Below are 461,373 nucleotides of genomic sequence, written 5' to 3' on the forward strand. Positions count from 1 at the left end.
AGAAACAAAATGGGATTGGAGTTTTGCCAATGATCTGAACCACCTGTCCCCGAAGCAACAGGAGAATGTTCAGCGATCGGCCGCGAAATTTGAATATATTATTCAGACAATCCATGGGGCACATAGACAGGAAATGATCCTTCGGCAGGATACCGCTATGCTGTTTCATCTTTTTCGACAGCCTAAATCCATCCATCAGGCGTTGACGGAAATCGGTTATTACATTCAGTCTCAGCCCCCCGCTCTGCTGGAAGATGTTCTATTTTCTTTGACAGGCTCCCGTAATACGGATAATTTTCTTGCACAACTGGATCGTGTAATCCTGGAGAAAATAAGACAATGGATATATAGAGAAATATTCATTATCAGTTAATGATAACTGCGGAACTACCTGCTTGTCCCCAAAGCATGAACAGATAAGATCATGAAAGAGCTTTTAAAAAACGTCAGAAAGCATAATATTTTACTGGAAGTAGTAGATGGTGAATTGAACGTTTACGCAGGCAGCGCTAACATCAATCCGGACCTGCTTGCTGAAATCAGGAAGCATAAAAGTGAACTCGTTCAGTTTCTTTTAGAAAATAAACATACCCTTTCGCCGGAAACGGACGGACATTATATTCCATCTGCAGCACTGCAGGAGGCTTATTACGTGTCATCTTCTCAAAGAGGGATATGGTTGTCGAGCCAAACCGCAGACGGGAATATGGCCTATAATATGCCCGGATTCTTCAGGTTTGAAGGCCCCCTGAACATAGGTGCATTGAAATTTGCATTCGAAAGACTACTGTCCCGTCATGAGATTTTGCGTACCGTATTCAGAGAAAATGAGGAAGGAGAGTTAAGGCAGTATATTCTGAATGAAGCAGCTTGCCCATTTGACCTGTCAACGACAGATCTGCGCAACGAAACGCATCCCGGAAGAGCCTTACACGCGATGATCCGGCTGTTCAGTACCCAGCCATTTGAACTTGACAAGGGACCGCTGCTGAAAACATGCCTGTATCAGCTATCAGCGGATAGTTATGTGCTCGGGGTAGTCATGCATCATATCATCAGCGATGGGTGGTCGGTGGGCATATTGATGAAAGAACTGCTCGCTCATTATCAGGCATATCTGGATAAAACCCTGCCGTCACCGGAACCGCTGAATTTACAATACAAGGACTTTGCTGTATTTCAACAACAACAGCTGGCCAACGGGGCGATGCAGGCGCATAAATTATATTGGCTTGAACAGTTGCAGGGGGATCTGCCGGTGCTTGACCTGAAGGGGGATAAACCCCGGCCGCTATACCGGACATATAATGGCGCTACCGCCTGTTGCAGGCTGAGGCCACAGGTATTCCACCAGATAAAAGCCATCTGCCGGGAAAATAACAGTACAACATTCATGGGTTTACTTGCTGTGGTAAATGCCTTGTTATACCGGTACACAGAGCAGCAGGATATTATTGTTGGCATACCATTATCAGGAAGAAACTCCTTTCAACTGGAATCCCAGCTTGGTTTATATACCAATATATTACCTGTAAGAGCGGGTTTACAGGAAAGCGATCAATTCACCGATTTGTTGCAAAATATCAGAGTAGCGGTATTGGATATGCATAAACATCAGCGCTATCCATTTGAACATATTATCAGTGACCTTCATCTATCATGGGATCAGAGCCGTCATCCACTATTTGACGTGGTAGTGATGTTCCAGGACGGGGAGATGACCCGGCATTATAATATCGGGGAGCTCCACATCAGCGCTTATGAGAAAGAACAGGTACAGGAAGGAGCCAAGTTTGATATCGTATTCAATTTTCTGGAGAAGAATGGAGAGCTGGAATTGAAGCTGGAATACAATAGCGATATTTATTCTGCCGCATTTGCCCGGCAACTGGCTGACCACTTCCAACAGCTTTCCGACAGTATTGTAGTACAGAAAGATGTTCCTGTTTCTCAGCTTGATTTTCTGACTACAGGAGAAAAGATACAGTTGCTGGAGTCTTTCAACAAAACAGCCCATCCTTATCCTGCTGATAAAACAGTGATGCAGCTTTTTGAAGAGCAGGTGCAGCACACCCCGGGAAATACTGCATTGGTTTATCAGGAACAATCATTTACCTATCAACAGCTCAATGAGCGGGCCAACTGTTTTGCGCACTACTTGAAAACATATGGTCATTTGCAAAGGCAGGAAGTAGCCGCTATTCTGCTGGATAGAACTGAATGGGCGATAGTGGCCGTATTAGGCGTATTGAAAGCCGGTGGAATTTACCTGCCAATAGATCCCGAATATCCCATTGAACGTGTGCTGTATATGCAGGAAGACAGCAAGTGTAAAGTTTTGATAGACGAAAATTTCATCCGCAAATTTGAAAAGAATTTTCCGGTCGGCAAAGTAGAGAACCCTGCGATGGAAATCTCGCCGGAAGACCCGGCATATATCATTTATACTTCCGGATCTACAGGAAAGCCCAAAGGCGTAACCATCACCAATAAAAGTCTGGTAAATTTATGTGCCTGGCATATCAGTGCGTTCTCTGTAACCGCTGGTGACCGTGCCACTTTGTATGCCAGCTTTTCATTTGATGCGGCGGTATGGGAGCTGTTTCCTTACATTATTGCCGGAGCATCGGTGCATCTTTTATCCGGTGATCTCAGAATGAATGTAAACGAGTTATCTGATTACTATACTACACAACAAATCACTATCGGCTTCCTGCCTACGCAACTGGGTGAAAAATTTATTATTCAGAACAGCCATCTCCAGCAGCTGCGATATTTGCTTTTGGGGGGTGATAAGCTGAATATATTTGAAAAACGGCCCTATCGTATTGTTAATAACTATGGTCCAACAGAAAGTACTGTGGTAGCGGCTTCTATGGAAGTGCGGCAATATGAAACGAATATTCCGGTAGGAAAACCTGTATTTAATACACAGCTGCTGGTGTTGAACAAGCACTGTCAACTTTGCCCTATCGGGGTAACAGGTGAAATTTATATAGCCGGAGATAGTTTGGCTAAAGGATATTTTAATAACGATGCGATTACGGCGGAGCGATTTATTGCGCACCCATTCAAAAAAGGAAGTGTGGTGTACAAAACCGGCGACCTGGGGTGCTGGCGTAGCGATGGCAACTTGTTGTTCATGGGCAGGATTGGCCAGCAGATGAAGATCAGGGGTTTCAGGATTGAAGCCGGTGAAATAGAAAGCGCACTGTTAAGTCATCCTTCCATCTCTGCGGCACATATTATTGCCCGACAGGACGATACTGGTGAAAAGGAGTTGGTTGCTTATTTTATCAGCGGGGAGAAATGGACTGATGAAGCCCTCAGGGCATATCTCAACACCCAGTTGCCGGTATTTATGCTGCCTGCCTATTATATACAGCTGGGAAGCTTCCCCACTACGCAGCATGGAAAGATTGATCTGAAAGCATTACCAGACCCGGTGTTGGCACACGGGGGGAAGGAGACGATACTTGTGGCGCCGCGCAATAAAACAGAAGAAACGCTGTTGCATATCTGGGAGCAGGTATTGAGCCGTCAAAATATCAGCGTAACAGATAACTTCTTTTCCCTGGGTGGTCATAGCCTGAAAGCCAGCAAAATGGCTGGCCTGCTGCATAAAACTTTCGGGGTAAAGATCCACTTGCAGGAAATATTTACGCATCCGGTGCTGGAACAACTGGCTTTGCTGCTGCAGGAAAAAGGAACAACCGTTTTTAGTTATATTGAACCGGCAACTTACCAGGAGTCTTACCCTTTATCTTCTTCACAGCACCGTATCTGGACATTAAGTCAAACAGAAGCAGGAAACATCGCCTATAATGTTCCTGGTACCTACCTATTGGAGGGAGAGCTGGATGTTGCCGCTCTGCAAAGGGCTTTTGAAAAGTTAGCAGAACGGCACGAAGTACTGCGTACCGTGTTCAAAAGCAATGATGCCTTAGAAATCAGGCAGTTCATAATGGCACCCGGAACGCTGCGAATAAAGATCCAATACAGGGATTTGAGAGAAGATCCGCATTGGCTCCATACGCTTGAAAACGTAGTGGCAACAACATTAATGCATCCATTTGACCTGGCAACAGGGCCATTGTTGCGGGTATCTTTATTCCAAACAGGGAATGAAACGCATGTTATTGCCTGTACCATACATCATATTATCTGTGATGGATGGTCCATGGAAATTTTTAACAGAGAGCTGGCAACCTGCTATAATGCCATAGTATCAAAAAGAACGGAATTACTGCCGGCTCCGCTGCGTATTCAATACAAGGATTTTTCCGTATGGCAGCAGGAGCAGTTGCAAAGCGGGGCGATGGAAGATCATCGGCAATACTGGATAAAAAAGCTGAAAGGTGAGCTGCCAATATTAAATCTGCCTACAGATAAAGCCCGTCCGCTCATAAAAACATACAACGGTGACGCAGTAGTGTATCAGATGAACCCTGACCTGTATACCCGGTTAACGCGGCTGCTCAGGGAGCAGGACTGTACGCTGTTTATGGGCATACTGGCAGCAGTTACCGCATTAATGCATCGTTACACAGGACAGGAGGATATCATGCTGGGAACCGTTACATCAGGAAGAGAACATGCCGACCTGCAGGATCAGCTGGGGAATTATATCAACACGCTGGCATTGAGCATCCACTGCCATGATGAAGTGAGTTTCAGAAGTTTGCTTAACCATGTCAAACAAGTATCGTTCGATGCGTATGAACACCAGCGCTATCCTTTTAATTTATTGATAGATGATCTTCAGCTCCGCGTGGACAGGAGCCGTAATCCACTATTTGATGTGATGGTGATATTGCAGAATATGGATCGGTATAATCTGGAAAATAATATGGAGAATGGGTTGTCCATTAAACCCTTCCGGCAGCAGGCAGACAAATCCGGCAAGGTGGACCTGTCTTTTATCTGCAGTGAGCATGGCGATGGCCTGCAGGTGGAATTAAAATATAACACAGATATTTTTGAGAGACACACCATAGATAATATTACTCAGCACTTCAACCGGTTGTTGCAACAGCTGGTGGTACATCCGGATGCGCCTTTGTACCAGCCGGAGCTGTTGTTATCAGCGGAGAAGGATTTGCTGATGGCTTCTTTTCACGAGTCTGCTCCCGATTATCCGCGTGATCAGACGATTATCCAGGTATTTGAATCACAGGTGATACAATCACCGGAAAACAGGGCACTGGTATTCCAGGATACTGCCTATACTTACCGGGAACTGAATGAAACGGCCAATCGGCTGGCTGATTTTTTGCAGAGAGAACACGGTGTTCGTACAGGCGACAACGTTGCTATAAGCGCAGAAAGAAATGCCTGGTCGATCATTTGTATATTGGGTGTGCTTAAAGCAGGAGGCGCCTATGTACCCATTGACCCCGCCTTCCCCGATCAACGTATTTCATTTATCCTGAAAGATAGTGGCAGCCGGTTATTCCTCGATGAAACCGAGTTAGTGCGTTTCAGAAATGCTGCACATGAATACAGGGCCGACAATGTTAGCCATGAAGCTACTTCGCAGAGCCTGGCCTATGTAATATATACTTCCGGTACCACAGGACAACCCAAGGGGGTGATGATCACGAATCAGTCACTGATGGATTATGCCTATGGCATCAGGGACAAAACCAATGTATCGGATTGTAAAGACTTCGGGCTGGTATCCACTGTTGCAGCAGATCTTGGTAATACGATCATCTATACTTCTTTACTGTTGGGAGGGACATTACATATCTATTCCATCACGGATGCTACTGACGCAATAAAGATGAGACAGGAAAAGCTGGATTGTCTGAAAATTACGCCTTCACATTGGAAGGCGCTTCAGGACGATCTTCCACTTTTCGCACCATCTCAATGCCTTATTTTCGGCGGAGAACCACTGACTGCGGACATTATTTTGCAGCTGCAACAGCAGCACGCGACCTGCCAGGTATATAACCACTACGGGCCTACGGAAACAACCATAGGAAAACTCATTCGTCAGTTTGACCTAGGCCGTCCCGTAGAGTATATTTCATTGGGCTGGCCCATCGGCAATAATCATGTTTTTATCTTGGATAATCATCAGCAGCTGTTACCGGAAGGCGCTACCGGTGAAATCGGTATTTCCGGAGACGGACTGGCTGCGGGTTATATGAATCTTCCGGAACTTACCGCACGCAAATTTGTGCCGGCTCCTTTTCTTCCCGGGACATTGATTTACAGAACCGGCGACTTAGGAAAACGCCTGGCAGATGGAAGCATTCGCTTTCTGGGCAGAAGCGACGAAATGCTTAAAATAAGAGGTTACAGCGTAGAACCCAACGAAATAGCCAATGCGCTTCAGTTATATCCGGACATTGAAAAAGCAATCGTTATCCCCGCTGAAAGTGCGCAGGATGAAAAGGAACTGGTAGCCTATCTCGTGACTAAATCAGCCTTGCAGGTACAGGATATCATTTTGTTCCTGAAGCAGCGCCTTCCGGCATATATGATACCGGCAAATTTTATCAGGATAGATAGTATTCCGTTAACACCAAATGGGAAAATTGATCGTTCCGCCTTGCCTGTACCGCTATATTCCGGCCAGTTGCCGGGTGCGGAATATGTAGCACCCCGTAATGATATAGAGCAGGGATTGGCGCTCATCTGGCAGGAATTGCTATTCGTGGAAAAAGTGAGTGTGAAAGATGATTTCTTTGGTCTTGGAGGCCATAGTCTGAAGATGACGAGCCTGGCGGGAAGGATACATCAGTCTTTTAAAGTGAGAATCCCACTGAAGGATTTGTTTGTGAATACAACATTGGAAAGCCAGGCGACATTGATTGCCGGTTCCGACCAGCGGGGTTTTGAACACATCAAAGTACAGCCGCTGCAGGCAGGATACCCGTTATCATCTTCGCAGCAAAGGTTATGGACCCTGGCCCAGATAGAGAAAAGCGGTACCGTATATAATATGTCCAGGACCTGGATGTTGACGGGCATGCTGAACACCGGAATAATGGAAGCAGCATTCCGGTTGATGTTGGACAGGCACGAAATACTGAGAACTATATTCAGACATGAGGCAACGGAAGGAACGGTGTGGCAGGAAGTGTTGTCGTCAGCAGCTGCGGGATTTTGCCTGAAAACGGAAGATCTCAGAGCTGCGGGTCTCTCCGGATCTGCGCTGCAGCAAAAGGTAAGCGAAGCACTGTTATCACCTTTCGACCTGGAACGCGGTCCGCTGTTACGTGCCGCCATATACAGACTGGAAGAAGGAAAATGGTTATTCGTTTACACGATGCACCATATTATCAGTGATGGCTGGTCGATGAACAGGCTTTTCAATGAACTGCTGATCTGTTACAATGCTTTGCTGGCACACACACAGCCAATACTACCGCCACTGTATATACAGTACAGGGATTATGCGGTATGGCAGCGGGAGCAGTTGATGAATGGTGCATTATTTAAACAGGAGCAGTATTGGCTGCAACAATTTTCAGGAGAAATACCCGTGCTTAACATGCCGGTAGATAAGACGCGGCCGTACCAGAAAAGCTATAACGGTAAAACTATTAGCAGGGTAATAGATCCTGCTGTCAGCAAAGCGTTGGAGCAACTATGTCACGAAGAGGGGACCACTCTTTTTGCAGGTCTGCTGACGGTACTGAACATTTTGTTATTCAGGTATACAACGCAGCGGGATATTGTAATTGGTACACCCATCGCAGGCCGGGAACATATTGACCTTGAAAATCAGATTGGTTTTTATATAAATACACTGGCCCTCCGGACACGGTTTACTGAGGAGGATAGTTATATATCACTGCTGGGAAAAACAACGCAGGTGACTGTGGAAGCGAATGAGCATCAGGCCTATCCCTTTGAAGAACTGGTGAGGAAGTTGAATCTGAAACGGGACCTGAGTCGCAGTCCGTTATTTGATGTGATGATCACGCTACAGTACCCTGAGCAGGAACAGTTATTTAAGGGGATACCGGAATTGGATATCATCCCCTATTCAGATAATACTGCTATGGGCAGTAAGTTCGATCTCACCTTTTACTTTATAGCAGGGAACAATGGCCTTGATCTGACACTGGAATTTAATAGTGATATCTTCCTGGAACGTACAGCTTACAGGCTGGCAGATCATCTGCAGCAACTCATGCAAACATTGGTGTTGCACCCTTTGGAGGCTGTTGGTAAGCTTAGCTTTCTGTCTCCGCAGGAGCAGCAACTTATACTTACCACCTTTAATCGACCTGCGGTAGATTTTGCAGACAGCAGTACACTGGTGTCTCTGTTTGAAGATCAGGTGAGCCTGTCACCTGAAGCTACTGCGCTGATATTTGAGGACGAAAAATTTACCTACCGCAGGTTGAATGAGCAGGCCAATCTATTGGCTGCCTGGCTGCGGGAACAATATCAAATTCAACCGGATGATCTTGTAGCCGTGCAGTTGGAAAAAAGCCCGGAGATGATTATTGCGTTATTGGGAGTGCTGAAGTCAGGTGCAGCCTACATTCCGATAGGGCATGATTATCCGCCGGACAGAATCAGCTATATGGTGGCGGACAGTCAGTGTAAAGTGCTGATAGATCAGGAACTGTTATCTGCCATCTCCGGACAAATAGCATTATCAGATGTCAGTAACCCGCCAAGGGTAAATAAACCTGAAGATCTGGCCTATGTGATCTACACATCCGGTTCTACCGGTCGACCTAAAGGATGTATGCTGGAACACCGCGGCGTTGTAAATCGCCTCGAGTGGATGTGGAATGCATATGGATATAGCCGCCGCGATATTATTCTGCAGAAAACAACATTCACTTTTGATGTATCTGTCTGGGAGATATTTATGCCGCTGTGTTGGGGCGCCACAATGGTACTTTGTCAACAGGAAGATATTGGGTCTCCTGAGCGCATCCTGGAGCTGGTGGAGAAACATACGGTCTCCTGTATGCACTTTGTGCCCAGCATGTTTAATAGCTTCATCGGTGTATTGGACGAGAATACAGACCTTGTAAAACGTCTTAAAAGCCTGCGACTGTTGATTACCAGCGGGGAAGCTTTGTCGCCGGAACTGGTGAAAAAATGGTATGCAAAAGCAGCAGCGCCGGTACATAATCTGTATGGCCCTACAGAGGCATCGGTAGATGTGACCGCTTATACCACCGCTGCGGGAGATGTCCGGATACCTATTGGAAAACCAATCAGCAATATCAGCATCTATATACTTGATGAAGCGGGCCAACTGACGCCCGTGGGAGTACAGGGAGAAATCTGTATTGCCGGGGTAGGTGTTGCCAGAGGGTATCTGAATAACAAAGAACTTACCCTGCAACGTTTTTCCGTTGATCCTTTTATGCCCGTAAACCGGATGTATCGCACCGGAGATATGGGGCGATGGTTGGAAGACGGCAATATTGAATATATCGGGCGGAGAGACAACCAGGTAAAAATACATGGTTACCGCATCGAAACAGGCGAGATAGAAAGCGCTTTGCTAACTTATCCAGGTCTTACCGCCAGCTGTGTAACCGATTGGGTAACTCCTGCCGGGGATAAGGAGCTGGTCGCTTATATTGCTGCTGCAAAAGCGTTATCGGTGGCTGATCTAAAACAATTTCTGTCTGGTAAGTTGCCTTCCTACATGATCCCCGTACTTTTTATACAACTGGATCAACTACCACTAACAGATAGCGGCAAAGTAAACAGGAAAGCGTTGCCACTTCCTCATGAAAAATTATTTGTCAGACAAGCTGATCACATAGCGCCCCGAAACCCGACAGAAGAACAGTTGTTGGTCATCTGGAAAAAAATATTGCATCGGGAAACTATCAGCGTAATGGATAGCTTCTTCGATCTGGGCGGGAGTAGCCTGACAATAATAAGTTTATCGGGCCTGATACATAAGAATTTTGAAGTCAAAATACAACTGAGGGAATTATTTGCCCATCCTGTTTTGGAGCAACAGGCACTGCTGATAAATGCCGCTGCAAGAAAATCTTATACGGAATTACAACCGGTAAAAGAGCGGTCAAGTTATCCGTTGTCTTCTGCGCAAAGAAGGCTCTGGATATTAAGCCAGTTGGAAGAAAGCAGTATTGCTTACAATATACCGGGCTACTTCCATGTTTCCGGTGAGCTGGACATAGACTCCCTGAATAATGCTTTCAGGTGGATGATCGCACGGCACGGCATTTTGCGCACCGTATTCCGCGAAGACGAAGACGGGGAAATACGGCAGTTTATTTTACCTGAAGCATCTGTTTCTTTTGAAGTAGCATATGATGACCTCAGGGGTGCTGCCAATCAGGATCCGGAGGCGATTATCCGCCAGGAAGCATGGCAACCTTTTGATCTTAGCACGGGGCTCCTGTTGCGGGCAGGCTTATATCATCTTTCTGCCGGAAACTGGTTGTTTACCTGCACTATGCACCATATTATCAGCGATGGCTGGTCAATAGGTATACTTATAAGTGAGCTATTGACTGTTTACCGTTACCTACACGAAAGAAAGCAGGTGGTATTACCGAAGCTCCGCATTCAATACAAAGATTATACAATCTGGCAGCAGGATCAGTTGAAGGAGGGAGTTGTTAATGCTTCAAGAGACTACTGGTTGAGACAGTTTTCCGGTGAGTTGCCTGTGCTGGAATTACCTGCTGCGTATGCGCGTCCTATCATAAAAACTTACAATGGCGCCGTGATAACCAGGCAAATTTCTGCCGCTACCATTGTGCAGCTGAAAGCATTGGATAACGGAAAAGAGTATACGCTTTTCATGAGGTTGCTGGCGGTCATAAACATCCTGCTATATCGTTATACAGGACAAACTGATATTATTACAGGCAGCCCGGTTGCAGGCAGGGATCATGCAGATCTGGAAGATCAGATTGGCTGCTATGTAAATACGATTGCCCTGCGTGCAAGGTTTCAGGGAACCCACAACTACCGGGAACTGTTGGAACAGATCAAACATATTACCCTGGAGGCTTATGAACATGCTGTTTATCCTTTTGACGAGTTGTTGGAAGATCTGCAGCTACAAAGGGATATGAGCCGCAGTCCACTGTTTGATGTGCTCATTATTCTGAATGAAAACATAGCTGCCACTAACCTCGTTATACCAGGTGCAGTGGTGAAACCCTATGAACGTGCGGAGCATGTTGTTAGCAAGTTCGACATCAATTTTATTTTCACGGAGAAAGGAGACGATATTCAGCTGACACTTGAATATAATACGGACATCTATACGGAGTCGATAGCCGGAAGTATGTGTACTCACTTCATGACGCTGCTGGAAGCGATTATACAACAACCGGAGATGCCGATAGCAGCACTGGATTACATACCGGTAGCTGAAAAAGAGCAGCTCATCGATATGTGCAAAGGGCCCGAAACTTATTATCCGGCAGATGCCACATTGATCGCGTTGTTCGAATCACAGGTAGCAAAAATGCCGGACAACACCGCATTGATTTTTGAAGATGTTATACTTACTTATACCGCATTGAACGAGGCCGCCAATCAGCTGGCTTATTATCTCCGGGAAACTTTTAATATAAGGCCGAATGATGCCATTGGTGTAAAACTGGAACGTAGCGAACAGGCGGTGATAGCCATGCTGGCAGTCCTGAAAGCAGGTGCGGGATGTGTACCTATTGACCCGCAATATCCGGAGGAGCGCATTCGATATATTACCGGAGATAGCCATTGCGCCGTATTGATTGACGATGTGCTGATGCAGAATTTCAGGAAAGAAAATAAATACCCGACAATAAATCCTCCCCACATGAACACGGCTACAGACCTGGCTTATGTGGTTTATACTTCTGGTTCTACCGGTCATCCCAAAGGTTGCATGTTACACAACAGGGGTGTGATAAATCATCTCTGGAGTAAACTGGAATTACTTCAGCTGACCGCGGAAGATACTATCTGTCACTGTTCAGAACTTTATTTTGTAGGCGGCATCTGGCAACAATGGGCGCCGCTGATAACCGGTGGTAAGGTAGTGTTATGTAATTATGAAGAGTTGCGGGATATGGAAAAACTATTGGAGAAGACCCGCGCGTATCACTGCCGTATGCTGGAAGTGATTGCCTCTCAGATAAGTGATTATTTATCTTATGGAGAAAGCATTCAACTGGACCATATACAAACATTAATTCTCACCGGAGAGCGACTAAGCAGGTCTCTTGTTGACAAATGCTATGACGGACATCCAGGTTTACGCATCGTCAATACTTACGGACAAACAGAGTGCGCTGACGTAACCTCTTATTATGAAGTGCCACGGCAGTGTGAGCGGATGCTGGTAGGCAGACCGATTCAGCATACACGGAATTATATATTGTCGCAGGAAGGACAGTTATGTCCTGTAGGGGTGATCGGAGAAGTTTGTACGAGTGGAGATGGTGTTTGCATTGGCTACGCCAATAAGCCGGAACAAACAGCCAGCCGGTTTATTCCGGATCCCTTCCGGCCCGGCAGGATGATGTATAAAACTGGCGATCTTGGAAGATGGATGCCCGATGGAAACCTGGAGGTGTTAGGTAGAATTGACAACCAGATCAAGATCAGAGGATTCCGCATTGAGGCAGGTGATATTGAAAGTGCCTTGAATACATATGAAGGTATCAGCGAAGCCAGGGTACTGTTGAGTGATAGCAATACGATAGAAAAAAGTCTGACAGCCTATGTTGTTAGCAAAGTACCGCCGGATACTGCTGCTGTAAGGGCGCACCTCGTGAAATTGTTGCCGTTGTATATGTTGCCCGACAGATATGTATGTGTGGAAAGAATACCATTGTTACAAAATGGAAAGGTGGATAAAAAGGAACTGGCTTCCTATAAAGCCCTGGACCAGGATACACCGGCACTGATGGAATATCCGATGGATGTTATGGAGACAAAGCTCGCAGACATCTGGAAGAGTTTATTACCATCAGCAACAATTGGCCCGAAAAGCAATTTTTTCGAGTCGGGAGGTCACAGTTTAAAGGCAGCACGGTTGTCGCATCTTATACATAAAGCATTTGAGGTAAAAATTGCGCTGAAGGAGATATTTTCTCACCCATTGCTGACGCAACAGGCACAGCTCATCAGGAAAGCAGGTAAAACAATCTATACCGGGCTACTTCCGGCGCCGGTACAGGACAGTTACCCTTTGTCTTCTGCACAGCGCAGGCTATGGGTATTGAGTCAATTCAAGGATGGTAGCAGGGCTTATAATATGCCCGGTTTTTACCGCATTTCCGGCGAATTGGATATTGCATCCCTGCAGGCGGCTTTCAGCGTATTAATAAGTCGTTATGAAATACTACGTACCGTATTCCGGGAAAATGAAACCGGTGAAATTCGTCAGTATGTAATATCTGAAAATGAGGCTGGCTTCTCGCTGCGTCAACAGGACCTGAGTGAATTCAGTCCACAGGAGATCGCCACATTCCTCCGGGAGGAGGCATTGCGTCCCTTTGATCTCACGAAAGATATATTGATTCGGGCAGGATTACATCAGTTGTCTGCCAATGAATGGCTGCTCACCTGTTCATTACATCATATCATTACTGATGGCTGGTCAATGGGACTGCTTATAACAGCACTCTTAACGTACTACAGGAGCCACCGGAACGGTGATGGTATCACAGCTCCGGCGCTTCGTCTTCAGTATAGAGATTATGCAAGCTGGCAGCAGGGGCTTTTAGCTGGTGGTGCACTCAGCGCTTCGAGGGAATATTGGATAAAACAATTCTCCGGCGAACTTCCTGTACTGGAGCTCCCATCAGAAAAACGCCGCCCTGCTGTGAAAACATATAATGGCGCAGCTGTAACAAAAATAATCACAGCTGATATTTTGCGGCCAACAGCGCTTTTAGACAGTGAAGAATGCTATACCGTTTTCATGAAGTTACTCGCCGCTTTAAGTGCTTTACTGAATCGTTATACCGGCCAGGAAGATATTATCATAGGTACCCCGGTGGCAGGGCGGGATCATGCGGACCTGGAAGATCAGATTGGTTGTTACGTAAATACCCTCGCGTTACGTACCAGGTTTGACAGCACTTACAGCTACCGGCAATTGCTGGCACATATCAAAACCGTAACCCTGGAAGCCTATGAGCACGGAGCATATCCTTTCGACGAACTGATAGATGATCTGGGCCTCAAAAGAGATACGAGCCGCAGCCCGCTTTTTGATGTAATGCTGGTACTGCAACAGCCTGACAATAATCCGCATATCCGGCAACATCATCCGGGAGATCCTGTGATAGCGGCATTTGAAAACAGCCCGTACCTGGTTAGTAAGTTTGACCTTACCTTTTTCTTCACAGCGATGGACGGTGAATGGCAAATGATAATGGAGTATAACACAGAGATCTATCATCATGATAGTATTTCCCTGCTGGGAGAGCATTTCATCAGGATACTGACGAGTATGGTACGGCAGCCGGATGTTCCGATACAACAAATAAATTACCTGAGTGAAGAAGAAATAGTGCAACTGACAGTGGACTTTAACCATACAACCACCGCTAAGGATCATGTTTCATCCGTGCTGGATTTATTTGAGCAACAGGCACTCGAACATCCTGAACAAATCGCATTAAGATATGCAGGAAACGATACTACCTACGGTGCATTAAATGCGCAGGCCAACCAGCTGGCGGCCTGGATGCTGGATCGGTATGCAGTTAAAGGGAATGACCTGGTAGCTATCCGGCTGGAACGCAGCGATAGTATGATTGCAGCCATCCTGGCAGTCCTCAAAACCGGCGCTGCCTACATACCCGTTGACCCGGCCTATCCGGCAGAACTTGTTGCATATATACTGAACGACAGTCAATGTATTACGTGTATAGATACTGCAACGCTGACAAAATTTGAAGAAGAACGGCACGCCTGGGAAACACATAATATCTCTCTGAAACGTGCGCCTGGAGACCTGGCATATGTAATGTACACCTCTGGCTCCACCGGCAAGCCCAAAGGATGCATGGTAACGAATGATAACCTGCTGAATTATATACAATGGGCACTGGGTTATTATTTTAAAGAAGAGCGACCCCATTTTGGCTTATATACTTCCCTGTCGTTTGACCTCACCGTTACCAGTATTTATTGCCCGTTAACGGCGGGAGGTATGTTGTATATATATCCGCAGCATGAAGATCTCTCCGACATTTTCCGGCATACCTTCAGTAAAGACGGCGGTATCAATGCCATCAAGTTAACACCTGCACATATCGGTCTGCTGAAACATATCTCATTGCCACCGGATGGTCCGGTTTGCGCTATTGTAGGCGGGGAAGAAATGACTCCGGAGCATGTGAACATTCTGAAAAATATCCGGGCGGATATAAAGATATATAACGAGTACGGCCCCACGGAGGCAACAGTAGGTTGTGTGGTAAAAGAACTCGATGGCGCCGGCCCCGTGTTGATTGGAAAACCCATTGCCAATACGGTTATCTATATATTGGACGATCAGCAAATGCTTTGTCCTGCCGGTGTTACCGGTGAAATATATATAGGGGGAAGATCCGTCGCCAACGGCTATCTGAACAGGGAAAAGCTAACGAAGGAGCGGTTCATAGCAGATCCAATCCGTACAAACGGGAAGCTATATAAAACCGGCGACCTTGGAAAATGGCTTCCGGATGGAAATCTGGCTTTCATTGGGCGCAAAGATGAACAGTTGAAAGTACAGGGGTACAGAATAGAATCAGGCGAAGTAGAAGCAGCTCTGCAGCAATGTGATGGGATATTGGCAGCGACTGTGCTTGCGCGGCCTGACGAATCAGGTATGAAAGAACTAGTTGCGTGGCTGGTAACAGAAAATATGCCTGATGTACCGCATATCAGGGAACAGCTTAGTAATATAATTCCTGCTTATATGATACCCACTAAATTTTATAAGCTGGACAAACTGCCACTGACACCCAATGGAAAAGTGGACCGGAAACGGTTGCTGACAGATGAGGGTGTACAGATAAAAACAACGTTACGATACGAGCCACCGGCGAATGATGTGGAGGAAAAATTGCTGATGATATGCCGGGAAATATTGGGTAATGACCAAATAGGCGTAAAAGATAATTTCTTTGATGCCGGTGGTAATTCCATCAAGCTGATTCGTATGGTAACGCAGATAAACCGGCGCTTTGGCAGCAACCTGAATGTGGTCGATGTTTTCAGAAGACCTGCAGTCAGTGAACTAGCTGCTTACTTCCAACCAGGCGCGGAAAAGGGAATAGAAGAATTAAATAAAGAAGCCCTGGCATCTGCAGACATTCTGGAAGAAACCTTCAGACATTTAAACAGCATTGATTATGGCGACGAATGAGACATATACAGGCCTGGAGATAGCGATTATAGGGATCGGGTGTCGTTTCCCGGATGCCGATAACTGGCGGGAATACTGGAATAACCTGAAAAATGGTCATGAGTCAGTTCGTTTTCTGACAAATGAACCTTTGGCAACAGGTAAGCCTGATAATGGAAGCCTTATAAAAGCATTGATCACCCTGCAGGGAAAAGAGCTGTTTGATTATTCCTTTTTCGATTATAGTCCTGCCGAAGCAGCTTTCATCAATCCTTTGCACAGAGTATTTCATCAATGCGTATGGGAAGCGCTGGAAGATGCGGGTTACAATCCGGATCATGTTAAAGCGCCTGTAGGCATATATGCAGGCGCCTGTGATGATACTAACTGGAAGGTTTATACGATGTTGAGCAATGTGGCACACCAGGTAGATGACTTCTCATTATCTGTTATCAACAACAGGGATTACCTGAGTACCCTCCTTGCCTATAAGCTGAACCTGAAAGGCGCCGCAGTTAATATCAACACGGCTTGTTCCACCTCACTGGTGGCTGTTAATATGGCCTGTAAAGCATTATTGCTGGGAGAAGCGAGGATGACGATAGCGGGAGGCGTGTCTATGTCGTCCCGCATCAGGGAAGGGTATCATTACCAGGAAGGCATGATATATTCCGAAGATGGCCATTGCCGGGCTTTCGACAGGGATGCCAGCGGCACTGTTGTAGGGGAGGGTGCAGGCGCAGTAATATTGAAACGATTAAAAGATGCACAGGCAGACGGTGATCATATATATGCCATTATCAAAGGGAGCGCTATAAATAACGATGGTAACAGAAAAGTGGGGTTTACTGCTCCCAGTGTAGAAGGGCAGGTAGAATGCATCCGTAGAGCCCAGGTAATGGCAAAAGTAGATCCGGCCACCATTGGTTATGTAGAGGCTCACGGAACAGGTACCAGACTGGGCGATCCTATAGAAGTGACCGCATTGAATATTGCGTTCAACAAAAAAACGGGGGATCATTGTGCATTGGGATCGGTAAAAACAAATATAGGCCACCTCGATTCGGCTGCAGGAGTTGCCGGCCTGATAAAAGCCGCTTTGGCGCTTAAATTTGGGCAAATTCCAGCCAGTCTTAACTTTGAAGCTCCAAATCCGGAAATTGATTTTGCAGGGGGCCCTTTTTACGTAAATGCCGGTCTGCAGAAATGGGAAGCACAAGGAGATGTATTGCGGCGAGCCGCAGTAAGTTCTTTTGGTATCGGGGGCACCAATGCCCACGCGATACTGGAGGAAGCTCCTGTGCCGGCATTCAGTGACGCCGGGAGTAAATTTAAAATACTGACATTATCCGCACGGACAGAAAACGGATTGACACGATACCGGCAACGGTTCAGTGATTTTCTGCCCGCTGAGCCACATGTGAACGGTGCCGATCTTGCCTTTACTATGCAAACCGGTCGCCGTCATTTTACGCACCGCAAAGCAATTGTCTTCTCTGATATCCACGAACTGCAGGAGCTGTTGAAACAACCAGGTGCGGACATATCTTCCTCATCAAAAGCACCGGGCGTCGTGGTGTTCATGTTCCCGGGCCAGGGAGCGCAATATATTCACATGGGTAAAGAGCTGTATGAAAGTATACCCTTGTTCCGGGAATGGATGGATACCGGATTTGATATCATACAGCAGGCAACCGGTAAAGACTATCGGATTATCTTATGGCCGCTGGAACCGCAGGCATCCGAACTGATAAACGAAACATGCTACACACAACCGCTGATTTTCCTGCTGGAGTATGCGTTGTCAAAATACCTGATGTCGCTCGGGGTTAAGCCCGATTACATGATTGGACATAGTCTTGGTGAATTTGTTGCTGCCTGCTTAAGTGGCGTGTTTTCTTTTGAAGATGCCGTAAAGCTGGTGGTGAGGCGGGGAGAATTGATGGGTACAACAGGCCATGGCGCCATGTTGGGAGCATCTCTTAGTCGCGAAGAAGCACAGCAATACCTGAACGCTGCTATTTCGCCGGCAGCTTTTAACGCACCTGGACAAACGGTATTTTCGGGGGATGGTGCCGCCATTGCAGCGCTGGAAACGACATTGAGAAGTAAAGGAATATCTTCCATCAGATTGCGTACCTCGCATGCTTTTCATTCACATATGCAGGCCACTGTTTTGCCTGCATTCAAACAGGAATTGGAGCAGGTGAAAATGAATAAACCAGGCATTCCTTTTATAGCCAATACAACGGGCGGCTTCATCAGAGATGAGGAAGCTACATCAGTTGATTACTGGGCAAATCAGTTGATACTGCCGGTATTATTTGCAGATGGCATCGGGCAATTACTCGCGTTGGAAAAAGATGCATTGTTCATAGAAGCAGGACCCGGACAGGCATTAAGTGGTTTGGTGAAAACGCAGTACAGGAATACTCGTAGGATGGTACATCTGATGAAAACGCCAAGGGAAGCTGCGGGTGATAGTAAGATACTGACGCAGCGCCTTGGCCAGTTATGGGAGTGTGGACTTAATATAGACTGGATAGCTTTTCATAGCAATGAGAAAAGGAATAAGTGCGCACTGCCTACCTATCCGTTTGAGGAGATCCGTTTTCCTGCGGAAGTGGACACTTTAGGCATGCTGACGGGACACCTGGGTATGCAACCCGATATCAGGAAGACTTCCACTAGTGACTGGTGTTATACTGTTCAGTGGAAACAATCTATGTTGCCTGTTTCAAATACTGCTGTTCATGCAACTGATATGGTATTGCTATTGGCTGGTTCGGATGAGCTGAGCGACCTTATACTTCAGCATTTTCAGCAGTCAGACGCCACTTGCATTACGGTGATACAGGCCGATCAGTTTATACAAAAGAATAACAGGCTATATGGGGTGAATCCGGGCAGGGAAGAGGATTTCAATGAATTATTCGAACGGCTGTCTTTGAAAGATGTTACTGCGGTGCAGGTGGTGTATATGTGGAATCATATTTTATCTGATCACACGGATCAGGCAGTAGCTGGTTACAGTACATTGCTGAATCTGGTGAGAGGATTTGCATCGCGGATCACGGGAATTCCTTTGAAGCTGAACGTGATTGCGAAAGGCTTGTTTAATATTTCCGGGTATGAAACGGTATATCCGGATAAAGCTACCCTGACGGGCGCGCTCAGGAGCATAGGTGAAGAGTTTGAAGACATTGCCTGTTGTGCGGTTGATATAGCCGAAACCAGCCAGGATACTGTTAATAGCCTGTTGAAAGAGTTGACAGAAAGAACGGAGGATAAAGAAGTTGCCATCAGAGGGAAAAAGAGATATGTGAAAGTCTTTGAGCAACTACAATTGAAGCAGGATGATAGTGCAGGCGCTTTCAGGGAAAACGGCACTTACCTGATCACTGGTGCCTCCGGTGGAATGGGACAATTGCTGGCGACTTTTCTGTCAGAAAAATACCGGGCCAATTTGGTATTGATAAGCAGAAATGTATTACCGGAAGCATTTCTTTCCGGGCTGAAGGAAAAAGGTGTGGGAGTTTTAAGTCTGCAGGTGGATGTTTCAGATCTTATCCCAATGCAGGAAGGTATTAATGAGGCAATACGACAGTTCGGTGAGATACATGGGGTATTGCATACAGCCGGCATGGCGGATTATGGTGGTGTGATCCTGAGAAGAAAACAAGCCGATGACGAGAAGGTTTTCACTCCCAAGATTGCCGGCACGCGTGTGTTGGAATATATTTTCAGGGGCCGTCGGCCCGACTTCTTCATTAATTTTTCTTCGATAGCTGCATCTGTTGGTGCATTTGGCGAGGCGGCATATGTTGCTGCAAACTCCTGGGTGGATGCTTTCGCAGAAAGCGCAGATAGAGGCTATCCTTTCCTCAGTATCGAATGGACGGCATTAAGGGAGACCGGTATGGCGAAGAATGCGTTGGCACATTTGCCGGCAGCCGAAAGAATGCAGCGTCTGGAAGGTGCCATTACCAATGATGAATTTATTGAGGTGCTGTTGAAAGCGATAAACCTGAAGTTGCCGGTTGTTATCATATCACCCCGCAACTTCCATCAGCTTTTGGCGAGGCGCAGCAAGCCGAAAATATCTGTGCAGGAAGAAATGGTCATCCGGCCGGATCTTGTGACGGAACGCCCCGCACTTGGCACTCCTTACGCTCCACCGGATTCTGCTACAGAAAAAAAGCTGGAAACACTGCTGAGTACTTTTACCGGTATTGTAAGCATAGGAGTGAACGACAACTTCCTGGATCTTGGTATCGACTCATTAAAAAGCATGATGCTGCTGAAGAAATTAAGAACTGCCTTCGATATCGATTTTACACTGAAACAGCTCTTTGAACAACATACCATCAGAAAGCTGGGAGCACTGATAGATGAAATCAATTTTATTGGTACCAGAAGTGAAAGAACTTCCAAACTAACAATTTAATAATGGAGATAGTAAGTTTTTTAAGGACACTGAAAGAAAGTGGTATCGACATTTCTCTTCAGGGAAGCGATCTGGAAATTTCATACGATGGGGAACAATTGCCACCCGACATAGTCGCCAGTATCAGGCAAAAGAAATCCGGGATCATTGATTTCCTGAAGCAATTTTCCGGTGTAGAAAAAATTCCTTTGGCCCCGCTGCAGAAGGACTATCCGTTGACCTTTTCACAGAAAGGGTTGTGGTTACTTTGCCAGGAAAGCGAAGGTAACGCGGCCTATAATATGACCAATTTGCTCCGGTTAGAAGGAAAGTTGCAGATAAATGAACTGGAATATGCTTTCCGCCAGCTTATTGTAAGGCATGAAAGCCTGCGGACCCTGTTCAGTGGATCTGATCCGGACGATGTCAGACAATGCATCGTGCCTGCTGAAAACATTTCGTTTGGTATTGTGCATGAGCATTGGTCCGGGGACGAAGATGCGTTGCAAAAGGCCATGACAGCCATCCAGGCACAGACAGCCAAGCCTTTTGATCTCTCTGCTGCACCACTGTTACGGGTATGTCTTTATCAAACAGGACAGAAAGAATGGCTGCTGCTCTGTGTCATGCATCATATCATTGGTGACCGGTGGTCTATGGAAATACTGACAAAAGAGTTACTGCATTTATATCAGGCAGCTGTGGAAGGTCGCGCGGTAACGCTTGAGCCACTACGCATTCAGTATAAAGATTACGCGGTATGGATGGAACGCAAACTGGGAGAAGGTCTTTTGGAAAAATGCAGCCGCTACTGGCAACAGCAATTTTCCGGAGAGCTGCCTGTATTGCAGCTATGGGGAGGAAAAACCCGCCCGCCGGTAAAAACATACAACGGCGCTTTCTTTAACAGAACAATGGCACCTGCATTGGCACGCGATCTCAGGGTTTTGTTACAGCAACACAACTGTACGCTTTTCATGGGATTGCTGGCAGCGGTGAAAGCGCTTTTTTATAAATATACCGGGCAGGAAGATATCGTCATCGGTACATCTGTTGCTGGCAGGGAAGATACAGGACTGGAGAACCAGATCGGATTGTATTTGAATACACTGGCGTTGAGAACAAGGTTCCGCGGAGAGGATAGTTTCTCCTCACTGCTGGAGAATATCCGGGAAACCACATTGGAGGCACATGAACATAGTGCCTATCCATTCAGCGAATTGCTGATGGATATTAATCCACCAAGGGATATCAGCAGGAGCCCGTTATTTGATGTGACAGTGAGTACTTATAGTACAGATTTGAATCCTCATCAACAAGCACCGGTTAGTGATGTACAAATCACGATCCCGGAAACGGATTTACAACCAGCGAGCAAATTTGATCTCTCTTTTGATTTTTTCAGCACAAATGAGGAGATACAGTTGTGTATTGAGTACAATACAGATGTGTTTACAACTGAGATGATCACTCAGTTATATACACACCTGGAACAACTGCTGATGGCTGCTGTTGCGGATCCTGGTGTTCCGCTCCGACAAATGGAGTATATCCCTGAGCAGGAGAAACACAAACTGATACATGACTTTAATACATTCCAGGAAGGTGCCACCGACAATGTCACCTTTGTAGAGTTATTCGAACAACGTGTTGCAGCATATCCTGATAAAGCTGCGGTAGTATTTGAAAATCAGCGGCTGTCTTACCGGGAATTGAATGAAGAAGCAAACCGTTTAGCCGGCTATCTCCGGAAAAATTACCTGGTAGGTGCAGATGATATTGTAGGTATTAGTCTTGAAAGAAGTGAGCAAATGGTGGTGGCGGTGATGGGTGTATTAAAAGCCGGTGCTGCATATATGCCTTTGGACCCGGCCTTTCCTCCGGAAAGGGTGCGTTATATGCTGGAAGATAGCCAATCAAAAGTAGTGATAGACAAAGCGATGCTTGACCTGTTCCGCATTCACGGGACGGACTATCCGGCGCAGAATCCGGATATCATTCATCACGGAGGTCATCTTGCCTATATCATATATACCTCTGGTTCTACCGGAAAGCCCAAAGGGGCCATGGTTGAACATGCCGGCATGCTGAATCATATGATTGGCATGGTAGAGGCGCTGGAGATGGATGCCGGCAGCAATCTGGCACAAAATGCAGTATTCACATTTGATATCTCTGTGTGGCAGCTATTAACGGCACTCATTACCGGTGGCACCACTACTATCTATAGCAATGAAGTAGTACTTGATCCGCAGCAGTTTTCAGAAAGACTCACGAATGACGGGATCACTGTGCTGGAAATAGTACCCAGCTATCTTAAAGTGATGCTCGACAGTATTGAGGAAACATCTGCCCATTGCTTTGAGTCGCTCAGGTGCCTGATCGTAACTGCCGAATCAGCTTCTCATCAGATTATTAAAAGGTGGTTCAGGATGTATCCGGATACGAGGGTGCTGAATGCCTACGGACCGGCAGAAGCAGCAGATGACGTGACATTATACATTATGAATGAAACGCCTCCGGAAGGTATTATTCCCATTGGAAGACCAATCAGAAACCTCCGGATTTATATACTCGATCAGGCAGGTAAAATTTGCCCGCCCGGCGTTACCGGTGAAATATATGTTGCGGGTATTGCTGTAGGCAGAGGGTATGTCAGTGATCCGGAAAAGACAGCCAAAGCTTTTACCACTGATCCTTTCTGTGGAAATGGCCTTGTAAGGATGTATAAAACAGGTGATCTGGGACGATGGTTGCATAGCGGAGAACTGGAATTTTTGGGCAGAAGGGATAACCAGGTAAAGGTGCATGGTTATCGTATTGAACTGGGCGAAATAGAGAATTGCCTGCAAGCATGCCCCGGTGTGGATGCTGCTGCAGTCCTGGTGTGGGAAAACAGTGTAGGTGATAAGAGACTTGTGGCGTATGTAACTGGTAAAGAGCTGCTGGATGATGCCACTATGGACGCTTTTCTTGCCACCCGGCTGCCTGCCTACATGATGCCACATTGTTTCATCCGGCTGGCCGGAATGCCGATGTACAATAACAAAATAAACCGCAAGAAATTGCCTACGCCGGAAGAACATGGATCAACAGGAAACAGAGATTATGTGGCTCCAGGCAATGATATCGAAAAAAAGCTGGTAAGCATCTGGGAAGAAGTACTCAGGAAAGAACCTATTGGTATCAGGGATAATTTCTTCAGAATAGGAGGTCACAGTTTATTATGTATTAAAGTGATCTCAAGAATACATGCGGCTTTCAATGTGAAAATTAAAATAAAATACTTCTTCCGTTATCCGGTGATAGAATCATTGGCGATGTATATCGTTGCTGTACAACAGCAGGAAAATATCACTACGGAATCTGAAGAAGCTATCATTATCTGATAAAAAAACTTTGTCACCCGAAAAACTACCAACATGCTGAATGAATCCAATGTAAATAGCTATGGTAAATCTTTCCCTGCGATTTTTGATACCGCTCAGGGAGAAATTCTTACAGATCATCATGGAAGGAAGTATATTGATTTCTTTAGTGGTGCAGGAACCCTGAACTACGGACATAACCATCCGAAGTTAAAGCAGGAAATCCTTTCTTTTCTTGAATATAATCATGTAGTGCATTGCCTGGATATGGATAGCAGTATAAAGAGCAGGTTTCTTAAAACATTCGATGAAGTAATCCTGCAGCCAAGAGGACTACAATACAAAGTGCAGTTTCCCGGACCCACCGGAACCAATGCGGTGGAAGCGGCGGTGAAACTCGCGAGGAAAGTAACCGGGAGAAGGAAAATTGCTGCGTTCACCCGGTCTTTTCATGGTATGACGGCCACTTCGTTAGCATTGTCTGCCTGCTGTACAGAAAATCATAAAATGAATCCCTCCCAGGACACGATTTTTTTCCCCTTTGATGGTTTCCTTGGAGAAGATACCGATACCTGTACGTTCTTTGAGAGGATGATTACGGCGAGTGGATCAGGTATTGAATTACCGGCAGCCGTAATTCTTGAAACCGTGCAAGGCGAAGGGGGTATAAATATCGCTGGTAATAAGTGGCTGCAGCGACTACGGAACTTCACCGTGGAGAAGGGTATTCTGCTGATCGTGGATGACATACAAACGGGCTGCGGACGTACAGGCCGGTTTTTCAGTTTTGAAAGAGCAGGTATCGTACCTGATATGGTTTTGTTATCAAAATCTATCAGTGGATTCGGGCTACCCCTGTCGCTCATCTTATTGAAACCTGAACTCGACATCTGGAAGCCGGGAGAACATAATGGCACCTTCCGCTCTAATAACCTCGCACTATGCACGGCTATCGGTGCTCTGGACTTCTGGAGAACGAACTCGCTGGAAAAAAGTATTCTCAGTAATGCCACTTTAATAACGGATAAACTAAACAGGTTACTTAACGAATCGCCGCTGGTAATCGCCGTTAGAGGTATTGGTATGATGTGGGGAATTGAGATGGAGAGTACGGCTGCTGCAAAAGGAATTTCATCGGAGCTATTCCGGAAAGGTTTGATGATAGAGGTCTGTGGTCCGGAAGATACGGTACTGAAGATCCTTCCTCCACTGACAATTACGCCGCATTACCTGGAAGAGGGATTAAACCTCATTATAAATGCGGTGCTGCACTATGTACCACATAGCGTTGAGGAACTTAAGGTGTTGGCTGTATAGTTTATTTATCAATGGTTTAAAGTGATGATAGCTTATGGATAAGTCCATACTGGATTTTATTGTTAACCTGGGCAACAGGGGCGTGTCAGTGAGGGCACTGAATGGACAACTGAAAATTACCGGGGCACTGTCTTCTTTGAAAGAGGAGGACAAAGAGCGGCTGCGCGCATTTAAACCTGATATTCTGGAATTGTTGGGGCAGGAGGTGGAGGCAACAGCAGATCATTTTCAGCATATTCTACCGGCAGATAACTGCCACGCATATCCGTTGTCATCTTCCCAGAAAAGGCTATGGGTGCTGGGACAGCTGCCGGAAACAAGTATTGCATATCACATTCCTGCAACATTTATCTTCAGGGGGAAGCTGGATATACCATTTTTGACGGAATGTTTCAGGATCATTGTTAACCGTCACGAGATACTTCGTACCACTTTCAGAGAGGATGGATCAGCAGAAGTAAAACAATTCATCTTCTCACCGGATACGGTGCATCTGCGGGTTAAATATCATGATGTCAGAAATGAGATCAATGCAGGCCCGTTGACGAACGATCTGATCATGAAAGAGTTTTCCGCTCCTTTTGATCTCTCCGCCTGGCCGCTTATTCGTACCGGCGTTTTTCATATCGCAGATGATAAGTGGGTGTTCTATTGCATATTGCATCACATTGTCAGCGATGCCTGGTCTATGCGGATCCTGATGAACGAAATGACAGGACTCTACAGATCATTGGTCGCCAATATACCGCCAATGTTGCCGCGACTGCGTATCCAGTATAAAGATTACGCCCAATGGCAGCAACAGCAATTGCAGGGTGGTATATTGGAGAAATCCAGGCAGTATTGGCTTTTGCAGATGGAAGGAGAGCTGCCGCTGCTGGAATTGCCTGTCAGCAGGCCCAGACCGAAAATCAAAACCTTCGGTGGGGATGCGGTGGATACGGTATTGGATAAACGTCTTGCCGGCAAGCTAAAGTCATTCGTTGCGGAAAAGGAAACGACCCTCTTTATGGGATTGCTGGCAGGTGTAGCAGCGGTGTTATTCAGGTATACTGGTCAGCATGATATGATTATCGGCACACCGGTTGCCGGAAGAAGTCATGTTGATCTGGAAGACCAGATAGGTTGCTATATCAATACGCTTCCCTTGCGTATACGCCTGGAAGAGAAGGATAGTTTTTACGACCTGTTGAATAGTACCCGGCAAACAACGCTGGGAGCCTTTGAACATCAGGCCTATCCACTGGATATGTTACTCGATGATCTGCAGTTTCAGCGGGATACAAGCAGGAATCCGCTGTTTGATGTAATGATGGTATTGCAGAATAATGAAGAATACCAGGAAGGTGCAGCTGCATCTATTAATGGCCTGGAAATCGATAGTTACCAGGGAGAGACATATGCGATGAGCAAATTTGACCTCACCTTTTATTTTCATGAAACAACTGATGGCATTTCTCTTAAAGTGGAGTATAACACAGCGCTTTTTGATAGAGATATTGTCCACAATATGGCCGGGCATTTTACACATTTGCTGTCCAATTTGCTGGAGGAACCGCAGGCTCCGATGGTTCAGGTACCCTACCTTCCCGAAAAAGAACAACGATTGCTGGCTGCATTCAACAACACTGCGCAGCCCTTTCCGGATGATAAAACAATCATTGATTTGTTCGAAGAACAGGTGGGTGTATCGCCGGACCGGACAGCACTTGTAGCCGGTGAGAAATCGTTATCTTTCCGGGAGTTAAATGAGTATGCCAATCGACTGAGTAATTATCTGCAGCATATTTACCATATTGGTTCAGATGATATTATAGGTATCCGGCTGGAGAGCAGCGAATGGATGATCATCAGCATATTGTCAGCCCTGAAAACCGGTGCGGCATACCTGCCCATTGATCCCTCCTTCCCGCAAAGCAGGATCGATTTCCTGGTGGCTGACAGCGGTTGCCGGCTTGTAATAGACACAGACGTAGTGGCCTCTTTTCGCGGGTGTCAGGAATCGTACAGTCCGGAAAATCCGGTTATCGTAAGGGATCCATTGGATCTGATCTATGTTATTTACACGTCGGGGTCTACAGGCAAACCAAAGGGTTGTATGCTGGAGCATCGTTCGGTGGTAAACAGGATTTACTGGATGTGGAATCACTACGGGTTCTCAACAGATGACAATATTTTACAGAAAACCGCCTTCACATTCGACGTTTCTGTCTGGGAAATATTTATGCCGCTTTGTTTTGGCGCCCGCATGGTATTGTGCAAAAGAGAAGATTCCGTATCTCCCGACTCGATCCTCTCACTGATTGAAAAGGAAAAGATTACGGTGCTGCATTTTGTACCTACTATGATGAATGCATTTATTGCCCGGTTGTTTTACCAGGAGGATATCGCATACCGGCTTAAAAGTATGCGACTGGTGATAGTCAGCGGCGAAGCATTGTTGCCAGCTACCGTCCGCAATTGGTATGCAAAGGTAAATATACCGGTGCATAACCTTTACGGGCCTACGGAAGCAGCTGTGGACGTTACTTATTATGCCACATCAGCTGATGACGTTGTAATTCCCATTGGCCGGCCAATCTGGAATACCCGTATGTATGTCCTTGACAAGTATCGTGCTTTAGTGCCGCCAGGTGTTTACGGAGAAATTTGTATCGGTGGTATAGGGCTGGCAAGAGGTTATTTAAACCGTCCAGAGTTGTCTGCGGAGAAGTTCATTGCACATCCCTTCAATGCAGGAGAGCGATTGTATTGTACCGGAGACACTGGTCGCTGGCTAAGTAATGGCGATATAGAATTCAGCGGTCGTATCGATGATCAGGTGAAAGTACGCGGCTACCGTATAGAAACCGGTGAAATAGAACATGCCTTACGGAAACATGCAGGTGTTGCCGATGCACATGTAAAAGTATGGACCGATAGTAACGGAAACAAGGAACTGATCGCTTATCTCGCAGGGGAGTCCCATAATGAACGGGAGATACGTGCCGGTCTGGAAATGGAACTGCCGGTATATATGATACCACATCATTTTATTTCTCTTGCTGCCTTTCCGTTAACCATCAATGGAAAAATTGACAGAAACGCACTGCCTGCACCGGATGCATCCATCTCTGCCACCAATACTGTTTTTACGGCAGGTCGTAATGATAAAGAGATACAGCTGATAGCGGTGTACGAGGATGTTCTGAAGAAACGACCTATAGGAATTTATGATGACTTCTTCCTGCTGGGAGGAGATTCTATTAAGTCGATACAGATTGTTTCCCGGATGAAACAGCGTGGATATGTACTTACCATACAGGATGTAATGCGGTATCCTGTCATCGCGGGATTGTCTGCCCACGTAAAAACATTGGAGCGGGAAGCTGAACAGGAGCTGGTGACGGGCGTTATTCCGCTTGCGCCAATACAGCATTGGTTCCTTGATAATTCGGTAACGGATGTGCATCATTTTAATCAGTCCGTTTTACTGGAAAGTAAACAGCCGTTGTCGGTACCAGGTATTAGGGCGGTGCTGGAAAAAATTACATTACATCATGATGCCTTGCGCATGATTTTTCATAAAACAGCTGCAGGATGGATTCAGGAATGCAGGGGAGAAGAACAGGAAGTACAGTTGGAGGTAATTCCCTGGACAGATGAAACTACATTTGCAAAGGAATGCAATCGCGTACAATCCGCAGCGGACCTGAGCAAAGGGCCTTTATTCCGGGCTGTCTTGTTTCATGACCAGGAAAAAGACCTGCTTCTGCTGGTAGCGCACCATCTTGTTATAGATGCCGTTTCATGGCGTATCCTTCTGGAAGATTTATCAGACCTGTACCTGCAATATATGTCAGGGTCCATGCTTCATCTTCCGCTGAAAACAGATTCATTCCGCTACTGGCAGCAACAGCAGCAGCAATATGTTCATAGTGCTGTTTTGAAAAAAGAAGAAGCGTACTGGTCTGCTGTTGAAAGCATCGGGCTGCCGGCGCTTCCTATGGACAATATCAATGGCGGTAACCAGGTGAAAGTAGCAGCATCCCGCTCTTTTGCACTTGATGAAGCTACTACAACAAAGCTGTTGACACAATGCTATAAAGCTTTTAACACAGATATCAATGACATCTTATTGGCCACATTGAGCCTGGCGGTTCATGAAATATTTAATACAACAACTGTAGGCGTGAAGCTGGAAGGGCATGGCCGGGAAGATATTGGTGGCGATATTGACGTGACCCGTACCGTGGGATGGTTTACAACGATGTATCCTGTGGTGTTCGACATGTATTACCACAGCGATCCGCTGCGTCACCTCATCGCTGTAAAGGAAGTGCTTCATCGCGTACCGGGCAAGGGAATAGGTTATGGTATATTACGTTATGCCGGTGCGCGGCCATATTGTCTTGCACCACAAATACTTTTCAACTATCTCGGTGATTTCGGGCATGCAGTGGGTACCGGAAACAGCTCCGCCGTTTTTTCCTTCTCCGGAGCTTATCGCGGAAATGAAGTGTCTGCAGACAGAGAACGCGGTGTGCTCCTGGAAGTTTCCGGAATAGTAATGAAAGGCTGCCTGCAAATGTCTGTGGAATACAGCAGCCAGCAATACAATGTCACTACTATAAATGCACTGATAGCGGCATATCACCGGCACCTGGCTGCATTGATTACCCGCCTGTCGGCAACCACTAACAAAGTCCTTACTCCGGTGGACCTTACGTATAAAGACCTGAGTATAGATCAGGTAATACAGTTACAGCAGCAAATACCGCTGGAAGATGTATACAAGTTAAGCCCGCTGCAGGAAGGATTGTATTTTCACTGGGCGGCCACGCCAGGCTCTCCTATGTATTTTGAACAGGTGAGTTACCGGTTGAAAGGTGCACTGAATATGGCGCTTTTGGAGAAAAGTTATTATATGCTAATTGCACGCCATGCCGTTTTAAGAACCCATTTTACGCAACGCTTTGGCGAAAGGATACTTCAGGTAGTGGCCCAATCGGTAAAAGAAGGGTTCACTTATGAACAGATCAGCAGCAATGTTGACCACCAGATTGAACAGATTAAACAACAGGATCGTGCCCGCGGATTTGACCTGAATAAAGGTTCACAGATGCGTCTCACCGTACTGGATGTAGGAGGCGATAACTGGGAGTTTATCTGGAGTCATCATCATATCATCATGGACGGCTGGTGTATCGGCATCCTTGTAAAAGAGTTTTTTTATATCTATGATAGTCTGCTGGGTGGACAGGAACCGGTGCTGATGCCCGTACATTCCTACGCGAAGTATATACAGTGGCTGGAAAGCATCAACCGGAATGATATGCTGCGCTATTGGCGTGATTATCTTTCAGGTTACGATACCGTCAGCACGTTGCCGCAGAAACGGGACACCATAAGAAGGCAGGCGGTCGTTAAGCGCCGTTCTTTTCACATCGGCGGGCTGGCCAGGAAAAAGATAACAACACTGTGCGCGGAACTCCGTATTACAGAGAATATATTCATCCAGGCAGTATGGGGAATACTGTTATCTGCCTACAACGCCAGGAACGATGTTGTTTTTGGAGCGGTGGTATCCGGCAGAGCAGGCCATCTGGAGGGAATAGAAGATATGATTGGTTTCTTTATTAATACGATTCCCGTTCGTATTCAATACGACAACCTGTTAACCATCCGTTCACTGCTGCTGGGGATTAAAGAAAGTCTTGTACTGGGAGAGTTGTATCATTATACCCAACTGGTGGATATCCAGGAGGAAAGCGGGTTCGGTAAGCATCTTTTTAATAATATCCTGATATTTGAAAACTACCCCGTTCAGGAAATAATAAAACGCGATTTAAAAGAGAAAAGCGTTTGGGAAGATTTGTCCTTTACCTCTAAGGGAGGCTATGAACAAACCAACTTCGACTTCGTGGTGGTAGTGAGCCCTGGAATAACCTTCAATATAGACTTTTGTTACAATGCCAATATTTATGAAGAGTCACTGGTAGAAAGGCTGCAACAGCTGTTGGTATATATAGCAGAGGCGATGTTAAAAGAGCCGGACGGCCTTGTATCTGCTATTAACTATCCAGGCACTGGTGATAGCGCCTCCAAAGACGAAACGGCATTCAGTGCCGTTATCAGCGACAATTTCTGAACACTTCAATACCGTAATCTTTAATTATCAGTTATGAAAATTGCAACCCGGCAAGGTTACGATACGGCTATTGTATCCGCAGAGATGACTTTTACAGTGGATATGCTGCGGCGCAAAACTGCCCGGATCGGACAGCAACTGAAGCAAAAGAAATGGATACCCGGAAGTCCTGTTCTCATATATGTAGCATCAGCAGGTGATCTGCTGGCTGCCATGTGGGCGCTCATTTATCATCGCAGCACCTTTGTTCCTGTAAACCCCGGCAGTGATGTTGCCATGATCACCACGCTGGCGCAGTATTGTGGTGCCGGTGCAATCATAACAGAGCAACGCTACGGGGAGTTTCCCCCAACAGTAGACACTATTTTAACAGACGATGATATCCCGGAAGAAACAGTTGAAGCTATCACAACAGATGACTATGATATCAATTGCATCTTCCGGGAAGGAGATAAAATGGTTTCGTTTCATCATGATGATATAACTGCATTCTATCAGGAACTGGATATGCTGATGACGCCAGCGGAACGGCAGCGGATTATGCTGGCAGGTAATATTCCTTTTACAGAACAAACGTTGGAGTTGCTGTGGGCTTCCGTAAAAGGTATAACGGTGGTCATGGATCAACTGAAGGATCAGGCGTCCGCAGCGCAGTATATCTACCTGAAGCCTCCATTCTCCATGGATTTCAGTTTGTTTCATTTTGGCAGTTATGTAGATAACTCACAACAGGACAAATATGGTTTGCTTTTAGATGCCGCCACATTTGCAGACACACATGGTTTCAAGGCTATCTGGACACCGGAACGGCACTTTAATGAGTTTGGTGGATTGTATCCCAATCCATCAGTATTGAGTGCAGCATTGGCGACTCATACCCGCAATGTGCAGATTCGTTGTGGCAGCCTGGTTTCACCGTTGCATCATCCGGTGAGAATTGCGGAGGACTGGGCGTTGATCGATAATTTATCAAACGGGCGGGTTGGAATATCCTTCGCTTCCGGATGGCAATGTGACGATTTTATTTTCTTTCCCGGGAAGTATGCAGACCGTCACCATCATATGCTGGAGCAGATAGCGACTGTGAGGCAGTTGTGGGCAGGTGAAAGCGTTCCCGCCATCAACGGGCTTGGAAATGAAATTCAGGTGAAGATATTTCCCCGGCCAATACAACAGGAATTGCCCATCTGGATCACCGTGTCGGGTAAGATAGAAACCTTTGTGGATGCTGGCAGGATGGGCGCCAATATTCTTACGCACCTGCTGTGGCAAAACACGGATGAGTTGATTGATAAGATAGCAGCCTATCGGACTGCATTGAAGGATAGCGGATTTGATCCTTATTCCCGGAAGGTGACTGTGATGGTGCATACTTACCTGGGAGAAGATGATGAACAGGTAAAACAGCAGGTTAGAGAGCCACTGAAAAATTATATCCGGTCGTCGACACAGCTCATACAAACCATGGCCAAAAGTAATGCGGCCGCCGGTAACTCGAAAGAAGTAGCTGGCCGTTATGGCGGATTGAACGATCAGATTGCAGACGAATTACTGGAGGAGCTTACTGAGCTGGCTTTTGAACGCTTTTTTGAACAGGCCGGATTGCTCGGATCTGCGAAAAAAGCAGAACGACTGCTGCATAAACTTAAATCTTATGATGTAGATGAGGTAGCCTGCCTTATTGATTTCGGTTTGTCACGGGAAGATATTCTCGAAGGACTTCACCGCCTCAACAACCTGAGAACCTTGTACGCTGAACAACCCAGCATCCCGCCTTCTATATCTGCGCTGCATTGTTCGGCTTCCTTATTGCGCATGGCAGGGGAGCAACCCTGGCTGCTGGCGTGTTTGTCAGCTGTACAACATATTCTTACAGATAGTGATGAACTGGACGGAACGCCGGCATTATTGCTCAAAAAAGTTAAAGTGGTACGTGCGGATACAGCAGGGAAAGGTAATAGAAGGGTTTATGCAAATAACGTTATTGACATACAATCGGATCCGGATTCAGCCTTTATAGGCGCTTTAAGTGATGAATTTTAATTCATCCGGTAAACCGAAATAATTCGCACTTGACTTAAATAGTAATTATGTGTGGTATCGCAGGGATTTATGGTGTGAAAGCGCCTGTTCATATTGACGAGAAACTCGTGGCAGAGATGGCCAACGCTCTTTATCACAGGGGGCCTGATGATTTGTCGTGTTATGTTAACAGCCGCGTGGGGTTGGGTTTCAGAAGACTTAGTATCATCGATCTTGATCATGGCCGCCAGCCTTTTTTTAGTGAAGACGGACAGGTAGTGCTGATATGTAATGGAGAAATATACAACTACAAAGAATTACGAAGGGACCTGGAACAGAAAGGATATCGGTTTAAAACCCATTGTGACGTAGAAGTGGTATTGCACCTGTACCTGGAAGAGGGGCACTGCTTTATGAATAAATTGAATGGGCAATTCGCTTTCTGTATTTATGATAACCGCGACAACAGTATTTTCCTGACAAGGGATCAATTTGGTATCTGTCCATTGTTCTATACGATTACAAATGATGTACTTGTCTTTGCTTCTGAAATCAAAGCGATACTTAAGCATCCCGATGTTAAAAGAGCCGTGAATCTGGAGGGATTGGATCAGGTATTCAGTTTCCCCGGCCTGGTAAGTCCGGTAACCATGTTTAAAGACATTTTAAGCCTTGCTCCGGGACATTTTCTCCTCGTAAAACAGGGCAAGGTATCATTGATGGAATACTGGGACCTTAATTATCCGGAACAAGGTACTGTGGAGTACCACCCAGAATCATACTATCTGGAGAAGCTGGAAGAACTGCTTATTAAATCGGTAAGATACAGGATGAATGCAGATGTCCCTATTGGGTTTTATCTCAGCGGCGGACTTGACTCATCATTGGTCGGTGGTATTATGAAATCGATATCGCCCGGGAGTAGTTACCCGGCATTCTCTATTGGCTTTCCGTCGGACAGGGAAATGAATGAGCGCCAATATCAACAACAGGTAGTAAAATACCTGGGTAGCCCTTCTAATGAGATAGGGTTTGATCCGACAGAAGTAGAAGCCCGGCTTAAACAGGCGGTATGGTCATCGGAATGCGCCTTGAAAGAATCTTATAATAGCTGTTCCCTGGCCCTGTCGCAAGCGGTAAAGGAGAAGGGGATAAAAGTGATATTGTCCGGAGAAGGCGCGGATGAATTTTTTGCCGGATATGTAGGTTATAAGTTTGATAAGCAACGCACCGTGAACGCTGGCTTCAAACCATTGGAGGAACAGTTGGAAGATGAATACCGGTTGAAATTATGGGGTGATCAGAACTTCTTCTACGAGAAAAACTACTATGAATTTACAGATGTAAAACGCAGCATTTATTCGAAGGGAGTACGGGAGCAATTTAAAAGCTTTGATGCCACCAATACCCTGAAGTTTAGCAAAGAACGCATCCGAAACAGACATGTATTACATCAGCGCTCCTATATAGATCTTAAGCTCCGGTTGTCTGACCACCTGATTGCAGACCATTGTGACCGTATGACATACGCCAATTCTGTAGAAGGCAGATTTCCATTCCTGGATCCCGAACTTGTAGAGTTTATCAAAACCATTCCGCCGGATCTGAAATTGAATGGGCTGAATGAAAAATATATACTGAAAACAATCGCCGGAAAGTATGTGCCATCCGGAATTATCGATCGGCAGAAGTTCGGATTTATTGCGCCGGGCAGCCCCGATCTGCTCAAACAAAACGTCGAATGGATCAATGAAATGCTTTCATACGACCGCATTAAAAAGCAGGGATACTTTGACCCGGATATGGTAACAAACCTCAGGAAACATTATATGGCGGATGGTTTTCGTTTGAATTTGCCTTATGACAGCGACTTGCTGATAGTAGTCCTGACATTTAACATTTTGCTGGAACTATTTGATTTGCCCAACATTAATTAATGATTCTCCTTATGGTTCACAAAAAAAAACTGGGAATAGTAGGAGGAATGGGATCCCGTGCCGGCGCACTATTCTTACAGAAGATCATAGATCTTTCGCCGGCTTCATCTGATCAGGATTTCCCGGAAATCATCTTCCATAATAATTCCTGTATTCCTGACAGAACGAAGGCTATCCTATATAATGGCCCCTCGGCTTTAAATGATATTCTGAAATCCATTGAACTGTTTAATAGCAGTGGTGTGGAAGTAATATCTATGGCTTGTGTTACCTCTTACTATTACTACGATCAGTTCAAGCATTATACGAATGCCAGGATTATAAATCCTCTTCACCTGATTTCGGATGCAGTGCGCGAAGCTTCTGCAGGCGCATCCAGAGTAGGTGTGCTGGCTACCAGCGGTACTATTAGTGCAGGACTGTTTCATGCTGTACTGAATAAGGAAGGCTTTGAGGTAATAACGCTCAATAAAATTGACCAGGAAGAAATCTTCATGCGTGCAGTTTATATGGAAGACGGCTTCAAGTCGGCCAATATTTCGATGGAAGCGAGAGCCCTTATGGATCTTGCTTTTGAAAAGATACTGGCGGCAGATGTAGACGTAGTGATCGGCGGATGTACAGAGGTGTCACTGGGGGCGCCGTCTATGCTGCAGGATGGCCGTTTCATCGATACACTGGATTTACTGGCAAGAAAAACGGTAGAAAACTGTTACAGTACCAATTATATAACCATTGAATAGCTTAAAATGAATAAGAAATTGATTCATAGTGTTTTTGAAGGAGTGGTACACACCAACCCCTCAAATATTGCCATTGAAACAGCTGATGGGCAAATGTCCTATTCCGACCTGAATATTTTCGCGAACAGAATATCCGCTTTGCTGAAACATATCGGATGCGGGAAGGGGACCATTGTAAATGTGTTGGTTCCTCCGTCTATACAGATGATCGCCGCCATGATTGGTGTTTTCAAAAGCGGAGGTATTTATCTGCCTGTTGATATCAATTTCGCTGAAGCGCGGTTGTTGCAGATATTTAAAGATACGTTTAACGGGATCATCATCATAGATGCCGGTCTGCAGGATACATTCCTTTCTATTGCGCAGCGACTGGAAATACCGTCCGCGCACTATATCATAGTGGATGGGCAGAACAATATCAGCATCTATAGATATGAGCAGGGCAGCATTACACCACAGGCTTTTGAAGAACAGCCGACCTGGAAAGATAATCCGCCATTAACGGTAGAAGGAGATGATAGTAACTATATCTTTTATACATCCGGAACTACCGGCAACGCCAAAGGTATTGAAGGAGCACATGCAGGGCTGAGTCATTTTATACATTGGGAAATCGGGGAGTTTGGTATCACGGCTGATGTAAGGGTTTCTCAATTGACCCAATTCACTTTTGATGCTTCCCTGCGTGATATTTTTGTTGCACTTATTGCAGGTGGTACTTTGTTTATTCCGCCTGCCGATGTAAAAACAAATCCGGCCAGCCTGCTGCAATGGTTATCTGACAATAAGATCACGCTTATTCACTGCGTACCTTCCTTATTCCGGGTGTTCATAAAAGAAATGCAATGGTCGGATGCACGGCGATATGATCTTAGTAACCTGCAATACCTGCTGATGGCCGGGGAGATGCTATATGCCAAGGATATCCTGGAATGGCGCAAGCTGGCAGGCGATCATGTGCAGTTGGTGAATTTGTATGGCCCCACTGAAACGACCATGATCAAATCCTTCTACAGAATAGGGCAGGTACCGGAGAATCCTTCTCAGGGCATCCCTGTGGGAAGTCCTATCAGTAATACCAATATTGCCATTATCAAAGATGGATATATCTGTAACGCGGGTGAGATTGGAGAAATATATATCAAAACACCCTTCGCTACCAAGGGATACTATAAAAATGAAGCACTTACCGCGGAATGCTTCGTACAAAACCCTTTAACACAAAAGGATAAAGACATCGTCTATAAAACAGGTGACCTGGGCCGGTATCTTTCCGATGGACATATTGAAATACTGGGTCGCCTGGATAGCCAGGTTAAAGTAAATGGTATCCGTGTTGAATTGATAGAAATAGAAAAAGCACTACTGGAATTGGATAATGTGCACCAGGCGGTGGTAAAACCATACCGGACGGACGACAATTCTATTTCGCTGATTGCTTATTATACCGGGATAGAGAAAAGTGTGGATGATTTCCGCTACTTGCTAGCCCGCAGACTCAATGCTCAGATTATTCCTTTTTACTTTATTCGACTGGAAGCATTTCCATTGAATGTAAACGGGAAAATAGATAAGAAGGCTCTACCGGTTCCGGAAGATATTCTTATGGGCGGTATTGATTTTGAAGCGCCGGAAGGAGAGATAGAGGAAAAGCTGTCCGAATTCTGGAAGGAAATTCTCGGGTACAAAAAAATTGGTAGAAATATTTCTTTCTTTGGTGTGGGTGGTCACTCCCTCCGCGCTATTCAGCTGGTATCGAGGATACAGAATCAATTCAATATCACGATCCGGATAGCCGATATCTTCACGGAACATACGATCAGAAAACAGGCATCTTTTATTGTTGCCACCATGAATACCTCGTATGTATCCATTCAGCCCGCAGCAGTGCAACCGCATTATGCGCTGTCTTCTGCACAAAGGCGTCTTTGGGTACTTTGTCAGTTTGAAGATGGTAACATGGCCTACAATATGCCGGGAGCGTATATTCTTAAGGGAGCATTGAACAGAGATGCACTGGAGAACGCATTTAACCAGCTGATTACGCGGCATGAAAGTTTAAGAACTGTTTTTCGTGAGCAGGACGGTGGCGAGATCCGTCAGTTTATCCTTTCACCGGAAGATATTAATTTTAAGATCCCTTATAGCGATTTTCGGAATAAAGCAGATAAGGAAGCACTCATAAAGAAAATTATCAGAGCAGAAAGCCTGCATCGCTTTGATCTTTCCCGGGGCCCGCTTTTACGTGCAGTATTGTTTCAGCTGGATGATGACAGACACGCGTTAATATACACCATGCATCATATTATAAGTGACGACTGGTCTATGCGTATTTTGGTGGAAGAACTGTTTGCCCTTTACAATGCGCATGTATTAAACAGAGAAGTACACTTAACAGCGCTGCGCATTCAGTATAAAGATTATGCAGCGTGGCAGCAGGAACAGTTGAGAGGAGAAGCACTTGAAACACATCGAAATTACTGGCTGGAGCAATTCAGCGGAGCGCTTCCCGTACTGCAGCTTCCGGCAGACAAGCCGCGGCCAGCCGTTAAGTCCTACAATGGCGATATTATTTATGGTGTAATTGAGCCGGAACTTGCCTACAAATTCAAGACGTTTTTGCAACAGCAGGGTGATACATTGTTTATGGGATTGCTTGCTGTTGTTAATGCATTGTTATACCGTTATACCGCACAGGGTGATATTATTATTGGCTGCCCGGTGGCCGCCAGAAGTAATATAGATCTTGAAAACCAAATCGGTTTCTATACGAATATTCTCCCGCTTAGAACAAGGTTCAGTAGCGACAGCACCTTTGCGGAGTTGCTCCGGGAAGTAAGGCAGGTGACCGTTGATGCCTATCGTCATGAAGCATTTCCGTTTGATCAGCTGGTAGATGAGTTGAGGCTAAGGAGAGATATGAGCCGTGCTCCGCTATTCGATGTGTTTGTAGATCTGCACGATACTGTAGCCAAAAGTAAAATCAATGCAGAGATCGGACAGAACGATCTGGAGATAACGCCATATGAGGAAGAGGAACATCATGTCAGTAAATTTGACCTGACTTTTATGTTCACCAATACAGAGAAAGAGATTTATTTGTCTGTTGAGTACAACACAGATATATATAATAAAGAAACAATTCTGCTGCTGTATACCCACTTCCTGCAATTGATGGAAGCTGCCACAGCAGCGCCATTTGTAGCGGTGAGTAAGCTTAAATATCTATCCGCCAGTGAGGAAAAGACTTTATTGTCAGCATTTAATGAGGAATACGAGGTGCAATTTCCTTACCAGCCCGTACATGTTTTGTTTGAAAAGAATGCAATGTTGTCTCCTGACGCCATCGCCGTTGTGTTCCAACAGGAATCTTTTACTTATCAGCAATTGAATGACGCTTCCAACCGCGTGGCTGATTATTTGGCGAATGAGAGCGCGGTGAAACCGGGAGAAAGTGTCGGTATTATGCTAGACCGGTCTGAAAAGATGATCATTGCCATATTGGGAATATTAAAAGCGGGAGCAGTTTACGTACCGATAGATCCGGCTTATCCCGAAAAACGTAAAGAATATATTATGAGGGATGCAGCGCTGAAAGCGCTGATTACTCAAACAGATTACATTTTTGATATCAGTTATTTTGAAGGAAGTCTTTTTGCTATTGACGCACAACTGGAAACGATTGCTGAATCAGGTCAATATACCATTCAAACGACATCCCAGTCGAACCACCTGGCTTATGTGCTTTATACCTCAGGATCTACCGGAATGCCGAAGGGTTGTGAGATCACGCATGGCAGCCTGTCGCATTATGTGCAGTGGGCCCGTCATCATTACCTGGGCAATGGGCTGAAAGGCAATTTCGCATTATTTACTTCGTTGTCGTTCGACCTGACAGTCACCAGTATTTTCAGCCCGCTGATCAATGGATCTACCTTACATATTTACGGACAGGAACAACCGGTGACAGATATTCTGCGTGACAGCTTCGGGAAAGACAGCGGGATAGATTGTATGAAGCTGACCCCTTCACATGTACGTTTGCTGAAGGGATTATCGTTGGAATCTTCCCGTGTTTTGTGTGTAATTGTGGGCGGCGAAGCAGTGATGCCAGATGATGTGTCCACGCTGAAAGCGTTGAACCCGGAAATGAAGGTGTATAACGAGTATGGCCCTACGGAGGCTACTGTAGGCTGTGTGGTGAAAGAACTGGAGTTGAACACGGAGATATTGATAGGGCGGCCGATCGCAGGAGCAGAAATATGTATACTTGATAGTCAGCGGTCGCTGGTACCGGTGGGTGTTTATGGCGAAATATGTATTGGGGGTGCGGGGTTGGCAAGAGGATATCTGAACCGCAAAGAATTAACAGAAGAGAAATTTATTCCTCACCCTTACCGGGAGGGTGAACGTCTTTATTTAACAGGAGATACCGGCAGATGGCAGCCCAACGGGGAAATAGCATATGCCGGCCGGACGGACGAGCAGGTGAAGGTACGTGGCTACCGCATTGAAACAGCAGAAATAGAACATGCACTGTTAAAGGGAGGATTTACTTCAGCGGCAGTGGTCAAAGTATGGCCAGGTGAGGATGGAGAAAACGAACTGGTAGCCTACCTGGCAGGAGAGTCTCACGACATTCCGCAGCTACGCGCTTACCTGCTCACACAACTGCCGGGCTACATGATCCCGCATCAATTTATTTCGATACCGGAAATTCCATTGACGACTAACGGTAAAGCCGATCGTAAAGCCTTGCCTGCTCCGGGAGTGACTAATACGGTAGCCGGAAGTGAGTATATCGCTGCGCGCAATGAAGTAGAAGCACAGCTGATTGCAGTTTATGAAGAAGTGCTGAGAAAGCAGGGGGTTGGTGTGCAGGACGACTTCTTTATGTTGGGTGGTGATTCAATCAAATCGATACAGGTTGTATCCCGTCTTAAGCAGCGGGGTTTCATCCTCACGATTCAGGATGTGATGCAGCATCCGGTGATCGCCGATCTGTCTCTCTGCGTCAGGACATTGGGTCGTGAGGCCAGCCAGGAGCTGGTCACCGGTCACATTCCACTCAGTCCTGTTCAACAATGGTTTTTTCAAACGGCCGTTGCAGCGCCGCATCATTATAATCAGTCGGTATTACTGGAAAGCAGGGAGCCTTTAGCAGTACCCGCGCTGAAAGCAGCGCTGGATAAGATATTACTTCATCATGATGCGCTGCGGATGGTATATCATTCCACTGCCACAGGCTGGCTGCAGGAGAACAAAGGTAGCGAGCAGTCATACCTGCTGGAGATCATTGACTGGACAGATGATGTCTCTTTTGCCGCGTGTTGTGATCGTATTCAGCGCAGTGCAGACCTGGATAAGGGACCGCTGTTCCGGGTGGGGTTATTTCGTGGTACTGGGAAAGACCGGTTGTTACTGGTCGCCCATCACCTGGTGATAGACGCTGTATCATGGCGTATTCTTCTTGACGATCTTTCTTCTCTTTACCAGGAATATGCGGCTGGTATCTCTACTGATCTTCCAGCTAAAACAGATAGTTTCCAATACTGGCAGCAACAGTTGCAGGAACATGCGAAGAGCAGTGTGTTGAAGTCAGAGCAGCCTTACTGGGATGCTATTGAAGGGGTAGCAGTAGCAGGATTACCGCTGGATAATGTGGGGGGCAGTAATCAAATAAAAGATATTGACACCTGCGCTTTTGTGCTGGACAAGGATATGACGAGCCGTTTGCAGGTGAGCTGTTATAAAGCCTGTGGCGCGGAGATGAATGATATCCTGTTGACCGCGCTGAGCCTTGCTGTACAGGAAGTGTTTGAAACAGATGATGTTATGGTGCGGCTGGAAGGTCATGGCAGAGAAGACATCGGCAACGAGGTAAATGTAACGCGTACTATTGGTTGGTTTACAACCATGTATCCTGTGGTCTTTAATATGCGGTACCACAAAGATCCGGTGCGTCAGCTGATTGCAGTGAAAGAAAAGTTGCACCGCATACCGTCAAAAGGAATTGGTTATGGGGTATTGCGTTATATGACAGAACAGGGATATAAATTACAGCCACAGATTGGTTTTAACTATCTGGGCGATTTCGGGGCTGTGCTAAATAAAGAGCAAACCGTTTCAGCTTTTACTTTCTCAGGTGTTTACCGCGGTGTTGAAATACCTGCGGACATGGAGCGTGATCTGCTGCTGGATGTATCCGGCATGATAGCAGATGAAAGAATGAAGCTGTCTATTGATTATAGCCGGGAACAATTTAATCATGCTACTATAGACAGACTGGCAACTGCATTCAGACAACATCTCGAAGTGTTGACGGATAAATTGTCGGCAGCAACCGTAACAACGCTTACGCCGGTTGATCTTACCTATAAGGAACTGGAGGTAGAGCAGGTGATGGAACTGCAAAGGGAAACCATGCTGGAGGATGTATATACACTGAGTCCTTTCCAGGAAGGATTGTATTACCACTGGCTGGCCACTCCCGGTTCCCCTATGTATTTTGAACAGATGAGTTACCGGCTGAAGGGTAAGCTGGATATCGCGATATTAAAGCAAAGCTATTATACGCTTGTATCCCGCCATGCGGTGATGAGAACCTATTTTACGCAACGTTTTGGAGAGCGCCTGTTACAGGTGGTATCCCGATCAGTAAGCGAAGGGTTTTCCGTTCTGGAACCGGCAGGAGATGGTGAAAGCTTTGTGGAAGCATTCAGGGAGCAGGATCGCCTTCGGGGTTTTGATCTTCATAAAGGCTCACAGATGCGGTTGACGGTAATTGATATGGGAGAAGAGATGTATGAGTTTGTATGGAGCCATCACCATATCATCATGGATGGCTGGTGTGTGAGTATTTTGGTAAAAGAATTTTTCCAGATATACGAAGGGTTAAAAACCGGTGTGGCGCCAGAGCTGGGTAGGGTATACCCTTACGCAGGATACATTAAATGGCTGAATAGCATTAATAGTAACAATACGCTGAACTATTGGCGTAATTACCTATCGGGATATGATACCGTGAGTACGCTGCCCAGAGTGAAAGCGCCGGAAATAAAGTATCGGGGCACACAACAAAGTTTGTTGATAAGCGGAGATATAAGAACCGATATCAGAAAATTATGCACCGTTGCCGGCATAACGGAAAGTACATTCATACAAACTGTCTGGGGAATATTACTGGGCAAGTATAACGATACAGATGATGTGGTATTTGGTACGGTTGTTTCAGGGCGTCCGGCGCACCTGGAAGGAATGGAAGAAATGATAGGTCTATTCAGTAATGCGATACCGGTACGTATACGTCCTAAAAAAACATCCAGCATCCGGAATTTACTGAAAGAAGTACAACAGATGTGGATTGAAGGGGCGGACCATCACTACATGCAGTTGGCGGAAATACAGGCCGCCAGCAGCCTGGGAAGGAATCTGATGGATCATATGCTGGTGTTTGAAAATTATCCGGTAGTAGAAGCCGTGGAGGAAAATATGGAAAGTGTAAGAGGACTCTCCGTATTATCCAGTGGTATTTTTGGTCGCGCCAACTACGACATGATGATCACCGTTATTGCACGGGATAGCATTGTGATCAAATTTGATTACAATAAATATGTGTACGAAGACAGTCAGATAGAACGTATGAAATCTCATCTGATGGGTATTGTGAACGCCGTGCTGAATGACATAGACGCCGCTGTTGTATCTCTTGATTATATCGGGAAAGAGGAGCAACAGTTATTATTAAAAACGTTTAACAATACTACTGTAAGGTATCCTGCAGAAAGTACGCTGATAAGTCTTTTCCGCGATCAGGCCATTCGCATTCCGGATGCCGCATCTGTTATATTTATGGATAAGCAGCTCAGTTACCGGGAGTTGGATGAGCAATCCGACCGGCTGGCAGGTTATCTGCAACAACAGTATGCACTGAAACCTGGGGATCGTATTGGGATGATGCTGAACCGGTCGGAAAAAATGATTATCACCATCCTGGGTATCCTGAAGGCAGGTTGCTGCTTTGTACCGATTGATCCGGAGTATCCGCAGGCAAGGAAATCTTTCCTTATCAACGATGCTGCTGTACCCGTGTTGATTACCGAAACGGATCATATCTTCAACCTGGATTATTACGGCGGCGCGATTATCGCCATCGATCTGCAACTGGACACCATGGCCCAGCCTCTGGTTGGCAGCTTACCGCTGGTCAGCGCAAACCAGGCGGCCTATGTAATTTATACCTCCGGTTCTACCGGTACGCCCAAAGGTGTTGTTATCGAACATCATGCAATTGTGAATACGATTCTTTCACAGCGGGTTACTTTCGATATACAGGATAATGAAAGAGGATTACAATTTGCTTCTCCTTCCTTTGATGCATCAGTATGGGAAATATTTATGATGTTGTCCACAGGTGGCGCCTTGTATATTATTGATGAAGACAGTAAGCGGAATCCCGCATTATTGGAAGCTTATATCGCCGATAACGCCATTAACATCGCTACCATTCCACCTGCTTATCTAAAGCTGTTGAATTTATCTGGTATTGGCAGTCTCACCAGGCTGATTACCGCCGGAGAGGCAGCTATCAAAGGTGATGCGCTGGCATTCCTGGAATACGGTACTTATTTTAACGCCTATGGTCCGGCGGAATCCAGCATATGCGCTACGGTATTCCGCGTGGAAAAAGGTGACGAAATTCCCTACAATAGTGTTCCTATAGGAAAACCGATTGCGAACACGCAGTTATATATTCTGGGAAGGGATCGTGCATTGATGCCCATAGGTGTATATGGAGAAATTTGTATTGGAGGAGCAGGTTTGGCACAAGGTTATTTAAACCGGGAGGAGCTGACAGCAGAACGGTTTATTCCGCATCCTTTTGATGAAGGGCAGCGTTTATACCGGACCGGTGATGTAGGGCGCTGGTTGCCAGATGGCAACATTGAATTCAGTGGCCGCCTGGATGCACAGGTGAAGATCCGTGGTTACCGGATAGAAACGGGTGAAATAGAACATGTGCTGCAAGGGCATGATAGTGTGACTGGCGCAGTGGTGTTGCTTTGGCAGGGTAAAGAAGGACCGCCTGAACTGGTGGCCTATATTGCCGGAGGTGCTCATGATGAGCAGGCTATCCGTGCTTATCTGGGGGCGCATTTACCCGTGTATATGATCCCGCATCATTTTATTTCCCTGCCGGAATTCCCGGTAACGGTGAATGGAAAAACAGACAGGAAAGCACTGCCCTCTCCTGAAGATATGGCCCGGCCGGCAAATGTTATCTACGCAGCGGGCCGTAATGAAACAGAGTTACAGCTGATTGCTGTATTCAGCGAGGTGCTTAAAAAAGAGGGTATCGGCATTTATGACGATTTCTTTATGCTGGGAGGAGATTCTATCAAGTCTATCCAGATTGTAGCCCGCCTGAAACAACGGGGTTATTCGCTGAACATCCAGGATGTAATGCAACACCCGGTTATTGCGGAGTTGTCGGGCTGTGTGAAAGCCCTTACCCGTCAGGCCTCACAGGATATCATTAGCGGTGAGATTTCTCTGAGTCCGATACAACAATGGTTCTTCGAATCCTCCGGATCTGCGCTGCATCATTATAATCAGTCTGTATTGCTGGAAAGCAGCGGTCGGTTATCCGTGCCAGGGTTGAAAGCGGCACTGGACCGCATCCTGTTGCATCATGATGCCTTAAGGATGGTTTACCGGCATACAGCAGCAGGATGGGTGCAGGAAAACAGGGGTAGCCAGCAGGGCTATATACTGGAAGTGCATGAGTGGACAAATGATGCTGACTTTGCGGCCGATTGCAACCGGCTTCAATCCGGAGTGAGCCTTGAAGAAGGCCCGCTGTTCCGGGTAGCATTGTTCCAGGGAGGAGCTAAAGACCGGTTGTTACTGATAGCTCATCACCTGGTGATAGATGGGGTATCATGGCGTATTATATTCGAGGATCTATCTTCGCTTTATCAGCAATATATCAGTGGGGTTAATGCAGATCTGCCTCAGAAAACAGATGCTTTCCATTACTGGCAACAACAGCTGGAGGAATTTGCAGTGAGTGAAACGCTGCAGGCAGAAGAAGCTTACTGGTCTGCGATTGCATCCAGGCAGGTAAAGGGGCTTCCGGTAGACCATGTGACTGGTAGCAACCAGGTAAAGGATATTGCTTCCTGTTCCTTTGTACTATCTACGGATACGACTACACGCTTGTTAACCCGCTGTTATAAAACCTATAGCACAGAGATCAACGATATTCTCCTGACTGCCCTGAGCCTGGCGGTGCATGAGGTTTTTGCCGCCACGGAGGTGGCGGTGCGCATGGAAGGGCATGGTCGGGAACAGATTGGGGGCGATGTGGATGTGACCCGTACGGTAGGGTGGTTTACCACTATCTATCCGGTGATATTCGATATGCAATATCATGCAGACCCGGTTCGTCAACTGATTTCAGTCAAGGAAGTGCTGCATCGTGTACCCGGGAAGGGGATTGGTTATGGAGTACTACGTTATATGGGGCGGCGGCCATATAGGCTTGAACCGGAGATTACTTTCAATTACCTGGGGGACTTCGGATCAGGTGTAGACGCGGCTGATGGTACCTCGTTGTTTACTTTTTCGGGTGACTATCACGGAGAAGAAACGCCCGTTGACAGAGAGCGGGGTGTGTTGCTGGAGGTAAGCGGTATGGTGGTAGAAGGATGTTTACAGATGTCTCTCAGGTACAGTGAGCAGCAATATACTGCCGATACGATGAACAGGTTGCTGAAAAGCTACCGTGATCATCTCGACCTGCTGATCAATCAGCTGTCTGTCGACAGACCCACCGTGCTCACACCGGTAGATCTTACTTACAACGGGTTAAGTGTGGATCAGGTTATGCAATTGGAAAAGGATATTTCTCTGGAAGATATCTATCCACTCAGCCCTTTACAGGAGGGGTTATATTATCACTGGGCAGCGTCACCAGGATCTCCGGCTTATTTTGAGCAGATGAGCTATCGTCTGAAAGGTCATCTGGATATGGATATCATTGAGCAATGTTATTACGCGCTTATATCACGTCACGCAATATTAAGAACACATTTTATACAGCACTTAGATGACCGTATACTTCAGGTGGTAACCCGGATTACAGATAAAAGCTTCGCCCTGGAAAAGGTGAGTGGGGATCCGGAAAGCTTTATGAGTCGCTTCAAGGAAGAGGACAGGTCGAGGAGTTTCAACCTGAACAAGGGCTCGCAAATGCGTTTAACAGTCCTCGATATGGAAGATGACACGTATGAATTTATCTGGAGTCATCACCACATTATTATGGATGGTTGGTGCATCAGCATTCTTATAAAAGAATTCTTTCAGTTGTACGATAGCCTGAAAGCCGGAGTGCAACCTGATCTGAAGAAGGTACATCCCTATGCGGAATACATAAAATGGCTTGGCACCATCAATAAGGAAAGCTCGATGCGCTATTGGCGGAGCTACCTGGCTGGGTATGATACGATAAGCACATTGCCCAAGACGAAAACATATGGTGCGGCGTACCGGAGTGGCAAACAAAAGCTACAGTTGCATTCTGAGCTGATGACGGCTGTCAGGAAAGTATGTGCGGAAGCGGGTGTTACAGAAAATACGTTTATCCAGCTCGCATGGGGGATTTTGCTTAGCAGGTATAATAATTCACGGGATGTGGTATTCGGTACCATTGTTTCGGGCCGTCCGGCCAGTCTGGAAGGCATTGAAGAAATGATAGGCCTGTTCAGCAATGCGGTACCGGTACGTATTCGTTTGGATAAGGATAAAGCCACCACTGCATTGTTGGAAAGAACTCAACAGCTGGCAACTGAGTGTAGCAGCCACCACTATGTACAATTGGCGGACGTGCAGGCAGAATCAACACTGGGAAGAAATCTGTTCGACCATATTCTTGTATTCGAAAATTTCCCGGTGGCATCTGTTCTGAAAGATAATATTGAAAAAAACAGTCTGGCAAGCACTTTAAGTTTCCTGTCTTCTGAAGAGTTTGACCGGTCCAATTATGACCTGACGCTTACTATTCATCCCGGCGATACCACAGATTTGTTGTTTAACTATAACAGCAGCGTATATCCGGAATCGCTCATGCTACAGGTAAAGTCGCATTTATTACACATAATAGAACAGCTGGCGACTAACATGCCTGTCAATAGTGATGAGGTAGATATTTTCAGTATCATAGAAAAACAACAGCTACTGGAAACATTTAACGATACAAAAGTGAACTTCCCTTATGCAACGGTGATAGAAATGTTTGAAGCAAAGGTGATGGAAATACCGGATCATACTGCGATCACCTTTGACGGAGGTAGCTTATCCTATAAGGTACTGAATGAAGAGGCAAATAAATTCGCGGATTACCTGGCGGAAAAGTACGAAGTAGATAAGGGCGATCTGGTTGGTATGAAACTGGAACGTAGCCAATGGGTTATCATCTCCATACTGGGCGTTCTGAAAGCAGGTGCGGCCTATCTTCCAATTGATACTGCATATCCGGAAGAGCGTATAAAGTACCTCATCAACGATGGAAATTGCAGGCTTGTAATAGATGAAGAAACAATACAACAATATCTACAGGGTGAATCACCAGGGCGGGAATCCCGCCGGTTTTGTAACCCCGGGAACCTGGCCTATGTTATTTACACCTCTGGTTCCTCCGGACAACCCAAAGGGTGCGCTATTACACATGCCAGCCTGGCCAATTATATACAGTGGGCCAATAATTATTATTTCAAAGACAAGTGTCCGGCAAACTTTGGTCTGTTTACATCAACATCTTTCGACCTGACGGTGACCAGCATTTTCTGTTCAATTACCAGTGGTGCTACCCTACATATTTATGGTCATCAGGAAGAAATGCTGGAAATTTTTCAACATAGCTTTAGTAAAGCAAGCGGTTATACGCAGTATCAAACTAACACCTGCCCATATCAATATTCTGAAGGAGCTGTCTATTAAGTCATCTTCCATGCAGTGCGCTATTATTGGAGGAGAAGAAGTGAAGCAGGAACATGTGAAAATACTTAGGAACATAAATCCAAACATCCGGATTTATAATGAGTATGGCCCTACAGAAACTACGGTAGGATGTGCTGTAAAGGAATTGGAGGAAGATACACCAATATTGATTGGGAAACCTGTGGCCAATACCCGGATGCTGATCCTTGATCATGAACTCAGGTTATGTGCGCCAGGTGTTTCCGGAGAAATATATATCGGTGGGGCAGGGCTGGCTCAGGGCTACCTGAACAAGCCTGATATCACAACAGAAAAATTTATTCCGGATCCTTACGCCCCGGGATCGCTTTTATATAGAACGGGAGATGTTGGTTGGTGGATGCCGGATGGAGATATCGGATTCCTGGGCCGTGCAGATGATCAGGTCAAGATCAGAGGCTACCGCGTAGAACCGGGAGAAGTGGAAAATCTGCTTCAGGCTCATATAGATATTGATATCGCGGTAGTAGTTGCCACCGGAAAGCCTGCCGATAAACATTTGGTGGCCTATATAACCAGCAAACAGCCCATCAATCCGGAGGTTATCAGGACTTATCTTTCCGGCCTGATCCCGGAATTTATGATACCGGCCCGCTTTGAACAAGTAGCAGCATTTCCGTTAACGCCCAACGGAAAAATCGACAGGAAAAGTCTTCAGGCAAGCCTGCAACCTGCACATATTACAGCAAATGTTTACCTGTCACCTGCCAATGAAACAGAGGAAAGATTGCTCCATATCTGGCAGGAGCTGTTGGGAAAAGAGACAATCAGCATGGAAGACAACTTTTTTGCCCTGGGAGGCCATAGTCTTAATGGCATGAAGCTGTTGGCCCAGATACACCGTGAATTTAACGTAATCATTAAAGTGAAGGATTTCTTCGATAAGGCTACTATCCGGGAAATCAGTAACGAGGTGATGAGAATTGAATGGCTGAAAAAGAAACACGAGGAACATATTGATAATCTAATTCCAGAGAAAAGCTTCACACTTTAGCACCATGATAACCGAATTAATTGACAGGCTAATGCAACTCAACATAGTTGTTGAGCTGGCGGAACAAGATAAACTCAGAATTCATGCTGATGTAAATAGCATTCCTCAGCAGCTGTTGCAGGAGATTAGAAGCCGGAAACCGGAATTGATAGCATATTTGAAGGAACGAGCTTCGAATCCGGATTTTGAGATCATTCCCCAGGTGCGGCAGCAGGATAGCTATGTATTGTCATCATCCCAGAAACGCTTGTGGGTGCTGGCACAGATGGATGGCGTTAATACCGCTTATAATATCACGAATGTATTTGTTTTTGATGGTGAACTTAATGTTAATGTCATAGCGGACGCATTTGATCGCGTAATTGAGCGGCATGAAATATTAAGAACCATTTTTAAAATGAATGAAGCGGGAGAAGGCCGACAATTCATACTTTCTCCGGAAGAGTCAGGATTTAGAATTATTTATAAAGACCTGAGTAATACGTCGGATCCACATGATACTATCAGGCAAATCGTAGCACAGGAAAGTATTCACCTGTTTGATTTATCCACAGGACCGCTAATGCGTGCAGTGTTGTTAAAAACGGGTGATGGCAGATGGGTACTTGTTTATAGCGTGCATCACCTTATTAGTGATGGATGGTCCATGGATCTGCTGTTAAAGGAAATCCTGGAGCTATACAATACCGGCATTAAAGGTATTCCTGCTGCATTGCCGCCACTGCGTATACAATATAAAGATTACGCTGCCTGGCAACAGGCATTATTGAATAGCAGTGTCACAAACAGCCACCGATTGTACTGGAAAAACCAGCTCAAGAAAGAGCTGCCTGTTATCGCATTACCGGTAGATAACGTACGACCACCTTTAAGGACATATAGTGGCGGCCTTGTGAAGAGAGTGATAGCGCCTGCTGTGGTGGATGATTTGACGCAGCTATGTCAGGGACAGGGAGCAACTTTGTTTATGGGCTTCCTGGCGGCTATGAATATTATTCTGTATAAATATACCTCACAGGAAGATATCATCATTGGTACACCTATTGCTGGCAGAGATCATGCTGATCTGAAAGATCAGATCGGTTTTTATGTGAATACCCTGCCTTTACGTGTACGATTTAACCCTGGCAATAGTTTTACAGAATTGTTACAGCTGGTGAAAACAATTACATTGGAAGCGTATCAGCATCAGGTTTATCCTTTTGATAAACTGGTGGAAGACCTGGAGCTGCAACGGGATATGAGCCGAAATACATTGTTTGATGTAATGCTGGCCTTTCAAAATACAGATGATCTGAAACCAGGAAGTAGATTAGATGACCTGCTTGTGAGCGGCTATGATCATGATGACCATGTCATCAGCAAATTTGACCTTACATTCAATATTGAACCTGCCGGGCGCGGTATGAAGTTGAGTGTGGAATATAATGGCGATATCTTTTTTAGAGAAACAATAGAACGATTATCTGATCATTTTTTACAGGTACTCGAAGGTATTGTCTCCATCCCATCACTGCCTGTTGCACAGTTAACCATATTAAACAAAAGGGAAGAGAAGCAACTATTGGTGGACTTTAACGCAACGGATGATTTTCAGGCCACCGCTGCCACCATCGTTACATTGTTTGAGAAAATGGTGGCTGATTGTCCGGATGCGACAGCTGTGATTTTTAACGGAAGGCATCTGAGCTATAAAGAACTGGATCAGCAGGCGAATAAATTGTCTGCTTATCTGTTGAAGCGTTATACAATACAACCGGATGACCTGATTGGCATATTACTTCCGCGCAGCGAATGGCTTATTATCACCATATGGGCTATTCTCAAGTCTGGTGCCGCGTACCTGCCAATAGATACAGCCTATCCGGCAGACAGGATTACTTATATACTGGATGACAGCAAATGCAAAGGAGTAATAGATGAACAGGACATTGCTGACTTCATCGATACAGCAAATAATTATGATATAGAAAGACCATTGGTAAGACCCCAGTCGAACCACCTGGCTTATGTGCTTTATACCTCAGGATCTACCGGAATGCCGAAGGGTTGCGAGATCACGCATGGCAGCCTGTCGCATTATGTGCAGTGGGCCCGTCATCATTACCTGGGCAATGGGCTGAAAGGTAATTTCGCATTATTTACTTCGTTGTCGTTCGACCTGACAGTCACCAGTATTTTCAGCCCGCTGATCAATGGATCTACCTTACATATTTACGGACAGGAACAACCGGTGACAGATATTCTGCGTGATAGCTTCGGGAAAGACAGCGGGATAGATTGTATGAAGCTGACCCCTTCACATGTACGTTTGCTGAAGGGATTATCGTTGGAATCTTCCCGTGTTTTGTGTGTAATTGTGGGCGGCGAAGCAGTGATGCCAGATGATGTGTCCACGCTGAAAGCGTTGAACCCGGAAATGAAGGTGTATAACGAGTATGGCCCTACGGAGGCTACTGTAGGCTGTGTGGTGAAAGAACTGGAGTTGAACACGGAGATATTGATAGGGCGGCCGATCGCTGGAGCAGAAATATGTATACTTGATAGTCAGCGGTCGCTGGTACCGGTGGGTGTTTATGGCGAAATATGTATTGGGGGTGCGGGGTTGGCAAGAGGATATCTGAACCGCAAAGAATTAACAGAAGAGAAATTTATTTCTCACCCTTACCGGGAGGGTGAACGTCTTTATTTAACAGGAGATACTGGCAGATGGCAGCCCAACGGGGAAATAGCATATGCCGGCCGGACGGACGAGCAGGTGAAGGTACGTGGCTACCGCATTGAAACAGCAGAAATAGAACATGCACTGTTAAAGGGAGGATTTACTTCAGCGGCAGTGGTCAAAGTATGGCCAGGTGAGGATGGAGAAAACGAACTGGTAGCCTACCTGGCAGGAGAGTCTCACGACATTCCGCAGATACGCGCTTACCTGCTCACACAACTGCCGGGTTACATGATCCCGCATCAATTTATTTCGATACCGGAAATTCCGTTGACGACTAACGGTAAGGCCGATCGTAAAGCCTTGCCTGCTCCGGGAGTGACTAATACGGTAGCCGGAAGTGAGTATATCGCTGCGCGCAATGAAGTAGAAGCACAGCTGATTGCTATCTATGAAGAAGTGCTGAGAAAGCAGGGGATTGGTGTGCAGGACGACTTCTTTATGTTGGGTGGTGATTCAATCAAATCGATACAGGTCGTATTCCGTCTCAGGCAGCGGGGTTTCATCCTCAGGATTCAGGATGTGATGCAGCATCCGGTGATCGCCGATCTGTCTCTCTGCGTCAGGACATTGGGTCGTGAGGCCAGCCAGGAGCTGGTCACCGGTCACATTCCACTCAGTCCTGTTCAACAATGGTTTTTTCAAACGGCCGTTGCAGCGCCGCATCATTATAATCAGTCGGTATTACTGGAAAGCAGGGAGCCTTTAGCAGTACCCGCGCTGAAAGCAGCGCTGGATAAGATATTACTTCACCATGATGCGCTGCGGATGGTATATCATTCCACTGCCACAGGCTGGCTGCAGGAGAACAAAGGTAGCGAACAGCCATACCTGCTGGAGATTATTGACTGGACAGATGATGTCTCTTTTGCCGCGTGTTGTGATCGTATTCAGCGCAGTGCAGACCTGGATAAGGGACCGCTGTTCCGGGTGGGGTTATTTCGTGGTACTGGGAAAGACCGGTTGTTACTGGTCGCTCATCACCTGGTGATAGACGCTGTGTCATGGCGTATTTTATTCGAGGATCTTACGGTACTATATGAACAGTACCAATCAGGCGATGGACTAAACCTTCCAGCTAAAACAGATAGTTTCCAATACTGGCAGCAACAGTTGGAGGAATATGCGAAGAGCAGTGTGTTGAAGTCAGAGCAGTCTTACTGGGATGCTATTGAAGGGGTAGCGGTAGCAGCATTACCGCTGGATAATATGGGGGGCAGTAATCAAATAAAAGATATTGACACCTGCGCTTTTGTGCTGGACAAGGATATGACGAGCCGTTTGCAGGTGAGCTGTTATAAAGCCTATGGCGCGGAGATGAATGATATCCTGTTGACCGCGCTGAGCCTTGCTGTACAGGAAGTGTTTGAAACAGATGATGTTATGGTGCGGCTGGAAGGTCATGGCAGAGAAGACATCGGCAACGAGGTAAATGTAACGCGTACTATTGGCTGGTTTACAACCATGTATCCTGTGGTCTTTAATATGCGGTACCACAAAGATCCGGTGCGTCAGCTGATTGCGGTGAAAGAAAAGTTGCACCGTATACCGTCAAAAGGAATTGGTTATGGGGTGTTGCGTTATATGACAGAACAGGGATATAAATTACAGCCACAGATTGGTTTTAACTATCTGGGCGATTTCGGGGCTGTGCTAAATAAAGAACAAACCGTTTCAGCTTTTACTTTCTCAGGTGTTTACCGCGGTGTTGAAATACCTGCGGACATGGAGCGTGATCTGCTGCTGGATGTATCCGGCATGATAGCAGATGAAAGAATGAAGCTATCTATTGATTATAGCCGGGAACAATTTAATCATGCTACTATAGACAGACTGGCAACTGCATTCAGACAACATCTCGAAGTGTTGACGGATAAATTGTCGGCAGCAACCGTAACAACGCTTACGCCGGTTGATCTTACCTATAAGGAACTGGAGGTAGAGCAGGTGATGGAACTGCAAAGGGAAACCATGCTGGAGGATGTATATACACTGAGTCCTTTCCAGGAAGGATTGTATTACCACTGGCTGGCCACTCCCGGTTCCCCTATGTATTTTGAACAGATGAGTTACCGGCTGAAGGGTAAGCTGGATATCGCGATATTAAAGCAAAGCTATTATACGCTTGTATCCCGTCATGCGGTGATGAGAACCTATTTTACGCAACGTTTTGGAGAGCGCCTGTTACAGGTGGTATCCCGATCAGTAAGCGAAGGGTTTTCCGTTCTGGAACCGGCAGGAGATGGTGAAAGCTTTGTGGAAGCATTCAGGGAGCAGGATCGCCTTCGGGGTTTTGATCTTCATAAAGGCTCACAGATGCGGTTGACGGTAATTGATATGGGAGAAGAGATGTATGAGTTTGTATGGAGCCATCACCATATCATCATGGATGGCTGGTGTGTGAGTATTTTGGTAAAAGAATTTTTCCAGATATACGAAGGGTTAAAAACCGGTGTGGCGCCGGAGCTGGGCAGAGTATATCCTTACTCCGGATATATAAAGTGGATAGAAAACCTGAGCCGGGAGAAGACCTTGGATTACTGGCGTAATTATTTGTCGGGGTATGATACGCTCAGTACACTGCCGAAGACGCCATTTCTCCATCCCGAAGGAGGAAATCAACACCAGCTTTTGATTTTGGATGGCAGCAGAAGGGAAGCTATCCGGAAATTGTGTACTACGATAGGAATTACGGAGAGCGCCTTTGTGCAGGTGGTTTGGGGAATTTTATTAAGCAAGTATAACGATACAGATGATGTGGTATTTGGTACGGTTGTTTCAGGGCGTCCGGCGCACCTGGAAGGAATGGAAGAAATGATTGGTTTGTTCAGCAATGCGATACCGGTACGTATACGTCCTGAAAAGGCATCCGGCATCCGGACTTTACTCAAAGAAGTACAGCAGATGTGGATTGACGGTTCCGATCATCACTATATGCAGTTGGCGGAAATACAGGCTGCCAGCAGCCTGGGAAGGAATCTGATGGATCATATGCTGGTATTTGAAAACTTTCCGGTAGTAGAGTCGATAGGTCAGAATGTGGATAGCCTCAAGGGTTTGTCTGTATTATCAGGTGGTGCGTTTGGACGAACCAACTATGATCTTATGTTAACGATTTCTTCCCACCTGAATATTGAAATTAAGTTCGATTACAACACCACGATATACGATAGCAACCAGATAGATCGAATGAAATCTCATTTGATGGCGATTGTAGATAGTATGCTTGAAAACCCCGAAGCAACAGTAGGGACACTCGATTATATCGGGAAAGAGGAGCAGCAGTTATTATTAAAAACGTTTAACAATACTACTGTAAGGTATCCTGCAGAAAGTACGCTGGTAAGTCTTTTCCGCGATCAGGCCGTTCGCATTCCGGATGCCGCATCTGTTATATTTATGGATAAGCAGCTCAGTTACCGGGAGTTGGATGAGCAATCCGACCGGCTGGCAGGTTATCTGCAACAACAGTATGCACTGAAACCTGGGGATCGTATTGGGATGATGCTGAACCGGTCGGAAAAAATGATTATCACCATCCTGGGTATCCTGAAGGCAGGTTGCTGCTTTGTACCGATTGATCCGGAGTATCCGCAGGCAAGGAAATCTTTCCTTATCAGCGATGCCGCTGTACCCGTGTTGATTACCGAAACGGATCATATCTTCAACCTGGATTATTACGGTGGCGCGATTATCGCCATCGACCTGCAACTGGACACCATGGCCCAGCCTCTGGTTGGCAGCTTACCGCTGGTCAGCGCAAACCAGGCGGCCTATGTAATTTATACCTCCGGTTCTACCGGTACGCCCAAAGGTGTTGTTATCGAACATCATGCAATTGTGAATACGATTCTTTCGCAGCAGGTTGCTTTCGATATACAGGATAATGAAAGAGGATTGCAATTTGCTTCTCCTTCCTTTGACGCATCTGTATCTGAGATTTTTATTATCATCCTGACGGGTGGCGCCCTGTATATTATTGATGAAGACAGTAAGCGGAATCCTGCACTGTTGGAAGCTTATATCACTGATAATGCCATTAACATCGCTACCATTCCACCTGCTTATCTGAAACTGTTGAATTTACCTGGTATTGCCGGTCTCCGTAAGCTGATTACCGCCGGAGAGGCAGCTATCAAAGGTGATGCGCTGGCATTCCTGGAATATGGTACTTATTTTAACGCCTATGGTCCGGCGGAATCCAGCATATGCGCTACGGTATTCCGCGTGGAAAAAGGTGACGAAATTCCCTACAATAGTGTTCCTATAGGAAAACCGATTGCGAACACGCAGTTATATATTCTGGGAAGGGATCGTGCATTGATGCCCATAGGTGTATGGGGAGAAATTTGTATTGGAGGAGCAGGTTTGGCACAAGGTTATTTAAACCGGGAGGAGCTGACAGCAGAACGGTTTATTCCGCATCCTTTTGATGAAGGGCAGCGTTTATACCGGACCGGTGATGTAGGGCGCTGGTTGCCAGATGGCAACATTGAATTCAGTGGCCGCCTGGATGCACAGGTGAAGATCCGTGGTTACCGGATAGAAACGGGTGAAATAGAACATGTGCTGCAAGGGCATGATAGTGTGACTGGCGCAGTGGTGTTGCTTTGGCAGGGTAAAGAAGGACCGCCTGAACTGGTGGCCTATATTGCCGGAGGTGCTCATGATGAGCAGGCTATCCGTGCTTATCTGGGGGCGCATTTACCCGTGTATATGATCCCGCATCATTTTATTTCCCTGCCGGAATTCCCGGTAACGGTGAATGGAAAAACAGACAGGAAGGCACTGCCCTCTCCTGAAGATATGGCCCGGCCGGCAAATGTTATCTACGCAGCGGGCCGTAATGAAACAGAGTTACAGCTGATTGCTGTATTCAGCGAGGTGCTTAAAAAAGAGGGTATCGGCATTTATGACGATTTCTTTATGCTGGGAGGAGATTCTATCAAGTCTATCCAGATTGTAGCCCGCCTGAAACAACGAGGTTATTCGCTGAACATCCAGGATGTAATGCAACACCCGGTTATTGCGGAGTTGTCGGGCTGTGTGAAAGCCCTTACCCGTCAGGCCTCACAGGATATCATTACCGGTGAGATTTCTCTGAGTCCGATACAACAATGGTTCTTCGAATCCTCCGGATCTGCGCTGCATCATTATAATCAGTCTGTATTGCTGGAAAGCAGCGGTCGGTTATCCGTGCCAGGGTTGAAAGCGGCACTGGACCGTATCCTGTTGCATCATGATGCCTTAAGGATGGTTTACCGGCATACAGCAGCAGGATGGGTGCAGGAAAACAGGGGTAGCCAGCAGGGCTATATACTGGAAGTGCATGAGTGGACAAATGATGCTGACTTTGCGGCCGATTGCAACCGGCTTCAATCCGGAGTGAGCCTTGAAGAAGGCCCGCTGTTCCGGGTAGCATTGTTCCAGGGAGGAGCTAAAGACCGGTTGTTGCTGATAGCTCATCACCTGGTGATAGATGGGGTATCATGGCGTATTATATTCGAGGATCTATCTTCGCTTTATCAGCAATATATCAGTGGGGTTAATGCAGATCTGCCTCAGAAAACAGATGCTTTCCATTACTGGCAACAACAGCTGGAGGAATTTGCAGTGAGTGAAACGCTGCAGGCAGAAGAAGCTTACTGGTCTGCGATTGCATCCAGGCAGGTAAAGGGGCTTCCGGTAGACCATGTGACTGGTAGCAACCAGGTAAAGGATATTGCTTCCTGTTCCTTTGTACTACCTACGGATACGACTACACGCTTGTTAACCCGCTGTTATAAAACCTATAGCACAGAGATCAACGATATTCTCCTGACTGCCCTGAGCCTGGCGGTGCATGAGGTTTTTGCCGCCACGGAGGTGGCGGTGCGCATGGAAGGGCATGGTCGGGAACAGATTGGGGGCGATGTGGATGTGACCCGTACGGTAGGGTGGTTTACCACTATCTATCCGGTGATATTCGATATGCAATATCATGCAGACCCGGTTCGTCAACTGATTTCAGTCAAGGAAGTACTGCATCGTGTACCCGGGAAGGGGATTGGTTATGGAGTACTACGTTATATGGGGGGGCGGCCATATACGCTTGAACCGGAGATTACTTTCAATTACCTGGGGGACTTCGGATCAGGTGTAGACGCGGCTGATGGTACCTCGTTGTTTACTTTTTCGGGTGACTATCACGGAGAAGAAACGCCCGTTGACAGAGAGCGGGGTGTGTTGCTGGAGGTAAGCGGTATGGTGGTAGAAGGATGTTTGCAGATGTCTGTCAGGTACAGTGAGCAGCAATATACTGCCGATACGATGAACAGGTTGCTGAAAAGCTACCGTGATCATCTCGACCTGCTGATCAATCAGCTGTCTGTCGACAGACCAAACATTCCATTAAGTCAGGATACATCAACTACGGCAGTCTCCGGGGGGACATTGATAGACGCGTCCTATAATCAGCTCTTCTTCTTCTCCGAATGGACGGTAAAGGTGGAGGTAGTAGTTTCATGCTACGAAACGCCTACCCTTGATATACCTGCTTTCCACGAGGCGATGATAAAGCTTACGGAGCGTCATGAAATACTCAGGACAGGGTTTCTTCCCATCAACGGAAAAATTAAACAATGGATTGTGCCAGCAGAAGACCTGCATTATCAATTGCCGGATGTTATAAAACTGACGGATGATCGTGAAAAAGATGATATTATTGATAAAGCACATTATCAAAAATTTGATTTACGCAAGCCGCCGCTTTTTGGGGTGCAATTATACCAGCTAACTACAGGTAGCTTCCTGGTAGTGATTACACTGCATCATGTTATCACAGATGGATATTCCGACGGTATTTTGCTGAAAGAACTTAGCTCATTATACGAGCAGGCGTTGAAGAAAGAAGTGATGGCATTGCCGCCATTGACTTTACAATACCAGGATTTTACCAGGTGGCAGAAGCGCTTTGTTGATTCGGCAGAAGGATACCGGCAACGGAATTACTGGATGAAAAAGCTGGCAGGGTTTAATCCGGATCTGAGGCTATCACCGTCGCTGATGAATACCGGGACACGGGCAACAACAGGGGTGGATATCCGCACCACACTAACTGTGGAAGGGCAGCTGTATGATGATATCGGTAAGTTCGCGGCAAAGAATAACCTCACACGTGCCGGCATCATGATGGGAGCACTTACTTTTATTACTCCGGCAGCTTACCGGGCAGGAGGATGTAACTTTTGTTACACCGCTTTCTTCAAGGAATTCCAATCATTTCAAGGAGCTGGATATCACCACGCTGATAGGCTATTTTGTAAACGTAATATTTGTCAGGACGTTTGTAGACATGAACAGGTCACTCATTGACCATGTCCGTAATGTGCAGCAGCAGTTCCTGGAAGATCTGAATAATAGTTTATATCCTTTCAGAAAGCTGATAGACGAACTGCCGGACGTAACGCCTTCTGCTTCCTTTATCAATCCGCATGTATTCTTTAATTACCATAACTACGAGTATCTGAAAGATCAGGATGCCAGGATAGATAAGTCAGAGTTGAACGACACGGAAGATACGGTGGAAATGCAGTCTACATTCGGCATTAATATTAACGAGTTCAGAAACTGCTCAAGGGTACAGCTGATCTTTGATCCGGCTGTATTTGATCCGGCGCTGCGTAAAGAAGTCAAAGCGATGTTCCATTCCTTTCTTTGTGATATCGTATATGACCAACACCAGCCACTCAGAAGCATCAAGCGAAAGATGGTTATCAAGGGTATCTAAAATTATTAATCATATTAATAAGCTGTTATGAAAGAAGAGTTGTATTACCTCAAACCGAATGTTGTATTTGAGCCACTCATAGGAAGATGGTATGCCTGGTCTCATCTGATATCTCCGGCCACGGCGGCCATGAATGTGGTGGGCAGACATCTGAAGATTATGAATTCCTATATACAGGCTCCGCAGATACATGCTGCTGCAGTACTTAATCCCAAAATGCTGGGAGGACCGTTTATGGATTATGGAACACCCAAAGTAGAGGAGATCAGGAAGTTAAAAGAAGAAACGATAACCAGTCAGTCATCATTGATCAGGATGGCAGAGGCGATTAAGGAATTGAATGCTATCCTTGAAAAAGAGGCCAGCGGATTTTCCCTGGAAAGCCTTTATGAGAAAGTGCCGGAGATATTGAGAGGCTATGTGGAATTGAATTATGATCTGAATAACAGGCCATCTTTCCGCTTCTTTGAACCATTGCTGTACAAGAGTGAGTTTTATAATAAAAAATCGCAGAGCGTGGCGTTGTGGGTCACGGAAAATGACGAGCGCCCGTTTTGTTTAAGTACCCCCCGCCTTGATAGCCCGGAAATACTGCACCTGAATATTTCTTTCGATCATCCGGGAATAGATGTACTAAGTAAGATGAAAAGAACCCCTGGCTCCATAAATGAGATAGCGGCGTTGCTTGGCGTGCAGGAGGCTGACAGGGTGCTGTTTGATTCTTTTTTCACGAAACAGACGTATCCCGCTTATAGTAAATATGAAGGTCCCGCTGTACGAATGCGCTATTTCGGGCATGCCTGCATTTTGATTGAAACGCAGGGCATCAGTATTTTAGTAGATCCTCTGATCAGCTATTACGGTTATGAATCCAGTGTTTCTCACTTTTCTGACGTGGATATCCCGGATGAAATTGACTATGTATTGATAACGCACAATCATCAGGATCATATTTTATTTGAAACGTTACTGTCTTTACGATATAGAATAAAAAATATCATCGTACCAAGAACTACTGCAGGAGCCTTGCAAGATCCCAACTTGAAGCTGGTATTCAATGAAGCAGGATTTAAGAATGTCATTGAAATCGATGATATGGAAGCTATCCGGTTTAAGGATTGTGTGATCACAGGTGTACCTTTTACCGGTGAACATAGTGACCTGAACATACAGGCCAAAACCTGTTATCATGTTGCGGTCAACGATTTCACTTTCCTGTTCGTTGCCGACTCCAGGGTGTTGGAAGCGAGGCTGTACGAGCATATTCACCGGATGATAGGAGATGCGGATGTCATTTTTCTGGGTATGGAATGTGATGGGGCCCCGCTTTCCTGGTTATATGGTCCGTTGATGCCGGAGGAGCTGCCTCGCGACAAAGATCAGTCAAGGCGCTTGTCCGGATCTGATTTTAAGAAAGGTATTCACCTGGTGAACACCTTCCATCCCAAAGAGGTGTATGTGTATGCGATGGGCATGGAGCCCTGGCTGGAGTTTATTAGTACGGTAAGGTATACGGCTGCATCTAATCCCATTGTACAATCCAACCTGTTAATAGAGGAATGCAAAAAAAGGGATATAATGGCAGAGCGGTTATATGGAGAGAAAGAAATTTTGTATCAATATAGCCAGGAGCCTGCATTGCAGGAAGCATTGAAAGGGTAATATTATATAGTCACCAGACGTGGATCTTTTAAACAAAAGAATGAAAAAGTTACTTGAAATAGTTTTGCCTTTAATCGGCAAAATGCGGCTTATCAAATATGTCATTTGTGGGATACTTTCCGGATTGTTCAACTTTTTGTTTATCAACTTCATTACGAAAGTGATCTCCAGATTGATTACCGGTGACTTTGGGGAGTCCCGTACCAGCTACGTTGCCATATTTGCTGGCGTCATTATCGTGTATGTCCTGATCAGAAGGACCTTGTCACTGGGAATTATAAAACTGGCCCAGTCGGTTTTCTGGAAGTTGCGTAAGGACATATTTACGCAGGCACTCAAAGCCGGTTATCAGCAGATCATTCAACGAAAATCAGAAATTCAGACAGCGATTTTGGGAGATGTCCAGGTACTTACGGATGCATCACTCAATATTATTGGATTCTTTTCTGCCTTCATTCTGGCTATTTCCTGCTTTGTGTACCTGTCATCCATTTCGCTGATTCTCTTTCTGATTACACTGGCTGTAGCAGGGATCGGTATTACAGGATATCATTTTAGCTCGAAGAAGAATATCAAACAGTTCAACAGGTCAAGGGAGCTGGAAAACAAGTTTGAGCAGAATGTAAATTCAATTCTTTACGGGTTTAAGGAAATATTTGTAGAGCCGGAGAAAGGCAATGATATATACCATCAGAATGTGATTCCTGTTGCCCAGGAGTCATACGATAGCAATATGAAAGCTTTCTCTGGTTATATCAATAATCAGATGACGGGTCAGGTACTTTTTTATATCCTGATAGCCTCGGTATTGCTTTTTTTTAGCCTGATCCTGAAAATAAATCCTGCTGATATAGTAAGTTTTGTGTTTACGCTGTTTTACCTGCTGGGGGCGCTGGAAACAATTATGGTACTTCTGCCGGGTATTGCCCGTGCGGGCGTTGCGGCCAGGCATCTTACTGCGCTCAAACACGATCTGGAAAATGTGGAACAACGTGCACCTGATAATTTAGGCATCTTCAGCAAAGAGGAGTTCAACACGATTGAAATCAGGAACCTTGAGTTTCGTTACGGCGGCCATAACCGGTTTTTTGCGCTTGGACCTATTAACCTGGAAGTATGCAAGGGGGATATCATTTTTATTTACGGCAGTAACGGCAGTGGGAAATCTACACTTATCAACGCGCTGCTGGGGTTATATCCGCATTCTGCTGGAGAAGTATTGTTGAACAGAACAATCGTGGAAGCGTCCTGCCACGCATCTTACCGGGGATTATTCTGTGTTGTATTCAGCGACTTTTATTTATTCAGTGAACTGTATGGTATTAATAATTTTAATCTGGAGAGATGGGCATATTATCTGAAATTATTTGAATTAGAGGGGAAAGTAACGCTGACAGGCAGAAAGTTGTCTACTACAGACCTTTCCACCGGACAGCGGAAACGGCTGGCACTCATTGTTGCATTAATGGAGGAGAAGCCAATTCTTGTGATGGATGAGTGGGCGGCAGACCAGGATCCTTATTTTAGAAAGAAATTTTATATCGAAATTATTCCCATCCTGAAGAAAGAAGGTTACACCGTTATTGCCATTACACACGATGATAAATATTACGACTGTGCCGATAAATTATTCAGGATGGATTATGGAAAGTTATGGCCGGAAACGGTAACGGAACATTCTCTGGGCCGATGATTTTTGGAGTACGGGTCTTTTTATTATTTCCATACGCTGTTAAAAAATTTCTTAATGAATAATCGCATAGCAATTATAACCGGCGCGAGTTCAGGCGTTGGCAAAGCTACTGCCCTGGAGCTGAGTCGTAAAGGCGTGAAGGTGGTACTCAATGCCAGAAATACAGATAAACTGGAGGCGCTCTGCAAGGAGATTAATGAGTTTGCCGCGGGGAGCGCCATATGGGTTTCCGGTGATGTATCAGACAAGTGGGTGATGGATCAGTGCTGCGAGAAATGTCTTTACACCTGGAATGTTTTACCCGATATTTTTATAGCCAGTGCAGGCCGGGGACTTCCAGGAACGGTGATGAACTCGGATGAAAACGAGTGGAATGATATTATAAATACCAATTTTAATGGACTGATGCGTCAGTTGAAATGTGCCGGTGAGATTATGACCGCACATATCGCCGCCGAACGAAATCCGATCACGCATCCATTGGATATTATTGTGTTAGGATCGAACATAGGAAGAAATGTTTCCCCTTTCAACTCAGTATATGGCGCCACAAAATTCGCGGCCAGAGGGCTTACCACCGCTTTGCAGCGGGAGCTTGGGCCAAAGGGTATCCGTGTAACACTGATTGAACCTGGTATGATTGCCACTTCCTTCCAGGAAACTGCTGGTTATGATCCGGAATGGTTCGGGCGATATGCCAGTGAGATCGGACCTGTTTTGCAGGCTGCTGATATTGCAGGCATTATCAGCTTTCTGGTGGGCTTACCGGGCAATGTAAACCTGGATATTATTTCTATCAGGCCTACCCGTCAGGCTTATCCATAAGTGCGTGGCCTGCAGTGGATCTTTTGTAATAAGTTTTCAGATTGTAATTAGTTAGGTCACTTATTCCGTCTCCAAATGTACATTCCTCATATAAATTTAACGTCACTCTTTCTAAGCATCTGCAGGGAATTTCCTGACAGAGTGGCCATAAAAGACTCCGGGTGTTCACTCACCTACAGGCAAACGTTGCAATTTGCCCAACAGCTTGCGGCATCACTGAAGGAGCAGCAGGTGGCTGTGGGAAACAGGGTGGTGTGTATTGGCAGAAAGGATGTGGAAACCATTGTCAGCTTTTGGGGGATATTACTCGGTGGGTGCATCCCTGTTATGCTCGATGAAGAGGATGGTGAACACGTTAACATCGCCAAGATAAAGGAAGTAGAGGCAGGCGCCCTGGTACTCGATAAAACCAGACAACCAGCTGTTACCGCGGCGCACGATATACCTTTGCTGGAGCTTTCCCAGCTTTGCGCTGCCAGGTTATCCGCTGCGGTGTATGATACTCCCGATGTCTCTGGTTTTCCGGACCTCTGCTACATCCTGCTTACCAGTGGTACCACTGGTAAACCTAAAGCCGTGCAGATATTACATAGCAGTGTACTGCATTATGCATATGCCATTTATCAGCGGATTGGTAGTCCTGACCATGTAGTGGCGGCGCATGTATCTACTATGGCGGCAGACTTAGGGCTTACTAACCTGCTGATAGCGTTGGTAGCTGGCGGCACCTTGCGCGTGATCAATAAAACAGAAGCAACGGATCCTGCATGCTTCAATCGTATAATGGAAGAGGAGAAGGTATCCCTGCTGAAGATTACGCCTTCCCATTTGATTTCTCTTATCGGCAATAATATTGCACCCTATACAACGCCGCTTGATTGCATTATCCTGGGAGGTGAAAAGCTGGGCTGGGATGTGGTAGACGCCATTGTTTCCGCAAAATTATGTACAAAGCTTTTCAATCACTACGGGCCAACAGAAGCTACGGTTGGTGCATTGGCTTTTCACATCGATCACGACAGCGCAATTACTGCTAAAACCGGCTCTGTGCCAATGGGTACACCTCTCGGAGAGGGGATCTGCTTTCTGGAAAACAAAGAGGGCGACACCGGAGAACTCTATATCGGAGGGCCGGGTATTAGTGTTGGATATCTGCATAATGAGGCAGAAAATGAACGGAAATTCCTTGTCAGGGAATTTGCCGGCCGGAAAGTGCGGTGCTACAGAACGGGCGATGTTTGCAGGCAACTGAGTGACGGCAATTATGAATTTCTTTACAGAACAGATCGTCAGGTAAAGGTAATGGGGCATCGGATAGAATTGGGCGAGATAGAGCTGGCCATTTATGCCCGGCCTGAAGTAGCCGCCGTTGCCGCAGATACTTCTATGCATTTAGGTCATCCGGTAATAGAAGTATACATCAAGCTCAGAAAAGACGCGACCCTTGATACAGAAGAGTTAAGAATATGGCTTCAGGAACGCCTTCCGAAATACAAAGTACCCACTGTTTTTAACTTTTATACTGTCACTCCCTACAACGCCAATGGAAAGCTGGACCTGCCTGCGTTGAAAGCATCGTTCCGAAAGGATGCGAAAGCCAGGGAATCTGGTGGGACGAAATTACATGAAATTTCCTGGCGGGGGCTCGTTAGTAAAACATGGATGAAAGTGCTGGGAAGTACGATGGTATCGCCGGCTGATAACTTTTTTAAAACGGGAGGGGACTCGCTCCGGGCTATACAATTTATTGGAAGGCTGCAACGCTTTGGATATAAGGTGAGTATATCTGACATCAATAATTTTCCGGAGTTTGGAAAATTCCTGGATCTGGCACCGGAAAAAGAGCGTAACTACAAGGTGTCATCGCAGCCGGTGAAAAAGGTGCAGCAATGGACCATTTCGCAACATCGGCTCCTTGAGCAGAAAGGCTTTGATATCGCCAACTACTGTCAAAGTATACTATTGCAGGCGACGGAAAAAATCAGCATTCGTGAATTGGCTCTGGCACTCAAATGTTTGTTGGAAGGGCATCCGCAACTCGGTATGTATTTCCAGGAGATAAGAGGACATTTCAGTATGGAGAAAAAGTCAACCACCGGTATACATTTGCAAACGACAGTGCTGGACAGTGAAAAACCAGTAGTAGTACAAATCCAGGAGGTGGCGGCGCATCTTTTAAAAGAGATATCTGCAGACCGGTTGTTGTTCTCCGTTCATCTATTTATCGATAATAAGGGTAACGATTATATTTATTTTCTTGGGCATCATCTGATCATTGATGTAGTATCGTGGCATATCATTATTGGTGAATTATTTGACTATTACGAGCATTTTTTATCTGGTAATCATCCCACCATAGTGCCGGAGGATTCACTCGGCAGATTTTTTAACGAGATAGAAGCAGGGGCGGAGGAAAGTAAAGCGTTATTGAATGGTAGCGTGCCCCAACGTATACACAGACTACCCGAGCAGGTGCCGGAAACCGACGGACAGCATGCCCTGGAAGTGTTATGTATCACCATTCCCGAAGAAATATCTGCCGCCCTCAGATTTGTGGACTTGCAGGGGACGCCATCTTTGCTAAGTGGTTTGCTGATGTATTCTTTTTCCAGCGCGTTGCTGGATGAATATTCCCTGCCGGCACTTACGGTAGATACAGAGTATCACGGAAGGCCCAGGTATAATCATCTTCCTGACCTTAGCAGGTCTGTTGCCTGGTGGGCTACTACCTGGCCGGTACATCTGGAAGCAGCAAAACTATCCGTCGGATATTGTTCACGCCTGATTCATGAGAAAGCAGCTGCAGCCAATAATATTAACCTGCTGCCACCGCTTATAAATAGAAAGAACAGGGAACGACCACCTGATGTTAAATTTAACTACCTGGGATATTTTCCGGAAACATTTGGAAACGGAAAAATTACGCTGGTTCCCGCATGCTTCAATCCCGGATCGCCACGAAGCATGAGTGCCCAGCAGGAGTATAAGATATCATTTACTACACGGTTTATTGGTAACCGGATGGTGGCAGACATGCAGTATGATCTTCAGTGGTGTTCCGGAGCGAAAGCAAGCGCTGTTGCCGGACGTTTCTTTGAGATATTAAAAAATGCACTGCGGGAAAGAAATTGCTCATTTGATGAAACGGTCCTGCCTTTTATGAAAAGCAATATGCCCTCTGTAGGTCAACCGTTATACCAGTTACATTCCGCAATAGCTGCAGCAAAGCCAGCGAATATCTTTCTTACCGGCGCTACTGGATTTCTGGGCATTCATCTGCTGCATCAGCTGATAACACAGGGAGCCAGGATAATCAATTGCCTGGTCAGGAGCGGGGGACGGGATGCAGCAGCTAAGAGATTGAAACATTGTTACGAGCATTACTTTCAAAATGTGCCCGTTAACTGGGATAAGGTAGTGCGCGTTATAAACGGGGATCTGTCTGAAAGCCACTTTGGCTTGTGTGCTGAAGATTATCAGCTGTTGGCGGATGAAACAGATGTTATATTACATACCGGTGCAGATGTAAACCTCCTGCGTGATTATGCATTGCTGGCCCAAACCAATATCACAGGTACCCGCAATGTAATTGAATTAGCCACTGCCGGTAAAGGGATGAAAATACATTTCGTTTCTACATTGGCAGTAAGTGGTATGCCTGGCGATAGCATAAAAAGGAAGTTTAGCGAGGATGATTTCGATTACGGGCAGATTTTTATCTCCAACTACGAAAAAACCAAGTTTGAGGCAGAGCAACTTATCCGGGAGTTTATCAATACAGGAGGGCAGGGTCGGATATATAGGGTGAGTCATATTGCGGCAGACTCTGCAACAGGTAAATTCCAGAAGAACGTTGGAGATAACCGTATTTTCCAGGTGTTAAAAGGGATGCTTTTGCTGCGACATATTCCGGATACCTATCAGGAGCAGCTGTCTTTTTCCTACGTAGATATTGTTGCACAGGGAATTGCCGCATTTTGTCTTGAGAAGATCCATGCGGATATACGTTGTGTACACATGGAGAATCCTCAATGCCTGCCATTTACAGCGGTTGTACAATTGCTTCGGCAGATGGGTTATGTCATCGACGTAGTTGATACGTCTGCTTTCAAGGAGAAAATAAACAATTATGAAGGCCCCGCCGGCTCGAAAAGAGATATTGATCTTATGGATACCTGGATTCAGCGATATCTTCAAACGCCGCGACAGATCATCTACAATAATAACAGGTCTGTTGATATGTTGGCCACATTCGGTATTTATTTCCCGAAGGCTGATCTGCAATGGTTTTCCCGTATGATCCAGAAAGGTATTAGTGCCGGATACTTTGAGCCGCCCGCAGGCTATCGTAATGTTGCCAGTTGGTCAGATGTTACTGATGCAATGGGAGAAATACAGCATCGGTCCTGATCATCATTTTTCACTATAAAATGCCAAGTATGAAAACAAAGGAGGAAATATTGGAAAGAATCATCCATATTCAGCATGATGCAGTACTGATTGAAGAAAAACTGAATGAAGAGATGCTGAAGCGGCATCCGGACAGGGATTACACGCTGCTGAAATTTCTGCATAAGGAGAAATGTAATTGGGCCAGTGCTGTCCGTGAGTTGGAATGGATGATTACTGACTGAAGATATTCTGGTTACTCATTTCTATTTATTAATGTTCAATATGAAGAGAAAAATAATCCGCGTAATCTCCTGGGGAGGTTTAGGAGATGTGTTGTTAACTACACCTTCCTTTGAAGCCCTGAAAAAAAAGGACCCGACCTGCAAGGTTATTATTTATTGCACCTCAAAATCACATATGGAGGTTTACAAAAACAACCCCTATATTGATGATGTCAGATCAAATGCTTTCAGATCTAATATGCTGGCTTATTTTCTGTCTTATTTCAAGCTGGCGCGTTTTCTGATTCCGAACTATGGCCAAATGCTTCCAAGCCTGTTTTTTAAAAAACATGCAACGGAAATTATAGCCGAAGAGATCTTCAACGTAAAGCTGGAAAGGAATAAAGTACAGATATACCTGACAGGCGCGGAAGAGGAATGGGCCAAACAAAAGCTGTCGGCCTACAGGACCCCGGTGGCCATTCACGTTACGTCTATCACCTCCACGAATCAGATGTGGCCATTGGAATACTGGGAAGAGTTGGTGGCTTCCTCTCCGGAGTATACCTTCTTACAGTTGGGACTTCCATCGGAGCAGTCTATTAAAGGCGCCGTGGATCTGAGAGGGGATACTACTTTCCGTCAGGCATTGGGAATTTTGAAATATTCTGCAAGTTTTATTGGAGTGGTTTCTTCTTTTTTACATGCCAGCAGTGCATTTGATACGCCGGGTATTGGTCTGTACGGATCCTCTACCCCCGTTGTATGGGGATATGACAATAATATAAATTTATTTAAAAAATTACATTGTGCTCCCTGTATTGATTATATTTGGAAAAGCCCTTGTCCATATTCAAGTCGCTGTATGACCGGTATTACTGTAGCAGAAGTGAAAGCAGCGCTGGACAAACAAATAAGGAACAGGCAACAAACCCGGAACCCCTTGGAGTCATTACTGCAGGTATCCGAACCATGATTCAATCGGGCTGATTCGTTTAACATCTTATTTAACCATTATTTATGCTCAGGAACTATTTGAAATTTGCTATCCGAAATCTGTCCAGAAACAAAACATTCAGCTTTATCAACATTATAGGCTTGTCTGCAGGTACATTGTGTTGTTTGTATATTATTCTTTATGTGCAGAACCTATTTAGCTATGATAATTACCATAAACACGCGCAGGAAATATATCGCATTACCACCACACTGGGCCCAACGGGGGATCAGGTAAAGCTTGCCACTACTTCGCCTCCCGTGGCGCCGGTAATGAAGATGGAGTTCGGGGAGGTGCAGCAGTACACCCGTGTTGTAGGTACCAGGGATATCAAAGAGAGCCTGCTTACCTATCATGAGAACGCCTACTATGCTAAAGATATGGTGTATGTGGATTCTACTTTTTTCGATGTTTTTGACTACCACTTTGTAAATGGTAATGCAATCAATGCTTTAGCAGAGCCCAATGTGGTGGTGCTCCTGAAGACAACAGCGGATAAGATCTTCCCGCACGAATCGCCGGTCGGTAAAATTATCCAAATCGAAAATGCTGAGGGAAGAAAGGATTATAAAGTTACCGCTGTTGTTGATGAAAGTCTCGGACTATCGCATATCCGTGCCAGTTTGTTTATTACAATGAACAGCGGCGGCATAGGCGGTGATGTAAAGACGGATGATGACTGGGGCGGTCATAACTTTGTACATTCCTATGTGAGGCTTTATCCCAACGCGAAGGTAACGTCATTGCAGAAAAAGATACCGGAATTCCTGAATAAATATGGGGGCGCCAGGCTTGAAAAACTGGGAATGAAAAAGCAATTGCATCTGCAGCCGCTGAGTGACATTCATACTACTACAGGTTATGAGAATGAAATGACGCAGCCAATCAGTAAAGCATTTTTATACCTGCTCTTGCTGGTGGCTATTCTCATTCAGTTTATCGCTTGTATTAACTTTATGAACCTGTCTACCGCTTTCGCTTCCAAACGGGCGAAGGAAGTAGGGGTAAGAAAAGTTATGGGGGCCGTGAAATATGATTTTGTCCGGCAGTTTCTCAGCGAATCAATGATAATGGTGTTTATCAGCATTGTGCTGGCACTCCTGTTGTTGGTGCCCGCCATGCCTTACCTGAACCAGTTAACAGGTACGGACATCAGGTGGACTGTTTTTTTTGACTACCGCATCTGGCTGATATTGCTGACGATTTTAATTTTCACTGGTGTCCTGGCAGGAAGTTATCCCGCATTTTATTTGTCTGCATTCCAGGCTATAAAAGTCATCCGGGGAGACTTTACCAACCGTATGTCGGCGGCGGGCCTGCGGCATCTGCTGATAGTGTTTCAGTTTTCTATGTCCATCATGCTGATGATAGGCATTGTTGTTATTTACTGCCAGCTGAACTATATCAAGAATAAAGATTTGGGCTATGAAAAGAAACAGAAACTGATCCTCACCTTTCATACAAACAATACCAAAAGTCACATGCGTGCTATCATGTCCGAGCTGCAGCAACAGACGGAGGTACTGGCCGTAAGCAGCACCAATAGTTATCCGAGCCAGGCAGTGACCAATGACTGGCCTTTCTTTCCAAGGGGCGGAAGTTCCACCACCGCAAAAGATGCGCAATTCATTCTTACGGATGAGAATTATCTTAAAACTACCGGAATAAAACTGCTAACAGGAAGGGATTTCCGGAGAACCGATTCGGCAACTGTTCTCATAAACGAGACGATGGCCCAGAAAATGGGCTGGAATACCAATACTGCGGTAGGTCAAAGAATCTACTCACAACAAGACGATTCGATTCCATTGGAATTTGAAGTAGTTGGCGTGATGAAGGATTTTAACTATAACTCTCTTCATGGGGATATCTATCCATTTTTGCTGATGTATGATCCGGAAAACGGCGATATTTCCAATTTGCTCGTTAGCCTGAAGAGCGATAATTACAAAAATACACTCGGTAAAGCAGAACAGATATGGAGAAAGAATCTTCCTGATACCCCTTTTGAATACTCTTTCCTGGATAGTGAAGTGGAAAAGCAATATGAAGGAGAACTTACACTTTCGCGTATTATCAGGTCTTTCGCTATTATGGCCATTATAATTTCATCGCTCGGACTATTTGGCTTATCCGCTTTTAGTGCCGAACAAAGGAGGAAGGAGATTGGCATCAGGAAAATACTTGGCGCCAGTATCTTAAACGTAGTGATGCTATTGTCAAAAGACTTTGTGAGACTGGTGTTGGTTGCTTTTGTTTTTGCGATCCCCATTGCCTGGTGGACAATGAGCAAGTGGCTAAATGATTTCGCCTACCGGATCAGTATTAGCTGGTGGATGTTTATCATTGCCGGCGCCATGGCCCTGTTTATTGCTTTATTCACTGTCAGTTTCCAGTCTATGAAAGCAGCCCGTACAAAACCGCTTGACAACTTGAAAAATAAATGAGATCCTCATCTTTTTATCACTCATTGAAATAAAACAATGGAAGATATTATTTTTGACAATATGCCGACTCCACAGAGCCCGGCAACAGGGACCGTCATTCCTGAAATAAAGAAATCGCTGCTGAATGGTGGTGATCAGCTAATGCCTCTGGTAATTACGTCGTTGTCAGCTAACGGAAATCTGAGCAGTTGGATGAAAGCCAACAAAGCATCTTTCGAGGCTGATCTGATACATCATGGAGGCGTATTGTTCAGAGGGTTCCATATCAGTGGGCCTGCGGATTTTAAAGAATTTATGAATTGCTTTAATACAGACCCGCTCCCTTATTTGTTCAGATCCTCTCCCCGAAAGGAGCTCTCCTCGTCCACGAAGAATATTTATCTGTCTACCACATATCCACAGGAGAGATCCATCAATATGCACAATGAATCGTCGTATAGCCGTGTATGGGGCAAGAAGATTGTTTTCTGTTGCCTTAAGGTAGCGGAGCGTGGAGGCGAAACACCATTGGCAGATTCTCGCCTTGTATTGAAAAGCATACACCCGGATGTGGTGGCGAAATTCCGGCAAACCGGCGTTAAGTATCGTCGGAATTTGCTCGAAGGAATGGGAATGGCATGGCAGGAGGTTTTTCAAACAAATGATAAAGAGGTGGCACTGAATATTTGCAGGAGGAATGATATCACCTGCACCTTCAAAGACCAAAATGATGCAGTAATAGAATGGGTAAAACCTGCTGTTTACCGTCATCCTGTTTCCGGAGAAGAAATGTGGTTTAACCATGTATTCTTCTTCAACAAGTATTCCCGTTATGAGGAGCTGGGGCTTGGTGTTGATGATTTCCTGCCGGACGATTACCTCAGCTCCGATACTTTTTTTGGAGATGGATCAATCATTAGTTACAGTCAGTACTGTAACATCCGGGATGCGTATGAAAAAAATAAAGTAGTATTTCCCTACCAACAGGGCGACGTCATTTTCCTGGACAATATGCTTACTTCACATGGTCGCAATCCATATGTGGGCGAAAGAGTAATCGCCACAGCTATCATTGAGGCCATTTATGATGAAGGATACTCAGCGGCTTCGTTCAATGTGTAATACAAAATTATTTTTAACAGGCATATTCTAAGTAAATGCTCAAAATTAATAACAAATTTATGAAGAAGCCATTGATTTCTATTGTCACCGTGGTGTATAATAATGAAAAGGGAATTGCAAAAACAATCGACAGTGTGATTAGTCAAACCTATCCGGCTATAGAGTATATAATTATTGACGGAGGTTCAACAGACGGAACAGTTGATATCATTAACGGATATAAGTCCGGGATAACAAAATTTATTTCAGAAAAGGATTCGGGTATTTATGATGCTATGAATAAAGGGATCAGGAATGCTAATGGAGAAATTATTGGCCTGATAAATAGTGGTGATCATCTTGAGCCCGGATGTTTAGATGCTGTTGCAAAGGCATACCTGGAAAATCCAACGTATGACGTATTTCATGGTTTAATGAGGGTTTATTCAAGTTCAGAAAAATTCATTTGCATCATAGGTAACGATAGTTCAACATTGTCAGGAGGAATGATAGAACACGCGGCTTGCTTTGTGAAAAAAACTTCCTATGAAATATATGGTGATTTTAACCTTAAGTATAAAATTTCGTCAGATTATGAATTTATGCTCAGGTTAAGGAAACAAGGTGCCGGCTTTTACTTTATTGAAGCCGTTCTGGCAAATTTTTATCTGGGAGGGATATCATCCAGGCCCTTGGGAACTTACGAAAGCTTAGAAATTCGTCATAACTATGGTTTAATTTCCACTACGGTGAAAAATGTCAATCGATTTTTTCTAAAACTAAAAATGATGCGTAGTAATTAGATAAATTGTCGGATAAGATTTGTGAATACGCTCCATTACGAAGATAAATATTAAATTGTGCTAACCCTCACAGATCCCAAATGCTGCACCGCGTTGCGTTTGACCAATGTTAGGTGATGTCAGGATAAATGAAGTTGAAACAATTTCTGAAAGCCAATCTACACAAACATTACAGCCATTTAGTTATATCCGGTTCAATCGTGACCTGTACGCGTTGGGGCTGAATTTTGTGAATACCCCGGGTTGGATGGAGTTAACCATATTCGGCACCTTTGTGCCATGATGCTTTCTTTTCACAGCAAGGCCTATGTTTTAGGATGATTCAATTGACGCGTTATATAAATATAGGTATTTTGATGATGTTATTTCCGGACCAGTTTAGCTACTTCATTTTTGTATGAACTGTTGATCGTTCAGCGTCCGCGTTCCAGTGGAAGCTTGCCCTGAATGCTAAAGGCGACAGGTTAGTCCTTGACTTGAACAGCCGGCTGAATGATTGCGGGTGTTCAAACCCCAATCCATAGGCAATTTCACTCACCGACTGGTTCGTGGTGGATAGTTGCGCCTTTGCGTTTTCAATCAGCCTGTCCTGGAGGTAGTGTTGTGTGCTTTTCCCGGTCAGCGCTTTCAGTAAGTTGCTGAGGTATCCTGCAGAAACATTCAATGAGGAGGCCACATATTTAACGGTGGGTATTCCTTCTGTGGATAGCCGGTCGCTGTTGAAATATTCATTCAGTAAGGATTCTAAGCGGTCGAGGATCGTATGGCCGTATTTTTTTCGGGTAATGAACTGCCGCTGGTAAAATCGCTCCGCATACGTCAAAAGCAATTCCAGTTGCGCAATGATCACGGGGTCGCTGAATTTGTCGATGTTATTCCGGTACTCCTGCGCCATGCTTTCTATGGTGGCAAGGATGGACTTTTCTTCTTTATCCGATAGGAACAGTGCCTCATTCACAGCATAGTTAAAAAAGTCGTATTGCCTGATTTTCTTTGCCAACGTAGTTTTCCATAGGAAATCGGGATGGATGAGCAATACCCAGCCTGAGCGGTTGGTGTTTTCCGCTTCTTCAACACTCACTTCAAATACCTGACCTGGCGCCATAAAAAAAAGTACGCCTTCCTCGAAGTCTCCCGACTGCTGCCCGTATTTCATGTTGCCTTTAAAATCCCTGTCGATGAGGATAGCATAAAAGTCGAACATGAAACCCATACTGGTCTTGCAGGGTAGCTGTATAGACCCGTAATCCACAATGCTGATCAGCGGATGTTCCGGCTTGGGAAGGCCCATTACCTTATGGTATTCACTGATCGTTTTTATCCGGTGTATCACCCTGTTTTCCATATCCTAAGTTACTGATAAATGGTTTAAGATTGCCGCAGGCATATACCCGTCCTTTTCCCGGGGAGCTATTACCGTACGATCTCTTCCAGCTTTTTTACCAGGTTTTCCGGTTGCTCACGCATGGAGTAGTGTCCGCCCTCCAGTGTATAGATTTTCCATTTTCTTGCCCTGGCTTTCAATATTCCCATTTTATCGTGTGCCGGACTTCCCTTACCGTCTTTCGTCATCTGGAGAAAGGCGGTTGGAATCTTTTTAACCATGGGGTTGCTGATCTGCAGCGGTTCAGTAAAGGTATTCAATGGTTGTGGCACATCCATCGGCGGAGTAAGCTTTGCGGGACCGAAAGGATAAAGCACCATGCTGTCTTTGATATTGCCCTTTGTCATTGGCTCCCAGAGGTCGCCACACACGTCTTTTGCACTTTCTCCGTTGTCAGGTACCATCGCATCCAGGTAAATCAGCTGTTGGATGCGTTCAGGCGCCTGTTCCGCCACGCCTGAAATGACCATGCCGCCATAGCTATGACCTACCAGGATGACATTGTGCAGGTTCTCGAACCTGATCACATTCAGTATATCATTGATGTAGGTGGTCAGGTTGATATCCGGGTTGGAGAGATGCACCTTTTCTCCAAGGCCTGTAAGTGTGGGCCGGTAAACGATGTGGCCATGTGCGCTTAGAATGGAATCCACTTTTGCGTAGTCCCACCCGCCGTCCCATGCACCGGGAACGAAGAGAAAAGTACGGGGATGGTGTGGCTGTCCGTACGCGAAGGAAGAGAGGATCATGCTTAAAATAAAGATTAATTTTTTCATACAATGGTTGATTGAAATCTCTTGTTTGAGATGACAAAATTCCGGAATAGGCGGGTGCCAGGCCTAACCAGATCTGCTTTAGTTGTAACAAAATATGAGATTGGAGCGTATTACCCGGCAGCAGATGGCTCATATTTCATCCGCAAGGGAAGCGCTCCAAGTATGATGGATACGGATATCGTTATGATGGAGCCCTCCAGTTCAGGTTTCACCGTCATTAAAAAAATAACCCCCAGGAAAATTGCTGTTCGCATTTTGATAGAAAACCACAGTGAATTATCGTTTATAAGTTTTTCTAACTCCTGCGAATGCGCATTATTCTCTTTCATTATTTTCCTGATTTTTTTCATTTTTCTCCCTGTTATGATGCCGCCAATCAAGCCTATGAGTATCAACCCCAAAAAACCAAATATAGCCCACCTGGCATCACCCCAAACGGAGACCATCATATATATACCAGGAATCAGGATCAGGAGCGCTCCTATATCGCCCATGATACCCACCTTGGAATAATAGAAAAGCGATTCCTTAATGCGGTCCATACTAGCTGTTTTCCTGAAATGGATGATGCAAAGCCACTCAATAGCAATGGCGGCACATACCATTAAAGCTCCTGTAATGTGTAAGAATAGCGCAATTTTATATAACATGATATCTTGTGTTTTAGTGTTGTTTTACGTTGGCTGATGAAGTGTCTTTTGCTTTTTCAAGTAGCCGGTGCAGATTGGTGACCACCCAGCGTTCTGCCAATTTATTGTTTTCCAGGCGGTAGATGGCAATACCCTCGAGCGTGATAAACCTGCCTGTGGGAGCGATGTCAAGGAAGTGGCCTTTATGGGTCCCCAATAGCCTCCATCGCACTACTACCCGGTTCCCTTCTGCAATCAGGTCGTCCACTTCATAGCGGGCGTCCGGTAATACGGAGCGTATAACGGTTGAATAATAAGTCCGGAATGCTTCCGGACCTGATGGGCTGCCTTCCGGCCAGTCGTGAGATATAAAATGAGGTGCAATAAATTCCTCTACCAGTGACATATTCCAGTTCACCAGTACTTCCTTGTACAGTCGTTGAACGATTGCCTTGTTAATGGCTGTTATTGTGTCGGTCATCTTTGTGCTGTTTAGAAGCAAAGTTGGGACGACGCCGACAAGATAAATTGTATAATCCTGCTATTTTTTGATGGCAAAAGATGGATAGATGCCAAACATTTTCTGAAATGTTTTAATAAAATGAGAAGAGTCCGCAAAACCGGAAGAGTAGGCGCACTTGGTGAGGGAGGCGCCTTCCAGTGCATGTTTTATAGCCATTTCAATCTTTTTCCATAAGATATACTGATTAATAGAGGTGCCTACTTCCTTCTTAAATAAATGTGATAACCTGCTTTCTGATAAAAAAGCAACTTCAGCAAGCCTGGCAATATTTATCCGGTCGGTTGCATAATTCGCTTTTATCCAGTCCAGGATTCGTTGTATCCGGCTGTCCATGTCATTTAAAGCCAGGTTTTTATTTTCAAAAGCGAGTATATGATTTTCCCTGAAAAATTCAATTTCAACGGGGTCAATTAGAATGTCTTCGTTCTGGCTAAGATAGGATTTCAGGATATTCTTCCCGGTATAAGACACGGGGTTTATAAAATACAGCTGGCATTCACTGTTCAGGCAACTGAAAGTATGCGGCACATTTGAATTAATAATGGCAGATTGAATATTAGCATATTTGTGGGTATCGGTTTCAATAGTTAACTGCCCTGATAAGCTGAAAGCTACTTCAATAGGGAAATGGGCATGACGCTTTAATTGGTAATCCTTTTGTGAAAAACCCGCCACTCCGCTATTTAAATCCATATAGTTTATATGCATATTTCCGCTGTAAATACCCCGGTAAGATATGATTATTTGTTAATTTTTTCTCCATACAACCTTCGCCACCGCAGCGCCTCCGCTTGTAGGTATAGTCACGGTATATGTAAGAATACTATCTTTCAATGAATAAGTACGTACTTGCGTAATTCCCTCCCAATTTGGATAAAAAGCATGTTGGATATTGAATACAATTACCTGTTTGTTTTCATCAATAGTATAGGTTCCGAAATGAGAGTTATTTCCCCGTACTAACGCCGCATTTTCTTCTGTGGTAGCTTTATCTTTATCATTGGCTAAAACTTTACTCCGGTTAGCTTTTAATATCTGGATGGCGTACTTTCCTTCTTTTGTAAAAACGAGCATTCCCACGGGATGTTCGCCATAAGGAGCAATTTTACTGCCATCAGCATTTATATTTTCAACTGAGATAAGTGACCAGGTACCCCAAAATTGGTGCTGGTCTGATAGTCCTTTATTATCTTGTCCCTGTACAAAAGAGACAGACATCGTAAAAACGAGATATAGAATAGTCTTCATTTTAATTACTGTTTATAATAACCTACTCTTATAATTTCCCCATTTATTGCTGTTTCAAGACATCTTACATAAGCCGCTATTAATTCATCCCCGCCAGTATCTGAAACTTTAGACGGGCTGATAACATTCAGTCTAAGTCCCCTGGGCATTTCCTGCGCCGCAGCCATTACAAAGCTGTTGATCGCTCCATTTACAAATGCTTTTCCCGACGAACCTTTAGCAGGAAGTTCACCCATTTTTCCGGATATAAGCGTGATCGAACCATTATCCTTCATATACTTCATGCCGGAAAGCACCAGGTTAATCTGCGGCCATAACTTCTGCTCAATACCAACCATGAACTGCGCTTTATTCATCTCCGGCAAGGGACCCGTAACGCTATCGCCGGCAGTACAAATGATCGCATCGATATCTGATACTTGCTTAAATAGATTTTCCACGGCAGTTGGGGAAGAGATATCAGCCATAATATCCCCGGTGTTTCTCCCCACGGTGATGACTTCATGCGCTTTCAGCGCCGCAGTAACCTTCTTACCAATAGTGCCGCCCGCACCAATTATTAGAATTTTCATCTTATTAGAATTTATATTAGCAAATGTATACAAGGGGATTATCATTCTGGTTGTACATTATTACGCTAATTTTGTACTTTTACAACATGCCGGGAGGAACCTTACATCAACAATATGAAATCGAATGGAAGGAGTTACAGCGCTTCGAAAAACCTTTAAAGCGCAATAATTTCTTTGAACTCATCTATATTATGGAAGGTACCGGCGTACAGTTTGTCAATAACCATCAGTTTAATTACCGCAAAGGAAATTTATTTTTATTAACCCCAAAGGATACTTACTCTTTTGATATTGACCAAAAGACCAGTTTCTTTTTTCTAAGATTTAATGAATCATATATCAGGGAAAAATCAGACAGGGATCAGGATACGGTGACGCATGTAACATACATTTTACAAAATGCCAGTCACAGACCCGGGTGTATCTTAAAAAATAAAACGGATAAGCCTTTTATTTTTTCACTGGTAAATGCGATCCTTGATGAACACACCAGGCAACAGATCTACTATACCCGTATTTCAGAACAGGTTATCAGTACCATCATAACGGTTGTAGCAAGAAATATTGCGTTAAAATTGCCCAAGAATATAAAGGAGGATACAGGTGAGCCAATTTTGGAAATATTGAATTATATACAAGTAAACATTTTTGAACCGGAGAAACTCAGAACGGAGAATTTAAGCCGTCATTTTAATATTTCAACAAATTACCTTGGCAGGTATTTCAAAAAACAAACCGGTGAAACACTTCAGAGCTATATTACTCATTACAAAATCAGGTTAGTGGAAACCAGGCTATTACATAGTGATATGCGCATGAGTGAAATTGCCTATGAGCTTAGCTTTACAGACGAAAGTCATTTAAACCGTATTTTTAAAAGGTATAAAGGGGTAAGTCCTACAGCGTTTAAGAAAACAGGAAAGAAAGTATAATAATAGCCATGAAAAGAATCGGGATCATTATCGCCTTTTTTGGAGTATACCTTAACTGTTCAGCTCAGGTGTTGAATGCCAATCCCTTAAAAACCCAACTGGATTCTACGGTGGATCGTTCGGCAAAATTATATTTAAGTAAAGCGGGGAGGGTGGGTATATCCATCGGGGGAACCGGTGCGCGTGGGATACTTGCTGAGTCATACCGCGATGTTTCCAAATAGTTTTACGGATGGTGACATATCGGTTCCAATGACGGAAGCTTATTTCCTGGATCACCTGCAGCAAATCAAACTGGATAGTTTGAAGACGTTAAAATATGCATATTCCAACGTAGGTTACCAGTTATTGGGCTATGCACTGGAACATATTTACCAGGCTGACTTTGAAACGTTGATCAACCGCTACATAGCTGGGCCCCTACGCATGACAAATACATTTGTGAATCGTGCTGCTGCAAAACTTGACGGTTATACTGCCAGTGGTGAAAAAGCACAGCCGGTACAGGTCTCTTTTCCAGGCGCGGGAGGGCTTCATTCCTGCATAGATGATATGTTGAAATATGCTGACTACCAACTCGCTGAAAAAGATGCTGCGGTAAAACTCACCCACCGGGTTGTTTATGGTAACGTGGAAGAAGACGCTGTCGGCTTCCAATGGGCAATTGGCAGAACAAGGAATTGGGACTATTATATCAGGATAGACGGAGGTACTAACGGATTCCGGAGCTTCTGTTCACTATATCCAAATGACCAGGCAGCCATTATCCTGCTTACTAACGAAAAAGACGACCAGGCAGGCGGTGACCTTTACCGGCTGACAACTGCGATACTAAAAACGTTGAAACAAAGTCACTTCTCCTCCAATTAGCATCATGGTGATTCTTTCTTATACAATTTGTCATCCAGCACTAACCGTGATCGCTTTTCTTGTTTTGGGAATCAGGATAAATATTTATTTTTACCGGTATGGGACAATTAAGAATAGGACTGGGCAGCTGTAGGCCCATTCCAAGCGCAAACACCGATCATTTTTCGCACGTACACGGTCGCTTACAGATCATAATCGATGAGAAGGTGGTACCCGCCCTGGGCTATTTTGGAGAAGGAGATGTATGCCTGAATGCCTGGCTCAATGTGTTGGGCACAGTCGTCCGCAACTTCGAATCGGGAAAAGATACCGAATACACCTATGATGAGGGGGAGCAGGGGCAACCCGCCTTTCGATTTGTGCTGGGTTAAACCGAACGAGGTAGCCTTTTCCATTGTTGAATCGGCTATCTCAGGTGGAGGGGGCAGCGGCAGTAAAAAATGGCGCAACAAAACCTTTCCACTTTCTGATCTGAAGAAAGAATTCCAGAAAGTTGCTGAGCAGTTTTTGAAGGAAGTGGCTTCCAAAGCGCCGGCTCAATTGCCACATTGGAAGAAGATTATTGGGAATGTATAGTGCTTTGATAAAAAGATAGGCATGAATTTTTTATATTACCGAAATACACAATCCAGATATCAGAAGAAATAATTTGTAATGTAGTAATAACGGCTAAGCTTTATCTTCGTAATTATTCCCGATAATTATATTACCATTGAAAGAGGACCAGATAAAACACATTTTAGATAGCTATGTGATTCACAGGGAAATGCCTGTAAACAGGAAAAAACGAACCCTGGGCAACGGAAAATACCTTTTGGCTTTTGGTGAATGGTCTCATTCACATTATCATTGGTTCTGCAACGTAATCCCCCGCCTGTTTCCGATTAGGAATTGGTAAAAGATTATATTTTATTGCTTCCTGATGTAGCATACATTAGAGATATTGGCCTGGCGAGTTTGGAGTTTTTCGACTTAAACCCGACTGGAATTGAATTTATACAAGAGCGGGAGCTTGTCAAGACAAAGCATCTGTCGATTGTCACCCATACCTGTTTAACCGGGTACACGAATGATAAGGTGATGCAGGAAATGCAGCGTTTTATTTTATCCAGGCTGAGCGTTCCAATTGCCAAAGACAAAATTTATGCTACCAGGGATAAGGCCAGGTATCGAAAGATGCTGAATGAAGAAGTAATTTTGGATGTTGTTAAAAGTAATGGTTATAGCATAATAAGGTTTGAAGATTTTGATTGGAAGCAACAGATTTTGATAGCAGCTTAGGCTAAATCCATGGTTTCATTGAAGGAGCAAAGAAAGTAGTAATAGCATTAAGGTTCAATAACAAGTTCATGTTATTAGGGACTTGTTTAGAGAATGAGGCTGTATTGAATAATTATTGAATATGATTCTGTACATTTACGCCACATAATCTCATTCCCTATACTATGAACGACCAGGATAAAATGATCCGGCTGCACATGGCTGGTGCTGCCATCAGGCATACTCACCCCTTCGATGAACTGCCTGATCATAAAAATTCAAAGGAACTCTCTGCCAGCTTCCTCCAGGATTGGGTAACGCCATATTATCTCGAAATTAACTTGAAAAATGATCAAAGCTGGATCGTCGCCCTGGAGAAAATAAAAGGAAAGATCACCCGGGAGATAACCAAAGAACTGTTGGGCGACTTCAACTGGCGTACAAGACTGGTAGGGGCCTACTTTGCTGCCATTAAAGGTTATACGGAATTCATCGATATCATAGGTATTCATTTGCTGAAAAGTGAAGTGTGCTGCGTAGGACATATCTACGCCCTTACCCTTACTTATCTTAATACGGAGAAAAGTATCGGATACCTGCATCAGTATCTTGATCATTACCTGACCACACCTTCCCTGTATTTTGATCAGCAGACGGTCATGGAAGCATTGCTGTACCTGGATCAGCAACAGCAAACCAATCACTTTGCCAAACACGTACCAGCCTGGGAAAAGTTAAGTTTAGAAAGGGCACGGATCAATAAAAAATCTGTTTCGGGTATTACCAGGATGCTGGAAATTGTAACAGGTAAAAGCCTTGGCGAAGAAAAGGCGGAAACGGCAGCCCCAAAAGAAGCAATATTTAAAACAGATTTCTTCATGGGGCATATGGCCATCCTCGAGCGCTTAAAAGACTGAGTAAGAATTGAAAGCTTTTATTTATTCTTCTTGTCCCGTTCATATTCCAATTCTTCCCGGGATTTTCCAGTATGCCATTCCCTTTTGCGCAGGCCATGGTCGTCTCTCAATTTATTCTCGGTAATATTATGCACGGTAGCTTCTTCCGGTATTCCTTCAATCGTATGCTTTTCGTCTTTATTGTGCCAATTGTCGCCAAGAGTTTGAGATTTAAGATCCTTGCCTGTGACCCGTGAATTTAAAATATGGATCAGTTCATGTCCATAAACAATAAATCCGGGAGCAGGAATAGGATGATGATCCTTATCTTCATTCACCATTTCACTATCTTTTATCCGTTCTCTTAGCTCAACATCTTTTCCGGCAGGATCTGCGTTAGCAACGGAAGAATTATATTTATCCTTTTCTACTTCACGGCTGCCAACCTGCTCCTCAAGTTCTCTTTTCCTGGACATAAGCTTAGTATATATTTCTGAATCAAAATAGGCATCTAAAGTCTCCTCTTTTTCAGCGCGCTCAACATTCTCCTTGTTTTGCTTTATTATCTCTTCCAATTCGGGTCCATATTGCTTTAGTTCCCTATTTATCTCATGCTTACGATATACCCTTTCCTGTTTTTCCTTCCTGGACAGATTAGGGGCTTTGTTTTGTTTTATTTCAAGCGTTTGTTTTGTTTCGAGCAACCTTTTTAGCAATTCAGCTCCATTGGGCTGAGAAAGAAGTTTGGCATGCATCGCCCTTAATTCCTTCTTAAATTCAGGTGTGGCATCCTTATTTGTTTTTATGATACCTGTTTCATTACGCAGGGCGTTCCAATTTTGCTGGACCGTTTTAGTTTGTTCAGGCGTAAATTTAGCATCTTTGGGCAGGGGGAGATCTAAATTCATACGATGAACATAATCGACAAGATTTAAATGCTCCTGTTGTAAGTGATCTAGTGCATCCAAAGCGCTGTTGTCAATATCCCCGTTATCAAATGCGTCCTGAACCCGCTTGTATAAGCCTTTCTGCTCGTTTTCAATGCGCTCCATTTCTTTATTGGCATAGGATTGCTGATAATACTTGTATGCGCCTCCAGCCAAAGCTCCCATCCCTACCAAACCCAGACCAACGGGGCCTGTTAAAGCCGAAACGCCTAAATAAGCACCTACTCCGGCAGCTCCGGCCCCTGCCAATGCCCCTATGCCAGCTCCTTTTGCCATTTCCTTGTTCCTGTTTGTAAATTGCACGACATTGCCGGCTGTTTTTGCCTGAGTAATAGCGTTGTTTTGATCTATTGAATGAGATAACGGTGCTTCATGTGCTAATTTACGCTGAAAGGGGTGGATGGATGGCCGCGAAATGCCAGATGAACTATGATGGTTTGCTGCTGCACGGGAAGGGGGTTGTGCAACATCAGTACGGTTATAATTATCAAACATTTGAGGGACCGGTTTTTATTGAGATACAATTTTGATTATCAAACCTAATATACGAAAAAGAATCATCATGCCTTTAGTCGGGAGCGCTTAATCTTTCCAATAAAATAATGAATTGCGAGCGCCAATATAGTCCAGTAGAGAGCAAATCCAATAACCAGGAATGGGGGTGGAGGATCCGGCAGATTCATAAGTGGAAGAATGGGACCCGCCAGAACAATTTTAACAGGATACAACATTGTGGATACTATGCTCTTCCAGCCAGTAAGTGATTCCGTGCTCATAAAAGACGCTCCGTTTTCAGGAATGAGCCGGACGACTGACCGAAAAATTACGTTGTATATAAAAAGAAAGGCAAATCCACCAATGAGGAAGAGGACAACAAATCTTTTTCTTGAAATTTTCATGATCCCGCCTTTTTTAAGTGAGAGAAATGCTTTGAATTACAAAGTAACTAAAAGTACTTTGTAATTCAAAGTGTTTTAACAAAAACTTTTATAATCCGGTACTGAGAGAATTTCGTATGCTAAGCACCTAACCAGCGGTAGGGAAAGCCGGCTACTATCTGCATATCCAGCGTGGTCAATCCTTTCTGGCGGGAGGTATTTACATGCTGGAAAATGATAGCCCGAAAACGCTCCGGAAAGAGATTTCCGGCAATGCACTGGAGTTTGAGAAAATTGTAGGTGAAGAAAGTTGCCAGCATTACTTCGGCGGTTTGAGCAAAGAAGGAAAAATAAAACGTATTCCTTCGGGCTTTGAAAAAGATGATCCGGTGGGGGAATACCTGAAACTGAAGAATTTCAGCTTTGTTGTAGGCTTCCTGGAGTATTTCCCTTTATTCCCGGTCATTTTTCCGGTATCCCATAGGCAGGAAATGCAGCCAGAAGAAACCTATCAGGAATAAAAACAGTGAGGCCAGAAATGCCGGCAGGGCAATATCCCTGTTTTCGCCGAGGGCGTTATTAAGACTGGTATAAAGCAGCCATATCTGGATGCCGATATTCAGGATAAGAATAATGATCAGCGCAGATATGAGCGTGTTTGTTTTATTTGGGTGCGCTTTATTTTGTGCATCTTTAAAATTGCTCATTTTTAATATTGTTAGATAGATTTTTAAATGGCAGCTGCGTTTTTAGCAGCATTCTGATTCCCGGCTTTCACATACACATCATCCCCTTTCAGCAATACTTCCAGGGCGGGTAATGGCCTGGGCGGCGGCCCTGCCAGCACTTCGCCTGTCATGGCGTCAAAGAAACCTTCATGACAGGGGCATACAATCTGCCCGGAGCCGGGCTTATAATATACTGCACAGGAAAGATGGGTGCATTTTTGTTCATATGCCTTCCAGTTGCCGTTTTCCAGTCGTATGAGAATATACGGGATAGTGCTTCCTTCAATAACAAAGGAACGGGTACCTCCTACAGGAACGCTGGCTGCTTTACAAACAAAATGTTCTCCTGTTACTTCTTCTGGCGGAAAGAAATTCGCTTTAACAGCTACGTAGGCGCTGCCCGCTGCAAGACCGCCGGAAACCAGGCAAAGGAAGCGGGCGAAATCCCGCCGGCTTACCTTCGTGGCTTCGGTTCTTTCTATCGGAAAATCCTCTTTCCAATGAGGTGCTTTTGCAGTTTTATCAGACATACTGTTCAGTTTAATGGATTTTCAGAAAGGTGCTTCCTTTGGGCATCATGATATTTACTTTCGTTGTCACTTCCTGTTCCCCGAAAATGAATTTATTTACCGGGGTGCTATTAGGGCGCATCCGGTTAATTTCTTCCCTGGTGCCGTAAAACAAGGCCTGGCTGGGGCAAACAGTGGCGCACATCGGTTTTTTGCCGGCGCTGGTCCGGTCGTAGCACATGTTGCATTTCATCATCATGTCGTATTTCTCTTCTTTGATGGGTACGCCAAAAGGACAAGCCATCACGCAGTTGGAGCAGCCTATGCACCGCGCGGTATTGGCGCTGTGTACAACGCCAAAGTCATCTTTGGAAATAGCGTCAGCAGGACACACTTTCGCGCATACGGGATCGTCGCAGTGCATGCATACCTGCACCGTGGTTTGGATAGTAACAGCGCGTTCCACGTAATTTACGTGGATCATACTTTCGTGGCCATTGGTTTCGCATTCCGCACAGGCCATTTCACATGCTTTGCAGCCAATGCAGCGCTGCATGTCCACGAAGAACTCCATATCGGTTTTGTAGGCGGTAACTTCCATCAGGTTATCATGTTTTGTGTGAATCAGATACTGTCAAATGCAGGTACTTCGCCCGGCTGGGTGAAAACTCCCAACGGCTCCAGCTGGCACGCGCATACTTTGAATTCCGGGATCTTTGACACCGGGTCCAGTGTGCCGATGGTCAGCTGGTTGGCTGATTTTTTGCCAGGCCAGTGATAGGGGATGAATACGGTGTCTTTCCGTATTGTTTCCACAATATTTGCCGGGAAATCGGCCGTGCCGCGCCTGGTGGTAACCCGTACGGTTTCGCGTTGCCGGATATTGTATCGTTGTGCCAGTTCAGGATGTATTTCGAGCAGCGGCTCGGGTATCAGCTCCACCAGTTTGCCGATCCGCCTGGTTTGTGTGCCACTGAGGTACTGTGATACTACCCGTCCGGTGGTAAGTACTACCGGGTATTCGCTGTCAGTTACCTCCGATGGTTGCCGGAACGGTGCCGGGTTAAAATGAGCCTTACCATCCGGGGTGGCAAATTTTTTATCTTCCCACAGTCGTGGTGTGCCCGGATGATCTTCGGAAGGGCAGGGCCAGAAGATGCCCATATTATCTTCCACTTTTTTATAAGTGATGCCATAGTAATCGGCCGTGCCACCTTTGGAGGCGATGCGCAGTTCATTAAAAATGGCTTCTGAGCTGGCGTAGTTAAATCGCTCTGCTTCTCCCAGCCTGGCTGCCAGTTCCAGTATAATGGAAGTATCTGTGCGGGCATTTCCCGGAGGGGTAACGGCCTGGCGTATACGAACTACCCGGCCTTCTGCAGTAGTAACGGTGCCTTCTTCTTCTTCGTGCAGGGAGCCTGCCAGTACGATATCTGCATGCCTGGCGGTTTCGTTTAAAAAGAAATCGATGCAAACATAGAATTCCAGTTTCTCGAGGGCTTCCCTCACATAGTTATTATTAGGCAAAGATACCAGCGGGTTGAAGCAGATAGACAGCAATCCTTTTACCTCGCCGCGATGTATGGCTTCTATCAGCTCCCAGGCGGTGAGTCCTTTTCCAGGCAGTTCCTGTTCCGGGATATTCCATACGCCGGCAATATATTTCCGGTGTTCCGGATTGGTGATGTCGCGGTTGCCCGGCAGCTGGTCGCATTTATGTCCATGTTCCCGGCCTCCTTGCCCGTTACCCTGACCGGTGATGGTGCCGTAACCGCAGTAGGGCCGGCCAATGCGGCCGGTAGCCAATACCAGGTTGATACAGCCCAGTACATTGTCTACTCCTTTGGAGTGATGTTCAATACCGCGTGCATGGAGGAGAAAACTGGTGCTGGCTTTGCCCCATAGTTCCGCTGCCATTTGTATTTTTTCCTTTTCGATACCGGTAATGGTTTCCGCCCATTCAAGGGTATAGTCCTGTACCGCTGCAATAGTTTCCTGGAACCCGGTGGTATGCTGATCAATAAAATCATGATCCAGCATATCATGGTCCGCCAGGTATTTAAGCATGGCGCCATACAGGGCAGAATCTGTTCCTGGTTTTATCGCGAGGTGTATGTCTGCCGTTCTGGCCAGTGGAATAACCCTTGGGTCTATGACAATCAGTTTTGCGCCGTTGTCTCTTGCCCGCCAAAGCCAATGGGTGAGGGTAGGGAAAGTTTCGCTCACATTAGCGCCGGTAACAATGATCACCTCCGCATGTTCCAGGTCGGCGTAGCTGTTGGAGGCACGATCCAGCCCAAACGCCTTTTTATTCCCGGCGCCGGCACTCACCATACACAATCTGCCATTATAATCCAGGTTGGCGGTTTTTATAGCTACCCGCGCAAATTTTCCCATCAGGTAGCTTTTTTCGTTGGTGAGTGACACTCCTGATAAAACCGCGAAAGCATCTTTCCCATGATCGGCTTGTATCTGCCTGATAGCGGCAGTAACCCTGCTGAGTGCATGATCCCAGGAAACCGGCTTAAAGCCTTCTCCTTCCACCCGCTCCAGTGGTTCCATTAACCGGTCGGGGTGATTATCCTGCAGGTACCGCTGTACGCCTTTGGGGCAAAGCCGTCCTTCGTTGAAGGGGAATTCCATCCACGGTTCGAACCCAACCACTTTGTTGTTTTTTACCAGCAGCTGAATGCCGCATTGCATACCACAGAAGCAGCAATGAGTTTTAACGGTGGCATCAGGTTCATCCCTGCCGGTGTATCCCTCCTGGGGAGCAAAGTTGAGATGAGGGCCGAAATGGGCAATCAGTTTATCGGTGGAAACGGGTAATTTGGCCATGCTGATCGTATTTTATTTTCGGGTAATGCTTCTTTGCGTTTATCCAAACAGCGTACCGCCTTCCTGCCGGGCCTTCAGATGTGCCTTGGCCAGCAGGGAGCGTTTTCCTTCCGGGCTGTAATCCAGGTGAGAGGTGCCGTCTTCCAGGGTGAAATCGAAACCTAATTGTTTGGTGACGGTCTTCAGATCGTCTACGTGTAGCTGGGAGGTAAATGCCTTGCCCGTATGCGGACAAATCGCCATGCCTCTCTTTTCTCCTTCCCGCCTATAAATATGCGCACCTATCTGCGCAGGACGCTGGATAATATGAAAGAACTTGCCAAAGGGAATCCACACCAGGAAAAGGATCACGGAGATGGCATGTGTTACCGACATAAAATCATAGGCGATGCCTTTCATAAAAGCATAGCTGAAATTCAGTCCCAGCCCCGTTACCGAAATAATGATCAGGAGAATCAAGGGGAGCAGATCGCCTTCAAAGGTCTGGGATGCGATCAGGCCCGCATTGGTTAATCTTCTTACTAAAAAAATTACCGCGCCTGCTATAACAAACCAGGAGCACCAGGTTAAAGCATGAAAAATTAAAAACGCCATAACCGACCCCAGTTTAAAGTTCATTACTTTAAAACCGAAGAAGTTGGCAGCATATAATTTAGTAGCTCCCGGATCCAATGCGGATGCAGGGTCCAGGGTGAAATTGATCCAGCCAAGAGTGAGCGGAATGGTAATGGCGAATGCCGCCAGGCAACCGGACGCCAGCATAAAGTGCGCTATCCACCGTTTTTTGCCCCTGGGGTAGATAAAAGACTGGAACAGGAGGTTCTTTACGGAGTCTGCTACCAGGGAAAAAATATGAGCGAAGATTTTTCCGGAGAAGACCAGTTGCCAGGTGCGTTTAAAATACATCCAGGTAGGAGGCCTTTGCAGCCATACGCAATAACGGTAAATGCCTCCGAACAGCGCAAACAGGGTTCCGAATAAATAGGCAATTAAAGCAGGGTCAAAATTTTGCAGTTTCCTGGAGCCATAAAATGAAATCACTACGCAAACGAGGGTAGCAATAATCGAAATAATGGCCGCTTTCTTATTGAGAGAATGCTGCATGGGTACATTTTTGGATAGCTGAATAAGACAAACGGGGTTATTTCTCTTGTATTTTTTTTGCTGAAAAAAGATCAATAAACAAACCAATCATCACGATCACCCACGTGCCTAAAGCTAATATAACAAATAAAGCGGAAATAGGTTTCAGGAAACTGAAACCGGTGATGGCCGCATATGTATACGTACATACACCGTACATGCCCAGTGGGAAAACCATCGACCAATACTGTGGATCGTACTTCAACTGCACGCCGGCAATAAAGTGCCGGTAGAAAAACATGATGAATAACAAAGGGAGCCACCAGCTGGCAAACGCCCAGAAAAACATCGTGAAAGCCTGTACGAAGCCGGCCCACTCACCAAGTGTTTCATGTGCCCGGGCATACATGACAAGACGGGAACCTGCCAATGTAATAATCGCTACTGCGCCCATATTAATCCAGTAGGGTGGTGTGAGGGTTTCTGCTTTCATGCTGAAAAACAACCACCGGTAAAGGATTAGCCCGATAAGTACAAAGTAAAACATGCCACCTATCATATAAGTGCACAGGGAAATAAATGCAATCAGCCAGTGAAGTGCGCTGCTGTTGGCGATGATGGCCCCCAAAACAGCCACCGACTCTGTAGATACAACGATTAACAGCCAGGCGCCATTGATGCTCTGCTCCAGCGAAGGTTTGGGCTCCTTCATAATATTTACAAGGAAGAAAGTATATAACAGCAGTATCCAGAGTACAAACCCCGCTATCCATAATGCCAGCGCAATATCCATGCGACCGGTGATAAGCGCCACCTGGCTGCCCAGCACATTGTTACCGGCTACCAGTGTGAGGAAGGTTACGCCCCTGGCCGGATGATGGAGATCATTCCAAACCACTACCGGGAATTTTATAATCCGTAGAATAAGAATGATCCATAACAGCAGGTAAAAAAATATATTTAAACCGAGAAAGATACCGGCCATGCGGGGATGCGACCAGAGGAACATTCCTATGGAAACGATTCCTGTAGCCATTATCAGCGCAAAATAACCAGGGAAGAAGTTTTCCAGAGACGTGGTGTTAACCGGTTGACCAGGATGTGCGAGTCCAGCTTTAGACATGATCAGGGTTTTATGTAATTTAAGATTTACTGCGCATAAAAATCTTTTCGATGTATAAAATGTTGGATAATTCACGCGGCTATTTTATTTTGTACCGTAAGATGCAACTATGACAGACCATAAAACCACACTAAAAATTTTTGTAAACTCATTTAAAGAATGGCTGTCGGCAAACTATTCCCTGCAAGAGATACAGGACCTGCAAGTTAATGACGCCAGTTATCCGGAGTGGCAACCAATAGAAGATTATTTTTCGGCCCTGCTGGCCGCCAGACAAATCAATCAGCTGGATGAGGAGGATCTGGCTCATTTGCTTTACCTCATTGCGCGGCATTGGGATATTGGAAGAATGATTGCATGGTTATCCCGGGCGCCTGTATTATCGAACCTCGGCGATCTTTCAGTCGAAGATTTTATGATACTTGCCAGGGCTGTGTCTCAATTATCCGGAACTGAATACGATGATGCAAAATATCAGTTTGCTGCCTGTTTTGAAAAAAAGTTCGATACACTAACGCCCGGAATAGCGCACATCCTTTTAAACCTTTACCATAGCAATGATGAATACACCAAACGGTTATCCCTGCTGGCGCTGGCAAAACTCAAGTATCCGGATATCAGGACGATATTGAAACAATCGTGGGACACCGTTGATGAGCAGTATCATAAGATTGGCTGCCTGCAGGCCATTGATGAATATATAAAAGACCCGGTACTGCTTAACGAATACCTCGCGTTGGCGGCCGGCGAAACAGGCGATGAACTGGAAAAATATGTCAGCTGGCTTAAAAGTAAATAAGGTGATAAGTATTGGATACTTGTCGCTTACTCCTTACAAGCTGAATACAAACCAGCATATATTATTTCTTAATTGCTGATCGTCAAGAACAAGTTCACGGATGGCATCCGGAAGTTGTTCCCGCTGCCATTGACATTCTTTGCGTCGCATTTCATCTTTTTCATTTTCAGGAACGGATTCCATCGCTGCTCTGATGGCGTAGGCTGCTGCACCAAGTTCATGTGCTGCAACGTGGGCCACTGCTACCGCTTGCCCGGCTGCCAGTGCTGCAAACCTGGCGGCGTCAGGCAATCCTTTTGCAGCAGCATTTGTAGCAAAAGCTGTTTTGTGCGCTTCTTTCATAGTGATTTCTCCGTTTACCCATGCGCGTGTCAATGCTATTGCTTGTTGTGGCCGGTCGTCGTCAGAGGCCTGCTCAAACAGGTGCAGCACATGTTCCGCGCAACTGGCGGCCCATAATGCCAGCAAATGATGATGGATATCTGTCAAAGTGCCACCACGTCTTATCGTTATAAATCTTGGGTCCCTTTGTTTCGGTAATATCATGGTGTGATTATTTTTTTGAATAGTGTAAAAGCCGGGACATGATTACCAGCATAAGCACACTCGTAACATAACACATGATCCTGAAAAATTCAGGTACCCGGAAAATCTCCGTGGTATAAATTGTCCGCATAGCGATTCTTTTAAATCCGCCTGTAATATAAAATGTGTATTTTTATTTTCATCAATAAAAACCCATATTATGACAGTAGAACAAATTGCTGCACGTTTAACGGAACTTTGCCGGCAGGAAAAATTTGATGTGGCACAAAAAGAACTCTATGCCGATGATGCAGTTAGCATAGAACCCTATGCCACGCCTGGCTTTGAAATAGAAACCAAAGGACGGGAGGCTTTAACTGAGAAAGACAAAAAGTTCAGTGCTATGGTGGAAACCAGGTATGGCACGGAGGTTTCGGAACCATTGATCGCAGGCAATGTTATTGCATTCGTGCTCACCATGGATCTCAAGATGATTGGCAGGGACCGTATGAAGATGAGTGAGCTTTGCGTATATCATGTGAAAGACGGTAAAATTATTTCAGAGGAGTTCTTCATGTAGCTTACTGGTATTATTAATATTACGTTTGGGCGTTCCCGTGCCCGGAGTGTAAGAAATGTTGAAAATACACTTAATTATTTTTATCTTTCCGGTAGACAATTATACGCGTAAATTCCATGTCTACACTCTCTCAGATACTCGAACATAAGATCATTGCCATCATCCGCGGGGTACAGCCGGCAGATGTGCTGCGGGTGGCAGAGGCCATTTATGCCGGCGGCATCCGCCTGCTTGAAATAACAATGAATTCAAGCGAGCCACTGGCCGTTATCAAAGAAGTGTCCGCTAAAATGGGCGATAAAATGATCATCGGCGCCGGCACTGTGCTGGACGCCGCTACTGCCAGGGAAGCAGCGGCGGCGGGAGCTCGCTTCATACTTTCTCCTATACTGGAACCGGAAGTGATCAAAACAGCCCGGGAACTGGGTGTGGTGAGCATTCCCGGCGCCTATACGGCCACTGAAGTTTATGCAGCCTACAAACAGGGGGCAGACATGATTAAGGTTTTCCCGGCTACCTCCGCTGCTTATATCAAAGATATTTCCGCACCACTGCCTAAAATGCACCTGCTACCTACAGGTGGCATCACACCCGAGAACATCAAAGATTTCCAGAAAGCCGGTGCTGCCGGCTTTGGCATTGGCAGCGCCCTGGTGAGTGCCGGTGTTGCCGTTACGCCGGAATATTTGCAGCAACTCGCCATAAAGGCACAACAGTTCGTCCGAGCCATTCAATCCTGAAAAAGTAATACATCGTTATGAAGATAAAAAGCTATGAACTGTTCCAGGTGCCGCCACGCTGGCTGTTCCTGAAAATAGAAACGGACGAAGGCATTATTGGCTGGGGCGAACCGGTGATAGAAGGGAAAGCCGCCACGGTTAAAACTGCGGTGGACGAGTTAATGGAATACCTCCTGGGCAAAGATCCTATGCATATTGAAGACCACTGGAACGTGATGTACCGTGCCGGCTTTTACCGCGGCGGTCCCATCCTGATGAGCGCCATTGCAGGCATCGATCAGGCGTTGTGGGACATTAAAGGGAAGTATTACAACGCGCCCGTCTACCAGCTACTGGGCGGCAAAGCGCGCGACAAAATGAAGGTCTACTCCTGGATTGGCGGCGACCGTCCCGCTGAAGTAGGAGCGGCTGCCCGTAAAATGGCAGAACAGGGCTTCCTGGCCGTAAAGATGAATGCTACGGAGGAACTGCAGTACATTGATAGTTATGAAAAGATAGATGCCGCCATTGAACGCATCGCTTCCGTGCGCGAAGCCGTTGGACCGGGCATCGGTATCGGCATCGACTTTCACGGCCGCGTGCACAAGCCCATGGCTAAAATACTGGCCAAAGAAATGGAGCCGTTCCGGCCCATGTTTATTGAAGAGCCGGTACTGCCGGAAAACAATGAAGACCTGCGCGAGATTGCGCAACACGTAGCCATCCCCATTGCCACCGGTGAACGCATGTTTTCCAAATGGCAGTTCAAAACACTGCTGAAGGAAGGTTACGTGGATATTATCCAGCCGGATGTTTCCCATGCCGGGGGCATCACCGAATGCAAAAAGATCATCTCCATGGCAGAAGCGTTTGACGTGGCAGCAGCGCCGCATTGTCCGCTGGGACCTATTGCGCTGGCGGCCTGCCTGCAGGTAGACGCTACCTGCCACAACGCTTTTATCCAGGAACAAAGCCTCGGTATTCATTACAACCAGGGCAGCGACCTGCTGGATTACCTGGCGGATAAAACAGTATTCCAATACAAGGATGGCTATGTGGAAATTCCTTCCAAACCAGGTCTTGGTATAGAGATCAACGAAGCGCATGTAAGGAAAATGGCCGCTGAAGGCCACAACTGGCGTAACCCCGTGTGGCGGCATACCGATGGCAGTGTGGCGGAATGGTAAACACAGACCTGTAAAAACTACATGAAAGCACTCAATCCTAATGCGAAGCCTTCAAAAATACGCTACCAGGTACTGTTCCTGATATTTGTGAATGTAGTGATCAACTACATGGACAGAAGCAACCTGGCGGTAGCCGCTTCTGAAATAGATAAGGAATTTAAATTGACTCCGGTGCAACTGGGGCTGGTCTTTTCAGCCTTCAGTTGGACCTACCTGCTTTTCCAGATACCCGGTGGTATATTGGTGAACCGTTTCAGTCCGCATATCCTGTATGCCATCTGTCTTATTAGCTGGTCGTTTGCCACGGTTATGCAGGGATTTGCAAAAGGCTTTGCCTCTCTTTTTGGCCTCCGCATGGCCACAGGCGTATTTGAAGCACCGGCGTTTTCCATCAACAACCGGGTGGTGAGTAATTGGTTCCCTGACAATGAGCGGGCTTCTGCTATCGCTGTGTATACCTCCGGCCAGTTCCTTGGCCTGGCCTTCCTGATGCCGGTACTATCTATGATCCAGCTGGAGGTGGGCTGGAGAGGGCTATTCCTCGTGACTGGCGTCATTGGCATCATCTGGGGAATAGTATGGTACCTGTTTTACCGGGACCCGCTCAGGCACAAAAGGGTTAACGCCGCGGAGTTGCAGCATATTGAAAACGGTGGCGGCCTGCTGGACAAGCAAGCGGCCGAAAAGAAAACGGCTTTCCGCTGGGCCGACCTGAAAGCGGTGCTTTCTTATCGTAAGCTCTGGGGTATTTATATCGGACAGTTTGCGGTGAACTCCACATTATGGTTCTTCCTCACCTGGTTTCCAAAGTACCTGGCAGACTACCGGGGTCTTGATTTCATTAAATCAGGTTATTGGGTGTCCGTGCCTTATGTAGCAGCGTTTACAGGCATTTTGTGTTCCGGTTTTTTATCTGATTACCTGGTGAAAAAAGGAGTGTCTACTGCAAAAGCGCGCAAGCTGCCCATCATCATAGGTTTATTGTTATCCGCTTTTATACTGGGTGCTAACTATGTAAGCCTACCGGGGCTCATCATCTTTTTTATGTCCCTGTCATTTTTCGGGGTGGGCTTTGCTTCCATCACCTGGATATTTGTATCTACGCTGGCGCCCAAACACCTCATCAATCTTACAGGCGGTGTGTTTAACTTCATTGGCCAGCTGGCCGGTATTGTTGTACCCATTGTAATAGGTTTCCTGGCAAGGGGAGGCAACTTTGCGCCGGCGTTGGTTTTTGTGGCAGTACTCGGACTGCTGGGTGCATGCTCGTATATTTTCCTGGTGGGGAATGTAGGAACGGATAAAAAGAGGAGATGATGAATATTAAACAGCAGCAGATGAATTATTTTTTAAGTTGTGACTGGGGCACCAGTTCTTTCCGGTTACGATTGGTGGAAACAAGTAACCTGAACATCATAGCAGAAGAAAAATCAGGTGCTGGTATTGCCGGCACTTACCAGCAATGGCAGCAAACATCGCTGGCCCGGGAAGATTTTTTCGCATCGGTTATCAATCGCCAGATCGATACACTGGCGGAGAGAACAGGCATTCCGCTGCAGGATACGCCGGTAGTGCTGTCCGGCATGGCATCTTCCAGTATTGGCATGGTAGAGTTGCCTTACAAGGAGCTGCCCTTTAACATGAGCGGAGCAGATCTGGCGGTACATACTTTCAACAGGTTCATCATTATTTCCGGCGCCACCAATGGACATGATGTGATGCGTGGCGAAGAAACGAAAATAGCTGGCTGCGGGTCATTGTTACCGCATACAACGCAGGACCAATGGCTGCTCATGCCAGGCACGCATCCAAAACATGTGGTAGTAAACCGTCACCAGGCCATTCGTTTTCAAACCTTCATGACAGGCGAATTTTTTGACCTGCTCTCTACCCACAGCATCCTCGCCGCGTCTGTAGAAAACGGCGGAACGCTGGATGACCCGGCATCGCTCGCCTGCTTCACAGAAGGGGTACAGGCCGGAAGGTCGGACAACCTGCTGCATGCAGCCTTTATGGTACGCACCAACCAGTTGCTAAAAAAGATCCCTGCCGCCCATAACCGTTTTTATTTAAGCGGCCTGCTCATTGGTGCAGAACTGAAGGCTGTGCCACCTGGTACACCTGTATACCTGGTGGCAGGGCCGCAGCATGCTCCGCTTTACACACTGGCCTGCCAGCTATTGAATATTCCCGTAGCAACAGTAATAAATGCAGATGAGGCGCTGGTACGGGGACAACAGGCCGTTATTTCAAATCGGAAATGACGTTTCCCTGGCGCACTATTCAGGCAACTGCAGGTGAATATCAGGCCGGTAAATTTCCTGTACAAATGCCGGATTGGCCAAATCTCTAAATTGAAACTGACGATATAATCCGTGTGCATCTTTGGTATTAAGCATTATTCTCCTTAAACGCTTAGCCCATGGTTGTGCTAATATGTGTGTCAGTATTTTTTTAGAAATTCCCTGTCTCCTGTATTCTTCCAATACATAAAAATCCGCGAACCATCCAAAGGTGGAGTAGTCGGTGATCACCCTTCCAAACCCGATTTGCTGACCACCTGTAAAGGCGCCTGTACAAAACGAATGTTGCAGCGAGTTATCTACCAGTTCATACGAAATCCCTTTGGCCCAGTAGGAATCTTCACTTAAGAAACGATGTATCGCCTGTACATCCATGTGCTCTTTACCGGTTTTAATAATTACTGCTGGCATAATTGTTTTATGCAAAAATAGCTGCAGCCACTCGATTAGCACAGTCTCAGTTTTGATTATTTTAATGGACACAGTTATATTTGACAAATGAGTAAGGAGTTTCTGTATACTGAAATTACCAATGGCATTGCCGGCCAGATCAGGAGCGGAGTTTTGAGAGCAGGAGACCGGCTGCCTTCCGTCAGGATATTATGCCGGCAACACGGCATCAGCATGAACACTGCTAAAAGGGTATTCCTGGAGCTGGAAGCACAATCACTGATTGAATCAAAACCACAATCCGGCTATTTTGTAAGCCGCCTGCCTTACCTGAAACTTCCGCTTCCTGAAGTAAGCAAGCCTTCTCCGACCCGTAATAACAAAGAGCCGGAAGAACTGATCAGGAAAGTATATGAAAATATGGGGAGAGATGACCTGATGCCTTTTTCGATTGGCGTTCCTTCCGGAAGTTTGCTGCCTTTGGCGAAGCTGAACAAAGAGATCGTTAAGGCAACGCGTGAATTGGAGGGATGTGGTACCGCATATGAGCCTTTGCAGGGCAACGCAGCATTGCGTCGGATGATTGCCATCCGCTCGCTGGCATGGGGAGGAAACCTGCATGAAAATGACCTGGTTACTGCCAGCGGAGGGATGAATGCGTTATCTTTTTGTATGATGGCTTTAGCGAAGCCGGGAGATACCATTGCGATGGAAAGCCCCTGTTACTCCGGTATCCTGCAATTAGCCAGGAGTATAGGACTAAAAGTACTTGAGCTTCCTACACATCCCACCACGGGTATTGAAATAGCTGCTTTAAAGAAGGTGATTTCAAAGATCAACCTTTGCCTGTTGGTGCCGAATTTTAATACGCCTTTGGGTAGCTGTATGCCCGATGAGCATAAAAAAGAAGTGGTGTCGCTGCTGGCCAGGCATCGTATCCCGCTCATTGAGGATGATATATATGGCGATCTGTACTTCGGATCTCAACGCCCGAAATGTTGCAAGTCATTTGATGAAGAGGGGATGGTGTTGTATTGCAGCGCTGTTTCCAAAACGCTGGCGCCGGGTTACCGGGTGGGCTGGATTGCACCCGGCAGGTACAAGGAGCAAATATTGAAATTGAAGCTGGTGCATGCCATATCATCGGCTGCTGTTACACACGAAGCGGTGGCGGGTTTCCTGAAAAGTGGCCGGTATGAAAATCATCTTCGCCGGTTGCGTCAAACCTTACAGGGCAATTACCAGCATTATGTAAATACGATAGCCGAATATTTTCCGGAGGGCACTAAAACCAGCCGGCCGCAGGGCGGACTTACTTTATGGGTGGAGTTCAATAAAAAAATTAATACCGCCGAACTGTATGACAGCACCATAAAACGGAAGATCAGCATTGCGCCGGGAAGGATATTCACCCTGCAGGATCAGTTTGAAAACTGTATGAGGCTTTCCATCGGTTTACCCTGGTCGGAAGAAGTACGGAACAAATTAAAGCTGCTGGGCAAACTGGCGGTACATTCAATGTAAGCATCTATTGTTAGAAAGGGAGCTGCGATCTGTTGACCGCACCTTGTTTCAACAGATCGCAGCTCCCTGTTATTATGCTTTCACCGCCTGTGTGGCCCACCAGTTCTCGAAAGTAACCGCACCCTTTTGCGCTTCGCCTGCAGGCACCAGCGCGCTGTGTGTAACTTCACCACCGAAATACGCAGGCTTACCGTTAGGGATTACTTTACGCGGATCGTTGGCCAGTTGCAGATAACGCTCCACAATTTTGTACATCTCAAAACGCTCAGGTCCTGCAATTTCTACCCGACCATTCAACGGGGCAGCCAGTGCATATTTCGCTACGAACTTTGCTACATCATCTGAGGCGATAGGTTGGAACAATACATCTGAAAGATGCACTTCATTGCCTTCTGTAGCCTGATTGGCGATACCGGCAATAAACTCAATGAATTGCGTGCTGCGAACAATGGTGTAAGGCACGCCTGATTGCTCAATCAGTTCTTCCTGCACTTTTTTTGCACGCATGTAGCCAATGTTTTGCATGATATCCACGCCGACAATAGACAATGCTATGTGATGTTTTACGCCTGCATTAATTTCTGCGGCTAACAGGTTACGGCCTGCTGTCTGGAAAAATTCCATTACTGCTTTATCTTCAAAGGAAGGAGAGTTGGCGAGATCAATAACAATATCGGTTTCCTTCATGGCTTCCGCCAGTCCCTCTCCGGTGAGCGTGTTGATACCAGTTGCAGGGGATGCAGCGATCACCTGGTGACCAGCCTGACGAAGTTGATTTACCACTTTGGTTCCAATGAGACCAGTGCCTCCGATTACTACGACTTTCATATAATTTGATTTTTGTTTTTAATGATGCTACCTATCAGGCCAACCAAATGCCATCTTTAGTAAATCATTAAAAATCAATCAAATAGCAAGAGCTGGGGCATCTGTTTTTCACTGTATTTAATGAAACCACCAGGCCTTTCACTTTATTAAGGGATTTTATCAGGAGAAGTAGTCGCTCTTGGTGATGCCCAGTTTTTTTATTTTAGAGTGTAATGTGTTACCGGGAATTTGTAATACTTCTGCTGCACTGCCGGCACCGGAAATCTTGCCTTTACAGCGTTTCAGCGTTTCAATAATATAGTCGCGCTCCACTTCTTCCAGCGACCGGTTCTGCAGGAAAGCCTGTTCGTGTTTATCGGCATCTGCACTGCGCGGAATAAAAACATCGCTCAGGGTGCTGTCGGTAGCCAGCAGTACGCTTCTTTCAATAAGATGTTCCAGTTCCCTTACATTGCCAGGCCAGGTATAGCTACGTAATTGCTGTATTACCCTGGGCGCTATTTTCCTGATAGTGCGGCCTGTGTTCCTGCTATATTTCTTTACGAAGAACTGCGTGAGCGCTTCAATATCCTCCAGCCGGTCGCGCAGCGGGGGGAGGTTGATGGGAAATACATTTAACCTGAAATACAGATCGGCGCGGAAGCGGCCGGCTTTTACTTCTTCTTCCAGGTTGCGGTTGGTAGCGGCTACAAGGCGGACATTGATTTTAATGACATGTTTACCGCCCACACGCTCCAGTTCGCGCTCCTGGATTACACGCAGCAGCTTAGCCTGTGCCTCCAGTGGCAGCTCCCCGATTTCATCCAGGAATAGGGTACTGTTATCTGCCATCTCGAATTTCCCGATGCGGCGGTCTGTTGCTCCGGTAAAGGCGCCGCGTTCATGGCCAAATAGTTCACTTTCGATGAGGTTGGAAGGAAGCGCCGCACAATTTACTTTCACCATGAGGTTTTCTTTTCGTGGCGAGGCATTGTGAATAGCTCTTGCGATAAGTTCTTTACCGGTACCTGTTTCTCCCAGTATCAACACCGTAGTATTGGACGCTGCAACAAGTCCCATCAGGCGGTACACCTCCTGCATCGCGTCGCCGCTGCCAATGATTTCAGAAAAATTGTATATGGTTTTGATCTGTTCTTTCAGGTAATCATTTTCTATTTCCAGTTGCTTTTTATAAGCCAGCAATTTTTCATTTGCTAATATATTTGCCACGGCAACAGTAATCTGGGAACAGATGCCTTTCAGGAGTAAGGGACCCAGGGAATCTGCCAGCAGCCAGATGGTGCCGATAATCTTGTCCCCCATACGTAACGGTAAGCCATACATATTTTTCAGGCCGGTGGATTTCCAAAGTTTCGCATAGTCATTACCGCTTCTTAATTCTTCATCTATATTGAATATTATTCCTTCCTTACTTGCGAGCACCTGTGCAGTATAGGTTTCATCAATTTTAATTTTACTGGAAGATAATTTATCAAAATCTGCCTGGGCGTTTCCGAATAGCCTGCGGTCAAACATAAATACGCCCAAATGGACGCCATCATCTTCCAATACGCGGATCATCGCAAGCTGTGTATTCATGGTTTTATCCAACACCTCGAAGATGGCGGCCTGCAGCTCATCTTTTGTGCGTACTTTGGTGATGGCGCTGCTGAAACCTAATAGAAAGGCTTGTTCTTCCTGTTTTTTGCTCACCTGCTCATTAGCCATAATATTGGCCATGGCTATGGATATCTGTGCACAAATACCCTGCAGCAGGTCTATCTTGATCTCTTCAATGTCGAGCAGCAGAATTCCGAGATCGGTTTCCCCGTTGCGCAACCGTATACCCACGAAATTTTCGAAGCCCATCTTTTTCCAGTATTGCAGATAGGCTGATGTGATCCCTCTCTGTATTTCTCTTTCTACATTAAATAGTAAAGGAATAGCACTATTGAGCACGCGGTTTTGCAAGCCATCGTTAACAGGATATTGGGCTTTTACCAGTACGGCGAGCGACTTCTCATCGCCTGCTGGTCCCAGATCATATACATATGCGCTCATCGTCGCTTTATCTTCATTGATGCGCCGGATGACGAAGCCGCTTTGCTGATCAAGTTTACGCAGCGCCGTGCGAACCGCCCGGGTGAGGTCTTCCTTTGTTCTTACGGTGGCTATAGCACTGCTAAAATCGAGGAGGAAAGATTTCTCTTTTTCTTTATTCAGTAATTCTTCGTTTTTAATAATATTGGAAACTGCACCCGACAGCTGTGGTGCGATACCATTCATTACACTTCTGAATTCATGATTAAAGCTGTCTGTCCGGTCCGAGTACAAATGAATAAAACCCATTGGCTTTCCTTCTTTCATCAGCCTTGTCATCAGTATTTCCCTTACCCCTCCTTCATAATTGACATGAAGGAAAGGTGGGCTCTGGGGCTTGTCCATTATTTCTTCCAGCAGAAAAGAAACAGGTGCTTCTGCTGTCAGTACAGCCTGAATGAAGGGATCGTTCAGGGAAAACCGGCCGGTTACCAGTTCCTTATATTTCAGATGGGTTCTGATGGGAGATCCTTCATTATCCAGCAGAAATGGATAATAGGTTTCGTCTTTATAGTCTATTAAAGTAATAATCGTATGCGTGAAGTAAAATAATCCCTTAATGTTGTTTTTAAAAAGTGTGATCAGGTCATTTTTCTCTCTTACTTTGGTAATATCGTTGCCGAGATCCAGCAATATCTTTCTTTCCTGCTCAAGTATTGCTTTCGTCGGCGGATGAAGCACTGACTCGTTTTTGATGGTTTTTTTCATATGGGGGCAGCCCAACCGGGTGTCTGAATCTTTGTTTGCAAAAAGGTGTGAAGTAATTCAGGCAAAAGGTACAAAAAAAATAAAAGGGGGCAAAGGCCCCCTTACGTATTTGTTAACTAATTGTTTAGCTGTAACGAGGCCGGGCCGAATTCTTCAAAATGAATAGAAGCCGCATCCACGCCATTTTCTACCAGGAACCCATAATGCCGGGTGATGAATGGAGCGGGTCCGCAGAGGTAATAATCTGCATCTGTTTGTAATACGTCTGTTTTAATTTCGGATAGGTCCACCCAGCCGGTATGTTGTGCCTGTACTTCCGGCTGATCATAGAAAATATGGTGGTTAAAATTGGAATAGGAGCCAGCCAGTTGTGTGAGCCGTTCTTTGAAGGCATGTACGGCCTCGTTGCGGCATCCATGTACCCAGGTGATGGGCGTATCTGCCTGTTTGCCGGTAAGCGCTTCGAGCATGGCCATCAATGGTGTTTGACCCACGCCACCGCTGATAAATACCTTCGGACGGGATATATTTTCATTCAGGGTGAAGGTGCCTGCAGGAGCGGATAATTCTACAACGTCTCCTTCCCGGGTATGATCGTGGAGGCGGTTGGAGATCATTCCGTCGGGGTGACTGGCGCCTGTTTCCCTTTTTACTGAAATGCGGTAGTATTTTCCGTTGGGAGCACAGGAAATGCTGTACTGACGGGGTTGCCGGAGGTTCAGTTCAGGCAGGAATAACCGCAGGCTGATATATTGGCCTGGCATAAAATCCGCTACCGCGCCACCGTCGGCCGGATACAGGTAGAAGGAAGTGATTTCGGAGGATTCTTTTACTTTTTGTTTTACAATAAAAGGTTTCCACCCGGTCCATCCGGCGTTTTTACTCACCTGTTTTGTGTAAAGATGTTGCTCATGGCCTGTCATGATCGCTGCCAGTTGCTGGTAGGCTACGGCCCATGCCTCCAGCAGTTCCGGTGTGGCCGCATTTTCCAATACATCTGAGATAGCAGCCAGCAGGTGTTTGCCAACAATAGCATAGTGTTCCGGCCGGATATCGAGGCTGGTGTGTTTATGTCCGATGCTGTTTACCACCGGCATCAGTACTGCCGGATTTTCGATGTTCTCTGCATAGGCCAGTACTGCCATCGCTAATGCCATCTGTTGTTTTCCATTCTGCTGGTTGCCCATGTTGAATACGTGTTTCAGTTCCGGGTTATGGGTAAACATGCGTTGATAGAAATGGGTTGTCAGCAATACGCCATGCTCTCTGAGTACTGGTACCGTAGCTTTTACGAGCTGTTTTTGTTCCTGTGTCATCTTATTAAATTTTAAATAATAAAAGACTTTTTTATCCTTTATTTTTATAAAAAAAACTATTTGTTCAGGGTGAACTTCCCTTTAATCAGGCCCATATTGAATTTCCCGATGGAGGTATTGTTCAGCATATGCGTGATCTGGTTCCTGACTTTCTTAAAATCGTCGTGAAGGGGACATGGATTGCTTTCGGAGCAGTAGGTGAGGCCTAATCCGCATCCGGTGAATATTTCGTTGCCATCAACGGCCGTTACGATATCTGCGAGGGGCCGGTTGAGGGAGGCGGTATCAAAGTAAAAGCCGCCGTTAGGCCCTTTGGCGGACTGGATCAGTCCTTCCCGGCTGAGTTTCTGAAGGATTTTGGCAAGGAAGGGCTCCGGGGAATTAATATGGCCGGCAATTTCTTTTATGCCAACCCTGTAGCCTTCATGAGAGCGTTGCGCAACGTAGAAAACTGCGCGCATCGCATATTCACATGTTTTGGAAAAGACTGCCATATATCTCCTGGTGATTTAATTACGGCACAAAGATAGGTACGGAATAATAAAAGACAAAAATATCTTTTATTATTGCCGCCTGGAGCTTCGCTGCATTATCCGGAAACGGTGTATTTATTTTTATTGTTAAAATGACACTTATATTATGTAGCTTTCAGATATGATGCCTGACTGGGTCAATGATCTGCTGCTATGAAAAAATTTGTTATTCTCTTCCTGATTATTTATCCGGTGATATTAACAGGCCAGGCCCGTACTTTATCCAACGTTCCTGCCTCTCTTAATCCCGGGAATGTTACCGTCAATATTTTTGTTGAAGGTTATAACCCAAAGACAGATGCTTTCAGATATCTGAAGTTGAACTATTTCTCTGTCTATAATGGTATTACCACAACGATACCATGCGAATTAGACAGCGGCGGAAAATCCAGTGTTACTTTCTCCCTGGTATTACCACAGGAAATTATGCTGCTGATAGATGGTAGCTACTCTATGATGTATGCGGTGCCTGGTCAAACTGAAAATGTATACTTCGATCTGGCAGCATTCAAGGCAGGTAAAAAACTGTCTGCCGGGGAAACCGGCACCACATTTTTATCCCTTCGTTTCTCTGGTGGGTTGTCGCACTTTAACCAATACTTAAATGCTTTCTGGCCAAAGCTGCCAGCCATCATTCCTTACGACAACCAAAAGAGAATGATTGACTCGCTGGAGCAATCCGCTTATAAGTCCTGGCGCCTTGCCGTGATGAAAAGAATGCTGGATACCCTGGATGTGTTCAACCGGAACCAACGTACCAGCAATGATTTCCGGCAGGCGATGTCCCAGCACATACATTACTGGGCTGCGGAGGATCTGGTAAGGTATGGCTGGCTGCACCGGCAAGGGAAACGGGAGCCGCTGACCAAAGAATATTTTGATTTTTTAAAGGAAATTCCCATTAATAACACCAAAGCCCTGGTAACCGGAAAGTATGCTGCTTTTTTAAGGGAATATTTCGAAATGTGGATGGGACGATGGCAACTTATACCCATTGATGTAACAGACGCGCAATTATATGCCTTTCTTGAAACGAATGCCGGTCCGGTTTCGCAGGAAGATAAACGGGCGCTTAAAATGCCCAAAGCCAGCCGGAACCCGCCGCAGGAGGCATTGGTGTCGCAGCTTTATTCCCTGTATGAAGTTAATTACAAAAATTTCAGGAACAATTTAAATATCCAGACCTGGCTGGCGCGGGAGTTGCCTCCTGGTATCGGAACAGATATTCTGTTGGCGAGGGTAATCAGCAATTATTTAAATCAATTCCGGCAACCACTTCTGCCGCAGAACATGCAGCTTATGACCCGGCATATCGGTAATCAACCTGTTTGTGCATTGGTAAAACAGGATAATGAACAGCTTAAGCAGGAACTTGCGGGTACATTTTCGCATGAAGGGAATCAGGGTAGATTTAAGTTGCAACAGGAACAGCTCTATCAGAAACTGGTTACCCGTTACAGTGGAAAGGTGATATACATCGACTTCTGGGCTCCCTGGTGCGGGCCCTGTATGGGCGAAATGCCAGCCTCTATAGCAATGGCAAAAGAACTAAAAGGGAAAGATATAGTTTTTCTATACGTTGGAGTGGAGTGTGATCAAAACTTATGGGACACGACTGTGAAAAGAATGTTTGATGGCGGGGAGCATTATTATGCAGATAAGAATGAATCAGTGCTGCTGGAAGCGAAATTTAATTTTTCGGGCATACCCCGCTATGTGCTTATCGATAAAAAAGGAGCGGTGTCGGATGACAATGCCCCGGCGCCGGGACGATCGGCAATACTAAAAAGCAAAATTGACATTTTGCTTGAAAATAACCAATAGTGACATACTTTCAGGGATCATCAGGCATTATATACCCGGTGGTCCCTGAAAGTATATTGCTCGCTGCCTCAGGCATCCGGTATTTCCGGCTCTACCAGCTTCGCAAGTTTTTCCAGTGATTCCTGCCAGCCCAGGTAGCACATTTCCACCGGTATCACGGCGGGGATTCCTTCCTGGGTAATTTTTATTTCTGTTCCCGCGATCGTTTTCCGGAGCCACACAGAAGTGGTCATTTCTCCCGGCAGGTTGGGGTCGTCAAATTTATCAGTGTATTTTAAAAACTCATTGGGTTTGAGTTCCAGGTATGTTCCACCGAATGAATGGCTGTTGCCGGTGGTGAAATTCTGGAACGACATTTTGAAAGCACCGCCTACTTTTGCCTGCTGCTCATGAACGGTACAAAGAAATCCGTAAGGAGGCAGCCAGGAGGCGATTGCAGTGGATTCAGTAAATGCGCGGTATACCTTTTCGGGAGATGCTTTAAGAACCCGGTGGAGTGAAACAGTATTGTTTGACATATGGAATAATTTTGTTCCTACTCATCTGGCTTTTCGGTTTCGCCCGTTTTTAGAGTGGTTGCTGCTCCACTGGTATTTATCGTTGACATAACAAAGATGGTAAGAAAACCAGATTCAGAGGCAGGCTATATACGACAATTTAAAGGGTGGTTTGCGACCCGTTTATGTCGCAGGTTATTTTTTAACGCCTATCGGTTATCTTTGACCACCAGTGATTTTTCTTTGGAAAGAAATAATAATGAGTATTGATATGTTTTTTGTCAGTGAGATAAAACAAACCAGGCCACCGGTGTTTAAAACACCGTTACAGCAACTGGTATATGAAATGTTGGAGGAGAGAGGGGTGAAGTATGAGCGGGTCGACAATGATCCTGCTATTACGATGGAAGACTGTATCAGGATAGATGAGCGGCTGAACATGAAAACGGTAAAAACGCTTTTTCTCTGCAACCGGCAGCAAACAAATTTTTATTTAGTGGTTACTACCGCCGGGAAGCCTTTTAAAACAAAAGACCTGAGCGCAGCGTTGGCGATTTCCCGCCTGTCCTTTGCGCCTGTTGAATTACTGAAATCAATGCTGGGAACAGATATAGGTGCAACCACCATATTCGGGCTGATGCTGGATGAGAAAATGGAGGTACAGCTGGTGATCGATAATGATATACTGGCAGAAGAGTGGTATGGTTGCAGCGATGGCACTACCACCAGTTACCTCAAACTGGGTACAGCCTGGGTGATAAACGACTTTATTCCTTCTACCGGGCATACGCCAAAATTGGTACAGCTATAGGATGCCGGTACTGCTTTTTTTAAAGAGAAATATTGTTCGCATAGCCGGTAACGTTAGTTAACATACCATAAGGGCGCCCTTATGGTATGTTAACTAACGGAAATCAGGGTTGCTTATATTCCCCGTCCGTTACATGTTCCAGCCAATCTACCACTTTGCCGTCCAGGTTTTCCTGTATGGCTATATGGGTCATACCGTTGGAAGCCGAAGCACCATGCCAGTGTTTCTCGCCAGGTTCAAACCATACTACATCACCCGGGCGTACTTCTTCCACAGGGCCGCCTTCACGTTGCACCCAGCCAAGGCCGGCTGTAATGATGATGGTCTGACCCAGGGGGTGCGTATGCCAGGCCGTTCTTGCACCCGGCTCAAAAGTGACCATGGCCGCGGCGGCCCGGCGGGCATTGTTCGCGTCAAATAAAGGATCAATGCGTACAGCCCCGGTGAACCAGTCGGCTGGTCCTTTGGCAGAGGGCTTGGACGCTATTCTTGTTATTTCCATTACGAGGCATTTTTCAAAGAGTTCATGTCGATCACAAAGCGGTATTTCACATCACCTTTCAGCAAACGTTCATAGGCTTCGTTGATTTGCTGGATATTGATCATTTCAATATCCGCGGTAATATTATGTGCTCCACAAAAATCCAACATTTCCTGCGTTTCAGCAATGCCGCCGATCATTGAACCGGAAAAACTTTTGCGGCCCATGATCACACTGAAGGCGGCAACCGGCAGCGGATGCTCAGGGGCGCCTACTAATGCCAGCGAACCGTCTACCCGCAGCAGGTTCAGGTAAGCATTGATATCATGCTCCGCAGATACGGCGTCCAGGATAAAGTGCAGTTTGCCCCTGTAGGCGGCCATCTGCTCTTCATCTTTGGACAGCACCACTTCGTTGGCGCCCAACCGTTGGGCTTCTGCGAACTTTGATGCGGAAGTGGTAAAGGCTACCACATGTGCGCCCATGGCTTTGGCTATCTTTATGCCCATATGACCCAGGCCGCCGATACCCACAATACCCACTTTTTTTCCGGGGCCTATGTTCCAGTGACGCAGGGGAGAATAGGTGGTGATGCCGGCGCATAGTAATGGCGCTGTTGCGGCCAGGTCAAGGTTTTCTGGTATGCGCAATACATAGTTCTCATCTACCACAACACTTTCTGAGTAACCGCCAAAAGTAGGCGTATCCAGGTATTTATCGGGCGAATTATAGGTTTGGGTGGGGCCCGGCTCACAGAACTGTTCCAGGCCTTCCTGGCAGTACTGGCATTCCCGGCAGGAGTCAACCAGGCAACCTACACCCACTACATCTCCGACCTTGAATTTGGTCACATGATCGCCTACACGAACAATCCTGCCTACGATCTCATGACCCGGAACACAAGGATACACGGTGAAATGCCATTCATTACGCGCCGTGTGCAGATCGGAGTGGCAAACCCCGCAATAAAGAATATCGATCTCCACGTCGTGCGGAGTCGTTGTTCTTCGCCTGATGTCAAGCATGTTCAATGGCGCTTCCGCTGCCGGTGTGCCATATGCTTTTACTGATGTGGTACTCATAATTTTTATTTGAAATTAATGACTGCTTCAGATTTTAGTAAAAAAGGTGGACATGCCTTATTAGGAAATTGTTTTGATCAACCTGGCCGGCACCCCGCCTGCCACCGTGTTGTCAGGAACATCCCTGCTGACTACCGCGCCTGCTGCCACCACTGCGTTTTTACCGATGGTAACAACGGGCAGAATGGTGGCGCCCGCGCCGATCCAGGCGTTCTTTTTTATTAAAATGGGTTTACACAACATGCTCCGGCGGTCTGCCGGGTTGAGCGGGTGATTTTCCGTAATGAGATTCACTTTTGGCCCGATGAGTACATGGTCTTCCAGGGTAATGCCGCCCATATCCAGGAAAGAACAGGCATGATTTATAAACACATTTTTGCCAATTTTGATAAAGCGGCCGAAGTTGGTATAGAAGGGTGCGAATATGGCGGTGCTTTCATCCAGCGTAGTACCAATAATTTCGCTGAGTTTTGCTCTTATCTCCTCTACGCTGGCAGCAGCATTGAGTGCCGGCGACAGGGCCAGTGTTCGGTTAACCACTGCATCCACTTTGAAAAATTCCGGGTCATCCAGCGCGACGGGCTCCCCGGCTTGTAGTCTCTCGAAAATATCTTTCATCACGCAAAGGTAGGATGGGCCGTCCCTTTGCTGTTTATGACTATCAAACCAATAGTTAAGAATTTCAAACTTCCAGGCTGCGCAATGAGGTTGGGTTGGTACCGGTCATCCTTTTAAAGTAATTATTAAAATAGCTGGGATATTCGAAGCCCAATGCATAAGCAATATCAGCAATGTTCCAGTCGGTATGCTGTAGCAGCGCCTTCGCCTCGCTGATGATCCGTTCAGCAATATGTGCAGTGGTGGGCTTACCAGTCACTGTTTTTACCGCGCGGTTGAGGTAATTAACGTGCAGGGCGAGATTTTGCGCATAGTCCTGTGCCGTTTTCAATTGAAGCGGCTTATCCGGGCTTTCAATGGGGAACTGTCGTTCCAATAACTCAAGGAAAACAGCGGTGATCCGGCTGGCGGCGTTCTTATGCTGATCAAAGTTTTCAGAAGGCTGCATTTTCATGGCTTCATGCGCGATCAGGTTGATATAATTGCGGATCAGGTCATCTTTAAAGATATAACTGCTCTGCTGTTCCCCGATCATCTTCTGGAAAATGGTATTGAGAAAAATCCGCTGCGCGTCGGTGATGGTCAGGATAGGGGTGCCACCTATCTTGAAAAATGGCGACTGCTGCAGGATATCCGCGCGTTCTGAAACATTCAGGAATTCTTCTGAAAATAAACAGGTATAGCCTACGTAGGTGGTCGACAGGGTTTCCCAGGAATAGGGAATGTGCGGGTTGCCAAAGAACAGCACCGTACCTTCCGCATGGAAGCTCCGGTCGGCATAATGAATAATGCTTTTGCCCGTGGTCAGGCAAATCTTATAAAAATCCTTCCGGCTGTAAAAGCGGGTAGCCTGACTATCATCCTCAATCTGGAAGGCATTAAAGCCTTTTAGTTTGAGATCGTTATTGAATGCGGATACCGAACGTGCCTGGCCTTTTTTCATCTTACAAAATTAAGAAAATCAAGACATGGTGCCAACTTGAATCCGGTATCTGCCTGGCCAACGCTGCAATTATTTCCCCAAGTACTACGAATATGGATCGTAACCAGTCAAATATGCCTTGCCTCTCCGCGGAATTGCTCCTGCCGCCTAATTTTAAGGCAGATTTAAAATCTAATAACATGAAACAGTTAGAAAAATTGGTTACCAAAAAGGTAGCATCTCCGGAAACGGTGAAAGGCGGCAGAGCACTCGCCCTTGAATTCTTCCTCGAAGACCAGGAAAGAACCACGGAAAACCATGCTTCGTGGAACGGTCAGCACTATGTAACTGATACCCGGAATGATCCTAACAAGTAATCCCAAACGTAAAACCTCTAAAAATTAAAAACTATGGAAAAGTTGAAAAAACTGAATGCAAAGAAAATTGAATCCCTGGAAACGATTAAGGGCGGAAAACTAGCCCTCGTGAGCGAGCTGGCTGATTCCGGCGATGGCGCAGGTACCACCATTCACTCGCCTACCCATTATTCAGGACCGGATGTTTACATCTGCGACCACAAACGCGACTAGTAATAAACATCTCCTTCCGCCATTGTTATGTCCGGAAACTACAGAACTGCCGGTGATTGCCGGCAGTTCTTACTACCAGTAATCAACTGTACACCATGTCTCAACAGATCCTTATATTAAGTCAATCGCACCTGGAAGGCACCACGGATCATGTTTGCCAGTGGATGGACCATTTGCGGATACCCTACCTGCGGGTTAATGGGGAGGACTTCTTCGATATTCAAAACCTGGATGATCTGCCAGGCAACAATGAAATTGCCGCTGTCTGGTACCGGAGAAAGATCAGCAGCTTTCCTGTAAAATACCGTCTTAAACAAGCAGACTTTAATACGGAGTACACACTTAAACGATTCCTGGTAGATGAATTCAACGGCCTTCATTCCCTCTTGTTTTTTACCATTGACCGCCATAAGTGGCTCAATGACCCCATCTCCGAAGATAACCTGAATAAACTGCATGTGTTGAGCCTTGCCCGTCAATGCGGGATTAACATCCCTTTTACGGAAGTGGTGACCACCAAAGCTGCAATTATACATTTGCTGGATAAGTGCAACGAGCTAATCGTAAAGCCTGTCAGCGAATGTATTTTTGTAGAAGACGCTGATGGCGAAAAGTACAAGATGCTCACCAAAACCATCAACAAAGCCAATCTTCACCTGGTACCAGAGAAATTTTTCCCCTCGCTGGTACAGGAGAAGATTATCAAGAAGTTTGAGATACGCACGTTTTACCTGGATGGCGAGTGCCATTCGATGGCTATTTTTTCGCAAAACAACCGGAAAACAAAAGATGATTTCCGGAACTACGATAACCAGCGGCCAAACAGGACAGTGCCCTATAAACTACCAGCAGATCTGGAACTTAAGCTGAATCAGCTGATGAAAGCACTGCGGTTCCGCACAGGTTCTATTGACCTGATGGTAGATATGCAGGGAAACTACCACTTCCTCGAAATTAACCCCGAGGGCCAGTTCGGCATGGTGTCTTACCCCTGCAACTATTACCTGGAAAAGAAGTTAGCATTGTTGCTGCATAAAAATAGCGCTCATGAAAAAGAAATTCACCAGTAAACTGAAAGAGAAGAAGGGATTGCCGCTGTCGCTGTATTTCCTGGACCAGGATAACCAGCAGCAAACCTATCCCATCCTCAAATTTGAAAAGGCCCCGAAAATAAATTCCGGAGGATTTGAGCTTTTCAATTTTTATAAAGTGATCTCCAAATTCTGATAATGGAATATTTAAATCTATACGCAAACTGCCGGCTCGTGAAGGGAGCCCGTATGTCGCTGCTCTGCGATCTGCAAATGCGCAGGTTTTACCATATCCCGAACGATACCGCCGATGTGTTCCTCTTCCTGCAACAGCATTCTATCGACGAATGCATGGCCCATTACGGGGAAGATAATCGTAAAACCATTATGGGTTACATTAATTTTGTGCTGAGCAAAGAACTGGGATTTACGGACGACCGGCTGCTACCGGAACTGATACCGCTGGATCTCAGCTGGGACAGGTACTCAGCAATCACCAACGTAATTATTGAGTATAATGAAGCTATCGATTATTCCGGCCCTTTTTTCCGCGAGCTGTTCGACCTGCATGTACAGGCACTGGAAATCAGGTGTTACGGGAAAATAGCGTTGGATAAGATCCGCGAATTACTGGAAGTGTTCAACGGCACAACGCTAAAGTTCATCAAACTGGTGCTGCCGTATGACGATATGCTGGACCTGCCAACGCTGGATAAACTGGTAAAAAAATATCCGCGCGTGAAGTCGCTGCTGATTCATTCAGCACCGGTTGATAAGCCGGAGAAAATATTCGAAGGTTCGGTGCCCGTAATTTTCTTCAGCAATCATATCAATTCCTGCCTGGCCTGCGGTGAAATCCGCTCCAGCTACTTCGTTTCAAACATGGAACTGTTCACCGAGAGCCAGCATCATAATACCTGCCTGAACAGAAAGCTGAGCATAGATCTGAACGGATATATCAGGAATTGTCCTTCACTGCCGGATAACTTTGGGCATATAACAAACACACCGCTGCAGGAAGTATTGGACAATCAGGCATTTCACCGGTATGGAAAAATCCGTAAAGATGAAATAGCGGTTTGTAAAGATTGTGAGTTCAGACATGTATGCACCGATTGCCGGGCTTACGTGGAAGATCCACAGGATATTTATTCCAGGCCGCTTAAATGCGGGTACGATCCGTACAGTAACACCTGGGAGGACTGGACGGAGAATCCGTTGAAGCATGCTGCCATTGCCTGGTATGGGCTGGGAGAGACAATAAACTAATATGAAACTGAAAGCATTCCCTTTTTATATGCAGCCGGACAGGAAGGATTGCGGTCCTACCTGTATAAAGATCATCAGCAAGCATTACGGCCGGCTGACCGATATTCAGACTATCCGGTCGCTGGCGGAAACCACGCGGGAGGGGAGTTCTTTGCTGGGATTGTCTGCCGCAGCGGAGAGGCTGGGTTTTAAGTCCCTGGCGGTAAAGATAGATTTTATTACGCTGTTGGAAGAGGCGCCACTGCCCTGCATTTGTCATTGGGGACAGCAACACTTTATTGTTGTTTACAAAATAAAAAAGTCAGGACCGGATACATTCGTGTATGTTTCCGATCCTGCTTACGGATTGATAAAATATACGCAACAGGAGTTTATAGATGGCTGGATAGGAAAAGGGAAGCAGGAGCGCGACGAGGAGGGGATTGTCCTGCTGCTGGATCCGGGTCCTGCATTTTATGAAGCAGATGCAGCAACACCGCGGAGCAGGAAGGATTTCTCTTTCCTCTTCGGTTATTTCTTCAGATACAAAAAGCTGATCGCCCAGCTGGCAATAGGTCTCTTTGCGGGCAGCCTGCTGTCGCTTATCTTCCCCTTTCTGACGCAAAGCATTGTAGACATAGGCATCCAGAACCACGACCTGAACTTTATTTACCTGGTATTACTGGCACAGGTGATGTTGTTTATCGGGAGAATGGGAATAGAAGTAATCCGGGGTTGGATTTTGTTACATCTCTCCAGCCGGATTAATATTTCCATTGTGTCCGACTTCTTCATAAAACTGATGAAACTGCCTATCAGCTATTTTGATACCCGTATGACCGGCGATATTATGCAGCGTATCAATGATCACCACCGGATAGAACAACTGTTGACCAATTCTTCGCTAAATACCTTGTTCTCGTTGGTGAACCTGGTTATTTTCAGCGTGGTGCTGTTGCTGTATGATTACCGCTTATTCCTGATCTACCTGTTGGGCGCTATCTTATCAGTAGGATGGATATCTTTTTTTCTCAGGAAGAGAAAGGAGCTGGACTATAAACGTTTCTCGCAGGTATCACAGGAGCAGAGTAAAGTGATTGAACTGGTGAATGGCATGCAGGAAATCAAGATGCATAATGCAGAGCGGCAGATGCGCTGGGGCTGGGAATTTATGCAGGTGAAACTGTTTAAGATCCAGATCAGGTCATTGTCGCTGGAACAATGGCAAACGGTGGGCTCCAATTTTATCAACCAGATGAAAGACATCTTTGTCAGTTTTCTTGCGGCAAAACTGGTACTCGATGGTAACCTTACCCTGGGAATGATGCTGGCGGTGCAATACATCATTGGCCAGCTGAATGGCCCGCTGATGCAGCTGATGGACTTTGTCAAACAAATGCAGGACGCAAAAATATCGTTGGAAAGGCTGGGAGAGATCCACGATAAGGAGGATGAAGAACGTACTGATGTGCAAACGATGATAGAAATACCGGAGCAGGATATTGCATTGAATAATGTGTCTTTCCGGTATGTAGGTGCCGGTGCGCCGGTGTTCGAGCACCTGAGCCTGCGTATACCATACCGCAAAACCACTGCCATTGTAGGCGCCAGCGGCAGCGGTAAAACAACCCTGCTGAAACTGCTGATGAAGTTCTACGAGCCGGGCGAGGGTGAAATTAAAATCGGGAATGTACAGTTGCAGAATATTTCTGCGCGGTACTGGCGCGATCAATGTGGCGTGGTCATGCAGGAAGGGTACGTATTCAATGATACCATCGCAAAAAATATTGCCATAGGGATAGATGATATAAACCGGCAACAACTCCGCAAGGCCGTGGATGTGGCATGTATCCGCGATTTTGTGGAAAGCCTGCCATTAAGTTACAATTCGAAGATCGGGAATGAAGGCATTGGCATCAGCGGCGGGCAGAAGCAGCGGCTCTTTATAGCCAGGGCCGTATACAAATCGCCGGAATATATATTTTTTGATGAGGCCACCAGTGCGCTGGATGCCAATACAGAAAAAGCGATCATGGGCAACCTGGAACAGTTCTTAAAAGGAAAAACGGCGGTGATCATTGCGCACCGGTTGTCAACCGTGAAAAATGCCGATAAGATCATTGTACTGGATAAAGGAAAAGTAGTGGAAGAAGGAAGTCATGATGAACTGGTATCGCTCAGGAAAGAGTATTACCGGCTCGTAAAAAATCAACTGGAACTTGGAAACTAAAAAGGATATCTTAGACACTATTCAACTGCACTCAGAAGGGGTGCAGGACATTCTTACACAGCCACCGCATTGGATGGTCCGCTGGGGGAATACCACCATATTTTTTATACTGCTGCTCATTTTAGTGATGAGCTGCGTGATAAAGTACCCGGAATTTGTTCCTTCTGCCGTCATCATTTCCTCCCGGAATCCGCCGGAGAAGCTGGAAGCCAGGATCAATACCAAAGTAGAGGAAATATTTGTAACAGACCATCAGCCGGTTTCCTGTGGGCAGATACTGATGGTGCTGCAATCCACTGCCGACTACAAGGACGTGATCCGGTTGAGGGCTATTGTTGATTCGCTGGGTAACAAAGGAGTGGAGCACTTCCCACTTGGTGAAGTAGCGGGGTTCAAACTGGGAGAGATCCAGGCGGACTACAATGCCTTTGCCCGCGCGTTGACCGACGCACAACTTTATACCACTTTGCAGCCTTATTCCCCGGATTATGCAGCAGCCAACAAGAGCCTGGCGGAATCACGCAGCAGGATACGTACGCTGCAGCAGCAAAAAAGTCTGGAGCAAACGAAGTATGAGCTGTCTAAAAGGGAATTCGACCGGTACCAGGAACTGTTTAAAGAAAGGGTTGTTTCTGCATCGGAAATGAACCTGGAAAAAATGAAATTTCTGCAGGCAGAACAGAGCCTGGAAAACATCAGTCTTGCGATATCCCAGCTGCAGGAAGGTATGCTGGGCATTGAAAAGACCCGGAGCGGGGCAACCATCAATGCACAAAAAGATAAGATCAATTTAACAGCGCAGACCGGACAACTATTTGAGCAACTGAGAAAATCACTCAACGCCTGGGAACAGAACTACCTGCTTACCTCTTCAGTGGCCGGTGTAGTGGGCTTCCAGCAGTTCCTGGGAAAGAACCAGTTTGTGAAAACAGGAGACATCCTGTTGTCCGTGATGCCGGATGATAAAGATATGCTCATCGGCGGATTACGGGTGCCAGCCACCAATTCAGGCAAGGTAAAGGTGGGACAGAAAGTGCTGCTGAAACTGGACAACTATCCTTACCAGGAATTTGGTATGGTGGAAGGCCGGGTGAAAAATATCGCCAATGCACCGGATAAAGATGGCAATTATTATGTGAATGTCATTTTGCCGGAAGGGCTTCAAACATCTTTCCATAAAACCCTTCCCTTTGATAAAGAATTAAAAGGCAACGCTGAAATAGTTACGCAGGACCTGCGGCTGATAGAAAGATTCTTTTACCAGCTGAGAAAGCTGCTGCGGTTTGAATAAAAGTTACACGCCCCTTGATGGGGGCGTATAACTGTGCTATACCTGTCTGGGCGCATTATTCCTGTTAAAGAACAATATGAAAATGGCCAGCAGGCAACTGAACGCACCAAACAGGTAAACGGCTTTATAATCATACCAACCTGCAATGATACCGGCAATAGGGCCCGACAGTCCCAAAGAGAGATCAAAGAATGCGGCATAAGCACCTAATGCTGTTCCCCGTATTTGCGGTGCTACCTTTTTGATCACCAGCACACCTAATGCAGGAAATATCAGGGAAAAACCAATGCCGGTCAGGCTGCATCCCGCTATTGCCATCACTTCTGACGAGGCAAATCCAATCAAAAGCTGTCCTGTGGCCTGCACCATTAAAGAAACCAGCGCAACTTTATATCCGCCATACTTATCAGGGAAGGAAGAAAAAAATACCCGGGTAAGTACATAGCACGCCCCGAAGGCCATGAAAGCCATAGAGGGATCGCCCCAATGTTTTTCAGTGAACAGCAAGGAAATGAAGGAAGAAATGCAGGCGAATCCTATGGATGAAAATGCCAATCCCAAACCCTGTTTGCCAATCAGGTTTATTACTTTGTAGAAAGGTGTCCTGATATGCGAGGCATCTACAGGTAAAGCCGGCAGCTTGATGGTGGGGAGCCAGGCAACAACCGGCAGCAATGTGATGACGGCAAAAACATACCCTGTTCCAAAGGACCTTTGCATCCAGATGGCCACCGGCGCACCTATAGCAATGCCGGCGTACATGGCAATACCATTCCAGGTCATTACCTTACCGGACCTTTCCTGGCCCACCAAACCTATTCCCCAGGTTAATGCGCCCGTCACCGACATGCTTTCTGATATGCCGTGAACAATCCGCGATACCATTAAAAGTCCTAATGCCAATGCGGCGTTCCGGCTGTTGGCTGCAGCTATACTATATAAAACACCGGAGAACATTACAAGCAATATACCGCTAAGGGTACTCGTTTTTGCGCCTTTTGTATCCGTGGTTTTCCCTGAATATGCCCTTGTCAGCAAGGTAGCCAGTGATTGCAATCCTATGACCAGGCCAACAACCAGGTTACTGAATTTTAAATCATTTTTTACAAAACCGGGAAGTATTCCCAAAGTCATTCCGATGGTAAGATAAATAGCGAATACTGATATGATAACAGGGGTTATCAGGGTAGCTATTGGTTTTTTCTCTGTCATTTTGTATCGTATTATTAATTTAAATTTTACGGATACAAAATTAAACGGCATCGAAGCAACGGCTGGTAGCCATCTAATGGCTATGATTGGACAATTAATGGTTTTTGATCCGGAACCCGGTGGCGGTCATTCCCGTGTTCTTCTTAAAAAAGCGGGAGAAATATGCATGGTCTTCATACCCTAATTCGTAAGCGACCTGTTTTATATCTAAAGAGGAATAGAACAGCAAACGCTTGGCTTCCAGCAGGATTTCCTGGTGAATCCAATGACTGGCGGCGAATCCGGTGACTTCTTTTACTATTTCGTTCAGGTAAAGGGGAGTGATGTTGAGCAGTGACGCATAGGCCTTCACCTGTTTTAGTTCTTTACATTTTGTATTGACCAGTTGTTTGAAACGGAGAACGGTATTGTACTTTTGCCCGCCAACCAGGCTCAGGGTGTTTTGTGACTGTATTATTTTTGAAGCGATCATTCCCGCCAGCGTTGCTGTCAGGGAGCTTATTAAGTTTTTTTGAAGTGGTAATGATGGCTGATGAAGGAGATCTTCAAACAAAGGCATTATTTTAAAAACCGCATCCTCCTTTTGAACCGCCACCGACTGACGGGCATTAAGATAAGTGTCGAATATTCCCCGGATCTGCGTGGATATTTGCCCGTTGTCCACAAATACTAACCAGCCCTCGCAGTTTTTATAGCTGATATATCTATGCACCTGACCGGGGGCAACAAAGCTTATGGAGGGTCCTTTCATGATGACTTCCGTAAAATCCAGCTCCCATAAAAAGCGTCCCTTCAGTTGAATGATGAACATATAATGGTCGTCCCTATGCGGGATTTGCACGGTTTGGTCCAAACTTTTCATCAGCTCTATTTCAACGCCTGCTGGCGCTAGTTGCTCCTGGTGTAATAAAATTGCGTTCCTGGCCATTATGGTTTGATGCTAAGTTTTCTTCCGGTAAAAATACAGATAATAGAAAATATCTTATCCCTTATCTGAAAAGGGAAGCAGGTGCAAATATTGGATCAGGCGCTACGGATATGGGATGAAAGCTACTGGATATTTACCAGGCCGGTTATTGAACGTTTTAAATTATATATTTAGAGAATAATCATTATAAAACCGGGGAAGAAAAAGAAGAACCGTTTATATTTATGTTTTTTTGTGCAGCTAAATTTACATCATTGATGAATGCAAGAGCCGCCTTTGCGGTTATTTCGGTTTTGACCCTGCTTTTTATTGCCTCGTGCAAGGATAAAGAAAAGCCGGGGAAGGATCAGGGAAATGCCCTTCCTGCAGCGCCCCGGAAAGATTACCTGTCCCTGATCATCTCCCTGGATACACTGTCATCTGCCGGAATGAAAAGCGCGACTTACCGGGAAGACAGCCTGCTGCGGCACACCGCTGACAGCAATGTGAACCCATTTTATCATTATTTCAGGGGAAGATATTATAACCTGGAAAGACAACGGGACAGCGCAATAGCCGAGTACAAGAAGATGGCCGGACCAAAGGGCGATGTGGAAGTGGAGCTGCTGAAAACCTACAGCCTCCTGGACAACAGCACCGCCAACGGCACTATGGTAGAAGGGGCTTTAATGAATGACATACTGGCCGCCATGAAAAAAGCGGAAGGCGCCCATAGCAGGCTGACCTATCGCTTTTACGACCTGATGGCCAAAGCTTATTACCAGAACCACAACGAAAAAGAATCACTGGAATATACCGAACGCTATTATAAAAGCCATCCTTACAAATCCCATCCCGTAATCCGGCAACGGTATTATGATATTTCTTTCATGCTGGCCTCCAGGGGGGATGATTATGATAAAATGCTGCTGTATAATGTACAGGCGCGTGACCTTGCGAAAAGCATCGGCGACAGCATGGCAATTGCACGGTCTTACGATAACCTATCACAGGTATATGCCCGCCAGGGGCAATCTGAAAAGGGCCTTGAATGTAGCAAGATCTTCTTTAATTATTTAAAGAAAACCAATAACCTGCAGGCATATGCGTATAATAATTTAGCTACCAGTTTTATCCGTAATAACCAGCTGGATTCGGCGATCCACTACTATAAAGAGGCTATTGCCCTTGCCAAAAAGAGGGAAAATGGGAAAGAAGATCCCAATTATTACAAGGGACTTATTGAGGCGTATAAAAAGAAAGGCGACTACGCAGAAGCCATGGAGACAGCGGATTACGCCTTTTCCGTAGAAATAGATCATATTAAACAGATAGAAGCAGTTAAAGTAGCGGAGATACAGACAAAATATGAAGCAGAGAAAAAGGACCGGAATATCGCTGAGCTAAGCAGCCGAAATGCGTTGAATGAAAAGGTGATCCGCCAGCAGAGATGGACGCTGGCATTGGCATCGCTGGTATTCATTGGCATACTTTTATTCTTCTATATAATTCACCGGCAATACCGGTTGAAAGAAAAAAATAAAATGCTCCAATTAGAGAACAGCCGCCTGAACATCGAGCAAAAATTACTACAGGCACAGCTAAACCCGCATTTTATTTTTAACTCCATCGCCAACCTGCAAAGCCTGGTCGCTTCCGGCGATACAAAAGAATCTGTCCGTTACCTCTCAGCATTTTCAGGGCTGTTGCGCAGTGTGCTGGAACAAAGCAGGAGGGATTTTATCAACCTGGAAGAAGAAGTCACCTCGCTGAAAAATTATCTTCAGCTGCAGCAGATGCGTTTCGCAGGGATCTTCGATTACCAGGTAACGGTAGCAGCGGATCTTTATCCTGAAGATATACTGATTCCTCCTATGTTAGTGCAACCATTTGTTGAAAACGCCATAGAGCACGGGTTCAGGAATATTCAATACAAAGGCATGCTCAGGGTATCATTCAGCGCGGAAAACAACCAGGTTATCATCCTGGTGGATGATAACGGCAAAGGCCTTACCAGTAAGGAGGAGAACCCGCAAAAGAAAAGGTCGCTTGCCGGAATTATCCTTAAAGAAAGACTGGAGGCGCTTTTCAAATCCAACGGACAGGAAGCGAACTTCAATATTGAAAATAAAGACAATAACGGAACACATGGTGTTACCGTGCGTATTGTAATACCGGAAATTAAAGACTAAACCAGAAAATAATCATACATGAAGCTTTATATTCTTGAAGATGAAGCGCTCATATTGAAGCACCTTTTACAGGTCGTTCAAGGCATTCCCTTTGTAGAGGTCATAGGGAATTCACCCGAGGTGGCCCAGGCGGTGAGGGAAATACCCGCCTTGAAACCAGACATTATTTTGGCTGATATCCGGCTGAAAGACGGCGACAGCTTCCGGCTATTTCATGAAATAGGGAATGAAGGCTTCCAGGTTATTTTCCTTACGGCCTATGATCAGTATGCCATACAGGCGCTCAATATGGGGGCTTTCGGATACCTGTTGAAACCGATAGACGAAGCCGCTTTAACGGAAATGCTGAAAAAATGTTTCCACCAGCGGAAGCAGGAACTTATTGACCAGCAGCAGCTGGAAATAGCCCGGCAGCATTATTTGGCACAGGGCGGAACAGTGCCCAGGCGGCTTGCATTGAAAAGCATTGAATATATAGAAATTGTTTCGATAGAAGATATTATGTACTGCAAGAGCGACAAGGGATATACGACCTTCTACCTGAAGAACAAGCGCGAAATCCTTGTGTCGAAGGGCCTGAAGGACTATGAGGGTTTACTGTTGCCCGCCGGCTTCCTGAGGTGCCACCAGTCTTACCTGGTTAATTTCCACTATGTGGAAAAGTACTACAGGGAAGGATATTTAAAAATGCAAAACAATGAACAGGTACCAGTTTCCAGCCGGAAGAAGGAGGAAGTGCTTAATTATCTGGAGAATATTTCTTAGGCAGGGAGGATATTGAAGAGTAGGAAAAGATATCTGTCATTTTCAACGATTTCTCATTAACCTGAATATCCCGGCTGGAATGTCTTTTCCTGCTGAGGCAGGAGATAGGTTAAGATAGTTTACCGGTATCGTGTCTTTATCTGTTTCGGTAAGCAGCACTTTTCCTGATCGCTGAATATTCTTCATAACCGGGTGATTCACCTCATCTTTTTCGATGATACCATTGTTATTCAGACCCATTTCAATAGCATTCCCTGTAATTAAAGAGTTGGTGAAGGTATATTGGGCTTTGTAGTCTTTCATACTTATCCAGAAGCAATTATTATTTGCTATAATATTATCTCTGAAAACAAAATCTGAATATTTTCCGAACCATATGGCCCCTTCGTAAGCCCCATATATAATAGAATTGGTCAGGGAAAACCCTGTTACAGATAAGAATAACAAAAGTGCGTTCCTGCATTCATAAAATACACAATGGCTTACTTTGATACCACTGCCTTGCGCGAAAATGGCGCCCTGTATTGGCGCTGAATTCTTACTGCCTACAAAATAGCATTGCGAAATTTCCATGTCTTTTAGTTCAGGCCGGTGGCGCTCGATTGCATAATAGTAAACAACAGAAGGATGGGTGTTACCCAGGAATTTCAATCCCCTGAAGCAGGTGTTATTGCGTTCAACCTGGAAGCCGATGCAATGATCAAAGCTCCCGTAGTTTTTATTGTTGGGAGAAACAGATTGTATAACCGGCATTTTGGAGGGCAGCCAACCGGTGTCATCGGGCAAGATGGATGCCTCTATGGTGTATTTCCCCGTATCTGTTGGGTTAGAAGACTGTAGCACCAACTGTTGCGTGAGAGTATACAGGCCGGGAGCAAGCTTGATGGTAACCGCCTCCTTTCCGGTGAAACCATTGGCCAGGGCAATCGCTTTTTCAAGGCTTGCCAGTGGATCTCCTATTGTTCCTGTTGCGTTGTCCCTTCCTTTTGCAGGGTCAACGAATACTGTTTGGCCTGTTGATGTGTTTAGCTGAATGACGCATAGGAAACATAAAGTAATGATAAGTTTGTACATGGTCGCCGGAGTTAGATTCATATAAGTTCTTGGTTCATATGAAAGGTACTATTTCCCCGTTAGCGCGGTTGTTCAAGGCAGGATCAAGTTTGTGCAAGTTCGTTCAAGCGGATAATTTATTAGCTGACACCATTTTGAATTACTCCTGAACATCTTTCTTTCCTTTACCTAAAATCAGATGTCCCAATAAAAAATCAAACAGGTAATGGTCATCAGCATCTTTTTGAGATACAATAGATAATCCTGTTGTTCCTTTGGTGAAGTCTGTTTTATAAGAAAGGACTAATTGATCCTTTTCCATAATTGACCATTGCCAAAGCGGCGTATCATTAAAGACAAGTTTAAATTGCCGGTTTTGATATTCGAAATTGAAGTTTAATGAAAACGGAATACTTTTCAGCTTCAAAACAGGTTCGCCTGACGCTAGTATTTTAATATTGTTACGGCTGAAAAGGCCGAAGGAATGCTCAATACTATATTCATTTTGAAGAATATTGAAAGTTGTAGGCTCTTTAAGCCAGTCATCTCCTCTTTGATATGTCCCAATTTCTTCGCCATTAACTAAAAACACAAATTTACCTTCGTTAATCTGGTTCCATTGCCTTTCCATAAATAGTATATATGATCGTAATTATGCCTGTGATTCAAAGCATCACTTTTTCTCTTTCGTCACACTGGTAGTGTTGGTAGTGCTCTGAATATATGCATTAATGTCGTTATTAAAATCAGCCCGGTGTACCAGGTTGTAATGCCTTCCTGCGGGGAACATTTGTGAGATGCCGATAATGTGGTTTTCTCCAACTTTCCAGATCCCTTTACGTCCCTGGAAGGCGGCTGTGGTGGCGCTGTTATGCATGTGATCATTACGGTCGGCCCTGGCAACTTGCTTGCTGGGTTCATAAATAGCAGGCTTGGTTTCCCAGTATTTTTTCAGGTTTATGATGTCAGTCACCAGGTCTTTCCTGTATTCGAGGTTGTTAGCATTTTGAGGCGTTGCCAATCCGTCCATTTTAGCCTGGCAGCCGGTCCATACCTGGTTAGTTATCATTTGATGGAGGGCGAGTCCTTCATCTTCGCTCAGCGTTTCCACCTCCTCCTGGTACAGGGTTTTTACGGTATTCATCGTTTTCCAGATACCGCGTACGGCCATCAGGAAGGGCATATCCCCATCATTGGTGGTTTTTATTACTTTTACGATATCACTTGAATAGAGATGGTAGAAGAATTTTAATCGTAACCCGGCTTCATCGCCGCGTGTTTGATGTATTTCAATGGGTTTAAACGCAGCTTCCTGCCAATAAAGACCAGTCTGACCGAATAAATGGTTACTGTACGCAACTTCTGTTTGCCGGCGCTTTTGCGACTCTCCGTGTTCTTCACCCACCATATTCAGCTTGCTCACATCAATACTGATGCGCTGTACAACTTCCTGCTTCAACTGGGTAGTGGTCAGCGGGCGCACCGGCGAAGCGCTGTACAGTTGCAGCGCCTTCTGACCCATTATATCGGCCTCATGCTCCAGACCTTTATCGTCGTTAACAGGTGTACCCTGTTTTAATTGTGTGGTAGCCTGTACCCGTCCCTGTTTTTGCTGCACTACATGCCATGCTTCATGTGGCAGGTGTTTCTCCTGTCCGGGGCCGAGGTGGATGTCACTTCCCTTTGCATAGGCAAGGGCCTGCAGTTGAGCGGGTTCTGCGGAATTGTAGTGTACACGGACATCGTCCATGCTTTGCCCGGACATATTCTCTATTCCACTTTTAAGATTATCCGGCAAGCCGGTTTTGTTTTCTTTTTTCTGTATGGGAGATTGATGGCCGTCTGCTTTCAGTTGCGCAGGCCGTGGGCGGTTGTCTGCCAGTGTTTGCAGGGCCTTTTGCTGCGTTATCTTGTCGCTGTTGTCTGCCAGTTGCTGAAAAGGACGTAGCTGCACTGCCTGTGGGCCTGTGCCCGCAGTATGTACAGCCGCGGGGGTGACAGGTGTGGCAGCCTGGCGTTTTCCGCTGTGAGGGTCTTCAGCATGTTTGATCATGAGGTTATTTTTTCCTGGTAATATGAAGATAGCAAAAACCAGTCATTATTGCAATTTCTTCGTAGTTGGCTTACCCTGACTTTCTCATTTTAGCCGATTGCTTTTTATCGAACCGGTTCTTTGCAATAAGATGGGCTTCTTCAATAAACCGGATCGTTTGAGGCAACAGGTCTTCTCCGGGATTCAGGATGCAGATGTAGTGCTGCGCGGCATAATCCGGATGAGGCATGAAGCGGTTTAATGCCGTATAATCCCACCCGGTTTCAGTACCTGAAAACAGTTTGTTATAAGCATCTTTTGAGATACCGATATTTACCCGGAAAATACCGTCGCGATCCAGGTTGGACTTGTTATCATGCTCATTATCGGATGCGGCAATGGTTACAAACGGGAGCACCTGGTCCGTTTCATAAAAGAAGAATTTGTATCCAAAGCTATCAAGTTTGGTAACGTTGGGAAGTTGTTCCGTTATATATTGTTCGATGGCTTGTAATGACATAACAGGTGTTTTGTGTTCGTTGCAAATTTCGTCCTGTTCCTGTACATTTACAAGTAGTTACCTTTTTGGCAGGTAGTAACATAAAGTAAAGTAACAGGTACAGTATGGCTTTGAAAGATGAAAAAAAGATAGATAAATCTGAAACATGTCCCTTCCAGGAAGCGATGGACCTGATTTCGGGCAAGTGGACGATGTCCATCATCAATAACCTGATGGCAGGAAAAATGCGGTTTAAGGAACTCGAAAGAAGTGTGACAGGCATCAATACAAGAATGCTGGTGAAAGAATTAAAGCAACTTGAAAACAGGAAGATCATTAACCGGAAAGCCTTTGCAACAATGCCGCCAACAGTGGAATATTCACTGACCGAAAAAGGTACTTCACTGAAGCCGGTGTTGATGGAAATACAAATATGGGCAATGAAAAATGTGGTTTAACCAGCCCGGGGAAGCCATATTTGGTGCCTGATTAAAATTTGTCAATGCAACAGCAATAATTATCTTGCATCCTCGTAATTAACCGGCGACTTATACCATGAAGCACAAGTTTATGCACCTCCATATCCGGGTACCTGTTTTTTGTATGCATATGATAATGCTGGCCGCCTGTAATGGTGGCAGCAAAGAATCCCAAAGCAAGCAACCTGTTGTTAGTGCCGTCAGGATAGATTCCCCGGCGCATAAAAAAGTTGACATTCCGGCGTTGTCTACAGAAGCATATGTTTCCGGTATCATCAACAGGAAACAAGCCATCGAAAAGCAATTGCCAGGTATCAATGCGGCCACGGCTGTCCGGCTTTACAGTTCCCTGGCGAATTATATGGATACAGCACTGGCAGGCATTACCGCCAATGAGCAGGCATGGCTGAATGAGTATGTAAACTACTACGATGAAACAAAAGGGATGATCGTACTGCCTGCGCAGGTACAACAACGCATTCATTTACTGGCCACCGCGGGTATTGAACCCTGGGAAATAGGCGAGGGGTATACCGATCTTCGCACGGTTCCTGCATTCTATACAAGTTTATTCAAAGCTTCCCTGCCCGCTGATTACAATGCTTTCCTGCAACTGCGGGCAGATGAAGATACCGTATTATACAGCGCCGATGCGGGATTGCTGATTCCTTTCAGCATGATAGGAAAGCGCGCACTCAACTGGGAAAAGTTCCTGGACGCTTATCCAAACAGCACCTTTGTGGAAACCGCCCGGGAACAATATAACGGCTATTGTGAGGATTACCTGTTTGGCACAGACAATACGCCTTCGTTTGAAAATATAAGTAATCTCCGTTCACTGATCCCGGAAAATAAAGAGGAATATCTCTCCTTTGTACAGCAATACGGGAATACCAGAACTGCTGGTATTGTACAACTGTTCCTGGACAAAGTAACCACTGTAAAAACATATGAGCTGTTGCGGCAGCAGGTGCGTGCAGCAATAGCTCAGTATTAAAATCAGCTTACATCTTCACTATCTTTTTTACCAGTTGTTTACCTGGTGCTTTTAACACCAGTAAATACATCCCCGGTTGTATATCACTCATCTGGATATCGAACTGCTGACGGCCATCTAGTTTTTCCATTTTCACCACTTTGCCGGCGGTATCATGTAATTCCGCTCTCAGCCAACGTTCGGCGGTATTTACATAAATGAATGCACTTGCCGGATTGGGATAGATGCTCACGCCATCTGTTTTCTGCTCCATCGCTGGCATCATTTTCCGCAGGGTACTGCCTGTACTGCAAACGAGTACCGGCCGCCGGGTGCTGTCGCTGCTCTCGCGGGAAGTAAAGGTGGCATCGGTGGGTGGCGCCTGCCAGTCCGGATACCAGTTTTAAAGTAAGCATGCCATCGGCAGATTGCTGGGAGAGCGCAATATCTGTTACATCCCATTCGGCATAATTGCCGGCAGTGCGTCCCATGATCGTATCCACAGCGCTGGTCGCGGCAGGCATGTTGTTGTAGGTGATGCCTGATTCGGTCCAGCTGTCGTTGCTTACATATCGCACAATCCACGGTACAGTGGTGACGCTGGTGTTTGCATAGCTCACATACATTCGCAGTTTTACCTGGCTGGTACCCGCGGGTAATGCACCCACATTGAAGCGGAGAAATATTTCCCGTGTATAGCTTGTGGTGGTTTCCTGCTTCAGCACAAGCGACTCGGTGCCATAGTTTACACTACCGTAAGTAGAACCTCCTCTTACATAGGCATCCGCAATAGCCGTGATAACGGATGCACCATAAACAGGCGTTTGACTGTTCACATGATACGTGGCAGACGAGCCTGCATAAGGCCCTGAAGGCAGGGTAGCAATCAGCTCCCGTGTTTGTGGAATCCCCGGCAGGTTCAACTGGATATTAACAGGCGAAGCGGATTGCGCCGGATCAGCAACGGACAACGTGACGTCGGGAGTGCCTGCATTGCGCAGCATCAGCGCACATGGACGGTCAACGGTAACTGTGAGTGAATCCTTATGGAAGGTACCGGCCTGGTAAAATACCATCTGCCAGATATTTAATCCCCTGTGATATACTACCTGCATGTTCGCCGTATTCTGCTCAACACGTACGGCCGTGGTATCATAAGTGCTCATATTTTGACCCGGCAATACATAATATGCATAAGTGCCGTTGGCAGGTGCAGTACCATGGTTGAACCACAGCTGGAACACGTTCAAGTTCTGTACAGTGGTGCTGCCACCGTTATTAATGCTTCTCCAGGTACCGGATTGTGATTGCATGCTCAGTTGCAACTGGCCACCGGAAGGGAAGTAATAGCTAATGCCATTATGTGTGATCCATTTCAGGGTATTGTTGTAGCTGTAAGTGCCATTGGCAATAGTGCTCACGGAGCCGTTTACATTGGCAGATACTGCGCCGTTCAGCAAGCATTGGTTCACGGTGGTATTGATGGGCTGTGTGGCGGTGGAGCTGATACCGGCGCCCAAACAAATAACCTCGTTGTCGAAAAAGAACCAGGCTTTACGTGCCTGCGTATTGTAATCGGAGAATTGAAGCGCGGAAACACCATACAGCGAGTCCGACACACCACCTGCGAATGCGGTAGTGCCAAAGTTCACGCCCCAGGCTGTACGCAGCGGAATAGTGGTAATGTACGGCACGGTGGTACCAGGTATCCTGCTCCAGTCCCACACAGCCGGAATGTTATAATACTCGTTGCCGCTGGCGGCGATGTGCGTGGACCCGTCCGACAGGTAATAACCCTTCAGGTTTTCTCCATTACCGTTTTCCTGTTTGGCGGTGCGGGTAGAAGTCATGTGTACCCCAAAAAGGTAGCCGGTACGATGATGTACAGTATAGTCAGAACGCCAGAAGTGGGTATGCAGGGAGGGCAGGAGGTATCCCGGCGACTGGCTGCCGTTCAGCCGCGCGATGTTCTCATTGTATTCAGTCGCATGAGCGGTGTCCAGCACTTTGAGCTTTTCCAGGTGGTTGGTAACGCCAATGGCTAATTGATTTTCCCGGCTGATGCTGCGGCCGTTGGTGCCGTAGTCGATATAACGGGTCCGCATAGCTTTGAGGAAACCGTTCCGCACAAAATTACTGAACACCGATAAGCGGGAGCCTGACAGCGCATAAGGCGTGCCACGCAGATAATAGGCAACATTGGTTTCGCCACTCACGAACACGGAACCATAACCAAAGAAATACAATTGCGGACCATGCTGGTGATATGACAGATCATGCTGGATGCCCTCATTGGCGGTGAGTACGAGGGAATAAAATGCCTGGTCCACGCTGTACTGCATCAGGGAGTCGTTGGCAGTGAGACAGGACCGGTATATAAAGTGTATAGCCTCATCCAGCTTGTTGGCGCCGGCCTGACCGGAAGGATTGCCGCGGCTCATTTGCGTAAGCAGGGCATTGCGGAGACTGCCCAGGCTTTGCTGCGCGGTGTCTAAAAGGATCAGGATTTCGCCGATGCGCTGCGGATTGGAGATATGGTTATGGTACCAGTTCCAGCTTTGCGGATCGGTAGTGTTCCAGTAAGTAAGGCTGTTTACAATGGCGGTGAAAAGTGTGGTGCTTTTGTAATACGAACTGGCTGATTTCGTATAGGCCAGCGCGAAGGTTTTTACCCGGTTGATGTGTACGTCCGCCGTATAGGTGGTGGCGCTGTAGGCATAGTTGACGTCCGGCCAGGAGCCATTGCTTTGCAACGTGGCCAATGTGCTGGTTACGTTATTGTCCAGCGTGGCGGTACTGCCGGATTGCGAGAGCAGTTCGGCACGGATACGGTCCATAATAGTGGTGTACGCCGTTTGGCCCCATGCATGGGACATATTACACAGGAAGCCCAGGATAAGCAGCATGCTGATTTTCATAACAGTGGATTTGTAACAAATCTAATGATCCTTGCCTGTTAGGTGGGGTGATTATTCCGAGTAAATGGGGGGAATTTTCACAAATCAGAGGCTTCCGCAAACTCGGAAGGCGTTTTACCGAACTGTTTCTTGAATTCGCGGCTGAAATATTTCCGGTCGTTGTACCCCACCATGTACGCCACCTGGTATACGGTATGCTCACGGGTGCGTATCAGGGAGGCCGCTTTTTTCAACCGCAGCGATTTTACGAAGTCGTTCACCGACATATTAGTGACGGCCTTCAGTTTTTTGTACAGCACGGGCTGGCTCATGGCTACCTTCCGGGCCAGCATATCCACGCCGAAGTCGGGGTTGTCCATATGCTCTTCCACCAATGCGATCACTTTTTCGAGGAAAGCGTTATCCAGGCTGCTGGGCAACGCATCCGGTACTTCCGTTTCTGTTTGCAGCTGGCGGCTGTAGCGTTCGCGCATTTTTTCGCGGGAAGCAACCAGGTTGCGGACGTTGAGCGCCAGCACACGGGTACTGAAAGGTTTGGTAAGATAGAGATCTGCCCCGGTTTCAAGACCGCTTACATGATCGGCCTGGGAACTTTTGGCAGTGAGCAGCACTACAGGAATATGACTGGTGCGCTCATCTGTTTTAAGCGCCTGGCAAAGCTGCAGGCCATCCATTTCGGGCATCATCACATCGCTGATCACAATGTCGGGGATTTGTGCGGTGGCTGTAGCCAAGCCATCTGCCCCGTCCACGCTTTCCAGTACCAGGTATTGATCCCGGAAAGTTTGACTGATGAGAGTACGCAGCTCCGGGTTGTCTTCCACTATAAGAATGGTGAAGGGTTGCGGTGCAGCTGTGATAAGAGTATCCGGGGTTTCCGGCGCCAGCGTCGCTTTTACCGGCGCCGCGGGCATGGCAGGCACTCCGCCTACGGTGTGTTGGGTACCTTCAAAATGTTTGGCGCCGGTAGGCAGGGCAACCGTAAAACAGGTGCGGCCCTCCTTTACCGCAGTAGAAGGTTCGCTTTCCACGGTCAGCGTTCCTTTATGCTGTTCCACAATGTTTTTGGATAATGCCAGCCCGATGCCGTAACCGGTGTTCTGCAAGCCATGATCCTGTACCTGGAAAAAATTGGTGAATAGCTTGTCGAGGTATTCGGGTGCAATACCGCGGCCATTATCAGTGACAGTGACCACCGTGTTTTGCCGCGAATGGGTAATGTGCAACTGGATGCTTCCCCCATCCGGTGTGAATTTAAAAGCATTGCTGAGCAGGTTGAAGAACACTTTCTCCAGCTGCTCCCGGTCGAAATAAACCCAGGCGTGGTCCATATCATGACCGAATACCATGCTGATGTTCCGGTCGAGCGAAAGCTCGCGGAAGCTGGTGTATATATGATCAAGAAAAGGAATCAGGTCCTGTTCCTGTACATGCAGTTTGAGGTGATTGGTTTCCGCTTTGCGGAAATCCATCAGTTCATTTACAAGCTTCAGCAACCGGTCGGCATTGTTCCGTAACTGCAGCAGGGTGGATTGCAGCGGATCGTCTTTCTTCAGCATATCCATCATCTTTTCTACCGGCACCAGCAGAAAAGTGAGGTGGGTACGGATTTCATGGGAAACATGTGTAAAGAAGTTCAGCTTCACCTGGTGCAGTTCTTCTTCTTTGCGCAGCAAGGCCCACAGGAAAAAGAATCGGGTCACGAAGAAGAACAGCAGGATAAGCCCCAATGCGTAAATGCCATATGCCCACCAGGTTCGCCAGAATGGCGGCAGGATGGTGATCTCCATCTTTGCGGGCGCGCTCCAGATGCCGTCGTTGTTGGCGCCTTTTACCCAAAATGTATAATGACCGGAAGAGAGATTGGTATAGGTTACCGCCGGATTATTGGTTTCAATCCAGTCGCGGTCCGCACCTTCAAGCCGGTATGCATAACGGTTTTTGCTGCTTTTTACATAGTTGAGCAGCGCAAATTCGAGCGTAAATACTTCCTGGTCGTGATGAAAACGCAGCGCCTTCGTAAAGCTGATATCCTGTTTCTGCAGTCCGTTGTCCTGGCCGATAGCTACCGGTTTGTTAAACAGCCGCAGACCGGTAAACCGGATGACGGATGGATGGGAATTAGTAATGATCTGATCCGGGAAAAAACTGGTGATGCCGTTATAGCCGCCGAAGAGAAATTCGCCGCGGCTGTCCCGCAAAAAGGAGTTGTAATTAAATACGTTTCCCGCCAGGCCATCGCTTACAGTATAGGTCTGGAAGGAGTTGCGGCCGGGATCAAAACGTGCCAGGCCGTTATAGGTACTAATCCATAAATTATGCTGATCATCTTCCAGTAACCCAATCACGTTATCGTTCGGCAAACCATCTTTTTCTGTATAACGCGTTTGCTTCTTCAGCTCCGGATCATATTTAACCAGGCCCCCGAAATACATGCTCACCCAGATGTTGTGTTTTGAATCTTCCTGTATGGAGTTTACATAACCCGGCTGGATAAGCCGCATGGTGTCTGCCTCAAACACATACAGGTTGCTGATAGAACCGACCAGGATCCGGTGGCGTGAATCTTCCAGGATATACCGGATCGACTGGCGGGCGGCAATACCTGTTAAAATAGAATCGGCCCGTTTCTCCAGCTCGTGGCCATTCCGGTGGAGCAGGTGGAGCGCGTTGTTGGTGCCCACCCAGAACCGGTTCCGGCTGTCTTCCAGTATGGCTGTTACTTCCCTGGAAAAGGTGCCGGGATCTTTGGTATCGTAGAAGAAGCGTTTAAACCCACCCTGCCGCAGGAGGTTTAGTCCGCCGCCATGCGTGGCCGTCCAGATGTTGTGGTCTTTATCTTCATACACTACTTTCACCAGGTTGGACCCAAGGCTGGCAGGATTATTTGCATCATGTTTATAGCTGGTAAAACGTTGGGTAGCGCGATTATAATAATTCAGTCCGCCGCCTTCTGTACCGATCCAGTAATTGTGCTGCGCATCTTCAAGGATGCTGCTGATCACATTGTTGCTGATCCCATTGAGCGGCGGATGCTGCTGCCAGGCGGTAAAGGCCGTGCCATAGGGATGCACCATGTTCACGCCACCGAAGTAGGTACCCATCCAGATTACACCGTTATTATCCTGGTAGATGCTATGAATAGAATTCTGGCTAAGACTGGTGCTGTTGCCGGGATCCTGCTGATAGTGCCGGCTGGTCATCGTCACCGGGTCAATGATGCTGAGTCCTTCCTGGGTGCCCACCCACATGTTGCCTGCTTTATCGCGAAGTACCCGTCTTACTATATTATTAATGATCGCTGGTTGCGCCAGTAACGAAAAACGGCCGGTAGCAGGATCATATATATTAATACCACCGGTTTGTGTAGCCACCCATAACCTGCCCAGTTTATCCTCAGTGATGGCAGTGATAAAGTTCATAGCCAGACTGGCCGGTTGTCCGTCTTCATGGCGGAATGTTTCAAAATCATTGCCACTCATTTTGGTGAGGCCGTTGCTGGTGCCAATCCAGATATTGCCTTTCTTGTCTTCATACACACAACGCACTACATAACCGGCAATTTTACCGGGTATGAGAAACTCCTGCCGGTTACCCTCCTGGAGATAAAGCCCGTTGTTGGCGCCGATCCAGCGGCGGCCTTTACTATCTTCATAAATACAATTAATGTTTGTTGGCCGTCCGGGATCCAGTTGGATGCGTTGAAAACGGTCCTGTTCAGGATCATACTTCGCCAACCCTGCGGAGGTGCCTATCCATAACACATTTTTCCGGTCACGGTACAGGCTCATGATCTGGTTACCGGGAAGGGAGGTGCTGTCGCCTGCCTGCTGGCGATAAATTTTGAATCGATGTCCATCATACCGGTTAAGGCCATAGTGTGTACCATACCAGATGAATCCCTGGGCATCTTCTCCAACAGACAATACCGCGTTGTGCGATAATCCATCTTCTACGGTGAGGTGATTGAACGTAACGTTTTGCCCGCTGCTTTTTATAAAAGCAGCGAGGAGCAGCAGGCATAAGAACGGGAAGCACCTCGAAATCATGCTCTAATATAAGAATTGTATCGGGGCAAATGGGTGTTTTTTATAAATATCATTCTTTTATTATTCTGATAATCAGCAGGTTGAAGGGGGATTTATAAAATTCACCCCAATCATTTATGATTGTCCCCCTGTGATTTGAACTGGTTACCACATATTTGTGTATCAACCGTTATTTCCGCTCAATTCCACAATTATTATGAAAAAGACATGCCAATCAACCAGCAGGGGGAGAGAGTGCAGCTTCGCCTTCAATTATTTTTTTACGGGAGTCATGTGGATCTTACTTTTTCCGCTTTTCCTTTTTGCTCAACAAAAGAAAACAGTGTCCGGCACTGTAAAGGCCAAAGATGGTACACCGTTGCCAGGTGTGACAGTAATGGTAAAAAATGAAAAGACCGGCGCGCATACAGATGGCAATGGACGTTTTACTATTTCCGTAAATCCTGGTGCTACTTTAGTGTTCTCCTTTGTCGGTTTCGGAAAGATAGAGCAGCCGGTAGATAACAGGACAGAGTATAATGTGCAGATGAGTGAACAGGCCGGCACACTCAACGATGTGGTAGTAGTGGGATATGCTACCCAGCAACGGAAAGACCTGACCGGGGCAGTGGGTAGTGTGAACATGAAAGATTTTGCGAAAGCGCCGGTAAAGTCGTTCGACGAAGCGCTGGCCGGCAGGGTAGCAGGGGTCGCGGTAGCGAGCAATGATGGTCAGCCGGGTTCTATCTCCAATATCGTTATCCGCGGTGCAGGGTCTATCACACAGGATAATTCCCCGCTTTATGTTATTGACGGTTTCCCTACCGAAAGTTCTAACGCAAATGCGATCAGCCCGGGTGATATTGAGTCGATCGACGTATTGAAAGATGCGTCCGCCACTGCTATTTATGGCGCCCGTGGATCCAACGGCGTTATTCTTATTACCACCAAAAAAGGTAAAACCGGCGCGCCGCAGGTAACCTATAACGGGTACTATGGCTGGCAGCAGGTGCCGAATAAAATCCCGTTAATGAACGCCTACGAGTTTGTACAATATGTGGGCGATGTGAACCCATCTATCTATGATTCCGTATACCTGGCCGGCGGGGCCAAACTGGAAGATTACCGTAACAAGGAATCCATAGATATGCAGGACTTTGTGTACCGCGTAGGTCAGAACCAGAACCACGACATTGCCGTGCGGGGAGGAAATGATAAAACGAGATATTCACTCTCCGGTAATTTCAATAACCAGAAAGGGATCATTATTAATGGCGGTTTTAAAAGATACCAGGGCCGGTTTTCACTGGATCAAACAGTGAACAGCAAGCTGAAAGTGGGTATCAATGCGAATTACGCCTACAATGAAACCTACGGGATACCGGTGTCCGCCACCAATTTTTATGCGTCCGCCACTACATTGTATTCCGTTTGGGGCTTCCGGCCAACGACCAGTATCGCCGGCCGCGACAGCAGTGTGAACCTCGTGGATGAATTTTATGATCCGGGCAATGAACTGGCAAATAACCAGGACTATCGCGTGAATCCATTGCAGAATATACAGAACCAGTATACCATGAACAAGGTGAACAACCTGTTCGCTAATGCGTATGCGGAATATGCCATCACCAATGGACTCACACTTCGTATAGCCGGTGGTATCAACACGGTAAATACTGAGATCAATATTTTCAACAACTCCAAAACGCAATCCGGCAGTAAATGGAACGCCAACGGCGTGAATGGCAGCGTGGAAACCAAACCCACTTCACTCTGGCGTTCGGAAAACTCGCTGACCTACCGCAAAAGCTGGAACAAGTTACACAACCTCACCGTGCTCGGCGTACTGGAAGCGCAGGGATATAAAAATTCGCAACGCAGGTTTTCGGCAAATCAAATTCCCAATGAAGACCTTGGACTGGACGGAATCGATCTGGCCGCGCCGGCCAATACTTCACTGCTTTCACTTAGCTCCGGTTGGACAATGGCCTCCGGCGCACTGCGCGTGAACTACGATTACAATTCAAAATATCTTTTCTCTGCGTCTGTCCGTGCCGACGGCTCCTCTAAATTCGCAGCCGGCAACAAATGGGGATACTTTCCTTCCGCTTCTGCTGCATGGCGCTTCAGCAGCGAAGAGTTTATGAAAAATGTAAGTTTCATTTCTGATGCGAAGATCAGGCTGGGCTATGGCGCATCCGGGAACAACCGGGTGGGCGACTTTGCTTACCTGTCCCAGTTACAACTCACCAGCAATCAATACTGGTATTCCGTGGGAAATGGACCACTGAGTATTGGCTCGGTGATGATATCTTCCGGTAACGCGGACCTGCGCTGGGAAACCAACGAACAAACCAATATCGGCCTGGATATGGCCTTCCTGAAAAACAGGCTGACACTCACCGTAGATGCCTATCTGCGTACTACAAAGGATCTGCTGCTGAATGCCGCATTGCCTTATGCACATGGCATAGAGAGCGCGCAGGGATTTAAAAATGTGGGTCAGTTACAGAACAAAGGCCTGGAGATCACGGTGGCAGGTGTAATTGCGGATACCAGGGAGTTCGGCTGGAACAGCAGTTTTAACATCAGCTTTAATAATAATAAAATACAATCACTGGCAGAAGGACAACAATCTATTCTCTCTGGTTCCGGAACTTTTTTCAATACTACTTACTCGGGTCTGTTCCCTTATATCTCTGTAATCGGAAGGCCGCTAGGAGAGATGTACGGCCTTGTATTCGATGGAGTATACCAGTATTCCGATTTCGATGTAATGCCAAATAATACGTATCTGCTGAAGCCGGATGTACCCACCAATGGCGCGGCGCGCAATGCTATCCGTCCGGGTGACATTAAGTATAAAGACCTGAACGGTGATCTCCAGGTGAACAACCAGGACTACACCATTATTGGCAGTGGTTTACCAAAACATACCGGTGGTTTCAGCAATGATTTCCGTTACCGCAATTTTGATCTGAACGTATTATTGCAGTGGTCTTATGGCAATGATATTATCAATGCCAACCGGTACGTATTTGAAGGCGGTATTGTAAATAATCCGAACCTGAACCAGTTTGCCAGTTATGCCAAACGCTGGACGCCCACCAACCCCAGCAACGCCATGTTCCGCGCAGGCGGTATGGGCAATGCAGCTTATTCTTCCCGCGTGATTGAAGACGGTTCTTACCTGAAACTGAGAACGGTTTCCCTGGGGTACAATGTGCCGGGCGCATTGCTGAAACGTGCGAAGATAAAGAATGTGCGTATCTACGGTGCTGCCCAAAACATTTATACATGGACGAAGTACTCCGGTATGGATCCCGAGGTGAACGGCAGGCCTGGTAACCTTACCCCCGGCTTCGATTACGCCGTTTACCCGCACTCATTGTCTTATGTGACCGGTTTAAATGTAACCTTCTAAAATGATGAACATGAAACGTATTTGCATCCTGGCATGTATAGTAATAGCAGGGCTTACTTCCTGCAAAAAATTCCTTGATACGCAACCAACGGATTTTTATACCACCACAAATTATTACGGAACGGAAGCACAGCTCCAGCAGGCGCTGAACGGTGTGTACGGCGACCTGATGCGCCCAGAGCTGTATGCACAGGTGATGGGCTTCAACTTTGTATCCACCACAGATGAGGTAATGTCTAACCGCACAACAGATGGCGATGCACGCGGTCTCCGTTACAATTACGACGCCTCCCTTGTGCATATTGCCAACATCTGGCGTTATGCATACGTAGGCATCAATAATCTTAATTCGTTACTGGATAACATCGATAAACCAACGATGGATGCATCCCGCCGGAATATCATCAAAGGGCAGGCATTGTTCCTCCGCGGGTTCCTGTACTTCATTCTTACCAGTAATTATGGAGATGTACCTGTAGTACTTCACACACCCGCTATCAATGATGTGAACATTCCGCAGGTAAAGCAGGCAGACGTGTATGTACAAATTGAGAAGGATATGAAAAAAGCAGAAGTGCTGCTGAAAGATTATACCATCACCCAGGCGAAATTCAACGAGGTAGTGACACTCTCCGCCGTGCAGGCGATGCTGGCACGTGTATATCTTTATTGGGCTGGTTATCCGCAAAACAATACCGCCAAATACCAGGATGTGATCACCTATACAGATAAAGTGATCCTCTCCGGCCTTCATGCATTGAACCCCGATTACCGCCAGGTGTTCATCAACCTGGCTACAGATCAATATGATGTAAGAGAAAATATCTGGGAGCTGGGCTCACTGGGCGCCGCTGCCGGTGTGGTGAACAAGTCGGGGAATGATATCGGTAACTTTGTGGGGATCCAGTCTACGCTGACTGCCCTGGACTCTACCTCCTACAACTCCGCCGCATGGGTATGGGCCACTAAAAAGCTGTTCGATGCTTATGAAACAGATCCCAACAGTACCCTTTTACCAAACAAACCTTCGCTGGATATCCGCCGCGACTGGAACTGCGCCAACTATATTTACAGCGGAACAAATCCCCGCGTAAAGGCAGCCCGTCCTAATCCCTGGCAGATGTGCGCCGGCAAATTCAGAAGAGAATATGTACCGCAGGCGATCCGTAACACCAATGGTGTAGGCGGCACGTACAATATCAACTGGCCCATGATCCGCTACTCAGATGTATTGCTGATGCGCGCGGAAGCAGAAAACTACGTGAACGGCCCTACGAATGCTTATAACTATGTGAACCAGGTGCGCAAAAGAGGATATGGACTGATGAATGGCAACGTAGTAAAATCCATTACGATGGTGAGTACCGGTGATGGATATACGAAAACGCCCGCGGTAACGATTACTGGCGGTGGCGGTAACGGCGCTACAGGAACAGCGATCCTTACCAGCGGCAAGATAACGGGTATTTACCTGAACAGCCCTGGTGCATTGACGGTAGGCTCCTACTATACTACTTCGCCTGTGGTAGTGATAGGCACCTTCTGGACGCCGGGCGCCAGCTATACCACAGGCACACAAGTCACCAATGGCGGTATGCTGTACACGGTAACAACGGCAGGCACTGCTACTAATACGCCACCCACTCATACCTCCGGCGCTTCTGATCCTGCGGTGACCGGCGCTGTATTCACCTATGCAGGTACCGCAGCTACGGCTACTGCCACCATCACTACCGGTAGTGAATCAGATCTTACACCGGGTCTTAGTAAAGATGCATTCCAGCTGGCCATCCGCGATGAAAGAATGCGAGAGCTGTGTTTTGAAGCCGTGAGAAAAGCGGACCTGATCCGGTGGGGCAGTTTTGTATCAGACATGCAGAACTTCGCATCCTGGGCTACCGCTAACGGTGCGGGCGTAACCTCCACAGGTAATCCTAACGGTTTGCAAGGAGTACGCAATATAAGCGCCAGGCACGTGATGCTGCCGAAGCCAACTTACGAACTCAATCTAAACCGCTTACTGACACAAAACGCAGGCTGGTAATTCTTAAAAACATCCACATGAAAAAATCATTCATCATACTGTTGTCTTTCCTTGCGGTGGCTTGTTCTAAAACACTGGAAATAGATACGCCGGATTTTAATGTAGCCCTTGATCCTGCAAGGCTGGTATCAGACACGTTTACCTATCGCCTGGGAGACACTACCCGCTTCAGGTTCAGCGGCAGTGCAGGCAATGTGACCTTCTATTCCGGGGAACCAGGCAAGCGCTACGATGGCCGCACGTCTGCAAACAAACTGGGAAAGATCACGCTGAGTTTTTCCTCAAAATCGGAATTTGGTACGCAAAAAAATACCCTGCAGGTACTGGCCACCAATAAACTACCCGGCCTTGATTCCGCTTCTGTAGTAAATGCCGCATGGACGAATATCAATGATCGCGGGGCACTGGCTACCAGCGCCACCGTAGTGTCTTTTGGTACGGCTGATCTGACAGACCTTGTGGCTAACGAAAATGATTCACTCTTCATTGCTTTCAAATACAGCGGCGTAACAGGTTCCACACAGCGTACCTGGACGATCACCGAATTTACCGTGAACAATGTGTTACCGGAGAAAACGGTTTTGATCAGTTCTTTGTCGGCCGATGTGGCTTACTGGACACGCTACGGCAATGTTTGGAGCCCTTCCAACGGCCGCTGGACAGCTTCTGCCACGGATCTTAAAATTACCGGTGGTGGTGGCAGCGCAGCTACAAATACCAGCTGGATTGTCACCAAACCATTATACGCGGGCCGTGTTCCGGGAGATGTAAGTACCGGCATCAAGAGTATCAATGAACCGGATAAAGAAGAATATGCTTATGCTTATCCGGCGCCGGGCGTATACAAGGCCACCTTCGTGGCTTTTAACCACACACTGGATGAAGAAAAGAAGGTTATACGGGAACTGATCATTAAAGTGACACCATAAGAATATGAAACCATTGCTTTATTTTATTTTAGCCGCCGGCATCACTGCCTACACGGTGGGCGGGGAGAAGGACTTTATCAGCAGTAATGCAGGCTTTGCCCGGCAGCAGCTTAAGCATATGCTGAAGGACACGGAATCCCGCGACAGCCTGGCCTTTCCCAGGACGATCAACAAAGAGGGGAAGATGATTACTACATCGATGTACGACTGGACACCCGGTTTTTTTCCGGGCTCACTCTGGTATGCATATGAACAAACCAAAGATCCCGCGCTGAAACAGGAAGCTGTTAAGTGGACGGAGAAGTTAAAGCCGCTGAAGGATTTTACACAACACCATGATCTTGGTTTTATGATGTATTGCAGCTATGGCAACGCTTACCGGATTACCGGCAACAAAGCGTACCGGGATATCCTTATCCAGGGCGCCCGCTCGCTCAGCACCCGTTTTAACCCGGTAACACGGAGCATTAAATCGTGGAATGCCTTTAAATCGTGGCATAGTCAGCAGCTATACTACTATCCCGTGATCATCGACAACCTGATGAACCTGGAGCTGTTGTTTTTTGCAGCTAAAGAAACCGGCGATACCAGCTTCCGCCACATTGCAGTGAGCCACGCGGAAACCGCCATGCGCAACCAGATACGGCCGGATTACAGTTCCTACCATGTGGTATGTTATGATACCACCAATGGTAAGGTGCTGGTACGCGAAACTGCGCAGGGGTACGCCGATAATTCTACCTGGTCGCGTGGCCAGGCATGGGGCATCTATGGTTTTACCATGATCTACCGGGAAACACATGACCCGCGTTTCCTCAAAACTGCTACCGGTATGGCCGACTGGTTCCTGGATAATAAAAATCTTCCGGAAGATAAAGTACCCTATTGGGATTTTAATGTACAGGAGAATGGATATGTTCCAGGTGTGCGTTCCAATGCCAACAAGGTGAAAACAAAATACCGCGATGTGTCTGCCGCCGCTATTGTGGCATCAGCACTATTTGAGCTGAGTGGTTATGCCGGCAAGGGTAAAGGGGGAGCAATACCGCCAGGCAGCGATCACCATACTGCATTCACTCGCAGGTACTGCGTACCGGGCACCGGAAGAAAAGAACGGCAATTTTATATTGATGCACAGCGTGGGAAGTATCCCGCATAATGCAGAAATTGATGTGCCGCTGGTGTACGCGGATTATTATTTTTTAGAAGCATTGCAACGGTATAATGCTTTACTGGATTAGTGCATAAAAAACGACAGGCACCTGGTTATCCGGATGCCTGTCGTTTTTAGTGTTATTGATTGCCCTCTTCTTTTTTACGGGGACCCTGGCTTTTTCTATATGCCTTCAGTTCATCTTTATCAAGGAAAGAATCTTTATTGGTGTCTATGGCGGCGAAATTTTCGCTTAACCTGGAAAGCCGCTTATTGTCCTTTGCTGCTGAATCTACCTCAGCTTTGCTGAGTTTACCATCCCCATCGGTATCGATCTTTTTAAAGAATCCTTCACGATCCTGTTGCTGCGGTTGTTGTGCATAGGTTTTTACAGATGCCAGTGTTGCCATTAACAAACCTGCTACAAAAAAAAACTTCATCATAATTGTGCGTTTTTGAGTTTTTTAAAAGATTTAATTTTCTGGTGCATACTGAAAACATCCAGTAACCACAGTACGGGGTGGAAAGGAATTAGTTCAGCATATATCTAAGATAGCCGTGGAGTTGCGAAGTTTAAAGTACCCAGATGGTTACGCCGGGAATGGTTCAGTATGCCGGTAAGCTGTATAGCTTTACAGTATTGTATTTGGCGGTTTTTGCCCGAGATGGGGGCTTAACACTGTTTAACAGTGGTTAGTATTAATTAACGGTTATACCCGCGTGATCAGCCGTAAACTGGCCGATCACGCAGTATAAAAGTGTTACGGCATCAGTTCCTGTAGCTTTTCTATCAGGGCCTCGCCGCGCAGGTTTTTGGCGATGATACGTCCCTGCGGATCAAGGAGGAAGTTTTGCGGAATGGCGCTTACTTCATACAGTTTACCTGCTTCGTTTTTCCATCCTTTCAGATCGGATAACTGTTGCCAGGGCAGGTCGTCTTTCTTCACTGCACCAAGCCATGCGTCTTTGTTGGTATCCAGTGATACGCCAACGATCGTAAAGTTTTTCTGCTTGAATGCCAGGTATGCTTTCAGTACGTTGGGATTTTCTGCCCTGCAAGGCCCGCACCAGGATGCCCAGAAGTCGACCAGCGTATATTTTCCTTTGAAATCAGAAAGCTTAACCGGTTTACCGTTCACATCGTTCTGTGTGAAATCCGGCGCCAATACACCAATTGAAAGTCGTCCCAGATTATACAGCTTTTTCGCAAATTGTTTACCGGTTCCGGTGTTGCGCAATGCAGGGGAAAGTCTTTTGAAAAAAGGGGCAATACGCGGTACATCCACATCCTTGCCTGCTACCTCAATCAAGGTAGCGAGGCTGATGTATGATGCAGGATTTTGACGGATGAAAACATATTTCAAAGAGTCTGTTTCTTTTGAAACGATCTGATATTGTTTCATCACCGTATCTATAAAGTGGGGATCTTTTTTTTGCTGTTGTGTTGCAGTGCGAAACATGGAGTCCACGGTTTTGCCCAGCTGTTCCCTGCGGAACAGCACCGTGTGTTTGTACCGCTTGTAATCATTGTTCACAGGACCTCCTGTAATTGCTGCATGGATTACAGAATCGGTGCCGGTAATTTGAATAGCCCCTTTTTCCAGGTAGCAATCATTAACATCAGCAGTCTTCTTCCATTTTGCGAAATCTTTTCCGGTATGATCAATGAGTACATGCACCATCGCAGGATCTTTCACCTGCCCGCTAAACCGGAAAGCACCTTTATTCAGCATCGCTGAGTCGAGGACCTGCTGGTTGCTCCAGCCGTAGTTTGTTATCAGGTAAGCCTTTGCAGAGGTGGTAAGCGCAGGTAGTTTGATGGTTAGCGTGTATTTGCCGGACTGGGCTAATACCCATCCCGGCGCCAGCATAGCTGCCAGTATAAAAATTTTCTTCATGAAAATTGATGTGTTGAGAACGGACAGGATGATTTGTTTCACCACCATCTTGTCCGTTAATCAGGTTATTGAAGATATCCCGGGTTGGGCGTTAAATTCGGATTTTGGAGGAGGTCAGCGGGCGGTATCGGCCAGTAAGACATATAGCTCATCCAGGTAGTGGGTTTGGTTGGCGCTACGGTGGCCATTACGGCATCGATGGCGCCGGTGCGTTTCAGATCGAAAAAACGATGGCCACATTCTGTAAACAGTTCGGTTTGCCTTTCTTTGGCAATAGCCTTGAGCAAACTGGCCTGTGTACCTGCCGGCAGCGCTCCGAGGCCCGCGCGTAAACGCACTACATTCAAATCTTCCATGGCATTACTTTTATTTTGCATGGCCCTGGCTTCCGCCCGGATCAGGTATTGCTCTGAAAGCCGCAGCAGTACCTGGTACTCCGCATTGGTGGACGCGGATTTATATTTGGCCGGGAAATAGTACACCGTTGCCGGGGCGGTAGAAGAGGCCGCCACTGTGGAGGTACGCACCCAGTTGGTGAAGCGTGCATCGCCGGGTTCAAAAGTGTCCTTCAAGAGGTTGCTCAGCTTAACGAATACACTGGAGGAAGCAGGACTTTGCGGCGGCACGATCGTTTCCGGCATACCATTGTTGTAGAAGGCATATTCATTGGTGAATTTCGGGCTGTTGGTCGCCAGTGCCCAGATGGTTTCCCTGCTGTTGGCAAGAAATACCTGGTTGATTGGCAGCATCGCATAATTGGTGTTGCTGATCAGTTCACCCGCCTGCGCTTCGGCATTGGCCCAGTCTTTTGCATAGAGGTACACCCTGGCCAGCATAGCGGTAGCCACGGCTTTGTTGGGGCGGAAACGGTTAGTGGTAGTAACCCCGTAACCATTTTTATACTCATTGTCTAAAAGGGATTGAGCCATTTTGAGATCGGCAATAATTTGCTGGTACACATCAGCTTCCGGGACGCGGAACAACCGGTTGTTTACCGTGTAATCGTTCGTCAGCGCCAGCGGTACCGGGCCATAAATATTGACCAGGTAATAATAAAAATAGGCGCGCAGGAAATAGCATTCACCCAGCCATTGATTTTTATAAACGAGGTTACCCTTGCTGGCGTTGATGCCCTGGATAGCCGTGTTAACGGTGAAAAGTTTTTTATACAGGTCGGTCCAGTTGCCGCTTTGCCCGCTTTGTATCGCGTTCTTGTAGAACACATCTGCAAAGTTACCGGTCAGCAAACTGCTGAGTTCATCGGTATACAAACCCATGGTATAGCCAATGTTGGCATTCGCGGAACCGGTAAAAGGACCGGTATTGTTCATGGTGAGGTAAATGCCGGTAACCACTGTTGATGCCATGTTATCGGTGGAATATACATCCACCGCAGCAATGGTATTGGCCGGCAGCTGGGTACCATCCAAATATTTTTCGCAGCTGGTTAGCGCGATGCTTAGCGAAGCGGTGATGGCCAGCAGGTGTTTCGAAAAACTATAATTGACAGGAAAGATCATCTTCATTTTCATTGCATTAAAGTGTAACATTAATTCCGGTTGTAAATACGCGCAGTGGCGGGATTACGCCTGCATTCAGGTTTTCCGGATCGAGGCCATCGAATTTGGAAATGGTAAGGAGGTTTTGTCCCTGCAGGTACACCGACAGATTTTTGAGATGCAGCATTTTGTTTACTTCCGGGCTGAAACTATAGCGAATGCTTACATTCTGTAGCCGTGCGTAAGTGGCGTCGCTGTAGCCGCCGGTACTGCTTTGCAGGAGGCCTTGCCGGAAGATGCTGGTGAACTGGGAGCTTAACTTTGGAATATCGGTTATGTCGCCAGGTTGTTGCCAGCGGCGCAACCAGATAGTAGAACCATTTAAGCCATAGAGCCCGAAAGGAAAGGCGGTTTGACCAAGAAAGTTTTGTCCTGTGCGGCTGGTGAAATTGAAGGTGAAGTCGAGTGTCAGCCCTTTATAGGTAAAGGAATTCTGCAGCCCGCCAAAGTATTTCGGCGCCAGGTCAACAAACTCGGTTTTATCGGCCTGTGTTAATCCTCCCGAGTAGTCAGCCACATTTCCTTTCGCATCGGTAAAACTGTAGTTACCGGTTTCCGGGTTTACCCCGTTGTATTTATAGAGTAGTTTACCGGTAACGGGTTTGTTCAGCACATAGTTGGCATTTTGAGTACTCGATGGTAATCTCAGCAGTTTACTTTTGGGTATGGACATATTGAACCTTGTTGACCAGGTAAAATGCCTGTTCTTGATATTGGTGGAACTCAGGCTGATTTCCATACCACTGGTACGTATCAGCGCATCGGAGTTTAAGGTATAGCTGGGATAGCCGGTAACAGTTGATAAGGGCTGCCCCAGCAGCTGATTGCCGGCACGATTGGAGTAATAGCTAAAGTCGGTCATAATCCGGTCGTGAAAAAATCCCAGCTCCAGACCGGCTTCCGAGTTAAAATTACGTTCCCAGTTCAGCAGGGGATTGGGAAGCGAGTTGGGTGTTAATCCAACTTTTCCATCATACGATCCGCCGATGACGCTATATGTTTCCAGGTACCGGAAATCACCAATGGCATCGCCGCCTACCACGCCGCTGCTGATCCTTATCTTACCAAAGCTGAGCCACGGCAGGTGATCAGTGATCAGCTTTTCCTGGCTGAAAATCCAGGCCAGCGCTGCAGAACCAAAGTTCCCGATACGGCGGCCAGGGCCAAACTTGGTAGAACCATCGCGCCGTGTATTGATATCGATAATATATTTATCGTCCCATACAAATTTTATAATTCCATACATACCAATGGACCGGTACTCCGTAAGATTGTAATTAGTAGTTACCGTAGATCCCGCAGAAGGGTTATTCAGCAAGGCATCAGAAGGAAATCCGGTTCCGGTGATGTCGTCAAAATACGTTACCTGGTTGTTGACCTCGCCGCCCAGTTTAATGCTTAAATCACCTTTCTTACTGATTAAAGTATTGTATTCGCCATATGGTGAAATAGTGATGGAGCGCGTATTATACTGATGAAGTATGCCTACCGTTTGCGTAGGGGCCTGGGTGTTAGTGGGATTAAATACTGTTGTGGGATAGCCGATCAGTTCCTTTCCGTTAATGGTATTGTAGCCAAAAATACTGCGGAGGGTCACTTTTTTGACAGGCCGGTAAGTGAGCGTTGCATTGGCCAGGAGATTATTCGTTACGTTTTTATACAGCCTGTTAGCGTTGCTGGCGGTGCCGCTGCTGTTTAGGTCGCTTCCGATCGACGCCCAGTTGATACTCCCGTCTTCGTTATAAGCTGGTGGTGCATTGGGAGGAGTCAGCGCGCTGACTGAAAAATCGTAGGGCACCATATCATTTTTTGAAGAGAGATAAGTACCGCCTAGGGCTAAACTGAATTTATTGTTGGTACTGCCGGTGTTTAACGCAAACCGGAGAGAGCCATCCCTGTTTGATCCGCGGTGGCGTTGTATGTTACCCATATCACGGAGACTTCCGCTGATCAGGTACGTGGTGTTTTGTGCACCTCCGCTGTAAGAAAGATTGACATTAGAAGTTGCAGCCGATTTTCCCATGAATTCTTTCCGCCAGTTGGTGTATCGGTCGGCAGGCCAGACACCATTCAGATCATTATCGCCGGCCGGTATTTCCAGTTTATCATTTGCCAGCGCTTCGCGGCGGAGCATCAGGTATTGATCGGTATTGAGCAATGTGGGTGTTTGCCCGTTCACTGATACGCCGGTGTAGATATTGGCATTGAACGACTGTTGGGTAGACCTGGATTTCTTTGTGGTAATCAGGATCACACCATAGGCGCCGGAGGAACCGTAAATAGCAGTGGCGTCCACATCTTTGAGCACATCAATGCTTTCAATATCGTTTGGATTGATGTAATTCAGGCCACTGCCTCCCTGCAGAAAAGTTTGCGTGCCGTAGGAGGTATTATTGGAAAGAGGTAATGTGCCGCCCGGGTAACGTACACCGTCCACGATGATCATCGGTTGTGTGGCCCCGGTGGTGAGGTTGGCGGAGCCGCGCATCCTCACGGTAAATGCGCCCCCCGGCTGACCGGTTACCTGCTGGATAAATAATCCGGGCACCTTTCCCTGCAACGCTTCCAGCACATTATTTACGGGATTTTTTTCTATCTCTTTTGATGTAACAGTAGTAATGTTACCGGCATTAAATCTTTTGGTGGTTGTACCATAGGCCGTTATCTGCACTTCATCTATGGGTGAAGTGCTTAATGCCAGCTGGATAAGGAGCGCAGAAGGATTGCCCGAAACCAGTTTTGAAGCGCCGGCAGAAGTTCCTTCAACTCCGGAAGACTTGTGTTTGGCAGGCAGTTCAGATGACACTACCTGGAAATTACTGCCGGTGAAACGCAGGAGGAGCGGAGCGAAGCCGACAGCAGATACTTTAATAACATCTCCCGTATTCGCATCAAAAGAAAAAGAGCCGTTGGCAACAGAAGTAGTTCCCTTATTGGTGCCTGTAATCACAATATTCACTCCCGCTAAAGGTTGTCCGTCGACGGAACGGATAAAACCTTTAACAGGAATGAATGTGGCAGCAGGGGGGGCGGAAGGAGAAGCCAGCTGGCCCGAAGGCGCAGCCGGAAGTTTTCGGGAAACAAGAATGGTCTTGCCTTCGATCACATATTCTAAAGGTTGGTTTTTAAAGACATCATTCAGCAGCTCCCGCAATGGCAGGTAATCAGCAGAAAGAGACACCGGTTTGGCATCGGCCAGCACGCCTTTCTGATTTAGCAGTACATAGCCCGTTTGCTTTTTAATAGCGGTGAACACCTGCTTCAACGTCAGGTTCCGGCCGGAGATGGTGACATGCTGCGCCATGCTGGCGGCGTGGGCATGAATAAAAGCAGCAGTTAATAAGAAGGTCGTTAATTTCATAGCCCTCAGGATTTTGGTTCTTTTTCTAAAGGGCTTGCTGAATCCTTCATTGACGGATTGCGCAATGCCCGGGTGCTGCCCCGCACGAACAGGAGGGCAATAGCATTTTTTTTGCATAGATTTGCAGCAGATTTGGTTGTTAATAAAAGTGGTTGGTAGACCGTTTTTTTGACTAATTAAATTCATCCACCGTCACAGTTAGCGCTGTGACGGTTTTTATAATAAAGGTATTATTGCACAATCAGCTTCCTGCCTTCCAGGCGGAAATGTATACCAGCTCTGCCAAGCATCACCAGCAGGCCGTTTAACGAAACGTCTTTGGTCATTTCCCCTTCAAACTCAATATCCGGAATGCCTTTTTCATACACGACTTCGATATCATACCATCGCTCCATCTGGCGCATGATTTCCGCGAAGCTCACTCCATCAAAATAGAAGATGCCATTTTTCCAGGCCATCACTTTATCGGTGTTGGCATTTTCAATCACCCGAATGCCCGTTTTCGCGGCGTTTCCGATTTGCGCCTGCTGGCCTGGCCGGAGCACTACGTTGCCCGGTTGGCTCCCGTTGGCGAAGCCCGCCACACGTACCGATCCTTCCAGCAGGGTAGTGGCAATCGTTTGTTCATTTTCGTAAGCATTCACGTTAAAATGTGTGCCCAGCACTTCTATTTCCACTTTATTGTTCACGCTCACCCGGAAGGGCATGTCCGCATTTTTCGCTACTTCAAAATAGGCTTCGCCGGTAATTGCTACTTTTCTTTCTTCACCTGAAAACAGCGTAGGGTAGCGTATTGAACTGGCTGCATTCAGCCACACCTGCGTGCCATCCGGTAAAGTGACCCGGAATTGCCGGCCTTTTGGAGTAGACATCGTATTGAATACGATTTCCCCGTTGGACGCTCCTGCTGGATCGTAGGCCAGTTGCCCGTTTGCCAGTACCAGCTGCGTGCCGTTCTGTTTCGCGATCACGCCGTTGTGGAGACTATCCAGCGTTACCCGGGAGCCATCGGCCAGGGTAAGGATGGCGCCCTCCCTGCCGGGGGCAATGTCTGTGGGCTTAGCAGCCATAGCAGCTGGCGGCGTATTTTTTTTATGGGCAAGCCAGAAATAGGCGCCTGCGGCCAGGACCAGCAGGATGATGGAAGCCGCTGCCCAACTCCGGCGAGGCAGGAAGTGAATGCGGCGCGCGGGCTTGTCGCTGTTTAAGGCCCGCTGCAATAAAGGCAACAGTGCCTCGTCCTGCGTGGCGTTCATATCCAGCTCGCCTGCCAGCTCATCAAAGGCTGCCTGTAATGCCTCCTGGTGATCAGGGGCCTGTAACAGCTGCTGAAACTCCACCTGCTCGGCGTCGCTCAGGCTTTTATCCAGGTATTGACCTGCCAGGTAATATATGCGTGTATTTTCCATGCGCTATATATAATAAGATGCGGGAAAGAAAGACTTGTCACTATCACTTTCTGAAAAAAAGTAAAAAAATAATAATGGCGGGCAAGCGGGCGGAGTCTGGCAGAAAACTGCGGATGGTTTGAAGGGCAGCGCTGATGGCATTGCGTACATATCCGTCTGAAAGGCCGAGATGAGCGGCGATTTCTTTTGTGCTCAGCCCTTTTTCCCGGCTCAGCTCATAAATGGTTCTGCGCTGTGGGGACATTACCTGGAGCGCGCGTTTCACCGCATATTGTATTTCTTTCACCGAAATGCTACTCAATGCGTGGTTGAAGCTGGCGTCTTCCTGGTGAAGGTCGCCCAGCTTGGTATTATACAAGGATGTTTTGCGGAGGTATTGCAAACATTCATGAATGGTGATTTTTCTCAGCCAGGGCCCCGGGAGCTGTACGTCTCTTAGCCGGTCCCTGTTCAGCCATATCTTAATAAAAACTTCCTGTAACACCTCCTGTTTGGCCGGCTCACTGTGGAGCATGCGTAAAGCGAGTAAAGCCAATGGTGTGGAGTAAAGGTTAAATAAAGCTGCAAAAGCAGTTTCGTCCCCCTCAGCAATGCGCAAAAGCAGCTCCTTTTCAGTATATGTTTGGTTAGACGACAATTATTTTTTAAGGCTGGATTATTTCGCAAACTAGGGCAAAAAATGATAAGAAAGTAATGGTTAGTGTAATTTATAGAGGAGGTTCTAAAATAAAAGAAAAAATCCTGTAAGGTTTTTCCGTCTTCTCCGACTAATACCCGCTACCGGGAAACCGGAAAAAAATATATTCGTAAATTCATATATGCAAAGAGATCAGAACAAAGGTATCATTGCCGGCGGCAACACACTCGATCCGCATTCGTGGGTGAATAAGTATGCGGATTACCTGTATACGTATGCCGTTACACGCATTAATGATGAAGAACAAGCGAGAGACCTGGTACAGGAAACCTTCCTTGCTGCCCTGGAAAAGGTTGATACATTTGAAGGCAGAAGCACAGAGCGGACCTGGCTTACCGCCATTTTAAAATTCAAGGTGATAGATGTTTATCGCAAAAACTCCTCCGCCTTCGCCAAACGCGCTAACCTCAGCGATGCTGAACAGGAACACCAGGATTTTTTCGATGCCATCGACGGGCACTGGAATGATCAGCACCGGCCAAGAGAATTAGGGATTGAACGGCCTGATGCGCTGGAAAATAAAGAGTTTCAGCGGATACTGCAGCTATGCATGAAGAAGCTGCCGGTGTTATGGCTTTCGGTTTTTACGATGAAGCATATGGATGATGAATCTACCGAAACCATCTGCAATACCTTAAAAGTATCTGCATCAAATTTTTGGGTGATCATACACCGGGCAAAAGTAAATCTTCGCGCCTGTCTTCAAAAAAACTGGATTTAATCAACCGCTATGAATGAATTAAAAAAGATCGCCTATAACTGCCGGAAAGCCACTTTCCTGATTGAGAAGCAGCAGATAGGCCGCATTACGCTCCGTGAGAAACTGGAACTGAGAATCCACCTGGCAGGTTGTTCCATCTGCAAAACATTCCAGCAGCAAAGCATCATCATCAATCAAATGGTACACAATTTCTTCCATTCAGCTGGCCAGGCTGAACGGAAGCTGGATGATAAATTCAAACAGGAACTGCAAAAGAGCATAGATGATAAACTGAGATAGCATTTATATCTCCTCACGCAGGGCTCCGGCAGCCGCTTTTAACAAGGAAGCGCTTACCCGTTGGGTAATATCCGGGTTGATATATTCAAAAAGAATGGTGCCTTTCCTGCTGATAATAAAAACGGATGGTACCGGCAATAATTTGTTCACGTTTTTACCTCCGGAAGTTTCCCCAAAAAATGAATCATAGTCCCGGGGTCCTTTAAAAGCAATCCCGAATTTTTTGGCAGCGTCCAGGTCTGCATCTGATAAAAGCGTATAAGTCAGTTTTTGTTTGTTCAATGTTTTATTAAGATTTTCCGGGCTGTCCGTGCTGACAGCAATCACCTGGTACCCCATATTTACAAGGTCCTGCTCAATTTCCTGCAACCCCGACAGTTGTTTTGAGCAGTAGGGGCACCAACCCCCACGATAAAAAACGAGGATGGCCGGCTTTTCTGCCACCGACTTATTCAAGTCAAAACGTTTCCCTGAAGAGGTGGGCAGTTGCAGCATGGGTATGGGTTCGCCTATCAGCAGGGGACTGATGTCTTCCGGTTTTACAGGAACACCTGCCACCATTTTTACCGTGTCTTTTACAGTTGTGGTGCCCGCCATCGCAGTATCACCTGAATTTAAAAGACCCATCACGGCGAACACAACGCAGGCATTCTTCCAGCTGGCTACGCTGAAGTAGTTGTGTTTTTTAATGTTTGTTTTCATATGATCTGTAGATTTTTTGCTTTAGTCGTATGAACCCGCCGGTCCTTACAAAAAGAATTGCTTTAAAAAGATAGAAAAGACTGTAAGGAATAAACCGGCTTTCCGACAAAGCAGGAAAGACCATACAACATGAAACACATAAAAAGAATTGCCCCCTGGGTGGCTGCTGCGCTGATACCCCTGGCATTGCCTGCCTGTAAGAAAGATCATTCAGATGGTCCGGATGGTGCGAGTGATAAAACAACCATCACCATTGAAAACGTTTTAGATTCCCGGCCCCTGGTAGAATCCGGCGCCTTCCAGGGAACCGGAACACCGGCGCTGATTTTACCGGGCCAATCCGCTGCCATCACATTTTCTGCCGCCAAAGGTGAGGCCATCACCTTTGCAACGATGTATGGCGCATCCAACGATTTATTTTTTGCACCGGAAAATCCAGGGATACTGGTATATGACCAGGACGGAAAACCTATTGAAGGCGACGTTTCTTCACAGGTAAAACTATGGGATAATGGCACCCGTATAAACCAGGCGCCAGGTGCTGGTGTAGTCCATCCGGGAACTGCTGAAAATAAAAACATCTCGGAAGTCAGTGGTACCGATGCCCAGGGAAATACCTATCTCCCTGCTTCCAAACTGGTAAAAGCAACCCTGAAATATAACGGGAACTCAGAGTTTACCCTGACCCTCCGGAATACTTCGGCAGGAACGACTAACGAAACGCCTTTAAGTCCTGGTGTATGGGCCATATCCTATATCGCAGGCGGCAATTTACTCAATCCGTCCCCGCTGTATGTTAAAGGAATGTCCTCTGCCAATGGTTTAACCTCCATCGCAGAAGCGGGGAATAACATGCCGCTGAAAACGTATATAAGCAGCATCACCGGTATATTTACACCGTTGTCTCCGGTGCTGGTAGTGGTGTATAACGGAATAGAAGATCCGTTGTTTAAAGTGGGAGAGAATGACCGGAACGAAGGATTGAAAGAACTGGCCCAGCAAGGGAATGCGAATATACTCGCCGCTTCATTAAAAACAAAAAGTGGCATTAAATCGGTGTATGTGCTTCCTGCGCCCAACACCACGGTATTACTTCCAAAGATAGGGGAGCTGGCCGGGGGAAATGTTTCCCAGGAAATTACCGTTACAAAAGGCGACAGAGTGGCAATAGCTACCATGTATGGGTTCTCTAACGACTGGTTCTTCGCCACCGGTGCAGATGGCATTGATCCCTTTAAAAAAGGCGATGCTTCCGCCGCTATTACCTTATATAACAATGGAACTGCGGTTGATCAGTTCCCGGGAGCAGGCGTAACACAGTTCAATTTAGCAGGAACGCCGCTCACAGAAAGCAAGCCAATTGCGGTGGTGCCCAATCCCAATCCATTTACCACCTTGCCAGGCATCCCGGAAATGATAAAGGTTACTTTTAAATAGTTGGCATAACGGCGCCCGTCATTTCGGCTACATCAAAACTCAATTTGGCAACATATAGCTTTCCATAGTATCAGACCTTTGAGATGTAAAATTAAATACATCGACAAATGAAAACGATCTTCATTACAGGAGCATCAACAGGTCTGGGCAAAGCAACTGCCAGGTTATTTCAAAGCAAGGGATGGCAGGTGATCGCCACCATGCGTAAGCCGGAAAACGAAACGGAGCTTTCACAATTGGAAAATGTGATCCTGCTGCCGCTCGACGTTACCAATACGGAACAAATCAACGATTGCGTAAAAAACGTTACCGCAAAATATGATGTGGATGTGGTACTCAATAACGCGGGATATGGACTGATGGGCGCGTTGGACGCATTGAGCGATGAGCAGATTGTAAAACAACTGAACACCAATTTACTCGGCGTTATAAGAGTTACAAAAGCATTTATTCCTTTTTTCAGGGAAAAGAAACAAGGCTTATTTATTACGATCACTTCCATCGGGGGCTTGGTGGGCTTCCCGCTGGGTTCCACCTATCATGCCACCAAATGGGCACTGGAAGGCTGGAGTGAATCTTTATCTTATGAACTGAGCCTGCATAATATCGGCATCAAAACCGTTGCACCGGGTGGTATTGTTACCGATTTTGCAGGCAGGTCGCTGGAAATGGGCAGTCACCCGGCTTACGAGGACATGATGCAGAAAGTGTTTGCGTTATTCGATCCTGAAGCTTTTTCAACAGCAGACGAAATAGCGGGATTAGTATATGAAGCGGCTACCGACGGGCAAAACAAAATTACCTATGTGGGTGGTGAGTATGCAAATGCGTTATACAACAGACGCCTGGAAATTGGTAAGGAAGCGGCCCGCATCGAGCTTGGTAAAAGTGTGTTAGGAAATTAAGTCTTAAATTTGGTAAATGAAGAAGTCAAATAATATCCCTGCAAAAATAGATTCCATTTCTGAACTTAGCAGATTATTGGGGGTACCAAAACCCGTGCATCCTTTGATTGGTTTTTTCGACAACACCAGTATCAAAGTTGATACCAGTCAGCTTCCGGAAGCTTTGTTGCTGAATTTTTACAAGATATCATATAAACTCAATCAGAAAGGCAAAATGGGATATGGGCAGGGATATTATGATTTCGATGAAGGCGGAATGGTGTTTACCGCTCCCAATCAACTGATCACCGTTCCGAATGAAGCGGTATATGAAGGGTTTTCATTGCTTTTTCATCCCGACTTTATCAGGAACTATCCCATTGGGCAAAAAATTAAACAGTACGGATTCTTTTCTTATGATACCAACGAGGCCCTGCATTTATCCGACAAAGAAAAACAGCAGATTTTTACTGTTGTCGAGAGTATAAAAGAAGAACTTAATAATGCCATAGATGCTTTTAGCCAGGACCTCATCGTGTCCTACATTGAGGTATTGCTTAACTATAGCAATCGTTTCTATAAACGGCAGTTTATTACCCGCAAATCTGTGAATCACGATCTGCTTACCGGCATAGAAGAGCTGCTCAATAGTTATTTTGATAAAGAAGAAGGATTGCAGAAAGGTCTTCCCTCGGTTGAGTTTTTAGCAGAGCGGCTAAACGTTTCACCACGATACCTGAGTGATATGCTACGTTCGCTCACCGGGCAAAATGCCCAGCAGCATATCCACGAAAAACTGATTGAAAAAGCAAAGGAATACCTGATGTCTACCCAACTATCGGTGGCTGAAATTGCTTACCAGCTGGGATTTGAGCATCCTCAGTCTTTTAACAAACTATTCAAGCGGAAAACGAATTTAACCCCGGTAGCGTTTAAGCAGTCATTTCAGGATAATTAAAACAGCGATCGCTTACCCTAAAGCCGCCACTTTTCAAAAGCCGGAAGTATTGTTTTGTAAATTAGAACAGGTTGTATTATTTTCATGCATCACTACCCGTTATAATTAACACGATACCATCCGTGATCCACGCTAATGAACAGGAATTGTTGCTCTCCGTTGCAAAAGGAGATGAGCGGAGCTTCCAGGTTCTCGTTAAACAATACTGGCCACAGGTATATGGCACGGCGTTACGCCTGACACGTTCTCCCGAACAGGCGAAAGACCTCTCACAGGATATCTTTCTCAAATTATGGAACAACCGGGCAAAGCTTCCCGGCGTGGAAAAAGTGGGTACGTTTATATATGTATGTGCCCGCAATCTTATCATGGACCACCTGGAGAAAAAGGTGCTGCATACTGATAATATTGAATTCCTGGCCGATCATCTTTCCGAAGCTCCATTCAGCGATGCCCAGTCCGGTATGGAATACAAGGAGCTGGAAAAGATCCTGCTGCAGGCCATCGAACATCTCCCGGAGAAAGTAAAGACCGTGTTTGTGTTGCATCGTTTTAACGGGCTAAGTCATGTGCAGATCTCCCGGAAACTGAATATTTCTGTGGTAAGCTCCCAAACCTATATTGTACGGGCGCTGCGCAGCATCCGGGAGTATTTAAGCCGGCATTCCGAAAGTGTTTTCGCCTTGTTGTTCCTGGCTTCCAATCATTTTTTATGAATTTTTCAGTTTTACTGTCTTACCCCTTCTTTGTTTCCCGTCCTTATAACGGGAGATATTAAATCTGTATCAGCATATGTCTGAAATTACTTTTGAAGATCTGTTTAAAAGATACATGAGCGGAACGCTGAACGCCGGAGAGATCCGGTTGTTCAGAAGCATGGCCCTGCAGCCGGAAAATAAGGCGTTGCTCTCCCAATTGTTGCAGGAGGCTTTTAATGATCCTGCTTATGCTGAAAGCGCAGATTTTGACGCCGGAGAAATGGCGCTGGAAGTGATGATGAAAGCGCGGCAAAGTGAAGCCATACCGGTTTTACATCGTACAAAACCATCCATTGTTGCACGCCCCTGGTTTAAATATGCCGCCGCAGCAGCTATCTTTTTATTACTGTTGGCTGTAAGTTGGGAGTGGAATAACCGTAAAAAAACAGGGACTGGTACTATAGCGCAGGCGTCGCAATCGCCGCGGGGAACAGCGCGGCCTATGCTGATCCTGGGAGATGGCACCCGCATAGCGCTCGACAGCGCCGCTAACGGCGCTATCGCCCAACAGGGCTCCGCACAGGTAATTAAGCTGGCCAACGGGCAGTTGGCCTATAAACAATTTTCACAGAAGAACACCGGCCTGGTATACAATACCATGCAAACACCCACCGGCTGCCTGTACCAGCTTATTTTACCCGACGGCTCACATGTCTGGCTCAATGCGGCTTCTTCTATCCGTTATCCCACCGCTTTCCCGGAGGATAAAAGAATGGTGGAAGTTTCGGGAGAAGCATACTTCGATATCGCCAAAGATGACAGGAAACCATTTATCGTAACCGCCAAAGGCATGGACGTGCAGGTATTGGGAACGTCGTTTAACGTAATGGCCTATGCCGATGAAGCTGCCGTGAAAACCACGCTGGTACAGGGAGCAGTAAAAATAAACGCGGACAGAATATTACATCCCGGTGAACAGGCGGTACTGCATCACGCTTCCGGTGAGCTGAGCGTGAACAAACCAGACATGGAAGAAATACTCGGTTGGAAAAACGGGGAGTTTTATTTCAGGAATACAGACATCAGCACCATCATGCGGCAGATAGCGCGATGGTATGATATAGAGATAAAGTATGAAGGAGATATGTCCGGCATTGAGCTCTCCGGCATCGTTTCCCGGACAGCAAAGATATCACAGTTACTAAAAGCACTTGAACTAACCAAAATCGTACGTTTTAAGACACAGGGAAGAACTATTACCGTGATGCCTTACCAGGAGGCCAATTAAATCACTCTTTTAAAACAGATATGTCATGACCTGATTGCTGCACGGATCATCCGTAGTAAGCACATCTGCTGAAAACCAATTGCCGGGGGCCCCCGGCGTGGTAAGCTATGTGCGTACCTGACTAAATTTCCACGTTTATGATTGCTAATGTTTAAAATCCACGACTGAAAAATATGATATTCCTTGCCACAGGCACTCTCCCGGCCGTAAAGAAATGGCCCGCCAAACCGCTATGGATCTTTATGACCATCCTGCTGCTGCATTTGAACGCGGTTGCACAACAGGTAACAATTTCCGTAAAAAATGTGCCACTGGAAAAAGTGCTGGTGCTGTTAAAGCAACAAACAGGCTATTCTTTTATCTGGCGCGATCAGCCAGCAGCATTTAACAACGTATCGCTCGAATGCAGGGACCAGCCCCTGGAACAGGTGTTGAAATCCTTCCTGGGTAAGCTCTCCCTCCAATATGAAATAACGGATAAGATAGTAGTGATCACTAAAAAAACAACCTCACTTCCTGCCGGAAAGGAGCCGGACCGGATCACGGTATCCGGGAACATATCAGACGAGAAAGGATCGCCGCTGCCAGGCGTGAGCATCCGGGTAAAAGGCACGTCGCTGGGTATTACTACCGACAGCCATGGTAGCTTCACCCTTGCCGTGCCAGATGATAACAGCATCCTGGTTTGTTCGTACGTAGGGTTTGAATCCAAAGAGGTAAATGTTAAGGGGCAGTCGCTCATCAACATTGTGCTGAAGCTGCAAAGCGCTTCGCTGAACGACCTGGTGGTAATTGGCTATGGCACCCAGCAAAAAAAGAACCTGACTTCTTCCGTGAGTTCCATCAAAGGCAGTGAGCTTACCGGCGTTGCAGTAACCAGCCTGGACGCCGCTTTGCAGGGAAAGGCAGCAGGCATACAGGTAGTGCAGAATTCCGGCGCTCCCGGCGATGAAACGTATATCCGTATCCGTGGTAACGGTTCTTTGTTTGGTGAAAACCGCCCGCTGTATGTGATAGATGGTGTGCCCATGAGCAATCTTCCTGCCGCCCAATACGGCGTTTCCGGTGATGGACAAAGGATCGCAACTACCAACAACATTAACCCCAACGATATACAGTCGGTGGAAATACTGAAGGATGCCGCCGCCACAGCTATCTATGGCTCCAGGGGCGCCAACGGCGTTATCCTCATCACCACCAAAAGAGGCGCGGAAGGTAAGTCGCGTTTTAATTTCAACATGTATACCGGCGTGGCAGACATCCCCAAACGTTTGCCGCTGCTGAACGGCGAACAGTTTGTAGAACTGTTCCGGGAATCGCGTGTTAATGCAGGACTACCGGTAGATTCTGCGGTAGTGAACACCGGCCGTAACACCGACTGGCAGGATGCCATTTTCAGATCGGCGCCGGTATCTAACTATAATTTATCTATCTCCGGGGGCACAGGAAAAACATCACACTATGTATCCCTTGGTTACCTGGATCAAACAGGTACTATTGTAGGTCTGCAACACTATAAACGTTTCAACGGCCGCGTGAACTTTGATTTTGCCGCTACCGACAAGTTAAAGATCGGTGTAAATTTAACAGGGGTAAGATCTACCAACAACCGCATGGACAACAGCTTCTCCGGACAATCAGTACTGGCGCTGGCATTGATAGAAAATCCCAACGATCCCATCTACAATCCTAACGGCACTTACTATGCCGATAAAAACCGCCGCTGGACAAACCCCGTGATGATCGCTAATAACCTGCGGTTCCAGTCGATCGTGAACAGCTATATCGGTAATGTATATGGCGAGTACACCATCCTCCCGGGACTGAAATTTAAAACCAGTTTTGGCTTCGATAACCAGCAGGTAACCGACGACCGGTACCAGTCGAAACTGGTGAACAACGGTTCTGCCGCGAGTGGCTTTGTGTCTGTATTCACACAGTTCTTATGGGTCAATGAAAATACATTATCCTACACACCGGTGTTAAAAGGCAAACACAAATTAACGGCCCTCCTCGGTCAAAGCGCGCAGGAAGCCAATGTGAGAAGGATCAGTGTTTCCGGCAATACCAATTCAACCGATATCATCGAGGCAGTCACCGGTTTTACGTCCCTTTCTGCGCCGCTGGATTACCGCTCGCAATGGGGACTGGTATCTTATTTCGGCCGCCTCAGTTATAATTACGACGACCGGTATCTGCTGGAAGGAGTACTGCGCACGGATGGTTCTTCACGCTTCGGTGAAAATAAAAAATATGGATTCTTTCCCTCTGTGGCTGCCGGCTGGCGGGTAACCAATGAAGCCTTTATGAAACAGCAGCGTTTTATTAATGAGCTGAAGCTGCGTGTCAGCATCGGCGTTACTGGTAACAATGAAGGACTTGGAAGTGACTTTCCCGCACTCGCCACTTATTCCACCGGCTATAATTATGGTTCGGAAGCCGGTATTGCCGCTACATCTTTATCAAATGTGGATCTTAGCTGGGAGGCGACTACCGCCACCAACCTCGGGCTGGACCTGAGTTTCTGGGACAGCAGGATCAGTGTTACCGTAGATGCTTACCGCAAACTCACCAACCGTTTGATCTTTAAACTGGACCTTCCCTATACCTCCGGGTTTAACCGCACCAATGGCGCCAATATCGGGCAAATGGTAAATAAAGGACTGGAGATAGGTATCAATACAGACAACATCCGTGGCAAATTTACCTGGAGCACTAATTTTAACCTGTATTTCAACAGGAATAAAATTACCAGTCTGCCTGAAACAGTGGCTGGGGACCCTTCCAGCTCCGACTTTACAGAAAGCCTACCCGGATCGTTTGGTACCAGTTTGCCCACCAGTATTTTTCGTGTGGGCCAGCCCGTTGGGTCCTTCTTTGGCTATCGCAGTAAAGGAGTAGATCCAAAAACTGGGAACATGATCTATGATGATATCAATGCCGACGGAAGGATAACCGCAGCCGACCGTGTGATCCTGGGCAACGCATTACCGGATTACACTGGTGGCCTTACCAATACTTTTGGTTATAAGGGAGTGGACCTGAGCTTCTTCCTGTACTGGTCGTACGGCAATAAGGTATACAACCAAACGCGCAACATGCTGGAACGCATGAGCGGCTACAATAACGGCGACGTACGAACGCTGAGCCGCTGGACGCCGGAAAACCCCAATACCGATGTGCCGAAGGCCGTGTTCAACGACCCTGCCACGCCCAATAGTTTAACCAACGGTGAAGTATCGCAGCGCTTCGTGGAAGACGGATCATTTATCAGGATGAAAAATATTACGCTGGGATATACTTTCCGGACAGAGCTGCTCAAAAAGATAAGGATCAGCAGCGCCCGGGTGTATGCCAGTGCGCAAAACCTCTTCCTGATCACCAGCTATTCCGGCCTGGATCCTGAGTCGCAGAACCAGTCGGTCAAGAACTCGCAGCTTGGTATCGACTGGGCCGTACAACCGCAGCCACGCACCTTCCTGCTCGGATTAAATGTGAACTTTTAAAAGCAGCCGCTATGAAAAAATTACGACTTATATATCTTCTCTTCGCATTTGCTTCCTGTACCAAAGTACTGGACCAGGTGCCGGAGTATACCATTGCAGATGAAAACTTCTGGCAAACTGCCAGCGATGCGGAAAGCGCGGCGGTAGGCATTTACCCGGCCATACAAAGTATGTCGATGCAGTTCCCGGTGGCTTTCGATGCCGCCTCCGACGCCACCACCGCTTTACTGATCAATTACAGTCCGTTTACCAATCACGGTATCCCGGTAGATAATGCCATTGTGGCAAGCTACTGGCAGAATAATTACACCGGTATTGGTCGCGCCAATGATTTGCTGAAACATGTGCCTGCCATGAAAGATAGCCTGTTTACAGGCGGGCGGAAGGAACAGTTATTGGGAGAAGCACATTTTCTGCGGGCGTATTTTTATTTCAACCTGGTAAAAGCTTATGGCGCTGTGCCAATGGTACTGGAGCCCTATACTTCTTTTAATGCGGATTTTACTATTGCACGGTCGCCTGTCGACAGTGTTTTTCAGCTGATCATTTCAGATTTGAAAGCAGCTGAAACTACTTTGCCTGCTACATTTGCCGCGGCGGCATCTACCAGGGGACGGGCCAGTCAGGGTGCAGCCAAAGCCTTACTGGCAAAGGCATACCTGAGCGTGAAAAATTACGACTCCGCGGCTGCCAAAGCGCTCGAAGTAATGAATAGCCCGGTATATACGCTGGTAAGCGGCGCTGCGGCCTACAGCAATATGTTCTCCACCGGCGGCAAAAACAGTACAGAAGCGATATTCGAAATACAGTTTGTAAGTTCTTCTTCACAGGCCAACGGCTTATTCAGTTTATATGTGCCGGTGAATGGCATTCCTGCGGGCATACAGCCCGGTAGTTACCAGATAACGCCTACGGCAAAGATCATTGGCGCTTATGAAACCGGCGATATCCGGAAGAATGCGGCGTTGGGCCTGACTACTTCCAGCCCTGCGGTGCCGTATGTAAATAAATATACCCGTTTAACCAGTGGTACAGAGCCGGATATTATTGCGTTGCGACTGGCCGATATCATCCTGGTCAGGGCAGAAGCGCTGAACAACCTGGGCAAAACGGCCGAAGCAACAGAGGCGCTGAACATCATCCGCCGCAGGGCTTTTGCAGAGCCATTAACCGCACCGGGTGCACACGACTTTCCCTATGGCGGGGAGACTAATCTTGCTCTCGCGATAGAAAACGAGCGGTTCAAAGAACTCGCTTTTGAAGGTCACCGGTTTTACGATTTGGTGCGTACCGGCAGGGCAGAAGCAGTATTGGGCATTAACGCAGATCAGGCATTGTGGCCTGTTCCGCTGAGGGAGATAGGCCGTAACCCGCGGCTGGTACAGAATCATGGCTACTAACATCTTAAATTTATAAAGATGAAAAGAATTATTTCCACGTTATGGCTGTTGTTAACAGCTGCCTTCTGCTATGCACAGTATACCACCACCTGGGTAGGCAATACTTTTTCCAATGTAACCACTTATGTAGGCAATTGCGCCCGTTCCATGTGGGTGTCGCCGGAAGGAGTGGTGTATACTGCCTCATTATGGGATGAAAAGGGACGCAATATCGGCATCTATCAGAATGGGGCTACCATTGGCGGTATGGGCGGCACTAAAGAATCACAGGGCAGCGCTATTGGTGGTAATGCCACTTATATCTTTACCGCACAACAGGCGCCCAACAGCGGTAAAATAGGACGTTACAATCGCAGCACTAAGCTGCGCGACCTGTTGTTTACTGCCAGCACAGGTACCGGCGATGCCGTTCGCGGTATAGCCGTTTCCGGTGGACGTGTATATGTCAGCGATTCCAGCGGCAACCGCGTGGCGGTATTTACCACCGGTGGCGTTTTAATAAGACAATGGGCCGTTACCTCGCCGGGGCCTATTGCGGTCGACAGTGCCGGCGCTGTTTGGGTGGTGCAGCTGGGTGGCGGTACCATACGCCGTTTCGACTCCACCGGTGTGGCAGGCACGGTGTTGAATGTTGGCGTCACTGCGCGTCCGTCTGCTCTATATGCGGATAGTGCCAGGGGACAATTACTGGTAGGCGATCAGGGACCGGATATGAATATCAAAATTTATACTAACCTAACGGGAACGCCCGTACTGAGTGGAACTTTTGGTGCGTTAGGCGGTTACCTCAATGAAACGGGCGGTATCCGCGGAGCTGTGGGCGACAAGCGTTTTACGCGGATAGTAGGCATTGGCCGCGATGCTTCCGGTAAGTTGTATGTGCTCAACAATCCCTGGGGAGGTACATGGGACCTGGGCAGGAACGGGGCTACTGATATTCATTGCTACAGCACGGCGGATTCACTGTTATGGACTTTACAGGCGCTGAACTTTGAAGGCTGTGCCGCCGCTGATGCCGGCACTGACGGCGAATTGCTTTACAGCGGCAATATCATTTACTCCTATACCGGTACAGATGGCGGCGCGTATGTGGCTAATACCGTGGATCCGTACCGCTATCCCTGGGATGCGCGGATACAGATGAGCGACCGTGGCAGGGGCGAACATTTTGGCCACCTGGCCAATGTAGGCGGCCACCGGATCCTGGTGGCCAATAACCAGAACGCAGACGTGTTTTACACATACTATTTCAATCCTGCTACAGATGGATACATCGCTATACCCGGCGATACCATCTCCAAGGTGAGGAATGGATTTTGTCTTGATTCTTTAGGTGATATCTGGATCTCCCAGGATAAAACAAATGCGATCCAGCATTACCCGTTAACGGGTTTTGCCAGCAACGGCAAGCCTATCTGGGGACCGGTGATATCCACACCTACACCCGCTACCATCGCCCGGTTAAACCAGCTGCAATACATCCCTGCCAGTGATGTGATGGTGCTGGCCGGCGGCAGCACCGACTGGACGCTGATCGGCAACCGCATAGAAGTATATCATGGATGGGTAGCCGGAAATCGTACGCCCGACACCGTTATTACGCTGAGCCGCGCCCAGGCTAAGTCAATGTCGGCCGCAGGAAATTATCTTTTTGTCGGCTACTATGCAATTCCCGATATCGATGTTTTTGATCTTACCACCGGCGCATTGGCGCTTACCATGAACAGCAGCAACCCCAACGTATATGTAGGCAACGATGTGGATTCACAATATGGTATCAAAGCCTATCACCGGTCTACCGGCGAGTACATGATCACCAAAGATGATTACAACGCCAACAAGGTAGTGTTATATCTCTGGACGCCGCCGGCAACCATGGATAGCAGCAGCTCCCTGGCCACCGGTAAACTGGTAACACTGTCTTCGGGATTAAACGTATATCCTAACCCGGTAGTGAATGTTTTGAATGTAGACATCCGGCTAACAAAGCCCAAAACATGTATGGTCAGTATTTACGATCTCTCCGGAAAAATGGTGAAAACAATACCAGGAAAAAGTAGCGGACCGTGGAAGATAGATGTAAGCAGTTTACCGCAGAGTGCCTATATACTGGTGATTTCAGACGCCGGTACTGGTCAGATGATCGGTCAGCGTAAATTTATAAAGCAATAACAGATGAAATATATATGGATGCCGGTGCTGATACTCATCAGCGCGGTGAGTGCTATGGCCCAGATGAAAGCACCGGAAGAATGGGTGAATTATGAAACGGTAATGGGCGTACGAAATAACCAACGGCATTATAACTATGATGTAATGCTGGTGAAGGCTTCCAGCACCACCAATGTGTTGTGGCCCGGAGAACAGCCTGCCTATACGATACAGGTGGTAAACCAGCTCAGCGAACCTATAACTGTAGAAGGAAAAATAGAATTGATCAGCTATGGGACCAAGGGCCGTCCGGGTGACATATGGCAGCCGGAGATGGTGAAATTTGCCATTGTCAGCACTACGCCGGTGAAGGTAAATATTTCCCCGAAGGGATATGTCAACATCGAGCATCTTCCGGTAATTCCTCCGCGTTTTGGTGGTTATGCGCTGGTGATGGATCTCGGCAAATATGGCCGAAGATTTATTACCAGCCTGGTACGCACCTTTGCCGCAAATCCGCAACGGATACAGTATCCAAAGCAATCGCTTGATGATATGGGCGCTGATTTCCTGCAGCGGGTGGGCGTGCAGGCCATTCGCATGGGGGTAGACTATACGCCCACTACCGCCAAAGACTATACGGCAAAAATGGAAGCGATTGACCGTAAATTAAAAGAGTACAGGGAGAAGAATATCACCGTGTTGCTGATGTTTGGAGCGGGATCGGCAGAGCAGCCACTGGGCAGACCCCGTTCATTTCTTGACACTGCTGCTGTGATGAAAAAAACAAAACAGGACATGGTGTGGATGCCTTCGTCCGATAAGGATTTCCAGGAATTTGTACACCGGCTTTGCGTGCAATATGGCTGGCCTAAAGGACCGGTAACAGCTGTATCCTTGTGGAACGAACCCTGGGAAGGCTTGTCTATTTCCGGCTGGCAATCGGATATTCCGCGTTACCGGGAAATATATACGGTAATGGCCCAGGCCGTACTGGATGCCCGTAAAAGAGGAGCAGACGTGCTGGTAGGTGGCGGCGATTCTAATTCCAATGCCTGGGATAAACTTTTTGCAGATGGTAAAATGACGTTCCTGCCTATCTTCGATTTCTGCTCGATCCACTACCAGGGCCTGGAGTCGCCCGCTATTTATCCGGAATGGGTGAACCGTAAATCGCCGCACGGTCGTGTGAAGATCTGGGATACCGAAAGCTGGGTGGGCAATACCGATGATCGTATAGGCCTCACCGTAGCTACCAGCCGTTCTGCTGGCTACGACCGTTCTATGGGTATTTACGCAGGATATATGTATACCGGTGGCCGGGGCAGTGAACATTTCACCCGTAAAATAAATACGCCTGCCGGGGTAAAGGAAATTACGCGTATTCCCGATACCTGGTCGCAGGCCGCCGCGCTGGGCGCCGTGCAGCACCTGGTAGGAGAGCGGGATTTTAAGCAGCTGTTGTTTACCAAAGGACTGCCCTGGGTGATGGTGTTTGACGGGCTTAAAAAAAATCCCGACGATGGCACCGTAGTGATATGTGGCGATATAGGCGAGGCGTTTGGTCCGGAACGGGTGCTCTTCCGGGAAGTACGCGGACTGGCGCAAACCGCTGCTGCTGAAAAGTTTCGGGTATCCGGGAAGCCGGTTATCTATGAACCTTTAACGGGGGGGAAGATGATCCTGCCTGCTGCCTTTCAGTTATTCGATTTTTACGGTAACCCTATCTTACCGGCAGGTGGTAAACTAGAAATTCCGCTGAACAGCCAGGGATACTATCTCCGGACAAACGGATCTAAAGGCTCGTTTGCCGCTATGCTGGCGGCGCTGAAAACCGCGCGCATAGAAGGTTATGAGCCGGTGGAAATCATCGCAGAAGATATGACTGCACGTATTGAACAATCACCACTTATGCCGCTCCAGGTGACCAATATTCTGAACCGTCCGGTGCAGGGGCGTTTGCAAATAACTTTGGGAGATCTGGATATTGAAGCTCCCGCTACGGTGAAGCTGGCGCCGCATGAAACCATTACCATTCCTGTAAAGATCAAGGGGGGAAACACTTCCGTGAACAATACCTATCCGCTGTCGGTTCATTTTGATGCCGGTGCAGATGGCATGGCAGTGCATGATGAAGATATGCATGTGAACCTGATTTCACGGTTAAGCATACACGTTGATGGCCAGCTGGACGACTGGAAAACGGCATTGCCCCAAACGGTAAGCAGCCAGGGCGTTGCGGAGGTTAGTTTAACGGAAGCCGCCTGGTATCCTTTCAAGAATTTTGACACCCGTGCAAATGGCTATGCCAATGGCTATTTCGCATACGACGACCAATACTTTTATTTTGCCGCCAAAACAGCGGACAGCACGCCGCATCCGGGCACTTACCGTTTTGAACAGCGCCCGGACGATGAGTTCTTTTATCCCGATACCGCCTATGCCATGGATATGCAGGAGGCGCTGATCAGCAAAGAAGGCAATGCGCCTGCAGAAGGAGAAGCGGCATTGCAGCTCCCTGGCGGTGATGGCCGTATCCTGCATTACCTGGAAAGCAGCGATAATACCAATTCATTCGGTGTAGACCTGCAATTGGATTCACTCACGCAGGTGGCATTGTACCTGCCTGCGTTGCGTGTGCCGGGCGTAGTACTGGAAGTATACAGTAACGGCAGCCGTTTGTTGCAACGCAACATCAACAACCTCTGGAATGGCGCCTGGGAGGTATTGCAGCTTTCCGGAAAAGTGAGGATTGTATTGCATAGCAACGGCTGGTGGTATACACCCAAACTGGCAGCGTTGTTATTCGATGCACCTACTGCTGCTGCCGGTTTTTTTGTAAAAGAAGATTTCGATACCCGTGGCAACTGGAGAAACGTATATGGCAAGGCAGGGTATTATATAGTAGGTGTGCCGCCGCAATTGCCGGCTGGTGTTGTGTTATCGCTGGTGAATAAAGAAGTGAAGTTTCCACTGATTTGGCCTTCGGGAGTGCGGCATTATACCTACCGTAAAAACCCGGTAACACCGGATAATTCCGGCCTGGGATATGCTTACGATAATGTGTTGCTGGCATTTAATGTACTGCCTGAAGGAAAAGACGGGATGCTGGCTTATCCACCAGGTACCATGCCGCGTTACACCGGGTATAAATGTACTGATTACGAATATGCGCTCAACCAGGTGTCGCCGGAATATGGCGGTGGCACTGAAATATGGCGGTTGCTGGCGCCGGGCTTGAACCGTAAACACTTTTTTCCGCGACAGCCACGGTCGGAAGGGGAAGGACCGGTAAGAAATGGGAAGCTAGCGGTGCGCAGAGAGGGCAATACGCTGATCACAGAGTGTGCTATTCCATGGTCGGAGTTGCCGGAAGTAAAGGCGGCCATTGACAAAAGACAGGCAATTAAGCTATCATTCAGGGTAAACGATAACGGCGCGCCCGGCAGCTGCATGGAGCTGGCAAAGGAGAGGAGCGTATCAAAATTGAATGCGAGGGCGTTTCATCCCGATTGGAAAGCACATTGGGCCAATGAAGTAAAGTTCCGCGCGGAGTGATAGCAACGGAGGAATTCCATTAGCCGAATGACTGCCTGAACTCCAAAGGTGAAAGATTGGTTTTGCTTTTAAACAATTTGCTGAATGATTGCGAATGTTCAAAGCCTAATTCATAAGCAATCTCGCTTACTGATAAATCGGTAGTGGATAATTTCTCTTTGGCTTTTTCAATCAGCTTTTCATGAATGTGTTGCTGTGCCGTTTGCCCTGTCAGTACCTTTAATAAACTGCTTAAATATTTAGGTGACACGTTTAATGTACCGGCTACATATTGAACAGTAGGTAACCCTTTTTCCATCAGGTTATCACTGCTGAAATAATCTGTCAGCAATTCTTCCAAACGGTTTAGAATTTTGTGATTGGTAATTTTTCTTGTAATGAACTGGCGATGATAGAACCTTTCAGCGTAGTTGAATAACGTTTCTATTTGCGGGATAATGATTTGCTGGCTGAAATTATCAATATTGGAATGATATTCCTGCTGAATGTTTTGAAAGATGTTATTGATAACTATTTCTTCTTTTTCGGAAAGCAGCAACGCTTCGTTTACAGAATAATCAAAATATTCATATTGCTTAATGGTTTTGGCCAAAGGAGTATTCCATAAGAAATCGGGGTGGATCAGCAGCATCCAACCTGAGCGTTTTGCCGTTAGGTTCGGATTAACTTCAAGCCTGAAAACCTGGTTGGGTGAAATAAAAAACATGACACCTTCATCGAAATCATATTCCTGTTGTCCATACACTACCTTGCCGCTCAAGCCCCGTTTTACAGAGATAGAGTAGAAGTCGCAAATCCAGTTTATCCCGCTGTTTTCTGGATGCGGCATCGTAGCATAATCTATCACACTGATTAGCGGGTGCTCAGGTTTTGGCAAATTCCGGAGTTGATGAAATTCGCTGATTGTTTTAATCCGGTATGTTTTTGTACCTGCCATAATATATTAAACCATTAAGGAACCAGGATTTCCTTAATTCCTTAATGGTTTTATTTTTTAATAATTAAAGATAGTCATTTTGCTATTGATTATAAACCGCCGCAAACTCCTTTACAAAATCAGTAAGTTTAACTTTTCCCAGTACTGGTTTATTCCGGTAATAGTCTTCATACAGCATACCTCTACCCATACCGGCCTGCATTTCTACAAATCCTTTCGCAATTTGCGGGTTCATTCCTGCCGACAGCCAACTGCCCAGCAACTGTTCATCAGGGATGACCAGCCATTTCAGATCAGGCTTCCCGATTGCCTGACCAAGAAAATAAGCAGCTTCATCCGGCGAAAATTCGTCGCTTGCGATATAACGGATTTGCCTCCCTTCAAAAGGTTGCTCCATTTCTTCAGCAATAACATCTGCGATGTCTAAAGGTGAAACCCAGGGTTCTTTGTTGGCGCCTCCGTAATTTTGTATGATAGCGCCTTGTGTTTTTATGGTGCGTACAAACGAAAACATATTGGTGTAAAAGCCAACAGGGCGCATAAATTTAATAGAAACATCATCCGGCAGTTGCTTTAATATGTTTTCTACATTGTGATGAAAGATAAGTATGCCGTTGTCTTTGTCCATATGCGCGCCAACACTGCTGAGATGCACCACACGCTTTACGCCCGATTGCAGGATAGCTTGTTTGTAATTATGGCCAATCTGGTTAATGGTAGCGATGAAGTCAACGTCCTGATCAAAGAAGCCGCCGGCAGCGTCGAGTGTTTCCATAACATACACGATATCTGCTCCCTTGAAAGTGACTGACAGAAAATCAGCGTCTTTTATGCTGCCGATAGCCGCTTTTGCACCTAATGCCTCAATGTCTTTTTGTCTTTCGGCATTGCTGCTGATAACAGTAACCATATGTCCTTTTTGCACTAAATCCTGTGCGAGCGGTTTTCCAATGTTCCCTAACGAACCTGTAAGTACGATGTTCATATAATTGTTTTGTTGTTGATGCAAAGGTCCGCAGCAATCACAAAACAGATGTAGCCAAAGTACTCATTGTTGTAGTCAAAAGGATGGAATCAGGGAGATGTACTACAGCTCCATGAACTCCGCCGCTGTAATTACATTTGCATAGAGGCCATTAAGGGCGGTCATTCCGGCGAGGTAAGCACTGTTTATTGCTTCGGCCTTTATTGTTTTACCATACAGCTCACGGTTCCGGGTAGCACAGGCATCACCGATAACAATACAGGTGAAACCGAGGTCCATTGCTGCCCGTACGGTGGCATCCACGCACACATCCGTCATCATGCCACAAATAACGAGACTGGTAATACCGTTTTGCTGCAGATATGCCAGCAGTGCTGTTTCCCGGAAGCTATTCGGATAGTTTTTGATGATTACCTTTTCATCCGGGTCGGGACTTACACAGTGATGTATGTCAGCGCCGTTGGTGTTGGGAAGGAAAAAAACTGCGCCTTCGTTAGTGGCCAAGTGTTGTATATGAACAACCGGCATATGCTGTTTTCTTGCAGTTTGTAATACCAGCTGTGCCTGTTTGCCAGCTTCCGCAGCATTTACCAAGGCATGTTTTCCGCCATCAAAATAATCATTCTGTACATCAATAATCAATAATGCTTTTTTCATATCCTTGTTTTTAGGCCATAAAAGTAGCGGGCTTCTATTTCCTGGAATTTGAACTAGTTCAAAAAATGCACTATTTGCCGGACAGCTTCTTCCTGATTTTACTTAAAAATTCGTGTGATATACCGAGATAGGCGGCCAGCTGTTGCTGGTTGAGGCGTTGTTCGAGGTCCGGATATTTTTCTATAAATTCCAGGTAACGCTTATCGGCAGTTTTGCCTAATGAAGAAATGACCCTGCGTTGAAAGGTAACCAGTGATTTCTGGTTCATGATCCGGAACATCTTTTCTACTTTGGGGAGCGTTTCGTACAGGAAGTCTTTATCCGGCTTATTGATGAGGAGTACTTCACTGTCTTCCAATGCCTCAATATTCAGGATAGAGGGCTTCTGGTTAATAAAACTGTCTATATCTGTTGCCCACCAGCCTTCTACCGCGAAGTACAGGATCTGGGCATCGCCTTTTTCGTCAGAATAATAAATACGGAAACAGCCTTTGGTTACAAAAGCCTCATATTTGCAGGTGTCGTTTTCCCGCAGAAGAAATGCTTTTTTCTTTATCTTCCTGTGATGAAAATTAACAGTAAACTGATCAAATTCCGCGTCTGTAATCTGGATGTACTGTTCGATATTCTTTCTAAGCAGTTCAAGGTCGGTCATAAAATATCTGTTGTGCATCAGCTTTTTGAAGCGGCTAAACTTTCAACGGGTAAACGCTTTTCTTTTATATTTTTATTGCCTTTCGTCAGCCAATTCCTTACCGGCTCATCATAAAACCGCAGCACCAGGTAGGCCAGCAAAACGGATCCCGCAAATACAGCGGTGGCCACCAGGTATATTTCTACCTGACCCGGCTTTTTTGCATTGAGATAATTACCAAAGATCCATACCGCCCATATATGCGTCATGTACAAAGGATAAGACAAGCGGCCGGTAAAGGTGCAGAAACTGCGTATCCAGCCATGCGCCGCGGCGCCGGCGCCCAGCGATAAAAGTAACGGAAATGCAAACATCACCAGTATCATCTCGGTAATCCAGTCGTTGGTACGGTGAGGCGACATAAATATGCCAATCAGCAAACCGCCCAACAGCAGAAAGTTCAGCCGGTTCCTGACGATCAGGTTAAAGCGATATACCGTAAGCCCGGCCAGGAAAGAGAAGGATACCCGTGCAAAACCATCCGCAAAAGTAGGTGCATCCCAACCGGTAATGATCCAGCCCCGGTACCTGGCTACCGCTGCAATCCATATGGCTGACAAGCCCAGTAAAACCAACAGCCAGCGCTTAGCAACGCGTAACAATACCAGCCCGTAAACGATGTTGATGATATACTCCATCAACAGCGACCACGCTGGGGTATTGTATGGAAATAACCCATTGCCTCTTCCCGGGAACCAGGGAAAAGGTAACATCAGCAACGAACATACGAAAGCAAGGACTATTTTGCCTATGCCCGCTTCTGCAACGGAAGCCGCACCGATATAGGGATCGAAGATAAAGCCAAGCAAACCAATTACGCTGCCCCATATCACCATAGGATGCAGGCGTATCAGGCGGTTACGGAAAAAAGTCCGCAGGCCGAGTTGCGGCGCCCGTTCATCGTAGGCATAACCGATCACAAAACCTGATAAGCAAAAGAAAAAATCCACCGCCAGGTAACCATGGCCAATCGGACTTTTGGTATAATCGGGAACCATGAATTCATACAGGTGGAATACCACAATGGAAAGAGCCGCCAGTCCTCTCAAACCATCCAGTACCTCAAAATGTTGCTTTGATTTTAGCAGGCTGCTGTCCATAACGATTGAATATAGTATGATTAAAATAGCTTACCATACCATCAAAGAAAAGCTTTTGATAAAATACAGTTAGTTTTGGTGAAGAAGGTATTATGAAGGGATATTATTAGCAACTTTTTTGTATTTTGTATCAAAAATATCAATATGGCTTTCCTTTTTAAATGTGCCCAGGAACAGACCTATCAGTTTGTTAATCTTGATAATGTTACGCATATTATGGTAGATGCAGATAGCAACGGGATACAGTTCTTCCTTGCTCCGGCAGGACCTTCACAACAGAGTATTTATTGGAGTTATACAGCTCCGGAACCGTTTAACTACGACTTGAAACGGCTGGCGTCATTGGATGTCATGTTGCCCAGGTAAACTATCAACAGAAATGACATGAAAAATTCTTTATAACATAAAAAAGCCGGCTATCACAGCCGGCTTTTTTATGCAGAATACTATTTTATTTCCAGCCACCTCCAAGATCCCTGTAAACATTAATCACAGCATTCAACTGTTGTTTTTTTGTTTCTATCAGGTCGAGTTTGGATTCCAAAGCATCCCGTTGTGTCATCAGCACTTCCAGGTAATCGGCCCTGGCCGACTTGAACAGGTCGTTGGAAATATCGATGGAACGGGTGAGGGCATCCACTTGTTTCGATTTCAGATCATAGCTCTTTTCCAGGTTACTGATGCTGGAAAGCTGATTGGAAACTTCGAAGTATGCATTTAAAATGGTGCGCTCATAATTATATATGGCCTGCAATTGCCGTGCATTGGCGTTACTGAATTCGGCTTTAATGGCATTCCGGTTGATAAGCGGCCCTGCCAGGTCTCCTGCAAGAGAGTACAATAAAGACTCCGGCATCTTGAACAGGTAAGACGGCTTAAATGCCTGGAATCCTGCTCCTGCAGAAATGCCCAGGGAAGGATAGAATTCTGCCCGCGCAATTTTCACATCCAGTTTAGCAGCGGCCAATTCCAATTCTGCTTTCTTAATGTCCGGCCGGTTAGCCAATAATTGTGAAGGAATACCGGAACTTACCGCCGGAGGCACCGCGCTCAGGAAGTTACCCTTGTCCCGGGTAATCTCCTGCGGATAGCGTCCCAGCAGGAAGTTGATCTTGTTTTCTGTTTCTTTTATATTTTGAAGAATGTCGAATTCCAGGCTTTGCGACTTCAGTACTTCGGCCTGAAATTTCTGCACGGCCAGCTCCGTAACCCTGGTGGCTTCTTTCTGCACTTTTACAATCTCAAGGGCATTTTTTTGCAGCTCAATGTTTTGTTTAACAATCAGGAGCTGGTTGTCGAGAGCCAGGAGTTCATAGTAAGAATTAGCTACTTCCGCAACGAGGTTTGTCAGTACAAAGTTTTTACCTTCCACGGTGGATAAATACCTGGTTACTGCCGCCTTTTTGGCGTTATGCAGTTTTTTCCAGATATCCACTTCCCAGTTGGCATAAGCGCCGATAGACAAATCCGTTAACGGATCGGGTATTTCTTTACCGGGAGTGATTTCCGTAGAGGCATCACCGGCGCCCTGGCTGGTATATCTTCCTACTTTTTCCACGCCAACACCCGCTCTGGCAGTCACTGTTGGCAGTAACGCGCCCTGCCTGAACCGGATATCATTCCTGGCTATTTCAACTTCCTGCAGGGTGACCATCAACTCCTGGTTGTTTTTCAGTGCGGTGTCTACCAGGTCCGCGAGGTTTTTATCGGTGAAAAAGTTTCTCCATTCAATTGCTGCCGTATTTGTCGTATCCCCGTTGCCGTTATAAGACCCGGGAACGGACCTGTTCTCAGCCGAGGGCAGGCTGGCCGGCACCCTGCAACTGGCGATGGCCAGGCAAATACCAATCAGGCCAACGCCGCTATGTATCCTGAATTTATACATTGTTGTCAATTTCTTCTGTTAAAGGATTTTCTTCTTCGTCTTTCACAAGCGCATGTCCTTCTGCAAGTCTGCCGAAGATGTAGTACAGTCCGGGTATGATCAGCACGCCGAAAACAGTTCCGAAAAGCATACCTCCGGCAGCGGCGGTACCAATGGTACGGTTACCAACCCTGCCTGGGCCGGAGGCCAGTACCAGCGGGATCAGCCCTGCAATAAACGCGAAGGAGGTCATGAGAATAGGCCGGAACCTTACCTTTGATCCTTCCATGGCCGCTTTCAACACAGTTTCCCCCGCACGGTGTTTCTGCACCGCAAACTCCACGATCAGCACCGCATTTTTACCCAGCAAACCGATGAGCATCACCATGGCTACCTGCGCATAAATGTTATTCTCCAGTCCCAGGCATTTCAATAAAAAGAATGCGCCGAAGATACCGGGAGGTAAGGAGAGAATTACTGCCAGCGGCAGGATAAAGCTCTCGTATTGTGCAGCCAGGATCAGGTATACGAAACCAAGACAGATCAGGAATATATAGATGGCCTGGTTGCCCTGGGCCACCTCGTCTTTTGAAATACCGGCCCAGTCGATGCCAAACCCTCTCGGGAGGCTCTTTTGCGCCACTTCATTGATTACCTTGATGGCCTCGCCGCTGCTATACCCCGGTGCGGCGGCGCCGCTGATTTCCGAGGCGTTGTACATATTATGCCGGGTGATCTCTGATAAGCCATACACCTTTTCCATTTTCATGAAATCCGAAAACGGCACCATCTCATCACGGTCGTTCTTTACGTAAAGCTTCAGGATATCGTCGGGTAATGCCCTGTACTGTGGCGATGCCTGTACGATCACTTTATACTGGCGATCGAATTTGATAAAGCTGATTTCGTAGTTACTCCCCACCAGGGTGGACAGCGTATTCATGGCATTGTCGATGCTGACGCCTTTTTGCTGCGCGATATCATTATCAATTCTCAGCATATACTGCGGGAAGCTGGCGCTGTAGAAGCTGAATACAGACGATAGTTCCGGGCGTTTGCCCAGTTCTTTCACAAAGTCGCGGCTCACTGTTTCCATCTTCTTATAATCACCTGATCCGGCTTTATCCAGCAAACGTAATTCGAAGCCACCGGCGGCTCCGTAGCCCGGCACAGCAGGCGGCTGGAAAAATTCGATAGTAGCGCCGGTGATGTCTTTGGATTTTTCTTCCAGTTCACTGATGATTTCCTGGACAGAATGTTTCCTGTCTTCCCAGCTCTTCAGGTTAATGAGGCAAGTGCCCGAATTGGAACCCGTTCCTTCGGTAAGAATTTCATAACCTGCGAGGGAAGAAACGGATTGTACGCCTTCCACGCCTTCAGCAATTTTCTGCAGCTTTTCAGCTATCTGGTTGGTTCTTTCCAGGGATGATCCGGGTGGCGTTTGTATGATGGCATAGAACATTCCCTGATCTTCGTTGGGAATAAAGCCCGAAGGAACCGTTTTATTCATGATCCATATTCCGGCACAGAAAGCCACCAGTATACCAAAGGTGAGCGCCCGCCTGTTAACGATGACACCCAGTATTTTCTGATACTTTCCGGAGGTGCGGTTGAATGAATTATTAAAGCCGTCCAGGAATTTGCTGAGCGCATTTTTCTTTTTGGCTTCTCCATGTGTATTCTTCAGGATCATGGCGCAAAGCGCTGGTGTAAGCGTAAGCGCTACCACCCCCGACAGGATAATGGCGGTGGCCATGGTGATGGAAAACTGCCGGTAGAAGATACCTACCGGGCCCGACATGAATGCAACCGGGATAAACACTGCTGCCATCAGAAACGTGATAGCCACGATAGCGCCGGCGATTTCATGCATGGCTTTTTTGGTGGCCTTCAGCGGTGAGAGGTGTTCTTCTTCCATTTTTGCATGCACCGCTTCAATTACCACGATCGCATCATCTACTACCACGCCGATGGCCAGCACCAGCGCAAACAGCGTGATGAGGTTGAGCGTGATACCCAAAAACTGCATGAATACAAATGTTCCGATGAGCGACACCGGTACGGCCATAGCAGGAATGAGGGTCGAGCGCCAGTCACCCAGAAACAGGAATACCACCAAACCTACCAGCACAAAGGCTTCCAGCAGGGTATGGATTACCTTTTCAATGGAGGCGTCGAGGAATTTGGATACATCATAGCTGATTTCATAATCCATTCCTTTGGGAAACGAATTGGCTTTGATCTCCGCCATTTTGGCCTTTACATCCCTGATCACCTGGCTGGCATTACTTCCGTACGATTGCTTGAGCACAATGGCGGCCGAAGGTTTGCCATTCAGGTTGGAGTAGATATCGTACATAGAGCTGCCAAACTCCACGTCGGCTACGTCTTTCAGCCGCAGTATTTCGCCGTTCGGGCTGGACCGGAGGATTACATTTTCATATCCTTCCTTATTCGTAAACCTTCCGGGGTATTTCAGCACATATTCAAAGGTCTGGGATCTTTTCCCGGAGCTTTCGCCGGTTTTACCCGGAGATGCTTCCAGGCTTTGTTCACCCAGCGCCTTCATTACTTCGTCGGCGGAAATTTTGTAAGCCAGCATGCGGTCTGGTTTCAGCCAGATCCTCATGGCATATTCCCGGTTACCGAGAATGTCAGCGAAGCCAACGCCATCTACTCTTTTTAATTCCGGTAAGATGTTGATATCAGCGAAATTGAAAAGGAATTTCTGGTCCGTTTGCGGATCATCACTGTAAAGGTTGATGTACATGAGCATGTTGGATTCCTCACGGGTGATCTTTACACCTTCACGTACGACCAGTGGCGGCAGTTTGTTCACTACGGATGCCACGCGGTTTTGAACATTCAACGATGCCTGGTTTGGATCGGTACCCAGGTTGAATACTACCTGGATAGAAGCCTCTCCATCATTACCCGCATCGGAGGCAATGTATTTCATTCCCGGAACGCCGTTGATGGCCCTTTCCAGCGGAATGATCACTGATTTGATCATCAATTCACCGTTCGCTCCCGGGTATTCCGCGGTTACATTCACCTTTGGCGGCGATATGGAAGGGAACTGGGTTACCGGTAGCTGAGATATGGCTAAAGCGCCGAGGAAAACGATAATGAGCGATATTACTATGGACAGAACCGGTCGCTGTATAAACTTATTAAGCATTGATCTACACTATTAGATTGAACTATTCCGCTTTTAATCGCAGATGGGAAATAACTTCCTCGGGTTTCCGGTATTCATAGGTGATCTTATCATCATCTTTTACTTTCTGAACACCTTCGAGCAGTATCTTATCAGTTTCTGAAATGCCGTTTTCAACTACGTACATGTCGGGCATCTGCCCACGGATGGCAATGTTCCTGGATTTTACCATGTTGTTTTTGTCAACCACAAAAACATATAATTTATCCTGGATTTCGTAAGTTGCCTTTTGCGGTATGACCAATGCATTTTTAAGCGGAATGGTCATGAGCACTTTGCCTGTTTCTCCATTCCTTAAAAGCTTGTCAGGATTTGGGAATCTTGCCCTGAAGGCAATATTTCCGGTTTCATTGTTAAACTCGCTTTCAATGGTTTCCACATCTCCTTTATATTGGAGGGGCTGGTTATTGGCCAGGAGCAGGCTTACTTTGTTGCTTCCGCGGCCTTTTGCATTGGTGGCATAGTCGAGGTATTCCGGCTCAGATACATTGAAATAGGCGAACATCTGGCTGTTGTCTGAAAGGCTGGTCAGCAGACCACCTTCATCGATAACACTTCCCAGCTTGAATGGAATACGGTCAATGGTGCCGTCGAACGGCGCCCTGATTTCTGTGAACGAGAGGTGGAGTTTCGCCAGTGCCATTTCGGCCTTTGCCTGGTCAAGTTTGGCCTGCGCCATGGCCTGCTCATTTTTTGACACCACATTTTTATCGACCAGGGTTTTGGTATTCTGCAGTTCTATCTCTGCTGCTTTGGCTTCTGCCTCTGCTTTCTGGAGTTCCGCCTCATAAACTTTCGGCATGATCCTGAACAGCAGCTGACCTGCTTTTACAAACTGGCCCTCATCTACATAGATGTTCTGGAGATACCCCCGTTCCTGGACCCTGATCTCGATGTTCCTGACAGATTTTATCTGCGAAACATATTCGTTGGTAAATGAAGTGTCGATTCTTACCGGGCTGGTAACGGTAAACTTACCCGCCTCTTCTTTTACTTCTTTTTTTGATTTACAGCTTGTATGGCATAACATGACAAACAAGCCCGTAAACATGACAATTCTACTCATAATATTAAATGGATATTAAGCGATGGGATGCTTGTAAGGCAGGGATGCCTATGGACGCAAAAGGATCAGTCGCCGGAGCAGGAGCCCGGAGGAGTAAAATTAATATACATCCGCCAGGCATGAATAATCACACCTCCGGTAACTGATGTATACTATTGATCAGATTCTTAAAACGCTTTGCGTAATGTATCTATTGGAAAGATGCCCCAGATAAGGTGCGGGGGCTTTAAAGCATTTATGGAGATAACTTAAAACGTCGAGGTCGGGGAGGGTCAGGTAATACCTGGCCAGCAGTTTATATTTTCTGGCCAGAAAATTATTCGCATCTTCCTCTTCAATGTCATCACTTATCAGGCATTCTTCTTCAGTATCTAAATTGCTGACAACAGAATTATCCTGGTTGGTGTCGGTAAATTTAATCCGGTGTTTGTGTTCAACATTCCTGGCGAAAGAGTTGGAAATATCGTTATGATGGGTAGCTGTAAAAGCATAGCCTTCCCCCCGGAGCAGGAGGAAACACAGATATGCGAAAAATATAGCTACTCTCATTTGGGGGCCAAAAGTAATAAAACTTTGAGAGCAAACGAAAAAATCATGGGGTTTAGCTTGTGAAGAAACTGTTATTTTTCGTTTGAGGTGTTTTTATCAAATATGATAATTATATAAATATATTTACCGAAGCGCCGGGAAGCCGTTGGTGGGCGGCATCTTAATCGATGCCCAGGTCACTTGTAAAAGATTTATCAGGAGTTATCTCATAGTAGTCAAGGCCTGTTTTGGCAACGGTAATACCCATTACGATAACATATACTTCATATTTACTTTTGATCTCATTTTTATCAATCAGCGTTTTTAAAATTGCGGGCGCATATGGCGGTTGTGAATTGGTCGATGGTAATAGGGGTCCAGTTAATTACACAATTTCTTTCTTCGTTAAATCCCGGTGTTTGCCTCCCCAGGCACTTAGCTGTTTAAAGATAGGACCGAACTCCAATGCCATTTCAGTGAGTTCATATTCCACCCGTGGAGGCACTTCCGCGTATACAGTTCGTTTAACCAGCCCGTCCTGTTCCATTGCCCGTAACTGCAGGGTTAACATGCGTTCTGTAATGTAGTAGAACTCGTGTTTCAATTCACTGAACCGCATTTTTTTCTCCGCTAATTTATCCAGGATAAGAATTTTCCACCTGCCGCCGATTTTATTCACAGCATAGGTAAGATCACATTCCACAATGATGTTTTCATTGCGGCTATAAGTTGAGTTTTTCTTTCTGGTTGCCATTACTTACACGTTTGTTAGTACCGTACAATTGGTTGTATAGCCAGTAAATTTAGATGCTACCCGCTACTTTTACAAAGAAATTTTCAGCCTTTGTCTTTGGGTATGAAAATGAGTTTTACAAAGATTAATCTAAAAATATGGATCTGTATTTAAGCGGGAAAACCGCAGTAGTAACGGGCGCCAGCCAGGGAATTGGCCGGGCAATTGCAAAAGAACTGGCTATTGAAGGAGTGAAGGTCCTGGCCGTTGGAAGAAACGAAGCGTTACTGGATAGCTTTAAAGCGGAAGTGGCAGGGGCAGGTGGCATGGAGCCGGTTATTTTTAGCCAGGACCTGGTTGCGCCGGACGGGCCGCAAAAGATTGCCGCCGCGGCGTTGTCCATTTTGGGGCACGTGGATATTCTTATTAACAATGCGGGCCGTAGCCGGCCGGTGGATGTTGTTGGGCCGGAGGAGCCGTGGGTGGAGTCAATGACACTGGACTTCGACCGCCAGCGGCAATTAACGCAACAGCTGTTGCCCCATTTTATAGCACGTAAGCAGGGGGCCATCCTGAACCTGATCAGCACGTATGAATTACGCACCATCAATGTGTCGGCGATAGCCAAAGCTGCGGTGGTAGCATGGTCCAAACAACTTTCAGGGCAACTGGGAAAATATGGTATCCGGGTTAACTGCCTGCAGCCAGGCTTAATAGATACAGAAAATATACGGCCCTACTTTCCGGGCGAGGAACGCCGGAAATTTGCTGAGCGCGAAATCCCGCTGGGTGATTTTGGCACACCACAGGACATGGCCAACATGGCTGTTTTCCTGGTGTCGCCCCGTGCAGGGTATGTTACTGGTGCTGTTGCCACTGTTGATGGAGGAATGCGTTATCACGCGTTCTGATCAATGGCCTTATGCTACATCAGGGGTTGGCGGATCCGGAGGGTAATGGATGGTGGTGAAGCTTATGATCTCGACAGTTACGTTGCCGATAAAATCCGGGTATTGTGAGCGAAGTAATGGAAACAGTTCTTCGGGCGCTTCATCACTCACATAGTAAGCATTAAACTGCTCTACAGACAAATTTAACCGGTCAGCGATCTGGGAGTGGGTTACTATGGCACCTTTCTCGTTTGCCTTCTTTTTTAAGAATTGTATAGTTCCCCGGAACGTTTCCTTCCGGCTGCTGGATTCTTCATAGCATTCATCTTCCATCATCAGGGATAATTGTTGATAAACTTAAAGCTATTAAATTTTCTATACCCTCACAATTTTTTAATAGCTGCGTTTAAAGTTTAGCTAAATTCATAGGATGAAAAATCAGTCCTTGCTGAGAAAAATACTTTGGGCCACGGAATAATAAAGTTCAAAGAATGGAAAAAATGATAGACAGAAAAGTAATAATCAATGCTCCTGTTGCGGAGGTATGGAAAACAATTACAGATGTTAGACGAATGACACAATGGATGGGAGGTGCAGAGCTGAATCTCAGTGTTGCCACTACCTGGGAAGTAGGATCGCCATTAGTCGTCAGCGGCTTTCATCATGCAAGGTTTGAGAACAAAGGAACAGTGCTGGAATATTCACCAGGACATGCAGTCAGTTATGACTTTTTAAGTTCATTGTCCCGGTTGCCCGATAGCCGGGAGAACTATACAGTTATCCGGTTTGCACTGGCGCCGGAGGACGGGCATACTTTGTTGTCGCTGACACTCACTAATTTCCCCACGGAGACTATATACCAGCATTTGAATTTCTATTGGAATGGTACGCTGGGAATTCTGAAAAGAATGATTGAAGGTTAAAAAGCTGGGTCGGTTCCCAATTGCAGTGCTAAGCTGGTCGTCAGACCGGCTTTTTTTATTCGATGAAATTTGCATTATATAGATTAAATCTGCTGATAATCAATTTATTGGAAGTGGTATTTACTTTTTTATCTGATACCTGTTCTCTTTTCTCGCCAAAAAAAGTTTCCCAAATATTTTGCGCAACCGATTAGTTGCTTATATTTGCAACTGATCGGTTGCATGAATAAATTACGGAGAAATGAGAAGAGATGTTTTTCAGGCTATTGCCGACCCGACCAGACGGGCCATTATATTGCTTATTGCGGTTCAGGCATTGACACCCAACGCCATAGCTGAACATTTTGAAATAAGCCGGCAGGCGGTTTCGAAACACCTGCGCATCCTGACGGAATGTGAACTGGTGAAACAGGAACAATCCGGCCGGGAAATTTTCTACCAGCTAAATGGTAATAAAATGCAGGAAATTGACAAATGGCTCGGGCAATTCAGGGAATTATGGGAGGGGAGATTTAATGAACTAGACCAAGTATTGTTAACTATAAAAAACAAAAAGAAATGAGTAAGAACTTATCATTTGATTTTTCTGTAAACAAGGAGAACAACACCATCACCGTTAAACGGGAATTTGCCGCGGAACTTCCTTTGGTTTGGGACGCCTATACGAAAAGTGAAATCCTTGACCTCTGGTGGGCGCCAAAACCCTGGAAAGCCAGAACAAAAACAATGGACTTCAGAGAAGGCGGACATTGGCATTATGCCATGGTGGGCCCGGAAGGCGAGGAACATTGGGCATTAGCCACCTACAAAAACATCCAGGTCCAGAAAAAATTTACGGGGCTTGATGCTTTTGCAGATGCAGCAGGAAATATCAATAAAGAGATGCCGCAATCGGAATGGAACGTCACCTTTGTTGACAAAGGAGCCGTAACACTGGTGCAATTGCACATCTCTTATGCCGATCTTGCTCAACTGGAAGCAACCATCCAAATGGGCTTCAAAGAAGGTCTGGGAATGGCTATGGAAGGATTGGACGAACTGTTGCCATCATTAAAAAAATAGAATTTCTCCACAACTCATATTGCGGATATACAGCAGATAAAAATGAAATGTATATTTACGGAAAATAAAAACTATGAAAAACAAAATCCTATTTGTCGTAAGTCTTCTTTTCGGACTTATGTTTATTAACGCGGGACTGAACAAATTCTTTAACTACATGCCGGTACCCAAAGACATGCCTGAGAGCATGATGAAGTTAATGGGCGCCTTTATGCAGATAAGCTGGTTAATGCCGCTTGTTGGAGCAGCTGAAGTGATAGGCGGTGCGCTTTTCATTCCTAATAAAACCAGGGCACTTGGCGCAATAGTTATTCTCCCGGTAATGGTAGGAATTGTTTTAACAAATATCTTATATGCTCCTTCAGGGCTGCCTATCGCACTTGTGATGCTGGCAATTAATATCTGGGTAATCATTGAAAACCGGAAGAAGTATTTGCCAATGGTAAGCTAAGTAGTGCATTGAGATCATTTAAAAAGCCTCCAGGTTATAGGACCTGGAGGCTTTTTGTTTCTTAAACCGGAAGCAGGGTTAACGCTGAACGTTATACCGGCAAAAAAGATGCTACCAGTACACAAACTGGTAAGGATCAAAGAAACGATATCCTACCGGGTAAAAACTGTCTCCTTCCGTTGCATTGGTTTGCGCCTCGCCGGCTTCCGGATACGCCATATTGGCCCAGAAACCAAACCCGCCTTTGCCGGAGGCAACTTTGATAGTGAGAATATTTTCACCTGCGGAAAGAGAAACCGGGAGGATAAATTCGTTTTCCCTTTTCTGGTGGTTAGCGTCTACACGCAGGATGGATTTGCCATTCAGCCATACTTCCATCCAGTAGTCCACGCCCATACGAAGAATGGCTTTTTGTGCCACTGGACTGTTCATACTTTTGGTTACATACGCTACCGCATTATCGTCTTTGCCGCCGAAGACTTTACTGAGGTCTACAAAGCCATGCTGACCGGCATTCACCGTTTGCCGCCAATCCAGCACTTTGCCCTCTGCTGTTTTATAAGTAAGGTTCGGATTCTCCGCGCCGGCAATAGCATCCTGCTGCCCCGGAAAAGTAGTCGCCAATATCTTCACGCCGCTGGATGTATTGGCAGTATAAGGTCCCAGCACTTTCCAGGAGCTGAGTGTTTGGAAAGAAAGCGGGCGGTTTACCTTACAGAGCCTGCGGGCAGTTGCAGGGGAAGGAGCAGCGCCAAGATTGGTGAGCAATTGTGCTGTCAACTGATGCATGCGGATCACACTTAACCGGACGGCTTCCTGTTTCTCAGGAGCATTTGCATAACGTTGCGCCAGTTGATCCGGGGTTATTTGCAGATAGATGCTTTTACCCTTACCGGTGTTTATTACTGAAAGAAGCCCGTCACATAATGAGGATGAAGTAAACGCGGTTACCTGTATGGTATCCCGCCACCGTAACAGGTTAGGGCCGATGGCTCTGAATAGCTGCCCGGCTTTTCCAGGCTGCGCATGTACGATAGTTTTAGCGATCGTATTTAATCCCTGCTGTGATAAAAATGATGGCTGCTGTGGAAGATAAAATGCAATGCCACCGGCGGCAACAAATGCCTTGACCTGTGGCGGTATGGTCGTTTTGCCTGCACCAAATACCCATATGGCATTGCCGGCGCCGGGGCCTTCCCGCAGGGCGATGCCCGCATCGGTGAGCAGTTTCCTGCCGGTGCTGTCGCCGCTATAATATACCTCGCGTAAACCGGGAAGCGACGGCGCCTGCGACGTAAACAGGTTTTTTGCCAGCAGTGTGGCTGCGGGATCAGTGCCAACGCGGCCGGTAAGATCGAGTGAACAAAAAGTTACTTTGCCTTTGCCATACCGCCATTCCAGCAACGGCGTGTACGCCATATCAAATTCAGTTTGCAGGATAGGCGTGAAGCCCGCCACTTCAGGGGTTTTCAGTACTACGGAAGCAACCGCATGGCGATTGGTCCACTTTGGCGCATGCTGCGTGTCGTAGCTTTTTGCCTGCCTGCCTTCCGGTAAGAGGTCGGGACTGCCCCGCCAGTTGATCATATCTGCCGGCTGCAATCCCGCCAGGAGCGCACTTTTCCGGTCACGGATAAAAGTATAACGCGGCATGGTTTCTATCGTTTCAAAACCCATACCTTCCCATACGGCAGGTGACTGTTCCAGTATAATCACACGCAAACCGCGCGCAATATCTTTTTCATTATACGGCAGCGTGTCCCCCGGCTGCAGGGCCTCGCGGCCTATCACCAGTATGGCATCAGAGGAGATACGGCGACCTTTCTCCCATGCAGAATATTGTATGCCCAATTGCTTCAGTGAAGCTGCCGATTTCCCCGCAGGATCATAAAGCAACACCGGTGCTTTCACCACAGCAGGTGCGGGCCGCGGGAAAACAGTGAGGGCAAACGTATCGTTAGGCACCCCGGCAACGGCAAGCACCAGTTGCATGTCCGCCCGGACAGTTACGGCCGGCGCTTTCAGCAAAAGCGGAAACTGCTTTATTTCGCCGCCATTTACTGTCAATGATACAGATCCCTGCTGAAACACTTTATCGCCTTGTTTAAGTATCCATTTTGCTTCCGGCGCTATTTTATGAGGACCATCCCATACCACGGCCACCGTTTTTTCGAAAGTTTCTCCGCTAAAGAAGGTATGCGTTTTATCGGTATGCACTGGCGAACCGGCGAGGTAAACCAGCAATGGTTGATTGGCCTGTTTGAAAATATCGAAGCGTGGGTTGGCCCACAAAGGTTTGCCGGTAAGTGGAGCGGTGAGTGATTTGTAACGTTGTGTGAAGCTTTTCAGTTTTTCCCCGTTGGGGTTGCCATAGCCTTCCAGCAGCCAGTACAACCAGCCTCCGTTAACGCCCCACGTGCGCCATGCACGGTTGGTGTTGCGCGTAAATAATTCCTGGAAGCGCCAGAAACCGGGATACTGTTGAAAGTCCATTTGTTCCCAGGTAGCGCTGCTGGCAGCATTGCTTTTTTCTATCGTTTGCCGCAGCCCTTTTTCTCCCTCAGTGGCATAGGCGGCATCACCGAGGTACATGGATAAATATTCCGTGAGCAGGAACTGCTTTCCCTTCCAGAAGTTATTCCAGTAAGGAGGTCCGAATTCAACGGCGGAATAAGGCATATTACCTTCCCTGGCCCAGGCCATCGGCCATTCTTCCCTTTCCTGCAGGGGTACAAAATTCAGGTACACGTTGGCGGACGACATGTCGCCTACGCTGCCATCGGCATGCGCAAACACCAGCCGCGTGGGATCTTCCTTTTTCACGATGCTGGACGCCAGGTCTATCACCTTGCCTTGCGTGGAATAAACGGAATCGCGTTTCCCCATCCTGGCCGGATCAATATTTGATTTTGGATTGGCGCTGTTCATAGCTATCACCCAGGCGAGAATACTGGGATGATTGCGGTAATGACGGGTAAAATAGGCGGCTTCTTTTTGATAGTCGTTCTGCAACTCCGGATCATGCAGCAGTTTATCACGCAGCACGGAAACAGAAGGGCCTGGCACGGTACAGCCCATGCCCGTACGGTCCATTTCATCGAGCATGTCTTCATGGAGAAGCGGCGTTTCTGCATCGTTCAGCCACCACAGTTTATGATGCGGCTGGAACTGGCCAACGTTGTAGCCAATCAGCCGGTAAAGCGACAAACCATATTGATTGGCGCCATACACATCTGTAACCCGCCAGCGAGAGAGGTGACCGTTCATAAACAGCTGGTTGCCGGCAGTCCATATTTCCCTGAAACCGAAGGTCACTTCCGGGTAACGGCAAAGCGTTTTACCGCCCTGCACCAATGCCACTTTTGCCTTGTAGAGGTAAGGACTATCCAGTTCCCAGCACACCGGGTTTTGCCATGAAGCCGTTATACGGTATACGTGTTTCCCATTTGCCAGCTGCATTGTTTTATTGGAAAGAGTAAGTGCCCGTTTACTATGCTGATCAATGATCTCCGCCTCCAAGTCGTAGGCGCCGCTTACATTTTTGGCATCCACCTCTACTTCAAGCGTCAGCATTTTATTCCTGAAAGAAGTAATACAGAATACATCGGTGATGGCCTGCTGTGCCCTGGCAATAATTGTAACAGGCGCCGTGATGCCCATTGGCCAATCCGCCATGGGAATGATGTTTCCCGCACCGTGCCTCGACACATAACGAAGCGGATCTTCTGTAAAGCCCCGGGAGATGCCGTTATAATCCCTGGTAACAAAAACACGGAGCGTGTTGGGTTGTCCGTAATGCAGGAATGGACCCAGGTTTACTTCACCACCGGGCCGGAGCACTTCTCCTACACGCTGCTGGCCAACAAATACAACAGCGTCGCCCTCTATCCGCCGGAAGTCGGCGATCACATTTTTGGGCTGCCAGTCAGCCGGGATGTTTACCTGCTGCTCATACCACAAACTGTTTACCTTATCCCGCGGCGTGTCGGCCCAGGCGCTGTTTTTACCGGAGGTGATCCTTCTCCAGTCGGTGGCGGCAACAGTGCCCCATTTGCTGCTATCGGGAGCAATATTCTGCGATTGTGCGGGCTGTACCTTCCAGGAACCGCTCAGTCGAAGCGTGTCCTGCGCATGTCCTGCAAGGGTGACCAGGAGGGCGGTAAAAGAAGCAATGATACGGTTGTTCAAAATAGTAAAACTTAAGTGCTGCATATACAACGCATCTTTAGGACTTAAATTCTACGGATATGGGTGAACGGTAAAAATGAATTATTTCAGGTGCAGCACGTTACCCTTGTAATAGTACTGAACACCAGAGGAAATAGCGATATTAGTGAGAAACACATCCAATGGCTTACGCTTGTCGATAGCGCCGGACAGCGTTTCGTTGGCCAGTGCCGGATTGTCGAATATAACAGGCACCTCAAACCAGCGCGAGATGATCACGGCAATACTGCTTAGTTTTTCATCACGGAAGTGGGTGGTGCCGTCCATCCACGACAGGGTATTGTAGGTATCAAAAGAGGTGGTAACAAATTTTCCGTCTTCATATACCGACTGATAACCGGGAGATAATTTTACTTTGATATCTTCGCTGCTGCTGACTACCGCCCCATCAACAAGAGACGTGGTAACCTTTGCAGGCTCATAGGCATGGATGTTGAAAGAGGTACCCAAGACTTCCACCCTTGTTTCACCGGCATGCACAATAAAAGGTTGCTGCTCATTTTTTGCTACTTTAAAATAGGCTTCGCCAGACAGGTATACCTCCCGGTTACCGCTCTTGAAAGCATAGGGAAAGCGGAGGCTGGACTGTGAGTTTAACCAGACTTCTGTTCCGTCTTTCAAAACTATTTTATAATCCAGTTTTCCCGGTACCATCAGCGTGGCCCATTCATCTGCTGCATTTTCCGGCGCAGTATAAGTAAGACGGTTGCCGCTGGTAACCAGTTTCATAGCACCCGCCGTAATGGTGTTGCCGGCGGAAGCAGACAATGGGATATCTTTCCCGTCCGACAAGCGGAGCAGCAGCGTGTTTTTAGCGAGTGGCAAAGTTGGTGGCCCGGAAGAAATATTTCTACCGGAAAAATACCAGGCCCCGCCAGCAGCTATAATAAGCAATATAACGGCTGCGGCTACACGCCATTTCCGTAGCAGGAATATGTTGGAGTGCGGCTGCAGTTGAGGTTGTATGTTGTTCCAGCCCCGGGTTTCATCGATACCGGCCATGAAGCGCCGGCTTTTATCATTGTCCAGTTCCTCCCGGATGTTATTCCACATATCGGCTACCGCCGCATCATTTTCAATGGCAGCGGTCACCAGCCGGTCGTCTTCTTCGCTGATAGACCCGGTTACTTTTTCAAAAAGTAATGCTCTTATATGTTCTCTGTTTACTTCCATCTGTAACTTAAAGACGATTTTTGCGCAAAAACGGGTGATCGTTATTTGTAGCCCGCAAACTTTTTTTGTAAGATTTTTAGTGCCAGCTTAAGATGCGTTTTAACAGAGTTAATGGTGATACCCATTTCTTCTGCCGCTTCTTTATACTTTTTATCTTCCAGGTAAACCAGGCTGAAAGCCCGTAAGCGCTGGTTAGGAAGCTCATTGAGGAGAAGGTCCATCTGTTGTGCAGTCTCTTTATTCTCTACAATATTTTCATTGATCTTATCTTCCAGTGTATTGGCATACGCATGAAATCTCTTATGCTCATTTTTTCCCTTCTCAATAAAACTGAGGCATTTATTACGGATAGCAGTGTGGAGGTACGACTTTACGGAGTAGGTAATGTTAAGATACAGTTGTTTATCCCATATTTCGATGAAAAGGGATTGTACCTGATCTTCCGCTTCTGTTTCATCCTTTAACAGGTAGTAAGCGTCAACATTCAGTGATTTGTAGTATTTCTTAAATAATTGTTCATACGCTTTTATATCACCCTGCCGGAGTTGATGCAATAAAAGCCCGTCGTCGTTATTATCCATGAAGAGATACTTATTAACGTGGTAAAAATCTCTATAACGTGTACTTAAAGTTAATATCTCTTTGTTAAGTTTCCCTCATTTATTTTTTATTTCCGGATGCCGGAGCGCTTCATTATTGCTGCTGGTTGGTGATACTGCCCAATAGCAGCAGCCAGCCTGCGTAACAGGCATTTTCATTATATTTTTCCAGGTCGCCGGGCTGGTTATCACCTGTTTTCAGGATGGCCATTTTATCTAACTTTTTACCGGATACTTCCAGGTTGATGGTGTGCGGTCCTGCTTCGAGCAGCGGCAGGAAAAAGTAATGCGTGCGATAGTACACGGCGTGACGGTCGAAGCGGGGATACGGTTTGGCGGCTTGTCCGTCTATCGTTACCTCATATTCACCGCATCCGGGGCCCACCAGGTCGTACAAACCTGCCAGGCGCCCGTTGAAATTTATCTGCAGTGATGACCCGGGGTATGTCGATTTAACAAGCAATGGAAAGCGTTGGCGGAATTGAACCGCCACGGTGTCGTTACTGTTGGAAAGATCAGACCACTGCCCGGTCCGGGGCAGGTCTTTCACAGCCACCAGCTGTGCATCTTCCCAGTTATCTTTGGTATAGGGAGCAATAAGCGTGTGTTTCAGCGGATGGTCGTTGGTTCTCAGCTGCTGCATGGCGCGCACCAGCGCTTCAGTGTACAGGCGGTGACCTGTTGTAGTGTTGGGATGGACGTTGTCTCCGGAAAAAACGAGTTTGTCCGGGTACTGATCCGGTTTTCCCTGGAACACCAGTTTGCCTTCTTTCAACAGTGCTAATGCCTGCATCCCAAGTTGTACGGAAGGAATGCCGTAGTGCTGTGCAATATGTTCCATGGCGAGCATGGTGGGCCATAGCTGTCCCTGTTGCAGCACCGGCAGCATATTCCCCGACATGGTATATACAAAGCAAATGTCTGTCGACGGATTGGCTTTCCATATCTGCCGCACAATACCTTCCATTGTTTGGTGTACATACGGGCCGCCATCATTTACCGCAAATTCCACAAACACAAGATCCGGTTGCTGTGCCAGCACATCGCGGCGTAGCCGGAAAACGCCGAGGTCGGAGCCGGTTCCGCCTACACCGGCGTTGATCTGTTTTATTTGTGCCTGCGGGTATTGTTGCTGAAACCATTTCACCGATTGATCGCGCCAGCCGCCGGAGGCGGCGGTAATGCTGCCGCCAAAATAGGCAATGGTAAGCGGACCGCCGGATTTCAATTTCGCAAAGAAGTTGGGTAAGCCCTGGCGGAGGCGGGTATTCCTGCATGGCGTTAAGCGAATCCGTTTGTGCATGCAGTGATAGTGATAATAAAAAGAGAAGCACTACACCTGTCAATCTTATCGGCATATCTATATCGTTAACTCATTTTAAATACCCACACGGCTTCCCCGGCCAGCTGCTTACGCACGGCCTCTGGAATGCTGATGGTGATGGAATCGCCCGTTTGCTTCCATGTCAGTTTTTTTTCCGTACCCAGCAGGGTGATACCGGTTTTACGGCTCACCTCTTTCAAAGGTGCACTGATAGTGGCCGGTAGTATATTTTCTTTTTCCGCCGGGAGATAAGAAAGATAACAGGCTTTTTCACTTTTTGTAAAAGCCCATTTATCCTGGCGGTAAGGAGCAACAGGTTTGGTATTGTAAATAGACTCACTGTTTATTTTCATCCATTTGCCGATATCGGCCAGCCGCTGATAGGCTTCTGTGTGCCAGTCGCCATCAGGACCCGGCCCGATGTTGAGCAGCAGGTTACCGTTTTTAGCAACAATGTCCACCAGCATTTGTATCAGCTGCCGCGATGGTTTGTAATTTTCCTTTACAATGTACGACCAGGACCGGCCCAGTGTCATGCAGGTTTCCCACGGAACAGGGATGTAGTGGTCCGGGACTTTTTGTTCCGGAGTCAGGTAGTTTACATATTCCGCTGCGCCGTGGCGGTCTACTACAATCAGGCCGGGCTGGTGTTTGCGCGCCATTGTTACAATGGGAGCCATGTTCATGCCCGCCCAGCTGCCATCCAGCCAGAGGAGGTCTAATGCGCCGTAGTTGGTCATCAGCTCCTCGATCTGGTTGTATGTGAAATCGCAGAACCGTTGCCACCGCTCCGGATATTGTTTTTTATCGTAACTCTGGTGGCGGTCTTTAGGCGGAAAATACGACCACCAGTAATCTTCCGAGTGCCAGTCGGGTTTTGAAAAGTAAGCGCCTGCCATAAAATCTTTTTTACGGAAGGCATTAAAAATTTCCAGGGAAATATTGCTGCGCGGATTGGATGAAAAAGGTGTTTTGGCGCTGGTAATTTTATAGTCGGTGTACCTGGTGTCGAACATGCAAAACCCATCGTGATGCTTGGTGGTAAACACTACATAGCGCATACCGGCTGCTTTTGCGGCGTCAGCCCATTTATCAGGATTAAAGTGCACGGGGTTGAAAGTGGTTTGCAGGTTTTCATACGCCTGTTTATACTGAAACCAGTTTGCTGCGTAGGGGCCTGTACGTTTGGTAAAGGGATAGTCTTCCGGTGAAAGCGACCATGATTCCACGATACCCCACTGGCTGTAGGTACCCCAATGCATAAACAGGCCAAACTTCAGGTCCTGCCAATGTGATAATTTAGCTTTCACCCGGTCGTCTGTTGGCGCGGCATAGGTTTTCTCAGGGTCGTATGCCTGTGTACCCTGACTGCTGGCCGATAAATGACTGCTGCACCAAAACATGACTAACAGCATATTCCGGATAATTGATTGCTTCCCCATTTGTATTCTTTTTTCCTGCACGCTGGTATATAAATGTTAAAGACAGATTTTTTCTTAAAACGGGTGAACGCCCGGAAAATTATCCACCACAGGCAGGGCCCGCCTGTGGTGAATGGTTTAACGGATACTATGACCACTAGTGTGGTGAATGGTTTAATAGGTGATGGTATATGGTATGGTAATACTATTGCCTGCACCTGGTTTGAGAAACAGGTTAATAGTAAAACCACTGGTGGTTCTGTTACTGATATAAGGAGTATTGATGAGCAGCAGCGGCATACCGGCTGTTACCGCGGGCAGGCCCAGGGAGATAATTGCGGTGCCGGGCAGTAAAAAGTTAGGAACGCTGACCAGCGTAACATCGGTGCTCTGGAAGCTGGATGAATTTACATCTGCAGAAGTAGCCGTATCACTGATGGTAACGCTGCCGCAAAAGGTGGTAGCTTTTTCCACGCGCACCGATCTTACGGCAATGTTGTCCCATAGCGGCTGACTGGCACTGTCCCGGAACCAGGCGGAGAAGTCTGCCACCGGCATCGTGGAGGGAATGGCGAAGCCGGTCACCACGTACTGTTTATCTTCGTTGAGCGGGATGTTATTGAAATCCCATCTTCCTAGTAAGTTAGTGCCACCACTGGAAGAACACTGCATGCTGAACCTGCCCGCGGAAGCGCCTGCTGCCAGCCGGCGTAATGTAACTGTTGCTTTCATGGGCGTGTTATAAGGAGGGGCGTTGTCGTATCGCAGTTTTATGCACGACTGGTTATCGCTGATACTACCCGGATCCACTGTTGCCTTAAAAAATCCCCAGGCCGCACCGAACCGCTCCGTAGAGCCGTTGGCGTTAATGAACTGGTTATCTTTCACGCCCCTCGCATCACCCACAATGTATACGTCGTTGTTGGTTTCGCGATAGCGTTTTAAAGGAAACGGACCGGTGTTTTCTTTTACAAAATTCCATACCACCGTTCCGTCAGTAATACCGGCGCCGGTTCCGGTTGGACCTCCCGCGGCATCAGAGATACCTGTGGTGGTTACGATATAAACATACAACCCGTTTTGTACGGTTTGCCCCATAGCATAGGCTGTAGCGGGCTTCCATCCGGCATACTCCGCATAATACGCCGTAGCGTAGTCGTTGCCTTGCACATCCAGTCGCTGGAAGTCGGTGCCGGAGGTGGCAAGCCCCGTGTTGCCGGCATTTGTGATCACGATCGGGTTATCTTTAAAAGACACACCCCTGGCCACAATCCGGGTAAACATGCCTGCTTCCGCAAGGATGCCGTATTGGGCCCTGCCGTTGTTGGCGCCGGTAGCAGCAGCGGTATTAAATACAGCGCCTCTTTCCAGCAGGAGGTCCGACCGGAAGGGCGACTGGGTACCATCTTTATGCAACCATATCAATGCTTTGGCGGCTGCGCCGGTGCTGCTGCCGTTGTTCACCTCCATCGCAGTGTCGCGGATAATCAGCCCGCCATCCGTATCAATCATCACGCTGTTAGCATCGGGCGAAATGATGAGCGGTTCGGATGTTTCTATTAAGTTCCTGCCGCCTATATAGGAGCCTGTTCTGCCTGCCCTGGTTTGCCGGGTGTAAATGGCCGCCACAGGCGGATTGCCATTGTTGTAAATACCCTGTTGCGTGGTTACATTGATGATGCGGTTCATGAAACACCCGATCAGCTTTATACCTATCCTGCCACCGCGGAGCAGGCACCTGTCGATGGTGCCGAGGTACACTGGCTCCCACCACACGCATGTTTGCGCAGGATCTGCAATTTCTTTTAACCGTATGTCTACATTTTGCAAAGTGGGGCGGTAGCAGTTGGAATAGTTGGTACTGTAATACCGGATGCGGTAAGGGCTTCGCCGCAATTGAGCGTAAGATTCCTGATAGTGGGACCGGTAGCGCCGATGGTGGCGTCGAAGCTAAGACAATGAATGTTACCGGTGGCGGTGGTAAAGTCAAGAATGGTAGGCGTAGGAGAATCTACAATGCCATAGTCGCCTTGTTCGCCGGTGTAGGTTTGTCCTGTTTTAAGATTGATCTGCGCGGTTATTTTATAATTTCCTTTTGGAAAATAAATGATCCTGCCCGTGGCGGCGGTATCAATACATTTCTGAATGGCGGCGGTATCATCCGTGGAGGCGTTGCCTTTTGCGCCAAACCATTTTACATTAAAGAGATTGGTGTCTGCCCGCAGCCATCTGCCAGCGCCGGCAACAACGATGATGGTGCCCCGGTTATCACCGGTGGTGTTGGCAGGTTGCCAGTAAAAGTCTCCGCCGCCGCCGTCGCCGGGCGCATAATAGCCGAGCAGATTGCAATGTTCATTGGCGGTGGTACCCGCTGTGGTTTCTAAAACTGAGATGTTTGTGATAGTCATAGTTACAAGGGTTTAATGTATTAAGGGATCACCGGGAATACTGTCATGCGTAGCCTGGTAATACCATAGGGCACCAGGGTGATGGTATCGGTAGTTGTTTCATAGTGGAAAGAACCGGGTTTGGGTAATGGGGGCGTGTAGCGGTTTTCTGATAAATGCCAGTCGTTAATTTTCCTGGCCGGTACCTTAATGGTAACAGCGGCGGCGTCAAAGGGATAAGTATTGTCCTGTTTTTCTGTTACCAGCCATTGTCCGGGACGTGCCAGCAGTGCGTAGTTCCAGTCACCCGCAGGACGGATGTCCAGCGCCGGGAAACCAGGATCTGCAGATTTTTTGCCGCCAAGGTTAGCGTAAGTGGCGGTATCTGTGGTTACTTTTTCGGGAATGGGATAAGCGTACAACAACGGGCCGCGTTCCACGGTAACGCCCCACTGGCCCCATTGTACCAGTTGCGGCGCCATAGGGAATTGTATGCTGATCCGGTCGTTGTTATGAAATTTCCGGTGCAGGGTTACAAAGGAGCCGGGCTTTAACGCGCCGTTGTATCGTTTTCCGTTGATGCTTACCATCGCTGATTGACACCAGCCAGGTATGCGGAAGGTAAAAGGCATAGTGATGTCCTGTTGCATCCGGAAGGTGAACTGCAACTGGTCAGAGAAAGGATATTGCGTGTTTTCGGTAATGCTGAGTTGCTGCCCTTTGTAGCGGAGCGTTTCAACAGAAGGCCCGTAAAGTGCTGCCACCGGGGCTCCTGTGGTATCACGCATCCACATCCGCGCGGCGTAGTTGGGCATAAAGCGATGTACGTTGCCGGCGCAGCATTCTGTTTCATGACAGGGCCAGTAAGCCATCCAGGTAGAGCCATGCGCAAATTTATTGTGGTTGGACTGCCCCGTAGCGATCACCTGGTTAACGCTGGAGAAGTACTGAAGATTTTTAAAATCTTTGGATACCGCACCTGGACCTGCATTGAAGATGGCCTTCTCCAGTTTATCGGCCCAGCGGCCGTCGCCGGTGGCCATCAGCAGGTAACCCACTGCCCAGGTATAGTCGGTGATATCGCAGGTTTCGTGGCTCTGTAACGGATCTTTCCCTGCCAGGAATTCGTTGGAGCTGGGGATGCCATCGGGTAACATATGATCGCGATCCAGTTTGTACATGGCATTCAGCGCTGCATCGAGATATACTTTTTTACCGGTGTAAGTATACAGGATGGGGGGCAGCTTAGCCATTTCCATATAGGTAACGCCATGCAGCACCAGCGTATCCGGCGAAGAAGCCGTTTGCATGTTCAGCTCAAAACCGCCTTTGGCATAAGCCGCTTCCGCAAGCGCCAGCAGTCGGGAATCATTTGTTTTGCCATACGTCCACAACATGCCTTCAATGTTTACAATGGCACGTTTGGCATTGCCAATTTCTTCGGGCGTATAGCTCAGGTAATGTTTATGCAGGGCAGCAATGATCCGCTGATCGCCGGTAGCTGCGTATTCGGCCTGTAACACCCGGAAATATACAGCGATAGGCCATTGGCTGGTGAACATCTCCGGACCCAGGCGGCCATTGGATTGTACGTGTGCCAGCGTGTAGTTAATACCGGCGCGGGCTTTATTCACCAGCGCTGTATCACGCAGTAAATAACCCAGCCGGAGTATACCATCGCTGTAGTAGGCAGTTTGTTCGTATCGCCACCAGTTGGCGCCGTGTTGTTCGCCTACCCGTTCTATAACGCCTGCCCACAGGGAGGAATTGAAGGGATACGATAATACTTCCGGATGCCCGGTAAGACCGCTCCGCTGCCGGAGCAGGAATTCTTTCAGCCATCCCTGCGTGCTAACATCAGTGATGGCCTGTTCCCTGAATATATCGAACCTGGCTTGCGCCATTGCGGGCATCACAAAATAGAGGGCAGCGCTGATCAGTAAGCATGCTTTTTTCATGTGTGTGGTCTTACGGAAATTTTTATATCGATATTATTCGTTTCAAAGAGTAACGGAACGGCTTCGAGCCCGGGTACAAAATTGAAAGCGCGGTCTGTTAATGCGCGGGTTGTTTTTATGGGCGCACTGGCGGTTATCTCCACAATACTACCCGCTTTGCGTATTTCCAGCTTATTTTCTGAAAGAAGTGTGACGGGTTCGCCGTGCATACTGATAACAGGCAAACTATAAACGGCCTTTTCATTTTTCGCAGTAGCGTGAATATGAAACACATCTTTCTCAAAAAGATAACTGATCGTACATTCCGGTGAAGCAGCCGGTAACTGGTTTTCATCTACCAGTAATGAACGGGTGTTGAAGGTTATCTGCCCGGTGTTTTCATGATATTCAACAGCGGCCTTCAGATCATTGGTGTGCCGGTACAGCTGTTCGCCGGCCATTATGGTAAAGCCAGGCGTAAAGCAAGCAGGCAACGGATCATTATCCCGCTGCATGTTGAAGCTCTCCACCATTTGATACCGGTTCATACTGGCCACAAGCAGGGGACCGGTATCCTCATGCCAGAGCATAGACAAAGCACCGCCGCTGGCATGACCGCCCTTCATAGAATATTCCTGGTCGTACCCCGTAATGGTGCCACGCCATTTATGCGTGGAGATCAGCCAGGTATTGATTTCAGGAAATGACTTCACCCCGTATATACGTTCCCGTGGGAGCGGGGCTGTAGTGCTTTTTATTGAAGGCGCCTGGATCAAAACGGTGGTCAATGCTTTACTGTGCGCCAGCGAATGGCTTACACAAGGCAATACCCCGTGTTGTACATAATGCGGCCCGCCATGCAATAATTTATTGTGCGTGCATTGCGCCAGCAGCCGGGTGTTTTGCAGGGCTGCTTTGTAAAATGCAGGGTCGCTGCCGGCCATCAGGGCATAGGCAGGCTGACAGCCATCGCTGGTTCTGCTGCCCCAATAGGTCCATTTAAAGTTCCTGGTTCCCCAGCTGTTGTCCCAGGCGCCGTCGGGCAGCATAAATTCCAGGTGTGCTTTTAAGGAGCGTGTCAACTGATCCAGCAGGGCGGTGTCATTCACCAATTTTGCATACAGCACAAAAGAGGGAAGCGACTCTTCCACGTTATAACCAAGGTCCACCGAATAACAGCCTTTTGCACTTTTCTCGGGCACCGGTTTTCCTTCCCCGTATATCAGGCCATTGGCAGTAAAGTAGGCGAGGCAATCCTTTGCCAGGCTTTTGCCCTTGGTAATAAAATGAGGTTGTTGGAGATAGGTACCTATCAGGCACAAAGCATAACTGCCGGCGATAGGGTAGTTGATATTACCGGTGTTCACAGTAAAGTTTTTATAGAGATAGTCACCTGCTTTTTGTAACCTGTTTTTCCATTGCTGTGCTGTGGGTTTGTTCAGTAAATGTTCAAAATGAATCAGCGCTTCCGCAAGACTGGTAGCGCCAAACACCGTAATGCCTTTCCAGTCGCTTACATTTACTTCGTTTACCCACGCGCCATCGGGCGTGCTTACCATATGTTCCATCCAGTTGTACAAACGGATAGCTGCATCTACATACTGTTGTTCTTTTCTTTTACTGGCAAGATATAATAACGGGAAGATGGCGTCACCGCAGCGGCCGTGTATGGTGGCGCAGGCGGGGCACAGAATGCCGCCATGCAATCCTTTTGCCTGCGGTTGATTTACCTGTAGCGCCAGTAAACTTTCACCCCATTGTTGCAGGAGCTGTTCACTCAGGGTTGCCAGTTCATCTTTATAAACACCCGCCCATGCAGTGATAGGCGGTAATAACAAACCTGTACTGCCAAACGTGGTTATTTTCAGGAATTCCCGTCTTGATGTAAACATGCTTTTATTTTTTGGGTGCGGTACTGTCGGGCCGCGGCAAATGGGTAATGGGCCAATGGTTCACCTGCGCGTTTTCATTCAGCGCAATGGCTGCATCGGGACTGTTGCTTTCTTTTATATTTACATTAAAGCCATCCACCAGTATCATTGGCTTGCTGCCCTGAAGGGCGGCCTCACTGGCTTCTACGGTAATTGTTTTTGTTTCATTGGGGCACAGGGAAACATAATTATCTGAATAAAAAACAGGCAACACCCTGTCGCCACCTTGCCGGTGAAGTTGCAGGTGCGTCATTACCGCGATATGAGCAGATGGATTATGCAGGCTTACATCCAGCAAACAGTTACCATGCACGCTGCGGCGTTTAACCGTTGCCGTGAGCGTAACCACTGGTATCTTTTCCAGGCCCGCCAGCTGGTCTGATCCCAACGGAAGCGTGTTCCAGTAGAAGTTATCGGAAAGCAGCGCGCCGTTGGCATCATGTAAAGTCAGTTTTACAAAGTGAACGGGCGACAAATCAGCGGGCCATTGCACCTGCCCGAGATCCGTTGCTACGGTGGGAAGGGCCGTAACATTATAATCCTGTTGCAGCACCGGCTTACCGTCTGCATTGAACAGGCTGAGATGTGCACGCGCATTTTTCAGCGCAGCCGGTCCGTTATTGATCACCTGTATATTTCCTTCTTTTTCGTTCAGTTGAATATGTACCGGTTCACAGGCCTTTTGAACGGCAAACAGCGCTGAATTAGGCTCCAGGTCGTGATGATAAAGCTGCCATACAAAACTGGGCTGCGCAGGATTGCTCATCCAGGTGATAACACCAGTAGCAGGGTTAAACATTTTTGCATTGCGGCCCTCATACATAGCGCGGAACGATTCATAATTGGCGAGTTGTGATTTTCTTACAAAGTCGGCCAGGTTGGCTACTTCACCAAACCGTTTGGCAATCATGTTCCGGTAGTATTTTGTGGCGAGGTCATGTTCGGCCCAGTTGTCGTTGATCACTTCCCAGTCCTGCTGCGGCATCATGCCCTGCACGGACTCCATTGTTGGAATAGAGAAACTGCCGATTTCCGTTTTGAAAGATTCAGTGAAAACATAATACTCCGCCGGTTTGCGGGTGTAGTAAGGCCCGCCGGAGTGTACGCCGCGCCCGGAGGTAGAACTGGGCTGGTACAGCCGCAAGGGCTCCAGTTCAGCCATCAGGCTGCGAAGTGAATCGTCTATTACTTTAGGCGGGTTGCCTTCATTGCGGGCGCACCAAAGGATAATAGAAGGATGATTGCGGAAACGCAGCATTTTCTCTCCGTACGTTGGCGAGGTACAAATTCACATCTGCGGGATCAGGTCCGTCGGAGGGGTTGGGCTGGAAAAATTCATCCCATACCATGAGGCCGTATTTATCGCAGAGGGCGTACAGGTCTTCGCTGGTGCTCTGGCCCACCCAGTTGCGGATGATATTGTAATGCGCCTGCTGATGCATGCGGATCTGTGTTTCCAGTCTCTCTTTTGGAATACGTTTCATCGCTTCATCCATACCCCAGTTGCCGCCTTTACAAAAAATCTTTACGCCATTCACGGAAATGGTGAGATCTTCTGAAGCCGGCGTGGTGTAACTGATTTCGCGGATGCCGAAATCCAATTGTTGTTCATCGGATATTTCTCCCCCGATGTTAAACTGTAGTTGCAGGGTATATAAATTTTGCGGACCGTAACCATTGGGCCACCAGAGTTTCGGCTGTTTTATTTTTAACTGCGGCAGTGTGGCGGGATCAAAGGTAATCCGCTGGCTGCTGTGTGGCGGCAATGCTACCGGCTTACTGAACACTACATTGCCAAAGGCGCCTTTCAGTATGCCTTCCTGCGGCTGGTCTGTTATATTTTCTACGGTAGCGGCTATTTTAACATCAGCGGTATTTAATGCGGGTAATGGAAGATCGGTAGTTACCAATGGATCTTTTACAAGTACAGGACCGGTGGCATCGAGATATACGGATTGCCAGATGCCGGTGTTCCGGTCGCGGATAGCGGGTATCCAGTCCCAGCCCATAGAGCAGAGGAACGTAGGACCATCCAGAGCGGTGATGCCACCGTTTCTGCCCATGCCTTGTGCAATGGTATGCTCGTGTGGCACACCCGGATTGGGTTGCGGGGATACCAATACAGCTATGGCGGCGGTTGCTCCGGGCTTTACGGCCGCTGTGATATCAAAGATGCCCCTTGCAAAGGCGCCACGTATCTCCCCGGTATATTTCCCGTTTACCCACACCTGCGCAGTGTAGTTAATACCGTTGAAGTGCAGCCAGCAGTTTTTGTTTTTGTAAGATGATGGTATGGTTATTTCTGTGCGGTACCACCAGTTGGTGCGGCAAAGGGAATCAGGAATCCTGTCGGGGCGGTTATTTTCGCCATATAACGGTTCCTGGTATACGTTGTTATGTACCAGCGTGGTGAGTACTGTTCCCGGTACCACGGCGGGATACCAGCCATTAGCGGAGAAGCCGGGTTGTGCTATTGCTGCGCCCGGCTGCGGTATTTTTGAAGCGTTCTGCAGCCACCAGCCACCGACCGGCATCACCTGGGCAAAGAGGATTTGCGAAAAGAGCAATAACGCCACCATGGCCGGAAGGAAAGATCGGTTCATATTTAATCAGGGTAGAATTTTTAATGTCAGCTGTTTAACCTGGCTTTTGCTGTCTTCCAGGCTGTTATTAGTGGCCACAAAGGTGACCTGGTAAGTGCCTGCTTTGTTAAAAACGTATTTGAAAGTGGCCGACTTCAACGCAACTTCATTCTGTATCACCATACCTATATCGGGTTTGGTGGTTTTTAAGTCGATGGATGAAGTAATCAGCCAGTCGTCGTTGTCTTCATTATCAATATTGGTACCGGGATTGAACGTAATGGGATAACCGGTCCTGATAGGAATGCCGTTGCTGTTCCGGACACTGTCGGCCGCGGAAACGTTCCAGGTGCCCACGTTCCAGGCGTTGAAGCCAGTGTAGTTATTCTCCGCTGTTCCCGGTTCACTGTTGTTAAGCAAACTGGCCTGTACCCAGCCGGTGTTGGCAAAATTTGTAAACAGGGGCGTGGTACTGCTGTCGGGTAATAAATTATAGAGGGAAAAGCTTTGGATAACCCATTTTCTTTGCGGCATCACACCGGTCTTTTTGTTCAGCACGCGGAAAGCGATGTTCACTTTATCTGCCTTATTAAAATCTGATATATCGATAGAATCAGAAGTTGTAAAACCGGTGGACAATGACTTCGGCCATTTGCTGTTGCGATTGGTAATATTTGTCCAGGTGGCTTTTGTGATATGTGCGGCATCATATCCTTCCAGGTTGGTGGAGATCAGCAGCTGCAGTGAATCCGGGCAAGGCTTTGGTGGTACAGGGCCTTGCTGCATGGATGTTTGGAACACGAGTTTTTCCACGCCGGGCATCAACTTCCTGTCACGGTTTTCATATGCTTTGCCGGTTTCGCCGGAAAAGAAAACAATGGCGCCGGCATTGCCGGAGAGATAAAAAGTAACAGTGTCGCCCGCCTGGTAGGCCAGCTGGTCGGTGTTTACGTTGAAGTCCGGCATGGTTGCTTCGTTTCTGCGGCAACCTGCAAACATAACAGCGGCGAGGAAATAATATATAATGGATCTCATACTATTTTGTTTAATAGGTTTTTATTGCCATCCGGGGTTTTGTGTTAATACCTGGTCCAGCACTATTTCATTGCCGGGGATTGGTAACAGTGAATACTTTTGCGGATCAACCAGGAAATTGGTCGCAGCCACACCAGCAGGCGTAACATAATTGGTAGGAGCGTAGTTGTCGTTGTTGGCAAGCACCTGTTGCATGGCCTGCGTCATTTTGCCCCAGCGTACCAGGTCCTGCCGGCGAACGCCTTCAAAGCAGAGTTCCCGGGAGCGTTCATCCATAATATCCTGCATGGTAAATGTGGTTACATCAAAGCCTGGCGCAGGCGTGTTAGGCGGATATCCGTATGCCCGTCTTCTTACCTGGTTATAATATTCCACGGCCGTAGTGCCTGCGCTGCCATTGGCTTTCAGCTCAGCTTCCGCTGCCATCAGCAGCACATCTGCGTAACGCACAATGGGGAAGTTGCAGGAAGTATTGTTTTGGAGGCGGCTGGGTGGCAGGTTAATTTCGTATTCCCTTCTCCATTTACCTACACAGCGGTCGTATGTTGTAGGATAACCCGCACCGCCGGATATTACATTGATAGCCGTTACCTTTCCACTACTCACGGTGGCAGTGGCTACTGCTTCATTAGGCGTGGTAACAGAGGGGTTGGTAGACGAATTGGTACCGTAAGCAGTAAAGCCGATGGTGGGAAGAGTCGTATAGCCGTTGCCGGGGTTGTCGATTACTACGGAAGTAATGGCGCCCTGTGCATCGGTGTAAGCAGTGGCCGCAGCGCCGGTACCCCCGCCACCGGTGATGTTCACGGTGAGCGTGTAGTAACGGGTGGTAGCAGCGCTTTTATACACATAAGGCGCAATGGCCCAATCCCTCCGCTGATCGCCGGAACCATAAAGATTGTATAAACCCGGAAATACCCGGTAAGTGCCGGGGGAGTACCCGTTCACACCCGAAATGCCCGCATCGGGGCAGTATACGCCCATTACTGCGCCCAGCTGCTGCGTAACAAGATACCCGGTGCCTGCATAGTTGCCGGTAACATTGGATTTGGATAAGAAAGCGGCGTCCCAGATGCTTTCCGAAGTGCCGTTATCATTCATGTTATTCTGCATCTTGTTGATGAAAATACGGGCATAGGCAGGGGTAGCGGGATAAAGCGGATGTGGTGAGCTGATTAAACTATGTACGTTTGAATTAATCAGCTTCTGCGCCCAGAACAGCGCATCTTTATAACGCGCCACTTCATTCATGGGATTGCCGGCCATAGAAAGATACACCCTTGCGAGAATGGCTTCCACGGCAGATTGTGTAACAATAGTGGGCGTGTTTACCTGCGACATTTTGGGCACCAGGCTGTCGGCTGCCACCATTTCTTTCACTATAAAAGCATAAATATCTTTTGATGGCGTACGCGGGAGATTGTAATTGGTGCCCAGGTCGGTAGCCAGCATTGTTTTAAGCGGCACGTCCCCGAAATGGGTCACCAGCAGGTAGAAATAATATGCCCGCAGGAACCTGGCCTGTCCTTTAATCTGCGAGCGTTTTGTTTCATCTATTTGTGGTTTGTCGGCCACATCGAGGATCACATTGGCATCTTCAATACCCTTGTATAAGCTCCGCCATAACAGCAAAACATTCTGTTCAGTGTTACTGATATGATAAAACTCCGTGAGCGTGGTGCTGTAACTGGCGTTGTTACGGAAGCTTTCATCCGCACCGGCATTGATATATCCCCATAAACCAAAACCATACATCGGGTCTTGCTGGAGGATATTGTACATCCCGGCCACTTGTTCATCCAGTTGCGCTTCGGTGGTAAATGTGATAGGGCGGAAGGTGACAGGATCCAGGCTTACATCCATCTTACAGGAAGCTGCCAGTATGCATATGAGTGGAAGTAGTAATTGCTGAAAAGTTTTCATAACAACATTTTAAACATGGAATCAGAATGTAGCCGTAATACCAAAGCTGAGTGTAAAGGCGCGTGGATAAGCCGTATAATCGAGTCCGCCGGATAAGGCGGAGTAACTACTGCTGGGTTGAAGAAACGTATAGCCGGTGCCGCTGGTAGCGGTAACGCCGGGAGTGTTTCCCGGTGCATTGGCAGGGTTTTGCACCCTGAAAGAGGAAACCTCCGGATCAATGCCGGAGTAATGGGTGATGGTGAAAATATTCTGCGCTGCCACATATGCTTTCAAACCTTTAAAGCCTGCACGGCGGATCAATTCGGGTGGCAGGTCGTAACCCAGCGAAATTGTTTTGAGCCGCAGGAAGGAGCCATCTTCTATGTAGCGGGAGGTTACCTTTGGCGTAGTGCTGCCCGCATCGCCCCGGTTGTTATATTTTGCCCTTGGCACATCGTTAGTTGGATTATCGGGTGTCCAACGGTTAGCATATTCTGCGAACTGGTTGCCGTTCGGGAAATAACCTCCGGTAGAAGCAAAGGCCATCCTGTTGGCGTTTAGTATTTCATTGCCATAGCTCCATTGCAGGAAAATATTCAGGTAGAAATTTTTATAGTTAAAATTATTGGAGAACCCGCCGGTATGAATAGGAAGGGGGCTGCCCAACGTAGTTTGATCGTTGGCATCTACTATGCCATCGCCATTAATATCTTTGTATTTTGGATCGCCCGGCTGAATACCGGTGGCATAGCCAGGTACACCGTTTTTCAGGATGTAGGCGCCATTCCCTTGTTTAACAAAATCATCATACTGGTAAACGCCGGCCCACTTATAACCATAGAACTGGGAGATGGGGGCGTCCACTTTTGCAATCCAGGCAGTGGTGCTGTTGCCGCCGGGCAGGTTATAACCTGTTTGCATTACTTCAAAGCCATCATAAAATTTATCAATCTTTCCTTTGTTAAAACTGATGTTGAAGCTACTGCTCCAGTTGAAATTTTTTCCTTTAACATTAATGGTGTTGATGGTTAGTTCAAAACCTTTGTTGGTAATTTCCCCGGTGTTCTGGTACTGGGTATTGAAAGACGTGATACTGTAACCCGCGAAGTAAGGGATTTGCACCAGCAGCAGGAAGTTCTTTGTTTTCCGGTTGTAATAATCTGCATCCACGGAGATCCGGTCATTGAAGAAGCTTAAATTCAACCCGAGATCCAGTTCTGTAGTGGTTTCCCAGGTGAGGTTGGCATTGCCGTTTCCAAATGGTACGGTGCCTCTCGTATAGGAATTGTTGAAAGGGTAGGCGAATTGCGTACCACCAGCGAGGGTAGCCAGGTAGCTGAAGTCTCCCACCTTGTTGTTGCCTACGCTGCCATAACTGGCCCTGAACTTACCATCATTCAGTATGGATCGCAAGCCTGCTGCGAAGGGCTCTTCTGTAAACCTCCAGGCAAAAGCGCCGGAAGGGAAGTAGCCCCATTGCTTGCCTGCCGCAAACTTTGAAGAACCATCGGACCGCGCAGTGGCGGTGAACAGGTATTTATCTTCAAAAGCATAGTTCAGCCGGCCTAAAAAAGAAAACAGCTGCCAGCGCGAGCCGCCGGCATTGGGAGATGCGGCGGTGCCGCCGCCTATGCTTTTAATGCCCAGGTATTCGGTCGACTGTGGCACATTAATGGATCTGAAACCGGTATAATTGTTCGTGGCGTATTGATAAGTGAAACCTGCCAGCGCATCAATCATATGTTTTTTCCCGATAGTAGTTTTGTAGTTGAGAATATTTTCACTGAGATAATTACTGTTCAGCTGATTGTTGATAGTGCCGTTAATACCATTCACATTGGGCACTGCGCCTGCTTTGTTCTTGAATAAATTTCCCTGTTGTGTTTGTGAGTTATAAAAGGTTTCCGATTTCAGGTTGGTGGCATTATAGCCGCCTGATATCTTCAGTCTGAATTTCTTCAGAAAAGTATATTCCAGGAAGGCATTAATAGTACCGGTGTTGTTGATGTTTTTCCGGTATTCATTCTGCGCCTGTAGCAGCGGGTTCACCAGGTTGTTTCCCAGGGTGGCATTGGAGGTGCCATTGTTGAAGTCTTCCAGCGCAAGACTGTCGATCACAGCGTTGAGCAGGTCCTGGTTACCTACGCCGGAAACGGGCCGGTATTGCCACATGCCCTGTACTACGCCGCCACTGAAAGATGCAGCGGGGATGGTGCCATAGGAAGAAGAATTGGAATACCCGGCGGTGATGCCCATCCGGAGATTTTTATTCAACCGTTGATCGAGCGTGAATTTGCCGTCATATCTTTTCAGGCCGGTATTGATAATGATTCCTTTCTGGTCGTAGTAGGAGCCACTGATGGAATACCGCGTGTCTGCGGTGCCTGCGCTGATATTCAGCGAATGGCTTTGGGTGAGTCCTGATTGCAGGAGGAGGTCCTGCCAGTCGTACCCGGGATTGTTTTTATAAGAGTCGAGCGTAATGCCTTTTGCAGGATCGAGGTAAATGCGTGCGTTGGTGTTAACGGGTGTGCCGGGCGTACTGGCCGCGCTGTCCAGTTCGAGCTGTAGTTTTACAAATTCGTAAGGACTAAGCATCTCCATTTTCTTCGTGATTTGCTGTATGCCCAGCGCATAGCTGTAAGTCACTCTTGGGGGACCTGGTTTTCCTCTTTTGGTGTTGATGATGATGACACCGTTGGCGCCTCTTGCGCCATAAATAGCAATAGAAGAAGCATCTTTCAATACTTCCAGGGAGGCGATATCATTGGGATTGATGGAATTGATATCCATATTTTCAATGGGGAAACCATCTATCACAAACAGGGGAGATCCGTCCTGGCTTACGGAGCTTCCTCTCACTACAATCCGGGAAGCAGCGCCTGGCTGTCCGTCGTTGGAGCTTACTTCCACGCCCGCAATGCGACCGGCCAGCGCCTGGTCAAAAGACGCTACGGGGGCTTTCTGCATATCCTCCACATTGGCTTTGCCCACTGAGCCCGTGAGGTCCCTGCGGGTGGTGGTGCCATATCCGATCACAATTACTTCATTGAGACCGCTGTTGGCAGGCTTTAGTTTTATGTCCTGGAAACGCATGTCTGTAAGTGGTACTTCCAGCGGTTCATAACCGACAAAGCCGATCTGTAAAATGCCGGCAGGTTCCGGCATGACGATGGAGAAGCTGCCGTTATCATCTGTCTGCGCCGCCGCGGTCGTATTTTTAATTCTCACGGATGCCCTGGCCAGGGGCTGGCCGGTGTCGTCTGTTACCCTGCCCTGCAGCTTTTCCTGTTTGGGGGAAGGAGCCGCAACATTGTCCTTTCTCTTCAGGATGATATAGGTATCGTTAAACGTCCACTCAATATTTTTATCTTTCAGCAGCGTATTAAGTACTGCCGGTAAATCGCTTTTGTTGAAGTCTACTTTTATTTTTTCCTTATCATTCAGGATAAGATTATTATAAAAAACAGTATAGCCGGTTTGCTGCCGGATGGCTTTGAATATATCTGCCAGGCTGATGGCGGCATTCCCGCTTTTCAGGGTTACCTGTTTTTGTCCCTGTGCAAAAACAACCGGCTGGTTAAGCCAAAAGAAGAGCACCAGTCCTTGCAGGAAAGGACTCCATTTGGGTGGAATTAGCTTCATAACGTAGCATTTGATATCTGTTAGAGACGTGATTTTATTTAAAACGGGTGAAGTGGGTCTGAGGAATCCTTCCGGGTCGCCATTTTTTCTGTTAGAAAATACAAAAAAATATAGGAGCCTATCTGTTATATTTACATACTGTAATATCTGAGTTTCAACATGAAAGTATTTCCTGAACTGTATACCAGTAGATTAAAACTGCGAAAAGTAGAAAGGGATGACCTGGGCGCCCTGTTAAAGTATGCCAATAACAAGAGGATCTCCGAAAACATATTAAATATCTCCTATCCTTATAAAGAGGAAGACGCTGCCTTTTGGATAGACCTTGCGCTAAAGGCATACGTGACCGGGGAACGGGTTGTTTTCGCGATTAATTTAAAAGAGCACAATGAATTCATTGGTGCAGTAGGATTGAGTATTGATACCCGTCATAACCATGCTGAAATGGGCTACTGGATCGGGGAACCATTCTGGGGAAAGGGACTCATGACGGAGGCGGTGAAGGAAGTCCTGAACTTTGGATTCAACACCTTGCACCTCCATAAAATTTATGCGACTGTTTTTCCAGATAACAGTGCATCAGAAAAGATTTTAATTAATAGCGGCCTGGTAAAAGAAGGGGAGCTGGTGGACCAATATAAAATTGGCGATGTTTATAAAACTGTTTTCCAATACCGGTTAATAAAGTATGAGTACGAAAAGTAAAGTGCATTCATAGTGCATGGCGAGTGCATGAGGAGTGCATTGGGAACAGTATTAATAGTGCATGGATTACCCATGGTATACCCATGGATGAGGTACCCGGGAAGTATTCATGATATAACAAGGATACCAGGCTTATATTGGACAGACAAACTTAAATTGCCTTTAATGACCCATTTCCCAATAGACTATTTCCAGGTTGTATTACAGGAAAACATTCCTTTAAGCGAGGATGAGATAAAACATATTGACAAACAACGAAGTGAATTCTTTAAAGACGCCCCAGGTATTTTGATGACCGCCACACTTTTTATAATGGCGATCGCTTATTACTTTATACAACACGAAATTAATCTACAATATTACCATTACATTTTGTTTGTTTTTGCAGGAATAGCAATGTTCGGTCTTTTTTATTTATTTGTTTGGCTAACGTTCAGGAGTTTTAAAAACGATTGGAAGAAAGATATTATAAACGGGAAAAACAAATTGTCGAGTGTAATTATCAGCCGTCACAAAACAGAAAATGACGAATATATTGTGACCTTTGCAGGGCGGCATAAAGGTGAGAAATTCAGCCTGCCGGTTAAGAAAGCGGACTACTATCATTACCCAATAGGCACAAAAGTGCTCGTTTCCTATTTAAAATATAGCAAAGAAGTACTTGAAATTACGGAATTATAGCAAAGTATCAGTGACAACTTTAAGCACAAAAAACAGGACGATGCGTTTATTTTTTTGTTTCTTATTTCTTGTTACAATTAGCGTTGAAGCCCAGCATACCACATCAACAAAGGATTCGATTTACTCGAATAGACTGGGTGAACTACGTAAAATTGAGATTATTTTACCGGACAATTACGCAGCAGACACTACTCATTATGATGTGTGGTACGTGATTGATGGGGAGTGGAATACGCATACGTTTACGAATATCTTCAATTTCCTGGTGGCGATAAAGTTCGCTCCGCAGGCGATCATTGTGAATGTCCCCAACCGTTATGTCAACGGTTTCAACCTGCGCGACCGCGATTTCACCCCTATCCAATCGAAAGATGTGGACAGCTCGGGTGGTGCGGACAAATTTCTTGCCTTCTTTGAAAAAGAGCTGATGCCCTATATTAATCGCAAGTATCGCGTGAGTAGCGAGAGCGGGTTGTTCGGTACATCATTGGGTGGGGTATTTGCTTTTTACACCCTGCTTCAGCGGCCGGACTTGTTCCGTTTCTATACGCTCGGCGACCCGGCTTTCCAGTTCGGCGACCGGTACCTCGTGCGGATGGCAGCGCAAAAACTAAAGTCGGTTCAATTCCGCAACACGGCGCTGAATATCGGCGGCCGCAGTGGTTTTTCCTACGGCGACATGGCGCGTGATGCAATGGACAGCATACTGAAAGCGAATGCACCTTCAGGGCTGCACTGGCACTCGGCGCTCTACGACAATGAAACGCATGGCTCGAGCGTGTTCAAATCGAACTATGATGGACTTAAATATGCTTACCTGGGGTATTACGTTCGCAACGCCCGTTATCAACCGACCGGCGGCATTGTGGTGAAGGGCCGGCCGATCCGCCTGTTTTTGCCAACTGATAACGCTGAGATCCGCTATACACAGGATGGTTCATTGCCCAACCGCAACAGTGCGCTGGTAGATGATCATTTGATCACAGATGATCCCTCAGGTATCCGGGCAATATCGTTTTCGCCGGGCGGGCGATACGATCATGAGCTGCCAATGAACCTGCGGACAGGTAACTATCTGACGCCCGAAAAAATGTTGCGTACCACCCGGCAATTGCCAAAGCTCGATCTGCAATCGAAACCTGTGGATGGGCAGCTGACCGGAGCCGTAGCTATTCCGCGTGATGGCTATTACGTATTTCAACTAACGCCTTCGGAAGGCACACAACTCTATCTTAATGATTCATTGCGGATTCAGTACAACCCGGCGGATGGTCATGCACGGCAAACGGTGATACTGCCACTGCGCAAAGGGAATTATATTTTAAAACTATTGCATCCCGCAAAAAAAGCGGATGATCCATCGCTGAACTTCGGACTCTATTACAGCGAAAACGGGCAGGACGACTGGTGGCGAAATCCGTTAGTGAAGTGGTGAGCACTACACGATCTCCCACCTGCCGGTTTTTTTTGCATGGTCGATCGCCTGTTGCCCCTGTTGGGTCATAGCGCCTTTTTCAATCATTTTCCCGGCCCCATAGTGAGTTGGTTTGTTTTAACAAAAGTAAAAGGGAGATATGACAACCCATGTCAGCAGGAAATACATTTTTTTAAAAGTCCCGGATGGAGGTTACATATTCTTTAGTATATTGACTATCGACTTCTTCTTTCACTTTTTTAATCGCACATATGAAAAAAGTAACGGGCCTTGGAGGCGTTTTTTTTAAATGCGCTAATCCACAGGAAATGAACGAATGGTATGCCAAAAACCTTGGATTGACTACCAGCGAATACGGGACTACGTTTGAGTGGCGGGAGGCCGATAATCCATCGAAGAAAGGATCTACCTCCTGGTGTGCGTTTCCGCAGGATACGGCATATTTTAAGCCGTCGGCCAAGCCGTTTATGATTAATTACCGGGTGGAAAATCTCGTTGCGCTGGTAGCGGAACTGAAAAAGGAAAACGTGACCATTGTGGATGAGATTGCGGAATATGATTATGGCAAATTCGTTCATGTGCTCGATCCGGAAGGCAATATTATTGAACTTTGGGAACCAAAAGAGGATTCAGAATAATATCTCCTATGAATACCGGCTCCCGTATTATAACTTAAAGCAAACATTCCTTATATATGCACAAATGGTTGCTGCTACTGCTATTGACTCCTGCACTTGCTTTTTCGCAGGAGGACCGTAAACTTGAAAAAGGATTGAGAAATATTATCACCGGGTTTCACGGCGATGTGGGAATTTACGTAAAGAACCTGAAAACCGGCCGTTATGCCGCTATCAATGCCGATACTATTTTCCCCACGGCCAGCATTGTGAAAATTCCTATCCTGGTGGGCATGTTTGACAAAATAGAGAAAGGGGAGCTGAAATATCATCAGCCGCTGGTTTACCGCGATTCCATTAAGTATGGCGGATCGGGCCTGATGCAGTTCTTTAAAGACAGCACTTCAACGGAGGTGAGTGTATTGCTGGCGCTGATGATGTCTTACAGCGATAATACCGCATCCATCTGGAACCAGTCGCTGGCAGGAGGGGGGCAACGCATTAATGAGCTGATGGAGCAGTACGGGCTTGCGGTTACGCGTGTAAATTCACGTACCCCTGGCCGTTCAGAGATCTGGAAAGTATACGGCTGGGGCATGACTACCCCCCGCGAAATGGCCACCCTGCTGGTGAAGATCCGTAATGGTGAGGTGATCAGCAAGGCCGCTTCCGAACGCATGTACCGGTTAATGACCCACGGGTATTATGATGAAACCGGGTTGTCGGCTATTCCGCCGTATGTACAGGCCGCCCATAAAACCGGTTCACTGGATGAGTCCAGGTCAGAAGTGATCCTGGTAAATGAACCGCGGGGGGAGTATGTGTTTTATGTGGGCACCAAAAATAATAAAGATCAGCGCTGGACAGACGATAACGAAGCACAGGTGCTGATCAAGAACGTTTCCGCCTACCTGTGGAAGTATTTCAAACACTAATCTTTTAAAGATAATTAAGACTGTTCCTGAAAAATATCTATTTTTGTAGTGATTAACACAAAATTTGTATTGTATGAGAGGACGGCCAGCCATATATGATAATAAGGATGTTGTAGAGAAGGCACAGAAAGTGTTTTGGACAAAGGGATATACCGCTACATCTCTGGAAGATATACTCACGGCTATGGGAATAGGCAGCGGAAGCTTTTATAATGCCTTTAAAGGAGGAAAGAAAGAGCTGTTCCAAAAAGCCATCCAACAGCGCAGGGAAGCATTTAAGGAGTTTGAAACAGCGCTTAATCAAAGTGATGCGCCAATGGAGCTGATCAAAGACTTCTTCCGCAGCATGGCCCGGGTCGACCGGGAAACGCATCTGCAGGGTTGCATCATCGTTAACACGGTTGTGGAAATGGCCGCTCTTGACAAAGAGCTGGAAGAAGAAGCGGTAACCATTCTGAAAGAAGTAGAACAACTATACACCAAAGCCATCCGCCGCGCGCAAAAGAATGGCACTATGAAAAATCAAACCGACCCCGTGATCCTGGGCCGCTACCTGGTTACACTCTGGAACGGGTTGAACGTTACCAGGCGTATGTATCCTGATAATAAAATCCTCCTCAAACAGATTGAAATGCAGCTGGAAATCCTCCGCTGATTTTTTTGCTGATTTTTGTAGTGATCAACACAGAATAAAATATTTCGCCATTAAAATAATATAACAGGACGCTCATGGATTTACAATTAACATCAAAAACGGCTTTTGTCAGCGGATCTACACAAGGTATCGGCTTTGCCATTGCCAGGTTATTACTGCTCGAAGGAGCGACGGTCATTATCAACGGAAGAACGCCTGAAAAGACAGCTGGGGCAGTGAACAGACTAAAGGAAGAAATACCGGAAGCTAAGGTATCCGGCATAGCAGCTGACTTTGCCAGCGCCGCGGAGGTGAACCGGTTGTTGGATACGCTTCCTGGTATTGATATTTTAATTAACAACGTAGGAATATTTGAACTAAAGGAGTTTGCGGATATCACGGACGAAGACTGGCAGAAAATTTTTGAGATAAATGTATTGAGTGGTATCCGGCTATCGCGGCAGCTGCTTCCCAAAATGCTGGAGCGTAACTGGGGCAGGATTGTTTTTATCAGCAGCGAATCCGGTATTCATATCCCGGGAAATATGATCCACTACGGTACCACTAAAACTGCCATGCTGTCGGTGAGCCGTGGACTTGCAGCGTTAACTAAAAACACCGGGGTTACGATAAACGCTATTCTTGGCGGGCCCACCTATTCCGAAGGTGTGGCGAACGCAGTGGAACAAATTGCAGGTGCGCAAAACCTGGGCGTGGAAGCAGTGAAAACAGGTATTATTAAAACAATGAATCCAACCTCCTTATTACAGCGGTTCATTGAGCCTTCCGAAATCGCCAGCCTGGTGGCTTATCTTTCCAGTCCTTTGTCGGTAGCCACCAACGGAGCTGCGCTCCGCGCAGATGGAGGTGTGCTCAATACCATTGTGTAGTATTAGCCGGGCCGGATGCGCCATCCGGCCCGGCTTTTATAAAGCTGTTAAGCCCAGTTGCAATACTTCTTCCAAAAACGCTACCTGTCTTTCATTGATCAGCTTTGCCGCCTCCTCCGGCGTAAACCAACCGGCTTTGTCTATTTCAGGATAGGTTTTATATTTCCCGCTTCTCGGCGGCCATTCTATTTCAAACGTATTGCTCACTATTTTCGCAGAATCCAGGTTACCGGATGCAGCCCAGCAGTGTACCTGCTTGCCACCCTTTTGGGTGATGGAAGTCAGCCGGGTGAAAGGAGCGGCCGGCGTGTACCCCGTTTCTTCTTCAAACTCCCGGATAGCCGTATTCAACGGATCTTCTCCCGGCATAATTTCTCCTTTGGGAACCGTCCACCAGCCGGCGTCTTTTTTTGCGAAAAAAGGGCCACCAGGGTGTACCAGGAAAAACTCAGGTCCGACCCTGGCAGCACGGATGAGTAAAATACCGGCGCTTTGTTTCATTCGGTGAAAGATTGTTGGTCTCCAAACTTACAACAATACCCATACCGGACCGCAAAAAAGTACCCGCAAAACTACGGGGTATTGTTTATAATTGTTAAATTGACAGTTATATACAGTAACCCATCAGAAGAATCTGAAATAAATTACCACGTATGAAAAGCCTGTTTATTACGCTATGTCTTATCAGCCAGCTGGCCTTTGCACAAAAGCTGCCGGCGAAAAAAGAGACCCTGGCGGCAATGCGCCTCACCAATCAATATTTTATGCAGAAATGGCCCGATCCGGGCAAGCCTACCTTTACCAATAAAGAACGTCCCTCTAATTTGTGGACCCGGGCGGTTTATTATGAAGGACTCATGGCGCTGTACAATATCGACAAGCAAGCCGCTTACTATGATTATGCCGTGGCCTGGGGCAATAGTCATCAGTGGGGACTTTGGGGCGGCACACAAGTACGGAATGCGGATAATCAATGCTGCGGACAAACCTACATAGACCTGTACCTCATCGATAAAAAAGAAGAACGCATCAGGGATATTAAAGCCGCCATGGATAATATGAAAGCCTCCCCGGAAGTGGACGACTGGTGGTGGATCGATGCGCTGCAGATGGCCATGCCCGTGTTCGCCAGGCTAGGCGTGATTTATAAAGATACCAGCTATTTTAACCGGATGTATACCATGTACGCCTACACGAAATATAATCACGGCGGTAAGGGTTTGTATAACCCGGCAGATCACCTGTGGTGGAGAGACAAAGATTTTGTGCCTCCCTATACTGCACCGAATGGGGAAGACTGCTACTGGAGCAGGGGCAATGGCTGGGTGGTAGCTGCACTGGTGCGCACGCTGGATTTGCTTCCCACCAGCGATCCGCATTACAAGGAATACCTGCAGGACTACCAGGATATGTTAAAAGCCCTGGTCCCCATCCAACGCCCGGATGGCTTCTGGAATGTAAGTTTGCATGATGCGGATAACTACGGCGGAATGGAATTGACCGGCACCTCGCTATTCGTATACGGAATGGCCTGGGGCATCAATCATCAACTGATCGATAAGAAAACCTATCTGCCTATAGTCCGGAAAGCATGGAATGCCCTCCTGGAAAACTGTATCGATAAAGATGGACGATTAGGCTATGTGCAGGGCACCGGTAAGGAACCTAAAGACGGACAGCCTGTTACCTTTGATAAAGTACCCGACTTCGAAGATTATGGATTAGGCTGTTTCCTGTTAGCGGGCAGTGAAGTTTACAAACTGTGATTACCGGTGAAAAGTTTTTTCAAGGCTTCTGCCTTTCTTTAACCCGAAGTGCAGAAATAATAAGGCAATAGCCACCAACAGCACGCACAAACAAACAATGAGGCTCCAGTCCAGGTGAATATTCCCGGTGTGGTACAGGGATAGTATGGCCTCTATAGCTATACATAATACCGCGCCGCCAATAAACGTATAGGCGATCAGGTTAACGCCTTTGGAAACCGAATGCCGGATGATGCTTAGCAAAACGGCGGTAATACCACTGGCTGTCAATAGAGCAGGAATCGCTATGGGGGCCGCCCAGCTGAGTCCACCGGTTAGCGCATCTAATAATAACATAAGCACGGACGAGGTGATAAATCCTCCCAGCATACGGGCCGTGCTGCTGCCTGACCAAAAGGCAAAGAAGGAAACATAGGCGAAAATAGTAAGACAAACAGCCACCGGGTATTCCGACCAGGAAACGGTTTTGTTGATAATAAGATTAATCAGCAACGCAGCTACAATAGAGGAAATCAGCACCAGGGATACAATTTCCCACACCAGTTTCTTTTGTTGCTTTGTCAGCGTTTCAGCCGGGGGTGCTATTATTTTCCTGCCGTTGTCAACTGTTTCCTGCTTTTCGCTGTTGGTACCTGCTCCGGCGCCGCATAGCGGGCATATCAGCATATCGTCTTCCAGTATTACGCCACAGTTATTACAATACTTCATGAGTTTATTATTTTAACAGCGATATCGTGCTGCGCCATAAATGTCAGGAAATGTCTTTCCAGTTCTTTTGAGGTGGTGATATTGCCAAAACTTAATACGAGGTTGTCGCCGAACCCGGCAACACCGCAATTTACCTTCAATACTTTATTGGGCGGAGGGGCAATAAATACAAACTGCTCAATCAGGTGATTGGCGTCTGGTCCGAGGTCTATCTTTCCCAGGTTGGTGACTACGCCACTATATTGTTTTGTACCAACAATATACAGCCTGGAAAGGAAAAGCGATTTCAGGAAAAGCGGGATATTTTTCACCAGCGTATTGCGTTCACCACCCACATTGCGGGAAATCATTTTATTGATCAGCTTCTGGTCGGTTTCCAGTTGCATCTGGTGATATACGGTTTTAACGATCTCCTCAAATGTATAATGTCCCAGCCTGAGATCGATTTGCGGAAGTACATACAATGAGAAGTTCCTCATCGACCGCGTGGGGTACAACTTACGTAGGTTCAGCGGAACTTCGATACGTAATATTTTCCTGTTGATATTCTTTTTTAAACGGGGTTGTTGTTCATGAATTTGCTGTAGTGCGTGAAGATAAACAGCGGTGAGATATACCGTGAGGCTCACTCCCAGCGCCTTTGCCTTTTTAGTAACCTGGGCTACGGGCATGATGGCGGTAAGCACACTGAACCTGGGTTTTCTTTTTAAAGAGAAGGGAACATGAAAGGCGCCGGGAGTTTTTATATGTGGCGCGTCTATTTTTTTAAAATACCTGCTATAGGCATCTTCGTATTCTTCCGGCGCCGGTGGTTGATCGGGATTGTAAAACACCGGTTTGTCTGCAAGTGGAATACAGCATTTTTCAAAATACACGAGTAATAATGTTTTCAGAAATTCAAACGCGCCGGTGCCGTCTGTCAGGATATGCGAAAATTCAACGCTGATCCTGTTTTTCTTTACCAGTATGCGAAACATCAGTTCCTTTTTCCGGAAGGCGCGGCAGGGTGTTTGCAGATCTGATTCTACGGGAACCGGGCCCTGTTGTTGTTCGAGGTAATACCAGAAGAACCCTGTTTTAAGCCTTACTTTGTAATAAGGGAACCGGTTTTCAATTTCGTGAACGGCTTCCAGCATAGCTTTTGCCTTTATCCGGTCTTTTAACACCACCGCTACGCGGAAAACGGAGGTAAGCTCGTTATCCTTAATAGCCGGATAAATTTTTGCTGCATTATCCAGGCGGAGCCAGAAATCGTTTGTCTGAATATTAGGCATACCTTACTGGTTGTAAATATTATGATGCGAGGCAGCACCGTTGTTATATTTAAAACAGATCAATTTGGCCAGTATACACAGCAAATTATTTGCCCTTTTTCTCCGGTTAATCGGGAAGAAGCACTTTCTAAAAACACTGCTGGCCGCAGGCAAGCAGAATTTTTACAGTAGTCCGGAGCCCACGGCTAAGGTCCACAAATTTTGCGTGGTAGCCAAACGGCAGCTAAACGGCCAGCCTGTTTTCACCCTGCAGTCCCGCACCGGGAAAGGGCGGAAGCATATACTGTATTTGCATGGAGGCGCTTATGTACAAAATTTTACATCGCACCATTGGTCTTTTATGGCCGAATTGGTAGCGGCCACGCATTGCACTATCTCAGCGCCGGATTACCCGCTGGCGCCTGACTTTACTTTTGAAGATACTTTTAAGATGGTGCTGGCCCTTTACAGGGAATTACTTGAAAAAGTAGCCAAAGAGGACCTGATCATCATGGGCGATTCTTCAGGAGGAGGGCTGGCACTGGCGCTATGCCAGTTATTGGTAAAGGAACAGTTGCCGCAGCCGGGACAGCTGATCCTGCTTTCGCCCTGGCTGGATATCAGTTTGAGTAACCCGGAGATACACGAAATCGTAACGCAGGATCCCTTTATGGGACTGGATGGACTTCTGCAGGCCGGCAGGATCTATGCGGGTAACGCACCGCTGGACCATTACCTGCTTAGCCCTATTTATGGCTCATTTAAGGGATTGGAAAACATCACTGTTTTTGCCGGATCCAGGGAAATACTGGTAGCCGATGCCCGTAAACTGAAAAAGATGATGGCCCCGGAAGTGTTGCAGTTTACGTATGTAGAATACCCCGGGATGGTACACGACTGGATGCTCATTAACTTACCTGAATCCAGGCAGGCACGTCAGCAAATTATTTCCGTTATTGAAACCGGTGGATTGTAAAGCTGCAACCGATCCCATAAAATAAATATATGACCCTTGCTGAAATAAGCGGCTAAAATTTCGTTACTTGACGGGGAATTTCAACGAAAACCGATAGAACCCATGCACGAAGACATTGCGTCGTATCAACCGGAAGTAGCCGTGAACCGGAGTTTGCACATCAGGATCTTTACCAATCTCACCTTTTGGGTGCTCATTGCCATTATCGCCGGCATATTATTAGGCACCCTGGCGCCGGCCACCGGTGTGAAGATGGAAATTATAGGAAAAACCTTTATCGATATTATCAAGCTGTTTATTGCACCCATTATATTCCTTACCATTGTTTTAGGGATCAGTGGAATGGAGAACCTGAAAAAAGTGGGTCGTATTGGTGTTAAATCACTGCTTTACTTTGAAGTAGTTTCCACCATATCCCTGGCCGCCGGCGTTTTGATGGCCTTATTGATCCGGCCGGGAAAAATTGATAAGTCGTCCCTGCAAATCGAAAATGCTTCCAAATACACTTCCGGTGCAGCAAAGAGTTTCGACTGGCTCACCTTCTTCCTGAATAACATGACGCTGCAGGTATTGGTGGCCGCCATCATCATCGGGGTATTGCTCAATTACTCGAAATACCGGCAGGTGATTATTAAGGCTCTGAGCAAACTTTCCAAACTGGTTTTCACAGCATTGAAATACGTGATGTACCTGGCTCCGCTGGGCGCTTTCGGGGGAATGGCCTACACCATTGGCAGGTTCGGTTTACATACGCTGGTGCCGCTGGCCAAATTGATGGGCACCGTATACCTCACGATGGCCGTTTTTATTTTCCTGGTGCTCGGTGGTATCCTGAAGTATTATAAAATGAGCATCTGGAGATTTCTGAAGTATATCAAAGAAGAACTGTTACTGGTACTTGGTACTTCCTCCTCAGAATCTGCGTTGCCTTCCATCATGCTGAAGCTGGAGAAGATGGGCTGCAGTAAATCCGTAGTGGGATTGGTAGTGCCAACCGGCTATTCCTTTAACCTGGACGGGACCTCTATTTACCTGTCGATGTCCGTTATTTTTATCGCGCAGCTGTATGATGTGCACCTGACTATCGGGGAAATTCTCACTATTATCGGAATATTGATGATCACCTCGAAAGGCGCCGCAGGCGTAACCGGCAGCGGCTTTATTGTACTGGCTTCAACACTCACCGCTATTCATAAAATTCCGGTAGAAGGTCTTGCTTTCCTGTTGGGGGTAGACAAGTTTATGAGTGAAGCACGTGCCATTACAAATATTATAGGGAACGGTGTTGCTACAATAGTAATTGCAAAAAGCGAAAAAGAATTTCATCCGCCGGCGGAAAAAGCGGGGGAGCATACGGGGGAAACATATTAAAAAGCAGCTGGCCCAATTTATGGCGCCGGCTGTTTTCATTTTTTACATCAACAATGCAAAATTCATTCGATAAAGCGCCATCCGCTGAATCAAATATCCTGATGCGGCAACGACCCCTGACATCAAATAGCCTCAGGGAGCGGATCTCAGCCTTTACCGGCTGGAAGTCTTGTCCGGGGTTGTCATTTACTGTTTGTACAAGGCTCTCCGTGCCATTGTTGCCTTCATAAAATGCGATCATACCCATTTGATAAATTTTGAGGGTGAATAGTAAATGTTTGAGGATCATCATACCAGCAATGAATGCTGGTCGGATACCAACTTAAGAAGAATGTTTAGTAATAAAAATATTATTAGTATTCCTAACAAAAAATTCATGTTTACATGTGTTTATTTTTTTGATAGAAATCACTTATTATCATTATTTTTAAGTTAAGTAATCGGATAGTAATGAAAAGAACTGAATGGTTCAACAGAACATTCCCTGTTATTGAAGACAACGGCCTGCTGCCTGCTATTATAGAACGGCTTAGCGGAACGCCTGCCCGCATAGAAGAGATCATCCGCACCACAGCTCCTGAATTACTCATTATAAAGCCAGGGGAGAAGTGGAGCATCAAGGAGGAAGCAGGACATCTTTCGGATATGGAACCGCTGTGGCTGGGTCGCCTGGAAGATCTTATCAACGGCGCCACAGAGCTGAGGGTAGCGGATTTAACTAACCAGAAAACACATGCTGCCAATCATAATGCAACACCCGCCAGCGTGTTGCTGCAACAGTTCCGTGGGCAGCGGCAACAGCTTGTCAGCAGGCTTTGGAGCCTGGAGGATGAGCACCTGGCAAAAACAGCGCTGCACCCACGCCTGAAAACGCCTATGCGGATCATTGATCTGGCCTATTTTGTGGCAGAGCATGATGATCATCATCTTGCAGGGATCAGGCAGTTGCTCGGATAACAGCGATTGTCAACTATATTTTCCAACCGGATAACATTGCTACCGGTTACCCATAAACGTTAAAATGAATCCTATGCGTACATTATTATTGCTTACTTTTTTATTTCCGCTGTCACTCCTGGCCCAGGACCACTTTGAACTGAAAGGAAAGGTAGATAGTTTGCATAATGGCGATAAAATTTATCTTGTTTACCAGATAGAGGACCAGCGGATAACAGATTCCGCCATGGTAACAGATGGCCGGTTTGTTTTCAGGGGAAAACTGGAATACCCTGTTTATTCCGGGTTATTCCTCCGCAAAAATCCCTATGTGGAACAAATGGGAAGAGGTGAGCAAATAGACTACGTGCGCTTATACCTGGAGCCCGCGGTCTTTAACGTGGAAGCAAAGGATTCACTGAAAAACATCGTGATCAAAAACTCGCCTGTCAACGATCAGCAGGCCGTGCTCCGGTCGATGTTGAAAAAAAATGATGAGCAGTTTTCCGCTTTGCAGAAGGAATTTACAGCGATGCCGGAAGCACAGCAGAAGGATAAAAAAGTATACGATGCTTTCATGGCACGCGAAAGCCAGCTGCTTAAAGAGTCGTATGAGGTTTACCTGGAGTTTGCCCAAAAGTATCCAACATCTTATCTCAGCGTGGTGAGTCTCGTCCAGGCCGCCGCCCATCCGGGAATGGCAGCGGCAGCAGGGAAGGCGTATGAACGCCTGCCCGCTCATCTGAAAAATTCACCGCTCGGAAAAAGGATCCCGGTCTTAATTGCCTCAAGGGCAAATACAGAAATGGGCAAGGTGGCGCCCGACTTTACACAACAATCTCCCGATGGCAAAGCAGTAAAGCTTTCTTCATTCAGGGGCAGCTATGTACTGCTCGATTTCTGGGCCAGCTGGTGTGGTCCCTGCCGGAAAGAAAACCCCAATGTGCTGAAAGCCTACAATAAATATAAAGAGAAAGGTTTCACCGTATTGGGCGTATCGCTCGATATGCCCGGCCAGAAGGACGCCTGGCTGAAAGCCATTGACAACGATCAGCTAACCTGGCCACAGGTATCGGACCTCAAAGGCTGGGATAACGAAGTGGCGCAGCAGTATGGGATCCGCGGTATCCCTGCTAATTTCCTCATTGATCCCAACGGAAAAATCATCGCACAAAATCTCCGGGAAGAGCATCTCCAGGAAGAATTGGCAAAAATCTTTAAAGAGAAATAAACAGGTACCGGAAAATCAATTTTGTACCTCGTCAGGATCCGCCGTTTCGTCCAGGTTATCTTTTTCGGAACCCCTGCGCAGCTGTACTTTTGGATTACCCTGTGTACCGGTAACGTTGAAGGGTATGCCAAAAATGCCAAATGGCGGCAGCCCCAGGCGGCCTTTCAGGTTCAGTTTTCCATCAAGACTAACCTGTCCCTCGAAACGCGGGCGGAAGCCGGCAACCCGCATTTTTGTCCTGGCAATGGTGATGATATTATTTTTGATAGACGACTTAATATCTACTTTAGAGAGATCAGGATCTTTCACCTCATCCTTGCCGGTAGAGCTGCTCACGGCATTGAATAATTTAAAGCCTTTCATCTTTATTTTCTTTACAGACAGCACGCCTTCTCCTTTCAGGGAAGGGTATACCGGGTGCATGTTTTCATCAAGCTTACCGCTAAGCTGGTAGTCGAGTCCCACCATGCCGCTGGCGCTGGAAGCAGAGGAGGCGATGTCATGAAAGATCTTTATTTCGTTATAGGCCCGTTTTATATCAAACTCTTTTGCGCTGATGTGATAATCGAACGTAGCTTTCTTAGGCTGAATACTTACATAGGTGGCTTCCATTTCAACGGGCGCACCAATAACAGAGAAGCCGGTTTTACTGAGGCGTACTTTGTTACTGTCTACATTAAGTTGTCCGCGGAAGCTGTCGATGGCAATGCCCTGGAAGTTTATTTTATTCACGGCTGCATTCAGCGCCAGCGATAGGTTGCCGGGCACCATGATAACGCCGGTGGAAGTAGTGGTGGGATTAGCGCTGGTTTTGGTGTCGCCGTTCACTATCAGTTCATCCACCAGGATGTAATTGCTTTTCAGGTCGAACGTGCCGTGCAGCGTTTGATTTTTCGATATTGCATAGCCTATTACGTTGCTGAGGAATCCGTTCAGCGTAATAGCCGATTTGCCATAGCTGGCATTGAACTGATCGAACCACATTTTATCCTGGTGGAAACGGAAAACGCCGTTTTTAATATGGAATGGCAGCGGGAACAATTCAGCTGTTAGTATAATATTCTTCACTACCAGCGAGCCTTTATTATTCAATTTGCCGTATCTGCCGGCGATGGCGTCGCTTTGTGTGCCACGAAGCGAGAGGTCAGTTTTTATAAAGCCCTGCACGTCGTAGCCCTGCAGTGCAAACACCTTGTATATTTTACCAAGGTCGATGATCCCATTGGACGTAATGTTATACCGGAGATCATCGAAGTTATTGAGATCCGCTTTCAGCATGAAGGGTTGTCCTTCAAACTCAAAGGCCACTGGTTTAAGATCTACCTCCAGGGAACGCATGGTGCCGGTGGTATTGGTAATGGTGGCATCCACATTTATTTTCTCAACCGGGTGGGGATAATACTTCGTTTGTACGGTACCGTTATTCATGGCCAGTTTGGCGGTAGTAACCGGGAACAGTCGTTTGGCGGGCACGTAGCTGCCTTTGGTAACGATGTTGACATTCAGATCGCCGGTTACGTCGAGACTGTCCATTTTATAGAATTGCTTGATATCGCCGAGGTGTAATACGGATGCAAGCTGTGCATCCACTACCGGTTCCTGTGCATTGTGAAGCCGGAAGAAGCCTTTGATATAGTTGCTCAGCATCTCTGCGTTGATATCGGCAATGTTGAGGTACGTATGTGCGTAGTCGTTATCCGGGCAGCCGGCGTCTACATTAAAGCTGATATTATTAAGCGCCTGCGGCATGGACGTAAATTTGAAGTAGCCATTCCGCAGGTTGGACTTTAGGCTGAATGCCGGGATGCTGGTAATCACGGTATCTGCCTGCTTCCGGAGGCCGCGGTATACAACGCCTTTGGCATATTTGCCGTCGGCCTGCAGGTGTGCCTGCAGCCTGCCTTTCATATCAAAGGACTGGCCGCCTGTGGCTTTGTTCCATTTTTCCAGGTCAATGTCAGTATTCAGCTTTATGTGAATGTCAGGAGTGGCAAGCCCTTGTATACGGATCACAGAGCTGAAATAATCTTTATCAATGTTAAAGAAGATAGAATCCACATTGATATAAAGGCTGTCCAGGTTGAGCTGTGGCAACCTCGACTGGAAATTGAGGAAGAGGTTCTTTATCGGTGCAGGGGCTTTGTCGTTTGTAATGACGCCTTCCCGTACTTTCATGTTAAAGGTTACACCGGGCATGGTGTTGGTTTCGGCGATGTATTGCCCGATCAGGCTGGCATTCACATCAGCTGTTCCCTGTATGTCTGTTTTATCCATCCAGGTAACATATTCCGCGGGTAATGCACTGAAAATAGCATGCAGGCTGGATTCCATTGAACTCAGACGGAAGTCCATCCGGTAGCCGTTCTTCAGGAATCCGAAAGAGCCGTTCAACCGTACCGGCAGCTCATTCAGTTTCAGGTCATTCTTTTCAAAAATCAGGTCCAGGGAATTGGTGTTGATCTTGGTGATCAGTTCCCCGTTTAATTTCTTCGACAGGATATAGGAAGTGCCGGCATAGGTAAGATCAAAGGCCCCGATACGTACCCGTGAGTGCAGGTCGAACTGCGCTTTGCTCAGATCGCCTTTACCGGTATAGTTCACATCTTTGGCCTGGATGTACATGGGCAGCGACCGGTCATCATAAATGATGTTGCAGTTTTCCAGTTGTATGCGTTCTATTTTAAGGGACGCACTGCCGCTGTCTGCCTGGCTGGCAGCGCTGGCCGGCGCCGATTTGTACACATTATAGTTGGGATGCCCTTCCGCATCCGTCAATACGTGAATATCGCCACGGGTCAGGTAAATTTCATCGATGTTGATGGCGCTGGAAAAGATGCTGGCCAGGTTTACACCAAGGGCCACTTCGTTCGCAGCTATCAGTGTGTCCTGTTTAAAAGGAGCGGCGCCCTTCAGGCTGAAATCGTAGAGCGTGAGCGTCAGCGAGGGGAAGTGATTGAAAAACGACAGCCGTGCCCGGGAGAAGTTCAGATCCCCGGTAATACTGTTATTGGTCCAGGTTTTTATCTTATTGGAAATGGCCGTTGGGAAAAGAACGGGCAGCAAAAACAATAAAAGAAAGATGGCAGCAATTGATATTGAAATAATTTTCAATGTCTTGATAGCTGTTTTTTTTACGATAGCATTGCGCATAGCATTCCGGATATATAGAGGTTATTATCTATATGCGCAATCCCCCATTGTCCTGTATAGGAGAAAGAATATTATACCCAACAACCTCATATGGTTACGGGCTAAAGATAGTTATTTTTTATGAGCCCGCTTGAATTGGGCGATAGTGCGGAAACAAATCGGCGCTCCTTGGTGAGGGAGCGCCGGAATGGAATTATCCTTTTAATATCTTCGCTTTCTCCTCATCAAATTCTGCGGCCGAAAGAATGCCGGCATCCAGCAGTTCTTTGAGATCGAGCAAAGCTTGTTTTTTATCTGCCATGCTTTTTCCTGCAGGCGCTTCCGCTACAGGTACTTCGTTTTTCACTTCTTTTGCCTGGGGCGAATTATAGCTGAGCAGCAGCGCGGCAATTTCGTTGTATCCCTTGATGGATGCATAGTCAATGGCCTTTTGCTCTTTGGTATTGACCACCGATACATCTGCCTGTTGTTCCAGCAGGTATTTTACGATATCCTTTTTACCATTGGAGGCGGCGTAATGCAGCGCTGTATTTCCCGATTCATCCTGGATATTTACATGGGCGCCGCGTTCCAGCAACAGCTTCACCATGCTGAGATGGCCGTTCTTAGCGGCTACATGTAACAGGCTTTCGCCACCGTAGCTGTAGGTGTGATTGAGCGTAAAGGCACTGTCCATAGAAAGACTGGAAGCGCTTTCCACCCAATCCAGGTAAGTGTTCATACTGGCGGTGTCTGCGGAAAGCGGCTGACTGAAATTAACATCAATGCCCTTATCGAGGAACAGGGTGACGATCTCTTTCTGATTATTGGCGCAGGCGTACCATATCGGGGACAAACCATTTTTCGACGTGATCAGCACATCCGCGCCGTGCTGTACCAGCAGGTTGGTGAGTGCCCGGTTGGTATCATAACAGGCAATCAGCAGCGCCGATTCCCCCGCATGATTGGTATGATTTACGTTGGCATTATTTTGAATCAGGCAATCGGCCATTGCCAGGTTTTTGGAGCGCACTGCCACTATAAGGGGGCTATCGCCGGCTTTATTGGTGGTGTTCACATCCGCACCATGATCAATGAGGGTTTGCACCACTTCTTTATTGCGCCAGGCGGAAGCAATGAGTAAAGGCGTTTCGGCCTCGTTGTTTTCCAGGTCCACTGTAACGCCTTTTTCGAGCAATTTTTCTATCAGTTCCTTCTGACCGGTTTTAGCAGTCAGATGTAACAGGCTGTTTCCCTGGAGATCGTTGATATCTGTACGCGCGCCTTTTTCCAGCAGGAACAGCGCGGTTTGTTTTTGTTTTTGCAGACAGGAGAAGTAAAAAGGCGTTTCCCCGTTATGGTCTTCGTAGTCGAGATCTGCCCCGGCATCCAGCAATAGTTTTGCAATATCCAGGTATCCGTGATGTGCAGCGTAATGCAGCGCGGTCCTTCCTTTTTCATCGGTATAGGCAACATCTACTTCGTTATTGGCAAGTAAAATTTCGGCTATTTTACGTTTGCCACTTTCACAGGCAATTATAAAAGACATGGACATAGTACTACGCTTTATTTTTTAAAAGTAACTCTACTGTTTTTGATTTCAGGTTGTCCTGGCTGGCCAGGTCAATAGGTCGCTGATCAAGATCATTGGTAGCATTTACATCTGCTCCGTGTTCTATCAGCAGTTTTACTTTGCGGTAAAGTTGCCTGGCTGCTTCCTGCTCATAGTTTACGTTATAGGCGCACACTTTATGAAGGAGCGTGTTGCCTTCATCATCCCGCCGGTCCAGTTCTACTACACCTGTTTCCAGTATGGCCTCTAAAATATCTGCGGGGCGTTCCGCCACCCAGTCCAGTGCGGCTTTGTCTTTGGCGTAATAAGGAGAAGTCTGGTAAATATCTGCGCCATCACGGATCAGCGCTTTTAACAGCTGCACTTCAGATGGAGAACCCTGCCGGCGCATACGCATGGCGCCACTAAAAACGGTTTCCCCGTTTTTGTTGACAATATCGAAATCCACGGGGGCATATGCGGCCAGCTTTTCATATTTTTCCACACTGCATACCTGGTGTACAATGGCTGCATAGAAAGCCGTTTCATCGTCTTTTCCCGGCTGGTTCAGGTCAGCCCCGTTTTGCAGTAGTAGGTCGATATACTTTTCCTGCCATTTACTAATAGCCAGGTGCAGCGGCGTTTCTTTCACGATATTTCCTGCATTGGGATCCAATCCTTCTCCAATCAGGTACTCGAGGTAAACCACGCCTTTATCTTCTTTGATTGTATACTCCCGTACAATTTTATACAGGTAGTTTTGATCGTAATTATCTTTGTAATGAATATCACAGCCTGCTGCTACCAGTATTTTAATGTGTTCAATGGGAGCGGAGTTGTCGAAGGCAATGCTCAATAAGGTTTTATCCTGGAGCGCATCGTTGATATTATCCAGTTTCCCGGTGAAGGAAGTAAGAAAATCCAGGTCTGCCGGCTCAGTGCCCAGGTGCCTGAACAGGCTCGGGAAGATCGTCTCATCAAATTTTTCGTACTCGTAAATATCCGTTTCTATGATACGGTCTTTTACCAGTGCGTCGATCAGCTCAAAAGCTTTTGCCCTGATCAGGGTATCATAGATTTGTTTTTTGTCATAGGATGAAAGGTCTTTGGGTAATTTTTCACCTTGATCGATCCGTTCTTTTGCTGCTGACAGGTTGCCTCTTTTCAGTGCATCTGTCAGTGGGTTTACTTCGTACATAAGCCTGGTTTACTTTTTTTTGGGTCCTTTGGGTCAATTTTCCTGCCAAATATACGATAGGATTGGTAATAGCAAAGGGGTTTGACACCGGCATAATCAAAACATAGAAAATTGTTAATAATTGAGGCCACCCTTGCTTATGTTTCTATCCTGTCTTAGATTGAGATGGAAATGAGTAAATTTTTACAAAGGATATTTATATTGATAGTATTGGTCTCGCTTCACCTGGTGTCTGCCGGGCAGGTGCGGGTCCGTGGCACTGTATACGATCGTACGGCCCGTTTCGGTATGGCGGGCGTAAGTGTGATGAGCAACTCGGGAGCCGGCACGGTTACAGATTCCGCTGGTCATTACAGTATTATATTGCCGGCCAATGATTCTATCAGCTTTTCCTACCAGGGGAAAGCGACGATGAAGTTTGCTGTAAAAGAGATCCCGGTTAACCGCACTTTCGATATGAGCCTGCATGTAAGTATTCATTCATTACGGGAAGTGGAAGTATCTGCCGCACGGCCGCGCAGTTACGGGCAGGATTCGGCGGAGTTCCGCAACGAATACCGCAAAGTGTTCGACTATTCACCGGATTATCTTACCAGTGGCGGCAATGGAATGGGCGCCGGCATTAACCTGGACGCGCTTTTCAGCATGAAGAAAATTAAACGGATGGAGAACTTCCGGCGTTTCCTGGAACGCGAGGAACGGGAGAAATACATTGATCACCGCTTTAATAAAACACTGGTAAAGAAGATCACCGGGCTGGAATCACCGGCACTGGAGGTTTTTATGGTGGAATACAGACCCAGCTATGAACTGCTGCTGAGTTTTGAAACCGACTACCTGTACTATAAGTACCTGAAAGAGTGCGGTAAATATTTTTCCGAGAAATGGGAAATAGCACATCCGGTTAACAAGAGCCGCAGGAATAATATTCTTTTTCAATGACGGGCGACAACTAACACCGTTAGTTATCGCCCTGTAAGTATCTTATTCATATCCATTCTTCAGCACCAACACCGCTCCGGGAGTTGCCGTTAGGGAAAGGAATCCATCTCCCGGATTATTTATTACAAATCCTTTATTGCTGGCAGCAAAGAAAGTTTTAAACGGCAACTTTAAGCGGGTTTTTCCGCCTTTTTCCGCTACAATCTTTACTTCGTCCACCTGGCCGCCATCTTTTCTGGCACTTACCAGGAAAGCCCCTTCTGCGCGCAATTGCTCAAATGATACGTTCGTCCATGCGGCTGGTATGGCGGGCATGATCTCTATAAAGCCTGCATAGCTTTGCAGCAGCATCTCCTGTAATCCTGCGGCAAAGGCAAAATTACCTTCCAGCGTAAACGGCCGGTACTGGAATTTCGACAGTCCCGATTTTGTCTGATCGCCGTTCAGGTGGAAGCTGTTCACAGAACAGAAGGCCTGGGCAAAGGTCTGGAGGTCTTTTGCTGCTCCTGCGCCATTTTTTGCGCGTGCTTTAAGATTGCCCATCCAGGCATAGGAGTAGCCGCACCAGTAATCCGGCCCGATACTGTCCGCCAGGTGAATGGTGTTGTTGATGATCGCCTGCGCGTTCGCGCCATCTTCCCATTTGATCAGCCCCAGCGGGTGAATGGCCATCATGTGGGAGAAGTGGCGGTGTGACTGGTTATACGCCATGCTGGGGGCAAACATCAGTTCCTTGCCGGGAGAGAGGGCGAAGTCCCCAAATTGGGAAAGTATTTTGTTCCAGTGCGCGGCCTCGTCGCTCAATCCCAGCACCGTAGCCAGTTCCGCGGCTTTGCTGAAAGTGAATTTCATAAGAGCCAGGTCATAGTTGGTATTTTGCAGGAACCAGGCGTCCAGGCTATTATCATTTATTTCAGGGCTTGAGCTTATTTTCAGGGCACGGTGCCCGTTGCTGTCTTTGACTGTGATATTTTCCAGGAATGCGGCCGTATTTTTTATCCAGGGATACGCTTTTGTTTTCAGGAACTGCTTATCCATGCTGTAACGCCATTGCAGGTAATAGTGCTGGGCCAGCCACGACGACACGGTGGGGGAGAGCGAGTACTGGATCCATCCGCCCATTTCAGTACCATCCAGCGTGGTAACGCCTGGCACGGCTAAACCATCTGCATTGAAGTACATTTTTGTGTAGCGTTTATAATTGGCTTTGTTGGCTTCAAGGTGATTAATATATCCCATTGCTTCGTCGAGGTGGTTGGCGCTGTAAGAAGGCCAGTAACTGAGTTGGGTGTTGAGATCGTGGTGGTAGTCGCCTTTCCAGGGAGCAATGCGGCCGTTGTCGGCAGTCCATACGGCCTGCAGGGAAATGGGCGGCGCATTTTTTCTTGCGGCGGAGCCAAACTTATATTGTTCGAGGTACCATTGTTTTTCGAGTAAGGTGTCCGGCACATGAATAGCAGATTGCTGCCAGAAGTGTTGCCACCAGCCGGTATGCGCTGCCAGTTCCCCGTTGAAATTATTGCCGGCGGCTTTGGCCGTTAGTTTTGAAGCCGGTTCATTAACCGCTTTGCCGGGATATTGCGAGGAAATACTCCATACGCCTTCTATCGTAGTAGCGTTTATTTTTTTCCAGCGCACATTGATTTCATAGGTAAACCCGCCCCAGCCTTCCTGCTGATAGGTAATGCTGTTGCCGGTTTGCCGGATGCGGCCTTGTTTGTAGCCGAGCCGGGACAGGTCATCGCCGCCCACAGGATCGCCTGCATTTTTCACTGCACCCTGGTATTGCGGCGCCAGCAGCTGTGGCACGAAATCAGCGCTTACATTTTCAAAACGAAACCATCCCACCGGCTTTACAGCGGCTACAAAAGTTTTCATGCGCACGCCACCAGCCCAGGTTACTTCGCATAGCGCTGTAGACAGTGTAAGATGAACAGATTGCACGGCGCCCCAGTTCCGCGTATCAAATTCCAGTGCGCCGCCGGGTATTTTGGAAGGCGCGGCTTCCCGGTCGTAGGGTGCATCCAGGTATTCCTGTACGGGTTTGTAGTCTTTTTTATTGACCTGGTCTATCACCCACTGATAGCTGAACTCTTTGCGATGAAACCCTTTCATGGGCCGCATATCCCAGAGGTCGGCCCTGTCCAGCGATATTCTCAGGTGATCGTCTTTTTGCCAGACAAGCGCGCCCAGCCAACCATTGCCCAGGGGGATGGCTTCATCCCAGCGGGTGGCCAGCTGATTAAATTGCAGATCGTGTTGGGAAGATTGGCCCGCGCTGGTCAATGCCAGCAGGGAAAGCGACAGTGCCGCAAAGAGTTTGTTCATCTGTTCTGTTTAATAATAGAATGCTATAGCACAAACAATTTAATACTTTAAACTAAAAAAGCAAAGTGACCTTCGTCCCGAAAGCCGCTTTGCTTGTTATAGCTGCAGATGATAAGTTTACACTTCCGAGCTGTCGATCACCGGTGCGCCGGCTATCTTCTCCATCACCGATGGCGGTAAATACGGACGGCCTCCGGAAGCCGGAATACAGGTGCCTGTAAAAACCGCTTTCGTCATCACCTTCCCATTCAGGAGGATGGATTGTTTGAAATGCAGTCGCGGCCCGCCCGACGGATCGGCAAATAAAGTACAGGTAACCGTGAACTGATCTCCTTTTTTCAGGGATCTTAAAAACTGGATCTTGTAACCAGATAAAACCATATAAACACCATTCCTGGCCTGTTCCTCAAAATCAAAGCCCAGTATTTCCCTGATGTAGTCGTGGCGGCAATACTCCATATAGAAAGGATAATATAACCCATCCATAATATTCTGAACATCTATATGCTCTTCTTTTGCAACGTATTCCTTTGTGTATTCCATTATCTGTTTAAATTTGGTTATTTTACAACTGTGCATTCAACGCGCTGTTGCCCACCCAAAATAGTATTAAATTGTGAATCCTAAATAATGATGACCATATTGAAATTGAAATGCTTTATCACCATTGCGCTGTTAACTACCATCATCCACGCTGCCCATGCGCAAACCGATAAGTGGACCGGCATCTGGAAAGCGGCCCTTCATCCCTGGGGACTGCGAACACCCATCACCATGCAGCTGCATATTGGCGAGGCACAGCAAGGCGTGCTGTATCCGGCGGTGATCACTTTACAATACGGGGAGTTTACCGGTATTTATGAACTGCTGCTGGCAAAGAAAAACGACGGACAGTTGGGAATAGGCCGCAATAAATATCCATTAAAGGAAACGCCGTATAAACTCGGTATCTGGATGTGGTATCTCAATGGCACTTTGGATTACAAGGACAACAGTATTTCGCTGAGCCGCATGTGGATCAACAAAGCCAGTTTCTGGATGCGGGGATTAGATGAAGGCGATGAGATTTATGAACAATCCAAAGTGGCGCTGCGCGACTTCCTCTACCGCGGCGATTTTAAACTGACTAAAGCCGGGAATAAGCCATTGCCCGATTCCAGCCTGCAACGGATCATGCACCCCGAAACCAGCCAGATCTATTTCGGCATCTACGACAGTATTGTTGCAAAAGACAGCGAAATTCCCCTCGAAATAGAAGACCAGGAAAAGTATGATGAAGATACCATAACGCTGCTTCACAATGGAAACGTCATTTTCGCCAGGGAACAGATCAATGATCACAACCGTCACCTCAAAGCGCGGCTGGACACCGGCCGGAACTACTTTGTTCTTTTTGCAGATAACTATGGCGGGCTTCCGCCCAACACCGGCCGTATTCGTACTACCATTAACGGTAGACCCTACGGATTTGATTTCAGCGACCGCTCCAATGCCTGGGCAACTTTCCTGGTAGCAAACATCTACCGTTCTTCTGCTGATAATAATGTGGATACCATTACCAGTAATGTGATCAAAAGAACAGCGGTGCCGGTAGCTACTATACCGGTTCGCACGGCTGATATTATTTTGGAACTGAAAGATACCCGGATGGAGGACGGCGACAGCATTTCGCTGCGGTTAAACGGGCAGTGGGTGGTTACCGGCTTCCCGGTGAAGAAAGCCATACAGCAAATTGCTATCCGGCTGCAGCCGGGAGAGAATATATTATTGTTTACCGCCGACAACCTTGGATCTATTCCGCCTAATACCGCGGAGCTGCGCATACGTTTTGGAAAGGAATCAAAAACGCTGAACCTTAGTACCGATATGAAGAGGAATAACGAAATCCGGCTGGTGCTGGAGTAAATGCAATCAGGAGAGCTTCATCAGCAGGCTTAGCCCGATGCCTGAAATGAAGCACCGCTCTTTATTGTTTCCAAGCAGTTGTTGTGTCCAGTCGACAAAGCCGCCATCTGCAATTTCTATTTCGTTACCATCCAGTTGTACTACCGCTTTAAATTGTATGCCTTTATAATAATTATTTTCCGCGGGGGCATCGTCTGAAATTATTTTGTACGGGAGATGGGAAGAAAGATAGTTCATTAAAGCATCCGTCAGTGCGCGGCCGTTTTTGTAACCGGACCGGGGTTGTATTTTAAAGTAGATATCAGTTATGTTGAACAGGGTATGCAGCAGGTAATAAATATGTTTCATCTGCTCTGCACAGGTGGTTAGTTCAAAATCAAAATTGCCGGTATCCTTTCCTGCGGCTACCATACAGGCAATTTTGAAGTGCGGCGTATAGCCTTTGCCGGAAGGAAGCTGCATGGCCCTGATATGCCGGTGAACGGTACAAAAACGCAGCCGTTCACCGGGAGCCGTGGCTATGCCACGCTGCTTCAGATCTGCAATATGAAGGGCAAGTGAATTGGTAGCATCTGCGAGCACTTCCGTGTGCCGGAGTGCGGTGATGATCTTTTTCTGGCTAACGGTGCCCACTGCCGCGCAACTGCCAAACTGCGCTACCGGCGACAACTCTACAGGTTCATATTGCTGTTGCCTTAAAAAGCGAAGGAGCTGCAGTTCCTTTTCCAGCATATCAATCATGTCGGTGTCGGCCGGTTGCACGTAGATGTTTTGCCGGTATTGTTGCAGCAACGCCGCCGGTTGTATGTCTTCCGACTTTTGTTGATACACTTCCAGCAGCAGGGACGACAGCTCTGAGCTGCTGATTTGTCCGCGCAGCAATTGTACTAAGTTGGGTATGCCCGTTTTCCGGTCTGTTTTTTTTGAGATAAAGTCCTCCATATATGCTGACAGGTATTGATGGATTACCATCAAATTTACGCCATATCTGCATATAATGCGGCCAGCCTGGTATGTGTGTTCCAGAATGGGGGAGGTGTTACGCCTTCGAGGTTGGCGATTAAAATATCCAGGTGTGTATGCCATCCACCGCCTACGCTGCTGCGGGTTTTAACGTCGTCGGCCAGTTTGCGGTGTGTAAGGGTTAATAATACGCGGTCATCTTTCTCCGCTAATTCCATTGTAACTTCCGATCCGCCTTCCCAGGTAAACGCCAGCAGGCGTGGCGATTCTACCTTTAATACCGTGCCTGTGAAATGATGACCATCTTTCATGTCGCGGTATTTTTCAGGAATATTATCCGGAAGCGGACTAAGTTCCTGGTGGAGGAAATGCAAATGAACTTTGCCTCCTTCAAATAACTCCATTTCGCCGCTGGCAAGCCATTTGCCGCGTTTTTCGGATTCGGTGAGATAGGCCCATACTTTTTCAATGGGACCGGGCAAATTGCGCTCAAAGCGAATGGTGCCGGGAGAGAGGATCTGTCCTGTTTTTTCCATGTCCTTTAGTTTAAAAGGTTGATAGTTATTTTAGTGTGCTGCCACACCTTTTGGAAATTTGTCTGCTATGAGGTTCAGGTTAATATTGTGTTCGAGGTAAGCTTTCAGGCCATCGAGCACGGTGGTGAAGCCGCCGGTGCTGCCATTGATTTCACGCAGCAGCTCATCGCCGGTTTTATCAAAGCCATAATTCTTAATCACAACGTAAGTCGAATGATCATCTACCGCCTGAAAGTTGAAGTCGATCGTGGTTGCCGGCTCATTCCAGGTTACCGTTATCTTTTTGTTAGGTATGATCTCTTTTACGTTTACTTTAGAAGACACCTGGTACATCTCCCATTCCCAGGTCACCGTTTTCCCCACCGCTAATTTGTCGCTGCCTTTTGTAAACCAGAAGTGCTTCGTAACATCAGGGTCAATAAAGGCATTAAATACCGTTGATACCGGTTTGCGTATCAGCATCTGGGCTTCTACCCAGGGTGTTTCATTGCTTGCCATCGTGTATCGTTTTTTATGATGAATAAACAGCTAGGATCCTGGTTCGTTTAATAGTTGCTCCAGCGTGTCGAGCCGGCCTGTCCAGAAACGGCGGTATTGTTCCGCCCACTGTGCTACTTCTTCCAATGCTTCAAAGCTCGCCGTGCAATGCCTTTCTCTTCCCTGTTTTACAATGATCACCAGTCCGCATTCCGTGAGGATGCGCATGTGCTTTGATATGGCCGGCTGGCTCATGTTAAAGTTGTCTGCCACCGTGTTGAGGGTGAGCGTTTGCTGTGCCAGCAGGCCTATGATGGCGCGCCTTGTAGGGTCTGCGATCGCCTGGAACACGTCTCTTCTCGCTTTCATTCCTTATAATTAAAATACTAAACCATTTGGTTTAGTAAAAGTATATATAACCATTTGGTTTAGCAAATATTTTTTTGGGGGAAGGGTAAGGGCATAAAAAAAGGTGGCTTTACCAGCCACCTTCCATTTTTTAGTTGTGTTTATTTTATTGTTGTCAGAAATGCCCTAGTGTATGCAGGAATGTACTGCGTCCGCCACTTTCAGGAAGCGCTTTCTCCGCCACTTTCGGCGAAGTGCCATCTTCATCATAACCGATACGGCCGGAGCCTTCGGGAATAAAAATACCGGTTCCACCAAGACTGTTATCTACATTGATAATCGCTACCCGCACGTTTTTCAGGTCCTGGCCTTCTTTGGTGCCCGTGAAAATAAGGGCGAATACAGCGGAGTAAGTACCAATGGTGGCTTTCACTTTGCCATATACTGTAAAGTTGTTACCGGAGCCGGAAACAGCAGTGGCAATACTGGTGTCGGCGTAGCTGATGAAATTTTTACCGATCAGCTTAATGCTGTAATCTGTTGTACTTTGTTCCGAAAGAGATACCAGCCCATCTCTGAAATATGTTCCGGGACGGTCGCCCGCAATATTACTGGTATCCAGTTTATGCGGTGCAATCTTGTAGCTGCCTTCTACATTGGGAGGGTTCACGCCCTGGTGAATATCCAGTCCCATCAGTTTTAAAGTGTCAAGATATTTCTGCGGAATGATGTCCGCAATTTTCTTTGTCAGGATTTCTTCATTGCTGGGGCCTTTTGCTTTATCGTCTTTACTGCAGGAAAACAAAACAATGGAAATCAGAAAGCTGAAAATAAGTGTACGTTTCATAATTAAGAAGATGGTTCCACCGCAAAATTACCCTACACCTGTTTATGTTTATATACCCGGAACCAGGTATTTTTTAATTCGTGGTAAATGGGTAAGCCCCCGCTTCACCAGTAACCCAAAGGTTAGTGGTAACCTTTAGCATACTCCGGGTAAAGCGAATGTAAAGATGGATAGTTTTGCAATATCAATATCAGCAAAAAATAACGACATGAAAAAGATACTGGAAATAATTTCGAGCGCACGGGGTAGTGCTTCCAACAGCACCCAACTGACCAACACCATCATTGAAAAATTAAAAGCGCAGTATCCCGGCAGCACGGTTACACAACGGGATCTTGTACAGAAAAAGTATCCGCACCTGGAAGAGTCGCACCTCACTGCATTTTTCGCTCCTCCGGAAAACGAAAGCGAAGCATATAAAACGGCCATACAGCATTCTAATGAAGCCATTGCAGAGTTGGAAGCAGCAGATATCATCGTGATAGGGGTGCCTATCTATAATTTTCATATCCCTTCTGCGCTGAAAGCCTGGATTGATCACGTTGTGCGCGCAGGCAAAACATTCAGTTATGGTAACGGGCAACCTGAAGGACTGTTAAAAAATAAAAAGGTATACCTGGCCATCGCATCCGGTGGAGTATACTCAGAAGGGCCGATGAAGGCGATGGATTTTGCAGAACCGTATCTCAAATGGATCTTTGGATTTATTGGAGTGCATGATGTCACCACCTTCCGTGTGGAAGGCGTGAGTTCGCCGACGCTGCGCGAAACTGCCTTACAGAAAGGACAGGAGAGTGTGGTTGTCTGAAAATAATAAAAAAGCGGCCGGAAGTGATCTCATCTGCCGGCCGTTTTTATTTCCCATATGCTAACTCTGCTTACGGGTTCATTCTTTTGAACATCCCCTGTATCTCAACCGGTGTTGCTTTCGACAGCATTTCACTATATCCAAACGTCAGTTCATTTTTGCCTTCTTCCAGTTGTTGAAATATTGCCTTAATAAAATCAGCTACAGAAGGATGCTCGCTGTGCAACCCTTTACCACCCAGGTCAGTGTTGAGCGCAGGAGGGATCAGTTCAATGACCTCTATATTGCGTACTTTCAGCAAATGCCTCAGTGAAATAGTAAACGAATGGAAAAAAGCTTTGGTAGCGCAATAAACGGGCACTTTGGTGAGTGGTACAAATGCCAGCCCGGAAGTTACATTGATAACGGTATCCAACGATTGGAGCCCGGCAAAGAGAGAGACCAGATGTAACGGCGCCAGCACATTTATTTGAATTTCATTCCTTGCTTTATCATAAAAGTCCTTGTCTGAAATATCCATCTTATAAGCTTCCTTATAATCTGCCATTGGATAAGTTTTACTAATGTAAACATCCATCCCTTTTATTACCTCCAATTGTTCCGGAGAAGTCACAGCCCACAGACTTCGGGAACTTTTTCCCGGTCACCACTTTAACTTCACCCATAATGATCTTCCAGTCGGGCGGATTAATACCAACAGCCTTTACTTTAACCAGTATTTGTTCCTTACCGATAATGGAGCTCACCCCTTTTTAAATGAACCGGTTTAAACAGTTGGAGAAAGTGTTCATACTCCTCCCTGGATATTTTGACATAGGAGCAGATATGTGTATAAAGTATATCGGTATTCATTTTAATTAAGATTTATAAAACACTTTGTATCCGAAGCTACCGCAAGTATCTTTCCGGGAACTTATTACCGGTTGTAATCAGAAATAATGGTAAATGAAACAGGAATATGTATAAGCACCTGCCTTTTTTTGAGGCCGGAATTTGTGTTATGTGAAAATTACGTATTTATACGTAGGGTATGGTAGATAGGAATCATAACTTAACTGAAGTTGAAGTGCCGGAATAATTTTCCTGTAATGCTTTGTGGTGGCTTGTTTAATATGAATGGTAAATGTAGTTTACCGGCAACCTGGAAGCGTATTTCCCGCAGGGGGATATTTTAAAAAAGAATAATTTAGGGAGATGATTGAAGATGCTTGCTGGTATTGTGTTCTGTGGTGTGTTGCCGCAAAATACAGTTGCGTGAAAATTACATCTTAAAAAAATATTTATTTCCCAATTAAAAAATGTTCTTTAACTTAGTTAACAAGAACGTTTTGAAAGACATAGAAGAGACAGGTAATTGAAACCCCAAATTTACTGAACCCCAAATCCCCTCGTCATTCGTGATAAGTAACGCGCTTACATTGATACGTGATCATTTGCAGGCATTCTTTGCGCTCAGAGGATTCCCTGCCAATAGTGTGATCGTTGAAAACATTGGTTTGCTGGAAACAACGCATGCCAATAACTTCAATGGTAATGTTATTATCTCCCTTGTAAATGTAGAAGAGGAGAGTACCCTTAAAAACAGCAAGGCGTATACCACGTGGCCGGATAACCGCGCCCGGTACCAGCACCCGCCGGTGTACCTCAACCTGTACGTGCTGTTCACCGCCGTGCTTTTTGGAGACGCCACGCACGACTACTACGAAGAAGCACTGCACCGGTTGTCGGCAGTAATCAGTTTTTTCCAGGCACAGAAGACTTTCAAGAATGCTGATGGCTCGCTGGACCTCACCCTGGAATTGTACACACTAACATTCGAACAGATTAACCATCTCTGGGCATCGCTCGGCGGACGCCAGGTCCCCTTTGTGATGTATAAGGTAAGACTCGTTGCTATCACGGAAAATGCTGTACTCAGAGTAGTACCGCTGATAGAGGAAATAGAAGACACACAACACCCTACTTCTTAAAGTTTTTATGTCTGTTATTTACAAGATATTGTTTGAAGTGCAGTTGCTGCACGAATACTATCTGCAAAACAGTAAAGGAATTTCCTTTTTTGAGCAGGCCACCGATCAGCAACGTGCAGATTTCCTGATGGAAAAGCTGCGGCAGGACCAGTACCGGTTACTGCGTGACTGGGACATTCAGCCCCTGCCGGCTACCGCCGTACTGATGAAAAACTATCACCTCCGGTTACTGCCTACTGCTACAGGTTTCAAAGGAGCCATAGAAGTGAAGAAGGTGATGCAGGGAACCACACTCGCATACACGCCCTTTGTGCCAATCCCCCCGGATACGGCCTTCCGGTTTGCGTTGGTGCCCCGGAGTGCAGGCGCACTGGCCTTTACCAGCATGCGGATGCGCCGTGCGCTGCCAGCGCAATACTATTTCTCCAACGATAACACCGATAACACTAAAACATTTCCATCGCTCTCTGTTCCGGTTCCGGTAAATGATAATACCCGGCAATATGAACAGGGAGAACTCGCCAGGGTAGGCGCCGATATATCCGAGTATCTCAACAAACCGGGTACACCCGCCAATGATCCTTCGCAATGGCGCAAAATTAAAGGCAGCGGATTTGTACATGAAGGCGACCGGCTGTTATTGCCATTCTCCTTCCAGTATTTCTTTCCGCCCGCCGCACCCGTGACCGCCGGAACCGCCGTGCTGGAGAGCGTTACAGGTGATCCTTCTTTGCAGCAATCCTTTACTTCCACCAGTATTTTATCACAGGTGAAACTCGATTTCTCCGGGCCGCTGCCGGATAAAACCCTGCTCCCTGATGGCTGGTATAACCTCAGAGTAACCGGCAGCAATAACTTCGCTGCGCAGCACCTGGTATATGTGAGTAGAAATGACCTGTACAGGGCAGGCAATATCGGGGTGGTGGATCTTCTCGTAAATACCACCGGTGGCGACTTTGCCATGCTGGACGCCGATGGTACCCTCAAAACAAAACTGCAACAGAACGGTACAAAAATTCCCCATACGATTTACGAATTGCGCTTTAAAAGCAGGAATTCCTATTGGCGCTATTCCCCCCAATACGGGCAAACGCTGGTGTTCAGTAACCATGCCAACACACTGCTCTCCGTAGCAGACGACAACGGCGCTCGCACCACCAAGGAGCCCTGGCCGTTTTCATTCAATAACCGGTTGTTCCCCGTTACAGAAAACAATATTACTAACTACGAACAACTGTTACCCAATCCAAGGGGACTTTCCATCACCAGTGATGCCGATCAGCGGCTGTACGCGGATGTGGTAGTGCTGCTCTCAAAAATATTTCCGCAAGGGCCTTAAGTTCAGCGTATGATCTATTCAAACAACAATTAAAAACAGTTAAAACCCCAAACATATGGCAGAATATAAAACTCCCGGCGTCTACATCGAGGAGATCGTAAAATTTCCCCCCTCCATAGCCTCTGTTGAAACAGCTATTCCGGCTTTCATCGGCTATACGGAATCTGCTCAGAACAAAGTGCCAGGCGATCTGGTGATGGTTCCTACACGTATCACTTCCATGCTCGACTACAACCGTATCTTCGGTGGCCCGCAGCAGGAAGAAGAAAGTATTACGGTGAACATCGACAGCTCCCAGCCACAGGCAGTGATCAAAGCAGTGATAGATCCGTTAAAAGCATCCAAATACCTGATGGCTTACCAGCTGCAGATGTTTTTCAACAACGGCGGCGGCCCTTGCTACATTGTTTCCACAGGCGATTACAGCACCGGTGGCGTGATTTCCCTTACCACGCTCACCGACGGACTGAATGCCGTGGAAAAGATTGATGAAGTAACGCTCATCCTCTTCCCCGATGCCATCAACCTCACAGATGCCGCTTCCTATTACACGCTGCATAAGTCGGCATTGGATCAGTGCAGCCTGCTGAAAGACCGCTTCACCGTTTTTGATATATGGATGGACCCCGCCATAGGCCCTGCTGAAAGCATCATCGATCATAACGTTACCCTGTTCAGGGACGCTGGTTTTGGTGAGATAGAAACCAAAAAATATGGCGCCGTTTATTTTCCGCGCGTGAACACCCAGCTGTCCTACGCATACGACGAAGCTACGGTACAGGTGGTGCAAACCGGCGGTGATGGCTCTCTCAATGGTACCCTCGCGGCATTGAAAGGAATCAACAATGCTTATTACTACCAGGCATTAAATGCCATTACACAGATAAGAATGCTGCTGCCATCATCTGCTGCGGTAGTAGGTAAATACGCTGAAACAGACAACAGCCGCGGCGTATGGAAAGCCCCCGCCAACATCGGCATTGATTACGCCGTAAGCCCTGAAGTGATTGTTACCAAACGCGAACAGGACGACCTGAACGTGGATGTACGCGACGGTAAATCCGTTAACGTGATCCGGTTCTTCCCCGGCCGCGGTCCTGCAATCATCTGGGGCGCCCGCACACTGGCAGGTAACGACAACGAATGGCGCTACATCTCCGTTCGCCGCTTCTTTAACATGGTAGAAGAATCTGTGAAAAATGCCACCCAGCAGTTTGTGTTTGAACCAAACGACCTGAACACCTGGGTACGCGTAAAATCTATGATAGAAAACTACCTCACACAGCAATGGAAGGCCGGCGCATTAATGGGCACCACCACCAGGGAAGCCTATTTTGTAAAGGTTGGACTTGGTGAAACCATGACAGAGCTGGATGTATGGGAAGGACGTATGATCGTTGAGATAGGAATGGCAGTGGTACGCCCTGCAGAATTCATCATCCTGCGCTTCAGCCACAAAATGCTGCAGGAATCTTAATCCTTTTACATTCAGACCAAATAAACTGAATACCGTATGAACACAATGAACCCCACGACATCAACGGCCAGCAATGGCTGCGGTGACTCCACCAATAAAACCCAGCAATACATCGATAACAACAAACGCGGGATCTGCAGCGCCTTCTCAGATTCGCTGAATGTATTGCGTATGCGGGAAGGCGAGTACAAAGGCAATAAGCCGGTGTACAAATACAAACAGTGTTTCTTTATCAAAGCAGAAGAAACCTGGCGCTTTTACCGCTCCATCGACCTGTGCGCCACATTACCCGCCCAGAAAGACGCAGACCTGATAAAAGAAAAACTGAGCAAAGCAAACGACGTGAATAAAGCCATTGCCGCCGCTCTCGCCATTGTTGCCAAAAATATCCAGGATGCCAAGCAAAAGTTTGCCCTGCTGAGTGAAGCAGCCCATAAGCTGAACAACAAAGCAGAAGACAACTGCAACAAAGCACAGCGTGCGGCACTGGGTAAACTGAAAGCCGGCAGCAAGGATTTCAAAACCTGCTTCGATAACATCGTAGACGGTTCACAGGAAATGTACGCCTCTGAAGGCGGTTGCGGCGACGGCGAAACCGTTAGCATCAACAAGCTGCACTGCGCCATTGGCGACGTTTCCGGCATACAATCGTTTACCAGCCTGGAAAACGTGATCGCCCTGCACAAAGATCTCGCAGATGCAATCAAAACCTTCCGGGATGATGTACTGCAGAATATCAAAACAGGAGAGGAAGATCAGAAGAAAACCTACGGCGAACTGGGCGATGCAAAGATCCAGAAAGTAACGATCCGCGAAACACTCTGGTCGGCCAGAACCCAGACACAGGGAATCGACGATATCCGCGAATTCCTTTGCACACTGCCCTGCGGCGATTTACCTACTATCAAATCCATCTGCGAACAGGCACAGGGGAATTACTGCAACAGCAACGGCAATGGCGGACACTGTGATGACTGATTCCCATCCCGCAGAAAATAAATATTCCTGATCACAAAAAAATATTCACCATGAATTGCGATAAAGTGTATGACCCCTTTATAGAAAGTGAAGACTCCTGTTGCGCTACCATCCCCGGCAGCAACGAAACGGAGTGCGGCTGTGTGGATGACTGGAAAAAAGAACTGAAAGCAAAAGGCAGCCTGTATCAGCAGAAAGCAGCCGAAGCCGCCAAGAAAAAAGAAGAGCTGGCCCGCGCACTCGACTGGCGCAATAAAGTAAAGCTCTACTTCGATAACGTACAGAAAAGTGCCGAGAAAGCAGACGCCATCACCAGCAAAGTGAAAGTAGTGCTGGACATCCTGGAGAAACTCTGCAAAAGCACCGGCTTCTCTGTAACCGCCATCGAAATCTTCTTCTGTATGACCAAAGAGTTATATACAAAAGTGGATGAAGTAGCGGCCTGCTATAATAATATTTCCAAAGCCATCGACTGCTCCAACGACCAGGTACTGAAAAAAGGCGGTATCACCGACGCCTGGGTAGACTATGGCAAAAAACTCCAGGACGTGATCACCATCGGCAATGATATTTTCAATAATATCGTGATTGCCCTGAAAGCGGCTACCATCCTCGATGAAACGATCTGCGAAAAGGACTACGGCATCAAGTCGGCCATCGCTGGTATCGGCTGCATCTTTAATCCTCCCGCCAACGGTAATTCAGGCAACGGTGGTATCAAAGCCGGGGAAGATGACAGCATGGAAATATGCTGCACCGACAAACTGGTATGCCCCGTATTCCCGCTCAAAAATGATCATTACTATACGCTTACTGAAAAGCATCTTACCAATGCGGATACCCGGCTGGCCGCCATTAAACCGGAATACGATAAAGTAAGCCAGGAAGCAAACCGCCTGCAGGCATGTACGGATAGTCTTACCAAAGCTATCAAACAGGCCCAGGAAGCCAAAGCCTGTAAATAACGGCGCCTGACCAATAAGCACTGTTCAAATTTTTATCATCTTTTTAAATTTAAAGATATGCCCGCAAAAGGAACATACCCGTTACCCAAATTTCATTTCCTGGTAGAATGGGGAAAAGACGTACGCCTTGGATTCACTGAAGTTTCCGGCCTCGACTTTGAAACAGAAGTGATCGAATACCGGGAAGGTAACAGCAAGAAATACAATAAAAGCAAACAGCCAGGGCTTACCAAGTATGCCAATATCAGCCTGAAACGCGGCATATTTGAAGGCGACTACGACTTCTACAAAGCCTGGCGCGAAACCTACTATTTCCAGGAAGGCAACAAAGCCGGTAGCAAATACCGCCGCGATGTAACCATCAAACTGCTCAATGAAAGCCATGAGCCGGTGATCACCTGGAAAGTACTGAACGCATGGCCTTCTAAAATAACTTCCACTGATCTGAAAGCCGACGCGAACGAAGTAGCCATTGAAACAATGGAACTGGTGCACGAAGGGCTGGAGATCATGAACGTAGACTAACATGGCACAAGCAGTGATAAAGCCCGATAACTTCTGGCAAACGGTAGGCTTCCATTTCTCTGTCACCTTTTTTGGATTACCCAAAAACAGCGGTGGCAAAGATTCCGGTTCGGATCTCGATATCCGCTTTCAGAGCGTCACTGGCCTGGAAGCCAGCATCGGTACCGAACAGGTAAAGGAAGGCGGGGAGAACAGGTTTGAGCACAACATCCCCGTACGGCGCACCTATTCGCCGCTGATACTGAAAAGGGGACTGCTCCGGCCGGATGATTCTTCCTTGTCGGCCTGGTGCCGCAGGGCGCTGGAAGACCAGCAGATCAAGCCTTTGCAACTGGTAAAGGTGGCGCTGCTGGATGAGGAACACAACATCCTCATGTACTGGAACCTCGCCTGGGTATGGCCCCGCAGCTGGAAGCTGGGAGAGTTACACGCAGAACGCAGCGAAGTGCTGATAGAAACACTGGAACTGAACTATAACCGGTTTGAATTTAAAAACAGCTGAGTCATGCCCATAGAAATCCGTGAACTGATCATCAAGGCTGAAGTAGCGCCGGATAACGCCTCCGGCGGATCGGCAGGCAGCAATACCACCGCGGCCGGCGATGGCAGCCATGCAACAGAAGCCATGATCGCGTTGTGCGTGGAAAAAGTATTACAGGCACTGAAAGAAAAAAATGAACGATGACAGACGCAAAAGTGGAAAAGATCTACATCCTCACGTATTCCGACAGGTTGCAGCAGCAACTGGATAACAACCACAAATTTACCGTCCCGGTAAATGCGGAAACTTATACCCGGTCGCTGAAGGTAGACTATGACATCCGCCGTGAGCCAGGCAGCCAGAAAACGGAAGCGCGTTTTATTTCTACCATCCCGGAAGAGCTGAAGCTCGACTTTGTACTCGACGGTACCAACACCATAGAAGGATACGGTTATCCCGGTATGGATGTACAGGCGCAGGTAAAGCTGCTGCTGGATACCGTGTACTACATGGATGGGGAAACACACCGGCCACGTTTTCTGAAAGTATTCTGGGGCAAACAGATCGCATTTCCCTGCGTAATGTCCAACCTCGACCTGAACTACGTGTTGTTTAATGCAGACGGAAGCCCGCTCCGGGTAAAAGTCAGCGCTACCTTTCTCAACTACCGCGCAAGGGAAGCTAATGAAAGGGAGCAAAGCAAAGCTTCGCCTGATCTTACACACCACCGCGTTTTTAAACAGGGCGACCGGCTGGATCTTTTCAGTTTTAAAATCTACCAGGAACCTAAGTACATGTTACAGGTAGCCCGGCAAAATAACCTCACCTCTTTCAAAAGAGTACCGGTTGGCAAAGAGATCTATTTCCCTCCATTCGATAAAAGTGAAGTATCATGAACGAAACAGGAATACCCAATACTTCTGCACATGATGTAGCGAGTTACAACATCCTGTTGAACGGTACCACACCGCTGAATCCCGTGTACGAGGTACTTTCGCTCACACTTACACAGGTGGTGAATAAAATTCCGATGGCAAAGATCGTGTTACGAGATGGCGCCGCCGCCGACCAGGACTTTGCTATCAGCAACACCGGCGACCTGCTGCCCGGGACCAAACTCACCATCAAAATCGGCCGCGATGGCTCCAATAAAGTATTATTCAAAGGCGTCATCGTACATCAGGGCATCAAATTCCGCCAGGATGGCAACCCCGTGCTCACGGTGGAATGCCGCGATGAAACCGTGAAAATGGCCATCGGCAGGCATAGCCGGTACTATGAAAAAGTAAAGGACAGCGAGGTGATAGAACAGCTCATCAGGGGATACAGCAGTTTAAGCGCAGACGTGGAGGCAACAACTGTTCAGCACAAAGAACTGGTACAGCACCACAGCACCGACTGGGACTTCCTCCTGCTTCGCGCAGAAGCCAATGGCAAACTGGTGATCGCCGACCAGGGAAAAGTAAAGGTAAAGAAACCGGATACCACTGCATCGGCTGTATTACAGCTCACCTACGGCGCCTCCCTGATGGAACTGGAAGCAGAAATGGATGCCCGCTACCAATGGAGTTCCGTACACGCCAGCGCCTGGGACTACACCGGCCAGCAGTTATACGAGGCAGAAACTTCTTCGGCCGATTATACAGAGCAGGGCAATGTTTCCGGCAGCACACTGGCAGACGTGATCGGGTTGCAACACTATGATCTGGCACACAGCGGCCGCCGTGCAGCGGAAGAACTGCAGCAGCTCACCAATGCCGCCATGCTGAAAAGCAGGCTGGCAAAGATCCGCGGCAGGGCAAAGTTCCTCGGCTTCTCCGGCGTGGCCCCCGGCGATATGGTTACGCTCCAGGGCATCGGCAACCGGTATAACGGCAACGCTTTTGTAACCGGTGTGCGGCATGAAGTAGCACACGGCAGCTGGGACACTCATATCCAGTTCGGACTGGAACCCGACTGGCTCGCGGAAGCTTATAAAGATATTTCAGATATTCCCGCAGCAGGAATGCTGCCCGCTATCCACGGCCTCCAGATCGGGAAAGTGGTACAGCTTCAGAATGATCCCGACGGCGAACACCGCATCCTGGTAAAGATACCGGTGATAGACAACGCCGCCCGCGGCATCTGGGTAAGAGTCGCCAGCCTCGATGCAGGGAATAACCGCGGCGCTTTCTTCCGCCCGGAAATTGACGATGAAGTGATCGTGGGCTTTATCAACGATGATCCCCGTGACGCTATTGTGCTGGGAATGCTTAACAGCAGTGCAAAACCGGCACCCATCACCGCGCAGGACGCCAATGATGAAAAAGGATTTGTGACAAGAAGCGGTATGCGTATTCACTTCAACGACAGTACGAAAACAATCACTATAGATACCCCCGCAGGAAATAGTATTACGATCGATGAAGCGAGTACCAGCATCAAATTGAAAGACCAAAACAGCAACACGGTCACGATGGATACTTCCGGTATCAAACTGGAAAGCCCCATGAACGTGGAGTTGAAAGCAGGCGTAAACCTGGTGCTGTCGGCCGGCGCGGCCTTGTCGATAGGAGGCGCCAGCATTTCCGCAGCAGCAGATGGCGCAGTGGAATTGAAAGGAGCGATCGCAAAATTATCTTCCCAGGGTATCACAGAAATAACAGGTTCTTTAGTAAAAATAAATTAACCGGCAAACCCCAAAATGAACAACAATTGCCGGTCACTTAAATTGTTAATCTCATGCCTCCTGCAGCACGCATCAGCGACTTTCACACCTGCCCCCTGTTTTCGGGACCGGTACCTCATGTGGGCGGTCCGGTGGTAGGACCAGGCGTAGCCACGGTGATGATTGCCGGTATCCCGGCAGCCGTTACCGGCGATATCTGCACCTGCGTGGGCCCGCCGGATGCGATCGTGAAAGGATCTGCCACGGTGATGATAGGAGGGCGGCCCGCCGCAAGAATGGGCGACCTCACAGCACATGGCGGCGTAATTGTAATGGGAGCTCCCACAGTGATTATTGGCGGTTAAAAAATATTCAGAAACATGTTACAAAATGATCCCCGTTCATTCCTCGGCACCGGCTGGAAATTCCCGCCAACATTTGATCTGCAGAGCGGAGCAGTGGAACTGGTAAGCAACGAAGCCGATATCAAAGAAAGCCTCGACATATTGCTGTCTACCAGTTTGGGAGAAAGAGTGATGCAACCCCGCTACGGATGCGACCTGCAGGACTATATTTTTGAACCGCTCAATGCTACAATGATCGGCTTCCTGCGCGACCTCGTGGAAAATGCCATTCTCTTCTATGAACCCCGCATCAAAGTAGAAGAAATAGGCGTGGTGCCTATGGATAGCCCCGACCTGATAGAAGGAAGGTTTACTATCTCTATCGACTATACGATTGCAAGTACTAATTCAAGGTACAATTATGTGTATGATTTCTATTTGCTGGAAGCAGCGCAAAAACCCTGACAGGCGCCTCCGCTGCAGGGTCATCAATTAATCAGTTAAATCATGATCGTACATCCTTTTCAATATGAACCAGGCATCAGTCAGCGCAACCGGCTACTACCGGCCCTGGATGCTGCCTCCGCACCAATAGACGGGAGAAAGCTCGCGGACCTGCTCCATTATTTCGTACAAATGGCGCCGCAGATCAATTACTATCAATATAAAGACGCGTACCTGATCAACGACTGGCAGCCTTTCTTCCGGAACAGCCTCCCTTTCCTGCTGGCGCAGCTGACTAAAACAAATATCAGCCAGCTGAAAGATAATTTTGAAGGATATGTAAAACAGGTACATGAACGACCCGCAAAAGATACGCTTCAACTCCTGATCAATTTTTTATATGATGATGTAATCGTTCCCATTGCACAGTGGCAGGTAGCTTTTCAGGGTACCGGACTGCCAATGGAACGTAGTATAGAAGCCATTATTCAGCAAAAGCTCCGTACACCGCTGTCACGGTTTATCCAGTTCACCAACGGCGCTGTGAAATGGTTTTGTGTTCGTCCCCTCGATCTTTCACAAATTAAAAATGAAGAAATATGGGGCATCGATCCGCTGTTCGCTTACCTGGAATGGAATGAAAGTTTTCATTACGCCGCCACCTCCCGCGAAAAAGCACTACTGCTGTTGCAGGCCTACCAGTCCATCTTTCAGCCATTCCTGGATGCTATTGCCGCTGTTGCCACACTGGCGCCGGACAGTATCTCAGAAAGCCTGCAACCACTGAATGAAGCCTATAAAAAGAATCATACGCCGCACCTGGGTCTGCTCTTTGCATTCCTGTACCTCTTCTCACACGTACAGCAACAGCTGAACGGATTCACACAAAAACACCTCGATTTCTTCTTTCAACAGGTATTAAAATTGGTACCAAAACCCCTCACGCCGGATAAGGCGCACGTGATGTTTGAAGTACAGCAACCCTTTCAGCAATACCTGCTTCCTAAAGGAACCGCACTGCGCGATGGAAAGGACAGCCTGAAAACAGATGTTATCTTCCGGCTTGAAGATGAAATAGTGGTGGATAATGCCGCTATCTCCAGTTTACTTACCTTGTATGTAAACCCCGTAATTGCCTTCAAAAGAACGATGGCAGACGGCAACCAGCTTTGTTATAAAAGGAATTTTATTGAAGGATTGTATATCGCCACCAAAGCCAATATGGCGGATGGGGTAGATAAACCCTTCCAGGAAAATTATGCCAAAGAACTGGTTTACCGCCGGTTCCCGCTACAGTAAATTTATTGCGCCGGGCAAAGTACAACCGGTGCAACATCCTTATGCCCGTCTCGGATTTATGCTGGCTTCGCCGGTATTATTGCTGCAGGAAGGTACCCGGAATATCACGGTAGATATTGAGTGCGTGCTTTCTGAAAACTGCGACGATAATGTTTTGCTGCAGGATATCGATTACTTCGATGCATTGAAAATAATCCTGAAAAATAAATACACCTACCTGTCGGATGACCTCATTGCGAAAGCAGAAGAAATGGGTGTGGATGCCGCTACCATCAACATACTGCGGGATGCGCTTACGGATGTAAGATATGCCTCAGATGGCACACATGCGGTGTTAACAGACAACGGCGTAACCCCTGATGCGCCTTTGGCAAACATCAACACATTACCGGCGGCAGTAAAAGAACTGTTCAAACCTCGCAGCGTATTGCAGTTGTTTTTCAGCGGCGCAGAAGAATGGATTGCACCGCCAAAGCTCGCAGATATTACAATTGTTCCTTCCGGCAGCGGCTATAAATTAACACTTCAGATAGCGCTTCCGCCGGAAGTGCCTGCAGTTACTTTTTATGATAAGAAAGTGCTCAATGGCAACTACAATACCACGTTGCCGGTATTGCGCGTGGAGGTGGATCAGCAGGTGAAGCTAAGCCTGGATGATATACTGATCGAGAAAGTAGGCGGCGATTGCGGCCAGTGCCAACTGGAACGCCAGCCAAAGAATACGGTGACGGCTATTGCATTGTATCATTTTCTGCGCGACTTCCGCATCCGGAATGTATCTATTAAAGTAGATGTTTGCGGGGTTAAAAATGTAATCGTGCAGAATGATGAAACCGTGCAGGATGTTAACTCGCCTGTTTATCCCTTTGGCACCCGGCCTGCGCTGATTGATTTTGAAATACTGAAAGGTAAAAAGGAATTTTCCAACACCGCCAAAGGCCCCAGTTTTTATATCGGCTCCACAGAGATCTTCGGGAAAAAATGGGATAAGGTATATGTGAATATGAACTGGAAAGACAAACCGGCCAGCTTTGAAGGATACTATGCAGGCTACGTCCAGGGCGGGTTAGCGGAAACCGACTTCAAGATTAATAAGTATGTTTTGCAGGATGGAAAATGGTTTAAGGAGAATGCTTCGGCAGAAGAACTGTTCACTAAAAATGTGGATGTTCCCTGCGATCCGCAGAAGATATACGATTATTCCATTGCATTCGATCAGCCAACAGCTTTAGGGTTCAAGGATCAGTTCAGTCTTACCAGCGAAAAGGTAGCCCGGTACAATGCCGATACCCGTAATTACTTCGCCAAAATAACCCTCGCCCGCCAGGACTTTATGCATAAGGATTATGCATTTGTACTTGCCCGTCAGATGACCGCATTTAACCGCCTGCTGGACGATCCGAAAGATCCGAAGAACAGGATCGATACCGCCGCTTACTACAATTCAGTGGGTTCCCCGGTAGTATTCAATTTAAAAGAATTAAAACAACTGGTTCAGGATACTTATGCAGATGCATTAAATCTTAATAAATATATCCAGGGGCCCAGTGGCCTCGATGGCAGGATTCCATCAGACAGCATGTCGCCGCCCTGGGCATGGACGCCCACCCCGGCGGAAGCATTAACGATCCGCTACATTTCAAGAGGCCCCAATCCACCGGACTTCCCCACACGCGGCGGTTTTTTCCAGGGATTTGAAGGACTCACCGAGCTGGCAAAAGATATCAAGGAAAAATTGGAGGATATCCAGGTATCCGTGGTAGACACCAACACCCTGTCGGCCATCATCCCTAATGAACCCTGGACGCCGGTGATCAGCCAGATCTCTATCGACTACAGCGCTACTGCTATAAAGGAAGATGTGCAGCTGCTGCACCTGTATCCTTTTGAAAATACTTTTAAGGAAGAAGTGCTGGACCTGGAACCCTCGCTGTTACCGGTATTCTGCGACGAAGGCACTTTGTTTGTTGGGCTTGACCGTTTGCAGCCATATGGCAACCTGAACCTCCTGTTCCAGTTGGCAGAAGCTACGGCCGACTCGGAGTCAAAGAAAGCGGAAGTGGAATGGTTTTACCTGTGCAGCAATGTCTGGAAGCCGCTTCGCAAAGGATTTGAAGTGCTCAATGACGATACCGACGGATTAACCCGCTCCGGCATCATTAAAATAGCCGTGCCCGGCGATATTAATATAGTCAATACCGTTATGCCCGCCGGCACTTACTGGCTGAAAGCCGCCATCCCCGAAAACGTGGCCGCTGTGTGTGAAACCATTGGCGTGCATACACAGGCCGCACTGGCCACATTCACCGTGCTGCCGGAAAATGATCCGATGCGCCTGGGAGATGTATTAAAAGCCGGCAGCATTAGCAAATTGGCGGAAGCAGATGCACATATCAAAACAGTGACCCAGCTGTATGACGCTTTCAACGGACGGTTACCGGAAGCCGCAGGGCATTTCTATGTACGCGTGAGCGAACAGCTGCGGCACAAAGGACGCGCTATCCAGTCGTTTGATTTTGAAAGACTGGTACTCGAAGAGTTTCCACAGCTGTATAAAGTGAAATGCGTAAACCATACGCTGGGCCTCGGCGCCAAAGTGTACCAGCAAGACCTGGTAGCCGCCGGCGGTTATGTGGTAGTGGCGGTAATTCCGGATCTGCGCCAGCTGGCAGCAGGCAATCTCATGGAACCCAAAGCGCCGTTAAGCCTGCTGGAAAAGATTCACACCTTCCTCAAACAACGTTCATCTCCTTTTGTACGGCTGAAAGTCACCAATCCAAGATATGAAAGAGTGATGGTCGACATCTCCATTCAATTATATAAAGGGAAAGATGAAAAATATTATACCGAAAAACTGAAAACAGACCTGCAGGAATTTTTCGCCCCCTGGGCGATAGGAAAACTGGATAAACTGTCGTTCGGACAAATCGTGCACCAGGCAGACGTTGTACGGTTTGTGGAGCAACTGGATTATGTGGACTATGTAGAGTGCCTTACCATGCAGCATGAGCTGGAAACAGCGCCATCGCAGCATATGGAACCGCATACGCCGCGTTCCATCCTGGTAAGCGGTAACATTACCGTGAGTACACAAAAGGACGCAGTGGTTTGCCCCGATGTGGTAACACGCATCCCTGAACGGGAAACAGATTGTAATATTCCGGAACCCCTGATCCCGCCATGTAATAATACACGACAGGAACCGCCGTCAATGCCGCAGGACCCTATCATTAATTAACTACATCGTTATGGCTGAGGACACAAATACCAAGAACGTGATCATTAAAAATGATCCTGCTTTTCCACCGGAACTGGATTTCGAAAAGTTGCGGAGTGAAGGCATCGACTACCTGGGAAAACTCTCCGGCAAAATATGGACCGACCACAACGCGCACGATCCGGGCATCACCATCCTGGAAGTGTTGTGTTACTCCCTGCTGGATATGGGCTACCGTACCAGTTTGCCATTGGAAGACCTGCTCACCATGAACCCTGCGGGAACCGGGAAAGAAGATAATTTCTTTACGCCGGCAAAGATCCTCACGGTTAACCCGCTTACTATCACCGACTACCGCAAACTGCTCACCGATATCGATGGCGTAAGGAACGCATGGCTGGAAATTGCTACCAACATTCCGCCGGAAGTACACTGGTTTGGCGATGAAGGCCTGGAGTGCCGCAGCCGCAACCCGCAGCTGGCGGCTACCAATGAAGATATTTCCCTGCTGGAACTGAATGGGCTTTATAATATTTTCATTGAACCGGAAACGCTGCCGGACGACAGCCAGGAAAGAGCAAAAGCGCTGGCCGACCTGAAAGAACGCATTCGCAAGGCATTAATGGCGCACCGCAATTTGTGTGAAGACTTTTATAGGATCACCATTCTGTGCCATGAAGAAATTGGCGTATGCACAGAAATCCAGCTCGAGGAAAATGCAGATGTAACCACTGTGCTCAACGAACTGGTACTTCAGCTTTATCACCTCTTTTCTCCCCGCGTTACTTTTTATACCCTGCAACAGATGCTGGAAGAAAAGAAGGTAACGATGGAAGAAATTTTTGCGGGAAGAGCCTATTCAGCCGGGAGCCATGGTTTCATTGACACCGCCGAACTGGAAGCGATCAAACCCCTCCGCGAAATCCGCGTATCAGATGTATATCACGTAATGTTCGAAGTGCCGGGAGTATCCACCATTTCCGGTCTTAGTATAGCCGGCTATGTTACAGGCGACCATACGCCCGTTGCCAGCACAAACGGCACCGCCTGGATACTGCCTTTGCTGGATGGCCACCTGCCGCTGCTGTCGCTGGTATACAGCCGCTTTGTGTTTAAACGCGGCAGCGCCACCTTCACTTTTGATGGCACCAACCTGCAGCAATATTTAAACGCTTCCCTGCTCAACGGCACCAAAGTGTGGTACGACCAGTCATCCGCATATCTTGATCATGCGGTGCCTTCTGGTTTTTACCGGGAAGACCTGGGCAACTACTATTCCCTGCAACGTGATTTTCCACGGGTATACGGCATTGGCAACGGGGAGCTGGGTAACGATGCGTCGCCGCAGCGCAAAGTGCAGGCATGGCAGCTGAAAGGCTTCCTGCTGTTCTTTGATCAGCTGTTATCCAATTACCTGGCGCAGCTGCAACACCTGCGCGACCTGTTCTCTATGTCGCCGGATGCGCCGGCACAAACGTATTTCAGCGGCGCTGTTACCGACGTTCCGGACCTCGACAAACTCCTGCGTTTTCAGCAGGGCGGCTTTTATGCTGACCTGGGCTGGAAACAGCATGATACGCTCATGCTGCCGGTTGGAAAAGAACTGCTCAATGAACTGCATACAGGCGTTACCGTTAAGAAAGATGTGATCCAGCGCTGGCGTAACAAATACTACAGCTTCGATTATCTTTCTGCACGGAATACCGCGGTGGAACAGCTGCTGCTGGATATGAGCCACCAGGATAATACCACTAACATTACCACTTATCTTTATGGCGATGGGTGCTGGTGCTTTGTGATAGCCACTCCCGGAAGGGAATATGTATTGCTCGGCTGCCGCTATTATCCCTCCCAGCAAAAAGCAAAGGAAGCTGCGCAATCCGCCATCTTCCTGGCAGCATACCCGGAAAATCTCCGGTCGTTCGGATTTAAAAATGCAGCTAACAAAGAGCAGTATGCCTTCGACGTGGTATTCAGCCTGGCCGACTACCAGGGCTACCTGCAAAAGATTGTGGAAGACAAAGCCCTGTATCAGCAGCGCCGCGAAACCATGCTCAATCACCTGCTCAGCCGCTTCGCAGAAACTTTTACCGATTATGCATTGGTGTTATATGGCATCAGCGACCGGCAGAAGGCTGCAGAGAAGGGTTTGCGCGCCAAAGCAAAATTTCTTTCTTCCTATGATAAATTAAGCAGGAACCGCGGTAAGGCTTACGACTACCGCGTTAATAAATGGAATACGGCCAATACTTCCGGCTACGAACAACGGGTAAGTGCATTAGCTGGCATAGAGAAAACTGACCGTCATTACCTGTGCCCTTTTATTGTTGGACCTTATGAAACATTTTTTTATGCAGAAATAAAAGATGCAGATAGCCAGGTGCTGTTCAGAACAAGTAACTACGTTACAAAGGAAGATGCATCTGCGGCATTGGTGCATCTTGCGCAACAATTAAAACACCCGGAGCATCTTATCCGCACAGATGATCCCGTGCAGGGAAAATTTGGCTTGCAGGTGCCTTTGCTGGCAGGCAACGCATACCTGGCATCTCCGGCCACTACGCCGGAAGAGCGGGAGGCACGCCTGTTACAGTTACAGGAACATTTTACGCAACAGCCGCTGAATGGTACCGTGGAAATCAGCCGGTATGATCATTTTATTGAAGTGACCAGCCCCGACGGGAAACCGCTGCTACATTCAAACCAGGCATTCTCCGATCAGCAGAAGGCCATTGCAGCTACCGACGATTTACTGGCAGCAGTACAGGAAGACGACTGGAGCATTCCACCAACAGAAGATTTGCCGGCATTACAGTTGTTACCCGTAAATGCCACCCACACTACCTTTATCAATCTTGCTGCCTTCCAGGCAGATAATATCCAGCAGAAAGGCGGAAAATTACAAGTGCAGATCAGCATCGAAGAAGATGCGTTTATTATGTTTACTTCGGCATCGGCGGTGAAAAATGAACAGCAGGCAACCGAAGAATTTCACCTGCTCCTGCAACTGGCGGCCACTCCCGCAGGTTACCTGGTGCGGCAAACCGCCGATGGCAGGTATGAAGTAGTGTTGGTAGAACGCAGCAACGTAAAAGCCATGCACCCGGCCTTATTTGATGAAGAGCTGCAGGCAGATAATACCGTATTGCATATACAACAGCTTATAAAGGCGCAGTTATACCAGGTATCTTATTCCAGGCAGCCCGCTGCATGGAAATACAAAGTGCAGTTGCAGGGCATGGAAGGAAAGCCGTACCTGTTCAACAGCGAAGAAGAATATGCCACAGAAGAGCTGGCAAAAACAGAGATGGATACTTTCACTGCATCGCTGGACCAGCTGGAACTGAAAGTAGAAAAGGGCGCCAAACCCGTTTTACTGCATGCCGGCCTGAATAAGAAGATCATCCTGCCGGCGGCAACAGCAGCCGGTAAACTGCAGAATGCTTTGTCACTCGCGCAGCTGAGAACCGGCGCTGCTCCTGCCGATATCGATTCTTATATTCATAGCACAACAGCCAGCGCGGAAGGCGCCTTTGTATACCGCGTAATCAATAAAACCGGTTGCTTTGCCAGGTTCCCTAAAACCTTTGCTGCCAAAGCCCCGGCAACCGACCGCCTGGCCGCCTTGCGCAGCCGCAACCAGCAGGGAATCGATTACCTGGAAATATGTATGGGGGGAGAAGAAGTGGTTACCTGCGTGAAAAATCCGCAAACACAGGCAATTAACTACTATTATGTGATCCGCGGCATTGAGAAGAACTATCATTCACCTATCTATCCAAAAACAGAAACGGAATACTTTCGCAGTTACAAGGCTTACAAATCTGCTGCGGAAGCATTAACCGCCTTCCGGCAGCAATACCTGCAACTGGTACATCTGGCAGGCAACCCCGCAGCCTGGGGTACCAGCATTATCCTGGAAGGAGACCCGGTAACGGATACAATTCCATTGGCTATTGTGCCCACAGACACGATTGCACAATTCGGCGGAAAAGCGCCGCTGCTGGACGTTGTACCGCATATCATGCGAAGCTTCCCTTATCATTGGCTGAGCAATGTGCAGCAACTACGGATAAGCCTGTACGATATTACCAAAAGGGAAAAGATCTGGAAACTCTGCAATGGCTTTGCAGATATGGCCGCCGCCAGCGAAGCGCTGAAATTATTCCTGGCATTGGCCCGGTACGCCGGTAACAGCGGCGTACGGCTCAATGAAACCAGTTGCCGCTACCAGGTGGTCATGAATGAAGTGCTGCTGGAAAGTGTACAACAGTATAATTCTTTGGAAGATGCCTGGGGCAGCGCTACGAAAAACGCCAATGGAGATTACGTGTACACCGGGCTGGAACTATTGCTCGATGCTACCCGCCATGGCAACAGCGCGTATTATGGATATGTAAAAGATGATGGCTGCTATAGTTTTAACGCCGTGAAGAAAGGCTACCGGCTGGCAGTACATCCCTATGAATACAACACAGAAGAAATCAGGGCAAAATATCTGGAGCAATTACAAATGATCGGGTTGAAACTCGGTAAAAACTGCCAGGTATCGCTGGAAGTAAAACCTTATTACGCTGGTAACTATTTCCAACTACAGTTGATGGCAGGCGGAGAAGTGATCTTAATATCCGGGCAGCAATATACGTCGGCTGTCAATGCTGAAAGGGCACAGGACGATTGGCTGTTTGAAGTATTATCGTTATTGTGGAAAGACGGCAACTACTCGCTGAACACCACTGCCAACCGGTTTGAGCTGTTGAACGGCAGCGCTGTGAGCGGCTATTTCAAACCATCAGGCGACGCTGTGCTGTCGGCGGATGACCTGAAAGAATGGAAAGCAAAAATGCAGCAAGGTGCGCTTTATTACCCGGCACGCCGTGTAAAAACAGCCTTCGGCTATACTTATTCTTTCCGTTTGTACCACGATGATTTCATTCCCGAAGAGCCCCTGCCGGATGAAAACAACGGATGCGCCTGTGATGCGCCGCCACCGGTGCGTAAACCCGGCGCCATCATCTGGGAAAGCGCAGAACAATATGAGTGCCTGAATGCGGCTATCCGTGGATTTTACCGGTTTTGCGCGGCATTGTCGATCCCCGGTAATTACAAACCCTCTCTGGGAGAAGGCTGTGGCCCGTTTGGTATTGAACTGGTAGACAGCAGTTATGTGCTCGCTGTCAACCCGCAGTGTTATGCCACACTGCCTGCCATGGAAGATGCCATTGACCGCACGGCTGCAGCCATTAATGATGAAGGCATGCATGTGGTGGAACACATCCTGCTCCGGCCGCGCGTAGAGGATGATTGCCAGTGTTTATTGCCGGTAAAGCCGGAGCCGCTTTGCAGGCTGCCCTGGGAAGAAGAAGTAGTAGGCTATGATGTGGATCCGGAAGATGCGGTATTTAAAACGACCGTAGTTCCTTTTACAGATCCCTATTCTTTTGTAGCCACCATTGTGTTGCCCGGATGGCCCGTGCGTTTCCGCAATACCAGCACCCGTGCGATGATGGAAAACCTGCTCCGGAAAGAAGCGCCCGCGCATGTGCTGCTGAATATATTATGGCTGCGGCCACGCAGCTTCTGCGAGTTTGAAACCCTTTACCGCCGCTGGTTGCAGCACCTTGCCTGCAAACCTGTTTGTGGTGATGACGCGCATATCCAGTGCTGCCTCATCTGTTACCTCTTCGGGCAAACCGGCATCATGGATGCGGTACCTGATACCGATACGGATCCCGATTGCCAGCAGATCACCCCATCCTGCTTTGATGATAACAGGCAAAATAGGCTACCTGAATCTGACTTCGGCGACTGGATCAATCGCCTGTTCCGTAAAAACTGCGACATGCAGGAGATTGATTGTCTTTCCAATGAAACCACGCCGCCACCCGGACGGATCCTGGCAAACAAACGGGGTAGCACGCCGGCAACAACATCGCCGCAGTTAGCAGCGGCAAAGTCGCCTCAACTGGTGGAAGACCCTGCGTCGCCGGCTGCTGCCACGCACAGAAGCAACTCCCCGGAAGATGTGCTGCTGCGCGACCGGAAAGGCCGTCAGCGTATTTCAAAATACAAACAACAGATCCTGCCGGTGGATGCCGATAATATTGTAGACACGGAAGCATACGACCGCACCGGCAAATTTATGGAAGCAGGCCCGCTGAATATGCATAAGTACAGCACGCTGGCCGACTTCTTACTAAAAAATATGCCTGCCGGGAAAAAAGCCGCTGCAAGTGAACAGGCATTGCTGCTGCGCAACGCCACCTGGCTTTGCCTGGATCAGCTGCTGCTGCGGGTGCCGGTAAGCATTGCCGCTCACGAAAAGAAACAGCTGCAGCAAACACTGCGCAAAATGAAAGACAAAGGAATCAACCTGGCGGCGCTGGCAAAAGACTGGAAACCGGAAGACCTGGTCTCTGATGAAAATGAAGGCCTCGTAACACAATGCCTGCGATGGATGAAATAAATAATCATGTTGCATAAGATCCGTAAACAAACACTCCTGCTGACAGTGCATAACAAAGACACTGTTTTTACCTGGCAACACCAGGTAACAGCGCTGTATTGGAACAAGATCATTCCTGCACTGGAAAAGCTGTTCGATAGTCATAGCAGCGGCGACACGGTTATTTATATAGATCGTCTTGAAATTGACCTTGGAAAAATCAAGGCGGCCGATCTTAATAATGATCATTACGTGGCCCTGCTGCTGGAGAAAATGACCGCTGCACTAGCCACGCTCCATGTAAAAGAAACACCGCGTAAATCCTTGCCGGAACACGCTTTTGATCAGTGGTGCTACTACATGGAACATGGCACGCTTCCCTGGAATGCGTCACGGCCCGATGAAGTATGGTACCAGCAGGTATTACAGGTGCTGGCTACCAGTCACCAGGCAATTACCTCGCTGCGCCAGCAATTGTTGAACAACCGGGATTATCTCCCGCGCATCCTGATGCAGCATTCACCGGAATTTATTACGCAGCTGCTGGTCATCATCACCGCCAGAAAACAAACCAGCTGGACACCCGTGATTCACCAGCTTTATGATGCCTATCGCCTGTTACAACTTGCGCACAGCGATGGAATGAACCGCCGTGCCTTCGAACAGGCATGCTGGCATTCATTGTTATTACAGGCGGCAGAGAACCCAACTGTAAGTGAATCTGCACAAATGAATCAGCTGTTAATCCAACAGCCGGTATTTGTTACGCAGCTACAGGAACTGATAACGGTATGCCGCAATAATGGCTGGGATAAAGTATTAGCCGCGGCTACCTCCGTCAACATACAACAAGCGGCAGCGCTGCCAAAAGAACCGGTCGCTGCTCCATTAGCCAATGAAGCTTCCGCCAAACCGGACACAGATACATCTGAAGAAGAAATATCAGCGACTACTACCGGCGCCAAAACTTTTTACGTGGTAAATGCGGGGATCATCCTGTTGCATCACTGGTTGCAGCCATTGTTCCGTCAACTGGAATGGACGGATGGTAAACAGTTCCTCAATGCCGCCTGCAAGCAGCAGGCCATTATGCTGTTACACTACATGGCAACCGGGCAAACGGAAGCCGATGAATTTGAAGTGGTGTTGCCAAAATTATTATGTGGCTGGCCGCTAAAAAGGCCACTGGATACCAAGTTGGCGCCAACAACAGAAGCTATGGAAGAAGCCGACGGCCTGATGGAAAATGCCATCAGCCACTGGAAGGCATTGAAAAATATTTCTGCAGACGGGCTACGGGAAGGGTTCCTGCAACGCCCCGGAAGATTAATCACCGGCACAGATAAGCATCAGTTACAAATGGAATCAGACACCATCGATATCCTTTTGGATCGCCTGCCCTGGAACATCAGCATCATAAAACTAAAATGGATGAAAATACCACTACACGTACAATGGCGATAAGCTTCCTAAATCAATAAAAATTCCCAAAAACAAAATCCTTAAAATCAGTATAATCAGCGTAATCAGCGAGAAAGACAATATCCGCTTCAATATAAAATCCTGAGAAAGACAACATCCGCATGAGTACAAAAACATTATCACCCGCAAATATACAACGAGCCCCCGCCTCCGGCCTTAAACAGCCGGCAGTAACCCCTTTCTGGGGAAAGCCCGCGGCGCAACCGTTTTTCCAGCCGGTTATTCAGCGTAAATGTGCTCACTGCGAAGAAGAAGAAGAAAAGAAGAACAACGTGCAGCGGAAGGAAACCTCTCCGGCCGCCATCTCCCCAACAACAGTAGAAAGTAATATCAACAGTACCAAAGGACAGGGAGAAGGGTTGAAAGGAGATACCCTGCAGGAAATGAACGGCGCTTTCGGCGCAGATTTCAGCAGTGTAAAGATCCATACTGGCAGCAACGCAGCAGGACTTAACCGTCAACTGAATGCACAGGCATTTACCACCGGTAATGATATTTATTTTAACGAAGGAAAATATGCTCCGGGCAGCAGCACCGGTAAACACCTGCTGGCGCATGAGCTTACACATACTTTACAACAAGGACAGGGAACAACAGGCATAGCACGGCAGGTAGCTCCCGTGAAAGAACACGGGGACCTGTCGCAGGTGCCTGCAGGATTGGCCTGTCCCGTAGATACCAGTGCGCCAAGGGTGGAAGACAGCTATCCGTTCACGGTATCTTCTTCCGGTTTATCGCCTGCTAACCAGCGGCTGATCAGCGGATTTGCGGCCAACTGGCATCGCCTCGGGGCCAGTGCTACCGTGCGGATAGATGGTTTTGCCAGTGTGGATGGCACTGATGCGTTCAACTGGGGGCTGTCGTGCCACCGTGCACAGGCAGTAAGGGACGAGATGATTACTCCAACTGATGGCAGCCCCGGTATTGGCGCCGGGTTTATTTCCATTTTTGCACATGGGGAAACCAATCACTTCTCCCGTACCGATCCGGTGGCCAACAGGGTAGCCGTTATCAGTTCGGTAGTGCCCGTACCACCGCCGCCACCGCCGGGTCCAACGCCTCCCGTTGTTCCTGAAAGAAAGTGCGGTCCCAATGTTACTTCAGAAATAGCACGGGTATGGGCGCAGGTACAAAGTAATTTCAACAGCTGGGGATTCACAGATAAATTGAATGCCTGCCGTTATCTCGTACAGCCTGTGATTATGGGCAGCGGCGGACCGCAACTTAATAAAGACGCATTTGATACGTTCGGCTTATTCCTGAACACTGCCGGTTGGACACAGCAAGGACCTTATCATCCGCCATGCGGTGTGCCGGGATCAGCCGGGGATCCCTGCTGGAGCCGTGATCCGCTGCATGAAGCAGACGACGTATGTTCCAACACCGTGCAAACAGGCAGCAGCTGCTGGAAATCCGGTACCGTAAATTACGGTACCTACGGTATTATGATGCGGTTGTGCAACGGCTTTATTTCTCCTATCGGATTTTTACCGCCGCCATTCGGCCTGCTGAGCGGCGCCTTCTCTTATGCTTCTATGGTGGCGCTGATCACCGCCTATAAGCTATACGATCATGAAAATCCGATGGATCCTATCGCCTGGGCAAGCGCTACTTATAACGGCGGGCCATCAGGCGTGGCGTCCGGCGGCAACAAACCAAATTGCCCCGCCACCTGTAACGTACCATTTACAACACCTTCATTTGATTACGTATGGGAACCCGTAAGACAACGCACTTCGCTGAATCCCGCACCTTACGGATACCCGTGTACAACACCCTGATGAAGACGACTTAAATAGTAATTGCATGAAAAAATCTCCGAAAAACGTTAAAAACAAACAGGCAGAAAATGATAAACCTTTTTTCAGCAAAGCTGAAAACGGGGAATCTTTTTTTAGTAAACCTGGAGATAATACACTGCAATTACAACCGGCGGATGCAAAAGCCAAAGACGCTGCGCCCGCTGCTGCTGTGGCGGATGCGTGTAAAGCCAGCAGTACACCTGAATCCAAATGGGCCAATGATAACCCGGGACAGGTATTTGGTGTGGAAGACACATCCGCCGGCAAATCAGAAAGTAATGAGCTTATTTTCTGGAATTATTGTGTGGGAGAAGCAGCTATGCGCGCCGCCCACCGTGAACGGCTAAACGAAGTAGCCGATCGCTGGGTAGAGATATTGAAAAAAGACGGCGCACTGAAAGTAAAACTGCAGGGAGCTGCCAGCACCTCCGGCAATGTAGACAGTAACAAAGCCCTGGCGGCAGAACGGGCTGGCATCATCCGGGACTTTCTCATCGCTAAAAAAATTCCCGACAGCCGGATCGTGATAGATAATACATCCACTCCAAGGAGTATGGCGCCGGAAACATCGCCGGAAAACCAGGCCCGCAACAGGAGAGTAGAACTCTTTCTGTTCCGCTCCACACCCGTAGTCAATAAATTACCACCCTGGGTAGATGTGCAGGTACAAAACCTGTTCATTGGTCAGCAGGGAGTGCCTACACCTAAGCCCACCTTTAACGAAAAGGATAACTTTTTTGCCCGGAACCATTTTTCCATGAAGGCATCGGCAGATATCACACTGACTTCGCTGGGAGGTACCGGCGTCGGCTTTTCGCAGGTGCTCACAAGAGATACGCTCATGGCGCAGTACAGCGATAATGCAGGCCGCACATTGTTGCTGGATTATGGCAACTGTAACCTGTTGCCCTGTAAGGATCTGGAAAATGCTACCAGTCATTTTGCCATTGATGGCCTCAGTATGTTTAACTCCGGCCCCGGCACCACTCAGGGAAAAGTAGCCATCAGGGACCGGCCGGGCGCAGCGTTCCCACTGCATTACCCCGACTCAAAAACGGGTCCTTTTCATCTCACCAATTATTTCTGGCTGATGGATTTTACCGTAATACTTGGTGTTAGGGAGATGGGGGCTTTCATTCCATTAAACCACGCCTTCTGGAGTGTGGCCGGATCGGAAGACGTGAATATTAAACAGAAGTCTGTAAGCGGGATGGCGCCTATTTCTGTGGTAAGTGACTGGCAGCCGGGCATGGCGCCGGGAATGAACCTGGAAGCTATTTATGCCGGTCCTACCTGCAGATATGTAAGAAGATCAGAACAGTTTTCCGCCAGGGAAAACGTATGCAAACCCAATGAAACGATTGAATAAAAGTTTTTATAAGTGGCAGCAGCAAATACACAGATACAACCACCCGGACTAAAATCCTCTGCACCGCAGCAGCGGGAAGGACCCTTCTTTGGCCCTGCCCCCGTGAAAGATCCTTTCTTTCAGCGGAAAGAGCTGCATGGAGAAGAAGACGGCACCCTGCAACGCGAAGCTACTGCTAATGCAACACCGGATGTAACACCAGCGGTAGAACAACAGCTGTCGCAAAGTAAAGGTAACGGAGCGCCGCTGCCATCGCGCCGTAATGAAGAAATGAGCCGCGCCTTTGGTACAGACCTCAGCGGCGTGCGTATTCATGAAGATGCAGGCGCTGCGGATATGAGCCGGCAATTGCAGGCAAAAGCCTTTACACATGGAACGGATATTTATTTTGGCGCCAATCAGCATAACGACAGCGCTGAAGGAAAACACCTGCTGGCGCATGAGCTGACCCATGTAGTGCAGCAAAGTCCGGCGCAGATGATTTCCCGCGCGCCTTTGGCCTATGCGTATTCCAAATTTAAACTGGCGAATAAAGTGGAACTTCTCGGTGACGGTACAGCCGCCAACACAGGTATGTCGCTGGATGAATTCAACAGCTACATACGCCGCCGGGCCGATTGGTTTGCCGAGAGTACACTAATAGAAGCCGACCGGAAAGCATTGTGGAAGATGATCGCTAAAATAGACGAGGGGCCTCATATACTGGCTGGCGCCTCGGATCTAAAACTTAAGGACCTGATTCCGTTGACGCCGGATGAATGGACAAAGCTGGGCGCCTTTGGTAACGGCTGTAACCAGGGCGACACGGTAATAATACTAAACACTACGCCGCCGGTAGCGCGGCGAATGGCATTGGGCAAAACCATGCTGGAACTGGAAAAACTGATTGGCGGCAAAGTGCTGCACGAAACAGTGTCTGAACTGCAATTGATAGATGTAGAGGCAAGACCCGTTTTACTGACGAACCTGAAAGATTACTGGAAAGACTTTCAGCCTCACCTGCAAAGAGGGTATTCTCCCGGCGCAGGTGCCAGGGGAGCGGAATTCCAGAAGATGATCAATATGTTCACAGCTCTTTCGCCATCCGTTTATTCCGACCTGAAAGGCCGAATACGGAACCTGCATCGCTTCAGCATACCGGCGCTCAATAAGCTGGTGGCTAATTACAGCAACAGGCTGCAGCTACTTCCATTGCATCTTATCATTCATACCGGTATCGATGCCAGCGCATTCCAGGATGCGGCGCCGAAATTTGAAGACGTGATCATCAACTCACCGAACCTGGTGCTGATGCTGGAAGGTCAAAATTCGATCGCTGATATTATTAAAGAGGTACCTAAAATTGCTGCTACATACGGCAAGGGCTCTCAGATCGCACAGGTGATCATCGCAGGGCATGGTTCGCCGCACAGTCTTGAATTGGCGGGTACAAGTTTACCAAACGTTGTGAAAGGCCGTGTTGACTACAACTCTGAAAGTCTTGATATCAGCAAACCTCTGGAAAAGTTAAAAACAAAGGCCCTGCTGGATGTGCTGATCAATAATCTTGATCCTGCCACTGCCCGCATCGTATTTGCGGGTTGTCTTGTTGGGGCACACCCGGTCCCTACAGGCACCGCCGCGGCCAATGTAGCGCCATATCTGGCCGCTAATCCAAATGTGGTAGAGTACACACAGCAAAGGGCGGCAGCGCTTGGAAAACCGGTGCAGGTGGAAGGAGCCCGTGCATCCGTAGGACTCTCAGCAACCACCTTGAGAGATCCTGTCAGCAATGATCTTCATATCGATTATCCTTTTGATCCGCAGGCTTTTGGTACCGCTGCAGCTTACCTGGCTGTAGGCCGTGAGCCGGAAGGAGTCATGAGGGCGGCAGTGGAAGTAGCGGCTGCAAATGCTGCAACAGCCACCGTGCTGTTGAATAACAGAATGGGAATAGCCACTACATCATGGTGGGATGAATGCGTAGTAGCCTTTGTAAAGGTAGCATTGAAGGGACTGGGCCCCAACCCGGTAAGCCTCGCCAAATTGCTGGAACTTGCCCAGGTAGCGCAGTTCCCGTTCCTTGCCGGTTTCGGAACAAAATATGGTATATCAGTTGCGCACTTCAAAGGCTGGATCAACGACCGCCTTGCATTTGCGGCAGAGATCTACGACGAAATGCTCAAAACGCCGTCAATGATAGCGGCAGCAGATACGGAGAAACGGATTGGCAGATTTTTGATGGAACAGGCATGGCTCAACTTTGATCCTGCAAGAGCAGGAGCATTCGTAACTTTCCTGGAAGGCGTACCATCCGATTTTGTGCGGCATATGGAAGTACATCTCGACGTAGCAATTATTAAACCGTCAGATGCTACACTGTTTGCTCCGGCAGCTCCGCACACGTCCGGAAGGATCAGGCTTGCACTGGCATGGCTGCACAACGAACCGGCAAATGCCTTTGTAAAAGCATTCTTCAGAAATGAGATTTCAAATACAGCAACCGGTCCCAAGCTGTCGGCACTCGTTACAGCGGAACTGGCCGGCCGCCAGCCGGATGAAATTCTCGGGCCACTGGGTCGCCTGGCGCCAAGATCCGATAAGCCGGGCGACGACCGGCCATTGGCCAATGCACGCATCCCCGGACGTGGATTTAATAACTTACTCATTGATCAGAAAGCATATATCGCAACAGTAACGGCACTGAAAAAACTCCCCGTGTTCAGAGGTCCCGGTCCAAAACACAAAGGTATTGGCTGGGTAAAACCGGGTGATCTTTTACAGGTAGCCGGCTTCACCGGTGCATGGGCTGCATTTGATTTCAACGGCAAACTGGGGTATGTGGATAAAACGCAGATTACACCACCATAGCAATAAACCAATACAAACACCCCGTGAATAAATGTTGTTATAGGAAGTAGTGCAGCAGTTGCACATCTCCCGGAAACAAAATGATAAAAAGAAAAATGAAGAACTGGAAAACATTGACAGGTAACGGTGGCAACAAACTGGTGCTCAAAGACAACTATTCGATAGCTGCCTCCCTGCACCAGGTAACGGTATGGAAAGAAGACAAGCCGTTGCTGCAACATCATACGGATACGCCACAGCCGGGCTTTCCAACGCTCATCGGCGATCAGCTGTATTGGGGCGCCGGTGTCCTCGACCTGGCTGCCAACGTACGGCACGAAATCCCGGGCATGCAGGAAGTTATCAGAACGGCAGGCGGACAATATCAGGTATCTCACGGTAATGAATATACGCCAAGCGTGTTTGCATGGGCGCCCGATGGCAGCGTCGTGGCCGTATCAGTACAGTGGATAGGCAAACCAGGCCCGCCACCCGCAAAGGTGCTGCTGCTGGATAAGGAAGGACGCCTGCTGCAAACTCTTTGGGAAGACAGCAACCTGCCGGTGGCAGCGTTGTATATCAGCGATAAATGGATACTGGCAGGCACGCCGCAGTTCCGCGTGTTCGATAAGGCAACTTTTAAAGCCACCATCATCCCGGAACAATTGCCCGCCGTGAGAATTGAAATGACAGCAAATGAAAAACAACTGCTGCTGTTACAATACAATCACATCGGCCTTTGGGATACTACGGCAGGAAAAGAAATAAACCGCTGGAAAGGAAACTGGAATGATGCCACCATCACACCGGACGGCAAATACATCATAGCGGTGGATTTTGAAGGTAAAACGTTTCTTATCAATACCGCCGCACCCCATGAACAGCAGCAGGTAGAAGCCCCGGGCGCTATCTTCTCCGTGGCAGCAGACAACAACCGGTTGCTGGCGTTTTTTATGCACGGTGCAGTCGTCAGAATTACTACATTATTATAAAATGAAAAGATGATATGTCAACCCCGACAACACTCGTAGTGCAATGGAACCAACTGGCAGTGGAAGCGATCCGCTGCTCGTCACTTCCACCATCACTGGCCGCACGCGCACTGGCTATGGTACACACCGCCATGTACAATGCGTGGACGGCCTACAACCCCTGTGCCATCAGTACCGCCACCGGCGCTTATATTAAACGGCCTAAAGAAGAACACAAAGCTGCCTATAAACGCAAAGCATACAGCTACGCTGCTTTCCGCGTGCTCACGGAACTATTCCGGTTGATTTTACCCGCGGAAAATAAAAACATGTTTCATGATATGATGCTGCACCTCGACTATGACCCCGCCATCACCACGCTGGATATTTCCAATGCAGCGGGTATCGGTAACCTCGCAGGACGTTGTATACTGGAAGCCTTTGCGGGAGATGGTGCCAACGCTTATGGCACCCTGCAAATGCCTGCCTGGTCGGATTATACAGGATATAAACCAGTGAACACACCGGAGCAGCTGAAGGAACCGGGCCGCTGGCAACCACTGCTTGTTCCGGACGGCAATGGTCATTTTAAATCACAACAGTTCCTCACGTCACATTGGTCGCTGGTGCATCCTTTTGCGTTGCAGTACGCGGCACAGTTTCGTCCGCCGGTGCCTTACCTGCCCGGTAGTACCGAGTTTCAGCAGCAGGTAGACCAGGTGATAGCGATCAGTGCCGGCCTCACCGACCTGCAAAAAGTAATCGCGGAATATTGGTGGGATGGTCCCGGCACCGTAACGCCGCCAGGTCATTGGTGCCAGATCGCACAGTATGTATCTAACCGGGATCAGCATTGTAATCACCAGGACCTGAAACTATTTTTTGCCCTCAGCAATGCAATGCTGGATGCCAGTATTGCCTGCTGGGAAAGTAAACGGCATTATGATGCCGTACGCCCGGTTTCAGCCGTGCGCTATGTATACAAAGGACGCATAATAAAAGCCTGGGGCGGTCCGGGGCAAGGTACTAAGGAAATAAAAGGAGAGGAGTGGCTGCCATTTCAGCCACCGGCCGCTATTACGCCGCCCTTTGCAGAATATGTTTCCGGTCATAGCACCTTTAGCAGCGCCGCGGCCTATATCATGGCGCAGTTTACCGGTGGCGATAAACTGGGCGCCACCGTATTATGCAGCAAAGGTGGTTCGCTGACAGAACCCGGTTATACGCCTTCACGCGATATTTCATTAAGCTGGAATACATTTTCGGAAGCAGCCGCGCAAGCTGGACTGTCGCGGTTATACGGTGGAATCCATTTTCCGCGCAGCAACCAGGAAGGGCAATATCTCGGGCAAAAAGTAGGCAGGATCGTATGGGAAAAAGCAAAGTATTTTTTCAACGGAACATTATGATTAACTGATTTCTTATGACGGTAATATCGTTGGCTATTCAGAAAGGAGGTTCCGGCAAAACCACCACCGCTATTAACCTGGCTGCCGCCTTGCAGCAGGCAGGTAAAAAGGTGCTGCTCGTGGATGCCGATCCCCAGGCGAATCTCACGCAGGCACTAGGATATGCAGAAGACCCGCCCCAGCACCTGTACACCGCACTGAAAAAAGAGATCGCAGGTGAAGAGGCATTGTTGTCGCAGGTGATACTCACATCGCCCTGCGGACTGATGCTCATACCCTCGTCGCTGGACCTGGCAGGCGCAGAACTGGAACTGGTGGGCATGTACGGACGTGAACAGGTATTCAGCTGGATGCTGAAACCGTTGCTGCCACAGTTTGATTTTATCCTGATCGACTGCCCGCCCGCCATTGGCATGCTTACCGTAAATGCGTTGGTAGCCAGCGATTACGTACTGTTGCCACTACAGGCAGAATTTCTTCCGCTGAAAGGCGTTCGCAGTTTTATGTATCATTTTGAGAATATAAAAAAGAAGCTGAACACCAACCTTGAAGTGCTCGGTATTGTTTTAACCAAGTACGACGACCGGAAATCCATGAACCGGCAGGTGTTGAAACAACTGGAAACAGAGTACAACGGCAAAGTAATGGATACCTATATCCGTTCCAATATACAGCTGGCCAAAGCACAGGAAGCGGGAATGGATATTTTCAGCTTTGATCCGGTGTCGCATGGCGCAAAAGATTATCGCAGGCTGGGAGAAGATTTTCTAAGCAGAATAAAATAGTTGGTTATGTTTGATAGTAAACAGTCTTTACCCGCCGCCGCTTCCGCAAAAGAACCCTTTTTCAGCGGCGTGCAACAGAAGAAAGAAAGTACTTTCTTCCAGACAAAATTATCCGTCAACACACCCGGAGACGCATTTGAGCGGGAAGCCGATTCGGTAGCAGATAAGGTGGTGAGCGGTGGCAGCGGCGCCGGCCCGGTAGTACAGAAAAAAGATATCAGCTCAGTACAGCGGCTGGCTACTTCCGAAGCAGAAGAAAAGCTGGGCACCAACGATGCCCGCATGCGCCGAGATAAAGATATTCAAACCAAGCCCGAACTGCAACGGAAATGCGCCGCCTGTGAACACGAGGAAGAAGGCCAGGTGCAAAAATCCGAAGCCACCGGAGGCGGTAGTGGCAGCAGTTCCGCCACACCGCAGCTCTCTGCGCAGATTGAAAGTGCTGCCGGTAAAGGCAATCCCATGAGCCGGCAAACAACACACGAAATGCAGCATAAATTCGGGGTAGATTTCAGCCACGTAAATATTCATACGGGCACCTCCGCCATACAAATGAGTAAAGAACTGGGTGCGCAGGCATTTACCCACAGGAATGATGTTTTTTTCAATGCAGGAAAATATAATCCTGACACCAGTAACGGCAAACACCTGCTGGCACATGAACTTACACATGTGGTACAACAGGGCGCTGCTAAAGAAAAATCCGCTACACAACCGGGAGGGACAAACATATGAGTAAGATTAACAACAAGGTATCTCCAAAAAAAACAACCGCGAAACAGCCAATAACCGCGGTACCCATCGCCGAAACCACCGCCACGGCGCCGGAACTGGCCTATTTGCAGGCATTGATCAACTATCAGCTGGGTGTCTACTTTAAAAAAGAAGGCACGCCTTCCAAACCACCTGCTATACCTGACAGGACTACCTGGCAAATTGTACGGCCGGAAGCCATGCAGCAAAACAAATGGAGCGACGAAGAACTCACCCTGCTGCTGATAGCATTGGTGCCGCATATCCTGCCGGAATTTTACGACACGGCTATCCAGCAATTCCTGCCACAGGCAGGCGAATTTCCACAATTAGGCGGTGTACGCGGCAAACAATTCCGGGGCTTCCTGCCCACCGGAGAAACAGCGCTTTTCCTGCTGGCGGGCACCAACTGGAAAAAACGCCTGGAAGTACAGGAGCTGTTTGAACCCGATCATGAATTTGCACTCAAAAGAATATTATGGCTGGAAGATGTACAGGCAGGAGAACCACTGATGAGTGCCCGTATTATGATGGACATCGACTATGTAAATCTCTTTATAAAAGGAAAACCCGGCAGGCCGCATTTCAGCATGAGCTTCCCCGCCAGGCTCATCGCCACGGAGCTTAGCTGGAACGACCTGGTGCTGGATGAATCCATTATGGTGCAGATCCGGGAGCTGGAAACATGGCTGCATCACAACGATCAGCTGATGAATGAATGGGGCATGAAACATAAGCTGAAGAAAGGCTACCGCACATTGTTCTATGGACCTCCCGGTACCGGCAAAACTTTTACGGCCAGTTTACTCGGTAAATATACCGGCAGGGATGTATATAAAATTGACCTGTCGATGGTCGTTTCCAAGTACATCGGGGAAACAGAAAAAAACCTGGAAACACTTTTTGCAAAGGCAGCAGATAAAGGCTGGATCATTTTTTTTGACGAAGCAGATGCGCTGTTTGGAAAACGCACCAGCGTACGGGATGCACATGATAAATACGCCAACCAGGAAGTATCTTACCTGCTGCAGCGGATCGAGGATTTTAATGGCCTGGTAATACTGGCTACCAATATGAAAAATAATATTGACGACGCCTTTATCCGTCGCTTCAATGCCATCATACAATTCCAGGTACCCGGAGAACGGGAGCGGGCGGCTATCTGGCAGAAAACCTTCCCGCCAAACGTAAAGTTCCTGGATGAAGAAGATATTCCCGGAAAAGTGAAAAAGTATGAAATCACCGGCGGAAATATTATCAATGTAGTACAATACGCCTGCCTGAAAGCGCTGGAACGGAAATCAACAGCGGTTGCCCTGGAAGATGTGGTAAATGGCATCCGGAAGGAGATGAACAAAGAAGGACGGTCGTTTATTGTTTAATATCGGTGTAAGTGAACTGCACTACATTTTCCGGCGCACCGCCGGTAGCACGGTAAAATTCCACGGCATGTACATCCGTGGCTACTGCTTGTATAAAGAACGTGGCATAGTTATTCTCCCGGCAGTAGTCCGCGAAGGCAGATAGTAAATGTTTGCCAACACCCTTTCTTTGAAATTCGGTATGCACCGCAAAGTCATACACATATATATCAGCAGCGCGTGCGTAACAGGAGGGCAGTACATAGGCGGTAAGTCCGCCTATAACGGCATTTTCATGCATGGCGGTATACATAATCAGATGGTCCCCGCTCAACAGGTTTTTGAGATAACTCTTATCGGGCATTTGGAAGTCCTGCATGTCAAATACCGCTTCATATACCTGGAGCAATTCAATAAATTCGGCGAGGTGATGCGTAGTTAACCGCTGCGTGGTAATATTCATGGCTATTGTTTGATGGGTGTTAATACACTATAATGTAACTATTTTTTCCGGCAACCGACACCTATGACTACTAAGATTATTTTTTTATTAAGCCGGTAGGGATCTTCTGTGAAATAATATACTTTCACAGGAACATCCTGTCTATCGCTGTAAAAAAATAAATACCTGATGAACCGTTTATTATTAGCAACCTTATGTGCCATCAGCCTGCCGGTAACCGCACAGCAAAAAACGCCTGCAGACGCTATCCTCGACGAATTTAAACATCACCCGGAACATATCATGGTGGCGGCACACCGTGCTTCGCATAACAAATACCCGGAGAACTCACTCGCGGCTGTAAAGGAAGCTGTTGAACAGGGTATTGATATCGTGGAAATAGATCTGCATGAAACAAAAGATCATATCCTCGTGCTTATGCACGATGAAACCATTACCCGCACCACCGGGAAACCCGGCAAGGTAAGGGATTATACCTACCACGAACTGCAGCAGTTTCCCTTACTTTTTAAAGGAAAACCCACCACGGAGATTATCCCTTCTTTTGAACAGGTATTAAAGATCACCAAAGGAAGAATTATTGTAGATGTAGATTTTAAGGAAGAAAGCGAGCCGGCAGCCAGGCAGGCCTTTGCCCAGATTGCGGCACATGGAATGGAAGAACAGGTCCTGTTCTTTATCTATGATCATCATACAGCGCCCACCCTGTACAGCTGGAATCCGGAGATCCCGGTAATGCCCCGCGCGCACAGTGTGGCGGAAATAGCAGAAATACAACAAATGGCCGCGAAGCAGGGCAAGTTCCCGGTTATTCACGGAGACGCTTCTTTTTACTCCGATTCCCTGGTGAAAAGTATTACCACCGGCGGCACACGGGTATGGATGAACGCTTTGGGAAAGTATGATAAACTGGAATCAGAAAAAGACGATGCCGGTTTTGATCAGCTGCGTAAAGACGCGGCCTTTGCCAATGTGATCCAGACAGATTATCCTGAAAAGCTATTGGCTTATCTGCGCAGGAAAGGACTGCATAAATAAACAGCTCCTATAACAGCCCTTGTTGAGCAGCCATTTTAATCAGCGCGGCCACATTTCTTACCTGGAACTTCTGTATCAGGTTTTTCCGGTGCGTTTCTACGGTTAACGGGCTAAGATTAAGCTGCTGCGCAATGTCGGGGGTGGTTTTACCATCTGCTATCAGGTGCAGTATTTCCTTTTCCCGTTTAGTGAGCTGCGGAATACCTTTTAGTTCGCTGATGGAGGGGCGTGCCATAATTTCTTTGGCGCCTTTGCTGAAAGTGATCATTCCGCTGAGTGCTTCCTGGATACAGGCCACCAGTTCTTCGGAAGAAATATTTTTCAACAGGTACCCCGTAGCGCCGTTCTGGATCATCTGGAGGATCATGCTGCGTTCAGAATGATTGCTTAGTGCCAGTACGTGTGTGTCGGGCGACAGTGCCTTAATTTCCCGGCATAGCTCTATCCCGTTCGCATCCGGCAGCGTGATATCCAGCAGTAATACATCTACTTTATTTTCTTTCAGGAAAGACATAAAAGCCATTCCGGAAGTGAAAGCACCCGGTAATCTGTATGCTCTTCACATTCGTGAGCAACTTCTGCAGTCCCTCAAGTACAATCGGATGGTCGTCTACAATAGCGAGTGTAGCGGGATTAATCAACATGTAATTCAATATTTATGGTGGTGCCTTCGTTCGCGGCAGAGTCAATATCAATTTTTCCTTTCAGGAATCCCACCCGGTTACGGATGTTGCTTAAGCCAATGCCTTTCTCCTTACCCGCCGCCTGCGTGTCAAAACCTTTGCCATTATCTTCCTGGGTAATAAAAAAGATATGGTCGTTCTGGCTGCATTGCAGTATGATATTGGTCGCCTGCGCATGGCGGATAGCATTGGACAACAGCTCCTGTACAATGCGGTAGATGTGGATCTGTACTTCTTCCCGGAGGGTATCTTCAATTCCCAGGTCCTGGAAGTCAATACGGGTAGCGTCATTCATGAGTGATTCGCAGAGATCTTTGAGCGCTGTCTTCAAACCAAATTTCAGCAGGTTAACGGGCATCATATTATGTGCGATGCGCCGGAGTTCTGTAACAGAATGATCCAGCTGAAGCGTGATCTTTTCCAGTTCGGCCCGTTGGTCCTGCGAGTAGGTATCTTCAATTTGTGCAGAGAGGTTTATCTTGGCGCCGGCAAGCATGCCGCCCAGGCCGTCATGCAGGTCCCTGGCAAGCCGGCGGCGTTCCTGCTCTTCGCCCTGTAACACGGCCTGGCTGAACTGTAATTGTTGTTGTTGTTCTATTTCGTGCAGGTGTTGCCGGTAGCTTAGCTCTTTTTGCGCCGCCAGTTTCTGCTTGCTGCGGTAAACGAAAACGGCAAACAGCAATACCACCAGTAAAATGACAATAGCGGCGCCCAGCAATGAGTTTACCAGCCGGGCATTTTTGGTATGCAGCGCATCCTGGATGCTTTTGGCTTTCAGCGCATCTATTTCTTTCTGCTTCTCTGCGTTCCGGAATTTTATTTCCAGGGCATGCACATCGTTGGTAAGCTGTGCTTTGGTAAGACTGTCGCTAAGCTCACTGTAACGCTTCATCCATGTATAGGCGGGCGCCATCTGCCGGAGGTTTTCGCAGGTAAGTGCCATCCCGTAAAACAACTGGAGGCGGTTAGTTACCAGCTTCATTGTTTCATTCTGCTGCATCAGCAGCGTGGCCATTTCTTTCGCTTTTACAAAGTTATTATCATTGAAATAAGCGTAAAACTGCTGCATTTGTAACCGTTGCTCTTCATAACGCAAACCTTTCTTCCGGGCCAGTTGTATTCCTTTGTCCAGGCTGGCAAGCGCCTCTTTGAATTTCCCTTCAAGGGTATAATACATCCCTTCGGCGGCATAATGATCCAACAGGTATTCAGATTCCGGGAAAGGCGCCAACAGCTTCCAGGCGCTGTCCAGCGCAGGCTTTGCTTTGGCATTCTGGGCCGACAGCGAATAATTTTCTGCGATGGTATGATAGGCAGTTACCAGTTCATGCGTAGGGGAGTGCGCGTTTTTGAAAGTTTCTATCGCCTTCAGGCAGTAGGTTTCTGCTTTGTCGAACTGTCCCGCATTTTTAAAAACGATTCCCACCGCCAGGTAATCTTTCCCCACTACCGTTTGATCGCCGGCCTGTTGTGCCAGCGGAATCGCCTTATTTAGCAAAACATCTGCAAATGCTTTGTAATCGTCTTTCCGTTGGGCAATAGCGCCATAGTCGTACCAGGCTTTAGACCGGAAAGAATAGGCTTCGGAAGTGTTAAACCTGCTGAGTAAGGTATCTGCTTTCAGGAAGGCGGACTGGCTTCTGTCAGGCGCGGATTTCTTCAGCATATTCGCTTCATAGTAATAGTAAAGCGCCTGCAGGAAGGAATTCTTTCCACTGTATTGCTTTCCTTTTTCCAGGTGTTGTGATGACTTCAGCGAATCGTTGACAGCCCAGTATTCCGACAGGGAATAGTGTGCCCGGGCACGGATACTGTCGGATGTAGTCCGTTGCAATACATTTTCCAGGCTGTCTGTAAGCGCCTTTTCATTCAGCGGAGGCGCCTGTCCACTGCACCAGGAAGTTGCTGTAACCAGGAAAATCAGGAAAGATAGTCTTCTCATAAAGCCAAAATATAAAACAATTGGGTATACATGATCGTTGCCGGCAAAAATACCTGAAAACAGGTATAAATAAATCATAGTATGCCGGTATTGTGCAAACTCCGCGTCCATGTTATATTTGGGGTATACCTGGAAACGTTTTTGATCATCATATTGAAAAAAGGAATACCAGCAGTTTTGTTTCTTAAAAGCCGCCATTCTTTTTTTCAGGGTTACCCCGTTTTTGCGAGGCACCTGTTAAAGGAACCTGACTGAAAAAGGATACGAAATGATGCCGGCCGGTATCTACCGCCAGGCAGGACTACATTTACATAATCAGATTTACTTTGAGTTAGCAGCCTTTGGATCGCAAGGATTCAGAGGCTTTTTTTAGGGCGCCAAAAATACAATGTTTTGACCTTACGGCAAGGGTGGCCGCGAAACTTTATCCCATAACCTGTTCATGACCACCTGTTGGATCACTGCCTCGCGGTAATTGCGGCTGATAGGGATCTGGTGCGATTGTATACAAATTTCATTCCCCTGGATACTGTCTATTTTATTTACTGCTACAATATAAGATTTATGCACCCGGATAAATGCCTGGGCGGGTAATTGCTGCTCCAGGTTTTTGAGATATAACAGGGTCATATATTTTCCCTTGCGGGTGTAGATGCTTACATAGTTCTGCATGCCTTCCACAAAAAGAATATCTTCCACCTGGACCTTTTCATACCGGCTGCCACATTTAATAAAAAAGTGATCCGCACCGGCTTCCACGGGCGTGGAGTTGTTTTTGGCGGGCGGGTTTACCAACTGGTGATAGTCCCTCGCTTTGGTGGCCGATCTGAAGAACCGGTCGAACGTAATGGGCTTCAATAAATAGTCCAGCACATTTAACTGGAAACCTTCCAGCGCATATTCGGGGAACGCTGTGGTGATAATCACCATCGGCGGATTTTGTACCATCTTCAGAAAATCCAGCCCGCTGAGTTTAGGCATTTGTATATCCAGGAAGATAAGATCGGCTGGTTGCCGCTTTAACAGGTTTACCAACTCCACAGGATTTTCACAGATGCCGGTCAGCGTGAGGAAATCTATTTCCTTTACATAACTGGCGATGCCTTCCCTGGCCAGTGGTTCGTCGTCTGTAATCACGCAGTTGATCATAATAAAGGCATTTTAGGTAGATAGTAATTGTGGTACCGTGAGTTCGGCCAGTTCCAGCTGCAGCCGTATTTCAAAGCTGCCGGTTTCGCGGAGTATGTCCAGTTCATATTGACCGGGATATACCAGGTCCAGCCGCCGCTGCACATTTTTTAAACCGATACCGCCATAATCAATAATGGGTGCGCTGTATTCGTCTGCCGCACAGCTGTTGGAAACAGTGAATGCCAGCTGCGGTCCGTCGAGATACAGCTGTATCCTGATCCAGTTAGGCCCGTCGGCGTGTTTGGATACATGCTTGAACGCATTTTCCACAAAGGTCATGAGTATAAACGGGGCGATGCTCAGGTGTGATACCGGCTGCCGGTGATACGTAAAGGATACTTCCACATTATTGTTAAGCCGCAGTTTTTCCAGTTCGATAGAATTTTCCAGGTAGCCGATCTCTTTGCTGAGGGCAATCTGTTTATCGTTGCATTCATATAGCTGGTACCTCAGCAACTCTGAAAACTTCGCCAGGGAAGCAGAGGCCACATCCGGGTTTTTATGGATCAGGAAGAAGATGGAGTTAATAGTATTAAAAAGAAAATGAGGATTAAACTGGTTCTTCAGGAAGTTAAGTTCTGTTTCCAGTTTTTCTGTTTCCAGCAGTTGCTGTCTCCTTTTGGTTTGCAGCCAGCTTTTGGTCAACTTTATGCTCATGGCCAATGTCATGCTGGCAAGGGTAGACGGCAGGGCGTTACCAAAGAAGTGGAGGAAACAATAATCCCCCGGCCCGAAAAGGACTTCAAAGCTTTTTCCGGATACTGCAGAGCAAAGATAATACCCGCCAACAATAGCGCAGGCAGTTGCCGCGATGGTAAGCACCAGCAACGTAATATAGGCGGTATACCTGCCCTTTTCCAGGTATTTTGGAATCAGGTAATAGAGATTGAAATATACCGCGGCGGCCTGGAATATCACATAAAACGCAAACTTGATATAGAAAGGGAATAAGATAATGGAGTTGGCAGCTTTCACAGGATTCCCTATTGCCACTACCCACCACAGGTAATGGTAAAGACACCAGAAGGGGACGTGGTAAAGTTTATATTTCAGCAGCCAGTTCCGGCTTGTATTAGTGTTCAGCATATAAAAAATTACCTGTTACTAAAGATAACCACATTTTGCTGATTCTCTCCCGGTACTATGTCAATGGCAGCAAATAAATGATGACCCGCATACCGCAGCTGCTGAACGGCCGTATTCCCGGCTTTTCAGGGATTTAGCCGGGAAACGATGCCTTTTGTGCAGGTGGTCAATTTCCTGCCGCCCGTGGTCATTCGGGTTTTTCCGGTGTTGCGGATACGCATTTATTTGCAGCAGAAGTGATCTCTTATGAACTATGTACTCCTTACCTTATTACTGTTGTCCCCGGCCCTGGATACCCGGGCACAGGCATCCGGGAAATCCGCCACGCCGGACAGCCTGCCGGCGCTGAAACAGCTGAAAGAAGTGATGGTGCAGGCAAACAAGCCCCTGTTGCAGCAGCAGGCGTATGGCACAGTGGTGAATGTACAAAGCAGTGTGCTTACAAAAGGGAGCTCGGTCCTGGAAGTACTGGAACGCTCACCGGGCGTAAATATCGACCGGAGAACCAACGGAATTGCACTCAATGGCAAAAGTGGGGTGATGGTGATGCTGAACGGCAAGTTGCTGCGCATGTCTGCCGATCAGCTGATGATCTACCTGCAGGGCATGACCGCCGCCGACGTGGAAAAAATTGAACTGCTCAATACACCACCTGCAAAGTACGATGCTGCCGGCAATGCAGGGATGATCAATATTGTCATCAGGAAAAACAGGAACCAGGGAAATTTCTCCCTTACCGGCGGATATGGCTATGGAGAGAAGGCCGCCGCCAGCCTTAATTTCGGACGCACGCTCCGCCATACGACCTTGTACGGAAGTTATTCCTTCTCGCACGACAAATCCTATTACGACTGGTTTGCCCGCGCAACAGATGATATGCAATTGCTGGGAGGCCCCAGCTCCTCCGATTTCCTCAGCGTGACGAAGTCCGTGGGGAATAGTCATAATATCATACTGGGAGCAGATGTGAACCTGACCCCGCGTACTATCATCGGCGGCAGCATCAATGGCAACATCAGCCGGGTTACAGATCATACGTTGAACCACGGGGAATACCTGGTGAATAAAACCACCGCCTATAACATGGATGCGGATATCAGGGTTAACAACAACTGGGATAACCTGGGCGCATCTGTGTATGCAGAAAGAAAAATGCGCGAAGGAGAGCAGCTGAACATCGACCTGGATTACTTGTATTATAAAAACAACCGGCCCTCTGCCGGTATCAGCGCTTTCGTGGATAGCGCCGGCCATACACCGGGTACCAACGATACTCTTTTTGCCCCGGTGCAACGAACCTTTTCTGTGTCCTCGATGCAGATCGGCGTATTGAAAATGGATTACAGCAGGCAGCTATCTCCCAAAATAAAAATTGAAACAGGGGTGAAAGGAACCTATACAAAAAACAACAGCAACTCCAGGATAGAAAGCTTCCTGGATGACGCCTGGGTAAGCAGTACCGCCGCTATCAATAATATCATTATGAAAGAAGTCATAGGGGCCGCCTATGGCTCACTGGAAGCGCAACTGCATCCGGCGCTACGGCTGGCAGCCGGTTTGAGATACGAATATGTACAAACACAAATGGATGATCCGGAAAATAAGCAACAGATCACCAAACGAACCTCCGGTAAGTTCTTTCCGGGCATTTTCCTGACATGGAAAAAAAAGGAAGCGGAATGGCAACTGTCCTATACAAAAAGGATCAGCCGTCCTGCTTACAACGACCTGGCTTCATTTGTCATTTACTCGGGACCCACTTCGGTGGAAACCGGCAACCCTATGCTGAAGCCAACGATCACCAACAATGTAAAGGTTGGTTATAACTATCACGGCTACTCGTTTTCCCTGCTTTACAGCAGGGATGATGCCCCCATAGCCCGCTACCAGCTTACACCCAATCCCGCAGGGGAAGTGATATGGGTATCTCCGCAAAACCTGTTGTTCCAGGATAATGTTTCCTTTCAGGCGCTGCTGCCCTGGAAGGTGAACGACTGGTGGAATATGAACTTCGGATTTACAGGTGGATGGCGGCAATTTAAACTGGACTATACCGCCACACCAGTAGAGAAACAATATTTCGGCTTTAACACTAACTTCTCTACAGCCTTTACATTACCTGCCCGTTTCTACCTCGAAATCTCCGGCTGGTATAACAGTGCGTCGTACGATGGCTCCAAAAAGGTGGATCCGTTCGGTGCGCTGAATGCCGGTCTTAAAAAAGAACTGAATAAAAACGGGGGAAGTCTCCAGCTAACGGTAACGGATATACTACGCACGGTGCACATCAGCAGTTATTTCGGGACGCTGGCGGAAGAGGCGTTTAACCTGAAAAGTAAAGTTACCTTCCAGCCGGAATCAGGCAAAATGCAGATCATAAAGCTGACATGGGCAAAAACTTTCGGGAACCAGCTGCAGCGGAAGCAGCGCAGCGGGGCGGCAGAAGAGAGTAACAGGGTAAGGAAATAATTTGTATCTTATGTATGCCTGTAAATGGATACCATATGCTGCCTGCCCGTATACTGACGCTTATTATTATTCTTTTCTGCGCCTGCTCACAGCCGGCGGATAAATCAACCGGACCTGAACCCGGGGAGCCCGCGATAGCGCCCGACGCCATTCTTCGTGATTACGCCTCCCTTTATTACTACAAAACAGGTGAGATGATGCTCACGGTGAAGTATACAGCATTGGATACCGCATCGCATGAAATCAGCCGGGAAGCATTCCTGGAGGCATTTGCGAGCGGCAACTATCTTCCGCTGAAGCTCGTTACGGCAGATTCATCACTGAAGTATAAACTCTACCCGCTGCCGGATTCAACACCCGCCGGTGTCAGAAGTGCACTGCAGTACTACGGGAAAACTTATTATGGATACTATAAGAGAGAAGGAAAACCTTTTCCTTTTATTTCTTTGGAAGATATTAACGGCCAGGCATACACGAAGGAGTCAACCAGTGGCAAGATACTTGTCGTGAAATGCTGGTTTATTCATTGCGTGGCCTGCGTGAAAGAAATGCCCCGGTTAAACCAGCTGGTGCAGCAATACCGTAACCGGGACGATGTGCTTTTTTTAAGCCTGGCTTTCGACGACCGGGAGCAACTGCGCAGCTTTATGAAAAAAACAATATTTGACTATGCCGTGATCCCTGTGCCGGAGCGTTATATCAGCGACAGCCTCCAGGTAAATCTTTATCCCACGCATTTGATCGTGGATAAAAAAGGCGTTATCCGGAACATTACCTCCGAAGCCGGTGAGTTGGCTGCTGCCCTGGAAGAAATAACCGGTCCAGGGAAAAATTAACCGGTTGCCAAAAATAATTCATCCCAATCATCCGGTTTATTTACTTTTCTGTCCGTTTTATTTTATTTTAACGGGAATCCGGTATAGCCGCAGCAATAGTAATAAAACGGTGAGAACCCATGAATGTAAAACCAAAGTCAGTTTATATTATTCCATTCCTGTTGAGCAGTCTGCTGCTCACAGGGTTTAAAAAAAGTAAACAGCCGCTGAGGAAAGACGCGCGGCCCAATATCATCGTCATCCTCGCGGATGACATGGGTTTTTCCGATGCCGGCTGCTATGGTGGTGAAATCCATACACCCAATCTCGATTTCCTCGCTGCTAACGGTATCCGGTATACGCAGTTTTATAATACTTCCCGTTGCTGCCCTACCCGCGCTTCGCTGCTCACCGGTTTATATAACCAGCAGGCTGGCATCGGTAAGATGACCGAGGCAGAGGATGAGCCCGGGTACCAGGGGCATATTTCCACTAACGCAGTAACTCTGGCGGAAGTACTGAAAACAGCCGGCTACCAGACCGCCATGTCAGGCAAGTGGCATGTATCTAATACAGTCGGACAGAAAACCCCGGCTGAACAAATGGCCTGGCTTAATCACCATCAAACATTCGGCGACTTTTCCCCCATAGCGCAGTATCCCACCAGCAGGGGCTTTGATAAGTTCTTCGGCACCATCTGGGGAGTAGTGAATTTCTTTGATCCCTTCAGCCTGGTAAGCGGAACAACACCCATCACAGCAGTGCCTGATCACTATTATCACACTGATGCTATCAACGATACGGCTGTGGCTTATATCAAAGGCTACGCGGAAACAGAAAAGCCTTTCTTTCTGTATGTGGCCCACAATGCGCCACACTGGCCACTGATGGCATTGCCAGAAGATATTGCAAAGTATAAAGACACCTACAAGGCAGGCTGGGAAGCTATCCGCACCGCCCGCTATAACAAAATGGTGAAAATGGGACTGGTTGATCCGGCCACTACGCCGTTGCCTAAACGTTGGAATCAGGATCAGACCTGGGCGCAAAACCCTGATACCGCCTGGGATGCCATGGCCATGGCAGTGCATGCCGCCATGATCGACCGGATGGACCAGGGCATTGGTCGCATTATGGAAGCGCTGAAAGCAACAGGGCAGTTGGACAACACCCTCATCCTGTTCCTGTCTGATAATGGCGCCAGCCCGGAAAATTGCGCCAACTACGGCCCTGGCTTCGACCGCCCCGATGAAACCCGCGATGGCCGCAAGATCATTTATGCCACCAAAAAACAGGCAATGCCGGGCCCGCAAACCACGTATGCTTCCATCGGGCAAACATGGGCCAACGTAGCCAATACACCTTATCAATACTGGAAAGCAGAATCATATGAAGGCGGCATCCACACACCATTGATCGCTTATTGGCCCAAAGGAATTACCACTAACAAAGGAGGCTTCAGTGATCATGCGGGACATGTAATGGACTTTATGTCTACGTTTACCGCACTCGCCCATGCACAATATCCACAAGTATACCATGGTCATAAGATTCCGGCCACTACGGGTATGAGCCTGTTGCCATCTTTCAAAAATAAAAAAACAACCGGGCACGATCAGCTGTTCAATGAACACTTCGGTGCACGGTATGCACGCTCGGGCAACTGGAAACTGGTGTCGCTCAGCAATGATACCACCTGGCAATTATTTAATCTCGCTGCCGATAAAACGGAAACAAATAACCTGGCGGCACAGTATCCCGAAAAGGTACAACAGCTGCAAACCCTTTGGTACCAATGGGCCCAAACACACCAGGTATTTCCAAAACCAGGCAGCAGAAAACAATAAAATGAAAAAATCTTTAATTATCTATATGAGCAAAGTCCGTATCTCGCGTAAACTATTGATGATAGCGCTGCTGGCAGGCAGTGTTTCCTGTAATGAAGTAAAACAATCCGAAAAAAAACAGGAATGGGTGTCCTTGTTTAATGGTAAGGATATCAACGACTGGATCGTGAAAATCCATCACCACGAACCAGGAGAGAACTTTGGAAATACTTTCCGGGTAGAAGACAGCATCATCAAGATACGCTATGATCAGTACGGCGACTTTAACGACCAGTTCGGGCATCTTTATTATAAGCAACCCTTCTCACATTATCATCTCAAATTTGAATACCGGTTTGTAGGAAAATGGTATCCGTCCGCACCGGAATATACATTGCTGAACAGCGGCGTAATGTTTCACTCCCAGGACCCGCGCACCATGCCTAAGGAGCAGGACTGGCCCATCTCCGTGGAAATGCAGCTGCTAGCTGGTTTAGGTGATGGTAAGCCACGCCCAACCGGTAACATGTGCTCGCCGGGCACCAATGTGGTTTACAAAGGAAAACTGGATGAAACGCATTGTATCGAATCCACCTCCAAAACTTATGAAGGAGAGCAATGGGTGAGGGGCGAACTGATTGTACTGGGCGATTCCCTGATCACGCATATCATCAACGGCGATACCGTATTGCAATATTCCAAACCACAGATTGGCGGTGGTGTAGTAAAGAACTACGACTCCACCATTAAAATAGATGGCAGGCTCCTCTCTAAAGGCTTTATTGCCCTGCAAAGCGAAGGACAACCCGTTGATTTCAGAAGAATAGAAATATTAAACCTGGAACACTAACAGGCATAAAAAGAAAAGCGGTTTCCTGCAAAGGAAACCGCTTTTTTATGGGATGAACTTCCTGAAAAAAATATTCTTCCCCGGTTATTTTTTCTGATAAATGTATAATTTCGATGCATGAAGGAAGCCATCTTAGACAACCCCGCCTGGGGCGCGTTAACCACTGCGCATGCGCACTTTGCACAAGGAACAGACCAGGCGAAAAGATACCAGCGGGAAATTGCACCCTTTGTTGCCGCCAGGCAAACGGATAACGACAGCATTGCTGCACTTGATACTTTGATCGACGCCGGGGAAACATTTTATATCATCGGTGAATTGCCCGTATTACCGCGTAACTGGACCGTAGAAAATGAACTGCCCTGCGCCCAGATGATACTAACTACTATGCCTGCACCCTTGTCTGAAAAGGACGCGGCTATGGTGTGCCTGCTGGGACCAGAAGACGCCGGCGACATGTATGAACTGATCAACAGCATTCAACCCGGATTTTTCAATCACGGTACACGCCTGATGGGCAACTACTATGGCATCCGGCACAATGGCCAGCTCATCGCTATGGCCGGCGAACGCATGCAGCTCACGGGATTCACAGAATTGAGCGCCATTTGCACACATCCGGATCACACGGGTCGCGGATATGCGCAAAAGCTGATTACACAGTTATGTTACCAGCACGCCGCCGCGGGCATCACCTCCTTTTTACATGTAACCCGCACCAATGAACGGGCCGTCCGTTTATATGAGCACATGGGATTTGAGCAAAGAAGGGACCTTAGTTTCTACCGGGTGAAGAAGTAAGGGGAAATCAACTCACCTTCTCCATCCGCATCGAACTGCCTTACTATGTTTATTTTTTTAGCTTGCTAATTTCCATACACCGCCTGTGTAATAAAATAAATATTCAGCAGCACATATACCAGCAGCACACCTATCGATAAACCGATATCCAGCCGGCGGCTCTGCTTGAACTTACCTGCTTTAATAAGCTGCAACGACCATGCAGAAGACGTGATCACCACAAAAATAAAGAACAGGGTAATGCCATGGAGGGTATCTACCAGCGTAAAAGTAGTAGAGTCGGGGAGGGAGGAATCAATAATATATTTGTTACCAATGGCGGCAAACAGCGATCCAACACCAAGTCCAAACCGCGAATCAATATTGTCGGGGTGAATATAAAAACAGATATAAGCAATCAGGAAAGAAACGTACATGCCGAGAAACATCTTCCAGAACAACTGGGTAGCATCCCTGTTGATACCTATTCTCACCGTAAAATTACTGTATTCTGTATGCGGCTTGCCGATATTTTCGTCGCCAAACGCGGTTTCATAGGCTTTTATACCGGTATTGGTCCGGAAGCTGTCGATCACCCAGCCTCTCAGCGTAAAGCGGGGGTCAAAATGTTTGCCCAGCGAGTCCACCGAAAACACAAGTGATTTGGCATCAAACTGTGAGTTCTCAATGGAAAACCGCAAACGCTGCCGGTCGAAAGGAAAGTTGTTGATCCTCCAGGAATCCTTCATCACGCATTGCAGCTTCATCAGCAAATAAATCCGGCCATTGGAAGAGTCGATAGTGGAGTAGGATTTGGTAAAGGTTTTTGCCTGCGGGATTTCCAGGTTCTGTATAAAATCGAATTGCTTGTTTTTATAGGTAAGCCACAACCAGAGGTTGACAGTAAACTCACTTTGTTTGAAGTCGATGTCATGAATGCTGGTAATGTATATTCCTGTTTTAACCGTATCTGGCGGCTCCTGCCGGGCAATAGCAGGAAGGAACAATAAAATAAGGCAGTTGAAAAGCAACAGTGATTTTTTCATCCACGCATCCTTTAGTAGTAAGATAGTATATTTCCGGCTGTTGTGATAAGTTAATGCGGCGTTTTTTTATCTGCCGGGGAGAGTTTTACGGCTTTCACAATCCACGGTAAAGAGATGCCCTGCCCGATAAGGGTAAACAACACCACTACCACAGAAATAAAAATGATGGCATTCCGCTCCGGAAAGGGGACTTCATCTTTCAGTGTCATCGGTAGCCCAATGGCAATGGCCAGTGATACAATACCGCGCATACCGGACCAGCTGATGATCAGGCTGTTCTTGAAATCCAGCAACGCGTTTTCAGTGATCCTGCCTTTGCCTTTTTTGAAAGCCTGGTCTAAATTGATCTGTTGCAGGAATACCCTGCCCATGCGCAACAACAAAGCCGCCAGGGTGATGATAAACCCATAGCCGATATACGGGAGGATCTGGTGACTGGGAATACTTTTAATAATGTAAGGAAACTGCAGCCCGATGATAATAAAGATAAGCCCGTTCAGCAGGAAGATGATAATATCCCAGATGGACCTGGACTGTTGCTTTAATTTCTCCGGGAAAACTTTCCCGCTGATCCGTGCAATCATCAGCCCAAGCACTACTACTGCAATCACGCCGGAAACATGCAGCTCTTCTGCCATCAGGTAGGTAACAAATGGCATCAGCAGCATAAAGCTGATGGTCACCAGGTCGTTTTGATGCACCCTTTTCAGGATCATCGCCAATATCCTGCCTACTACTATACCCGCCAGCACGCCACCTGCCATCAGCATAACAAATTCCAGGGAGGCCTTCCAGAAAACAAAGGCAGTACCGGTGGCCGCCGCAATGGCAAAATGATAAGTTACCAGTGCCGAAGCATCGTTGATCAGGCTTTCCCCTTCAAGAATGGTCACCGTTTTATGTGAAAGTCCCAGTCCTTTGGTAATGCTCATGGCTGCCACCGCATCTGTGGCCGACAGGATAGCACCCAGCACAAAAGCCAGCGGCCAGCTCATCCCGGGAATAAGATAATGCGCAATCACCGCTACAGCCCCCGCTGTCAGAAACACCAACCCTATCGCCAATGTACCAATGGTGTTGAAGTTGGTTTTAAATTCCTGTGGGGAGATGTTAAACGCAGCGTCATACAGCAATGGCGGGAGAAATATCAGGAACACGATATCCGGGTTCAGCGTGATATTGGGCAGGGCCGGAATAAATCCGATGCCTATTCCCGCGGAGATCAGCAGCACAGGGTAAGGTAACTTTATCTTGTCTGCCACCGCAGACAGCATAATCATGATGGCCAGTATAAAAATGACGATGCTGTAATTCTCCATAGCATTTGTTTGTGTGCAAATGTATAGTTTTAATGAGATTAGCAGCATCCGTCACCGGCATCCTCTCAGGATGCTTTACTGATTTGTTGTTCCCGCCATTTAATAAACATAATATGATAGGCAAATTCGAGGTAGAGATGATCGTCCAGCATTTCCAGGAGCAGCATTTTCCGTTTGGCGTTGTCCATTACGGTTTGCTGGATATAATCATATTGCGCCAGTTGCTCCTGCAGCGCAATTTCCATTGAGCTCACCAATGCCTGGAAAGCCTCCATGGGAGTACCGGTAATGAGTTTTCCCTTCGCTGTTTTCTTCAGCTCCTGGATCTTCTGATGGGTTAGCTCCGGCATTTTTATGCCAGGCAGATGAAAAATGTTATCTGGTTTCATAGCAGCTGCTTCACAAGTTAGGTTATGTCAAAAATCAGGGGCCGTTAATCGGCCCTCCTTTAATTAGAGTATAAAAAATTCAAATGGTTACAAAATCCCATAAAAGTTTTTTGTAACTTCTCAGTCGATTTATCATCTAATAAAAGAAGAATGACCACACTGCCGAAAACCGACACCGAAATTGACTACGAATTAATCACTAAAGTACTGGCCGGTGAAGAGCGCCTCTATGAGCAACTGATGCGCCGCCACAATGCCCGCCTGTTCCGGATAGGCATGACCATGCTGGATAATGATATGGATGTGGAAGACATGATGCAAACCACCTATATCAATGCTTATCAGAATCTGGATAAGTTTAGGATGGAATCCGCCTTCGGGACCTGGCTGACCAGGATCATGATTAATGAGTGCAGTCAGTTGCTGAAAAAGAAAAACCGGTTGGGCAGTGAGGATCTATCTGTTTTAGATGATCATCACCCGGCAAATAGTGCCGGGGTAAAAGAATCGCCCGTGGCAAAAGTTATTGATAAAGAATTGGGAAGGGTAATGGAACTTGCCCTGCTCGAAATCCCTGAGAAATACCGCCTGGTATTTGTAATGCGGGAAGTAGAAGGCTTAAACGTGGCAGCCACCGCAGCTGCATTGAATATCTCCGCGGTAAACGTAAAGGTCCGGTATATCAGGGCCCGGCTCATGCTGCGTGGGAAGATTTCCGATTACTATAAAAACGACCTGGTGTTTCCATTCCATCTTATCCGCTGTGACAGAGTGGTCAACCATGTATTGGATAAACTCGGTATCAAATAACCGGTTCACCTGGCAGATTGCTCTACCAGGCTCACTTTAATACGCTTATACATACTTCTTTCATCCAGCGATTTCTCCAGTTCAGACAAGAGCTGCAAAAGGTCTGCGCTGGCCTCGGCCAGCCATTTCCGGTTTTCTTCTTTGATCACCTGCAAAACAGGACCGATCTTTTTATGCATTTGCTTACCGGCAAGCGTCAGGGAAATTAGTCTCCTCCTTGCGTCTTTGGAGTCAGGCGCCGTTTTAATAAGGCCATGCGTATGCATCTGCTCCGTAAACTGTACTACAGCAGCATGGCTCAGTTGCAGCGAAGAAGAGATCTCTGTAACCGCCATTACTTTTTCACGGCTCAGTAGTTCCAGGATCAGGTACCATTTTGCTTCAAAGTCCAGATCCGATTCTTTGTATATCTGGCTCACGTCCTGCGACAGGCGCTCTGCCAGCCGTTTTAAACGGGTGGCCAGGGCCAGTTCTTCCAGTTCGGTAACTAAGTTCATGCAATAAATGTATAAATTTTTATCCTGCCCTGCGCTTTTCGTCTTCAGCGCCGCCGGTCTTCCTTTTGATGCCACCGGCTCCAGTTCCACCAAATTTATAATTGAAGGTCACTGTCGCTACCCGTGTATCCCTTTTCTGCTTAAACGTTTCGCCATAACCCGTAAGCCGGGTCACTGCATTCGTTTGGTTGGTAAAGAAAATATCGCCGACATTCAGTTTTACAGATGCCTTCCGGTTCCATAACTGCCGCTGTGCGCCGGCATTAACAAACCAGAAGCCCCTGATATCAAGAAAGCCGTAATACGCCCGGCTTTCATAACTGCCGGTCACTTCAATGGTAGTCAACGCGTTTACGGTAATGGTATTCACCGAATTGAAATTGAAAGATACCCTGCTCACATTGAGATCGGTATTCACGAGGTTGCCGCTGTAGTGCCCGTAATACACCAGCGCTGTGTTGGTGCTGCTAAGCCATTTCCGGATATTTACCGGGAAGCCAAAGCTGAGATTGTAATAATCATACTTAGCCAGGTTCCTGCCGGTTTGGATGACTGCTCCCGGCGCTTCATCCGGCGATAGTACAATAAGGATGTTATCACGGGTACGGCTATACCCTAACTTAGTGGTGTACTGTTGCCGGAAGGTATGCGTAAGCTCAAACGAGTTGGTGATCTCCGGCAGCAGGAATGGATTTCCCGCAGAAGAGGTCAGCGGGTCCAGAAATACTTTAAATGGATTCAGCTGCCGGTAGGAGGGCCGGTCTATTCTGCGGCTCACGGAAAAACCGAGGTCGTGTTTTGCATTGAATTCATAGCCTGCATAGCCGCTGGGGAACAACTGTGTATAGTTCCGGTTAAACTTTTCAGCATTGGTTACCTGGAATCCGTCGGCCAGCGTATTTTCTACCCGGAGGCCCAGCTGCACGCTTAAACGTTTCCATTTCCGGGAAGCGTTTACATAGGCCGCATTGATGTTTTCTTTGTAAATAAAACGGTTACTTTTTCCTTTGTCTAAAACATTGCCGCCGTTACTCCTGTCGAAAAACTGCACATCATTATCTGATTTCACCCAGCTGCTTTTAATACCCGCGTCCAGTTTGGCGCCTATCAGCTTCAGGGGTTGCGTGTAATCCACTTTCACCGACCGGATACTAAGTTCGCCGTTTAAATCACCAAAGAGTGCATAAGGTGTTTTGGTTTCCGCTTGGTACAGATCATAATAACGGGTATTATAATTTTGTTCTTCGGAAGAATTGAAACGGGCATAGTCCAGGTCGGCGGTAAGTTCCCGCCCGCCGGTATCCAGGGTGTGTTTGTAATTCAGGTTGAGGCTCCCGTTCTTTCTGCCGGGATAGTTATCACCCAGCGTAATAAAGGAACCTGTATTTGCCTGGTGCGCATCAACAGATTGCGCCACACTGTTGATCGTAATGTTGCTGGCATTAAACATCCCATTGGCGGCAAAACCTACGACCACATTCTTATTAATGTTGTAATCAGCTCCTACACGCACATTATGGTTATTGTTCCGGTATTTAAAAAAGTTCTGGTAATTGTTACCACCGGTATAGGCGTTGTTTTCATCATAAAACTGCCGGTAAATGGTAAGGTCATTCATATCTTGCCGGTAATTATAATTATAAGAACCGAAAATATTGAGATGTTGTTGTTTGCTGTTGAAGTTGAGAGATGGATTTACTTTGGGGTACCTGCCCTGGCTCAGGCTGAGAGACGCGTTCCCGTTAGTGCCGGATTTCTTTCCTTTCTTCAGCCGGATATCTATAATACCGGCGTTGCCGGCGGCATCATACCTGGCGGAAGGATTGGTGATAAGGTCGATCGTTTCAATCTGGCTGGCCGACATATTCCGCAGCATATTGGCCAGGTCCTGCCCCGACATGGGCACCTGTTTGCCGTCGATCATCACGAGCACGCCCTGCCTGCCACGCATGGCAATGTTATCGTTCTGATCAATGGTAATACCCGGTGCTTTTTCCAGTACTTCCAGTGCTGTGCTTCCGGCAGCGGAAATGGAACCCTCCACGTTCAATACTGTTTTATCGTATTGCTGCTGGATAAAAGGCTTTACCGCTGTAACCGACGCTTCTTTTAATGCGGTTGTCTTTACCTGCAACGTGATAGTACCTGTCGCCGTATTTTTTTCATGCCGGAACGGAGCAGATTCATATCTCCCGAAAACCATACTCTGCGTGGCAATCACATAACTGCCGGCAGGGATCTGCTCAAACGTAAATCTGCCGGTGCTGTCGGCGTATTCAATCTTTACCATCTTCTTATCCGTGGCGTTCAGCAGTTGTATCACCACCTCTTTCAGCAACGCAGGATCATCCGCACGAAGAACGCCGCTGATATTAAAACCAGGAGATTTTACCTGCGGAAAGCAGGGATTTATGTAAGTAGTAACGGAAATTATAAAGGCAATAAAAAAGACTGTTTTCTTTTTCATCTAAAGGGGTTTATTTACTGCTAATGTAGATATTAAGCAGTATTTAAGCACTACAAAAGGAAACCTATTACATGAAATATAGGTATGTACTTACGGGATGTTTTAGGAGATGATGAGTGGTAAATAAAAAACGGCCGGCAGTATCTGCCGGCCGCTCACATTCAGGAAGATTTATTTTTTTTCATAGTGCAAACACACCACGCCTGAATCCGGGAAGGAGGTACTTGCCAGTAATTTCAGCCCTACCCGTTCCCTGATATTTTTAAACAGTGGAATGCCTTCGCCTATCAATACGGGGTTTACAAACAGCCAGAATTCATCTACCAGCTGGTGTTGCATCAGCGACTGCGTGGCGCCGGGGCTGCCAAACATGATGATTTCCTTGCCGGGCAGCTGTTTTAATGCACTTATTTTACCGGCGATGTCATCACTGATCACCGTGGTTTTGTCTTTCTTTAATCCCTTCAGCGTATTGGACAGCACAATTTTATCTACGTTGTTATACCACTGGGAATGTTCAATGTCATGCTTGCTTGGATTAGGATGGTCGGCGGCAGTGGGCCAGTAGCCGTCCATCAATTCGTAGGTAACCCTGCCATACAAGGCAGTATCTGCCTCGTTGGTACGTTGTGCGGCGAAATCAAATATTTCATCGCCAACACTGATCCAGTCCATTTCTCCGGCAGGTCCGGCAACAAAACCATCCAGGGAAACATGCATGAAGGAAACTATTCTTCTCATAATGATATGTTTTTAAGTACATCACAAACATACCGCGGAAATCGAATACGGATGTGGTGCAATTCTGACATTTATGGGGGAGATTCCGTCAGGGCATTTGCGGATCAAGTCCACCTCAAAGGTGTACATGAAGCGTACATGAAGCCTGTTTAAGGCATAAAACAACAAAGCCTCCCGGAGGGAGGCATTTGTTTATAGATTGTCAGTATTGCCTAAAGTAATTTCAGCACCTCTTCTCCCATAGCATTGGTATTCAGTATTTTATCGGCTGGCGTTTGCTTGTCGGCAATATCCCTGGTGCGGAAGCCGGCTTTCAATACACCGTCAACAGCGTTGATCACGGCTTCTGACTCGGCCTTCATACCAAAGGAGATATCCAGTAACAACGCGGCGGATAAGATAGAGGCCAGCGGATTAGCGATGCCTTTACCGGTAATATCATGCGCGGAGCCATGAATGGGTTCGTACACGCCGGTACCATCGCCAATAGAGGCGGAGGCCAGCATCCCCATTGATCCGGCTATCTGCGAAGCTTCATCGGTAAGGATATCGCCAAACAGGTTGGCAGTTACCACCACATCGAAACGGCGCGGGTCCTTGATCAGCAACATAGCAGTGGCATCTACAAACTGGTGCTCCACTTCCACGTCAGGATATTCCAGGGCTACCTTCTGCACTACTTCCCGCCAGAGACGTGAAGTTTCAATTACGTTGGCCTTATCTACGGAGCAGAGTTTTTTTCTCCTGGTTCTCGCCGCGTCAAAAGCTTTGCGGGCAATGCGTTCTACTTCGTAGCGACTGTATTCCGCTATGTCGTAGGCAGTATCGCCGTTATTCTTTCTGCCTTTTTCACCAAAGTAAATATCGCCGGTCAGCTCACGGAAGAAGAGGATATCTGCGCCTTTTAATATTTCAGGTTTAATGCTGGATGCGCCCAGTAATTCATCAAATAATTTGATAGGACGGAGGTTGGCATACAGGCCCAGCTCTTTGCGCATCTTCAGCAGGCCCTGTTCAGGTCTTACTTTGGCAGAAGGGTCGTTATCATATTTAGGGTGACCCACCGCGCCAAACAGCACGGCGTCTGATTTACGCATCTTTTCCAGCGACTCGTCCGGCAACGGGTTACCGGTAGCTTCAATGGCTACGTGGCCTATCAGCGCTTCGTCGTAAGTAAAGGTGTGACCGAATTTTTCAGCAATCCTGTCCAATACTTTTTTACCTACTGCAGTTACTTCCTGTCCGATTCCATCACCCGGAACTATTAAAATATGTTTGGTAGCCATTCAGTTGTTATTGATAGTTTAGATTAGGTTCAGCATTTTTTGCGTGGCCTTAATGGCAGATACGGTCTGGTCGCTGTCCAGTCCCCGGGTCTTAAACTCTTTGTTGTTCAGCCTCCAGGTAATGATCGTTTCGCACAACGCATCGCTTTTACCGCCGGGAGGAATACGCACTGCGTAATCCGTCAGGGTAGGAAGCTCGCGCTTCAGCTTTTTGTATACCTTCTTCAGTGCATTCATAAAGGCGTCGTACTGGCCATCCCCCTGTGAATGTTCCTCGAATACTTCCCCATCAATGGAGATCTTCACGGTAACAGAAGGGTTCAGGTTTTTGGAGTGGGTAAGCACATAGTTTTCTACGGTCACCTTTTCCTCGATCCGGTTGCTGTCCAGCACATCAGAAATGATATAAGGCAGATCCGCCTGCGTGAGCACTTCTTTCCGGTCGCCCAGTTCAATGATCCGCTGCGTTACTTTCTTCAGATCAGGATCCGACAGTTTAATGCCCAGCTGTTGCAGGTTGTTTTCAATATTGGCTTTACCGCTGGTTTTGCCCAGTGCATATTTGCGGGTACGGCCAAATCGTTCCGGCATCAGGTCACTGAAGTACAGTTTATTCTTTTTGTCGCCGTCGGCATGGATACCGGCTGTTTGGGTAAATACATTTTCCCCAACAATCGGCTTATTCACCGGGATGCGGAACCCGGAAAAGGTTTCCACCAGTTTGCTCACGGTATACAACGAGGTTTCTGCCACGGCGGTTTTTACCTCCGGCAAAAAATCGTTCAATACGGCGATGGCGCTGGCCAGCGAAGCGTTACCGGCCCGTTCGCCCATACCGTTGATGGTAAGGTGAATGCCGTGCGCGCCTGCTTTTACGCCTTCCAGTACGTTGGCGGTACCAAGATCGTAATCGTTATGCGCATGAAAATCAAAATGACTTTTCGGGTAGCATTGCACGATGTCGGAAACAAATGCTTTCACTTCATCGGGCGTGAGCACACCGAGCGTATCCGGCAGCATGATCCTTTTTACAGGCACATTTTGCAGGAAGTCGAGGTACTGGAACACATACTCCCTGGAATGGCGCATACCATTGCTCCAGTCTTCCAGGTACACATTGCATTCCAGTCCTTTTTTATTAGCCAGTGCAACAACAGCGGCTACTTCTGCAAAATGTTCAGCAGGCTTTTTCTTTAACTGGTGGGTTAAATGATTGAGCGAGCCTTTAGTGAGCAGGTTCATTACTTTGGCGCCGGCTTTCAGCATCCATTCTACGGAAACGTCGCCATCCACAAATGTGAGTACTTCCACTTTATCCAGAAAGCCGTTCGCTTTGGCCCATTTGGTAATTGCCTTTACCGCAGTAAATTCACCCTCTGAAACACGGGCGGAGGCAATTTCAATCCTGTCCACTTTTACTTCTGTCAGTAAAAGCTGTGCAATGGTTAATTTTTCTGATGGCGAAAAAGATACTCCGCTGGTTTGTTCACCATCACGGAGGGTGGTGTCCATTATTTCAACGTGGCGCTGGGTCACTGGCATAATACTTATGGAATGTTTTTAGTACAGGCTCTTGCCGGCGAATGTGGTGATTTCGTCTTTCATGGCCTGCAGGTAGTCAATATCATCATAGCCATTCATCATGTTGTGCTTCTTATAGCTGTTGATGGCAAAGGACTCGCTTTCCCCGGTAGCCGGGATGGTGATGGTTTGCGCGTCCAGGTTGATTTCCAATTCCGCTTTGGGATCGGATTCTATCGCTGTGAATATTTTGTCGAGGAATTCAGGACTTACCTGTACGGGTAAGATGCCGATATTTAAAGAGTTGTTTTTGAAGATGTCGGCAAAGAAGCTGGACACTACACAACGGAACCCATAGTCGTAGATGGCCCACGCCGCATGTTCACGGCTGCTGCCGCTCCCAAAGTTTTTACCCGCTACCAGTATTTTACCGGAATAGATAGGGTTGTTTAAAACGAAGTCTTTTTTGGGTGTGCCGTCTGTTTCATAGCGCCAGTCGCGGAACAGGTTGTCGCCAAAGCCGGTGCGCTCTGTCGCTTTGAGGAATCGTGCAGGAATGATCTGGTCAGTGTCCACATTTTCGATGGGCATGGGTACTGCTGTACTCCTTAATATCGTGAATTTATCGTAAGCCATTTTTTGTTGATCGTTTATAAAATTTTGTAAGAAGGGCAATGATTAAGCAATCAGTTCTCTCGGATCGGTTACCACACCTGTTACAGCAGCAGCGGCGGCTACCAGCGGACTGGCCAGCATGGTCCTGGAACCTGGTCCCTGTCTGCCTTCAAAGTTCCTGTTGCTGGTGCTCACGGCGTATTTGCCGGCGGGCACTTTATCATCGTTCATCGCCAGGCAGGCAGAGCATCCGGGCTGACGCAGCTGGAAACCGGCTTCTGTCAGGATATCCAGGATACCTTCTTCTTTGATCTGCTGTTCTACGATGTGCGATCCCGGAACGATCCAGGCAGTTACATGGTCTGCTTTCTTTCTTCCTTTTACAATAGAAGCAAATGCACGGAAGTCTTCAATACGACCGTTGGTGCAGCTGCCAATAAATACATAATCTACTTTTTTACCCAGCATGGCTTCTTCCTCGTGGAAGCCCATGTACTGCAATGATTTTTCGTAGCTGGTTTTGCTGTCGCCGGCCAGCGCAGAAGGAATATGTTTGGTAATGCCCATGCCCATACCTGGATTGGTACCGTAGGTGATCATCGGCTCAATATCCGCTGCGTCAAAAGTATACTCCTTGTCAAACGTGGCGCCTTCGTCGGTACGCAGCGTTTTCCAGTAAGCCAGCGCAGTGTCCCATGCGGCTCCTTTTGGCGCTTTCTCACGTCCATTGATGTAATTGTAGGTGGTTTCGTCCGGGGCAATAATGCCACCGCGCGCACCCATCTCAATACTCATATTACAAACGGTCATACGACCTTCCATGCTCATGTTTTCAAAAACATCACCGGCATATTCCACAAAGTAGCCCGTAGCACCGGCTGCCGTGAGTTTGGATATAATGTAGAGGGTTACGTCTTTCGGCGTAATACCTTTCCCCAGTTTACCCGTTACGTTGATGCGCATTTTCTTTGGCTTCGGCTGCATAATGCACTGGGAGGTGAGTACCATCTCTACTTCAGAAGTACCTATACCAAATGCAATAGCTCCAAAAGCGCCATGGGTGGAGGTGTGGGAGTCTCCACATACAATGGTCATACCCGGCAGGGTAATACCATTTTCCGGACCTACCACATGCACAATACCATTTTTTGGATTGCCTAATCCCCAGTGGGAAATGCCATACTTGTTGGAATTGGTTTCCAGGGCTTTCAACTGGTTGGCGGAAAGCGGATCCTGCACCGGTAAATGCTGGTTAATCGTTGGCGTATTGTGATCAGCTGTGGCAAAGGTCTTTTCAGGAAACATTACCTTTAAACCCCTGTTTTCCATTCCAAGAAAAGCCACAGGGCTGGTTACTTCATGAATAAAGTGGCGGTCGATAAAAAATACATCCGGACCATCTTCAATTTTCCTCACAACATGTGAATCCCATACTTTGTCAAATAAGGTAGCGGGTTTATTGCTCATTTTTTAAAATTTTAAAAGTAGCTACTTGATTGTTCAAATTTATTCATAAAATCTATTTTATTTCAATATTTTTTCTAACAATAAGCAGGAAAAGAGGGCGAAACAGCAGGTAGGACGGGCGTTTGAGCCTGTTTTACAATGTATTGGGTTGATAGTCAGTTATTTGTAATTTTTTGAGGTGGGACTTGGAAACCACCTTATTTTGGGTAAATGCGTACGATTAGTAATATGTGAAGGAGATATATACTGTGGAAAAACATAATGTGTCCGGTAGAATGATTCAACTCGTTTTCCGGTAATTAAAGATCGCCCATCCGTTTAACAGCACTGCAAACAGGATAAGATACAACAGCTCCATCTGCACATCGGCAAAACCACTGCCTTTCAGTACAATCATCCGGATTACCTTGATGAAATGTGTCACCGGGGTTAAATTGGCGATCACCTTTGCCCAGGGCGGCATACTGTCTACCGCGGTGAATAGCCCGCTCATCAGCATAAAGATCATCATAAAAAAGAATGCCACAAACATCGCCTGCAACTGGTTATTGGTATAGGTAGATACCAGCAGCCCGAAGCCCAGCAATGCTACCAGGTACACCGCGGCAAATACATACAACGTCACAAAACTCCCCACCGGCCGGATGCCGTATATTCCCCAGGCCACCAGCAAGCCAAGCGTAAACACAATCATGCCCACTACCCAGAAGGGAATCAGTTTTCCCAGAATAAACTGCCACTTTTGAATTGGCGTTACATTGATCTGCTCAATAGTGCCCACTTCTTTCTCCCGTACAATATTGAGGGCCGACATAAAGCCGCCAATCATCGTAAGCAGCAGCACCAGGATCGCCGGTACAATATAAAACCGGTATTCCGCCAGGGGATTAAACCAGTTGGAGTAGGTAATATCGATGATACCAGCCGCCGGCATCATGTTCCCGCCAATATTAACCGGGATATTCTTATTGAAGTCTGTAATCACCATCATGAGGTAATTGCCGCCAATAGCCGCTTTGGTGCCGTTAATCGCATCTACGGATACCCCTACACGTTGTTTCCCTTCCCTTATCAGGTTGCTTTCAAAATTTGGCGGAATCTCCAGCACTACATCGGCTTTTTCCCTTTCAATATAGGTGATGGCGCGCTGAAAGGAAGGCTCGGCAGCCACTATTTTAAAGTAACCGGAGGCGCCTATCTTGGCAATCAGCTGCCGGGAATAGGAACTGTGATCATTGTCCACCACCGCAAGGTTTACGCTCTTCACATCAAAGTTCATCGCCAGGGGAAGAATGATCAGTTGTATGACAGGCATCGCAAACATCATCGCCAGGATCGTTTTATCCCGGAAGATCTGCCTGAACTCCTTTTTTAATAAATAACCCAGCACTTTCATGATAACCGCGTTTTAAAATTTTTAAGCGCAATAGTGAGCAGCACGGTGGTCATACCCAACAGCACCAGTGTTTCTTTCCAGACATATTTAAACCCAAGTCCTTTCAGCATCACCGATTTAACAATCAGGAAATACCAGCGGGAGGGAATAATATTGGAGATGAGCTGGAAAACCTTTGGCATATTTTCTATCGGGAACATAAAACCTGTAAAGATCATCGTGGGAATCATCAGCCCCATCATGGATAAAAGCAAAGCCGTTTGCTGCGAGTTGGTCGTATTGGAAATCATCAATCCGAACGATAAACAGGTAATGATAAACAACATGCTTTCCATAAACAGCAGCAGGATACTGCCTTTGATGCCCACATCCAGCACAAACACCGCCAGCACCAGGATCAGGGTAAAATTCAACAGCGACAGCACCAGGTAGGGAATGGCTTTGGCAATAAGCACCATCAGTGGTTTAAAAGGAGATACCAGTAATATTTCCATGGTGCCTAGTTCTTTTTCGCGCACTACGGATACAGAGGTGAGCGCGGTGCATACAATCATCAGCACCAGGGCCATCACGCCGGGAATAAAATTCAGGGAGCCATTGCCTTCTTCGTTATACAGCATTCTCGATTCCGGAACAATGACATAAGGCAGTTGTTGCGAGGGACTGATCTCCTGCTGGTAAGCTGTGGTGATAGCAGTGATATAGTTTACCACGGTTTTGGCGGTATTGGGATCGGACCCATCTGCAATAATTTGCAGCTGCGCTTTGCCACCGTGCCGGAGGTCGTTGCCAAAACCGGCAGGGAAAATGAGCGCGCATTTTGTGGTACCTTTTTTAAAGGAATCTTCTATATCGTTATAATCGATAGATGATTCACTGACGATAAAGTAGGAAGATGATTTTATTTTATGGATTAGCTGTTGTGAATTAGCATCCCGGGAATGATCAATCACCATCAGCGTAATATCTTTCACCTCACTGGTCAGTGCAAAACCAAACAGCATAATCTGCGCTACCGGCAAGCCAAACATGATCAGTAAGGTCCGTTTGTCGCGGAATACATGGAAAAATTCCTTCCGGATAAAAACAAGAAGCTGTTTCATAAAAATGTTTTAGTCGCCCGACCTTTTGGCCCCACGGGCCAACCGGTAAAATACTTCGTCCATATTTTCTGCCTTAAACTGCGCTTTCAGGTTAGCAGGAGAATCCAATGCCTCTATCTTTCCATCCACCATAATGGTAACACGGTTACAATACTCCGCTTCATCCATATAGTGGGTGGTTACAAAGATGGTAATGCCACTTGCCGCCGCTTCATAGATCATGTCCCAGAACTGCCGCCTGGTAACAGGATCCACGCCACCGGTGGGTTCATCCAGGAACACAATCCGCGGCTGATGAAAGATGGCTACTGAAAACGCCAGCTTTTGTTTCCAGCCTAACGGTAGCGCACCTACGAGTTTTTTTGCTTCAGCGGTGAGCCCCAGCTTTTGGATCAGGTTATCGCTTCTTCTACGGATTTCGGTGGAGGAAACCCCATACACGCCGCCAAAGAATTCAATGTTTTCCACTACCGTCAGGTTTTCATACAGGGAAAATTTCTGGCTCATGTAACCGATATTCTTCTTGATGGATTCTGTTTGCTTATATACGTCAAAACCGGCTACGGTAGCCTCGCCGGAAGTAGGGTGGGAGAGGCCGCAGAGAATCCTCATGGCAGTAGTTTTGCCTGCTCCGTTGGCGCCCAGGAACCCGAAGACCTCTCCTTTGTTTACTTCAAAAGAAATCTTATTGACGGCATAAAAGTCGCCAAACCGCTTCGTGAGATCCTTGCATACAATCACTTTTTCTTCCATGATACCCTGTTTTAGGCCTGGTTCATTAACCGGATAAAGCTATCCTCAATGCCCGGGTGAATTAATTTTATGGCTACGTGTGTATGTCCCCGTTGGGTGATGTTACGCTGCAATGCCTCTATATCAGCGCCGGCGTCTTTCAGCGTAATATGAATGTATTCCCCGAAAGCAAAGCTGCTGTCCACTTCCGGCATGCTGCGCAGTTCCGTCAGCAAGTGATAGATATTGTCCGCCTTGATGGCATAGAGTTTCACCGGGAATCTGGACATGATATTATCGGGCGTATCTACCAACATGATCTTACCATTTTGTATCAGTGCAATCCTTTCACAAAGCACGGCTTCGTCCATGTAAGGAGTAGACACCACGATGGTGATGCCTTGTTGCTTCAGGTACTTCAGCATGTCCCAGAACTCTTTCCTGGATACTACATCCACGCCGGTGGTAGGTTCATCAAGGAATAATACTTCCGGTTTGTGGATCAGCGCGCAACACAATGCCAGCTTTTGTTTCATACCTCCGCTGAGCTTTCCGGCCCTGCGATCGCTGAAGGGTTTTATCTGTTCGTAGATATCCTTAATGAGTTCGTAGTTATCTTCAATCGTGCTCCCGAAGAGGGTGGCAAAGAAATCGAGATTCTCTTTTACGGTCAGGTCCTGGTACAGGGAAAATTTCCCCGGCATATACCCAATCCTGTTACGTATTTCTCTATAGTCTTTTACGCAATCATAGCCGCGCACGGTGGCCGTACCTTTGTCGGGCAGCAACAAGGTAGTGAGGATGCGGAAGACGGATGTTTTGCCGGCGCCATCAGGCCCTATCAGGCCAAACAGTTCACCTTCCTCCACCTGCAGTGAAATATCATCCACTGCCAGCACCTTACCCTTGTCGTAAGTTTTGGTGATATGGTCCAGTGTTACTGCGCTCATTTGGATGCTTTATTAATCAGCATTTCACCATACATACCTATTTTCAGATAGCCGTCATTTTTTACCCTTACCTTGATGGCATACACCAGGTTAGCCCGTTCATTTTTTGTTTGAATGGTTTTAGGGGTAAATTCAGATTTATCGGAGATCCAGGTAATTTCACCGGTATATGATTTATAGTTCTTTTGACCCTGGTCAATGCGCGCCTCTACCTGTTGTCCCAGTTTAATTTGCGGAAGCGTAACGCCGGTTACATAAGCCTTCAGGTAAAGGGTATCGATATTGGCGACTTTGTACAGCGGTTTACCGACGGTGGCCATTTCCCCCTGCAGCGCATATTTCAGCAGTACTACACCACTCACCGGGTTAATGATCTGTCCTTTATGGATCTGTTCTGCATATTGGGCCAGTGATTTTTCCAGCGGGGCTTTTTCACTGAGTATGCTGCGGTTCTGGGTAGACGTATTGGAGTTGTTGAGCTTCAGTTGTTGCCGGGTCACGCTGATTTGCCGTTCCAGCTGCACAATGAGGGCATTGATATCATCCAGTTGTTTCTGTGTGGCGGCGTCGCTTTTTACCAGGTTCTCCGTGCGTGTTCTTTCCCGGTATTGTTGTTGCAGCTGTGCTTCCTGCACCAGCAGCTGCCTGCGCACCAGTTCTGTTTGCGGCACCGGGTCCTGGGTTTTTTCTTTCAGCGCATTGATAGATGCCTGCACCTGTTCCCTTTGAAGGGTGGGGATGGTTACGTCAATTTGTCCAACGGTTTGCCCGGCAGTGAGCTTGTCGCCTTCTTTTATAACGAAGGACTGTATTTCACCGGTTTGTTCGGCAGATACGATCACTTCATCTGCTTCAAAGTTGCCGGACGCATCGAAATCGTTTTTGCCGCTTCCGCAGGCATTGATCATCATCACAACGGCTATACCAAGTATCATGTTGTATTTCATATGCAATAATTAATCAGTTCCCGGAGGTGTTTTTATAATTGTATTGAGCCTGTAATAATTGTATGCTGTGGAGGATACGTGATTGTTTCGCCAGGTTCTCCGCATTCAGCTGGGAGATGTAATCATGTACGGTGATAACGCCGTTGTCCAGCTGTGCCTGCGCGGATTTCCTGACAGAGGAGCGGAGCGTAATGGCGCTGTCATCCTGTTCTATCAGTGTGGCAAACTTATCAATATCCTGGTTTTGTTGCTGAAGGTTCATGCTGGTATTGAACAGGAAAGTTTCCTTGCTTACATCCAGGTTTTGCCGGTTGATGTCCAGCAGCTGCCGGTTGTTTTTCAGCGAGTAGAGGCTGCCTAAAGACCAGTTCAGGCGTACGCCACCCAGCCACCAGGTGCCGAATTTATTGTCGATAATATTCAGTGTGGGCCGTCCATAGGCGCCCTGGATAAAAGCGCTCAGTTTGGGAAGGTAGCCCGACTGCAATTGTTTTTCCTGTACGTCGAAGGCTTTTTTCTGAATATCATAGTAAGTAATTTCCGGTCGATGTATACCTTGTTGTGGCGTCACTGGTGCAGGCCATGCCAGGCGGGTGCTATCGTTCAGCGGCTGATGGATGAAAGCCGACAGCATTTTCATATAGGCTTTCCTGTTAGCGCTGAATTCAGTGGCGGCCATCTCGGTATTCATAATTTCCGCTTTCAGTTCATCCACATTGCTACGGTAGGCCACACCGTTGTTGAGCGCCGCCTGCATCTTATCCGTGGCGCTTTGCAGGTCAGCTTTCCTGAGCCCGTTTTGCTCCAGCTGTGCCTCCATCAGTAATATTCCGAAATAGAGTTGCGTAATCCGGTCGCGGATGGCGTAAAGGTTTACTTCCAGTTGCTGTTGCTGTATGGCTTCGTTGGCACGGCTGCTTTCCTTTTGCAGTTTGCTTACGCCGCCATCATAGATCTGCTGGGAGATCTCCGCCTGTATTTTATATTGGTCTTTGCTCAGCGAAGGGAATGTCACGCCGGGCAATGAAGGGATTGCCTCGCCAAAGTTGATGGTCTCCGACTGGTACGTTGCCTGTCCGCTTACGGTGAGTTGTGGTAAATACAACTTGCCCGCATTTTCCACCGAATACCTGCTGCTGCGTGCGATCAGGTCGTACTGCCTGATCAGCGGATAATTCTGGCGGGCCAGGGTATAGCACTCTTCAATGGTAAGGGTGGCAGGCGCCTGGCTCCATGCCCTGCCCACCGCAGGCCCCAATAATATGAAACAGCACAAAGCTTTAAATAAGTTCATAGTGCAATATTCAGTTTGAATTATTGTTTTGAAAAGTTGTTCAATTTCCGGGCAAAAAAAAGCAACTATTTCAGCATGCCTTTAATCCAGATGGGTATCAGCATTCTCCGTTCTTCCATCAGCGCGGTGAATTCTCCCGGTTTCACCACCTTGTTCCTTTCCAGTAAGGGCCTGGCCAGGAAAGGCATTACCACAAAGCCTATCAGGTTCATCATTAACTGTATCGGCTGGATGCTCAGCTTTCCTTCTTTATGCAGCGCCGCTAATTGTTTAAAGAAATGAGACTGGAAGATGGCATTTTTGCGGTTGTCTTTCAACAACTCATCCGTGCCGGCAAAAATCTCATTCACCATAAATAACGGGAAGTCTGGATTCACCAGCAACAGGTTAATATAATGATTAGCCACTTGTTCCACTTTCTGCTGCACGCTTAACTGTTCGTTATTAAGGATCAGCGTTACCGTGGTAATCAATTTCTCCACGATCTCTGCCATCACAAACTGGAACAACTTTTCCTTGCTGCGGAAATAATAATTGACAAGCGACAGGTTGATATCAGCCTCTGCTGCAATATCCCTTACTTTGGTAGCCTGGTAACCTTTCTTGGTAAATACAGTTCTGGCCGCGGCTTTAATCCGCTCTTCGGTGGAAGCATCCATATTTCCCTTCTTTTCACTTACCGCCATAGTCTGGTTTTGAGTTTAATATTTTACAAAGATAGTAAATTGAACAACTTTTCAAAACATTTGTTCAATTTTATGAAATAGTCATTTCTGAAGTTGTTTTGCAGTACCTTTAATCAGATCCTTACCTATATGAAGCTACCCGTTATACATGGTTATATTGACCGCCGCATCCTGGTGAATTTTACCGTGGACCCGGAAGCCGTTCAGTCGCTGTTGCCCGCACCTTTCCGTCCTAAAATTTACAAAGGCAAAGCCATTGCTGGTATCTGCCTGATCAGACTGAAACATATTAAGCCTAAAGGCTTGCCTGATTTTATGGGCATTTCCTCGGAAAATGGCGCCCATCGCATTGCAGTAGAGTGGGAGGAGAATGGTATTACGAAAGAAGGCGTTTATATCCCACGCAGGGATACCTCATCGAAGCTAAACGCCCTTGCCGGCGGACGACTGTTTCCCGGGAAACATCACCTGGCGGATTTTCACGTAAAAGAGGCCGGCGGGCATTTTCATATTGATTTTACCAGCTCAGATAAAACCTCTATCTCCATCGACGCGCGCAGCACCAGCGAGTTTCCCGCGACCTCTGTTTTTGAAACGCTGGAAAACGCCTCTGCATTTTTTGAAGGTGGCGCCGTTGGTTATTCTCCGAATAGTCAGCAGTCGCTCGACGGGCTAAAGTTACAAACCTATCAATGGAAAGTAAGCCCGTTGCAACTGCTGCACGTAGCTTCCAGTTTTTTTGAAAATACAACGGTGTTTAAGAAAGGAACGGTTGCATTTGACAACGCCCTTCTCATGACCCGAACCGAACACGAATGGCATACCCTTACCGGTTGTCCTCAACCATAGCCGTACATACCGGATAATAAACACATAACGGGAGGCGCCATTGCATTCCTTGAGAATGTTTTTTATTTTGTTTTTCGAACAATGTAAAACCCACTCAATCGGAATATAAATGGACTCACGCAGAGAATTTCTAAAAAAATCTTTATTACTATCCGGTGCAGCAGGCTTGTCAACCATGATGCCCGCATCCATTCAACGGGCACTGGCCATAGATCCTGCTCCCGGCAGCACTTTCCACGATGCGGAACATATTGTGATCCTCATGCAGGAGAATCGTTCGTTCGATCACTGCTTTGGTTCTTTACAGGGCGTCCGGGGTTTTAACGATCCGCGCGCCGTATGGTTGCCGGACGCAAAGCCGGTATGGTTTCAAACTAACGCCCAGGGTGATACCTACGCACCTTTCCGGCTGAATATCAAAGATACCAAAGCCACATGGATGGGAGCATTGCCCCACTCCAGGCCCAGCCAGGTAGATGCCTACAACAAAGGCCGCTACGATAAATGGCTCATCGCAAAAACACCCGGCAACAAGGAATATGCGGCCATGCCTTTAACAATGGGGTACTATACCCGTGAAGATCTTCCTTTCAACTACGCAATGGCAGATGCTTTCACGGTATGCGACCAGAACTTCTGCTCAGCCATGACCAGCACCACGCCCAACCGCTCCTTTTTCTGGACGGGCAAAATTGTACATGAAGTAGATGGACTGCCAAAAGCACATATCCGGAACGATGACTTCAGCTACGGGAAACTGCCGTGGAAAACATTCCCGGAATTACTGGAGGAAAATAATATCGCCTGGAAATTTTACCAGAATGAAATCAGCTGCGGTGGCGGATGGAAAGGAGAGGAAAGGGCATGGCTCGCAAATTTTGGCTGTAACCTGCTGGAATTTTTTGCGGCCTATAACGTGAAGTTCTCTGAACGGTATGTAAACGGATTATTGAAACAGGTGGAAACCCTGCCGGACGAAATCAATAAACTCCAGGAAGCCAGCCCTTCTTCGGATGCCGCCGCCGAAAAGATCCGCACCGATATCTCCAAAAAACAAGCGGTGCTGGACAATGCTACCCAGGAACTCCTGCAATGGAATAAAGAAAGCTATGAGAAATTAACGGATCAACAGAAATCGCTGTACCAACGCGCTTTTGTAGTGAATAAAAACGATCCCGCCTACCGGAGCGTAACAGCCGTAAATTATAAAGACGGCTCAAAGGAACGCACCATCACAGTGCCCGCCGGCGATGTACTCCACCAGTTCCGAAAAGATGTGAACGAAGGCGCATTGCCTCAGGTATCGTGGCTGGCAGGCCCGCAGAACTTCTCCGACCACCCCAGCGCCCCCTGGTATGGCGCCTGGTACGTATCCGAAATACTCGATATCCTCACACAAAAACCGGACGTCTGGAAGAAAACTATTTTCATTGTTACCTATGATGAAAATGATGGTTACTTCGATCATGTGGTGCCTTTCTCTATCTGCGATAACAATAAACCCGGTACTGGTAAATGCTCCGCCGGAATAGATACGGAGATAGAACAGGTGAGACTGGCGCATGAACTGAAACAGGGCATAAGTGAAAAGCAGGCCCGGGAAGCCCCGGTAGGACTGGGATTCAGGGTGCCTATGATGATTGCATCGCCCTGGAGCAGGGGAGGAAAGGTATGCTCACAGGTATTTGAGCATACTTCTACTTTACAATTCCTGGAAACATTTTTTAGTAAGAAGCTAAACAAACAGGTACACCTGGATAATATCAGTCAGTGGAGACGCACCATCAGCGGTGATCTTACCGCAGCCTTCAGTCCGTTTAATACCACCACACCAGCCAAACAGATTTTCCTGGACCAGCGCCGTGTAGTGGAAAATATTAATAACGCCCGTTTTAAATCAGCACCCGCAGGCTTTAAGAAGGTTACCGGTGAAGAGGTAAAAGCCTTTGCTAATGGCAACGGCACCACGATCTTACAACAGGAAAAAGGTACCCGCCCTTCCTGCGCATTGCCTTATGAACTGCTGGCGGATGGTCAGTGGAAAACCGGTGAGCAGTTGCTGACGCTGAAAATGAAAGCCGAGAAACAATTGTTCGGCGACCGGGCACATGGCGCGCCTTTTACTGTATACACCAACCTCCCTTACAAAGACGAACAAACCGGTGAAACAGAAACCGGAAGAACCTGGTCGTTTGCAGTGGCTGCCGGAGACACGATCACCTATGAGTGGCCCGCCAAAGCCTTTGCGGATAACCGTTATCAGCTGCACCTGCACGGCCCCAACGGATTCTACCGCGCGTTTGAAGGCTCCGCAAAACATCCGCAGCTGGACCTGGAGCTGGGTTATGAAATAAATGGCAAGCTGAAAAAGAAAGCAACCGGCAATCTTGTTTTACGTGTAGCCAATACAGGTAACAGTGCACGCGATTTCAGTATCACAGACAATGCCTACGGCGGAAAAGTGATCCAGCGGAATGTTGCCGCCGGCGCCACATTGGAATTAGTATTGCCATTGCAAAAAAGTCATGGCTGGTACGATTTCAGTGTACGTGCTGCTGGCTTTGATACTTTTAGTCAACGGTATGCAGGAAGAGTGGAAACAGGAGAAGAAGGGATAACAGATCCGTTTATGGGAAGAGTATAAAAAGAATCCGGGAGGATTTACAGGATGTGTAAGTCCTCCCGGAATATATTATTGCAATATTTCCTTTACAGGCTTGCCTACACAACCGCTTGGCATTTGTATATGCAGCATTGCAGCAAGGGTAGCGGCAATATCTGTCATATGTACGGTTTCATTGGAAGCGCCATGCTTTACATGCCATCCCATAAATACCAGTGGGATATGGATATCGAAAGGATTCCAGTTACCGTGGGTAGTGCCCTTCAGCGAACCTTCAAACCATCCTGGCTCAGGAATCACAATCACGGAACCGGTACGTTTACGGTTGTAGCCATTGATCGCCATGGTATTCAGCGGCTCCGGTAAAGGATTTGCGCCGATATTATCCAGGTCGGCGGCAAACTGGATACCCGGTTGTGCCTCAAAATACTTCACCGTTTCTTTCTTCACCGCATCATAGTCCAGTTTAGCTGCCGCAATTTTAGCTTTGTCGAAGCTTACGTGGTAGTTCATAAAAGAAGATACCAGTTTACTTACGCCAAAACGTGCATTCAGCGTGCTATCCAGGCCAGCTACCAGTTTCCTGCTTTCTGTCAGCCCGGAAGGCAGCTTATGCTCTTCCATGAATTTAATGGCATGCGCGGCGCCGTGGTCGGCAGTAAGGAACACGAGGTAATTACCTTTTCCTACACGCTGGTCCAGGTAAGTAAAAAAGGCCGACAGGTCTTTATCCAGTCGCAGGTAAGTATCTTCCACTTCAATGGAATTAGGACCATATTTATGGCCTACATAATCGGTGGAAGCGCAGTTAATAGTAAGGAAGTCGGTCACGGTATTATTGCCGAGGTCATACCCTTCAATGGCGGCTTTCGCAAAATCCAGTGTGAGCGTATTGCCACCGGGAGTGGATCTCAGGTTGCCCGGATCTTTTTTATAAGCATCTTTTAGTGCATGCGGAAAAACAGGGGCTTTTTCACCCGGGAAAGTACCTTCCCAGTCTACGTTGTCTTCACTGCTCTGCACATAAGTATTGATAGGATATAAAGTTTCCCATGGTTTAGACATTAACTGTTGGGGCTCTTTGCGGTCGTTAAAACGCTTTACCCACTCCGGCAGTTCTTTCATGTACCAGGTGCTGGTAATAAAGCTGCCGTTGGCTGTCGTCCAGCCAGAAGGCGCCATTGGGCGTATGTCCGGCAGGAAGAATAGAGGCGCGGTCTTTCAGTGATACGCCTACTACTTTAGAGCGGAAGTTGGTAGACAGTTTCAATTCATCTGTAATGGTGGAGGCCAGCAGGTTGCGCGGCGACATTTTGCCCGCAGCACTGCTACTGCCCACGGCTTGTACGGTAGTGTCTTCTGTGCAATACCATTTTCTGCCGGTAAGCTGATCGGGCCAGTCGTTGCCGGTGATACCATGAATAGCCGGCACACTGCCTGTATAAATGGTGCTGTGTCCCACGGCGGTAAAGGAGGGAAGGTGGCTGATAAAAGTGTTCTCACAGGAAAAACCGTCGCCCAGCATACGTTTGAAACCACCCGCTTCGTAACGGTCGTAGTAACGGTATAAGTAATCCCAGCGCATCTGGTCTACCACAATGCCTACTATCAACTTAGGCTTTTCATTCGATTGAGCTACTGCGGAGAGCCCCTGTAGCGCTGCGAACGCGCCCAGGAATGCAGTGGCAACAGATTTAGTCATTCCATTCATAATGCAGATTTTTTTCATTTCTTAGGTTCACACCCCAATTGGGAATCGACAAACGTAATAAAAAAATTATAAAAACCCTGCACCTTTTCGTTGAACGGAAAAGGATGGATCGCTTCCCGGAAAAGTAGCCGGTATCTTTTTAACAAGAGATATTTATTTGCGTTTTCTGAAAGATCCGCATCTTTGCATATCTTCCATGAGAAGAATACTATTTCATAATGTAGCAAGACAGATGATAAAGAGATACTTACTGGCAGGACTCCTTTTAAACAGCATATCCCTGCATGCACAAGAGCCCGTGGTAGCGGGCTACCTCGGAAGATTCGAAGGACAGTTTGCCCCCGTGTTGATTAACCAGCAAAAACAATGGCTGCATGTTTCCGGTGCAGTATTGGTAGATAAAACGGAAAACACGGGTTACTACAATACCGTAGTAGCCGTGAAGCACAACGCCTATGGCGCTATCAACAATGCCGGTAAGATCATTGCCCCTTTCAAATATGATGAGGTCACCCTGGCCGATGAGCAGGACAACAACGACTCCACAAAAAATTATTGCTTTGTAATTACCCGGCTCAATGGAAAATATGGCGCCGCAGATACACTCGGCAATATCATCTGCCCGCCTATATACGCCGAGGTAAGCGCGCTCACACCCCATGTACTGAAAATGAAGAAGGATGGACGCTGGGGATGGATAGATATTAAAACCGGTAAGGTATTACAGGAACCCATATACGAAGAAGCAGGTAAAAGCTATGCACTAAAAAACGCTATAGAAATTACCAAAGCAGGTAAAGTCGGACTGGCAGCGGAAGACGGCACCATCATCGTTCCGGCAGGATACGAATCGTTTGATTACCTCGGCGGCAACAGCACTTATTTTGGTTTTACTGCCAACGGTAAAACAGGCATCATGGATCAGAACGGAAAGGTGATTATTCCTGCTGTCTATGATAAATGCAAGCCCGGACCGGCTACCACGCTGTTTGCCGTAGAAAAAAACGGTAAAACCGGCCTCGTAGACGCGGGCGGTAAAACACTGCTCCCGTTTCAATACACGGGAACCGGTTTGACGGGCAATGTCATGAAAGTGAGCATAGGCGATAAATACGGGGTGGTAAATACCGAAGGCAAAGAGATCATTCCGCCGCGGTACAGCGACATTAAAGCGATTAATGCAGCAGGACAGGAAGTGTTTGACGGTGGCGTAATATCGGCGCCCGGGCAGGCAAAAGACCGGGTGTCGCCCGTGCCGGTAGTTTTCCTGGTAAGCGATGCCACTGGCACCGGCCTGTTTGATGCAAACGGGAAAAGCCTTCTGCCCCTTACATACAGCCGTATAACGCCGTTCTCCTGGCAAGACACTACCTTCCTGGCTGCGGAGAAAAATGGTAAAACTGGCGTCCTTGGAATGGATGGGAAAATAATCCTGCCAGTAGCCTATGATGGTTTGGTAAATGGCTTCGGCAGCGGATTTTCATATGTTGATGATAACGCAGGGGAGAGCAAAAAAGATTACCTGCCCATTGTAAAAGGAGAGAAGATAGGATTGGTTAATATTACGACCGGGAAAGAAATTATCCCCGCCCAGTACGAATGGCTGCAGTGGCAAAACAGCCGGATGCTGCTGCTCCGCAAAGGCGATACCACTTCCCTGGCAGATGTAACGGGAAAGATTCTCCGTGGCGGAAAACGGTATGGATTTTTTACTGCGGTGGACACCAACAGGATTGTAGAAATGCAATACAACGACGATGGCTCCAGCACCAGCCTGCTCACCGATCTCGCAGGCAATACGCTCTATACCAGCCAGCGCTGGGAGTTTAAAGAAAACCAGGTGTCGCGGCTGCTGATGCCGGAAAGCGAAAAGGGAAGCAATGCAAGATTCAATAACGGCCTGTTGAAATTATGGAGCAACGCCCGCAACAATGTATTTTTAGATCCCAACGGAAAAGAAGTGGTTTTTGATGGCTACAGCTTTGTGGGAGATTTCTGGAACGACCTGGCGCTGGCAGGAATCGACAGCACCCCGCAACATACCTTATACGGCATCATCAACCGCAGGAAAGAAATTATTTACCCGGTTACAGCCGACGATATTTATGCAATGAACAACCTGCTCGTGGTAAAAAAAGGAGACCGCAAAGGACTGATCACAAAGGAAGGTAAAACATTGCTCCCGGTGGCGTATGAGGAAATCGACGATATCTACGACGCGCCTTTTTTCAAGGTGTCACGCAATAACAAATATGGCGTAGCAGATAGCCTGGGTAAGATAATTTTACCGGTAGAATTTGATGATATCAGCTACCGGAAAGATGAGCGCCTGTTCCAGGTAACGCGCACCGGCAAGTACGGTATCGCAGATGCCTCCGGTAAAATGATCATTCCCGCTATCTATGATAATATGGACGTCAACCAGGGATATGACAAAAATATCTTTCCAATACTGGTACAGGAAGGCAAATGGTATTTTTATCTCGATGCGCAAGGGAAAGCATTTCCCTATAAATCACTGAAGAAAAAAGGATATGATGATTAAGGGTATAACAGGCAGGAATATACGTTTTTTACTGGCAGGTATTTTTTTGCTGGCGGCTCATAGCTTATTCGCACAGCAGGGATCCGCGTTTCATAATGGGTTTGCCCGTATGGAAGAATCCGGCAAAAGCTGGTATATAGATTCCACCGGCAAAAAAGCATTTGACCAGATCGTTGCCCTGTATCACCCCGTTGCAGATGAAGAAGCACTGCCTGAAGCACAGGAAACCATGCTCCTGGTAAGCAGCGCCGGCAAAACAGGCATTGTTGCCGGTAATGGAAAGTGGCTGCTGCCGCCAGTATATGATACCATCGAACTGAAATGGAAAACTTACCTGGTATTGCGTCAGCAAGGTAAAATGACTTATGCAGATACCGACGGGAAGCTGTTGCTGCCGCTGCAGTTTGAAGACGCTGGCATATTGGACGATACACACTTTGATGTGAAAACCGGCGGTAAATGGGGAATCTACAGCACCGCAGAAAACCGGTTGCTGATACCGGCCATGTATGAATCATTCGACTACTGCGGCGGATGCGGCAGGAAAGGAGATTACCTGTTTGCGCAGAAGAATAGTAAATGGGGCATCATCGATTTTAATAACAACGTCCTCATGCCCTTTGAATACGAACATGCACACGCTTTTATGCGCAGCGACAACTGGGTACAATGTTTCAAAAAACAGGGGCACGAAGTAACCATCAACCTGAAAACAAAAAAAGAATATACCGCACCGGAGTATACAGATATGACGATAACAGGTAACAGTTTGCTGAAAGCGCAAAAGAACGGGAAGTACGGACTGATTAACGAAGACGGCGTTACCATAGCCGATTTTATTTATGACGATATCACCGATGCTTATGGCGAAACAGAAAGAGGACCCTATCTCCAGATCACAAAAAATGGTAAAACAGGCATCCTGCGGGAAGATGGGAAGGTAATGATTGCCCCTGCATACGAAGGTGATATTACAGGATCCGGTGACTATTTTATTATCCGGGTGGATGGCAACTATAACCTGACAGATACCACCGGTAAGAAGTTACTGGCAAAAGATTATACCGAAATAACCTTCATGGATAAACGTTTTTCCGCCCCTCTCGTTAAGCTGAAGCAAAAAGCACTCTATGGTTTTTATAACCCGGTTAACAGGAAAGTAGTGGAACCTGCCTTCTTTGATATCGACAGGACCACAGTTACTGCCCCCGGCATAGAATTACTGGAAGTAAGTTACCAGGAGATGTATGGCTTGTATGATGCAGCAGGGGAGCAGGTGTTGCCCGTGGCGTATAAAAAACTGGATGACCTGGTACCCGGGCTGGTGGCGGTAAAGAAAGAAACCGGCACAGGTGTGTATGATATCAGGAAGAAAAAGATGCTGATCCCCGCAGTATATAACAGCATCAGCGTATCATCGGCAGACAGCAGTTTATTCCTGGCATCCCAAAGCACCCCGGAAGGCAGCTACAAAGAACTTTTCTTTAATCATAACGGCGTAAAGATGCCCGCACCTAAAGTGCCCATTGTCCCGGAAAAAAAGTCGCAGCTGCTGGAAAAGGAAACGGCTAACGGAGGATATCCGCTTTATGGTTATACCAATAGCACCGGCAAAGTAATAGTGCCGCCCATATACGATCGCCTGCTCGTGGAAAAGAACGGACGGGGATTCCTGGCGCAAACAGGCGGTAAATTTACCGTGTTGAATGAAGCCGGACAACCGGTAAGCAAACAGCTTTTTGATGATATAGCGCTGCAAGAAGTTCCCCGCTATGGCTCCACGGAAGTGCTGTACAGATTCCCGTTGCTTTGCAGAACAGGCGATACGTATCGGTATCTCACCGCTACGGGCAGTTTCCTGCCTGTTAAAGTGACCGGCATCGTTGCCTTCAGTGCGTACAGCCTGGATGGCATTCCCGAACTATAACAAGTATCCCGGAAAGGCTTTCACGAAGCCTTTCCGGGAAAAGATAACATTAGGTGTTTAACGCCAGTACATCATCCACACCCACTTCCGCAATAAAGTCGGGATCATGGGAAATGACCAGCAACGTACCTTTATACTCCCCGAAGATCTGCGTCAGTATCTTAATGTTTTGCAGATCCAGGTTGTTGGTGGGTTCATCGAGCAGGATCATGTCAGGCGCTTTGTCCTGTAAGGTCATGCTGCAGAGGGCCAGTCGCAGCATTTCACCGCCGCTCAGCACTGCGCACGACTTATCCCAGGTATCCGGGCCAAAAAGGAAATTCACCAGCACCGTTTTTACCATCGATACTTCCAGCAGGTTGCTGTTGTAAGACAATGCCTGCTGTAATACCGTTTTACTCCGGTCTATGAGCGTATAGTCCTGGTCCAGCAGCAAACTGCGCGTATCGGCGGTATACAGCTCGCCTGTTGACGGCGACAGCCTGCCCAGTATCAGTTGCAGCAAGGTGGACTTGCCGCTGCCGTTGGGCCCTGTAATGGCCAGCCGCTGGCCGCTGCGGATTGTAAAGGTGAGCGGTGTTTTCCAGAGCATATTTTCCGGAGATGATGATTTTGCCGGTTCATTTGATGGCGGGGGATCCGGCGCCGCGGGTTCCGGTTGTGCAGCAGGCCATCCGAAGTTTATATCGTTTGCCTGCACCAGCACTTTCCCTGTATGGAGGGTAGATTGCTCAAAATAGCCCTTCATCATGCGCTGGAGCTGTGTCATGGCAGAAAGTTCCTGCCAGCCTGCACGCAGTTCTTCTACTTTTTCAGTATGTACCTGTTTTAATTTTGAGGTAGATACTTCCGCATTATTTTTCCTCGCATTCAATAATATTTTAGGCAACCCTGCACTTTTGGTATGTTTCCGTGCCTGTGCATCGGCATGCTGCTTGCGCTCTATGGCCTCCTGGCGTTGCTTTTTGGCTTCTTTCAGTGTTTTCTCCTGGTGAGCCACCCGCTGTTGTAAGGCATCCGCTTCCAGTGTTTTTTGCGCGGCATAGAAATCGTAGTTGCCGCCATAAGTCTTTATGCCATTGGATTGCAGCTCCCAGATGGGTTCGCAGAGGCGTAGCAGCTGCCGGTCGTGGCTCACCATCAGCAACGTGCACGAGGTAGCGGCCATCCATTCGTATAGCTGTTCCCGTGCGTGGTAATCGAGGTGATTGGTGGGCTCGTCCAGCAACACAATGGATGGCTCAAAGATATCGATGCCGGCCAGGAACAGCCTTGTTTTTTCGCCGCCGCTGAGGGTGGACAAGGGCTGATCCGGTTGCAATGCACGAAGGCCCCATTTTTCAAAGGCAGTTTCACTGCGCGCGGCAATGTCCCAGTCGTCCCCGAGTATATCGTAAAGGTGCGGACTGGTGTCGCCCTGCAGGATTAATTCAAGGGCCTGGACCTTTTGCGCGGTGCCGGCGGCCTGCGCCACGGTAAGCGTGTTAAAGTGCCCGAAATGCTGCGGTACATAATAACAGGGCGCGGCAGTGCGGACGGTACCGGAAGACGCGGTTTCCTGGCCGGCAATGATCTTCAGCAAAGTAGATTTGCCCGCGCCGTTAGGACCCGCTATCGCTGCCCGGTAGCCTTTATGAAGCGTGAAACTGACATCCTGGAATAAATACTGCCCCGATGGAAGCTGGTAACTGAGTTGTTGTGCGCTGATAAGCATGTAAAATCGTTTTGAAATGAACAATGGCGACGGCAGGCGTCGGGTTAGCGGGTCGGGAAATGACAGTACGCATTTTCATGGCAGTAAAATTTAGTTGAATAAATCAGCGTATGCAGGAGCATCACTGTATGACGGTAAAAAATATATAAATGGGAAATGAAACACGCCAGAACGGCATGTATACAGGTATCAGCCTGCTATTGTATGTAGAGTATTGATCACATGGTTAAGCAAAGGTAAAAAAAAATTCTTAAATTTTAGGTGATATATCAGTGGTTTCTGACACTAGTATATAAAACCAGGCTCATATGCGTACTCATGAAGATCAATGGCTGGAAGAAATATACCGGAATACACTGCCACGGGTAGCAGGCATGATATACCGGATGGGCGGCCACCTGGAAATGGCCAAAGATATCTTCCAGGATGCTGTTATTATCTATCTTGAAAAACAACAGCAAAACAAACTACCTGCCGGGGTACCTGCGGAAGCATACATTACAGGGATCGCCAGGATTCTCGCTGTGCGGAAACTGAAACAATCCGGTCCGCATATTCCACTCGATGACATAGAGGGTGATATTGGCGTACCAGCAGATTATTATGCGCCGCCACCCGTGGCGAAACCGGTACTGGAATATGTAAAAGCCGCCGGGAAAAAATGTTTGCAGCTGCTGCACGCATTTTATTACGACCATCTTTCCATACCCGAAATAACAGCAGGCTTTAATTTTAAAACGGAACATTCTGCCAGCGTACAGAAATACAAATGCCTGGAAAAAATAAGGAAACAAATTAAACAATCAGATTATGCGGAAACAGTTAGCTGAAGCACGGGAAATTGAACAATACCTGCTGCGGGAAATGCCTGTTTCCTCCCGGCAGGTATTCCAGGCCAGGATGCTGGTGGCGCCGGCATTACGCGAAAAGGTGAAGTACCAGCGGAAAACAATGCAGCTTGTGCGCTGGCTTGCACGCGAAGAAAAACGGAACGAGCTGGATCAGCTCTTCCTGCGTCTCATGCAGGATACGGCCTTCAACAATTCTATCACTTCTATTTTTAAATAATATGGCATTCCTGGTTCCTACCGTAATCGACGGCGACAGCCGCGGTGCGTTTGATATATACAGCCTGTTGCTGAAAGAAAGGATTATTTTTCTCGGCACTGCCATCGACGACCAGGTGGCTAACCTGATAGTGGCGCAGTTACTGTACCTCGACAGTGAAAATCACCGCCCCATAAATATGTACATCAATAGTCCGGGCGGCGTTGTTTACGCAGGCATGGCTATTTATGATACCATGAAAATGCTGAAATCGCCGGTATCCACCATGGCAATGGGTTTCACCGGCAGCATGGGCACCATCATTCTTACGGCCGGCGCTACCGGTCAACGGTATGCCTTGCCCAATGCTACCATCCACATGCATCCGGCAAGCGGCGGCGCCAAAGGATATACGGAAGATGTGCGTATTGCTTTTAATGAACAGGGCAGGTTGCAGCAAAAACTTTTCCAGATCATCGCCATGCAATCCGGTCGCTCCGTGCAAGAAGTGGATCATGCCTTTCGCAATGATCATTTCATGGCCGCAGAAGAAGCCCGTGATTTCGGGCTGGTAGATGAAGTGCTGAACAGCGCTGCCGCACTGCCTGCGCTGGCATTCCGGCAGGAACTATTGCCATCCGCCGCCGAGCGCGCGGTATAAGAATACCACTGCCTGTAACTGCTGCAGGTGATCGTTGATCCTGTTCAGTTGCGCTGCTAAAAGGCTCTGTTGTGCATTCAATACTTCCGTGTAGTTGGCAAATCCATAACGCACCAGCTCCTGTGTATAGTCAACAGACAATTGCAGGTTCTGTAATTGCAGCCGCCGGGAGTTTCCTTTTTCCATGGCAGTCTGGTAAGAATATAATGCATTCGATACTTCCTGCCCGGCCGTTAATACGGCCGTACGGAATTCCAGCGCCGCCTGTTGCTGCTGCTCTTTCGCCACCTTCAGCCGGGTTTTATTTATGCCCTGGTTAAAAATAGGTTGTGTTAAACCCGCCGTCAGGTTGCTGATCCACGAGCCGGGACCGGTGAGAGACAAATAACTGGTATACCCACCAGAAGCGGAGATGGTGAGCGCCGGGTAAAAATAAGTACGCGCTACATTGGTCAATTCATAATAGTAACGCAGGTTATATTCCGCTGCCTGCACATCCGGCCGGTTGGCCAGCAGCTGTGCAGGTACACCGGTTTTCAGCAGCATGACTGGTCGCTGGTCGTCCATGCCGCTGCGGCTGATGGGGCCGGGAGGCCGGCCCAGCAAGAGGTTCAGCTGGTTCTCTGTTTCGCGGATCGACTGCTTTAAATCGGGGATCGTTACTTCTGCGGCATACCTGCTGGCTTCACTTTGCACCACGGCTGCCCCGGTAACCACATCGCCTTTTTTCAGTTCCTTCATCACCTCCACGGTCGCCTGCCAGTTCACAACGGTTTGTTGCGTTATTTTCAGTTGCTGATCCAGTGCGGTAAGGTTGTAGTAGTTGGTGGCAATACTGGCAATCAACCCGGTTTGCACGGCCCTTGCATTGGCGGATGCCTGCAGGAATGCCGCTAAACCCGCGCGCCTGCTGCTCCGCAGCTTACCCCAGATATCAGCTTCCCAGGTGGCTGCGAGCCCGGCATTATATTGCTGCGGTATAACGGTTCTGCCTGTACGCTGTTGATTAGAGGCGCCTGCATAACCGGCGCTCACATCACCATTAACGGCAGGATACAATGCCTGCCTGCTTTGCGAGTAACTGGCTTCTGCCTGCCGCATGCGCGACCATGCCACCTGGAGGTCGAGGTTGTGCTGAATACCCGTGTCAATAAGCTGCTGCAACAGCGAGTCCGTGAAAATTTCTTTCCAGTGAACGGTAGCGAGACTGTTGGTATCCGTTGTATGAATATCCCGGTACAGGTTATTGTCTGTAATGCCCGGCGATTGGTATGGCTTCGTGATGCCACAGGCAGTAACGAATCCTGCCAGGACTACAAAAAGAAAAATATATATACTGTTACGACCATTCATATGACCTGTTTTGAGATCTGCCTGCGGCAGGATTTTTTTAAGATGCCGGTGCTGTTACCGGCGGCTGCGTTTCTTCCTCATCATCTTCCTCCGGTGCACGTTTTATTTTTTCCTGTAAAGCCTGGAAGATGATAAACAGCGTAGGCGTAATAAATATACCGAAGACTGTTCCCACCAGCATCCCGCCCACAGCGCCTGTTCCGATAGACCGGTTTCCATTGGCGCCCGCGCCGGTGGCCAGCATCAACGGGATAAGGCCAAGGATAAAGGCGAAGGATGTCATCAGGATGGGCCGCAGCCTGGCCTGCGCGCCGCTCACCGCCGCTTCCGCAATACTCATCCCGCTGCGCCGCCTTTCTGCTGCATATTCTACAATCAGGATCGCATTTTTTGCGAGCAATCCTATCAGCATGATCAGCGTGATCTGTACATAAATGTTGTTGCTCACACCAAATAGCTGCGCAAACAGGAAGGCCCCGAAAATGCCCACCGGTATCGCCAGCAGGATCGCAAAAGGCAAGAGGTAACTTTCATACTGCGCACTGAGCAACAGGTATACGAAAATGAGACAGAGCAGGAAAATGAAAATAGTTTGACTGCTCCCTGCCAACTCTTCCCTGCTCAGGCCCGAAAACTCAAACCCAAAGCCCGTTGGCAACGTTTCCGCTGCCGACTCCCTGATAGCGGCAATAGATTGGCCGGAGCTGAACCCGGCATTGGGTGTTCCATTAACACTGATGGAGTTGAACAGGTTAAACCGTGTAATAGCTTGCGGACCGTAGGTTTGCGAGAGACTCACAAACTCCGTGATCGGCACCATTACCCCCTCGCCGGTACGTACAAACACAGCGTTCAGGCTTTCTTCCGTGAGCCTGAATTCCGGCGAAGCCTGCACCATTACGCGGTACTGCTGACCAAACTGGTTGAAGTTGGAAGCATAAATACCGCCAAAATATCCCTGCATGGCGTTGGTGATATCTGTTACATTCAGCCCCGCATCTTTTATTTTCGGCACATTTACGTTCATTAAATATTGCGGGAAATTAGGATTGAAAGAAGTGGTGGCAAACTGTATTTCCGGCCGTTGGGTTAATACAGAGAGGAAGTCTTTGCTTACTTTATAAAAGTGCGCAATGTCGCCGCCGGTTTTATCCTGCAACTGAAAAGCAAACCCGTTGGATGCGCCAAAACCCTGGATGGTACCGGGCGCAAAAAACTTAATCTCCGCTTCGGTCATGTCCGCCGTTTTCTTATTCAGTTCCTTAATAATTTGCTGGATATTCCGCTTGCGCTGATCCCAGGGAGTGAGCCGCATCACTACCATTGCATAGTTACTGCCGGTACCGGACAATTGCCCGCGTCCTGTAACCGCCAGCACGTTATTGATTTCCGGTATCGTGGCTGCGATCTTTTCGATTTTGCGCGTCACAATATCGGTGCGCTCCAGCGAGGCATCCGGTGGCAAACTGATGTTACAGTTAATCGTACCCAGATCTTCTTCCGGCACAAAAGCCGTAGGCGTCATCCTGGCAAGGATTACCAGCCCCGCACAGAAGCTAAGCAACACCATCACCGGTATCCATTTCCGTTTGCTGAAGAAGCGCAAGGTATTGGTATAACGTTTTGTTAACCGTTCAAAAGCCACATTGAACGCATGATAGAAACGCTGAAGGAAGTTCATTTTCGTATGTTCCTTCCCGTGAGGTTTCAGGAAAATAGCACAGAGCGCAGGACTGAGCGTAAGTGCGTTAATCGCTGAAAGCACAATGGCAATGGCCAGTGTGAGCCCGAATTGTTTGTAGAAAATGCCGGAAGATCCGCCGATAAAACTAACCGGGATAAATACGGCTGACATGACCAGTGTAATGGACACAATTGCGCCGGATATTTCATCCAGTGCATCAATACTCGCTTTGCGGGCGGATTTATAGCCGGTATCCAGGCGGGCATGCACAGCCTCTACAATTACGATGGCATCATCCACCACTATACCTATGGCCAGGATAAGGGCAAATAAAGTAAGCAGGTTAATAGTGAATCCAAACAGCTTGAGAAAGAAAAAAGTTCCTATAATGGCTACCGGAACCGATATCGCCGGTATCAGCGTTGAGCGGAAGTCCTGCAGGAAAATAAACACCACCACAAACACCAGTATAAATGCTTCCACCAGCGTATGCAATACTTTATCGATAGAGGCGGTGAGGAAGTCGTCCACATTTTGCAGCACCACATATTTCACACCTTTGGGAAATGTTTTGGAAGCTTCTTCCATTACCTTCAAGGTTTCGCGGATCACATCGCGGGCATTGGAGCCGGCCACCTGTGCTACGCTTACGGAAACAGCGGGATAGCCGTTGGTACGGGTACTGTTGAAATAGCTGAGGGCGCCCAGCTCAATGCGGGCCACATCCCTCATCCGTAGCAAACGGCTGCGCAGGTTGGAGCGCAATACAATGTTGCCAAACTGGGTGGTATCTATGAGCGTGCCCGGATACCTGATCACATACTGGAACGATTGTCCGCCGCTTTCCCCAAACTGGCCGGGAGCGGCCTGTATATTCTGTTCAGCCAGCGCGGCAGTGATATCAGCGGGTATCAGCCCGTAGGAAGCCATCGCCTGCGTATTGAGCCAGATCCGCATGGAGTAATCCATGTTACCGGAGGCGGAGGCATCGCCCACACCGGGGATACGTTTGATCACCGGGGTGATATTAATATCAGTATAATTTTGCAGGAAGGTTTGATCGAAAGATGGATTGGTACTGTAAACAGAAAAGATGAGCAGGTTACTGGTCTGTTTCTTTTGCACAGTAACGCCGGAGCGGGTTACTTCCTGCGGCAGCAGCGGTGTGGCACGGGCCACGGCATTCTGCACGTTCACTGCGGCCATATTGGGATCGCTGCCAATTTTAAAGCTAACGGTAATATTCGCTGAGCCATCGTTACCTGCTGTAGAGGTAATATAGTCCATGTTCTCCACGCCATTGATCTGTTGTTCCAGCGGTACTACCACGCTTTTCAGCACCACGTCCGCATTGGCGCCGCTGTAGGACGTTTGCACCTGTATGGTGGGCGGGGCAATGTCAGGATACTGGGAGATAGGCAGTGACACCAACCCCAGTATGCCCAGTGTGACAATAATGATAGACACTACTGTTGATAATACCGGCCGCTCTATAAATCTTTTTAACATGATATTGTTTTAAATGGATCAGAGACTGTTGTAAACACTGTCTGCGTTTACCAGGCGTGGCTTGATCACCAGGTCTTCCCGGAGGTTACTGATCCCGTCTACCACTATTTTATCGCCTGCTTTCACGCCATGCTGCACTACAAACGACTGACCGGCAGCGCTGGCATTGGAGCCTATGTCTACTGATTTTACTTTGTTATCTGCATCCAGTACATACACGAACAGTTTACCCTGGATCTGGAAGGTGGCCTTTTGCGGTACCAGCAGTGCGGTATCTATCAGCTGGGGGATCCTTACAATGGCGCTGCTGCCGCTGCGTACCAACCCATCCGGATTGGAAAAGGTGGCCCTCATATTGAGCGCACCGGTGGAGGGGTTGATTAAACCGCTGGCAGTTTCCACGCGCCCTTTGCGGGGCAGCACAATGCCATTGGCCAGCACCAATGTTACCGGTGGCAGGGTAGCCAGCTTTTCCTGCATGGTGGCGCCTTTTGAGGCGAGGAAGAAATCCAGTCCCTGTCTTTCGTTAATCGAAAAATAGGCGTAGATCTGGGTAATATTGGAAACGGTGGTCAGCGGGTTGGCGGTGGTGCTGCTCACCAGGCTGCCTATTTTATAAGGCAGGATGCCTACCACGCCGTCGGCCGGACTGTAAATAGTGGTGTAGCTTAAATTGGTTTTGGCGTTGTTAAACGCCGCCTGGGCCTGTGCCAGCGCTGCCTGCTTGGACTGCAGGTTATACGCCGCAGCTTCCAGTTCATAGGCGCTGATGATATCCTTTTCCACCAGGGGCTTTACCTTGTTAAGCTGCATCTGTGCGGCATTTACATCTGCCACCGCTATTTTGATATTGGCCTGGGCAGTGTTTACATTCTGCTCGTATTGCGGGGCGCTGATACGGAACAACAGCTGTCCCTTTTTAACAGTAGCACCTTCGTCGATGTAGATGGCATCCACATATCCATCTATCTTTGGCCGGATCTCAATATTCTGGATACCCTGTATGGTAGCGGGATAGTCGGCATTGATAGTAGCGTTTTTAGGTTGCAGTACAATCACAGGGTAAGGCTTTACAGCGGTTTGTGTGTTCCCTTGTTTCTTGTTTTTACAGGCACATAACAGCAACAGCAGGAGCGCAATGGTAGATCTACTCATAGCATTTTACAGTTCATTTAAATAATACAGACAGCAATCAGGTACTATGAGTAACTATCCGTTCAATTGTATTGTTCAAAAAACGGCGATAATTATCCGGTAGCTGGCTACGGGGTATTAGACGGTGGTAAGGCTAATTAGTTTATTATGACAATGTTAACTACTGTTAAAGCCGCGCAGGCGCCACTGTGTGGAATAAAAAAAACAGGAATAACGCTAAGATTCCGGTGCTTTCCTGCTTTATGTCTTCATATACCAACTATCTAAAGTTAATTTATGAAAATAGGGATGTTAATAGGAGCACTGGCATTGCCGGCCATGACCTTTGCACAGCAGGCATACACACTGAAAGGTAAAGTGGGGCAGGTGGAACCCGGCGCCAAAGCTTATCTCGACCGGCGCGTGAACGGGGAAACCTTCCTCGACTCGGCTGTTATCAAAAATGGCATGTTTGAATTTAAAGGCACGCTGAAATCGCCCTACCTGGCGATGCTGATGGTGGATCATAAAGGCACCGGTAACCACGGGCCGGACATGGACCGCCGCCTGCTTTACCTGGATAATACCACTTTTACCATTGCCGGCAGCGATAATATCAGCGATGCGGTGATCACCGGTTCCCCGGTAAATAAAGAACACGACCGTTACAAATTGTTTATTTCAGCCTATGATACTGCTATGGCAGGTATCAACAAGGATTTTGGAGCGGCTACCGAAGCGCAAAGAAATGATACCGCTTTCACCAATAACCTGAATACCCGCTTCCATGCTGCCATTGCTGAAAAGAAAGCTTTACAGCGCAGGTTTATCAGCGAAAATCCTAATTCCTTTTTCAGCATTGTAGCGCTGAAAGAGCTGGCGGTGATGAATAATATGAACCTGAAGGAGTTAACGCCGATGTACAATGGTCTCACGGCTGCGCTGAAGAAAAGCCCCGCCGGCCAGGAGTTTTACCAATCGATGGAAACTGAAAAGGCATTAGGCATCGGAGCGCCTGCGCCGGACTTCACCCAGAATGATATCAACGACAAGCCCGTGAAGTTATCCGACTTCAAGGGTAAATATGTGTTACTGGACTTCTGGGCTTCCTGGTGTGGACCCTGCCGTGCAGAAAATCCTAATGTAGTGGCTGCCTATAAGAAGTTCCATGATAAAAACTTCGTGGTGCTGAGCGTATCGCTGGATCAGCCGGGGAAGAAGGCTGCCTGGCTGGGCGCCATTGAAAAAGACGGTTTGCAGGACTTTGTGCATGTATCCGATCTTAAATACTGGGATAACGCGGTAGCGCGCCAGTATGGTGTTCGGGGTGTACCTACCAATTACCTGATTGCGCCGGACGGTAAAATTATTGCAAAAAACCTCCGTGGCGAGCAATTGGATAAACAACTGACGGGACTAATTATCAACAAATAAAAGAAATGCTGTCCTATACCTGTCACAATGCAACAGCCGGTTCAGTGGAGTGAACCGGCTGCTTTATTTCTTTTAAACGGGAATCAGCCTTTCTGGGCATAGTCATAATTAATCAGCCAGGACACGCCATACTGATCGGTTAACATGCCAAAATAGGCATTCCAGGGAGCCTTGTTCATTGGCATGGTGGGCTGGCCGCCTTCCGACAAACCTTTAAACAATTTGTCTGCTTCCGCTTCACTTTCTGCCGCAATAGCCACAAAGAAAAGGTCGCCCAGGGTCCCTTTGCCATATGCGCCGGGCCTGTCGCTGCCAAACAGGAAAGAATCTTTACCGAGTGGTAGCGCCACGTGCATCACCTTATTTTCTTCGCCTTCCGCGCAATGCGCCATCTCTCCAAAGCGGGTGAATGTCTGGAATTCTTTGCCAAAAACAGCTTTGTAAAAATTAAAAGCCTCTTCACAATTGCCGTTGAAATTCAGGTAAGGATTAACTGCTGCCATGTTTTTATTTTTTATTTGTGTTTAATAAGATACCATAAAGTTAAGTTGCTGCTGTAAAGAAAGAGGTGGCCGGATACGACAATAAAAGGGGCAGTTGCGCCAATTTGTTATTCCCATTTGAACGACCGGATCGATAACCCGGCAATAAGTATACCCCATACGATCAGGCCCGCGAGTTGCAGCGGTATCTGCCAGATATGCAAACCTTCAAAGGCAATTTTGCGTAACCCGTCTACAAAAAAAGTTAGTGGCAACAATTCACAAAAAGTGCGCAACCATACCGGGTAATTATCTATCGGGAAAAATAATCCGCAAAGTAATATCTGTGGCACGGTAAGCGTATTAGCCACCGGCGCAATGGAGCTTTCATTGCGGATAATGCCGCTGATAATAAAACCGATGCCCATAAAAATCACCAATCCAAAAACAGAGAGCAGCAGCATTTCCATAAAGGTGAGGAGCCCGTTTACCAACGTAAACTGAAATGCAAAGTATCCCAGCGCAGTAATGATAATAAAGCAGATGACCTGGAATAATAAGCGGCTGAGCATTTCACCCAACAAGATGGCCGCACGGCTCACCGGCGTTACGTATATGCGTTTCAGTACCAGCGTATGCCGGAGGTTAAACAGGAGGAACGCAGAGCTGAATACGCCTGCCATGAGTAAAGAAAAGCCAAGTTGTCCCGGTAAAATAAAATCTATCTGGCGGTATACCCGTCCGGGTATATTCACCACCTGTATGGATGCCGGCGCCGGCTGATCCGGCAGTATGCGTTGGTTTACTTTGCTGGCCGCTTCCTGCAGCGCTGCCTGGATCAGCGGCATTTTATCCGCTACGGCGCTGCTTCCCAGCAGGTCTGTCCGGAACTGCGGCAGGCCGTTTACCACGGTGGGCGCATGAAGATAAAGCACGGCGGCGATCCTTCCTTTTTTCAGATCCGACAGCATCGCAGCAGAATCGCTGCCATAGGAGAGGTCGAAGATAGGGATGGCTTTAATGGCCGAATACATGGGATTGGCGCTGTCGCTGTGCGGCGATAGCCGGATCTTTACTTTTACAGCGGTGCTATCTACCATGGCGCCAAAAACCGTAACGAAAATAACGGGGAACAGGAGGGCAAATACAACGGAAGTAGGGCTTCGGAGCGTAGCAATAAGACTGGCTTTTGCCATCACCAATGCTGCTTTAAACTGACTGTACTTCTTTGCCATAAGCGGGTTGTTACCAGATAAAAGGAAGTAATGCTTTCCGGTTGGCCGGGTATTCCGGGAATTGTTGCTGATACCAGCGGTGGTTGGCCATTGCACGGGGTACCAGGTTGGCGCAGGTCCAGATAAAAAAGGCCAGCGCCGGCAGGCTCCAGGTAAGCAATGCAAAGCCTCCCCATTCAATAATTTCCCCCGCCAGGTTAGGAGAGGAGATGTATTTGAAAAGCCCCGCCTGTGGTATCTTATAACCGGTTTCATTTTTTTTCCTCAGGTGTATCAGCTGATAATCCGACCACCAGTTGATGAACATACCCGCCAGGAACAACAACAGGCCGGTGATAAACGACGGTGTAAAAAACGTGTTGTCGGGATAGTGGTTAAAAGCGGTAAACCAGATGCCCAGCAGGGAACCATTCACGGTATTAAACAGCATGGCCGACAACATAATCACCACCGGCATTTTTTTGCCTTTGGTACGTATCATAAACGGATATACGAAACTGCGGTGTACATAATGCAGCAGGAAAAGCAACACCATAACGCCGGCGGGGGAACGCCATGGAAAAGTACGGAGCGGGATCCATATAAGGAAGGTAACCAGCACGGTGGCTTCCATGAGCAGCCAGGCCAGTTTATTGGAGATCATAGGCCCCCATTTATCGCTGCTGTAGCGACCGTAAGGCGCCTCCCTGCGTAACAGGTAAATGCCCGCGCTAATACCGGTAAGCGCCCAGCAACAAACAAAAACAACATAACCTGGTGATGGTAAATAGTCAATCATTTGATAGCGCCTGTTTGTTTGAACCAATCAATGGTATCCCAAAGGGTTTCCGTAAAAGGCCGCGGCCGGAAATTGAGTTCAACAGCGGCTTTTGAATGATCAATTTTTTTGTTGCTGTAAATCAGGTTGTACACCGACTGCCGCGTATAGAACGGCGGTCCGCCGCTGATCACTGCCAGCATTCTCACAAATGGCAGCATGCTGAATACAAGCCATAAAGGTACTACCCGCAGCGTTACCGGCCGTGCTTTTATCCGGCCAACTTCCCTGTTCAGGCTCACGAGTGATACCCATTCGCCGCTCAGAAGGTATACAGCGCCGGCGGTTCCCCGCGTTAATGCGCTTGCAATGGCCCCGGCCACATCCCTTACATCAACGAAATCAACACCACCGGGAAAAAGAGCCGGTATTTTTTCTTTATACATATTAATGATGGCTTTACCTATCAGCGATGGTTGCCGGTCGAACGGCCCCATTATGGCTGTTGGCGCCAGCACCACCACTTCCATGCCACTGCCGTTATATTCCAGCACAATGGCCTGCGATACCGCTTTGGAATAGTCGTAACCGTGCCGCGTGGTATTTACCACGCCGCGGCTTTCATTCATCGGTTCATCATAGGGCGCCTGGTTGTAAGCAGTAACGGAACTGAGGTGAATGAATCTTTTAACGCCGGCTTGTTGTGCGGCGGCGGCCAGCAGCCGCGTGCCCTCCGTATTGATGTGAAAAAGGGTTTTATCGGGCCGGTCATCTACCGAAATGACTGCCGCCAGGTGTATCACAGCATCCGCACCTGCTACGAGCTGGCGGATAGCCGCTTCGGCTAACAGCTCCCCCTGTACGAAAGTTATGCCCTCCGGGGTGGTTTCCGGCAACGGTTTCCGGGTAAGCAACCGCAGGGTATGACCTTCGGATAAAAGCAGCGGCACCAGCACACTGCCTATATAGCCGGAAGCTCCGGTCATCGCAATTTTCATCTTTAAATATAAAATAAAATTAACCCGTATAAGATAACGCTTATAGGTAGCATTGGTTGTCTTTTTTAATATTTGTATATATTTGTTTCAGCGGATCACAGTACTGAGCACCTATAGCCGCACACATCCATGAAATCAAAAAGTTACAAACCACATCCGGCCCTGAGGGATCTCGTGAGTTATTTTGGCATCTACGAAATAGATTTTAGCCAAAACAAGGCGCTGTCAAACATTTACAGGTTTGTGCCCGCCTATCAGCGGTTTATTATTTTTTACCTGGAAGATCCTATCAAAGTATTGAAGGCCGGTCACAGCGACTATGTAACCAAAACCGTTTGTGTGACCATCGGGCCGCAGGAGCAGCCGGTAACCCTGGATATGGGACGCCGCCACCTGGCGCTGTGCATAGGCTTTCAACCCGGTGGCCTGCACCGCCTGCTGAGGATTCCCATGTCTGAAATATATGACCAGGATTTTGACACCCGCCTGCTGATGGGTAATGAAATTGATGAAATCACCGAACGGTTGAAAGAAGCCGACGATTGGGGGCACATGATAAGTATCGTTGAGTTTTATCTGCTTAAAAAAATATCCCAGGTAAAGCCGATCCTGCCGTTGGACAAAGCAATGGCTGCCCTGGTGACCACCGGCGGTAACGGAACGATAGAAGCCCTGGCGTCGCTTGCCTGCCTCAGCCTGCGGCAGTTTGAACGGAAATGTACCGAACGGCTGGGAATGCCACCCAAGCAATATGCCCGGCTTATCCGCTTCTGTAAAGCCTATCAACTGAAAGAACTGTTTCCCGAGAAAACCTGGACCGAAATTGCTTACAAAAGTGGTTATTATGACCAGATGCACTTTATCCGCGACTTCAAAAAATTTGCGGGCATAACCCCTTCCTTTATGCATGAACAGGAACTCACCAACACCATACGGCTCCATAAAATAATGGAATAAAGCAAAAGATGTCGCTTTTGTACTATGTCCCTGCCATTAATCACGATAATTTCGCTCCATCAACGTACGACCTTTCTCCATAGGAGTAGCATCCCCATACCGGAATAGAACGCCATTCTAAAATCGGGTAAAATGTCATCCAGCGTTGGTTACCCCAAAAAATCAATATCATGTTTACCTATAGGCGGGCTATTTACATAGCCGGCTCTGTAAATAAATATGATCTCCTCCACCAGCCCCTCTCTCCATCATTTTTTGAAAAATTCTCCGCAGGATTGATTACAATTGTAAAAATTGACGGAGCACTATGCGGTTAAAATTTTATTCCACGTTACTACTGGCTACCTGTTGCTACCTTGGTGCAGGTGCGGTTACAAAAGATACCCTTCCGCCCACAGTGGCTAAAGATGCCCGGCTGAAGCTGGTTTCAAAACAATTCGACTTTACAGAAGGCCCTGCGGCCGATAAAAAAGGGAATATCTATTTTACAGATCAGCCTAACAATAAGATCTGGAAATATGATACCAAAGGGAAGCTGTCTGTTTTCCTGAAGGAAGCAGGCCGGGCCAACGGGATGTATTTTGATGGGAAAGGCAACCTGGTAGCGTGTGCAGATGAGCAATACGAGTTGTGGTCCATCTCTCCCAGTGGAAAAATAAAAGTGCTGGTAAATAATTTCGGCGGTCATAAGTTCAATGGTCCCAATGATGTTTGGGTGGCCCCTGGCGGTGGTATGTATTTCACGGATCCTTATTATCAGCGTGATTACTGGTTGCGCAGGAAACCCGATATGAAAGAAGAAAATGTTTACTACCTGGCGCCCGGCGCAAAAGAAGCGGTGGTAGCCGCGGCAGATATTAAGAAGCCTAATGGTATTATCGGTACGCCCGATGGAAAGCTGGTATACATAGCAGATATCGGCGACGGCAAAGTTTACCGCTATAACGTACAGGCAGATGGCCGTTTAACCGGTCAATACCTCATGGCGGAGAAAACAACGGATGGCATTGCACTCGATGAACAAGGCAACCTTTATCTCTGTGGAAACGGCGTTACCGTCGTTAACAAAAACGGTCAACAGATCGGGCAGATCCACGTGCCGGCAGAATGGACGGCCAACGCCTGTTTTGGCGGGAAAGATAACAACATCCTGTTCATCACCGCCGGTAAAGGCATTTATACGATCCGTATGAACGTAAAAGGCGCTGAATAACACCCGGAAGTTGTAATATTGCGGTCAGAAAAAATTATGATTATGTCAGTTGCGATGGATATCATGCGTGCCCTGGATCCTGCGGGATTGGAAAGGTTTAAGATCAACCTGGATACACCCGCACAACCTGAAAAGATAGGAGAGGTGTGGACGCTGAAAGTAGTGCCTTTTGAACAAACCGAATCTGCCCGGAAAGCCTTTAACCAACAGTTTGATGATAACAGGACCGCTAAATCATGGGTAGTGGAAAATAAGGCAGAAGCCATTGCAGTGGTACAGGAATTATACCTGCAATACGCAGATAAACTGCCGCAGCCCTTTGATGAAACGCAACTGCACATCGGTCATTATCCTCCCACCGGCCGTTACTCGATCCTCATTCATGTCAAAGATATCTGGGAATAGCGCGGATTTTGTCTTGGCTCAGAATTACGCTGATTATACTGATTAGCCGGATTTTTACTGCTGGATTTTTTTTGCTTTAATAATTAAGGGAGATAAAAGCGGATTATCGCAATTTTTACGGATGCTTATGGAAAATGTGTGGTGCTGCATCTGACAAGCATGATACGGTTCAAAGCATGGAGCGTTTTGCTGTTGGCAGCACTTTTATTTGCCGCCTGTAAAGAAAAAAATACCACTACACATTCAATACCATCATTGCTGCCTGCTCCGCAGGAGCTTGTAATGGCGCCTGATGAAGCACGGCTGCACGAAAAGGCAAAAGCGTTGCAACAGTATGCCGTGAAACATGGTTATAATACCCGTTACGCTTTCCTGGTAGATTTTAGCGTGTTTTCCGGTGGCAAAAGATTTATCTGTTACGATCTGCTGCATCATAAAATAAAAAGCAGCGGCCTGGTGGCGCATGGTCAGGGACCGGATTTCAAAGCGGAAAAGGTGGTGTTTTCCAATGTATCCGGCAGCCGCTGTTCTTCACTTGGGAAATATCGTATAGGCGGCAAGTATAGTGGCCGGTTTGGCACAGCGTATAAATTATATGGGCTGGATAGCAGCAACAGTCGTGCATTCGACCGGTTTGTAGTATTGCACAGCCACGCCTGTGTGCCCGCAGCTGCACAGGATCAGGGTATTTGCCGCAGCGATGGCTGTCCTACACTGAACCCTGCTTATTTCGACACGCTGCAACCTTATATAGATACCTCTTCCCGTCCTTTGCTGTTATGGATTTACCAGTGATGTGTTCTGTAGATACAGGTCGTAATACCGTTTTACCAGCACGTTGATAAATCTTTTAAGATAGGCTTCGTTTAAGAAAGAATTAGACCAGTTGTGATACCGGTCGCACTGAACACCCAGGTAAAAGAAATACATGCATACGCCCAATGCCGGGATCAGTCTTTGCTCCTCCGCACTGAGAGGGGTGATAGCCGTATAACCTTCAAGGAAACGGTCTATTTTAACCTGGCACTCCGGCATATCGCGGATCAGGCTATGGAGTTGCAGGATATAGTAAGCCACATCCAGGCATTGCCAGCCGTTTCCGCAGAAGTCGAAATCGAAGAGCGTAATTTCCCCGTCCGGGCGGATATTCATATTATCAAACCAGATATCCATATGCACCACGCCCTGCCGGATGGCAGCCAGATCGGCATCTTTCAGCACCTGTAAAAGATGGGCCTGTGCAGTAGCCATGAACATCATTTCAGGGGTATCGGCCGGCAGGAATTTTTTAAGCAACTCCAATGGTTCCACCAGCAGGTTTTGCGCGGTATAAGTAACCCTGCTCAGGGTAACGGGCTGTGTAAGTTGGTGCATACGGGCCATCACCATACCGGCTTTTACATGTAACTCATCATCATAGTGCAGTAATTTTTCTCCTTCTGCAAAAGAAAACAATACGCCATACCGTTCGCCTTCCGGTGCAGGCAGGGTTTGTATAAAGCCGCCCTGTTTGTCGGCCAGTGGCCACGATACCGGGACGCCGCCTTCTTTAAGCAATAGCAACAACCGGAGCTCTTCGGAAATATCGAGGCGGGTTCTCCAATGCAGACTGTACACGCGGAAAATATATTTGCCGGCGGAAGTGGTCACCTGGTAAGTATCGTTCACGCCTGATTTAATGAGATGGCAGTCGGCGCTGTCCGCCACGTTGTAGTGTGATTGCACGAACAGCGCCAGGTGCGGCGCGGAGAGATTGGAACTGGAAACCGGGAAATGACTCATGAACCGCGCTTTGAAAATGAAAAAGGGTATCGAATATAGTGAAATAAATTTATTGCAGCTTATGCAGCGGCAGGTTTAACCGCATAATAAGATCCGTTTGCATTTCAGTTCCCAGCTGAAACGGATGCGTGGTAAAATCGGTAAAGCCGTTTTTACGGTAAAACTCAATGGCTTTGGTATTGTGCTCCCATACACCCAGCCACAGGAAAGGAGCGCGGGCTTCCATGGCAAGGGTCATAGCCTGGTTGAACAACTGCTGACCCACTTTTTTCCCCTGGTGCGACTTTAAAACGTATATGCGTTCCAGTTCTACCGCCCGGCTGTTGTACAACTCAGATTGTGCAGATCTGAAGTTCACTTTCATATACCCGATCGGCTGATTTTTGAGCATGGCGAAATAAAATTCCGAATCCGGCTCACTCAGCTCTGCAGATAATTTGGCAATACTGAAATTCTCCTGCAGGTATTGTTTCATATTTTCCGGTGTATTGTCGGCTGCAAAGCTCTCCTGGAAGGTTTCCCGGGCTATCTGCTGTAACAGTTCCACTTCAGCTGTAATAGCCGGCACGATAAGTATGTCGTTCATTTTCTATGGGTTATATAATAATAGGATCTATTTTTACTTAAATTCGGGTTTATGTCAGGTCTCAAAAAAATTATACTTACAGTACTGGCGCTCACCATTGTAACGGGTACCTTACTGGCGGCGTCTTATATTTTCACGGGCAAACATCTCTCCAAAAAATTAACAGCTACATTTCCGGCTGTCCGGGAAGGGGATATCATTTTCCAGGTATCCCAGTCAGATCTGAGCACAGCTATTCAACAGGCAACACATTCCAAATATAGTCATTGCGGAATAATTTTTAAGAGAGATGATCAGTGGTTTGTGTATGAGGCCTTACAACCAGTAAGATATACCCCGCTGATGCAATGGATTAACAGGGGAAAGGGCCGGCATTTTGTAATAAAACGGCTGAAAGATGCTGGTACCGTGCTCACACCGGAAGTGGTGGCTAAAATGAAGGTAGCAGGGGAGCAATACAATGGCAAGGACTACGACTTCTATTTTGGCTGGTCCGATGAACGGATCTATTGTTCTGAACTGGTCTGGAAAATTTATAAAGAAGGAACCGGCCTCGAAGTAGGCAAGCTGCAGCAGCTGAAAGATTTTGACCTGGGCAGTGCGGCGGTAAAGCAGCAAATGAAAGAGATCTACGGAAACAATATCCCGTTGTCGGAGAAAATTATTTCGCCGGTAAGCATGTTTGAATCCCCATTGCTCGTGACCGTGGCAGAATAAAGGAAACGCCTGATGAAACATCGTTCCATCAGGCGTTGCACTTAATTTGTTACCTGTTCTTTTTCCAGGAATGCAGGTAAAGAGGTACCAAGAATATAAGTCCAGCCTTCATTAAAGTTGCTGGCGGCAAAGGCAGGATCATTCGCTGCTGCGAAGCTGTGAATGCCGGTATGCGTTAGCACCAGTTTGGTTTTCCCACCTTGGGGAAACAGCTCCCACGTTACTTCCGATTCGCCGGGTTCGCCTTTGTACTTCCAGGTATAACTGAGTTTTTTACCCGGTATCACGTCTGTGATTTTACAAAGATGAACATATTGTTTGTTGTCTTTTTCTACTGTGAAGCTGAATTCAAATCCCTTTTCCGGCTTAAATGCCGCGAGATCAAAATACCATTGCTTCATTTTGTCTTTGTCTGTAATAGCTTCCCATACTGCATTAACGGGGGCGTCCAGGGTACGTTCGAATACCAGTGGTTTGTTACTCATGGTGGATTTTTTATTGATGAACGATTGACATGACTATTGTTTTTTCCTGCGGGACTTAGGTGATTTGGCCAGGTAGTTTTCCAATGCATCCAGTTTCTGTGTCCAGAATTCATGGTACTGGGCTGTCCAGTCGGCCACGGTTTTTAACTGCCTGAGATCTGCGCTGCAAAAGCGTTCACGACCATCCTGCCGGATGGTGACCAGCCCGCATTCCGTTAGTATCCGGATATGTTTGGAAATCGCCGGCCTGCTGATATCGAAGTTGTCAGCAATGGCGTTGAGGTTCAGAGAACTGTTGGCCAGTAACCCGATGATCTGCCGCCGGGTAGGATCTGCTATTGCCTGAAATACATCTCTTCTCACGGTAATTGTTTTTAAGTTATGTAACCTTTCGGTTACAAATATAAGTAACCATTTGGTTACGCAAAAATTTATTTCCGGGAAAAGTGTTTCAGGAAAAATGTTTTATTCTCAGGTGAAGGTGTTATTTTACAAGTTTGAAAGTTTTTATATCATGATGAGAATATTATCTGTCGCCCTTTGCTTCCTGGTACTCACCGCTGCCGGCGCGGCAGCGCAAAAGAAAAAGCTGGATATCGTGTTTATCGGCAACAGCATTACACAAGGCGGCGGCCTACAACACCCGTTGCAGGAAGCGCCCCCGGTAAAGGCCTGGGAATGGCTGAAACATGCGATGCCGGACCGGGAGATCCAATACAGCAACCAGGGCGTAAGCGGTTCTACTACGGTCGACTTCCTACCAGCTACCGGTCGTTTATTCAATAACGTGGTAGCGGCAGCAGATGCATTTAAAAACGATCAGCACGCGATCCTCCTGTTCTCTATGGTGCTAGGCACCAACGACAGCGCCATAGAAGGCCCCAACGGGTCACCGGTGTCGCCGGAGCAGTACCGGTTAAATGTAAAAGCCATACTGGACCAGCTGTTCACCAACTATCCCGGCTGTATCATCATTTTGCATCATCCCACCTGGTATAGTGCCAACACACAAAACAGTTCCCGTTACCTCGCAGAAGGACAGGCCCGTTTGCAGTCTTATTTCCCGGTGCTGGACGCTATTGTTGCCAGTTACCGCACCAGCCATCCACACCAGGTATTCACCGGTTATCGCGACGGGTTTAACTATTTTAAGAAGCACCCGGAACTGTTTATCCAGGAGCAGGGAAAAGCAGGCGTTTTCCAGCTGCATCCCAATGCAAAAGGCGCGGAAGTGCTGGGAACCTTCTGGGCACAGGCCATTAAGAAAGTAGTGAGCAGTTTAAAGTAATCACATATAGCATGAAAGGGGTCATCACACTCATCTGCACATTGCTGCTGCCCGATTTTCCTTCTGCCTCCGCAGTGGAATTTCATGACGGCAGGTTGTATCTCATAGGAGATGATGCCACCTGCATCCAGGTGCTGGATAAGGAGTACCAGGTCATTAAAAGTATTCCCATTCCCGGCATCAGCGGCAAGCGCATTGCAAAAGCGGAAAAGGCCGACTATGAGGCTTCCGCACTGATTAACCTGCATGGTAAAACCTACCTCATGGCCTCCGGCTCCCTGGCAACGGAAAAGCGCCGTCAGCTGATGCTGCTGCCGCTGCCGGATGGCGACTCCGCCGCTATGCAGTTTATTCCCTATCCGCCGGATTTTACCACGCAACTGCTCAACAGCGGGATCAATGAACTGAATATAGAAGGTGCCGCCGTGGTAAACAATACGTTGCTGCTGAGTAACCGCGGTAACGACACCTGGCCGCAGAACCAGCTGGTGCTAACGGTCCCCGGCTTCTGGGAACAGGCATCACCGGCGGTTAACGTAGTACCGTTTACGTTACTAACGCCAACGCCTGTATTTACCGGCATATCGGAACTTTGTTACGTGGCGGAAAAGGACCTGTTACTGTGTACCTTTTCTTCCGAAGCCACTGCCAATGCTTACGACGATGGCGCTATCGGCGACAGCTATATTGGCTGGATCAGTAATATCTCCCGTAAATTATCACAAACCACCCTTACGCCGGATGGCATGCTCAATTTAACAGCAGCAGATCCCGCTTTCAAAGGAGAGAAGATAGAAGGTATTTGCCTGGAAAGCGTACAGGATAACATCCTCACGCTTCACCTGGTATCAGACAATGATGCCGGCGCCAGCCGGTTGTTTAAAGTAAGTTTTACCATTACTGCAAACTAAATAATCTTACCACTATGGATATACAATTTGATGAACGGACACTTTATGTGAAATATGATGAAGATATTGATAACACTATCTTCTGGGATGATGTAACCTATATTGCCGGATACAAAGTATATGCGTACCCCGGAGAAGCAGCCTTCCTGGTGTTTAAAACAATGGAGGGCGAAACCCTGGAAGTGTCCGATGAAATGAGCGGCTGGCTGGAACTGCTGGGCGGCTTACATACCATCTTTAAATTGCCCGCAGGCTGGGAAGAACAGCTGGCAGACAGTGAACCGGATGGCGACGATATCGTGTTTTATACAAAATAGATAGCAAAGGCCCGTACTTAGACAGTACAGGCCTTTGCCGCAATTATTCTGCCTGCAGGCTGTTCACTGGATTGGCCAGCGCTGCTTTTACCGCCTGGAAACTAACCGTGATCAAGGCAATCAGCAAGGCGCCTCCGCCGGCGACGATAAATACCCACGCATTCAGCGGCACGCGATAAGCGAAGTGCTGTAACCAGCTGCTCATGGCCCACCAGGCCACCGGAAATGCAATAACGGCGGCCATTACCACCAATGCCAGGAAATCTTTCGACAACAGTTTTACAATGCCCGTTACGCTGGCGCCCAACACTTTCCGGATACCAATTTCTTTGGTCCGCTGTGCAGCCGTGAAAGAAGCAAGGCCAAATAGCCCAAGACATGCAATGGCAATAGCAAACAAAGCAAAGACCATAAACAGTGATCCCAGTCGTTGTTCCGCCAGGTATTGCCGGTTAAATGCTTCATCCTGGAAAAAGTAATTGAAAGAAAGCGAAGGAACCACCGACTGCCACGTCTTTTCCAGTCTCCCTACAGTAGCAGCCGCATTACGGGTATTCATCTTCACACTGATATAATTCAGCCAGTAAGGATCATAAAAAATGGCCAGCGGCGTTACCCCGCGTTGAAGCGAAGTAAAATGAAAATCTTTATATACGCCGCATACAGTACCCCATCCGTAATCAAATTCATGCCCCAGCGCATCTTCGGGTTTCTTCCAGCCAAAGAATGGGAGGGCCGCTTCATTGATCATGATATCGCCGCTTTTCTGGCTGGTGTCCGGCGTCATGTTAACTAACCTGCCTGCCAGCAACCGGATATTATAAGTACGGAAAAATTCATTGTCGGCCGACAGCAGCCTGGTGTCGGTTTGCTTTGTCTGGTCGCCTTTCAGCCGGAAAAGGTTATTGCCAAACTCCTGGCCGGGCACATTACCGGAGGCGCTTACTGAAATCACGTCTGCCTGTCCCCGGAATTTTTCGAGGAGCGTTTTAATATTGGCAGTGGCATCTTTCCCGGTAACGGGAATCACCAGTACCTGCGACTGGTCAATGCCCAGATCGAAGCTTTTCATAAATTGCAGCTGCCGGTGCACCACGATGGTGGCCACAATGAGCAGGATGGAAATAGCAAACTGGGTTACCACCAGCACATTGCGCAGCGAATGCGTTTTCTTTTGCGCACCATACCGTTGTATAATACGCATGGGGTTAAATCCTGAAAGTATAATAGCCGGATAGATGCCGGCCAGTATGCCGATGCCCACACTGATGCCAAGACCCGCGCCAATGAGCGATGGCCGGAACAACTGTGACACCGTAAAAGTTTTATCTGCAATATGATTGAAAGAAGGCAGCAGCACGACTATTAAAACAGCCGTAAGCACGAATGCCATTACGCTCATCATCAGCGCTTCAATCATAAACTGCAGCATCAGCTGGGAGCGGTTGGCGCCAATCACCTTTCTTACGCCCACTTCCTTAGCCCTGCTGCTGGCGGTGGCAGTAGCCAGGTTAATGAAATTGATGCCGGCGATCAGCAGGATGAATAACGCTACGAAAGACAATACCCGCACATATAATATATCGCTGTTTTTACTGAGCTCATACCGGAGGTTTGAATGCAGGTGAATAGTAGTAAGCGGCTGGATGAAATGCGTATATACCTGGTTGTTAGCCTTTATTTCATCGCCCACATACTGGTAGGCGATGTTCCTGATCTGCTTTTCAAAGGCTTCCCATTGCACGCCGGGTCTTAATTTAAAGAAGGTATGCGTCATGGTGCCGTGCCAGTTTTCCATGTTACGCCGGAACCATTGTTCGTTGCGGACGCTTACCGTGGAAATAACAAAATCCGGCCGGAAATAAGTATTGGTGGGCACATTTTTTAGCACACCCGTTACCCGGTAGTTCTTTTCGTTGATGGTTAATATTTTATTGAGATAGGTACTGACATTATTTTCTTTCCCGAAATATTTTTCCGCTTTTTCCTCCGTGAGCATAATACCATCCGCATTGTTCATCGCGGTGCGGGCATCACCTGCCAGCAAAGGATAGGGGAGCACTTCCAGCAGGGTACTGTCGGCAAAGTAGATGCCTTTCTCATTGAATTTTTTCTGCGCACCGCTGTTGCTGCTCACCGCTGTATTGCTGCCGTATTCAAAGACCCTTGTGGCGGTTGTTACCTGCGGATATACCAGCAGTGCCTGTCGCAGGAAACCTGATGTTTGGGCAAAGGCAATCACATCATTGGTTTGGGTTTTTACTTCCATGCCGGCGCGGTACACCTGTTCGTGCCCCGGTATCCAGCGGTCGTAGCTGTATTCATCAGTTACATACAACGTAATAAAGAAACAACCGGTAAGCCCCAGCGTGAGACCGGTGAGGTTTAACAGGCCATGTGTGAGATGCTTGCGGAAATTCCGCCACGCGATTTTAAATTGGTTGCCGAACATAGAAGAATGTTGAGGCTATTTCCGCGCTAAGAAAATGCCAATCTTCTGGTTATTGGTTATCAACACGTAATGTAATAACAACTACCATTACGTTGTCCGTTTTTACGGGAGAAGTGTTCATTTCCGGACAGGCAATGTTTTCCCTTTTTCCCCGGGTTAAATGAGTTAAATTGATAGGGGCAATCCGCAACACGATAAATTTATCTACCGCAAAATAACTGCGGGGATGTTAGTCTATTGATTTGGTAGACTAAAAACTTGTTGTTACTTTTAACGCTGTAAACTGAAAATCTAATATCGCATCACCGGCCAATGAATGGTCCGCTGTTTTATAAACCGGCCCTGGTAAATCAACAGGTATCTGAAACGGTGCCTGTATGAATGCAGGCATGGCAACAACCTGCACAGGGCCTCAAAAATCACCTATGGACTCTATTTACTTTCGTTCTTTAAAAGAAAAATGGAGAAGCACACTATTGCTTCTTATGTTATTAACTCCCTTATACCTGGTTGCACAGGAAAAGCGTACAGGCGTTACCGGTACCGTGCAAAATGAAAAGCACGAAGCGCTGCCGGGCGTATCCGTCACCGCCAAAAATGAAGCCTCGGGCACCACGGTATCCACGCAAACCAATGCCGGTGGTACCTTTCGTTTTCCCGACCTGGTGGTTGGCGCCCCTTACAGCTTCCGGTTTACCTCTATCGGTTATGAGCCTGCGCAGCTGGGCAGCATTACTTTGCGGGAGAACCAGCCGGTGGCAGTTGTCCTGAAAGAATCCAGTTCCTCGCTTAACCAGGTGGTAGTGGTAGGATACGGTGTGCAACGCCGGAGGGAAATCACCGGCGCCGTAGCCTCTGTGCGGGCTGCCGATCTGAAGGACCAGCCGGTAACCAGCTTTGAACAGGCCATTGCCGGTAAAGTAGCAGGGGTACAGGTATTACAGAATACCGGCGCGCCGGGAGGCAGCATCAGCGTACGTATCCGCGGACTGAACTCCATCTCCGCAGGCATCGACCCGCTGTATGTGATCGATGGTATTCCATTGTCGAACGACCTGAAAAACTTACAGGGAGCTACGGACATGGTAAACATCACCGGGCAGGCATCTTTCCAGAAATCCCCTGATCCGCTCAGCACTTTAAACAGCGATGATATTGCGTCTATAGACATTCTCAAAGATGCCTCTTCCGCCGCCATTTACGGCTCCCGCGCTTCCAACGGCGTAGTGCTCATCACCACCAAAAAAGGGAAAACAAACGGTCTTCCGTCCTTTGGATACAGCATGTACGCCGGTTTTCAGCAGGTGAGTAAAAAAATAAAGCTGATGGATGCCTATCAGTGGTCCAAGTTCAGCTTCGATGCCAAGAACAACGCTTACCTGGATTTTAAACCTTCCGGCAGCATCACGGATGATAACGCCACAAGGGGCGGTTCCAATTACCAGATCGCACCGGAAATACTGCCTTACCTCGCAGGTAACCCCGGTCTCACCAACACCGACTGGCAGGATGCCCTGTTCAGAACAGCGCCTATTCAAAACCATACCCTGTCGGCCTCCGGCGGCAACGATAAATTCCAGTATTACATTTCCGGCAACTACCTCGATCAGCAGGGGATCATCCTGGGCTCCGGCTATAAACGGTATGGACTGAGAGCCAATCTCACTGCGGAACTTACTTCCCGTTTTAAGATAGGCGTTACCGTTAACCCCACTTTTGATCATTATGACCTCATCAACAGCGAAGGCCCCTGGACCTTTGACGGTATCCTCAGCAACGCGCTGAAAGCCTCGCCGGTATTCCCGGTGTATAATCCCGATGGATCACTGGCCACCAACCGGCAGAACGTATGGGCCTATGGCTACTCCGGCGGTGAAAACCCGGTAGCGCTGGCAACAAAGATCAAAGATAAACTGGATCACGTGCGTAACCTGGGCAGCGCCTGGGGAGAATATGAAATCATCAAAGGACTGAAGTTTAAAACCTTCTTCGGAACAGATATCAATCACTTTAGCAGGAATTATTTCCGGCCTTCCGTACTGGGAAGCTACCGGCCCATCCAACAGGCGGCGCCTACCATCCCCAAAGGATCGGCACAAACGGCGTTATCTGTAAACTGGCTCTGGGAAAACACATTGAACTACCAATTCAATATCAGCGGCAAACACCGGTTTGATGTGCTAGCAGGATATACTTCCCAGAAGAATACCACCAAAGCCAACGAAACCTATGGTACCGGCTTCCCTAACGATGCCGTACAAACGTTGAATGCCGCCACCATTACCAGCGGCACCTCCACGGAATCGCAGTGGTCCTTGCTTTCCTACCTGGGAAGGGTTAACTATAACTACGACGATAAATACTTTGTGTCGGCCAGCATCCGCAGCGACGGATCTTCCCGTTTCGGCGCCAACAACAAGTGGGGCTACTTCCCCGCAGTATCAGGCGGTTGGCTCATCAGCAACGAATCTTTCTTTAAAATAAAAGCCATCTCCGAACTGAAGGCCAGGGTAAGTTATGGTACTTCCGGTAACTTCCAGATTGCCAACTACGCAGCATATGATCTGCTGGCTTCCAACGGTTATGTATTAGGCAACGGAAGCGGCACCGCGGTAAATGGCGTGGGACTGGCGCAACCAGCCAACCCCGACCTCACCTGGGAAAAAACGGTGCAGCTCAACGCCGGCCTGGATATCGGTTTGCTTTCCAACAGAATTTACCTGAGCGCCGATTACTATCGCGCCACAACTTCCAACCTGCTGCTGGAAGTACCGGTACCACTGAGTTCCGGATTTGGTAAAGCGTTGAAGAACATTGGTAAGGTGCGCAACTCCGGTGTGGAATTCAGTCTCACTACCCGCAACTTTACCGGTGCTTTTACCTGGAACACCAGCTTTAATATTGCAGCAAATAAAAATGAAGTACTGCAACTCGGCGCCAATAATGCACCCATCATCTCCGACGGTGGTAACGGTACCATCTCACAGTTGTACATCACCAAAGTGGGCGCGCCCATTGGCAGTTTTTATGGTTATGTAAATGGCGGCGTATTCAAAAACCAGGCGGAAATAGACGCCTATCCGCATTATGCAAGCACCAAACCCGGCGATCGCAGGTTTGTTGACGTAACCGACGATAAGAAAATTGATGCGTCCGACAGAACAGATATTGGTAGCTACTTTCCGAAATTTATATGGGGACTCACCAACGAATTCCGCTATAAAGGTTTTGATCTCACCGTATCATTACAGGCTTCACAGGGTAATAAGGTGATGAACCTGCAACGTCGTTTCCTGTATAACAGTGAAGGGAATGCCAACCAGATGATCGAAGAAACCGGTTACTGGAAATCACCCACAGATCCCGGTGATGGCAATTCCATGCGGCCCAACAGGGTTACCACCGGCAACAGCACGCAGCCGAGTTCCTTCTTCGTGGAAGATGGTTCGTATGTGCGTTTACGTAATTTAACGATTGGTTATACGTTCAACCAGCGACTGTTTAATAATAAGATCCAGGGCCTGCGGGTGTACCTGTCGGGGCAAAACATTTATACCTGGACGGACTACACCGGTTATAACCCCGAAGTGAATGCACGGCCCGATGCGCCTTTGTCGCAAGGGGAGGACTACGGTACCTATCCGTTGCCCAGAACATTCACCGCAGGTATTAATCTTTCATTTTAAAAACAGGAACTTATGCAGTTAAATATTATAAAAGCAATAGCAGGCTTGTCGCTGGTAACGGTCATCACTTCCTGCAGTAAAAATTTCATCAACCTGCCGCCGGTATCCAATCAAACCACGGCTACCTTCTTTAAAACCACCGGCGATTTCCAGCAGGGTGTAAACGCTATCTATGATGGATTGCAGAACACGCGCAGCTACGGTAAGTCGGCCTACTACCTGATGGAAGTAAGAAGCGATAACACCGATATCCTCGACCGCGGCGCATTAGGCGGCGTGGCTTCACAGATCGACCTGTTCACCGAAACCACTACCAATCCATTTTTGACCGATGTATACGCAGGCGCCTATCTCACGATATCCCGTGCTAACGCAGTACTGGACCAGATAGATGCTGCCGCTATCCCGGATTCGGCCAAAAAACAATTCAGGGGCGAAGCCCTTTTCCTGCGGGCATTTGTGTACTTCGACCTGGTGCGGTTGTATGGCAAAGTACCGCTGGTAACAAGGGTGGAAACCACTACCGAGTCGCTGAACGATAAGCGGAATGACGTTGCAGAAGTATATGCGCAAATTGAGAAAGACTTGCAATCCGCCGCCACCCTGCTTCCTGCAGTGTATACTAACGTGAACGACTATGGGAGGGTAACCGCTGGCAGTGCCAATGGGTTGCTGGGAAAAGTATATGTTACGGAGAAGAAATGGAATGATGCCACCACGGTGCTGAAAAACGTGAACGGGTATACGCTGTTGCCGGATTACGCGGCCTTGTATAACCCGGCTGCCGGTATCAACGCGGAAGTGCTGTTTACCATCCGTTTTAAAAAAGGATTGAATCCCTCTGAAGGCAACTACTACTTCACCGACATGGTGCCGTTTTCTTTCTATTATAACGGTGTCGCCTATGGGGGATCTAACAACAACCGCCCCACACATGATATTGTGTCGGCTTATGAAGCCGGGGACAAAAGGCTGATTGCCTCACTGGACACCGTTTCGTATAAGAATGCCACTACTACGCAGCCCGGTAATTATGTAAAGAAATATTTAGATCCTCCCGGTGCTACCGGTGATGGCGGCAGCAGTTTCCCGGTATTGCGGTATGCCGATATCCTGCTGCTCCAGGCAGAGGCGTTGAACGAACAGGGGTATAGCGCTGCTACCGGCGCCAACAGTGCCTTTGGCTTCCTTAACCAGGTAAGGCGCCGCGCCGGACTGGGTGATAAAACACCGGCAGACCTGCCTAACCAGGCCACTTTCCGGGATGCGGTTTTTGCAGAGAGAAGGGTAGAACTGGCCTTTGAGAATAACCGCTGGTTTGACCTGGTCCGTTATTCAAAAGGACTGGCCATTATGCAGGCACACCTGAAAAACGAATATAATCTTACTACGCCGGCGCTTACGCCAGCCCGGCTATTATTTCCTATACCACAAAGCGAAATAGATATACATAACGATCCAGCCAATTTCCCTCAGAATCCTTGACGGTAGATGGTTTGAATTAAAAAGAGCAGGATGAAGCGATTTGTTTTTATGTTGCTGGGAGCATTTGCCGTGCTCCCGGCCGGGGCTCAGCATGCCGGAGACTCCGTATGGGTAAAGGAACATTATTATAAAGAAGAGCGGCAGATCCGCATGCGGGATGGCGTGCATCTTTTCACCGCTATCTATATTCCAAAAGACAGCAGTGAAAAGCATCCTGTTCTGATCACGCGCACACCTTATTCTGCCGCGCCTTACGGAGCGGAGCAGTTTACGCCTAATCTCTGGAATACTTACTGGAAAAGCTATGCAGAAGAAAAGTATATCATCGTGATCCAGGACGTCCGCGGCCGCTGGATGAGTGAAGGACAGTTTAAAGATATCCGTCCTTTTATCCCGGGGAAGAAGGGGCGCGAAATTGATGAAGCCAGCGATACGTACGATACCATCGACTGGCTGCTGGAAAATGTACCGGGCAACAATGGCAAGGTAGGCGCCCTGGGTATTTCGTATCCCGGCTTTTATACTACTATGGCGGCATTGAGCGGGCACCCGGCATTGAAGGCGGTGAGTCCGCAGGCGCCGGTGACCGACTGGTTCCACGGCGATGATTTTCATCACAACGGCGCTTTTTTCCTGATGGATTGCTTTGGCTTTTATACCAAAGGCTTTGGCTATCCGCATCCGTCGCCGGTATCTACAGCGCCTGTGCAGGCGTTGAAGCTGCCCTGCGCTGATAACTACAGCACTTTTCTGAAGATAGGGACCATCAGGAATTTTACCCGGCTAACCGGCGATAGTCTTGCTTTCTGGAAAGAACTCATTGCGCACCCGCAATATGACGGGTGGTGGAAGGAACGTGACCCGCGGAATTATGTAGCGCAAATAAAGCCGGCAGTGCTGGTGGTAGGCGGATTATTTGATGCAGAAGATTGTTATGGCGCCTGGAATTTATATAAGGCGATAGAGCAACAAAACCCGGCCACCCATTTCAATAGGGTGGTGATGGGACCCTGGTATCATGGGCAGTGGGCGGGCAATGATGGTGCGCGCCTGGGGCATGTTCAGTTTGGAAGTAATACGGCAACCTGGTACCAGGAGCAGATAGAAGTGCCTTTCTTTAATTATTATCTCAAAGGAAAAGGAAATCTGTCAGATCTCGCAGAAGCGAATATCTTTTTCAGCGGGGAAAACAAATGGCATCAGTTCAGCAAATGGCCGCCGGTGACAACGGAAAAGGAAATTTTTTTACGGCAGAATGGTGGACTGTCGTGGGATAAAGGTGGTACCGGCTTTAGCGAGTATGTGAGTGATCCGGCGCATCCCGTACCCTATACGCAGGACGTGCATTACATCCGTACAAGGGATTATATGACCGATGACCAGCGTTTTGCGTCGCGCCGTGCGGACGTGCTGACTTTTGAAACCGATACGCTTACGGACAACCTGACTATTGGAGGTCCTGTAACCGTTGATCTTCGTGTAAGCATAACCGGTAGTGATGCGGATTTTGTGGTAAAAGTGATAGATGTGTTCCCGGACGATTTCCGCTATGCGGATACGCCGCCGCCAAATAAAACCCGTGATGCCGGCGGGCCTTATCCGCTGGGTGGTTACCAGATGCTGGTACGGGGAGATATATTCCGCGGCCGTTTCCGGGACAGTTTTGAGAAACCTGCGCCTTTTATTCCGGGCAAAGTAACGCAGGTGAAGTTCCAGCTGCCGGATGTAGCGCATACTTTTCAGAAAGGCCACCGGCTGATGATCCAGGTGCAAAGCAGCTGGTTTCCTTTAGCCGACCGTAATCCGCAGCAGTTCATCAATATTTATGAAGCAACAGAAAAGGATTTTATAAAGGAAGCCATCCGTATTTATCATGATGAGGCGCATCCTTCCGGCATTATATTGCCGGTGCTGAAATGACTATATGCGGCGAAAGTAGATTTCAAGTTTCATCTGCCGTTTTTTATTTTTAAAGATTTCTTCATCTTCCCGGAAGATGACCAGTTCCTCGGGGTTCATGGTCCGGATTTTAAAGGTGATGCCATAGCCGCCGCCTTCCTGGAGCGTGAGTTCTTTGGTGCGACGGTCAAGCGTATAGGCCTCGTATCGCTGGCCCCCGTCTTCCAGCATGCCGTTATCTTTAAAAACCATTACGTCGTTAGGACTGAAACTGGAATCTGTTTTATCAAAAGTTTTTTTGCCGTCTTCTACGCAGCTCATCACCGATTTTACGGGTTGCCAGCGGCCGGTGATTTTCCCGTTTGTTTGGTTGGGCTTTGCATTGCTGCAGGCCATGGAGAGAAAACAGCTCACTATAAGCGAGTATATACTATTCATATTCCGTATCTTTAAATATCAACAAATTGTTCCCCATGCGTATAGATCGCTCTACGGCAATGGCGGTGTTTACAATTACTAAGGTGTTGACAGTTGTGGGATTCGTGCTCTTAATGAAGAGTAAATATGGTCAAAAGAGGCGCTTCTCTGTAGCATCGTTTTGAAGGCCCGAAATGCATTGTCCGTACTTTTACACCTCAAAGGTAGTGTAATATAAAATTGGCACAAGTTTTTTACCCGAATACTTACATTATTATTTTACAGTAAATTTTAAGGTTATGGCAGATAACATTGCGGCGCCATTTATTCCGGCGCAGTATACGGGCGAGGCTACCACAACTGCTGAGGTAAAAACACTGGTTCATGAAGCGGCCGCGCAGGAGTTCTTTAAAACGGCGGTTGCGCGGCTGCTGGATGTAAATCATTGGGCTACACTGAGCGGCAGCATGTCGTCGGGGTTCCAGTTGACGGATCTGGCCGGGAAACCGGCGGAGGGCAGTGCGGAAACAGGGATGTATATACGGATTGATATTCCCGGACCAGGCACCAATGCAGGGAAAGGGTTCGACTGGGTAAAGATTGAGCAGAAGGAGCATGTGGTGCTTAATGAGCACCAGGAAGTGTTTTTTATCAGGGCCCGCCCGTCGGAGCATCCTATCCAGAAAAGTGCAGGCATTGCGCATTTTCTGCGCAAGGAAGCCAGCAGTTCCTTTGTGTTGGTACGTAACGGTGCGGAAATAACTGCCACTGTTTACGGACGTAATGAGGTGCCGAATACACAAACCAATGACCTGGGCGATAAGCTCCGTAATGCAGTAGTAGGGGCCACCGGGGCCATTGGCATATCAAAGTTGCAGTGGAAAGCCCTGGTGAACGGCTTACTGGCGTAAGCTTTACAGTTGCTGTACCCTGTCAAAAAAACTAAACGATTTCATTTGTTGCTCTACCTCCTCAATGGCCTTCATCAGGTTATTTTTTGTATCTGTCAGCGCAGTAAGGGCCACCACCATCTTATTCCATACGGGTTGCATATCAGTAATAAGCGCTTTTCCTTTTTCCGTAAGCAGGATAAGCCGCTTCCGTTCATCTGTTTTGTCTTTTTTTGAGCGGATCAGCTTTTGTTTTTCCAGTTCCTTTAACAGGCTGATAGTAGAAGGGTGGGAGTACCCGATTTCCACGGCTATTTCCACCACGCTGAGCACCGGTTTCAGGTGCAGCGTATAGATAACGGGGAACCACTTGGGCTCAAAGTCGATCCCGTTGGCCTTATAAATCTGTAGCCCGTCTTTCCGCAACTGATCACTGAGTCGCTGTAACCTGGTAGAAATAGCCAGTATCCCTGATTCATCAATTACATTTGTCATGCTGCTCCGTCATTAATGTGTAAGTGATAAAATACATTATCTGCATTCATCAGGGGAAAATACGATGGTAAATCCGTTTTTTTTATTTCTTTAAAGTGGTTGCGTTCATAGAAGCGGCGGGCCGCAGCGAGTTTGTCGACCGTGCCCAGGTACAGATCCGTTATCTGCACCGATTTGCTATGGGCAACCAGTTCCTCCAGCAGTTGCTGTGCAATGCCATATTCCTTCCCGCGGAACTCCTTTTTTACAAACATTTTCCGGATGGCTCCTGCGTGGTGCCCGATGCTTATCAGGGCAATAGTGCCGGCCAGTTCTTCATGTATAAATCCTCCCCAGAATCCGCCGCCGGTGCGGTGGTAGTTTGTGTCAATGTCTTGCAGGTCCGGCTGGTCTTCCAGCGTAACAGGCACATTAAACTCCTTTTGCTGGATAGGCAGAACGATGTCAATTATTTCCTGGCAATATTCGTTGTGAATTGGTCTTATAACAGGTGCTGTACTCATTTGTATTAATTTATAGTACAAAACTACGTAGTTGACTACATAAATAAAAATATTTTTTATCCGGGGCATAAACGGGGCATGTATCTGTGCCTGACGGGTAATCATATCAAATCCGCAATTAGACTACAAAAGTCCTCAATTAGGCTACGTAGGGGCAGCTGCATCACCGGAACTTTGCTTCATCAAAAATTTAAAGACCAATAAAAATGAGAAACGACATGAATAGTAAAGTTTGGTTCATTACCGGCGCTTCGCGTGGTTTTGGACGTATTTGGGCAGAAGCAGCCCTGGAGCGTGGCGATAAAGTGGCGGCAACGGCACGTAATATCGACAGTTTAGCCGGACTCAAAGAAAAATATGGCGAACAGGTGTTAACCCTTGCATTGGATGTAACGAAGCCCGGTCAGGCCAAATCAGCCATAGACCAGGCGCATGCATATTTCGGGAGATTGGATATTGTGCTGAATAATGCCGGTTATTCGCTGGTAGGCACTATTGAAGAAGCGAGTGCAGAAGATATCAAGGCGATGTATGAAACCAATGTTTTCGGGGCTATTGCAGTTATCCAGGCCGCATTACCGCTGCTCCGGCAGCAAGGTGGCGGACACATTCTCGGTACTTCCAGCAACCTGGGGCATGTGGTACTACCGGTAATCGGATACTACTGCTCAACAAAATGGGCCTTTGAGGCCATCCATGAAAGCCTTGCTGCTGAGGTCAAAGACTTTGGGATCAAAGTGACCATTATTGAACCAGGCGCTTACGCTACGGAATTTGGCAGCCAGGAGTCGCTGAAATTCGCTGCAGGCATGGATATCTACTCAGACTTTAAAAACCAGTTTTTCGGAAAATTAAGAGACCTGGAAAGAGGGGATCCGAATGCCACACCGCAAGCGCTCTTCCAGGTGGTGGATGCAGAAAATCCGCCCCTTCGCTTCCACCTGGGCAGTCACAACCTGCCTTGGGTACGCAGCGCTTATGAGGAACGCCTGGCGCTTTGGGAAAACTGGGATGCTGTTTCCAGTTCCGCCCAGGGAATGGCTAAATAATTACCGCTCATAACCGGTAATCAAAATGGTTACCGGTTATGATTATATTTGTATGGAGATGAAGAAAGAAGAAAAAAGCGTGCATAAATTTGAGACACTGGCAGATGCCCACCGGGCCTTTGGCATGCCTCAGCCAAAGCATCCATTGATCAGTTTGATCAATGGGGCGCCGTCCTGGTCGGTACTGCCGCAGCCAGCGCAGCATCATGTACTGGGATTTTATAAAATTTCCTACAAGCCCAAACTTGCCGGCAAATTAAAATATGGCCAGGGCTATTATGATTTCGATGAAGGAGGCTTGCTCTTCGCTTCGCCCGGCCAGGTGTTGGGGGGCGGGGAAAATGACGGACCCGTATGTTCTGAATATACGTTGCTGATCCATCCGGATTTCTTTTTGGGTTATCCAATAGCCAAAAAGATCAGTCAATATGGGTTCTTCTCTTATACAGCCAATGAAACGCTACACCTTTCTGAAAGTGAGAAAGACACGATCATTTCCATTTTCAGGATCATGGAAGAAGAACTGAACAGCCGGATAGATGACTTCAGCCAGGATGTGGTGATCTCCCAGATTGAGTTGTTGCTGAATTACGCCAACCGTTTCTATAAGCGCCAGTTTATTACGCGGAAGGCGGTCAGTCATGATCTGCTGCAACGACTGGACGACCTGCTGACAGATTACTTTGGTAATGAGCATTCTTTAAGCAATGGTATCCCCACTGTGCAGTATCTTGCCGATAACCTGCATTTGTCCCCCAGCTATTTAAGCGATATGCTGCGTGCACTCACTGGCCAAAACGCGCAGCAGCACATCCATGATAAACTGATTGAAAAGGCGAAGGAAAAACTTTCTACGACTACTTTATCGGTGAGTGAAGTTGCTTATGCCCTGGGTTTCGAACATCCGCAGTCGTTCAGTAAGCTGTTTAAAACCAAAACCAAACTGTCGCCGCTTGAATTCAGGCGGTCTTTTAACTGAGTAATAACCGGAAGCTGTCATATTCTGTTTTTTATTTAACTGAGGGGATACTTCTCAGTTACTTCTCAGTTACTTCTCTGATACTTCTCAGTTACTTAGGAGTAGCGTATGTGTCGTACTCCCCATATAGTCCCTATATAGTCCCTATACATTCCCCATACACTCATGATACACTCATGATACACTTCCCATACACTCCCAATACACTATGACTCGTCCTGACATAGGGTCACGTCCTGAAATAGGTTTATACTTTTGTCAGATAATCCTGTTTAAAGTTTACAATATTAACTTCCCAACGCCTGCAGAAAAGCATTCAGGTCATCTTCTCTGTCCAGTCCCAGCTTTTGTTTGATCCTGTAGCGGCTCATTCTAACGCTTTTGGCTTCAATATTCATTAGCTGGGCAATTTGCCGGGTATCCATTTTAAGATAAAGGTAGGCGCAAAGTTTCAGATCAAGCAGGGTGAGTTTCTTTTGTGCTTTTTCATTGATCAGGTGAAAGAAATCGGGGTGTATCTGTTGGATCTGGACTTTTGCGTGTTCAAAATCGTTATCGATCACCATTTCTTCCTTGAGGATTTTCTGCATGTTTACGGCATCGCCTTCCGTTAATTTGTCTTTGATGTTCAGTAACGTTTGATGCTTATGTTCGAGGTGCAGCACATTGGCCATTACTTCTTTTTTGAGTTGCTGTTGCCGGGTTGCCAGTAGCTGCTGCTCGGCCCTGAGCCTGGCGTGTTCTTCTTTTTCCAGCTTCACCTGCATTTCCGACTCGTGTTTTTCCAATTGCAGCTGTTTTTCCCGCTGCATGGAGTAACGTAACCTGAAATGATATGAGCGGAACATGAACACCAGTCCAAGCAGGGAGGCGAGCGCAATGCAGGCATACAGATAATTTTGCATGGTGCGGCTCTTCTCCCGTTCTTTCAGGATCTGCATTTCGTTATTCTTCTTTTCCGTTTCATATTGTATTTCCAGCTTTTGGGTATTGAGTGCCTGTTGCTGATTGAACACTTTATTGTTATATAACGTGGCCTCTTTCTGAAACTCCAGGGCTTTGCGGTAGTTGCCCTTTTGTTCATAAAAATCAGACAGCGATTGCACCACATTGATCATGGTATAATAGGAATGGCTGTTAGCCGTTTTCATGACCTGGTAGGCTTCCAGCAGGTAGTTTTCGGCCTGGGCTTCATTGCCTTCCCGCCGGGCATATTCGCTGAGTATGCCCAGACTGCTGGCGACCACCTCTTCACTGTTGGCGGCATCTTTTAGCACCGTCCGGGCAACGTTCGCATAATGAGCGGCTTGTGCTTTGGCCCTCGCATCCTCCACAGGGAAGTATTTCAGGTAGCTGTTGGCAATATTTATACAGGCAATGGCATAGGGATTAGCAGCCACCCTGCCAGGGTATTGTTGGTAGAGCGTTTCCGTTTTACCCAGGTAATACAGTACACTGTCGAGCTCCTGGCGGTTTTTGGTAGCATTGAATTTGTATTCATGGGCTACCGAAAGGGCAGTATAGCAATTGCTCAGCAGGTTGAAATCATTTGCTTTGAGCGCATTATCAGTAGCCTGGCGGGCATAGGTACTTACCTTTTCTTCGTTGTTCCAGCCCGAATTAACCACGTAAAGCTGGTAATACATTTTGGCGGCCATATAAGGGTCAGGCGTCTTATCCAATTGCCGGAGGCCCAGCTGGCAATACTTCACCACCTCGTCTGATTTATCCAATGTTTTATACAACAGCGCACGGATATAAAAGGCATACGCCATCGCCACCGGATGGTTGGCCTGTTGCGCGCTGGTGAATACAGAATCAACGGTTTGTTTCAGATCATCATACTGTTGTGTATTGAACTTAATATTTGCCAGCATCGCGTAAGCTTTGGTGGCCTCAAGATAATTTTGATGCCGGAGTGAAAGAACAACGCTTTGCCTGGCTGTAGCCATGGCCAGGGAATAGTTTTTATTGGCCCGGTATATCTCAGCCAGCTGGTTAAGTAAAGGAGGCTTTTCCTTTTCATTGAATGTGGGATCGGCGGTTAGAGCTTGTAAACTATCCGGCAACGGCGCCTGTGCAGATACAAAAGATGACCATCCGCAAATACAGATCAACACGCAAACAAATGGCAGATATGGTAATGACTTCATGGGGTTAAATTACTATAAATCGGTAATAGTCATTATGAAAAGATCATTAAAGTTATGAATATCTGTATTTGTAAGATGATCAGAGTAAATGATTTGAAAATGTTGTAGACATATTGTAGACGCCCTTTTTACATGGGTAGTCGTTTTGTAGGATACCGGGATGCCTGATTAATAAACATTCACCACACATTTGCACAGGCAATAACGCCAACAAAAAAACCTTGAACCCATGAACAGCAAAACATTATCTATTTTATCATATGTAACCCTGATCGGTTGGCTGATTGCTTACTTCTCCGGTAAAGAGAAAACCGACAGCCTGCTCAGGTACCACCTGAAGCAGTCGTTAGGACTCGCCATTGTGAGCATCCTGCTCAATATCACGTTGACCATTGTAGCGCACCTGGTGCCGGCTTTATCTTTCCTCGGCCTGATCGGGTACGTGATCCTTATATTCTGGGTATTGGGAATTATCAATGCAGCCAACCAGGCAGAAAAACCTGTTCCGGTAATTGGTAAAGTATTCGAGAACAAATTTTCTTTTATCAATTAGCCTGCATTAACATTTTCTATTGTTTGTTGGCCCCTTTATTGTTTTGGTTGATCGCATTAATTTTTTTGTACGGTAACTCAATCAAAGAGAGTCACCGGTTGGGGAATTGAAACCATGTTATTTACGGCCCTGGCGCCTATATTAAAAACCTTTCAGGATGGGATTACCTTTTATTGAAATCATTGAATCTGTAACACCGGATCCTAATGCATTAATGTGGAAGTTTGCAGATGCCGATAAGGAAATTAAGGATGGTGCAGTACTCACCGTAAGGGAAAGTCAACATGCCCTTTTCCTGAATGAAGGACAACTGGCAGATGTATTTCCTGCCGGAAAGCACATCCTGAAAACCGAAAATATCCCTATACTTACAAGGCTCCGGGGCTGGAAATACGGTTTTGAAAGTCCCATTAAAGCAGACATTTATTTTTTTAACACCCATCAGTTTGTTAACCTCAAATGGGGTACCCCTGCGCCTGTATTGATGAAGGATGCCACCTTTGGCCAGGTGCGTGTAAGAGCTTTTGGTACGTACAATATCCGTATTACAGATGTATCCAGGTTCTTTAAAGAATACGCCGGTACCTGGCCGCGACTGGGCATCACGGAGCTGGAGTTGCAGCTGCGTGATTTTATTGCCCCCAAATTTGCCGAGGTACTTGCGCTGGCACAAATTTCAGTGGTAGATGCTGCAGGTAATATCTCCGGTTTAAATGAAAAAATCCAGCCCCTTATTCAGCCGTATTTTACGGACTTCGGCCTGGAAATTACCCGCTTCACCATTACCAGTATCACATTGCCGGAAGAAGTCCTTAAACAATACGACAAAGTTACCGGTATGAATATGGTAACGGACATGAACAAATTTTCACAGTATAGCATCGCCAATGCGATGGACAAAGATCATTCGGATATAGGAGATGGCGCCAGGCAGGCGGTAACCATGGGCATGATCACCAATATGGTTACCCAGGGAGCGATGCAGCCTAAGCCCGCCCCGGCAACAGATATTACCGAAAGACTTAAACAACTGAAAACGCTCTTCGATGCACAGCTGATTACCGAACAGGAATATGCTGCTAAAAAAGAAGAACTCCTGAAATTACTCTAACCTTCAACTTACAGGTATTATGGGAGAGGAAAAGAAACGGATACAAGCCTACCTGGAACAGCTCAAAAAGAAGGTAGAGACCCAGGAAAATTATGGCGGCGAAATAACAAACGAAGCAGCTAAAATGGATATTCGTGATTGCCCGGAATGCGGGGCCGGTCGCGCGTATCAGAAGGGACTCACTGCCTGCGCTTATTGTGGTTTTATATTCATGGATACCAAACTAACGGATGGCGTGAATATCAGGAAGGAAAATAATTCATAAATCATGTTCAATTTATTCAATAAGAAATATGAGAACGCTGCCCTGCTCGATGAAATAAAGACCCGGCAGGAGAGATGGTTTGTTTTCCTGGATAAGCTGGAAGCCCGCATGGCGGAGATGAACAATGCCGCAGTGCCGGAACTCCGGAAAGTTTTCCAACAAGATACCGATCCTTATAAGCGTGCGCATATTCATATGCTTTCCGGGCTGATCGGACAAATTAACCAGATGCGGAATAAGGCGAATGAGATCCGGGAAGATAATATTGTTGCTTTTGTATATGAAGCGGAAGCATCGCTGCCTTCCATTATTTCCAGGGCCGGGAGTGAATACCGTGCTAAGCTGCATACTTTCAGAATGGCTTGCCTGAACCGGCATTTTGTTTTTGAAGAGAAAATAAATTATGCTATTAGCCTGCTGCAGGGCGCTGCCGGAGAACAGGACCTGGAATCAGCTTACCAGGAAGAACTGGCAGCATTTGAACGGATACGTGATAAGTTCAGCTGCAGGCAATGTGGCGGCAATATCACTATTCCCAGGATGTTCTTTATCGATACTTATATCACCTGCCCGTTTTGCCGGTCGCAGAATACCTTTAGCCCATCCACCGGGGCTCGTATGGTATTGCATCAGGCCCGCAGCCTGGCAGAACAGCGAACAGCCCATTTGCTCCGGAGCTATGAGGCAGCTACGCCAAAGAATCCGGACCTGTACCGTCGCTACCTGCGTGCCATGTTTGATGAATGGAATAAGATAGTACCGGATATGGTGAGGGAGAATGAGAAATTTTACGAGCGTTTAATGAATGAATACACGATTAATCATCATCTTTAAATAGAAACATTATGTCTGGCAATCCATTATTAGAACCCATTCACGGAATTACTTTAGAAGATTACGGCGCTGCCTGCGCAAGACTCGGCAGCGGGCTAAGTGAAGACGATGTAGCAAAGGCTTTAGGGGTGGAGTTACCCGTTTGGCAGGAAGCTAACCTGCTTTGGCCCGAGCGGATGAAACAGGACGCCACCTTTCACATTGTTACCCTCTTCGGCCAATACTTTGGCCAGGCTGATCAGCATCCGAAATTCAGCGGCGTAAAGGCGGCTCCTTCACCGCAGGGTGCAGGCAATATCGAAAAAATCAAGCAGGATAAAGACTTCTACCAGGAACTGGAAGTTGCCAGGCAGGTAGCGTATGATTATGGCCTGGATGGCGCCCAATGGATCGTTGACAATTACGGTATTCCCATCGGGGATTTCCAGATTGCCGCGTCCTTATGGAATGACCAGATCCACCGCGATATCCAGGCTGATTACGCCGGGTATAATCAACGGCAGGCGGCTTACCAGGCAAAGTACCAGCAATTGTTTGCTGAAAAGCAGGGAGGCAACGTAGCGGATGATATTGAGTTTTAAAGATATTTTTTTGTAACACTCCAAAGAAAAGAAAGGCTGTATCATATTTTGATACAGCCTTTTCTCATCTGGCACCTGATCGGAACATACAATCATTTTTTCTTTAATAATTCAGCAACAGGATCCGCTGGGCCAGGCCCTTTCCGTTGAGACTGCCGGTTTCACTGTCGAAATCGTAGTGAATACCACCATACACTCTTGAAATGGAGGCCTCATTGATCATAGCGGTGAAGCTGCTGAAAGAACGTGGCGAAAAACCTTCCGGCACTTTTTGTTTATCCGTAAACGTGAAGCTGTTGCCGAAACGGGCAGCCAGGATGTTGCCTGCTGCACTGGTAAAGGTAGCATGCCCGGATGTGTATGACGGGAAAGGCGGGGTGCCTATCAGCGGCGACCAGGTGCTGTCGATATGCGAACGGATATACGTAATAGGGCGAAGCACGTTATACTTGTATTTATATTTCCAGCAAAGGATACCTGCATCATTCAATCCTATTCCTACCTGCGCAAAAAGTGTAGCTGCCTGGCCGAGGCTCAGGTGTTGTTCAGTGACCAGTTGCATGGTGAGTGCAATCAGGTGACCGGGAGGAGTGAAGGTGCCGCCGCCATCTGCCCAGTACCGGGCAATGAGGTTTTCTTCCGGGGTAAGTGTTTTTCCTTTCAGGTAAACAAAGCGCGCGGCTTTGTAGAAGGTACTGAGCGTGTCTGTAGCATAAGCCGGCGGCTGGATCACTGCCGAATCAGCTGCAGTAGGCTTCACCATAGGACGGTTCTTTCCCCAGTAAGGCAGCATCGCCCGTTGCAGTTGCGGTGGTGTTGGTACCCAATAGCCTGGTCCAACCGGTGGCGTATAGTCGGTGGGAAAGTTATTCAGGTAGCCATCCTTTCCGCCGTCTGAAGCAGACCACTGGTAAATGGCAGTGGCGATGGATTTGCCAAAACTGATGGAGCGGTTGATCACTTCCTGTGAACAGGTATCCGAATGTGCCTGCAGGTTATCACTTTCCAGCTGGTTGATCAGGTTGAGGTTCTCCACGCTGGCATTGCCGAAAAGGTTTTTAATAATCTGCGCCATGGCACTGTTGGCCGCTATGGTCCAGTTATAACGTTTCCATCTTTCCGGCGCAGGAAGACGGCCAAGCCCATTCAGCTGTCCGCCCAGTGAAGGCGCTCCATACATGCCCCCCAGTACTGCCTCGCGGAGCGTAACGCCGGTGTAGGCAATAGCCCTGGCTGCCACGGGAGGACTAAACCCCGGCGTTTCTTTTATCAGCTTCAACTCCAGCGTATACCAGGAAACAGGGACCGCCACATCGCCTGTGGTTACCAATGTACCGGCTACCATCTCTTTGGCTGCATCGGGAACCGGCTGAATAAGCGCGTCATTCTTTTTACACGCTATCATACTGACAAGGAAAAAAAGTCCCGCACAACGGGATAACAAACAATTAGACTTCATTTTTTTTTTTCTTTTTAAGGTTAACATAAAAGTGGTTAGATACAAACAATTACCCGACTAAATTAATCAAGGACCACGCAGCCAATCAGCGTAGTGTATGCTTTTTAAAATGAATAAAAGTTTAAATTGTAAATTGAGTAGCAGTGATGCGCAGGATCTGCTCACAGCAACTATCTTAATAAAAGAAATTTTATCAGCGAATACCAATCCTTAAAACTAACTATAACATGGATGCTGAATCATTAATCAGCTATGGAGGGTTACTCATCGTATTCCTTTCTGTATTCGGGCAAACAGGATTGTTTTTCTGCTTCTTCCTGCCCAGCGGCGGCCTGATGTTTACCGCCGGCGTACTAACCGCCAACGGGAATTTTAATTACAATATACTGGTGGTTTGCGCGCTGTGCGCCATTGCCGCTATTGCAGGAAATGTAACCGGGTATTGGATTGGCCGAAAAACAGGACATTTATTAAAGAACAAAGAAGACTCCGGCATCTTTCGCCGGCAGTACCTCGTATCAGCAGAAGCATTTTATAAAAAGTACGGCGCTACCGCACTAACAGCAGGTATCTTTCTTCCACTCATCCGCACATTTGCGCCTATTGTTGCCGGGATGATCGGGCTCGATTTCCGCCGTTTCCTTTTGTTTGCTGCCATTGGCTCCATAGCCTATGGCTTCAGCTTTGTACTGGCCGGATATCTCATTGGCAGCATGCCTTTCCTGAAACCTTATCTCAAATATTTTATCGTTGTTATTGTGGTTACGGTTACCATTCCCGTGGTGATACGGATCGTGAAGGAGTTCCGGAAATCATCTTCCTAACTATATATTTTTGCTATCGCATCTTTATATTTCTCCGTTACCACCTTTCTTTTCAGGCTGAGTTTTGGCGTCATTTCCCCGCCGGAAATACTCCATTCGTCGGTGAGCAGTTCAAACTTTTTAATTTGCTCCACGTGATTAAAATGCTGGTTGTAGTTGTTCACTACCTCCTGGTACATTTCCAATACCTTCGGTATTTTAACGGCGGCTTCATTGGTGGTATAAGGAATATTCTGCTGGTTCATCCAGTACTTCAGGTAGGTAAAGGCAGGAACAATTAAAGCCCCCGTGAATTTCTCACCGGCGCCTACTACCATGATCTGTTCAATAAAAGGACTTTCCTTAAATTTATTTTCAATGGGCTGGGGAGCCACATATTTTCCGCCACTGGTTTTAAACAACTCTTTCTTACGGTCTGTTATTTTCAGAAATTTATCATCTACCCATAATCCTACATCACCGGTGTGCAGCCAGCCATCAATAACTGTTTCGGCAGTGAGGTCAGGTCTTTTATAATATCCCATCATCACAGACGGACCCTTTACACAAATTTCACTGTCCTCTGCCAGCCTAACTTCAATACCGTTGATAGGAGGGCCTACAGTACCAAACTTCGTATCGCCGGGCGTTTTCCGGTTCACACAAATTACCGGGCTGTTTTCGGTAGGCCCGTATCCTTCATAAACCGGGATCTGCGCGGCATTAAAAATGCGCAGCAACTTTTCCTGGCAGGCAGCGCCACCGGTTACGATAAACCGGATCTTACCGCCCAGCGCCGCCCGCCATTTACTGAACACCAGTTTATTGGCGATAGCCAGCTGGAAATTGTACCACGCGCCTCCACTGATATTATTATCGTATTTACCGGCAAGCGATACGGCCCAGAAAAACAGTTTACGTTTGATGCCTGTTAACCCGCTGCCTGTGGCCATTATTTTTTCAAATACTTTTTCCAGCAGACGTGGAACGGTAGTAAAGCCATCGGGGCTAATCTCTTTCAGGTTGGCACTGAGGGTATCCATGCTTTCTGCATAATAAATACTGATGCCGCTGTACAGGTAGATATAAGTAACGCACTTTTCAAAAATGTGATTCAGCGGTAAAAAACTCAATACCTTACTGGGCTGCGGTGAGTCTTCAAAAGGAAAACTTTCTTTGGACAGTAAAACATTCGAAACAATATTGTTGTGCGAAAGCATCACGCCTTTGGGCGTGCCGGTAGTACCGGACGTATAAATAATGGTGGCCAGGTGATGCGGGTCGATGCCCGCTTTAATACTTTCCACCTGCTCCAGCAAACCGGGAGTAGCCTGTGTTGAAATAGTGGACCAGTGCGTAGCGCCGGGTATCTCGTCAAAGGTGTAAATGTGTTGTAAAGAAGGAACCCCTTCCCGGATACTGTTTACTTTATCCAGCAATTCCGGGCCGCTCACAAACATATATTTTACGGCAGCATCTTTCAGAATGAACTGTAATTCGGCGGGGTTGGTAGTAGGGTAGATGGGCACCAGTACCGCGCCTGTTTGCTGTACCGCCAGATCGGTGAATATCCATTCCGGGCGGTTATTGCTGATAATGGCAATTTTATCGGCGCCTTCAGGCGTAAAGTCGTTTCCCCCAACACCCAGTTGTAACAACCCTGCACTGAAACGGTTTACAATTTCGCTGACGGTAGCGGTGTCATATGTTTTCCATTGTCCGTTGATTTTAGCCGCCAGCATATCAGGTTTAGGGAATTGGGCCAGCTGCCAGGCGACAGCATCAAAAAGTCGTCTCTTCGAAAGATTGTTCATACGTGAAAATTAAGGTGTGTATACCGTTAAGATAAATATACTAAAAAATCTGTATGATTTTAAGGGCTGACTGAATGAGGGAGATACAGGGTTACTGATATTTTTATGTTTTTCCTTTGTGGTATTTGAATGATATTTGACCGATTGACAAAAAATATTTACATTTCGGTTACATCCAAAATTTTAGCCAGCCAATAATACCAGAATCAGTAATCAGTTTTGCTGTAAAAGAGCCACGCATGCCTGCAAGAAAAGACGTTTGTTTTGAGGAAGCTGCTTTATGGAAGCGATTTAAAGCCGGTGATAAAACCGCTTTTACGCTGATTTACCGCGAATATACCAGGCACTTGTTTCAATATGGTTTCCGATTTTGTACCGACCGGGAGAAGTTGAAAGACATGATCCAGGATCTTTTTATAGAGATATGGAACAGCAGGGAGACTATCAGTGACGACGTGGCCATCCGGTTTTATTTATGCCGCAGCCTGAAGTACAAACTGATCAGGGCCAATTACCAATACCGGTCTGCTTCCGATAAACAGGATAAATTCCTTCACCAGCATAACCCAATAGAATCTACCGTAGAAGAAAGGATCATTGACGCAGAAATCAGTGATTCCCGCAGTATATTGCTCGACAATGCGATCCGGAAATTATCGCGACGGCAACAGGAAATTATCACCCTCCGTTTTTATATGGGCTTCACCAATGCCCAGATTGCAGAACTGATGCACATGAAGTACCAGTCTGTCAGCAACCTCCTTTACAACGCCCTGGGGCGCATTAAAGAAACACTGGAAACCACTCCGTTTGCCAGGCGCCTGCTGGAAACCTTTTACTTCTTTATCTGATTATTTTATCTCCGCCATGGCAGGGCATTTCAGCCAGTGTTAAAAAAACTTTATTTTTTTTGAGTATAAAATCGGCGTCTTTGTCATTTGTGATAAAGGGGCAGTTAATTGTCTCAGAAAAAACAGCTGCATGAAGCATTTTGGAGAGGATACCTGGGAGTTTATCCGGGACGATAGCTTTGTTCAATGGGTGTTACGCCCGGATGCGGCCAATACTGCCCGGTGGGAGCAGTGGGTGGCAGCGCACCCTGAACGGGCCGCGGATCTCGAAAAGGCCAGGAGTATGGTGCTGACATTGGGAAACGTACCGCAACCCGCAGTAGAGGAATCGCTGCTGCAGGAAGTGTACGCCGCCCTGGAAGAACATATTGCAGAAGAACGTCCTGCTACGGAATGGGCGCCAACCCGCGTGAGAACGATTTCCCGCTACAGATGGTGGGGGGCAGCGGCCGCAGTACTGGCAGGGATTACATTGGTATCCATCTACCTGAAAAAAGACAACAAAACACCGGTAGCCGCTAAGCTGAAAAGCCATATGGAAAATGAGCAGCTCACCCGCATTAATACCACCGATGCCAACCAGGTAGCCTGGTTAACAGATGGTTCCACCGTAGTACTAAAAGCAGGCGCCTCTATCCGGCACGATGCCTTTTTATTACAGTCCAAAAGAGAAGTATTCCTGAAAGGCGATGCGTTTTTTGATATCGCCAAAGATGCCGGCAGGCCATTCTTTGTATACACGCCTGAAGTGGGCATCAAGGTGTTGGGAACGAGTTTCCGGGTATCCGCAGAAAACGGAAGTTTAACAGTAACCGTTAAAACCGGTAAAATAGCCGTGTACAACCTGGCCGATAAAGAACAGCGCAGTTACGTGGTAACGCCTAATCATAAAATCCGTTTTAATATCCGCACGGCGGCATTTGTAGCCGATTCGCTGAATACCAGCGATGTGGCAGCGCTATTGCCTGCCGTGGATCCGCCGCCTTTCGTATTTGATAATACCGCCGTAACCGACATATTCCACGCCAATGGAAACGGCCTACAGTATAAAAATTAACGCGAGCGAGGAAGTATTTGGTAAGTGCATGATCACCACTACCATTACCAATGAATCATTTGAAAACAAACTGAAAATTATTTGTGCTGCTATCAATGCCAGCTATAAAATCAGCGGGGGCCAGGTATATATCACCGGGAAGCCGTGTAGTTAAAAGTATTGTTCACTTGTAATTCCGCTAAAATGATCCCTGAATTCACTTGATTATCAACCAAAAAAAAAGGGGCGATGCACTAACACCGCCACCCTGTAATTTTTTCCTGTAACGTCTGGACAACTGCCGCAGGAAAGGATTTGTCGTATTAACGTTTTCATTAATCACAACAAAACACTTGAAGTTATGCACAAATTTGCAAACTCCAACCGGACTGTCATATTTTTTATGAGGGTTACACTATTACAAATAGGCTTATTGTTCTGCCTGATCACTTGTACATTCGCCCGGGATGTGCATGCCCAGGAGGTGCTCACAAAGAAGGTGTCATTAAACATGCCGCCCACCGACCTGCGTAATATCCTCAAAGCTATCACAGAAAAAACAGCTGTAAACTTTACCTACAACAACAGCACATTACCAGCCAAACAGCGTGTTGCCGTGAAGGCCAGCGATGAGCAGCTGGGCGAAGTGTTGCAGCGTTTACTCACTCCTTTGCACATCACTTTTGAAGTGATCAATGAGCAGATTGTGCTGAAGAAGGAAGCCTCCATGAATATAGAAGGCTTCAATGTGCTTTTTCAGAAGATCAATGGAGTCGTGAAATCCAGCGACGGCAGCCCGTTGCCAGGTGTGAATGTAATGGTGGCAGGTACCAACAGGGGTACCGTTACCAATGTGGACGGGCACTTTGAAGTGGAGGCAAAGGAAGGCGATGTGCTCGTTTTTTCCTCTATTGGTTTTGCCCAGCAACGTGTAACCGTGGGCGCCAACCCCGTGCTGAACATTGTAATGGCTACTTCCGCCACCTCGCTGGATGCGGTAGCCATAACAGCATTGGGTATTAAAAGAAGCGTAAGAACATTGGGCTATTCACAGGAAGAAGTAAAAGGCGGAGAAGTGGCCAAATCCAATGCGCCCAATATTGTGAATGCACTGGCTGGAAAAATGGCAGGCGTGAATGTTACCAGTCCCAATGGTGTGGACGGTGGTACCACCCGCATCGTGATTGGCGGTAACAACACCATCCAGGGCGATAACCAGCCGCTGATCATTGTAGATGGTATGCCGATGGCCAACGACCTCGCACAACCTTACGATGTGCGTAATGCACCTACCGGTAGCGCCATGTACGCCGGAAACAACGCAAACGCTGCCAGCACCAGTTCCCCGAAAGATTTCGGGAGCCCTATCAACATGATCAATCCCGAAGATATTGAAACGATCAGTGTGCTGAAAGGCCCCACCGCTGCTGCTTTGTATGGCGGTAAAGGCGCTAACGGCGTAATCCTGATCACCACAAAAAAAGGCGCTAAACGCAACGGTCTTGGTGTAGACTATACCTACGGTTATAAAAATATTGATCCATACCGTTTCCTCGAACTGCAGAACCAATATGGCGCAGGCGGTATGGTGTCGTTAGATCCACCGCAATATTTAACGGATGCCAACGGCAACCCGAAGTTAACAGAAGGCTGGACAGGCATGTACGTGGATCCTAAAACAGGATCAGGCCCGTATGGCGTGAATACCTACAACCAGGTGGGATGGGCAGGTTCCGGTCTTTCCTGGGGTCCAAAAATGGAAGGCAAATCAATTACCTGGTGGGATGGTTCCCAACAGGCAGATGTGCCCCAACCCGATAATATTAAACTGCTGTTCCGCAACGGTACACAGTCCACACATAACGTGTCCCTTTCCGGTGGTAACGAATGGGGCTCTATCCGGGCATCCTATTCCCGCCTGGATAACGAGGCGGTATTGCCTAACAGTGATTATTACCGCAATACCTTCAACCTGGGCGCCAACATGAAGCTCACGAAAAGGGTAAGCGTGCAGGTAACGTCTTCCTATATCGTTAACCAGTATCATAACCCACCGCAACTGGGTAACGACGACGCCAATTCCTGGATGAAGCGCCTGGTATACAATGCAGGCCGGAACTACCGGGGAGAAGATATTGGTATCTATAAAAATGAAGATGGTTCACAAAATACCCTCTCCGGTTTTCCATGGGTGGGTAACGGCGGCGCTACTGTATGGAACATCATGGAAAATAATACCGTTCAGAACAGGCGTAAATTGCTGGCCGGCGTACAGCTGAATTATGAAGCCACCGATTTCCTGGACTTTGTTTTCAGGGGAGGATTGGATAATAATACCAACGAGCTGACCATCAAGAACAGACCGACGGATGTAATAGGCATCACCAAAGGGTATTATGGTCATGGTACAGAACAGGACAACGCTTCCAACATGGATTTCATCGGAACGCTGCATAAGGAAAACCTGTTGAATGGTGTGCTTAATGCAAAGTTCTCACTGGGTGGAACTATTTACCAGCGCGACATGTACGGCATGTTTAACTACAACGACAACTGGGCGATCCCCAATGTATATTCACTGAACACCGGTACTTATCTCGGTAACCCGCACCCGGTAACAGAAAGCCAGTTGCGCAAGCGCATGAATTCTGTTTACAGTTTCATTAACCTGTCATACAAGAATTTTCTCTACCTGGATGTAACCGGTCGTAACGACTGGTCATCTGCCCTGCCCAAAGGCCAGTGGTCTTATTTCTTCCCGTCTTTTGCAGGTAGCTTTGTATTTTCTGATCTGCTGAAGACGGATCCGGCTATCCTGAGCTTTGGTAAAATAAGGGTAGCGTGGGCGCAGGCAGCAGTAGATCCTGCACCTTACCAGATCAACTATAATTATTCCAGCTTAACATTCGCAGGCCAGGCGGCTAACCTGTTGCCAAGCTCCCTGCCGGCGAAGGACTTCAAGCCGGCTATTAACACCACTGCCGACTTCGGCGTAGTGTTAGGCTTTCTGCATAACCGTTTGAATGCAGACTTCAGGTATTACAAAGGAAAATCCAGGAACCAGATTCTCAGCTCTCCATTGCCAATGAGCTCCGGGGTGAACACCATTGTGGTGAACACCGGTGTGCTTGAAAATTCAGGCATGGAACTGATCCTGCGCGCTAAAGTAATTGACCGCAAAGAATTTGGATGGGATGTAGCGCTGAACCTGGCGCACAGCAATAACAAGCTGTTGTCATTGTCTGATGGTACGGATCGTGTGGATATGGCCAGTGCCTGGAATGATGGCGGCTCACACGGCCCGGTTATTTCTGCAAGGGTAGGCGACCAGTTCGGCACCATTTACGGTCATGATTTTATCTACGACCCCAAAACCGGTTTGCCACTGATGGTGCAGAATCCGTTCGGAAATGCAGCCATGAACGGTACCATGTACCAGGCAACCGACGGCCTGGTGCCTTTGGGTAATGCTACACCTAAATTAACCGGCGGTATCACCAATACCTTTACATTCAAAGGGGGGATTTCTGTAAGCGCACTTATTGATGCAAAAATCGGTGGCGACATCTGGTCCGGTACCTATGCTACCATTATGCAACAGGGCCAGGCGCCGGAAACACTGAAAGAAAGGAATGGCGGCGGGCTGCCATATACCACACCTAATGGCACACAAACCAACTGGGGTGTGGTATTGCCAGGTGTGTTCCCCGATGGAAAGGTGAACGATAACGTAGTGCATTACTATTATAAATACATGCCCTACGGCGTATGGAGCAGTACCGATCTGGGCTCCGGTGTGAAAGGAAGCGACTGGATCAACAAAAGCGCTGTGCTGGAAAATACCTGGGTGAAGATGAGAGAGATTTCTGTTAACTACCAGGTACCACAAAGCTTTGTCAGGAAAACAAAAGTATTCCAGGCAGCTTCCCTGTCGCTCGTAGGAAGGGATCTTTTTTACCTCTACACTTCATTGCCCGATCATATCAACCCGGAAGGTGTAAACGGTGCGGGCAATGCGCAGGGACTGGAATTTATGTCTATGCCGAGCTTCCGCTCCTTAGGTTTCCAGGTAAGGGTTTCCTTCTAAAGGAACAGATCTACTCACCGATTAAAATGTGCAAAACATGAAGAACACAAAGAAAATATTCCTTTATATAGCCGGTGTTTCCATGACGCTTGGCGCTTGTACCAAAGATTTCCAGGAGATCAACACCACGCCGGGATTGCCAACCAGTACTACCATACCGCCAATGATAAACGGTGTGATCAGCACCCTGTTCCTGAAAGGACAGGAACAGGCAGCCATTCATAACGAATACTACTACCCGGTTACCCAACTGGCTACTATCAGCGGCAGTTCCGGTTACCTGGTGCAAAATGGTGCGCTGGATATCTGGAATGATTATTATGGCGCGCTGCAGAACCTGAACCAGATACAGGATAAGATAAATGCGTATGCCGGGGATAAAGCAGAAATGGATAATGTGCAGGCCATCACTTACATTTTGCGTGCCTATAAAACGCTGCGCATCACTGATCAGTTTGGGGATATTCCTTACTCAGAAGCAGGGCTTGCGTATACTTATAATACCGCCAATTACCGTCCGAAGTACGATTCACAGGAAAGCATTTACAAAAGCCTGCTGGAGCAGTTGAAGTGGGCGTCACAGCACCTTACTACCGCTGCCAACACGCCGGGAGGAAAGCCTTACCAGTCGCTGGGCGCTTCAGAAACTTTATTTGCCAATAACATCAGCATGTGGCAGAAGTTTGGTAACTCCCTGCTGCTGCGTTATGCTATGCAAATAGTGGAAAAAGATGCAGCTACCGCCACGCCTTACCTCCAATATGCGCTGGGTGGTATTCCGCTGATCGGGGAGGGTGAAGACGCTGGTATGTGGCCCGGCAAGCTGGGTGGCTATGTGCTCAACGACAGCCGCTTCTGGTCTTTCACCTCACATAAATTTGTGCGTTTAAGCACTACCTGCTGGAACATGATGGCAGATGGCACAAACACCGCACAGATCTTTGATCCGCGCGCAGTATTATTCTTTGAAACCAACCAGGCCGGCAACTGGGCGCCGCTTCAGCCAGGCAGCACGATAGGTGATAATAACAATCCTTACCAGGATACCAGGGATGCGAATTTCGCCAACAAAGACAACTGCAAGTTTTCTCCCTTTAATTATTATATCGTAAGAGATATTTATTATCAGCCGGAATTATTCCTTACTGCCGCCGAAGTACATTTCCTGAAAGCAGAGGCATACGCCCGTGGCCTTGGTGTAGCCAAGAACATGGTAACCGCAGGTACGGAATATACTGCTGGGATTACTTCTGCAGTGAATTTCTGGTACTTTATTGCGCATAATACCAATGTAACCAATGATGCCTGGTCGAGTGTAGCGCCTGCAAGTCCTACGCCTGTGCAGATGGCCGCATTCCTGGCCAATCCGAAAGTAGCCTTTACCGGTACCGACGCTCAGAAGCTGGATAAGATTTATGCACAGGAGTGGTTATCTTTTTTCCGCCAGCCCTGGCTTGCTTATAATTTATGGAGAAGGACCGGCCGCACACCACGTGACGGCAACCCGGCTACCTACGCGAATTTTAACAGGCTGCAATATCCTGAACAGGAAGCGATCAACAACACTGTAAATAATAAAACACAATCCGACCAGATGGGCGGTAACTCCAATACCGTAAAAGTTTGGTGGATGAAATAAGATTGTGAATTTAGATGAATGATAACAGCCCCGGAGAATTCATTTCCCCGGGGCTTCTTCGTATTGCCGCTTCCAGGAAAATATTAATTCGCAATTAAATTTTCCTACATTAGCAAGGAGGCAGTCTATATGCATGCGCAGCTATATAACGATAAAGAACTATTCCGGCTGATTTCGGAAGGCGATGAAACCGCTTTCCGCATGCTCTTTCGCAGGTATGTTCCGGAGCTGCGTCCGCTGATACTGCATTTGACCAAAACCGAAGCGGTGACCGATGATATTGTCCAGGAAACATTTTTGCGGTTATGGATCAGCCGCGATAAGCTCCCCGAAATAGAGAATCCCCGGTCCTGGCTGTTGCGGATTGTTTTTCACCTGTCGTTTTCTTATCTCCGTAAACAGGTGGTACATCATAAGGCCATCGATATTATTACATCAGCCTATAGTGCAGATGCGTCTGCCAGCTCCACGGAAGAAACCATGGTATATAATGCCATGATGAAACAGGTAAGCGCCGCCGTGGCACAGTTGCCTCCGCAGGCAAAGCGGATCTATCTTTTAAGCCGCGAAAAAGGGCTTAAAATACCGGAGATCGCAGACGAGCTATCCCTTTCCCCTAATACCGTCAAGAACTCCCTGGTCAGGTCCCTGCAGTTTATCCGGAAGCAACTGGAGCTATCCGGGCACCTCTTTCCCGCCGTGGTGGTATGGCTGCTGACCCGTTAAATTTTTTTTCTTTTCCATAGGTCCTAAACATTTACCTGCGCGTCTGTATGCATAGTACACGTTTTAATGAAGCAACCACGTTCACTGAATAACAATCAAAACAGATCATAAATTGTCGATACAAGACCGTTTAGCATACCTCCTGCAACAGGCTGTGAGCCATACTGCTACTGTTGCCGAACTCCAGGAACTATCAGACCTGATCCAGGCTGATCAAACCGGGCATACCGCTCAACTGGCGGAAATGCTGCTGCGAAAGGACCTTTCCGGCGAAGCCGTGGATTACGATGAAACTTACTGGAACCAGGTAGCCAGCAATATACTGGCAGCCGACCGTTCGCCGGAAATGCTGGCGCCTGTGCATACGCCATACCGGCGCGCATGGCTGGCAGCAGCCATTGTTTCCGGACTGTTGCTGTTATCCGGCGCCGCGTACTGGTTATGGCAAAAGCCGGCTCCCGTACCAATGGCAACGGTTACTCCTGCGCCGGCCAACGATGTGGCCCCCGGTACCAACAAAGCGGTGCTCACACTGGCAGATGGTACACAGGTACCGCTGGACAGCGCCATACACGGCGCATTGGCGCAACAAGGCAATACAAAAATTTCCCGCCAGGGCGCAGGAAAACTCACCTACACTTATAATGCAGCATCACATGATGTCTTGACGATGCAATATAATACGCTGCGCACCCCGCGTGGCGGACAGTTTGAGGTAACGCTGCCGGATGGTACCCACGTATGGCTCAATGCAGAGAGCACATTAAAATATCCTGTTTCCTTTACCGGCCGCAACAGGCAGGTAGAACTGAACGGGGAAGCCTATTTTGAAGTAGCTGCCAACGCGCAGCAACCTTTCCGGGTAATGGTGCCCACGCATGCCAATAATGGAAAGGACAGCCTGGAAATCGCCGTGCTGGGCACTCATTTCAACGTGATGGCATATAATGATGAACAGCAGATTAAAACCACGCTGCTGGAAGGGGCCGTGCGCGTAAGCAGCCATGGCAGCAGTAAACGCCTGGAGCCGGGCGAAGGTGTGAATCTTAATAAAAACAACAACACGTTATCTGCCCCGGCAAATGTAAATACAGAAGAAGCAGTGGCCTGGAAAAATGGATTTATCCAGCTGGAAGGTAACGACATCGCTTCTGCCATGCGTTTGATTTCACGCTGGTATGATGTGGAAGTAATATACAAAGCGCCTGTATCCGCCCACTTCCGGGGAATTATACCCAGGAATGTGCCGGTGTCGCAGGTGTTGAAAATGATGGAACTAACCGGTGAAGTACACTTTGAAATAAAGGGAAAACAACTGATCGTATCGCCCTGAATTCTTTTTCCACGTTAAAAAAACATTGACGTCATGAGTCCTTAATGTTTATTCCGTTACCAGTTATGAAGTGCCCAAAAAAACCGGGAGCGTTCGCTGCGCCCCCGGTAACATCCGGGCTTGTAATTAAAATCGCTTTCGACAATTATCATTATCAACCCAAACTACACAAATGTATGCTATTGACGCTTTTTTCCCAAAGCGGGCAACCAAGCCCTGCGTGGGTCAAAAAATTTCCACGATTATCAGTAAAAACGTTCCTGATTATGAAATTAACGGTGCTTTTGATGACCATTACCCTACTGGAGGTACACGCAGCCGGGTATTCACAAACAGTTACCCTATCGCAACGTAATATATCCCTGGACAAAGCCTTTAAAGAGATCAGGAAGCAAACGGGATATACTTTTTTGTATACCGATGAACAACTGCTTCACATCAGTAAAGTGAGCCTGCAACTGAAAGATGCTTCCCTGAAGGAAGCACTGGATGCCTGTTTTATGGATCAGCCGCTTGCTTACACCATCAGCGGTAAGGTGATTGTTATTAAACGGAAAGACGCGTCGGTGACACCCACAAACGCGCCGCCGGATAAGGAAATAAAGGGACGTATCACCAACGCGAAAGGAGAACCCCTGCCCGGCGTAACAGTGCAGGTGAAAGGGACCAACAAAGGTGTGGTAACAAATGAAAACGGCGAGTACGCCATTACCGTATCCACCGAAAACGCCATATTAATCGTTTCATCCATTGGTTATATTAAAGAGGAGGTACCGGTGGGCGCTAAAAGCGAACTGCCGGTTATACTCCAATCCAGCGCTTCCAGCATGAATGAGCTGGTAGTAGTGGGTTATGGCGTACAAAGGCGGGTGGAGCTTACCAATGCAATTACCACGGTTACCGCGGAATCGTTTAAAGACCAGCCAGTGAATCGCCTGGACCAGGTATTACAGGGCAGGGCTGCCGGCGTACAGGTAACCAATGCGGCTGGTTCTCCCGGCGGTGCTGTCAGGATCCGTATCCGCGGCGCCAACTCCATTACCAGCAACAATGGCCCCATATACGTAGTGGACGGTTTTGTGGGAGCTGAATTTTTTTCGATCAACCCGGATGATATTGAATCCATCCAGGTGTTGAAAGACGCATCTGCTACCGCTATTTACGGTAGCCGCGGTTCTAATGGCGTTATTATTGTTACCACGAAGAAAGGCAGCAAAGGCGCATTAAAAGTGAATCTCACCAGCCGTTTTTCTTCTTCTACCGTTATTAAAAAACTGGACCTGCTGAATGCCGGTGATTTTGCGGAAACAGCCAACGCACACGCTACGGCGGTAGGCACCACGAAGCCATTTACAGATGAGCAGGTGGCAGGTTACCGCACCAATGGCGGCACCAACTGGCAGGACGAAATTTTCAGGGCGGCGCCCAGCCAAGAGTATTTATTGAGCCTCGCCGGCGGCAACGACAAATCCGGTTATTTTATTTCCGGCAACTACCTGAACCAGGATGGCGTGATCAATAACTCTTCTTACAAACGTTATACGGTAAGATCTAACATTAATTCGCGTCTTTCAGACAGGGTATCTGCTACACTTAACATCACCGGTTCCTACAGTACCGCGCAGAATGTAGACATCCCTGCCGATGGCCCCAGCAGCCCGCTGGCGCAGGCCATCACCTGGTCGCCTACCGTGCCGGTAAGAAAAGCCGACGGTTCCTACACACCCAACGACCCGGTGGGTTCCCTCTTTTTCAACCCGGTGGCATTAACTGTCGACCGGCTCGCAGTAACGGAAAGGATGCTGGCTAACCTGATAGGAGGTTTCCGCTTTGAGATCCTGCCAGGGCTGAGCTATCACCTGCAATATGGCGCAAACTACCTGGGATACGAGAACAAAAGTTTCGGCGGAAAGATCACCAACTCAGGCTCGGCAACCAGCAGTATCCGGTCCAACAAAGAGATCACACTCCAGAATACCAACACATTAAACTACCGGAAGTTATTTAATGAGGTGCATAGTCTTGATATTACGGCGGTAATGGAATACCAGCAGTCTACCTATAACTATGTATCTGCCGGCGCCTCCAATCTTACTTACGAAAACTTCCAGTGGAATAATCTTACACAGGGTACTCCGGGAAACCCGTCTTCCGGCTATTCCAAATGGGCCCTGTTTTCCCTCGTAGGCCGTGTTAACTATGGTTATAAAGATAAATACCTTGTTTCGGCTGCGCTGCGTCGTGATGGTTCTTCCAAGTTCCGTGGTGATAACAGGTTCGCCTATTTCCCTTCTGTGTCTGCAGGTTGGGTGATTTCGAATGAACCATTTATGAAGGAGATGCCAGCGCTCAGTAACCTGAAGCTGCGTGGCAGCTGGGGACTTACAGGTAACCAGGGCGTAGCTCCTTACGTTACTTATTCGGCTTATTCCAACAGGGTAGCCTCATTTACCAACTCCACTTTCCTGACCGGTATTGTCATGGGTAATATTGGTAACCCCGATCTGAAGTGGGAAACTACCGAGCAAAAAAATGTAGGCCTGGATGTTGGATTCTTAAACAACAGGATTAGCCTGACGGCAGACTACTTTATAAAAGATACCCGCGACCTGTTGCTGAACGAAACGTTGCCGCTTTACCTGGGTAATAACACCATTACCCGGAACGTTGGTACTGTGCAGAACAAAGGTTGGGAATTGTCCGTAGAAGCTGCCGTAATTGATAAAAGCGCCGTAAACTGGACCAGCTCAGCGAATGTTTCTTTTATCAAAAATAAGGTAATCTATATCGGCGCTGGTAAAACGATGATCTTTGATCCGAACACCCGCAAAATTGGGGGTGGTATGTCACAGCAACCCGAATTCGTTGTAATGCCGGGACAGCCGCTGGGTGCTATCTGGGGCCTCACTTACCTGGGCACCTGGAAACCAGGCGATGCAAAGGCCGCGGATTTTGGCGCTAAACCAGGCGATTCAAAATACCTCGATATTAACAGCGACGGAAAGATAGATGCCAATGACTATGGCGTAATTGGTACAGGGATTCCAAAAACTTCCATCGGCTGGAATAATACGGTTACTTACAAAGCATTTACATTGAACCTGTTTTTCCAGGGACTCTTTGGATTTGATAAATTGAACTATAATAACGCTGCAGCCATGTACTATGGCGGAGATGCCAGAGAAGCCACACTGGCTCAAATTAAAGACAGGTATATTCCGGGCGTGAACGAAACATCAGATATTCCTGCCTTCAGTACCACGAACAGGAACTTCACACAAAGTACCCGCTTCCTGGAAAAAGCAGATTTCCTGCGTCTTAAAAATGTAGGCCTGTCTTACGACATACCAAAATCAAAACTGAAGAATGCCCTCGGTATCAAGGTGTTTGTGAATGCTACCAACCTGTTCACCATCACTGATTACAGCGGTATAGATCCGGAAGCCAATTCCGCCGATGGTGATATCCGCCAGGGGATAGATTTCGGTTCTTATCCCAATGTTAAAACTTTTACCGGAGGCGTTACGCTCAGTTTTTAAAAAATAACGTACATGACTAAACGATTCCACATGAAAAAGATATTTCTCGCAGCTACGCTGTTATTCGCAGCGGGTTGCAGCAAAGAACTCACAGAAGATCCGAGGGGTTTGGTAGGAGGAGCGGAGGCATTGAGCAGCCAGGCAGGACTTGAATCTGCGCTTACCGGTGCATATGGCAGCTTAATGGTGCCATGGACCAGCGGATTCACCAGCGTGTCCCAGATCGCTATGACGATGGGCGCCGATGATCTCACCACACATCCCGGTTCCAATAAAGAAGAGTTCCGCGAATTTGACCGTTTCAATGTTACCTCGCTGAACGGCCGGATGACACCCATCTGGCTGGGCTGTTATAAAACCATCCAGTCTACCACCAACATCATCAACAACTACTCACGGGTAACGGATGGCGATGCAACAAAAACGCAAACCATTGTGGGAGAAGCCAGCTTCCTGCGGGCCCTGTGTTACTACTGGCTTACCCGCTTCTGGGGAGAAGTTCCGATCATCCCGTCTGAAATTTATTCTCCTGAATTTCTTACCCTCAAAAAAAGTAAACCTGCCGATGTATATAAGTTGATTGAAGAAGACCTGGCGAGAGCAGAACAATGGGTGCCCAACAAAAAACGCGATCCGGGAAGACCCAACAAAGGTTCTGTGAAAGCGCTGCTGGCAGATGTATACCTTACAGAAGCCGGATGGCCGCTGAAGGATCAGTCGAAATATGCACTGGCAGCGGCCAAAGCAAAAGAAGTAATAGACAATAAAGCAGCCTATGGCTTCGATCTTTTCCAGGATGGTTTTTTAAAGATCTTCGTGGGCGGTACAAAGGAAGACGTGTTCACGCTTTTCACCCGCGGGCAATGGTCTACCTACAATTCCTTTTACGGTCTTTCTACCATGCCGGAAAATGAAGGCGGCTGGAGTGATTTCTTTCCTGAGCTGAAGTTCTTCAATAACTTCCCTGCTGGTAAACGGAAAGACGCCACTTTCTCCACGGAGTTTGTAGTAGGCGGCAATACCATCCCCTGGCAGCAAACCACCACCAAACATCCGTACTATAAAAAATTCACAATCCAGCAGGACGGGGATAAGGCAGTATATATGTCGAACAACCCCGTGATCATGATCCGTTATGCGCATGTGTTGCTCATCTATGCAGAGGCGCAGGCACGCGCAACAGGCACGCCCAACAGCGAAGCTTATGCAGCCATCAATGCAGTACGTGACAGGGCTGGATTGGCGCCGCTGGCGGCAAACCTGTCGGGCGCCGACTTTGCTGCTGCGGTTGTAAATGAAAGGGCCTGGGAATTTGCAGGTGAGTGGAGCCGCTGGTTCGACCTTGTGCGGCTGGACCAGGTAGCTGCTGCCAACGCCGGTAAAGATCCCGGTGACCTGCAGCCTGCTGCGGCCATCACCCAGGCAGATTACTGGCTGCCTATACCAGGTGTAGATGCATTGGTAAACCCGAATTTATAAATCCACGGTTACTCATCCTAAATGAAGCGTTATGAAAAACATCTCAACACTTTTAGTGTTGCTGCTTGGCGTGTTCCTGTGTGGCCCGCTCCAGGCGCAATACCTGCTTTTAGATAACATGGAAGGTAGTGGCCCCTGCTCTGGCAGGTGGACCTACTACGCCGGCAATACCACTACGGGGAAAGTGCAGTTCGGCGTGCCTAACCCGAGTGTATCCGGGCTGAATACCAGTCCGCTGGTAGCCAAGTTCATAAAGGATACTTCTTGCTTTGAATACATGAGTGCAGGGAGCAGTCTTACGGATTCATTCGATCTCTCCACCAACAGCACCTTTAAGATGCTGGTGTATGCCAGTACGAAAGATGAGATCATGTTTAAGCTGCAACCTGGCGACAACTATTCCAAAGCGGTGTACTTTACTTATAAGGTAACCCAGATCAATCAATGGGAAGAAGCAACATTTAATTTCCAGAGCGTAAAACAACGGACAGATTTTAACCGCATCGAAGTACATTATATCGATGGCAAGAAAGCCAACGGTATCCTGTACTTCGACCTGGTACAAGGTCCTAATCCCACTGGCATCACCGTAAAAGATACCAGTATTTTAATGGGGCAGGAAAATGGCGCAGTACTCACCGCCACCCTGCGGGGAGGGGTATTCGATTCTGTACTCACTGCCGCCAACTGGACCGCCACCAACCTGCCTCCCGGCGTTACTATCGGTAATGTGCAACGGGTAAATGATTCCATTGCACGGGTTACGCTCAGCGGCAATTCAGCAGCTAATTATTCCCGGGCTATTTTAAAACTGACCGTTTCCGGGCAGGAACTGGTAAACGCCAATACCACTGCGTACAATGTAAAAGGCAATGTAGTATTTGAAGGAAACCCTAACTGGACGGTGATCTTCAACGATGAATTTAATGTTGATGGCGTACCGGATGTTACCAAATGGAAAGTAGATCCGCAGCCCAAAGGCTGGATTAACGGCGAACAGCAGGTGTATACAGATACCACGCACGACAATGCGCGTGTGAAAAACGGTAAGTTGATCATCAAAGGGAAAAAGGATTTCCCCAACGGAAACACTACAGAACCCTGGTCATCTGCCCGTCTTATTACACAAGGCAAAATGGATTTCCTGTATGGCAGGGTAGATGTACGCGCCCGGTTGCCCCGTGCACGCGGCTCCTGGCCGGCTATCTGGCTGATGCCCACCAGCAGCGTTTATGGCGGCTGGCCCAAAAGCGGCGAGCTGGATGTAATGGAACATGTAGGTAATAATTTTGGCACGGTACTGTCTACCGTACATACACAAAACCATAACTGGACGAACGGCGGCCAGGTATCTGCTACCAAAATTTTACCCGATGCAGATACTACGTATCATGTGTATAGTATGGAATGGGGCGCGGACTCCATCCGGTTTCTGTACGACAGCGTTAAAGTGTTGACATACCCGAATCCGCATACCGACTGGAAAGACTGGCCCTTTGATCAGAAATTTTTCCTGATACTGAACGTTGCCGTCGGCGGCGGTATGGGTGGTAATATAGTGGATGCAGATTGGCCGGATAGTATGATGGTGGATTATGTGCGTATTTCCCAGAAAGGATTAGGCACACCCATACTGGACTCCGTGGTGGTAACACCCGCCACGCTGACATTCCTTCCCGGCAAAACGCAGCAATACGTTGCCAAAGCGCTGGACCAGAACGGGCGTGTGATGTCGGTTACGCCGATGTGGAGTGTTACCGGCAGCGGTAACAGCATTACAACAGGCGGGCTTGCCACACTGAACGATACGGCTAAAATTACCGCTACCATAACAGTAGACAGCGTCACCAAAACGGGCGTGGCTATTGCTAACCGGCGATCCGCCAACTATACACCGATACCCGCAAAAATAGAGGCAGAGAATTTTGGCAACAGCAATGTATGCTGCACCGAGTCCACATCAGATACCGGTGGCGGGCTGAATGTAAGCTACATTGGAGCCAGTAGCTGGCTGGAATATGATATCAGTGTACCGGACAGCAGCGAATACCGGATCCAGTTCCGCGTGGCTGTTAATTCGCTTTCCAGCCTGAAGGTGATGCTGGACACAGCGACCCTGCAAACGGTAAGCCTGCCTCCAAGCGGCGGCTGGCAAAACTGGATCACTGTAACGTCGGCGCCTATACGTTTACTACCCGGCCAGAAAACGATCAGGATCCAGGCCGGTAAAGATGGCTGGAACTTCAACTGGCTGCGTTTCATACGGGCTGATTCCATTTCATTGGCACGGCTCACTGTTAAACCGGATACGGCAACAATGATTACCGGCACCACAAAGCAGTATACTGTTTCAGGCTACGGACAAGACAGCAGCGTATTTGCCATAAACCCGGTTTGGTCTGTTTCCGGCACCGGCAACAGCATCAGTGCATCCGGCTTGTTCCAGGCAAACGTGGTGGGCGATTATACGATTACGGCTACTGCAGGAACCATCAGCGATACCGCCAGCGCGCATGTAATTGCTGCGCCCCGGTTAACGCGTATTACACTTACACCGGATACGGCTGCTGTACCGTTTGGCGCATCACAACAGTTTACTGCTAAAGGCTATGATCAGCGCGACAGCCTCTTTGCCTTTACGCCTGTATGGACCACTACCGGCGCCGGCAATACGATCAGCCCAACAGGCGTTTTCACGGCTGGTAATACAACAGGTACTTTCACCGTTACTGCATCCCGTGATTCTATCAGCGCGACAGCCGTAGCGAGTGTTGGCGATTTCTGTTCAGTTAATAATAAGTACGAGGCAGAAAGTGCTTCCAACCGTACTACCAGGCCAATTCTGCAGACCTGCACTGATATTGGCGGCGGACAGAATTTTGCCTATATGTATGTAGGCGACTGGTTCACTTACAACACACTGATTGTACCGTCGGCCGGAAAGTATACCATCAGCTTCCGGATCTCCTCTACGGTGCCGTCGGTGATATGGATTGGGCACAGCGGCTATAATTTCGGCAGCATTAACCTGCCATCTACTGGAGGAGTCTGGAAAACCATCAGCGATACCATCACGTTGCCGGCACTGAGCTATACTGGTATTCATATCACATCCGGTACCTTTAAGTTCAACTGGTTCAGCATTGATAACTGCCCGGTGGCATCCGCCGATTCTTCTTCTGCACGTATGGCTTACAGCGATGTAAAATACACGCCGGAACCCGCAGCAGCAGATGCCCAAAAGGTGATCTTCTATCCCAATCCAACAACGGGGCAGCTGACCCTGGAATTGAAGGAACCGGTGTATACCATGCTTTCTGTGCTTGACATGCACGGTGCTGTGGTTAAATACTGGCGTATCAGCAAAGGACAAACACGCATCAGTCAGAACATCAGTTCACTGCCGGCAGGGACTTACCTGCTTAAACTTGAAAATCAATTTAAGGCGATCACGTTCAAGGTGATTAAGCTCTGATAAATGAATTAATTTATGATGAAGAAGAGACGCTGCCGGTCAGCGTCTCTTCTTTTTTTAAGTGAGAGGCAGCGATGAAGGCTATAAAACATCCCAATGCGGTAAAAGTACGCCACGCGTTATAGATGTCCCACGTATGCAGTAAAGCTTTCCAGCCAACGGGCGGATGTTGCGGCGGCCATAATTTGATGATGCCGTTAATTGGTACGTTCCCGAATCTTGTTATCAGCAATGTAGTGAGTGCTAAAGCAGCAGAAAGAATAGCGAGGTTCCTTACCGGGGTTAAACGCCTGCATAAACCTGCATACCATAACGGCGTTATAATGGAAAGGGCCATCAACGACTGCATGGTAATGCCATTGTGTGTCATTAATTGTGTACGGTAAACGAGATGTACATTTACAGGTACTTCATAGAAAGCAGGAACCACATTCAGAAAACCATACATAAATGCACCGGAAAGCAATCCGGTTGCCAATAGCGCTATAACTTTAGCTGTGCTCATTTTCCGGTGTATTAATGGCGGTCAAATTTAACCGCGCTTATAAGGATAATAATAAAGAAGATTCCCAGTTGAATAAGATAAAAGCGATGAAGCGTGATTCTTACATCTGCAGTTTGCTGCATGAAACCACTGGTGTTGTCTGAAACGATTTGCCTGAATTTCGTCCCCTGTTTATTGCCTATGAGCATGCCGTTCAGCACCAGCAAAATAACGAGCGCCATTTTTATTTTGAACCATAACTGTTCCCACCATGCGCCTTTTACAAGTATCAGCATCGTAATGCCCGTTATCACCAACACAACGGCGCCTGTTCTGACCAACGCCCCATATCTGGCCATTAAAGGGAGCAGCCCCAGCGACCGGTTGTCGCCTTCGTCTGCAAATTTCCAGAAGGTATTGAAGGTGATATAATCCACTATCGTGGTGCCTGCCATGGTTACCAACCCGGTAATATGCAGGGCCAATAGTATGCGAAGAATGAGATATAGTTTCATTACTATTATTTGGTTGTTTTATTGTGTAAAATAATGCCATTTGGTTGTAAAGTACAATTATTTGGTATTAAATATTTATTTTTGCTTCCAAAAGGAAGTAATTCTATGAATAAAACCGTTGAATTGGTAAGACTATGGGGAGAATATGAGCAACAGCATCCCGATGCTTCTATTGAAGATTTTTGTCGTAGTCAGTTAGCAACAGCTATTAAAAAGAAGAAAACGATTGTCCCCAAAGGGCAGCTGCAGCCGGATTTAAACGGCGCGCTGGTGAAGCTGATCAGCAGGATCGGAAAATTTCATATGGTGTATACCAATAAGGCACTGGAAGGAACCGGCCTTGATCAGATCGAGGAATTTGGCATGCTGGTCACTATTTTCAACCAGAAGAACCCTATCAAATCGGAAGTGATTTTCAGCAATATCCTGGATTTGTCCAGTGGCACCAATATCCTCGGCAGGCTAAAGGAACGTGGATTGATCAATGAGTATACAGATAAGGAAGACAAACGGGTAAAGCGACTTAAGCTCACCGCATCCGGTGATGAAACGCTGAAAAAGGCAAAGCAGCAGATATTGAAAGTAGTGGCTATGCTTACGCAGGATTTAACGGAAGATGATAAGCAGTTGTGTTTGCAGTTGCTTCGTCCTGTAGACGCGAGGTTTTCCGCAGTTATTCAAAAACAGAAGAATAAGAGTTTTAAGGAGATATTTGAGGAGAATAAGAGTGCTCTTGTCAATATCGTGCTGAAATAAGTCAAAGAAACCACCCTATCATTCCCCGATGCCCGCTATCTTCGTAACCAAACCACGATTATGAAAATTCATCACTTGCTGCTGTTGGCGTCACTATCCTTATTTTCCTGTAAAGACGCTCCCCGTCACAACAGCCGTTATGGAATGGTTACCGGTCTCCGGCCGGAGAAAATAGCCGAATACAAATCAATGCACGCCAAAGTATGGCCGGATGTGCTGAAGATGATTGAAGCATGTCATATCCACAACTATTCCATCTACCTGAAAAATATAGATGACCACTGGTTTTTGTTCAGCTATTTTGAATATACCGGTACAGATTTTAAAGGGGATATGGAGAAAATGAAACAGGACAGTACAACACAACAATGGTGGAAAGTAACGGCTCCCTGCCAGCTTCCTTTACCGGATGCAGCCGCTAAAGGAGAAACCTGGTCGGGTATGGAAGAAGTATTTCATGTGGAATAACGAAACCTAAAATTAATACATCCCGTAACGGTTTTTCATTAAATTTATGCTCTGTAATCAAACCGGTACGTTTGTCATTCGTTCAGTTATACAATGAAAAAGAGCTCCTTGCCAGCGTTTCCCTGGGGGATGAAAAGGCATTTCATGCCCTTTATTATCATTACAGTCCACGTATTTACGGCAATTTATTGAAACTGGTCAAATCGGCTGACCTTGCGCAGGAGCTGTTGCAACAGGTGTTTGTAAACATCTGGCTCCGGCACGATACCATTGATCCCGAAAAATCTTTCCGTTCCTACCTGTTTACCACCGCCAACAACCTGGTGATCGACTTCTACCGGAAAGTGAAGCGGGACAAGCTGCTCATGGATAAGTTGCTGGCAGCTGCGCAGGAGTATTACCTGCACACAGAAGAATGGCTGCACGAAAAGGAAACCATGCACCTCATACAGGCTGCTATAAACGATCTTCCTCCCCAGCGTAAAATCATATTTACGCTTTGTAAACTGGAAAACAGAACCTATAAAGAAGTAAGCGAGTTGCTGGGCATTTCCCCCGCCACGGTCAACAGCCAGATCGTAAAGGCTACCAGCACCATACAAAAGAAGTTGATGGCCAACCGCGATGTTGCCGGCATACTGCTGGCGTACCTGATCCTGCGCTGATAAATTTTTTTTTCCTTCCGGGTAAATGTAAATCTTCGCCCGTTCGTATTAGCTGATATGAACCAAGATCCTGATGAATCTTTTTTAAAAGAATTATTTGCCAGATTTCTGGAAAACCGCTGCAGTGAAGATGAAATCATCCTGTTGATGGACTATGCGGAGAAGGATGCATACAGGGAAATATTTTCGGAGATGATCAACCAGGTGGCCACCGATGACCACCCGGAGGAAGAAGCGCTGTATGCTATGCACAAGGACGTGATCGATGCGGTAAGTACCCGCATCACGCCACCGCTGCCAATGCACAAAGTAAAAGCACGGAGATGGCTGCCTTACCAGGTGGCTGCCGCAGTAGTTTTCCTGTTATTGGCAGGAGGCATGTGGCGCTGGTATTCCCGTTCTCCTGCCACAAGGCCGGTGGCGCACAACGCTGTTGCGCATACCCCCCGGAATGATGCCGCACCGGGAAAGAAAAAAGCCATCCTTATCCTGGCAAATGGTGCGTCTGTTACATTAGACAGCGTTTCCAGCGGCTTGCTTACCCACCAGGGGCAAACACAAATCATCCAGTCTGCCGGTGGAAGCCTGGTGTACAGTTCTGCGGCAGGGGCGTCTGCTGAACCACTGTATAATTCCATCATCACGCCGCGCGGCGGGCAATACCAGGTAACCTTGTCGGATGGTACCAAGGTATGGCTGAATGCCGCGTCTACCTTACGTTTCCCGGCAGCCTTCACAGGGGCGCAACGGCAGGTAACACTAACCGGGGAAGCCTACTTTGAGGTAGCGAAAAACGCAGACAAACCTTTTTTAGTCACCGTGAATAACCTGCAGGTAACGGTGCTTGGAACTCATTTCAATATCATGGCGTATGAAGATGAAGCAGTTATCAATACCACCCTGCTGGAAGGCGCTGTAAAGGTAAGCGGAGGCAATTCCACCGCATTGCTGCAGCCCGGGGAACAGGCGCAGCTGCGCCGCCAGGGGAATATCCGCGTGATGAAAAACGCCGACCTGAATGCAGTGATGGCCTGGAAAAACCGCCTCTTCTGGTTTGAACAGGATGATATCCATACCGTAATGCGGCAATTGTCAAGAGAATATAATATAGCTGTGGAGATCCGGGGTAATATCCAACGTCATTTTACCGGCTCCATCCCACGCGACGTGAATGTGTCAACCGTTTTGGAAGTACTCGAGAAAACAGGCGGAGTACACTTTACAATGAACAATGGAAAAATAATTGTCACACCTTAAAACACTAGTTATGAACAGCTGACTGTAACAACAGCCAAAAAAACCGGAAGCGGCCTAATGCTCCCGGTCTGTAAGGCAAAAGAAAACAATTCTTTCTGGTAACCGTAATCTTTTATCCCAAATCAAATGTATGTATTTGAATGCTCATTTCAAAGGCTGGGGAATCCTGTGCCTTCTCAATTCCTTAACTGCAAAGGTTATGCAACTCACAGCTATTGTATTGCTCGCTGCATGTCTGCAGGTATGTGCTACCGCCCGCGCTCAAAAGGTAACCATATCCGGCAGGAACATCTCTTTAAAGGAAATCTTTACTGAAATCCGGAGTCAGACCGGCTACAATTTTATTTATACCAGCGAAGACCTGCAACAGGTGGTGCCTGTAACGCTCGATGTAAAGAACGCGGCACTCCGCGATGTACTGGATATCTGCTTCGCACATCAGCCGCTCGATTATGCCATACAGGAGAAAATCATTATCGTAAAGCCAAAGGCGCCGGTATTGCCCGTTGCAGCCAATGTTACCGGAACAGTTACCGACGCCGTCACCGGGAAACCGCTACCGGGTGTTACCATCCAGGTAAAAGGGACTTCCACAGGCATTGCTACGGATGAAAAAGGCCACTACAGCCTGAGCGCACCGGACAATGCCGTGCTGGTATTTTCATACCTGGGTTATATAAAGAAAGAAGTACCGCTGGCCGGGCAAACAACGGTGAATATTGTGCTTTCACCTTCCAATACCGGCCTCAGTGAAGTAGTAGTGGTAGGCTATGGCACACAACGTAAAGAAGACCTGTCCGGTTCTGTATCTTCCATTAACTACGATCAGCAGCTGCAAAACCGCGCCATTACAGATGTGTCACAGGCATTGTCCGGACTTGCTGCCGGTATCTCTGTGTCGCAAACTTCAGGTCAGCCGGGCCGCGATGGCGCCGTGCTGCGCATCCGTGGCGTAGGTACGCTCAATAATTCAGATCCCCTGGTACTCATTGATGGTATCGTAGGTTCGCTGAATAACCTGAATCCCAACGATGTGGCCAGCATCTCCATCCTGAAGGATGCGGCCTCCGCTGCCATCTACGGCTCGCGCGCGGCAAACGGGGTTATCCTCGTTACCACAAAAAGAGGTAAAAAAGGTAAAACGGTGATCAACTACAACGGATCTGCGGGCGTACAAAAAGCCACGCATCTCTTTGAACCGGTTACCGATTACGTTACCTACATGCGGCTCATGAACCGCATCCAGAAAGCGGATAACCCGGATAATACGGACCTGTTCAAACCCGCTACTATCGACGCCTGGAAGAATGCCACCGATCCGGTATTGTTTCCCAATACCAACTGGATGGATGTGATCTTCGGCCAGGGCATTATCACCCGGCATAACCTGTCTGTGAGCGGCGGAAACGAGAAAACAGACTATTATCTCTCCATGGGATATCTCTATAACAAAGGGATCATGGAGTCCACAGACGCTACCAAGTATACCCTGCGCCTGAACCTGGACCACAAAATAAGTGATAAGATAAAAATTGGCGCCAACCTGAATTCTTACTGGAATAAGGTGAACGAACCCTTTGATGTGACCACCTTGTTATATTACAGCGCCAACTCCGTACCGGGTGTAACGCCCACCATGACGAAAGACGGTGTAACAAGATATGGCGGCAGGAACACAGATGATGAAAGTCCCAATGCCATTAACCCGCAGCAGTACATGGATACCTGGTTTTATCCGCAGGTGGGCCAATACTCTTTCGCCAAGTTATACGGCGAATGGGAAATTATGAAAGACCTGAAATGGCAGGTAAACGGCAGCGCGGAAATATATAACAAGGAAAGCAAGCAATACAAATATTCCGGCGCTGTGCAGAATCTCTGGAACTTCCAGAAGGATGAAGTAACCGTAAGCAATGCCTCCGTTCCTTCTACATTGTATCAAAGAAATGATAACAGCCTGGCACTTACTTTTTATACAACGCTCAACTACGATAAAACATTTGCAGAAGATCATCACCTGTCCGTGTTGCTGGGCGCCAGCAGGGAAACCAGCCGGAATGCCTGGTTCTCGGGTAGTGTACAGGGCTTCCCTTCCAATGATACCTGGGAGCTGAGCGCGGGCCTGTCGCAACCCATTGTCGGAGGTACCTCGTCTTCTTATGCGTTGTCTTCTTACTTCGGACGCGTGAACTACAACTACAAAGAAAAATACCTGCTGGAAGCAAACCTGCGCTACGACGGATCTTCACGATTTGCCGCCGGCAACCGCTGGGGAATATTCCCGTCGTTTTCAGGCGCATGGCGGCTGAGCAGGGAAAACTTTTTCCGTAACGCAGACCTGTCTTTTGTAGATGATATCAAGATCAGGGGATCATGGGGAAAACTGGGTAACCAGAACATCGGGCTGTATCAGTACATGGGCTTGTATGCCGCCGGACAGAACTATATTTTCGGCAATAGCCTGTCGGCAGGTTTAGCGCCAAAGGCATTACCTAACCCGGATATCACCTGGGAAAGTACCGCTACTACAGACATTGGGGCCGACATCAGCCTGTTCAGGGAGCATTTTGATATTACGTTCGACTGGTACAACCGCCGCACCAGCAACATCCTGGTACAGTTGCCACTGTCGTCTTTATACGGCGCGCTTACCCCACCTTACCAGAACGTGGCAGTAGTGCAGAACAGGGGATGGGAAGCGGCACTCGGATATAAAAATACCGTAGGGTCTTTCCAATACGCCGTTAGCGGTAACTTCAGCCATAACTCCAATAAGGTGCTGCGTTTCCAGGGTAATCCCGATGTAATACAAAGTATCGGTAATAACTCTATCATTAAACAAGGACTACCCATTGGTGCATTGTACGGCTACCAGGCGCAGGGCACTTTCAAAAATCAACATGATATTGATAACTGGGCCAAACAAAAACTATCGGGTAGCAATAAACCTGGCGATCTTAAATACGCGGACGTAAAACAGGATGGCGTTATCAATGGCAGTGACCGGACCTACCTGGGAAGCGTAATTCCTGAATACACGTATGGTCTCACCCTCCAGGCTGGATACAAAGGTGTTTCCTTTTCTGTTTTATTCCAGGGCATCGCCGGCGTGAAAAGGTATTACCAGAACCTGTGGTACACCAGTGCGGTACGTTACGGCCGGGAAATCAATTCCTATTTCCTTGACGCCTGGTCAACAGATAACCCCAACAGCGATATCCCGCGGCTGACAACAGACAGCAACAGCGACAATACGCAGGCATCTTCCTTCTGGGTACAAAACGGTTCTTTCCTGAGAGTAAAAAATATGCAGCTCTCCTATAATTTCCCGGCTGGCTGGCTGAAGAAATCATTTATTTCAGGGATACAGGTGTACGCGGATGCGCAGAACCCTTTTACCTGGACAAAATATAATGGACTGGACCCGGAAACAGGTAATTACACCGATTACCAGATTGAGAATCCAAATGTGCGCACGTTCTCTTTGGGAATAAATGCCTCATTCTAAACTAGTGTACCATGAAAAAATTAACGCTTGCGCTTTATATAATCCTGCTGGCAGGATGCACAAAAGATTTCCTGAATTCAAAGCCCTCGGATCAGCTTTCAGATACTAACTTCTGGCAGTCGGATGCAGACGCGCTTTCCGGCATCACCGCTATCTATGAGCAGATGCAGCACAACTACCAGATTTATGGCTACAACCCCATGACGGATGGAATGACACCCAACGCCTGGATCTGGAGCGACTACCTCGAAGGATATGGCGGTATCTCCAAAGGCAACCTGCTGCCTACACTCATTACACCCGTAAATGATAAGTGGGTGCAGCTGTACAATGGTATCTATAAATCGAACCTGGCACTGGAAAAAATACCCGGTATAAAAATGGATGAAGCCCTGAAGGGACGACTGCTGGCAGAGGCGCAGTTTTTACGCGCACTGTTTTATTACAACCTGGCCGACTATTACGGAGGCGTGCCTTTGATTGAACATACCCTTCAACTAGGTGCAGAGCTTCCCGGCAGAAATACCCGCGAAGAAGTGCTGACCTTTGTAGAAGCACAATGTGATGAAGCGGTGAAATTGCTGCCGGCCGTTTATGATAAAGCCAATACCGGCAGGGCCACACAGGGCGCTGCGCTGATGCTCAAAGCCAAAGCGCTGTTGCTGGCAAAACAATATCAACAGGTAGCTGCAGTAGCCAAACAGATCATCGACAAAGGTCAGTACCGCCTGTATGATAATTACGAAGCCATGTTTACCGATGTGGCGGCGGAAAACAATGTGGAAGTAATATTTGATGTGCAGTATGCCGCGCCGGGGTTAGGAGAAGGCAGTCCGCTCGATGGATTTATGGCACCACAGAGCTCTTTCGGAAAAGGCTGGGACCAGGCATATCCCACACAGGATCTTGTAAACAGTTATGAGATGAAGAACGGGAAGATGATCACTGATCCTGCTTCGGGATTTGATCCTGCCAATCCGTTTAAAGACAGGGACCCGCGGTTGGATTATACCATTATCCGTCCCGGCTCCGTATGGAAAGGGATTGCCTATGATAATATCAAAGTGGGCGGTGCAAAATCAACCTTCATCGGCTACCTGCCAAGGAAGCATGTATTAACGGTAGATGGCTTCAACTGGGGCGATTCCCCGCTGAATTATATCGTGTTCCGGTATGCCGATTTGCTGCTGCTGTACGCAGAAGCAGAGAATGAAACAAACGGTCCGGATGCCGCTGTGTATGATGCCATCAACCAGGTGAGAGCAAGAAAAGGTGTAGACATGCCTGCCATCCCCGCCGGTAAAACAAAGGAACAAATGCGTGATATTATCCGCCACGAAAGAAGGATAGAACTGGCCTTTGAAGGTATTTACTATTCTGATATCCGCCGCTGGGGTATTGCCAAAGAGCTGATGGATGGCGCCGTAATTAAAACGATGACGGGGCAGCAACTGGATGTCCGCCATTTCGTGGATGCCCTTTATCTCTGGCCGGTTCCACAGGGAGAAATCGATCTGAATCCGAAACTGAAACAAAATCCCGGCTACTAATATTCCGCATCATGCACAGCTATTTAAACAGGATATATCTTTTACTGGCCGTGATATTGTTGTCTCAATACACGCATGGCGCTGCTGCCTATGACACCGTGTACGTAACCAGCTTCGGCGCACGGCCGGGCAGTCGTGCCGACGCCGTAACCGCAGTGCAGGCCGCGCTGGAAGCCTGCCGGCAAAAAGAAAACCCGCTGCTTTTTTTCCCGGCAGGCCGTTACGATTTCTGGCCGCAGCACGCGGTAAAGAAAGTATACTATGAATCCAATACATCGGATATCAACCCGAAATATAACGCTATCATGATAGCGGGATTTAAGAAGCTGGTGATAGAAGGCGCCGGATCGGAATTTGTGTATCATGGCCGCATTCAGCCGTTCACCATTGAACGGAGCAGCCATATTACGCTCCGTCATTTTTCCATCGACTGGGAGTTTCCCTTAACAGCGCAGGCGGTTGTAACAGATACTACCGCTGCGTATATCGATGTACGTATAGATACGGCGCAATATCCCTACACCATTGTAAACGGGCAGCTGCTGTTTGCCGCCGAAGGCTGGAGTGGTAAAATCACCGGCATCATGGAGTACGAAAAGGACACGCATCTTATTGCTTACAGAACCGGCGATGATCCCAGCGCCCTGGGGCCGGGCTGGCGGGGATATAAAGCTACCGCAATGGACAACGGCGCGGTGCGGTTGCATTATCCCTTCCGGCGGAAGCCTTCACCCGGAAACATCCTGGTATTACGGCATAACAGCCGCGATCATGCCATGATTTTTGTAACGCACAGCGATAACATCTTAATGGAAAAGGTGACCGGTTACCATTGTGCAGGGTTAGGGATACTATCGCAGTACACAGCGGATCTTACTTTTAAAAACATCTCCATTGTTCCAAATATAGCAAAGGGAAGATATTTCAGCGGTCATGATGATGGACTGCACTTTTCCAATTGCCGCGGTAATATCAACGTAGACAGCTGTCGCTTTGGCGGGCTGATGGATGATCCCATTAACGTGCATGGCACCTATGTGCGCATTATCAGCAAGCTGGCCGGAAATAAGCTGCTATGCCGCTTTATGGAGCCGATGAGCGTAGGGATGGAGTGGTCGGAAGCAGGCGATAATATTGCATTCATAGATCATCATTCACTGGCTACCATCGGCAAAGGAAAGGTAACAGCGTTCAGGAAGAAAAGTACCACTGATTTTGAACTCACCCTGGCGGGCGAAGTACCTGCACATGTGAATGAAGGAGATGGCCTCGAAAATATGAGCTGGACGCCCGCGGTAACGGTAAGGAATACTTCTTTTGAAAGCTGCCGTGCAAGAGGGCTGCTGGTAACCACTCCTAAAAAGGTGATCATTGAAAACAACAGCTTTGCCTCCAGCGGTTCGGCCATCCTGATAGCCGGCGATGTAAATTCCTGGTACGAATCCGGCGCTATCACCGATTTGCTGATAAAAGGAAATAAATTTCTCGCGCCGTGTAACACCTCCGACTACCAGTTTACAGAAGCCGTGATCAGTATTTACCCGGAAATTCCGGTGATGAACGATAGCACACCGCTTTACCATAAAAATATACAGATAGAAGGAAATAGTTTTTATGCGTTTGACTATCCTATACTATTTGCACAATCGGTAAATGGGTTGCAGTTCGTTAACAATGATCTCATCAGGAGCTACGATTATAAGCCTTATCATGCCCGCAAGGCGGCCTTTTTCCTATCAGGGTGCAGGAATGTCCGCATCAAGGATAATAAGGTAGCTGCTGATTTACTGGGAAAGAATGTGGAGTTTAAATTTATGAAGAAGAAAGAAATACAATGTCAGGAAGAACTGGTCTTTTAAACATTTTAGCACTGCTCATTTTTCCGTTGAGAACCCTGCCGCAGTCGCATGCCGGTCACTTATCACTGCCTGCAGTGATAAGTGACCATATGGTATTACAACAACGTTCAAAGGCCGTGCTATGGGGATGGGCGGACAAGGGCAGCCAGGTGAACATCGCACCCGGCTGGACTTCCAGGAAATATACCGCTGTTGCAGACAGCACCGGGAAATGGAAACTGCATATTCCTACACCACGTGCCGGCGGACCGTACACCGTTGAATTTAACAGCGAAGCAACACATATCAGCGTGAAAGATGTATTGATCGGGGAAGTATGGGTATGCTCAGGGCAATCCAATATGGAGATGCCGTTGAAAGGATACAATAAACAACCGGTTTTAAACGCAGCGGCTATTATTGCTGATGCGGTCAATCATCCGGATATACATGTTTTCCGGGTACCCAAAGTAGTATCACCGGTACCTTTATCCGATTGCAACGGCAGCTGGAAGGCCACAGATACCGCTACCGCGAAGGATTTCAGCGCAGTTGCGTATCAGTATGCAAAAATACTGCATGACAAGCTGCACGTACCCATAGGCATTATTGCCACTTATTGGGGAGGAACCGCCATACAATCCTGGATGAGTGAAAAAACACTGTCGGTTTTCCCGGAGGCATGGTTTACCAGCCGGCCGGATACGATCAAAGATCCGGAGAAAGATCCTGAGCGCGCACCATCTGTTCTTTTCAATTCAATGATCCTGCCGGTTTCAGATTATACCGTAAAAGGATTTATCTGGTACCAGGGAGAATCAAACAGAGAGCATCCGTTGCTTTACCGCAGACTGTTGCCGGCGATGGTGAAGGAATGGAGAGCGCTGTGGAGAGGGAGCCGTTTGCCGTTTTATTATGTGCAGATAGCACCCTACGGGTATGCTGATCCGCGTCATGAGCAACTGCCCGCCGTGTTGCGGGAATCACAATTGCTGGCGCTGAACGATATTCTCAACGCAGGTATGGCCGTGATACTTGATGCAGGTGAAGAAAGATACATCCATCCGCCGGATAAAACCGTAGTGAGTCAACGCCTTTCATACTGGGCGCTGGCAAAAACATATCATCAGAAAGGCATTGCCTGTGCTTCGCCGGTTTTTAGGAAGATGAAGATCAAAGGAAGCCAGGCTTATCTTTATTTCAATTTCGCCAAACACGGATTAACCGCTAACAATAAGCCGCTGGAACATTTTGAAATAGCGGGCAATGATCATATTTTTTATCCGGCTAAAGCGGTGATCGTTCACAGCAACCAGGTGAAAGTTCAGTGTGACGCAGTAGCAGCGCCGGTGGCTGTGAGATACGCATTTAAGAATTGGGTGAAGGGAGATCTTTATAACACAGAGGGGTTGCCTGCTTCTTCGTTCCGGACAGATGTGGGGCAATAACCCCAAACGGCTGACATAGCTTCGTGCACGGCATAGATATTGTTGATTAACAGTCAAATATCATAAGCCATGAATGTAAAACGACTCTTCGGAACCATCCTGACTATCCTGGGAATAGTGGGTATCATTTATGCCGGTTATGGTTTTATCCAGCAAAGTATGCAATGGCGACAGCTGCTGGTGGCTGCTGTTATAGGGATTGTCTTCTTCATATCGGGTATTGGCCTTGTGAGAAATACCAAGGATGAAGCGTAGATGAAGCGCACTTAAAGCATGGTTAAAGCGTACTTAAAGGGTGGTGGCAATTGCTGAATTTATCGCCATTGTGCTCTGTTATTTACAATATTTGTAATATCTTGTAACCCATCACCACAACAAACGTCATTGAATATGGGATTTTTTTCAGGCCTTATTGGCAATGCAGCCACCGTTAGCCAGGAGCAGTTAACGAAAGATTACGGCAAACTGCTGCTCGATTCAGAGCGGGTAGAACTGGGATTTAAACTGATCAGGGATACTTTTATATTTACCAACAAACGCCTCATCCTGATCGATAAGCAGGGACTTACCGGCAGCAAAACAGAATACCGCAGTATCTCTTACAGAAGCATTTCCAGGTTCAGCGTGGAAACAGCCGGTACTTTTGAACTGGATGCAGAACTGAAGATCTGGATCTCCGGTGAAGAGCTGCCCAGCATCAAAAAGCAATTCAGCAAATCGGTGGATGTGTACGAGGTGCAGAAGGTACTGGCGCATTACGTGCTGAACTAATTTTTTATTGAAGTGTTTAATACATCGAAGCCACCATTGGTGGCTTTTTTATTGTTTATATTTACCATTTCTAAAAGGACAGGTCATGGAAGTAGGAATAGATAGCTTTGCCGCTACGAATGGTTTAAATAACAAGTCGGCTGCAGAAAGTAATATGGATGAAATGGCAGATCTGCTGGAGAGGATAGTGATGGCCGATCATGCCGGGCTGGATGTATTTGGCATCGGCGAGCATCACCGGAAGGAATTCCTGGATTCCGCGCCCACTGTTATCCTGGCGGCTGCTGCAGCCCGTACAAAACATATCCGCCTGTCCAGCGCGGTAACTGTGCTCAGTGCCGCCGACCCGGTAAGGGTATTCCAGAATTTCGCCACACTGGATATTATTTCGCGTGGCCGCGCAGAAATGGTGGTAGGCCGTGGTTCCTTTATAGAAGCATACCCGCTTTTTGGTTATAGTCTCCAGGATTACGATGCGCTCTTCATCGAAAAACTGGATCTGCTTCTGAACATCCGCGATAATGAAGTAGTTACCTGGAAGGGCCGTTTCCGGCCAGCGCTGAATAATATTGCTATTTATCCGCGACCGGTACAGGACCCGTTGCCTATTTGGCTGGGTGTAGGCGGTACGCCGCAATCATTTGCCCGTGCCGGTACGTTGGGACTACCGCTCATGGTCGCTATTATAGGAGGGGAAACCCACCGTTTCCGCCCGTTGGTTGACCTCTACCGGGAAGCCGGCAGAAAAGCCGGGCATTCGCCCGATAAATTAACGGTAGGCGTGCATTCGTTGGGATATGTTGCAGAAAACAGGCAACAGGCTGTCAGCGATTATTTCCCCGGCTACGCCGAAACTTTTACAAGGATTGGAAAGGAGCGGGGATGGCCGCCGGTTACACGTGCGCAGTTCGATGCCCAGGTAGGTCCCACCGGCGCGTTGCTGGTAGGCGGCCCGGAAGAAGTAGCGGAAAAGATCCTTCGCCACAGTGAAGCGCTGGGAGGTATCTCCAGGATTACATTTCAAATGGACAACGCAGGATTATCCCATGAAAAATTGCTGAAGTCCATTGAATTGATCGGCAAATACATCATCCCGCTGGTGAATATTGTTTAATGATTATGCACCCAGTTCGGTAGGCAAGCCATCCATACTCACCAGGTTCTTCTCGGCTTTATAGGCTTCCAGGCCTTGGGGACCTTTCTTTTTCGCCCATTTGGCGGCATGATCCCGCTCCCCGGTGTATTCATACAAGGGAACGCCAAAGCCACAGGAGGTTTGTACTTTATGGATATCCGCCACAATAATCTGGCGGGTGGCAGGCAACATCGTAAACAGGGCTGATAATTCCGGCCATTCCGCATCACCGGGCAACACCGTATAGCCTTTACCGTATAAGCGCAAAATATTGGGCGGCCCATCGAAGGCACAGAACATAAAGGTGATGCGGCCGTTTTCACGGAGATGTGCTGAGGTTTCATTCCCACTTCCAACAATATCGAGATAGGCGACCTTACTCGGGGAAAGCACCCGGAAGCTGTCCAGCCCCTTCGGTGAAAGGTTCACATGGCCCTGATCACTCAGCGGTGCGGAGGCTACGAAAAATAATTTCTGCGCAGCAATAAAGTCCTGGTGTACGGGCTTAATATCGTCAAAAAATTTTCCCATATAAGCGGCATTTAAGTGGACATTAAAGGTACGAACATTTAACTACAGCAGTTTTTTCGCTGCATCTTCCCAGTCCATGATCCGCTCATAACCTTCCACATGCACATTGTGATGCCCATGATACAGCAAGGGCCTGCCCTTGAAATTGCTGAAATTGCGGATCAGGTCATCTATCATGATGTCTGTTTGAACAATGGATTTATCGCCGCACAGGCAGTACTGCCGCCATTCCAGGAAAGGAAAATGTTCCTGCAACCAGTCGTATTTGTCTTTCAGGGAGGTAGGAAACTCCATTGCAGCAGAAACGATATACAATTTATATTTCTTATTCAGCTCTCTGATTACTTCCACTGCGTTGGGGAATATTTCCAGGTCACGGAAAAAGCCAGGTGTATTCAGGTATTCCTTAATCTTCGCTTTATGTTCTTCCGGCAAAATATCTGATAGTGTTTTGCCGTGCAGCTCCTCTGTGGTAAATGTTTTGCCGAAGTCCCTGTAGTACCATGCCCTGGCTTTTTTAATCGGGTCGGCAATGGTTTCGTCCATGTCTATGGCAAGCGATAATTGCATTGTTTCCTGTTTTTGTGGGGCTAATATAATAATAAAAAGGCAGTGAAAACGGAGGTATCCGGTAAGTCACTGTCATAAAAGAAAAAACGGCTGTAGTAATGGCATCAACATACCATCGCCGCAACCGTTTAATCAAAAAAATAAAATCCTAAAAAACAAAATCCCCCAAATCAACATAATCAGCGTAATCCTGAGAAAGACAACCTCCGCGTCTAAAGCCGCTTCAGCATAATATCGCGGTATTCCACTGTCATAGGCGGGCCTACATGCACCTGCACACCCAGGAATCCTTTGGACTTCCCGTTTACGGTGTCGTTGTCGGTTACATCACTCATCAGTACACCGTTGATATAGTGCTGGAGATGGTTACCTTTTACAACGAGCCGGCATTTATTCCAGTCTTCGCTTTTAATCAATGTTTGCAGCGAGTCAGAGCTACCGAGCGAACCGGTCACCACGGCGGCGCTCCAGGCGTTGTTTTTTACGCCGTTCTGCAGCGAGTCAGTTGCTTCAGGAATGGTGGTTTTCTGTCCGCGGTAGGCGAGGGTAGTACGTCCTCTTTCTTCATAATTCTGACCAGTGTAGCGGTTGGCGCCATCAATATCTGCCTGGTAGCCTTTCAGCGCATGCGGCACATTCTCCACCATTACGCTGCGGTAGTTGATGCCGCTGTTGCCGCCGCTGGTGATTTTGAATTCACAGGTGAGTTCGAAATCAGCCGGCTGATCGCCCTGCCAGATGAGGAAGGTGTTGGTTTTAAGTAACGTTTCGGGAGTTACCTGACCAACAATATGACCGTTTTCTGCCCGCCAGTGAATAGAATCGCCTACCCATCCGTTGAGGGTTTTGCCATCAAAAATCTGTACGAAGCCTTTATCGTTACCTGTGCTGTCGCCGGTATGGCTGTCGCCTGTTTTGCCCGCGCCATTCTGGCAACTGGCTGTCGTAAACAGCAGGCTGGCTGCGGCCAGCGGGATAAGCATTGCACTGGTTCTTTTCAGCATAATTAATATTTTATTGTGTTTTGTATTTTTTCGTATATCCTGGGGAGATAGAAAGAATGATGCGTATAACCGTTACCGGTAGTTAGGCAGCATTGGTATCTTTCCAGGTACCGGAAGCGGCAGAATCGAGTACGGCCTCACACACTTTTTGCGTTTCCAGCGCTTCTTTAAAAGTAGGAGAACAGGGTGTGCCGGTTTCCAGGCTTTTCAGAAAATCAGCTACCTGGTGTACAAAGGAATGCTCATAACCGATACCCAGCCCGGGTACCCACCATTTATCCATATAAGGCTGATCGCCATCTGTTACATGGATGGAGCGCCATCCGCGCACCGTAGAGGCGTCCGCGTTATCAAAGTATTCCAGCCGGTTCAGGTCGTGCAGGTCCCAGCGGATGGAGGCATTTTCGCCGTTGATTTCAAACGTATACAGCGCTTTATGTCCGCGTGCATAACGGGTTGATTCAAAGAGGCCGAGCGATCCGTTGCTGAAGCGGCACAGGAAGGAGCAGGCATCGTCGATGTTTACTTTTTCCACTTTACCGGTGAGCTGATGCATACGTTCTTTTACAAACGTTTCTGTCATTGCAGTTACGTTGGTAATACTGCCATTCAGCCACAATGCGGTATCAATGCAATGGGAGAGGAGATCGCCCACAACACCGGAACCGGCTACGTCTGCATCCATGCGCCAGAGGCCTTCGCCGCCCTGCGGCAGATTGGCGTTAATGGTCCAGTCCTGCAGGAAGTTGGCGCGGTAGTGGAAAATACGACCCAGCTTGCCGGAGTCAATGATCTGCTTGGCGAGGGTAACAGCCGGCAACCGGCGGTAGTTGTACCACACGGTATTGGGCACGCCTGCTTTTTCAATTGCATCTACCATGCCGGCCGATTCTTCCAGTGTACGTGCCAGTGGTTTTTCGCAGAGGATCATTTTGCCGGCAGCTGCTGCGGCGATGGCTATTTCAGCGTGTTTGTCGTTCGGCGTACAAATGTCCACAGCATCTATATCATCGCGTGCAATCAGGGCTTTCCAGTCCGTTTCCACGGATTCATATCCCCATTGGGCGGCGAACGCTTTGGCCTTGCTTTCCGTGCGGGAACATACTGCTTTTAGTACAGGCTGATATGCCAGGTCCGGGAAGAAGTTTTTCACGCGCAGGTAGCCATTGGAGTGGGTTCTGCCCATAAAGCCACATCCTATTAATCCTATCCTCAGTTCTTTCTTTGTTGTCATAGTTGTCACGGGTTATAATTAAAAAACTATTCCTGCCAGCCGTGCTGTTGCCTTACAGCGATCATGGCGGCGAGGATATCGTTCCAGGTTTTCGCCTGGGTCATCACGGCGTTAGGGAACATACAACCATCCCAGCAGATATGTTTCACTGCCTTCGTGAGTTCTCCTTTGTCGTCGCGAAGCCAGAAGCCTGCATCTTCTGCAATGTTCAATTTCCCGTTGGGATCAGTGGCCAGGCAGTGGCGGCCGGTTTTATCGTGGGAGCCGGTGCCATGCACGGTACCATCATTCTGTGCTACGTGGAAATCGATCGTCCACGGACGAAGCGCCTGTGTAAGCTTCCGGAGCCCGGCTTTGATCGCCTCGCGGTCGCTCCATTCAAAGTTGGCCGGCAGTATCCTGTCTTCCGGACTGTTATACCCCAGCAGATATAAAAACGTGTGCGACATATCTGCCTGGAAACCGATGTTGGGCCGGTCTACTGCTTCAAGGGTATCCAGCATTGCTTTCCAGCTGTGCATACCACCCCAGCAGATCTCACCTTCTGCGGCTAGTCTCTCGCCATAATCGGCAGCAACATCACATGCTTCCCGGAAGGTTTGCGCAATCAGCTTTGTGTTGCCTGCGGGATCTTTGGCCCAGTCTTCCGGGCTGCAGGCAGAGTCGATGCGTACCACACCGCCCGGCCGGATGCCGAGGTCACGGAGGCGTTTGCCCACATGGCATGACTTCCGCACCTGCTCTACAAATTTAGCCCTGTCTTCTTTGCTGCCCATCGCGGAACCGCCGCTGGGAGGCCAGATTGGCGCCACCAGGCTGCCGATCTCCAGGTTATAGGAGGAAACTTTTTCTACCAGTCTTTTCAGGTCATCGTCGGAGCTGTCTGCGGATACATGCGGGTCAAACAACCCAATGTCGATACCGTCAAACTTAACGCCATTGACTTCGGCATTGGCTGTCATTTCCAGCAATGTATCAAACGAAATGATGGGCTCCGCGCCATCTCCTTTTCCTACAATGCCCGGCCAGGTGGCGTTGTGCAGCTTTGGATAATTATTATCTTTCATAACGTCGTTTTTAAAAGATTATAACACGAGGTCGGGGTTACCCGGACCAAAATGTTTCAGCATCACAATCGGATCAGTAGCGGAGTGGTTGACGATTTTCACTCCTGCAACAGCCGCTGCTTCGCTGATAAAAAACTCATCGTTGGTTAACTGACCATAGCGGATCAGCGCCGGCGTATCAATATCCCATACGCCCATTTTGCCGTGCCCCTGCATGAGGATGATGCCATAGGCGGCGCTGTCTTTAATAACTACCGTGGCGCCTGGAGCTACGGTCAGCTCTTTGGCGCTGAAAGCATCCGATTTGTAACACACCCAGTTCTCCGTATATCCTTCCCCGTTAGCAGCTGTTACAGGCGGCATGAAGCGGTTCTGGAACTGGTTGGGATCCACGTTCAGTTCCCAGTCAATCACGTCCATCAATGCATCGTAATCGCCGATGCTTTCTTTGGGCGTACCGTTCCAGAGCAATACTTCAGGAACAATGGCTTCGTTTACGAGCGACTGGTACATCGCAAATACATCGGAAGCTTTTTGTGGTTCGTAAGTACACAAGCTACCTGGCGCATGCAGCAGTCCCGGCGGAACATCCCATCCGGTGCCCGGTTCCAGGCGGTAAGCCTGTGAGTAGTTCGTGATCTTATTATCTCCCTTGGTAAAATTCAACAGGCATTCCTTGATCTGTTCGCGGGTGGTGCCGGGAGCAATACCCATGAAAGTATAAGGGAAATCACCGCCATGATTATTCAGCTGCGGCGGAAAGTAATAAGCTTCGGGCTTGCCGGCCTGTCCGATCAGTGCTGCCTTTTCATCGTTGTGGTGAATATGGTGGGGGAGCGGTCCCATGTTATCGAAGAACTTGGAATACATCGGCCACGCGCCATAAGTATCCCATAAACGTTTCCCGATCAGTTTATCTTTTAACGCACTAATGGCATCTTTCAGTAAAAATTGCTGCGTACCACTGCCATCGTTTACTACCACCATGCTTAAACCTTCATTTTCGCCTGTTAAAGGGCCGTTCTTTGCCGGAGTGGTAGACGACAACCAACGTTCATCGATGCCGCCACGTTCGCCTCCCAGGACGTAATAATCGTCCGGGTGTAATTTGATCCGCCGTCCTGGCACACAAAATGATCTGGGCACCCAGTTTGGTGCCAGCCGGAGAATCCCTTGTCCCTGTTCGAGTGCTTTTTCTGCTAAGCTTGTTTTTTCCATGAGCTTTAAAATGATTATAAAAGATCAGTGAGAAATGATTCGATGTCTTCGTTGGTATGCAACAGGTCTATCTGCAATTCATATTCACGGCGTTCGCCCGGTTCCATGAATAGCAGCGTACCTTCCCTGCGGGCCTTTGCCTGCCCGGTAGGCGGATGGGTGCCGGGTTCCAGCCCCATCACATATTCGCCCTTACCCCAGTGCTGCCAGTTGGTAAGCACCGGTAACTGCGCTTTTTTAAACCGCAGTGAAAAAGCCAGTTGCAGTGCCGCGTTGTGCACACCACAGGTGCACCATCCGCCGGCATCCGCCACGGGATCAATGATCGCGGCTTCTTCACCGCTGCCGGCATGACTGTCCAGCGGCGCGAGGCATTTTTTATAGTTGTGATCCGCATTAAAAATGTGATCCGGATTACCTTCCCGGGAAACCCAGTTTCCCTTCCAGCAAATGTCCGCACCTTCATCTACCAGCGGCCAGCCGAAATTGAAATGATACAATAACATATGCGGCGCAGTGATATTGCCCCTGTTCACTACTTCATCATGTACCCGGATCTCTGCTTTACCGAGTGTGCCGGAAATAGTGCGTTTCAGCATCAGCTTTGCCCCGAGTACGCTGGTTTGCAGCATGGTCCCGGTAATGCTCATCTCCATCTGTCCGGCCACAGGGTCGGGTTGTATGATGGAAACAATTTCAGCAGGCGTATTGCTGACAGGTCCGTGCAAACCGCGTTCTCCATATTCATCGGTTTCCGGCCCGCCAACATGCATCAGTCCGCAGGTGGTAATCAATCCACCGCCAAAGGTTTGGAGCCAGTCCAAACCTTTGTTCGCCCCGCGGGTAGGTGCAGTAATGCCGCCATGGCTTAACCAGGCCAGGCTATGCTGATGATAAAACGCATCTGCAATATCCATGGCCCGGTCGATGACCACCTTATAACGCAGCCCGGTACCGGTATTGATCCAGGCGATGCGGGTGCCCCTTCCGGGGCCGTTGTCCAGCACCGCCGTTTCTATACCTCCCAGTTGAAAATGATTCGAGAGTTTATGTTGCCACGACTGATTATTCAATGCCATCCGCGCGTTATTTATCTTCCAAAAAAATATTATTTACGACCCAGCTGCTTTGGAGCCAGGAAAACAGAATCCTGTTTGTTGCCGCCGGATTTCAGATAAGCCATTAAATCCCTCAGTTCTTCTTCATTCAAACGGTTAATTAACCCTGGCAGCATCACTGAAACTTTGGATGCTTTTGTTCCGGTTACATCTTTCTTCAGCAGTTCGCGCTGATCCTGTGTGGCAAATGGATTCTGTGAAATCACATACTTATCCTTGTCCTGGCTTACCAGCCGTCCTACTACGGAGCTGCCGTTCTTTAAAGAAAATACGGTGGCTTCGTACTGGTCGGAGATGGTTTTGCTGGGTTCAATAATTGCTTCGAGAATATCTTTATTGGAAAAACGTGTACCCAGCTGCGTTAGATCCGGTCCGGCTACGCCGCCTTCACCACGCATGCCATGGCAGGAGCTGCATAACGCCGTGGCAAACATTGCCCGTCCCTGTTCAAAATCACGTTTGGTGGTAGCGCTGTCCACTATTTTAAGTGCTTCTTCTACCGTCCATCTCCTGCCCGGGCCTTTTGGTTGCGCAAAGCCTGCCGCCAGGTTGCCGCCACTGTTTAACAGGGAGTCGCCGGAAATCTGGTTGAAGTGTGCGAACTCTTTTTTCGGCACATTGGCTAACGCGTTTTTCCTGGCGTTGTTGATGAAGCCAATAAAACTATGCCCGCCTTTAAAAGTGAAGGCGTTATAAAACCAATGGAAATATTGTTCCTGTAATTCAGGTGTCCAGCCGCTTTTAGCCTGGCTTAATACCGTTGCATACCAGGTTTGCTGTAAGGGTGGCATTTTAGATAACATACCGGCAATGTCCAGTCCGTACTGCGGATTACGCATGATCAGGTCGGCTGATTTCATGGCAGTTTTAGCGGCAGCGGTATCATCTTTGGCACTGGCCAGTAACGCCATTGTTTTTTCCACAGCATTGGGGGCATTGATATATACCAGTACTTTACTCAGCGACCTGTTCAGATCGTTGGTAGTGGCAGGATACTGCGGATCAAGGTAGGCGGCTATTTGCGCGGATTGTTCTGCATCCGGTTTACCCATACGCACAAATACGAGTTCAAAAGCACGCAGCAGGTCAATCTGCTGGGAAGGCGACAACTGCGCATAGTTGATGGTCATCAGTTGCGGCAACAGGAGCTTCTTTACATCCTCCTTGCCCTGGCGCGCGAGCGCTATCGCTCCCTGGATCAGTGTTTCAGGATCTTTTTCCTGTAACAATTTATTCTGCCACTGACTTACCGGTTGATTTTCGATGGCTATCCTTGCAGCGAACCGGATAAAGCGGTCACTGTTTTTCAGGTAAGGCCATGCAAACTCAACTGCCCCTTCTTTTGCACCACCGTGGTAGGCTTCCAGCTGTTTGCGGATCTTAGCGCCCTCTGTAGGCGCTGCTGCAGCCAAAGGTGCGTTATCTTCCTTATTGTCTTTGTAGTATACGCGGTAGAGATCAGACTCCAGTCTGCGGCCACCGGTCAGGAAATACAATGCACCGTCAGGGCCGATCATACCATCTGTTAATGGCAGTGGAGAACCCGACAGGAATTCTTCTGCGCCTGCCCTGTAAGAAGCGCCATCCGGTTGTAAGCTGATGGCATAGATGATACCAAAGCTCCAGTCGAATGCAAATAATGATTTGCGGTATTTCTCCGGGAACCGCGCATTGCCGCCATAGATCAGGTTGGTAGGGGAGCCCTGGCCAATGTTGAGCAGCGGTGGTAAGTTATCGGGATAGGCGGGAGACCATTTCTCCGTACCCGGACGCCATCCGTATTCGCTGCCGCTGGTTACCTGGCATATACGGGTAGGACGGTACCAGGGGGTACCAAAATCCCATTCCATATCTGAGTCATAGGTGAACATATCACCGGCATCATTAAAAGTAAGATCAAAGGGATTACGGTAGCCGGAGCTGATGAGTTCCCAGTTGCTGCCGGTAGAATCGATGTGCGCTATCCATCCGCCATGTGTATTCACCGTATTATCGTGACCGTTAGGATCCTTGATAAATGGTAACACGTTGTCGATGTTCCAGGATGGCGGCACTTTATAGTTATTCATCTCCGGAATTTTGGTAAAATTACCGGCAATCACATAGATGGATTTTTTATCCGGAGATAATACAATGCTGTGCGGGCCGTGTTCTCCTTCGCCTTCCAGTGCTTTCAGCAGGGTGATCTTATCAAACTGGTCGTCGCCGTTGGTATCCTGTAAACGATACAATCCGCTGCCTTTGTCGAAACGGTCGTCACTGTTGTGATTCACCATTACATACAAGCTGTTGAAGGCATACAGCAGCCCCTGTGCATAACCCATAGATACTTTTTGTGTGGAAGTATCATTGCCAATCCTTAGCTGTTCTATTTTCAGCTTGGCAGAATCTTCCCCTACGGCAGGGAGCTGCAACCGGTAAAGAAAACCATACTGATCGGACACGATCATGCGCCCTTTGTCATCAAAGGCCATTGACACCCAGGAGCCCTGGTTGTTGTCGCCCGGACTGTACAACCGCTCTGCCTTAAAATTATCAGGTAATTTCAGGGCATCGATTTTCGGATTGCCGGTTAGCTTGGTCTCTGACGTTGAGTCGTTTCCGTTATTGCAGGCCACACCGGTCATCAGAACGGTGGAAACCAACAACAGCAGCGGGAAAGCTCTTTTACGTAACGTGGTCATAATATAATCTTGAATAGGTTCCTGAGTTGATGCTATTGATATGGGAAAACGTTTACTATAGCTGTAGTAATATAGTAAACGTTTTCCCGTTTTTTTCAACTTTTTTTACCAGCCGGTATTTTGTTCAAATCCATTCAACCTGATTTCTCTTTCAGGAATTGGAAATAATAACTGGAACGGCTGTATGTTATATGATGCCGGGCTGAGCCTGGTCAGCCTTTTCTTTTCTTCTATTCCGTGGGCAGTCATTACGGAAACGGCTTTACCGGTGCGAAGCAACTGATACCAGCGATTGTCTTCAAAGGCGAGTTCTACACGCACCTCGTGAAAAACAGTATCGCGGAAAGCGCTCTGACTTAAAGCCGGTAAAGGATCCAGCCCAGCGCGTTGACGCACGGGATTGATATATTGCAGCGGGTTGCCGGTACCGGTTTCATTGATGGCTTCTGCAAGCATTAGCAACACCTGGGAGTAACGGTACACCGGCCAGTTTTCATTCGCACGGCCATCAAGCGCATAAGGTGGATGATAGAACTTCCGGATCAGCGGCAGTTTGCCACCAAAGGCAACTGATTCTGCGAAAGCAGCATTGGTCGGACTGGAGTACATAAAAATAGATGCATCCTTTCTTTTGTCCTTTGCATCGTACGCATTCACAATACTGGGAGTGGGCATGTTTACGCCGCCCAGGTTGCCATTGAAGCCGGTCAGGTCTTTTTTACCGTTGCGTGGACCGAAGTTGAAAATATAATTGCTGCTTTCTGTTTCGATGCCGGAGTTGTACTGAACCGAAAAAATGGATTCTGAATTGTTCTTCTTCGCCGGATCAAAATTATCTGCGTAATTATCTACCAGTGAATAGTTCAGTGTGGTTACCTGTTGTAAGGTGGTTACTGCCTTTGGATAATCTTTCATGGTCAGGTAAACCTCACCCAGTAAAGTAAGTGCAGCACCTTTGGTAGCCCGGCCGATGTCGCCGCCGGAGTAGCTGGCAGGCAGGTTGGCAGCGGCTTCTGTGGCATCCGCAATGATCTGGGCATATACTTCTTCCACGGTGGCTTTTTTCGGAGTGGAAGCCTCATCCGGGCTTGCTACTTCCTTCACCAGCAACGGCACGCCGCCAAAAAGGCGCACCAGGTGAAAGTAGTACAAGGCCCGGAGGAATTTAGCTTCACCGAGATACTGCTTTTTAGTTGCGTCGTTGGAAAATTTTACGCCATCAATACGGGTAATAATTACGTTGGACTGCTGTATGTTTCTGTATATCTGCGTCCATACATTGTTCACATAGTTATTGGTGGGAGTGATCAGGAACTCGTCGATCTCTTCGCGTTGCTGCGCGCCACGGTCACTTTCATCATACTGGTAGTTGGTATTATCAGCTCTCATTTCCGCCATCGCCCAGTAGTCGCCGGTATAGAATTCCTGTAGTACGCCGTAGCAGCCATTCACCGCACGGAGTACCTGTGCTTCGGTAGTATAATAGTTGGATCCGCTGGAAAAAGAATTTGGCTTTACATCCAGCATGTTAGTACATCCATTCAGTGCGATCGCAAGCAGCGCGATAAAAGGTATCTTAGTTTTCATGTTGCTATTCTTTTTTTGACTGAATTAAAAGGAGAGATTGGCGCCCAGTGAATAAATTCTTGGAACCGGGTAACTGGAGTAGTCGATTCCAGGTACCAGTGCGCCGCTTCCACCTTTGCCCATGTAGTTGGTTACTTCAGGGTTGCCGCTGTAGTTGGTAAACAGGATGGCATTCTGCACACTTACATATACCCTGGCACTTTCCACAAATCCCATCTTAGGAAGGCTGTAGCCTAGTGTAATATTCTTCACCCAGGCATAATTATTTTTCTCTACAGTCAGTGAACTTACGTCGCGGTACATTACCCTGCCGCGGCCGGAACCGTTGGTAGTAGGTACTTTGCCGTTGCCGGGGTTGGATTCTGATCTCCACCTGTTGGCTACATCTTTACGTACATTAAATACACCATCTATATTACCGTTGTAGTCATTAGTGGCATGTAAGCGATCGGCGCCCATAGAGCCAACCACCAATACACGGAGGTCAAATTTTTTGTAGTTCAGGATGTTGGTTAAGCCCCAGTTGAAGTCGGGATACGGATTACCGATGATCGCGAAATCTTCCCGCGGATTAATCACACCATTGCCGCTGATATCTTTAAAGCGGATATTACCCGGAATAGCGCCGGGGAAAGCGGGGCCTTTATCTACTTCCGCCTGGTTCTGGTAAATGCCGTCAAATACATATCCATACAGCATGGCGAGCGGCTGACCTACAATGCTTACGTTGGTGGGATTGCCTTCACTGCTGTTACCGGAATAGATAGGGGCATTGTCTTTTCCTAATGCCAGCACCTTGTTGCGGTTGAAGGCAATGTTAAAGTTGGTGGTCCAGGTGAAAGATTTGGATTCTATATTGCGGGAGGAGATACCAATTTCCAGTCCTTTGTTTTCCATGTCGCCACTGTTCTCTGTTACGGTGGTAAAGCCGCTGGACTGCGGTACTTCCACGTTTAACAGCAGGTCCTGTGTATTTCTTTTATAAGCATCGATGGTCAGGTAGATGCGGTCTTTCAGCAAACCAACGTCAACGCCTATATTTAATTCACGCATTTTTTCCCAGCCAAGATTCGGGTTGCCGAGGGTGTTCATTACACGGCCACCATTCAGCGCACCACCCAGTACATAATCACTGGTGCCGATGCTGCTCATGTAGGTGTAGTTACCGATATTGAAGTTCCCGGAGAAGCCATAGGATGCCCTTATCTTCAGGTCGCTGAACACACGGGAGGACTTCATAAAATCTTCCTGTGATACGCGCCATCCCAATGCCACGGAAGGGAAGGTACCCCAGCGGTTGTTGGGGCCAAAGCGGGAAGAACCATCACTTCTCACAGTAGCGGTTACCAGGTATTTATCTTTATAAGCATAGTTTACCCTGGCCAGGTAAGATAATAATGCCCACTCTGTTTTATCTGTTACATTAGGATTATTGGTGAGGGTAGCTGCACCGTTGATGGTTTTAATATCATCGTCCGGGAAGTTGGCAGCATTGATGCCCACATTTTGTTCCTTCTGTGATTGGACACTGTACCCCAGCAACCCGGTAATGGCATGCCCGCTGCCGCTGGTGTACTGGTAAGTGAGCGTATTTTCATTCAGCCAGTTCAGGTAATTTCCGGTGATGTAACCTCCGGAAGGAATACTTGGCGGCGCTGCATTGGTGTTACCAATAGTGGAAGGCCGGAAGAACTCAGCGCTTCCTTCCTGGTAATCTACGTTGAAAGTGGATTTAAATTTCAGGTTCTTTATAATTTCATATTCTCCGTAAGTGTTGAAAAGGATACGGGTGCTCTTGGATTTGTTGGTCACTTCATTGAGCATCATTACCGGGTTCGGGAGACCAAAAGTACCCGGACTCTGGATATACTCATTATAACTGCCGTCTGCCTTATAGATTGGCTCTATAGGGCTCGCAATACCAAAAACGCCTTCGCGGCCTTCCCCGTTGGTGTTGCCTTTGCGCGTGGTGTATGAAGGGGCTACGTTAAAGCCTACCTTGAACCTGTCGGAGAGATTGGCATCCACATTGGCTCTTACTGTGAAACGTCTGTAGCCGGAGTTGATGATCACGCCATCCTGGTTGTAATAACCAGCGGAGACATAGGTCCTGATTTTATCGGTACCACCACTCACGCTCAGGTTAATATCCTGCATGGGTGCTGTTCGCGTAATGGCATCAAACCAGTCGGTGCCTTTACCGATCAGTGCAGGATTGCGGTAAACTTCCGGTATGTCGGCATCAGTAGGTTCGCGGTGTTCGGTGAAACGGATATTATCTTCAATCGCTTCTTTTCTGAACTGTGCAAATTCCTGTCCGTTCATCAGGTTTGGGCGTCCTTTATCAGGGATGGATTGAACACCATAGTTGGCAGAAAGCTGCACCCGGGGAATACCGGAGCTGCCTCGTTTGGTAGTGATCAGCACCACGCCATTGGCGCCTCTTGAACCATAAATAGCTGTTGCAGAAGCATCTTTCAACACCGCCATGGATTCGATATCCTGCGGGTTAATAGCGTTCATCGGATCAGATACCTGGTCGGAAGAAGATGCCAGCGGGTAACCGTCCACTACGTAGAGGGGCTGGCTGCCTGCACCCACTGCGCCGATGCCGCGTACCTGTACCTGTGGACCGCCGCCGGGAATACCATTGGAGGTACTTACCTGGATACCGGCAATCTGGCCGGCTAATGCCTGGTCGGGACCAGCCACCGGCATGTCTTTAATATTTCTCATGGTAACAATACCCACAGATCCAGTTACATCTTTTTTCTGCTGCGTACCATATCCTACAACCACTACCTGGTTGAGTACTTTATTACTTGGCTCCAGCTGTACGCTGATGCGGGTACGGTTGCCTACAGCATAAGTTTTGCTGGCATAACCAATGATGCTGAAAACAAGGGAGTCTGACGGACTGGCGGAAATCGTATATCTCCCGTTGGCATCACTGAATGCACCCTGGCTGGTACCTTTAACGCCAACGGTTACACTCGGAAGCGGGGAGCCCGTTCCTGCATCTGTTACCTGACCGCCAACGTTATTCTTTTGTGCATAGGTGAAAGTGCTGATGAATAACAGAGCGGAGCAAGTGATGCCAAAACGTGCGGGAAAGAAAGATCCTTTTTGATAAAGGGTGGAAGTTCTGATCATAACGAGTGGAATTTGGTTTGATGAAACGGCATTACTTAACGGAAATAAATTTAGCGGAAGAATAATACATTCCTGTCCTGTTGCGTCCTGTACTGTCCTGTACTGTCCTGTATCAGGGCATGTTAACTGGTATCAAAGAGGCGTTTGTAAAAGCCGGGAAAATATTGTTACTTTCCGTTGCATTTATTAAAATGCAGACAGTTAAAAATCTGACGTATGATCATGAACAGAAAAAGCCTGACATTGGTAGCCCTGTTTGCCATATTGGGCACTACGGCTTTTGCGCAGAATACTACGGACGCTGATGCTGCCGCAAAAGAAAAGAAACAGCGGGAGGAGTTGATGAAACAGGACTGGGCCTGTTTAAAGTGTTTTGAGGAAGCGAATACCCAGGTTACCGCGCCCAAACCGGGCGAACAACGGGTAGTATTTATGGGTAATTCCATTACCATCGGATGGGGAAAGCTGAACCCGGAGTTTTTTGAAGGCAAACCCTACATCAACCGGGGTATCAGCGGACAAACCACGCCACAAATGCTGATCCGCTTCCGTCCTGATGTGATTAACCTGAAACCAAAGGTGGTAGTGATCCTGGCAGGTACCAACGACATTGCGGGCAATACCGGCTTTACCCCGGTGGAAACGATTTTCGGGAACATTGTATCGATGGCGGAACTGGCCAAAGCAAACGGTATCAAAGTGGTGCTGTCTTCCGTAATACCGGCATTTGATTATCCATGGCGTAAAGGACTGGAGCCGGTTGGAAAGATCGCCGACCTGAATCAGCGCCTTAAAAACTACGCCGCCAAAAATAATTGTGTATACCTGGATTATTATACGGCGATGGCTGATGAAAGAAAAGGCCTGAAAGCCGAGCTCACCTACGATGGTGTACACCCCAATAAAGCCGGCTACCTCGTGATGGGGCCACTGGCGGAAAAAGCAATAGCCACAGCATTAAAGAAGAAATAAATTGAAAACCCGTTCATTCATCCTTACCGGCGTTCTGGTGCTGGCTGCCGGGCTGGTTGCCGCACAGCAGTCACTTTCCAACCGGCTTGACTCTCTGCTAACCGTCAGAAGTCCCCGCCCGTTCAACGGGGTAGTGCTAATTACACAAAAGGGCAAAACGCTCTATACTAAAAGCTATGGCTACGCCAACCGCGAAGCAAAGCAGCCGCTGAATATCGATGATCCGTTTATCATTATGTCCATTACCAAGCAAATGACGGCTGTAATGGTTTTGCAGGAAGTCGAAAAAGGACATATCCAGCTGCAGCAAACATTGCATACTTATCTACCGGAAATAAAAGATAGCTGGGCAGACAGCGTCTCCATCCACCAGCTGCTGAATCATACCTCGGGCGTAGTGTGGTTTGATGCCCCGCTGGCCTTTCCGCCCGGCACCAGGTACGCTTATTCCAACTTTGGCTATTCCCTGCTGAAATCCGTATTGGAACGAACTACCGGTAAGCCCTATACGGAGTTGGCAGATGCCTTGTTTAAAAAATGCGGCATGAAGCACTCCGGTATTACCGGCCGGAAGCGGGCCGTGCAGGGCTACCAGGAAACGGCATCCGGAAGCCTGGAAGCGTGCACGGACACCATACCCGACTGGCACTACGCAGGTGCAGGCGTGGTTTCCACTGCCCGCGACCTGGTACGATGGAATGAATTGCTATATGGAGGGAAATTGCTGAACGACAGCAGCTACCAGCAAATGACGCATGTTTGGGAACACCGGCAGCACACGGTATACGGGTCTATAGGAACCGGCTATGGTATTGTGGTCAGCGACGATAAGCAGGAGATGGGACATACAGGATATATGCCCCAGCTGGGTTTTACACTGATTAACTTCTACTACCCGGCTACGGGCAGCAGTCTTGTCGTAATGGAAAATGTGGGATATAGCGAAAAAGATATACCCAGGGCCTATTACTTTGAAAAAAACGTCCGGGAAATATTATTGCCAACTGTTATAAAGAAGCAATAACAACTATTTACATAATTCCACTGCAACGATATGTTATTTTTTTGTTGTAACGTTTTCTAATTCAGATATTTTGTTGTAGTTTCATTACTCACCAAAGAAAAGGAGGTATTCATGCTATCTACAGAATATTCATGGACACCTAAGGTTAATTTAGTTTAACCCGGGCGGCTCCATTAGAGAATCTGTTAACGCTTTGGCGTTAAAGGCATCCTGGCATAGCCGGGATGCCTTTTTCTTTGTTATATAATATTTTTATATTTTTGGAAGATGTATAACGCCTTAGTGACCCCAAGGCAACAAACTATAAAACATGGCTTTTATTATGGTGGACGTTGAAACAGATGGTCCCATTCCCGGCGATTACTCAATGATTTCTTTTGGCGCCGTTCTGGTAAATGAACAACTCAATCAATCTTTTTACGGTCAGCTGAAACCCATTTCCGATAAATTTATCCCGGAAGCACTGGCCGTGTCTAATCACACGCGGGAGGATACCCTGGGCTTCAATGATCCCGCACAGGTGATGCAGGACTTTAAACAATGGATTATCTCCGTTAGTAAGAACCGGCCCATTTTTATCAGCGATAACAACGGGTTCGACTGGATGTTTATCTGCTGGTATTTTCATCACTTTACCGGTGAAAATCCATTTGGATTTAGCTCCCAAAACCTCGGCAGCTTGTACAAAGGCATTACAAAAGATACTTTCCAGACCTTCAAACACCTGCGCAAAACAACCCATACACATCACCCGGTAGATGACGCGAAAGGCAATGCAGAAGCCCTGCTTACCATGAAACGCGAAATGGGTCTGAAAATTAAACTGTAGCTACATCCGTAAACTTTTAACCGGGTTTGCCAGCCCGGCTTTCACCGACTGGTAAGCGATGGTAACTCCTGCTATCAATACAGATACCAGGATGGCAATAACGAAAATGCCGCCGCCGATATGGGTCTGATAAGCGAAATTGTCTAACCAGCGCGCCATTACAAACCAGGCCACAGGCGCCGCAATGACGAAGGAGACGATGATCAGCACAATGAATTCTTTTGCAAATAAGCCAACGATGTTCAGGAGGGAAGCACCCAGTACTTTACGGATACCCACTTCTTTGGTGCGCTGAACCGCTGCAAAGGCCACCAGGCCGTATAATCCGAGGCAACCGATCAGAATGGCAAGAGACGAAAAGAGCTTGAAGGCGGTATATAATTTTTGCTCCTGGTTATATAAATTGGCAATCCGGTCGTCCAGAAAGTCGTATTCAAACAGGTTCTCCGTAAAGAGCGCCGACCAGGTCTTATCAATACCAGAAAGCGTGTTGTGCATATTTGCCGGTTGTATCTTTACACAGGCGGTTCTAAAGCCATTGGAGCTGTATTCCAGCACACAGGGTCTTCCTTTTTTATAACGTGATTCACTTTGAAAGTTCTGTACCACACCCATAATCTGGGTGGGGCTGCCATTGATGTAGAAACGTTTACCAATGGCGTTTTCCGGTGTTTGTATGCCAATTTTGTGTAGCAGGGTTTCATTGACCAGCACCCGGCGCACGGTATCTGCATCTGTTAATTTACGGAGGTTTTCACCTGCCAGCAGTTTGATGGAAAACATATCCAGGTATTGTTCATCAATGGCTTTCATCTCTGTTACATCATCCTTGATAACACCGGCTTCAGGGCAGGTAAAGGCGGCATAATTACTGCCACCTACCGGCGGTCCGGAAGCAAAGCTCAGCTGCTTTACACCTGGGTTGGATAATAATTGTTCCCGCAAAATATCACGTTTTTCTTTGTCAGGAACCCGGAAAGAAACCACGGCATCTTTATTAAAACCCAGGTCCCGGTTCTGGAGGAAGTCCATCTGGTAGCCTACTATCAGCGTACCTGCAATCAGGATCTGTGAAATACCAAATTGGGTGGATACCAGGATCTTTCTTAAACCCAATCCCCGGAAGGTAATACCCGTATTGCTTTTAAGAGAGGCTGCGGGCTGAAAGGTGGATTGTACAAAGGCGGGGTACAGGCCCGCTAAAAGTATAACCGTTACCGTTATTGCTGCCAGCAACGCTGCAATGACCGGTTGCATCAATTGTGACACCCCGATTTTCACGTTCATCCAGGTGGCCACAAAAGGCAGCAAAATGCCTGCAGCTATTGTTCCCAGCACAACGGCAATCAACACCAGTAAAGCGGTTTCAGACAAGAACTGGCGGATGAGTTGTCCGCGGTAAGCCCCCAGCACTTTACGTACACCCACCTCTTTTGCACGGCGTATCGCTTGTGCAGTAGCCATGTTGATGAAATTGATACAGGCGGTAATAATGATAAACAACGCCACCATAGCAAGGCCCCAATAGGTTTCCCGGCTGGTGGTAGGACTGGCAGGACTACTCTGGTAACGCTGGTCAAAATGGATTTCTTTCAACGGCTGCAGTAACAGTTTTGTTCCCGCGGCAACATCTGCGCCCCAGTTTTTAGTAATAAAGGCGGGCATCCTGGCCTGCAACTTCGCTGCATTATAGTGTTCCGGCAGCAATACAAATGCATTGCCTCCGCTGATGTTGTAGAATGAGGCCTGCGCCAGCGCTTCCTTCCGGATGGTTTCGTAGGAAACCAGGAATACGAAAGGCTGACTGGTATTGCCCGGCAAATCTTCAACAACACCGGTTACTTTAAGATTAAACTGGTTGTTCAGGTTGATCACCTGGCCCATTGGGTCTTTGGTGCCAAAGTACTTTCCGGCCATACTTTGTGTCAGTATCACCTGGTTCGGCTCCGACAACGCCGTGCGCGGATCTCCTGCCAGCCAGTGGTAGTCAAACAGCTGCAGGAAGGCCGCATCTGCAAAAGCAAATCCTTTTTCATTGTATCGTGCATCACCTGCCTTTACGAGCCCGGTAGCCTGGTACCAGTATTGCGATACCTGTTCCAGTTCCGGGAAATCGTTACGCAGTGCGGGTACCACCGCCAGTGAGGTACTGGGATTATAATCGAGGGCATTGAATGTTACTCGGTAAATCCGATCCGCTTTTTTGTGGAAGCTATCGTAACTCAACTCATTTTTTACAATGAGAAAAATGATCAGGCAGGCCGCAATGCTAAGCGTTAAGCCAAATACATTCAGAAATGTATAGCTGAGATTCCGCGTGATCGTCCTGAAAGCTGTTTTAATATAACTGCTGAACATGCAAATGCAATTTATAGGATGGAGCTAACTTGCAGCGAAGTAAATGCCATCATATTAAAATGCTGGTTTTCAGTATGTAAGGAAAGATTAAAAGAGGAGGGATGTCCGGTTTTGAAAAGGTGCGTGTCCGGTTCCGGACACTACTTCAATAACTTCTTCCGTAAAGAATATAGATAAAAATCCTCCACCTTTTTACGCGCCCATGGCGTTTTACGGAGGAATTTTAAACTGCTCTGCACAGAAGGATTGCTGATAAAGCAATTAATCCTTACCTGGTAGCCCAGTTCTTCCCAGCCATAGCTTTCATAAAGATGTGTCACTATTTTTTCCAGTGTTAGTCCGTGCAGCGGGTCTTTGGATGCGCCTGGTGTTTCCATGTTGTTCCTTTTTTAAGAGCCCAAAGGTAAGGTAATTACAAAGATGCCCGCATGGTCACATAAAAAGGTACTTCTATCTGTGCCCGGGAGTTATCGAGTATCAGCTGTGCAGCCATTTCTCCCATACACCTAAAGTCGGTGGAAATAGTGGTGATGCCGTTGAGAATGAATTTTTTCAACGGTGTTTCGTTGTAGGAAATGATCCCTACATCCTTACCTATCTTCAGGTTTAAGGAAATAATCCTTTCAATCAGCAATACCAGGTCATTTTCCCGCAGGTTAATATATACATCTCCCGGCTGAATATCTTCTTCTCCTATCTCTTCCACCTTCTTGCTGTTGAAGGCATAGTTCTGGCAGAACTGCATAAATCCTTCATAAATTTCTTCCGGGTAATAGGTATTATCGGGGTAAATGATTTTAATAGTGTGGTATTGCTGCAGCTTGTCCCTGGCTTGTTCCAGGGCGCCGTAAATATCTTCCTGGAAATTCTCGTATACTGCGCCGTATTCGCCGGTCACGCCTTTCAGCTTTTTATCCAGCAGGATAAGCTTTTCTTTCGGGATGGTATTGATCACTTCATCTACGTGCTCCCATCTTTCCCGGAAGTGCGGAAGTATCACAATATGTGTATATTCATTAATATTCTGGGATAACAGTTTTTTAAAGAGACTGAAATCGCTGTTATAAATATAGAAGTCGATATTGGCCTGTTCTCCCAGCTTGTCTGCAAACGAATCATAGATGATTTTTTTGTGCTCGCTCAGTTTGTTGAACAGCAGCAGTATCTTAAATTGTTGGTCAAGATTGGTTTGCGACACATAGTAGCCTTTTCCGGGAACGGACCCCAGGATACCCAGTCCTTTCAGGTATTTGTATGCTTTCTCTGCGGTATCCCTCGAAATTTCAAAAGCGTAGCTGACTTCATTGATGGACGGCAGTATATCATCCTGCTGCACTTTTTTGTCCACAATAGCTTTGATGATAGAGTTGGCCAGCTGGTAATATTTAGGCGTGGCAGAAAAATCATCAATAAAAAGGTATTTAAAGATCGGATGCTGTTTCATGGCTCATCAGGTATTAATCCGCGGAATTAGCTATCAGGTGCTGACATGGCTGTTTTCACGACAATGATAGTGATTTAATTCTACAATTACTATCTCCTGCCGGAAACCATGACAGTCCATGACAGTTTTAAAAGTTACATGTTTTATTTTTATGGAACATTCGTTTCCACGTTACAAATTACTACATCATTATGCAGGCTTTACTGGGAGTTTTATTTCATTTCATAGGTGGGTTCGCATCGGGAAGTTTCTATATCCCTTACAAAAAGGTAAAGGGGTGGAGCTGGGAAAGTTACTGGATTGTGGGCGGGATCTTCTCCTGGCTGGTAGTTCCGCTGCTGGCTGCCTGGTTAACCGTTCCGGGGTTTATGGATATTATCCGTAATACAGAAGGCACTGTTCTTTTCTGGACTTATTTCCTGGGCGTGCTGTGGGGTATTGGCGGTTTAACGTTCGGTTTATCCATGCGTTACCTCGGTATGTCGCTGGGAATGGCTGTGGCACTGGGCTTTTGTTCCGCCTTTGGTGCACTGATACCACCTATTTACCGTGGATTGTTTACAGATGACGCTAATACACTGGGGGCCATGTTTCACAGCAGCAGGGGATTATACGTGTTATGCGGCGTGGCGGTGTGCCTGGTGGGGATTGCCATTTGCGGGAAAGCCGGTATGTTGAAAGAAAAGGAACTCACCGGTGAACAGAAAACCGAAAGCATCCGCGAATTTGACCTCCGCAAAGGACTGGCCGTAGCCATTGTTTCCGGCATCCTGAGCGCCTGTATGAGTTTTGCCATTACTGCCGGCAACAGCATGGGCAAAGCGGCAGTAGCGAATAATGCCAACCCTTTGTTCCGGAACAATGTTATTTTTGTAGTGATTATGCTGGGAGGGCTCACCACCAATTTTATCTGGTGCATGCTGCTCAACAGGCGTAACCGCTCGTTCAACGACTATACGAATAAAAACACCCCGCTGGTGAAAAACTACCTGTTTGCAGCGATCGCGGGTACTACGTGGTTCCTGCAATTCTTTTTTTATGGAATGGGAGAAAGTAAACTGGGTAACGACGCCAGCTCCTGGATCCTGCACATGGCTTTTATTATCCTGATTTCCGGTATGTGGGGTTTTGTGCTGAAGGAATGGAAAAATGCCAGTAAAAAAACATTCGTTACTATTTCCCTGGGTATATTCACCATTATTCTTTCTGTAGTCCTGGTCGGATATGGTAATTCTTTAGAAAATTAACCCTCCGCATTATCGCAATTAAAAACGTAAAAATTATAGAGTATGTCTTTAGATGGAACTACCACGCAATTCAGGCATGTCAGCTATTTATGGGATGAAGCAACAGCGGCCGCTATGGCTGGTGATGAAGTAGCCTTGCTGATCTATCGTTCCAATTTACTCGGCGCAGACCTCCGGTTGACCAACTACGGTGGTGGCAACACCTCCTGCAAAGCCACCGCAAAAGATCCTTTAACGGGAGAGCCCGTAGAAGTGATGTGGGTAAAGGGCTCCGGCGGGGACCTGGGCACGCTCAAAAAAAGTGGCCTCGCCGCTTTGTATGTAGATCGTCTTCGCAGCCTCCAGCATATTTACCGGGGAATAGCGCATGAAGATGAAATGGTGGAATTGTTTAACCACTGCATTTATGATCTCGCCTCAAAAGCGCCCTCCATTGATACCCCCCTGCATGGTTTTCTTCCTTTCAAACATATCGATCACCTCCATCCGGATGCTGCCATTGCTATTGCAGCGGCAAAAGATGGCCGGAAAATCACACAGGAGCTCTTTAACGGCACTATCGGCTGGGTACCCTGGCAAAAGCCCGGATTTGACCTTGGATTGCAATTAAAGCAGTGCCTCGACGAAAATCCCGGTATCCGCGGTATCATGCTGGGCTCTCATGGCCTATTCACCTGGGGCGATACCGCCTACGAAAGTTATATCAATACCCTGGAAGTAATTGAACGCTGCGCAGAATACCTGGAAGAAAACACCGGCCGCCATAAACCGGTGTTTGGCGGCGCAAAAATAAAGTCATTATCGCCTGACGACCGTAAAGCCCAGGCCGCTGCGCTGGCGCCGGTTTTACGCGGATACTGCTCTTCCCAACAGAAGATGGTAGGCCATTTTACAGATGACGCGAGAGTGCTTGAATTTATTAATTCCAATGATCTCGGCAGGCTCGCGCCCCTGGGCACCAGCTGCCCCGATCACTTCCTGCGCACGAAGATCAGTCCGTTAGTACTGAACCTGCCGCCTGATGCAGACCTGAAAGATATAGCCGCCATTAAAACATCCCTGGCGCCGTTATTTACCGCCTACCGGGAAATGTACAAAGAATACTACGATACCTGTAAACATCCGAACAGCCCGGCTATGCGCGATCCTAACCCCGTGGTGATCCTGTATCCCGGCGTGGGCATGTTCACGTTCGCAAAAGATAAACAGACCGCCAGGGTGGCCGCTGAATTTTATATCAACGCCATCAATGTAATGAAAGGCGCGGAAGCCATCTCTGAATATACTTCCCTGCCACGGCAGGAAGCATTTAATATTGAATACTGGTTGCTGGAAGAAGCCAAGCTGCAACGCATGCCCAAGCCTAAAGCGCTTACCGGCAGAATAGCACTGGTAACCGGCAGTGCCGGCGGTATCGGTAAAGCGATCGCTAAAAAGTTTGCGGAAGAAGGCGCGGTGGTGGTCATCAACGATAACGATGCGCAGCGACTGGCCTCTGCTACCGAAGAGTTTAATAAATTGTACGGGAAAGATGTGTTTGCCGCTGACCTGCTCGATGTAACCGATTCCGCATCCATCCGTAAAACCTACGACACGGCCGTGCTGGCCTTTGGCGGCATCGATATCATCGTAAACTGCGCGGGGTTATCGATCTCCAAACCACTGGAAGATCATACAGAAAAAGACTGGGACCTGCTGTACGACGTACTGGTAAAAGGACAGTTCCTCGTTACGCAAGCAGGTGTGGACATCATGCGCAAGCAGGACACCGGCGGGGATGTGCTGAACATCGTCAGCAAAAATGCGTTGGTTTCCGGTCCTAACAATGCAGGTTACGGATCTGCCAAGGCAGCGCAGCTGCACCTGAGCAGGCTCAATGCCGCCGAGCTGGGAAAAGATCGTATACGCGTAAACGTTGTAAATCCGGATGCGGTAATTTCCGATAGTAAAATATGGGCAGGCGCCTGGGCTGAAGGCCGGGCCAAAGCATATGGCGTAAAGGTGGAAGAACTGCCCGCATTTTATGCGAAACGTACGCTGTTAAACGAAATCATTGTACCCGAAGATATTGCCAACGCCTGCTATGCTTTTGTAGGCGGCTTACTTAACAAGGCAACCGGCAATGTACTGAATGTAGATGGTGGAGTAGCAATGGCTTTTGTGAGATAAGTATGTTATTTTATCTACGTAAAAAAAGATTATCATGAGAATCGAAAAATACAGGATAGAAGAGCATAACCAGGCAGGAATGGCGGCGCAGCAGCGGGCATTTGAATATCTCTCGGGGGAAATTAAAAATGTTCCTGAAATATTGCAGCAGCTGATATCTTTCCAGGTGGGCATTCCCAGCTGGGCGCTGGGAACCGGCGGTACCCGCTTTGGGCGTTTCCCCGGCGGCGGTGAACCCAGGAACCTGGAAGAAAAGATCGAAGACATCGGGTTGATTCATCAGCTGAACCAATCCAGCGGCGCCATTTCCCTGCACATACCCTGGGATATTCCGTCCAATCCCGCGCATATTAAAGCCATGGCGGCGCAACACGGCCTCCGCTTTGATGCGATGAATTCCAATACTTTCCAGGATCAGCCCGGACAGCAGCTGAGCTATAAATTCGGCTCGCTGCAGCATGTCAACAAAGACATCCGCAAACAGGCTATCGAGCACAACATAGAAGTGATCCGTCATGGTATAGAACTGGGCTCTGATGCACTCACCGTGTGGCTGTCCGATGGTTCCTGCTTCCCCGGCCAGCTGAATTTCCGCCATGCTTTTCAGAATACACTGGAAGGTTTGCAGGAAATTTATGCAGCGCTGCCGGATAACTGGAAAATGTTTGTGGAATATAAAGCCGCGGAACCTAATTTTTATTCCACTACGGTGGGCGACTGGGGGCAGTCGCTCCTGTACGCCAATAAACTGGGCCCTAAAGCCTATACGTTGGTAGATCTCGGGCATCATCTGCCTAATGCCAACATTGAGCAGATTGTAGCCCTGCTGCTGATGGAAGGTAAACTCGGCGGCTTCCATTTCAACGATTCAAAGTACGGCGACGATGACCTCACCGTAGGCAGCATCAAGCCCTACCAGCTGTTCCTGATCTTCAACGAACTGGTGGAAGGAATGGATGCCCGCGGCATGAATCATACTACAGATCTGGGATGGATGATAGACGCCTCGCACAACGTGAAAGACCCGCTGGAAGATCTGCTGCAATCTGTGGAAGCAATTATGATCACCTACGCACAGGCGTTGCTGGTAGACCGTAAAAAATTGCTGGCTGCACAACAGCACAACGATGTGGTTACCGCACAGGAAATACTGCAACAGGCGTTCCGTACAGATGTACGCTCTTTGGTAGCTGCCGCCAGGATACAAGCCGGCGGCGCATTGAATCCGCTGGCGTTGTACCGTGCTGAAAAAGTGAGGGATCACCTGATCCGTGAAAGAGGCGCTAAAACAATGGCGACTGGTTTGTAATTTAAATGTGTTTATGAGCGAAATTCCCGTTATTGCTATTTTTGATGTTGGAAAAACCAACAAAAAACTGTTTCTCTTTGATGAACAGTACAGGATCATCTTTGAGCGCACCGCCCGTTTTACGGAAACCGTGGATGAAGATGGCGCGCCCTGTGAAAACCTGGAAAGCCTCCGGCTTTCCGTATTTGATTCCCTGCGGGAAGTATTCAGCAGAAAAGATGTAACGATCAAAGCCATCAATTTTTCAACGTATGGCGCAAGCCTCGTATACATCGATGAAGAAGGGCGCCCATTAACTCCATTGTACAACTACCTGAAAGAATATCCGGAGACTTTAAGTCAGCAGTTCTACGGCAATTACGGTGGCAAAACCGCTTTCTCCGTGCAAACGGCGTCGCCGGTATTGGGAAGCCTCAATTCCGGTATGCAGTTGTACCGGCTGAAATATGAGCAATCCGAAGTATTCAGTCGCATGAAGTATGCATTGCACCTGCCGCAATACATGAGCTTCCTGCTGTCGGGTGTTGCCTGCTCAGATATCACCAGCATTGGCTGTCATACCAACCTGTGGGATTTTAAACAAAACAATTATCATTCGTGGTTAATAAAGGAAGGGGTGCTGGAAAAGCTGGCGCCTCTTTTTTCTTCGGGAGAAGTAATGCCCGCGGCCTTTCCGGGCAACAGCTACGCAGTAGGTACTGGTCTGCATGACAGCTCCGCCGCACTGATTCCATACCTGGTAAATTTTCATGAACCTTTTGTACTGATATCTACCGGCACCTGGTGTATCAGCTTAAATCCATTTAATGATACGCCGCTTACACCGGAAGAACTGGAAGCGGACTGTTTATGTTACATGTCTTTCCAAGGCAAGCCGGTAAAGGCTTCCCGGCTGTTTGCCGGTTACGAGCACGAACAACAGGTAAAGCGTATTGCAACACATTTTGATCAGCATACCGGCAAGTATCGTGGAGTAGAGTACGATGGAAACATCATCCGCCAGCTGAAGGAAAGAAATAAACAGGATGCGCCGCAGCTGGAAGCCGACAAACAACGGATGCAGGCATCTGTATTCGGGCAGCGGGATCTGGATAGTTTTTCTTCGGATACAGAAGCCTATCATCAGCTGATGCTGGATATCGCCAATCAGCAATATATCGCCACCAGCAGGGTACTGAAAGGAGCCCGTGTAAAACGTATATTCGTTGACGGTGGATTCAGTAAAAATGCCATCTATATGAATCTGCTGGCTGCACTGTTTCCTGATATTGAAATCTTTGCCGCCTCCATGGCGCAGGCTACTGCGATGGGAGCCGCACTGGCCATCCATTCCGCCTGGAACAGCAAGCCCATGCCCAACGACCTGATAGAACTGAAATATTATTCGGTGACACATGATGCTACTTTATGAAGTTTTGATTATCATTACTGCCAATAAATAAACTTATGCGTGCCCTCTTTATCCTGCTCTTCAGCTTCGTTACCATTGTTGCCAACGCGCAAACCATAATGCCTTTATATAATGGTCTTCCTCCCGGCGGAATTGCCGCACCGGATGAGGAAGTAACCGACAAGGACAATAACCGCACAAATACCAGTGTACCTACTTTAACGGCTTACCTGCCGCCCAAAGACAAAGCTACCGGCACAGCGGTGCTGATTTGCCCCGGTGGTGGCTACCGCGCAGTAGTGCTGCAGCGGGAAGGTCTCAATATCGCCGAATACTTTGTAAAGCAGGGCATCGCTGCCTTTGTACTCAAATACCGCCTGCCGGATGATAAGATCATGCAGGATAAAAGTACCGGCCCTTTGCAGGATGCGCAGGAAGCCATGAAAATGATCCGGGCGCATGCCGCTGAATGGAACATCGATAATAATCGTGTAGGCATTATGGGTTTCTCTGCCGGTGGGCACCTCGCTTCCACAACAGGTACGCACTTCAATAAACCGGTGCTGGCCGCCAATGCCGGCATCAATGTGCGCCCCGATTTTATGATCCTGGTATACCCGGTGATCAGCATGGAAAAGAACCTCGCACATCCCGGTTCCCGTTTGCGGCTGCTCGGCAGTCAACCGGGAGAAGAAGCTATAAGGAATTACTCGAACGACCGGCAGGTAACGCCTCAAACACCGCCAACTATCCTCTTTCATACCGGCGATGATACTGTAGTAGATGTAGATAACAGCCTGGTGTTTTACCAGGCCCTGCGCCATCAGCACGTGCCAGCGGAAATGCATATTTACCCCGAAGGCAACCACGGCTTTGTATTGAAGCTGCCGGTAGATGTATGGATGCAGATCACCATGAAGTGGCTTGGTAGAATGGGCATGCTCAACCCCGGTAATCCTTTACTACAGGGAGGTCCAGGACAGTTATACTGATAACGTTTTTTACTTTGGGAAATACCGCAATGGGTTCGTTGGCGGATAGCAGTCCGGCAACCGGGTGCCTGTCGCTATAACTTTTACGGTTAAACGAATTTTCAAATACTATGATAAGAAAATATGCTGCCGCTGTGTTGCTGTTAACCGCTGCATTAACTGCCAGCGGACAACAAACGCCTTTGCAGCGTGGTTTTATAACGCCACCAGACAGTACAAAGCTAAGTGTATACTGGTATTGGATGAGTGATAATATTTCACAGGATGGGGTAAGGCAGGATGTGGAAGCTATGGCGAAAGTAGGCATTGGCCGGGCTTTTATCGGTAATATAGGTTATCCGAAAGAAGAGGTTCCCTACGGAAAGGTAAAGCTGTTTTCCGATGAATGGTGGAAGGTAACACGAACGGCTATACGCACTGCCACTGAAAAAGGACTGGATATCGGCTTGTTCAACAGCCCCGGCTGGAGCCAAAGTGGCGGCCCCTGGATAAAGCCATCACAATCGATGCGCTACCTCGCCGGCGAAGAAATTACTGTTCATGGTCCACATGAATATAACCAGCAACTACCGCCAGGACCTGCTGATTTTCAGACGGTGGCTGTAATGGCTTTCCCGGTGCCAGGCGGCGATGGAGATGATATTGGGAAACATACGCCACACATCACTTCTAACATCGCGTTCCGGGATATTGAAAAACTGACAGACGGAAATACTACCGAGGAAGTAATTGTTACCACGCCTGTTGCCCGCCCAACACCCGCGCACATCGATCTGGAGGTAACCGGCGACTTCACTGCACGAAGCCTCATCATTTACCCGGCCCAAAAACCTTTCAAAGCACAATTTGAACTGCAGGTGAAAGAAGGGGACATCTGGCGAACAATGAAGAGCTTTGAGTTGGACCGCAATAACCCGCAAAATAATGTAGGATTTAAACCGTATGCACCAGTCGCCGTTTCCTTTAATGCCACCACCGGCAGGCAGTTCCGGCTGTTGATCAGCGAAGGCAATCCTTCGCTGGCAGAAGTAAAGCTGCTTTCGGCGCCACGCATCGAACGCTTTGAAGAAAAGCAGCTGGCCAAAATGTTCCAGACACCACTGCCGCTATGGAACGAATATCAGTGGCCACCCGAGCCGGAAATATCCGGCGCCGGTTTGATCATCGATCCCACCAAAGCAATTAATCTCACTAAAAATTTATCCGCCAACGGTACGCTTACATGGAAGGTGCCTGCGGGCGATTGGCTGGTGGTGCGCTATGGCATGCTGCCCACCGGCGTCACCAATGGTCCTGCTTCACCGGAAGGAACCGGGTTGGAAATAGATAAGATCAGCGATAAATGGTCGCAGTACCACTACGATGCCTTTGTAGGTAAGATCCGCAAAAGCATTCCCGAAGCAGAGCGTACTTCATTGAAGTGGGTAGTGGCAGACAGCTACGAAACCGGTTCGCAAAACTGGACCGATGATATGGCGGAAGATTTCCAAAAACAATATGGCTACGATCCGTTACCGTGGCTGCCGGTATTATCCGGAAGGGTAGTGGGCTCGCCTGATCAGTCGGACCGCTTCCTCTGGGACCTGCGCCGTCTGGTTGCCGACCGCGTGGCTTATAAATATGTAGCCGGTTTGCGCAAAGCCAGTCATAAAGATGGTTTGAAGCTATGGCTGGAAAACTATGGCCACTGGGGCTTCCCATCAGAGTTTTTGAAGTACGGTGGCCAGTCGGATGAAATAGGCGGTGAATTCTGGAACGAAGGAACACTGGGCAATATCGAGTGCCGGGCTGCTTCTTCCGCGGCGCATATTTATGGTAAAACAAGAGTGGCTGCCGAGTCTTTTACCGCCGGTGGTAATACATACGGTCGCTATCCCGCGTTGCTGAAGCGCCGTGGCGACTGGTCCTTCACCGAAGGGATCAATCACAGCCTCCTGCATGTATTTATTGAACAGCCCTATGATGATCGCGAACCCGGTGTAAACGCAGGTTTTGGGACAGAGTTTAACAGGAAGAATACCTGGTTTTACCAGGGGAAAGCATTTATAGATTATATCAGGAGATGTAATTTCCTCTTACAACAAGGCAAAACAGTAAATGATATTGCTTACTTCATCGGGGAAGATGCGCCTAAAATGACTGGTGTAAGAAATCCTGAACTGCCCAAAGGATACTCCTATGACTACATCAATGCGGAAGTAATCCTGGAGCGCCTGCATGTAAAGGATGGCAGGCTGGTATTACCAGACGGTATGAGCTATCGTTTGCTGGTACTGCCGCAACTCGAAACCATGCGGCCGGAGCTGCTGGAGAAAATTGCGCAGCTGGTAAAGGAAGGCGCCACCATCCTGGGACCCGCGCCCAAACGCTCTCCGAGCTTACAGCAATACCCTGCGGCAGATACCAAAGTACAGCAGCCTGGCCACGGAGCTGTGGGGCCATGGCCAGGAGCGCCAAAGGAAATATGGCAAAGGACAGGTGCTCAGCGGGATGGACATGCCGCAGGCATTGAACATCCTGCAGTTACCCGCGGATGTGGCACAACTGCCGGAACAGGTGTTGTATACCCATCGCAGTACTGCAGATGGACAAATATATTTTGTTACCAACCAGTCGGACCAAAACATCACATTATCGCCTGCCTTCCGTGTGCAGGGTAAACAACCGGAATGGTGGGATGCTGTGACCGGCGAAACCCGCGACCTGAAGGAGTTTACACCACAGCCAGCACATACCGTAGTGCCGTTAACGTTAGCCCCTTACCAAAGCGGTTTTGTAGTATTCCGTAAGAAGGCGGCGGCAACAGGCAAAGGAGTTAATTTCCCCGGGGCAATCACCTTAACCCAATTACAGGGGCCATGGAAAGTGAGTTTTGATGCGGCAAAGCGTGGCCCCGCTCAACCGGTGATTTTTGACCAGCTGACAGATTGGAGTACCCACACCAATGAACAGATCCGTAATTATTCCGGTACCGCTGTTTATGAAATTACTTTTAAGGCAGATGAACTGCCGGCGGAATCCACACCATACCTGGATCTTGGCGCCGTGAGTGTAATGGCGGATGTAACCCTGAACGGGGTGCCGCTGGGCAACGTATGGACAGCGCCTTACCGGGTAAATGTAAAACAGGCACTGAAAAAAGAAGAGAATAAACTAACAGTAACGGTAGTAAATACCTGGGTAAACCGCCTTATAGGAGATAGCAAACTACCTGCTGCCGAAAGGAAAACATGGAGTAACGTGAACCCATATACGCCGAAAGATGCTTATCAGGCTTCCGGCCTGATGGGTCCTGTAAAACTCATCGCAGTAAAATATTAATTACATTCAAAGGAACCTGATCACATGAAAATATATAACCGGATCTTAGAGGTAGCCGTCATAATGCTATGTGCCGTTTCTTCCCGGGCCCAGCTGCCTCCGGTATTCGACAGCAGCCGTATGGCTACAGTCCAGGCAACAGCTACCGTACGGCGCTATTTATCTCCCGAAAAAATTATATGGCAAACACCTAATGCAGGTACAAATATTATCAATGCACAACGCTTTCTGCTGGCAGGCAACGGACAAGCCGACCTGGCAAATCAAAACATGTGTGTGCTGAAAAGCACAGCCACCGTGCATCCTGCCTTGCTGTTCGATTTTGGGAAAGAGTTGCATGGCGGCTTGCAACTGGTTACCGGGATGTATAAAACCGGTAAGCCGGTAAAGTTGCGGATACGCTTTGGTGAATCCGTGAGTGAAGCGATGAGCGATATTGAACCGGGAAAGAATGCCACCAATGATCACGCCATGCGCGATATGATAGTGGAAGTGCCATGGCTGGGCAAGCTGGAAGTAGGCAACACCGGTTTCCGTTTTGTGCGTATTGATCTGTTGGATGATAATACGGAGCTGCAACTCAAAGAGGTAAGGGCCATCTTCATATACCGCGATCTGCCTTACCTGGGCTCTTTTAAATGCAGTGATACGTTACTGAACCAGATCTGGATGACGGGCGCATACACCGTTCATCTGAACATGCAGGACTATTTATGGGATGGCATTAAACGCGACCGCCTCGTATGGATCGGCGATATGCACCCCGAAACCTCTGCTATCAGTGCAGTTTTCGGGTATAACGACGTGGTGCCAAAGAGCCTGGACCTTTCACGCGATATAACGCCGCTGCCGCAGTATATGAATGGCATGGTGTCGTATTCCATGTGGTGGGTACTTATTCAGCGCGACTGGTACCTGCACACCGGTAATCTTACTTATCTGCAACAGCAGGCCGGGTACCTGAAAGGATTACTGGATCATCTCTCAAAGAAAATAGATGCCAATAATAGTGAAGACCTGCACGACGGCACACGTTTCCTCGACTGGCCCTCCAGCGAAAACAAACCTGGCATCCATGCAGGACTACAGGCAATGATGATCATGACCCTGGATGCCGGCGCCGCATTGAGCAAGGTACTGAAGGATGACGCTACCGTGAAGAAGTGCGAAGCCGCTATTGCCCGGCTGAAGCAAAATGTACCCGATGCCAATGGCTCCAAACAGGCCGCCGCCTTAATGGCATTGTCAGGTTTGGCGCCCGCAAAAAAGATGAACGATGAAATTATCGCCGTTGGTGGCGTAAAGGATTATTCCACTTTCTATGGCTACTATATGCTACAGGCAAAGGCCAAAGCGGGCGATTACCAGGGAGGGCTAAACGATATCCGGACCTACTGGGGCGCTATGCTGAAGCTGGGCGCCACTACGTTCTGGGAGGACTTTAACATGGACTGGCTTCCCAATGCTTCCCGCATTGATGAGATAATGCCTGCCGGGCAAAAAGATATTCACGGCGATTATGGTGCTTATTGTTATAAAGGTTTCCGTCATAGTTTATGTCATGGATGGGCCTCCGGGCCAACTCCATGGCTGACGGAACACGTACTTGGTATCTCCGTGATAGAGCCGGGGTGTAAGGTGATTAAAGTAGCGCCCCATCTTGGGGATCTGCAATTTGCAGAGGGAACTTTTCCCACGCCTTATGGTATTGTAACGGTGAAGCATACACGCCTGGCGAACGGGAAGATTAAATCAACGATTAACGCGCCTGCGCAGGTAAGAGTGATCAGGGAATAAGTTTGTTTTTTTACTGAAGAAAAAAAAGAACGGCGCTCATAGCAGGCCGTTCTTTTTTATGTATAGTGCTGAATGTATTTACACTACCGGATGTATCCAGGGGCTTCTGTACGGTCTTTCTAACAAGGCCGTAGCCGCCGGATCGCCGGTGATAATCCGTTTTTGCGGATCATAAACTACAGGGCGTCCTGTTTGCATGGATATGTTGGCGAGGATACAGCTGGCGGTGGAAATATGCCCTTCTTCTATATCAGCAACCGGCCTGCTGCCATTTTTGATGGCGCCCAGGAAGTCCAGCATATGCAGGCGGGTGGCCGGCGCGGCATTCAGTTCAATAGCGGGTTCCGTCAGGTCTTCCGGGTACTTTTCCTTTTCAAATACTACATCTTTATGGATAGGAGTGCCGTTGCCTTCAGGGATAAAGTCGTACGACATAGTGCTGGCGGCAAGGGTACCTTTCTCTCCATACAATTTAAAAGACCAGGGGTATTTGGGATCAGCAGCTGTTCCCCAGGTGCGGTGTTGCCACACACAGTTTAGTCCGTCGTATTCAAAAATCGCTGATTGGGTATCTGATATATTCGACTTGCCTTCTTTCTGTACGTAGATCCCGCCGGTGGAGCTGATGCGTTTAGGCCAACCGAGTTGCAGCATCCAGCGCACGGTGTCGAACATATGCACGCACATATCGCCCATGATGCCATTGCCATATTCCATAAAGGTGCGCCACCAGCGTACATGAGGCAATCCGTCGTATGGCCGCAGGGGAGCGGGGCCGGTCCACATTTCATAGTCGAAGTATTCCGGCACCGCCTGCACGGGCGGATTGCCATTGTTGCGCATGTGATAGTAGCAGCACATTTCCACATGCGATATTTTGCCGAGCAACCCGGCATCAACAATATTCTTTTTAGCATCAATAAGGTGTGGCGTGCTTTTCCGCTGGGTACCCACCTGCACCACCCGGTTATATTTGCGGGCGGCGGCCACCATGGCTTCACCTTCTATTACATCCACGCTGATAGGTTTTTGTACATACACATTGGCGCCGGCTTTGAGTGCATCAATGGTTTGCAGGGCATGCCAGTGGTCAGGGGTGCCTATCAATACGATGTCGAGTTCATTTTCGGATAACAGTTTACGGTAGTCGGCATACAGACGCGGTGTTTCACCGGAGGCCTGCCGTTTGCGCACCATCTCTGCAGCGGCTTGCAGCATATTTTTATCTACATCGCAAAGCGCCACTACTTTTACGGGCGCTACCTGGATAAGCCGGAATAAATCGCTTTTACCATACCATCCTGTGCCTATCAGCGCTACCCGCAAAGGTTTTGCCGGGTTAATAAAATCAAGCGCACTGGCGCCGATGGCAGAAAGCGCGAGCGAAGCCGTGGCCCCCTTCAGGAAACGGCGACGGTTAATGTTGAAATTCTCCATAGCGTGGAATAATTAAATAAGGTTTACAGAACTATAGAAGAGAAAGATAAGAATTCAGCCGAAGAAATTATAGCCTGTGCCTAATATATTGGACACAGCTGAAAGCTACGGGTTAATGCGTATTTTTGCGCCTCTTTAAACCGGACACCTTTAATTTTCTCTGATGAAGCCTTTTGCAGGTTTATTTGATTTCTCGCAGCAGCCCGATTATAAATCGGAGATATTGGCCGGGCTCACCGTAGCCATGACCATGATCCCCGAATCCCTGTCCTTTGCCATACTGGCGGGGTTTCCGCCGTTGGTGGGGTTGTACGCGGCTTTTATCATGGGATTGGTCACCGCTGTTTTTGGCGGCAGGCCAGGCATGGTATCCGGCGGTGCAGGGGCTACGGCGGTGGTGCTGATTGCGCTGATGCAGTCGCACGGACTGGAATATGTATTCGCGGCGGTGCTGCTGGCAGGTGGATTGCAGTTGCTGGTGGGCGTATTTAAACTGGGCAAATTTATCAGGCTGGTGCCACAGCCGGTGATGTACGGATTTGTGAACGGACTGGCAGTGATCATTTTTATATCGCAGTTCCGGCAATTTAAAACGATGGTGGGCGGGGAACTGGTATGGATGAGTGGAAATCCGCTGTGGACCATGATCGGGCTGGTAGCATTGACTATCGCCGTAGTCCTTTTCTTTCCAAAAATAACAAAAAAAATACCCGCCTCCCTGGTGGCAATTATTGTAGTGTTTGCGGTAGTGCTGGCATTGGGCATTTCAACCAGGACGGTGAAAGATATTGCCGCGGTGAGTGGTGGTTTCCCGCCATTCCACTTCCCGCAGGTACCCTTTACTTTTGATACGTTACAGGTAATATTTCCCTATGCGTTGATCATGGCAGGAGTGGGGCTTACAGAGAGTTTGCTGACCTTAAACCTGGTGGATGAAATGACCGGCACGAGGGGGAACAGCAACCGGGAAGCGATGGCGCAGGGCAGTGCCAATATGCTCAATGGGGTTTTCTTTGGCATGGGTGGTTGCGCCATGATTGCACAAACATTTGTAAATCTTTCTGCGGGTGCAAAACTACGACTGTCGGGGATTATAGCATCGTTGACAATCCTGGCGGTGGTGCTTTTCGGCGCGCCGGTGATTGAGCGTTTGCCAATGGCGGCGTTAACCGGTGTGATGTTGATGGTGGCGATCTCTACTTTTGAGTGGGCCAGCTTCCGGATTATTAATAAAATGCCAAAGGCAGATATTTTTGTGGGAATACTGGTGGCGGCAATTACGGTGTGGTTGCACAACCTGGCGCTGGCAGTGCTGATAGGCGTAATTATTTCAGCGCTGGTGTTTGCGTGGGAAAGCGCCAAACGCATCCGTGCGCGGAAGTATACAGATGAACAGGGCGTTAAACACTATGAAATTTATGGCCCTTTGTTTTTTGGATCGGTGGCAGCGTTTAATGAAAAATTTGACGTGATTAATGACCCGGCGGAAGTGGTGATTGATTTTAAAGACAGCCGTATTGCAGATATGAGCGGTATTGAAGCCTTGAATAAATTAACAGCGCGCTATCAACAGGCCGGTAAAACGCTGCATTTACGGCACCTGAGCCCGGATTGCCGGCAGTTGCTGAAAGATGCAGCGGGTGTGATTGAAGTAAATATTATTGAAGATCCAGGATATATGGTGGCGGTGAAATAAACAGGCTATTCATCTGCGTGTCTTTTCAGAATGTTGTCGATCATCGGTTTAAGGGTGTTGTATTCTTCTGTGGTAAAACCCATGCTGCAACTGATCTTTTCAGGGATGTCCGCTGCTTCCTGTTGCAGTTGCCGGCCGGCAGCGGTTAAATGAATATTCACGATACGTTCATCTTCCTTGCTGCGTACACGTTTGATAAGTTTTTTTATTTCCAGCCGTTTCAGTAAGGGCGTTAATGTGCCGGAATCCAGCATCAGCTGCTGCCCCAGCGCTTTTACAGACAAGATATCATGTTCCCACAGCGCGAGCATAACGAGGTACTGCGGATAAGTGAGATCCAATGCGCCAAGCAAAGGCTGGTAATGTGAAGTTACCAGCCTTGACAGGGCATAAAATGAGAAGCAAAGTTGATTTGATAATTTCAGTTGTTTCAAAGTAGCTTATTTAGCAACACAAAATTACGCCAATGTTTCCATTAAAATCCGGGCTACGGCTTCAGAGGAGCCTGGATTCTGGCCGGTGATGAGCAATCCGTCCTTCAGCGCATAAGAGTGCCAGTCCTGACCTTTGCTGTAAATACCTCCCAGTTTCTTTAACTCATCTTCTAACAGGAACGGCACTACGTTGGTTAGCTGTACCGCTTCTTCTTCCGTATTACTGAAACCCGTTACTTCTTTTCCTTTCACCAATGGCGCACCATCCTGGTCCTTTACTTTGAGCAGGGCAGCAGGAGCGTGGCATACAAATGCAACAGGTTTATGCTGACGGTAGAATGTTTCAATCAGTGCAATGGAGCTGAGATCATTGTGAAGATCCCACATGGGGCCGTGGCCGCCGGGATAGAATACTGCATCATAGTCGGATGCATCTGCTTCGTTTAGCTTAAGGGTAGCAGCGAGCTTTTGCTGTAACGCCTCATCGCGTTTGAAGCGGGTGGTAGCTTCCGTCTGGAATTCGGGCAGCTCACTTTTCGGATCAATAGGCGGTTGTCCGCCTTTTGGGGAAGCCAGTGTAACTTCAGCTCCTGCATCCGCCAGCACATAATAGGGGGCAGCAAATTCTTCTACCCAGAAACCGGTTTTATGGCCGGTATTACCCAGTTCGCTGTGGGATGTCAGTACGATTAATACTTTCATGAGATGGAGTTTAGATCAATGCTAATTCTACTTCAATATTACCACGGGTAGCATTTGAGTAAGGACATACGTGATGGGCTTTTTCCAGCAGTTCCTGTGCCAGTTTTGGTTCCACATCCGGAATCGCTACCAGTAGCTTTACTGATAACCCATAACCGCCGTTATTGTTCTTGCCAAGGCTAACTTCTGCATTTACCTGTGTGGTGCCCGCGGTTACCTTCTGGGTCCTGATCACCAGGTTGAGGGCGCTGTCGAAACACGCAGCATAGCCTGCTGCAAACAGTTGTTCAGGGTTGGTATACGCACCGCCGCTGCCGCCGAGTTCCTTTGGCATTCTTACTTCCAGGTCCAGTACGCCGTCTGATGAGGTTACATGTCCGTTTCTTCCGCCGGTGGCGGTAGCGTGTGCCGTGTATAATTTTTCGATTTTTTCCATGAGTATTTTATATTTATTGTGTAAAATTAGATTGTGTACAATTAAAATCCAAATTTATTTTGAGGAAGAGTAACGAATCTACTTTTTAACACCTTCGCCCAGTTCTCTCCATCACATTCCACCACCCCGTTTCCCATCTCCCGAAAAAAAAAATATACACGTTAAAAAAATATTCCTTTACTTTGCGTCATAATGACGTAAACAAAATTTATACCCTGCACTTGTGCAATGGAACTGTTAACCCCGCCAACATTCCTGCGCCCCGGTGAAATACTAAAACAAATTCGCTCATCATGAAGTACGATAACAACTGGCTGATCGCAAAGTATCAGGCCAAAGAAAAAATAAAATTCTTATTCTTCTGGGGACATCGCCCATCTGCGGATGGCAGCGTTACCCAAAGCTGTTTCAGTCAGTGGTGGCACGCGCCTTTCACAGTGGATGGCATCACCTATAAAACGGCAGAACACTGGATGATGGCGGGTAAAGCCAGGTTGTTCAACGATGATGTAACCCTGCAGCGGATCCTGCTGGTGAACACACCGGATGAAGCTAAAAAGCTGGGCCGACAAGTGAAGAGCTTCGACGCCGCTACCTGGGACGCACATAAATTTGACCTGGTCGTGAATGGAAATCATCATAAATTTTCACAACACCCGGCATTAAAAACTTTTTTACTCAATACACATGAACGTATCCTGGTAGAAGCCAGCCCAATGGACCGTATATGGGGCATTGGTATGGCTGCCTCCAATGAACATGTGGAAAATCCCCTGCAATGGCGCGGTCATAACCTGCTCGGTTACGCGCTCATGGTAGTACGGGACCAACTTAAATAACATGAACAACAAATCTATCAGTAAACTACTGAGCTTTATTCTCCGGCATAGTCCGGATACCATACAACTTACGCTCGATGCCCACGGCTGGGCAAATGTGAACACGCTCCTGCAGCAATGCAAAGCAAACGGTCATCATTTCACGATGGAAGAACTGGAAAGCGTTGTGGCGGAAAATGACAAGCAACGTTTTTCTTTCAATGAAAGCAAAACAATGATCCGTGCCAACCAGGGACATTCCCTGGAAGTATCGCTGAACCTGCCACCAGCCACACCGCCGGAATTTCTTTACCATGGCACCGTAGCAAGGTTTTTGGAACAGATACGTACAACCGGGTTACAGAAAATGAGCCGGCAGCATGTACATCTTACCAACGACAGGGCCACCGCAGAGAAAGTAGGCAGCAGGAGAGGGGTACCGCATATCCTCACCATCCGCAGCGGCGATATGCATAGAGACGGCATACTGTTCTACGTCTCCGATAACGGTGTGTGGCTTACGGATGAAGTGCCTGTAAAGTATATCCAATAAATGTTATCTTGTGAAGATGTCAGGTGAATTGATCTGGAGAAATATTACTTTGCAGCACGCCAATAATTACAAACCTATATGTCTAAAAAGCTCTATCAACACATTGATAAAACAATCCTGAAAGGATTACCAAATCCTTCAAAGGAAAAATATGAGATGAAGATAAAGGTGCCGGAGTTCACTTTCCTCGGCGTACAGGAGCAACCCGATTTTGCGAAGCTCTACATCACTTTTTATCCAAAAAATAAGATCATAGAACTGAAGTCGCTGAAACTTTATGTATATCATTTGCGTGATATCATTGTATCGTACGAGCGACTCATCAATATCATTTATGATCATATGATGGAAGTGTATGAAGCTGATCGCCTGCGTATCACGCTCATCTGCAATCCCAGGGGTGGTATCAGTTCCAAGCTGGTGATAGATTCCGACTGGAAAGACAGGGGAGGCACTGAGCGTTTTAAAGATTATCCTGAACGGGATGAAGAGTGGGGCATCCTCATGTAATTGTTAAAAACAATCTGACGAAGCCCGCCCGTTGTGCGGGCTTTGTTTTTTTATCAGTATTTTTGAAAAAATAATCATTATGTCTATCACTACAGAAGCAGAACTCGATGGCATGAAAAGAGTGAGTGAAGCAGTAGCCGTTACGCTGAAGGAAATGAGGAATTATGCCAGGCCGGGTATGACCGCCAAAGAAATAGATGAATATGGAGGAGAGATATTAAATGCATTAGGTGCTAAATCGGCGCCGAAGCTGACCTATGGCTTCCCGGGCTGGACCTGTATCAGCGTGAACAATGAAATTGCACATGGCATTCCATCCGACAAAAAAATACTGCAGGAAGGCGACCTGGTAAACATCGATGTATCTGCGGAGCTGAATGGCTACTGGTCAGACAATGGCGGTTCATTTGTGCTCGGCGAAGATATTCATCAGCACCAGGCACTGGTAAGCGCATCAAAGGCTATTCTTTATAAAGCCATCCAGTATATCAAAGGTGGCACACGGGTGGCAGACGTAGGCAAACTGATAGAAACAGAAGCAAGGAAATCTGGCTACACCGTGATCCGCAACCTCGCCGGACATGGCGTTGGCAGAAGCCTCCATGAATCACCGGATGATATCCTCAACTGTTATGTCCGTTTTAACCGCACCCGTTTTAAAAACAATTCCGTAGTAGCGATAGAAACCTTTATCTCCACCGTTTCATCCTTTGCCAATCAAAGTAACGATGGCTGGACACTGGTTGGAAACAAAGGCGGTTTTGTAGCGCAGCACGAACACACCATCGTGGTTACTGACCGCGAACCGGTGATCCTTACCGCTGCCAATGAAATATGGAACTAAGCTTATTTCAGTTGTAATGTTACCGCGCGGATATTTTTCCGGTCGTCGGTATACGTGATATGCACCAAACCATCTGCGGTGGCGATAATGGCTGGATAGCTGTATTCGCCGCCTGCACGTTTCTCCAGCTGATACACATCTTTCCAGGTAATACCGTCTTTTGAAATGGCCAGCCGCAGCTCATTGCGGCCGTCAGACCAGTCCCTTCCGCCTTTCGTAGGGTTATATACCAACGCCATCGCGCCGTTCGGAAGGGTTACCGCATCAATGCCGGAATTGGGATTGGGCAGTTTCAGTGCGGTAACGGGTGTCCAGCTGGCGCCCTGGTCGTTCGACCAGCTCGTGGCAATTACATGCTGCCGGCTGCGGAACAGCAACTGGAGCCGTCCATCGCGGTGGGTAAGTATAGTCGGCTGAATAACGCCGAACGTGTTGCAATCTATAACCACCTTTTGCCATTGATGTCCCGTGCTGTCGCTGATTTCCATATGCGATACCCAGTGGTTGCCCTTTACACTTTCTGTGCTGGAAGGGTGCAGCAGCCGTCCATCCGGGAGTTGTATACATTTGTTTTTAATAGGGCCTAACATGCCCTCCGGTAGTTTTTCGGGAGATGACCAACTGCTACCGTCGTCACTGCTGTAGCGGGCCATGCCCCACCACTCCCGTGGATTTGGACCCACTTTATAAAACAGGCAAAGTAAACCGGCCCGGGTACGGAACAGTACCGGGTTCCAGCAGGGATAGCGAAGCGTGTCGTTAATAATACCATCTGCCAGCTTTACGGGCGCCTGCCATTTGCCGGCGGTAAAGCGCGACGACCAGATCTCCACATTTTTACTTCCTTCCTCATCGCCGCCAAACCAGGCGCTGAGCAAATCCCCGGAAGACAACGCCGCAATGGTAGACGCATGACTGGATGGCGTAACCGGCACCGGCATAATGAGCTCATTACGCACAGGCAATGCTTTGGTTTGTGCTTTGGCCGGGAAATACAGGACTGCCGGCAATAACAAAGAAAGATAAAAACGCATAGGTGCTGAGGTATGTTTAAGTTGTTAAAATAAGGAATGCACGGGGATTATCATAAAGATTGGTAAATTTGCCGCCTTATGTCATTATATACAACAAAGGGAACCGTTACCATCACCTGTAACAAACGCCTGACACCTTACCTGGAGCAGGAAGTAAAAGATCTGGGTTTTACTGTAGACGAAACATTCGTTACCGGTGTGCGGTTGAATGCCTCTCTCAATGAGTGTATCCGCCTTAACCTGAACCTGCGTTGCGGCAGCCAGGTGCTGTACAGCCTGAAACAATTTGAAGCAATCGACGGCGACGAAATATACAATCAGCTGAAATCCTATCCCTGGGAAACGATCCTTCCGGAAGATGGTTACTTCTCCATCACCAGCAATGTGCAGAATGAAACGATCAACAACAGCATGTTTGCCAACTTAAGGGTAAAGGATGCAGTAGTGGACCGTATGCGGGAAAAAACAGGCAAGCGTCCATCCACTGGTGCGGAGCTTACCGGTGCAGTAATCCACCTGTTCTGGAAAAATGAAAATGCTGAAATATTTGTAGATACTACCGGCGACTCGCTCGCACGGCATGGATACCGTAAAATACCTGGCCGCGCTCCGATGCTGGAAGCATTGGCGGCATCTACCATCCTGGCTTCCCGCTGGGACCGTAAAGCGCCTTTCATCAACCCGATGTGTGGTTCCGGCACCGTTGCCATTGAAGCCGCATTAATCGCTACCAACAGCCGTCCCGGTCTTTTCCGCGATAACTATGCCTTTATGCACCTCCGTGGCTTTGATGAAAATGTGTACCTCGATGAAAGAGGACTGCTGGAAAAACAGATCGTGGAAGTACCGGAGCTGCGCATTATCGCTACCGATCTGAGTGAAATGGCGATTGTAAACGCCCGTAAAAATGCAAAGGCTGCCGGTGTGGAAGATATGATTGAATTCCGCGTATGCGATTTCGCCAGCACAGAAGTGCCGGAAGGCGCTGCCGGCGTAGTATACATGAATCCCGAATACGGATTGCGCCTTGGAGAAATTGAAGCGCTGGAGGAAACATATGGCCGTATCGGTGATTTTATGAAGCAGCAATGCGGTGGTTACTTTGGATACGTGTTCACCGGGAACCTGGAACTGGCTAAGAAGATAGGTCTTAAAGCCAAACGCAGGATAGAGTTTTACAACAGTACGATCGATTGCCGCCTGCTGGAATACGAGCTGTATGCCGGTACCCGCGACGCGCGTAAACTGTAAATGGTAGTGCCGGCGGGGTATGGAAGCCCTGCCCGCTTTTCGTTTATCCGTTAACGAAAGACATAAAAAAAACGCTGCCTATAAAGCAGCGTTCATAAAATAAAGCGTTTTATACTTACACTACCTCACTCACGTTAATCGGTCTTGAGAAACTCTCTTCCAGTGAAATAATCGTTTCCGTTCTTTCTATTCCCTTTATATGCTGCAGATCGTCCTGCAATATTTTACGCAGCTCCCCGCTGTCTTTGCAAATGATTTCTGCAAACATGCTGTAAGAACCGGTGGTATAGTTCAGTCTCACGATCTGCGGAATTTTTAACAGCTGCTTAGCAACGTTTTCATACAATGAACTTTTCTCCAGGTAAATACCAATAAACGCCAGTACATCATACCCGATAGCACGCAGGTTAACCTGTAAACGGGTGCCTTTGATCACACCCATTTCATGCAGTTTCTTGATGCGGACGTGGATAGTGCCGCCGGACACAAAGAGCTTCTTACCCAACTCTGCATAGGAGATACCGGCGTCAGTGGACATTTCCGAAATGATCTGTAAGTCTAATTTGTCAATATTTAATGGTTGACTCATTTTGGTGATGCGATTTAGAATATTTTCTAAAAATAGGTATTTTTTTGAAATAATCGCAAAAATTATCCCGGTGCTGATCCTCAATAAATTCACGGCCCGGGCAGGAGCAAAACGATATTCGCTTTTTTTGATTAAATTAATGGAGGAGTTCATAAAACACTATCCATGAAGGAAGACGTCACGAGTAGAACCGCGCAATATATGGCCCTATTCCGGGCGCTGGAAACCACCCGCTCGCGGGACCAGCGGTTGTTCACCGATAAATTCGCATCCTGGTTCCTGGACAGCAGGCTGAAAATGGGCGTGTGGCTTTGCCGGATACCAGGCTGGCGTTCTTTCGCCGAATGGATTATCCGGAAGAAGATCCCCGGCGCCTTATCCTCCGGCATCGCCCGCACAAAGTATATCGACGACCTCCTGCTGCAGGCGGTGGATAACGGCGCCCAGCAGGTGTATATTCTAGGCGCTGGTTTTGATACACGCGGACTGCGGCTTCCTTTTCTGCGCCAGCTGAAAGTGGTGGAAATCGATCATCCCAATACGGCCGCCTATAAGCTGGCAAAATTACGCGCACATAAACTGCCAGCCAAAGTATACTATTACCAGATAGATTTTAACCGGCAAAGCCTCGACCAGCTGAGCGCACTGAATAACTTTGATTTTACGGTGCCTACCGCCATTATCTGGGAGGGCGTAACCAATTACCTGAACAAGGAAGCGATCGACAGCACCTTTGCGTTCCTGCAGCGGTTCGAACCCGGTTCCAGGGTTATTTTTACCTATGTACACCAGGCCGTACTGGATAACCCTTCGGCATTTTATGGTGGCGAAAAACTGCTCAAAGACGTAGCAGAGCTGGAAGAACGATGGACATTTGGTTTTGAACCGGCAGCATTACCCGCATACCTTCGCCAATATAACTTTCGCCTGCTGGAAGACCTCGGCGCCAGCGAATACCGGAAACATTACTTACCCGGCCGTTCGGAAAAAGGATATGAGTTTTACAGGGTTGCCTGTGCGGAACGCATAGAAGATTAAGCGTTTATACCTTTGTGTAGGAATTCAGCTTTTCCTGCAGCAGCCGGCACAGCTCATTGAACCGCGCTGGTTTGGTAACAAAATCCGCTGCACCCAGCGATTTTGCTTTGGCTATTTCATGCTTTTCATCACTGGTGGAAAACATGATCACCGGGATATCCTTCAGGTAAGGAGTAGCTTTTATTTTTTCAAGGAAAGCAAAGCCATTCATTAATGGCATATTCATATCCACGAATATAAGGTCCGGCGTAAATGCACCGTTGCGGAGCAGGTCAAACGCTTCCTGGCCGTTACCGGCGGTGGTAAGGGTGATTTCGTCCCTGATGGTGCCAAGCGCCAGTTTAAAAAACTCCTGGTCGTCCTGATCATCGTCCACCATCAACAGCGTCGTTAATCCCCGTTTACTATTTGCGTTCATATTCATGGTAGCTGGCATATAAATGTACATCTTATTACACTTACAGACAGCCGATTGTTAAAAGAGGATTGTCATTTTTTGAGCTAAACTTTTTATTGGGTGTCTTGTTGTTCTAATGAAGCCTGTAGATACATAAAACAAATTTTATGAAAGCAATTATCAAATCCATGCTGGTGGGCATAGTGCTATTATGGGGCGCGTGTGGTACCACCGTGCATATGACAGGAACCTGGAAAGCCCCGGAAGCCCCTGCAGAAGGGTATCATAATATACTGGTGGCCTCACTTACTTCCAATGTGGGAGCGCAGCAGGTGGTGGAAACCCAGATGGCGGCAGCCCTTCAGAAACGGGGTGCTGTAGCCGGGAAAGGACTGGACCTGTTTCCTCCTAAATTCAATCCGCTAACAGAAAAAGATAAAAGCGCTGCTACGCAGAAAATGCAGGATGCAGGGTACACCGCCGTATTAACCACCTCATTGGTTAATAAGGAATCCCAAACGAGATATGTGCCAGGCACCGTTTCCTATGCTCCTTATCCTGCATACGGCTGGTATGGCCGCTTCTGGGGATATTATGGCTATATGTACGGCTCGGTGTATGCTCCGGGCTATTACACCACCGATAAAAGATATTTCCTGGAAAGTAACCTGTATGACCTGAAACAGGACGGAAAGCTGGTATGGTCGGGTCAGTCGGAAACCTATAATCCGAATAGCCTCGAGTCATTTGCCAAAGCCTTTGCTACCCAGGTGTCTGATGCGCTGGAAAATGGAGGGTTATTGAAAAGATGATCAGTGACTGTTGTCGTAATAAGTATAGTCTTTTTCAATTTTCCCATCATCTATGGTGAATACGGTGCAGATGGGCAGTCGCCACTTTTTGCCATCAGGGCCGGTGGCTGATGAAATGAATTCTACGGTAATATGATTTTTATCTCCATATACATTCACCACTTCATCATGAATATCGGGGAATTGCTGTTGCAATTCTTTGTATTTTTGGGCGGTTTGTTCGCGGGTGCGTTGCACGGGATCCGGTCCAAAGGATGGATCAAGGAAAGTGGCGGTATCCTTATAACAGGCTGCCAGCTTTTTCCAGTCGTGTTCATTGAAAGCCTCAAAGAGATCCTTTACAATAAGGGTATTGGAATTGGCCAGGCTGATCTTGGCTCCGGGTTGTACACATCCTGCAAAAGAAAGCGCCAGTAACAGTATCAGGGAAGTTTTCATGCATGATGACTTTTGAGATATTACAAATTACGAAGAAGCGCGGGAAAATGAATTTATAATTTTAATTTGCCGACTTAATTATAAATCAGTTTTTTATGGAGATGTCAGCACCCGATCCGGAAATGTTGCAACAGCTGGTAGTGATGAAAATGCCGTTTGGAAAGTATAAAGATGTGGTGCTTTGTGACCTGCCGGTGAGTTACCTGGAGTGGTTCCAGCGGAAGGGCTTCCCGAAAGGTAAGCTGGGAATGCTCCTCGAAACGATGCTGGTAATAAAAATGAACGGTCTTACCCAATTGCTCGATCCCCTGAAAAAGAAGCGATATCCTTAATGCCTGCGCAGGCGGAAATAAAAAGCGGTTGTTGCCATCAATGGAAACAACCGCCTGAACGAGGTATAATATTGGCAGTGATACTTATCAGAACCAGCTGGTGTTCTTTTCTTCTTCTTCCTGGCCACCGGTTTCAGCATCCACCGCAGCCGACACTTTGATTTCTTCAGCTACCGGGGTGTGACTAAGATCGGTTTTCAGAACGGGCTGCACGTTTTTACGGATAGCGCCTTCCACCACAGCTCCTTCTTCTATTTCCAGCACCATCGCATTCACATCGCCTTTTACCAGCGCTTTATTGCTGATATGGGCTTTGTTGGTGATATATACATCGCCATACACTTTCCCATGCACCACCAGGTCGGCAGCATATATATGCCCACGGATGCTCGCTGTTTCACTAACCACCAGCTTACCACTGGTTTTTACATCGCCTCTTACATTCCCATCAATCCGGCCGGAAACTGAAGCATCTATACTACCATTCACGGACACTGTTGCAGGAATACGAAAGGCTCCGGGAACAATTATATTTCGGAAAATATGTCTGACATTGATCACAAGTATAAATTAGAGGGTGATGGGATTAGGTGTAGCAGGAGTATGCTGTGTTACATCTTCAAAAGTAGACACAATAGAACTGGAATTACCCAGGTCAAGCCCCACGCTTCTTTGAGGTTTATTATCTGAAATTCTCAATGAATTATAAAGATAACCGATACTCATGAGCTTTTCAGGTTCAGGAGCAACTTCTACCGGAATAAAGTCACGGAATTCTTCTACAAAGGCATCTGTGAGTTCACGATAGTAAGCGCCGCCGCCCATCAGGTAAATCTTTTCACAGGTTTCAAAATCCAGATCCGTAAAATAACTGCGCATCAGCGGCGAAACCACTTCCCTGTAATACTGTGTGAGCACACCTTTACGCATATCACGCAGATCGATCCGCTTGCGGTTGGTGAAAATAGAACCCTTCATGAAAGCATCATCCACCTGGTGTTCGTTTTTCATTTCCAGATAGTGTTTCTGGTTCAGCTCACGGGTAAGGTTGTTAATGGCATAACGGATACCATGGGAACTGAAGCAGGTACGGTGAACCAATCCGTCGCCGGTGGCCATGCCGCCTTCAATAGTACCAAACCCAAAACTGATGGCAATGAAGTTGTCGAGCTGGGGTTCATTGATACTTTTCTTCAATCCTATGATACCACCTACGATTTCAGGGATCACTTCATACTTCTCAATATCGAACATGGCCTTCTTAAAAGAACCTTTGGTATTGTAAGTTTGCGTATCGTAGTCAATCAGGAAATGCCGTTTACTTAAAAACTGTTCCGCAGCGTTTTTGTAAATATTGTAAGTAGAGAAGGGGAACCCTACAGTAAGGGCAATGGGTTGTTGTACTTTATCAATGGTGTTCAGCAAAGCAGCTTTAAACAGTATTTCATAATCCTCTTCTGTGGGCGACGCATTGGTAACTCTGCCGGGATTGATCCCACCTCGTTTTGCCAGGTTGCCTACCAGGTACCAGGCTTCATCCTTTTTAATTTTTAATCCGTTGAGAAGATCCTTACTTGAATTTTCTGTGTTTCCGAATGCGGTTTCAAAAACGCTTGGGAAGCTGGTTGTTGATACTTTCATAGTGCTTTGTTATAATAACGAATGTAGCCGTGACTCTCCGTGAAGGAGGGTTTTCATCGGGATTGAAATAGCGGTTAAAGATATAAAATATTAGAATAAGGGGGTGACAACCAGTGAATTTATGCTAAATTTAATACAGCGATGTTACATTTCAAAATGCATCGCTGCCGGTAAAGCGTTCCCTGCTGATAATAAACAACCCGGCTTTATCGTTTAGAAGATGTCCCCCTTTGCCTGTATTCATTCTTATTTTCATTTGTATGAAATACCTCGTATTGGCTGCCGGTATCTGTTTATGGGCCTGTCATTCTTCGCAGAAGGTGTATCAGGCGCCCGCAGTGGGAGCGGAGGCCCAGTTTGACCGGGGGCTCCGGCCGGAGAAACACCCTAAGTATCTCTTTGATAAAAAAACAATGAACGATATGCAGAAGCAGGGCACTGCAACGTCTTACTCCCCCAAACGCCGCAATACTGCACCTACTATCCCGCTGCCCGGGAAAGGAGCCAACGGTAAAGACAGTACGAATTCAGCCACCGACAGCCTGCATACCAACGCAGCTGACAGTTTACGTATCCCTGCCGATTCTCTTAAAGCGCCGGTAGATACCACTCATATCCCATAGCGCTTCTTTCTGCCATGCCGTTTCCGGGTTATTCCCTACTTTTGAAGCCACCGCTTTTATATCACTTATGAGGAAATATGGTATTTTATGGCTGCTGCTGGCAGCATTTCAGCAGGCAACCGCCCAAACCCCTTTATATATGCCCCTGACCATCAATAAGGCATATGACAATCAAACCCGCAGCTATAGCGGCGCCCCGGGCGCCAGGTACTGGCAGAACAAAGCGGGGTACGATATTAAGGTGGCCTTTGACCCGGCAACAAACGGCATTTCCGGCTCGGAACAGATCCGCTGTACCAACAACAGCCCGGATACCTTAAAGGTCATTAACTTCAAACTGTTTCCCAATCTCTTCCAGAAAGGAACCGTGAGAAATATGGCGGTTTCCCCGGAAGACCTGACCAACGGCGTTGTAATAAAGAATATGAAGGTAAATGGTGAAGCGAAGCCGGTACCGGCTATCATCCGCGGCACCAATATGCCGGTGTATATCACGGATCTTTACCCAGGGCAGTCGGTGCAGTTTGATCTCGACTTTTCCTATACCCTGAACGAAAATACACACATCAGAACCGGCGCCGTGGACTCCGGCGCCAGTTTCATCGCCTACTTCTTTCCGCGTATTGCGGTATACGACGATATCAACGGGTGGGACCAGATCCCTTACATGGGTACGCAGGAGTTCTATAACGACTTCAGCGATTTTCGTGTAGCCATTACGGTGCCCGGCAACTACGAAGTATGGGCGACCGGCGACCTCAAAAATACCGCAGCCGTATACAACGATAAATATGCGCAACGCATCGCTGCTGCTGAAAAGAGTAACGACATCATCGCGGTGATCGACAGCAACGATGTGCGGGAGGGGAACATCACCCGGCAGCGCGGCGCCAATACCTGGCAGTATGAGGCAGCCAATGTCACCGACTTTGCTTTCGCCGTCAGCAACCACTATTGCTGGAACGCCACCAGCGTGGAAGTAGACGCTACCACCAAAAGACGCACCCGTGTGGATGTAGCCTTTAACCCACAGCATGCGGATTTCTTTGATGTGATACATTACGCCCGCGCCACCGTGGATAAGATAAGCCACCACTTTCCTAAGTGGCCGTTCCCGTATTCGCACGAAACGGTGTTCGACGGACTGGACCAGATGGAATACCCCATGATGGTAAACGATAACCCGCTGGCCGACAAAGCCCAGACCATCGAGTTAACTGACCATGAAATTTTTCATACGCTCTTTCCCTTCTACATGGGCACCAATGAAACACAATACGCCTGGATGGATGAAGGATGGGCCACGATCGGCGAATGGATCATCTCTCCATTGATCGACAGCTCCATCGTGGATGACTACGGCATGTCGCCCTATAACTTCATCGCGGGCAAAGAGGCGGACCTGCCCATCATGACGCCCTCCAATCAAACTACAGATGCCTATATGACCAATTCCTATCCTAAACCAGCCCTGGGTTATCTCTACATAAAAGACATGCTGGGGGATACCCTTTTCCTGAAAGCGCTGCATTATTATATGTCGCAGTGGAATGGTAAACACCCCCAGCCATACGACTTCTTCTACTGTATGAACACTGGCGCCGGCAGGAATATGGACTGGTTCTGGAAAAGCTGGTTCTTCGACAATGGCTTCCCCGACCTGGGTATCACACGGGTAACGCAAAAAGGAAAACAAGGAACGATTGAAATCACTTCCATCGGAAATAAACCGGTTCCGGTTGATGTTACCCTCTTTTTTGACGACAACAGCACTATGAAGTTACACCGGAGTATCGCGGTGTGGGAGAAGGGTAACAAAACAACATTGCTTCCCTTTTCATCTCTCAAAAAAATTAAAAAAGTAACATTGGGAAGCACCTGGACCGCAGACATCAACAAACGGGATAACACCTACGAAATAAAATAACCGGCTATAGTTTATCGTAATACAGATAGTACAATTTCTGGTAACTGCCTCCAACAATACCAAGCCCGCCCTGTGTATTGCTTTTGAGCTGAATGGCCTGTATAAGGCTGTTCAGCCCCGGATTGCGCTTCACCTTTTCATAAGTAAGCAGGAAATCATAATATTCTTTTGAGACAGATTTCACATATACCAGCACCCTTCCTACCGGCGCAATGGCTTCAGCAGGATTGGAGCTGAGGGCCGTGGCATTAATGTAAAAATAAGTGGTAAGCGGTTTGCCGGACTGCGTAAACAGGATGCTGTTATAATTTTCATTCAAACCGCCGATCTGGTTATTGTCGGCGTTTTCATCCTGTGTATAGCAGGGAATGCGCAGGTAATCATTGAGGAAGCTGCTGTCTTTTTTAGGATTGCAACCAGGCATATTTTTTACACGTTGATAGAGGGAATCGTGTTCACTCTTCTTATATCGCATACCCCTATACGAAAATGTGGTATCCGTGATAACGCTTTGCTTCACGGCCTCCATTACCAGGTATTGTTTCACACCGGGAATGGGGTTCACGATAAAATGAAAGCGTAACACCGGGCGTCCGTTAAGCAAGGTACGGAGCGTGTCCAGCAGCTCCACTTTAAAAGGCGGAGGGATGGAAGCCATGGCGTTAACGGTTTTCAAGCCGGGCACCGTTACCCTTATTTTATAATTTTTGCCTGCATCCAGTGTAGTTTTGCCACGGTATACGCTCATGGCATTGCTGGAATCTTTCACATACGTAAGTGCTTCCAGCGGTTGTCCGTTTTTGTCCATCAGCTGTACATCCGCATTTTCTACCAGGTCAAAGCCGGTGTTGATACCTGGACCTACCGGTTTGCTTTTGCCTACCCGCACTTCCGGTATATCGTTGGCCACCAACTCGCTGTACACTACCTCCCTGGGAACGGCATTGTTGGGAGGAAGCGGCAGTTCCTGCTCACAGCCCGTTAGCAGCAAAATATTTAAAACCGGTATTAATATAAACAGGTATTTCATGATTAAAATTTGAACGTATAAGTCAGATACGGCAATGTTCTGAATAAACTATACTGATATAACTGTAACGGGTACACGTCGCTGTAATCCAGGTAAGAGAACTGGTCAAAGCTCACGATAAAAGGATTCGTGCGGTTATAAATATTATAAACGCCCGCGGTAATCACATGATGAAAACGTTTTTCGTTACCCAGGTTTAAGGTGGCCCCGAGATCCAGGTGATGCACAGGGTTTAGCCGGTAGTTATTTAACCGGGAAATATAAGGCAAATAGTTTACCTGGAAAGTAGAGAACGGTGAATAACGTTCGTCCAGGTAGCCTTTGATATTGCGGCTCCAGTCGAAATCCGGGAATATCTGCACCGGCAGGGTGAAAGGTGCACCGGAGGCGAATTTCCAGGAAGCGGATAGACTCCATTTCGGATTAAACCGGTATTTGAGCGCCAGGGAAATATTGTGGCGGCGGTCTTCTTTATAAGGGAACATCTTCCCGGCATTCAACCGGTCGAACTGCCGCCAGGCCCACGACAGGGTATAAGAGAAGATGCCTGTCAGCTTGCCTTGTGTTTTTTCCAGCAGCACTTCGCTGCCATAGTTATAGCCGTTGCCGGCGATCACTTTTTTCTCCCAGAGATCCGAGTTATCGAAGATATTCAGTACGGTGTTGGTGGTAACAATATTTTTCAGTTGTTTATAATAGAGGTTCACATTGAAGCGCCATTGGTTGCTCCACTGCCGCTGATAGGCGATGCTGTAGGAGTATGCATGCTCCGGTTTAATATTCTCGGTGCTCGGTACCCACAGATCGGTGGGGAGGTTGATAACCGGCGTGGTTAACTGGTGCACAAACTGTGTCATTTCAGCAAATGATGCCTGTAAATACTGTGAATGGGGCAGTTTCCACCGCAGCATAAGTCGGGGCTGTAAACTGGGGTAAAAAGAGGTACGCTGCGCCAGTGCCCCGAAATGCAGTCCGGGCCGCACGATCAGCCGGTCGTTCAATAAGCGGAGTTCATCCTCTGCGTATGCGGAGAACTCCGACATATAATAAATAGGCGCTTTCCGCTGCGTAGCTTCTCCCGCGGAGATGTTATTATGATAGGCCGTAGGTGCAAAGTTGTGATAGGTATAAGCACCGCCGAAAGAAATATGATGACTGTTGCTCACTGCATATTCCGTTTCGTTCCTGATGGCCACGTCCCTGATCCGGGAAACGCCTTTCCCCCGCACAAACAGGGAGTCGTAGAAGGAGAGGGGGATGATCGAATTCTGCGTAAAAACGTTATAAAAACGGCTGTAGGTAGCAGTGGTACTGGAGAATATTTTTGGATTCACTACTTTGGTCCATTTAACGGCAGCAGTAACATTGCTCCAGTCAAAATTGTAATCATCAAACAGCTGGATAACCGGGTTCTCGCTCCTGATAAACATTTTATCCTGTCCTTTATAGAAGCTGACATAGATCCTGTTTTTGTTATCGATGACCTGGTTGAGTTTAAAGTTTACATCATAGAGATAATATTTACCATAGTCTTTCAGATAAGCCCTTCCATAAAGGGCATCTACCAGGGATCTTCTTACAGACAAAGAAACAGAGCTGCGGTCTTTTACAACGGGACCTTCCAGGAGGAAGCTGCCGGAAACGGGGCTCACGGTAGCGCTGCCATGCCACTCTTTCATATTCCCGTCTTTTGTACGGATATCCACTACTGAGGAAAGGCGGCCACCATAGCGCGCCGGGAAGGCATCTTTATAAAGCGACACATCTTTTACCGCATCTCCGTTGAAGATGGAGAAAAGTCCGAACAGGTGACCGGTATGATAAAGTGGTACCCCATCCAGGAGGTACAGGTTCTGGTCTGCGCCGCCACCTCTGACCAGCAGGTTGCTGCTGCTTTCGAGGGAACTGCCGGTACCGGGATACAGCTGCAGTGATTTCAGCACATCCTTTTCGCCCAGTAGTGCCGGGAAGTTGGATACATAGCCAACGGGCATATTGATGTAGCCGGGTTGGGAATTAACGGTTTCATTTTCGCCGTTTACCACTACTGTTTGCAACATGCTGCGGGCTTCCATGTGTATATCCAGCTGTCCGTCGTCCGGCGGTGGAAGATGTTGAAACACGGGTTTGTACCCGATATGTGAAAACACCACGCCCAGGCAGGTGTCCGGCACTTGCAGGCTATAGAAGCCATAGGCATTGGTTTCAGTGCCTTTCCGTGTAATGGGATCGTATACAGAAGCGCCGATGATCAGCTCATTGCTGTTTATTTCTTTTACAAATCCGCTGATGGTATAATATTGTACCTGGGAGGTTTCGCGGAGCAGGAATATTTTCCCGTTGAGGGCAGCCACCTGGATACCGGTACCCTGGAGAATAACCTTCAGTACGTCGCCGGTAGTGTGTTCTGTTCCGCTGAGCTGTACTTTTTTATTCAGGTGTAAAAAGCTGGAGCTATAAGAAACGTTGATACCGGTAACTTTCTGGAGATCCTGGATATAAAATAAAATGGTCCCCTGCCGGGCAGCAGGGGTATAGCTTTCATGGAGAATGTCCTTTCCATTGTGCTGTGCCTGCAGGAATTGAAACGGGAACAGTAACAACAGCATTCCATAAATAAGGAAAAGCGGGTTTTTTGTTCTACTGGGTGATGACGATGGAGTCGCCGTCCTGTTGATAGTGGAACCCAAGCAATAGTTGTAATTCATGCAAAACATCATCGCAGGACTGATTTCGGAATGTAATCGTAGCTTTTTGCTGCGATGCGGTTTCCCTGTATTTTTCATCAACCCTGATATCTTTTGCGTAAAAGTCGGCTAATTGTGGCAATATTTCAAGCAGTGTCTGGTCATTAAATTGCAAAATACCTGTTTTCCAGGCGATGAAATTCAGGTTGTGATTATTATTGGCAGATAACTGTCCGTTGCCCCATACACCCCGTTGGCCACTATTCAGTACTATGGCGGTGGTATCGCCTTCCAGACTTAGTTTTACGCTGCCGGAAGCAACGGTAACGGCCGTACTGTCTTTTCCTGTTTGCACGGTAAAGGAGGTTCCCAAAACTTCAATCACGGATTGATTGGGCGTTTTTACCAGAAAAGGATGGTCCGGATCACTGGCTATTTCAAAAAAGGCTTCTCCTTCCAGTTCCACAATACGTTGGTTGTGGTGATAGCCATTGATATACCGGATCATTGCGCCCTGCCGGAGGGTTACCATTGATTTATCAGGTAACTCCAGGCTTTTTATTTTGCCGTCATTCGCTGCCAGCTCGTGTTTTTTAAGCGAGGAGCGTGTTTCCAGCCACCATGCGCCTGCTGTAAGTAATATCAGGATGGCTGCAGCAGCAGCATATTTGGTATAAAGTGCTTTTACGCGGGATGGCGCCAGCTGTATCGCCTGGTCCGTTTTATCCCAGGCAGCGGCCGTGTTGTATTCCCGTTTGGGCGCCACTGCAGCGGGACTGTCCCCCCATAGTTTTACCAGTATTTCATATTCTGCCCGGTTTTCGGGAGAGGCTTCCAGCCAACGTTGCAGGGCAGCGGATTCCGCTTCTGTACATTGACCAGACAGATTTTTAGCAATCAGCTCATGCAGGTAGGTATCAAAATGCTCCATAATACAGTGTGCTCTACTTAAATAACGCTCATTAATGTAACAACCCTCTACAGGGGCATGAATATTTTTAGTAAAAACGGGATACTAACGGGCAGCCCATATTGCTGTAAATATTTCCGCAGCAGCTTCAATGCCCGTCCCATATAGTTTTCAACTGTTTTAGCAGAAAGGCCGAGTTTGGTTGCCGTCTGTTGATGTGTCATTCCCTGCAATCTGCAGCAGGTGAATACTTCCCGGCATTGCGGGGGAAGGTTGGCAATAGCCTCATATACCAGCTGTTCATAGTAAGGCTTTGCATTTTCAATCTCTTTAGCACCGGGATCTTCTGCCGTTTCTGCCAGCCATTCGAAGCCTTTGTTGCCGGCTTCCTCGGTACTTTGCTTGCGTAACACAGAAATAGAATTATTCCTCACCGCACGAAAAAGGTATGCTTTTATATTAGGTATGTCTATCAGCTGCCGGTGTTTCTCCCAGAGCTTAATAAAGGTTTCCTGCACCACATCTTCCGCTGCTGCATCGTCTTTCAGGAAACTATAGGCATAGTTACATAAGTCATTGTATTGTGAATGAAATAATTCTTTATACGCCTGGTAAGAAGGTGATGTAATCATTTAACCTTCAGGAAGTTTTAGTATATGAAATGATCGCTGCGAAAGTAACTATCTTTTTGAAAACAATTACAGTTTACACATTACAGATTATATTTTTATTTGGTAGAAAAGATTAGAAAAAAGTGGAGAGGGCAATAGAGGGATACCGGATTCTCTGCGTCAGCAATATAACAGCTATGCCTATTATGTTTGTTAGAAGTTAGTTTTTTTAGTTGTGTTTTTAAACGGGGTTGCATATGGTTCTATGCAACCCTATTTTAATTTCCGCGGATTTTGTCTTTCTCACTGATTACGCTGATTTTACTGATTTTACTTATGGGATTTTATAAAGATTTAAAAAGATCTGGGAGGTATAAGCGAAATATCCGCTTCTGGCTACTTGATTTTTCTTTTAAATAAAATCAATGCAATCAGCGTAATCAGGCAGAAAGACATGGTCCGCTTATATCTCCCAGATCTTTTTAAATCTTTATAAAATCCCATAAGTAAAATCAGTAAAATCAGCGTAATCAGTGAGAAAGACAACATCCGCGTAAATCCCGCGGATTACGTATTTTTAAGTAAAACCATGTAAGATGTCCGGACCTCTCACGAAACTAAAGAATGCGTACCACCTGTTGAAGAGCATTGATTTCGCCATGCTGGCTAAACTATCCGAAAAAGTAGATCTCCCGAAGGTGATGGAGTCGGTAGGGAAAATGGATGATACGCAACTGAACGGCTTAATGAAAATGCTCACCAGTGGCAGTAAGAAGAAAGAGCTGCCGCCTATTGAAGGCGATTTCTATGATCTCGGGGCAAAGCTCAATGCGGAAGACAGGGCACTGCAGCTGAAGGTGCGGGCATTTATGGAAAAGGAAATCAAGCCTATCGTTAATGAATACTGGCTGAAAGCGGAATTCCCTTTTGAAATCATCCCGAAATTCAGGGAGCTGAATATCTGCGGGGTTACTTATAAAGGGTACGGATGTCCTAACCGGTCGTTCCTGATGGAAGGGATCATTGCCATGGAAATGGCGCGTATAGATGCTTCTGTAGCTACTTTCTTTGGCGTTCAGAGCGGATTGGCCATGGGATCTATTTATATGCTGGGCTCTGAAGCACAGAAACAGGAATGGCTGCCGGGAATGCAGCAGCTGAATATTATTGGCGCATTCGGACTTACCGAACCGGAAGTAGGTTCCGGCACCGCCGGCGGACTAACCACAACGGCTAAACGGGAAGGCGATACCTGGATACTGAATGGCCAGAAGAAATGGATTGGCAACGCCACCTTTGCTGATGTAATTGTGATCTGGGCAAGGGATGTGGACGATAACCAGGTGAAAGGATTCCTGCTGAGAAAAGATACGCCCGGTTTCAGCGTGGAAAAGATCCATGATAAAATGGCGCTGCGTATTGTCCAAAATGGATTGATCACCCTGAAAGATTGCCGCATAGCGGAATCTGACCGCTTACAACATGCTGCTTCCTTTAAAGATACTGCCCGTGTACTTCGCATGACCCGCGCCGGTGTGGCCTGGGAAGCGGTGGGCTGCGCCCGCGGCGCCTATGAAAACGCGCTGGCGTATACGCAAACCCGTAAGCAGTTCGGAAAACCTATCGCCGCTTTTCAGCTGATCCAGGGCCACCTGGTGGAAATGCTGTCCAATCTTACTGCCATGCAAACAATGGTATTCCGCTTATCGGAAATACAGGATGCCGGCGGGTTAAAAGACGAGCATGCCTCGCTGGCCAAAGTGTTTTGTACATTGCGTACCCGCGATGTGGTAAGCCGTGCCCGCGAAGTGATGGGAGGCAACGGCATTTTGCTGGAATACAATGTAGCGCGCTTTGTGGCCGATGCAGAAGCTATTTACTCCTACGAAGGCACAAAGGAAATCAATTCCCTCATCGTGGGCCGCGCCATTACCGGCTTCAGCGCATTTGTATAAAATATCAAATCTTTTTTATAGTTTAAATGCCGGATTGTGGACTATGCCGCAACCAGCATTTAATCCGTATCGTTATGAATTCATCAAACAGACGTCATTTCCTCAGGAACGTTTCCCTGGGAGCCCTTGCTGCCATCAGTATTCCAGATATTGTTGCCGCCGCAACGGTAGCAGAGAAATCTAAAAAGATAGTACTCAAAAAAGAGAGCGTGGTATTGTTCCAGGGCGATTCCATCACCGATGCAGGCCGTAAACGCGACAACGACCAACCCAATGCAGGTGGCGCACTGGGCGGCGGTTACGCGCTGATGGCCGCATCTTCCATGCTGCTGAAAAGTGCAGATAAAAATTTAAAAGTGTATAATAAAGGGATCAGCGGAAATAAAGTATTTCAACTGGCCGACCGCTGGGATACCGATTGCCTGCTGATTAAGCCGGATGTGCTGAGTATCCTGGTAGGTGTAAATGATTACTGGCATACGTTGAGTAACAACTATAAAGGTACCGCCAAAACATACCGCGACGACTACGATAAACTGCTGGCACGCACCAAACAGGAGCTGCCGGATGTACAGCTGATCATCGGCGAACCCTTTGCCGTGAAAGGCGTGAAGGCCGTAGATGATAAATGGTACCCCACGTTCGATGAGTACCGCGCTGCTGCCCGGGAACTGGCAGATAAGTATCATGCCACTTTTATTCCTTATCAATCTATTTTTGATAAAGCGCAGAAATCAGCACCGGCGTCTTATTGGACCGGCGATGGTGTACACCCCAGCGTAGCCGGCGCCCAGCTGATGGCGGAAGCCTGGTTACAATGTGTAAAATAAAACCGGTTTTATCTGCTCCTTTCTTTTATTACATTTGTTTCATTACATGAAATCTGAAAATCCGGTTATGAAACAAATAGTTATCTTATTAATGATGTTAGGAGTAAATACAACGATATCCGCACAACAGCAGCAGATCCATCTCTGGCCCGCTGCCGTACCCGGTGAAACAGCCGCCAAACAAACCGCAAAGGTAACCCCGGATGGCAGCAATCATGTAACACGGCTCACCGATGTTACCGACCCGGTACTGGAAGTGTTTCCGGCCGATGCGGCCAATAACAACGGCGTAGGCGTGATCATCTGCCCTGGCGGTGGTTATAATATCCTGGCCATTAACCTGGAAGGATACGAAGTAGCCGCCTGGCTCAACAAACTGGGTTACACTGCTTTCGTATTACAATACCGGGTACCCAAAAAAGAAGCCGGCGCCCTGCAGGATGCACAACGTGCCATCCGCCTGGTACGCAGCATGGCATCCGAATGGAAGCTGCAGCCCGACAAGATAGGAATGATGGGCTTTTCGGCAGGTGGAAGTCTTACCGCCAGGGCATCAGTGCAATATAACGTGCATACCTATACGCCAATCGACAAGGCCGACTCTTTGTCTGCACGTCCCGCTTTTAGTGCACTCATTTACCCGGCTTATCTTGATAAAGGAGAAAACAGGTCACTCACCCCTGAATTGAAGTTAACGAGTGAAACGCCTTCCATGTTCCTTTTTGCTACCGCAGATGATACCTATGGCAATAGTGCCCTGGTAATGGCCGGCGCCCTCCGCGACGCCAAAGTGCCGGTGGAGCTGCATTTTTATGCAAAAGGAGGCCACGGATACGGCTTACGGAATGGCAATCCCGCGGGAGAAGCCTGGCCCTTACTGATGGAAAAATGGCTGAAAACAACCGTGAAGTAAGCTTATATAAATTATAACTTTCAGGAAGTAGCTTTTCGAGTGAATAAATGGCTAAATTTGGTCCACTCTAAAACCTGTTACCATGGGAATTTTTGATAAACTCAGGAATGAATTTATTGACATTATTGAATGGACCGACCCGTCCGCCGATACCATTGTGTGGAAGTTTCCCCGCTACCAGAATGAAATAAAAATGAACGCCAAGCTTACTGTGCGCGAATCACAGGTGGCCGTTTTTATGAATGAAGGTAAGATTGCCGATGTTTTTCAACCCGGCATGTATACGCTTACTACACAGAATATGCCTATCCTGAGCACCTTGCAGGGATGGAAATACGGCTTCAACAGCCCTTTTAAAGCAGACGTGTTCTTCGTGAGCATGCGGCAGTTTACCAACCAGAAATGGGGAACCAAGAACCCGGTAATGCTCCGTGATGCGGAGTTTGGACCGGTGCGGCTCCGGGCTTTCGGCAGTTACGCTTTCCGCGTAAAGGATGCCGGACAATTCCTGAAGGAAGTAGCAGCTACTAACCCGGAATTCACCGTGGAGGGTATCAACGAGCAACTGCGTAATCTCGCAGTATCCCGTGGTATGGAAGCCGTGGCAGAAGCAAAGATCCCAGTACTGGACCTGGCAGCCAATTATGAAGAAGTATCCACCCAGATCACCGGTAGAATTGGTACTGAATTTAATGAACTCGGACTGGAACTGACCAAGTTCCTGATAGAAAATATTTCCCTGCCACCGGAAGTGGAAGCTGCACTCGATAAACGCAGCAGCATGGGTATCGTTGGGAACCTGGGCGCGTATGCGCAATTCCAGGCAGCCAACGCCATGGAAAAAGCAGCAGAAAACCCTTCCGGCGGCGGACTCGCAGCGGCCGGCTTAGGCGCCGGCATGGGCGCAGCCATGATGGGACAGGTAGGTAACATCTTCCAGAATAATAACCAGCAGGCCAATACAGGCGGTGGAGCACCACCTCCGTTACCCGGCGCTGCATCGTTTTTTGTAGCCGTAGACGGCAAACAATCCGGCCCCTTTGATACCGATCAACTCCGTCAGCTGGCCGCCGCGGGCAGCCTGAATGCGCAAACCCTGGTGTGGAAAAACGGCATGGCTGCATGGGCCGCCGCCAACACAGTGCCGGAACTGGCGCCGGTATTAGCCACCGTACCACCACCATTACCTTAACTAAAGCAGGCCGTCCGGCATCACGTGATGCCGGACGGTATTAGATCCATACGTTCCTATGTCTTTTGAGGAAAAAACAAGCGAAACAGTTAACTCGTTGAAATGCCAGAACTGTGGCGCTATCCTGCATTATGCACCAGGCACCAACAGCCTGAAATGTGAATACTGCGGTACCGTGAACCAGATTGAGGATGATACGCAGCCGGACGCTATACAGCCCATCGATTACGACGCTTTTATTGCTTCACAGCAAAATCATACGGAAGCTACCCAACAGGCAGTAGTAGTGAAATGTGTCAGTTGCGGCGCGTCTACTACCATGCTGCCCAATGTAACCGCTGATTCATGCCCCTTCTGCGCGTCGCCGCTGGTGGTGGATACCGCGCAAACTACTTCCATCCTGCAACCGCATTATGTATTGCCCTTTGTAGTGAGCGACAAAACCGCGGTGGACCACTTTCAAACCTGGATGAAGAAACTTTGGTTTGCACCGTCCGACCTGGTGAAGAAAGTAAAAGACAGCTCCTCTCAACAATTGAAAGGCGTGTACATTCCACACTGGAGCTACGATACGGACACTTATACGGAATACTCCGGCTCCCGCGGTGAATATTATTACACCACAGAAAGCTATACAGTGGAAGTAAACGGCCGGACGGAAACCCGCACCCGGCAGGTACGGCATACCGCATGGTACCCGGCTTCCGGCAACGTTAACAATAACTTCCGGGACGTGTTGGTATCTGCCAGTCCTTCTTTGCCCCTGAAAATGGCGCAGATCCTGGAACCCTGGCACCTCGAACAACTGAAAAAATACGACGGACGGTACCTCAGCGGTTTCCGGGCGGAACTTTACCAAACGAATGCCGAACAGGCACTGGCAATCGCAAAAAAAAGAATGGACCCGGTAATCCGTAATGAGATCTGTGATGATATCGGCGGCGACGAACAACGCATCGACGACTACGACGTGGAATACAACCAACTTGGCCTGAAGTATTTGCTGCTGCCCGTTTGGATCAGCGCCTACCGGTATAATAACAAACTCTATCATTTTGTGGTAAATGCCTGCACCGGGGAAGTAACGGGCGACCGTCCCTACAGCTGGATGAAAATTGTAGGCCTTATCCTCGGTATCATTGCCGCCATCATTATTATTTACCAGTTCGCTCAATCTCAATAAGAGCAGGCACTATAAAAGAGAAATGGTTATTGTAAAAATTACAATAACCATTTTTTTTGCGCGTTCCGGGGAAAACAATCTACATTTTTCTTGCGTCAGTCCGCTTTGACTCTTCCTTTAAAATCCTTTGCTGTATTGCGTTTGATCGGTATTTGTTTTCAGGGTACCGTTTTTGCAAAGTAGAGCTATGTAAACGGGCACACCTATTACAAACCCAAAACAATATACAATGAAGAAGCTAGTTATTTTATCAGCAACATTTTTAGCCGTGTGGATGACGCAATCGTGTAACAACAATGCGAAGAATCCACAATCGGAAACACCGGTCGACAGTGCAAAGGATGTCAACGAAACTGTTAAACCGGTAGATGAAAAATCATCTGAATTTGCTGTGGAGGCTGCAAACGGTGGTATGATGGAAGTTGAGATGGGTAAGCTTGCACAGGAAAAAGCACAGAATCCAAGAGTAAAGGCTTTTGCCACCATGATGGTGAATGATCACTCCAAAGCAGGGGATGAATTAAAAGCACTGGCCGGAACAAAAGGCATCACTTTGCCGGCAGAATTGTCTACCGAAACAAAGAAACACATCGACGATCTTGGTAAGAAAACCGGTAAGGATTTCGACAAGGAATACATGAGCATGATGGTAGACGACCACGATAAAGACGTGAACAAATTTGAGAAAGCAGGCGATAATGTAACAGATGAAGACCTGAAAACCTGGGCCAGGAATACACTGCCAACGCTGAAGGCACACCAGGATTCCGCGAAAGCAATTAAAGATGCTTTGAAAAAATAATTATCTGTGAATCCAGAGAATTGCAACCATAGCTTCAAGGGCCTGTTCCTTGAAGCTTTTTTTTAATGAGGCAGCTTCGGTTTTAATGCACCATAGATCCATGTGCCTGCAATGGCGCTCAGCAAAGTAATGCCTACTACCGTGAAACCGGTACCTATCTGCGCAAACAGCGGACCCGGACAAGCCCCGGTGATGGCCCATCCCAGGCCAAAGAGCAATCCGCCGAAGATCTGTCCTTTATTGAAAGTTTTAGGAGCCACCGAAATCGGTTCACCCTGGATAGTTTTAATATTAAACCGTTTGATCAGTTGCAGGGAAATAATCCCGGTAATTACCGCGGTGCCAATTACACCGTACATGTGAAAGGAGGTAAGCTGAAACATTTCCTGGATACGGAACCAGCTGATCACCTGCGCCTTTACCAGCACAATACCAAAGAAAGTTCCTGCTACCAGGTACCTGATATTTTTCATGTTAGTTCAGCCATTTAAAAAGGTAAGGAATGAGCAGGTTGGCACTGATAAAGCCACCGGCCATAAAGCAACACGTAGCCACCAGCGATGGCCATTGTAAATTAGACAACCCCATGATGGAATGCCCCGATGTACAACCTCCGGCATAGCGGGTACCAAAGCCCACCAGCAAACCGCCCAGCACAAAGAATACCAGTCCCTTCCAGGTAAAGACATTCGACCAGCTGAATATTTCCGGCGGCAACAGCGCTGAGTAATCATGCACGCCATAAGTGGCCAGCCTTGCCTGTGTGGCGGCAGCCACCTGGATATCGTTGCTATCCTGCAGGTAGTGCCCTGCAATAAAACCACCCAGTACAATACCGGCTACAAAGAAGAGGTTCCAGGCCTCTTTTTTCCAGTCGTATTTAAAGAAGGAAATATTCGCCGGGAAACATGCTGCACAGATATGCCGCAGCGAAGAGGAGATACCAAAGGCCTTATTGCCCAACAGCAACAGCACCGGTACCGTAAGACCAATCAGCAACCCGGATACCGACCAGTGCCAGGGTTGCTGAATGAATTTCATAAGTTGCATGGAAAGGAATTTAGGAAGTGATAAATCTGTTACAGGAGATCATTATACTCCGGATGTCTTTTCATATAGGCATTTATGTAAGGACAGTAAGGTTTTACTTTAAGATGATTTTCCCGGGCGTATTCCAGCACGTATTTAGCCAGCTGTCCTGCAATGCCGCGGCCTTCCAGTGCAGGCGGCACTTCTGTATGCATAAAGGCAATGCCGCCGGGGTACAGGGTATAGGCAACAAGTGCGGTATGTCCTTCCACTTCGGTTTCAAACTGTTTCTTTGCGATGTTATTCCTGATGGTAAGTTCCATATAAAAAGGAGATTATAATTTGTCTGGTAAATTGCCGTCTTCTTTCGTCGCGTCTGCATTCATAAAGAAGCTCAGCGCCCCGGAAGGGCATTGTTTGATCTGCGATATAATTTGTTCGGTAGTAGCCCCCTGTGCATTGATCCAGGGTTTTTCGTTTGGATTGAATACGGACGGAAGGCCGTGAAAACACTTCTCCGAATGGATACATACACCTGGCTTCCAAACAATGGTTACCTCTCCGTTGGAGTAGTGTTTGGTGATGTCTTTCATTTTATACGGCTTTAGTGTTCATAATAATCGGATGGCTCAATACTTTATGAATAGGGCAGGAGCGCGCTATCTGCTCCAGCCTGGCGATCTGTTCTTCACTAAGGTTCCCGGTAAAGTGCATGTCGATATCGATAACGGTAGTAAGTGGATCCGGCTTCGCAGCGCTGTTAAACCGCAGCTCAATTTCAATGTTTTCCACATGCCACTTTTTCCTGTCGGCATACATTTTAAGCGTGATAGCAGTGCAGGAGCCCAGGCTGCTCAGTAATAATTCCCCGGGCTGCGGGCCGGTATCGTCGCCGCCGGCTTCTATTGGTTCGTCTGCCAGCCAGCGGTGGTCCCTCGTATCTATCGACACCTGGTAAGGACGGCCCGATAAACTTACTCTAACTTCCTGGTCCATATATTTTTTTTACTGAAAATGATCTTTCATCCATGCTGCTGCCAAAGTAATATCTTGTTGTACCAGGTTATGACCGGCAGGAATATCGAAGGTACTTATTTTAAAGCCATTGCCTTCCAGCAGGGTGGCATAAGCCGCCGTGGCCGCAGGATCTACGGTGCCGTCCTGTGCGCCCGAGCTCATAAATACGGGCTGCTGCCGCTGCGTTTCAAAGCTGTCTTCTATACCGCTCAGCGGTTGCATAGGACGGAACAATACAGCGCCGGCCAGCAATTCCGGGTATAAAATAAGCACGGCGCCTGCAATATTGGCGCCGTTGGAATATCCAACAGCAATCAGCTTATTGATATCGAAGCCTTCTGTAGCGGCTAATTCTTTCAGGAAATGCACCATTTCATGCGTCCTGAAATGTACATCTTCTTCGTCAAATACGCCCATGCCTAAACGACGGAAGAAGCGGGGCATGCCATGTTCCTGTACATTGCCCCTCAGGCTGAGTATATTAAACCCTTTACCCAGTGATCCTGCCAGCGGTAATAAATCCCTTTCGTCTCCACCTGTGCCATGCAACAGCAATAACGTATAGGCGGCGGGGTTACCCACCGCTTCGTATACATACTGCATCGGTTTAAAATCCATATCAGTCCAGTTTAATCAGTTTTTTCACAATCTCTTCCCGCTGCGGTTCATATTGCGGCGGCAGCATCAGGTGCGTGCCCAGTTCGGCTGCCGGCTCGTCTACCGTGAAACCGGGAACGTCGGTGGCCAGTTCAAATAAAACACCGCCCGGCTCCCGGAAGTAAACAGACCGGAAATATTTACGGTCCAGCTGCGGCGTAACGTTTAAACCACGGTCTTCCAGCAACTGGCGGTAATGCAGTTGCATATCGTCGTCTTTCATCCGGAAAGCAATGTGGTGCACACTTCCGCCGGCAACATGCCCGCGGGATTCTCCCTTGGCTTCTACCAGGTCGATATAATTGGCGGTATTGCCGGCCGGACTTACAAAGCGGTAACGGTTGGTATGATGTTTATCAAGTTTGTAACCAAACACAGATACCAGCAGGTCGGCAGTAGGCTGCACATCTTCCAGCGTAAGGGTAACATGATGAAAACCCCGGGTGGCATTTTCTTCCCTCACTTCATTGGTTACCCATGGTGTGCGGTTGTCTGGCTTTTCCGGTACGGTCAGTTCCACCTTCAATCCATCGGGATCAATAAAGGTCAGGTATATTTCCCCGAATTTGGAAGATGGTTTATTATAGATGATGTTCTCTTTTTCAAATCTTTTTAACCAGAAGTCAATGCTGCCTTCCGGAATGCTGTAGCCTACCTCGGTAGCCATGTGGGTACCTCTGCGGCCGGCCATAATATCTTCCCATGGGAAGAAAGTGAGGATAGTACCGGGTGTGCCGGTTTCATCTCCATAATAAAAGTGATAAGTGTGGGGATCATCAAAGTTCACCGTTTTCTTCACAAAACGCAATCCCATCACACGGGTATAAAAATCAAAGTTCTTCTTCGCATTGCCTGAAATGGCCGTGATATGATGCAGGCCTGTTATTTCATTCATAATTCCTCCTTTTAAAAGTTGGCTGTTAGTCTTTGTACAAGACAAAGACTAACAGCTGATAATCTTACTGCTTCTTGATCAACTGCACTTCTCCGTAGATTTTTACATCGTCGCCTACCATTACGCCACCAGCTTCGGTAGCTGCATTCCAGGTAAGGCCAAAATCTTTGCGGTTAATTTTTCCGTTGATAGTAAAACCTGCCCTGGTATTGCCCCAGGGATCTTTTACCACACCACCGAATTCTACAGCGAGTTTGATGTTTTTAGTGATCCCGCGGATGGTCAGATCTCCGTATAATTCATAGGAGCCGTCGTTATCAACGCTCTCATATTTGGTCGTTTCGAAAATGATATCCTTGTAGGTGTTTACATCAAAGAAGTCGGGAGAACGAAGGTGTTTGTCCCTGTCGGCGCTGCCGGTTGAAATAGAGTCTATATCTACCGCTACTCTCACTTTAGCAGTCATAAAATCTTCTTCTTCCGTTTCTGCGTCCACCGTGAAGTTGTTGAACTTACCATTGATGTTGGTGATCATCAGGTGACGGATTTTAAATCCAAGTTCACTGTGACTCGCGTCGGCTACCCATTGTTGTTTTGCCATAAGTAAATGTAGTTTTATAATGAATCAATAAAATTGCAATGCTGCGTAAACCGCTGCAGGATTATATTTTAACAAGATCAGGAACCTATTGTTCAATCTTTTGTATCACAAATATCGGGTGAAAACAGGTGGGTTCAAATGGATCAAATACACATAATGATGTACTTTTTGTGTATGCGCTTAAAGGTAAGAAATATAACGATAAGCCCTTTATTATCAAATGATGTATAATTTTTTTCAAATACTTCAAACATTATTCATGAAAGATTGTTTTGAGGTGTTGGGGTTCAACCGGAAGCCTTCCTGATGTAAAGAAAACCGTATGAGATATTACTTGTTTTTAATTCCGTTACTGCCAGCATTGTTTGTACACGGTCAGCAAAACGGACAACAGCTGACTTTAAAGGAATGTTACCGGCTTGCGAAACAGGGAAACACATTGGTGCAGCAGGCGCAGCGATCCCTGAAAGCCCGGGAGTATAACCTGCAGGCAGAAAACGGGGCGTATTATCCTAAAGTGGATCTGCTGGCGGGTTACAATTACCTCGGCAAACCATTGGAGATAAACCTGCAACAGGTAAAAGACGGGGTGGTTAACGGGTCTTCTTCCCAAAGCGTGAATACCGCTAATACCGTTTACCAGCAAATTACCGGTCAGCCGCTTCCGCAAAATGTGCAGGACGTTATCTACAACGCCACGAAGGGCATCATCAATACCTTTTACCCCGATTATAACCCGGAGCTTACAAAGCAATCTTATTTCACGGCAGCCCTGGCGCTGCGGCAGCCAATATACCTCGGCGGCAAAATTGCAACCGCACAACAGCTGGCCAGAACACAGGTAACAGCCGGGCAGTTCAATCAGCAGGTGGTGGAAAAAGGGTTGTTCTTTGCCATCAGTGCACAGTACCTCCGCATCCTCTACCTGAATACCATTCTTGCCCATGAAGCCGTAATCGTTGAATCTTTCAGGAAGAACCGCGATTATGCCGCCTCTTTAAAAGATAACCAGATCCTGCCGCCTTACCTGCTCAACTGGGCAAGGGTATCTTTTGTACAGGCCATCAACCGGTACAACAACCTCGAGCTGGAGAAAGAAAATGCACTGCTGGAATTAAACGACTTGCTCGGGCAGCCGA

The 461,373-nt window shown here is 47.6% G+C and carries 352 protein-coding genes and 3 pseudogenes (2 of these 355 only partly in view); 193 read left to right on the forward strand and 162 right to left on the reverse strand.

What is annotated here, in order from left to right; translation table 11 throughout:
- The 22 genes and pseudogenes from QFZ48_RS24825 to QFZ48_RS24930 all read left to right on the forward strand — a co-directional run.
- Positions 1-373, forward strand: the final stretch of a protein-coding gene (locus QFZ48_RS24825) for a lanthionine synthetase LanC family protein (protein ID WP_429064201.1). Its footprint begins 1,496 nt before the window's first position; 373 of the gene's 1,869 nt are visible here — the last part of the coding sequence; its start codon lies off the left edge, out of view; it ends in the stop codon at positions 371-373.
- A gap of 51 nt (positions 374-424) precedes the next feature.
- A complete protein-coding gene (locus QFZ48_RS24830) occupies positions 425-16,339 on the forward strand; it encodes an amino acid adenylation domain-containing protein (RefSeq protein ID WP_429064204.1) in 15,915 nt (5,304 codons plus the stop codon).
- Positions 16,326-20,765, forward strand: a complete 4,440-nt coding sequence (locus QFZ48_RS24835) for an SDR family NAD(P)-dependent oxidoreductase (RefSeq protein ID WP_429064206.1) — start codon at positions 16,326-16,328, stop codon at positions 20,763-20,765. Before QFZ48_RS24830 ends, QFZ48_RS24835 begins: the two co-directional genes overlap by 14 nt.
- A 2-nt stretch (positions 20,766-20,767) precedes the next feature.
- On the forward strand, positions 20,768-24,133 hold the full coding sequence (locus QFZ48_RS24840; protein ID WP_429064208.1) for an amino acid adenylation domain-containing protein: 3,366 nt from the start codon (positions 20,768-20,770) through the stop codon (positions 24,131-24,133).
- 33 nt (positions 24,134-24,166) lie between these two features.
- Positions 24,167-25,429: a diaminobutyrate--2-oxoglutarate transaminase gene (ectB, locus tag QFZ48_RS24845; protein ID WP_429064210.1), complete on the forward strand. Its 1,263-nt coding sequence runs from the start codon at positions 24,167-24,169 to the stop codon at positions 25,427-25,429.
- A 34-nt stretch (positions 25,430-25,463) separates the two neighbouring features.
- On the forward strand, positions 25,464-31,559 hold the full coding sequence (locus QFZ48_RS24850; protein WP_429064213.1) for an amino acid adenylation domain-containing protein: 6,096 nt from the start codon (positions 25,464-25,466) through the stop codon (positions 31,557-31,559).
- Between the two features lie 33 nt (positions 31,560-31,592).
- The gene (locus QFZ48_RS24855; RefSeq protein ID WP_429064214.1) at positions 31,593-33,602 is read left to right on the forward strand and encodes a MupA/Atu3671 family FMN-dependent luciferase-like monooxygenase; all 2,010 of its coding nucleotides are present in this window, start codon (positions 31,593-31,595) and stop codon (positions 33,600-33,602) included.
- 47 nt (positions 33,603-33,649) lie between these two features.
- Positions 33,650-35,518, forward strand: coding sequence for an asparagine synthase (glutamine-hydrolyzing) (gene asnB / locus QFZ48_RS24860; protein ID WP_429048584.1), 1,869 nt, complete (start codon positions 33,650-33,652; stop codon positions 35,516-35,518).
- Between the two features lie 11 nt (positions 35,519-35,529).
- Positions 35,530-36,261 (forward strand): aspartate/glutamate racemase family protein, encoded by a 732-nt coding sequence (locus QFZ48_RS24865; RefSeq protein ID WP_429064217.1) that lies wholly within the window; start codon positions 35,530-35,532, stop codon positions 36,259-36,261.
- A gap of 6 nt (positions 36,262-36,267) precedes the next feature.
- A complete protein-coding gene (locus QFZ48_RS24870; RefSeq protein ID WP_429064219.1) occupies positions 36,268-49,260 on the forward strand; it encodes an amino acid adenylation domain-containing protein in 12,993 nt (4,330 codons plus the stop codon).
- Positions 49,142-50,293: a non-ribosomal peptide synthetase gene (locus QFZ48_RS24875; RefSeq protein WP_429064221.1), complete on the forward strand. Its 1,152-nt coding sequence runs from the start codon at positions 49,142-49,144 to the stop codon at positions 50,291-50,293. Before QFZ48_RS24870 ends, QFZ48_RS24875 begins: the two co-directional genes overlap by 119 nt.
- Before the next feature lie 4 nt (positions 50,294-50,297).
- Positions 50,298-60,368 (forward strand): amino acid adenylation domain-containing protein, encoded by a 10,071-nt coding sequence (locus tag QFZ48_RS24880; RefSeq protein WP_429064224.1) that lies wholly within the window; start codon positions 50,298-50,300, stop codon positions 60,366-60,368.
- Positions 60,259-60,783, forward strand: a pseudogene (locus tag QFZ48_RS24885) (condensation domain-containing protein); the annotation flags it as partial. The gene QFZ48_RS24880 and the pseudogene QFZ48_RS24885, both read left to right, overlap by 110 nt.
- A 27-nt stretch (positions 60,784-60,810) precedes the next feature.
- On the forward strand, positions 60,811-62,445 hold the full coding sequence (locus QFZ48_RS24890; protein WP_429064227.1) for an MBL fold metallo-hydrolase: 1,635 nt from the start codon (positions 60,811-60,813) through the stop codon (positions 62,443-62,445).
- 40 nt (positions 62,446-62,485) lie between these two features.
- Positions 62,486-64,138, forward strand: coding sequence for a cyclic peptide export ABC transporter (locus tag QFZ48_RS24895; protein ID WP_429048575.1), 1,653 nt, complete (start codon positions 62,486-62,488; stop codon positions 64,136-64,138).
- A gap of 54 nt (positions 64,139-64,192) precedes the next feature.
- Positions 64,193-64,963 carry an SDR family NAD(P)-dependent oxidoreductase gene (locus QFZ48_RS24900; RefSeq protein WP_429048574.1) on the forward strand — a complete coding sequence of 257 codons (771 nt, stop codon included), beginning with the start codon at positions 64,193-64,195 and terminating at the stop codon, positions 64,961-64,963.
- A gap of 75 nt (positions 64,964-65,038) precedes the next feature.
- Positions 65,039-69,373 (forward strand): SDR family oxidoreductase, encoded by a 4,335-nt coding sequence (locus tag QFZ48_RS24905; protein ID WP_429064229.1) that lies wholly within the window; start codon positions 65,039-65,041, stop codon positions 69,371-69,373.
- Between the two features lie 29 nt (positions 69,374-69,402).
- The gene (locus tag QFZ48_RS24910) at positions 69,403-69,597 is read left to right on the forward strand and encodes a hypothetical protein (RefSeq protein ID WP_429048570.1); all 195 of its coding nucleotides are present in this window, start codon (positions 69,403-69,405) and stop codon (positions 69,595-69,597) included.
- A 40-nt stretch (positions 69,598-69,637) separates the two neighbouring features.
- Positions 69,638-70,552 (forward strand): glycosyltransferase family 9 protein, encoded by a 915-nt coding sequence (locus QFZ48_RS24915; RefSeq protein ID WP_429048568.1) that lies wholly within the window; start codon positions 69,638-69,640, stop codon positions 70,550-70,552.
- Between the two features lie 44 nt (positions 70,553-70,596).
- Entirely contained in the window at positions 70,597-73,020 is a 2,424-nt protein-coding gene (locus QFZ48_RS24920; protein ID WP_429048566.1) for an ABC transporter permease, read from the forward strand.
- Positions 73,021-73,056: 36 nt separating this feature from the next.
- Positions 73,057-74,121, forward strand: a complete 1,065-nt coding sequence (locus QFZ48_RS24925) for a TauD/TfdA family dioxygenase (protein ID WP_429048565.1) — start codon at positions 73,057-73,059, stop codon at positions 74,119-74,121.
- Between the two features lie 59 nt (positions 74,122-74,180).
- Positions 74,181-74,903, forward strand: a complete 723-nt coding sequence (locus tag QFZ48_RS24930; RefSeq protein ID WP_429064230.1) for a glycosyltransferase family 2 protein — start codon at positions 74,181-74,183, stop codon at positions 74,901-74,903.
- Positions 74,904-75,285: 382 nt separating this feature from the next.
- Here the strand turns inward: QFZ48_RS24930 and QFZ48_RS24935 are convergent, their stop codons facing one another.
- The 7 genes from QFZ48_RS24935 to QFZ48_RS24965 form a co-directional block, all read right to left on the reverse strand.
- Positions 75,286-76,248, reverse strand: coding sequence for a helix-turn-helix domain-containing protein (locus QFZ48_RS24935; RefSeq protein WP_429064232.1), 963 nt, complete (start codon positions 76,246-76,248; stop codon positions 75,286-75,288).
- Between the two features lie 68 nt (positions 76,249-76,316).
- Positions 76,317-77,063, reverse strand: a complete 747-nt coding sequence (locus QFZ48_RS24940; protein ID WP_429064234.1) for an alpha/beta fold hydrolase — start codon at positions 77,061-77,063, stop codon at positions 76,317-76,319.
- Between the two features lie 110 nt (positions 77,064-77,173).
- Positions 77,174-77,713, reverse strand: coding sequence for a hypothetical protein (locus QFZ48_RS24945; RefSeq protein ID WP_429064235.1), 540 nt, complete (start codon positions 77,711-77,713; stop codon positions 77,174-77,176).
- A gap of 13 nt (positions 77,714-77,726) precedes the next feature.
- Positions 77,727-78,173, reverse strand: coding sequence for an ester cyclase (locus QFZ48_RS24950; RefSeq protein ID WP_429064237.1), 447 nt, complete (start codon positions 78,171-78,173; stop codon positions 77,727-77,729).
- A gap of 60 nt (positions 78,174-78,233) precedes the next feature.
- Positions 78,234-78,908, reverse strand: coding sequence for a helix-turn-helix domain-containing protein (locus QFZ48_RS24955; RefSeq protein ID WP_429048555.1), 675 nt, complete (start codon positions 78,906-78,908; stop codon positions 78,234-78,236).
- 54 nt (positions 78,909-78,962) lie between these two features.
- Positions 78,963-79,463 carry a lipocalin-like domain-containing protein gene (locus QFZ48_RS24960; protein ID WP_429064243.1) on the reverse strand — a complete coding sequence of 167 codons (501 nt, stop codon included), beginning with the start codon at positions 79,461-79,463 and terminating at the stop codon, positions 78,963-78,965.
- Between the two features lie 5 nt (positions 79,464-79,468).
- Entirely contained in the window at positions 79,469-80,035 is a 567-nt protein-coding gene (locus QFZ48_RS24965) for a short chain dehydrogenase (RefSeq protein WP_429064246.1), read from the reverse strand.
- Positions 80,036-80,121: 86 nt separating this feature from the next.
- On the opposite strand from QFZ48_RS24965, the gene QFZ48_RS24970 reads away from it, so the two are divergent.
- The 5 genes and pseudogenes from QFZ48_RS24970 (at position 80,122) to QFZ48_RS24990 (ending at position 84,014) form a co-directional block, all read left to right on the forward strand.
- Positions 80,122-80,967, forward strand: a complete 846-nt coding sequence (locus QFZ48_RS24970) for an AraC family transcriptional regulator (protein WP_429064248.1) — start codon at positions 80,122-80,124, stop codon at positions 80,965-80,967.
- A gap of 174 nt (positions 80,968-81,141) precedes the next feature.
- Positions 81,142-81,837: pseudogene (locus QFZ48_RS24975) on the forward strand (serine hydrolase domain-containing protein); the annotation flags it as partial.
- Between the two features lie 98 nt (positions 81,838-81,935).
- On the forward strand, positions 81,936-82,208 hold the full coding sequence (locus QFZ48_RS24980; protein WP_429064251.1) for a hypothetical protein: 273 nt from the start codon (positions 81,936-81,938) through the stop codon (positions 82,206-82,208).
- A gap of 520 nt (positions 82,209-82,728) precedes the next feature.
- Complete coding sequence (locus QFZ48_RS24985; protein ID WP_429064254.1) at positions 82,729-83,118, forward strand: glycosyltransferase 61 family protein; 390 nt, start codon at positions 82,729-82,731, stop codon at positions 83,116-83,118.
- A gap of 164 nt (positions 83,119-83,282) precedes the next feature.
- A complete protein-coding gene (locus QFZ48_RS24990) occupies positions 83,283-84,014 on the forward strand; it encodes a DUF6000 family protein (protein WP_429064256.1) in 732 nt (243 codons plus the stop codon).
- Between the two features lie 17 nt (positions 84,015-84,031).
- Here QFZ48_RS24990 and QFZ48_RS24995 read toward each other — a convergent pair whose 3' ends face one another.
- Positions 84,032-85,435 (reverse strand): hypothetical protein, encoded by a 1,404-nt coding sequence (locus QFZ48_RS24995; protein ID WP_429064258.1) that lies wholly within the window; start codon positions 85,433-85,435, stop codon positions 84,032-84,034.
- A gap of 607 nt (positions 85,436-86,042) precedes the next feature.
- Between QFZ48_RS24995 and QFZ48_RS25000 the strand changes: the two genes are divergently transcribed.
- The gene (locus tag QFZ48_RS25000; protein WP_429064261.1) at positions 86,043-86,339 is read left to right on the forward strand and encodes a DUF2461 family protein; all 297 of its coding nucleotides are present in this window, start codon (positions 86,043-86,045) and stop codon (positions 86,337-86,339) included.
- Here the strand turns inward: QFZ48_RS25000 and QFZ48_RS25005 are convergent.
- Genes QFZ48_RS25005 through QFZ48_RS25030 form a run of 6 tightly spaced genes read right to left on the reverse strand, consistent with a single transcriptional unit; the run spans position 86,271 to position 92,099 of the window.
- Positions 86,271-86,525: a DUF6755 family protein gene (locus QFZ48_RS25005; RefSeq protein ID WP_429048539.1), complete on the reverse strand. Its 255-nt coding sequence runs from the start codon at positions 86,523-86,525 to the stop codon at positions 86,271-86,273. The genes QFZ48_RS25000 and QFZ48_RS25005 overlap by 69 nt on opposite strands.
- 23 nt (positions 86,526-86,548) lie before the next feature.
- Positions 86,549-87,076: a Rieske (2Fe-2S) protein gene (locus QFZ48_RS25010; protein ID WP_429048537.1), complete on the reverse strand. Its 528-nt coding sequence runs from the start codon at positions 87,074-87,076 to the stop codon at positions 86,549-86,551.
- 10 nt (positions 87,077-87,086) lie between these two features.
- On the reverse strand, positions 87,087-87,656 hold the full coding sequence (locus QFZ48_RS25015) for a 4Fe-4S dicluster domain-containing protein (protein ID WP_370910607.1): 570 nt from the start codon (positions 87,654-87,656) through the stop codon (positions 87,087-87,089).
- Between the two features lie 23 nt (positions 87,657-87,679).
- Positions 87,680-89,893 (reverse strand): molybdopterin oxidoreductase family protein, encoded by a 2,214-nt coding sequence (locus QFZ48_RS25020; RefSeq protein WP_429048535.1) that lies wholly within the window; start codon positions 89,891-89,893, stop codon positions 87,680-87,682.
- Between the two features lie 39 nt (positions 89,894-89,932).
- The gene (locus tag QFZ48_RS25025; protein WP_429048534.1) at positions 89,933-90,997 is read right to left on the reverse strand and encodes a hypothetical protein; all 1,065 of its coding nucleotides are present in this window, start codon (positions 90,995-90,997) and stop codon (positions 89,933-89,935) included.
- Positions 90,998-91,034: 37 nt separating this feature from the next.
- Positions 91,035-92,099 (reverse strand): tellurite resistance/C4-dicarboxylate transporter family protein, encoded by a 1,065-nt coding sequence (locus tag QFZ48_RS25030; RefSeq protein WP_429064262.1) that lies wholly within the window; start codon positions 92,097-92,099, stop codon positions 91,035-91,037.
- A gap of 109 nt (positions 92,100-92,208) precedes the next feature.
- Here QFZ48_RS25030 and QFZ48_RS25035 point away from each other — a divergent pair, with 109 nt between their 5' ends.
- A complete protein-coding gene (locus tag QFZ48_RS25035; protein ID WP_429048531.1) occupies positions 92,209-92,898 on the forward strand; it encodes a hypothetical protein in 690 nt (229 codons plus the stop codon).
- A gap of 33 nt (positions 92,899-92,931) precedes the next feature.
- Here the strand turns inward: QFZ48_RS25035 and QFZ48_RS25040 are convergent, their stop codons facing one another.
- Complete coding sequence (locus QFZ48_RS25040) at positions 92,932-93,444, reverse strand: putative immunity protein (protein WP_429048529.1); 513 nt, start codon at positions 93,442-93,444, stop codon at positions 92,932-92,934.
- A gap of 199 nt (positions 93,445-93,643) precedes the next feature.
- Between QFZ48_RS25040 and QFZ48_RS25045 the strand changes: the two genes are divergently transcribed.
- From QFZ48_RS25045 to QFZ48_RS25065, 5 genes are all read left to right on the forward strand, one after another.
- On the forward strand, positions 93,644-94,003 hold the full coding sequence (locus QFZ48_RS25045) for a SnoaL-like domain-containing protein (protein WP_429048527.1): 360 nt from the start codon (positions 93,644-93,646) through the stop codon (positions 94,001-94,003).
- 116 nt (positions 94,004-94,119) lie between these two features.
- Positions 94,120-94,743, forward strand: coding sequence for a bifunctional 4-hydroxy-2-oxoglutarate aldolase/2-dehydro-3-deoxy-phosphogluconate aldolase (locus QFZ48_RS25050; protein ID WP_429048525.1), 624 nt, complete (start codon positions 94,120-94,122; stop codon positions 94,741-94,743).
- A gap of 17 nt (positions 94,744-94,760) precedes the next feature.
- Positions 94,761-95,909 carry a galactonate dehydratase gene (gene dgoD / locus QFZ48_RS25055; RefSeq protein ID WP_429048523.1) on the forward strand — a complete coding sequence of 383 codons (1,149 nt, stop codon included), beginning with the start codon at positions 94,761-94,763 and terminating at the stop codon, positions 95,907-95,909.
- Positions 95,910-95,930: 21 nt separating this feature from the next.
- Positions 95,931-97,226: an MFS transporter gene (locus tag QFZ48_RS25060; protein ID WP_429064265.1), complete on the forward strand. Its 1,296-nt coding sequence runs from the start codon at positions 95,931-95,933 to the stop codon at positions 97,224-97,226.
- Positions 97,223-98,173 carry a 2-dehydro-3-deoxygalactonokinase gene (locus QFZ48_RS25065; protein ID WP_429064266.1) on the forward strand — a complete coding sequence of 317 codons (951 nt, stop codon included), beginning with the start codon at positions 97,223-97,225 and terminating at the stop codon, positions 98,171-98,173. Before QFZ48_RS25060 ends, QFZ48_RS25065 begins: the two co-directional genes overlap by 4 nt.
- A gap of 15 nt (positions 98,174-98,188) precedes the next feature.
- Here the strand turns inward: QFZ48_RS25065 and QFZ48_RS25070 are convergent, their stop codons facing one another.
- Positions 98,189-98,623, reverse strand: a complete 435-nt coding sequence (locus QFZ48_RS25070; RefSeq protein ID WP_429048518.1) for a GNAT family N-acetyltransferase — start codon at positions 98,621-98,623, stop codon at positions 98,189-98,191.
- A gap of 87 nt (positions 98,624-98,710) precedes the next feature.
- Here QFZ48_RS25070 and QFZ48_RS25075 point away from each other — a divergent pair, with 87 nt between their 5' ends.
- On the forward strand, positions 98,711-100,126 hold the full coding sequence (locus tag QFZ48_RS25075) for a PLP-dependent aminotransferase family protein (RefSeq protein ID WP_429064268.1): 1,416 nt from the start codon (positions 98,711-98,713) through the stop codon (positions 100,124-100,126).
- 72 nt (positions 100,127-100,198) lie between these two features.
- Here QFZ48_RS25075 and QFZ48_RS25080 read toward each other — a convergent pair whose 3' ends face one another.
- From QFZ48_RS25080 to QFZ48_RS25095, 4 genes are all read right to left on the reverse strand, one after another.
- Positions 100,199-100,954 carry an SDR family oxidoreductase gene (locus tag QFZ48_RS25080; protein WP_429048515.1) on the reverse strand — a complete coding sequence of 252 codons (756 nt, stop codon included), beginning with the start codon at positions 100,952-100,954 and terminating at the stop codon, positions 100,199-100,201.
- A gap of 159 nt (positions 100,955-101,113) precedes the next feature.
- Complete coding sequence (locus QFZ48_RS25085) at positions 101,114-103,714, reverse strand: sigma 54-interacting transcriptional regulator (RefSeq protein WP_429064270.1); 2,601 nt, start codon at positions 103,712-103,714, stop codon at positions 101,114-101,116.
- A 143-nt stretch (positions 103,715-103,857) separates the two neighbouring features.
- A complete protein-coding gene (hmpA, locus tag QFZ48_RS25090) occupies positions 103,858-105,117 on the reverse strand; it encodes an NO-inducible flavohemoprotein (protein ID WP_429065553.1) in 1,260 nt (419 codons plus the stop codon).
- A complete protein-coding gene (locus tag QFZ48_RS25095; protein ID WP_429064272.1) occupies positions 105,114-105,551 on the reverse strand; it encodes an RrF2 family transcriptional regulator in 438 nt (145 codons plus the stop codon). The genes hmpA and QFZ48_RS25095 overlap by 4 nt, the downstream gene beginning before the upstream one ends.
- Before the next feature lie 192 nt (positions 105,552-105,743).
- Between QFZ48_RS25095 and QFZ48_RS25100 the strand changes: the two genes are divergently transcribed.
- Complete coding sequence (locus QFZ48_RS25100) at positions 105,744-107,414, forward strand: TlpA family protein disulfide reductase (RefSeq protein ID WP_429064275.1); 1,671 nt, start codon at positions 105,744-105,746, stop codon at positions 107,412-107,414.
- A 68-nt stretch (positions 107,415-107,482) separates the two neighbouring features.
- Here QFZ48_RS25100 and QFZ48_RS25105 read toward each other — a convergent pair whose 3' ends face one another.
- Complete coding sequence (locus QFZ48_RS25105) at positions 107,483-107,932, reverse strand: SRPBCC family protein (RefSeq protein WP_429048508.1); 450 nt, start codon at positions 107,930-107,932, stop codon at positions 107,483-107,485.
- Positions 107,933-108,182: 250 nt separating this feature from the next.
- On the opposite strand from QFZ48_RS25105, the gene QFZ48_RS25110 reads away from it, so the two are divergent.
- Positions 108,183-108,722 carry a prolyl-tRNA synthetase associated domain-containing protein gene (locus QFZ48_RS25110; protein ID WP_429048507.1) on the forward strand — a complete coding sequence of 180 codons (540 nt, stop codon included), beginning with the start codon at positions 108,183-108,185 and terminating at the stop codon, positions 108,720-108,722.
- Between the two features lie 103 nt (positions 108,723-108,825).
- Here the strand turns inward: QFZ48_RS25110 and QFZ48_RS25115 are convergent, their stop codons facing one another.
- From QFZ48_RS25115 to QFZ48_RS25130, 4 genes are all read right to left on the reverse strand, one after another.
- Positions 108,826-109,224, reverse strand: coding sequence for a (R)-mandelonitrile lyase (locus tag QFZ48_RS25115; protein ID WP_429064278.1), 399 nt, complete (start codon positions 109,222-109,224; stop codon positions 108,826-108,828).
- Complete coding sequence (locus QFZ48_RS25120; protein WP_429048505.1) at positions 109,224-110,285, reverse strand: NAD(P)-dependent alcohol dehydrogenase; 1,062 nt, start codon at positions 110,283-110,285, stop codon at positions 109,224-109,226. Before QFZ48_RS25120 ends, QFZ48_RS25115 begins: the two co-directional genes overlap by 1 nt.
- 60 nt (positions 110,286-110,345) lie before the next feature.
- Positions 110,346-110,903: a DapH/DapD/GlmU-related protein gene (locus QFZ48_RS25125; RefSeq protein WP_429064280.1), complete on the reverse strand. Its 558-nt coding sequence runs from the start codon at positions 110,901-110,903 to the stop codon at positions 110,346-110,348.
- A 64-nt stretch (positions 110,904-110,967) separates the two neighbouring features.
- On the reverse strand, positions 110,968-111,846 hold the full coding sequence (locus tag QFZ48_RS25130; RefSeq protein WP_429048501.1) for a helix-turn-helix domain-containing protein: 879 nt from the start codon (positions 111,844-111,846) through the stop codon (positions 110,968-110,970).
- Between the two features lie 179 nt (positions 111,847-112,025).
- Between QFZ48_RS25130 and QFZ48_RS25135 the strand changes: the two genes are divergently transcribed.
- The 7 genes from QFZ48_RS25135 (at position 112,026) to QFZ48_RS25165 (ending at position 118,215) form a co-directional block, all read left to right on the forward strand.
- Positions 112,026-112,202, forward strand: coding sequence for a hypothetical protein (locus QFZ48_RS25135; RefSeq protein WP_370910628.1), 177 nt, complete (start codon positions 112,026-112,028; stop codon positions 112,200-112,202).
- A gap of 33 nt (positions 112,203-112,235) precedes the next feature.
- Positions 112,236-112,415 carry a hypothetical protein gene (locus QFZ48_RS25140; protein ID WP_370910629.1) on the forward strand — a complete coding sequence of 60 codons (180 nt, stop codon included), beginning with the start codon at positions 112,236-112,238 and terminating at the stop codon, positions 112,413-112,415.
- Positions 112,416-112,510: 95 nt separating this feature from the next.
- Positions 112,511-113,485, forward strand: coding sequence for a grasp-with-spasm system ATP-grasp peptide maturase (gene gwsG / locus QFZ48_RS25145; RefSeq protein ID WP_429048499.1), 975 nt, complete (start codon positions 112,511-112,513; stop codon positions 113,483-113,485).
- Positions 113,463-113,642, forward strand: a complete 180-nt coding sequence (locus tag QFZ48_RS25150) for a hypothetical protein (RefSeq protein ID WP_429048498.1) — start codon at positions 113,463-113,465, stop codon at positions 113,640-113,642. Before gwsG ends, QFZ48_RS25150 begins: the two co-directional genes overlap by 23 nt.
- A 2-nt stretch (positions 113,643-113,644) precedes the next feature.
- Positions 113,645-114,715 carry a grasp-with-spasm system SPASM domain peptide maturase gene (gene gwsS, locus QFZ48_RS25155; protein ID WP_429064282.1) on the forward strand — a complete coding sequence of 357 codons (1,071 nt, stop codon included), beginning with the start codon at positions 113,645-113,647 and terminating at the stop codon, positions 114,713-114,715.
- Position 114,716: 1 nt separating this feature from the next.
- Positions 114,717-116,924: a peptidase domain-containing ABC transporter gene (locus QFZ48_RS25160; RefSeq protein WP_429048494.1), complete on the forward strand. Its 2,208-nt coding sequence runs from the start codon at positions 114,717-114,719 to the stop codon at positions 116,922-116,924.
- Entirely contained in the window at positions 116,914-118,215 is a 1,302-nt protein-coding gene (locus tag QFZ48_RS25165) for an HlyD family secretion protein (RefSeq protein ID WP_429064285.1), read from the forward strand. Before QFZ48_RS25160 ends, QFZ48_RS25165 begins: the two co-directional genes overlap by 11 nt.
- Positions 118,216-118,251: 36 nt before the next feature.
- Here the strand turns inward: QFZ48_RS25165 and QFZ48_RS25170 are convergent, their stop codons facing one another.
- Positions 118,252-119,427: an MFS transporter gene (locus QFZ48_RS25170; RefSeq protein WP_429064288.1), complete on the reverse strand. Its 1,176-nt coding sequence runs from the start codon at positions 119,425-119,427 to the stop codon at positions 118,252-118,254.
- Between the two features lie 94 nt (positions 119,428-119,521).
- Positions 119,522-120,289 (reverse strand): helix-turn-helix domain-containing protein, encoded by a 768-nt coding sequence (locus QFZ48_RS25175; protein ID WP_429048488.1) that lies wholly within the window; start codon positions 120,287-120,289, stop codon positions 119,522-119,524.
- Positions 120,290-120,612: 323 nt separating this feature from the next.
- Here QFZ48_RS25175 and QFZ48_RS25180 point away from each other — a divergent pair, with 323 nt between their 5' ends.
- Positions 120,613-122,526, forward strand: coding sequence for a tetratricopeptide repeat-containing sensor histidine kinase (locus tag QFZ48_RS25180; protein ID WP_429064291.1), 1,914 nt, complete (start codon positions 120,613-120,615; stop codon positions 122,524-122,526).
- An 18-nt stretch (positions 122,527-122,544) separates the two neighbouring features.
- Positions 122,545-123,291: a LytR/AlgR family response regulator transcription factor gene (locus QFZ48_RS25185; protein WP_429048484.1), complete on the forward strand. Its 747-nt coding sequence runs from the start codon at positions 122,545-122,547 to the stop codon at positions 123,289-123,291.
- Positions 123,292-123,333: 42 nt separating this feature from the next.
- Here the strand turns inward: QFZ48_RS25185 and QFZ48_RS25190 are convergent, their stop codons facing one another.
- The 4 genes from QFZ48_RS25190 to QFZ48_RS25205 all read right to left on the reverse strand — a co-directional run bounded on the left by QFZ48_RS25190 (position 123,334) and on the right by QFZ48_RS25205 (position 126,896).
- A complete protein-coding gene (locus QFZ48_RS25190) occupies positions 123,334-124,365 on the reverse strand; it encodes a right-handed parallel beta-helix repeat-containing protein (RefSeq protein ID WP_429048483.1) in 1,032 nt (343 codons plus the stop codon).
- Between the two features lie 139 nt (positions 124,366-124,504).
- Positions 124,505-124,975, reverse strand: coding sequence for a hypothetical protein (locus QFZ48_RS25195; RefSeq protein WP_429048481.1), 471 nt, complete (start codon positions 124,973-124,975; stop codon positions 124,505-124,507).
- A gap of 42 nt (positions 124,976-125,017) precedes the next feature.
- Positions 125,018-126,397, reverse strand: a complete 1,380-nt coding sequence (locus tag QFZ48_RS25200; RefSeq protein ID WP_429064294.1) for a DUF4157 domain-containing protein — start codon at positions 126,395-126,397, stop codon at positions 125,018-125,020.
- A gap of 70 nt (positions 126,398-126,467) precedes the next feature.
- Complete coding sequence (locus QFZ48_RS25205) at positions 126,468-126,896, reverse strand: DUF6194 family protein (RefSeq protein ID WP_429048478.1); 429 nt, start codon at positions 126,894-126,896, stop codon at positions 126,468-126,470.
- A 104-nt stretch (positions 126,897-127,000) separates the two neighbouring features.
- On the opposite strand from QFZ48_RS25205, the gene QFZ48_RS25210 reads away from it, so the two are divergent.
- Together QFZ48_RS25210 and QFZ48_RS25215 are read left to right on the forward strand one after the other, a co-directional pair.
- Positions 127,001-127,333, forward strand: a complete 333-nt coding sequence (locus QFZ48_RS25210; RefSeq protein WP_370910644.1) for a winged helix-turn-helix transcriptional regulator — start codon at positions 127,001-127,003, stop codon at positions 127,331-127,333.
- Between the two features lie 97 nt (positions 127,334-127,430).
- Entirely contained in the window at positions 127,431-128,351 is a 921-nt protein-coding gene (locus tag QFZ48_RS25215) for a hypothetical protein (protein WP_429064297.1), read from the forward strand.
- A 7-nt stretch (positions 128,352-128,358) separates the two neighbouring features.
- On the opposite strand, the gene QFZ48_RS25220 is transcribed toward QFZ48_RS25215, so the two are convergent.
- The 3 genes from QFZ48_RS25220 to QFZ48_RS25230 all read right to left on the reverse strand — a co-directional run bounded on the left by QFZ48_RS25220 (position 128,359) and on the right by QFZ48_RS25230 (position 135,297).
- Positions 128,359-128,616 (reverse strand): T9SS type A sorting domain-containing protein, encoded by a 258-nt coding sequence (locus QFZ48_RS25220; protein WP_429064299.1) that lies wholly within the window; start codon positions 128,614-128,616, stop codon positions 128,359-128,361.
- Positions 128,504-131,248, reverse strand: coding sequence for a polysaccharide lyase family 8 super-sandwich domain-containing protein (locus QFZ48_RS25225; protein ID WP_429064302.1), 2,745 nt, complete (start codon positions 131,246-131,248; stop codon positions 128,504-128,506). The genes QFZ48_RS25220 and QFZ48_RS25225 overlap by 113 nt, the downstream gene beginning before the upstream one ends.
- A 77-nt stretch (positions 131,249-131,325) precedes the next feature.
- A complete protein-coding gene (locus QFZ48_RS25230) occupies positions 131,326-135,297 on the reverse strand; it encodes a two-component regulator propeller domain-containing protein (RefSeq protein ID WP_429064305.1) in 3,972 nt (1,323 codons plus the stop codon).
- Positions 135,298-135,568: 271 nt separating this feature from the next.
- Between QFZ48_RS25230 and QFZ48_RS25235 the strand changes: the two genes are divergently transcribed.
- From QFZ48_RS25235 to QFZ48_RS25250, 4 genes are read left to right on the forward strand one after another with little or no spacing between them, the layout of a single operon-like run.
- Complete coding sequence (locus QFZ48_RS25235; protein ID WP_429064308.1) at positions 135,569-138,700, forward strand: SusC/RagA family TonB-linked outer membrane protein; 3,132 nt, start codon at positions 135,569-135,571, stop codon at positions 138,698-138,700.
- Between the two features lie 10 nt (positions 138,701-138,710).
- Positions 138,711-140,744, forward strand: coding sequence for a RagB/SusD family nutrient uptake outer membrane protein (locus QFZ48_RS25240; protein WP_429064310.1), 2,034 nt, complete (start codon positions 138,711-138,713; stop codon positions 140,742-140,744).
- Positions 140,745-140,761: 17 nt separating this feature from the next.
- Positions 140,762-141,673 carry a DUF5017 domain-containing protein gene (locus tag QFZ48_RS25245; RefSeq protein WP_429064313.1) on the forward strand — a complete coding sequence of 304 codons (912 nt, stop codon included), beginning with the start codon at positions 140,762-140,764 and terminating at the stop codon, positions 141,671-141,673.
- 4 nt (positions 141,674-141,677) lie between these two features.
- A complete protein-coding gene (locus QFZ48_RS25250) occupies positions 141,678-142,832 on the forward strand; it encodes a glycoside hydrolase family 88 protein (protein ID WP_429064314.1) in 1,155 nt (384 codons plus the stop codon).
- Between the two features lie 134 nt (positions 142,833-142,966).
- Here the strand turns inward: QFZ48_RS25250 and QFZ48_RS25255 are convergent, their stop codons facing one another.
- From QFZ48_RS25255 to QFZ48_RS25280, 6 genes are all read right to left on the reverse strand, one after another.
- Complete coding sequence (locus QFZ48_RS25255; RefSeq protein ID WP_429064316.1) at positions 142,967-143,269, reverse strand: hypothetical protein; 303 nt, start codon at positions 143,267-143,269, stop codon at positions 142,967-142,969.
- Between the two features lie 318 nt (positions 143,270-143,587).
- Positions 143,588-144,724 carry a redoxin domain-containing protein gene (locus QFZ48_RS25260; RefSeq protein WP_429064318.1) on the reverse strand — a complete coding sequence of 379 codons (1,137 nt, stop codon included), beginning with the start codon at positions 144,722-144,724 and terminating at the stop codon, positions 143,588-143,590.
- 65 nt (positions 144,725-144,789) lie between these two features.
- Positions 144,790-146,250 (reverse strand): RagB/SusD family nutrient uptake outer membrane protein, encoded by a 1,461-nt coding sequence (locus QFZ48_RS25265; RefSeq protein ID WP_429064320.1) that lies wholly within the window; start codon positions 146,248-146,250, stop codon positions 144,790-144,792.
- A 10-nt stretch (positions 146,251-146,260) separates the two neighbouring features.
- Positions 146,261-149,644 carry a SusC/RagA family TonB-linked outer membrane protein gene (locus tag QFZ48_RS25270; protein ID WP_429064322.1) on the reverse strand — a complete coding sequence of 1,128 codons (3,384 nt, stop codon included), beginning with the start codon at positions 149,642-149,644 and terminating at the stop codon, positions 146,261-146,263.
- A 230-nt stretch (positions 149,645-149,874) separates the two neighbouring features.
- The gene (locus QFZ48_RS25275; protein WP_429064324.1) at positions 149,875-151,053 is read right to left on the reverse strand and encodes a FecR family protein; all 1,179 of its coding nucleotides are present in this window, start codon (positions 151,051-151,053) and stop codon (positions 149,875-149,877) included.
- A gap of 43 nt (positions 151,054-151,096) precedes the next feature.
- A complete protein-coding gene (locus QFZ48_RS25280; RefSeq protein WP_370910661.1) occupies positions 151,097-151,651 on the reverse strand; it encodes an RNA polymerase sigma factor in 555 nt (184 codons plus the stop codon).
- Positions 151,652-151,871: 220 nt separating this feature from the next.
- On the opposite strand from QFZ48_RS25280, the gene QFZ48_RS25285 reads away from it, so the two are divergent.
- Both QFZ48_RS25285 and QFZ48_RS25290 read left to right on the forward strand, forming a co-directional pair.
- Entirely contained in the window at positions 151,872-152,471 is a 600-nt protein-coding gene (locus QFZ48_RS25285) for a sigma-70 family RNA polymerase sigma factor (RefSeq protein WP_429048459.1), read from the forward strand.
- A gap of 9 nt (positions 152,472-152,480) precedes the next feature.
- Positions 152,481-152,750: a hypothetical protein gene (locus QFZ48_RS25290; RefSeq protein ID WP_429048457.1), complete on the forward strand. Its 270-nt coding sequence runs from the start codon at positions 152,481-152,483 to the stop codon at positions 152,748-152,750.
- A 3-nt stretch (positions 152,751-152,753) separates the two neighbouring features.
- Here the strand turns inward: QFZ48_RS25290 and QFZ48_RS25295 are convergent, their stop codons facing one another.
- Entirely contained in the window at positions 152,754-153,452 is a 699-nt protein-coding gene (locus QFZ48_RS25295) for a peroxiredoxin-like family protein (RefSeq protein ID WP_429064325.1), read from the reverse strand.
- A 129-nt stretch (positions 153,453-153,581) separates the two neighbouring features.
- Between QFZ48_RS25295 and QFZ48_RS25300 the strand changes: the two genes are divergently transcribed.
- The 9 genes from QFZ48_RS25300 (at position 153,582) to QFZ48_RS25340 (ending at position 169,332) form a co-directional block, all read left to right on the forward strand.
- Positions 153,582-154,889: a spondin domain-containing protein gene (locus QFZ48_RS25300; protein WP_429064327.1), complete on the forward strand. Its 1,308-nt coding sequence runs from the start codon at positions 153,582-153,584 to the stop codon at positions 154,887-154,889.
- 107 nt (positions 154,890-154,996) lie between these two features.
- Positions 154,997-155,794 (forward strand): SDR family oxidoreductase, encoded by a 798-nt coding sequence (locus tag QFZ48_RS25305; protein ID WP_429048453.1) that lies wholly within the window; start codon positions 154,997-154,999, stop codon positions 155,792-155,794.
- A gap of 16 nt (positions 155,795-155,810) precedes the next feature.
- On the forward strand, positions 155,811-156,731 hold the full coding sequence (locus QFZ48_RS25310) for a helix-turn-helix domain-containing protein (RefSeq protein WP_429048451.1): 921 nt from the start codon (positions 155,811-155,813) through the stop codon (positions 156,729-156,731).
- A gap of 122 nt (positions 156,732-156,853) precedes the next feature.
- Positions 156,854-157,447: an RNA polymerase sigma factor gene (locus tag QFZ48_RS25315; RefSeq protein ID WP_429064330.1), complete on the forward strand. Its 594-nt coding sequence runs from the start codon at positions 156,854-156,856 to the stop codon at positions 157,445-157,447.
- 76 nt (positions 157,448-157,523) lie between these two features.
- A complete protein-coding gene (locus QFZ48_RS25320) occupies positions 157,524-158,717 on the forward strand; it encodes a FecR family protein (protein WP_429048448.1) in 1,194 nt (397 codons plus the stop codon).
- A 173-nt stretch (positions 158,718-158,890) separates the two neighbouring features.
- Positions 158,891-162,223 carry a SusC/RagA family TonB-linked outer membrane protein gene (locus QFZ48_RS25325; RefSeq protein ID WP_429064331.1) on the forward strand — a complete coding sequence of 1,111 codons (3,333 nt, stop codon included), beginning with the start codon at positions 158,891-158,893 and terminating at the stop codon, positions 162,221-162,223.
- Between the two features lie 11 nt (positions 162,224-162,234).
- A complete protein-coding gene (locus tag QFZ48_RS25330) occupies positions 162,235-163,623 on the forward strand; it encodes a RagB/SusD family nutrient uptake outer membrane protein (protein WP_429064333.1) in 1,389 nt (462 codons plus the stop codon).
- A gap of 18 nt (positions 163,624-163,641) precedes the next feature.
- The gene (locus QFZ48_RS25335) at positions 163,642-165,795 is read left to right on the forward strand and encodes a T9SS type A sorting domain-containing protein (protein ID WP_429064335.1); all 2,154 of its coding nucleotides are present in this window, start codon (positions 163,642-163,644) and stop codon (positions 165,793-165,795) included.
- Between the two features lie 3 nt (positions 165,796-165,798).
- Positions 165,799-169,332 (forward strand): hypothetical protein, encoded by a 3,534-nt coding sequence (locus QFZ48_RS25340; RefSeq protein ID WP_429064338.1) that lies wholly within the window; start codon positions 165,799-165,801, stop codon positions 169,330-169,332.
- 19 nt (positions 169,333-169,351) lie between these two features.
- On the opposite strand, the gene QFZ48_RS25345 is transcribed toward QFZ48_RS25340, so the two are convergent.
- From QFZ48_RS25345 to QFZ48_RS25365, 5 genes are all read right to left on the reverse strand, one after another.
- Positions 169,352-170,269, reverse strand: a complete 918-nt coding sequence (locus tag QFZ48_RS25345) for an AraC family transcriptional regulator (RefSeq protein ID WP_429064339.1) — start codon at positions 170,267-170,269, stop codon at positions 169,352-169,354.
- Between the two features lie 82 nt (positions 170,270-170,351).
- Entirely contained in the window at positions 170,352-171,254 is a 903-nt protein-coding gene (locus QFZ48_RS25350) for an NAD(P)H-binding protein (protein ID WP_429064342.1), read from the reverse strand.
- A 102-nt stretch (positions 171,255-171,356) separates the two neighbouring features.
- Complete coding sequence (locus QFZ48_RS25355; RefSeq protein WP_429048434.1) at positions 171,357-171,911, reverse strand: cysteine hydrolase family protein; 555 nt, start codon at positions 171,909-171,911, stop codon at positions 171,357-171,359.
- Positions 171,912-171,981: 70 nt separating this feature from the next.
- Positions 171,982-172,566, reverse strand: a complete 585-nt coding sequence (locus QFZ48_RS25360; protein ID WP_429048432.1) for a Crp/Fnr family transcriptional regulator — start codon at positions 172,564-172,566, stop codon at positions 171,982-171,984.
- A gap of 17 nt (positions 172,567-172,583) precedes the next feature.
- Positions 172,584-173,705 carry an acyltransferase family protein gene (locus QFZ48_RS25365; RefSeq protein ID WP_429048430.1) on the reverse strand — a complete coding sequence of 374 codons (1,122 nt, stop codon included), beginning with the start codon at positions 173,703-173,705 and terminating at the stop codon, positions 172,584-172,586.
- Positions 173,706-173,849: 144 nt separating this feature from the next.
- On the opposite strand from QFZ48_RS25365, the gene QFZ48_RS25370 reads away from it, so the two are divergent.
- A complete protein-coding gene (locus tag QFZ48_RS25370) occupies positions 173,850-174,071 on the forward strand; it encodes a hypothetical protein (RefSeq protein WP_429048428.1) in 222 nt (73 codons plus the stop codon).
- 85 nt (positions 174,072-174,156) lie between these two features.
- Here the strand turns inward: QFZ48_RS25370 and QFZ48_RS25375 are convergent, their stop codons facing one another.
- The 5 genes from QFZ48_RS25375 to QFZ48_RS25395 all read right to left on the reverse strand — a co-directional run bounded on the left by QFZ48_RS25375 (position 174,157) and on the right by QFZ48_RS25395 (position 181,137).
- Positions 174,157-175,590: a TolC family protein gene (locus QFZ48_RS25375; protein WP_429064345.1), complete on the reverse strand. Its 1,434-nt coding sequence runs from the start codon at positions 175,588-175,590 to the stop codon at positions 174,157-174,159.
- Positions 175,583-178,750: an efflux RND transporter permease subunit gene (locus tag QFZ48_RS25380; RefSeq protein WP_429064347.1), complete on the reverse strand. Its 3,168-nt coding sequence runs from the start codon at positions 178,748-178,750 to the stop codon at positions 175,583-175,585. The genes QFZ48_RS25375 and QFZ48_RS25380 overlap by 8 nt, the downstream gene beginning before the upstream one ends.
- A gap of 22 nt (positions 178,751-178,772) precedes the next feature.
- Positions 178,773-179,855 carry an efflux RND transporter periplasmic adaptor subunit gene (locus QFZ48_RS25385; protein WP_429048423.1) on the reverse strand — a complete coding sequence of 361 codons (1,083 nt, stop codon included), beginning with the start codon at positions 179,853-179,855 and terminating at the stop codon, positions 178,773-178,775.
- 159 nt (positions 179,856-180,014) lie between these two features.
- Positions 180,015-180,404, reverse strand: a complete 390-nt coding sequence (locus QFZ48_RS25390; protein ID WP_429048421.1) for a hypothetical protein — start codon at positions 180,402-180,404, stop codon at positions 180,015-180,017.
- Positions 180,405-180,768: 364 nt separating this feature from the next.
- Positions 180,769-181,137, reverse strand: a complete 369-nt coding sequence (locus QFZ48_RS25395) for a winged helix-turn-helix transcriptional regulator (RefSeq protein WP_429048419.1) — start codon at positions 181,135-181,137, stop codon at positions 180,769-180,771.
- Between the two features lie 137 nt (positions 181,138-181,274).
- Here QFZ48_RS25395 and QFZ48_RS25400 point away from each other — a divergent pair, with 137 nt between their 5' ends.
- On the forward strand, positions 181,275-182,027 hold the full coding sequence (locus QFZ48_RS25400; protein ID WP_429048417.1) for an SDR family NAD(P)-dependent oxidoreductase: 753 nt from the start codon (positions 181,275-181,277) through the stop codon (positions 182,025-182,027).
- Positions 182,028-182,036: 9 nt separating this feature from the next.
- Here the strand turns inward: QFZ48_RS25400 and QFZ48_RS25405 are convergent, their stop codons facing one another.
- Positions 182,037-182,342: a hypothetical protein gene (locus tag QFZ48_RS25405; RefSeq protein ID WP_429064349.1), complete on the reverse strand. Its 306-nt coding sequence runs from the start codon at positions 182,340-182,342 to the stop codon at positions 182,037-182,039.
- A 164-nt stretch (positions 182,343-182,506) separates the two neighbouring features.
- Between QFZ48_RS25405 and QFZ48_RS25410 the strand changes: the two genes are divergently transcribed.
- The 4 genes from QFZ48_RS25410 to QFZ48_RS25425 all read left to right on the forward strand — a co-directional run bounded on the left by QFZ48_RS25410 (position 182,507) and on the right by QFZ48_RS25425 (position 184,442).
- Entirely contained in the window at positions 182,507-182,929 is a 423-nt protein-coding gene (locus QFZ48_RS25410; protein ID WP_429064352.1) for an SRPBCC family protein, read from the forward strand.
- Positions 182,930-183,170: 241 nt separating this feature from the next.
- Positions 183,171-183,491, forward strand: a complete 321-nt coding sequence (locus QFZ48_RS25415) for an ArsR/SmtB family transcription factor (protein ID WP_370910687.1) — start codon at positions 183,171-183,173, stop codon at positions 183,489-183,491.
- Complete coding sequence (locus QFZ48_RS25420) at positions 183,488-183,991, forward strand: SRPBCC family protein (protein WP_370910688.1); 504 nt, start codon at positions 183,488-183,490, stop codon at positions 183,989-183,991. Before QFZ48_RS25415 ends, QFZ48_RS25420 begins: the two co-directional genes overlap by 4 nt.
- 73 nt (positions 183,992-184,064) lie before the next feature.
- On the forward strand, positions 184,065-184,442 hold the full coding sequence (locus QFZ48_RS25425; protein WP_370910689.1) for a DoxX family membrane protein: 378 nt from the start codon (positions 184,065-184,067) through the stop codon (positions 184,440-184,442).
- Positions 184,443-184,553: 111 nt separating this feature from the next.
- Here the strand turns inward: QFZ48_RS25425 and QFZ48_RS25430 are convergent, their stop codons facing one another.
- The 14 genes from QFZ48_RS25430 to QFZ48_RS25495 form a co-directional block, all read right to left on the reverse strand.
- Positions 184,554-188,654, reverse strand: coding sequence for a glycoside hydrolase family 2 TIM barrel-domain containing protein (locus tag QFZ48_RS25430; RefSeq protein ID WP_429064355.1), 4,101 nt, complete (start codon positions 188,652-188,654; stop codon positions 184,554-184,556).
- Positions 188,655-188,711: 57 nt separating this feature from the next.
- Positions 188,712-189,842 carry a FecR family protein gene (locus QFZ48_RS25435; RefSeq protein WP_429048410.1) on the reverse strand — a complete coding sequence of 377 codons (1,131 nt, stop codon included), beginning with the start codon at positions 189,840-189,842 and terminating at the stop codon, positions 188,712-188,714.
- 41 nt (positions 189,843-189,883) lie between these two features.
- The gene (locus QFZ48_RS25440; protein WP_370910692.1) at positions 189,884-190,423 is read right to left on the reverse strand and encodes a sigma-70 family RNA polymerase sigma factor; all 540 of its coding nucleotides are present in this window, start codon (positions 190,421-190,423) and stop codon (positions 189,884-189,886) included.
- A gap of 112 nt (positions 190,424-190,535) precedes the next feature.
- Positions 190,536-191,744 (reverse strand): SGNH/GDSL hydrolase family protein, encoded by a 1,209-nt coding sequence (locus QFZ48_RS25445; protein ID WP_429064358.1) that lies wholly within the window; start codon positions 191,742-191,744, stop codon positions 190,536-190,538.
- Between the two features lie 65 nt (positions 191,745-191,809).
- A complete protein-coding gene (locus tag QFZ48_RS25450) occupies positions 191,810-193,207 on the reverse strand; it encodes an alpha-L-fucosidase (protein ID WP_429064360.1) in 1,398 nt (465 codons plus the stop codon).
- Between the two features lie 153 nt (positions 193,208-193,360).
- Positions 193,361-195,016: a hypothetical protein gene (locus QFZ48_RS25455; RefSeq protein WP_429064362.1), complete on the reverse strand. Its 1,656-nt coding sequence runs from the start codon at positions 195,014-195,016 to the stop codon at positions 193,361-193,363.
- On the reverse strand, positions 195,004-195,594 hold the full coding sequence (locus tag QFZ48_RS25460) for a glycosyl hydrolase family 28-related protein (RefSeq protein WP_429064364.1): 591 nt from the start codon (positions 195,592-195,594) through the stop codon (positions 195,004-195,006). Before QFZ48_RS25460 ends, QFZ48_RS25455 begins: the two co-directional genes overlap by 13 nt.
- Before the next feature lie 20 nt (positions 195,595-195,614).
- Entirely contained in the window at positions 195,615-197,531 is a 1,917-nt protein-coding gene (locus QFZ48_RS25465; RefSeq protein WP_429064366.1) for a beta-L-arabinofuranosidase domain-containing protein, read from the reverse strand.
- Positions 197,528-199,402, reverse strand: coding sequence for a hypothetical protein (locus QFZ48_RS25470; protein WP_429064367.1), 1,875 nt, complete (start codon positions 199,400-199,402; stop codon positions 197,528-197,530). The genes QFZ48_RS25465 and QFZ48_RS25470 overlap by 4 nt, the downstream gene beginning before the upstream one ends.
- A 4-nt stretch (positions 199,403-199,406) precedes the next feature.
- Positions 199,407-200,699 (reverse strand): hypothetical protein, encoded by a 1,293-nt coding sequence (locus tag QFZ48_RS25475; RefSeq protein ID WP_429064369.1) that lies wholly within the window; start codon positions 200,697-200,699, stop codon positions 199,407-199,409.
- Complete coding sequence (locus QFZ48_RS25480) at positions 200,647-202,044, reverse strand: glycoside hydrolase family 2 protein (RefSeq protein WP_429064371.1); 1,398 nt, start codon at positions 202,042-202,044, stop codon at positions 200,647-200,649. Before QFZ48_RS25480 ends, QFZ48_RS25475 begins: the two co-directional genes overlap by 53 nt.
- Before the next feature lie 6 nt (positions 202,045-202,050).
- On the reverse strand, positions 202,051-203,058 hold the full coding sequence (locus QFZ48_RS25485; RefSeq protein WP_429064374.1) for a DUF5017 domain-containing protein: 1,008 nt from the start codon (positions 203,056-203,058) through the stop codon (positions 202,051-202,053).
- 21 nt (positions 203,059-203,079) lie between these two features.
- On the reverse strand, positions 203,080-204,981 hold the full coding sequence (locus tag QFZ48_RS25490) for a RagB/SusD family nutrient uptake outer membrane protein (protein ID WP_429064377.1): 1,902 nt from the start codon (positions 204,979-204,981) through the stop codon (positions 203,080-203,082).
- A 21-nt stretch (positions 204,982-205,002) separates the two neighbouring features.
- Positions 205,003-208,608: a SusC/RagA family TonB-linked outer membrane protein gene (locus QFZ48_RS25495; RefSeq protein WP_429048394.1), complete on the reverse strand. Its 3,606-nt coding sequence runs from the start codon at positions 208,606-208,608 to the stop codon at positions 205,003-205,005.
- A gap of 159 nt (positions 208,609-208,767) precedes the next feature.
- Here QFZ48_RS25495 and QFZ48_RS25500 point away from each other — a divergent pair, with 159 nt between their 5' ends.
- The 7 genes from QFZ48_RS25500 to QFZ48_RS25530 all read left to right on the forward strand — a co-directional run bounded on the left by QFZ48_RS25500 (position 208,768) and on the right by QFZ48_RS25530 (position 214,505).
- A complete protein-coding gene (locus QFZ48_RS25500) occupies positions 208,768-209,313 on the forward strand; it encodes a GNAT family N-acetyltransferase (protein WP_429048392.1) in 546 nt (181 codons plus the stop codon).
- 165 nt (positions 209,314-209,478) lie between these two features.
- Complete coding sequence (locus QFZ48_RS25505) at positions 209,479-209,994, forward strand: hypothetical protein (RefSeq protein ID WP_429064380.1); 516 nt, start codon at positions 209,479-209,481, stop codon at positions 209,992-209,994.
- 40 nt (positions 209,995-210,034) lie between these two features.
- Positions 210,035-211,429: an alpha/beta hydrolase-fold protein gene (locus QFZ48_RS25510; protein ID WP_429065556.1), complete on the forward strand. Its 1,395-nt coding sequence runs from the start codon at positions 210,035-210,037 to the stop codon at positions 211,427-211,429.
- 251 nt (positions 211,430-211,680) lie between these two features.
- On the forward strand, positions 211,681-212,067 hold the full coding sequence (locus tag QFZ48_RS25515; RefSeq protein ID WP_429048388.1) for a VOC family protein: 387 nt from the start codon (positions 211,681-211,683) through the stop codon (positions 212,065-212,067).
- A gap of 56 nt (positions 212,068-212,123) precedes the next feature.
- Positions 212,124-212,981: a serine hydrolase gene (locus QFZ48_RS25520; RefSeq protein ID WP_429048386.1), complete on the forward strand. Its 858-nt coding sequence runs from the start codon at positions 212,124-212,126 to the stop codon at positions 212,979-212,981.
- 73 nt (positions 212,982-213,054) lie between these two features.
- Positions 213,055-213,636, forward strand: a complete 582-nt coding sequence (locus QFZ48_RS25525; RefSeq protein WP_429048385.1) for a TetR/AcrR family transcriptional regulator — start codon at positions 213,055-213,057, stop codon at positions 213,634-213,636.
- A gap of 74 nt (positions 213,637-213,710) precedes the next feature.
- Positions 213,711-214,505 carry an SDR family NAD(P)-dependent oxidoreductase gene (locus tag QFZ48_RS25530; RefSeq protein WP_429048383.1) on the forward strand — a complete coding sequence of 265 codons (795 nt, stop codon included), beginning with the start codon at positions 213,711-213,713 and terminating at the stop codon, positions 214,503-214,505.
- A 36-nt stretch (positions 214,506-214,541) separates the two neighbouring features.
- On the opposite strand, the gene QFZ48_RS25535 is transcribed toward QFZ48_RS25530, so the two are convergent.
- A complete protein-coding gene (locus QFZ48_RS25535; RefSeq protein ID WP_429064382.1) occupies positions 214,542-215,006 on the reverse strand; it encodes an NUDIX domain-containing protein in 465 nt (154 codons plus the stop codon).
- Between the two features lie 152 nt (positions 215,007-215,158).
- On the opposite strand from QFZ48_RS25535, the gene QFZ48_RS25540 reads away from it, so the two are divergent.
- A complete protein-coding gene (locus QFZ48_RS25540) occupies positions 215,159-216,271 on the forward strand; it encodes a glycoside hydrolase family 88/105 protein (RefSeq protein ID WP_429048379.1) in 1,113 nt (370 codons plus the stop codon).
- On the opposite strand, the gene QFZ48_RS25545 is transcribed toward QFZ48_RS25540, so the two are convergent.
- Positions 216,272-216,979, reverse strand: coding sequence for a DUF6320 domain-containing protein (locus QFZ48_RS25545; RefSeq protein WP_429064384.1), 708 nt, complete (start codon positions 216,977-216,979; stop codon positions 216,272-216,274).
- Complete coding sequence (locus QFZ48_RS25550) at positions 216,976-218,253, reverse strand: hypothetical protein (protein WP_429064386.1); 1,278 nt, start codon at positions 218,251-218,253, stop codon at positions 216,976-216,978. The genes QFZ48_RS25545 and QFZ48_RS25550 overlap by 4 nt, the downstream gene beginning before the upstream one ends.
- A gap of 64 nt (positions 218,254-218,317) precedes the next feature.
- On the opposite strand from QFZ48_RS25550, the gene QFZ48_RS25555 reads away from it, so the two are divergent.
- The 4 genes from QFZ48_RS25555 to QFZ48_RS25570 all read left to right on the forward strand — a co-directional run bounded on the left by QFZ48_RS25555 (position 218,318) and on the right by QFZ48_RS25570 (position 222,746).
- Complete coding sequence (locus QFZ48_RS25555) at positions 218,318-219,208, forward strand: alpha/beta hydrolase (RefSeq protein ID WP_429064388.1); 891 nt, start codon at positions 218,318-218,320, stop codon at positions 219,206-219,208.
- Between the two features lie 102 nt (positions 219,209-219,310).
- Complete coding sequence (locus QFZ48_RS25560) at positions 219,311-220,579, forward strand: cation:dicarboxylate symporter family transporter (RefSeq protein ID WP_429064391.1); 1,269 nt, start codon at positions 219,311-219,313, stop codon at positions 220,577-220,579.
- A 450-nt stretch (positions 220,580-221,029) separates the two neighbouring features.
- A complete protein-coding gene (locus QFZ48_RS25565; RefSeq protein ID WP_429048372.1) occupies positions 221,030-221,536 on the forward strand; it encodes a DinB family protein in 507 nt (168 codons plus the stop codon).
- A gap of 73 nt (positions 221,537-221,609) precedes the next feature.
- Complete coding sequence (locus QFZ48_RS25570) at positions 221,610-222,746, forward strand: redoxin domain-containing protein (RefSeq protein WP_429064393.1); 1,137 nt, start codon at positions 221,610-221,612, stop codon at positions 222,744-222,746.
- Positions 222,747-222,761: 15 nt separating this feature from the next.
- Here the strand turns inward: QFZ48_RS25570 and QFZ48_RS25575 are convergent, their stop codons facing one another.
- From QFZ48_RS25575 to QFZ48_RS25585, 3 genes are all read right to left on the reverse strand, one after another.
- Positions 222,762-225,896, reverse strand: a complete 3,135-nt coding sequence (locus QFZ48_RS25575; protein ID WP_429064396.1) for an AsmA family protein — start codon at positions 225,894-225,896, stop codon at positions 222,762-222,764.
- Positions 225,897-226,089: 193 nt separating this feature from the next.
- Entirely contained in the window at positions 226,090-227,424 is a 1,335-nt protein-coding gene (locus QFZ48_RS25580; RefSeq protein ID WP_429048367.1) for an ankyrin repeat domain-containing protein, read from the reverse strand.
- Between the two features lie 10 nt (positions 227,425-227,434).
- A complete protein-coding gene (locus QFZ48_RS25585; RefSeq protein WP_429064399.1) occupies positions 227,435-228,625 on the reverse strand; it encodes a hypothetical protein in 1,191 nt (396 codons plus the stop codon).
- Positions 228,626-228,796: 171 nt separating this feature from the next.
- On the opposite strand from QFZ48_RS25585, the gene QFZ48_RS25590 reads away from it, so the two are divergent.
- Positions 228,797-229,567 carry a carboxypeptidase-like regulatory domain-containing protein gene (locus QFZ48_RS25590; protein ID WP_370910722.1) on the forward strand — a complete coding sequence of 257 codons (771 nt, stop codon included), beginning with the start codon at positions 228,797-228,799 and terminating at the stop codon, positions 229,565-229,567.
- A gap of 42 nt (positions 229,568-229,609) precedes the next feature.
- Here QFZ48_RS25590 and QFZ48_RS25595 read toward each other — a convergent pair whose 3' ends face one another.
- Positions 229,610-231,895, reverse strand: coding sequence for a glycosyl hydrolase family 95 catalytic domain-containing protein (locus QFZ48_RS25595; protein WP_429064402.1), 2,286 nt, complete (start codon positions 231,893-231,895; stop codon positions 229,610-229,612).
- Between the two features lie 117 nt (positions 231,896-232,012).
- The gene (locus tag QFZ48_RS25600) at positions 232,013-232,438 is read right to left on the reverse strand and encodes an acyl-CoA thioesterase (RefSeq protein ID WP_370910724.1); all 426 of its coding nucleotides are present in this window, start codon (positions 232,436-232,438) and stop codon (positions 232,013-232,015) included.
- A gap of 87 nt (positions 232,439-232,525) precedes the next feature.
- Between QFZ48_RS25600 and QFZ48_RS25605 the strand changes: the two genes are divergently transcribed.
- Positions 232,526-233,800 (forward strand): hypothetical protein, encoded by a 1,275-nt coding sequence (locus QFZ48_RS25605; RefSeq protein WP_429048362.1) that lies wholly within the window; start codon positions 232,526-232,528, stop codon positions 233,798-233,800.
- Between the two features lie 6 nt (positions 233,801-233,806).
- Here QFZ48_RS25605 and QFZ48_RS25610 read toward each other — a convergent pair whose 3' ends face one another.
- From QFZ48_RS25610 to QFZ48_RS25630, 5 genes are all read right to left on the reverse strand, one after another.
- On the reverse strand, positions 233,807-234,742 hold the full coding sequence (locus tag QFZ48_RS25610; protein ID WP_429064405.1) for a hypothetical protein: 936 nt from the start codon (positions 234,740-234,742) through the stop codon (positions 233,807-233,809).
- Positions 234,743-234,777: 35 nt separating this feature from the next.
- Positions 234,778-235,299, reverse strand: coding sequence for an SRPBCC family protein (locus QFZ48_RS25615; RefSeq protein WP_429048359.1), 522 nt, complete (start codon positions 235,297-235,299; stop codon positions 234,778-234,780).
- 30 nt (positions 235,300-235,329) lie between these two features.
- Positions 235,330-235,797, reverse strand: a complete 468-nt coding sequence (locus tag QFZ48_RS25620) for an SRPBCC family protein (RefSeq protein ID WP_429048357.1) — start codon at positions 235,795-235,797, stop codon at positions 235,330-235,332.
- Positions 235,798-235,827: 30 nt separating this feature from the next.
- Positions 235,828-236,145 (reverse strand): ArsR/SmtB family transcription factor, encoded by a 318-nt coding sequence (locus QFZ48_RS25625; RefSeq protein ID WP_429064407.1) that lies wholly within the window; start codon positions 236,143-236,145, stop codon positions 235,828-235,830.
- A 154-nt stretch (positions 236,146-236,299) separates the two neighbouring features.
- A complete protein-coding gene (locus QFZ48_RS25630; RefSeq protein ID WP_429048353.1) occupies positions 236,300-236,971 on the reverse strand; it encodes a hypothetical protein in 672 nt (223 codons plus the stop codon).
- 208 nt (positions 236,972-237,179) lie between these two features.
- Here QFZ48_RS25630 and QFZ48_RS25635 point away from each other — a divergent pair, with 208 nt between their 5' ends.
- The gene (locus QFZ48_RS25635) at positions 237,180-237,779 is read left to right on the forward strand and encodes an FMN-dependent NADH-azoreductase (protein WP_429048352.1); all 600 of its coding nucleotides are present in this window, start codon (positions 237,180-237,182) and stop codon (positions 237,777-237,779) included.
- 70 nt (positions 237,780-237,849) lie between these two features.
- Here the strand turns inward: QFZ48_RS25635 and QFZ48_RS25640 are convergent, their stop codons facing one another.
- Positions 237,850-238,326 carry an SDR family NAD(P)-dependent oxidoreductase gene (locus tag QFZ48_RS25640; protein WP_429064410.1) on the reverse strand — a complete coding sequence of 159 codons (477 nt, stop codon included), beginning with the start codon at positions 238,324-238,326 and terminating at the stop codon, positions 237,850-237,852.
- Positions 238,327-238,339: 13 nt separating this feature from the next.
- On the reverse strand, positions 238,340-238,525 hold the full coding sequence (locus QFZ48_RS25645; protein WP_429048348.1) for an alcohol dehydrogenase catalytic domain-containing protein: 186 nt from the start codon (positions 238,523-238,525) through the stop codon (positions 238,340-238,342).
- Between the two features lie 651 nt (positions 238,526-239,176).
- Between QFZ48_RS25645 and QFZ48_RS25650 the strand changes: the two genes are divergently transcribed.
- The 24 genes from QFZ48_RS25650 to QFZ48_RS25765 all read left to right on the forward strand — a co-directional run bounded on the left by QFZ48_RS25650 (position 239,177) and on the right by QFZ48_RS25765 (position 272,692).
- Positions 239,177-239,749 (forward strand): DUF4255 domain-containing protein, encoded by a 573-nt coding sequence (locus tag QFZ48_RS25650; protein ID WP_079472176.1) that lies wholly within the window; start codon positions 239,177-239,179, stop codon positions 239,747-239,749.
- Positions 239,750-239,756: 7 nt separating this feature from the next.
- Positions 239,757-241,088: a hypothetical protein gene (locus QFZ48_RS25655; RefSeq protein ID WP_429064413.1), complete on the forward strand. Its 1,332-nt coding sequence runs from the start codon at positions 239,757-239,759 to the stop codon at positions 241,086-241,088.
- 55 nt (positions 241,089-241,143) lie between these two features.
- Entirely contained in the window at positions 241,144-242,565 is a 1,422-nt protein-coding gene (locus tag QFZ48_RS25660; RefSeq protein WP_370910740.1) for a phage tail sheath family protein, read from the forward strand.
- Between the two features lie 36 nt (positions 242,566-242,601).
- Complete coding sequence (locus QFZ48_RS25665) at positions 242,602-243,543, forward strand: hypothetical protein (protein ID WP_429048345.1); 942 nt, start codon at positions 242,602-242,604, stop codon at positions 243,541-243,543.
- Positions 243,544-243,593: 50 nt separating this feature from the next.
- Positions 243,594-244,508: a hypothetical protein gene (locus tag QFZ48_RS25670; RefSeq protein WP_429048343.1), complete on the forward strand. Its 915-nt coding sequence runs from the start codon at positions 243,594-243,596 to the stop codon at positions 244,506-244,508.
- A 57-nt stretch (positions 244,509-244,565) separates the two neighbouring features.
- Entirely contained in the window at positions 244,566-245,033 is a 468-nt protein-coding gene (locus QFZ48_RS25675; RefSeq protein ID WP_370910743.1) for a phage tail protein, read from the forward strand.
- Between the two features lies 1 nt (position 245,034).
- Positions 245,035-245,535 carry a phage tail protein gene (locus tag QFZ48_RS25680; RefSeq protein ID WP_370910744.1) on the forward strand — a complete coding sequence of 167 codons (501 nt, stop codon included), beginning with the start codon at positions 245,035-245,037 and terminating at the stop codon, positions 245,533-245,535.
- A 3-nt stretch (positions 245,536-245,538) separates the two neighbouring features.
- Positions 245,539-245,718: a DUF5908 family protein gene (locus QFZ48_RS25685; RefSeq protein ID WP_429048341.1), complete on the forward strand. Its 180-nt coding sequence runs from the start codon at positions 245,539-245,541 to the stop codon at positions 245,716-245,718.
- Entirely contained in the window at positions 245,715-246,410 is a 696-nt protein-coding gene (locus QFZ48_RS25690; RefSeq protein WP_429048340.1) for a hypothetical protein, read from the forward strand. The genes QFZ48_RS25685 and QFZ48_RS25690 overlap by 4 nt, the downstream gene beginning before the upstream one ends.
- On the forward strand, positions 246,407-248,182 hold the full coding sequence (gene vgrG / locus QFZ48_RS25695; RefSeq protein WP_429064415.1) for a type VI secretion system tip protein VgrG: 1,776 nt from the start codon (positions 246,407-246,409) through the stop codon (positions 248,180-248,182). The genes QFZ48_RS25690 and vgrG overlap by 4 nt, the downstream gene beginning before the upstream one ends.
- Before the next feature lie 53 nt (positions 248,183-248,235).
- Entirely contained in the window at positions 248,236-248,526 is a 291-nt protein-coding gene (locus QFZ48_RS25700; protein WP_370910748.1) for a PAAR domain-containing protein, read from the forward strand.
- 15 nt (positions 248,527-248,541) lie between these two features.
- Entirely contained in the window at positions 248,542-248,970 is a 429-nt protein-coding gene (locus tag QFZ48_RS25705) for a GPW/gp25 family protein (protein ID WP_429048337.1), read from the forward strand.
- Positions 248,971-249,012: 42 nt separating this feature from the next.
- A complete protein-coding gene (locus QFZ48_RS25710; protein WP_429064417.1) occupies positions 249,013-250,248 on the forward strand; it encodes a hypothetical protein in 1,236 nt (411 codons plus the stop codon).
- Positions 250,208-253,486, forward strand: coding sequence for a hypothetical protein (locus QFZ48_RS25715; RefSeq protein ID WP_429064419.1), 3,279 nt, complete (start codon positions 250,208-250,210; stop codon positions 253,484-253,486). Before QFZ48_RS25710 ends, QFZ48_RS25715 begins: the two co-directional genes overlap by 41 nt.
- 10 nt (positions 253,487-253,496) lie before the next feature.
- Positions 253,497-259,931: a hypothetical protein gene (locus tag QFZ48_RS25720; RefSeq protein ID WP_429064422.1), complete on the forward strand. Its 6,435-nt coding sequence runs from the start codon at positions 253,497-253,499 to the stop codon at positions 259,929-259,931.
- A 6-nt stretch (positions 259,932-259,937) separates the two neighbouring features.
- The gene (locus QFZ48_RS25725; RefSeq protein ID WP_429064425.1) at positions 259,938-261,374 is read left to right on the forward strand and encodes a contractile injection system tape measure protein; all 1,437 of its coding nucleotides are present in this window, start codon (positions 259,938-259,940) and stop codon (positions 261,372-261,374) included.
- Between the two features lie 119 nt (positions 261,375-261,493).
- Positions 261,494-263,173, forward strand: a complete 1,680-nt coding sequence (locus QFZ48_RS25730; protein WP_429064427.1) for an eCIS core domain-containing protein — start codon at positions 261,494-261,496, stop codon at positions 263,171-263,173.
- 25 nt (positions 263,174-263,198) lie between these two features.
- Positions 263,199-264,563, forward strand: coding sequence for an OmpA family protein (locus tag QFZ48_RS25735; RefSeq protein WP_429064429.1), 1,365 nt, complete (start codon positions 263,199-263,201; stop codon positions 264,561-264,563).
- 12 nt (positions 264,564-264,575) lie between these two features.
- Entirely contained in the window at positions 264,576-267,413 is a 2,838-nt protein-coding gene (locus QFZ48_RS25740; protein WP_429064431.1) for a DUF4157 domain-containing protein, read from the forward strand.
- Positions 267,414-267,508: 95 nt separating this feature from the next.
- Positions 267,509-268,384: a hypothetical protein gene (locus QFZ48_RS25745; protein WP_429048327.1), complete on the forward strand. Its 876-nt coding sequence runs from the start codon at positions 267,509-267,511 to the stop codon at positions 268,382-268,384.
- Between the two features lie 14 nt (positions 268,385-268,398).
- Positions 268,399-269,772, forward strand: a complete 1,374-nt coding sequence (locus QFZ48_RS25750; protein ID WP_429048325.1) for a DUF6851 domain-containing protein — start codon at positions 268,399-268,401, stop codon at positions 269,770-269,772.
- 14 nt (positions 269,773-269,786) lie between these two features.
- Positions 269,787-270,557: a ParA family protein gene (locus tag QFZ48_RS25755; RefSeq protein WP_370910758.1), complete on the forward strand. Its 771-nt coding sequence runs from the start codon at positions 269,787-269,789 to the stop codon at positions 270,555-270,557.
- Between the two features lie 6 nt (positions 270,558-270,563).
- Complete coding sequence (locus QFZ48_RS25760; RefSeq protein ID WP_429048323.1) at positions 270,564-271,292, forward strand: DUF4157 domain-containing protein; 729 nt, start codon at positions 270,564-270,566, stop codon at positions 271,290-271,292.
- Positions 271,289-272,692, forward strand: a complete 1,404-nt coding sequence (locus tag QFZ48_RS25765) for an ATP-binding protein (RefSeq protein ID WP_429064433.1) — start codon at positions 271,289-271,291, stop codon at positions 272,690-272,692. Before QFZ48_RS25760 ends, QFZ48_RS25765 begins: the two co-directional genes overlap by 4 nt.
- Here QFZ48_RS25765 and QFZ48_RS25770 read toward each other — a convergent pair.
- Positions 272,682-273,134, reverse strand: a complete 453-nt coding sequence (locus QFZ48_RS25770) for a GNAT family N-acetyltransferase (protein ID WP_429064435.1) — start codon at positions 273,132-273,134, stop codon at positions 272,682-272,684. The two genes, QFZ48_RS25765 and QFZ48_RS25770, sit on opposite strands and share 11 nt — an antisense overlap.
- Before the next feature lie 168 nt (positions 273,135-273,302).
- Here QFZ48_RS25770 and QFZ48_RS25775 point away from each other — a divergent pair, with 168 nt between their 5' ends.
- Positions 273,303-274,172, forward strand: coding sequence for a glycerophosphodiester phosphodiesterase family protein (locus tag QFZ48_RS25775; protein ID WP_429064438.1), 870 nt, complete (start codon positions 273,303-273,305; stop codon positions 274,170-274,172).
- 7 nt (positions 274,173-274,179) lie between these two features.
- Here the strand turns inward: QFZ48_RS25775 and QFZ48_RS25780 are convergent, their stop codons facing one another.
- The 5 genes from QFZ48_RS25780 to QFZ48_RS25800 form a co-directional block, all read right to left on the reverse strand.
- A complete protein-coding gene (locus QFZ48_RS25780) occupies positions 274,180-274,686 on the reverse strand; it encodes a response regulator transcription factor (RefSeq protein ID WP_429064441.1) in 507 nt (168 codons plus the stop codon).
- Complete coding sequence (locus QFZ48_RS25785) at positions 274,664-274,816, reverse strand: hypothetical protein (RefSeq protein ID WP_429064443.1); 153 nt, start codon at positions 274,814-274,816, stop codon at positions 274,664-274,666. The genes QFZ48_RS25780 and QFZ48_RS25785 overlap by 23 nt, the downstream gene beginning before the upstream one ends.
- Positions 274,806-277,031 (reverse strand): tetratricopeptide repeat-containing sensor histidine kinase, encoded by a 2,226-nt coding sequence (locus QFZ48_RS25790; RefSeq protein WP_429048316.1) that lies wholly within the window; start codon positions 277,029-277,031, stop codon positions 274,806-274,808. The genes QFZ48_RS25785 and QFZ48_RS25790 overlap by 11 nt, the downstream gene beginning before the upstream one ends.
- Positions 277,032-277,196: 165 nt before the next feature.
- Positions 277,197-277,946: a LytR/AlgR family response regulator transcription factor gene (locus tag QFZ48_RS25795; RefSeq protein WP_429048314.1), complete on the reverse strand. Its 750-nt coding sequence runs from the start codon at positions 277,944-277,946 to the stop codon at positions 277,197-277,199.
- Positions 277,947-277,958: 12 nt separating this feature from the next.
- Positions 277,959-279,074 carry a sensor histidine kinase gene (locus QFZ48_RS25800; RefSeq protein WP_429064446.1) on the reverse strand — a complete coding sequence of 372 codons (1,116 nt, stop codon included), beginning with the start codon at positions 279,072-279,074 and terminating at the stop codon, positions 277,959-277,961.
- Between the two features lie 246 nt (positions 279,075-279,320).
- Here QFZ48_RS25800 and QFZ48_RS25805 point away from each other — a divergent pair, with 246 nt between their 5' ends.
- The 5 genes from QFZ48_RS25805 to QFZ48_RS25825 all read left to right on the forward strand — a co-directional run bounded on the left by QFZ48_RS25805 (position 279,321) and on the right by QFZ48_RS25825 (position 285,835).
- The gene (locus QFZ48_RS25805; RefSeq protein ID WP_429064448.1) at positions 279,321-281,543 is read left to right on the forward strand and encodes a TonB-dependent receptor domain-containing protein; all 2,223 of its coding nucleotides are present in this window, start codon (positions 279,321-279,323) and stop codon (positions 281,541-281,543) included.
- Positions 281,544-281,557: 14 nt separating this feature from the next.
- Complete coding sequence (locus tag QFZ48_RS25810) at positions 281,558-282,379, forward strand: TlpA family protein disulfide reductase (protein WP_429064450.1); 822 nt, start codon at positions 281,558-281,560, stop codon at positions 282,377-282,379.
- A gap of 119 nt (positions 282,380-282,498) precedes the next feature.
- Positions 282,499-284,205 (forward strand): arylsulfatase, encoded by a 1,707-nt coding sequence (locus QFZ48_RS25815; protein ID WP_429064451.1) that lies wholly within the window; start codon positions 282,499-282,501, stop codon positions 284,203-284,205.
- Between the two features lie 25 nt (positions 284,206-284,230).
- The gene (locus QFZ48_RS25820) at positions 284,231-285,034 is read left to right on the forward strand and encodes a 3-keto-disaccharide hydrolase (protein ID WP_429048308.1); all 804 of its coding nucleotides are present in this window, start codon (positions 284,231-284,233) and stop codon (positions 285,032-285,034) included.
- Between the two features lie 117 nt (positions 285,035-285,151).
- The gene (locus QFZ48_RS25825; protein WP_429064454.1) at positions 285,152-285,835 is read left to right on the forward strand and encodes a GNAT family N-acetyltransferase; all 684 of its coding nucleotides are present in this window, start codon (positions 285,152-285,154) and stop codon (positions 285,833-285,835) included.
- Positions 285,836-285,900: 65 nt separating this feature from the next.
- On the opposite strand, the gene QFZ48_RS25830 is transcribed toward QFZ48_RS25825, so the two are convergent.
- The 3 genes from QFZ48_RS25830 to QFZ48_RS25840 all read right to left on the reverse strand — a co-directional run bounded on the left by QFZ48_RS25830 (position 285,901) and on the right by QFZ48_RS25840 (position 288,568).
- Positions 285,901-286,860 carry a hypothetical protein gene (locus QFZ48_RS25830; protein ID WP_429048304.1) on the reverse strand — a complete coding sequence of 320 codons (960 nt, stop codon included), beginning with the start codon at positions 286,858-286,860 and terminating at the stop codon, positions 285,901-285,903.
- A 50-nt stretch (positions 286,861-286,910) separates the two neighbouring features.
- Positions 286,911-288,179 carry a Na+/H+ antiporter gene (locus tag QFZ48_RS25835; protein ID WP_429064457.1) on the reverse strand — a complete coding sequence of 423 codons (1,269 nt, stop codon included), beginning with the start codon at positions 288,177-288,179 and terminating at the stop codon, positions 286,911-286,913.
- A 65-nt stretch (positions 288,180-288,244) separates the two neighbouring features.
- A complete protein-coding gene (locus QFZ48_RS25840; RefSeq protein ID WP_429064459.1) occupies positions 288,245-288,568 on the reverse strand; it encodes a hypothetical protein in 324 nt (107 codons plus the stop codon).
- A gap of 150 nt (positions 288,569-288,718) precedes the next feature.
- On the opposite strand from QFZ48_RS25840, the gene QFZ48_RS25845 reads away from it, so the two are divergent.
- Positions 288,719-289,378, forward strand: a complete 660-nt coding sequence (locus QFZ48_RS25845) for a sigma-70 family RNA polymerase sigma factor (protein ID WP_370910777.1) — start codon at positions 288,719-288,721, stop codon at positions 289,376-289,378.
- Between the two features lie 5 nt (positions 289,379-289,383).
- Here the strand turns inward: QFZ48_RS25845 and QFZ48_RS25850 are convergent, their stop codons facing one another.
- From QFZ48_RS25850 to QFZ48_RS25915, 14 genes are all read right to left on the reverse strand, one after another.
- The gene (locus QFZ48_RS25850; RefSeq protein ID WP_429048300.1) at positions 289,384-289,875 is read right to left on the reverse strand and encodes a MarR family winged helix-turn-helix transcriptional regulator; all 492 of its coding nucleotides are present in this window, start codon (positions 289,873-289,875) and stop codon (positions 289,384-289,386) included.
- Positions 289,876-289,894: 19 nt separating this feature from the next.
- Entirely contained in the window at positions 289,895-292,342 is a 2,448-nt protein-coding gene (locus tag QFZ48_RS25855; protein WP_429064461.1) for a TonB-dependent receptor domain-containing protein, read from the reverse strand.
- 171 nt (positions 292,343-292,513) lie between these two features.
- Positions 292,514-293,083 carry a dihydrofolate reductase family protein gene (locus QFZ48_RS25860; RefSeq protein ID WP_429064463.1) on the reverse strand — a complete coding sequence of 190 codons (570 nt, stop codon included), beginning with the start codon at positions 293,081-293,083 and terminating at the stop codon, positions 292,514-292,516.
- 212 nt (positions 293,084-293,295) lie between these two features.
- On the reverse strand, positions 293,296-294,369 hold the full coding sequence (leuB, locus tag QFZ48_RS25865; protein WP_429048296.1) for a 3-isopropylmalate dehydrogenase: 1,074 nt from the start codon (positions 294,367-294,369) through the stop codon (positions 293,296-293,298).
- Between the two features lie 18 nt (positions 294,370-294,387).
- A complete protein-coding gene (locus QFZ48_RS25870; protein ID WP_429048294.1) occupies positions 294,388-295,911 on the reverse strand; it encodes an alpha-isopropylmalate synthase regulatory domain-containing protein in 1,524 nt (507 codons plus the stop codon).
- Between the two features lie 18 nt (positions 295,912-295,929).
- Positions 295,930-296,526, reverse strand: coding sequence for a 3-isopropylmalate dehydratase small subunit (gene leuD / locus QFZ48_RS25875; protein ID WP_370910783.1), 597 nt, complete (start codon positions 296,524-296,526; stop codon positions 295,930-295,932).
- Positions 296,527-296,568: 42 nt separating this feature from the next.
- Positions 296,569-297,972 (reverse strand): 3-isopropylmalate dehydratase large subunit, encoded by a 1,404-nt coding sequence (gene leuC, locus QFZ48_RS25880; protein ID WP_370910784.1) that lies wholly within the window; start codon positions 297,970-297,972, stop codon positions 296,569-296,571.
- A gap of 280 nt (positions 297,973-298,252) precedes the next feature.
- Entirely contained in the window at positions 298,253-299,368 is a 1,116-nt protein-coding gene (locus QFZ48_RS25885) for an ABC transporter permease (protein ID WP_429064466.1), read from the reverse strand.
- On the reverse strand, positions 299,365-300,471 hold the full coding sequence (locus QFZ48_RS25890; RefSeq protein ID WP_429048291.1) for an ABC transporter permease: 1,107 nt from the start codon (positions 300,469-300,471) through the stop codon (positions 299,365-299,367). The genes QFZ48_RS25885 and QFZ48_RS25890 overlap by 4 nt, the downstream gene beginning before the upstream one ends.
- A gap of 9 nt (positions 300,472-300,480) precedes the next feature.
- Positions 300,481-301,224 (reverse strand): ABC transporter ATP-binding protein, encoded by a 744-nt coding sequence (locus tag QFZ48_RS25895; protein ID WP_429064468.1) that lies wholly within the window; start codon positions 301,222-301,224, stop codon positions 300,481-300,483.
- A gap of 11 nt (positions 301,225-301,235) precedes the next feature.
- Positions 301,236-302,153, reverse strand: a complete 918-nt coding sequence (locus QFZ48_RS25900) for an ABC transporter ATP-binding protein (RefSeq protein ID WP_429064470.1) — start codon at positions 302,151-302,153, stop codon at positions 301,236-301,238.
- Entirely contained in the window at positions 302,150-303,100 is a 951-nt protein-coding gene (locus QFZ48_RS25905) for an HlyD family secretion protein (RefSeq protein WP_429048286.1), read from the reverse strand. The genes QFZ48_RS25900 and QFZ48_RS25905 overlap by 4 nt, the downstream gene beginning before the upstream one ends.
- 13 nt (positions 303,101-303,113) lie before the next feature.
- Positions 303,114-304,394: a TolC family protein gene (locus QFZ48_RS25910; RefSeq protein ID WP_429064472.1), complete on the reverse strand. Its 1,281-nt coding sequence runs from the start codon at positions 304,392-304,394 to the stop codon at positions 303,114-303,116.
- 65 nt (positions 304,395-304,459) lie between these two features.
- Positions 304,460-305,080: a TetR/AcrR family transcriptional regulator gene (locus QFZ48_RS25915; RefSeq protein WP_429064473.1), complete on the reverse strand. Its 621-nt coding sequence runs from the start codon at positions 305,078-305,080 to the stop codon at positions 304,460-304,462.
- A 129-nt stretch (positions 305,081-305,209) separates the two neighbouring features.
- On the opposite strand from QFZ48_RS25915, the gene QFZ48_RS25920 reads away from it, so the two are divergent.
- Together QFZ48_RS25920 and QFZ48_RS25925 are read left to right on the forward strand one after the other, a co-directional pair.
- Positions 305,210-305,929, forward strand: a complete 720-nt coding sequence (locus tag QFZ48_RS25920; protein ID WP_429048281.1) for a DUF2071 domain-containing protein — start codon at positions 305,210-305,212, stop codon at positions 305,927-305,929.
- A 109-nt stretch (positions 305,930-306,038) separates the two neighbouring features.
- A complete protein-coding gene (locus tag QFZ48_RS25925) occupies positions 306,039-308,573 on the forward strand; it encodes a phosphocholine-specific phospholipase C (protein ID WP_429064474.1) in 2,535 nt (844 codons plus the stop codon).
- Between the two features lie 48 nt (positions 308,574-308,621).
- On the opposite strand, the gene QFZ48_RS25930 is transcribed toward QFZ48_RS25925, so the two are convergent.
- Both QFZ48_RS25930 and QFZ48_RS25935 read right to left on the reverse strand, forming a co-directional pair.
- Positions 308,622-309,734, reverse strand: a complete 1,113-nt coding sequence (locus QFZ48_RS25930; protein WP_429064475.1) for an alkaline phosphatase family protein — start codon at positions 309,732-309,734, stop codon at positions 308,622-308,624.
- Positions 309,643-310,263 (reverse strand): alkaline phosphatase family protein, encoded by a 621-nt coding sequence (locus QFZ48_RS25935; protein WP_429064476.1) that lies wholly within the window; start codon positions 310,261-310,263, stop codon positions 309,643-309,645. The genes QFZ48_RS25930 and QFZ48_RS25935 overlap by 92 nt, the downstream gene beginning before the upstream one ends.
- Before the next feature lie 232 nt (positions 310,264-310,495).
- On the opposite strand from QFZ48_RS25935, the gene QFZ48_RS25940 reads away from it, so the two are divergent.
- Both QFZ48_RS25940 and QFZ48_RS25945 read left to right on the forward strand, forming a co-directional pair.
- Positions 310,496-312,808: a WG repeat-containing protein gene (locus QFZ48_RS25940; RefSeq protein ID WP_429064477.1), complete on the forward strand. Its 2,313-nt coding sequence runs from the start codon at positions 310,496-310,498 to the stop codon at positions 312,806-312,808.
- Positions 312,801-314,735 (forward strand): WG repeat-containing protein, encoded by a 1,935-nt coding sequence (locus QFZ48_RS25945; protein ID WP_429064479.1) that lies wholly within the window; start codon positions 312,801-312,803, stop codon positions 314,733-314,735. The genes QFZ48_RS25940 and QFZ48_RS25945 overlap by 8 nt, the downstream gene beginning before the upstream one ends.
- A gap of 49 nt (positions 314,736-314,784) precedes the next feature.
- On the opposite strand, the gene QFZ48_RS25950 is transcribed toward QFZ48_RS25945, so the two are convergent.
- On the reverse strand, positions 314,785-316,449 hold the full coding sequence (locus tag QFZ48_RS25950; RefSeq protein WP_429048275.1) for an ABC-F family ATP-binding cassette domain-containing protein: 1,665 nt from the start codon (positions 316,447-316,449) through the stop codon (positions 314,785-314,787).
- Between the two features lie 308 nt (positions 316,450-316,757).
- Between QFZ48_RS25950 and QFZ48_RS25955 the strand changes: the two genes are divergently transcribed.
- From QFZ48_RS25955 to QFZ48_RS25965, 3 genes are read left to right on the forward strand one after another with little or no spacing between them, the layout of a single operon-like run.
- Positions 316,758-317,279 (forward strand): RNA polymerase sigma factor, encoded by a 522-nt coding sequence (locus QFZ48_RS25955; protein ID WP_429064481.1) that lies wholly within the window; start codon positions 316,758-316,760, stop codon positions 317,277-317,279.
- Positions 317,260-317,517: a hypothetical protein gene (locus QFZ48_RS25960; RefSeq protein WP_429064482.1), complete on the forward strand. Its 258-nt coding sequence runs from the start codon at positions 317,260-317,262 to the stop codon at positions 317,515-317,517. The genes QFZ48_RS25955 and QFZ48_RS25960 overlap by 20 nt, the downstream gene beginning before the upstream one ends.
- A 1-nt stretch (position 317,518) precedes the next feature.
- Positions 317,519-318,157, forward strand: coding sequence for a ClpP family protease (locus QFZ48_RS25965; protein ID WP_429064484.1), 639 nt, complete (start codon positions 317,519-317,521; stop codon positions 318,155-318,157).
- Here the strand turns inward: QFZ48_RS25965 and QFZ48_RS25970 are convergent.
- From QFZ48_RS25970 to QFZ48_RS25980, 3 genes are read right to left on the reverse strand one after another with little or no spacing between them, the layout of a single operon-like run.
- Positions 318,125-319,510: a TolC family protein gene (locus QFZ48_RS25970; protein WP_429064486.1), complete on the reverse strand. Its 1,386-nt coding sequence runs from the start codon at positions 319,508-319,510 to the stop codon at positions 318,125-318,127. The genes QFZ48_RS25965 and QFZ48_RS25970 overlap by 33 nt on opposite strands.
- A 37-nt stretch (positions 319,511-319,547) precedes the next feature.
- Positions 319,548-322,703 (reverse strand): efflux RND transporter permease subunit, encoded by a 3,156-nt coding sequence (locus QFZ48_RS25975; protein ID WP_429064488.1) that lies wholly within the window; start codon positions 322,701-322,703, stop codon positions 319,548-319,550.
- Positions 322,704-322,721: 18 nt separating this feature from the next.
- Complete coding sequence (locus tag QFZ48_RS25980) at positions 322,722-323,858, reverse strand: efflux RND transporter periplasmic adaptor subunit (RefSeq protein ID WP_429048264.1); 1,137 nt, start codon at positions 323,856-323,858, stop codon at positions 322,722-322,724.
- 276 nt (positions 323,859-324,134) lie between these two features.
- Between QFZ48_RS25980 and QFZ48_RS25985 the strand changes: the two genes are divergently transcribed.
- Complete coding sequence (locus QFZ48_RS25985) at positions 324,135-325,271, forward strand: redoxin domain-containing protein (protein ID WP_429064490.1); 1,137 nt, start codon at positions 324,135-324,137, stop codon at positions 325,269-325,271.
- An 83-nt stretch (positions 325,272-325,354) separates the two neighbouring features.
- On the opposite strand, the gene QFZ48_RS25990 is transcribed toward QFZ48_RS25985, so the two are convergent.
- The 4 genes from QFZ48_RS25990 to QFZ48_RS26005 form a co-directional block, all read right to left on the reverse strand.
- On the reverse strand, positions 325,355-325,774 hold the full coding sequence (locus QFZ48_RS25990) for a VOC family protein (RefSeq protein WP_429048261.1): 420 nt from the start codon (positions 325,772-325,774) through the stop codon (positions 325,355-325,357).
- 107 nt (positions 325,775-325,881) lie between these two features.
- The gene (locus QFZ48_RS25995; protein ID WP_429048260.1) at positions 325,882-326,988 is read right to left on the reverse strand and encodes an ABC transporter permease; all 1,107 of its coding nucleotides are present in this window, start codon (positions 326,986-326,988) and stop codon (positions 325,882-325,884) included.
- A gap of 10 nt (positions 326,989-326,998) precedes the next feature.
- A complete protein-coding gene (locus QFZ48_RS26000) occupies positions 326,999-327,766 on the reverse strand; it encodes a DUF1295 domain-containing protein (protein WP_429064492.1) in 768 nt (255 codons plus the stop codon).
- Entirely contained in the window at positions 327,763-328,743 is a 981-nt protein-coding gene (locus QFZ48_RS26005) for an NAD-dependent epimerase/dehydratase family protein (RefSeq protein ID WP_429064494.1), read from the reverse strand. Before QFZ48_RS26005 ends, QFZ48_RS26000 begins: the two co-directional genes overlap by 4 nt.
- A 129-nt stretch (positions 328,744-328,872) precedes the next feature.
- Between QFZ48_RS26005 and QFZ48_RS26010 the strand changes: the two genes are divergently transcribed.
- From QFZ48_RS26010 to QFZ48_RS26025, 4 genes are all read left to right on the forward strand, one after another.
- Entirely contained in the window at positions 328,873-329,700 is an 828-nt protein-coding gene (locus QFZ48_RS26010; protein ID WP_429048256.1) for a helix-turn-helix domain-containing protein, read from the forward strand.
- A gap of 307 nt (positions 329,701-330,007) precedes the next feature.
- Positions 330,008-330,913 carry an SMP-30/gluconolactonase/LRE family protein gene (locus QFZ48_RS26015; protein ID WP_429048255.1) on the forward strand — a complete coding sequence of 302 codons (906 nt, stop codon included), beginning with the start codon at positions 330,008-330,010 and terminating at the stop codon, positions 330,911-330,913.
- A 42-nt stretch (positions 330,914-330,955) separates the two neighbouring features.
- Positions 330,956-331,318: a hypothetical protein gene (locus tag QFZ48_RS26020; protein ID WP_429064496.1), complete on the forward strand. Its 363-nt coding sequence runs from the start codon at positions 330,956-330,958 to the stop codon at positions 331,316-331,318.
- Between the two features lie 159 nt (positions 331,319-331,477).
- The gene (locus QFZ48_RS26025) at positions 331,478-332,113 is read left to right on the forward strand and encodes a murein L,D-transpeptidase catalytic domain-containing protein (RefSeq protein ID WP_429064498.1); all 636 of its coding nucleotides are present in this window, start codon (positions 331,478-331,480) and stop codon (positions 332,111-332,113) included.
- Here the strand turns inward: QFZ48_RS26025 and QFZ48_RS26030 are convergent.
- Both QFZ48_RS26030 and QFZ48_RS26035 read right to left on the reverse strand, forming a co-directional pair.
- Positions 332,096-333,100 carry a phosphotransferase enzyme family protein gene (locus tag QFZ48_RS26030; RefSeq protein WP_429064499.1) on the reverse strand — a complete coding sequence of 335 codons (1,005 nt, stop codon included), beginning with the start codon at positions 333,098-333,100 and terminating at the stop codon, positions 332,096-332,098. The genes QFZ48_RS26025 and QFZ48_RS26030 overlap by 18 nt on opposite strands.
- A 49-nt stretch (positions 333,101-333,149) precedes the next feature.
- Complete coding sequence (locus tag QFZ48_RS26035) at positions 333,150-333,686, reverse strand: GNAT family N-acetyltransferase (RefSeq protein ID WP_429048250.1); 537 nt, start codon at positions 333,684-333,686, stop codon at positions 333,150-333,152.
- Positions 333,687-333,737: 51 nt separating this feature from the next.
- Between QFZ48_RS26035 and QFZ48_RS26040 the strand changes: the two genes are divergently transcribed.
- Positions 333,738-334,403, forward strand: coding sequence for a YiiX family permuted papain-like enzyme (locus QFZ48_RS26040; protein ID WP_429048249.1), 666 nt, complete (start codon positions 333,738-333,740; stop codon positions 334,401-334,403).
- Positions 334,404-334,444: 41 nt separating this feature from the next.
- On the opposite strand, the gene QFZ48_RS26045 is transcribed toward QFZ48_RS26040, so the two are convergent.
- Positions 334,445-334,888 (reverse strand): SRPBCC family protein, encoded by a 444-nt coding sequence (locus tag QFZ48_RS26045; RefSeq protein ID WP_429048248.1) that lies wholly within the window; start codon positions 334,886-334,888, stop codon positions 334,445-334,447.
- A 33-nt stretch (positions 334,889-334,921) separates the two neighbouring features.
- Positions 334,922-335,251, reverse strand: a complete 330-nt coding sequence (locus QFZ48_RS26050) for an ArsR/SmtB family transcription factor (RefSeq protein ID WP_429048246.1) — start codon at positions 335,249-335,251, stop codon at positions 334,922-334,924.
- A gap of 151 nt (positions 335,252-335,402) precedes the next feature.
- Here QFZ48_RS26050 and QFZ48_RS26055 point away from each other — a divergent pair, with 151 nt between their 5' ends.
- From QFZ48_RS26055 to QFZ48_RS26065, 3 genes are read left to right on the forward strand one after another with little or no spacing between them, the layout of a single operon-like run.
- On the forward strand, positions 335,403-336,176 hold the full coding sequence (locus QFZ48_RS26055; protein WP_429048245.1) for a GDSL-type esterase/lipase family protein: 774 nt from the start codon (positions 335,403-335,405) through the stop codon (positions 336,174-336,176).
- Between the two features lie 11 nt (positions 336,177-336,187).
- Positions 336,188-337,087: a DUF6929 family protein gene (locus QFZ48_RS26060; protein ID WP_429048243.1), complete on the forward strand. Its 900-nt coding sequence runs from the start codon at positions 336,188-336,190 to the stop codon at positions 337,085-337,087.
- A gap of 14 nt (positions 337,088-337,101) precedes the next feature.
- A complete protein-coding gene (locus QFZ48_RS26065) occupies positions 337,102-337,404 on the forward strand; it encodes a hypothetical protein (RefSeq protein WP_370910820.1) in 303 nt (100 codons plus the stop codon).
- 43 nt (positions 337,405-337,447) lie between these two features.
- Here QFZ48_RS26065 and QFZ48_RS26070 read toward each other — a convergent pair whose 3' ends face one another.
- Positions 337,448-339,856, reverse strand: coding sequence for an FtsX-like permease family protein (locus tag QFZ48_RS26070; RefSeq protein WP_429064501.1), 2,409 nt, complete (start codon positions 339,854-339,856; stop codon positions 337,448-337,450).
- Positions 339,857-340,341: 485 nt separating this feature from the next.
- Between QFZ48_RS26070 and QFZ48_RS26075 the strand changes: the two genes are divergently transcribed.
- The 3 genes from QFZ48_RS26075 to QFZ48_RS26085 are packed head-to-tail and all read left to right on the forward strand — an operon-like array spanning position 340,342 to position 346,947.
- The gene (locus QFZ48_RS26075; protein ID WP_429064503.1) at positions 340,342-343,542 is read left to right on the forward strand and encodes a SusC/RagA family TonB-linked outer membrane protein; all 3,201 of its coding nucleotides are present in this window, start codon (positions 340,342-340,344) and stop codon (positions 343,540-343,542) included.
- 12 nt (positions 343,543-343,554) lie between these two features.
- Positions 343,555-345,027 carry a RagB/SusD family nutrient uptake outer membrane protein gene (locus QFZ48_RS26080; protein WP_429048238.1) on the forward strand — a complete coding sequence of 491 codons (1,473 nt, stop codon included), beginning with the start codon at positions 343,555-343,557 and terminating at the stop codon, positions 345,025-345,027.
- A 30-nt stretch (positions 345,028-345,057) separates the two neighbouring features.
- On the forward strand, positions 345,058-346,947 hold the full coding sequence (locus QFZ48_RS26085) for a CocE/NonD family hydrolase (RefSeq protein WP_429048237.1): 1,890 nt from the start codon (positions 345,058-345,060) through the stop codon (positions 346,945-346,947).
- On the opposite strand, the gene QFZ48_RS26090 is transcribed toward QFZ48_RS26085, so the two are convergent.
- Complete coding sequence (locus QFZ48_RS26090; protein ID WP_429048236.1) at positions 346,948-347,364, reverse strand: hypothetical protein; 417 nt, start codon at positions 347,362-347,364, stop codon at positions 346,948-346,950.
- Positions 347,365-347,642: 278 nt separating this feature from the next.
- Between QFZ48_RS26090 and QFZ48_RS26095 the strand changes: the two genes are divergently transcribed.
- On the forward strand, positions 347,643-348,254 hold the full coding sequence (locus QFZ48_RS26095) for a hypothetical protein (protein ID WP_370910826.1): 612 nt from the start codon (positions 347,643-347,645) through the stop codon (positions 348,252-348,254).
- A gap of 3 nt (positions 348,255-348,257) precedes the next feature.
- Here the strand turns inward: QFZ48_RS26095 and QFZ48_RS26100 are convergent, their stop codons facing one another.
- Complete coding sequence (locus QFZ48_RS26100; protein ID WP_429048234.1) at positions 348,258-348,728, reverse strand: MarR family winged helix-turn-helix transcriptional regulator; 471 nt, start codon at positions 348,726-348,728, stop codon at positions 348,258-348,260.
- The gene (locus QFZ48_RS26105; RefSeq protein ID WP_429048232.1) at positions 348,725-349,231 is read right to left on the reverse strand and encodes a GNAT family N-acetyltransferase; all 507 of its coding nucleotides are present in this window, start codon (positions 349,229-349,231) and stop codon (positions 348,725-348,727) included. Before QFZ48_RS26105 ends, QFZ48_RS26100 begins: the two co-directional genes overlap by 4 nt.
- A 218-nt stretch (positions 349,232-349,449) precedes the next feature.
- Here QFZ48_RS26105 and QFZ48_RS26110 point away from each other — a divergent pair, with 218 nt between their 5' ends.
- Complete coding sequence (locus QFZ48_RS26110; protein WP_429048230.1) at positions 349,450-350,280, forward strand: SDR family NAD(P)-dependent oxidoreductase; 831 nt, start codon at positions 349,450-349,452, stop codon at positions 350,278-350,280.
- A gap of 58 nt (positions 350,281-350,338) precedes the next feature.
- Positions 350,339-351,259, forward strand: coding sequence for a helix-turn-helix domain-containing protein (locus QFZ48_RS26115; RefSeq protein ID WP_429064505.1), 921 nt, complete (start codon positions 350,339-350,341; stop codon positions 351,257-351,259).
- A 287-nt stretch (positions 351,260-351,546) separates the two neighbouring features.
- Here the strand turns inward: QFZ48_RS26115 and QFZ48_RS26120 are convergent, their stop codons facing one another.
- A complete protein-coding gene (locus tag QFZ48_RS26120; protein ID WP_429064507.1) occupies positions 351,547-353,412 on the reverse strand; it encodes a helix-turn-helix transcriptional regulator in 1,866 nt (621 codons plus the stop codon).
- Positions 353,413-353,641: 229 nt separating this feature from the next.
- On the opposite strand from QFZ48_RS26120, the gene QFZ48_RS26125 reads away from it, so the two are divergent.
- The 5 genes from QFZ48_RS26125 (at position 353,642) to QFZ48_RS26145 (ending at position 356,756) form a co-directional block, all read left to right on the forward strand.
- The gene (locus QFZ48_RS26125; RefSeq protein WP_429048224.1) at positions 353,642-353,965 is read left to right on the forward strand and encodes a DUF4870 domain-containing protein; all 324 of its coding nucleotides are present in this window, start codon (positions 353,642-353,644) and stop codon (positions 353,963-353,965) included.
- Between the two features lie 157 nt (positions 353,966-354,122).
- A complete protein-coding gene (locus tag QFZ48_RS26130) occupies positions 354,123-355,076 on the forward strand; it encodes an SPFH domain-containing protein (RefSeq protein ID WP_429048223.1) in 954 nt (317 codons plus the stop codon).
- A gap of 19 nt (positions 355,077-355,095) precedes the next feature.
- Entirely contained in the window at positions 355,096-355,341 is a 246-nt protein-coding gene (locus QFZ48_RS26135; protein ID WP_429048222.1) for a hypothetical protein, read from the forward strand.
- A gap of 3 nt (positions 355,342-355,344) precedes the next feature.
- Positions 355,345-356,175: a hypothetical protein gene (locus QFZ48_RS26140; RefSeq protein WP_429064509.1), complete on the forward strand. Its 831-nt coding sequence runs from the start codon at positions 355,345-355,347 to the stop codon at positions 356,173-356,175.
- An 11-nt stretch (positions 356,176-356,186) separates the two neighbouring features.
- Complete coding sequence (locus QFZ48_RS26145) at positions 356,187-356,756, forward strand: DUF6620 family protein (RefSeq protein ID WP_429048218.1); 570 nt, start codon at positions 356,187-356,189, stop codon at positions 356,754-356,756.
- Positions 356,757-356,859: 103 nt separating this feature from the next.
- Here the strand turns inward: QFZ48_RS26145 and QFZ48_RS26150 are convergent, their stop codons facing one another.
- On the reverse strand, positions 356,860-358,161 hold the full coding sequence (locus QFZ48_RS26150) for a vanadium-dependent haloperoxidase (protein WP_429064511.1): 1,302 nt from the start codon (positions 358,159-358,161) through the stop codon (positions 356,860-356,862).
- Positions 358,162-358,442: 281 nt separating this feature from the next.
- Here QFZ48_RS26150 and QFZ48_RS26155 point away from each other — a divergent pair, with 281 nt between their 5' ends.
- A complete protein-coding gene (locus tag QFZ48_RS26155; protein ID WP_429048215.1) occupies positions 358,443-359,039 on the forward strand; it encodes a DedA family protein in 597 nt (198 codons plus the stop codon).
- Here the strand turns inward: QFZ48_RS26155 and QFZ48_RS26160 are convergent.
- A complete protein-coding gene (locus tag QFZ48_RS26160) occupies positions 359,036-360,832 on the reverse strand; it encodes an AMP-dependent synthetase/ligase (protein WP_429064513.1) in 1,797 nt (598 codons plus the stop codon). The genes QFZ48_RS26155 and QFZ48_RS26160 overlap by 4 nt on opposite strands.
- Positions 360,833-361,071: 239 nt before the next feature.
- Between QFZ48_RS26160 and QFZ48_RS26165 the strand changes: the two genes are divergently transcribed.
- The 10 genes from QFZ48_RS26165 to QFZ48_RS26210 all read left to right on the forward strand — a co-directional run bounded on the left by QFZ48_RS26165 (position 361,072) and on the right by QFZ48_RS26210 (position 378,997).
- Positions 361,072-361,683, forward strand: a complete 612-nt coding sequence (locus QFZ48_RS26165; protein WP_429064515.1) for an RNA polymerase sigma factor — start codon at positions 361,072-361,074, stop codon at positions 361,681-361,683.
- Positions 361,684-361,813: 130 nt separating this feature from the next.
- Positions 361,814-362,740 (forward strand): FecR domain-containing protein, encoded by a 927-nt coding sequence (locus tag QFZ48_RS26170; RefSeq protein ID WP_429064517.1) that lies wholly within the window; start codon positions 361,814-361,816, stop codon positions 362,738-362,740.
- Positions 362,712-362,894, forward strand: coding sequence for a DUF4974 domain-containing protein (locus tag QFZ48_RS26175; RefSeq protein ID WP_429064519.1), 183 nt, complete (start codon positions 362,712-362,714; stop codon positions 362,892-362,894). The genes QFZ48_RS26170 and QFZ48_RS26175 overlap by 29 nt, the downstream gene beginning before the upstream one ends.
- Positions 362,895-363,080: 186 nt before the next feature.
- The gene (locus QFZ48_RS26180) at positions 363,081-366,806 is read left to right on the forward strand and encodes a SusC/RagA family TonB-linked outer membrane protein (RefSeq protein ID WP_429048207.1); all 3,726 of its coding nucleotides are present in this window, start codon (positions 363,081-363,083) and stop codon (positions 366,804-366,806) included.
- Between the two features lie 37 nt (positions 366,807-366,843).
- Positions 366,844-368,445 (forward strand): SusD/RagB family nutrient-binding outer membrane lipoprotein, encoded by a 1,602-nt coding sequence (locus QFZ48_RS26185; protein WP_429064520.1) that lies wholly within the window; start codon positions 366,844-366,846, stop codon positions 368,443-368,445.
- 129 nt (positions 368,446-368,574) lie between these two features.
- Positions 368,575-369,171 (forward strand): RNA polymerase sigma factor, encoded by a 597-nt coding sequence (locus QFZ48_RS26190; protein WP_429048204.1) that lies wholly within the window; start codon positions 368,575-368,577, stop codon positions 369,169-369,171.
- Between the two features lie 112 nt (positions 369,172-369,283).
- On the forward strand, positions 369,284-370,504 hold the full coding sequence (locus tag QFZ48_RS26195; RefSeq protein WP_429064521.1) for a FecR family protein: 1,221 nt from the start codon (positions 369,284-369,286) through the stop codon (positions 370,502-370,504).
- A 266-nt stretch (positions 370,505-370,770) separates the two neighbouring features.
- Positions 370,771-374,043: a TonB-dependent receptor gene (locus QFZ48_RS26200; protein ID WP_429064523.1), complete on the forward strand. Its 3,273-nt coding sequence runs from the start codon at positions 370,771-370,773 to the stop codon at positions 374,041-374,043.
- A 30-nt stretch (positions 374,044-374,073) separates the two neighbouring features.
- Positions 374,074-375,522: a RagB/SusD family nutrient uptake outer membrane protein gene (locus QFZ48_RS26205; RefSeq protein WP_429064525.1), complete on the forward strand. Its 1,449-nt coding sequence runs from the start codon at positions 374,074-374,076 to the stop codon at positions 375,520-375,522.
- A gap of 31 nt (positions 375,523-375,553) precedes the next feature.
- Complete coding sequence (locus QFZ48_RS26210) at positions 375,554-378,997, forward strand: carbohydrate-binding protein (RefSeq protein ID WP_429064527.1); 3,444 nt, start codon at positions 375,554-375,556, stop codon at positions 378,995-378,997.
- 13 nt (positions 378,998-379,010) lie between these two features.
- Here QFZ48_RS26210 and QFZ48_RS26215 read toward each other — a convergent pair whose 3' ends face one another.
- On the reverse strand, positions 379,011-379,502 hold the full coding sequence (locus tag QFZ48_RS26215) for an anthrone oxygenase family protein (RefSeq protein WP_429064529.1): 492 nt from the start codon (positions 379,500-379,502) through the stop codon (positions 379,011-379,013).
- A gap of 11 nt (positions 379,503-379,513) precedes the next feature.
- Positions 379,514-379,996 (reverse strand): hypothetical protein, encoded by a 483-nt coding sequence (locus QFZ48_RS26220; RefSeq protein ID WP_429048197.1) that lies wholly within the window; start codon positions 379,994-379,996, stop codon positions 379,514-379,516.
- 105 nt (positions 379,997-380,101) lie between these two features.
- On the opposite strand from QFZ48_RS26220, the gene QFZ48_RS26225 reads away from it, so the two are divergent.
- From QFZ48_RS26225 to QFZ48_RS26275, 11 genes are all read left to right on the forward strand, one after another.
- Positions 380,102-380,752: a MarR family winged helix-turn-helix transcriptional regulator gene (locus tag QFZ48_RS26225; RefSeq protein ID WP_429048196.1), complete on the forward strand. Its 651-nt coding sequence runs from the start codon at positions 380,102-380,104 to the stop codon at positions 380,750-380,752.
- Positions 380,753-380,812: 60 nt separating this feature from the next.
- Positions 380,813-381,220 carry an L-rhamnose mutarotase gene (locus QFZ48_RS26230; RefSeq protein ID WP_429048194.1) on the forward strand — a complete coding sequence of 136 codons (408 nt, stop codon included), beginning with the start codon at positions 380,813-380,815 and terminating at the stop codon, positions 381,218-381,220.
- A 71-nt stretch (positions 381,221-381,291) separates the two neighbouring features.
- Entirely contained in the window at positions 381,292-381,885 is a 594-nt protein-coding gene (locus QFZ48_RS26235) for an RNA polymerase sigma factor (protein ID WP_370910852.1), read from the forward strand.
- Between the two features lie 57 nt (positions 381,886-381,942).
- Positions 381,943-383,142 carry a FecR family protein gene (locus QFZ48_RS26240; RefSeq protein WP_429048193.1) on the forward strand — a complete coding sequence of 400 codons (1,200 nt, stop codon included), beginning with the start codon at positions 381,943-381,945 and terminating at the stop codon, positions 383,140-383,142.
- A gap of 199 nt (positions 383,143-383,341) precedes the next feature.
- Positions 383,342-386,650 (forward strand): TonB-dependent receptor, encoded by a 3,309-nt coding sequence (locus QFZ48_RS26245; protein WP_429064530.1) that lies wholly within the window; start codon positions 383,342-383,344, stop codon positions 386,648-386,650.
- Positions 386,651-386,661: 11 nt separating this feature from the next.
- Entirely contained in the window at positions 386,662-388,200 is a 1,539-nt protein-coding gene (locus QFZ48_RS26250) for a RagB/SusD family nutrient uptake outer membrane protein (RefSeq protein WP_429064531.1), read from the forward strand.
- A gap of 11 nt (positions 388,201-388,211) precedes the next feature.
- Complete coding sequence (locus QFZ48_RS26255) at positions 388,212-390,059, forward strand: alpha-1,3-galactosidase-related protein (protein ID WP_429064533.1); 1,848 nt, start codon at positions 388,212-388,214, stop codon at positions 390,057-390,059.
- Positions 390,035-391,486 carry a sialate O-acetylesterase gene (locus QFZ48_RS26260; protein ID WP_429064535.1) on the forward strand — a complete coding sequence of 484 codons (1,452 nt, stop codon included), beginning with the start codon at positions 390,035-390,037 and terminating at the stop codon, positions 391,484-391,486. Before QFZ48_RS26255 ends, QFZ48_RS26260 begins: the two co-directional genes overlap by 25 nt.
- Positions 391,487-391,555: 69 nt before the next feature.
- Positions 391,556-391,741, forward strand: a complete 186-nt coding sequence (locus QFZ48_RS26265) for a hypothetical protein (RefSeq protein ID WP_370910858.1) — start codon at positions 391,556-391,558, stop codon at positions 391,739-391,741.
- A gap of 135 nt (positions 391,742-391,876) precedes the next feature.
- Positions 391,877-392,257, forward strand: a complete 381-nt coding sequence (locus tag QFZ48_RS26270; protein WP_370910859.1) for a PH domain-containing protein — start codon at positions 391,877-391,879, stop codon at positions 392,255-392,257.
- A gap of 85 nt (positions 392,258-392,342) precedes the next feature.
- A complete protein-coding gene (locus tag QFZ48_RS26275) occupies positions 392,343-393,371 on the forward strand; it encodes an LLM class flavin-dependent oxidoreductase (RefSeq protein WP_429064537.1) in 1,029 nt (342 codons plus the stop codon).
- A gap of 3 nt (positions 393,372-393,374) precedes the next feature.
- On the opposite strand, the gene QFZ48_RS26280 is transcribed toward QFZ48_RS26275, so the two are convergent.
- From QFZ48_RS26280 to QFZ48_RS26325, 10 genes are all read right to left on the reverse strand, one after another.
- Positions 393,375-393,923 carry a pyridoxamine 5'-phosphate oxidase family protein gene (locus tag QFZ48_RS26280; RefSeq protein ID WP_429064539.1) on the reverse strand — a complete coding sequence of 183 codons (549 nt, stop codon included), beginning with the start codon at positions 393,921-393,923 and terminating at the stop codon, positions 393,375-393,377.
- Between the two features lie 42 nt (positions 393,924-393,965).
- Positions 393,966-394,493 (reverse strand): 5' nucleotidase, NT5C type, encoded by a 528-nt coding sequence (locus tag QFZ48_RS26285; RefSeq protein WP_429048181.1) that lies wholly within the window; start codon positions 394,491-394,493, stop codon positions 393,966-393,968.
- Between the two features lie 212 nt (positions 394,494-394,705).
- The gene (locus tag QFZ48_RS26290; RefSeq protein WP_429048179.1) at positions 394,706-395,497 is read right to left on the reverse strand and encodes a 3-keto-disaccharide hydrolase; all 792 of its coding nucleotides are present in this window, start codon (positions 395,495-395,497) and stop codon (positions 394,706-394,708) included.
- Between the two features lie 82 nt (positions 395,498-395,579).
- Positions 395,580-396,731, reverse strand: a complete 1,152-nt coding sequence (locus QFZ48_RS26295) for a Gfo/Idh/MocA family protein (RefSeq protein ID WP_429048177.1) — start codon at positions 396,729-396,731, stop codon at positions 395,580-395,582.
- Positions 396,732-396,757: 26 nt separating this feature from the next.
- Positions 396,758-397,798, reverse strand: a complete 1,041-nt coding sequence (locus QFZ48_RS26300) for a sugar phosphate isomerase/epimerase family protein (protein ID WP_429048175.1) — start codon at positions 397,796-397,798, stop codon at positions 396,758-396,760.
- An 18-nt stretch (positions 397,799-397,816) separates the two neighbouring features.
- A complete protein-coding gene (locus QFZ48_RS26305; RefSeq protein ID WP_429064541.1) occupies positions 397,817-399,016 on the reverse strand; it encodes a class I mannose-6-phosphate isomerase in 1,200 nt (399 codons plus the stop codon).
- 14 nt (positions 399,017-399,030) lie between these two features.
- The gene (locus QFZ48_RS26310) at positions 399,031-400,095 is read right to left on the reverse strand and encodes an aldose 1-epimerase family protein (protein ID WP_429064543.1); all 1,065 of its coding nucleotides are present in this window, start codon (positions 400,093-400,095) and stop codon (positions 399,031-399,033) included.
- A 29-nt stretch (positions 400,096-400,124) separates the two neighbouring features.
- Entirely contained in the window at positions 400,125-402,818 is a 2,694-nt protein-coding gene (locus tag QFZ48_RS26315; RefSeq protein WP_429064545.1) for a c-type cytochrome, read from the reverse strand.
- A 105-nt stretch (positions 402,819-402,923) separates the two neighbouring features.
- A complete protein-coding gene (locus tag QFZ48_RS26320) occupies positions 402,924-404,405 on the reverse strand; it encodes a RagB/SusD family nutrient uptake outer membrane protein (protein WP_370910869.1) in 1,482 nt (493 codons plus the stop codon).
- Between the two features lie 24 nt (positions 404,406-404,429).
- A complete protein-coding gene (locus QFZ48_RS26325) occupies positions 404,430-407,558 on the reverse strand; it encodes a SusC/RagA family TonB-linked outer membrane protein (RefSeq protein ID WP_429048167.1) in 3,129 nt (1,042 codons plus the stop codon).
- 216 nt (positions 407,559-407,774) lie between these two features.
- Here QFZ48_RS26325 and QFZ48_RS26330 point away from each other — a divergent pair, with 216 nt between their 5' ends.
- The 3 genes from QFZ48_RS26330 (at position 407,775) to QFZ48_RS26340 (ending at position 410,383) form a co-directional block, all read left to right on the forward strand.
- Positions 407,775-408,530 carry an SGNH/GDSL hydrolase family protein gene (locus tag QFZ48_RS26330; RefSeq protein ID WP_429048165.1) on the forward strand — a complete coding sequence of 252 codons (756 nt, stop codon included), beginning with the start codon at positions 407,775-407,777 and terminating at the stop codon, positions 408,528-408,530.
- A 1-nt stretch (position 408,531) separates the two neighbouring features.
- Positions 408,532-409,554, forward strand: coding sequence for a serine hydrolase domain-containing protein (locus QFZ48_RS26335; RefSeq protein WP_429048163.1), 1,023 nt, complete (start codon positions 408,532-408,534; stop codon positions 409,552-409,554).
- Between the two features lie 310 nt (positions 409,555-409,864).
- Complete coding sequence (locus tag QFZ48_RS26340; RefSeq protein ID WP_429064547.1) at positions 409,865-410,383, forward strand: 3'-5' exoribonuclease domain-containing protein; 519 nt, start codon at positions 409,865-409,867, stop codon at positions 410,381-410,383.
- On the opposite strand, the gene QFZ48_RS26345 is transcribed toward QFZ48_RS26340, so the two are convergent.
- The 3 genes from QFZ48_RS26345 to QFZ48_RS26355 all read right to left on the reverse strand — a co-directional run bounded on the left by QFZ48_RS26345 (position 410,384) and on the right by QFZ48_RS26355 (position 414,185).
- Complete coding sequence (locus QFZ48_RS26345; RefSeq protein ID WP_429064549.1) at positions 410,384-412,741, reverse strand: ABC transporter permease; 2,358 nt, start codon at positions 412,739-412,741, stop codon at positions 410,384-410,386. It lies immediately after the preceding gene.
- A 140-nt stretch (positions 412,742-412,881) separates the two neighbouring features.
- Positions 412,882-413,118 (reverse strand): VF530 family DNA-binding protein, encoded by a 237-nt coding sequence (locus tag QFZ48_RS26350; protein ID WP_429048157.1) that lies wholly within the window; start codon positions 413,116-413,118, stop codon positions 412,882-412,884.
- A 35-nt stretch (positions 413,119-413,153) separates the two neighbouring features.
- Positions 413,154-414,185 carry a GntR family transcriptional regulator gene (locus tag QFZ48_RS26355; RefSeq protein ID WP_429048155.1) on the reverse strand — a complete coding sequence of 344 codons (1,032 nt, stop codon included), beginning with the start codon at positions 414,183-414,185 and terminating at the stop codon, positions 413,154-413,156.
- A gap of 191 nt (positions 414,186-414,376) precedes the next feature.
- Between QFZ48_RS26355 and rhaT the strand changes: the two genes are divergently transcribed.
- The 8 genes and pseudogenes from rhaT (at position 414,377) to QFZ48_RS26395 (ending at position 426,410) form a co-directional block, all read left to right on the forward strand.
- Positions 414,377-415,432 (forward strand): L-rhamnose/proton symporter RhaT, encoded by a 1,056-nt coding sequence (rhaT, locus tag QFZ48_RS26360; protein ID WP_429048153.1) that lies wholly within the window; start codon positions 414,377-414,379, stop codon positions 415,430-415,432.
- Positions 415,433-415,474: 42 nt separating this feature from the next.
- Positions 415,475-417,601, forward strand: coding sequence for a bifunctional aldolase/short-chain dehydrogenase (locus QFZ48_RS26365; RefSeq protein ID WP_429048151.1), 2,127 nt, complete (start codon positions 415,475-415,477; stop codon positions 417,599-417,601).
- A 34-nt stretch (positions 417,602-417,635) separates the two neighbouring features.
- On the forward strand, positions 417,636-418,910 hold the full coding sequence (locus QFZ48_RS26370; RefSeq protein ID WP_429064551.1) for a sugar isomerase: 1,275 nt from the start codon (positions 417,636-417,638) through the stop codon (positions 418,908-418,910).
- 13 nt (positions 418,911-418,923) lie between these two features.
- Entirely contained in the window at positions 418,924-420,321 is a 1,398-nt protein-coding gene (locus QFZ48_RS26375) for an FGGY-family carbohydrate kinase (RefSeq protein ID WP_429064553.1), read from the forward strand.
- A 35-nt stretch (positions 420,322-420,356) separates the two neighbouring features.
- Positions 420,357-421,292, forward strand: a complete 936-nt coding sequence (locus tag QFZ48_RS26380) for an alpha/beta hydrolase (protein ID WP_429048146.1) — start codon at positions 420,357-420,359, stop codon at positions 421,290-421,292.
- A gap of 242 nt (positions 421,293-421,534) precedes the next feature.
- Positions 421,535-423,625: pseudogene (locus QFZ48_RS26385) on the forward strand (glycosyl hydrolase); the annotation flags it as partial.
- 97 nt (positions 423,626-423,722) lie between these two features.
- A complete protein-coding gene (locus QFZ48_RS26390) occupies positions 423,723-424,613 on the forward strand; it encodes a glycosylhydrolase-like jelly roll fold domain-containing protein (protein ID WP_429065559.1) in 891 nt (296 codons plus the stop codon).
- Positions 424,614-424,637: 24 nt separating this feature from the next.
- On the forward strand, positions 424,638-426,410 hold the full coding sequence (locus QFZ48_RS26395; RefSeq protein ID WP_429064554.1) for an alpha-L-rhamnosidase C-terminal domain-containing protein: 1,773 nt from the start codon (positions 424,638-424,640) through the stop codon (positions 426,408-426,410).
- A gap of 78 nt (positions 426,411-426,488) precedes the next feature.
- Here the strand turns inward: QFZ48_RS26395 and QFZ48_RS26400 are convergent, their stop codons facing one another.
- The gene (locus QFZ48_RS26400) at positions 426,489-427,847 is read right to left on the reverse strand and encodes a Gfo/Idh/MocA family oxidoreductase (RefSeq protein ID WP_429048141.1); all 1,359 of its coding nucleotides are present in this window, start codon (positions 427,845-427,847) and stop codon (positions 426,489-426,491) included.
- Positions 427,848-428,010: 163 nt separating this feature from the next.
- Between QFZ48_RS26400 and QFZ48_RS26405 the strand changes: the two genes are divergently transcribed.
- Entirely contained in the window at positions 428,011-429,543 is a 1,533-nt protein-coding gene (locus tag QFZ48_RS26405) for a SulP family inorganic anion transporter (protein WP_370910884.1), read from the forward strand.
- A 5-nt stretch (positions 429,544-429,548) separates the two neighbouring features.
- Here the strand turns inward: QFZ48_RS26405 and QFZ48_RS26410 are convergent, their stop codons facing one another.
- Genes QFZ48_RS26410 through QFZ48_RS26420 form a run of 3 tightly spaced genes read right to left on the reverse strand, consistent with a single transcriptional unit; the run spans position 429,549 to position 431,115 of the window.
- Entirely contained in the window at positions 429,549-429,977 is a 429-nt protein-coding gene (locus tag QFZ48_RS26410; protein WP_429064556.1) for a MarR family winged helix-turn-helix transcriptional regulator, read from the reverse strand.
- Positions 429,978-430,001: 24 nt separating this feature from the next.
- Entirely contained in the window at positions 430,002-430,679 is a 678-nt protein-coding gene (locus QFZ48_RS26415) for a type 1 glutamine amidotransferase domain-containing protein (protein ID WP_429048137.1), read from the reverse strand.
- 10 nt (positions 430,680-430,689) lie between these two features.
- On the reverse strand, positions 430,690-431,115 hold the full coding sequence (locus QFZ48_RS26420; RefSeq protein WP_429048136.1) for an organic hydroperoxide resistance protein: 426 nt from the start codon (positions 431,113-431,115) through the stop codon (positions 430,690-430,692).
- Between the two features lie 293 nt (positions 431,116-431,408).
- Between QFZ48_RS26420 and QFZ48_RS26425 the strand changes: the two genes are divergently transcribed.
- From QFZ48_RS26425 to map, 4 genes are all read left to right on the forward strand, one after another.
- A complete protein-coding gene (locus tag QFZ48_RS26425) occupies positions 431,409-431,954 on the forward strand; it encodes an NADAR family protein (RefSeq protein ID WP_429048135.1) in 546 nt (181 codons plus the stop codon).
- Between the two features lies 1 nt (position 431,955).
- Positions 431,956-432,486: an RNA 2'-phosphotransferase gene (locus tag QFZ48_RS26430; RefSeq protein ID WP_429048133.1), complete on the forward strand. Its 531-nt coding sequence runs from the start codon at positions 431,956-431,958 to the stop codon at positions 432,484-432,486.
- Positions 432,487-432,564: 78 nt separating this feature from the next.
- Positions 432,565-432,996: a preQ(1) synthase gene (locus QFZ48_RS26435; protein WP_370910890.1), complete on the forward strand. Its 432-nt coding sequence runs from the start codon at positions 432,565-432,567 to the stop codon at positions 432,994-432,996.
- A 79-nt stretch (positions 432,997-433,075) separates the two neighbouring features.
- Complete coding sequence (gene map / locus QFZ48_RS26440; protein ID WP_429048132.1) at positions 433,076-433,840, forward strand: type I methionyl aminopeptidase; 765 nt, start codon at positions 433,076-433,078, stop codon at positions 433,838-433,840.
- Positions 433,841-433,842: 2 nt separating this feature from the next.
- Here the strand turns inward: map and QFZ48_RS26445 are convergent, their stop codons facing one another.
- Complete coding sequence (locus QFZ48_RS26445) at positions 433,843-434,874, reverse strand: sialidase family protein (protein ID WP_429064558.1); 1,032 nt, start codon at positions 434,872-434,874, stop codon at positions 433,843-433,845.
- A 78-nt stretch (positions 434,875-434,952) separates the two neighbouring features.
- On the opposite strand from QFZ48_RS26445, the gene QFZ48_RS26450 reads away from it, so the two are divergent.
- Entirely contained in the window at positions 434,953-436,125 is a 1,173-nt protein-coding gene (locus QFZ48_RS26450) for a THUMP domain-containing class I SAM-dependent RNA methyltransferase (protein WP_429048130.1), read from the forward strand.
- A gap of 115 nt (positions 436,126-436,240) precedes the next feature.
- On the opposite strand, the gene QFZ48_RS26455 is transcribed toward QFZ48_RS26450, so the two are convergent.
- Positions 436,241-436,714: an Lrp/AsnC ligand binding domain-containing protein gene (locus QFZ48_RS26455; protein WP_079472010.1), complete on the reverse strand. Its 474-nt coding sequence runs from the start codon at positions 436,712-436,714 to the stop codon at positions 436,241-436,243.
- 165 nt (positions 436,715-436,879) lie between these two features.
- On the opposite strand from QFZ48_RS26455, the gene QFZ48_RS26460 reads away from it, so the two are divergent.
- A complete protein-coding gene (locus QFZ48_RS26460; RefSeq protein WP_429064560.1) occupies positions 436,880-437,752 on the forward strand; it encodes a class I SAM-dependent methyltransferase in 873 nt (290 codons plus the stop codon).
- 4 nt (positions 437,753-437,756) lie between these two features.
- Here QFZ48_RS26460 and QFZ48_RS26465 read toward each other — a convergent pair whose 3' ends face one another.
- Positions 437,757-438,176, reverse strand: coding sequence for a response regulator (locus QFZ48_RS26465; protein WP_370910895.1), 420 nt, complete (start codon positions 438,174-438,176; stop codon positions 437,757-437,759).
- 140 nt (positions 438,177-438,316) lie between these two features.
- Here QFZ48_RS26465 and QFZ48_RS26470 point away from each other — a divergent pair, with 140 nt between their 5' ends.
- On the forward strand, positions 438,317-438,961 hold the full coding sequence (locus tag QFZ48_RS26470) for a hypothetical protein (protein WP_429048126.1): 645 nt from the start codon (positions 438,317-438,319) through the stop codon (positions 438,959-438,961).
- Here QFZ48_RS26470 and QFZ48_RS26475 read toward each other — a convergent pair whose 3' ends face one another.
- Complete coding sequence (locus tag QFZ48_RS26475) at positions 438,962-439,399, reverse strand: nuclear transport factor 2 family protein (RefSeq protein WP_429064562.1); 438 nt, start codon at positions 439,397-439,399, stop codon at positions 438,962-438,964.
- Between the two features lie 95 nt (positions 439,400-439,494).
- Here QFZ48_RS26475 and QFZ48_RS26480 point away from each other — a divergent pair, with 95 nt between their 5' ends.
- Positions 439,495-439,731: a DUF3820 family protein gene (locus tag QFZ48_RS26480; RefSeq protein ID WP_370910897.1), complete on the forward strand. Its 237-nt coding sequence runs from the start codon at positions 439,495-439,497 to the stop codon at positions 439,729-439,731.
- Positions 439,732-439,818: 87 nt separating this feature from the next.
- Here the strand turns inward: QFZ48_RS26480 and QFZ48_RS26485 are convergent, their stop codons facing one another.
- Positions 439,819-440,292, reverse strand: coding sequence for a bactofilin family protein (locus tag QFZ48_RS26485; protein WP_429064564.1), 474 nt, complete (start codon positions 440,290-440,292; stop codon positions 439,819-439,821).
- 9 nt (positions 440,293-440,301) lie between these two features.
- Complete coding sequence (locus QFZ48_RS26490) at positions 440,302-441,372, reverse strand: hypothetical protein (RefSeq protein WP_429048123.1); 1,071 nt, start codon at positions 441,370-441,372, stop codon at positions 440,302-440,304.
- A gap of 260 nt (positions 441,373-441,632) precedes the next feature.
- Between QFZ48_RS26490 and QFZ48_RS26495 the strand changes: the two genes are divergently transcribed.
- Positions 441,633-441,995, forward strand: coding sequence for a hypothetical protein (locus QFZ48_RS26495; RefSeq protein WP_429064566.1), 363 nt, complete (start codon positions 441,633-441,635; stop codon positions 441,993-441,995).
- A 67-nt stretch (positions 441,996-442,062) separates the two neighbouring features.
- Positions 442,063-443,922 (forward strand): M1 family metallopeptidase, encoded by a 1,860-nt coding sequence (locus tag QFZ48_RS26500; RefSeq protein ID WP_429064568.1) that lies wholly within the window; start codon positions 442,063-442,065, stop codon positions 443,920-443,922.
- Positions 443,923-443,926: 4 nt separating this feature from the next.
- Here QFZ48_RS26500 and QFZ48_RS26505 read toward each other — a convergent pair whose 3' ends face one another.
- Genes QFZ48_RS26505 through QFZ48_RS26520 form a run of 4 tightly spaced genes read right to left on the reverse strand, consistent with a single transcriptional unit; the run spans position 443,927 to position 449,181 of the window.
- Positions 443,927-444,952, reverse strand: a complete 1,026-nt coding sequence (locus QFZ48_RS26505; protein ID WP_429048119.1) for a DUF4249 family protein — start codon at positions 444,950-444,952, stop codon at positions 443,927-443,929.
- Positions 444,953-444,954: 2 nt separating this feature from the next.
- Positions 444,955-447,561, reverse strand: a complete 2,607-nt coding sequence (locus QFZ48_RS26510; protein ID WP_429064570.1) for a TonB-dependent receptor — start codon at positions 447,559-447,561, stop codon at positions 444,955-444,957.
- Positions 447,562-447,592: 31 nt separating this feature from the next.
- On the reverse strand, positions 447,593-448,570 hold the full coding sequence (locus tag QFZ48_RS26515; protein WP_429064572.1) for a FecR family protein: 978 nt from the start codon (positions 448,568-448,570) through the stop codon (positions 447,593-447,595).
- Between the two features lie 47 nt (positions 448,571-448,617).
- Complete coding sequence (locus tag QFZ48_RS26520) at positions 448,618-449,181, reverse strand: RNA polymerase sigma-70 factor (RefSeq protein WP_429048114.1); 564 nt, start codon at positions 449,179-449,181, stop codon at positions 448,618-448,620.
- A 575-nt stretch (positions 449,182-449,756) separates the two neighbouring features.
- On the opposite strand from QFZ48_RS26520, the gene QFZ48_RS26525 reads away from it, so the two are divergent.
- The 6 genes from QFZ48_RS26525 (at position 449,757) to QFZ48_RS26550 (ending at position 456,035) form a co-directional block, all read left to right on the forward strand.
- The gene (locus QFZ48_RS26525) at positions 449,757-451,115 is read left to right on the forward strand and encodes an acyl-CoA dehydrogenase family protein (RefSeq protein ID WP_429048113.1); all 1,359 of its coding nucleotides are present in this window, start codon (positions 449,757-449,759) and stop codon (positions 451,113-451,115) included.
- Between the two features lie 74 nt (positions 451,116-451,189).
- On the forward strand, positions 451,190-451,945 hold the full coding sequence (locus QFZ48_RS26530) for an SGNH/GDSL hydrolase family protein (RefSeq protein ID WP_429048111.1): 756 nt from the start codon (positions 451,190-451,192) through the stop codon (positions 451,943-451,945).
- Between the two features lie 67 nt (positions 451,946-452,012).
- Complete coding sequence (locus QFZ48_RS26535) at positions 452,013-452,858, forward strand: alpha/beta hydrolase (RefSeq protein ID WP_429048109.1); 846 nt, start codon at positions 452,013-452,015, stop codon at positions 452,856-452,858.
- A gap of 82 nt (positions 452,859-452,940) precedes the next feature.
- Positions 452,941-454,050 (forward strand): SPFH domain-containing protein, encoded by a 1,110-nt coding sequence (locus tag QFZ48_RS26540; RefSeq protein WP_429048108.1) that lies wholly within the window; start codon positions 452,941-452,943, stop codon positions 454,048-454,050.
- A gap of 58 nt (positions 454,051-454,108) precedes the next feature.
- Positions 454,109-455,233, forward strand: coding sequence for a zinc finger domain-containing protein (locus QFZ48_RS26545; RefSeq protein WP_429048106.1), 1,125 nt, complete (start codon positions 454,109-454,111; stop codon positions 455,231-455,233).
- A gap of 229 nt (positions 455,234-455,462) precedes the next feature.
- Positions 455,463-456,035 (forward strand): DUF4142 domain-containing protein, encoded by a 573-nt coding sequence (locus QFZ48_RS26550; protein WP_429048105.1) that lies wholly within the window; start codon positions 455,463-455,465, stop codon positions 456,033-456,035.
- A 62-nt stretch (positions 456,036-456,097) separates the two neighbouring features.
- On the opposite strand, the gene QFZ48_RS26555 is transcribed toward QFZ48_RS26550, so the two are convergent.
- From QFZ48_RS26555 to QFZ48_RS26590, 8 genes are all read right to left on the reverse strand, one after another.
- Complete coding sequence (locus QFZ48_RS26555; RefSeq protein ID WP_370913173.1) at positions 456,098-456,508, reverse strand: DUF6691 family protein; 411 nt, start codon at positions 456,506-456,508, stop codon at positions 456,098-456,100.
- Between the two features lies 1 nt (position 456,509).
- Positions 456,510-457,085: a YeeE/YedE family protein gene (locus QFZ48_RS26560; protein WP_429048103.1), complete on the reverse strand. Its 576-nt coding sequence runs from the start codon at positions 457,083-457,085 to the stop codon at positions 456,510-456,512.
- A 29-nt stretch (positions 457,086-457,114) separates the two neighbouring features.
- On the reverse strand, positions 457,115-457,387 hold the full coding sequence (locus QFZ48_RS26565) for a GNAT family N-acetyltransferase (protein WP_370913171.1): 273 nt from the start codon (positions 457,385-457,387) through the stop codon (positions 457,115-457,117).
- 12 nt (positions 457,388-457,399) lie between these two features.
- The gene (locus QFZ48_RS26570; RefSeq protein WP_429064574.1) at positions 457,400-457,657 is read right to left on the reverse strand and encodes a (4Fe-4S)-binding protein; all 258 of its coding nucleotides are present in this window, start codon (positions 457,655-457,657) and stop codon (positions 457,400-457,402) included.
- 1 nt (position 457,658) lies between these two features.
- A complete protein-coding gene (locus QFZ48_RS26575; protein ID WP_370913169.1) occupies positions 457,659-458,060 on the reverse strand; it encodes an OsmC family protein in 402 nt (133 codons plus the stop codon).
- Between the two features lie 9 nt (positions 458,061-458,069).
- Positions 458,070-458,699 (reverse strand): alpha/beta hydrolase, encoded by a 630-nt coding sequence (locus QFZ48_RS26580; protein ID WP_429048099.1) that lies wholly within the window; start codon positions 458,697-458,699, stop codon positions 458,070-458,072.
- 1 nt (position 458,700) lies between these two features.
- Positions 458,701-459,633: a ring-cleaving dioxygenase gene (locus tag QFZ48_RS26585; RefSeq protein WP_429064575.1), complete on the reverse strand. Its 933-nt coding sequence runs from the start codon at positions 459,631-459,633 to the stop codon at positions 458,701-458,703.
- Positions 459,634-459,697: 64 nt separating this feature from the next.
- Positions 459,698-460,234, reverse strand: coding sequence for a YceI family protein (locus tag QFZ48_RS26590; RefSeq protein WP_370913166.1), 537 nt, complete (start codon positions 460,232-460,234; stop codon positions 459,698-459,700).
- Between the two features lie 322 nt (positions 460,235-460,556).
- On the opposite strand from QFZ48_RS26590, the gene QFZ48_RS26595 reads away from it, so the two are divergent.
- Positions 460,557-461,373: the 5' portion of a TolC family protein gene (locus QFZ48_RS26595; RefSeq protein ID WP_429064577.1), read on the forward strand. Its footprint extends 638 nt past the window's final position; 817 of the gene's 1,455 nt are visible here — the first part of the coding sequence; the start codon lies at positions 460,557-460,559; the stop codon falls past the right edge of the window.

Source organism: Chitinophaga sp. W2I13, from assembly GCF_050434005.1.
Lineage (GTDB): Bacteria > Bacteroidota > Bacteroidia > Chitinophagales > Chitinophagaceae > Chitinophaga.

Excerpts from the sequence above, each read along its gene's own strand:
- QFZ48_RS26515 (WP_429064572.1), bottom strand. The coding sequence starts at position 448,570 with ATGGAGCATTTTGATACCTACCTGCATGAGCTGATTGCTAAAAATCTG.
- QFZ48_RS25525 (WP_429048385.1), top strand. The coding sequence starts at position 213,055 with ATGAGAGGACGGCCAGCCATATATGATAATAAGGATGTTGTAGAGAAG.
- QFZ48_RS25800 (WP_429064446.1), bottom strand. The coding sequence starts at position 279,074 with ATGCTGAACACTAATACAAGCCGGAACTGGCTGCTGAAATATAAACTT.
- QFZ48_RS25080 (WP_429048515.1), bottom strand. The coding sequence starts at position 100,954 with ATGAAAGTCGTAGTAATCGGAGGCACTGGTCTCATTGGAACCAAAGTG.
- QFZ48_RS25140 (WP_370910629.1), top strand. The coding sequence starts at position 112,236 with ATGGAAAAGTTGAAAAAACTGAATGCAAAGAAAATTGAATCCCTGGAA.
- QFZ48_RS26125 (WP_429048224.1), top strand. The coding sequence starts at position 353,642 with ATGAACAGCAAAACATTATCTATTTTATCATATGTAACCCTGATCGGT.
- QFZ48_RS26370 (WP_429064551.1), top strand. The coding sequence starts at position 417,636 with ATGAGAATCGAAAAATACAGGATAGAAGAGCATAACCAGGCAGGAATG.
- QFZ48_RS26570 (WP_429064574.1), bottom strand. The coding sequence starts at position 457,657 with ATGAAAGACATCACCAAACACTACTCCAACGGAGAGGTAACCATTGTT.
- QFZ48_RS25785 (WP_429064443.1), bottom strand. The coding sequence starts at position 274,816 with ATGTTGATTAATCCCGCTACACTCGCTATTGTAGACGACCATCCGATT.
- QFZ48_RS25955 (WP_429064481.1), top strand. The coding sequence starts at position 316,758 with ATGCGTACTCATGAAGATCAATGGCTGGAAGAAATATACCGGAATACA.
- QFZ48_RS25975 (WP_429064488.1), bottom strand. The coding sequence starts at position 322,703 with ATGTTAAAAAGATTTATAGAGCGGCCGGTATTATCAACAGTAGTGTCT.
- QFZ48_RS26505 (WP_429048119.1), bottom strand. The coding sequence starts at position 444,952 with ATGAAATACCTGTTTATATTAATACCGGTTTTAAATATTTTGCTGCTA.
- QFZ48_RS25855 (WP_429064461.1), bottom strand. The coding sequence starts at position 292,342 with ATGAAAAAGAAAACAGTCTTTTTTATTGCCTTTATAATTTCCGTTACT.
- QFZ48_RS25110 (WP_429048507.1), top strand. The coding sequence starts at position 108,183 with ATGTTTTTTGTCAGTGAGATAAAACAAACCAGGCCACCGGTGTTTAAA.
- QFZ48_RS25355 (WP_429048434.1), bottom strand. The coding sequence starts at position 171,911 with ATGAAAAAAGCATTATTGATTATTGATGTACAGAATGATTATTTTGAT.
- QFZ48_RS26265 (WP_370910858.1), top strand. The coding sequence starts at position 391,556 with ATGAATGTAAAACGACTCTTCGGAACCATCCTGACTATCCTGGGAATA.
- QFZ48_RS25690 (WP_429048340.1), top strand. The coding sequence starts at position 245,715 with ATGACAGACGCAAAAGTGGAAAAGATCTACATCCTCACGTATTCCGAC.
- QFZ48_RS24900 (WP_429048574.1), top strand. The coding sequence starts at position 64,193 with ATGAATAATCGCATAGCAATTATAACCGGCGCGAGTTCAGGCGTTGGC.
- QFZ48_RS25260 (WP_429064318.1), bottom strand. The coding sequence starts at position 144,724 with ATGAAGAAAATTTTTATACTGGCAGCTATGCTGGCGCCGGGATGGGTA.
- QFZ48_RS25020 (WP_429048535.1), bottom strand. The coding sequence starts at position 89,893 with ATGGCCAAATTACCCGTTTCCACCGATAAACTGATTGCCCATTTCGGC.
- QFZ48_RS25160 (WP_429048494.1), top strand. The coding sequence starts at position 114,717 with ATGAAACTGAAAGCATTCCCTTTTTATATGCAGCCGGACAGGAAGGAT.
- QFZ48_RS26185 (WP_429064520.1), top strand. The coding sequence starts at position 366,844 with ATGAAGAACACAAAGAAAATATTCCTTTATATAGCCGGTGTTTCCATG.
- QFZ48_RS25250 (WP_429064314.1), top strand. The coding sequence starts at position 141,678 with ATGAAACCATTGCTTTATTTTATTTTAGCCGCCGGCATCACTGCCTAC.
- QFZ48_RS26015 (WP_429048255.1), top strand. The coding sequence starts at position 330,008 with ATGCGGTTAAAATTTTATTCCACGTTACTACTGGCTACCTGTTGCTAC.
- QFZ48_RS25935 (WP_429064476.1), bottom strand. The coding sequence starts at position 310,263 with ATGAATGGAATGACTAAATCTGTTGCCACTGCATTCCTGGGCGCGTTC.
- QFZ48_RS26420 (WP_429048136.1), bottom strand. The coding sequence starts at position 431,115 with ATGGAAAAAATCGAAAAATTATACACGGCACACGCTACCGCCACCGGC.
- QFZ48_RS26270 (WP_370910859.1), top strand. The coding sequence starts at position 391,877 with ATGGGATTTTTTTCAGGCCTTATTGGCAATGCAGCCACCGTTAGCCAG.
- QFZ48_RS26340 (WP_429064547.1), top strand. The coding sequence starts at position 409,865 with ATGGCTTTTATTATGGTGGACGTTGAAACAGATGGTCCCATTCCCGGC.
- QFZ48_RS25990 (WP_429048261.1), bottom strand. The coding sequence starts at position 325,774 with ATGGCAGCAGTTAATCCTTACCTGAATTTCAACGGCAATTGTGAAGAG.
- QFZ48_RS26025 (WP_429064498.1), top strand. The coding sequence starts at position 331,478 with ATGATACGGTTCAAAGCATGGAGCGTTTTGCTGTTGGCAGCACTTTTA.
- QFZ48_RS25290 (WP_429048457.1), top strand. The coding sequence starts at position 152,481 with ATGAATGAATTAAAAAAGATCGCCTATAACTGCCGGAAAGCCACTTTC.
- QFZ48_RS25840 (WP_429064459.1), bottom strand. The coding sequence starts at position 288,568 with ATGAAACCAGATAACATTTTTCATCTGCCTGGCATAAAAATGCCGGAG.
- QFZ48_RS24905 (WP_429064229.1), top strand. The coding sequence starts at position 65,039 with ATGTACATTCCTCATATAAATTTAACGTCACTCTTTCTAAGCATCTGC.
- QFZ48_RS25115 (WP_429064278.1), bottom strand. The coding sequence starts at position 109,224 with ATGGAAATAACAAGAATAGCGTCCAAGCCCTCTGCCAAAGGACCAGCC.
- QFZ48_RS26305 (WP_429064541.1), bottom strand. The coding sequence starts at position 399,016 with ATGGAAAAAACAAGCTTAGCAGAAAAAGCACTCGAACAGGGACAAGGG.
- QFZ48_RS24920 (WP_429048566.1), top strand. The coding sequence starts at position 70,597 with ATGCTCAGGAACTATTTGAAATTTGCTATCCGAAATCTGTCCAGAAAC.
- QFZ48_RS25495 (WP_429048394.1), bottom strand. The coding sequence starts at position 208,608 with ATGAAGCTAATTCCACCCAAATGGAGTCCTTTCCTGCAAGGACTGGTG.
- QFZ48_RS25385 (WP_429048423.1), bottom strand. The coding sequence starts at position 179,855 with ATGAGTAGAATTGTCATGTTTACGGGCTTGTTTGTCATGTTATGCCAT.
- QFZ48_RS25350 (WP_429064342.1), bottom strand. The coding sequence starts at position 171,254 with ATGAACATCGTACTTACAGGTTCGTTAGGGAACATTGGAAAACCGCTC.
- QFZ48_RS24930 (WP_429064230.1), top strand. The coding sequence starts at position 74,181 with ATGAAGAAGCCATTGATTTCTATTGTCACCGTGGTGTATAATAATGAA.
- QFZ48_RS26060 (WP_429048243.1), top strand. The coding sequence starts at position 336,188 with ATGAAAGGGGTCATCACACTCATCTGCACATTGCTGCTGCCCGATTTT.
- QFZ48_RS25390 (WP_429048421.1), bottom strand. The coding sequence starts at position 180,404 with ATGAGAGTAGCTATATTTTTCGCATATCTGTGTTTCCTCCTGCTCCGG.
- QFZ48_RS25485 (WP_429064374.1), bottom strand. The coding sequence starts at position 203,058 with ATGAGATCCATTATATATTATTTCCTCGCCGCTGTTATGTTTGCAGGT.
- map (WP_429048132.1), top strand. The coding sequence starts at position 433,076 with ATGTCTATCACTACAGAAGCAGAACTCGATGGCATGAAAAGAGTGAGT.
- QFZ48_RS26445 (WP_429064558.1), bottom strand. The coding sequence starts at position 434,874 with ATGCGTTTTTATCTTTCTTTGTTATTGCCGGCAGTCCTGTATTTCCCG.
- QFZ48_RS25095 (WP_429064272.1), bottom strand. The coding sequence starts at position 105,551 with ATGGCAGTCTTTTCCAAAACATGTGAATATGCGATGCGCGCAGTTTTC.
- leuC (WP_370910784.1), bottom strand. The coding sequence starts at position 297,972 with ATGAGCAATAAACCCGCTACCTTATTTGACAAAGTATGGGATTCACAT.
- QFZ48_RS25275 (WP_429064324.1), bottom strand. The coding sequence starts at position 151,053 with ATGGAAAATACACGCATATATTACCTGGCAGGTCAATACCTGGATAAA.
- QFZ48_RS25150 (WP_429048498.1), top strand. The coding sequence starts at position 113,463 with ATGAAAAAGAAATTCACCAGTAAACTGAAAGAGAAGAAGGGATTGCCG.
- QFZ48_RS25395 (WP_429048419.1), bottom strand. The coding sequence starts at position 181,137 with ATGGCAACCAGAAAGAAAAACTCAACTTATAGCCGCAATGAAAACATC.
- QFZ48_RS25675 (WP_370910743.1), top strand. The coding sequence starts at position 244,566 with ATGCCCGCAAAAGGAACATACCCGTTACCCAAATTTCATTTCCTGGTA.
- QFZ48_RS26575 (WP_370913169.1), bottom strand. The coding sequence starts at position 458,060 with ATGGACCAGGAAGTTAGAGTAAGTTTATCGGGCCGTCCTTACCAGGTG.
- QFZ48_RS24910 (WP_429048570.1), top strand. The coding sequence starts at position 69,403 with ATGAAAACAAAGGAGGAAATATTGGAAAGAATCATCCATATTCAGCAT.
- QFZ48_RS26405 (WP_370910884.1), top strand. The coding sequence starts at position 428,011 with ATGAAGCCTTTTGCAGGTTTATTTGATTTCTCGCAGCAGCCCGATTAT.
- QFZ48_RS25560 (WP_429064391.1), top strand. The coding sequence starts at position 219,311 with ATGCACGAAGACATTGCGTCGTATCAACCGGAAGTAGCCGTGAACCGG.
- QFZ48_RS26500 (WP_429064568.1), top strand. The coding sequence starts at position 442,063 with ATGAGGAAATATGGTATTTTATGGCTGCTGCTGGCAGCATTTCAGCAG.
- QFZ48_RS25620 (WP_429048357.1), bottom strand. The coding sequence starts at position 235,797 with ATGGCAAGCAATGAAACACCCTGGGTAGAAGCCCAGATGCTGATACGC.
- QFZ48_RS25015 (WP_370910607.1), bottom strand. The coding sequence starts at position 87,656 with ATGGAAGTTACCGCCTACAAAACCGATATGGAGTTCTTCGTGGACATG.
- QFZ48_RS25915 (WP_429064473.1), bottom strand. The coding sequence starts at position 305,080 with ATGGCGGTAAGTGAAAAGAAGGGAAATATGGATGCTTCCACCGAAGAG.
- QFZ48_RS25120 (WP_429048505.1), bottom strand. The coding sequence starts at position 110,285 with ATGAGTACCACATCAGTAAAAGCATATGGCACACCGGCAGCGGAAGCG.
- QFZ48_RS25210 (WP_370910644.1), top strand. The coding sequence starts at position 127,001 with ATGGCTTTGAAAGATGAAAAAAAGATAGATAAATCTGAAACATGTCCC.
- QFZ48_RS25625 (WP_429064407.1), bottom strand. The coding sequence starts at position 236,145 with ATGAAAGCGAGAAGAGACGTGTTCCAGGCGATCGCAGACCCTACAAGG.
- QFZ48_RS25980 (WP_429048264.1), bottom strand. The coding sequence starts at position 323,858 with ATGAGTAGATCTACCATTGCGCTCCTGCTGTTGCTGTTATGTGCCTGT.
- leuD (WP_370910783.1), bottom strand. The coding sequence starts at position 296,526 with ATGGCTTACGATAAATTCACGATATTAAGGAGTACAGCAGTACCCATG.
- QFZ48_RS26155 (WP_429048215.1), top strand. The coding sequence starts at position 358,443 with ATGGATGCTGAATCATTAATCAGCTATGGAGGGTTACTCATCGTATTC.
- QFZ48_RS25460 (WP_429064364.1), bottom strand. The coding sequence starts at position 195,594 with ATGACTATCACAAACATCTCAGTTTTAGAAACCACAGCGGGTACCACC.
- QFZ48_RS25570 (WP_429064393.1), top strand. The coding sequence starts at position 221,610 with ATGCGTACATTATTATTGCTTACTTTTTTATTTCCGCTGTCACTCCTG.
- QFZ48_RS25905 (WP_429048286.1), bottom strand. The coding sequence starts at position 303,100 with ATGAAATACAACATGATACTTGGTATAGCCGTTGTGATGATGATCAAT.
- QFZ48_RS25035 (WP_429048531.1), top strand. The coding sequence starts at position 92,209 with ATGACAGACCATAAAACCACACTAAAAATTTTTGTAAACTCATTTAAA.
- QFZ48_RS25960 (WP_429064482.1), top strand. The coding sequence starts at position 317,260 with ATGCGGAAACAGTTAGCTGAAGCACGGGAAATTGAACAATACCTGCTG.
- QFZ48_RS25580 (WP_429048367.1), bottom strand. The coding sequence starts at position 227,424 with ATGTCTTTTATAATTGCCTGTGAAAGTGGCAAACGTAAAATAGCCGAA.
- QFZ48_RS25470 (WP_429064367.1), bottom strand. The coding sequence starts at position 199,402 with ATGTTTACATCAAGACGGGAATTCCTGAAAATAACCACGTTTGGCAGT.
- QFZ48_RS25010 (WP_429048537.1), bottom strand. The coding sequence starts at position 87,076 with ATGTCTGATAAAACTGCAAAAGCACCTCATTGGAAAGAGGATTTTCCG.
- QFZ48_RS25000 (WP_429064261.1), top strand. The coding sequence starts at position 86,043 with ATGCTGGAAAATGATAGCCCGAAAACGCTCCGGAAAGAGATTTCCGGC.
- QFZ48_RS25670 (WP_429048343.1), top strand. The coding sequence starts at position 243,594 with ATGAATTGCGATAAAGTGTATGACCCCTTTATAGAAAGTGAAGACTCC.
- QFZ48_RS25760 (WP_429048323.1), top strand. The coding sequence starts at position 270,564 with ATGTTTGATAGTAAACAGTCTTTACCCGCCGCCGCTTCCGCAAAAGAA.
- QFZ48_RS25220 (WP_429064299.1), bottom strand. The coding sequence starts at position 128,616 with ATGATGCCAGCGATGGAGCAGAAAACAGATGGCGTGAGCATCTATCCC.
- QFZ48_RS24835 (WP_429064206.1), top strand. The coding sequence starts at position 16,326 with ATGGCGACGAATGAGACATATACAGGCCTGGAGATAGCGATTATAGGG.
- QFZ48_RS24865 (WP_429064217.1), top strand. The coding sequence starts at position 35,530 with ATGGTTCACAAAAAAAAACTGGGAATAGTAGGAGGAATGGGATCCCGT.
- QFZ48_RS26005 (WP_429064494.1), bottom strand. The coding sequence starts at position 328,743 with ATGAAAATTGCGATGACCGGAGCTTCCGGCTATATAGGCAGTGTGCTG.
- QFZ48_RS25910 (WP_429064472.1), bottom strand. The coding sequence starts at position 304,394 with ATGAACTTATTTAAAGCTTTGTGCTGTTTCATATTATTGGGGCCTGCG.
- QFZ48_RS25005 (WP_429048539.1), bottom strand. The coding sequence starts at position 86,525 with ATGAGCAATTTTAAAGATGCACAAAATAAAGCGCACCCAAATAAAACA.
- QFZ48_RS25235 (WP_429064308.1), top strand. The coding sequence starts at position 135,569 with ATGTGGATCTTACTTTTTCCGCTTTTCCTTTTTGCTCAACAAAAGAAA.
- QFZ48_RS25105 (WP_429048508.1), bottom strand. The coding sequence starts at position 107,932 with ATGTCAAACAATACTGTTTCACTCCACCGGGTTCTTAAAGCATCTCCC.
- QFZ48_RS26030 (WP_429064499.1), bottom strand. The coding sequence starts at position 333,100 with ATGAGTCATTTCCCGGTTTCCAGTTCCAATCTCTCCGCGCCGCACCTG.
- QFZ48_RS25190 (WP_429048483.1), bottom strand. The coding sequence starts at position 124,365 with ATGTACAAACTTATCATTACTTTATGTTTCCTATGCGTCATTCAGCTA.
- QFZ48_RS26490 (WP_429048123.1), bottom strand. The coding sequence starts at position 441,372 with ATGAAAGTATCAACAACCAGCTTCCCAAGCGTTTTTGAAACCGCATTC.
- QFZ48_RS25465 (WP_429064366.1), bottom strand. The coding sequence starts at position 197,531 with ATGAAAAAAGCATGCTTACTGATCAGCGCTGCCCTCTATTTTGTGATG.
- QFZ48_RS25585 (WP_429064399.1), bottom strand. The coding sequence starts at position 228,625 with ATGTACGAAGTAAACCCACTGACAGATGCACTGAAAAGAGGCAACCTG.
- QFZ48_RS26065 (WP_370910820.1), top strand. The coding sequence starts at position 337,102 with ATGGATATACAATTTGATGAACGGACACTTTATGTGAAATATGATGAA.
- QFZ48_RS25685 (WP_429048341.1), top strand. The coding sequence starts at position 245,539 with ATGCCCATAGAAATCCGTGAACTGATCATCAAGGCTGAAGTAGCGCCG.
- QFZ48_RS25285 (WP_429048459.1), top strand. The coding sequence starts at position 151,872 with ATGCAAAGAGATCAGAACAAAGGTATCATTGCCGGCGGCAACACACTC.
- QFZ48_RS25060 (WP_429064265.1), top strand. The coding sequence starts at position 95,931 with ATGAAAGCACTCAATCCTAATGCGAAGCCTTCAAAAATACGCTACCAG.
- QFZ48_RS25480 (WP_429064371.1), bottom strand. The coding sequence starts at position 202,044 with ATGAACCGATCTTTCCTTCCGGCCATGGTGGCGTTATTGCTCTTTTCG.
- QFZ48_RS24940 (WP_429064234.1), bottom strand. The coding sequence starts at position 77,063 with ATGAAAAAATTAATCTTTATTTTAAGCATGATCCTCTCTTCCTTCGCG.
- QFZ48_RS25135 (WP_370910628.1), top strand. The coding sequence starts at position 112,026 with ATGAAACAGTTAGAAAAATTGGTTACCAAAAAGGTAGCATCTCCGGAA.
- QFZ48_RS25075 (WP_429064268.1), top strand. The coding sequence starts at position 98,711 with ATGAGTAAGGAGTTTCTGTATACTGAAATTACCAATGGCATTGCCGGC.
- QFZ48_RS25420 (WP_370910688.1), top strand. The coding sequence starts at position 183,488 with ATGAGTAAGAACTTATCATTTGATTTTTCTGTAAACAAGGAGAACAAC.
- QFZ48_RS26355 (WP_429048155.1), bottom strand. The coding sequence starts at position 414,185 with ATGAAACAGCATCCGATCTTTAAATACCTTTTTATTGATGATTTTTCT.
- rhaT (WP_429048153.1), top strand. The coding sequence starts at position 414,377 with ATGCAGGCTTTACTGGGAGTTTTATTTCATTTCATAGGTGGGTTCGCA.
- QFZ48_RS26365 (WP_429048151.1), top strand. The coding sequence starts at position 415,475 with ATGTCTTTAGATGGAACTACCACGCAATTCAGGCATGTCAGCTATTTA.
- QFZ48_RS26115 (WP_429064505.1), top strand. The coding sequence starts at position 350,339 with ATGAAGAAAGAAGAAAAAAGCGTGCATAAATTTGAGACACTGGCAGAT.
- QFZ48_RS25175 (WP_429048488.1), bottom strand. The coding sequence starts at position 120,289 with ATGAAAAGTTTGGACCAAACCGTGCAAATCCCGCATAGGGACGACCAT.
- QFZ48_RS25240 (WP_429064310.1), top strand. The coding sequence starts at position 138,711 with ATGAAACGTATTTGCATCCTGGCATGTATAGTAATAGCAGGGCTTACT.
- QFZ48_RS26105 (WP_429048232.1), bottom strand. The coding sequence starts at position 349,231 with ATGAGTACAGCACCTGTTATAAGACCAATTCACAACGAATATTGCCAG.
- QFZ48_RS25610 (WP_429064405.1), bottom strand. The coding sequence starts at position 234,742 with ATGGAGGACTTTATCTCAAAAAAAACAGACCGGAAAACGGGCATACCC.
- QFZ48_RS25715 (WP_429064419.1), top strand. The coding sequence starts at position 250,208 with ATGCCAAAGAACTGGTTTACCGCCGGTTCCCGCTACAGTAAATTTATT.
- QFZ48_RS25380 (WP_429064347.1), bottom strand. The coding sequence starts at position 178,750 with ATGCTTAATAAGTTTATACAGCGACCGGTTCTGTCCATAGTAATATCG.
- QFZ48_RS25835 (WP_429064457.1), bottom strand. The coding sequence starts at position 288,179 with ATGGAGAATTACAGCATCGTCATTTTTATACTGGCCATCATGATTATG.
- QFZ48_RS26310 (WP_429064543.1), bottom strand. The coding sequence starts at position 400,095 with ATGGCATTGAATAATCAGTCGTGGCAACATAAACTCTCGAATCATTTT.
- QFZ48_RS25735 (WP_429064429.1), top strand. The coding sequence starts at position 263,199 with ATGAAAAAATCTCCGAAAAACGTTAAAAACAAACAGGCAGAAAATGAT.
- QFZ48_RS25445 (WP_429064358.1), bottom strand. The coding sequence starts at position 191,744 with ATGCACAAACGGATTCGCTTAACGCCATGCAGGAATACCCGCCTCCGC.
- QFZ48_RS25765 (WP_429064433.1), top strand. The coding sequence starts at position 271,289 with ATGAGTAAGATTAACAACAAGGTATCTCCAAAAAAAACAACCGCGAAA.
- QFZ48_RS25710 (WP_429064417.1), top strand. The coding sequence starts at position 249,013 with ATGATCGTACATCCTTTTCAATATGAACCAGGCATCAGTCAGCGCAAC.
- QFZ48_RS25720 (WP_429064422.1), top strand. The coding sequence starts at position 253,497 with ATGGCTGAGGACACAAATACCAAGAACGTGATCATTAAAAATGATCCT.
- QFZ48_RS26135 (WP_429048222.1), top strand. The coding sequence starts at position 355,096 with ATGGGAGAGGAAAAGAAACGGATACAAGCCTACCTGGAACAGCTCAAA.
- QFZ48_RS26470 (WP_429048126.1), top strand. The coding sequence starts at position 438,317 with ATGAAAGCAATTATCAAATCCATGCTGGTGGGCATAGTGCTATTATGG.
- QFZ48_RS25500 (WP_429048392.1), top strand. The coding sequence starts at position 208,768 with ATGAAAGTATTTCCTGAACTGTATACCAGTAGATTAAAACTGCGAAAA.
- QFZ48_RS26580 (WP_429048099.1), bottom strand. The coding sequence starts at position 458,699 with ATGGATTTTAAACCGATGCAGTATGTATACGAAGCGGTGGGTAACCCC.
- QFZ48_RS26300 (WP_429048175.1), bottom strand. The coding sequence starts at position 397,798 with ATGAAAGATAATAATTATCCAAAGCTGCACAACGCCACCTGGCCGGGC.
- QFZ48_RS25405 (WP_429064349.1), bottom strand. The coding sequence starts at position 182,342 with ATGATGGAAGATGAATGCTATGAAGAATCCAGCAGCCGGAAGGAAACG.
- QFZ48_RS26255 (WP_429064533.1), top strand. The coding sequence starts at position 388,212 with ATGCACAGCTATTTAAACAGGATATATCTTTTACTGGCCGTGATATTG.
- QFZ48_RS25700 (WP_370910748.1), top strand. The coding sequence starts at position 248,236 with ATGCCTCCTGCAGCACGCATCAGCGACTTTCACACCTGCCCCCTGTTT.
- dgoD (WP_429048523.1), top strand. The coding sequence starts at position 94,761 with ATGAAGATAAAAAGCTATGAACTGTTCCAGGTGCCGCCACGCTGGCTG.
- QFZ48_RS25615 (WP_429048359.1), bottom strand. The coding sequence starts at position 235,299 with ATGGAAAAAACAGGACAGATCCTCTCTCCCGGCACCATTCGCTTTGAG.
- QFZ48_RS25515 (WP_429048388.1), top strand. The coding sequence starts at position 211,681 with ATGAAAAAAGTAACGGGCCTTGGAGGCGTTTTTTTTAAATGCGCTAAT.
- QFZ48_RS25215 (WP_429064297.1), top strand. The coding sequence starts at position 127,431 with ATGAAGCACAAGTTTATGCACCTCCATATCCGGGTACCTGTTTTTTGT.
- QFZ48_RS25410 (WP_429064352.1), top strand. The coding sequence starts at position 182,507 with ATGATAGACAGAAAAGTAATAATCAATGCTCCTGTTGCGGAGGTATGG.
- QFZ48_RS25725 (WP_429064425.1), top strand. The coding sequence starts at position 259,938 with ATGTTGCATAAGATCCGTAAACAAACACTCCTGCTGACAGTGCATAAC.
- QFZ48_RS26035 (WP_429048250.1), bottom strand. The coding sequence starts at position 333,686 with ATGAACGACATACTTATCGTGCCGGCTATTACAGCTGAAGTGGAACTG.
- QFZ48_RS26220 (WP_429048197.1), bottom strand. The coding sequence starts at position 379,996 with ATGAAACTATATCTCATTCTTCGCATACTATTGGCCCTGCATATTACC.
- QFZ48_RS25530 (WP_429048383.1), top strand. The coding sequence starts at position 213,711 with ATGGATTTACAATTAACATCAAAAACGGCTTTTGTCAGCGGATCTACA.
- QFZ48_RS26520 (WP_429048114.1), bottom strand. The coding sequence starts at position 449,181 with ATGATTACATCACCTTCTTACCAGGCGTATAAAGAATTATTTCATTCA.
- QFZ48_RS25635 (WP_429048352.1), top strand. The coding sequence starts at position 237,180 with ATGAAAAAGATACTGGAAATAATTTCGAGCGCACGGGGTAGTGCTTCC.
- QFZ48_RS25745 (WP_429048327.1), top strand. The coding sequence starts at position 267,509 with ATGAAGAACTGGAAAACATTGACAGGTAACGGTGGCAACAAACTGGTG.
- QFZ48_RS25375 (WP_429064345.1), bottom strand. The coding sequence starts at position 175,590 with ATGTATAAATTCAGGATACATAGCGGCGTTGGCCTGATTGGTATTTGC.
- QFZ48_RS26120 (WP_429064507.1), bottom strand. The coding sequence starts at position 353,412 with ATGAAGTCATTACCATATCTGCCATTTGTTTGCGTGTTGATCTGTATT.
- QFZ48_RS24925 (WP_429048565.1), top strand. The coding sequence starts at position 73,057 with ATGGAAGATATTATTTTTGACAATATGCCGACTCCACAGAGCCCGGCA.
- QFZ48_RS25360 (WP_429048432.1), bottom strand. The coding sequence starts at position 172,566 with ATGACCGACCTTGAACTGCTTAGAAAGAATATCGAACAGTACATCCAG.
- QFZ48_RS25780 (WP_429064441.1), bottom strand. The coding sequence starts at position 274,686 with ATGTCTTTCCTGAAAGAAAATAAAGTAGATGTATTACTGCTGGATATC.
- QFZ48_RS26275 (WP_429064537.1), top strand. The coding sequence starts at position 392,343 with ATGGAAGTAGGAATAGATAGCTTTGCCGCTACGAATGGTTTAAATAAC.
- QFZ48_RS25255 (WP_429064316.1), bottom strand. The coding sequence starts at position 143,269 with ATGATGAAGTTTTTTTTTGTAGCAGGTTTGTTAATGGCAACACTGGCA.
- QFZ48_RS25030 (WP_429064262.1), bottom strand. The coding sequence starts at position 92,099 with ATGTCTAAAGCTGGACTCGCACATCCTGGTCAACCGGTTAACACCACG.
- QFZ48_RS25890 (WP_429048291.1), bottom strand. The coding sequence starts at position 300,471 with ATGAAACAGCTTCTTGTTTTTATCCGGAAGGAATTTTTCCATGTATTC.
- QFZ48_RS26375 (WP_429064553.1), top strand. The coding sequence starts at position 418,924 with ATGAGCGAAATTCCCGTTATTGCTATTTTTGATGTTGGAAAAACCAAC.
- QFZ48_RS25510 (WP_429065556.1), top strand. The coding sequence starts at position 210,035 with ATGCGTTTATTTTTTTGTTTCTTATTTCTTGTTACAATTAGCGTTGAA.
- QFZ48_RS26315 (WP_429064545.1), bottom strand. The coding sequence starts at position 402,818 with ATGACCACGTTACGTAAAAGAGCTTTCCCGCTGCTGTTGTTGGTTTCC.
- QFZ48_RS25930 (WP_429064475.1), bottom strand. The coding sequence starts at position 309,734 with ATGGCGCCTTCTGGCTGGACGACAGCCAACGGCAGCTTTATTACCAGC.
- QFZ48_RS26085 (WP_429048237.1), top strand. The coding sequence starts at position 345,058 with ATGAAGCGATTTGTTTTTATGTTGCTGGGAGCATTTGCCGTGCTCCCG.
- QFZ48_RS25520 (WP_429048386.1), top strand. The coding sequence starts at position 212,124 with ATGCACAAATGGTTGCTGCTACTGCTATTGACTCCTGCACTTGCTTTT.
- QFZ48_RS25540 (WP_429048379.1), top strand. The coding sequence starts at position 215,159 with ATGAAAAGCCTGTTTATTACGCTATGTCTTATCAGCCAGCTGGCCTTT.
- QFZ48_RS24895 (WP_429048575.1), top strand. The coding sequence starts at position 62,486 with ATGAAAAAGTTACTTGAAATAGTTTTGCCTTTAATCGGCAAAATGCGG.
- QFZ48_RS25435 (WP_429048410.1), bottom strand. The coding sequence starts at position 189,842 with ATGGAAGTAAACAGAGAACATATAAGAGCATTACTTTTTGAAAAAGTA.
- QFZ48_RS25845 (WP_370910777.1), top strand. The coding sequence starts at position 288,719 with ATGACCACACTGCCGAAAACCGACACCGAAATTGACTACGAATTAATC.
- QFZ48_RS24950 (WP_429064237.1), bottom strand. The coding sequence starts at position 78,173 with ATGACCGACACAATAACAGCCATTAACAAGGCAATCGTTCAACGACTG.
- QFZ48_RS26205 (WP_429064525.1), top strand. The coding sequence starts at position 374,074 with ATGAAAAAGATATTTCTCGCAGCTACGCTGTTATTCGCAGCGGGTTGC.
- QFZ48_RS25870 (WP_429048294.1), bottom strand. The coding sequence starts at position 295,911 with ATGCCAGTGACCCAGCGCCACGTTGAAATAATGGACACCACCCTCCGT.
- QFZ48_RS24980 (WP_429064251.1), top strand. The coding sequence starts at position 81,936 with ATGGGACAATTAAGAATAGGACTGGGCAGCTGTAGGCCCATTCCAAGC.
- QFZ48_RS25265 (WP_429064320.1), bottom strand. The coding sequence starts at position 146,250 with ATGAAGATGATCTTTCCTGTCAATTATAGTTTTTCGAAACACCTGCTG.
- QFZ48_RS25370 (WP_429048428.1), top strand. The coding sequence starts at position 173,850 with ATGGCTTTCCTTTTTAAATGTGCCCAGGAACAGACCTATCAGTTTGTT.
- QFZ48_RS25970 (WP_429064486.1), bottom strand. The coding sequence starts at position 319,510 with ATGAATGGTCGTAACAGTATATATATTTTTCTTTTTGTAGTCCTGGCA.
- QFZ48_RS26175 (WP_429064519.1), top strand. The coding sequence starts at position 362,712 with ATGGAAACGGCCTACAGTATAAAAATTAACGCGAGCGAGGAAGTATTT.
- QFZ48_RS25490 (WP_429064377.1), bottom strand. The coding sequence starts at position 204,981 with ATGAAAACTTTTCAGCAATTACTACTTCCACTCATATGCATACTGGCA.
- QFZ48_RS25640 (WP_429064410.1), bottom strand. The coding sequence starts at position 238,326 with ATGGCAGATTATAAGGAAGCTTATAAGATGGATATTTCAGACAAGGAC.
- QFZ48_RS25185 (WP_429048484.1), top strand. The coding sequence starts at position 122,545 with ATGAAGCTTTATATTCTTGAAGATGAAGCGCTCATATTGAAGCACCTT.
- QFZ48_RS26325 (WP_429048167.1), bottom strand. The coding sequence starts at position 407,558 with ATGATCAGAACTTCCACCCTTTATCAAAAAGGATCTTTCTTTCCCGCA.
- QFZ48_RS26560 (WP_429048103.1), bottom strand. The coding sequence starts at position 457,085 with ATGCAACTTATGAAATTCATTCAGCAACCCTGGCACTGGTCGGTATCC.
- QFZ48_RS25475 (WP_429064369.1), bottom strand. The coding sequence starts at position 200,699 with ATGCTGCGTTTCCGCAATCATCCTTCTATTATCCTTTGGTGCGCCCGC.
- QFZ48_RS26415 (WP_429048137.1), bottom strand. The coding sequence starts at position 430,679 with ATGAAAGTATTAATCGTACTGACATCCCACAGCGAACTGGGTAATACC.
- QFZ48_RS25295 (WP_429064325.1), bottom strand. The coding sequence starts at position 153,452 with ATGAAAACAAACATTAAAAAACACAACTACTTCAGCGTAGCCAGCTGG.
- QFZ48_RS24875 (WP_429064221.1), top strand. The coding sequence starts at position 49,142 with ATGGTCATCAGGAAGAAATGCTGGAAATTTTTCAACATAGCTTTAGTA.
- QFZ48_RS26350 (WP_429048157.1), bottom strand. The coding sequence starts at position 413,118 with ATGGAAACACCAGGCGCATCCAAAGACCCGCTGCACGGACTAACACTG.
- QFZ48_RS25920 (WP_429048281.1), top strand. The coding sequence starts at position 305,210 with ATGAAGCTACCCGTTATACATGGTTATATTGACCGCCGCATCCTGGTG.
- QFZ48_RS26165 (WP_429064515.1), top strand. The coding sequence starts at position 361,072 with ATGCCTGCAAGAAAAGACGTTTGTTTTGAGGAAGCTGCTTTATGGAAG.
- QFZ48_RS26460 (WP_429064560.1), top strand. The coding sequence starts at position 436,880 with ATGAAGGAAGACGTCACGAGTAGAACCGCGCAATATATGGCCCTATTC.
- QFZ48_RS25985 (WP_429064490.1), top strand. The coding sequence starts at position 324,135 with ATGAAAATAGGGATGTTAATAGGAGCACTGGCATTGCCGGCCATGACC.
- QFZ48_RS25550 (WP_429064386.1), bottom strand. The coding sequence starts at position 218,253 with ATGCCTAATATTCAGACAAACGATTTCTGGCTCCGCCTGGATAATGCA.
- leuB (WP_429048296.1), bottom strand. The coding sequence starts at position 294,369 with ATGGCTACCAAACATATTTTAATAGTTCCGGGTGATGGAATCGGACAG.
- QFZ48_RS26320 (WP_370910869.1), bottom strand. The coding sequence starts at position 404,405 with ATGAAAACTAAGATACCTTTTATCGCGCTGCTTGCGATCGCACTGAAT.
- QFZ48_RS25565 (WP_429048372.1), top strand. The coding sequence starts at position 221,030 with ATGAAAAGAACTGAATGGTTCAACAGAACATTCCCTGTTATTGAAGAC.
- QFZ48_RS25830 (WP_429048304.1), bottom strand. The coding sequence starts at position 286,860 with ATGAAAAAATCACTGTTGCTTTTCAACTGCCTTATTTTATTGTTCCTT.
- QFZ48_RS26465 (WP_370910895.1), bottom strand. The coding sequence starts at position 438,176 with ATGAATATGAACGCAAATAGTAAACGGGGATTAACGACGCTGTTGATG.
- QFZ48_RS24850 (WP_429064213.1), top strand. The coding sequence starts at position 25,464 with ATGGATAAGTCCATACTGGATTTTATTGTTAACCTGGGCAACAGGGGC.
- QFZ48_RS25680 (WP_370910744.1), top strand. The coding sequence starts at position 245,035 with ATGGCACAAGCAGTGATAAAGCCCGATAACTTCTGGCAAACGGTAGGC.
- QFZ48_RS25205 (WP_429048478.1), bottom strand. The coding sequence starts at position 126,896 with ATGTCATTACAAGCCATCGAACAATATATAACGGAACAACTTCCCAAC.
- QFZ48_RS26430 (WP_429048133.1), top strand. The coding sequence starts at position 431,956 with ATGAACAACAAATCTATCAGTAAACTACTGAGCTTTATTCTCCGGCAT.
- QFZ48_RS24970 (WP_429064248.1), top strand. The coding sequence starts at position 80,122 with ATGCCGGGAGGAACCTTACATCAACAATATGAAATCGAATGGAAGGAG.
- QFZ48_RS25170 (WP_429064288.1), bottom strand. The coding sequence starts at position 119,427 with ATGACAGAGAAAAAACCAATAGCTACCCTGATAACCCCTGTTATCATA.
- QFZ48_RS26210 (WP_429064527.1), top strand. The coding sequence starts at position 375,554 with ATGAAAAACATCTCAACACTTTTAGTGTTGCTGCTTGGCGTGTTCCTG.
- QFZ48_RS25795 (WP_429048314.1), bottom strand. The coding sequence starts at position 277,946 with ATGATCAACTGCGTGATTACAGACGACGAACCACTGGCCAGGGAAGGC.
- QFZ48_RS25440 (WP_370910692.1), bottom strand. The coding sequence starts at position 190,423 with ATGGATAATAACGACGACGGGCTTTTATTGCATCAACTCCGGCAGGGT.
- QFZ48_RS26040 (WP_429048249.1), top strand. The coding sequence starts at position 333,738 with ATGTCAGGTCTCAAAAAAATTATACTTACAGTACTGGCGCTCACCATT.
- QFZ48_RS25755 (WP_370910758.1), top strand. The coding sequence starts at position 269,787 with ATGACGGTAATATCGTTGGCTATTCAGAAAGGAGGTTCCGGCAAAACC.
- QFZ48_RS26130 (WP_429048223.1), top strand. The coding sequence starts at position 354,123 with ATGGGATTACCTTTTATTGAAATCATTGAATCTGTAACACCGGATCCT.
- QFZ48_RS25400 (WP_429048417.1), top strand. The coding sequence starts at position 181,275 with ATGGATCTGTATTTAAGCGGGAAAACCGCAGTAGTAACGGGCGCCAGC.
- QFZ48_RS26075 (WP_429064503.1), top strand. The coding sequence starts at position 340,342 with ATGTTATTAACTCCCTTATACCTGGTTGCACAGGAAAAGCGTACAGGC.
- QFZ48_RS25505 (WP_429064380.1), top strand. The coding sequence starts at position 209,479 with ATGACCCATTTCCCAATAGACTATTTCCAGGTTGTATTACAGGAAAAC.
- QFZ48_RS25310 (WP_429048451.1), top strand. The coding sequence starts at position 155,811 with ATGAAGAAGTCAAATAATATCCCTGCAAAAATAGATTCCATTTCTGAA.
- QFZ48_RS25750 (WP_429048325.1), top strand. The coding sequence starts at position 268,399 with ATGTCAACCCCGACAACACTCGTAGTGCAATGGAACCAACTGGCAGTG.
- QFZ48_RS25270 (WP_429064322.1), bottom strand. The coding sequence starts at position 149,644 with ATGAAATTAACGACCTTCTTATTAACTGCTGCTTTTATTCATGCCCAC.
- QFZ48_RS24890 (WP_429064227.1), top strand. The coding sequence starts at position 60,811 with ATGAAAGAAGAGTTGTATTACCTCAAACCGAATGTTGTATTTGAGCCA.
- QFZ48_RS25545 (WP_429064384.1), bottom strand. The coding sequence starts at position 216,979 with ATGAAGTATTGTAATAACTGTGGCGTAATACTGGAAGACGATATGCTG.
- QFZ48_RS25730 (WP_429064427.1), top strand. The coding sequence starts at position 261,494 with ATGAGTACAAAAACATTATCACCCGCAAATATACAACGAGCCCCCGCC.
- QFZ48_RS26400 (WP_429048141.1), bottom strand. The coding sequence starts at position 427,847 with ATGGAGAATTTCAACATTAACCGTCGCCGTTTCCTGAAGGGGGCCACG.
- QFZ48_RS26345 (WP_429064549.1), bottom strand. The coding sequence starts at position 412,741 with ATGTTCAGCAGTTATATTAAAACAGCTTTCAGGACGATCACGCGGAAT.
- QFZ48_RS26215 (WP_429064529.1), bottom strand. The coding sequence starts at position 379,502 with ATGAGCACAGCTAAAGTTATAGCGCTATTGGCAACCGGATTGCTTTCC.
- QFZ48_RS26510 (WP_429064570.1), bottom strand. The coding sequence starts at position 447,561 with ATGCTGTTGTTACTGTTCCCGTTTCAATTCCTGCAGGCACAGCACAAT.
- QFZ48_RS25065 (WP_429064266.1), top strand. The coding sequence starts at position 97,223 with ATGATGAATATTAAACAGCAGCAGATGAATTATTTTTTAAGTTGTGAC.
- QFZ48_RS25125 (WP_429064280.1), bottom strand. The coding sequence starts at position 110,903 with ATGAAAGATATTTTCGAGAGACTACAAGCCGGGGAGCCCGTCGCGCTG.
- QFZ48_RS24945 (WP_429064235.1), bottom strand. The coding sequence starts at position 77,713 with ATGTTATATAAAATTGCGCTATTCTTACACATTACAGGAGCTTTAATG.
- QFZ48_RS26170 (WP_429064517.1), top strand. The coding sequence starts at position 361,814 with ATGAAGCATTTTGGAGAGGATACCTGGGAGTTTATCCGGGACGATAGC.
- QFZ48_RS25130 (WP_429048501.1), bottom strand. The coding sequence starts at position 111,846 with ATGAAAAAAGGCCAGGCACGTTCGGTATCCGCATTCAATAACGATCTC.
- QFZ48_RS26480 (WP_370910897.1), top strand. The coding sequence starts at position 439,495 with ATGGAGATGTCAGCACCCGATCCGGAAATGTTGCAACAGCTGGTAGTG.
- QFZ48_RS26140 (WP_429064509.1), top strand. The coding sequence starts at position 355,345 with ATGTTCAATTTATTCAATAAGAAATATGAGAACGCTGCCCTGCTCGAT.
- QFZ48_RS26045 (WP_429048248.1), bottom strand. The coding sequence starts at position 334,888 with ATGAGTAACAAACCACTGGTATTCGAACGTACCCTGGACGCCCCCGTT.
- QFZ48_RS26380 (WP_429048146.1), top strand. The coding sequence starts at position 420,357 with ATGCGTGCCCTCTTTATCCTGCTCTTCAGCTTCGTTACCATTGTTGCC.
- QFZ48_RS25950 (WP_429048275.1), bottom strand. The coding sequence starts at position 316,449 with ATGCTTATCAGCGCACAACAACTCAGTTACCAGCTTCCATCGGGGCAG.
- QFZ48_RS25180 (WP_429064291.1), top strand. The coding sequence starts at position 120,613 with ATGAATGCAAGAGCCGCCTTTGCGGTTATTTCGGTTTTGACCCTGCTT.
- QFZ48_RS25940 (WP_429064477.1), top strand. The coding sequence starts at position 310,496 with ATGATAAAGAGATACTTACTGGCAGGACTCCTTTTAAACAGCATATCC.
- QFZ48_RS26585 (WP_429064575.1), bottom strand. The coding sequence starts at position 459,633 with ATGAATGAAATAACAGGCCTGCATCATATCACGGCCATTTCAGGCAAT.
- QFZ48_RS26280 (WP_429064539.1), bottom strand. The coding sequence starts at position 393,923 with ATGGGAAAATTTTTTGACGATATTAAGCCCGTACACCAGGACTTTATT.
- QFZ48_RS25665 (WP_429048345.1), top strand. The coding sequence starts at position 242,602 with ATGAACACAATGAACCCCACGACATCAACGGCCAGCAATGGCTGCGGT.
- QFZ48_RS26245 (WP_429064530.1), top strand. The coding sequence starts at position 383,342 with ATGCAACTCACAGCTATTGTATTGCTCGCTGCATGTCTGCAGGTATGT.
- QFZ48_RS25040 (WP_429048529.1), bottom strand. The coding sequence starts at position 93,444 with ATGATATTACCGAAACAAAGGGACCCAAGATTTATAACGATAAGACGT.
- QFZ48_RS26535 (WP_429048109.1), top strand. The coding sequence starts at position 452,013 with ATGAAACAAATAGTTATCTTATTAATGATGTTAGGAGTAAATACAACG.
- QFZ48_RS26530 (WP_429048111.1), top strand. The coding sequence starts at position 451,190 with ATGAATTCATCAAACAGACGTCATTTCCTCAGGAACGTTTCCCTGGGA.
- QFZ48_RS26080 (WP_429048238.1), top strand. The coding sequence starts at position 343,555 with ATGCAGTTAAATATTATAAAAGCAATAGCAGGCTTGTCGCTGGTAACG.
- QFZ48_RS25705 (WP_429048337.1), top strand. The coding sequence starts at position 248,542 with ATGTTACAAAATGATCCCCGTTCATTCCTCGGCACCGGCTGGAAATTC.
- QFZ48_RS25325 (WP_429064331.1), top strand. The coding sequence starts at position 158,891 with ATGATATTCCTTGCCACAGGCACTCTCCCGGCCGTAAAGAAATGGCCC.
- QFZ48_RS25605 (WP_429048362.1), top strand. The coding sequence starts at position 232,526 with ATGATGACCATATTGAAATTGAAATGCTTTATCACCATTGCGCTGTTA.
- QFZ48_RS25230 (WP_429064305.1), bottom strand. The coding sequence starts at position 135,297 with ATGATTTCGAGGTGCTTCCCGTTCTTATGCCTGCTGCTCCTCGCTGCT.
- QFZ48_RS26425 (WP_429048135.1), top strand. The coding sequence starts at position 431,409 with ATGAAGTACGATAACAACTGGCTGATCGCAAAGTATCAGGCCAAAGAA.
- QFZ48_RS26070 (WP_429064501.1), bottom strand. The coding sequence starts at position 339,856 with ATGTTCGGCAACCAATTTAAAATCGCGTGGCGGAATTTCCGCAAGCAT.
- QFZ48_RS24960 (WP_429064243.1), bottom strand. The coding sequence starts at position 79,463 with ATGAAGACTATTCTATATCTCGTTTTTACGATGTCTGTCTCTTTTGTA.
- QFZ48_RS25225 (WP_429064302.1), bottom strand. The coding sequence starts at position 131,248 with ATGAAAATCAGCATGCTGCTTATCCTGGGCTTCCTGTGTAATATGTCC.
- QFZ48_RS25900 (WP_429064470.1), bottom strand. The coding sequence starts at position 302,153 with ATGAGCGCAGTAACACTGGACCATATCACCAAAACTTACGACAAGGGT.
- QFZ48_RS24955 (WP_429048555.1), bottom strand. The coding sequence starts at position 78,908 with ATGGATTTAAATAGCGGAGTGGCGGGTTTTTCACAAAAGGATTACCAA.
- QFZ48_RS24870 (WP_429064219.1), top strand. The coding sequence starts at position 36,268 with ATGAATAAGAAATTGATTCATAGTGTTTTTGAAGGAGTGGTACACACC.
- QFZ48_RS26525 (WP_429048113.1), top strand. The coding sequence starts at position 449,757 with ATGTCCGGACCTCTCACGAAACTAAAGAATGCGTACCACCTGTTGAAG.
- QFZ48_RS25965 (WP_429064484.1), top strand. The coding sequence starts at position 317,519 with ATGGCATTCCTGGTTCCTACCGTAATCGACGGCGACAGCCGCGGTGCG.
- QFZ48_RS24935 (WP_429064232.1), bottom strand. The coding sequence starts at position 76,248 with ATGGAAAACAGGGTGATACACCGGATAAAAACGATCAGTGAATACCAT.
- QFZ48_RS25045 (WP_429048527.1), top strand. The coding sequence starts at position 93,644 with ATGACAGTAGAACAAATTGCTGCACGTTTAACGGAACTTTGCCGGCAG.
- QFZ48_RS25535 (WP_429064382.1), bottom strand. The coding sequence starts at position 215,006 with ATGAAACAAAGCGCCGGTATTTTACTCATCCGTGCTGCCAGGGTCGGA.
- QFZ48_RS26455 (WP_079472010.1), bottom strand. The coding sequence starts at position 436,714 with ATGAGTCAACCATTAAATATTGACAAATTAGACTTACAGATCATTTCG.
- QFZ48_RS25825 (WP_429064454.1), top strand. The coding sequence starts at position 285,152 with ATGAAGGAAGCCATCTTAGACAACCCCGCCTGGGGCGCGTTAACCACT.
- QFZ48_RS26180 (WP_429048207.1), top strand. The coding sequence starts at position 363,081 with ATGCACAAATTTGCAAACTCCAACCGGACTGTCATATTTTTTATGAGG.
- QFZ48_RS25850 (WP_429048300.1), bottom strand. The coding sequence starts at position 289,875 with ATGAACTTAGTTACCGAACTGGAAGAACTGGCCCTGGCCACCCGTTTA.
- QFZ48_RS26555 (WP_370913173.1), bottom strand. The coding sequence starts at position 456,508 with ATGAAAAATATCAGGTACCTGGTAGCAGGAACTTTCTTTGGTATTGTG.
- QFZ48_RS26110 (WP_429048230.1), top strand. The coding sequence starts at position 349,450 with ATGAATAGTAAAGTTTGGTTCATTACCGGCGCTTCGCGTGGTTTTGGA.
- QFZ48_RS26590 (WP_370913166.1), bottom strand. The coding sequence starts at position 460,234 with ATGGCAAAACAACAATGGGTAGCCGACGCGAGTCACAGTGAACTTGGA.
- QFZ48_RS24830 (WP_429064204.1), top strand. The coding sequence starts at position 425 with ATGAAAGAGCTTTTAAAAAACGTCAGAAAGCATAATATTTTACTGGAA.
- QFZ48_RS26095 (WP_370910826.1), top strand. The coding sequence starts at position 347,643 with ATGGCAGATAACATTGCGGCGCCATTTATTCCGGCGCAGTATACGGGC.
- QFZ48_RS25305 (WP_429048453.1), top strand. The coding sequence starts at position 154,997 with ATGAAAACGATCTTCATTACAGGAGCATCAACAGGTCTGGGCAAAGCA.
- QFZ48_RS24990 (WP_429064256.1), top strand. The coding sequence starts at position 83,283 with ATGAACGACCAGGATAAAATGATCCGGCTGCACATGGCTGGTGCTGCC.
- QFZ48_RS25775 (WP_429064438.1), top strand. The coding sequence starts at position 273,303 with ATGAACCGTTTATTATTAGCAACCTTATGTGCCATCAGCCTGCCGGTA.
- QFZ48_RS26565 (WP_370913171.1), bottom strand. The coding sequence starts at position 457,387 with ATGGAACTTACCATCAGGAATAACATCGCAAAGAAACAGTTTGAAACC.
- QFZ48_RS25245 (WP_429064313.1), top strand. The coding sequence starts at position 140,762 with ATGAAAAAATCATTCATCATACTGTTGTCTTTCCTTGCGGTGGCTTGT.
- QFZ48_RS24840 (WP_429064208.1), top strand. The coding sequence starts at position 20,768 with ATGGAGATAGTAAGTTTTTTAAGGACACTGAAAGAAAGTGGTATCGAC.
- QFZ48_RS25340 (WP_429064338.1), top strand. The coding sequence starts at position 165,799 with ATGAAATATATATGGATGCCGGTGCTGATACTCATCAGCGCGGTGAGT.
- QFZ48_RS25820 (WP_429048308.1), top strand. The coding sequence starts at position 284,231 with ATGAGCAAAGTCCGTATCTCGCGTAAACTATTGATGATAGCGCTGCTG.
- vgrG (WP_429064415.1), top strand. The coding sequence starts at position 246,407 with ATGAACGAAACAGGAATACCCAATACTTCTGCACATGATGTAGCGAGT.
- QFZ48_RS25320 (WP_429048448.1), top strand. The coding sequence starts at position 157,524 with ATGTCTGAAATTACTTTTGAAGATCTGTTTAAAAGATACATGAGCGGA.
- QFZ48_RS26540 (WP_429048108.1), top strand. The coding sequence starts at position 452,941 with ATGGGAATTTTTGATAAACTCAGGAATGAATTTATTGACATTATTGAA.
- QFZ48_RS25995 (WP_429048260.1), bottom strand. The coding sequence starts at position 326,988 with ATGGCAAAGAAGTACAGTCAGTTTAAAGCAGCATTGGTGATGGCAAAA.
- QFZ48_RS26150 (WP_429064511.1), bottom strand. The coding sequence starts at position 358,161 with ATGATAGCGTGTAAAAAGAATGACGCGCTTATTCAGCCGGTTCCCGAT.
- QFZ48_RS25895 (WP_429064468.1), bottom strand. The coding sequence starts at position 301,224 with ATGGAAGAAAAAGTGATTGTATGCAAGGATCTCACGAAGCGGTTTGGC.
- QFZ48_RS25450 (WP_429064360.1), bottom strand. The coding sequence starts at position 193,207 with ATGGGGAAGCAATCAATTATCCGGAATATGCTGTTAGTCATGTTTTGG.
- QFZ48_RS26290 (WP_429048179.1), bottom strand. The coding sequence starts at position 395,497 with ATGCTGAAAAGAACCAGTGCAATGCTTATCCCGCTGGCCGCAGCCAGC.
- QFZ48_RS24965 (WP_429064246.1), bottom strand. The coding sequence starts at position 80,035 with ATGAAAATTCTAATAATTGGTGCGGGCGGCACTATTGGTAAGAAGGTT.
- QFZ48_RS25575 (WP_429064396.1), bottom strand. The coding sequence starts at position 225,896 with ATGCGCAATGCTATCGTAAAAAAAACAGCTATCAAGACATTGAAAATT.
- QFZ48_RS26160 (WP_429064513.1), bottom strand. The coding sequence starts at position 360,832 with ATGAACAATCTTTCGAAGAGACGACTTTTTGATGCTGTCGCCTGGCAG.
- QFZ48_RS26190 (WP_429048204.1), top strand. The coding sequence starts at position 368,575 with ATGCATGCGCAGCTATATAACGATAAAGAACTATTCCGGCTGATTTCG.
- QFZ48_RS25100 (WP_429064275.1), top strand. The coding sequence starts at position 105,744 with ATGAAAAAATTTGTTATTCTCTTCCTGATTATTTATCCGGTGATATTA.
- QFZ48_RS26545 (WP_429048106.1), top strand. The coding sequence starts at position 454,109 with ATGTCTTTTGAGGAAAAAACAAGCGAAACAGTTAACTCGTTGAAATGC.
- QFZ48_RS25025 (WP_429048534.1), bottom strand. The coding sequence starts at position 90,997 with ATGCAGCATTCTCTCAATAAGAAAGCGGCCATTATTTCGATTATTGCT.
- QFZ48_RS26090 (WP_429048236.1), bottom strand. The coding sequence starts at position 347,364 with ATGAATAGTATATACTCGCTTATAGTGAGCTGTTTTCTCTCCATGGCC.
- QFZ48_RS25365 (WP_429048430.1), bottom strand. The coding sequence starts at position 173,705 with ATGGACAGCAGCCTGCTAAAATCAAAGCAACATTTTGAGGTACTGGAT.
- QFZ48_RS26495 (WP_429064566.1), top strand. The coding sequence starts at position 441,633 with ATGAAATACCTCGTATTGGCTGCCGGTATCTGTTTATGGGCCTGTCAT.
- QFZ48_RS26010 (WP_429048256.1), top strand. The coding sequence starts at position 328,873 with ATGAAATCAAAAAGTTACAAACCACATCCGGCCCTGAGGGATCTCGTG.
- QFZ48_RS26395 (WP_429064554.1), top strand. The coding sequence starts at position 424,638 with ATGAAAATATATAACCGGATCTTAGAGGTAGCCGTCATAATGCTATGT.
- gwsG (WP_429048499.1), top strand. The coding sequence starts at position 112,511 with ATGTCTCAACAGATCCTTATATTAAGTCAATCGCACCTGGAAGGCACC.
- QFZ48_RS25415 (WP_370910687.1), top strand. The coding sequence starts at position 183,171 with ATGAGAAGAGATGTTTTTCAGGCTATTGCCGACCCGACCAGACGGGCC.
- QFZ48_RS25300 (WP_429064327.1), top strand. The coding sequence starts at position 153,582 with ATGAAACACATAAAAAGAATTGCCCCCTGGGTGGCTGCTGCGCTGATA.
- QFZ48_RS25655 (WP_429064413.1), top strand. The coding sequence starts at position 239,757 with ATGTCTGTTATTTACAAGATATTGTTTGAAGTGCAGTTGCTGCACGAA.
- QFZ48_RS25195 (WP_429048481.1), bottom strand. The coding sequence starts at position 124,975 with ATGGAAAGGCAATGGAACCAGATTAACGAAGGTAAATTTGTGTTTTTA.
- QFZ48_RS25925 (WP_429064474.1), top strand. The coding sequence starts at position 306,039 with ATGGACTCACGCAGAGAATTTCTAAAAAAATCTTTATTACTATCCGGT.
- QFZ48_RS25430 (WP_429064355.1), bottom strand. The coding sequence starts at position 188,654 with ATGCAGCACTTAAGTTTTACTATTTTGAACAACCGTATCATTGCTTCT.
- QFZ48_RS26250 (WP_429064531.1), top strand. The coding sequence starts at position 386,662 with ATGAAAAAATTAACGCTTGCGCTTTATATAATCCTGCTGGCAGGATGC.
- QFZ48_RS26435 (WP_370910890.1), top strand. The coding sequence starts at position 432,565 with ATGTCTAAAAAGCTCTATCAACACATTGATAAAACAATCCTGAAAGGA.
- QFZ48_RS25770 (WP_429064435.1), bottom strand. The coding sequence starts at position 273,134 with ATGAATATTACCACGCAGCGGTTAACTACGCATCACCTCGCCGAATTT.
- QFZ48_RS26200 (WP_429064523.1), top strand. The coding sequence starts at position 370,771 with ATGAAATTAACGGTGCTTTTGATGACCATTACCCTACTGGAGGTACAC.
- QFZ48_RS26260 (WP_429064535.1), top strand. The coding sequence starts at position 390,035 with ATGTCAGGAAGAACTGGTCTTTTAAACATTTTAGCACTGCTCATTTTT.
- QFZ48_RS25335 (WP_429064335.1), top strand. The coding sequence starts at position 163,642 with ATGAAAAGAATTATTTCCACGTTATGGCTGTTGTTAACAGCTGCCTTC.
- QFZ48_RS25590 (WP_370910722.1), top strand. The coding sequence starts at position 228,797 with ATGAGTAAATTTTTACAAAGGATATTTATATTGATAGTATTGGTCTCG.
- asnB (WP_429048584.1), top strand. The coding sequence starts at position 33,650 with ATGTGTGGTATCGCAGGGATTTATGGTGTGAAAGCGCCTGTTCATATT.
- QFZ48_RS26295 (WP_429048177.1), bottom strand. The coding sequence starts at position 396,731 with ATGACAACAAAGAAAGAACTGAGGATAGGATTAATAGGATGTGGCTTT.
- QFZ48_RS25945 (WP_429064479.1), top strand. The coding sequence starts at position 312,801 with ATGATTAAGGGTATAACAGGCAGGAATATACGTTTTTTACTGGCAGGT.
- QFZ48_RS26550 (WP_429048105.1), top strand. The coding sequence starts at position 455,463 with ATGAAGAAGCTAGTTATTTTATCAGCAACATTTTTAGCCGTGTGGATG.
- QFZ48_RS25070 (WP_429048518.1), bottom strand. The coding sequence starts at position 98,623 with ATGCCAGCAGTAATTATTAAAACCGGTAAAGAGCACATGGATGTACAG.
- QFZ48_RS26225 (WP_429048196.1), top strand. The coding sequence starts at position 380,102 with ATGAATAAAACCGTTGAATTGGTAAGACTATGGGGAGAATATGAGCAA.
- QFZ48_RS25200 (WP_429064294.1), bottom strand. The coding sequence starts at position 126,397 with ATGATCAAACATGCTGAAGACCCTCACAGCGGAAAACGCCAGGCTGCC.
- QFZ48_RS26000 (WP_429064492.1), bottom strand. The coding sequence starts at position 327,766 with ATGATTGACTATTTACCATCACCAGGTTATGTTGTTTTTGTTTGTTGC.
- QFZ48_RS25660 (WP_370910740.1), top strand. The coding sequence starts at position 241,144 with ATGGCAGAATATAAAACTCCCGGCGTCTACATCGAGGAGATCGTAAAA.
- QFZ48_RS25815 (WP_429064451.1), top strand. The coding sequence starts at position 282,499 with ATGAATGTAAAACCAAAGTCAGTTTATATTATTCCATTCCTGTTGAGC.
- QFZ48_RS24995 (WP_429064258.1), bottom strand. The coding sequence starts at position 85,435 with ATGTTTGATAATTATAACCGTACTGATGTTGCACAACCCCCTTCCCGT.
- gwsS (WP_429064282.1), top strand. The coding sequence starts at position 113,645 with ATGGAATATTTAAATCTATACGCAAACTGCCGGCTCGTGAAGGGAGCC.
- QFZ48_RS25330 (WP_429064333.1), top strand. The coding sequence starts at position 162,235 with ATGAAAAAATTACGACTTATATATCTTCTCTTCGCATTTGCTTCCTGT.
- ectB (WP_429064210.1), top strand. The coding sequence starts at position 24,167 with ATGCTGAATGAATCCAATGTAAATAGCTATGGTAAATCTTTCCCTGCG.
- QFZ48_RS26230 (WP_429048194.1), top strand. The coding sequence starts at position 380,813 with ATGAAAATTCATCACTTGCTGCTGTTGGCGTCACTATCCTTATTTTCC.
- QFZ48_RS25050 (WP_429048525.1), top strand. The coding sequence starts at position 94,120 with ATGTCTACACTCTCTCAGATACTCGAACATAAGATCATTGCCATCATC.
- QFZ48_RS26145 (WP_429048218.1), top strand. The coding sequence starts at position 356,187 with ATGTCTGGCAATCCATTATTAGAACCCATTCACGGAATTACTTTAGAA.
- QFZ48_RS25425 (WP_370910689.1), top strand. The coding sequence starts at position 184,065 with ATGAAAAACAAAATCCTATTTGTCGTAAGTCTTCTTTTCGGACTTATG.
- QFZ48_RS25600 (WP_370910724.1), bottom strand. The coding sequence starts at position 232,438 with ATGGAATACACAAAGGAATACGTTGCAAAAGAAGAGCATATAGATGTT.
- QFZ48_RS25860 (WP_429064463.1), bottom strand. The coding sequence starts at position 293,083 with ATGAGAAGAATAGTTTCCTTCATGCATGTTTCCCTGGATGGTTTTGTT.
- QFZ48_RS25345 (WP_429064339.1), bottom strand. The coding sequence starts at position 170,269 with ATGGCAGGTACAAAAACATACCGGATTAAAACAATCAGCGAATTTCAT.
- QFZ48_RS25630 (WP_429048353.1), bottom strand. The coding sequence starts at position 236,971 with ATGAAACGTACACTTATTTTCAGCTTTCTGATTTCCATTGTTTTGTTT.
- QFZ48_RS24915 (WP_429048568.1), top strand. The coding sequence starts at position 69,638 with ATGAAGAGAAAAATAATCCGCGTAATCTCCTGGGGAGGTTTAGGAGAT.
- QFZ48_RS26240 (WP_429048193.1), top strand. The coding sequence starts at position 381,943 with ATGAACCAAGATCCTGATGAATCTTTTTTAAAAGAATTATTTGCCAGA.
- QFZ48_RS26330 (WP_429048165.1), top strand. The coding sequence starts at position 407,775 with ATGATCATGAACAGAAAAAGCCTGACATTGGTAGCCCTGTTTGCCATA.
- QFZ48_RS26020 (WP_429064496.1), top strand. The coding sequence starts at position 330,956 with ATGTCAGTTGCGATGGATATCATGCGTGCCCTGGATCCTGCGGGATTG.
- QFZ48_RS25810 (WP_429064450.1), top strand. The coding sequence starts at position 281,558 with ATGCCTGTAAATGGATACCATATGCTGCCTGCCCGTATACTGACGCTT.
- QFZ48_RS26475 (WP_429064562.1), bottom strand. The coding sequence starts at position 439,399 with ATGAAAACTTCCCTGATACTGTTACTGGCGCTTTCTTTTGCAGGATGT.
- QFZ48_RS25595 (WP_429064402.1), bottom strand. The coding sequence starts at position 231,895 with ATGAACAAACTCTTTGCGGCACTGTCGCTTTCCCTGCTGGCATTGACC.
- QFZ48_RS24855 (WP_429064214.1), top strand. The coding sequence starts at position 31,593 with ATGAAAATTGCAACCCGGCAAGGTTACGATACGGCTATTGTATCCGCA.
- QFZ48_RS25885 (WP_429064466.1), bottom strand. The coding sequence starts at position 299,368 with ATGAAAGTGCTGGGTTATTTATTAAAAAAGGAGTTCAGGCAGATCTTC.
- QFZ48_RS26055 (WP_429048245.1), top strand. The coding sequence starts at position 335,403 with ATGATGAGAATATTATCTGTCGCCCTTTGCTTCCTGGTACTCACCGCT.
- QFZ48_RS25805 (WP_429064448.1), top strand. The coding sequence starts at position 279,321 with ATGAACTATGTACTCCTTACCTTATTACTGTTGTCCCCGGCCCTGGAT.
- QFZ48_RS26450 (WP_429048130.1), top strand. The coding sequence starts at position 434,953 with ATGTCATTATATACAACAAAGGGAACCGTTACCATCACCTGTAACAAA.
- QFZ48_RS26100 (WP_429048234.1), bottom strand. The coding sequence starts at position 348,728 with ATGACAAATGTAATTGATGAATCAGGGATACTGGCTATTTCTACCAGG.
- QFZ48_RS26285 (WP_429048181.1), bottom strand. The coding sequence starts at position 394,493 with ATGCAATTATCGCTTGCCATAGACATGGACGAAACCATTGCCGACCCG.
- QFZ48_RS24880 (WP_429064224.1), top strand. The coding sequence starts at position 50,298 with ATGATAACCGAATTAATTGACAGGCTAATGCAACTCAACATAGTTGTT.